Below are 384,098 nucleotides of genomic sequence, written 5' to 3' on the forward strand. Positions count from 1 at the left end.
TTGATAGAATGTCCTTCTTTTATATCGAGATCGTCATCGGACATATGCTCTAAATAAGACTTCCAAGAGGTCTTTGGTGAATCGAGCATATTTACAAGGCGATTTAATCTTTTTGTTTGATCTTGACCTTCCCAATCTCCACTGACTTGAAACGGATACCAATCGAGTTCATGGCGATGGAGCCACAAATGTGCACCGTTACTTAAAGCAATTCTCCTGAAATCATCGGGCAAAGCATTTTGAAAACCGTCAGGTCTTTTCCAGATTACATGCATGATTTGAAACCTCTCGAGCACAAAAAAATAATTCAACACACCACGCAGGCATGCCATAACGAGTGATAATACAAGGGCATATGAAATACTCAAGTCATAACTTAACTAAAAACACATGCACACTCAAAATAGAAATACGTGACAATTCTTAAGTGTTATGTATAAATATAACCATTATAGAGAGTCTTTTTACGACTCTCCTCGAACTACAAGAAATAAGGGGTCTTAATTTGCCTGTCGTTAAAATTTATACCACAACTGTTTGCCCATATTGCAATGCTGCTAAAAGTTTATTTAAAAGCTTAAGCGTAAATTACGAAGAAATCAATTTGGACAACGATCCCGATTTAAGAACAAAGCTCTCAAAAGAAAATAATGGCTGGCGTACAGTTCCTATGATCTTTATCGGTGATAAATTTATAGGCGGTTTCGACGATACCAATAAACTTTATAAAAGCGGCGAGCTTTCTAAATTATTAAGCTAAATTAGAATCATTTAGCAGAATGTGGCTGTAGAGTATCTCATGCACATAATCTTTATCCTATTTTTAGCTTTTGCATTAAATGGCTGTGTGGTTGGTTTTGCCAATATGCACAACCATGTTCCAGAAGAATATACGAAGGTTTATATTCCTGCCGCCAATGACTTTTCTATTTATGGCGGCAATTCCTCTCGTTTGTCATATGCCATTCGCAGCAAACTGTCTGAACGGACAGATTTCGTTTTTAGCAAACTCGAAGATGCCCGCTGGGCCCTACAAGTGAATATTCTCGATCGCAAACAGAGCATCACAGCTGTAGATTCCTGCAAAAACCCCTCTACGCCAAACGTGGCGAGCGGCGCCTATTCCTGCGCAAAAATTCACCCAGAAAGTCTCAATCCCACAACCAATACCCCCTATGACTTTAACAAGCCAACAGTTTCTCCCTCCTCAGAACAGCTCTCACTTGTGGTCGACGTCAAAGCCATCGATCTCAACACAGGCAATATAATGTGGGTAAAGCGTTATTCTGCCAGCAATATCTCACCAACAGTTTTCAACGAAATTGGTGACACTGATGGTAGAACTCTCAATTATATGCAGCAGACACCTGACTTGCATGCACTGCGCTATCAAGAGGCTGTCGACAATGCAGTGAAAGCCTTTTCCACCGCTATTGCCAATGATGTACAAGAAACTATCTTTAAATCTATGCAACAAAAAAACTCAATTTCAAATTAAATTTCCTACAGTTTATAAGCATTTTGTGAAAAAAATGCCGTGAAATGTTGAAAAATAAGCTTTCTAAATGTAGGTTTGGGGCGTTTTAAGAATCATCACCTCAAGCGGGAGACGGCGCCTATGTTTACTCAGTTTGTTTCAGAGCACAAAAATGACTTAGAAAATACTGCACTCGCAGTTAGACTTCTCGGCATGGATGCCGTTTTAAAAGCAAAATCCGGGCATGTTGGTTTGCCTTTAGGCGGAGCCGAATTAGGAACTTTTCTTTATTTTGCTGTGATGAATCACAGTGCTAAACAACCGCAATGGATTGATCGCGATCGTTTTGTCTTATCTGCTGGCCATGGCAGCATGCTTCAGTATGCGCTTTTGCATCTTGCGCAATACGATCTCAGCAGAGAAGACATTGCGAATTTTCGCCAATTAGGTAGCAAAACACCAGGCCATCCCGAGTTTGGCCACACTGCAGGCGTTGAGTGCACCACAGGCCCTTTGGGGCAAGGGATCTCGAACGCAGTGGGTATGGCTCTCGCAGAGAGGATGCTCGCAGCACGTTTTAATGATTCAAATCATTCGGTTATAGATCACAAAACATACGTAATCGCAGGCGATGGGTGTTTGATGGAAGGCGTGAGTGCTGAGGCTTGCAGCCTTGCGGGTCACTTAAAACTCAATCGCCTGATCGTCCTCTATGACGCAAATAATATTACAATTGATGGCACCATCGACATTGCCTTTAGCGAAAATGTCGGCAAACGTTACGAGGCTTATGGTTGGAATATTTTAGAAGCCGATGGCAACGATTTTATTTCGCTCGCAAAAGCTATGGACAAAGCTCAGAACTTTGCCTCCATGCCCAACGGCGAATCGGGACCAACCTTAATTATCTGCAAGGGAATCCCAGGTAAAGGTTCTCCTAAGTGGGAAGGCAAACCCAAAATTCACGGCAATCCTATGAGTGCGGAAGACGTGATCGATGCCAAAAAGCATTTGGGCGTAACAAATACCGAGCCATTTTATGTGCCCAATGCCTGTTTAGAATCCGCATATAAATTAGCTAATATCTGTGGGCAAAAAGCAAAAAAATGGTCTGAACTCTTCGACGGAGTTAAAATCCACTGGGAAAAAGCTCAACCCGAAAAAGCTAAACTTTGGCAGAATCTTTTTGAAAACGAGAGTTACAATGGTATGCACAACGAAAGTTTTGCACAAGCTAAAGGCAAAATGGCAACACGTACTGCGAGCGGAAAAGCTCTGATTGAACTTGCGCAGGAAAATCCCGGGTTGGTGGGTGGTTCTGCCGATCTCGCTGGCAGCAACTTAACCACACTCCCAAATACTTCTTTTATCAACGCCAAAGACTTTTCGGGTCGCAACATCCATTTTGGTGTGCGTGAACATGGCATGGCTGCCATTTGTAACGGAATCACTTTACATGGAGGTTTGCGAGCTTATTGTGCAACTTTTGCTGTCTTTTCTGACTATATGCGCCCCGCAATTCGCCTTGCAGCACTTATGAAAATTCCCACTTTATTTATTTTAACCCACGACAGTTATGCTGTTGGAGAAGATGGTCCTACCCATCAACCGATCGAACATGCTGCAGCGTTGCGCGCTATTCCTGATCTCAACGTGTACCGCCCAGCGGATACCCTTGAAACTTATACTGCTTGGGAAAGTGCAGTGCTCTGTGAAAACAAGCCCACGGTTTTGCTTCTGACACGCCAAGACCTCGAAGACCTCGACACACTTTTGCCTGCGCAAAGAAGTAAAGAAGAAGTAAAAGAAGGTTTGTGCAAAGGTGCTTACTTGCTAAAGGATTTTTCCGCAGAAGAAAATACACTTAAAATTGTTTTAATTGCTTCAGGTTCTGAGGTTTCTATTGCCTTAACTGCAAGTCTATTGTTAGAAAGTAAAACTGTAGAAAACATTGCGGGCGAGAAAGTAAAACTGTCAGCCCGAGTTGTCAGTTCTCAATGTCCACAAGTTTTGGTTGAAAATCCTCTGACTTTAAATAAACTTGTTCCTAAAGAAATTCCGATTTACGCAATTGAAGCAGGTTCTCCACAAAGTTGGGGAGAGATTGTTGGAAGAAATGGGGCTATTTTCAGTTTGAAAACTTTCGGTAATTCTGCACCTGCTTCTGTTTTGGCAAAGCATTTTGGCTTTACTCCGGAAGCGTTTTGCTCCTTTGTTCTCAATCAATTAAATTTAAGGTAAGCTATGTCTCCACTTGTTAAACGTTCGAAAAAGATCATTGAAAAGTCCACTCCACACAATACAAACTTGACATTTTTTGTGTGTCTTGGCCTTGTCATGCTTATAAATGTTTTTCTCAATTACAAAGAACCGTTTGATTCTTGGATTGAAATTGTCGGCACTGTTTTTCAAATTGCCATTCCCATGTACGCGATTGTCCCTGTCCTATGGAAAAAGGATAAGGAAGGAGCTGTGCAGATGATTAAAATTCTCTTTTTTGTAGTTGGAGTCACTTGGGCATTTAAGCTAGGCTTAAGCAATCTTGTCGGAATTGACGACGTACGTCCGCGCGGTGGACGCATGAGTTTTCCAAGTGGACACACAGCAGGTGCCTTTTCGGGTGCGGTGTTTTTAGCTATTCGCTACGGAATTAAGTATGCAGTGATTGCTGTGCCTCTAGCAGCTTTTGTGGGTTTTAGCAGAATATACTCATTTGCTCATTGGCCACACGATGTGTTTGCTGCGGTCATTCTTTGTTGTGTAGGGGGACTGCTTTTAGTAAGACCTTACAAAAAGAAATAATCTATTGTGGGTAAAATATTACAAAAAAGGATAAACTGCTCTGAGTGAGACAGGAATAAGGGATCAATAAATCCCTTTTTTAATATAATGTGATTAGAACTGTTAGGAAACAAGGATGTTACCTCAGACTCTTCAAAATATTTATCATGCACATCAAGTGTTGATTATAAAGTTTGCTTTCGGTTCTTTTTGCACATTTATTTTTTATGTTTTATTTTTCTTTAAAGGCTCGGGCAAAAGAATAAAGTTTCTGCTGTTAATTGCTAATTTCTATCTCATCTTTGTTTATTTAATCTATCAGAAAAATGAATTACATCTATTAAAATACTCTCTTTTTTTAATATATCTTTGGCTTTTCCAGTACATTCTCTCTTGGCTCAAGCTGAATTTAGAGATGTTTTTATTTAATATAAAATCTATTTTCACTTGGAAAAAAAACAAAGAAGAGCATGCACAAACCTCACCCGTTCCTGTGCCTCAAACAAAATTAAATTCCTCATTTGGTTCACCGCAGATATTGACCTCATTTGGATTGAAAGTCAGAAGTAAAAGTGAAGTGTTTATTGCAGAAAAACTTTTTGAACACAAAATTGATTTTAGGTATGAGATCCCCTTGTCCGCCGAAGGAAAAACTTATTTTCCCGATTTTACTATTTTCATTGGTAAGAAAGTTTTTTATTGGGAGCACTTTGGTATGTTAAGCAATGAGGATTATCTGCAGAAAACAAAAATTAAAATTGTTTGGTACGATAAAAATTTTCCAAAAAAATTAATTATGACTGAAGAGTGTAATGACCTGCTGCCCGTTATTTGCGCAGAGGTTGATAAACTCAAGCGCATTAAGCGGCGGTGGCAGCCACTTCATCTTCTTCAAACTCTGAAGTCGTCCCGTGAGTCAAAGGAATATGCATCTCGAACTCGCCCGATTTGACACAGAGTTTACCATCTATTGTTTCTATTATAAAATTCTCATCTTCTATTTCCATCTCGATTATCCGTCCCTCTTCAAAGGACTTAAAAGGTACCATAAAGTCCGAACCATCACCCAAAGTGATCGACAAATGCGCCCCGCGAATTTGAATGCGTGTCTTGCGGCTGTTGCGCAAGGTCGTCTCTGGCAATGGACCGCCATCTAAACCAGCTTCGCCCATGTCCTCACCACTAGCCGCTGCTGCTTCACTCCCAGCAGCACTTTCAGAATCTTCCATCCCATGGTCGATAGGTTCTGGAGCTGGAGCATCCACCGGACCAGGGGCTGCATCTCCACCACCTTCAGCTGTGTCATCCACGATTTCAAGCTCTTTCATTTCAGCAGGAGCGCTTGCTTCTTCAACAGGGGTTTCCACAGTTGCTTCCTCTGGGGGAGCTTCTCCTTCTGCTGACATTTCTACAGGTGCATCACCTTCTTTCATTTCCGCTTCTCCTTCTGCAGGAGCTTCCATAGGCGCTTCTGCTGGAGCTTCACCTGCCATTTCGGTAGGGGCTGCTGCATCTGCTATGGGAGCTTCTTCTCCTGGGGCTTCTGCTGGGGGAACTTCTGCTCCACCTTCTGGCATTTCAGCTACTGCAGCTTCACCTTCAGCAGGAGCTGCTTCGACGGGAGGAGTTTCTGCCCCTTCCGCAGGAATTTCTGTAGGAACTTCCGCTGCAGGAGCTTCGCCTTCAACTGGCGGCGCATCGGCGGGAGCTGCTTCGGCTTCGGTTGGGACTTCGCTTGCCATTTCGGCAGGAGCTTCACCATCTGTTATGGGAGCTTCTCCTCCTGGGGATTCCGCGAGAGGAACTTCTGCGCCTTCCGCTGGTGTATCGGCTACTGGTGAGACTTCACCTTCAGCAGGAACCGCTTCAATAGGAGGAGTTTCTCCTCCCTCCGCTGGCATTTCGCCCTCACCTGCAGACGCTTCAGCTTCTCCACCGACATGCTTCGTTAGGACACTGGCAAAAGCTTCCATACCTATTCTTGCAAGCACATCGACTATTTTTTCTTCATCTTGTTTGTTTTTTGAGTAGACATCTAAAATATCGGCAATGGCTAAACCAATTTTTTTGCGAGGGACTTTCTCAACGGCCAGTTGAGCAACTTGGGGTGGTTCGCAAGCTCTTCCTCCTATATATATTTTATACCCATCTTTATCACCCACGATATGAACCTCATCGGTTGCAGATGCCACACACGCTGTTGCACACCCATTCATGCCAATATTTAAAGTCGAAAAAGTGGATTTAAACTTTTCGTTCAAAAATGGAGAAATCTCAATAGCGTCGCCGAGAGCATCCTGTTCACATTTTGGACAAAGCTCACCGAGGCAAGCTTTAGGAGAGAGGGTAGAAAAACTTCTATAATGTTTAACTAAAATTCCAGATTTAGAAAGACGTGCTTGAATGTCTGCGACTTTTTCTTTTGGGACTGTAAAACCAATTCGTTGGTCTTCCGTGACCTTAAGAAAAGCCGATACATCTTCTGCAACTTCACAAATAAGGCGCAATTGCCCGCCGTTGTAGACCCCTCCAGCAGCTTCAGCAAGGACAAATAAATTTCCATTTTTAAGTTCAAATTGCTCAGAAGCCACTGTTTTCCCCCAAACTACGTCACTCTTGGGTATCGTAAAGCTTGCAGGAGAACTTGAGACGGCATAGATTGCTTGAAATATAATTTTTTTTTGGTTACTAAAGCATCGAACGCCAGAAACCGAGTCAATACTTTGTGGTATTTTTGCTCTTGTGGAACTTGTTAATACTGGGAAGGGAGTTGTCCATGTCCATTGCCGCAGCGGCCTCCATGCGTGAATTAATCGAATACGTTGCCAAATCACTTGTAGACAATGCAGAAAAAGTCGAAATAAACGAAATCAACGGCGCTCAGACAAATGTAATCGAACTCAAAGTAGCAAAAGAAGATGTAGGAAAAATAATTGGTAAAAGTGGGCGTACCGCTGACGCCATTCGCACGATCTTAAATTGCGGTGCAGCCAAAATGAACAAACGTTATATTCTACACATCATTGACGAATAGAATTTTAATTACCAGCCAACATTTTCTTGTCAGATAATTCTTTCCCATCTTAATATTTTAATTTAAAAATCGAAATTAAATTCAAATAAAGAATGGGAAACATATGTTTAGTTACTTTAAAATATTTATTGTTTTTGTCTGCACAGCATTTGTTGCAAGCTGTGGCAAATTAAAACAACAAAATTTAGGTTTCGAACTGCGCAGCCCCGCCTTGCCTAAATTTCAAAACAACGGTTTAACTTACACTTCATTTGCACCTATTCATATTCCCATTTCCATTACAAGCAGCACAGGTTTTTCTTACACAGGTGCATTACAAGCAGGAGCAAATACAATCTCTCTCCCTGTGGCGACTGCTCTCACAATTCAAATTGGTTATTTGGCATACGGTTTAACTGCTGGGCAAACTCTTGCGCAGCAGTGTTCACAAAGTAACAATAGCCCGAATGCGGTTTTATATACAGAATACACAACTTCTTTTTCCATCGATGAAACGTCAAGCTCGGTCAATATTAATTTTCCAAATCCTTTTACTGAAGTGAATTTCGATCACTTTGGTTTTAAAATCAAAACCTCGTCGGGAACGCCCGCTGCCAATGCCGTTGCCTACTTTGAAGATGTCATAAGCCAAAGCGCAATTGTCGACCCTTGTAAAAACGCACCACTCTATAACAATGTCGACTCGGGTGGCAGGTTGCCCATAAATATTCCGATTTACAGCAGCACGAGTCAGTTCCGCATTCGGATTGTCGCTGCCGATGGAACGACGCAAGTTTTTAGCCCCACGCTGCCGAGAGGTGCGTCCAACGCTCAGTTTTATTTTATGCAGTTTGGTTCGGGGGCAGTGACAGCAATGAATGAAAGCACTGATAGCTTTTTAGATGATGGTTATCCTATTGCTGTTCGGCGTGATTCAATGAATCGCAATCCACGCTATGCAGATATTAACACTTATACGTTTAACCCCCCTGATATTTCTACAGGACTCACAAACTTTCACCCAGCGAACCAGACATCGGGGAGCAATCGCTCGCTTGTGGTCAAATGCCAAATAACTATAGACTCATCAGGTAGTCATGGCGCTGTTATAGTCCCTTATCAAACCTGTCCATTAAATATTTCAAATATTTATACTTATTTTACGCAACTCTCGACAGGAACTTATTATTTTCTCGATGCATACTTGATGGATTCTGAAAACTTTTTGGCTTCGAATACTTCTGCTACAAATCCTTACACACCTATTCTCAATTCAAGCCCTTTTCCTCATAGTTTTCTTACCCCTGGTTCGCCGCCTTAGGAATTTTTTAAGTTGGGGATTTTTATTTTAAGTGAAAACTTAATATGTTTAAAATTTAAGGATATGAAGTGAGATTGAATTTATATTATTCAATTAATAATTGAATAAATTCTTTAAAGTTTATTAAAAAATTTTTTCTTTAAAAACAGCTCAGAAATTTTGGAATTATTTGAAAGCTTGCTTATTATGTTGAAGGTTAGTCTGAAAAAAACGTATTATTTTTCTATGTAATACTTTATATATCAAATGAAAATGTAGATAATTTTAAAAATATAATTAAAAATTTAAAAGGATAATTTTTTTAAATTTAAAAAACATTCATTCTGGAAAATATTGCCAAAATTTTGAAAAAAATTTTTTAATCGAATAAGATGAAAGCCCAACAAAAACCCCCTTCATTCGCAAGAAGAGGGTTCTGTCTTTATTTTCAGCTTCGAATGTTTAGGACTTTTTTTCGAAATAAAGATTATTAAAAACTTAGACACAAAATCCTAAGTTTTCAATTTCGTTGTTACTTAGTGTAAGTAACTTTTAATAGACTTTCATCAGCAAAACCATGCGTATTTGCCTTTCCACCCGCTGTATCTGGTTTAACAGTTACTGTTCCTGTAACATAATTTTCATGTTCTGTTAAAGCTGGTTTAGAAGAATCTAACTTAACAGTGATATAATCTACATTTGTAGTTTTATCTAATTTAAAATACTTCTTAAATGCATGAGATATAGCAAAAGTTAAATGTGATTTAATATCAGCTATATGTCCACCAGACTTAACACTGTTGTCAGATAATTTTTTAAACATATAGATTGGATCACTTTCAGTCTTCGCTACATTTAAATGAATGACATCAACTGGTTTAACAACTCCTCCGACATTCGTAGCTAAAAAACTTCCAGCATCAACAGGTGCAATTGCTTTAACAGTGAATTTAACATTTTGAGTTGGATCCTTTTTCAATGAAACAATTACATCTGTTGTAGAAGCATTTGTTCCATGAACAGCATTCGCTTTTGCGCAAACATATTTACTATCTACTATTGTAAATTTATCATTATTAGTTACGGTGACAATAAATTTATTTAAATTTGTAATACTTTTCTCAGCCGCATCTTGTTCATTATTGTATTTAACACCTGTAATTTCTGTACAGTGTAACTTTTCATTAACTGAACCACCCCCCACAGGAATTTCGCTTGCACTTTGAGTTTGATCGTTTTTAGTAAAAATTGCCTTAGTTAAAATAGGTTTTGGTCCAACATAATAAATTTTTTCAACTACGGTATCTTCTACCTTAAATTCTAAAGTAACTGGATTAAAATCTGTGTTTGCAATTGCTTTCAAAGAAATTCTATTATTTGTAGCTTTTTTAACCGCACTAAGTGTTTCAATAGTTATTTTATTTCGGTCTTTAGAGCTAACTTCAAAATTTCTCTCGGTAGGATCTTGAGTGATATTAATTGGAGACTCATTATTAGAATATATTACACTTAAATCTGCATCAAATTGTTGTCCGACTTGAAGAACATTTGGAACTGTTTTTAAACCACTTTGATCGTTCAGCAACTCAACTTTTTTTGGTATACCTTTTATTACTTCAAGATTTAAAGTAATGGCTTTTTGGCTGCCTTTAACTTGTAAAGATAATTTAATATCTTTCGAAACAGGATAATCCTTTGGCACTGCAATCTTAAAGTAAAGCTTATTGTCTTTAACTTCAGACTTTAAAGTGACTTTGTGATTGCTTGGAACAGAATTCAAAGTTACATTTTTTGCCTCTGAATAAATATAGAATTTTGCTGTTTCTTCATCAACATTCAATTCTTTTGCAAAAGGAGTATATTGAATCAAAAATTCTTCTGATTCATCGCCAGCAGCAATTGCGATTTCATAAGAATCTACTTTTCCTACTTTTACTGGATTTGAAAACTTTGAATTTGCATTTCTAATATAAGTCTTTTTAATTGAATCATATTTATTGACAATTTCAATGTCGGTTATTGCTCTTTCTTTTTTACTAACAACAACTTCTTTCGTTGCAAATGCATTTTCATAAGAAGCAACCAACGTGGCTTTAGTTTCCGCGCCTGGAATTAAAGAATGAATGTATGAACCATTTTCTCCTTTAATTTCTTCATTATCTCTACTATATGCACAAATTCTGCTTAATTTATCATCCAAATAAAAGGACTGTAAAGAATCTTTGGATAAACTTACTGAGATAGCATTGCTGGAAGCTTTGTTACCTTCTAAGTTTGAGAAAGATACTGAATAGTCAGCACATCCACCGAGGGGTATACTATTAGCAGAAATAACAATGCTATTTACTTTGTTTGCTTTTTGCTCTTTTTCAATAACTTTTGTTGGATCAGTCACACCACCAGTGCCAGAAGTATTTTTATCATTTTTCTTACAACCTGTGATTGCAATAGATGCAAGTCCAAGACTCACAGCTGTGAGTTTTAAAGATTTACTTATCGTCATATTTTTCTCCTAAACATTACAAAAACATTAGATAACCATCAAAAATTGCAGATACTAGAAACTTATTTCCGCAATTTGAGGAATATAATTTAATGTAACAATAATTGTCAATTTTTTTATAAATTAAAATATTAAAAAATTATACTAATAAAATAATTTAATATTAAAAATACATTAATAAATTAGCCTTAAAATAACTAAATAAATTATGGTAATAAAGATAATATAAAATATTTGTATATATTTTTAATATATTATTATTTTAAATATTTTGTTTTATTAAACAGATCTCATTTTTGTTAAAAAATAAATACGAATAATTTCATGTCAATTCAATAAGCAGACCATTTATGTATTCACTTTCTTAGAAAAAATATTTTTTTTCAGATGAAGTATTTTTTAAAATACCAAGATAGACAAGACTTATTTACATTTAAATATTTGCCATAAAGACATTTAAACACAAGAAGAAAGTGAGAACTAATTTTCTGTTAATCAACCTACAAAAATTAAGTTTAACCATAAAAAAAATTCAATTAAGTGACGAGCAAAAGTATAAAAATTAATTTTATATAAAAATTTTCAAGTCATTCATTCCTTTGTCAAATTTTATGACTTTATTACCAACGGCGCTGATTTCATCTTTACAAAAGATCAATTGTTATTTTTTTGCCAACTAAAATATTTTGATTGAAAGGACAAGGAAGAAACGAAAAAAATGTTGTTTTAAACTTAAAAATTTTGAGAATTTAAGGAGTGTGCACCGGATAGAGGGAAAAACAAAAAAATAGAAATGCAATTTTTTTTGCTCTCTTTATTTAAATAGAGAGCAAGTTTATTGTCAAAACATTAACTCTTGTAAAATAAATTGACACAATCAACTGCCTTCAACCATTTATACAAACTTGCATTTGCCAAAGCTTCGGGCATTTCGGGGCGAAACTCTCTCGCGATTTCTATTTTATTGAATGTTACATCTTCTTCGAGCACACCCACACACGCTGCCATCGCCGCCCCGAGGGAAGTCGTCTCAATATTTGCTGGGCGCGCGAGCAGTGTCTGTAAAATATTTGCTTGAAACTGCATTAAGAAATCGTTGCGCGAAGCACCACCGTCCACACCCACCCGCACGATCTTTTGTCCACTGACTTTTTCCATCAGGCGTAAAAGCTGAACATTTTGCAAGGCAATACTTTCTAAGACGGCACGGATAATCTGCGACTTTTGCGTTCCACGGGAGAGGCCAAAGAGCACGCCGCGCGCTTTTGGATTCCAATACGGCGCGCCCAGCCCCGCTAAGGATGGAACGAAGAGAACGTCCTCATCACGCGGATAACCCATTGCAAGTTCAGCACTTTCTGAAGAATTCTTCACCCAACCAAAATTGTCCCGCATGAACTGCACTGCAGCGCCTGCGATAAAAGCAGATCCTTCGAGAGCAAAGGTTCTTCGTTGCGCAGTACTATAAGCAACGGTGGTCAAGATCCCTTCATCCGAAGTCACCACATTTTCACCCGTATTCATAAGTAAGAACGCACCCGTACCAAAGGTGATTTTCGCTTCACCCTGCTGAACGCAGTTTTGCCCAAAAAGCGCTGCCTGTTGGTCACCCAAAATCCCAGTGATAGGTATACCGTCCGGTAGACCTGGTACTCCCTTGGTAAATCCAAAGCGACCAATACTTGGTTTGATCTCTGGCAGTGCACTTTCTGGAATTGAAAACAGTTTTAACAGCTCTGGGTCATAAGATCCCGTGTGTAAATTATAAAGCATAGTGCGGCTCGCATTGGTATGATCCGTCACAAAAGACTGTCCACCCGTGAGTCTCCAGATAATAAAAGAGTCGATGGTGCCAAGGGCGAGCTCACCTGTTAACGCCCATTGTTTGGCTTTCATATTCTGTTCTAAAATCCAGTGCATTTTTGAAGCACTAAAATAAGGATCACAGACCAATCCCGTTTTCTGCAAAATCATTTTGCGCACTGTTTCGTTACGTTTTAAATGATCGCAAAATTCTGCAGTGCGTCTGTCCTGCCAAACAATAGCATTGCCCGCAACTTCACCCGTTTTTTTATTCCAAGCGAGACATGTTTCCCGCTGATTGGTTATGCCTATTGCCGCAATTTTTTTCTGGTTGAAAGAGCTTTTTTCTCCTTCAGCAAATTTCAAACTGTTTTCGATTGCTTTTATTGTTGTATTCCAAATATCTTCAGGATTGTGTTCAACCAAACCTGGGCGCGGATAAATCTGAGGAAATTCAATTTTGTTGTTACCTAGCATAGAAAAATCATCCATGCTAAAAAAAGATGCTTGAATTCCTGTGGTACCTTCATCTATGGATAGAATAAAATCGGTCATAGGTTTACTCCTTTTATGCTTTCAATGTATCTTTTACAATTACGGAGGATAATGATGTGAGTTTAGTTGCGCAAGAAAAATTTCCAAATACTTTTAAAAAATATTTTAATTCCTTACCATTTCTAGAACAGGCTGGATTTTTTCTTTGGCCCTCCATAGGAAAAAGCGAACTCAATAAAAATGAAATTAAATTATTTAAAAAAATAAAACCTTCGGGGTGCATTCTTTTTAAAAGAAATTTTACTGATTTCGCACAAGGAAAAATATTAATTGCAAATGTAAAGAAAAATTGTGAAAGAGCAAATCAAAAATATAAAATGCCTTTTATTGTCTCAATCGATGAAGAAGGTGGCAGAGTTTCGCGTTTGCCACTTCCTTTTTTGCGCGGTAAACCAGCGCTCGAATTTTCTGACAATAACGATGAACTTGGCTTAGTCAATCAAGTACTTCATCAAACTTTTGTGGCAAAAGGATTAGGCATTAACTGTATACTGAGTCCAGTCGCCGATATTTTAACAGAACCGACAAATCCCGTCATGGGTGATCGCTGCTTTGGCCGAGATGCTCTCACTGTTTTAAAATATTCCTCTCTCGTAAATAAAACACTCTTGAGTGAACAAATATTTTCGTGTGCCAAGCACTTTCCAGGACATGGCAATACAAAAACAGATTCACACAAAGAATTCAGTACCAGCGATGTAAGTTTAACCACACTTAAAACCCGTGAGTGGATTCCTTTTAAAAATTTAATTGCAGAAAAAATACCATTTATCATGGCTGCACATGTGATCGTCCCTGAACTCGATCCTAAGTTCCCAGCAACGTTAAGTTATGAAATATTAACGAAACAATTAAAAAAGAATTTAAAATTTAAGGGACTCGTGCTTAGCGACGATCTGCGAATGAATGCAATCGCAAATTTTTACCAACAGTCACGTGCAATTGAATCATCCATTACAGAAACAAATCCTGTTTCGTTATCTGAGGAAGATTCTTATCTTGAGCAAGCAGCTATCGATGCCTTGCTTGCAGGTTGTGATATTTTATTAAGTTGCCAAAGCATAGAGAGAGAAGCAAGAATTGCATACTCGATTGCAAAAAAACTTAAAAATGATAAATTATTTCATAAACTGATGCTGGAGAAGGCTTGGAAAATATTCTCTACTTTAACAAAAACACAAAAGATCTAAACTTTTTTCTCGTTGTCGGGTACAGCCTCTTATTTCATATTCTTTTAGCTCTGAGTCTCAGTTTTCTTACACCCAATCCTGTTGATATGACTGATTTAAGAGTAACAACCAGCACCGTCCAGATTTCTTCCAAATCACCCAATTCGCAAAAGCCCACTCTGCAAAAACACCGTGAGAGGAACATACCCAAAAAAGAATTGATCCAATCGACTCAAAAATCGGCGGCTGCCCCCAGTGAAATTCCACCCGAAAAAGTCGCAACTCCACAAAAACATTTGGATGCTGTCACTCCAGCTGGACAGTCGACCAATGAAAGCAAAGAATTTTATTCTGCGGAATCCACCGTCGATAAAACGGCACAATGCACTTTACCTGAAATCAATATCACGGACGATGCCGCTAATGCTGGTGTCACAAGTGGATCCGTAGTAATTGAAGTGCAAATAAATAGCGAAGGTAAAGTAACAGAAGCAAAATTGATCAAAGGCACAGGATATAAAGTAGATCAAGTTGCTTTAGCAGCAGCAAAAGAATTGAATTGTAGCCCTGCGTGGCGAGAAAAACACAGCGTTGGTGTTATAAAACGAATTACTTGGATGATTGTACCTTGATTGTCTCATCTTGATAAAGACGAAAATTGTATATAATTAAATAGTATAACTTAATACTATAATATTTTTTAATAATTCATTCAAATTCATATTTTTATACCCGCTCAATTGAAACGCAAATTGCTAAATAAAAAGTAATTCATGACTTGCAAAGCTCTTAAAACTTCTTTATATTCAATGGTTGTACTTTTTAGTCGAAACTAAGGTTTCATACACTTAAAAAGAATCAATCTCATCTATACTCACTTTGAGAAGTACTTTTTATCATGCAAAATCGGACTCTTTTATTCCAAGCTTTTTAGCAATCGCTAAAATATTTTTATAGGATTGAGTATTCCCAAAAGCAAAATATCCCCTATGCTCAGAAAGAGGAGCTTTTAATTCTCTGAGTAAAGCAATTGAAACTTTTTTATCAAATTCATCAAATTTTTGTTGGAGTAATTGTCCTTTTTCTGAACCTTTTAGGCGATTTATTTCCATTTTTACATTTTGAACAAGTTCAAAATATGTTGTGGGATAGGATTGCTCTAATAGCAGTCTTTCTGCTGCAAGCTTTTTATTTTCTTCGACAATACGTTTTCTATCCTCGAGAATTTTTCTCTTTTCAGACAAAATAACTGGATCTTTTTTGGCCTCAAATTGGGCTTGTTCACTCTTTCTAAATATTTTATCTTCATTAAGATTTCTTATTAATTTTTGCGCACTTTCACGTGTTCCATAAAACATATAAGCTAAAAATAACCCATATAACCCCCAAACAGCATATAAAAATCGTTTTTTGTTTGGATTTGAATCTAAGTAATTTTTTTGCTCTGAATAATTTATAGGCTCCACATATGAAGCTAATATATTTTCAATATTTGCTTCATATATACTGCATGAGCAAATTAAAAAATATTCAAAAATTCCTTGATTGTTCGTTTCATCTGAAAAATCAAGATCAATTTTATTCAACCCACTTGTTTCAAGAAGATTTTCATTTTTAATACTTGAAAATTTCTGTTCATCTGAAAATAACTTAACTTTAGTAGCCTTATTAAATTTCGCAAAATAACTCATAAACAAAGCAGTTCTAACTTCTTTATCTTTTTCGATAAAAATATCATTCTTAAGAAGATTTAGAAAATTAGTTCTTTGAAAAAAATTAAATGAAATATTTTCAATGCTTTTATTTTCTTTTATCTTTACAATACAATCATTTAATATGCTATGAGATTCTGTACTTTTTAAGAAATTCTGAAGAACATGAGAAAGCTGAGTATAATCATTACTTTGCTTACTAATTTCATATACTTTCTTAGGTATTTTATAATTTACTTGATCAAAAAATTTCATTAAATAACTATTGATTGGATGTTCTGATGCTAAAGTATTCAGATTTTTAAACTGAGGAATATTTCCTTTCATTAAAGCTGCATCTGATATAAATAATAAATGTCTTTCACGTAAATCAAGAATGTGGCCATCTAATTTTACCGCATCATTTTCTTCTAAACCATTTGAATATTTTGACTGAATATTTTTTAAGTAATTTAAATATATATCAAGTGAAAAATTAAAATATCGATCTGTTTTTCTTGCGATTGATTCATTTATTGAGCGAGAATGCAAACTTTTATTTTGTATTTTTTGGTTTATATTTAATTTAGTTTGTTCTATATTCTTTTTAAAAATTTCTAATCTAGTTCTATATTCTTTATACCTATTAATAAAATTCTTATAAAAACCAGTTTCTTTCCCAAAGAAAAAATTATAAAGACCTATTGTATTAAACCAACTATTATTTTTCTCATTTTCATATTTAGATTGCAAATTAGTAATATGGGAACATAAATCATCCATAACCTTCATTAAGTTAGTAATAAGCCTAGAAATAACTTCTAATGGAGCAACACTGATTAAAGAAGACGCTTCTTCTTCTCCATACATTGCTATAATAAGTTTATTAAATTTTAAAGCTTCTGTATGATACTGTATCTTAGAAACAAGATTTATAATATTTGTCAAATAATAAATATACATTCTGAAAAAATCTTGTGAATTTTTATCTAGATATTCTTTATCAAATCCTGGGATGAGAAGCTTTGAAAAAGATTCATAAGGAATGATAAAGTACTTTTTTAAACTATCAGTTGAATTTATATTATTTACTAACTTTTTGTTTTGATATAATGAAAAAACTTCTTCTGGAATATTTGAAGAATATTTATCCAAAATTACATTATAAACACTCCATAAACCAAACAATGAGTAAATTGAAAATTTATCATTGTTTTTCTCATCAGATAAAAATTCTTCTATTTTGTCTGCTAATCTTAATAACTCACAAAAACTATCAATTTTATGAGCAAATTGTATGGCTGAATTTTTACTTGCATCACCATTTTCAAATTTAAAAGACAATTTATTATTATCGAATTCCTTTTTTATTTCAAACGCTAATAATACGACATTTTTGAATTCTTCTTTAGTTAAAACCTTTTGTACTGAATTTGTACTTTTAAAAATTCTTATATTAAAGCTCATATTAGATAATTTATTCTGAATTTCATTTTCAGAACTCCACCATTCATATATTTTATTCCACGTTTTTTGTGGAAACGTAGTGGAGCTATATTGAGGAGGCTCTAATTTTATAAGTTTATCTGATAATATTGCAATTTTTTTTAAATTTTTATCTTTAGTATTATAATTATACTTTAAAAATTCATTTGCATACTCAAAAAGCTTATTTAATTTCTTTTCGGTCTTAGATAATTCAAATTCACTTGGAATTTCTTGTATCCTTTTACTACTTAATCTTTCTTTATTAAGATCCTTAATTAATGCATTAATTCTACCTATTTTCTTTTCAGAAATCTCTTGTTGAAGAGCGTTATAGTTTTTTATTTCATTAACTTTAAAAAAACTTAAATCTGTCCAAAATTTATAAGATACAGAATTTAAAACATCTTCTTTAATCTTCTTATTAAAACTTTCAGGATCATAGAAACTAATTGACTGTTCATCTCTTAAAATACAGCAATATATCCATGGAATTATTGGTACTGTTGCTGAAGCTCCAGAGGCAATTACATTGCCTAAATTCTCAACAATTGTTTCATTGTTTACTCTATATGCTATGTGTTCTTTAATTTTTTCTTTAAATTTATTAAATATATCTATAAAATCATTCGGTATTTTATTTTCTTTAACTCCCATAGTTAATTCATTTTCGATGATATTAAAGAGAGTATAAATGAATGATGCTGGCATTCTATCAAAATTTTGCAACATCATTAAAAGAATTTTAACATATGAATTAATGAGATAAAAACCTGAATCTGCATCTTGCCAACTGATACGTAATATTTTTAAATTACTAAATCTTCCATTTAATTTATTTATTAAATAATTTGTTAAAATTTCTACGGCTGCTTGTATTTTTAAAGAATGTTTTCTGAAATATTCATTTTGCCAGGAAAAGAGGTCGCTATCCATAAATTTTTTAAATTTATCTATGTTTACCCATTTACTTCTTGTTACTTGAAGAAGGTACACAGATGAACCAATAAGGAAACCCGACATAGAACTCATTAAAGTATGTGCTGCAACTTGTACTCCAGGAATTCCTCCTACTGTGTGACCTATAGCACTTCCTACAACCCCACCGAGAGGACCTGCCACTACACCACCAATTCCCGAACCAATAGTAGATGACATTGCTTGGGGGTTGGTCACATTTGAAATAATAGCTCCTGATGCTCCTGAAGTAGTACTTGCTCCAACCATGGCTTTATAACTATTACTAGATTCCAATAGTTTTTTAAAATTTTCACCTTCCATTTTGCCTTTAGCAAAATAATTAGCAACTAGATCTCTTGCTATTGTAAGATCGGAGTTGGAAAAAGATGTATCTTTTTTGCTGAATAATAAAGACAATAAAGTATCATTCTTTTCTTCAATATTATTATTTGAATTTAAGTCTTGTTTCAACATATTAAACCTTCGTATAAGTATAAAAGTATAAAAAATACTGAACACACGATATTTGATCGTGCATTATACTTATACTTCTTTTAATTAAGAAAATCAAAGTAATTAACACAAACTCTTTCAAGAAAAGGAATATGAGTTATCTTTTTTTTAACTCATATATTTAGAGAAAAATTCAAATAAAAATGTAAGCTCCTGATATCATATATATAGCCTATTGATTACTTATTATTATTCTTACTTGAATTATGATCACCACAACATGCTTTTTTTATTTTTTATTCACTATAAAAGGCTTTCAAGAATATTTGTACATTGTCATTTTTTATAGGTTATGATCTACTCATGCCAAATTAACTCAAAAATTTAATCAAATGTTATTCATCTTATACGCAGCCCTTTAAGAATGTCCCACTCGAATCAGGACTAACACATTGATATTAAAAATATTTACTTATTAGGCGCTCGAGGAAATATTGTGGACTGCGTATTCGTTATTAAATAGAGAAAATAATTTTTAATAGCTCAAAAAATATTAACGAATCATTTTGGACGTTACCATTTTTTTTAATAATTGTTATTGGCTAGCCTATAAATGGCCTGAAAAAGCAAATTGAAAATCAAGCTAGAGTTGAGCATAAATACTGACAACACATAGCTTGAGAATTATAGATAAAGAAAGAAACAGTTTAAAGGAGGGCAAATAGAGTGCTATTTGAGATATCTTATTCTTTCAATATTGGATAGTTTTTTTATACAAAATGCATACTAAGCATCTAAAAATGAATTTATTATAATAGAAATATAAAAATTAATTTAGATTTTTAATGTGTGTTAATCTCTTCTGCCACCAAATATTCTGAGCAAACTAATAAAGAGGTTGATAAAGTTAAGATACATGGTCAAAGCGCCAAAGATCATGAATTTACCCAAAGCTTCACTATTGCCAGAGGTTTGTTCTGCCAATGCATAAGATCCTTCACGAATGCGTTGGGAATCATAGGCAGTTAAGCCAGAAAAGACGAGGATTCCCGCCCAACCTGCAAAGGAATTCAACATTTCGCTCTGAACAAAAATATTCACAACGCTTGCTCCCACGATCATTAAAACACCCATAAATAGAAAAGTGCTCATAAAGCCTAAATTCTTTTTCGTAACAGCCCCAAATAATGCTAGGCCAGCAAAACCAAGCGCGGCAACAAAAAACAGTGAAATAACATTGCCGATCGGGTAAACAACCATTATAATCGAAAATGTGATTCCTGTGAGCAAAGAATAAAGCAAAAACATTCCTTTTAAGGCTTGCGAACTCAATTTTTCAGCCGCAAAACTCATTCCCATGACAAGCGCCATTTGGACGAGGAACAAACCTAAAACAGCACCTCTGCCAAAACTTAAAATGGTTTGAATTGCGCCTGTTTGAATAAGTCCAACACCTGTCAAAGCACTTAAGAACACACCTAAAGTCATCCAACCATAAACCCCTGCTATCGTTTTGCTCGCAGAAGATTGAACAACTTCATTTTTTACCGCTGTATTCATCCAATTATCGTTACTCTTTTGAAATCGATTAAATCTCATGTGTAAATTCCTTTCTCATGATGATTCAAAAAGCAAATGGAAAACTCCAATCTCACATTAAAATTTAAACCGAAAAACGTAAATGGCAAGAGAGTGATAACAAGAGTCTCAAAAAGAAGCAAATTTAAGAATTCACTTGCTCTTCCATACCTTCATCTCCAACCCCGCGATCAAGTTTTCTGTCCATTTCGTATTTGGGATCGTAGTCGCTTGTTAATTCAGAAGCAGAGCCAGCAAAGCGGATGCAATCTTTTGCAATATTCGCAGCGTAATTTTTAAGATGTGCGCGTGCTTCATCGAGATCTTCAACTCTATTTAGCACATCGCGTAAGCTTTTGCTTGAAGGAAAACCCTTCGTATACCAAAGTAAATGCTTGCGGGCTAAAATAGCCGCTAGTTTTGTTTTACCAAAAAATTCTTCTTGATAAGCCAAATGCCGCAGAACGAGATCAAGCCATTCCGCAAATTCAGGCTGCACAGTTTCAGCTAGTAATATTTCTTTAAAAATCCAGGGATTACCCAGAGCACCTCGGCTCACCATTACGGCATCACAAGTCGTTTCTTCTTGCATTTTGCGGGCAGAGGCATAGTTAAATATATCACCATTGCCAACTTTTATAACTGACTTTTGCTTACTGAGTGCGGTATCTATTGCTAACTTTATACCCATTAAGTCGCAGGGAGTGGAATAACTTTCCGAGCGTGTGCGCCCATGAATTGTAAACATGTCGACGTTTTCTGCCAACACCCGTTCAACAGTGTTCACAACATTGACCTCTTCGCGCGTGTAACCTAAACGAAATTTTGCGGAAAGAGGACGAGCGGTTGCAGATCGTGCGAGTTCAACAGTTTTGCTGATTCTTTCAGGTTCTCTTAAAATCCCACTGCCACACCCTGCTGTCACCACTTTACGTACGGGGCAGCCCATATTTATATCAATAGTATCAAATCCTTGCTGATCAAGAACCGAAACCGCATGCGCCACCTGCTCCGCGCTTGGCCCCGTGACTTGCACACCTAAAATGCTTTCCGAGGCATGTCGCGCCATCATCTCGAAAGTTCTTTTATTCTTATATGCAATTGCAGTGGCAGAAAGCATTTCTACATATGTTAAACCTGCACCCAATTCCTGACAAATTCGGCGGAATGGCACATCTGAAACTCCCGCGAGTGGAGCTAAAAACACGCGATTTTTCAGAGTCAAATTGCCCAATTGAATAGGTTGATTAAAAAAACTCATGATTTTACCTTATTTTTTATTAATTGTCCGCATGCTGCTTGAATATCTCTGCCTTTAGATAGACGCACTGTCGCAACCATTCCAGAATTTTTAAGAATTTGTTGAAATTGGTAAACGCGGCCTAAGTCCGGTCTGCGAAACGCAGCTCCTTCATGTTCATTTAGAGGAATGAGGTTTATTTTTGCCCCAACACCTTGTAATAAAGAAACTAATGCTTGCGCATGCTGTTCGCTGTCGTTTATTCCTCGCAGGAGGGTGTATTGTATCATAAATGAAGACCGTGTTCCAGATAAAGCATGCTTTCTCAGGGTTTCAACCACATGAGTTAATGGATGGCGCAGGTTAACGGGCATGACCTTAGAACGCTCCTCTTCAAAGGGAGAATGAAGTGAGAGAGCAACTGCAACTTTTGTTTCATTTAAAATCCTATCGAGCGCAGGCATGAGTCCAACAGTGCTGACTGTCACTTTATTTGGTGAGAAATTAAGGCCTAAATTGTCGCAAAAGATCTGAGTGCTTTTAATCACATTATCTATATTATCAAGAGGTTCACCCATTCCCATATATACGATATTTGAGATCCTTTGATAGCTTGCCACATGATAATCGGGGTTTTCCCGCCGCCATTTTTCGGCAAGAATAACCTGTCCAACAATTTCCTCACTCGTAAGACTGCGCATGAGTCCCATGCGACCTGTCTGACAAAAACGGCAGGCTTGTGCACAGCCCACTTGAGTGGAAATACACTGAGTCAAACGCCCGCGTTCTGGAATAAGCACGCTTTCCACCCATTTGCCATCACTCTTTAAGCGTATTGCAAATTTTACAGATCCATCGTGGGTACTTGTTTGAATTTCTGAGATCTCCAAGGGAACAGAAAGTAAGTAATTGTTTTTAAACCATGCAGAAACATCCTGGCTCAGTTCTGAAAAATCGTAGTCTTCAAGTGGATTTTGTTTATAGACTTTTCGAAATAAGGTTTCAGCCCGTAATTTTGCTTTTGGAACGCCAAAAATTTCAGCTATTTTTCCCTCAAGTTCCTTACGTTCCGTCCCGAAAAATGAATTCATTGTTTTTTTTTCCTTAAATACCACCTAAAATAGGTGATCTTTTTTCAAACAAAGTATAATGGTGTGGTCAAGAAGTTTTTTGCTAATAATTGCATTCTATGCTATTTGGCTGCATCTAAAGATTTTCAAGGGGAAATGCAATGCAAGTTGAAAGTGATAAGACTTCAAAAAAGAAATCAAATCATAACTGCTCGCTGAATAAAGAAATGATTAATGAAAATAATCTCGATTTTCATAAAATAAATATTCATCATTCTAGAATAATTCAGGCACTAAAAAATGAAATAAATACAACCATTCCTATCATGGGTGCATGCACAACAAACAATGGTGGAATAATTTCTTGGAAACTTGTTACGCGAGTATTGTCTACTACGTTTCATTCCAGTTTGCGCAAATTTCAAAAAAATTCTATGCGCTATTGGCGAGAGAATTATTTATTGACTTGTATTCCAGCAGCAGGAGCTGCTTCCCGTTTCTTTAGTGAATTGCAAAAATTTACCCTTACTATAGAAACAAAAATCCCTGAGTTCAAAAATTCATTAGATCTATTTCTAAATCATAATTTTAAAGCAAAACTTTCTTTGGAAAATAGAAAACAAATACAAAGCATTCTTGCAAATGTAAAAATAACAACAGAAATGTCTTCCCTTTATGAAGGTATACACGAGCAAGAAAAAGATAATATAAAAGCTTGTATTGAGCAGTTTTATAATTTTTTAAGCCAATTTATCGTATTAGGAAAAACGGATGAAAAATTTATAAGCAAATACGAAAATTTAAAAAATTTATGTGATATGGAGAATATAAAAAAAGATTATATAAAATCTATTTCTCAATCGGAAAGCAATGTCCGCACACCTTGGGACTACAATAAAAATTTAACTAAAATAAAAAATCAGGATAACATTACAAATTTTAAAACAGCTTTTAGTAAAAATAAAAACTTTAGCAACTCACACTGGATGGAGCGAATTTCGGCGCAATCCTTATTTTTAAATAAAGAAACAGCTGCATCGAATGATCCATCTATTTATTTAGGCACACAAGAAAAAACAATTTTAAAAACATATGCTGCATGCTGCGTGTTGTTACAAAAATATGCACACCTACCGAAAGCACTTGTGCCAACAACTACGGAAGGTGATTCTTTTCTCATGCTCAAATTAGCAGAGCAGATTGGTCTATTACCTTCTCTTGGCAATATTCTCGTTGTTCCTGCATTTATGAAAAGTGAATTTGAAAATGAAATCGAAAGATTAAAACCAATTTTACAAGAAAATATCAGCGATATTTTTGCTCTGCGCAATTCACCATTTGCTCCAAAATGGTTAAAAGAAAATCGTAAAGTAAATGGGGAATGGGTTGTTTTTGAGCAAGGAAGAAATCTTTCCACCATTCGTTTTAATATGGATGGCACTCCTTATACAGATGACAATGGAAAATATGTACCAGTTTCTGCTGGTCACGGTGAACTCATTCATTTATTCGATGAATTTACCAAACAGTTTCCTGAAGCAGAGTGCTTACATATCCGTAATATTGACAACGTAATTGGTTCTTCCCTCGACAGAACAGCTGAGCTCAATATTCCTGCAGAGTTTTTTAAGATTATGCGCGACTGCATAGAGTATTTGCGTGCTCAAGTGGAAGACTATTTATTTAATGAACAAAAAAAGAAGTCAGACAGCAGATTGCATAACGAAACAGCGTTCCAAGTCCTCAGTTACCTTGCTCACTTTATCGATGAGAGTATAGCCAACGAAGCTCTTGAAGCTTGTTTCGATGCACAATCTACTTTTATAGGTTTAGCACACCAGTCACTCTATAAAGTGCTTGGCAATTTATTCCATTGGCAACCCTTAGAAAATCACAGCTCAGATCTTGAGGCTTGGGAACAAACAATGCAATGGCTCGACAATCCCATTTCTGTGTTTGGGGTTGTGCGCAAAGAAGTTGCCGATGTAGGTGGAGGTCCTGTTTTTGCTGCTCTTCCTGATGGAACAACAATAAAACTTTGTCTTGAAATGCCACACGCCAATGAAGAAGACGCCAGCGAATATTTTGGCCCACGCGGAAACGCAACCCATTTTAATCCTGTGCTCGCCTTTTTTGAACTCAAAACCCATACACGCGCATTTGAAAACACGCGTTCTGTGGGCAAAAAAGTTGAATTTTCCAAACTTTTTGACGAACGTTTTTGGCTCTTGAGCAAGCGTGAATACAAAGGCACCCCTGTGTGCTATCATGAAACAGTCTTGCATGAACTTATTGGCAATTCTGCAACGACTAACCTTGTATTTATTGAAGTTCCGCGCACATTATTTAGACCACATAAGTCTTTTTTTGACTCATTAGGGAATGACAGACGGACATATGGTTTTGACGAAACTTTGGCAACAACAGAAACCCGAAATTTCTAATCCTTCTCATTCGCAAGAAGAAATAGGATTACAATTTTTACACGCCCTGTATAAACAACTTGACAAAGATCTTATGTATTTAAGTGGACAAAAAGATCTCCCCAAAAAATATTTTTTTGGGAAAATTAAAGTCACATTCGGTTCTATGTCGCTCGATCAATTTAAAAATAAACCTTATATCCGTTATGAAAAAAAATATTTATTTCTTCACATTCCCAATCATGCTGGTTTTTTATTGGAGCCATCAAACAATATAGAAAAGATATTTCTTTATCGCGCTACAAAAGTCATGCAACAACTGAGCAATGAAATGGGTGAAAGCAGCAGACCTGAGTTATTTATTCTTAAAAGTGATATTATCGAAGAATTTAAGATAATTGATGATAATTATGTGCGCACCGGCAATGAAAAAACCCTCTCCGTTGCACAAATGAGTGAAATGCTGCTACTGCTGGCCGATTCTTTGTGAGCAACTATTTACATCTATCTTCCAGAACTGCTGAAATAACCTTTTGAATATAATTTGAATTTAAACTTTCAGTCTTTTCTTTGATATCAGCTATTGTTTTAGGAATCACGCAATCCACTTGTGTGCCTTTGCCTTCTATTTTCCGATGGGCTGTGCCGTTTTTAACTCTGCTGTGCATATCCCGCCAAGCAAAGCTCAAATCTGTGTTATCTGGTAATTTATCGACAAAATTTCTCTCAACCAAATCTTTCCAGCGAAGGACATTGGCACCGCCTCCGCCTGTCAGCTTTGTTTCCCCAACTATTTTCGTCGCCAGATTTTGATCCTTCATGATTGCGACAAAAAGATCGCAGGCGGAATAACATTTTGCATTTGTTAGCACGATTATATTTTTGCCATTTGCTTTGGTGAAGTTACTTGAGTATGTTTCGATTAATTCGAAATCTTGCGTAATAGCTCTTGGTTCGGTATATGTTTTTCCTTTTTGAGTCGCTTCCTCTAAATCTTTCTGCCAAAGTTTATATTCACTCTCGATATTCCTAAATTCATTCATGCCATAAGCTAAGAATTTATTGACCAGCTCTTTGTTACCTTTGGTATTTTTTAAACGAAACTCCATTGGATAAAAAGGATATTTTGATTTTTTATCATAAAATAACTTAGCCAGATTATCAGAATAACCAGCAAATCCTCCTCCGTTATTTCTCACATCGATCACAATCGTATCTATTTTTGGATTGCTTAATTTTGTATCTATATCAAACAGTATTGTGTCTACTTGTTTCTTATAATCTTTATTTGATTTTAATGAAAAAGTTGGAATTTTGAGATAAGTAAAATTTTCTTCTACCTTAAATTCATACTTTTTGTCCTCCTCATTTTCTATTTCTGCCATAGGATGGTAGGCATTTTTTAAAAAATCAAGCGAAGGTTTCTTGGGTCTTTCTTCTTCACTATTATCTGAAAATAATGAATTACCTTGTTTATCATTTTCACAGCCAACTTTTGAAAATACGATTGTTGGAATTGTTATTTTCTTTTGCTCTCTTTCAATAGTTAAGATATATTCAACTTCATTTGGAAATGAATGTATAGCACCATCTCTATATAATAAATAATTTACAGCACTTAATTGTTTTGCGTCTTTATTTGCGCCAAATGAAATGGGCTCAATATTTTTTAAGGCTTGCAGAACATTGACATCATTAATTTCTGTTATGACATCGCCAACTTGCAGTTGCGCTAAAGCATCATAATAGGCAGAAAAATTATTGCTATTGATTATATTATGTGAATCTTTTGAAGAATTGAGTGAAGAAACTACGATTTTCTTACGACCATTTTCGTCTGCAATATCAAATGATAAATTTTTTATGTGCACACCTACAGAGAAGCATTTAGTTGGCTTAATAAACTGGGTGTGAAAATCTTTTTGTCTAAAAAAAACTTCTTCAATTTTATTGTAAAACAATTCTTTTGCAAAAGTGTTATTTATCTTTCTAACTTCTGCAGAGCCATCGACCCCTTTGTCATGCACAAAATAATTATCAAACATATAAGCAACAGTATTTATAACTTTCGTATGCTCTTGATCTGGTATTACACCTTTAACATCTAACTCAATATTTCTTTTCCCACAGGCTGAAAGCAGAATAAGTGAGGAGCATAAAATTAACTTTTTCATGAATTTCTCCAACTGCAAATGAATAAAATATTATTGAAAGTATAAATAGCAAATTAAACACTCAGGGTTTGCAAAATTCAAACCCATTTCGTTCTATTTATTTTTTAAGATAAATAAATACCGTCTTTAAAAGATAAAATCAAGTTTTTATAAATAAAATACAATATTTTATATATTTTCCTAAATAATGCTAATTTTTTATATCATATTTACAAATTTTGTGACATTATATATCACTTCAACGATTGTCTTACTCGACGTGTAAGTATAACTTTCGAACTCTCACCAAACCGCACACCTATATAAATGGAAGTCAAAACACAGACAATTCCAATTACAGTATTAAAGTAAAAAGGCTCGCGTAAGAAAATAATTCCAAATAAAGCTGAACTGATAGGCACCATGCCAGTCATAATAGCTGCCGTTTGCGAATCAATTTTTGCAATTCCTCTATTATAAAATGTATAAAAAAGTGCGCCATTGAACAAACCAATAAAAAAACTGAAAATCCAAATAGACGCGTCGAGGGCAAAAAAAGTAATTTTTGCTTCCGTAAAAAACAAAAATGGAAGACAAACGAGCATATTGATAAAATTAATTATGAGACCAGAAACGACAGGACAGACTTTTACTTTAATTAACTTTGCTAAAATAGTGAACAGCGCTTCGGGAATCATAGCTAAAAACACGATACAGTTGCCAATAAATACGTCATAAGAACTTTTGTAATTATAACTGCTATTTAATTGATTAGCAGATAAATTTAGTACTATGACACCGATCACAACCAACAAAACACAGATAAAATGAATTTGCTTAAGGGACTGTCGCAAGATAAAAAAAGAAAAAATTGCAATGAGAGTAGGAATAGCGCTGCTAATAACCCCGACAGACGTCGCTGTTGTCCGATCGATCCCGGACATATAAATAAGATTAAAAAGAACTCCACCGCTCAAAGCCATAAGCAAATAAAGTAACCAGTTACGAGCGTCAAATCTCTCTTCAGTCAAATAAAAGGTAAATTTCTTTTTTAGAAAAAGAGAAAAAAATGCTAAGATAAGCGTTCCAAATAAATAGCGCAGTTCAAGCAATTGTAAAACTGAAGCCTTTTCCACTAAATATTTATTAATACCAATGTTCAAGCCCACGAATGAATTGGCTAAGGCAATTTCCACTGTGCCTATAAGATAATTTCTTTTATTCTCTCTTTCCATAAATTCCTTTATTGAGCAGACAAGAAATTATTTATTTTAAATGCTTGAGAAATTCTTCTGAAGGAAAAAGAGTGTTATTCTTTTTGACAAAATTAAGCGCATTCTCCGCCTGCCAATAATCATTTTTTTGTTCCACAAATTTTTTATAGGCCTTAAGAGACTGCACCCCTTCTTTTTCTTTAAGATCTTCAAGCACAGAACTTGCAAAATCGAGTAAAGGGAAATGAACTTTTGAATAATCTTCCTGCGAATGAAATAAATTTTTTAAATCTATATTTTCTGATTTAATTATTTCCCAAACTTGACTGCGAACTTTTCTGCTCTTCAGAACTGCTGAGAAAAACGCGATGGGGGCCAACGTATGCTCAAATGGCTGGGCATCGATATGTCTGATTTCCAAAAAATCTCTGAGGCGAAGATGTGGAAATAAAGTGCCTAAATGGGTTTCCCAACTTTCCACAGTTGGTTTTGTTCCTTTATAACCATTTTTTAACCAATGCTCGAAAGTTAATTCACCGTATAAAGGCTGTTCCTCTATAGGCAATCCATCAACAAAAAAGACGAAAGCTTTTTTGCCCCAAATGGCATATTCGCATTCAATATTTTCAGCAAACGGTAAATTGGCAGGAATACCAGAGCGACTTGGATCCATGTTCGCCCAAATTTCTTGGCGTTCAGAATAAAATTGGCTTTTTTTATTTTTAAAATATTTGGAATTTGCAAATAATTTTGATGTTAAAGGGATAAGAACTAAAGTTAAATTAACTGCATCTTCCCAATTTTCATCACCGAATATATCCACATTTGCTTGTACGGTTGCACTGTGCCGCATCATGTCAATGCCACGAAGATAGGGGGCGGAGTTAAAATAACGAGTCATAATCTTGTAACGTTCTTTAGGTAACAGAAGAGGTTGATCGTCTGCTGCTATGGGATTTGTTCCATGCGATAAGAAAAATAATTCACCTGCAGATGCTTTTTCAAGTAATTTTAAACTGTCTGCAACATTTTCACTCAGATCCGATAATTTTTCATAGGGGTCAGAGGAATATTCGACCTGTCCACCCGGCTCTGCACTAAAATTACCTCCTGATTTTAAAAATACAGTGGTGATAAGACCTGTGGCCTCATCATATTTTAACTTAGCATCGGGTGCAATTTCGCCAATTCTTTTTAAAAGAGTTTGAATATTTAATTTTGAATTTTCAGTGCCAATAGGAGCGAGAGTCTTAGAATCGAATGCGTGCATTTCCATTTCAAGACCCATTTTTTCGATTCCAGCTCGGTTGCCTTTGATTGGCTTAATCCAGACTCGAGAACACATATTTTCAATATCAGCTGAGTTTTGCAATGACATAGCAACTCCAAACAAAAGGACAAAGGATTTACACCTTATTTTTTTTGCGGAGCCGGATCAAGTTGTAGGGCAAAATCTGAAACGCCTTCTGAGCGGAGTGCATCCATTATGAGAACAACGGAATTATAAACCACATCTTTATCAGCGCTAATCATGGCCACAACTTTTAAGTTTGATGAGATTGCACTGCGAGCAGAACTTTTTAAAAAGTCGAGACTTGCAGACTTCCCATCGAGCATAAACTCCCCACTTTTATTGATCATAATATTAAAATTTTTTTGATTTTGCAGTTTCTCTGCGGTTGCTGCCTTCGGGAGCTGTAATTTCATACCTTTATTAACAATAAAATGAGCAGTAACCATAAAAATAATTAATAAAACTAACACCACATCTACGAAAGGTGTGATATTAATATCAACAATGGGTTCATCATCACCACCCAAATTGCTTCCACCTGCCATTTTAAACTCCACATTTCTAACGTTTAGTGCCAATATGAGTCAAAACAATTCGAGCTGTTGCATCGCTGTTTGCCATTTTCTTTTTGATTGCTCGGTTGAAGAAATTATAAGAAATAACCGCAGGAATAGCGACGAGAAGTCCAAGAGCCGTCGCAACTAAAGCTTCAGAAATAGAAGCCATAATAACTTCTGGTCCCGGATTGGCGGCAGTGGATAATGCATGAAATGCTTCAATAATTCCTATGATTGTACCAAATAAACCAATAAAAGGCGTGTTGCTGCCAAGTGTGCCAAGAACAACTGTACCTTTTTCAAGACGCATTTTAGCTGCTATCATAGTTGCATGCATAGACTCTTCAGCTGCTTTTATATTATCCATTCCACGTTCAAGTCCGACAGCCGCAACACTGGCTTCGAGCATTTTTTGTCCTGAGCACCAAGCGGAAGTTTTATCGAGTGGTTCAGAAGAATTGAGTCTATCCGATAAATTACGAATGAAATCGGAAAAATCACCCTTCATTTTTTGGAAAAATAAAATGCGATCAATAATAATTGCAACATTAACAATACTACAAAAAATTAAGAGATACATAACCCATTGTGGACCTGTAGCAAGCGCAAATTTTAAAAATTCCTGAGTGAGATTCATATGTCACACCTTAAACCATGGTTTAAAAAATAATATTAACTCTTAAATTCCAAATTTTCGTATATACCTCTTAAATGCTCCCGCGCCCTTGGCAAGGAAGGCCGTGCCAAAGCTTGCTCAACATCATCCACGTATTTCTCTTTTCTAATTCCACACAATACACTCGTTACACCAGGAACCCAAGCAAGAGTAGAAACGACAAATTGCGAAAGAGTGGCATCATCGTAGCCAGGAACATCGGCTAGTTGCTCTTTTGCAAGACGCTCAAGATCGGAAGAGAGCTGTGTCCAGTTTTCCAGACCTTTTTTCATGCCTTCATCAAGTTTTTCATAATCTTCTTGTGAAATTTGTGGTCGTGTTAAACGAATAAGTCCATCATTAAACATGGCATTAAATGGACGATTCAGCATAACACCAATATTGTTTTTCTGCGCGTAGGAAAGAGTTGACTCGCCAATTTCTTCGACATCATAAAATGCAGGGGAAACTTCGAGCCAATTCATTGGCATTTGTACAACTTTAAAATTATGATCTGGCGAAATAGAGAGAGCAATTTCATGCATTCTTTTGATTGAAACAGAAGCATATTCTTCTTCGGGAGCGCCTAAATTGTTGGAGCTGATCCCATAAGCACGAATTTTGCCTTCACTGACTAAGTTTTCGAGAGCAAGAAAACTTTCACGAATGCGCGCATAAAATAAAGCAAGCGCTTCTGAGTGCTCCATTTTATCCAGTTCAAATTTTTTCAACATATATTCGGGATTGTGCAATAAATAAACATCAATTGTTTCAAGACCCAAACGACTTCTTGAACGTTCCACTTGATCTAAAATAAACTCAGGATGTATGCAGTGCCAAGTTTCTTCCCCAAATTTACTCAATTCTTTAAAACCATTTCCTTGTAATTCTTTTGCTTTTGCGAGTTCAATATTGCTGCCTTGAATGTATCCAACTTTTGAAACCACAACAATATTTTCACGCAAAATTATATTTTGTGCGATCAATTTTTTTAAGGTTTTTCCAATGAGCATTTCGGATTGCCCACCACCGTAATTGGTGCTTGTATCGACCAAGTTCAAGCCTTTTTTTAAAGCTAATTCAAGTGCATTACCACACTCTGGAAAACCAAGGCCTTTCGACATACCAATGCGATACGAGCCAAAACCCACAGGAGTAACGCTTGGACCTCCCTTATACAATGTCCTTCTACGCGACTCAAAAAATCTTCCAAGTGAGTTTTTTGAAGGTTTTGTATTTATTGCAGTTGCATATCCCGGGAGTAAAGCCATTCCAAATTCCTTTCCACTAATTTCCTTGCTTTAAGCCATGCATGGGGGAAACTTTAGATGCTTTCCATGCAGGGTAAAGCGCACCAAAAAATGATAACAATATAGATGTAATAAATGCAAATACAATGAGCTGCGAGTCGATTTGCACAGGGATTTTTTCCAAATAGTAAAATTTTTGAAAATCTCCAAGAGATATTCCTGAAAATACTTTTAATAAGATCAGTCCAGAAACCACTCCTAAAGTTGATCCTAAAATTCCGAGAAAAAGCCCAGAATAAACGAAAGTACTTATTATTAAAGTTTTCTTAGCACCAAGAGCTCTTAATAAGGATATTTGTTTTGATCGATCGATTACGGTTAAACTCAATGCAACAATAATATTAAATCCCGCAACAAAAGAGATAATAAGCACGATTAATTTAATTGATGTGCCATCACGTTCAATCTGTTCAAAAAGTCCTGTATCTATTTCTTGCCATGCGACAACATTATAAGGAGTTTTGCCTTGTAAATCTTTTGATACCTGCAAAGCAAGTGCGGGATCTTTTAATTTGATTTCAACTCCACTGGCCCAGCCATCATTGCCAAATAAATTCACACCATCCTGAAAATTCATAAAAACATTTTTTCGGTCATATTCTGATAGACCCGTTGCAGCAATACCTGTAACATATAGTTTATTATAACGAACGCCCAATGCACTTTTTCCCGCACCAAAAGTCATCAAAGTAACAGTGCTACCGACTTTGGCATCGAGTTCTTCTGCCAGTTCTTTGCCTAAAATAACATGTGGCAATAAAGAGGGAGTGTTACCTGGATCAAGTGTATTACGGTAGTTATCAATCAATTTACTTGCTGTATTTAAAGAATCTAAAGCGTTTCTTGGATAAATAAATTGATTTAATTCTTTTATTGAAGCAGATTCTGTTCCTTTAATTGCTTTAATATATACCGAGGAGGTTTGTCGTCCCAAACCCATAACAGATTCTTGATAAATAAACGGACTCATACCTTCTATTGGAACTTTAATGAGTTTTTTTAATTCTTTTTCTGTCGTTTTTACGTCTTGAATACCGTATTGAGAAAATACAATAAGATTTGGATTGACCATAGAAATTATATTTTTAATTTCTGCTTGAAAGCTATTTAACACAGTAATAACTACCAAAAAAGCCGCTACCCCAAAAGTTATTCCTAAAATAGAGACTAGGGAAGTAAAACTCAACTTTTTTGAATTTTTTTTACAAATAAAATTAAAAGCTAATCTTGTAATTAAGTTCACTATTTTCGACCTCTTGCGACAATCAATTTTCATCCACTTTATTATTAGGACACTCATCATCCAGTTATGCTTACCATATTCTTCTCAAACAGGAAGCCACAGCTCAATAAAAAGATTTAGCTTAACGCGTGGCCTAGACCTTGACAAATCAGCACCGAGATAAATCTTTTATGTTGTGAGAAAACACGATAGTCAGCGCTTAGCTAATTAACTTATTGTGATTTTTACAAAATATAAGGAGATCTTGCTCATGGCTTACAATTTTACAACCCACGCTCAAAATGCAATCAATGAAGCCCATTCTCTTGCTCGCAAAAATGGAAATCCCGAACTCACCCCTTCACATATTCTCTACTCAATTTTTTTTAGTGATGAAGAAATCGTCAAAATGACCTTTCAACATCTTGGTCTTAAAACTCAACTTTTTGCCAATGAATTTAAAAAAATCATCGAAAGTTTACCTAAAGTTTCTGGTGGGGCAGAGCCACAAACAAGTTCTTTTTTATCTTCATATCTCGATGAAATTGAAAAAATTAAAAAAGAATTTCAAGATGAATTTATTTCAGTAGAACATTTTTTAATTGCAGCCCCAATTTGTAAACAGACTTCTGTATCAAACCTATTTAAAAAATATAATCTTGATTTAGACACGCTCAAAAAAGCAGTGCAAAGCATAAGAGGCAATAATAAAGTGACAGATCAAAATCCAGAAAATAAACTAGGTGTGCTTGATAAATACGCCCGGGATTTAACTAAACTTGCAGAAGAAAATAAACTCGATCCGGTTATTGGTCGTGACAGCGAAGTAAGACGGGTTATTCAAATATTATCACGTCGGACTAAGAATAATCCGATCTTAATTGGTGAACCTGGAGTCGGTAAAACCGCAATTGCCGAAGGACTTGCTCAACGCATTATTCGAGGCGACGTACCTGAAACCTTAAAAAATAGAAAACTTTTAGGCCTCGATATCTCAGCTTTGGTGGCAGGAGCCAAATTTCGTGGGGAATTCGAAGAAAGACTCAAAGCCGTTTTAAAAGCTGTCCAAGATGCCTCTGGCAAAATCATTTTGTTTATCGATGAAATCCATACCATGGTAAAAGCAGGAGGCGGTGATGGCGCCATGGATGCCGGCAATATGCTCAAACCTGCCCTTGCCCGCGGCGAGCTCCGTTGCATTGGTGCAACAACTCTTGATGAATATAGAATTATTGAAAAAGACCCTGCTTTAGAGCGACGTTTTCAGCCTGTCATGGTGAATCCCCCAAGTGTCGAAGACACGATCACAATATTGCGTGGGCTGAAAGAGCGTTATGAAATTCACCACGGAATTCGTATAAAAGACAATGCCTTAGTAGCTGCTGCGACCCTTTCCGATCGCTATATTCCGGATCGCTTTTTACCAGATAAAGCCATTGACTTAATTGACGAATCATCCAGTCGTCTCAAAATTCAACTCGATAGTGTACCCGAAAAGATTGACACTATTGAAAGACGCATTTCGCAATATAAAATTGAATTGGTTGCCCTTTCTAAAGAAACTGATTCTCAAGCTCTCGCACGCAAAACAGATATTGAAAATCAGCTAAAAGAGCTCGAAATTGAGGCGAAAAAACTGCATAAAAAATGGCAAACCGCCAAAGGCAGTGTGAATGAAATCAATCTGCTTAAAAAAGAAATCGAGCAGGCGCGCGTGAAAATGGAAGAATATGAACGCCACGCTGATTATGCTCATGCAAGCGAAATTAAGTTTGGTGAAATGCCTAAACTCCAACAGCGCCTGCGTGAACTCACTCAAAACTCCTTAGGTAACGAAGAAAACAAACAGGATGAGTTATCTGTCCAACTAAAAGAAGAAGTCGATGCCGAAGACATAGCAGCTGTTGTCTCGACATGGACAGGTATTCCTGTGAATAAATTATTTGCAGCAGAGCGCCAGCGCCTTCTAAAACTTGAAGATGAATTGCGTGAAAGTGTGGTTGGCCAAGATCATGCTTTGAAAGCTGTGGCTAATGCCATTCGCCTCAGTCGCAGTGGTTTAAAAGATCCAAATAAGCCTATGGGCTCCTTCCTCTTTTTAGGGCCAACGGGAGTAGGTAAAACTGAAACGGCAAAAGCTCTGGCAAAAAGCTTATTTGATTCCGAAAAAGCAATTATACGCATAGACATGTCAGAATATATGGAACAACATTCCGTTTCACGTTTAATCGGCGCGCCTCCTGGTTATGTCGGTTTTGAAGATGGTGGTCAGCTGACAGAAGCTATCCGCAGAAAACCTTATAGCGTTGTTTTATTTGATGAAATTGAAAAGGCACATCCCAAAGTCCTCAACGTCATGTTGCAAATGCTCGACGATGGACGCTTAACTGATGGACAAGGGCGTACGATCAGTTTTCAAAACTGCATTGTCATTATGACAAGCAATATTGGCGCACATCGGATACTTGAAGAACCTGCAAATGAGCGCAACGGTGAAAAATTAAAGCAAGCCGTTATGCAAGAGTTGCTCAATCATATGCGCCCAGAGTTGTTAAATCGTATCGATGAAACCGTTATATTCAACGCTCTCGGTGAAAATGTGATTGAGAAAATTGTCAGCATTCAAGTAGCACGTTTGAGTGCACGCTTAAATTCTCAACAAAATATGCAGCTGATTGTTTCAGAAAAATTAATCAAACGAGTTGCGCAAGAAGGCTGGGAAATTAACTTTGGTGCACGGCCTCTGAAAAGATCATTGCAAGAACTGGTGGAAGTTCCACTTTCCATTGAATTATTGGATGGAAAATTCAGCGAAGGCGACACGATTATGGCCGACGAAAGCAGTGATCAAAAAATTGTCTTTCACAAAAGATAATTTTTTGAATTTTAAGTGAAACAAAGAATAATTTCCTCTGGCTCAAATTCATACACATTCCGACTTTTTTTAGCAAAAATTCGGTATTTAAAAAGATGTCAAAGGTTTGCACAATGAAAACAATCGATAAGTAAAAAGTATCACGCTTTGCCAATAGCAAAACAAGAAAGAAAACTACATGTAAAAGTAGCCAATATCAGACAAGACTATTTGCATAAGGAGTCGACAAAACTTGCTAAAAAATGTTCCCTAATTGTTGTAGATGATATTCCTTGTAAATTCATGCATCGCAATAAAAAACTATCAGGAATATCATTAGACTTAGGGATTGGAATGTTTAAATCAATGTTGAAATACAAAGCCGTTAGAGCTGCTTCAACATGCATTCTAGCTCGTTTTTCTTTTAATTCTTTTAGGAATATCAGAAATTCTTGAACTGTTCATATAACATAATCCTCAATAAAAATTGCTAAAATAGAATTTTTAAATTTTTAGTTTTTTATAGATAATCATTGTGGATATTTCTTGCAAGTCAAAATAGAAAATTTTTATTTTAATGCTATACCCATTGGCCGATTATCTCTTGGACGTAAAGTGCAAGAGGTTAAATATCCATCTTCAGTTCTTATTTTACAAGCGCGGATCGTATTGTCATTATTTATTACATAGGCATTGTCTTTATAAAAGGCGATGCCAATTGGGCCTTGAAATCCACCAACAGATTCTTTTGATTTATGAGAAATATTATCTTTGCCAATTTCATAAATATCAATGGAATTTCCATAGTAATTCACTGTATATTTAAATCTATTATATTGTTCTTCATTGCGGAACCCATTCATGCTTTCACTTGTTTTGCAATCAATCAGTTCAGCATTATCGGCAATTTTACAGGTGCTCACCGTATTTTTATAAAAATTAGAGATAAAGGCAAGACCATCATGAATAGCAATGCCATTTGGGTGGAGAAAACCCTCACCCGTAGAAACACATTCACTGAGAGTGCCATTTATATTCACTTTACATTTACGCACTTCATTGATTAAAAAGTTTGTTACATAAGCATAGCCTTTAGAAAAGGCGATGCCATTTGGCAGGCGAAAACCAGAGCTCTTTTGGCAGTCTGTTAGATGCCCACTTGATCTGATTTTACATGAACTGACTGAGTTTTTTCCAAAGCCTTTTGGATAGTTATTTGGCATTGTATCACCGTAGTTCGGAACATAGGTGAATCCATTATTTATGGCGATAGCAAAAGGATGTTTAAAGCCTGTTCCTTCCGCCTGGCATTCTTTTAAACTGCCATCAGCATAAATTTTACAAGAACTCACGCGATTATGATAACTAGAAATATATGCATAATTATTATAAATAACAATTCCATAGGGGTTATGAATATCCAATCCTGTCGCTTGACATCGAACTAAACCGCCATTTTTCCCAACATTACAAACAGTTATGCTGTTATTTTCATTTGTAATATAGGCATTATTGTTATGAAAGACAATGGCAAATGGCAAATAAAATTCACTTCCCGTAGATTTACACTCAGTGAAAACACCATCCATTTTCACTTTACAATGTTCCACAGTATTTTTTAAATAATTTGTAATATAGGCTGAGTATTTTTTATATTCTTCTTTACCTTCTTGCTGAGCATGGACATTAAAAGACATTCCTAATAATATAAAAGACAGAGACATGGTAAATTTATTTTTTTGCATTTAAATATCCTTCTTTTAACATAATAAGATATTTTATTACTATTAATTTTAATAGTAATAAAATATCTTTAATTTTTTTTAAATCATAGAAAATATGTATTCAAATATTTGAACTTCTTGAAAGAAAAAAGGTGCATAGTTTAAAAAACTAAAGAACATGGAGTATTGATACTCCGCAAGAAATGTAAGCCAAGTTTCAATAAAAGTAAATAGACTTCAGAAATAATATTCAATATTATTTCTATCTTTAATCCTATAAAGTAGATTTAATTTCTCTACAAAAATTTGCCTACATTTAAATGTTAAGTTATATGTTTTTTCACTTTCGCTACATTCTTTATGAATAAACTGTAAAAGGTATAAAAAATGAATTATTATAAAAAGATAGGGACATACTTTATCCCTCTTATTTTTAATCTTCTCTGGGCTTTGAGCTTGTAAAATTAGATAAGTCTGCAAAAATATGCCAATTACTTCAAGGTAAACTTATATTTTTAGCATCTTCTTGTGATAAATATTTCAAAAATATTTTATACATTGTTTTATCCTGAACCATACTTTTAATAAGCCCTTGCCATTTTTCTGCTTCAGTTTGATTAAATGTTAATTTAGAGAGCATGAGCCCTCTTTGAAAAGGCTCATCCTTTGGAATCCAATCGACAATTTTTAAGCTCTCATAAAGCTTTTTATCTTCTTTAAAACGCTTTTTATAAATTACAATTGAAGAAAAGACTCCTTGAATTTTATTATTCTTTAAATATAAGAAAAGATTTTCTTGATCGACAAATTCATCGACTCTATTCTCTTTATAGAGCTTCTTAAGAAATTCATCGTCAAGTATTGCACTTCCATGTTTAAAACTGCGCACAATTCCAAAACGTAAATTTGTATTGGCCAAAAATTCTGCCATACTTGTTACTTTAGAATCTTTCCGGATTAATGCCATATTTTTTAATTTCACATATGGGAAAGTATAAACTACTTTTTCTCTTTCAGGTAATTTTATTCCCCCTAAGCTGACATCCAGTTCTCCATGTGAAAATGAAATCCACATGCGAGCTCGGGTCATTTTCACATTTTCAAACTGACATCGTGTGCGCTTTTTAATTTCATCCAGAACATCTTTTTCAATACCGATCCCTTTTTTCATATCATACATAAAACCGTAATCCAAATATGCAAAATTAAATTTTTTAAAACACTTTGGCAGTTCAGATGCCAATATTTGAGTTGGAAAAATTATAACAATAAAAAGCGCAAATAAAAACTTTATCATATTTAAATGCTCCCGCATTGAAGTCTGAATTCAGTATATAATAATTTTTTTGATATGCAAAGTTTAAGATTTTACTCAAAATGATTTTACTCTTTTAATATAAAGAAAATACTCTTTCCTTTTAAGACAAAACCTGTATAAAGAACAAAGTTTAGACATGTAGAAGCTGGGGATGTCATGTATTACAAACTTATATTTTTAGATTGTTATCTAACAATCTGCTCTTTTCTATATTATATTGCGATCATTGGTGGAGTTTATAATGCCAATGGCAGTGCTGGACAAATTGGTTTTATCGCAATGGCTATCACCTTGCCTTCAATCGTCATCAGCTTCTTCTCAGGTAAACTCTTTAAATCTGCAAACCTACTTAGAAATATATATATTTGCAGCGGAATAAAAATAATAGCACTCCTTTCTTTATACTTTTTATTTACCAATCCGTTTTTTTTAATAAGTTTAATCGTTTTAAATGGAGTTCTCAATCAACTGATTGCTGTGTCTAAACAATCTTTTGATGCGATACAAATCGAACCTGCTTTGCGGACAAAGTTTAACAGTAAAAAAGCATTTTTAAATGAAATAGCGCTTATCATCGGCCCTGCGTTAGGCGGCCTTACTGCTGCTTACTTTAGCTTAAGCAATATCTGTCTTATTTTAGCGATTCTCAGTGTAATTCCTATATTCTTCTTATTAAGCTTTAAGAATATTAAAAGAAATTATGAAGAAGCTGTTAAACAAAAAGGCGTTAGCTTTAAAGAGAACGTACAATACCTTTTCAGCAAAAAAGTCGTAATTTTTTTATTATTAAGTTATAGTTTAGTAGTCATTATTCTTGAAATGCAAACCCCGCTGACCTTTCCTTTTGTCAAAGAAAAATTTAATGGTGACAACAGTGTCACAGGAGTATTCTTTTCTGTCTGTGGCATTGGTGGCGTCATTGGGGCTCTCATTCCGATCTTTATAAAAATAAAAAACGAAGCTTTAGCCATTCTGTTACTTGTCATATTTGATGGTCTTTTTGTCTTTTTATTTACGATAAGCACAAATTTCTACTTGAGTTGTGCCATATTCACAATATTGGGGCTGATGGGTTCGATAGCCATCGTCCTCGTAGAAACTAAAGTGCAAAATGACCTTGAAGAAAAATACCGCCCATTTGCTTTTTCAATTATACAATTGGCAAAAAGCTCAATTGGCGCGCCCCTTGCTGCTGGAGCGGCCGCAGTAGCGGACCACATTGGGGCAGTGAAAGTTTTACGCGGGGCAGCTTATATTGAAATATTTTCTGGCTTTTTATTCTTAATTTTATTTATTTTCTTTTTAAGAAATACAAAAAATTGCCCTAAAGAAATTATTTAAACGTTTTTCTGAATATTGAAACTCAATTTTCTCTAATGCTTAAGAATTTAAAAAGCGCTTTTCTTTATTCTGTTGTGTGACGCCTTTATTTAAAATAATCTTTTCCCCTTCTTTTTTGCCTTTATCATAATGCTCTGTAAAGACTTGATTTGAACTTGATACTTTCTGCACAATACGTGGGAATAATTTTTTTGTAAAGACTTGCAATTTTTGATCTTCTAAAACCAATAAAGTATTAATACTTTCTGGACTGAAATTATTTTTAGATTGTTTTTGTTTCTTTAATTTGTCTTTTTGTAATTGATCTAATTTTTCTCTAAAGCCAACTAAAAGTCCTTTTTGATAAGACAATTTATAACGGGACGTAGCGCTTTTTTCTTTTTGATAATTTTTCCATAAAGCTTCCATCCGCTCGATCAGAAAATGAAAGACATATTCAGCCATAAGCACATTATGGCGTGTGCCTAAAATTTCAAGAGTTTGAAATGATTCATCTGCCAGAGGATCATAAAGTTGAGAAAAAATAACATTGACAAAATAATGAGCTTGCAAAAGAGAAGCGACATAAACATAAGTGCTCGGAGCTTTTTTCTTCTTAATATGCACAACGAGTGAATAATATTCTGAATCCAGACCTTCTTGAATTCTTTTGATATTATATTTTGCATAAAGCTCTTGGACTTTTTCCATGGCTAAAAGCGCTTCGTTTTCATTGGCAGATTGCGCAAGACTTAATAGTTTTTCTAGTTTCCTAAGAATATTTTCATCATCACTCCCATTTTTCCCATTACGAATATGCAAAATCTTGTGCTCAATCTCTAAAGTGCACTTGCAAAATTCTTTAGGAAGACCTATTAAATTACATGCTTTTTGAAAGTCTTTCCCATGTTTGTCATTTGAAAAAAACACATCTGTCACGATTTGATGAGCGATTTCGTGTTTCAAAACACCTATAACTACCTCCCATGGATACTCTTCAATAAGTAAAGTAGACAAAGTGATAATTTTTGCATGGGAATTCCAGTTCCCCCAAGTACTCTTTAAATCTTCAATCAATATAAGTGGTTTCTTAAGATAGAGACCATATTGATAACAAATATTTCCATATTCTTTGTAAAGTTGTAAAGTCCAACGGGTACGTAAATCATTTTTAATCTTTTGAAATTTCATAAAATCCTCACTCACCTCCAAATACAATTTTACACAACATTTGAACTTATTCCATTTGTGTATCAAAATATGGGCAAACTGAGAAATTTTTTTGCCTAAAAATGTGTTAAAAATTTTAAATTTTTCTGGATTAATTAAAATTCTTTAGTTCTTAATCGGAGATAGAGTTGTCTTTGAACTCAACGATGAATTTTCTTTATTTTTTTCTGCAGTTAAATTTTCTGAAGTTTTTTCCATATAAATAGGCACTGTAACTTCTTTTGTCATTCCGCCTCCAAGTGAAACATCGACTCGAGTTTTGGGTAAAATTAAATTCTGATCCCCTACAAAATAACTGAGCCAATAATCCCCTTCGGGCAAATAAATTTCATCGGGTTTAAAATACATAATATCGATTGACTTACCAAACATATTCATACTCTTAGACTCAAAACGGACAAAATCTGTTTTTGTATTTCCAGTAGTGTATCGTGTTTCCCATTTTATTTTTACACGTCCCAATTTATCCACACGGACAGAATCTTCTGAAGCATAAAGATTTTTAAATATTCCTTTAATCCCTTCTATTCCATACTCATATTTTTGATCAAAAACCAAAAATGGCATATCTGCTGGAACAGTCATCAAAACAAAAGGCATTCTATTCATATGAATTGTGACTCTTGAAGGAGGACGACATTTTTCATATTTTTCACTGCATGGAGGTGATGCTACCATTGCTCCTTGGGTTTTCACTGAGATCAATTCATCTTCATTCACTTGGATATTTTTCTCAATTTCAGTCCCTTCCAAAGTCACTCTGTACTTCCCTGGAAAAACAGGATAGTCCGTATTTAAGCGAAATAAAACTTTTTCATTTATATAAGCAAAAATAGGTTGACCACCCGCCTTTAAACGCACTTCAATTGGAAAATTACGTGGTAAACCTATCCGCAGAACACCGAGTTTTATATTTTGCGGATTTGAATTAATTTGAATGACCTCTTTACTGCCGTTAACTTCTACTTGATATCGCCCTGTTTGTAACCAAAGTGTTCCATTCACAGGTGCCGAAATAACGAATTTTTTATCTTTCGTGCCTAAATCAAGCGGCAATGAAAAAAACTTACTGGAATCCGTATTTATAGGAGAAGAAAGCTTTAAAGGCCAGAGATCTATTCTTTTATCTGAAAATAATCCTGCTTGAAAATTCAGATCAATATTTCTCCCTGATATTGTCAGCGAGTTTTTTCCAGGTAGAATGTCGAAATTCATTTTATTAATAAACCAATGTTCTTTTCCATCTAAAGGATCTATGCAAAAACTATTGTATATATTTTCTTTTTGATCGAGAGAATTTTTCTCAGAATTTTTACTACCTAAAATAATACTCACACGACTCAAGACAACTTTTTCTTCTTTTTCACTTTCATTATTGAACTCATAGGAGCTACATTCATTCGCTAAAAAATATTTTCCTTTTGGCAGTAATACTTTCGTATTAGTTGAAACTTTCATTATAGGATAATATACTTTATTTTTCTTATCATCTTTAGTTATTTTATATAAAATTACATCTTTATTTGCTAAGCCTTGAAAGACAAAATACTGCCGCTCATTGTCTGAAGATATTTTTCGACAGGAAGAGATAAATAAAATAAAAAAAATAAAAATACATAATTTATTTTTCAATGCGAACACCTCAACAAAGTATTCAATGAAAAATATTTATGATTTTCGTATTGTTCCAAATGACCACCTAACGAAACTTCATTGCCTTTTTTTATACATGTATTGTGATTCGGAATATTTTCAGTTGTAACTTGAATATATCCTGTTTTATCTTCTAAAATAAACCACAATCCACCAGGCCCAATGTCATTTACCTTGCCTGAAAGAACAATGGGTTGATTAAAATAACCATCAGGCGTCAACAAGAGTAATTTGATTTCAACCAAACGCGCTCGCCGTTCACAGCCCATTAAATTTATTATTAAAAGAAAACTAATGCTCAGGTGAAGAAGTCTCTTCATCCTCTTGTTCCTTCTGTAAATCTGCAGTCATTTCATCTACAACTTTATTTATATCGATGATACCACGGATACGATCGCCAACCCTAGATACACCTGCTAAAATTTTATATTCTGCTGGGAAAAAATTCTGAGGAATGGATTCAACTTCTGTTTGTTGCAGTCGGACAAATTCTGTGATGTCATCGACGATTACGCCAAAACCACCGTATTCACATTGCAAAATGATCACACGGGTGGTTGAAGCGGCCTTGCCACGTTCAAATTTTAAAAATCTTCTTAAATTGAGCACAGGCATGATTTCGCCACGCAGTGCAATTATGCCTTCCACTAAAAATGTAGCCTTTGGAACAAAAGTGATTGTTGTCAGCATTATAATTTCACGTACAAGGGACATGGGGAGCAGAAACTCTTCTGTGTGCAACTTAAAACCAATGTGTTGTACACCAGGGGTCTGTATAGCACCTTCGTCAGTAACGTCGTTGATATATTGACTGTTAGTGGTGTCATCTTGATAAGGTAACTGAACTTGTGATGCATCTCCTCCTGATGCATGCATATTTTTAATTCGATAATGCAGCACGGTTTGAGTACCCCATTTTTGTTTGTGAAAAATCGTCTATTATTTCGCCTACGTCAAGAACCAAAGCGACGCGGCCATTGCCTAACACACAGCCACCGGCAACACCTCTTCTTTTGCCCATCAATTGTCCTAAAGATTTGATAACGATTTCTTGTTGACCTTGCAGTTGGTCAACGATCACACCAACACGTTTTTCTCCTACTCCCACAACAACAAAAATAATACGTGGTTTTGTATGACGCGCGCGAAAAGAAGCAGTATTCATCATTGCAGGAGTTTTCGGTGGTGGAGCTTCTACTTTTTTTTCTTTATTTTCTATTGGATTGCCTAGACTATCTTTATCCGCTTTTACTTCTTCTTCATCGTGATGTTTTATTCTCTGAATATCGGAAACAGAATACCAAAGTAACTCAGACATCATTTGCAATTCAAACACATCAGTTAAACGTAACAAAGGTAGAACACGATCTCTTAATTTAACAAAATCTGCAGTTCCCATTTTCTGCACATCTTCTGGACGAATACGAATACTTTCAATCACATTTACCAGAGGAATTGCATAACTTTCTCCACGTGTTTCAACCATTAAGCTTGGTATAATAGCTAACGTGAGTGGAAGTTTAATCGTGGTTGTTGTGCCTTTTCCTATTTCACTGTCAAGTTCTATAATGCCTTTTAACTTAACAATACTTTTTTTGACAACATCCATCCCCACGCCACGCCCTGAAATATTAGTGATTTTTTCTGCAGTAGAAAATCCTGGCTCGAAGATCAAATTAAATGTTTCTTTATTTGTCAGATGATCGGATTCTTTTATGAGTCCTCTTTCAATTGCTTTACTTCTTAGTTTTTCGACCTGTAATCCCTTACCATCATCTTGAATTGTAATAACGATCATATTTCCATCTTGACTTGCTTTTAAATGTATATTCCCTTTTCTGGCCTTACCTAATTTTTCCCGATCGTCAGGAAGCTCAACCCCATGGTCAACACTGTTACGGATTAAGTGGACAAGAGGATCGCCAATTTCTTCAACCAAAGTTTTGTCGAGCTCTGTTTCTCCACCTATTATATGCAAATCTATTTCTTTACCGATTTGTCTACATAAATCGCGTACAACTCGAGTGAATTTGTAGAATGCATTCCCAACAGGAACCATGCGGATTTTCATAATGATGCTTTGCACTTCATTCATATGCCGCCCGAACAGCAATACGCTTTCACTCATAGAGTGACCAAGTTCACTGTTGCCGTTGCCTCGCAATTCTTCTTCAATACGGGCAAAACGCGTTCTATCAATAACAAGTTCGCCTACTAAATTCACTAGGCTGTCCAAACGTTTGAGGTCCACACGAATTGTTCCTCCGGCTTCTCCTCCTTCTGCTTTTTTCTCGTCCGGCTTTTTCTTATCCCCAGCAGCGGCAGGCTTCGCAGCAGCAGCGGCAGGTTTTGCGGCAGAGGCAGCTGGAGCGGCTGGAGCGGCAGCGGCGGCTGGGACAGGGGCAGCTGCTGGGGGGGCTGGGGCAGCTGCTGCGGGCGCTGATGCGGGGGCTGGGGCGGCGGCGGGAGCTCCTCCCCCCTTTGATACGGCGAGGCGGATTTTCTCCAGCGCATCGTTAATAGGTTGCTCTGATGACTTATTCGCCTTTACAGCTTCAAACATACTGCGAATGCGATCTAGTCCAAAGAAAAGTCCATCCATTAAAGCCGGAGTTACTTTAAGATTTCCTTTCCGGATGCGATCAAATAGATTTTCCATTTTATGGGTAACTTTTTCAATTGCCCGAAAACCAAACATTCCAGAAGTCCCTTTAATTGTATGGGCATTTCTGAAAATGTTTTCCACTGCTTCTTTACTTTCGGGGTTTCCTTCCAAATCAAGCATAGCCTGACTTAAATTTTCAAGCAGATCGTCTGCATTCGAAAGGAAATCTTGCAACATTTCAGGATCGAGATCGGGTACGTCGACTGCATTGGCACCTGAGAGATTTTTCGTATCAAAATCTTCCGGTTGCTCGTCTTCATCTCCACCTCCTCCATGACCAGCCGCTGCAGCGGGTGGAGCTGGGGCTGCTGCAGCTGCGGCTGCAGCAGGTGGAGCAACAGCTGGTGCAGCAGAACCTGAAAAGACCAAAGCATCCCATGGAGCACCTAAGGCTTTTAAACAATTAGGATCTTTTTCTAGTTTCTTAACTTCTGCTTCAGCCATTCCTGACAATGATTTTTCATCAAGTTCTGCTGCAAAGACAAGCAGTGAACCTTGCGGAGAGTGCTTCATCAAAATGAAATCACCGACCCGCGAAATATCATCTACGTGCTTACCTGCTTTTAATTCATCTAAACTTTTATATTTATCCGCAGGTAAAACCAATGAAAATAAAAATTCTGCGCGGGTTTTAAATTTGTCAAAAGCCGCATTATCCTCTGCTGTAAGAGCTAGAGAGTCACTTCCACCCGAGCCTGCAGGAGCTGCTACCGCAGAAGAAACCGCCGCTGCTGGATCAGCCGCGGGCGCACCGCCCCCTTTAACTACCTCAGTTCGTTGATGAAACTCGTGCGCAACTCTTTCTGCCTCCATCAACACATCAGGATCAATCGCTTTAGGGAAGGCTTTAAACACCTGTTCAAAAACATTCTGCGCATCAGAGACAAGTTCAATAATTTCTTTAACAAGCTTTACTTTTTCTGAACGAACAAGTTCGATATAATCTTCAACAGCATGAGCTGTGGCCACCATTTCATTGAGATTGGCCATTTGTGAAAGGCCCTTTAGAGTGTGTAAAGTCCTAAAAAGTTCTTGACTTTCTTCTAAAGGTACCTCTTCATTGGCAATAAGGTGCTCTTGAAAACCTTGGCATAGACCAGCTAAACGTTCCACGAGCTCAGTGGCTTCGTTTTTTAATTCTTCGGCAAGACTGTTGTCAGATGATGCATCATCAGGTGTTTGGATAAAAACTTTCTTGTTACCGTAGAACACATTGTCCCCCGTATGTATACCCGTTGAGGGCATAAGCGTTTTATGCCATATATTCGTATTTTAAACGCATTATATGTATATGCATTTTTTAGAGTTAGGGATTTGGCGGTAAATTATGACAAAGATTAAAAATGAACAATTAATTCTTGCAAGTGCGTCTCCACGCCGTAAGGAAATGCTCAGCTCAAGCGGTATCCCTTTTTATATTGTGATTGCAGATATAGAAGAAAAACCTTTAGAAAATGAAGGAGGACATGAATATGTCAAAAGAAATGCACGAGAAAAAGCCTTAGCTGTTTCTGAAAAAACATTAAGTGCAGAATTTATTTTAAGTGCGGATACAATTGTTGTCACCCATGAAGATAAAATTCTTGAAAAACCTCAAAATAAAGACCATGCAAAAAAAATGCTTGAAGCTCTTTCTGGCAGCACACATCTTGTCTTAAGTGGGTATTCTCTTTTTCAAAATAAAAAAGAAATCGTTTCTCGTGTGATCGAAACTTTAGTTACTTTTAGAATTTTAAGCGCTAGAGAAATTGATGCATATATTAAAACAGGAGAACCATTTGACAAAGCTGGATCTTATGGAATTCAAGGGCGAGCAATGGGATTTATTGAAAAAATTGAAGGTAGTTATACAAATGTCATGGGTCTCCCCCTGAGCCAAGTGCTACTTGATCTCAAAGATTTTGCTGGAATTGAAACCTATACTCAAATCGACGATTAAATATTTTAATAGAAAGATATTAAAATGGAAAATGATATCGAAAAAAATATTAAAGAAATTCAAGATAAAATTAAATATTTTGCGCAGAAGTATAAAAGAAATCCAAATGATATTCAACTGGTCGCAGTTAGTAAACATCATACCATAGAAAGTATAAAAGCAGCTTATAAATGTGGAATAGAAAATTTTGGCGAAAATTATATCCAAGAATGGCAAGAAAAAAGTCAAGCTCTAAGCAATTTACCCAATCTAAAGTGGCATTTAATTGGCCATATTCAATCGAATAAAGCAAAATCAATCAACTCCCAGATAAATTGCATACATTCTCTTGATAAATTAAATTTAGCTAAAGAAATTGAAAAAAAATCTCCTATTGATAAAAGAATTAAAGTTCTCATTCAGATGCAAATAGATAAAACCGATCAAAATAAATCTGGTATTCCATTTGAAAATGCAAAAGAACTTTGCGGCATGCTTGCACAGTCACAAAAAATGGATTTTTCGGGTTTTATGGGCATTGGACCAGAAGAAGATGACAAAAGCCGCCTTAGTGATTTATATGCTGAGTTTGCAAAGAATGCTGAATATCTTTGGAATTCTTTTTCAAATCGCCCAAAAGACAAATATATTTTATCACTTGGTATGAGTTCTGATTACGAGATTGCAATTGAGCATGGAAGCACTTTGTTGCGAATCGGTACAGCGATTTTTGGCAAAAGAAAATAAAATTTATTCTTAACTCTTAAAAAAAATTCATTTTATATTTTTTATTTTTAAAATTTCTGCTATTAAATATCAAAATAGTATAGTTCTAACGATTAAAAAATTAAAGGAGTTTATTTTGGAAAACTTATATAATAATTCAAATAACAATATAGCATTTAAAAATATTCAATGTGAAATAATCAATAACGTTAGAAGAAAACTTTTCTCAAATATTGAAAATCCTATGCTAGCACAACAGAATGCATTTGAAAGAATTAAGACACAAGTTGAAGGAACAGAAATTAATAAAGCTCTTAAAATTGATAAAATAAATAACGTTTCTGAATTTATCAAAAAAATTCCTGTACAAGAATTCGCATTTTTTGAACCTTATATAAAAAGAACAATAGATGGCCATTACGGGCAACTTTTTAGAGGACGTCCCGTATTCTATTTAACTTCATCAGCAACAACGGGTGTCAGTAAAATCATTCCATGCAGTAATGAAATGTTTGAAATTTTTAAAATTTTTCAGCGTGAATTGATTTCAATTATGTCTATATGCTCAACAAATATATCGATGAATTCAATTAATATATCTTTAGGAGCAAGACCCTTTCTAAAAAACATCAATTCCATCCCCCAAGGATATTTAAGCGGCATTCTTGGGGTTAATCCACCCGACGAATTAAAAAATGGGCGTTTTCCTTCTGAAGAAGCATTTATGATTGAAGATTATAGTGAACGTTCACTTAGAATTTATAACGAAACAAAAAATAAAGATGTTCAGATGATTTTCGGATTGCCATGTCACATTTTGAACTTAGCTCACGATATATTGAATATAAGTGGAAAACAAAGTTTAAATGAAATTTGGCCAAACTTAAATGTCCTTGGCTATTCGGGCACTCCAATAGAAAATTACGAGCAAGCTTTATATAATGCCATTGGACATAAAGTCAGTTGCGTGGGAGCTTACGCCGCAACAGAAGGGCCAATGGGTTATGAAATACCTGAGTTTTCTCATGGCAACCATACTTTCACTCCAACTCCAGAGCATGTTGTCTTCTCATTTACCGACGTCGATCATCCGAATTCTGCTCCTCTTGCTCTCGATGAATTGAAAGCAGGAGGAGAATACAATGTTAATATTTCAAATATGTGTGGCTTGTTACAATACTCAATGAAGGACAGTATAAAAGTTATAAGTGTAGAACCACGTATTTGTTACAAAGTCCTAGGCCGCAAAGATGCTGTTCTTAACATTGCTTCAGAAAAAGTATCACAAAATTCAATTTTACAAGTGATTGCGGGTTTACAACAAAAACTCAATAAAGTAATAGATCATTTCTTTGTTTATCCCAAAATATATGATCAAAAACCTCGTTATGAATGGATACTTTGCTCAGACAATCTAAAAAATATTTCTCATTATCAGTTGCAATGTTTACTTGATGAATTGATGATGGAAGCTTCACAAAACTATAAAAATAAAAGATTGGAAAGCGGGGCAATTCAATCTCCTTCTGTTCGAATAGTTCCTGCTTATTTAACAAAACAATATTTTCTACAAGGCAGTGGTCAAGGACAGTTTAAAATGAAAAATGCATTCGCAAATAAAAGTGATTTTGATTCCTTTTGGCGAGAAAAAATTCCAAATATTGAAAAATATTTATAATTATCATCATTATTATAAAAAAATTAATTTAACAAAATTATTTGACATAAATTAAATAATCCTTAATATATAAAATTGTCATTTTAACAATTTTATATATTTTAGGGGAGATTTATTATGTTTAAACTGTTCTTAGTTGCTGCTTATTTATTCCCTTTAAATGCTTTTGCGGGCGGATATTTAGCTTGCGTCAATCCAAATGATGAAGATGATTGGGGCTGGGCTCCACCTATCACCGCAATAGAACATGCACGCTGGGGCACAGGCAATTCATTTATTCCTATCAATGAAAAAGGTACGTGGATAAATGGAGATCATTATTTTAATAAAAGAGGGCACTCAGGATTAATTGCAAGTGTAAATATAAAAAATTTTGATTTAAATTTAGTTGAAAGTTTTTGCAATGCATTAAAGCTCCAATGCCAAAAACTAGGTGAGCAATATAGCAGTGTGTTTGTAAAAGAAAATGCAATTTTTGCTGTTAATTTTCCATTTAAGTTTGGTTATATAAGCTTTTCTTATTATTTAGGAGTTAGAAATTCTGACACATTTGATACTTCACGAAAGAATTTACGTTCAACAACATGTCCAAATATGAATTACCCAGATTTTCCAAATGATGGCGGAGTATTTTATATTTTTTAAGCCAAATTATTGAAATTTATGATGCTCAATTTCTTCATAGGAAATGGGTAAATGATAATTACCTTTCTCTGCATTCACTCTGTGCATTTCGCCATTTTCTATACAAATAACATCTGGACACAATTGTAATAATGGTGATTTTGCATCGGTGGATATCAGAATAGTTGTTTCTAAAAATTCATGTTCAATAAGATCGATAATCCGCATTTCAATTTCTTCTGGCACAGATACATTATCTAATAATAAAATTTTGTTACCATGTAACAATGCTTTCGCAAATGAAACTAGCACAAGTTCACCAGACCATAGCAATTGAGTAGGAAACTCATCCATTTTAGAATTCAGTCCGTTGCGCAATACTGCAACAGATTGAGACATACCAACACGGTTTAACACAGACCAAATTTCAGAGTCGTCAAAATATTCAAAGGGATCTAAGTTTTCCCTTAAACTTAAAAAAGGAAAAAAGGAATTCAACGAAATATAAGCAAAGCGATTGCGTAATTCAATCGGATTTATTTTTAAAATATCCTCATCATCTAAAAAAATTGTGCCTTCTTGAAAAGGAACAAACTGCAATAAAGTGGCAAAAAAAGGTGATATTTTTGTCTCTTCTACATATTCAAGTATCGCCAACCGCGAAGCATGAGTAACAAAAAGATCTAAGTTTTTAATCGGCTTTGGATAAGAGTCAGTGCCTTGAGAAGTCAATGACATAATACGTAAAGTGCCTTTTTGTGGCCAGTATTCAGAAGTAGAATAATGAATATCTTCATTTTCTTCATGTAAAATTGAAGTACGCATTAAGTTTTCAAAATGCGGTAAACAAGCAATGAATGTATAGATTTCATTTGTTATATTAAATATTGCTTGAAAAAACAATATTGTTGCTATAACAACCAATGTCACTGTGCCCGCAGAAATAACATCATAAAATGAGACAAAGTAAACTAACGAAACTGCTACTAAAAAGCAAAAGAAGGCAAGAAGAAAAAGTGAAAATTTGACAATGATTTTATCTTTATCACTCTCGCTTTCTTGTGCGGAATTAATATTCGCTTGGAATTTTTCTAGGAGAAAATTGCGCAGTGAATGAGAATGTGCCTGCGTATAAAGTGAGAAAAAATAATTTGAAAATCTCGAGAGTTTTTTCATATCTAATTTAATTTTTGTATGAGCATGATAAAATTTATTTTTGCTTATCATAATAAAAACAGAAACAAATGCGAGCATACCCAAAATAAGACAGAGAGCAGAAAGATTCGTTATTGCTAAAAGAAAGCAGCCTGCTAAAAAAAATACACTTCTTACTAGCAAAGATGTAAAAGTGGAAAAAAGTTTATCTTTTACCAGAGAAAATTCTTCGATATACTGAGCCGTATAAGCTATTTCATGTTTATGATCTTTAATTAAAATATCATAAACTTTTTTTTCTAAGGAAGAACCTAAGAAATTATTAATACCCGCATTTTTTAGGTGAAAATAAAAGAAATTAACTAAGGATAAAATTGCAAAAGTACAAAATAATGAAACCTGCCAAAAATGAGTCAGTCTTTCTTGAAAATATTCAGAAAACAAAATAAAGAATGCTGAACAGAGAAAAAATTGTGATAAAAGAGCTAAGCCAAAACTTGGCCAAGCCCTTCTGTCTTTAAAAAAATATTTTACAAAATATTTTAATGAATTAAAAAGTGATTTATAATAGACGTTTTCTACTTTTTTATTTTCTACGTTTTTATGCTCTTCTACCTCATCAATCTTTTGTGAAATATTTAATAAAGGAGATCTATAGTTTTGCGTTTTCTTAATTTGTTGATATTGTGAAAATTCAAATCGCCGAGAATCTGCACTTGCATAGTACAGACGCGCATACGCACCCGATTTTTCTACGAGAGAGCTGTGTGTTCCTTGCTCGACAATAATTCCATCTTTCATTACTACTATTTGATGGCAAAGAGAAGCAAATTCGAGTTTTTCGGTTACAAAAATCCGCACTGAATTAACAAGTTGTTTTTGCAAAGCTTCATTGAATATATGTGATGCATCTTCTTTAGAAAGATCGAGAAAAGGATCATTAAAGTAATAATAATCAGCTTTTCCATAAATAGTTCGTGCTATACATAGTTTTTTTATGAAACTTTTTGTAAAGATATTTTCAGAAGGTTCAACTAAAGTTTCATCACCATTTTCCAAAGCATTCATTTCATCTTCAAGAGCACAGGAGCGAATGGTTTCAATATATCGACGACCTTCGAATTCTCTTCCTAAAATAATATTTTCTCTCAATGTTCCTTCAAACAGAAGATTCATTTGTGATAAAATTTCAAAACTATTCGCAAACAAAGCTTCTCCGCTGACTAAATGCAATTCTCCTGCACAGGCATTGAGAAAAGCGGACTTTCCAGCTGACTTTTGCCCTACAACAGCAATGAGTTGTCCTGATTTTGTCTCAAAGGATAAATTATAAAGACTCAGACCTTCGGGAGAAAAAAAGGATGCGTTTTGTAAAAAAAGTTTAGAAGAATTTGTACTTTTAATTTTTGGACCGATGAGAATACGATCCCACTCTTCATCCCAATCATCTTGTATTTGTGAAAATTTTGAGCAGTTTTGCTTTAATAAAATTGGATATCGATATTTTTGGAAAAGAGTTTTCCATTCTTTACTTGTCGAAAAAAGATACAGAATATTTGCGTAAAAATGAGCAACTAAAATAAAAAGAATAACTAACTTAGTTAAATCAGAAGAAGACATATTTTTATTGATATAAGCAAAAATAGCTATACTTGGTATTGCAATGACAAATCCTGAAGCATAATAAATGACGCGAGAGAATGCAACGTTTTTAAGAATACCCTTGCTAATTTTTTGCGCATATTCTTGTGATAAATTTATTTTCCTTAAGAAAAATGATTCCATCGCTAAAAAGCGCACTCTATTTCCAAAAGAAAATATTTTCTTAAACAACTGACTTCTAAATAAAGAAAGCTGAGAAATTTTTTGAGAAATATGAGAAAGTTTTCGATTATTCTGAAACTGAAATGCAAATACGGCAAGAAGCAAAGCGAGTGAAACAAAGAAAATATTACCCATAATCTTATAAATTAAATAATATGCTACTAATAGAGCTGGAATAGAAAATAAACTTATTAAAAACTTTGGAAAAAAAACACATTTATCGATTATCTGCTGCTCATTTCCATTGACAAAATTTTTATATAAAAATTGATTGGAGTTTTTTTCTGAGCTCTCACAAATTCTTGCAATTAGCAATAAAGAATGATATTTAATCACTCGAGCCCATTGCATTAAAACCTTATTTTTTGCGTATAAGATAAAAGTAAAAAACACAACGAATAATAATAAATAAACAGAGGCAGTGAATAAACGCGCTTGTGCTGTGGGGGATGTAGAGCGCAAGAAGAATTGCAAATAAAAATCAATTGCATATGGAAAACATAATATAAGTGAAAGCAGAAGTGCCTGTAAGACTGAGACAAATAATATCTGCCTTCTGTATGTGTAAAAAAATAGCCACCAAAGAGTTTTTTTACTATTTTCCATCTTTCGAAAAATATCATCAGGAGAGTCTAGGTTTTTTGCAGAAATAAAATCTTTCACTAATACAAACCAAGAGTTTTTTTTATGAAATCCAAACATATTCGTATTTCAACCTTTTCGTTGTTAGCAAAAAAATAGTAATGAGAAAATACAATACAACAGCTATAACATTTGCAGGACCGGACATCCACCAATGACCAGATTCTATAACAAAACGTGAGGCAACGACATAATAGACTATATTTTGAATTGATGCTGCAAGCAATACAGGAACAAGATTTCTATTTGCATTATTTAATTGCAATCCATTTTTAAGCATAGCGTCACTTTTTCTGTCAGGCAGCGAAAGCCAAAAATTAAAAGCTGATAATGAAATAAGTAAAACAAGCCAGCAGAAAACATATCTTATATTTTGAAGACCTCCTCCTAAATAACCAAACCATAAAAAAGGTAACAAAATAATAAACTGAAGAAGCCCTGCAAGCAGCCATGGAAAAGGAAGAGATGCGCGCTTAGCGATTTCAATAAAAAAACCACGTAATGAGATCTCAAAACCAAATGAAACCACTATGCAATAAAAAACAGCAGGCATCCAAGCTGAAAAGAGCAAAAATAAAGCTGAAGCAATATGATCTCCTTCCATGTGCAAAGCAAGAGTCGGTTCATCAATATTGATGGTCAATAAATATTGGCTAATATATATAGCAATTGAAGCTACAATCGATGGGATAAGAAAAGCCCAAATGATTTTTTTTGAAAAATTTGGAATAAATAAATAATTTTTTATTGGAATTTTTAAAAACAAATAAATAAAAAAACCTAACAAAAAAGGAAACCAAGATATAAGTAAAAATATAGTTAAGATATAATTCTGCTTCATTAAGATATCGTTCAGATAAATTTGAACATACCAGCATACAAATACAGTCATAAACACATAAGTAAGTGTCACAATACGATATTTATTTTTGTTTTCTTGCCATTTTATCTTTGTAGTCTGCTGTAAATTTTTCAATGCCTTTTTCCTGAAATTCTTTTAAAATTTTCTTCTCTGCAAGCAGATCAAGCTCATCGGTTGCTAAAGCAGCCTGAAAACAGCTTAATGCACTTGCAATATTGCCGTCTCGATAGTACGCCATTCCAAGATTAAAATAAACGTGTCCTTTAAATTTATCGAAAAATTGCAAAGCATTTTCATAAAATAAAATAGCTTCTTTCACTTTTCCATTGCGCACCAAAGCAACTCCTTTGTTGTTGTAAAAACTTGCGAGTGTGCGGCTTTCAAAATTTCCTTCTATTTTTTCAAAAAAAGATTTGGCTTGATCAAAATTTCCGTTCACAGAATTAGCTTTCGTCATGCCAATCAGTGCATCTTTATGTGAAGAATCTGCTTCTAAAGCTTCATTATATTTTTCTTCAGCACCAGCGATATCATCTAAACCGAGCAAAGCATCGCCTACCATTACTTTATGACTTAAATTATTTGGACTTTTATTTTCTAATTTTTGATAAATCAACAGAGCTTCATCAAATCGACCTACCATGCAAAGAGCTTTTCCTAATGTATTTAAAGATTTTAAATTTTCTTCTGCTGGATTCTCTTGTTTATTTTTAAAAAAGTTTTTTAAAAATTCTACGGCTTCCCCATATTGTTTTTTTAAAATTCGTATTTCACCACCTAAATAAACAAAACGAGGATTTTTATTGATCTCATCTTCTATACCAGGGGTTTTTAAAAGTTCATCACATTCAAGAATTTTTTCTTCATTTAATAAATGATGCAATTCTTTTAATTTTAATGTAGTTGATTTCGACTGATTGTAATCTGCTCTGACAAGCTCCATCGCTTTTAAATAGTCATTGGCATTCACAGGTTTAATAATGCTGTGATACACATCAAGCTCAACCATTAAAAATGAATCTTCAGGACTGATCACCTGCGAACAGACAACAAATTCTATGCGGTCATAAAGTGGATCGCGCCTCAAGCGCTGAATAAACACATAGCCTGACATATCTGTCATCTGCCAATCGAAAGCAACAATTTGAATACTTGCAAACTCTTTTGCTAATATCTCAAGTGCTTCTTTAGCCGATGCAGAGTTCTTTACCTCGAAATTTCCGCTTTTAGTCAGAACACTCATAAAGAAAGTACGCAAATCCGATTTTTCTTCTACGATGAGCACGCAGACCTTATCTCCGCCAGTTGTATTTGCGTCCCCGTCAGCCATTACCCTCTCCAAGTCAGCAAAAAAGATCCCTTCTTAAGCGACTCTCAATTATCGGCTAAGAATATTAAATCTCTAGAGAAAAGAGTATGGATCGACATCTATCCGCAGGGTTTGTCGATTGATTTCCTTATCCAGAAAAAGTTCAGTTGGAAATAAATGTGCGGGATGTAATTTCTTTTGAGAGGAAATACATAGTTGAACACGGTATTCATTATTTATTTTTTCGAGTGCTGCAAAATAAGGACCAGCCAAGCGCACTTCCTGCTCACTGTATTTATTTTCAGCCCAAAACTTTATTAAATAATTTTTTAGTTTCGTTATCAAAGAAAAGGCTGTTTCTTTATTTTTATGACGAAACTCACACAGTATTTGTCGAGAAAAAGGGGGGTGAAAACCCAGCTGACGCATGTGCAGTTCCCTCTCCCAATAAACTTCAATTTCATTTTTCAGCGACATCTCAATAATGGGATGGCCAAGAATAAGCGATTGCAAGACGACTTTACCGGGTTTGACTCCACGTCCAGCTCTGCCCATGGCTTGGGTGAGAAGTTGAAAGGTTCTCTCTGCGGAACGGAAATCGGGGAGAAAAAGCGCATCTTCTACGTGTAAGATCACAACCAACGTGACTTTAGGAAAGTCATGCCCCTTCGCAAGCATTTGGGTTCCGACAAGACAATCAGTGTGACCAAGACGAAAATCATCTATTATTTCTGTCATTCTACTATTACTGGTCAGCACATCTCGATCCAAACGAGCTATGCGCATGGCTGGGATCAAAGCCAAAATACGCTCTTCAATGTTTTGTGTCCCTATCCCATGATCGAGAAACTCAGTTCCGTTGCAACTGAGACAAGTCTTTCTTCTTGTTACTTTAAAATTGCAATAATGACATATTTCGGTGCGACCACCATCATGTAACGTTGTGGTAACTGAACAGCGCGGACAACTGAGTGGAGTAGAGCATTGAGTGCACATTGCAAAATTAACGTAACCACGTCGATTGATTATGACGATACTCTGTTCACCCAATTCCTTATTTTCTTTGAGAAGTGTACAAACTTCCTGAGAAATCCCATTATTATTAAAAGATAATTGCGTTGACTTAGTTGCATAACTCAATCTTTTTTGTGAATAACTAACTAATAAATCTTTTTTGCTATCAACTATTAAGCTTTCCACTTGATTGCCAGAAAATTTATTTTTAATACTTAAGTACTTATATTTTCCATTTTTGACATTGTACATGCTCTCAATAGAAGGAGTAGCGGATCCTAGAATACACAATGCATTTTCCTTTTTCGCACGGACGACAGCAATATCTCTTGCATGATAAGTTGGAAATTCATGGGCTTTATAACTGCCATCATGCTCCTCATCCACAATAATAACACCAATATTTTCCAGTGAACAAAACACAGCCGTGCGCACCCCTAACACAACTTTTGCTTGGCCATAATGCACACGAAACCAATCTCTTTCATACTCAACTTTTGTAAGTCCAGAGTGAAGAATTGCCAAATCATTTTTAAATACCGAACGAAACCGTGCGCTCATTTGCGGAGTCAAAACAATTTCAGGAACAAGAATAAGCACATTCTTGTTTTGCTGAATTAAATATTGTGCAATTTTTAAATAAATTTCAGTTTTTCCAGATCCTGTTACACCGTGTAAAACATATGTGGCAGTTAAATCCGATAAAATTTCTTGATAAACTTTAGCTTGCTCTTCATTTAAAAGAATTTCACTTCGCTCAGTTAAGACGATTTCACCTTTAATCTTATGAATATTTTTTTTATGATTTAATTGGCTGTCATTTAATTTAAATTTCTCCAATCTTTTTTCTAGCATTTGATGCTTAGCTACGTCCCAAATAAAACTGGGAGCAACAATCGAAATAATTTTTTCAAGAGAAGATAAATAATAATCAGCTGTCCACTGTAATACAGAAAAAAGATTTTCCGGCAATACTTTCATAAAAGGCAAAATACCTAAAATGGGAATACAGTTAAATTCAGGTTTTACACAAAATTCTAGAAAAACTCCAACATATTTCTTAACCACTCCCCCTTTTCGCACCGTCAGAAGACAAAATGTTCCTTTAGTTAAAGAATTAAACTCTAGTGGAAGGGAATAAGTTAACAACAATCCCGTTTGCGCAACGACTAAAAATTTTCCATATTTAATTTCATTTTCTGCATTCAACATCTTTTAATCTCAATTTTGACAGAAGAGACAAAACAAGGATAACTATTCCTAGCAACACTTTGGGAAATCTCTGCGAACTCCCATTTACCCGGAGACTGTATGAACATACCACGCTACGCTTTTTTCGATTTCGACGGCACGCTCATTTGCCAAGACTCTTTCCTGACACTTTTACGCAAAGGTCTCAAGTATGAGCCCTGGAGAATTTTGCTCCTGAGTGCACTCTCTCCCATTCTTATCTTTACCTTCATATTTAAACTCAATAAAACCGCTGCAAAATCGGCCCTGCTCTGGAGTCTCACAGCAGGAAAAAGCAAACGGAATGCCGTGCGCTTTTTACGTGCAGCTGTTGTGGAAGAAAATAAAAATATTTGGTTTAAAGAGGTCAATCCCACATTTGAAAAATTACGTGCTGAAGGGGTAGAAATCGTTGTTGTCACAGCCTCAGGCCAAACTTGGGTGCGCGCCATGCTCAACGCAAACAAGCAAAAATGCAAGACTGTGATTGGTTCAAAACTCACCTTCTTTGCGGGGGGCGTCGTGCTGAAATCAAGAAATTGTTACGAAGAAGAAAAAATCAATCGTATTCACCAAGCACTTGGTCAGCAATTCGTGTGGCACAGCGCTTGGAGCGATCATATAGCTGATCTCCCTATGCTTATTCGTTCAAACGAACGCTATATCGTGTGTCCTAAAGACAAGCATATCCCTATTTTCACCAAGGAATTAGACAAAAAATTCAAACTCCTCGCGTGGAATTGCTAAAAGAATTAAAAAGACATATTTGTAATAAGAGCTTATTAACTTAATTAATTAATAATTCTATTTTTTCTTTTGTTCGCTCAGCAAGCTGGCGAGAAAGATCCACTGATGCTGATTTGCATAAGACATATCCAAGATAGTCATAATTGGTCTCAAGTTTTCTAATGCTCTCACCTTTTCCTTTTGAAAAGGCTATATCAATGACTCCTGCCGATCCTCTTAAATCTGTCGGAATGTGGATGGTTTCGATGACACCGTCATAATTGGAATAAATCTAAGAATAAGTGAAAAACTCATTGCTCACTGCAGATAGCGTTGTGGGTGAGGGGTCATCACCCACACTGAGTTTTATCAACTCTTTAATGGGATAAAAGAGTCGAGCAGCTCTCGCATTCACTTTATGTGAAAGCACTTCTTGGATTGCTTCTTTCAGCTCACCGTACGAACTTACTTTTCGAATCGAAACCGCCTCTAAGTGATAGTCACTGAATGTTATCAATCCATCGATTTTTTTGCTGGCAAGGCAACTTATAATTTTAATCCATTCATACGTGTTTGTAGTGTGAATTTAGAAGATATTGGTTAAAATACAATGAGTTCTGAAAACACACACGCAAAAATCACTTATGAAGGAAGTTCTATGCTTATCCGAAAAGCAAAACCTGAAGATATTCCTCGCATTGCACAAATTCACTTAAAGAGCTGGCAAACAACTTACAAAGGCATTCTTCCTAAAAATTATCTCGACAGTCTGACTGAAAAAAACAAAGAACAAGAGTGGCATAAATTGGGTTTAGATTACCCAAATGGCCAAGGCATAACTTGGGTGCTCGAAAATGAAGGGGAAGTCTTTGGCTTTGCCAATGCGGGGCCGCAACGGGAACCACCGATTGCAGGCCATGGTGAGGTTTATTGTATATATATTTTAAAAGAGTTCCGGAGAATGGGAGGCGGTCAGCTGCTCATAAAAGAAATCGTAAAATATTTTAAATCCAGGGGCTATCATTCTGCATCAGCTCTTATTTTAAAAGGCAATCCTTTTACTGATTTTTATAAATTAATCGGCGCTGAGCCAACCGAAGAACGTCCTTTTAAACTGGATGGAATGGATCTCATCCAAATTCTTTATTTATGGAAAAATATTAAGTGATAAAATTTATTTAAAATAAAAACAGTCTGCTGGATTCTCACTGTCAATTGGACATAATGTTAAAGTGTCACTCGATTTTGAATATTTATAATTACTTTTTATGAAGACCAGACGACATATTGCAATAGCTTTAGTTGAGTTTAATAAATTGGTTGCAGCAACTGGGTCCTCAAAATAAAAAGCTCTAAACGCGTTAATAAAATCTTTTACTCCGAGATTACTTTTACGAATATTTGTAATGGTTCCAGAGTCTTGACTACCAATGATATCAGCAGAAATTGCGCAAATTGTTTTATCATAGCTCGTCGCTGAAGCAACAATTGCAAATGTTTCATTGTTATTAAACTTACTTTGAGAAAGATTCAATTCAACTAAACCAGTGTTTATTTTTTTTCCAGTATCTTTGCTAACAGAGTTAGTCCAGTTACTAAAAAGACTTCTTCCTTGCTTATCACCACAAGATGCTGTAATTAAAGCAAAAAAAATTAAAATAATATAGTTAATAAGATTTCTTTTCATATAAGTCCTCAATTTGACAAAATAAATAGACACATTGTAAAAAACTTATAAATCTCTTTTTAAAATATCATAAATAAACATTTTTTACTATATATTAATTTTTTATATTTTTATTATTAGTTTTAGCATCTTATAAGAAAGAGACTCAAGATGTCTACTTAAATGGAATAACTATAATCTGTGTCATTAAGTAGGTAGAAGCACAGCTTTGCCATTGTGCTTCTACCTACTTAATGGGAAATTTGAGGACGCACCCTAGTTAAATTAATTTTTTAATTGCGCTAATATTTCTGGACTGATAGGACCCATATCTCTGAATGATTCATAGTGATTATTTGTGTACCACCGATTTCCATTTAATTTATTTACGACCACACGTTTTGCATCTCGAGGTTGATCTCTATCTCTCGGATCGAGAGGTATGTCGATTTCATAAAACTCTCCAACCTCTTTAATTCTTCTTTCATAATTCATAAATCTTTTTGCAGTTCTAAAGTTAATTTTTTCTGATATGTTATATGCGCGAGCTGGTATACCCATCTTCCTAATTGTACTGACTCTTAAGCTTCCTGTACGATGAAATTCACCAACTTCTTTATTTAATTCATTCATTGAAGTTGCTTTAGCCATGCTCGCATAGGAAGGCTTTTGCACTCCTTCTGCAGTATTTTGAGCAGCAGGTGTTAGTCCTTCAGCCACTGAAGTTTGCTCTACTGAATGAATTCCACCCATAGCCATTTCGCCTACGCCCGCAGAACTTTCTCCTACAAGAACACCCGGTTTTTCAATTGGTCCTGAAGTCAATGTGTCTATTGCTATCTGACCTATGAGATTCCCTACTGTCATTGAGTCTGTGACCAATCCCGAAGGGTAATGCCAGTTAGGACAAATTACATTATCGGCTATAACATATCCCCAATCAGAGCTTGCAAGAGAATATCCTGCTGCACCAACAAAATGAAAAGATGGTCCAAAAGTCTGTGTACAGTGATTTACTAAATCATTGCAGGTTGAAATTCCCCTTTGTGAAGCTACATCTGAAGGAAAAAATTCATAATTATTATTTTGATGGTTAAAGCTGGCACGTTTTTTTCGACTTAAAAATGTATTTTTTAATTCATCAAAAAAGCTTTCATTCTTTTGCTTGATATTATCTTCATCAAACTCTAATTTTAATGCACTGTGCAACATGACAGGAGCATTTACAATATTTAAAGAACCATGTAACCAATAATATTCTTTTTCTTGGGATTTTTTTTCTTTATTTGGCTTATATGCCCAGTGCCATTCAGATTTAACATTTGAACAAAATAAGTATGATCCAGCAAAAGCTAATGAGTGAGAAGAAAGAAGTGATATAACTAAAGCAATTTTTTTAATATGAACTCTCATTTTTTATCCAATCAAAAAGTATAAGCAAATTGAATTGATTTTTCACAAATTCAATTTGCTAAATATAAAAATAAAAAAAATTTTGCAATTGTTTTTTTAAATTATAAAAATTTAAAATATTAAATATCATTCTTAAAAAAATTTTTATATTTGATTAAATAATTAATAAAATTATTTATTTTTATATTATTATATAAAATATGACTTATTGCTCAAAAAATATATAACTAAAAACATTTTGAAAAATATGGTAAAATAATATTAATATATTAAAAAATAGACGTTTTACAAATAAATTGTAGAAAACTAAATATTATATTCAGACTATAACATTATAAACGGATCATTCATGTAATTCCATTTTATTTCTAAACTTGTTATCATGCTAAAGCTTTGCACAACCGCCAAATCTATATTGACTTATTTTTCAGCATTTCTCTGATAATATTTGAGACCAATGTAAAATAATAAATTTTTTCTACAATCTTAAAACTCAATTTAGCTTAGAAGAAAATCTTGTTGTCTATTCTCATAATATATATATATTTTTATATGCTGTGCAAAAATTCAGCTTTTTTATTTTCTTTAATGATAACAATTGAGAAATTTAATTGATTTATATATTTAAAATATTGTACTTGCAAAATAAAGTTTACCCCCCAAGGAGTTCAATTTGAATAATAAATCTTTTTTTACAAAAATATTCGCCCTTGTTTTTCCAATATCTTATGCAGAAGAAAGCTACACTTATACTAAATGCCCAGAGAATACAGATGCACTCGACTGCTCTGTTTTTATTCAAAAACAATTTCCTTTAGATTACAAAAAAATATCTGAAGAATATCTCTCTCCTATAAAATTACTAAAGCTTCAATTGAATTCGCAACGCTTCCCACTGCATATTGAAACGAGCCAAAATAAATGGAGTCATACAGTTTCAGTTTATATACCAAATAATTATGATAATAAAACGAATCCATTTATTTATATCGATGGTGGAAGTTCAACGAAACCAGATAGCTCTAAAATTAATTTCAGCCAAGTTGCAATAAAAACCAAATCAATCATTATTTCTATTAATCTTGTGCCGAATCAACCCGTTTCTTACCCCAATAAGCCAAACCTCGTTGAAGATTTTTTGGTCGCACATACTTGGAAACTTTATTTAGAAAATCCTGAAGAAAATAAAATTCTTCCACTGCAATTGCCGATGGCAATGTCCATTATAAAAACAATGGATATGCTGCAAAAAGAACCTGCTTTATCAAGATATAAAATGGATTCTTTTATATTAGGGGGAGCCTCAAAAAGAGGTTGGGCAGCATGGCTTACAGCAATCGCTGATACGAGAATAATTGCAATTGTCCCTATTGTTATTGATATTTTTAATACTGAAAATCTTATTAATAAATTCAAAACAGTATACGCAAATAATTGGCCTATTGCTTTGTTACCATATTATAATGAAAAATTATTCCAAAATATTGATAAAGAAAGTTATAAAAAACTCATGAATATCTTAGATCCATTAGCATATAAAGAAACTTCTAAGAAAAATCGCTTAGATATTCCTAAACTCATAATAAGCGCCAGTGGTGATGATTTTTTTCCACCCGATAATATTTTTGAAAATTATAAAGAACTGTCTGGAAAATCTTATTTTCGCTACATTCCAAACTCGAGTCATTTTGTGTCTTATAAAGTATTAGAGTATTCTATTATCTCTTTTTTAAATCGATTAAATTCCCAAAAAAGTTCTAAAATATTTTCTTTTGAATTTCAGGAAAATAGAACAAATAAAAACCAAGAAATAATTCTTAAACTCAATTCAAGTATTAAAACTATCTCACTCTGGCAAGCATATAATAAATATGAAAGAGACTTTCGATATGCATGTGGCATAAAATACAATAAAATAACATATAAAATTCCAAAAAATCGTAAATTAAAAATAACACTTGAAGAACCTAAAATAGGCTGGAGAGCATCCTTTCTTGAAGTAACAGATAGTGACGGATTTATACAAACCACCCCCAATATTGTCTTACCAAGAAATAAATTTCCTGAATCAATAGATACAAATAAGATAGAAAACTGCAGGGTATTACCACTGCCATAAGCGTCTTCATTTATCTGAAACGAGCGTAAAACCCCAACTTCTAAAGTTGGGGATAAAAGCAAGCTGAAAAGACCGCAACAGCAAACGGTGCATGGTTGAATTAAAAGCCTGACAAGGCATGCAAACAAACAATTGGAATTTTTACATGTACGTGCTCAGTTTTCTTTTCAAAGTAATATTATCCATTACAACCACCTCTTATTTTCAAATCGACTCTGTTACTATATTAAATTTATTTGTTTTTTAAATACGTGCTTCTTCGAAGTATTACAACAGAACCCTTAGAAATCAATTTGAAGTTTCTGTGTTTCGCAAACCTTAAAACCCATAAATTCTAGTTTTGAGGCTTCGGAAATTTCTGCGGTTTGCGCTTAGCCCCCCATAGACTCTTTGTTACTTTAATATCATTGCAACAGAACCTTTTAAATAACTTTATTTTAAAATATATAATATATTAAATTTTTCTTTTTTATTGACAAGCATGCCCTCTCATATTAGTTATAAATGCAAACTCCTTATTTAAAGAGTTTAATTAAATCACAAGAGGGTTGAAAAAATGTTTATAAAGAAAATTGTATTATTTTCTGCACTTGCTGTTTCCGTAAATAGTTATGCTCAATCACAAGGGACTGATGAACAATATGAAATTTTATTTTATTCAATGGGTGTTAACTTTACTATTGATTTTAAGAATCGTATTTATACAAGGAAATTAGGGAACATTACCTGTCAACGTCAAATTCATGAAAATATTTCATATAGATGTTATCAAAATGAAAATATTTCATATAGATGTTATCAAAATGATAATCCTTCAGATATGTTGTTAACTAATCATGACTATTATTTAGAAAGTGATGATTTTAATAAATTAATTAATGTACAAAATCATTTAAATTCTAATGAAATTTTATCTATAGGTGACTTTAAATTTCATAATCTTGGTCTAAAGTGAATCCTTTGAGTGGACTATATGCTATGAACTTAGGCTCTCATACCGAGGGGGTGTCTAAGGAACCAGAACCATCCACTGATTTTAAGATTAAAGGAAATCCATGTATTTCTGCAAAAGCAATGGCATCTTCTAATGCCTTCGGTTCGCAATAATGCGCAAAAGGAATATTCTGACTGTGCAAAATATTTTTCATAACAACTCCTTTAACGCCCTTTGTGTTTCCTGACCCAAAGAATGAGCTGCTCAAGGGCTTCGGTGGCTGCTTTTTTATTATAACTTTCCCGATAGTCTGCAAAAAAGCCATGATCCGCTTCGGGATAAACAATTATTTTTGATCCACTTTTGCCTTTATCTAATTCTTTTTGCATCTGGGCAACATGATCCCAAGTGATATATTTATCTTTTCCACCATAAAGACCAAGCACAGGGACTTTTAATTCAGGTGCTATATCGATGGCAGATTGCGGTTGTACAGCCGATTTGCTTGATAGTGGACCGTAAAAAGCTATACCAGTTTTAATTTCCGGATTGTGCCTTGCATATAACCAAACAGTTTTTCCACCCCAGCAAAAACCAACAATATTTTTCTGAGTTAAATTTGCTTTTTTAGACGCTGTTATAAAATTTAAAGTGGCATCTAGATCAGCATTGACTTGAGCTGTTGTTACTTTGGATACGACCTTAGCCATAATTTCTTGTATATCATTTAACTTCGTAACATCGCCTTGTCTGTAATAGAGATTTGGGGCAATGACAAAAAAGCCTTCTTTTGCAAATCTGCGACACACATCGCGGATATGTTCATGTAAACCAAAGATCTCATGGCAGACAACAAGAACTGGAAATGGACCATTGCCAGTGGGTATCACTTGATAAGCTGGTATTTTATCTTTTCCAACGGGCACAAGCACATCACTTGCCTCAATCCCACTTAAATTTGTAGAAATTGCGGAATGAGCAATAGGCATAACGGCTAAGGCAAAACCAGTTGTCAAAGCAGTTTTAACAACGAACTCACGTCTATCAATTTGCCCATCTTTACCGATTTCATTTTGATCTGTCATAATGACTCCTTAAAAATTAAAGGAACAATATCTGAATCAGTTCGGGTTTACATAAGAAAATGCATTTTTGATATTCGATAAAAGTGCCGGCATGGATTTAATTCCTTCATCTTGCGCAAGTAAACGACACGTTATTCTGGAACTCAATAGTACGCCTGGAAGGCCGGCCCCTGGTTGAGTATTTGCTCCCACAAAATAAAGACCTTCAACTTCTTTTGACTTATTTGATGGTCTGAAGCCTGCACTTTGCAAAATCCACGGTTCAAGACCAAAAGCATTGCCTAAATGACTTTGTAATGTCTGATTGAAATCGTCTGGTGTAAAAATACTTTTGACAACAATTGAAGATTTTAATCCAGGTAAAAACTTATCTTCAAGCATATTTGTTACTTTATCTGCAAAAGATGTTTTATAACTTTCCCAGTCCGTGCCACTTGCTAAATTTGCTACAGGAACGAGTGCATAAATAACCTCACCACCTTCTGGGGCTAATGAAGAGTCTGTACGCGTTGGAATATGCAAATATAAACTAAAATCATCGAAGACTATTTTTTTAGTGAAAATATCTTCAAGCAATTCCTTATAACGTGGCCCCAAAGCAATGGTATGCTGAGGTAAGTGCGTCCATTGTTTATTCGTACCAAAATACATTAGAAATGCGGACATGCTATAATCTGCTTTTGTTAATTTACGCGCCAACCTTTTCGGTTGAACATTTCCTTTTAAAATTGTTTGGACAAAACGATTCATATCTGCATTCACTACAATTTTATTTGCTTGAATTTTTTGAAAAGGCATCTGAATTTCAAATTGATTGTTAAAATTTTTATGAATTGCTTCTACGGGAGAGGATAAAAAAACCTCTCCACCGAGTTCCATAAAGCGTGTCTGAAATGCTTTTGCTAGCGCATGCATTCCCCCCATAGGATGAAACACTCCATAGGCTCTTTCTAAACGATTTATCAAGGAATAAACTCCTGCTGCACGAAAGGGATTTCCACCAATTAAAAGAGGATGAAAACTTAAAAACTGTCTGACTTTTTCACTTTTAACGTAACGAGAGACCAACGAATAAACAGGACGAATGGCATCCAGGCGCAATAAATGTGGGGCAACACCAAGCATACTCATAGGATTTGAAAAATCTTTATCTCCGAGTTCAATAAATCCCTTTTGAAAAACTTTTTCTGCATGGGCAAAAAAAGCAATCACACCTTCGACATCGTTTGGACTGACTCGGACAATTTCTTCTAATAATTTTTGTTTTGAATTAAAATGGGCAATATTGGAACCATCATTAAAAACAACATTGTAATAGGGATCGACGGAAACAAATTGACAATAATCTTCTCTCTTTGCTCCTGACATTTGAAAAATATCGTCGATTAAAAAAGGAGCCGTGATAATAGAGGGTCCTCGATCGAAGCGATAGCCTTGTTGCACATCAACATACGCTCGCCCACCCACTTTGTCTAGCGCTTCAATTAAAACAACAGACATCCCCATGCTTTGTAAAGTTAATGCAGCAGATAATCCGCCAAAACCTGCACCAACAACTGCTATGTCAAATGTTCTCATAAAATACCTTTTCTCTACAAAATAAGATTTTCATCTATGGTAAAATTTCTATTTAATTTTGCAACCTTTAAAGGAGAAAATCCCAGAAAGACTTTGAAAAAAATTAAAATTCTTTCAAACTTTGAGACAATTGCCCTTTGCTTGAAAACAATCGATTTATTTAATAGTATTTTTCCTAAAATTGACCCATAAATTGCTAACATAAGTCTAACACAAAATCGCGCGCGCAAAGATGGTATAGTTTTTATTCCTTGATTGGCGTTTTGATAATATTGAATTGCTCTTCTTGCAAGATCGTCGATAAATTCAATATTTCTATCTTGAATATCACTCGAAAAGATCTTTTCATCGAAATTTAAATTATAATATTGACAGAAAGATTTGGGAATATAAATCCGACCATTCTCAAAATCTTCTTTAATATCTCTTAAAATATTAGTTATTTGCATAGCAATACCTAAATGTTCAGCTGCTTTTTCTGCTTCTTCACTCTGCTGTGTTTTGAACATTTTTGCCATGAGCAAACCGACAACACCTGCCACTCGATAGCAATACAAATAGAATTCACTGAAATTTTTTGGCTGACAAAACATTTCATCCATTTTTTGTCCGTAAATCAATTCTTCAAAATGTCGCTTTTCTAAATAGAACTCATTGACTTTCCGCCGAGCATCGAAAATAAAGTTTTCGGTTGATTTTAAATCTATATTTTTAAATAAACAAAAAGAAATGCGCTCTCTGATTTGCATTAAAAAATAAGCATCGACTAAAAAATCTTTTCCCCATAAAATATTTAAAAATTTATTGGAAAAACTTGTTCCCTGCAAGGCACCATCGAGAGTTGGAATTTTAACCAGTTCATCGGTTGCATCATCAATAAGTCTGCATAGTGTATAAACAAAATAAGAAGCTTCTCTCTGTTCACTCGAAAGCACATGCGATGCTAAATAAAATGATTTGCCATTATTTTTTGTGATATTCTTACAGATATCAAAAAAGTCAAGATAGGATTCAAAATCATTTAAATCCGCCTCAAAATATTTTGCATTTATTTTGCGCGAGCCAATTAAAATTTGTGTAAGTTTTCTGCAAATATTTTTTGGTTTCAATAACTCGAGGGTAAGTTTTATATTTCCTAGACTTCTCGCTCGCAAATAAAATGGGGCTGACTCGATTTTAAAATCGACAGTAATGGAACCAAACATTCTGGAAAACATCTTTGCTGGATATTGCAAAAAGAAATTGGAGTATTTATAGCATTTTACTATTTCAGATGGTTCGACTGATAGTATATCTGCCGCTTGTTCACCGGCACTGCTCTGACAATAAAACATTTGCTTTGCTTTTGGAAAGAAGTAGCAGACTTCCCAAAAACCATTCTGCTCTGAGTGCCACCAATACCATTGATTTTTAATTTCAGATAGCTTTTCAACACCTGCATTGTGATCCAAATAAAATGCAGCATCTTTAAATTGCAGACGACGTGGTGATTCATGTTTAAGCTTAAAATCCAAATATTTGTCATAAAATAATGCGTGGCGTGAAAAAAACTCTGTAAATTTTTCCTTAGGCACTTCGATAGTTTCTATGACTCCTTGAACCTTTAAAGATTTTGATAATAGTTGCCAATAATGTTTTTTAGAGCATTTTTTAATTCCATCGCTTGAAAAATTTCCAATATTTACCTTTGGAAATGGATTTTTAAGAGTTAAATGAATTACTTTCTGGGTTGAATGGCAAGGAAGAATAATTTCAAGATTGGAAGTTATACCACAGAACCAATTTTCAATTTTATTTTCTAAATTTATGCGATCTTTGCATGAAAAAACAGTATAAGAATAAGCAATGAGCTTCTTGTTATCGTACCAAGTCAGATAAATCGTAGGAGAATTTTTTTGTGTATTTTTTTCGATAGAAAAGGGATCCAATAATGAAAGAATACACAATATATGTTGGTTTTCATATGTTATTTCAAAGTACAGCCACTCATAATGAATATTATTCATTTCCTTCAAAAGCAAAATTGGCTTAGGATATTCTATTTTTGCAATTTCAGAACTTTCAATTTCTAATATTTTCATAAAATAGAACTCTGCAATTCATTAAAATTCAATTGTGGTTCGGACAATAAATTGGCAATACTACGTCTGATATTTTCAATAGGATTCTCTAAAATAAAATGAATATATTCTCGTGAATCAGCATTACAAGAAATTTCGTCAAGTAGGAGGGAAGACTGATCCAAATAATTCTGCGCACTATTATAACACTCTCTAAGACAATATTTATATAAATTATGTGATAGGATAAATTCAGAATATTTTGAATTTAAAAATTCATTATACGCTTCTCGCTTTTCTTGTTGTGATAATAAATCAAGAAATGTTAACGAAATTGAGCTACGCAGACCAGAATTTAAATCTTCATAAGATTTGTGCCCACTGATGTCTGGTAAAATATTTTTTATATCATCAAACATTTGAAATGATAGGCCATAAAACATAAATAATTTTTTAAGTGCAATAGTCGTTTTCTTATCAATTTTTAGCATTTGTTCTAAACAGTCTATGGAAAATTGGAGAAGTCTAGCCGTTTTTAATTCAGCACATTTTTTATAATATTCCCATCTGTGTTCTGAACTCCCAAAGAAAAGAGATTCTATAAATTTAGGGTTATTATTGCTTAAATCAAGCGCTTGGCCAATATGACAGTCATAGAGTGTATTGACAGCGATGGTATGGAGAGATTTTGGCAAGGTTTTGATTGCTAAAAAATACATCCAAGTACCTGTATTCAGAGTATTTGGTATGCCATATTGCAAGTAAAGTGTTTGTTGCCCTCTCCTTTCAAGACTTCCATCTTCAATATCATCTATAATTAAGCTCGCACAATGGAGAATTTCGATACAGAACAAAACGTTTAAACATTTATTTAAAGATAATTTTTCTTTCTTTTCTAATTCAGCGTATTCCAATGAAAAATCATGCACCAAAATATGATTTCTAAAAATCCATGAACACAATAAAGGGCGAATTCTTTTTGCTTTTGCATTGAGAGAATCTCTAGTAAGATCCAATAGACTTTCTTTTATGCAATCTTTAATATAAATATTATAAAAGAAATGATCTGACATTTTTTTCTCAAGATTATTTAAATATTCATTCAGTCTTATATTAAAATAATTAAAATCTTTTAAGACATTTTGCCTTTGATTTTTATTGTGCGACAATTGCTGACTCCAGAAATGACAAAACCCTATGAAGGTATAGAATTCAAAATGTTTCTCTTTGTCTTAAATATTAAGAAAAAATGCAATATAAAAATAGGAATTCCTACCAAAGTGATTGAATATCCTATATAGCGCGTATAATCTGCATAATTATAAAGCAATATTGGACCTGACAAAGACCATGCAAACCAAGGCTTATTTGCTAAAATTAGCGATGTGAAAACGGCTCGCATGCCCGCCATGGCAAAATGCATAGCATATTCCAAACTTGTTAAACCGCCCAACGAAGTTCTACTTTTTCTTTCTTCAAAAACATCCCAAAACTCAATAAACAGTGTGATTAATGTGAGAATAACTGCAAGCCAAAGCAAAATCCCAGAAAAATTTTCGGCAAAAAGCAAAAAAGTCGTAAAAGGAAAAAACAATGAATTGAAAGAATGCAATAAGTGCTCTTTCTGTGAATCTTTTCTTTCATAGAGGCGGTATTTAAAAATATGAAAATACAACCCATCTATCGATGCAATTAAAGTAAAAATAACTAGGAAAATACAGCTTGATATTTCGAGTGTCATATTGTTTTCCTAACTTAATCTGTATTTCTTTTTAATACTCTTTATAATTCTTTCTGCAGATTTCATGACCATTGTAACACCTGCGCCCGGATGAACGCCACCACCCACAAAAAAAATATTTTCAACTTTTGATTCTCCAGAAAAATGGAAAAAAAGCGGTTGAAAATTTTCATTGGTAGCGCTGTACAATCCACCCTTCAGACTCTGGGTGCGTTCGCTTAATTCCTGTGGTGTTACTATTTTAAAAATTTGTCCTTGGAAAGGTAAATTCAGTCTCTCTCGACAAATGTGCAAAACTTTCTCTGCGTAATTTTTTGCAAATGTATTGTCCCATAGATGGCCAGAATTTATATTTGGTGCCATTGCTGAAATAAATAACACTCTTTTTGAAATACTTTTATCAGTAGCATGTGGCCAAACTAAATAGACACAGGGATCGTTTGGAATTTTTAATTCAACACCCACTTTATAAAAACTTTCACTCCAGCTTTTAGGAAAAATTTTCAAGTGATGTGATATATTTGCATCATCTTGCCAATCATATAAAATGACAAATTGACTTTCAGAAGGTTTCAATGATTTATTTTTTAATTGGTTGAGAAAATGACTGCGTAGATAATCACTGTTTATCCATGTTTGACTTGCAACATAAGGATCTCCATTTGCTATTAAAAGATCATATACTTTTTTTTCTTTTTTTTCCTTATGCTCAAATTCAAGTTCCCAACCTTTATTTTTAAATTCACTGCCTATTGGAATAGCGCTTGTTACTTTAGATTGGAAATGAAATTTCACTTTATATTTTAAGCCAGCTTCATATAAAGACTGAGCGATATTATGAACTCCCCCACACGGAAAGACAATTTCAGAGCCGAGCTCAACATGCGCAATGCTTAATATAGCTCCTGCTGCTGCTGAGGGTTGCACTCCAATATAACTGGCAAAATGATAGAAAAACTCGCGCATATTTTGATTGCTAAAAAGCGCGTCAATAACCTTTGAGTAATTTTTTAACATTGTTTTAGGATGCTGAAAAACAACTCCAGAAGCCATTGACTTTAAACCAATAGTCAATGCTGAAGGTGGTTCGTCATTAAAAATAAATTTTTCCGCAAAATCAAAAATATCTTTGGCAATTTCTAAAGAAACTGATAATTCCTCAGATAGTTTATAATCTTTCTCTTTAAAATAAGAAATTAGTTTATCTTTTCCATGGGGCAGTTGCCAATCTGTGCCATCTGCAAATAAAAGTCTGCATCCTTCTGTCAAGGGTAAAAGTTCTGGAGCTTTAAAATCTAGATCTGTAAATGTTTTATGAATTTGATTTGGTAACGAAATAAGTGTCGGGCCAGTGTCCCAATTGAGTCCCTCTTCATTGGTGTATTTGTACATTTTACCACCCGCAAATTCACCAAGATCATAGACATCAACTGCTAAACCCATTTTTCCTAAATGAGCTGCAGTTGTCAGACCACCTACTCCAGCACCAATAATAGCTATCTTCATACGACTCCTTCTTAGAGGGGAGTTAAAAGATCTATTTTCTTTTTACTTGGAGTTTTAGGTAACATAATTGTAAAGACACTGCCAGAGCCCAATTCACTGCGGAGGGAAATACTTCCACCATGAGCTTGCACCACATGTTTGACAATTGCCAATCCCAGTCCAGAACCGCCGCCGAGACGATTGTGGGACTTATCAACGCGATAAAAACGTTCGAATGCGCGAATACGGGCATTATCAGGGATACCAATACCTGAATCTTCTACAAATATAATGTGGTGAGTTTCATTTTGCCGCAAACTGATTTTGACAATGCCACCTGGTCGATTGTACTTGACCGCATTGTCGACTAAATTCACCAAGACTGAATCAAACCGTTGGGCATCGACCAATATTTCTTGGATTTCTGGATCGACATCGGCAAGCAATTCAACTCCAGCTTGTTTTGCTTTTGGTAAAATATTTTCAATCACACGGTTAAATCCCGCATGCACATTGTAAGGTTTAATAACGAGCGTAAGTGCTCCCGATTCAAGCCCCGTTAATATCAACATTTCATCAATTAATTTTGTGAGATTTTCAGAATTGCGCACAATAACTGAGAGAAAGTTCTGTGCACGTTCATTCGCTTGGAGATCGGGCATGTCTTGAATGATTTCGGCATAACCTCGGATAGCTGCGATAGGAGTTTTCAATTCATGACTTACGTTGGCAAAAAATTCTCTACGGATCTCTTCACCTTTATGAATATCTGTTAAATCAAATAAAAATATCATAAAAACAGGATTTTGCTGTTCCGATTGAATGGCCACAATTTTTGCGCGCACCCGCCGGATTTCTGGTCCATCTAAGTGAATTGATTCGATGATTTGTGCAGGAATATGCGTCTTTTCTTTCATATCTCGGATCATATTTTGAATGATTTCAGAAATTTCAACATTTCTAAGAACTTCAAGAACATTTCGGTCAACGACTTCGCTGTACCAACCAATCCATCTTCTCACCGTGTTATTGATTTTTATGACTTTGCCTTCTGAATTGAGAATCACAACCCCTTCACCGATCGCACCAAAGATTTCATCCAAACGGGTATTTTGTTCGCGTGCCTCGAGAATACTAAAGCGCATGCGTTTTGCCATATCCTGCACTGCGCGGGCAATCCTTGAGAATTCATCATTACCAACAATGCGAAGCTTATCGATACCAGCATCGAATCCACCATGCCTTGTTAATTGCAATAATGAGTGGGTGGGTTTGTCGACCAAAATATACAAAATATAATAACAATAAATAAAAAACCCAGGTAAAATAAAAATAACTGGAAAGAATTGATCTAGAGAAATTGATACAAATGATCCTAAAATAATACCTAGAAAGATTCGTTGTTTTACAGTGCTTGGGTAAAACACTGATATAAGAGGGCGCAGATTTGCTTTTATTCTCGTGAATTTTAATTCTAAATTCACAAAAGCCCCTTCACACCTGCATCAATTATTAAAGTTACTGGTCCATCATTGCAAAATGAAACTTTCATATCAGCAGCAAATATACCACTTAAAACCTTAAGTTCTTCTGCTTTTTTCTTAAGTGTCTCTAAGAAAAGATCATAAATAGCTTTTGCTATATTTGACTTGGCTGAAAGAGTAAAACTCGGTCTATTCCCATTTCTACAATTTGCAAAAAGAGTGAATTGACTGATCACATACAAACCGCCATTTATATCTCGAACCGATAAATTCATTTTATCATTGGAGTCTTTAAAAATTCGCAGTGAAATAAGTTTTTCTGCCAGTTTTTCTAGATTGGGATAAAAACTTTTTAACAGAACAGGTAAGTCAGATTCTGGAATTTCAGGAAGAGATTGTTCCGCCCCCACTCCAAAGAGAACTACCAAACCATTGTCTAAGTGCCCTTGGGATTTTCCTTCAATGACAACTTCAGCATGAGTGGCTCTTTGCACAACACACCTAACAAGAAGCTCTTCATGCATTCTTTATTTTCCTTATTAAGGCAAGCTTTGAAACGCAGGGTAAGTGAAAAAGATAAAATGAATTAAATTAAAGCCAAAATGGGTAAGAATAGCAGCTTCAATCTTCCCTGACTTTTGATAGGCATAACCATATCCTAATCCTGCTATAAAAGCGAAAATAGCAAAGAGATATCCTGAATAAAGATGCGCATACCCAAATAATACAGCAACGAAAACATTGGCCAGAACAGGGGCAGAAACTTTTGCCTTAAAATATTTCGAAAGGAATTCAAAGATTTTTCGTTGTAAAAAACCTCTAAAAAAGACCTCTTCTGCAACACACACTAAAAATAAATTTATCGAAAGAAAATAAAACGAACCGCTTGGTAATTTAAAATCAAATTTAATATATCCAGTTATTAGTCCTGTAGGGATTATAATGGCTAAAATAACTGCTAAAGGTAAAAGTAAATCTTTAAATACCTTTTGCCAATCTGAAAGTTTATCTGATTTTTTAATTAATATAGCTGCAAAAATAATGGCACAAACTGATTTCTCGACATTGATATCTAGCCAAAATGGTTTCGAAATAGGACTAAATCTCACCCCTGTAAATATAGGAATTTCAGTTGAATAAGGAAAATCTTCTGCAACTAAAATATACATAAAACAAAGTAAAACTATAAAAGAAAAATTCCTTATAAACAAACTGGTTTTCTTTTCATATACCAAACAGAAAAATGTAAATAAAAAGACAAATATCAAGGATTGATAAGAAATATATCCTTCATAAAAAGAGGCAAAAAGAAATATATAAGAAATTGCGATTGGGATTATTGGCTTTACAAAAAACCAAAGAGAAATAGAAGATAAACAGACAAGAGCAAAAAGGAGATTGGTACTCAGCATAAGAATAGATCCTTTAAAAAAACCGAAGAGCTATTCTTCGGTTATTAAAACGTTCTTAACGACTTCCACCAGCTTTTTCAAATCAATTTCCTCAATGCATGTGCTTAAAAAGCCGACTTCATATCCACTGGGACCTAAATAAATCCCTTGTTCAATCCATGCGTGATAAACTTTATTAAAAAGTTTCATATCTGTGGAAGCCACTTCAGAAAAATGAGTCGGCAATTTATTCGTTCCAAAAAAGAAACAAAAAAATGAGCCTATTCGAACGTAACAAACTTTTGACTTTTCTATAAAGCTCTTTAATTCTGCATCAACTAAAGAATCTAATTTTTGCCCTAAATTTTCAAGCTTAATAAAAGCATTTTGTTGCTCTATTTCACAAAGTGTAGCATATCCAGCAACCATAGCAAGAGGATTGCCAGATAAGGTGCCAGCTTGATACGCTGCTCCTAATGGAGCGACTTGTTGCATTATTTGCTTTTTTCCACCATATGCTGCAGCAGGAACTCCGCCTCCAATTATTTTTCCAAAAGTCCACATATCGGGTTCTACTGAAAAAATTTCAGCACATCCGCCACGTGCTAAACGAAATCCTGTCATAACTTCATCGAAAATAAGAACCGCGCCAAATTTTTCTGTTACATTACGTAAAAATTGCAAAAATCCAGACTTAGGTAAAACCAGTCCCATATTTGCTGCAACTGGCTCAATTATAACAGCGGCAATGTCATCACCATATTTTTCAAATAATTCAAGCACACTTTCTTCGCTATTATAAATAGCAGTTAATGTGTCTGATGTTGTGCCCACAGGCACTCCTGCTGAACTTGGATTACCCAAGGTCGCCAATCCACTGCCTGCTTTCACAAGAAATTGATCGGCATGTCCATGGTAACAGCCTTCAAATTTAATAAATTTATTTTTTTTTGTAGCCGCACGCGCAGCTCTCACAGCACTCATAGTCGCTTCTGTACCGCTGCTAACAAAGCGCAACATTTCAAGCCCTGGCACCCAATCCATTATTTTTTCGGCTAATTTTACTTCGAGGTCGGAAGGAGCGCCAAAAGTGATTGCTTTATAAAGTTGTTCTTGCATGGCTCCAATAATTGCAGGATTGGAATAGCCAACAATGAGTGGCCCCCATGATGAACAAAAGTCGATAAATTCATTGCCATCGACATCATAAAGATATTTTCCTTTCCCAGAAGAAAAAACAATGGGCGTTCCCCCAACTGAGCGAAAGGATCGTACAGGAGAATTCACTCCACCTGGAAAGACGCGATAGCTTCTTTCCATGACAGAGATTGAGTGAGAGAAATTGTGTTCTTTATTTTTCAAAGCTTAATTCTCCTATTTATGGATAGATCTTTCTAAGGCTGCTGCTACAAAGTCTTTAAATAAAGGATGAGGAGCTATAGGACGGCTTTTGAGCTCAGGGTGTGCCTGACAACCTAAAAACCATGGATGATTATTTAATTCCATCATTTCGACTAAAGTACCATCGGGACTTTCACCGGAGACAAGGAACCCAGAGGTTTCAAAACGCGTACGGAATTCTGGGTTGAATTCATAGCGATGACGGTGACGCTCACTGATACGATCAGTGCCATAGGCTTGAAAGCCTTTGCTTCCTCTCCGCACGATACAGTCATAAGCGCCTAAACGCATACTCCCGCCTTTTTTATCAACACTTTGTTGGCTTTCCATCAAATGGATAATTTTATTGCGGGCGTTGGTGTCGAATTCCTCGGAAGTGGCATCGGCTATCCCTAAAACATTACGAGCATATTCAAGACAAGCGAGTTGCATACCTAAGCAAATACCAAAAAATGGAATATTATTTTCCCGCGCAAATTGGATTGCCGCCATTTTCCCAAGGACACCTCTATCGCCAAAACCTCCTGGAACCAAAATGGCATCGTATTCACTCAAAACTTCTTTTGTGTTTGCTATACTGAGCTGCTCTGAATCGATTCCGACAATTTCAACATGAGATTCATTGGCAATGCCAGCGTGAGTAAGAGCTTCATACACGGATTTATAGGAATCGCGCGTCCCCATATATTTACCAACCACCCCAATTTTTAGGGAATGCTTTGGTCTTTCAATACATTCAATGATTCTATTCCATTCACTTAGGTTGGGTTGGGCTGTCCAAATACCAAGGAGTTCGACGATCCGAGCGTCCATTCGTTGCTCATGGTAGATAATCGGCATTTTATATATGCTATCTGCATCGAGTGCTTCGAAGACACTTTCCTTAGGCAGATTACAGAATGTCGAAATTTTCATACGGACATCTTGTGACATAGGCTGATCGGCACGACAGATTAAAATATCAGGCTGAATACCGATTGAACGCAATTCTTTTACAGAATGTTGCGTAGGTTTTGTTTTCAACTCACCCGCGGCACGAATATATGGAATAAGAGTAACGTGAATAAAAATAGAATTTTCTTTACCCACATCATTGCGAAACTGGCGAATAGCTTCAAGGAATGGTAGACTTTCAATATCGCCAATGGTGCCGCCAATCTCAACGATCGAAACATCAGCGCCTTCAGATGCTGTCACGATGTTTGCTTTAATTTGATCTGTGATATGAGGAATAACTTGAACAGTTCCTCCAAGGTAATCTCCACGGCGTTCTTTATTGATGACGGTGTCGTAGACTTGGCCAGAGGTAAAGCTATTGCGTTTAGCTAAATTCGCTTTGGTAAAACGCTGATAATGCCCTAAATCAAGGTCCGTTTCTGCTCCGTCATCTGTAACAAAAACCTCTCCATGCTGAAAAGGAGACATTGTCCCTGGATCAACGTTTATGTAAGGATCCATTTTAGTCATCGAAACACGCAAACCGCGGGTTTCGAGCAGGGCGCCAATACTGGCCGCAGCGAGACCTTTTCCGATACTTGAGACCACGCCACCAGTAACAAATATATATTTTACAGGGTGTTGAGAGAAACGTTTGGGGGATTTACTATCATGATGTTGCATTATACTTACTCCGTTCGATAATCTTGTTTCGACACGGGAACACAGAGTAACACTAACTAATGGTCAGGAGTCAAGATAACAATGAAGAATCTACGCAGCCAATTTCAAATGACTGCAGAAAATCATTCCACAGATGGAATTGTTTCTCATATGTTAATGGGCTTTGTGGAAAGAAAAATTTCTCCGCAAACAATTGCTGATGTTTTACGTGCTCAAATTTTTGAGTCTCACGTTCCAGCACACCTCTTAAATATTGCTACTTGTAATGGCATCTTAGAGGCCGTTACCCAAGCAAATTCTACAGAAGATTGTAGCGATCTCGTCTTCTATCTTTCGTCCCATCCTCAATTTCCTGAGTTTTTGTCTTTTAAAGCGGCTTCTGGTTCTCTTCGTGCCTTATTGCGCTACCTTCAAAAAAATATGTCGCAAGAACTGTTAGGCAATATCAGAATAGATTCCATCATTGAATTACTTTCTGAAAGAATCCTCTCTTTTTTCCACGCACGCAAACCGGTTGACCTCGATGATAAGGCAAATTTAACAATTTTAATAAAAACAACAAACCCAACTCTTGCTAAATTAATGCGAAATTCTCCGCATTTTCAACATCTTCGTTTTATGCTTATGTCACCGAATGATTATATGAATGAGACAAGTGTTGCCTCCGTTCGCCCTCAACCACTAGAAATGTTAAATATCATTTTAAAAACTGCGGACGATCATCTTTTACGCAATGGCACCTCTTATTATAAAACGGAACCGACGAGCCAAGGCACTTCTGGCAGAATTAAGCATTTTAACACAGCAATGGATATTTTAAAATCAACTCAAGCATCTGATTTTAAAACAGGATTTATCGTTGAATGGCTCTTTGATAAAGCTCTAGTGGAAGCAATCTTGCATGAAGAAAATCATACTAGTTATATAAAATTAATCAAATTGATTAGTATAAATATGGGAAGTCAACTCCATATTCTTCGTGGTCTTATTAAAGCCATACAAAAAGATTTTTCTTTTTTAGCTTCTCATCCTATGCAAAAGATACAAGAATATAAGCCAAGTCTACTTGAAAGAGCATTGATTCTTGCGCAAAATATCTTTCCGTCTATTGTTACGTTAGCTGAGAAAGATAACAATTATACTTCAAAATATATTGCAAATTGGGCTATTGAAATTCCAATACAAAATGAAGAAAGCCGTTTTTTTAAAAGAATTCATTGGCGTTGGATCAGAACACTCGCAGCTCATATTTGGGATGCAAGCCTGCGTGAACCTCCAAATTGGGTTATTGAGGGCGGTAGCCAATACTGTGCAACTATATTTCAAACTGCACCTGCTCAGTGGTTGCAAGAACATTCCTTTCGTTTGCTTGAAAAAGTTTATCAAGAAACGCTCGTTGAAAACTTTGAGCCCGCTCAACAGCATTATGATTATGTCGAGTTTATTGCACGTTCAATGCGCAAAAAATCGCCCTTTTTTGCCAGCAGAACTGAATCTCTCTATGCTCTGCATCTGCTCTCACGATTGACACGTACGGAAGCAATGCAATATGCAAGTGCCGAAGCACGCTTTCAATCGCAGCTCGCAAACTCACACAATAATCTTGAGATTTCTGCTGAATTTGCTATGTGGAAAGAAATAATTCTCAACCCAAACATTGAAGAAAACTTAGGTAACAATCCTATAACGAGAGCACTTGCTGTGCTTGCAAGGCTCGCTAAGGAAACTTCAAAGAAATAAGAAAATAATATGTGTGGTTATTCTGGTCTTATTTTTTCTCCTAGCAGTATTTATGCAAAAGATTCACAAAATAAAGAAAAATTTTTTGCTGCAGCAGCACGCTTGCAGCACCGTGGCAATGAACCTATGCGAAAAGAAGCATTTAATAATCTTTTATTATCTCATTTTCGCTTGGCATTTCAAGGAATTTCAAGCAATATTCAACCTATGTTTAATCAAAATAAAAAATGGGTTATTACTTTTAATGGTGAAATCTATAACTTCCCAAAATTGAGAAAAAAAATTCAAACAGAATTTGAATATAATTTTCAATCAAAAGGTGATACCGAAGCAATTCTTGCTGGGTTTTTAAATTACGGTCAGCAAATAAAGGATCTCCTAGAAGGTGAATACAGTTTCGTTATCAGTCGAACGGATGGAACAGAGATTTTTGCTATGCGCGATCCTTATGGAGTGAAACCTCTTTTTTTAGCCCTTGAAGGGGTTGACAGCAAAATTTTTGCCAATGCACAGGAAGTTTATTTATTTGATACGAAATCCATACATTTTGCCAGTGAAATAAAAGGTCTGATGTGCGAGAAAAAATGGGATCGCAACGGATTTATCAAGCAATTTGTTGGATTATACGAACCAATAAGAACGCCTTTTCAAAATATTATACAAATGCCACCAAATTCTTTCTTATACGCAAAAAAAAGCGGAGATACATTCAATACAAAAATTCAAATTAATAATAAACCTATTCGAAATGCTTTTATTACTGAAAATAAAAATGATAATGAATTATATGGTGAATTCTCAAAAAGACTCAGTCGTTCAGTACACAATAGAATGTTATCCGAAACAGAACTCGGGGTTTATTTAAGTGGTGGAGTGGATTCCCGTGTCATCGCCTATGAAGCATCTCAATATTTTTTAAAAAATAAAATCAATAAAAAATTAAAATCATTTACTATCAGTTTTAAAAACGAAGTCTTTGATGAAGCAAACGAATCGCTTGCCTATGCCCATAAATTAAATTTCACTCCACATGTGCTGCAAATACTTGATCAAGATTTAGCATATTCTTATAAACATGCCGTTTATCATTCAGAAAATATTCAACCTTACACCAATGGAGCAGCAAAATGGTGGTTAAGCCGTTTTACTGCCAAACATGTAAAAGGAGTTTTAACAGGTGATGGAGCCGATGAATTACTCTGTGGGTATCCTAGTTTTCAATATGTGAATTGGTGGAAATTTGCCCTACACAATCGTGAAGAAAAAAATTTATTCGATAAAATTGCGAAAACTCCTATAGGCCAGAGTTGGCGCGATTCAGTTTATGCAAAGAAATTTTTAAATGAAAGCAAAGATCCTTGGGCTTCTGGTTCAAGTGCAGAAGGATCGGGAGAGGATTTTATTGAAAGTCTATCCATTTGGGGAGTTCCTCATCCACTCTTCACCCAGATAAAAACAATAGCAACATCCCTTTTAGGAGCAGATGAAGCAATCAAATTCTTAAAGGAGCAGAGGGAATCTGTCTCTTCTTGGTTTGCATTTGGTTTAAAAAATAATGATGAGTTTTTAACAGATCCTAATAATTCCTTGTTACTTTGGCAAAACTACTTTGTAAGAACCCATCTTCCTGTCCAAGTTTTAAATTGGGTTGGAGATAGAATGGAAATGGCCAATACGCTTGAAGGACGCACACCTTTTTTATCAATGGAAATGAAAAATTTTATTTATAATTTAAAAGACAATATGCTTATCAGAGGATTTGAAAACAAATCTATCTTACGCAGAAGTTATAAAAGTAAAATTGATTCACATTATGCTATGGCACCTAAAAAACAATTTGGTGCCCCTTTTCTTTTTGAAGAAAAGGAAATGAAAAAAAGTCAGCAAAATATATTATTAAAAGCTAAAGAAACAAATTTATTTGAAGAAAAAGCAATAAAAGATCTTATTTTAGTCCTTAATGATCCTTCATTTAAAAAGAAATCATCTCCTCACACATACACACACTTGCAAGCAGCTTTTCAAACATTTATGTGTTTTTCATTGATTGATGATAGTATTGTTAAGGAAATAACCCCAAAGAGAGACATTGATTATGAAGAAAAGGTTATTATTAATCAAAAAGTTTTTTAATTAATTCTTTGGCAATGTAATCGTCACTGTTGAATTAATTGAATTAAACTCACTCTCAATCGAAGCCTTATGCAAATCAAGAATGGGTTGAACTTTTTCTGCAATAAGTTGATCAATATAAAGTGAGGTTCCACTTGGTATACAAGTAAAAATGACTTGCACACTTTTTTCATCAAGGTTTTTTAATTCAACTGTGCATTTTGAATTTGGAATCTCACGCATAGGATAAATAAGTTCATACATAAGTTCAGTGAAAGCACTGTGTATTTGAGGCAATCGACACATAATTGTTACTTTTTCGGTAGGCGGAATATATTCTATTTCCGACAATTTTTTAGAAATTTTTTCTTTTGCTGCTTGAATTGACAAAGCTAACAGATCATTTAAATCTTCTATTTGAAAAGACGCTGTTTCGATTTGTCTTGTCCGTGCTTCATTGATAATCGGCACTAATACCTTCACATATTTTTCCCGACCCGCACTGAACTGTATACCACATCCCATTTGTGCCCCAACTTTTGGTGTTTTACGCACCCAAGCGACTCTGCCTTTTCCCTCAATCACGTCAGAATTTGTAAATTTTAATTTAAAATCAACTTTTTCATTTAACTCAGGAATATTTGAGGTGAGTGCAGCAAAAAAACCGCCAAAACTGATATTTGTTGAAAACGTTGAAATATATTCAGAAGCTGTCTCGAGTTTAATTTCTAAACGCGAAATCAGTTCAACTCGTTCATCCAACCTTTTGGTATATCCAGCTCTACGCGAGAAGACTGCATCTTCCACTGAATAGTAAAGAGATTTAATATTAAATGGTTTTGTGTATAAAGCCCAAGCCCCCATAGCAATGGCTACTTCGGGTGTGAGAGTGCTCTTGGGATCTACTAAAAGAATTGCCACAGGTGCGGCTTCAGCTTTTGCAGCCATTTTTAATGAATCATAAAAATCAAAGAAATTTCCATCGGATTGAATATGATCTGCGACGATAACTTCAGGTTTTTCTTTTTCGCAGACTTCCGCAGCATCTTTTAATGAACTTGCGCTAAAAACTGCGTATTTTTGGTGTTCAAACTCAGCGCACATCGATTTTAATAAAGACTTGTCTTGACTCACAGCAAGAAATTTCACTAGTATCCTCCTTTGCAAAGCATATTTCTCAGCTTTGCAAACTTGAAACAAAGACAGGAAAAGTTTATGAGCTTCATCACGGCACTGATGGAACAAAATTCTACTATTGGATCTTCCTTTACTTATCTTTTTAGCACATTTGTCTCCGTTTTTGTAATGGTGGATCCTTTTGCAGCAATACCAGTGTATCTTCTTCTGACAGAGCGTTTCACCCCTGCCGATGTCAAAAAAACACGACGCAAATCCATTCTTGTTGCCTCAACAATTTTGCTTACTTTTGCCATAACTGGTATGAGCGTCTTAAACTTTTTTGGCATCTCGATCTCAGCATTGCGCATTGCAGGAGGAATTTTACTCCTGAAATTTGCCCTCGATCATTTGAAGGGTGATTCAGAAAAAATCAAAAGCGATGAGGAAAATGAAAGTCTGACTAAAGATGACATTTCAATTGTTCCATTAGCTATGCCTCTTCTTGCAGGACCTGGAGCTATTTCAACAATCGTGACCCAAGCCACTCGCGGCAAAACTTGGCTTGACTATTTTCTGCTTTTAATTGCAATAATTTTGGTTATGTTGGTCACTTCTTTCTTTCTCAAATACAGTCAGTATCTATATCGTTTGTTAGGAAAAACAGGGCTCAATTTAATGGGCAAAATTATGGGTATTCTTATTGCGGCTATAGCTGTTGAATTTATAATCATAGGTATTAGTGAAGCGTATAGGAATCTCATAAAATAAATCAGATAATGAGAGCAATAAGCTTTCAAGCACAAATTAAAAGCTGAGCTAAATTATAACTACCAGCACAAAGGCCGATTTCGTCTAACTAGACCACCTTATTTGTAAATTAGATCTTTCAATTTGCGCTTAAGGGTGCCTCTTTTGTAATAGAAAAAAAAAATACTTAATAATACTATTCTCAATAATATTAAACTCATGTAAAAAAGAAAGTACAACTTCCTCAAATGAAAATAATTCTTAACTTCAATTTTTAAGTTTAAGTGGGAACTTTGGACTAATCACAATTAACAAAAAGTTTAAGCTAACTTATCAACTGAAAAGCAATCATTCGGAAGATATAACTCAAATCAAAGTTGCTTTTAAAAATGATAAATTCAAATTTAATCTTCCTTATCCTGGAATAACTTCAGCAAGTACAAAAGCTAATGTTTAGCCTCCATGTGACTCTTCTTTAAAAGCATATCAGGTCAGTTTAATTGCTATAACATTTCAACCAAACTCTGAAAATGAAGAATCGGGGGCCGTAAAAATTGATTACACAATAAAAGGTAATAACTATACATTTAAATACTTGCTAAAAGGACAGGGAAAAAATCTAACCTAATTCAAAATGCATTTGATAAACTTGGTAACAATTTTATTACTATAAAGTCTAATCCATGGCATAAAGGAAAGAAATATAGTGACTCAGCATTAATTAAAGGAAGATGTTATTGCTTATATGAGTACTGATGCTACTAAAAATGAAATTTATTTTAGAAACGGGTTTAAAGATATGGATCCTGCTGCTTATAATAAAATATATTATTTACTTTCATCGTATAAAAATTAAGTGAAAACGCAGGTAGATGCTAAGCATTGCTGTATTGTTCAAGAAGTGTATTATTTCATTATCAAAGAAAATTCATTTATAATTTGATCATAAGCTTTTTTATCTATCTCTTTTAAGCCATCTCTTACCATAAGAATATCTTTATTTTTTCCAGAAAAACTGAGATAGGCAACGATATCATCCCAATCGACAGCACCTGGAACAGCTATTTCATTTTCAGAAAATCCAGTCATATGTCCACCTGTAGATAAGTCATAATTATCATCTAACTTGTCAGGTAACAAATAACCCCCTTCTTGATACATAGCATAGACAGTTCCATTTCCACTAAATGACTTTGCAGTAAAAATATTAGTCGTTGTGGAAATGAATCCTTTAAATTGATAATACGAATGTGAATGTGCTGCTAGACTAAGTGGACTTTGCAGCCACCAATTTAGTATTTCAACATTTGAAAGAGTAAAAACTGGAGGTTTAGTTGGGCTTTTTTTCAAAACACTAAAGTCATCAATTGTTGGATCAAATTCTTTTCCATTATTTTTATTTTTGTAATCATTTAATAGAATATTAATTTTTTCAATATCACTTTTCCTTGTAAAGGTAGGAAAAAATCCGCCAACGTCTTTAATTCCACAACCAGTTCCTTTAGGATGAGCTGGGTAACTTATCACATTTCCTGTTTTTGGCTCTTTTAACTTAAATCCATATATCCAATCATTTCCACATTCATAATAATTTATTTCCGGAGCTCTATTATCGCCTCGAAACGTAAATCCGATTACTCTAATAATTGATAATTGTTTTTTCATTACCTCAACATTTTTAGAAGAAAAAGTAGTAAAATAGTCATCATAAGCAAATTTTTTAGAATGTCCAACTGCTAAAATAGTGTCTATTAATGTATTTTTATGTGGTTTAAGTGCTATTAATTTTTTAACAGGAGAAAATGTTTTTTTTAATTTCCCTAATAACTCTTGTGCATTTGTTTGCTTTACTCCTGTCCCACTTAAGGGGAATTTAAAAGCGTATTTTTTTGAATCTACTTCGTAGTAAATTATTAAGTTTCCATATTCAAAATTTTCATTAACTGGAACAAATGAAACAGAAATAGTACATTCTTTTTTACTATCTAACTCTTTAGTACAAGGTGGTTTAATTAAGTTCGCACTTGAATTTGTTATGACTGGGTTATCAATTAAAAATTTAAATTTGTTATTATCTATACTCGCTATAATATTTTTCGCTGTTCCAGAATACTTGTTTAATAAAATAAAATTTAAATTAAAGTTTTTGTGAATGATTACTCGCCCAAACTTTCCAGGGATATTATTGATTTCTAAATGTTCAAAACTAACTGGAATGTTGTTATCATTAGAATTGACTTGTTCGTCTTTTTTACAGCTTATAAAAATGATGAAGAGAAATAGAATAAATAATAATTTTTTTTTCACTTAATATTTCCCCTTGTTAATAAATATTTAATCATTATATTTTTATAATAATTCGACGAATATTTCATTTATTAATGTCAAGTAATTGACTTATATAAAAATTTCTATAAAAAAGAGATAATAAGTTAGGAAAAAAGATCTCAATTTAATGGGCAAAATTTTGGGTGTTCTTATTACGGCCATAGCTTTTAAATTTATAATCATATTTACCATATAATCGTATAGGAATCTCATAAAAAAAATCAGTGATTGAGAGCGAAAAGCATTCCAGAGCAAATAAAAAGTTGAGCAAGATAATAGGTCCCCCAAATTATATATGCACTCCCTTTAAATGATTTAACAAATTTTTGTATTGCTATAATTGAATCGGAAATTGCAAATAGCACTGCCCCTAATATCAAAGTATAATTAAAATTAATTACTAAAATAGCACTCATTACCATGCACATCAAAACACTCATATATATAAATACAGGAATTTTTAAATTTCCTAATTTTTTGTATAATACTTTTGTTAATAAAGAAAAATAAACAAAAATCACTGAAAATAATATTATTTTCTCCCAAATATGCTCTGAAATATTTCCTGTATATTTTATAAATATAAATGAATAAACGATATGTGATAACAAAAAAGAAATGAGTCCATGGATAAAATATTTTTCTTCTGAATAAGCTAAAAACATATCTCCTATAGAACATAAGACAAGGGCTAAAGTAAAAACAAGCGCAATCGAATTGGGAAAGCTACAAAAAGCAAAGGCTGCTAGAAAGATAATTGAGCATCCTTTTATTAACCAATGTAATTTATAAGGTTGCCATTTAAATGTAAAAAAATAAATAAGAGATAAAAACAGAGAAAGCGCAACAAAAATCTCAACCTTAAGCATTATCAACCCCTTATAAACAGAAAAGCCAATTTTTTAACACTCTTAAAAGATAAAAAAGAGATATAACATAATAAAGAGAGTTTAAAGTATAATCTCAAGTTAGAAGGAGTTCCATTGAAGATTAAAAATAATATTTTTCTTGTAATTTTTTTAATAAATTCACTTTTTATAAATAAAGTTTTTGCTGAAGAGAAAGCAATCTTAAATTTTGAAGGTGACAACTGGTGTCCTTATACCTGTGAAGAAAAATCAGAAGTTGGAAAAGGAATTTTCCTTGAAATAACTGAACTTATCTTTAAAAATCAAAATTACACAATCCACTTTGAAATGATGCCGTGGGCGCGTGTTTTAAAACGCGGAGAAAGAGGAGAAATAGATGGAATTATTGGAGCCTATAAAGAAGGGCGAAATAAATTTATTTTTCCTAATGAACCTATACTTCAAAGTACAAATTCTTTTTTAGTGAGAAATGATTCTTCTTGGAATTTTAAAGATTTTAATTCACTCAAAAGCATTCATCTCGGGCTCATTCTTGGTTATATTTACGGAGGAAATCTTGAAAATATTAGAAAAAATGCACAAAAAATTAGTGAATCCGGCGGTGAAAATGCCATCCAAAAGAATTTAGCACGTTTAAATGGCAAAGAAATCGATGCAACATTAGATGAGCACAATGTTTTAGTCTATTATATAAACAAAATGGAACTCAATAAATCTATGAAATTCGTAGGTGATTTAGGCAATAAATCAGGTCTCTACTTAGGCTTCCCCAAAGAGAAACCCAACTCCCAAAAGCTAGCAGATATATTTGACAAAGGTTTTATTAAATTAAAGAAATCAAGTGAGTATAAAAAAATATTAAATAAATACGGCATCACTGGCAAGAATTAATTCACGTTCAAATTTCAATCTGAAATATTCAATTACGATGATTTTTTCAATGCCCTTCCAAAAATATTTATAAAGTCTGACAACTCCATCTTAAAGTACCAAGAGTTATTGGCTATGTATTTAGAACAGATACAAGAGATCCAGAATTTTCGTTAAATGATTGTCACCCTGAGTGGAAAAAAGGGTAAAATCTAATAAAGAAATTTATTTTAGAAAAGGATATAAATAAAAGGATCTAAAATATACAATCTACATTCATCATATAAGAATTAAGCAAGAAATAGTTAGAAACTAGTAAAATCGTATAGATCAAAAAATAGCATTACATTATATGTGAAAATTCATTAATAATTTCATCATAGGCTTTTGAATCCATTTCTTTTAACCCATCTCTAACCATAAGAATCTTTTCTGATTTATTGTAGTAAGCGACGACATCATCCCAATCAACTGCACCTGGAACAGCGACTTCATTTTCATCAATAGACGCCAATGCTCCTCCTCCGCTCAATTGATTTTTAGGATCTGAAAACTCAGGTAATAAATAGCCTCCTTCTTGATACAATGCATATACAGTTCCATTTTTACTAAATTTATCTGCAATGAATATATTAGTTGTTGTAGATATAAATCCTTTATATTCATAAAAGCCAGCTGTATGTGCTGCTATATTTAGAGTACTTTGAAGCCACCAATTCAGTACATCAGTCTCAGAAATATTAGAGAAAAAGGTAAAAGGAGCAGTTGGGTATAAAGTCAATACTCTAAAATTATCAATTGTTGGATCAAAATCTTTTCCATAATTTTTTTTGTAATCTATTAGTAAATTATTAATCTTCTCAATATCTTTCTTTCTTGTAAAGGTAGGAAAAAATCCGCCAACATCTTTTATTCCACAACCTGCGCCAGGATGACCTGGGTAACTTATTTCATTTCCTGTTTTTGGATCAATTATATTAAATCCGTATTTCCAATCATCCTCACAATCTTTATAGTCAATTACTTGACTTCTTGTATCTCCTCGAAAAGTAAATCCAATTACTCTTTTTAATGATAATTGCTTATTTATAACCTCAATATTCTTACTTGGAAGAGAATTAAAATAATCATCGTACGCAAACTTTTGAGAATGTCCAACTGCTAAAATAGTCTCTATTAATGTAGTTTTATGTGGACTAGGTTCTGTAAGCTTATTAACAGGTGAAAAACTTTTTTTTAATTTCCCCAATAGCTCTTGAGCTTTGGTTTGCTTTACTCCCACTCCGATTAAGGGAAATTTAAAAACGTATTGCTTTGAATTGACTTCATAAGTAATAATTAAATTTCCATATACAAAATTTTCATTATCTGGATCAAATGACACAGCAAGAGTACATTCGCTTTTACTGTTTAAATTGAAAGTGCATGGAGGTTTAATTGATGTTGAACTTGTATAATTTATACCAGGATAGCCATTTAAAAATTTAAAATTGTTATTATCAAAAGTAGCATTAATATTTTCCGCTGTTCCAGAATGGTTGTTAATTAAAATAAAATTTAATTTCATATTTTTATTTATAATTGTTCGCCCAAATTTTCCATTGATATTATTGATTTCAAAACTTTCTGGATAAACTGAAATGTTGTCATGCAAATTAACTTGATCGTCTTTTTTACAACCTTTAAAAATTATGCAAAGTAAAAAAATAAATACTATTTTTTTTCTCATTCTATATTCCCTATATAATAATTAAAATATATAATAGCTTACAAAAGATTTCTTTTATTAATGTCATTTAGTTGAAATTAATAAAGAATCACTGCTAAGAATTAATACACTTTCAAGTGAACTTGCACCTTTAATTTTCTTTTGAGATGAAAAAAGATCCTTATATTTTTTCGGTTCACGTTCACGCATAATTTTATAACAAGCTTCAATCATATGCTCGCTCTGTGGCTTACAATAAAAATCACCATCCCGCCCAAATGCTCCGCGATTTTCTTTTGCTGTTAAAGTACGGGGCATACAATCTAAATAATGATACGCATTATTTTTTTCTACTGTCTGCTGCAACATATAGGCACTTGCTCCCCCCGGAACATCTTCATCAAAAAAGAGCACTGCATTGGTTTTTTTGATCGATTTTGTAATGACGCCTGTAGAGTCAAATGGCAATAGTGTCTGCACATCGATCACTTCAACTGAAATTCCAATTTTTTCTAATTCTTCGGCAGCCTCAAGCGCAATTTTACAACATGCACCATAAGTAACCACTGTTATATCTCGACCATCCCGAATAACTTCAGGAATTCCTAAAGGCACAGTGAATGAAGAAATATTATCAGGTACTTTTTCTTTCAAGCGATAAGCATTGAGCACTTCAATGACAATTGCAGGATTATCAGACTGAAGAAGTGTATTGTACATTCCAGCAGCTTGAGTCATATTTCGCGGAACACAAATATAAATACCACGTAAAGCATGGAGCAATACACCTAAAGGTGAACCTGTGTGCCAAACACCTTCTAAGCGATGTCCTTTCGTCCGAATGATAACGGGTGCTTTTTGTCCGCCTGCAGTACGGTAGTGCAATGTAGCAAGATCATCTGAAGCAGTTTGCAGCGCATAAAGAAAATAATCTAAGTATTGTATGTCAACAAGTGGGCGTAATCCGCGAATAGCTGAACCGATTCCTTGGCCTAAAATTGTCGATTCACGTATGCCAGTGTCAGTGACTCGTAAATCTCCATATTTAGCATTTAGCCCTTCGAAAACAAGATTGACGTCTCCAAGTTTTCCGACATCTTCCCCAATAGCAAAAAATAAATTATTCGTCGCAAATTGATGATCGAAACACCGCTGTAATATAACTCTCCCGTCAACAATTTCTGACTTCTCAGAATAAATGGGTTTTGTTTCTTTTACTTTAAGTGGAGATTCTTCTGATTCACTGTAAAGTTTATTTTCATAAACATTGCTGAATCTTGCAGAATATTCGTCATAGAATTTTACAAATTTTTCTTTTTCTTTGGAATCTTCATTCGCCAAGAGAAGAAGTGCCTTAAAAAGAATTGAGTGAATATATCTTCTATTTAAAGATATAGAGTTTTCCAAAGAGTGAATTAAAAGGCCGATATTCTCGGTTTTTTGTGTTGTTTTTTTAATTTCTGTTAACAGCTGAACAACAGTATTTCTTTCTTCTTTTATGGGATCTAAATATAAATTCCACGCTTTTTTTCTAGATTGTTCAACAAATATTTTTTCTTCTTCTTCTATATTGTCAAGCATTTCATTTTGAGCAATTTTATTTTGAATAATCCATTCGCGGAATTTTTTTAAACAACAATACTCTTTTTCCCAGTTAAGTCTTTCTTTCGATTTATATCTTTCATGACTTCCACTGCTTGAATGTCCTTGTGGCTGCGTTAATTCTGTAACATGGATAAGTGCCGGTTTATGTTCGTTACGTGTTTTTTCAGCTGCCTCTAAATAAGTTTCACATAAATTTAAATAATTCCAACCTTCCACTTGATAAATAGAAATTCCTTGATTGGCCTTTTCAGATGAAAACCCTGCCAGAGCTTTGGAAATAGAGTTATTCACTGTTTGCAACTCACGCGGAACAGAAATACCAAAACCGTTGTCCCAAACAGAAACAACCATTGGTACCTGCAACACTCCAGCAGCATTCATCGTTTCAAAAAAGACCCCTTCTGAGGTTGAGGCATCACCGATAGAACCAAAGACAACTTCATTGCCATTTTTTGAAAAGGATTTAGAATAATTATCAAGCTTTTTATTGTTTCTATATATTTTAGATGCATATGCAAGACCAAGCATTCGACTCATTTGGCCCGCTGTGGGAGAAATATCAGAAATTGAATTTTTAGATGTCAATTGATTTTTGTATTTTCCATTTTCGTCCAATAATCGGCTTGCAAAATGTGAATTCATTTGGCGGCCACCAGAGTTGGGCTCATTTTTTAAATTATGATCGGCATAAAGCTGGGAAAAAAACTGTGTTACGTTAACATTACCAATAGCCATTTCAAATGTTTGATCACGATAATAACCTGTTCTAAAATCTCCTTTTTGAAAAGACTTTGCGACCGCTATTTGGGGCAATTCGATTCCATCTCCAAATATACCAAAACTCGCTTTGCCAGTCAGGACCTCTTTCCTTCCCAAAAGACTGGTCAATCGGCTTCTCATAGCGAGGCGATAATCACTTAAAATTTCTTCGAATGAGAATGAATATTTTCCATTGGGAGTCTTAATGATGCGGTTGGTTTCCATAGAAACACACTCCTCTAGCCTTATACGTACAACAACTTTTAAGCCAATCTCCCAAAAATATGGGATTTGCTTTTACCTAGACATATATGAGACAATTTAAAAAATCTAGCCAGTAACTTATTTTTCTTCGTCGTCCTGTTGCTTTTATATATAATAAGGAAAATATATGAAAAATACAGTAATTTTAATATTATTTTTTTTATTTACACCTCTTTCGAATGCTCAAGTCATTACTCACTCGCATTTGTGTGATTATTTTGAGGTAGATGCAATTCTTTTTGACTACCAAACAATTTCTGCTGACAATAGCGACAAATCTGGAGAAAGCTACCAATTTTTCACTGGGCGACCAGCAATTAATTTTTGTTTTGCAAGTCAAAATTATATATTTCGCCCATCGATCTCAATTAATATCTATGAAAGTTCAACTAATGGCTCTATTTCTGTAGGTAAATTAATTAATAACAGCTATGAATTTGGTATATATCTTTCTCTTAATAGAAGAGAAGAAACATCGGGGAGTGGAACTTCTAATTATAAACTCATTTCTTCAAATTTACTTTTAGGACCATATCTTAAAATATTTCACTCACTATTAGAAGAAAATGATCTTGAATTTACAACAAGAATTTCTTATTTATACTACGATCAAAGAACAACCACCAATGGTGCTAAGACTCTTATAACAGAGCAAAAAGGAGTCAATCTTTATTTTGAAGAACTTTATGCAAAGAAAATAACTTCACATTTATTTTTTATTCCACATGCGTCAATTTATTATGCTTATACTTATGATACCGTTGGAGTTGAATCTGGTAGAAATACAGTTGATTTTAAATTTTTCCCATTCTCTCTTCGCTGGGTTTTTTAAAGTTTTAGCTTAATTTTATTTATATAATTTTGTTTTATTTTTTCTACACGTCCATTTTTCTTCATGTCTAAAATAATATTATTAAACTCTTTAATAAATTTACTTTTATAAGGGAATTTACTTTGACTTTTTTTTGAAAAACCAATAAATCCTGTCTCTTGACTCAAATCAAGTATTTTTATTATTTTTTCTTCTGGCATTTCAGGTTTATACTCACCTGCTTTTTTCATTTTTGCAAGTTCAATTTCAATAGCAATATCATCATTGACATAGCAGTCAGCATGATGGGCAATTAGTTTTCTTAAATTTTGCTGCGTGTTTTTTGTTTCGCTTAAAGTAATTATGCCTTTTTCAACAGGATCCATGATATTTTTTGGTAAAGCGAAGCCAGAGTTTTTTGTCACTGAAATTCCTTTATAATCTTCAGGCCAATTCTTTTTTGCAAATATACTCTTTGTTGCTCTGCAAAATAATGTATATTTTTCATCCAAAATTTTTTCAGAATATTCCATCCAAGCTCTCTCTTTTGGTCTATAATAAGGAGGATAAATGGCAAATATATTGCCGCTTTCTACTTCAGCCAGCCCTCTTTTCCAGGGTACAGCTTCTATTTTCACCTCAAAATCTTTTAGTTTGCTAAATGCTTCTTTTAAAATATTGTAATAAATTCCAGCTGGATTTCCATTATCTATATATGAATAAGGTTGATAACCGTCATCTGCATAGATCAAAATTTTTTCTTTTGCCGAAGCAACTTGATTTTTTGCTATTACAAATAAAACTAAAAAAATAGTATAAAAAAATTTTTTATACATTTATCAAATACCTCACAAAAGTTTACTCAGATAGCTTAATTAAAATTTTATATACAATATTTTCAATTTCAATATTTCCTCATGTTTTTATTGATTAATAATTTGACATTTAAATCATTGTATAAATCTATTAGAGTCAAAGTTAAGAGGAAATTCTTATGACAACAGAAATCGTTTTAGGCATTCTCACTGGCCATGGCCCCAGAACTACAGCTCCGTTTTTAGATAGAATAGTTACTTTTTGTCAAAATTTATATGGCGCAAAGCTTGATTCCGATCTCCCGCATATGTTGATCTATTCATTGCCAGTTCCATTTTTCCCAAATAAAGCTGGCGGGAACGAAATCATCAAAGAGCATTTATTTCGAGGAATTGATAGATTAAAAAATGCACAGATTCATATTCTTGCAGTACCAAGCAATTATATTCACCACTATTATGATTACATAAAAGAGATAATTAATATACCTATATTAAATATAGTCAATGTGACAGTTGAATCACTTCCTAAAAATAACCCTAAATTAGCTTTACTTGCAGCTAACTCAACAATCGATAACGGGTCTTATCAAAAGGAATTAGAAAATAATAATATTCATTTCTTTCATAATGATGAATTACAAGACAATGTTTCACAACTTATTATTTCATTAAAACAAACGGGTTTATCATCTCATTCTTTAAAGCTTTGGAAAAAAATTTGTAATTATTGCTTAGATAATAATTGCGATAGCATAATTAATACTAATAGTGAGATCTCTCATTGCTTAAAATATGAAGGAAGTGAGTACTTTACTCATATTACGGATTCCTATGATGCTCTCGCTTCTGCTTGCGTAAAAAAGTATCTATTATTAAGTCAACAAAACAATTTGAAATTTGGTTAAAATAATTAATTGCATTTTATACTTTTTAACTGTGGTAACAAATATTCTCTCCATTCTTTTAGATTTTTTTTCTAATGAAATAACTCTCTCTTTTTAATACCTTAAAATAACTCTCGCTTTTCCAAAAATTAATAGATAACTATATATTTTAATTAAAATTTTTCGAAATTATTGTTATTGCTCAGGCAACTAACATATAATAATAATTGATATAAAAAAATTGACGATTCTCGATCTATAGGATAAGGTACTTTTAATGTTTAAAAATAATTTTTTTTAAGGTATCAAAATGAAAAATTCTACAAGTGATTTATTACAAAATGAATTAATCAGTATTTTAAAAATGCTCAACCGTTCCGATTTAAGAATGGTTAACCTACCGCTCTATTATAAAATATTAGAGAAATTTGTAAACTTACTTGATGTTGCAACAACAGCTCAAGAGGCAGATGATTTAAGGAAAAGTAAACTTGAAAATATGTTTGAAAATCAAGTTGAGCAAGAGCAGAAAGATTCAAGTGAAGGCGAATTGCAGAATATAAAACCAACCGGTCTTTATCATTGAGAATATGTAATAGACTAGGGAGTCATCTCGCCAGAAAATGAGCGAGGTAACACTATTTTTGCTTTGAATCGAGATATTCCCGTCTTCGTGCGAGAGCTACGGTCCTTGGTGGTAAATCAAGTTCTTCTTTTCTCTTTGAAGCTAATTGTCCACATGCTGCACTGACATCCTGTCCACGACTGTAACGAACAGGAGCTGGAATGGATCGATCTGCTAAATACTTTTGAAAATCTCGCATTCGGTCAAAATCCGTTGCAACCATATTATCTGCACCAGGATGGGGATTCATTGGAATTAAATTTACTTTTGCTTTCATCCCATGCAAAAATTTAACCAATTTCTTTGCATGGGTCATTGAGTCATTGACTCCTTGAATCATCACATATTCAAAAGTAATTCCATGGCGTGTCTGCACAGGATATTCAAGCAAGACTTTCTTCATTTCAGCCAATGAATATTTTTTATTCACAGGCATCATGGAAGATCTCTGCTCTTCATCTGGTGAATGCAATGAAATAGCAAGGGCAACAGGCACGTCTTGTCCCAAACGGGTTATTTCAGGCAGAAGACCCGAAGTTGAAACTGTTACTTTGTGTTTTGAGAGACCAAATATTTTTGGATCAACCATCAATTTACAAGCAGCAACCACATTGTCGTAATTATCGAGCGGTTCTCCCATCCCCATAAAAACAATATTTGTTACCTTTCTCTCCAAAATATTACGCTCAACAAGTCTTTTATTAGCAATAACAATTTGGATTAAAATTTCGCCCATAGACAAATTTCGGCTTAAGCCCATTTTACCGGTTTGGCAAAAAGTACAAGCCATACGGCAGCCAACTTGACTGCTTATGCATAAAGTCACTCTATTGTCAGAGGGCATAAGTACACATTCAGAAAATCGGCCATCAAATAATTTAAGTAATATTTTTTCACTACCATCTTCTGATGATAATATTGTATCTATTTCAGGAATAGACCAATCAAATTCTTGAGCTAATAAATCACGTAATAATTTGGGAATATTTGAAAAGTCTTGGGGAGAAAAACAATGACGCAAGAACATCCAATCAATCAATTGACGAGCTCTAAAGCTTTTGTCACCTTTTGAAATAAACCATTCAGCCCAATCTTTTTCGCTCATTAATAGAGCTATTTTATTATTCATAATACCCTTAAACTAAAAACTCACTCACATCTTGGACAAATTTATCGGCTTCTTCTATGAGAATAAGATGCCCAACTCCCTCATAGATTGTCAAAACAGAATTCTCAATATTCCTATTTAAAAAATGTGAATTTTCTAATGGAATAATATGATCTTCGTCGCCAGAAATAATAAAGGTCTTTGCTTTTATTTTACCAAGAAATGCTATTCCATCAAAAATAGCAGAAGTATAAAATTGAATTTCTGCAGCTTTATCACTACTTGCTTCATTTTCTGCTCGCGCTTTTAAAATAGATTTGCACATCATATCAAATAGCAAAGGTGACCCTTGTAAAAATCTTTTGCCGAAGTACCGAGCCATCTGTGCTTTAGTCGACTCTAAAGAAATATAAGGATTCTTATATTTGAGTTCTTTAGGATCTTTTACTTGTACAGGCCAGGTTCGGCCACTCCCACCAGCCGTAGTGCTTACGAGAAAAAGTTTTTCTACTTTTCCATTGTGTGCTGCTAAGGTCTGGACAATCATTCCACCCATACTTATACCAAGAAGAGAAAAAGTGGAGAGATTGAGTTTTTTGCAAAAAACCGCAGCTAATGCACTGATATCCCGGGCCATTCTCTCTACTGTGAGGATATCAATTCCACTATCCTGTGTCTCACCCGAAAAGCGATTGTCTAAAGAAAGCGTGGCTGTGTTAGGAGATAACTTTTCAATTTTTTTACGAAAAGCTCGAAAATCCTGCCGTGTGCGCTGATATCCATTCACCAAAATAAGAAGTTTTTGGCAAGTATCTTTAGCTGGGAGGAAATCAAAGGCTATTCGCGCACCTTCAAATTCCAGAAATTGAGCACCTGCCTCGATTTCCAGACAAACATCGAATAAAGAAAGAGGCAAGGAAGAAAATTCAAGATAATCCAAATCCACGCTCTGTCCTCAAATAAAAAGATTGCTGATAGAATCCGAGTTATGTATACGACGAATCGCTTTGCCTAAGAGCTCAGATACACTTAATACTTCAATTTTAGAGCACTTTTTAGCTTCAGCACTTAAAGGAATCGTATCGGTTATATAAAGTTTCTCTATGCAACTGTCATTTAAACGTGATATCGCAGGTCCAGAAAGCACTCCATGAGTGATGGCTGCATAAATTTTAACCGCACCTCTATCTCTCAGAACTGCGGCTGCTGAAGTCAAAGAACCGGCTGTATCACAGATATCATCCACGAGGATAGCGGTTTTACCTTTAACATCTCCAATTAAATTCATAACTTGAGAGACACCTGGGCGATCGCGTCGCTTGTCTACTATGGCCAAACCGCAACCCAAAACTTTGGCTAGTGCTCTTGCCCTTTCAACACCACCAGCATCGGGTGAAACAGTGATGACATTTTCTAAATTCATTTTGGTGAAGTGTTCTACAAAGACAGGTTTGCTAAAGAGATGATCGACCGGAAGGTTAAAGAAACCTTGGATAGCTCCCGTATGGAGTTCGATGGTGAGAATGCGGTTTACACCCGCACTGACGAGAAGATCGGCTATCAATTTTGCCGTAATGGGTGTTCTCGGTGCGCTTTTGCGCTCTTGGCGACTGTACCCGTAATAAGGGATAACCGCTGTGATACGCTGGGCACTGGCTCGTCTCAGTGCGTCGATCATGATGAGAAGTTCCATGACATTTTCGTTTGTCGGAGCACAAGTAGGCTGAATAATAAAGACATCCCGCCCTCTCACATTGCTTTCAATTTCAATTCGAGTTTCCCCATCAGAAAATCGACCAATGAGAGCAGTTCCTAGGGGAACATCTAGATATTGACATATTTTATGTGCCAATTCATGATTTGCATTGCCTGAAAATATAAGGAGTTCACTTTCCATATGATTAACCCGCTAAAATAGAGTAAAATAATGACACATAGACCTTTACTCTGTAACGGCAAAATCATCTAAATGCAACCGAAGATAAAAAAAGCGGAGCACAGTTTTCTTGCAAACCGCAACCAAGATTCCATCTTGAGAATCTAAACCCATCCTTAGGCAAATCAACTGATTTCAAAGCTGATGTCCAAAGTGCCTTGCTAAACAATGGCACAAATTAGGTTTCCTTTTCACCTTCCTCCTGAAGGTCGTTTGCATGACGACTGTGAGCCGCTAAACATACTTTCGACGGCTTTGCAATTTTTTAAACAATTAAAACTTTCAGGATCGTCAATTATTTGATAGGAAATTTTCTCTTAAGGTAATTCATATAATTAGCGATATTTAAGTCTTTCTTTGTTGCCTTTTTTAAAACCTCAGGACCAGTGAATTTTTTTCCATGACAATAAATATTTTCGATAAGCCATTTTTGCAATTGGGTAAAATCTCCATTTTTAATGTCATTATTAAGATTTGGCAGATCCGCCGAGGCTGCATCAAAAAATTGTGCACTCATTAAGTTACCTAAAGTGTAGCCTTGAAAACTTCCACCAACCAATCCTGCATACCAATGCACATCTTGTAAACAACCATGAGAATCATCTGGAACTTTAACTCCCAAATCACTTAAGTAACAAGCATTCCATGCTTCCGGTAATTCTTTAACCTTTAATTTCCCCTCTAAAAGTTGTTTCTCAAGGTTAAAGCGAATCATTACATGTAAATTGTAAGTGACTTCATCCGACTCAGTGCGAATTAAGGATGGTGTTACATTATTAATGCCGGCATAAAAAGTTTTTAAAGAAACATTTTTTAATTGTTCTGGAAAAAGCATTTGAAAATCTTTATAAAAATATTGCCAAAAATCTATGCTTCTTCCAACCATATTTTCCCAAAGTCGCGATTGACTTTCGTGCACACCCGCAGATGTTCCGCCAAAAAGAATATTTCCATCCAATTCTTTTGCATTGCCCAATTCATAAAATGCATGTCCCAATTCATGAATAGCACCAAAAACACTATCGTTAAAATTATTTTCATCATAGCGATTGGTAATGCGAATATCTCCAAGTGCAAAAGAGATCATAAAAGGATGATGGGTAAGATCAAGGCGCCCACGCGAAAAATCATAACCAATTTCAGTTAAGATTTTCTCCACAAACAATTGCTGATTTTTTTTAGGATACTTTTTATTTAAAAATTCAAAATCTGTTTTTTTTGTAGAAATAATATCTTTTGCAAATGGCACAAGTTCAGATCTTAACTCAGAAAAAATATTTGTAATACTTTCTGCAGTAAAACCATAATCCTGCTCTGCAATCAAGGGGTCTAAAATGTGTTTATGCGGAAAAAACTCTGAGTATTGAAGAGAAAGATCAACTGATTTTTCTAAAAAAGGCTCTATTAATTTGAAATTACTTTCACCTTTAGCTCTTATCCAAGCTTCATAAGATACAGAAAAATGTTGAACCATTTTCGCAATAAAATCGGCGGGAACTTTTGTAGCTAACTCATATTCTCTACGTGCTAGTCGAAGAAAAGAAGCATCATGAGATTCATAGGGTAAATCTTTTTCATAACCTTCTAAATCAGAAAATAACTTCTCAATTTGCGCGTTTGTAACTTTTTCATGAGCAACTTTACTTAAAGTTGCCATTTGCCGCCCTCTGGCCTCGGCTCCCTGAGGAGGCATATAGGTATTTTGATCCCAGTATAAAACCGATGATGCCGCTCGTAAATCTGTTATTTCTGCGAATTTCTCACTTAATATTTTAAATTTTTCATGTTGAGTCATGTTAAATCTCCTTTAAAAATTCTAATGAAGATTATAACAAAAAAATAAATAACGAAAATTTTATTCTTAAATAAATCTCTCATTAATTTTTTTCAATATTTCATCTTTTTTTTCTTTTGGAATAAAAAGAAAATCATAATATTGAACTTTATGATTATTATTGTATTTAGGAAAAGAATTCTCAGAATATTCTAAAACATCTATAACTTTATTGTTTTTTGGCTCATAAATGCAATAATCATTTAACTCTCTTAAAGCTTTGTGCAAATAAGAATCGGCTACGTTTAAATCGTCTAAATAACATTCCATCAAAATAATAGGACGATTTTTTTTTAAAGTTTGTAAACCACCTTCTAAGACATTGGCTTCGTGCCGTTGTACATCCATTTTAATGAGGTCAATTTTGTTTATCATATTTTTGAGGACAAATTGATCTAATGTTTCCAATTCAACGTTGATTTCGTGAGAAATTAAATTGCCTTCACCTTCTATAGATTCAGCATTCAAAGAATGGCCACCGTGATTGGTTGCATCAAAATAAAAGCTAGATTGTCCATTCTTATTTGACAGAGCCACTTTATGCACAGCTATATTTTTAAAATCATTTTGCTTTACTGATTTCTCTAGACATTGATTGGTAATAGGCTCAGGTTCAAAGGCATGAATTTCCATTTCTTTATTTAGATGAGCTAACTTAATAGAAAATATACCAATATTCGCCCCAATATCTAAAAAAGTCGTATCTTGATTGCAGATCATTCTTAAAATTTCGAAATTATCTTTTTCATAACTTTCCATTCCCCACTTAAGTACATGAAAAGAAGGGCCATTCCAGTCTGATGTGTCGACATAAATCTTTTTGTCGTGCCATTCAACGTAGCTGAGAGCAGGTTGTTTAAAAATCTTTAATCTCCTAAGCCAACGTTTCTTAGCAATAAAGTTTACAATATTTCGATTATTTATTGTGATAAACATTAAATTTCTTCCCCAAACCAAGTAGACAAACACTTAGAATATAGCATTTATTCCATTTTATATATAAATGCAAGATTAAATTATGAAAGTAGAATATAGTATTATATAAAATAACTTTTTTACAAAATAAATCATATAAATATACATTATTTTTTGATTAATTTCTTAAATTATTAAATTCCGATATTTCTTTCAAAATATTTTGATCAAGAATATTAAAATCCGAAATACTTCCTTCAACTGCCCCCATACGTTTGAGTTCGGCAAACACACGACTCACTGTTTCAGGTGTCATGTCAGCCAGATCGGCAAAGTCACTGCGGCTCAGAAGTGCTTTTTTATAGAGAGACTTATTTTTCAAATACGGTGAGAAATCCAGAAAACAAGAAGCTAACCTTTGTTTTGCAGATTTGTAACGCACACCTTCAATCCTGTTGTACAAACGGGAGGACACATTGCTTAAGCGCTTTAAAAAATCGAAATATAAAGAGGGATTTTTTTCTGCAATGCCAAAAATGGCAACGTTTGGCACTGCAAAGTAATCACAATGAGTTATGGCTGTACATGTTCTTTCAAAATAAGGAGATTTTGAAAATATTTCAAGCACTCCAAAACTATCACCTTCTTTTGCAAGAGAACTGATAATTGTTTTATCTTTTTCAAATTCACGAGTAAATTTTACACAACCAGAAACAATCAAATATATTGAATATGATTTTTCTCCTGCAATAAAAATATTTTGCTCTTTCTTTACCGAGAGCTCAGAAGAACTTTGGTATAATAATTCAATTTCTTCTTCGTTGAGTGTTGGAAAAAAAGAGGCAAACTTTTTAAATGAATGTCCTTTTGGATTTTTTTTCACATGCAAATCCTTACTGCTAAAAAATTATTCTTTAAAAATCAAACCACTCTTCCCATGTTTTGCCACCATGCTTATCAGTCAATGTTGGTACAACTTTCTCACTAGCAAACTGAGGGAATATTGACTTCAGTGATTCATCTAATGCAAAAACGAATCCACATCCACCAAAAGAAAAATCAAGACGACTACGAAGAATCTCTTCCGCACTCAATTTCGTCAGATTGATGACTTGAGCTATTTTCCCTGAAAAAACTGCTTCATTAGGGTCGAGACCTAGGTTTTTTACGATCGACTCCGTATAAAGAAGATGTGTTGAATGAATAAAATCTTTAGATAAACCTTCCAGTTGAAAGCGTTCCGTAAAATTCTGTTCAAGCACTTGCTGAAATTCTTTAAGCCAATCATGAGTTTGCTCTTCCGATCGGCCACTCATAAAGAGACAGATGGGAGTTAAACACCCTCTTCCTAACCAAAGGCTACAAAGTTTTGCAACTTCTTCCGTAGAGTATTGCAGTCCAACTTTCAAACTGTTTTTTACATCGCCCTGAGGAATTAGATGAGTTTTAGAATTTTTTAATTTTTTTGTAAATGTTTCTATGGTAATATTTGTGCCGAAAACAATAGCAGCATCAAAGTAAGAGAGATCGTTTGAAAGATTTCTTGATTTTTCAACGATAATTTGTGTTGGATATAAATAAGCGGCCAATTTCTCGGCCAAATCTTCAATTTTTGCCCGCACACGATTTACAACGAGATCATCATTGCGCAATGAAGGCAACTTAATATGCACTGAATTTGCTCCTAACAGTTGAGCTATACGCGCAGGATAGACCCACGTGATCGGTATATTAGCTGATGATATGATTAATATATTTTTACCCTTCAATTTCTCGTTATTTTTAATTTCTGATTCATTCCAAGAAAAAAGAGTGGTGGATAAATCAGCCCAACAGAAAGAAGTCCAAACTTTTGAATCTAAAGTTTCGATAAAACTAAATACATCTGCTGGTGAATGAAAATTTTCTAAAGCCGTTATCTTTATAGGTTGTGACTGGGGTGTGTTTGTCTCAAAGTCAAATTCTGAAAAGAAAAAGGATTCTCTTACATTTAAACTACAGCCTTTTAATGTTGCTTCTGGAGATCTTCCATTTAATTTAAAAATCCCTTCTTCATGATCGATAACGGATCCAATATCTTCTGTTATTATTGAAGGCCATGACTCCATATTCAATGAATCAATAAACCCTAAAAAACCTACTTCATTTATTTTTAAAATTTTTCTTTCTTTTAAATTAATTGCTATTGGTACAAGGGTTTTATTGCATATAAATGTTCCATCATGTGGAGATTTACATGACCAAGCTTGTGAAGCTAATTCGCACATTCCATATTCGGATAAAAATAAAAAATCGTTTACTGCTCCATAAGTTTTTTTAAATATTACTTTAGTTTCTTCAAGAGAGAAATTTTGTGTTCTACCTTTTGTACCTCCTGTATCTATAATTACCAATTTATTTCCTTTAAATAATTTATCTATATTATTTTTCTGCACATATTCTGTTACAAGCAAATGATGAAATGTTGTACCAAAAATAACCACTTGATTATATAAAGAGCTATTCGCTAATAATTTATTTAGATTCGTGCAATCTTTTTCTACATCACAATAAATAATATTAATACCAAAACTTTTATACATAGATATCATTGCAGCTAATGAACTTTTATTCCAAATTTCTTTTGGAGGAATAAGACTGATTATTGGAATATTTTTGTCTAGATTTTGTTTTTTTAAAAAACGCTTAAATCCATCGAGTGAATGTTTAGCATATAAATCTAATCTCTGTGGTGTAAAAGTATGTTTAGCTTGAATCATATTTGTGCTGCCACTTGAGTAAAATATAGTATTTTCATCTAGCTCAGAGCCCACATGCAAATTAAAATCGCGAAAACAGCGAATAGGTAAAAAAGGTAAATTATTTTTAATATTTGGATTTGAAAAATAGATATCTATAAAAAAACTTTGCAGCTTTGGGTTGACCGTTATGAGTGCTTGTTTTTGTTTGACCATATGTTTCAAAATATCAGCATTTAGAAATTCATTCATTTTAGACCTACTCATTAAAGATTAATTATTAATATCTCATTCTGTTCAAGGAGGAAAGTGTAACCTTTCTCTATTTATTTGCCTCGAATACTTGCCAATATATGCAATTTGCATTAATTATATGCTTGTTTGATTTTTTTTTCAAAGGATTATAAATGCAAAAAGACTCCTTAGACATCCTCCCAGCTCCTGTTACGAAAAAGTCCTCTAAACGTTCTCTGCTCGGTTTTTTCTTTTTGTGTATTGGTTTTATTTTATTGGATCAATCTACCAAACTTTGGTCTGAAAAACATTTTTTGGTAAGTTCATCTACAACAGATATTCGCACTTATTACCCGAGCTCACAACATATTTTTACTCTAGGATCTCCTGTCAATTGGCTCGATTTTAACACAACGTATGTTAGAAATACAGGTGCAGCATGGGGTTTTCTAGGAAATTTACCTGAAAATATTCGTCCATACTTCTTTTATATTTTAACAATAGTTGCCATGATTGTTATCCTCATTTTCTTTTTTAAAACAAAAGCTGATCTGCTCAGCACTCGACTTGGTATTGCATTTATTTTTGCCGGGGCTGCAGGAAATTTCATAGACCGCCTTTGGTTACACTATGTAATAGACTGGATTCATGTAGAATGGAGTTTATTGAGTTGGCAATACGATTATCCTGTTTTTAATATTGCAGACTGCTGTGTAACGATTGGGGTGATTATTCTTCTCATCGATACTGTGCGTGAAGAATTACAAGCAAGAAAATTAAGAAAACTCAAAAAAGATTGACACCAAGCTCTTTCCGTAAATGTTAAAAGAATCAAACAATGCGGAGTGATATTATATGGCTCAACAATTTCTGAAAAACTCGACCCATCGCGTAAATGAAATATTTCAAGCAGGCATAACAGAAGCTCTCAATGCGCAAGTTAAAATGCTCATTCCAGAGTTTCTTTTATTCGCCTTAATGGAACAAAAAGATTCCATCGCTTTAAAAATAGCCGTTGAATGTAAACTCGACGAAGTTTTGGTAAAAACATCTATTATAAATGGAATATATGACAGCATCAATCAACTTCAGAAAAAACAAGAAACGCATTTTCCCCATATGCGCGACGCAACAGGCATGTATGGGTCACCTGAAGTCGCATATCTACTGGAAAAAGCGGATCTTGAGCGAAAAAATTTTGGGGATGCTTATATTAGCACAGGTACTTTATTTCTGGCATTTTTTGATACGCGCTTAAATTCTAGAGATATTTTATTAAAATCAGGCCTTATTTATGAAGATACGCGCAAAGCTCTGCTCGATGTGCGCGGCAATCATCGCGTCACGAATCGTGATGATGAAGCAAAGCAAAGTGCATTGAGTCAATATACCCGCGATATCACAGCAATGGCTCGGAGAGGTGAGCTTGATCCCGTGAGCTGTCGTGACAATGAAATAGAAAGAGTTGTCCAAGTGCTTTCCCGCCGGAAAAAAAACAACCCCGTACTTATTGGCGAACCAGGTGTTGGAAAAACTGTCATTATTGAAGGATTGGCGCAAAGAATTGTCGACCTCGAAGTTCCCGATCATCTTGTTGGCAAAAGAATTCTCAGCCTTGAAATGGCAGACCTCGTTGCAGGCAGCAAAATGCACGGAGAGTTTGAAGAAAGATTAAAAGCCATAAAAGAAGAAATCATTGCCCTCGAAGGACAAGTTATCTTATTTATCGATGAAATTCACACTGTGGTTGGTGCGGGACGCACTATGGGATCTCTCGATGCATCGAATATCTTAAAAGGCTCCTTGGCAACAGGCCAATTGCAATGCGTTGGCGCAACAACTTTTAAAGAATATAAACAATACATAGAAAGTGACAGGGCGCTTGAGCGACGATTTCAACCCATAAAAGTTGAAGAGCCTTCAATCGAAAATGCAAAAGACATATTAAAATCAATCGCAAAAAAATACGAAAAACATCATCAAATTCATTTTAGTCCAGAAGCTCTCGATGCCGCAGTTGAGTTAAGTAACAAATATATTTTCAGCCGAAGCTTACCGGATAAGGCGATCGATTTAATCGATGAAGCGGGTGCATTGAAAAGAATTAAAGTCGTAAGTATACCTGCTGACATTCAAAAACTTGAAAGAGAAAAAGCTAAAAAAGAATTGGAACGCAGCGATTATTTTAATCGTCAAGATTTTGCTATGGTTGCCAATGCACAAATGGAACTGCTCACCCTTGAAAATAAAGTTTCAGAACGCAGAAGGCAGTGGGGTCTCGAAATGAAGCACGAAGACCGCATGGTCACTGCTGAAGACATTGCTACTTTAGTTTCTAAAGTAACAGGCATACCCGTGCAAAGGTTACAGGCTGAAGATCTCGAAAAATTAGCACACATAGAAGATGAACTGGCAAAAAGACTTATCGGACAAAAACATGCCATCCACTCTGTCGCCAATGCTTTGCGCAGAAATAGAATTGGCCTGCGTGAGCGCAAAGCACCGATTGGCAGTTTCTTTTTTTTAGGACCAACGGGCGTGGGAAAAACAGAATTGGCAAAAGCCCTGGCAGAATATGTGTTAAATGATGAGCATCGTTTGTTACGTTTTGATATGACGGAATTTATGGAGAGACATGAAACTTCAAAACTAATAGGTTCACCTCCTGGTTATGTTGGCTATGGTGAAGGTGGACAATTAACTGAGAAAATAAAGCGTCAGCCTTACAGTGTCTTATTGTTTGATGAAGTGGAAAAAGCCCATCCAGATGTGTTCAATCTATTTTTACAAATTCTAGATGATGGACGTCTGACCGATGCAGAAGGTCAATATGTCAGTTTTGAAAATACACTTATTATTTTTACGAGTAATATTGGCAGCGAATATATCAGTGAAAATAAAAGAGGGGTGGGATTAGGTGATTTTAATAAAGACCTAAGCAATGCTGAAGTTCGCGATCTTGTCATGGCTGAACTGAAAAAATCTTTTAAACCCGAGTTTATAAACAGACTGGATGAAGTGATAGTCTTCGAAAAATTAAATAAAGAAGATATTCTAAAAATTCTTGAACTCAATCTTGAACAATTAGCCGAAAAAGTTAAACATCAAGGACTTGATTTAATCATAAACGATGAGGCAAAAGTATTCTTGGCAGAAAAAGGTTTTGATCCTATCTATGGAGCCCGACCATTGCGCAGGTTATTAGAAACAGAAATAGAAAATAAAATCGCCCAAGAAATAATTAACAAAGGTAAAGATAAAGATTCTGGACTCGTGAATGGAAAAGAATTGAAAATTGAATTGCAGAAAAAACCTCAACCTCAATTAAATGTCAGTATTAATTAAAAAATAGACCAATTAAAAATGACTCACCCTTTTATATCTAACTTTTACACGGCTAAAATTAAGCATGAATAATATAAAACCATTTTATTTATTCATCGGTACCGATTAAAAAAATACTGATATTTTTGATTTGGATTTTTGTTTGAAAAAATGTGATTTGATTCACCACTTTTTAAGTTATTATTTAATGTGAAAAAAAATAATTCTTATAATATCTTTAAAATTGTTAGGGATATTAGGAGCTAAGAAAGTATATCTTCCAAATATACCAGTAGATGCCAATGGAATTATAGTATTCTCAAATATTAATTCCGCTCTCTATATATTCGCAACAGTATTAATTTTGTAATTCAATTTGACAGTACTATTAAGAATAATTCTATAATTTAAATTACATTATTTATTAAATTCTACACAATTATAATCATCAATTGAACAAGCAGATCCATATTCATGAATTGCATATAAATTATCATAAGTTATAACTAAATTACCTTGAGTTTCATTTGAATAAACATAACCAATTATTGCCAAAGAAGAAACAGAATAAGCAAAAGTTCAGAATATCTCAAGTGGCATTTGTATTATAAATATTATCGAATTATATAAAATTTCTAAATATTATATTGCTTTTTCTTCTACAGTCGCATGTATAAATTCGCCCGAAGGAGACTGTGCATCAATATTAGATTGAACACCTTTGTCTGTAACAGGCAATGCTCTTGCAAGTTCTAATTTTGCAAAAGAAGAACCTAAAGAAGAATTGTTTAAGAGGTAATTAAACCCATTTGAATTATTTGGATCTAAAAAATGCTCAAGTAAAGGCGCTTGTGTATAAAAACCAAGCATTAAATTATAATAACCAACGACCTGATCATACTCTTTTGGCAAAAAGATCAAATTTGTTGAATAGGTTTTAATGTCTTGTACAGATGCTGAATGCTGCCATGACTGAGAAATAGTCGTAGATATATTAGCATTAAAAAAACCTTCATCTGTTCCCATTGACACTCCAAGTTGGTAGCCTAAACTTGCTGTGTCGGTGGTTGTCAGCCCGTGTGAAATTGAATAAGTATTGTCAATTTGTGTACCAGCGCCCATCAAGCTATCCCATTGTAGTTTCCAGAAAGTACCAGCACTTTGTGTTTCTGAACCATCAAAGATTTGATTCTTGTTACCGTTAACAGAAAGAATTTTTAGTTTCGGATCAATCATGAAATAAGCAATTGGATCCCCATATTTTACTTTGTAACTATAATGCGTCGACCAATCATTCTTAGGAATAATAGCTTTGAAATAGCTGCCTGGCTTTCTTGGATCTGCTAAATAAGCATCAGAAATGAATTTAAAATCTGAACCATCTGAGGTTTTAGCCACTAATGAAGCATAGAAAGATTGTTGAGTTTCATAATTGCTTAAAAAGAAACCACCAATCATTGAAAAGGAAATTTCGCCATTACATCCACTTACATTCGTGCAAAGAAGCTCAGTAGAAATATTTTTGCCTAATTCTGTTAATAATTTCGGCTGAGCCCAGGTTTTTTTGTTACCTTCTTCAGCGCCCCACGTGTCTGGTAACGCATTATTATGTTCAGTAACATATTCCTGAATATGATCTAAACTTGGTAGCTGGTAACCATTTAATAAGTTTTGTGAATAATAATCATACGATAAAGATCTTTTCAGTCTATTCTTATTGTTTGATTTTATTAAATTATTACCTACAAATATATTATAAACTCCATTTTGATTGTCTCGAGTGTTATGCTGTAATTGACTTGTATGAGCTAATTCCACTGAATATGCAAGATTTGAAGATGTAACAGAAAAAAAAGCAATACTTAGCAATGAAATAATTTTACTATATTTTTGCATTGTCATTTCTATATTCCTTATAAAAGTACTAATACACCTCTTAATAGAGATGATAAATTATTAAATCCTGAATATTGATTTAGGCACGATTTTATTTTATGTAAATTTATCTTACTCATTTTAAGTATATTATACATATATTTATCCATAAATATTAGCATATTATTAAAATAATAATCATTAAAAACCATGAATGTCAAAAAAAATTACAACTTTTGGTTAGCTAGATAACTATTTTCTTATCTTTTTTTCTTTCAAATAAAAACGATTTTGTAAAAAATAAGCTAACTATTCAAAGCTTAGATATGGGTTTTATTCTTCAGGCGATCATCTTCATTTCTTTATATGATTAGAATAGGTATTTCTATCATTATATAGATCCCTTTCTACGAGCTAATTTTCTTTGCTATTTTTTGAGTTTAATTTTACTTTTTAAATTATCTTAGAAAGCATAACTTAATTGATTGTTAGTTTGAAATGGAATTATGAATTGAAGCAAGAGTGGAAAGAGTTTTGGAATGAATGTTCAGGCATATATCTGATGTAAAATATATAATAAAAGCAAGATGTTACTGTTTTTAATTAAATGAATATTTCTTCAATAAACTGCGAAACACAGTTAAATGAGACCTAAGTCGACTGCGGTGGTAGTATTTTACCTGTCACTATTTTCGTAATAGCTGCAGCCATATCTTGTAAATCAAATTCAAAATTCGCTGTTTTCGCATCAATCACGGATTTAGGCATACCATAAACGACACAAGAGCTTTTACTCTCTGCTAAGACCATACCGCCGCGCAACCGCACTGTTTTTGAGCCATCAGCTCCATCACGACCCATACCGGTTAGAACAACAGCAAGGAGATCTTTGCCCATGACTTCAGCGGCTGTTTGAAACAGAACATCTGCAGAGGGCTTGTGGAGAATATTCTTGGGTTCTTCACTGAGGTCGCAGTAAACTCTATTTTGAATTTTCTTAAAAACAACGTGCTTATCGCCAGGAGCAAAGCAAACTTCGCCTGGAACAAAGGTGTGATCATCTTTTGCCACAGAAGTTTTGTGTTTGGACTGTTGCGCAATTCGCTCTGCTAAGGAAGCAACGAATGCAGCTGGCATATGCTGAACAACGACAATTGGCACTGGCATAACAGGCAGCATTGTAAAAAGCTTATGCAATGCTGCTGGTCCACCCGTTGAAACACCAATCACTATTGCCTTTGGAGCCATAAATGGCAATGAAGACACAGGCACAGTCGGCTTATATTGAGCAACTTCCCCTTTGCGTTTGCCAATAACGTAGACGTAAGCATTATTCACACGTTCTTTAAGCATATCTGGTGTAAATGATTTGCCAATTTCTGTTTTAGGAATGTAGTCAAATGCACCTTTTTCCAAGGACTGGAGAGTTGCAGAAGCCGCTTGATTGGTCAAAGTGGAACACATAATGACCGCAGCATCACAAACTTTTTGTAATTGTGGCAAGATTTGTATACCACTTTTTCCTGGCATTTCAATATCTAAAGTAATAACATCTGGCTTCAGTTTTCCTGCAAGTTGTAAGCCTTCATCTGCATTTTTGCCAACTCCCACAACAGTAAATCCAGCTGTTGTCAACATTTGAGTTAACATTGCGCACACTGTAGTTGAGTCATCAATGATGAGAACATTTACTGCCATGAGAAAAACTCCATTAGCTAAGATGCCATATCTTCATCGTCGTTTAATTCATCGGTTCTATTTGATTCTAATTTATCCATTAATTTTTTCCAAATACGGTTGACTGTCGCTATCAATGCTTCACCATTGAATTTGACCACATACTCATCCGCCAAACTCTTTCCTGTTTCTTGATTTGCTCTACCAGAAAGTGAAGTGTGCATGATAATCGGAAGAGAATTGAAACGAGGATCTTTCTTTAAAGTTTGAGTAAAGGCATGGCCATCCATACGTGGCATTTCAACGTCCGTTACTATAACTTGCACAAGATCAGTGAGCTCTCTGCCTTCTTTTTGCGCTTGTTCGTGCAACGCAGCCAGCGTAAAGAGGCCTTCTTCACCATCTGTTGCGGTGATCACACGATAACCATGTTGAGTTAAGAATAATTCCACTTGTGTACGCGCAGTCATACTGTCGTCGACGACAAGCACTGTCTTCGTTTCGTCGTTCGAGCCTTGAACACGGTTGTTCAATTTATCTTCTGTAAAGCGATTGAGAGCATCGGTTTCACCGTTGATCTCAGCCACAATTTTTTCAAAGTCGAGGATAAGAAGCATAAGATCCCGCTCATTATCCTGTCCTTTTGAAAGCTTATGCATACCAGTGACACACCCCCCTTCACGTCCAATTAGACGCGTTGGTGGCAGGATTGCTTCCCATGAAATACGACGGATACGCATAGCCTGATGGACGACAAAGCCAGTAACCAAGCCATTAAATTCACAAATAATAATATTATCAGTGGCTCTTAAAGCATGATTGGCATAGCCTAAATATTTTGCTAAATTTACGATTGGGATAGCTTCTTCACGCAGCTCAAGCAATCCTTCAATACACTCATGGCAGTTTGGCATTTTTGTAAATTGACTGATTTTATTAATTTCACGAACTTTTGCAATATTTATCCCGTAAATACCTTCATATTGAGCAGGTCCTGTGGTATCCGTTCCAATAGGATAATCTTTCAATCTGAAGTCAACAAGTTCGAACTTGTTACTCCCGATCTGCAGCATTCTTTCTTCTTTTTTGCTCTTGGCGATATAAATTGCCATTGCATTTCTCCTAAATGGGCCGGATCAATTCTCATGCTGCTTTAGCATCGACATGACAGGCCGCATAATAAAGCTCTTTTGGCTCGAGCACGAGCACAACCGAGCCATTCCCCATGATACAAGCCCCTGTAAATACGGGAATATTTGCCAAAAAACCACCCAGTGGTTTGATCATTATTTGTTCTTGCCAGTAGAGAACATCCACAAGAATTCCCACTTTTAAGCCATCAATTTGTACGATTACGACAGGGTTAGTTAAACCATCATCTTGATCAGAAGAGTTGTTGTCGGAATCATCAGCTTCTTCACCTGCTTGACTCATTCTCTTCTTCTCAGCATGAATAAAATCATCGAGAATAGAGGGTCTTAAGTTAACAACTTCATTTAAACGTAAAAGTGGAATCACTTCACCACGTAAGTTAATGCTGGGTTGATTATTTAAATTAACAACATCTTTTTTCTCTGCCCGCACAGTTTCAGTGATCACTTCTTGTGGTAGAGCATATGTTTCACCATCAACACCAATTAAAAGTGCTTCAATAACAGCTAAACTCAATGGTAAAATAATTTTAAATTCAGTGCCTTGGCCTGGATTGGTGTCGACAAAAATAGAACCGCTCGATTTACGGATATTATTGCGTACCACGTCCATTCCCACTCCGCGCCCACTCACATCAGTGATTTCGGCTGCAGTGGAAAATCCGCTATGGAAAATAAATTCAATAATATCTTTTTTAGCGAGCATATCTGCTTGCTCTTGCGTCACAATTCCTAAAGTAACAGCTTTATTTTTAACTCTATCTAAATCTATTCCATTTCCATCATCACGCACAACTAACTTTACATTGTTACCTTCATAACCCGCTTTAAGTAACAAAGTTCCTGTATCATTTTTCCCACGTTCTTTGCGCACTTCGGGTGTTTCAATTCCATGGTCAATTGAGTTACGAATGAGGTGCATAATCGGATCTGAAATTGCTTCACTTACAGTTTTATCGAGTTCTGTGTCTTCACCTTCAATAACGAAATTTATTTTCTTATTTAATTTCTTGGCAACATCACGCACAAGTCGAGTGTATTTTGTAAAAACACTTCCCACAGGAACCATGCGTGCATTCATTACACTTTCTTGTAAACGTGCAGATAGGCGCGTGACATGCCCCGTTCCCTCTTTAAATCCTTTGGTAATTTCATTTTCAGGAAGAACTTCTTCGAGTCTATTTGAAAGGTGAACGAAAAGGTTCTTAACCGTAATGAGCTCACCGACGAGATTCATCAATTGATCGAGTTTCTCTTTCTTAAGACGAACAAAGTCATTGGCATCGCTACCTCCGCCATGAGCTGGATCAGCTGGTTTAGCACCTGCTGCGGGAGCACCAGGTTTGGCAGCAGCTGGGGCACCGGGTTTAGCGGCAGTGGCTGCCGGAGTAGCTGCTGCCGCTGCAGGAGCTGCTTTTGCCCCAGGCGCAGAAGGAACAGGAGCTTGTACAACAGCTGCTTTCACATCTCCTGCTTTTGCATCTGCTTTTCCTGCGACTACCCCATCCATTTCAATTTTTACATTGCTTGAACCTATGGCAAATTCGAAAATATCTTGCACTGTTTTAAACTCTGCCATAGAAACAAAATTAAAAGTAAATTCAAAATAGCAGCGTTCTGGCTCGAGTTCTGTCAATGCAGGAACACGAGAGATATTCGTAAATAAAGAAAAAGTTCCTGTTGATATATCACGACAATTTAAAACTAAAGTAATAGGATCAATTCCTGTTAAAAAGAATTGATCGGCACCTGTTATGGAAATGTGGTAAGGACATTCCCCTGGTTTAATATTTTCAGCCGAAGGGGTAGGAGCAACTTCTCCTGCAGCCACTTTTTGTTGAAGTTGTTCTCCCGTTATTTCTTTAAAATCACATAATTGCCGAACTATATCGGCATTGTCAAAGCTTGCTAAGTTTTGCTTTTTCTGAGCTCCGCTCATCATTTCTTTTAAGCGGTCAAAACAACGTAACAAAGCGGAAAACACTTCTTCAGTTGGATCGAGCTTTCCTTCGCGCATTCTATCGAGAAGATCTTCTGCATGGTGAGTTAAGTCGGCAATTTCACGCAGACCAAATACACCGCTCGAACCTTTTAAAGTATGCACTTCTCTAAAAAGGTTTTTAATGATTTCTAAATCACCTGGAGTTTTTTCAAGCACAAGAATACAGCTGTCAATATGCTCGAAGACTTCTCGCATCTCTTGAAAGAATATTTCTTGCATCTGTTCTTCATTATAACTCACGACTTAGCACCTCTTCACTGAGATAATCTTAAAAATTCCATTTACTTTCCTTTCGGAAAGGTGTCTGCAGGCATTCCAAATAAATCAAGCAAAGAATCAAATGTTTGTGCACTTGCTTTTAATTTTAAATTCCCTTGTGCTTTTACCAGCATATTTTTAAAAGAAATTAATAATTGTAGAACAGCCGCATCAACAGTTTCAACCGCTGTTAAATCGAGAAAAAAATCCCCTGCTTTTGTTGCTTCTCCATTGTAACCTTCGAGTATTTTATTTTTCAATTCAGAGACTTTGTAAATAGTGAGTTTGCCTGTAAAGGTAAATGTTCTATTTGCATAAGTAACTAATGATGACATATAAACCTCTAAATTAAGCAGTTGATTTTTGATTCTGAGCACTAAATTCAGAATAAATAGCACCACAGTCAAGCCAAAGAATATTTCTGTGTTTGTGTGGCTTAATAATTCCTTTTAAAAATTTAGATCTTTCCCCTGCAACAATGTCTGGAGTCTGTTGAACAGCTTCTTTTTCAACTTCAATAACTTCACTAACTCCATCAACAATAATTGCTGCTAAAACATTTTTATCATCCAATACGATGATTCGACTTCTTTCAGATATAATTGGATTTTCAAGTCCCATTATTTTGTGAAAATTAACTATTTGTAAAATATCACCGCGAAGGTTTGCAACACCTTCCACAAAATGAGGAGCCTTTGAAACGCGCGTGACCAACGGTACACGGACGATTTCTTTGACTCTTTCAATTTCTATGACAAATTCTTCTTCGTTTAATTTAAAGCCAATTAATTTATAAGTTTCAATGGTAGGAGCAATTCTTTTTCTCACACCGGAGTTGTCATGCTTTAATTTATGAAGCGCGTCCAGCTTCGCTCCCTTACCCCCTTTTGCATCATTAGGATTGTTTGCCATGTATCTATCCTTTCATCAACGCGCTAATTTCTTAACAGCGCCGACAAGTTGCTCTGGATTAAAGGGTTTCACAAGCCAACCACTTGCTCCTGCTTTCTTAGCGCGTTCGACTTTGTCGCCGCTGCTTTCAGTCGTCAGCATAATGATTGGCAGGAATTTAAATTGCTCAATTTGGCGAATGGCTTCAACCATTTCGAGTCCACCCATATTCGGCATATTTACGTCGGAAATGATCATGCTGATTTCACCAGAACTTTGCAGTTTGTTGATTCCATCTTGACCATCTTCGGCTTCGACTACCTCAAAACCTTCCTTAGTCAAGGTGAAACCCACCTGCTGACGAATCGTACGAGAATCATCCACGATGAGTATTTTCTTGGCCATTGCCATCCTCCCTGTTGCAGAGTGTTTATCGTCAACTCAATTTAGAAATTAAGACAATTTGTTATAATTATGAGCATGCAAAAAGTATGGCATTTCAGAAAGTTTTGGGGCAAGCTACGTTTTTTACGTTCGAGAAGGGAGCGATTGAGCATGGCTAGAGATATTAAACAACATAAATTCAGTGAGATACTTTCAAGTGAGCAGAAAGCAAAACTAAAAGGAAAAGCCCACCATTTAAAGTCCACCGTACAAGTTGGTTCCCAAGGATTTTCCGAGACCGTAGTCAAGGAAATACTTTTGGCTCTTGAAAAACATGAGCTTATAAAAGTGCAATTGCCTGGAAACAGCGATGCTGAAGCTAAAAACTCTCAGAAAGATGAAATTGCTCAATTGTTGCCAAAGCATACACATGTGATAGGAAGGATTGGCAGAAGTCTTATTCTTTATTTTGAAAAAGAACCTAGTGAGGCAAAAATCACTTTAAAAAGTTTATGAGAGGGTCTAGCAATGAGTCCATTTTTTAAAAAGGCAGTTTCTTCAAATAATGTAACAGCACAGGAAGCAACGGAAGCAGTGCGTACTTTGTTACGTTATATTGGAGAAAATCCTAATAGGGAAGGATTAATTGAAACCCCAGACCGCTACTGCCGTGCACTTTTAGAACTCACAGAAGGATACAGTGCCAAACCCGAAGAAATTCTCTCAACGACCTTCGAATCCCAATCCGATGAAATGGTGCTCCTAAAAGACATTGAATTTAGCTCTACCTGTGAACATCATCTCTTAAGTTTTAGCGGCAAAGCTCATGTCGCTTATATTCCCTCTGAAGGACGTATTGTGGGATTGTCTAAACTTGCTCGCATAGTCGATACTTTTTCCCAACGGTTGCAAGTTCAAGAAAGACTGACTCAACAGGTTGCTGAAGCCATTCAAACACATTTAAAACCACAGGGTGTTGCGGTTGTGTTTGAAGGAATGCACAGTTGTATGTGCGTGCGCGGTGTGCGCAAACAATCTGCAAAAATGGTCACAAGCACTATGCTCGGTCTCTTTAGAGAATCACCTGCTTCACGCAATGAATTCATGTCCTTTATCACAAGGAATTAATTGACAATTATATCATTTTTGCTAGCCTCGAAAAGTCATTATTCAAAGTTTCTGTATTTAAAAACTCATTTTATGATTTTCCGAGGAGTATTTCATGCAAAAAAAGCACGTTAAATTATCGTTATGGACAGGTTTGTCCTTCCTCCTTTGCGCACAAAGCTTTGCGGCGGTTGTGCCCGCTGGTACAAAGTTAGCTAAGAACCAAGTTCTCAATATAGACAATCAGAGTGAAATTTCTTCACTCGACCCAAACAAAAGCTCTGACAATTTAGCTGCGAATATTATGTTCGATCTCTACGAACCTTTGATTGTGGGCAATTCCGAAGGGAAATATGCCCCAGGCGCTGCAACCCATTGGGATATAAGCAAAGATGGTCTCACTTACACTTTCCACCTTCGAAAAAATGCTCTTTGGTCGGATGGAAAACCGGTGGAAGCAGAGGATTTCGCGTATAGTTTTCGCCGCTTAGTCGATCCAAAGACGGCCGCAACTTTTGCTTTTATGCTCAACATGGTTAAAAATGCGAATAATATCCTAGAAGGGAAATTAAAACCCGAAAGCCTTGGGGTAAAAGCACTCGACAAACACACTTTCCAAGTGACACTCGAAAGTCGTACACCTTATTTTCTGGGCGTCGTAGCCATAAACCAACTCGTTCCGTTAAGAAAAGACTTGATAGAAAAGCACGGCGATAAATGGGTGCAAGCCCAAAACCTCGTCACCAATGGGGCTTATGTCTTAAAGGAATGGAAAGTTGGAGATAAAATAAGTATTGTCCGCAATAAAAAATATTGGGACGATAAAAACACCGTGATAGAAAATGTGAATTTTCTCGTCGTCACCGACAAAACAGCTGCGCTGCGCTTGTACCAAGCAGGGCAAATCGATTGGACTTATGGCTTGCCTCCGGGGCAATCGGCAAAACTTAAGAAAGAATATCCAAACGAAATTCGCGCGTCCCCATCACTTTCCACCCACTACTTTATGTTTAACACAAAGGTTCCAGGCTTGAGCGATGTGCGCGTGCGCAAAGCCCTTGCCATGGCAGTTGACCGCAATGCCCTAGCCAAACACATTTTGGACAAAGGGGAAAAGGCTCACTACGACCTTCCCCCTCTCGGCATAGCCAACTACAGTCCTTATGAGCCTGAGTGGGCCAAATGGAGCAACGAAAAGCGCGTCGCAGAAGCCAAAAAACTCTATGCAGAAGCAGGTTTTTCAGAGAAAAATCCTCTCAAAATCAAATACAGTCTCGATGTGAATGATACGAGTAAAAAATACGCTACAGCAATTGCGTCCATGTGGGAGAAAAACTTAGGCGCCAAGGTGGAATTGACCAGTTCCGAATGGAAAGTGTATTTAACAAACTTACATGAAAAAAAATACGAAGTGGCACTCACTTTGTGGGGTGCTGATTTTAACGACCCTTATAATTTCGCTGCCCTAATAGAAGGCTCAAATCCTCAAAACCAAACCAATTACGCAAACAAAAGCTTTGACGACCTGCTGGCGGCGACGAATTTGGAATTGAACCTCGAGAAACGGAAAATATTAATGAGAGATGCACTTAAAACAGCACTTGAAGACTATCCTGTATCGCCAATTGCCTCTGGAACAAGTATGCGGTTGATAAAACCGTATGTAAAAGGCGCCAGTTTTAAAAATCCAATGGATATTTATTTGCGAAAAGATCTTTATATAGTTTCCCACGACGGCAACAGTTGATTAAGTTTTTTCATATACGCTAAACATTTTGACTTTTTTTCCATTTAGCATGCGTGTTTGTTGGATTAAAAGTTTTTTTGATCTTTGCAAATATGAATACTGCCCCAAAAAATTTCCATCGCAAACATAAAACTGAGATTTCGCTTGTGGACTTGCAACACAGGTATTTTCAAAAATTCTCACTTGACTGGAAATTGCAGAAATTTCATTTTCTTGCGTATTTGCTATTTGTTTCGAATTTTTTGCTATGTTATTAAAAAAAATATGAGAATCTATAATCCCTTTTAAACAACCAAAATTAATATCTTTATCATCCATTTTTATTTTAGAATAGCCTTGAAAAACCAACCAATATTGACCATCAAGAATTTTTGTCAAAGATATTTTTGCTGTCCCGGACAAAGTCATATTTTCAAACTGACACCCTTTTTCGTGATTATGTTTTAAATTACAAATATTTATTTTTTTTAATACATAAACACCATTTGGTATGGATGTATTTTCATTCGATAAACCTTGAGCTTGCTCTTCTCCCCAAAAACTAGAATATTTGGCGCCCAAATTTAAAAGTATAAAGCAAAGAACAAGCACGATAAGTTTTTTGTACATAGGATTCATCTACTGTACTCTTACAAAGTTAATGTGTATGATTAATTTTATATTATCATATGCAATCTTATTTTCAATTTTTTATTACAAAAAAATTAAGGAAATTCATTGAAATGAGAAAAAGAGCCATAGCGATACTTTGCCTTTTTGTGTTCGCATGCACTTTATACTCGCTCGCCATGTTATATGTACAATATCAATTAACTGTCGGGCTTGATAAAAGTATCCAAGCTTTAAAACACAAACCTCCTTTTCCAGATCATATAGAATTTAGTCGAATTACTCTTTCCCCAATTTTCTTCTTAAATAAAAATTTTTATATAAAAGACCTTATATTTACTTCAAAAGATCGTGATTTAAATATATATATAAAAAACTTGCGTGTGAAACGATTTGTCAAAAATGGAACAGATTTTCTTCCCTTAAATTTTGAAGCAAATAAAATTCAGTTTTTTTATTTAGATAAATTGAAAGAATTCATAAAATCAATAGATAAATATAACAAAATACCAAAAGAGACTTTAGATTTCATACTCGACCAATCAACCCTTGATTTGAAAGGAGAATATACGAATAACAACTATGAATTTAAAATAAACTTAAAACAGAATGATAGGGATTTAATAGATTGTCAATGGGTATTGAACGATTCACCATTTGCTGGAAACTACTCAACGTTAAAATTCTTTATAAAAAAGTTAAATATAAATATTAAAAATATGCCAATTTCGTTTAAGGAAAATTTAAAAACCAATCACGCACTTAAAGATGTCTTAGGGCCAACTGTTGATACGGTGTATGCAAATATTAATCTCAGTTTCGATAAAATTAAAGACAATAATTATGAACTTAAACTAAACTTATACACCCATAAAATATTCAGTCTTTTTATGAATACTTCTTTTTATATAGATGATATTTTTGCATCAAATCATTTTAAATTAATTAAATCCAATATCCTTTTGGAAGATTTAAATTTTATAAATAATTATTTTTGGAGAAAATCCTTAGAAGACAATATTACTTTTGAAGAAGAAAAAAGAAGAGCTATCCAGCAAAATAATGTTATGCTCATTTTTGCCGATAAAACACCTATGGAAAAGGCTATATTTGAATTTAATAAATTTATAGAAAATCCAAAATATTTCTTTATCTCTATCAACCCTAAATTCCCAATTGAACTCATAGAAATACAAGAAAATTCCAAGAAAAATACTTTTAATTTATTGCAAGACATAAATATAAATTTCAAAGCTTATCGCGACAAAAATCATTTAGAAAAAGAAGTCAATTTAGCAAGGCCTTGAAAGACAAATTGCGCTTCCCCACTTAAAACTCTTTGCTCTTCGTTCTCAATGACTTCATTTTCGATACTGACAGTACCACCTGGCATTTTAAAATAAACATGTGAGAGAGCTTTTGGAATGCGTTCAGAAAACTCTAGCACAATGCGAGCAGCGGTCGCACCCGATCCACAGCATGCAGTCAGCCCAGCTCCTCGTTCATATACATGTAAATTCCAATTTTGCGCTGTTTGCTGATTCTTCTTTTCTGGATTTTTAGGAAATATATTTCTTTCAATATAATTATCTAAGTTATTCTTATCACTCAATGCTAACATGCCAATATTTGCTAAAGGAACAGATTCACCTAATACTTTTCTGCGCAATTCTGCTTGTGCCAATTGTCCGAATTCTTCAAATTGCTTAAGAGAAAAATGATTAAAACGAAGTGAGATAAAGACCCAATGTGGGTTCGATAACTGCACAAAGATGGGTGTGAGAAATTCTATGTCACTGCCAAAATGAATCAATGAATTTTCAACCAACGGAGTTAAAAATACTTTTTTTTCAACGCCCATAGCAACGCTGATTAAAGCAAGATCAGGCTTTTTTGTATATTTCCCAGAAATGAGGACAGCAAACGGAGATTTTTCAGACATAAATTCTTCGTCTTTATCTATTTCTTTTATTTTGAAGGCAAAAATATCGGGATGAATACGATCAATTTTTAATTTTTCAAGACCGTTCCACAATTTATCCCGCATAAGTTTAAGTCCCAAGCAACGCAAGGCGTTTCCACATGTGGCAGCAAAACTGCCATCGGAGTTCACTATTAAAATTTGAATTGCTGATTTATTATTATGCTTTTTCGCTAAACTTTTTGATTTTTGCTGATATTGAAAGAAAACCACCCCATCTGCACCAACGCCTTGGCTACGGTGACAGATATTTTTTACAAATTCTCTTAAAAATAATGTTTTATTAGTTACTTTAGCATTTGATTTAGCAAATGATATTTCTACGAATTTTAAATAGAGATTGACATCTAAAAAAATAAAATCGTTTGATGCACCATGCATTTTCTCAAAATACATTTCTTCTAAAACTTTTGCCATATTTCCTCTTAACAATGAGTGGAAATCTAACCAAAAATCACTCGGAAACTTCTACGGTCACATCGCCAAGAACTTTGCACTGGCAAGCAAGACGTTCATCTTCACGCGCAGCCATAGTTTCTAAGAAATCACGCTCATGTTCTTCCATGGGACTTAAGTTCTCTGGATTTTCAAGAACTCGAATCATACAAGCCCCACAAGCTCCGTCGCGGCAACCAAAAAGTATGCTTGTTTCTTCTGTTTCGCAAACATCTATAATAGCTGCACCTTGTTCAATATTAATATTTTTTTTATCTGTCTTAACCGTGAGTATGGGCATGAATCGATTCCTTATTTAACTCCCCAAAGGGTACCGCGTATTCCTAACCGAAATCATATCTTATCGCAATATTTACTTTTCATTCATTACACCGATAAATATACGACGTGCAAATGAGGGCGACTCTTTGGACGCAGATTGGAAGAGACAATGGTTGTTGATAATGTCCAATTATTACTGAAACCTAAGAAAAAAACCTCCTCGCCAACCATGCAACGGGTTTGCCGAGTTTTCAAAGGTCCTGCTTGTTATATCTGTGGGCTGTGTGGAAGAAGATACAAAAATCTAAAAGATGCATGGAAATGCGTCACAATCAACGGTCTCAAAATAAAATCGCATTTAATAGCTGACAGCAATTCCTTTGCTCACAATTATCAATGTTTATTGTGTGGAAAAATATATGCTAATCAACAAGATACTTCATTATGTGTCATCCGGGACGTGGAAGCAGGCTGGTTCCCAAGGGTTTTGGCAGAGCACCTCTTAAATATGGCTCACTCAATGCTCAATGCCGATCCAAAAACGCGAAGAAATCTCCTTATTACGCGTCAGCGTGGAGGTGGCGCTCCCATACCTGAAAGCGATGAGGAGAAACAAGCGCCTAAAAAACAAGCGCAATTAAACGACACGATGAATGATTCTATGGATGATGATGAAAATAATATGAGTTCTGCTGCTCCTGCGCAAAACGAAAGCAACGAATCTACAGAGGTGCAAGCACAAACTCCTAAACTCGAATCCGTAGCTGACTCTGCTGAAGGGGCTACAGGTGAACCTATGGATCATGAAGAAGTTGTATATTATGAAAAAGCACCTGAAAAAGACAAACCTGTTTTGTTTAGAACACCCGGTCAAAAACCATTTATTCGCAATGGTTCAAATTATGTTTGCTCAGTCTGCAATGAAAAATTCTTTACAAAAATGGAAGCAGAAACCCACTTTAATGAACATCCATTAGTTGAAACTGTATAGACTCTTTTCATATATATGTTTACAATCTATCATCTCTAATATAGTTATTGAGAGTGTTATTTTTTATGGATGAGGGCACTCATGTTAATGATATTTTTTTTAAATATGCTATCAAATTTTCTTGGATTTATTGGTTATAAAGGAATTTTAATAATTGCAAAAACCCTTGGATTTATTGTGTATGATGTTTTACGTATTCGTAGAAAAGTTATCTTAAAAAACTTAAATATAGCTTTTCAAAATGAAAAATCTCCCGAAGAACTCGTCAAAATCGGCAGAGCATCCACTGTGAATTTTATTCGCACAGTTCTAGAATTACTTGCAGCTGATAAACTTTTTAAAAAGACAAAAGTTATTTTCCAGAACAAAGAAATCGCTGAAAAATTATACAATCGCAATCAAGGTATTTATGCCATGTGTATTCATATAGGTAGCTGGGACTTTTTATGTCATATAAACTCACGCGATTTTGCCACAGTAAATGTGATTTCTAAACAATTAGCTAAAGGAACTATGGGTATTTGGATAGAAAAAATGCGTGCCTCTATTGGCTATAGAGTGATTGACAGAAAAGGTGATGTTGCATCCACTACCCAAATATTCAATGCTCTTGATAAAAAAGAAGTGATTGGTTTTATCGTCGATCAAAAACGATCCCGTGGAGAAATGCTTCCATTATTTGGCAAAGAAGCCTCAACAAATAATAGCTTAGCAAAGCTTTGGTTGAAAAAAAATGCACCTATTATTCCAGTCATTATAAAAAGAAAATCAATCGACACCCAAGAAATTATTTATTTTCCTGAATTTGAAATGATAGAAAATAAAGATTGGACAAGGAAACAAATTGTCACAGAAAATACAAAAAGAATGAATATAGTTGTCGAAGACATGATCCGGCAAAACCCAGAAGAATACTTCTGGATGCATAACCGTTGGGGATAAACTGAATGACTCATGAGAAAACAAACAAAACTCATTTTGAAATAGCAAAAAAAAGAGCACATGATATTCATGCAAGTCTTCGCTTTCTTGAACATCTTTATAACGAAATAAAAATTGCAGAAAGTATTGAAGATATAAACGATCCGTGCATTTTAAATAAATTTAAATCAACACTATCTTTTTTAAAAAAAGAACTTAAAAAAATTTAATTATTATTTATATAAATAAAAAAATATTATACAATATAAGCTTTAAAGGGATTAATCATGTTTACTGGAATTGTTCAAGCAGTGGCAATTATAAAAAATATCAAAGACCACAATGGAATCCGCACATTTCAAATAGAATTTCCCAACGGGTTTTGTAATGAATTATGCATAGGAGCAAGCGTAGCTGTTGATGGTGTCTGTCTCACTGTTACTAAACGCCTCAGTGAAAATTCAGCCGAGTTTGATGTGATCTTCAAATCCCTCGAAATAACAACCCTCAGTACACTCGCTGTCACAGCTCGTGTCAATGTGGAGCGTGCAGCAAAAGATGGGGCGGAAATCGGCGGACATCCCCTTTCTGGACATATAGATTTTCGCACACGATTGCTTGAATTTTATGAGGCTGATGGCAACTGCAGACTCCGGTTTGCATTGCCTGATATGTGGAAACGCTATATCTTTCCTAAAGGGTATATAGCAATCAACGGAGCTAGTTTAACTTTATCTGAAGTCGATAAAACAAAGGGTTTTTTTGATATCTGGCTCATCCCCGAAACCAGAAGAATGACAACCTTTGAAGAAAAAAAAGAGGGTGATTTCGTAAATATAGAAATTGAACGTGGAACACAAGTTGTCGTGGATACCATTCGTGACACTTTGGAAGAAAATATAGGGAAATTATATCAATTATTAGAGCAAATAATTGAGCAAAAAAATATTGATCTCAACACACTTCTTGGTGTTGAAAAAATTAATCTTACAAATAATTCTTCACTCAAATAAATTAACAAAAGTGTTCTGCGAAAATCAAAAGAATTCTTCACTTAAATAACCCAAATTTATATTCATTTTTTGCATTTAAATTAAAAGAAAAAGGTTTCACCATTTAAAAGTTTAGAGTCATTTTGTTTTATTGTACAATCAGGAAAGAAAAAAGCGAACGAAAATTTTTCTTGATCTGTCACCAATCGATCAACAATTTTAATTAAGACAAGTTCTTTTAATTTCTCCCAGTGCATTTCTTTAGACCGAACCGCTTCAAAATGATCACGGAGAATTTCTACTTCCCCTACTCTATGTTCTAGAACTTGTCGAACTAAGTCAAATCCTTGTAAGGCAACTATGCAACGACCCAATTCATTTTGAATAAGCTTAAATTCATTTTGTATTTCTTTTAATGTTTCTTCCCAAGTTAAATTTGTATATTGATCCATTTTTAACTTTCGCCGCAAAGTGGCTATATTTTTTTCACTCAAATCGCGCCCTGAAAATGTTTCAAATGCTTTGCGCAACGATGATATTTCACCGTATTTTAAAGTGTTGTCACCCAATTCAACTCCCACATCTTCAAGACTTCTCGCCATAGGTGTCAGTTGATCGGTGAATTTAATAAAATAATCCATTTGATCAAAAAGTTCTGGACCTACCATTCTTTCACTGAGAAAAATAGCTTCAAATGTTTCAGATACTGCTTCAAATGTTGTGCTGCTTAAATTCAGACCGATCACTACGGATTTCGAAACTTCATGAATATGTGGCATTAAGGACATGAGAGAACGTGATTTATATTCCGAAAAATTAGGGTCGATGGTTTTTACGCCGAATTCTAAATTAGAAATGCGCATACATATTTGTTGCAAAGATTCTTCTATCAATCGGGCAGTAGAATCTTGTGCTAGGGAACACATCTCTAAAGTAACGCGCATAAAACAAGAATATTCATAAAAGAAATTACAAATGCCTTCATTTTTTTTACACCAATTCGATGAAAAATTTTTCTTGGGCAAACTAAAGTCATTAAATAAGGGGCGACAGAGATGATGCAGTGATCCGCTTATCCGCGAACCATCTTCCAAATGGGCAAAACAACCTTGTTTTTTACCAATTTCAGCAAGTTTTTCTATTGTCATGGAAATCTTTTTTTTCTCTTGATTGGGCTTGCTGACTTCAATCATAAAACTTTTAACACCCACTTTTTTGCCAAAACTAGGTAACAGCAAAAGAATTCTATAAACATGAGGGGGAATATCTGACAATAAAGTTTTATTAGGAAACTTAAAAACCATTTCATAAAATCGTTGCAAACCAAGCCAACTCACAGAAAATAATTCCTTTAAGCTGATTTCTTTTGCTTTCGATAAAATTTGCACATGCGCTTCCAATTGTGTAGAGTCGACGAGATGTCCTTTTAATTTTGAAATCGATCCTTCTTGTATGACTTCAAAGTCGCTTTGATTCTCCATCAAAAAACTCCAAACCGTTGTGTGTCTGGAGTTTATCGGCCAAGCTGAATAAATATTAATTATATGTGCTAAATAGGCAAAGTTTTAGAGTCGAGCTGAGAGCATATTTTCAGGTTTAAGCGCATCTTCTAGCTGTTGGCGGGTTAAGAGCTTATGTTTTAAAACGAGATTAAACACACTGTCTCCTGTTGCCAATGCCTCCTTAGCAATCATAGTTGAGTTTTCATAACCAATGAGAGGATTGAGTGCAGTCACAAGACCTATGCTGTGTTCCACAGCCCGGCGGCATGCTTCTTTATTTGCAGTAATTCCCTCTACACAGAGACGACCCAGTGTGCGCATTCCGCGCGTGAGCATAGTGACACTTTGAAAAATATTAAAAACCATAACAGGTTCAAAAGCATTGAGCTGCAGCTGCCCTCCTTCCGAAGCCATTGTGACTGTTAGATCGTTGCCAATCACTTGAAAGGCAATTTGATTCACAACTTCTGGAATTACGGGATTGACTTTCCCGGGCATAATACTTGATCCCGGCTGCATCGGTGGAAGGTTGATATCACCAAATCCACAACGTGGACCACTCGATAATAATCTTAAATCATTGCATATCTTGCTCAATTTGATCGCTAAACGCTTCAAAATACCTGAGAATAAGACAAAAGCACCCGTATCAGGAGTTGCTTCGATCAAATTGGGAGATGCTACTAAATCTAATTCCGTTATTTCTCTTAGTTTCTCAATAGCTTTTGCCGCATATTTTGGATGAGAGTTGATCCCAGTTCCAATGGCAGTCCCACCAATGCTTAATTCTAAAAAGAGCTTTGCTCCATCCCGAATTCGGGCAATGTCCTCTCCTAAGGTCACAGAAAAGGCTTCGAATTCTTGTCCTAAAGTCATGGGCACAGCATCTTGTAATTGCGTGCGTCCCATTTTAATAACATCAGAAAATTCATTGCCTTTATTTGATAAAAGCCCACACAATTCGAGCAAAGCTTCAAGTAAACTGGGAATAGATTGTAACGTCGCTAAGCGGATAGCAGTAGGATAGGCATCGTTTGTCGATTGACCTAGATTAACATGGTTATTGGGATGAATACTGCTGTAATCCCCTTTTGCTTTGCCCCAAAGTTCAAGCGCTCGATTGGCTATGACTTCGTTTGCATTCATATTTGTCGATGTTCCGGCTCCACCTTGAATCATGTCGACTAAAAATTGATCGTGCCAATGGCCCGCTATTATTTCATCACAGGCCATAACTATATAATTCGAAATATCTTTATTGAGAACTCCCAGGTCTGCATTGGCCAAAGCGGCTGCTTTTTTAACTTGTGCAAGGCCTTTTATAAAAATTGGGAAGGATTTAAGTTTCACACCTGTGATATTAAAATTTTCGAGTGCGCGGAGTGTTTGCACTCCATAATAAGCATCATCGGGTAATTCTCGATCGCCAAGCAGGTCATGCTCTAAACGCTTTTTTCCTGAGCTGTAGCCCGCATAATGAACAGTGCTATGGGTTACAGCGCTCGATATACGATTAAAAACAAAAGAACCGATGCTCATTTGAATTTTACATGATATTTCTTGATGGTCTTTCATAAGTTTTAAAAAATTTTGTCGAGAAAGTGTGATGGCTTTTGTGCTAAGAAGTGCTACTGCTTTTGCTTTGTGCAGTGTTCCTTCTTGAAGTAGAGAGACTTCTCCGAGAAACTGATTGGGCCCATAAATGGTTGTTGGCTCTTCAAAATCTGAGGAGGGAGCAGAGACTTCTACTCGACCAGAAATGATGAGACGCAATTTATCGCGCACGAGTCCTGGGGAATATAGTAATTCATTTTTTTTATAATTTTCTTTTTCTAAGTAATTGTTTAGAATTTTGACTTCATTTTCTGAGAGGTTAGAAAAAAGGGGAAAATGAGAAACGTGGGAGAGATCCATTGTAAAAGCTCCTCGATTGATGGATAGATATTGTGTTACACCCATTTTTTAATGGTGACAATGGGAGTCATATAACCCAAATAAATATCTTTGGATTATAAAATCTTTGAGAAACCTTTTAGCCGAAAAAGGACTGTATTTGTTAGCAATTCGCGAAAGTAAAATTCAATTTGAAAAATGGCTACATAGATATAATAATAAAAAATTATTTTATGTTATCAGCCTTTCAATTGCTATACATATACTTCTTTTATATTTAATATCTCTCATAAAAGTTAATGAAAAAGATATCATTACGGAAGAAAATCCTCTCAGTCCACCACCTGTTCATATTCAATTAGACACTTTGCCCCCAAAAAAACCTGCCATTAAGAACGATCAAACGCAAAATAAAGATTTCAATATTCCTAAAAACAGATCGGGTGGGGTTTTAACCGATAAAAACACAATCCCAAACAAATCGTTCCAAGTTCCAAAAGAACTTGAATCAAACGATAAAAGAGTTGTGAATGATCCATTCAAAAACAATGCTCTCCCAAGAAAAAAAGATAAAATTGCGCTACCAAATAAATCGCAAAAAAAACCTTTTGGAGGGATAGAATCTCTGCTTCCTCAGTCAAGCCAAACTTATATCGATGAAATCAGAAGAGAAGCGCGACAAGGAAAATCTATCCAAGGAGACAGTGGAGATATTCCCATTATGGGCAAAGAATATGCACCAAGCAACGAACCGCAATACAAAGAGCGTTTCGCTGCAAAAGATATGAGTCTTTATCAATTTAGTCAGGAATTTAAGGAAAAATTTGGCGCCATCTGGAATTTAAAAGATCGAAACTTGCCGCCCGAGTCTCCCCTGAGACCTGGGGATGTGGTATATTATAAAATCTATATTAAAGGAGATGGTTTCCTTGAAAAGTTCGAAAATTTGACTCAGAAAAAAAACCCAAATAAAGATTTTTCGGGAGCAGATATTATCTTTAAAGAGGTTGTGTCTCAAGTGCTTCCAATGCCTGTACCGCCTCGTTTTACTCACAGCATTGTCACGGAAGTCATTGCTATACAAGTTGTGAGCACAAACGTTTTTGTGCAATATTCACCGCAATAGAGTAAAATTGGTTTTAGTTTTGATAGCTTCTCTATTATCAAAGTGATACCTTTTTTATAACCATTATGAAACTAATGAATGTTCTTTAATTGTTCATTCTCTCCAAATTTAGGGAGGATCCATGTTCGACTGGTTTTTTAGGCTACTTTCTCATGATTTAGCCATCGATTTAGGCACAGCAAACACCTTGGTCTACGTTAAAAACAAGGGAATTGTTGCCAACGAACCTTCTGTTGTTGCTGTCCAACGAGACTCGCGTGGTCTCCGCACAGTGAAAGCTGTGGGAAGAGCCGCAAAAGAAATGCTCGGGCGAACTCCTGGAACAATTGAAGCCGTTCGGCCTATGAAGGATGGTGTGATTGCTGATTTTGAGCTCACCGAAAAGATGTTAAGTTATTTTATTGGTGTGGCGCATAATCACCGTTCCCTTGTTAGGCCAAGAGCCGTGATTTGTATTCCTTATGGAATAACCGAAGTCGAAAAAAGAGCTGTGCGAGAATCGGCAGAATCCGCAGGCTGTGCGTCTGTTTACTTAATAGAGGAGCCCATGGCTGCTTCCATCGGAGCCGATCTCCCTATCCATGAAGCAAGCGGAAATATGATCGTAGATATCGGTGGGGGAACTACGGAAGTCGCGGTGATTTCTCTCTTAGGAATTGTATATTCTAAAAGTGTGCGTGTTGGGGGCGACAAAATGGATGAATCCATTGTCAACTACCTTAAGAGACGTTTTAACGTACTCATTGGGGAACGCACCGCAGAGCAGATAAAAATTGCGATTGGTTCTGCTTATCCTGAAGAAGAAATCCGCACCATGCAGGTTAAGGGGCGCGACCTTGTTGCAGGGATTCCAAAAACCATTGAAGTTACGAGCGAAGAAATTCGCGAAGCCATGCAAGAACCTGTCAATGCCATCGTTGAAGCCGTGCGTTTAGCTCTGGAAAAAACACCACCAGAATTGGCGGCCGATATCGTTGACAAAGGAATTGTGCTTGTCGGAGGCGGAGCACTTATTCGCAACCTCGATGTGTTGTTACGCGAAGAAACAGGCTTACCTATAGTTGTTGCTGAAAACCCACTCACAGCAGTGGTGCTTGGCTCAGGACGTGTTCTCGACAATCCAGAGCTGTTAAGAGAAGTTACTTTTTAATTTTATTTTAAAAAAATATAATTTAAATCATAAATCAAAATGATAAAGTAATTTTGAGTGTGATTTTATTTTCGTTTAATAATTTTTTGCAATAGATTTTTAGCCAGATAGAAAGTTTTCAATTATATTATTATGAGGACTTCGCATGATTTTACCAATGATATATAATAAAGGAAAAGATGTTTTATTTGTCATGAATCATGGGTTTAGCAATACTTACTTGGACAACTCCATTATTTCAAAATTTTCATCAAAAACTCCTTTTTGATCAATTAATGCTGCATTATTATTTATATATTTTGCAATATTTTCAGCATAAATACCTTTTGTAATTAATATAACAAATAAAATAAGAAAATTTTTGTATAATTTTTTGATTTTCAAAATATCCTCCTCAATTGCTCATAAACAAATTAGTTATATTTTAATTTAGAAGAATATTTTATTTCCGATATTTATGTCAAATTTTTAATATAATTATTATTATATATTTTCTTTTCTTTTTATAATATTATCACCAACATTATATTTACTAGCATAATTATACATATCATCGTTAAAGCGAGTAAATATTTCGTAAGAACGATCAATCAGTTTTAGCGCTTTTTCTCTTTGTTCATCACTTGGCTTATAATTATCCACTTCTTCTTTTAAACGCAGAAAAGTTTCACCAGTTGCGTGTCCTGTTTCCATTTTCAAATGATGCTGACCAAAATAGATATATTTTTCTCCCGTCAGAAGCGAAAGATCTTCGGCGGCCTTACATGTTGCCGTAAAAAATTCAAATCCATTGCCTTCAATCGCTTCAAGGACAATATAGCGTTCGAATGATGTCGCATACCGAATGCTCGCACAAAAATCGTAAGTCGTTCTTCTGATTCCAATCGTATCTTTTCCCCAAAGAAAAGCCATAGATTCTGCAAAAGACATGGGCTGATCAAATCCAAGTCGCTTGATATCATTTAGAAACCAAACTGAATGCTTAGAGTCTTCGATTGTATGTTCGTTAATAATTTCTTGAAAAATATCTATACTTTCAAAATCCCGATAAACATATCGATTTAAATCCGCAAAACTCATGGAAAAATGTGCAATACAGGGAGCAATTGCAAGTCGTTTTCGCGGATCTATCGACGAGTCTTTCAGAAAAATAAATAAAGGATGTGAATCATATTTCTTATTATACATTTCAATATATGCTTTAATTTCTTGCATAACTTCTCTCTCCTGATTATACAATTAAACTCTTAAAACATATGCAACGGTTTCATATAAAAATTCAACTTTGCCATCCTTTTCGTGCATCATAAAAAGCCGATTTGTTTCTGCCATAAAGCGATCATATTTGGGATGATCTTTCGGCGGAGCATAGGAGGTAGATAGCATACGTCCTAAAAGCTCTTCTCGATTTAAAATTTGCTTTGTCGGTATAGAAAATTTTTCAAATTTCTGGGGAAAAAGATCGGCGAGAATTTTTTCATCTTCTATATTTTCAATTTTAACAGAGAGAAAATCGATGGAGTCTTCGATAAAAACTTTATGAATCCCTGTCATAAAAGCCGATTTTTTATAATCTTTTTTATTCCAAACGATGACAACTTTTCCACGTGGCTTTAAAATTCTACGCATTTCTGCAGCAGTCTCTGCATTCGAGAACCAATGGAGAGATTGGGCACAAAAGACAAAATCAACCGATTTTTCTTTGAGAGTTGTGTTAACAGACGTTGCATCGACACTCGTATATGATTTTAATTTTTTGTAAGAATTTTCTGCAATGGCACGCATTTCTGCGTTTGGTTCTACGGCAAATACACGACACTTATTTTTTAATAAGAGCTTAGTAAATTTACCTGTTCCAGCTCCTATTTCTGCGCATATGCTTTTTGAGCTAAAGCCATAGCGATCTCGTAAAAATTTTATAATTTCGTCTGGGTAAGTAGGTCTGTATTTAGCAAAATCCTTTGCCTTGCCTGAAAATCGATCGGAGGTGTCGAGAAATGCCATAGTATTTTCCTTATTAAATAACAGAAAAACATAACACACTTTTTGCCTTAGAAATCATTTACCAATACAGAACGTAGAAAATATTTTATCAAGGACATTGTCTAAATGTATTTCACCCACAATTTCTTCTAATGAGTGTTTAGAATGATTGATCAGTGAAGCAATTTTTTCTGGATAATCCTTGATTGCAATTAACTTAGAACATTCGTTCAAAGAGTTTATTGCGTTTAATACTTTGTCTTTTTGTCGCACTGAAATCAAGGTTGGATTCTCTTTTTTGCTCACTTCACCTATTATTAAACTATGATGATTGACTAAATTTTTACATAACAATTCTGTATTTACTGATGAAATCAAAACCAAATTATTATTTAAACAATTCTTATATTCTAAATCTTTAGTTAATTTTAAAAAGTTTTGATTAAACTCATGCAGCATGCTTATTTGTTCATCCGTCAGCAAATCTTGTTTACTTACCACTGGAATAATTTTTTGTTCCTCCGCTAATTTCACGGAAGAAAAAAATTGGATTATTTCGGATAATATATGATCATGAATTTGAGAACAATCTAATTTGTGAATATCTATGACAAGACAAATGACGTCTGCAGACAGAGCGGATTGCAAACTGCGTTCAACCCCAATTCTTTCCACTTCATCTTCTGTAGCTCTTATTCCAGCAGTGTCTAATAATACAAAATCTTTATTTTGAATAACAAGTCTGTCTTCAAGCACATCACGGGTCGTGCCTGGAATATGAGTTACGATAGCCCGATCATAACGTAACAAAGCATTATACAAACTCGATTTGCCGGCATTGGGTTTGCCTAAAAGTACAACTTTTACTCCCTCACGCATTTTGAGTCCGCTTGAAAAAGTCGCATGTAACTTATTGAGACGTTCAATAACAGCGTGAATTTGTGGAAGCAAAGAAGCAGGTTCATAATCTCCCACTTCATCTGGGGCAAAATCGATATGAGCTTCTAAATACGCTAAAATCGAGATAATCTGCGCTCTTAAATCTCCTGTTTCGCGCGACAACACACCATCGACAGTGTGACGAGCAAGCTCAACTCCTCCTAATGTTTCTGCATGAATGAGCTGATTGATTCCCTCAGCTTGAGCCAGATCTATTTTTCCATTTAACACTGCTCTTTGGGTAAATTCACCGGGTTGCGCATCGCGCATCCCAATGGAACGCAATAAACTTTGCAGTTTTGCAGAAATCAATGGATTGCCATGCACAGAGATTTCAATAATATTTTCTCCACTGTAACTTTTTGGAGCAGGAAATATTGTTAACACAACATCATCTATTTCATTCTTTTCTTGATCAATAATATAAACATAACGGGTGCAGGCTCTGCCTTCCGATTTTTTTGCTAAAGAAACAAGATCGACAGATTTTTTATTATGGGGTGAAAGAATATAAGGAGAAAGAATTGCAAAAACATTTTCTCCAGATAAGCGATGCAAATGCAAAGCACTTCTCCCCATAGGGGTAGCGAGTGCAAAAATCGATTGAAAATGGGCGTTCAAAACTTTTTCCTTAGTTCAATTTTCTTAAGTTTACAAAAAATTAATCATCTTTGCTTGGGGAAGAATTAAACTTTTCCTTAGCTTCACTTGTATGATTTATTTCCTTAGCTTCACTTTTATGATTTATATCTTTGGCTTCATTTGAAGTAACAGCTCCGACGCGCTCTATATTACTTTGAAAAGGTCCAGAATGTTTTGGCTTTTTTGGATGAATTTTTCTTTTATGTTTTAAAGAAGATTTAGCAGATTTTTCTGTTGAACTATTTTTAAAAGTATTTGGATTGTTATTTTTATGCACTCTTTTTTCAGTAGAATAAATTACCAAGCGACGTTTATCACCAGTTCCCACACTACGGGTTGCCACACCGGGAACACCATCAAGTGCTAGGTGAATTACGCGCCTTTCTTGACTGCTCTTAGAAGAAAGTATAACACTTTTACCTGTTTTTCTTACTTTTTCTGCTAAAGAACGTGCCATACCCACAAGTCTTTCTTCACGCTTTTCCGATGATTCCCCTGCGTCTAAACTGATTCTTGAGGAAATATCGCCAAGTTTTTTTTGTGCCACGCGTTTAAAAACATGTTCAAAAGCAAGCGAAAGACGATCACTTTTACTTAAAAAGCGTTCAATAAATTCATCCGATACTTTTACAACAGCTTCATTTTCACCAATAACAGTTTCAGTCTTATTTAACGGGACATCAAACGCAGAAAAGAATAATTTTTTATAATTATCAAATAACTCTTCGACACCTTCGCTTTTCATATTTAATAAATTACGAGGCATATAATTTTCGGAATTATAAGATGCCTTTCCACTATCAACATTTTCTTGAGCAAATTTAGGTTGAGAGCTCTCTTTTTTACTGAACTCAAGATTGATTTTACGGGGCTGTTTTTGTGTCCCTGGAAAATTCTGTGCTTTTGCTATCGGTGTTTTACTCAGAGCCTGACGCACTGCTTCTCGAGCTGCCGCTTGCAGATCTTGTTTGGATGTCTCAACCCAAGCTTCTATCCGGACTGAGCGAGAAAAAAGTTTTGAAAAAAAATTGCCACTCGACTGCTGAATGACATTATAGCAAAGAAGAGTTTTATCTGTAGAAAATGTTTTTGCAGCCTCTGCAAGAGCCTCCTCAAGGTTTTTCCCAGAAAATTGCCGTTTATCCATGAATACTCCGTAATTCGGGATTTAATTAGTAACCCCTCAGCTGAAAGAGAGGGGATTATTTTTGAGCAAATGCACTCAAAAGCACTCTTTTTTAGATTACTTTATTTTGCTTGTGCTTTCTTAAAGTGACGTGTCAGGAACCCCTGCCTAATCATTGATATGATTGTATTCGTTATAACGTAGAGAGCCAAACCGGATGGATAGAAAATCATAAAGACAGAAAAGACGATTGGTAGAATTTTCATCATTTTTGCTTGAGTTGGATCCATAGAAGGCATTGGCATCATTTTTTGATAACCGATCATGAGAAAAGCCATCAGAACAGGTAACACGAAATAGGGATCTGCTTGAGTTAAGTCTTTAATCCAAAAGAAAAATGGTGATTGGCGAAGATCGAAAGTATTACGTAAACAAGTATCCAATCCAAAAAATACGGGGATCTGTGGAAGAAGCGGTAAACATCCACTTAAAGGATTTACTCCACTTTTCGACATAAGTGCCATAGTTTCACGTTGCAATGCCTGTTTGTCATCTTTATGTTTAGCTTGAATTTCTTTTATTTGTGGTTGAATAAGCTGCATTTTTTGTGCCGCACTGTATCCTTTAATCTGCAATGGCAAGAACAAAATATTGATACAAAAAGTCAAGATAATTATTGCTATGCCCCAGTTGCCTACAAGGTTGTGGAGAAAAAATAAAACATGATAAAGTGGTCGCGCAATGATTTTAAAGAAGCCATAATCGATAGTTTGGTATAAACTGTATTGGTCAAAATGACTTAAAATCGTTTCATTTTTAGGACCAAAATACACTTTATAATTAAAAGTTACTGATTGTCCTGGCATTAAGTTAACTGGTTGTTTTACCCATGCTTCATAAACAGTTTGATCCGCTGGAGACAATCCGTCTTTTCTTAAAAGATTTCCTGTGCGCACAACTTCAAAATTGAGTGGATTATGAGAAAGAGGAATAAGAGTGTTCATCCAATAATGGGAATCGACGGAAAGCCAAGTGGGAGCAACGCCACTTTCTGTATGCATGACTTTATAAGATGACTCTGCATCAAATGGAGTCATCACTCTATTTACATCGCCATTGGCAAGGCGCAGTGCGGCGCCATGAAATTCCGCAGGATGGGAAGAGAACAATCCACCTGAGTTTTGATTGTCAGAGGTTGCACCCATTTCGAAATCAACATTGGTATTTTGCTGATATTGCGAATTGTTTTTAACAGTGATATGAAACTCACCATTGTAATCTTTGTCATTAAACTTAAAAGTTCTTAGAATTTCGAGACCATTCGCTCTCTGAATGATTTGAGTAGAACCATCAGCTATTTTTTCTATCCGCGCAGGTTGAGCGCGAAGATCTGTCGTCCCAACGCGAAAACCATAGGCTTTACAAACATTATAATTTTGAATGACAGAAACGGGAGTAGAATCATTGTATGCGACTTTTTCTCCAACTAAACTATTTTTACCTAGACATCCTCCCTCAGGAGTGAATTCAAAGGTTGCGTAGGGAACTTTTAGAATTAAGTCCGAAGGATTTACGACAACTAAAGGCAATTGCTCCGTGGAAGCAGGAGATGATTTTGCTAATCCAGTCTGCTCTGCAGATGGAGTTTCTTGAGAAGCATTTGTTTTTACTTGTGAGTTTTCGGGTTGCACTTTGTGCAGTTGTGCCTGTTGTTTGTTTTGTAACTCGATCGTTGCTTGTTGCTGCTTTATATAATAGCTTTGCGCATAAAAATATCCGCCAAATAATAAAAACAAGCCTACCATTAAACCTATTGTTTCTTTTTTCACTTCAGAATCCCGTTCTTTACTGTGTTAAACAACTATGGGAGATCAACTCCACCTCTATGAAAAGGGTGACATTTACACACCCTAACAACCGTCTTTCCAAAACCCTTAACCGCCCCATGCTTTTGAAATGCTTCTAAGCTATACTGGGAGCAGCTCGGATAAAACCGACATCTTGGGCCAAGTGCAGGAGAAATACACTGCTTATAAACTCTAATCAAGAAAACAAAGAAAAGAACGACGAATTCATTCAACTTTTTAAAGATCATGCTTTTTCTTCCGGGGTAGTTAGACACTTTTTCAATGCTTTCTGCAGAGTTGAGTTTATAGCTTTTAACAAATCATCCCAAGGAACTTCGAGAACATTTCTATTCGCCATAAAAAGCAATTGGATTTCGTTGCCAGCTGGTATTTCAACGAATTTTAAACACTGATTGAGCGCATTTTTCAATCTTCTACGCACTCTATTTCTTTTTACCGCTCTTTTATGCACTCCTTTTTTAGAAGCAACAACTGCAAATTTTAATAATTTTTGATCAAGTGAACACTTGCTAAAAGTCATATATGTTAAAAAAAATTCTGACCTCGATTTTATGGCTTTGGCATAAAACTCTGAGAAATGAGTTATCTTTGCTATTGTTAAAATAGGTTCACTACACATTTTTAGGTGTTGTCCTTTTTGGCACTCTTTTCACAAATTAAGAATAATCCTCGCTATGCTGTCTTTATATAAATAACAAAGGAGTCACAGTCGAGGAACACATGACAGTGCTCAAATACAAACCCATTGGTCCGTATCGGGCAATCTTGCTCATTAGACTTATCTTAGAGTTGTTCCTCTTTGCAACAATTGCATACCAAATTCCAACTTTCCCCCAATCACTTGAATCTATTGGAAAATTAGCGAATATCATAGGAAAAGCGGATGTTTTACGCTCCGGAAAAAACATACCCGCTGAAAAAAACATGCAAATATTTGAAACCGATGTAGTGACGACTTTCGAAAAAACAGCAATAAAAATTGAATTCAATGATGGCAGCTATTTAATGGCATTTCAAGATTCAAAAATCAAACTTACAGAATATAACATTAAAGCTAAAGAAAATAGTGCAAATGATTTAAAGTCAGCTATTGAAGTTGCTAAAGGTAAAATCCGTTTTTTTGTGAAGCCTCAAGAAGACGGAAAAGTGGATGTAAAATTTAAAACCTCCAATTCCGTTATGGGAATAAGAGGAACAAGCGGATATATTGACACCTCGGCCATCGGAAATACGCAAATATTGGTCACTTCAGGAAGCGTTGAAGTCACTAGCCTCGCCGATCCGACTAAGTCGGTTGTGCTGTCTGAAAATAAATATTCAGAAATAATTGGCAACCGAGCTCCTACACCAGCAAAAACAGCACCACCAATGCTCATAAATCGTTTAAATGCAGAAGCAAGCTTGATTGATCCGAATTACAAGCAAAGTGAAAAACCTGCACCAAAACCAGAGGGGGCACCCAAAAAAGAGAAAAATCCTTCGAAAGGATCAAATGACAACAATCCTGTCCCTGCAGAAAAGAAACAGGTCTTTAACACCGATGGCACGAGCACTGTAGTTAGTACTAATAATGCTTTAAACGATGTACTTGTTACGCAAGGCAATACCCGTTTACGTCCGAGTAATATCACAGAGTTTGCTCCGATTGTGAATGCTCTAAAAGAAATAAATAATATAAATGATCAAATCAATCGACAAATAAATACAGTTATAGATACTTCTGGTAGCTATCAAAAAACAAAAAATGTAACTGTTAATGTGAATGATCCATCACTTTAAAATAGGAAATAATATGAATATCAAAAAAATATTTCCAGAGACCTACAGACACTTAAAACTTATTGAAAAAAACTTGAAAGTCGTTGAATTTCTAAAAACTTCGTTAGATATTGTGAGCACTAATGAAGCAATTTATCCATTACAAAGAGATTTTTTGATTATAGAAATTACGCATGCTTATCAGCATTTTGGCTTTAGTTTGTTTGCACAGACGAGTATAAATCTTATAGCTAATGAATTGAAAAATATAACAGGAATCGACAAAAATATAATCATAAACTGGCTAAATATAACGTCTGATTCTATACTTCAGGAAATAACTCTCCCTATTAAAGAAAATATAAGTGATAAAGAAAAACTTGAGCAGATCTTTTCAGTAGAGTTTATTAAAAGAATTTTTTGCTCAGAAAAAGAAGAAGATTATTTAACGGGTATGAGTGTTTTTTCCAGTGAAACAATCGAAAATATTAGAAAAATATCTCGCGAAAAAATTGCGCAGATAACGGCAAAAAAAGAATTTGAATGGAATGACACTGTTTTAGAAAATCACGAATTTTTCTTAGATAATTATCCAAATATTAAAAATACTCTATTTGATTTTCTTTATCAGCTGCACTCCGATCCTCTTTCGCTTTTATCTTGGCGTCTTGAATCCTTTATTTCGTTTATTGATAAAAGAGAAGGTTCTATTTTTATAATGCGTGAAAGTATACTCAATAAAAAAACAGATTCCAGAAAAATAATGGCTGTTGTTTCGTTACTTGTACCTCACAGCGATGAAACGGGCAACCTGTTACTGCCGCATTCTCCTATTTCCGTGAGCCAAATTGCTCGACTCTTTTCGCCAGATTTTAAGTCAGATAAATTTCAAATAGATATTCTAAAAAACTGGATAAATATCGATGACAATGATGGATTAAAAAAAGAAATTGAAAGTCTACTGGAAATCGGAGTTGAATTCGGATTGTTTTTTAAAGTTCCCAATGGTCAGAAAGGATATTCATACGGATTGAGTGACAATGGACTTAAAATTATAAAACCTTTTCATTCTGTATTAACGGATACGATCTTACGAAATTCATTTGACTCTCCCTAAAGAGTTTTTTATGGAGAGAGAGCAGAAATAAATTCTGCAGTTAAATTGAGGTCTTTTGCATGCCCCGCCCCGTTGTCGATATCGATGAAACAAATGAATTCTTCACGCTCAAAGTCACAAAACCAAGCTTACGTTATGTCGACTTCTTTTTAAAATTAAAATGCGCCGCAGAACTGATTGCCACAGGTTTTTATCCCAATGCAAAAGAAATTTCCGAAACACAGGGTGTCTTTGAGGGGGCTCGGCATAAATTAAAACTCGATTACAAAGATAGAAGCGTTGCTATCGTAGTCGTTGGCGATGGATACAACCCAAGAACGGGCTATTATATCGCTTGCATGACTCAATGGAGTGTTTTTTCGGTTGATCCCGCTATGCAACGTGATTACGAAAAAATAACCCACCTGATTGAAAAAAGAAAACACTTAACCATTTTTCCCGATCAAATTGAAAACTGCAAAATTGATCTGGAAAAATTTAAAACCATTGTTTTGCTCTTTGTCCATTCGCATGCCAGTTTAAAGGCGAGTGTAAATGCCTTGAAAACCAATGACTCTGCAGTTATTCATGCCGTTTCAATGCCATGCTGTTTTGACGACGACCTTGGAATTCCTTATGATATTAAATTCGATGATCCCTATGTAATATCTGTTCATCGTTCTATATTTATTTATAAAAACATAAAAATGCCTATCTCGTGATCACTTATCTTCAAAAGCTTTGGTGAGCGCGTCGATCACTTTTTCTCTATCGATTGCTTTTTTATTCCCCTGCGTATCAACCTCTTCAACTTTTGATTGCATGTTGAGTTCTCTTTGCAAAACAAAGAGTAAATTTGTTGTTTTATTCACTGGAATTGAGTAAATAAAAAACCAAATAAATCCAAAAAGTAAAAATAATCCTAGATATTTTAAAAAAGTGAGCATACGTAAATCTCCTTACCCAAATATCTTAACTAATGTAAGACAAGCTAAATATGTCAAATATTTGAAATAGGCTTTTATTATCGAGTTTTATTAATGAGTAAAAAGAACTCTGAAAAGTATTATAATTTGTTATTTATAAGATATCAGAGCTTTGACAAATATTAATTTTTTGTTTTTGCATTTCTAGGATTGAATTTTCTATATCATTTTCTTTGAGATTAATTCCACGACAACCATCTAAAATAAGATGGGTTGTAAAATTTAATTTTGCACAATCGAGTGCTGAAAATTTAACACAATAATCGGTGGCTAAACCTAAAATATAGATATCAGTTGCTGAGATTGATCTTAAATATTCGCCTAAGCCTGTTGATGTTTTGTGATCATTATCAAAAAAACCGCTGTAACTGTCCACCTCAGGATTTTGTCCTTTATGGAAAATTCGATTTATATTATGGGAATTTAAGGAAGAGACGAGTTGAGCACCCAGAGTGTTTTGCACACAATGAGTTGGCCAAAGAATTTGTTCGATACCGTTGAGCTGAATAAACTCACCCACGTCTTTACCCGTATGATTGACTGCAAAACTTTTGTGATTTTGCGGATGCCAGTCTTGTGTGGCAATAATTTCGGCAAAAAAACTTTTAGAGTTTTTCATTAAAGAGTTTGCGATTGTTATGACTTCATCACCCTGGGGCACAGCAAGCGCGCCGCCAGGGATAAAATCATTTTGTAGGTCGATCAAAAGAAGGATATTTTTTTTCATTTGTGTCTTAATTCTTTAATACCTTTGCTGGTTCAATCATATAGAGATCGAAAGTACTTACGTTATCAAGCGGATTCTTCCCTGTAAAGCCACCCACATTCTTTTTAACGAGGTGAACTGCGACAGCAGTGTATAACGGAAGAATAGGATAATCTTTCATCGCATAACTGATAGCCTCTTCAAAATATGTTTTTCTCTTGTCAGGATTGAGCTCTGCTTCTGCTTTCTTCAATAATTTATCAAAGTTTTCACTACGATATTTGGCATTATTTTGAATATTATCACTTCTCAATAGTTCTGCAAAGGTATTCACATCGTTATAATCCCCATTCCATCTGTCAAAAGCGACTTGGAAATCTCCTTTTTGTCTTGTTTTCAAAAACACTTTCCACTCTTGATTTTCGAGTTCGACTTTGACGCCTAGATGATCTTTCCACATAGAAGCAACTGCAAGCGCAAGCTTTTTAAAGTTCTCGTTTGTGCTGTATGTGATTTTAAGCTTTAATGGATTATTTTCAGAATAACCCGCTTCAGCATACAATTTTTTTGCTTCTTTTATTCTCTCCTGCATAGATTGTTTTGACCAATTGTATTCATGTAAACTATAATTTTTGACACCTTGTGCCGCAATGTCATTGGAAGGAATTTCTCCTCTTCTTGTTACCTTTTGTGTGATGACATTTCTATCTACAACTAAATTAAGAGCTTCTCTTAATTTTTTATTTTCTTTAAATGGAGCGACTTGATTGTTAAAACTAAAAAAGTAACTGCCTAAAAAGGCATGGCTACGCACTTCACTGCCGAGTTGTTTCTTTAGTTTTTCAAATTGATCCGTTGCAATATCGTTGGTCATATCGAGCTGACCAGAAAGAAACATCTGCTCTTCACTATTTACATTTTGTACTGGAAAATAATTCACTTCTTCAATGACTGTTTTGTTTGCATTCCAATAATGAGGATTTTTCACCAATGTTAATTTATCACCCACACGCCAATAGGTGAGTTTATATGGACCATTGCTCACGAGCGTTCCTGGTTGGAAATATTTATCCCCATATTTTTCCAATTCCTTTTTGTGCACAGGGGAGAAGTTTCTCATAACTAAAATATCTAAAATAGCAGGATTCTTCTTTGCGAGCTGCACTTGCAAAGTATGATCATCGAGGGCTTTCGCACCTAAAGAACTCACTGGAATTTTTCCTTCGTTGACTTCTGCACCATTTTTAATTGCGTGGATTAAAAAAGAATAAGTCGAAGCCACCTTTGGATCCGCTAAGCGTTGCATTCCGAAAACATAGTCATGGGCAGTGACGGGGTCACCATTTGACCATTTTGCATTTTTCCGCAGGTGAAAAGTATAGGTAAGACCATCAGCACTGATATCCCACTTTTCAGCGCCCGCAGGTACAACTGCGCCTTCATTGTTATCGCGGACAAGGCCTTCAAAAAGATCGATGGCTACGTTGTTACCTTGTTTATCTTCAGTTTTCTGTGTATCGAGAGTTGGAAGCTCAGCGCCGTTTCCTTTATTAAAGACTTGTTTTTTTGCTAAAGTGACATTTTTTGGAACCTCTGCCGCAAAAGAAACAGAAGAAAACAATAATGTTGCCAAAAGACTTGAGGATATAAGTTTATTTATTGAAACCGCCATAACTGAGATCTCCCATACTGTTGTACTTTTTTAAAATGCAACGCAAAAGTATCATCGATTTTTTTGGCCGTCTAGCCTATTTCTAATTATTATAAAAAAAACTCTCAAAAAAAATTTTTCGAGAGTTTTTTCTTGGAATTTATGACCTTTAATGAGTTTAATTTGCTCTGCGTCCACGTTCTAAATCTTCTTGATGACGCAAAGAATAGAGCGCCCATGGTTGTATTTGTAAACGTTTAAATCCGATCGGATCTCCCGTCCCTTCACACAGTCCATAAGTGCCATCGTTGGCATCAATTTTTCTGAGGGCTTTTTCAATAAGAGAAAGCTTGTTACGTTCCGCTTCAGCAAGTTTCATATTGACTTCTTGATCGGTTTCGACAGACGCAAGATCTGTCTCATCAGAGATATCATCACGGCTAATTTCATATGCGCCTTCAGTTTTGCGTGCATGTTCTTTAGCATAAAGATCATCACGCATCTTTGTAAGTACAGATTTGAGCTGAACAATCTCTTCACGAGTCAACTCTTGTGGTTGGGAAGGCATCTTAGGTGGCATCGTTTTTCGTACTCCTACACAACACTGATACCAAAAACAAACATTGGTATGACTTTATGAGATGCAAATATAAACATCAAATGTCTAAATTCGCCATTTAAAATTGATATGGTTTACCACATCGGAAAATTGACATACACTAAACCATTACCAATAGTCTAGGGATACTAAACATACTCTTTTTGTTTACCTAATCAAAGAGCATAAAGGAAATTCATCGTATGCTAAGTCGCTTTGTAAACCAAGAATTAGTTGAGTGCATTAATTTTATAGGAGGGAAATGGATAAAACCAGCAGAAGAGCTTTCTCACATTAAAAATCCTTCTACGGGATTGACTATCGCGCGCACATTTAGAAGCAATGCTTTGGACATCGCACAGGCAGTCAAATCTGCGCAAGCTGTGCAAAAGGTATGGGCTGAAACAAGTTTGCGGGAGAGAGCACAGATCTTAAATCAATTTAGAGGCTGGATTTTAGAAAATATGGAGCTTCTTTCGCAAACCATTAGCAATGAGTGCGGTAAACTGCCTCGAGAAGCTCAAGATGGTCTGCTGAAAGGTGTTGAAATTATTGAATTTTCCATGAGTCTACCTGCAAGTGAGCGTCTTTATAAAACACCTGTGTCTAGAGGGGTGACCTGTGAATACCGCAGAGAAGCACTAGGAATTGTTGCAGGAATCACGCCCAGTAATTTTCCCGCAATGGTGCCCATGTGGATGATCCCAAATGCATTGATCGTTGGAAATTGTTTTATTTGGAAGCCGTCGGAAAAAACAGCGATGACTTCATTATTAATTGCAGAGGGTTTGAAAAAAGCGGGTCTGCCGGATGGAGTGCTCAGTGTGGTTCAGGGTGATAAAGTAACAGTTGATGGCCTCTGTGATCATGAAGACATAAAAGCAATTGCTTTTGTGGGTTCAACTCCTGTGGCAAAAGAAGTATATAAAAGAGCAACATCACTTGGAAAAAGAGCATTGACCTTAGGCGGTGCAAAAAATCATATTATTTTAATGCCTGATGCGGATAAAGAAACAGCTGTTGAAGGTATTCTAGCTTCTTTTACGGGATGTGCAGGGCAGCGTTGCATGGCTGCCAGTGTCTTACTGGCAGTTGGAGAAGTCGATCATATAATCAAGACACTTTCCGACCGTGCAAAAGAGTTTCAGCCCAAAATAAATATGGGCGCAATTATTACAAATGAATCTTATATTCGTCTGTGCAATGCAATCGAAAAAGCACATAAAGAAGGTGCAAAGGTCTTAGTGGATGGACGTAAAGTAACAATTCCAAAAGAATATGAAAAAGGGAACTGGCTGAATCCCACAATTTTAGACAACGTAACAGCGCAAAGTTTTGCCGCAAAAGAAGAATTATTCGGCCCTATTCTTTCTATTATTCGTTGCAAAAATTTGGCCGAGGCTCTCGCAATTGAGAATGCAAACCCATTTGGCAATGCCGCATCAGTCTTTACTACGCGAGGTGATGTCGCTGAATATGTAGCTGAAAGGGCGCAATCTGGCATGATTGGCATCAATGTCGGCATCCCCGTTCCACGCGAACCTTTTTCCTTTGGCGGGATCAATCAATCCAAATTTGGGCATGGCGATATTACTGGCGAAAGCGGAATTGAATTTTGGAGCCAAAGAAAAAAAATTACGAGCAAGTGGATTCAACAAAAAAGTAACAATTGGATGTCATGAATCATCTTGAAAGTTCAATAAAGTAACTGTCGAATTTGAAAAACAAACAATAAAGTAACTATCGGATGATTTAAACCGCTTGGAGAATCAAAATGGCAAATAACGGTCATGTTCTTTTAACTTCTCACCCAGCAAGCATCTTTAAACAAGCAGCTCCTCTCAACTGGGGAGAAAGGACACCCATTTTACGTGGCCCTGTGGTCGCATCTTTGACAAAAAGAGAACACCGAAATGCAATCGGCACACACAGTGGTAGCTATACAGTCTACAGAGCATTAGCCAATGCTTCTGGCGCCTTAACTATGGATCACAAACCTGATCTCACGAACACGGCACCCATCACAAATATTGGTCCTTTTCCTTCCTGGGGCGACCCAGAAAAAATTGTCAGCCTTGACCCATGGGGAGCTCAAGTGGCAGAAGCATTTAAAAGTTTTTATGAAAAAGGATATGACATAAGACCAACAATAGCAATAACAACTGCACACATTAATATGCCAGAAATAAATCAAGCAATTGAGTCAGGAAGATTGCATATTGATAACAAAATCATAACAAAAAACAAAGATGTTCTTGTCACCAAAGCCGCCATCGATCCTGTTTGGTATCTCCCTGGAATTGCAAAAAGATTTAATGTTTCAGAAGGCGATCTCCGCCGAGTGCTCTTTGACCAAACGGGGGGTATGTTTCCTGAACTCATCACTCGAAAAGATTTAAAAATATTGCTTCCACCCATCGGCAGCACTTCCATTTATATGTTTGGCAACGTTGCCCATATCTCTGACTTATCAAAACAATTGACGGTGCGAATCCATGATGAATGCAATGGTTCCGATGTATTTGGCTCGGATATTTGCACATGCCGCCCTTATCTAACGCATGGCATTGAAGAATCCATCCGCACGGCTCAGGAAGGCGGTTCAGGCGTGATTGTCTATTTTCGCAAAGAGGGCCGTGCTTTAGGTGAAGTGACAAAATTTCTCGTATACAATGCACGCAAAAGACAAGAAGGCGGCGACAGCGCAGCTACTTATTTTCACCGTACAGAATGTGTCGCGGGCGTACAAGACATGCGTTTTCAACAACTTATGCCAGATGTTTTGCACTGGCTTGGCATTCAACGCATAGACAATCTCGTGTCGATGAGTGATATGAAATACAATGCGATTGTTGACAGTGGAATAGAGGTTATCCGGAGAGTTTCAATACCCGATGAACTGATACCACAGGATGCACAGGTTGAAATGGAAGCTAAAAAAGCAGCGGGATACTATACTGAAGGGAAAACTAAGGATGCGACTGAGCTCTTAAAAGTGAAAGGACGCAATCTGAATGAGTGAAAATATGACGGATTATAGCGGAGACATAAATGATATTGAATATATCTTTTCTCCAGCAACCATTCGAAAAAAATCTTTAGAAATATATAATTTAACAATTGCAGACAAAACGCAGTTTCAAATTCATCTAGATAAAGTAGATGAAGTTGCAAAATTTGTGATTGATGTTACTTTAAGCAATTATCCAAAATTAAATATTCCATTTCATTCTAGATGGAATCACTTTAATGTTGGCAATATTGATAGAGTTTCCGAACTTATCCTCCAACTCGAAAAGAAGACCCCCACACAACAAACTAAAGCAAAACTCGACCTTGTCGTCGTGAGCGTGCTGCTCGATGCCGGGGCAGGTATGCGCTGGCGTTACTTAGAACAAAAATCGGGGAAAGAGTATGCGCGCTCGGAAGGACTTGCGGTAGCAAGTTTTCGTCTTTTTTTAGCTGGATTCTTTTCTGCAGACAAAAAAAATCCTCTGCGCGTCGACGCCGAAAGACTTCTCAATATCAGTGAAAATGAACTGACTGAAGGGCTGCAAGTGTCTGAAAAAAATCCAATTATCGGTATTCAAGGGCGCTTAAAACTTCTGCACAACCTTGGTCATGCCTTACACAACGATGTGGATCTTTTTGGCACAGAAAGTCAGCGCATAGGAAATATGCTTGATTATTTCCAAGAAAAATCACCTTCTGGAAAAATATCTGCCACTTTTATTTTGCGCACACTGCAGCAGGGATTGGGTTCCATCTGGCCAGGACGCGCCACAATCAATCAAGTCAATATTGGCGATGTTTGGAACTACAGTCCTCTCGGAGAAGGGATTCAAGCCCTCGTTCCTTTTCATAAGTTATCCCAATGGCTGTCCTATTCTTTATTTGAACCGCTCACGGAAGCTGGCCTGAGTGTCACTCATATTGATTCCCTCACAGGCTTAGCCGAATATCGCAATGGCGGTCTTATCCTCGATTCAGGTTTAATCACTTTAAAAAACAAGGAAGAACATGACAAAGTGCATTTGCCAAGCTCAGATCTTATAATTGAATGGCGAGCTTTGACTATTACTTTCCTCGATGAAATCGGAAAAAAGGTAACAGAAATTTTAGGAAAAAAACCTTCTGAATTTCCTTTGGCGCGGGTTTTAGAAGGGGGTACGTGGTGGGCTGGAAGAAAAATGGCTGAGCAATTGCGCAAAGATAAAAGTCCTCCTCTTAAAATAAACAGTGACGGAACTGTCTTTTAGTTTTTTTCAAGATTTCTTTCGCGGATTTACTGAAATTAATTTTTTTTATAATAAAATAAAATCGACTTGATAAAATTATAAATATTATTACTCTGTTTTGATAACTAAAATGGAGGAACCATGCCTAAAATATTTAATTATATAAAAGCATCGGAATTAAAATTATACAATGATATACTTTTAAGCGAAAGTTCTTTGCAAAATATAGAAATGAGCAAATTTATATTGCAAAAATTTATTGCGGGTGAGGAACCGCAAGACATTCGTGATTTTATCAATCTATTTGCAAAAAATACCAATGCAAATAGGCTCTGTGAAATTATAATAGAAAATATAAATATTTTTGGCACACAAATTCGATTTTATTCGCATAAAGAAAACAGAAGTGAAAAAGTCATTCTTCATTTTCACAGCGGTGGTTTTGTCATAGGAAGTTCTCAATACTATGATAATTTATTCCAATATATAGCACGAAAAAGCGGAGCAGCTATTTTATCCATCGATTATAAACTCGCCCCAGAACATAAGTTTCCTTATGCTTTAAATCAATGTGTAGAACTTTGTAAAGAAATTTTAACAAATGGAATTCAAAATAAAATTTCTGCTCAAAGTGAATTTTATTTTTTAGGCGACAGTGCAGGCGGAAATTTAGCAGCAAATATGTCTCATCTTTTAGGAGATACTTATACAAATATAGCAGGCCAAATATTAATCTACCCCGTTCTTTGCCCAGTGGGGACAACTTTTTCTTACCATAAATTTTCTAATGGCTTTTCCTTAGAAACAGAGCATATGAATATTTTTATGTCCTATTATTTAAATAGCGCTGAAGAGAAAAACTCAAAAAATCCTAAAATATATCCTTATTACTTCGATCATTTTGCTTCTCTGCCCAAGACTATGATCATAGCTGGGGAATGCGATCCGTTGCGCGATGATGCCTATTTGTACGCTCAAAAGTGTTATGAAAATAATATTGAATTTAAATACTATGAATTTGCAGGAACGGTTCACGGTTTTTTCAGTGCACTCGACTCTTTTCCCGAAGCTAGGATATCTGCAGATTTAGTCTGTGATTTTATTTCTGAGATATCCGATATAGAAGAATGAACGAAAATTTTAGGAATTAAAAACATTCTATATTAAACATCAATATTTTGCTCGGAATTTATCTCATTAATATATGCCATACTATAATCTGAGTTGATCTTTTCTTGATATATTGCAGCTTTTTTATTCAAACTGTGAATTCCTTCACTTAAATTCTTATTCTTTTCATCCCAAGGCCATCCTTGTTTTGCGCAAGCCTCTTTATAAGCTTCAAAACCAATATCTTTTAATTGAGGCAATAGAGATGGGGGTATAGGTAAATTAGCATGTTCAGTTAAGATTAATAAAGAATCTTTACAAAAATCATTAAAACCTGACAATGCTACACCTGCTCCTGCTAAGGCTCCTTTTACATTAGATCTATATTGTTTTTCTTTAATTGAAATAAAATTAAATTGTTTAAGTTGAACTTCTGAAAGCATTTCATGTTTTCCTGTTTGTACATTCAACCAACTTGATTCAGATGTGGTATTTAAAGGAATATATCCACTTATTAACCAATCATACATACCTTCATAACTCATATTCATTTCATATGTTTCTGTGCTTTGATATTCTTGATCAATGAATTGACAATTTATTGAAACACTAAATGGTAATATAGAAGAACCTTTTGGATCTGTTGGATTTAATTTAGCAGGAAGTGGATCAAACTTCATTAAATCAGAATCAGGAGAATTTAAAGATTCAAATAACTTTTGTGCACTTGCGATTAAAGCAAGGCCAGTTGCATCTTGACCTGTTCCTGTTTTTACTTTAAATGTAAACTCCCTTTGTTTTGATAAATTTTCTGTAATTTTTTGCCAATCACTCGATATATCAAACCAACCTATAGTCGCATGGACATTCACATGACTACGCACGTAATCCCAAACTAATTTTTTTTTCGCTTTTATTTCTGCAGTATAGGGCTCTCCACGCACTTGCCAATTTGCAACTACATTTAAACCAATAGCTGTAGCATGAGGAAGACCTGTGGAATCTTTACCCACAGTTGCACTTATTGTTCCGATATCTTTGCTATTTAAAGTATATCCAAATGGAGAACCTATTGTAACAATATTTGGAGTTGTTTGAGTATTCACTGGCCCTAGCACAGGTTGTAAACCTGTATCCTTATATTGAGATCCCATACTAATTTGTGCTGGGCTCAATATAATTTTTTCTAAACTATATTTTTCTTTTAATTCTTTTATTATTCCGATACGCGCTTCTTCAGTAATATCAAAATAGGCTTTACCTCTAATATCACATCCAATAGTAGGCTCTGTTGCCATGACTCCAACAAAATAAGGCATATAACTTATACCCCAATAACTTCCAGTAAAATCTTTTCCAGAAACCACTCCTTTAGCTTCATATGGAAAATAATAAAATTTCGTTTTATCATATTCATCTTGTAAAACTAAATTTCCATAAATTAACTCAGCACTTGTATATAATGCGGCCATAATATTATCCTTTCTAGAGAATTATGGATTAATAAAACACAACATTGCACAAAGGGAAACAAATCAGATACAAAAATATAATCATTTAAAATTATTTTAATTAGCTATTTCCGCTTTTCCTAGATCATCTTTAGAAAAAGTTTCTAAAAGAATCTGAATATATAAGTGAGGATATTTTTCGCCAAAATAACAAGAAGTACTCTTTCCCGATATCCAAAAATTAGAAACTAAAAACTCTATAAATGATTTTCATATATCTTCTTTTATAATTGTATTTTTATCATTATAAAAATTTAAGTTGCTATAATTTGCATTATCGAGAAAAACTTTTTTTTCTTTCACTTATATTTTCTTTAGAGTCATATTTTTTAATGAGAAATATTTTTTAGCATATTTATAATTCTAACAATATGTCGAAAAAATGGTTTTTTAATATTTATTAATATTTTATATAAATTATTATTTTAAAAAAAATCGCATTTTATCAATCAATCGTAGAAGAATAATCGAGAATTTTAGGAACTTTGTCCACTGAGAACCGCTTTCTAATTTTATGAGAGCTGTCGATCACGCAGGTGAAATCGCTCAAGTCAAAAGCTTTTAACACATCGTCTGGATTGGATTTAGTCGTAAAAGTATTTATTAATATGACATTATCTTTATTACTTTTAAACTCTTTAATCTTTTCAAGTTTTTCCTTACAATCTAAGCACCAAGTGGAAAAAAATACAAGTTTAACTTTTTCCAATTTTTTTAATGATTTTTCAAAATCAGGCAGCTCCATTTCCTTACATTTTGCATAACAAAATAATGTATAATTCAGAAAAATAATAAAAAAAGCAATGCGCAAAAAATATTTAAACATAGGTCACATTTATAATTAGAAAAAAATTGTTCCCAAACAAAAGCATTTAAGAACAATTAATATTAATGTAAATATTATTTATTAGCAACTTTATTTTAATTTATAATTAGAAAAAAGTTCTTTCATACGACAGAGACAATGTATCAAAAGTTGTTTGATTTGCATTGGTAAAATAACCTAAATTATCGTTATATGCTCCACCAAGAGTGTACGACAATCTAAATGTATCTTCAAAAGTCGGTTTGTATTTTACGTTGGCAAATAATGAATTGGATTGTGCAGAATTTCTTGTCCAGGAAGTTTCAACGCCAGTGGTGTTGTTTTTATTTGTAACGACTTCTTTACCAATATAATCAAGAATAGCACCACCTTGCACAGATATATTGCTTTCTTTAAAGGCATGTCCCACGGTGAGCACAGTTGTGTATTGAAAATCACGGGTTCGTTTCATTTGTGTTGAAGTTGAACTCACCATCCCACAGCAGGTTCTTCCTGCATTATCTGGATGTCTATCGAATGAATAAGTGACAAATTGTGCAAATCCAAATTGCACAAATGGCATACCAAACCAAAAGTCAAGTCCTCCCGTCACTTGATGAAAGCCATTGCCAACTGTTCTAACTGCTACAGGGTCATCATCAACCATATTTTTTGCTAGGCTGGGTTTGTAGCTGAGTGCCAATTGAATTTGTGGACGATAGGTGCTCGCTATACTCATATCCATTAAATTGTAACGGCCTGCAAGAATAGGGTCTGCAACTAAATATTTATGCTCAAATCCTTCATTTACATTGGCTGGATTCGCAGCTCCTTGATTACGGACAAAAGAACCAGTTAAAGTAACAAAAGAATTTTCCGTAGTTCTATAGCCAATTCCTAATGTTAAAATACGCCGTGATGATATTTTATTATTTGGAACTTGTTTAGTATCTGAAACTTTTTTTACTCCATAATCCATATAATTAAAATTTTGCGCGATACCAAAATACATTTTTAAATTTTCATCGGGATTGAGCACCAATGGAGAGGTTGCACTGGAGCCACAGGACGAACATGCGAAAGCAGATTTCATAAACGCAAAGAAAACAACAGAAACAATTGTCGAATATAATTGACCAATCTTCATTTTTTACCCTTAAAACAACATAAAAAAATAAATCCGCAAAGAAAAGTTACGGATATTTTTGGATAGCACTAATTAGTAAATATTCAAGAAAAATGCGTGAAACAAAATGTTGCAGTGAATTGCAACAAAAATAATCTTTACTTTTTATAATAATAATATAAAATAAAAACTGCATTTTATATGAATATATCACGTAATAATGCTAAATATTTTGAAATTTCAAGGAGATAAATTTTGAAAAATCTTTTTAAAAAAACAGCTACCATACTGGCTATCTCTGCATTTTTAACTGGTTGCGCAAGTATGTACGGAGATAATACCCGTCTTGTTAAAGTTGATTCTCAGCCACAAGGCGCAGATATTTACATTGACGGTGCGCGTGTAGGCAAAACTCCTGCTGTTATTACGCTCTCTACTTATATTTATGGTGGAAAAACACTTGTCCTACGAAAAGAAAATTTTTCTGAAACTTCTGTCATGGTAAATTCTAAATTTCAACCTGTTACAATATGGAATATTTTGAATGGTTTCGGGTTTCTAATCGACGCTGCGACTGGAAATATTTTAAAAATTGATCCCGCAAATTTATCTGTGCAATCAGAACTCACTCCAATTATTCATTAAAAAATAAATTATCTAAATAATTAAGACATTTAAGTGCAAAGTTCAGAGAAAATGAATTCATTTTCTCTGATCGTTTTTAATTTGTATAATTAATTTGCTCTTCTTGCTTAGTCATAAGCTCATTCACACTTTGAAATACTTTTGAGACTTCGCGATCGATCGCATTACTTTCATTGATATCTTTTAAAAAAGTTGCCAATTTATCTTTATTTTTATTCTTCGAAAAAACCTTACTTTCATTTAATAATAAATTCTCTACATTGGCAATTCTCTCATGATTTTTTGCAATAAACTTTTGAAAAAGCGTAATTAACAAATCTTTTTCTCTGCGCAACTGTTCTGCTATCAAGGCATATTCTTCCATATTGAGTGCACGGGTGATCTCGTGAATAAGAAGTTCATGTGGAACGGGTTTATCGAGCAAACCATAGACCCCCAGGCGAAGAGACTGAATGGCCTCTTTTTTATTGGCAAACGCAGACTGAATAATAATGGGTTTGCGGATATTTAACTTCCTTATTTCAGAAACAAATTTGAGCCCATCAAGCATAGGCATTTTAATGTCAGAGATAATTAAATTGGGAACATCACCTGATTTTATTTTTTCTAAAGCTTCGACAGAAGAATTGAATAAAACGATATTGATCTTCAAATAGATTTGAATGACTGAAGCCAGAGCGTCCAATATATCCGGTTCATCGTCCACTATAAAAATTGTTTTATCCATAAAGTCTTTTTTCATAGCAGAGCTCCTTTTGCAAACAATCATAATTATAATTTCTTTATCTTCTCTATCACATTGATATCTTTATCTATTTTTTGTCCTATCAAGCTTTGAATCCTATTCTTTTTCCTTATCTTCTGGAAATGAGCTACTAAAAGTATAACTGCTTACAGTGCCATTCGCATTAAAACGAATGGTAAGATCTTTTGTTTGACTGTCAGCAAAAGCGGAGTATTTATAATACCCATAAGAATATGTTCTGTATCCAGAATCATAACCCATTCGAAACGGTGGGCCAAAAGCTTTTTCAATTTCAACTTTTGTTGTTTTATCCGATTTTATCCAAGCAACTTTGGCTGGAAACTGAGTGCCCACGGTAAGGCATGAAACGGAAAGGAGTGATGCTCCAAAGAGAGAAACGAGGCTCAAAGCAGTTTGGATTTTCATATCTATCCCTTTTTATTGAATAAAATATTTGAATAATAATTCGTTGCAGAAAGAAAAATTAAATTTGCTCTCATATCTTCATACATCATTCTGTTCATTGCTTCAAAGGGAGTTTAGAAAATGGGCAAAAATTACGATAAAGATAAAGGAGAGATGTTCAAAAAAGCATCACTCTGACCCTTTGGAGGATTTAGACTGATTCTAATAAATTATTAACATTTTGAAATTACAAAGATTTTTTCTTGACGTCATTTTTCTCTTGCAAATAGAGACGTTCCATGAAACACTGGGAACCGAGAATACTCCGTGAGTCATGAAAAGTTTTCAGAGCCACCGTTTATCTCAAAGTTTTTATTGTTCGATACAACGCGTGGCATGGGGCTTTTGTGTTAGATCGGCATTTGTTCAATTCAACTGGAGATCCTGTGGGTACCAAGTTATATGTAGGCAATTTGCCTTTTTCTGTTAGTGAGAATGATGTTGCTAGTCTTTTTGAAAAGGCTGGTAATGTGGCTTCTGTTCGTGCCGTTATGGATCGCGAAACAGGCCGTTTTAAAGGATTCTGTTTTGTTGAAATGGGAACAGAAGCTGAAGCACAACAAGCTATTTCTATGTTCAATGGTTCTGAGCTTAACGGCCGTCCAATGATCGTAAACGAAGCTCGTCCACCTGAACCACGCAATAACCGCGGTGGATTCGGCGGCGGTCATCGTGGTGGCGATCGTGGTGGAAACCGCACTCGCTACTAAGATCAAGCTCAATTGATCCTTTTGCTAACGCGAAATAGAAAAGCCCTCATACCTTTTAGGTTTGAGGGCTTTTTTAATGATTAATTGGCTCAGAGCTTTCACCTTTTGGTAATTTCTGCTGTCTATTTATCAACCAGCAATACTTTGCATTATATCTAGTACATTTTTTACTATCTTTTACTTTCTTTTTTAGCCAGATATTCTTTTATTCGTTTATTTTGTTCTATATTATTTTCCCATGGTTTATTCTGCTCCCATGGTTTATTCTGCTCCCATGGTTTATTCTGCTCCCATGGTTTATTCTGCTCCCATGGTTTATTCTGCTCCCATGGTTTATTCTGCTCCCATGGTTTATTCTGCTCCCATGGTTTATTCTGCTCCCATGGTTCATTATAATTTGTAAAGACATGACTAACTGGATTGTTCTGCCATGATCCATAATCCCAAAATGGTTTTACATTTTTCGTATTAACCTCTTCTTTTTTATCTTTAGATAAATTAGCTAAATTGCCTATATTAGAAGCCAAAATTTCATAATTAATAAATTCCCAAGGGTTTTTATCTGCCGGTTTAATCCCAGGCTCCCTCCTCGAATCATTATGTTTACCCACAAAATCAAACTTAAAGCGATAAAGCTTTTGATTGTGTTCAACAATTTGGCCAGGTTCATTGTAATTTTTTTGCGGATCCCATGTTGTAAATACAGGTTTATACACAGGTTCTTCTTGTGTTTTAAGCCCAGCATCACTTTCATTATGGGCACTCTCTTGGGCAATTGAAAATAAGGGTAAGACGAAAAATACGCAGAGTATTTTAGGTTTCAATTTAAATTTATACATAATATATTCTTTCAAAAAAAATAAAGACTTTCACAAAATAATTAATTATATTATTTATGTCTTATAAATAAGCAAAAGCTAAAAGGAGCTTATAAAGAACATCTTATTTAATAATTTAAACAAATTTAAATTTCTAGCAAAAATAAAATATTTTTTATTAAATTTACAATTGATTTATTTTCAATCAACTCAATTCTTTATAATTGTCATCACTTACTTTCTCTAAGCATTTTCGCTATAATAAAAATGTCTTGCTTCGTAAAATGTACTTAAATATACAATCAGAAAATCGTCCAAAAAAATGAGACATTAGTCCTCTAGTGGATGGAACTTTTGATGCAATTTGAATCCCACTTGATTCTATTAACTTGTTAAAAAAGAAATCAATTGACTGTCGAAAAGACTCATTTTTTGGAATCAACCTCTTCATTATAAGAAGTGACTTCTTTATCAGAAAATAAAAAGTAGTTTGAAATATTTTCCAGAAAGATGACTTCGAAAGGACAACTTTTTTTACACTGCATTGCTCCAATTATCTTTCAGTAGTCACCAAATTCGTGACACAATAAGGCCATGCGTTAATTCAAGGGTCGGGATTGCAATTAAAAACAAGTAGGGATCAAAAGCTTTACGAATATAAAATTCTTCAGGCTCACTTTAAATACGAATGAAAATGAATTTAAAATTGTTTTCATAAAAAGGTTTTTCGGACATAAAAAGTCTCGTAAATTTAATGCATTATTATAAGTACTTTTAAACTCAGTTAAAGATACTTCATTGATTGATTTAAATAATGAATATTATCCTCAAGAAAAGTATAACTGAGATTTAAAAGGTTGCATTTTTAGCTTAATCAATTTATTAGATTTAAAGTTATTGATTAATTAATAACTTTAAATCTTGCTTTAATTAATATTATTTAAAAAAAAGGGGTATTTTTATGATTTATAATTCAATTAAAAAAATTAAAAAATCAAATATTATAATTGTTACTTCAGCTATTATAGGAAGTTATTCTTGCTTTGCTCTTGTTAATAAAGAAAGTAAGCTCAAGAATTATCTTGAGCTTATTGAAAAGGATAAAAATATTCTTGGAAATAGTCAGAACGGTGAAATTCAAATTATTGATTCAGTTAATGAAATTTTAAAAATTCAAGAAAAAAGAAAACAAGATTTTATAAACAAAGGATTATCTTTAGATAAGGCAGAAGATTATAGTAAAGTTGGGATAGTGAGTGAAGATCCATACTGGTACTGGCTTAGAGATGCAATTAAAACAGACAGAGGCACTGGCACTTATAATCGCCTTTTATGGAAAAGCTCATTGAATGGCGCACCTGGAGTTGCTATGCTTCCTATTTTACCAAATGGTAAATTCCTATTTATATCAGCATATAGGCATGCTACCCGATCTTGGGAACTTGAGCTTTCTCGAGGAGGTCGAGAAAATAATGAAAATGAAATCGCAGCTGCACAAAGAGAACTTCTAGAAGAAACAGGTTACAAGGTGAAAGTAAATATGGAAAAAGAATCTATCCAATTATTGGGGAAAGTAGCTCCTGATGCTGGTACCATTGGATCTGTAATTCCAGTATATTTTATGAAAAATTTAGAACTAAAAGAGAAATCTATAGAAAATACCGAAACAATAAGTGGTAATATAGCTTTAAGCTGCAAAGAAACTCTCAGTGCAATTAAATCTGGATTTTATGAATATAAAGATGAAACAAACAAGAAAAAAAAGTTATTTGTAAGGGATGCATTTATAACTTATGCTATTTTGCAGTATATAAATAATAACCCTGAGAATAATTGTTTTTAATAATAATTATCGGAGTGTATTCTCAAATTCTTCTACAAATGATACTACACCCCCAAGTAATTTTCAATCAACTCAATTCTTTATAATTGTCATCACTTACTTTCTCTAAGCATTTTTACCATTTTGCTCCGAAAGATTCGGCTCGATTTTTACAAGAAAGCTTTTTAGAAAAAAGATCGAAGTAGACTATAATTATTAAAAAAATTTTCTCTTTATGTATTTTGTGAAGCATGAGCATAAAAAATACTTGTCATAAATAAAATTAGATATAAGTTAATGGAATACAATAACTTTTTAGACCTAAAAGTGTTCGATTTTTATTTAGTTGGGACTGAATCCTATGCAAATGATTTCCCAATCAGTTGGAAGACTGCAAGTAAAAACTTTATTAGATTAGAAGAAGTGAATATCGAACTTTTATAATTTGTCATTGAAACTATTAACGGTGTCGATCGCTTAATTTGTTATTCTGAAGAAGATATGTATCTTGCTGCAATACTTCGCTGGTTCTGTTGCAAAAAAATCTGCTTACGAAGTTCTCAAATAGATTCCTTTTAAGAATTTTTTAATAAATATCTTGCATTAATTAGGATACAATGTCAGATAATAATTTTATGTTAAGTTATTTAAAATTTCAAATAACATTTAACAAAAATTCTTTCAGAGGAAAATTTATGAAAAACAGGATAAATTATTTAATTATTTTTCTTACACTTTTTTCTTACAACAATATTTCAGCAAAGACAACAGTTGAAAAAATTAATGAAAATATAATTAATTCCGATCAAACAGTTTCAAAATCTGTTCAAAGGGTATTAAATTTATGTGGAATTTTCCCTAAAAATTATTCTCTAAATGAAGTTTTAATTTGGGTGAAAGGGGATAAAGATCCTAAATATTCATTAGTTAGACAACCTGGCGAGGAACGCTGGGAAAAGAAAGAAAATTTAATAATCAAAAATGAAGACTTAGATGAAATTATAGAGATAATTTTAAATGAAATTGGTTTAGGACAAAGAATAGAGCCAAGCCTAAGTAACTACAACGGAATATTATTTTTGGGAGCATCCTTACCTAGCGTAAGAGAAAGACTTAAATATTTAAATGCCAATATTGAAAATAAAAAGATATTACCAGTAACAACCTATTTAATTGGCGGCGAAAGAAAGCTTTCTGAAAAAATTGGTGAAGGAGAAGAGCAATTTTATAATAAAAACAACGGAATTATAGAATTCAGAAGTGATTATAAAGTACCAAAAACTCCTTTAAAAATAACAGATGAACGTGAAATGTTAAAACTTGTTTTTTCTCAGTCTCTGCATCCAAAATTACAAAACAAAATTGCACTTTCTTTAAGCGAGAAAGACCCGAATGAACACAGAGCAACAACGAAAAGCACTATTAAATATTTTTTTAATGACTATTTTTGGAATCTAAAAAATGGAAATTATATAGTAATATCTAATCAACCATTTGTTCTTTACCAAAAATTAGTTATGCAAAAAATATGTAAACTTTATATTGAAAATCAATGTAATGGAATTCATTTTGACTTTATCGGTTCTGAATTAACTCTAAATAAAAGCTATTCAGTAGATGAGAAAAGAAAATTTGCTACTAAATTATTAGAAAACTTAGCACAGAATTTAATTTTATTGAAAAATTAATTATAAAATATTATATATCAATATATTAGTACTAATTCGTTAATTAAAAATATGCTATATTTTAGTATTCATTTAATCTAAAAATAATTTCAAGGCTCATTTATTTTGATATATTTTTAATCAACTCGCTTCTTTATGTTCATCGTCATTCTCTGTTTCCATCCACTTGCGCCATTTTTCAACTGTTTTCAAAAATTTTTTATCGGATTGGACTTTGGCCAAATCCGCAAGCCACCCGCCGATCAAAGCATCTTCTTGATGGACTTTAGCTGACTTCTTCATGGGTCTGTAATTGATCTTATACAGTCTTGTGGCGGGCATTTCGCCTTCAAAAAAGGAGGCCAAGGCAAATTCTTGTGAGACGCCAATCTCTTTCGCAAGGAGAATCGAAATAGAGCGAAGCAGCTCGGCTTTAGAAGAAGATTTTCCTGTCTTTACAGTAAGTTCATGCAATGAGTAGACCACAGCTTCGGCCAAGTTTTTATCGATTTTAGAAGGGTCATAAGCCATCACAACAGGCAGAGCATAGCTTAAAAAACCGCGCCAGAGTTCACGATCACGGGCATGTGAGGAATCTGCATAGGCTGAGATGCTCAGCATATCAAGATCATTTTTATCCATCTGCCCCTCCTCATTTTCTGGATTTTTTCCTTCTTTCTATCGGAGTCCTGTTCTATGTTAATAGTCATGGGGAACGCCCCTACGGTAAAAACTGCATTTAACCAGGTAGAACAAATGGCATTTATAGTATTTGAAGGTGGCGAAGGTGTTGGCAAAAGCACTCAAATCGAACTTCTTTTCACATCTTTAAAACAGCAAGGCATAACCTGCACGCTCACGCGCGAACCCGGCGGCACTCCCTTTGCGGAGGACATCCGAGCGTTATTTAAACGGATCAATGCGCATGGCGACACCCCGCTTCCCTTAACAGAGCTCCTGCTCATCACGGCCGCTCGCGCTCAACACATTCAAAAGGTCATCGAACCCGAGCTGAAAAAAGGCAACCATATTATTTGTGATCGTTTTCTCGACAGCACGTATGTGTATCAAAGTATTGTTGGTCAGATTGAGAAAATGGTGGTCGATACCATTTCGCGATATGCCTTGCAAAATTTCATTCCCGATCTCACTTTGGTCTTAACCGCTGACCCGCAGAAAGCATTGTCACGGATAAAAAAAGAAAAAATGCGAGCAGAAGACAGACTCGATTCTTTTTCAAATGATATTCATGCACAAATAATGAATGGATATAAAGAAATATTAGCGAAGCAGTTTCCTTATCCAAGTGGTAAAGTACCGGTCAGAATTGCAATAGACGCCAATTCTTCTGTTGAAAATGTGTTTGCGCAAGTTAAACTCGCAGTTTTGAACACTCTTGGTTTCCAGTTATGAAAACATTTCATGATTTCATAACGAATTTAAAAAGCATTAAACACCACGCTCTCCTTCTTGTTTCAAGACAATTTGAAAACAATGATTTTTCGGATGAGCATTTTCGTTTACTTGTTAAAGCAAGCTGTCAGATTGATTTATTTAAAAGTGAAAATACCTCTATTTTTGAGATTGCTGCTCACCATTCCGATATATTCATTGCGGACAGGCAGCGTAAAATATTGCGGATTGAAGATCTAAAAGCAATTAAAGAACTTTCACTTTATCAACCCAATGAAGGTTCCCGACGTCTTTTTTTTATTGAAAACTGTGAAAGAATGAATGCAAATTCAGCCAATGCACTGTTAAAAGCCCTCGAAGAACCACAAGCTCATTCTATATTTGTACTCACAACAAAAGATTTAAGCCTTGTCTTACCAACTGTAACAAGCCGTTGTCTAAAAGTATTTCTCCATTTTACAGATATCGAAAAGAAAAATATTGTGAGTGAAATAGCGCAAGATGACTACAAAGCAATAAAGTTACAAGTAGAGGCATTTAAAAACTCAATTTCTTATCTGAATCAATCCCTTTCCGAACAGATTACAAGCTCAATAAATCCATTAAAATTAAAAAAAATTATTGAATTATCAGAAAAACTTGCAAAAGAATACAAAGCCCATTTATTGCAAGACACAATTGTTTTTATAACATGTGAACGCCTTAAAAAAGAGCCCGATTTTCTCTCAGTTTCGAAATTTATCCTTGCACAGATCTCGGAATGGAAAAACAATGAAAGCCTGAATCCTTCTACGCAATTGTGGCTCATTCGCATTTTCACCCATTTTCAAGTCGCATCATCAAGTTGATTTTCTCAAAAAATAAAGTGAAAATCCTCAGACAAAATTGGGGAGAACACACATGCGAACAATTCAACTTCACATCCGCTCATCCTTGCCAAGCAATTTACATCCGCTTTGGGAACTTGCGCGCAATGTTTGGTGGTCATGGAATAGCAACGCAATAAACTTATTTAGACGGATCAATCCCCAAGAATATGAAGCCAGCGGCCCTTGCCCACTCAAGCTTTTAAATACACTCCCCTCCTCCACATGGGACAGTCTCAAAGAAGATGATGGATTTTTAGAACACCTCAGTGAGGTGTATAAAGAGTTTTTAGATTATCTTGAAACAGGAACCAATAAAGTAACAGATTATAAAAATTCAAATACCATTGCTTATTTTTCAATGGAGTTTGGTTTACATGAAAGCATACCCCTTTATTCAGGAGGTCTCGGTGTTCTCTCTGGTGATCATTTAAAAACAGCAAGCGATTTATCTTTGCCTTTGGTCGGAGTTGGTTTATTTTATTCCGAAGGTTATTTTCGCCAGATATTAAATAAAGATGGATGGCAAATAGAAAATTATGATGTAAATGATCCATTTTATTTACCTATGCAACTTATGGTTGAATCTTCGAATAAGCCGATTTTAGTTGATGTAGAAATTGCTGGTACAAAAATATATTTTCAAATCTGGAAATTAAATGTCGGCAAAATTCCACTTTATTTAATGGATACAAATGTTCCAGAAAACTCTGGGGAAAATCGGCTTATAACTTCTCGCTTATATGCAGGTGGACAAGAGTTACGTATTCAACAAGAAATTATTTTAGGTGTCGGTGGAACGCGTGCATTGCAAAAAATTCAAATACAACCTTCGGTCTATCATTTAAATGAAGGTCACTCCGCTTTTTTAACATTGGAAAGAATATCTCAATTGATAAAAAAAGGTCTTGATTGGCAAGAAGCACTGATCGCTATTAAAGGAACACAAATCTTTACAGTGCACACGCCAGTACCAGCAGGAAACGATGTATTCCCTGCACAAATGCTCGCACATTATTTAGGAGATCTCTATAAAAATTATGGTATCCCAGACAATGAGTTTTTTAATTTAGGCCGCCCTCCCGACAATCATGCCGAATTTTCCATGCCCGTTTTCGCCTTGCGCACGAGTGGACATCGAAATGGAGTGAGTCAGCTGCATAAAAGAGTTTCCAAAAAAATATGGAAACCTCTTTGGCCCGATCTGCTCGACTCAGAAGTCCCGATCAATGGAATTACCAATGGAATTCACACACGCACATGGTTGTGCAATGAATTGGTCGAACTATTTGACTTTTATTTAGGCAAAGGCTGGGATGCGAAATTAAACGATCTTGCCATCTGGAAAAGGATTGAAAATATCCCAAATACTGAAATTTGGAATATTCATATGACTCGTAAAAGCCGATTATTGTCCTCCATACCAAAATCATATTTATCACCAGAATATTTAACAATTGGCTTTGCCCGTCGCTTTGCGAGTTATAAAAGAGGAAACCTTATTTTTCGTGACATAGAGCGCCTTAAAAAACTCATGCAAAATAAGGAACGCCCTATTCAACTGATTATTTCAGGTAAATCTCATCCTGCAGATCATTTAGGGAAAGAAATCATACAATCCGTGGTCAAATTTATCCAAAATGAAAACTTGAATTCGAATATCGTCTTTTTAGAAAATTATGATATGCAGATTGCGCATAAATTAGTGCGAGGAATAGATGTGTGGTTAAATACTCCCATTCGTCCCCTGGAGGCATCGGCAACCAGTGGGATGAAAGTTGCCATAAATGGAGGATTAAATTTTTCCATCCTCGATGGTTGGTGGGATGAAGCCTACCATGAAGATCTGGGCTGGTGCATTGGTACTAGAGAAATGCTTGCCAATGAAAGTTTAAGAGATGAACGGGATGCACAAAGTTTATATGATACCTTAGAGTTTGCGATTGTTCCTCTTTATTATAGTTCTAAAGTACCAAATGAGTGGATTGAGAAAATGAAAAAATCAATTGCAACACTCACACCACGTTTTAGCGCAAATAGAATGTTAATGGATTATACGAACCAGTCCTATTTACCAGCAGCAAAATTTTATGAAAAATGGTCTATGCACTCTACAGAGCAAATAGATGCATTAAAAAGACATATAAATAATGTAAAAGAATTAAAAGAACAATGGCTACAAGTTGAAGTAACACGCGTGGAGTTAAAACCTTCAGACACTGTAAATGTAGGCGAGACTGTTACGTTACAAGTAGAAATTTATTCACCCTTCCCCGAAAATTGGCTTGAAGTCAATCTTGTTTTTGCAAAATCAGACAATAATAAATCAGAAATTATCAATAAAGATATTGTTATTCCATGTGTAGAAAAAGATTCTGGTAAAAAATTTATTTACGTCACACTCCTCGAAACCACCAATCCAGAGATCCGTACATATAATATCCGAGTGTGTCCAAATCCAATTCTTTTTCCAGAACATCTTGATTTAAATTTAGTAGCACGCTAACAATATTTTGAATGCTTAATGATGAATTTTTTGAATTGAGAACGGTGGAATTATGAAGATACTAATGTTAGGATGGGAGTATCCTCCAATGATTTCTGGTGGCTTAGCAACAGCTACCGAAGGTCTGATAAATGGGCTTATTGCTTTGGGTCATAAAGTAACACTTGTTTTACCTTATTTTCCCCATACCGTAAAAATCAAAGGGCTCAAAATAGTTAGTCCAGAAAATCCATATATCCTTGACGAAGAAATTGATGATAATATTCATAATAAAAAAACTGTTTACAATCAAAAGCAGAGAAGTGTTTTCGATATAATTTCACAAACCTACCAAGATATTGAGCTTATAATTCAAAATATTTCAAACAAAAATAATAACTCTCACTATAACTATGCATTAAATGACTTTGATTTATCACAAAAAGATAAAGAAAATTTAGAAAAAGACTTAAAAAATTATCATCACTTACTAACTGAAAATTTAAAAAGCAACGAAATAAAACTAAAAATAAAACCTTTTACTTTTTCTATCAGCAATGAAATAAATGAAAAAATATATGCACTCGGTTTGCTTGCTTTAGATATTTTGGCAAAAGATCCTGATTATAATATTATTCATGCACATGATTGGATGAGTTTCACGGCTATCGAAATGCTCAATTCTAAATATGATATCCCTGTAGTCGCACATATTCATTCCACGGAAATCGATCGATCAGGAGATATTCACAATAACCGCCGAATACTTGCAATAGAAAAAAAAGGCCTAGAAAATGCTGATATGATTATTGCGGTTTCAAATTACACCAAGAATGTGATCATCGAAAAGTTTGGGATCGTGCACAAGAAAATAAAAGTTGTATACAATGCTAATAATGATCAGCATATAACTCTAATAAAAAAGACTGAAAAAAACCTAGAAAACAAAACAAGCAAACAGACAGTTACTTTTGTTGGTCGAATCACTTTTCAAAAAGGCCCTTCTTATTTTGTTTTTGCTGCACAAAAAGTTCTTAAGATAAATCCAAACGTCATATTTAAAGTCGTAGGTACGGGCGACCTACTCCCCTCAATGAAGCAACTGATTTGGGAGCTTGGCATAGATAAAAATTTTATCTTTGCGGGTTTTCTAAATGCAGAGGGTGTGCAAAATGTATTAAATGACTCAAGTTTATTTGTGATGCCAAGCGTTTCTGAACCTTTTGGCATTGTAGCACTCGAAGCTATTGCAAAAAATATACCTGTTATTATTTCTAAACAATCTGGTGTTTCTGAAGTGCTCAATCATGCCATGAAAGTTGACTTTTGGGACACAGATCTCATGGCTGATAGAATATTAAGTATTTTAAAGTATAAACCCATTCGCAATGAACTTGTTGAAAACTCATTAAAAGATCTATCACAAAGAACTTGGAAACACTCAGCTCAAACACTTATAAACGCATACAGTGATTTTCATTGAAAGGAAATAAAATGGTTGCTTTGTGTTTTTACTTCGAAGTGCATCAGCCTTTTCGTATTAATCATTATAGAATAAAAGATATTGGTGAGCATAAAAATTACTTTAATTCTGAATCCAATAAAGTCATCTTCGAAAAAGTCGCCAGAAAATGTTATTGGCCTGCAGGTTTATTAATTGCCTCACTGCTAAAGCGATATCCAACCAGTTTTAAAGTAACATTCTCATTGTCAGGAACTTTTTTAGCCCAGTGTGAAGAATATGATCCTAAATTACTTGAACTATATCAAGATATATTATCACTCAAAAATGCAGAAATTATTTGTGAAACCTCTCATCACAGTTTGTCTGCTTTGATCGATGAACAAGAATTTTTTGCCCAAATTGATCTACACAAAAAAAATATTAAAAAACTTTTTGGTCGAGAAGTTACGGCATTCCGCAACACAGAGCTTATATATTCGAACGAAATTGGCAAACTGATAGATAAGGCTGGATTTAACACCTGCCTGGTTGAAGGATGGGATCCCTTTATTCCACAGGGTTGGAATCCTCACCACGTCTTTCATCATCCAGAAAAACAAAATTTAAAACTACTTCCAAAAAGTTATAAGCTTTCTGATGATTTAGCCTTTCGCTTTTCGAACCAAGGCTGGGACTCATGGCCGCTGACACCTGAAAAATATCATGCTTGGTTTGAAAAACTTTTGGATGGCACCCATGAATTTGTTGGTTTATTTATGGATTACGAAACCTTTGGTGAGCATCAATGGGCTGACACGGGTATTTTTGAATTCATCGAAAACTTTATCAGCAATATGACACAAGACAAACGTTTTGAATTTTTAACTGTCTCTGAAGTTTCACAAAAATTTTCTGCCCAGACAGCCCTGAATATCGACAGACCTTTAAGCTGGGCAGACACAGAGCGTGATATATCCGCTTGGCTTGGGAATCGCATACAAGAAGATGCTTTCGCAAAAGTATACAACTTAAAGAAACAGATAAGTGATCTTAAAGACGATCTATTAACAGAAGAATGGAGAAGGCTTCTGACAAGTGACCACTTTTATTATATGTGTATAAAATGGTCGAATGATGGCGATGTTCATAAGTATTTTAGTCCATTTGAAAGTCCATACGAGGCTTATTTAGACTATGTCAATATTTTAGAAGATTTTGAATTAAAATGTGCCGAAAAAATAAAAGAGAAAGAACTAACAAAAAATGATGTGTTAATTCAAACACATGGACAAATCAGAGAGAATGCAGCATGTCTGAAAACTATTCAAGCATCGTCGCCTCAGACAATATCCTCGCCTGTCTTGGTGAAGATGGACAACTAAAAGGACTTTTTTGGCCCTTTAAAGATGCACACCATTCCCATCTCGATTTCTCAATTTGTGGATTAGCTATAGATGGCGAAAGCATTTGGTTGGATAAAATTCGTGATAAACTCAGAATATCTTTTTTTCCGAAAGAAAATGCCTTAGTTGTTCATTGGAATATCCAACATCCACGCTTCCAAAATATTGAAATTATAAAAAAAGTCATTCCAAATGGTTCTGCTTTAATAGAGCAGTGGTCTTTTGAAATTCCAATAGAATTTGCTGACAAAAAAATCCAACTTTGGCTTCTATCAAGTTGGAAAATGCATAACGAAAAAAGATTTCAAGCTGTATATTCAGAAACCGGTGAAGATCTTATTTTTGCTTACAATGGAAATTATTGGGTTGGAATTGCGGCTTGTAACGACTCACAGTTCTCACACTTCCAATATGTCCGAGCCATACAAGCACAAAATAACACAGCAATGGGAGAAATGATCGATCTTTTTTTGCGCGATCCCAATCACTTTCGTAGAATTGAAATGGGTCTTGCCTATGCGGCTGCATGCACTCAACCGCTCACTCTTACGCAGTCAATAGATAATAATAATATATTTACTGCAAAGATCTCAATTATCTATGAATTTGGATTTCAACAAGAAGAAGTAGAGCAAAAATTTGCTCTATATTTAGACAATGATCCATCTATAAATATTCCGAACGAAACAATAAATAAAAATAAAATCGATCATCAGCGCCGAAACATAATAAACAATTTAGAAATAAAGAAACAACATTTAAAAGAAGTTTCTCTTTCTGTGCTAAAATCATTAACGGATCAAAATGGTGGCATTCTTGCTGCGCCTGAATGTGATTCTGATTTTAAACACAGCGGTGGGTATGGGTTTATTTGGCCACGAGATGCAGCATTTTGTGCGCTGAGTCTCATAAAATGTGGATACAGAGACGCCGCGCGTCCTATACTGCAATTCTTATGCCAAATACAAAGTCAAAGTGGGGATTATTTTCAACGTTTTGATTCTCAAGGAAACAAAGCACCCAGTTGGTGCGAATTGCAAGCGGATCAAATAGGTCTTGTTATTGTTGCATTGCTTGAATTTATTCGCAATGAAAAAAATGACAAATTTTTACTTTGCATTAAAAAGGGTATCCAAAAATTAATTAATGACTTCAATGAAAAGGGTTCCCTACAAAATAGTTTTGACCTTTGGGAGGAATTTTATGGCTTACATTTTTATTCACATATTTGTGCACACTCTGCTTTAGTAAATGCATTACCTCATTTTCCTGATCTCAAAGAAGAAATTAAAAACTCAATTAAAAACTGCGAAAACTTCTGTTACAATCACTTATATGTAACGAAACAAAAGCGTTTTGCTCGCGGAGTTGATCCTCGTAATAATCGCGATCTCAGAGCAGATATCTCCCTTTTATCATGTATATTTCCTTTTAATGAATTTCCAATAGAAGACTCTCTCAAAATATCTATTTTCGAATTTTGTTATGATAAGCTTTCAACAAAAATGGGGGCTTTGCGCTATGAAAATGACCTTTATATGGGAGGAAATAGCTGGATTCTCTCTGGCTTTTGGCTAGCACAAGCCGCACTTTCGCTTGCCCATTTAAAGCCTGAATTTCAGAAAATAGCTCAGGATATCTTTGAAAAAACACTCAATCTAAGTAATGAAGCTGGTTATTTTCCAGAACAAATACATTCTGTAACTGGAAAACACCTCTGGGTTGTGCCTCTCGCTTGGAGTCATGCTTTTTATTTATGGACAAATGAAAATTTTAAAAAAAGCCAATAATATGTCAATTATTTGAAAAATAATTTCATTTTTTATTATATATTTAATTTAGACTAGTTCATATCGAGGAAATTAATATGGAAAATAATCCAACCGTGTCAAATGAAGAATTAAGGATGCAGGAACTAAATAATTATTATGTTTTAGACACCCCCCCTGATTTTAATCTTGATAGTTTGACAAAAATAGCCTCGCGCATTTGTCATACTCCAATCGCTCTCATTTCTTTAATTGATGAAAACAGACAATGGTTCAAATCAAAAGTTGGTCTTGCTGTTGACGAAACACCAAGGGAAATATCATTCTGCACCCACGCCATTCAACAAGACGATGTCTTTATCGTCTCAAATCCAACAGAAGATCCCCGTTTTAAAGACAACCCTTTAGTAACAGGGGAGCCTTATATCCGCTATTATGCGGGAATGCCGCTCAAGTCTCATAACGGTTACAATGTTGGAACTATTTGTGTAATCGATCAAAAACCTAATTATTTAGATGATGATAAGATTGAACTTCTTCGTACATTATCAAAACAAGTAGTAAACTATTTTGAAATTTATAAGAAAAATAGAGAGCTCATTCTTTTAAGAAAATCAATTATTCATGATGAAAAAATGAAATCTGTTATTAATATCAGCTCTGGCATTTCACAAGAAATAAATAACCCATTATCAATAATTTTAGGCCGAATTTATTTATTAGAAAGTAAACTTAAAAGCGATCATGCTTTTGAACAGCAAGATGCTTTAAAAGATTTAAATTCCATCCTGAATGCAAGCAAACGTATTTCATATATTATTAATTCACTATGTGATTTTTCAATGGTTTCTGATTTTGAAGAAATCAAAGTCCGAGAGTTTTCAGAAATTTTAAACCAAGTTCTCATTCTTTGCGAAACAAAAATAATAAACAGTGGAATTTATTTAGTAATCGATGAAATCCCAAGTGTTAAACTGAAATGCAGACCGATTAATTTAGCACACGCTTTTTATAATGTTATTATGAATGCTTATGAAACTGTCTTAGAGCAAGAGGAGAAATGGATCAATATTAAAATGTCTTGCTTAGAAACCGATAATAAAAACAATCTTATCGTTCGTATATTAAATAGTGGGACAGGCTTGCATCCAAATATCAAAAAGAATCTTATGAACCCTCTTTTTCCAACCCATTTATTGGAAGCCTCCATGGGAATTGACTTAAATTTAGCAAAGTGGATCATTTCGGATTGTAACGGTAACCTCATTCACGATGATCTCAACGAGAAGTCTACATTCATCATTCAGCTTCCAGTATACTTAGAAGAATAAACGAAAGTTTATTCACATTTTTTTCCACACTCTGCACAACAATAGCAACCAATGCGAAAAATCCTATCTCCTTTATACGAAAAATTAAAATAATGCTTTACTGTATAAAATGGATTTTCTCTTTGTTCCTCTAGATTCATTTCTGTTACTTTAAGTGTATCTTTCGTATAAGTCATAACAGCATCATCCAAATAGAGTTTCAGAATACTATCTCCGCTGCGCTCAAATACTAAATGCTTATTATTGTTCATTTCAAGACGAATTTCTGCTGGAGTCCATTTTTTTTTATAGTGAAAACTCTCTCCGCACTTTTTTTCACACACACTGCATGTATTGTTAATTTTTTTTGCTAATATAGGATTGTTAAATATAATTAACATAAATAAATATGAAAAAAATCTAGACATTTTTATATCCATGGATAAAGTTAAACGCAGTTAATACTCTTTTTTAAAAACATCAACAGATTCAATTCCTTTTATTTTATGCCATTCAATACTCGGTTTAAGATAATTTCTTTCAAAAATATTTACTATTTGTTGATCAAGTTCTTTTGGAAATGGATAAAAACCAGCAAATGGAAACATTTTATCAAGGAGTAGATATACAGATAAGTTCTGAGCATAAAATATAGGATCTATGTATTCCATGACAAAAGGATGCTCAAGAATGTAATTAATCGGTTTTTTATTTGCCAGAATTCTTTCTTCAGGAAAATAATCGCCAAATTCATCGGCACCGCCCATATCAACTAAATATGCATCAGAAAAATCACTGGGATTTAATTTATATTCTTTCGAAATTAAATTATTTATTCCTGTGGAACACACGACACAAAAAGCTTTTTTTAGAGTTAATTTTATTTTCTCTACTTCTTTGCTATCGATAAAAGCCGCAGAGTAATACCGAGCCATTTCAAAAGCCATAGCTTTATTGTCAATGATTGTTATTTTTGCCTTTTTCTTTGTTAGTACTTCCAATATTCCAGATCCTAACTTTCCACAGCCAATTAAAACAACATTTTTATTATTTAAATCTTCACCAGTGATAGATTTAAAAGCTTGGACAAATAATTCACTTGTACCGTATTTGCATTCTATAATTTTTGTCTGAGTGTCATCGAGTGAAATAACAGGATAATCTAAATGAATTTTTTTATAGATTTCACCGCCCAACTGAGAAAATTCAACTGTTCCAATTTTAGGTGTGCCTGCTTGCAAGAGACGCGCATTATAATCGAGAAAAATATCATAATCTTTATTTAAATAATTAAAATCGCGCACATATTTAATAGAACTTTTATTTATTAAATCTTCTACTTCTGGATGATCCGATAAACTGGGGTAACCAGTCATTGTCAGAGAAGCGCCAGCAAGGGCGAGAGGCTCAACTTTACATAAACTCTCATATGTTAAAGGAGCACAATGCAAGATACGAATGCCAGCTAGAGGCTTTTTTGCATAAACTTCTTCCGCATCTTTATATAAAAAATATGTTCTTTTTCTCAATTCATCTATTTTAATTGAGTTGAAAATGTATTCCATGCTGTATTGCCTCCAATCTTTCTTTCACTTTAACCGTTAAGTTAAAGTGAAAGACGGTCGAAGGCAATACAGTTTATTAGATATAAAGAATTGATCACTTTTGCCATTTAATAACCCAAAAACTTTTTTGCAAAATCAAATGGCTGTTGAGTTAGAATCCCACTGCAAACACCTGAAACAGTGCCACTCTCACATGCATGATCGCGATTTAAACTCCAGAACGAAAGTAAACCAATTCCTTTCGTTTGAGCATAAATATAAACTTGGGAAGCATCGTCGAGAGTAAAAACTTCAGGACGCACATCATTGTAACCAATCATAGGAGTGATTCCAATTTTATTATAAAGCACAGCTGAACTTGCATGCGGATAAATTGGAGTAATTTGTTTATGCAAGCTTTCTGCTGCAAGAATAGCATTGTCACCCATTCTATTTGGCGGAAAATTCGATCCATAATCCATTGTCATAATATTAATTCTATCGACAACGACTTTATTTGTATTTGCATTTTTTAATAAATGAATACTGTTATTGAGTATTCCTGTTGGCAAGACAGGCAGAGTATAAGAAATTTTTACATCAGCATATTTTGGATTACTTAACAATACTGCGATAGCTTTGTTTCTTAAATCCACTTGACTTATATTTGAAATTGCAGATCCTTCTATATCAAAATCCAAATAGCGAATATTATATTTATCAATGAATTTTTCATAAGCTTTAGCTAAAGTAACTTCTTTATTTTCTCCAGCCACATTACAATTGTTTCCCATAAATTGTTCTTCTATATAGGGACCATTTGCCCCTCCCAAAGAAGCTATCACACGCCCACCGATTGCTTGAAATGCACTTATCTGTCCATTTAAGTTGGCATTGTAATTTTGCGAATAAAAATCGCAACCACATTTTCCGTCACTTAAAACAAAAGCAAGTGTAACGTTATATATTCCAATTGGAATGAGATCGGATAATTTAGAAAAAGGATACAACCATCCACTTGGTTTTGGTTGCGTTGGATCGGTTAAAGCGCTGGTTTCAATATAGGGAAAGAATATTTTATTGGCTGCTAATTCTTTTGCAGAAAATGCCACATTTACAGTTTGGTTTTCTGCTAAGGTTACAGGATTTGGCTCTGCAGTGATCACAAATATTTTGCCATTACTGTTAACAGGTGGGATAGAAATAAAATACTTTCCGACTAAAGTTTTCGCGGTTAAATCTGTTTCGTTAATTACGATATCTTGTGAATTATCATCATTATTCAAATAAGCAGTAAAGATATATCCTGTTGGATTTGTAAACTTTAACACACCATAAGTCGGCACTGGGGGGGGAGGGGGATTTGCACCAGTATAAAGAGCAATGTGTGTTGCTGCTGTTTTACCAGAGTACTCGAGTATAAGTGTGTCACCCTTATTTAAAATATGACTGTCATTTGTAGTTGGTTTGTATATATATCCTTCCGGTATATTTATAAAATCCATCCAGCCACCAGGGAACGTTCCCCAAGGAGTACCCGTATGATCTCCTTTAAAAGCTATGCTCCCCCCCGCAGTGAAATCGATAGAACATTTTGCTAAAATACTTATTGTTGAATTTGCTTCCAATGCATTTCTTGATACAGCATTATAACATTCAGGAGGAACAAATTGTTGGGCAAATGATGAAGCTGATACAACAAAAGGAATAAATTGCAAAAAATTCATAATATTCTCCATGTATTTAAATTTTTTTTCTTTATTCAATATAGACATCAGAACATGAATAAAAAGCCTCTGGACTATCCGACCTTTGCCAAATATTATAAATGAGATATTTTCCTTTTTTATTCTGTGGTAAATCACAATTCATATAATATCTTTGATTTATTAAATTAATCTTACTTATTGTGCAAAAAGGTTCGTCTTCTAAGTCAGACCATTTCAAGGGCTGTGAATAATCGTATGAGTCCTTTGTAATATAAAATTTAAAATATTTTGTTGCATGTGGTGCTGCAGCTAAGTAAACAAAAGTGAATTTATCATTAATGGATTTTATGAGTGAAGTGTTCCAGTCAGACCGATTTAAATCGAGCCCTGTAAACATCGAATTGCCACCGCCACATAAATGTCCATCAGGAACAACTTGTTTATGCTTGCCATTAGCATTTGCCTGATTAATTCCATTCCAATTATAAAGTGGGCCTGTTCCACTTTCCTCAACTACGGCTTTACAAGCAGCAGATTTTAAATCTTCAGGATCTTCTTTATAACAGCTGTAGACTCGACTGATTGGATACTCTATTGTTCCATGGGCAACACAGTGCAGTGGAACTATAGAAAATGATAAGGCAACAAGCCTCAAGAACACAACTCTTTGCGTGAAGTGTTTCATCATCATTTACTCCCAAATTTATTCAGTTTTAGATAAACGGTTACTCAGATATGCTTAGAAACTTTTATCAATCCTCCATATTTAATTTTATTGTGAAATTTAGAAAACGAACAAAAGACAAGTATTTTTTATAATACAAACTTATTATTTTTTAACAAATAGACTGTGTCTGAATTTTGACGAAAAAATTTGATTTTGTTAGGAAAAATATTAAGAAAAACAACAAATACAATCGACTAAAAATTTCAAAATATTTTTTCATTGCCAATTCATTTATTTTTGCGAAAATTCCTGTTTTTTTAAGAATGCATTCTCTGCCATTTTTTTGTTAGAAAATAATTTCACAACTAACAATTTTTATTATAATTATGAATAATTCATAAGCTGTGAGGTAAAGCAGATGATGCTTCTAAAAATAAAAAGAATATTTAGATTTTTTATTCCTCTTTTATGTTTAATTTTTTTCAATTATCTTCAAGCAGCCACTAAAATAAGTTCTACTCTTAAAATAAATGCTGTTACCGAACATTATCCACCTTATAATATGATTGAAAATGAAAGTATAGTTGGTGTTTCAGCAGAAATCATGCAAGAGTTATTCAAACGAGCAAAAGTTAATTACACATTAAATATCTATCCTTGGGCGCATTCCTATAAATTGGCGCTAGAAGAACCCAATACTGTGGTTTTTGCCACATCACGCACACCTGAAAGAGAAAAACTGTTCAAATGGGTAGGCCCCATCGGTGAAAGCAATTGGGTTTTTTTTGCGAAAGAAGGCTCTACCATAAAAATAAATACACTTGATGAAGCAAAGAAACATCGGGTGGGCGGTTACAATGACGATGCCACCGCAGATTATCTTAAGAAAAATGGCTTTATCCCTGGTAAATCGCTCATTCTTGCCAATAACGAAGTGCAAAATGCTTTTAAACTGGAAGCAGGCAGGATCGATCTCTGGGCCACAGGCGCTTTGCTTGGCCCTTATATCAGCAAATCGGAAAAAACAGGAAAAATTGTTGAGGTTTTTACAATTAAAAAAAGTGAACTTTATGCCGCTTTCAATAAAAGAACGGATGACGCCCTTATTAAGAAACTCAATGACCTGCTCATTCAAATGAATAAAGACAAAACTATTGAAAAGATAAATAAAAAATACAAATAAGGATTCTCGCTGAAGCATCGCTCTTTGCCAATATCCCTTGAATCACAACACAAATACAGGTAAGTAACACAAGCTTGTCATGGACTATGACAAAAGGCTTTTTGTGTTTTTTGGGGGTTATTTATTATGCGTTCTTTAAATTATGATGTGGTGGTAGTTGGAGGAGGTCATGCTGGATGTGAAGCAGCTCTTGCTTCTGCACGTATGAAAAAGAAAACACTTCTTATTTCAATGAGCATCGATCGCATTGGACAGATGTCCTGTAACCCAGCTATTGGCGGCACCGCAAAAGGACATTTAGTAAAAGAAATCGACGCTTTAGGCGGTGAAATGGGTGCTGCAATTGACAAAACGGGGATCCAATACAGAATTTTAAATAAAAGCAAAGGCCCCGCTATTTGGTCAAGTCGCGCACAAGCAGATATGGATCTTTATCGCACATATATGCGGAAAACCCTTGAAGACACTCCTTACCTTGACCTTTTACAAGACACAGTTTCTTCGCTTATATTAGACGAAAATTGTGTATATGGGGTAAAGACATCTCTTGATCAAATCATTCACTCCTCCTGTGTTATTTTAACCACAGGTACGTTTTTAAATGGCTTAATCCATATTGGCGAAAGAAGAATCACCTCTGGACGAGCGGGTGAACCTGCAAGTGTAGAGCTCGCGCAAGCATTAAAAGATTATGGCTTCCAAGTGGGTCGGATGAAAACAGGCACAACGCCACGCCTTGATGCACGTTCTATAGACTTTTCCCGTCTAGAACAGCAGGACAGCGATCCTGATTTTGTCCCTTTTAGCAATCGCACAGACAAAATAACCCAACCATTGGTGCCTTGCTATATTACATATACCAATGAAAAGACTCATGAAGTTATTAAAAATCACATGCATCTTTCACCACTGTACAGTGGCATCATCACAGGAATTGGCCCACGCTATTGCCCGAGTATTGAAGACAAAGTCGTTAAATTTCCAGATCGTGTCAGCCATCAAATTTTTATTGAACCTGAAGGCTATCAGACCCACGAAATTTATCCAAACGGGATCAGCACAAGCTTACCCATACATGTTCAAGAAGAATTTTTAAGAACAATTGCTGGTTTTGAAAATGTCGTTCTTATGAAGCCTGGCTATGCAATTGAATATGATTTTGTTCAACCGACAGAATTGCACCCGACTTTGGAAACTAAGAAAATTAAAAATCTTTATTTTGCAGGCCAACTGAACGGAACAACAGGTTATGAAGAAGCTGCTGCTCAAGGGCTGATTGCTGGCATAAATGCAGCTCTCCGCGTCAGTGACAAAAAACCTTTTATCTTAAGTCGCTCAGAAAGCTATATTGGTGTTTTAATTGATGATTTAACTACATTAGGGACAAACGAACCCTACCGCATGTTCACAAGTCGAGCGGAAAATAGATTGAAATTGCGCGAAGACAATGCCGATGCTCGTCTCACTGAATATGGCTACCAGCTTGGTTTGGTGGAAGATGAGGTCTATACAAAATTTAAAGACCGCATACAAAAAATCTCTTCCGAACGTGCGCGTTTAAAAAGTATTTGGTTAAATCCAACTCCTGAGTTGAATAAAAAATTATTGGAAAATAGTTTACCCGAAATCTCAACGAACGTAACACTCGATGCATATTTAAAAAGACCCGAAGTGAATGTCCGTTTCCTTAAAGAAGCTGGCTTTGTTACAGATTATGATCTCCGCATATTACGTTGTGTAGAGATTGAAGTAAAATATGAAGGGTATATTAAAAGAGAAGAAACACAAAGTGACAAACTACGCACTTACGATCATGTGTGGATCCCACAAAATTTCAACTATGGTTTAGTCAGTGGTTTATCTAAAGAAGTTGTTGAAAAACTCAAAAAACACAATCCTAGCACATTGGGACAAGCTTCGCGTATCAGCGGGATCACTCCTGCAGCTGTTACTTTACTTCACACAATGATCGACAGAGAAAGAAACGCAATGCCCCTTCAGTAATGAAGAGACATTGGATTTATTTTAGATTATTAAAATTAAAGTAACAGTTAAATTTAATTTCTATTAACAGCCAAAGTACCATAAATATATTCTCCGGATGGTGCTTTCGCATCCAACGAGTTTTCCGCTCCTAACACTCCATATGGCAATGATTTAGCCATTTGCAATCGAACAAAGTGATTCTGGATTTGAGCATTAAACCCGTTCGGATTGACTGGGTCTAAAAACTGTTCAAGCTGGGGAGCATTGGTATGCACGCCAAGCATTAAGTTATAATAAGCAACACCCCTATCATGGTCATTGTCGACTGGAAATGATATTTGTGTAGAATATGTTTTTTGATCATCTACATTTGTAGACCAACCCCAGTTTTGTTGAAAACTCGTGCTGATTTCTGTTGAAAAAAGTCCATCAAAACCAGCACTTTCTTTAACGCCCAATTGATAACCTAAGCTTGAAGTTTCTGTCTTTGACAATCCATGTGTGACCGAAATGGTGTTGCTCAAAGCGGAGCCGCGTCCCACTTGACTTTCCCAAGCCAACTGCCAAAAAGTCCCCGAACTTAAAGACTCGGAACCATCGCCGCTCGTTATTTGTTGCAAAACCGCAGGAGAACCATCGTTTCCATTCCAAACTTTAAAAGATTCGTTGGGGTAAGATTTTAATAAAATATAACCAATTGGCTCACCATATTTTGCATTGAATTCAACTGCCAAATTGAATGAGTCCACAGAAGGTGTCACTTCTTTAAATTTTCCATCTCCTGCAACAACAAAGAATTTATCAAAGCTGTCATTGAAATCTTCAACATAAAACCAACTTACACTGTTTGTTTTAATATCTTTAAAAACAAAACCGACGCTTTTGTCGTTAGGACTATTGGGAGGAAGAAAGGGCACCGTAGTTATTTTATTTCGTTCTATTCCCAGTATTCCATGGCAACCAGTAGGATCGGTACAGACAAGTTCCGTACCGATATCTTTGTCACCTAAGCTAGCAAATGATCTTGCTGGAGACCAATTTTGCTGATTTTCAATGCCCCAAGTCATGGGAAAAGAACCACCATGGGAATTCACGTAATTATCTATGTTTGTAAAACTGGGCATGGGATAAGAAGGAATGGGGGCTGTTAATTGATTTCCCCCTATCGAGCGTTTTCTTCTTATATTATAATTACTTTTGAGCAATTGATTCCCTGCGTAAATATTATATTTTACAATCTCATTATTTGGCTGAGATTGATTTTGCCAATTTTCGCCGTTTGAAGTATTCGCGAAAGCCATTCCAGATAAAGAAATACTCATCAATAATGCAATTTTTTTTGTCTTAATATATAACATTTTTAATTTCCTCCTTAAATACCCCAAAATCAACCAAGCAAAACCACATATATTTCATACTCTTTGCATACATGAATGAATCAATTTATTTTATTGTAAATTTTTTTTACTTTTTTTTGGGAAGTTATTAATTATTTTTTATACATAAAATCAATATCTTAAATATTATTAAAGTTTTAGAATTGTCATATGTAAAAAAATAATTCACTTTTTGTTGAGATATTTTGTGCATTGTTTCTTTGTTAAGAAGCTTTATTTAAGACACTTTTGTTGAGATTTAACTTATCATTTACAACCTTAGCCACACATGAATCCGACCAAACATTTAAGGATGTCTCTACCATATCGATAATACTGTAAAAAGGCAGAATAACAGCTAAAAGAGTGATTGGCACATTCATGCTCGCAAGAAGACTGGCACTGAGAAAAAAGCAGCCCATGGGAACCCCTGCATTACCTACTGCAGCTATACTCGCAATACCAATCCAAAGCCCCATAGTGGCGAGAGTTATATCGGCTCCATTGTTTTGCATTAGATAGATAACAGTAGCAAAAATAAAAGCTGCGCAACCATTCATATTGATGCTAGTGCAAAGGGGTAAAACGAAACGAGTGACTGTAGGGTGCATTTTTAAATTACGCTCTGCACTTTCTATGGTTACGGGTAATGTTCCTGCAGAAGATTTTGAGAAAAAAGCTAAAGATAGTGCGGGCAACATTCCATGCATCATTTGGAAAGGCTTCGCTCCATTCCATTTTAACCACAGAGGCAATATGATAAAGCCCTGTACGATATTTGCTAAGACCACCACAGCTAAAAACTCCCCTACCCCCTTTAAATCCATGCCATCACGCAATTGAATCACTGTTGCAGTCACGAAACCAAACAGGCCAAGCGGTATGACAGCAACAATCCACTTTGTTAGGACAAGAAACAGGCCATGCGCACCTTTAAAGAAATTTGTTATTGTTTTCTTAGACTCTGCATCTGGAATAAAGCGAATGGCCACACCTGCTAAAATGCTGATCAACAAAACACCCATGACTTGATTTTCTAAAAATGGCGCAATGATATTTGCAGGAAAGATATTAGAAATATGTTGAAAATAGCTCAGATCGGTGTTCACTATGGGAGCAGCATTGGGCTGTGAGAAATTCACATTACTTGGTTGTATAAAATAATAGAGAACCGCACACACTGTTGCAGCTCCAAGTGTGGTGCTCAAGGTATAAAAAAGAGTGCGCTGCCAGATTGATTTCATCGATTTTTCAGAACTATAACCCGAGAGGGTCACTATCAGGGAAAGGGATATAATAGGCACACTGATGCATTTAAATATTTTAATAAATAAATCTGATATAAATAATCCCGTCGCATGTAATATCTCGATATTCGAAAGGCCACACAGGGCACCTAAGACAATCATCGATAAATAAATAAGGGGCATTTTATAGATACTTCTCTTTTTAGGTATTTGAACTGCAGTCATATATATACTCTCTTTGAAAATTTTAAATGAATAAAAGATATAAATACTAATCAATTTATTTTAAATATTTATATTTAATTTTAGCAAAAAAGATATTAAACGAATGATTTAACAACAACAGAAGGGAGAAAAAGCACATGCGTTGCACAACGCTGTGGATATGGTGAGCGGTTGGACTTTTACAGGTTTAACTATGGAGATTGTTACATTTTTCAAGTTTTGATCCCCTTACGAATTCTTGAATCTAATCATAACATCTGTCAATTATCATATTAGTATACATATTTCAAATAGATGAAGCATTTTTTTTTATTTTCTGAGAAAAGCTGGATTAACAATTCCGTTCGCAAAATCTATTCCGATCCACCATTCGAGAAATATCAGACTTAGACTTAAAAATGACTAGAAAATAAATGCAAAATGATTTATGAAACTGCATCATTCAATATTGGAATATTTCTCTTAAACTTAGCTATTCATAATAAAGGAGAAAATATGGGACTCATATTTAGACAATTGACGGATAAAGTCTCAAATACCTATACCTATATCATAGGCGATAGCAGGTCCAAAGATATAGCTATTGTTGATACTGTCCATGAAAATACTGCAGAGTATTTAATTCTTATAAAAGAAAATAATTGGAATCTTAAATATTTAATTGAAACTCATGTACATGCGGATCATATTACAGCTGTCAACCAATTAAAAAATCTTTTTGCTAATTGCATTGTTTTGCTCAGTTCAAAGAGTGAAGTTCAATATCAACACCAAAAAGTAACAGATGGTGAAACTATTTTTATTGGAAATATTTCACTGCAATTTTTTGACACCCCTGGCCACACTCCTGATTGCATTTCCATTTTAGTAGAAAATAATAGGCTTCTTACAGGTGATTGCATGTTTATCGGTGGATGCGGACGCACCGACTTTCAATCTGGAAATAATAAAGATATGTATGAATCTTTAATTAAAATAATCTCTCTCCCAGATGATGTCCTTATTTACCCATGTCACGACTATAAAAATCGCTTTGTTTCAACTGTCCAAGAAGAAAAAATAACAAATAAACAACTGCTCCATAAAAATTTAAGTGAATTTGAAAATGATCTTAATTCCTGGAATCTTCCACCACCCAAAAAAATAAAGGAATCGGTTCCTGCAAATTTATTGGGAGGCTTAAATCCTGTTTTTTAGATCATTTATTGGGAGACCTTATGACAATTTTTAAAAAAATTTAATGGGCAAACTTGAGTCCGCTTTTTTTAAACAATTTTTATAGAGGAATAAATAATGAGTATCAGTCGTCGTGATTTTTTAAATGGTATCTCAATTTCAATCGCAGCTGGCCTAACCCCACTCGATGTCCTAAATGCTGCACCCACTAAAAATATTTATTACCCACCAGAATTAACCGGCTTAAGAGGAAATCATCCGGGTTCATTTGAAAATGCGCATAAACTCGGACGAGAAAATATAAAATTTCCCCTTGATAGTTCTCCTATCGAAGAAAATTACGATGCGATTATAGTCGGAGGAGGAATAAGTGGTCTTTCTGCAGCATATTTTTACCAAAAGAAATTCGGAAAAAACGCCAAGATCCTTGTCATCGACAATCATGATGATTTCGGGGGGCATGCTAAAAGAAATGAATTTCATATCGACGGCAAAATGATCCTTGCCTATGGTGGCACGGAGTCCTTACAGTCACCAAAAACAAATTATAGTAAAATTGCGGTTGACCTCTTAAAAGAATTATCTGTGGATATTGATCATTTAGGCTCTAAATTTCGCCAAAATTTTTATCCCGACCTTGGCTTAAGCCGTGCCGTATTTTTTAACAAGGAAGATTTTGGTGTGGACAAAATGGTAACAGGTGATCCCAGTCGCGCTGTTGCCGATGACATCGACCACAAACGTCTGAATGGCAGACGTGTTCAAGACTTTATCAATGACTTTCCTTTTTCTAACAATGATAAAAAATCTTTGATAAATTTACATGAAAAAAAGATCGATTACCTTCCAGAAAAAACTGTGCAAGATAAAATAAAATATTTGGAAAAAATCAGTTACAAAGAATTCTTAATGAAACATGCAGGAATAAGTAAACAGGTGGCAAACTATTTTCAGTCGCGTAGCAATGATTTCTTCGCAATTGGTGTGGATAGCATTTCTGCTCTTGAAGCACGCTGCCTTGATCTTCCAGGGCTTGATGGGATGAATCTTCCTCCCCTTGATGCCGAGTCCAATAACAACTTGAATGATCCTTATATTTATCACTTTCCCGATGGCAATGCCTCGATTGCTCGCTTGCTTGTGCGTAAAATGATCCCACAGGTGGGTAAAGGTAACAATATGGATGATCTTATTTTAGCCAAATTCGATTATACAAAATTGGATTTAAAAAACTCTCCTGTGCGTATTCGCCTCAACAGCACGGTTGTAAATGTAAAGCAAAAGGCAAAGAATGTTGATCTTGGATATTTAGACAAAGAGGGAAAGTTACACCGCTTAGAGACAAAACACTGCGTCATGGCTTGTTACAATATGATGATCCCTTATATTATTCCCGATCTGCCGAGTGAACAAAAATTAGCTCTAAGCAAAAATGTCAAAGCAGCTCTCGTCTACTCAAAAGTTATTTTACGCAATTGGCAGGCATTTAAACAATTTGGCGTTCATGAAATATACGCACCCAAAATGAATTATTCTCGGATTAAAATTGATTATCCTGTTGAATTTAAAAACTACACACATTCAAAAAATCCAAGCGATCCCATTTGCCTGCACATGGTCTATGTGCCCACGATGCCTGACTCAGGCCTCGATGCACGCACCCAAGCTCGCCTCGGTCGGGCAAAATTACTCACCACTCCATTTGCAGAAATGGAAAATGATCTCCGCCAACAATTGCAACGGATGCTTGGCAGTCAAGGATTCAATCATAAAAAAGATATTCTTGCTCTCACAGTCAACCGTTGGTCGCACGGTTATTCATATAGCGCAAAAGATTTATTTGATGATAAAAATGAGAATGAAAAAATAATTCAATTGGCTGCAAAACCTTTTGGCAATATTACTATTGCCAATGCAGATTCAGCCTGGAATCCCTATACACATGTGGCAATAGACATGGCGCACAGAGCAGTGCAGGAATTTGCAACGCTCACTTGAATTTTCAATCCATGCAAAGACAAGTACTACATGACCGCCATGACAATAATTCGCCATTGACTTCAATAGTAGATGAAGTAAAATTGATATCAAAAATATCTTCATTGCTTTTTTCTTCATTTGAATACGACATAAGCACCTCAAAATTAATTGTTCGAACAAAATCACATAAATTGTACAGAGTCTCGATTCCATACTGGCCAGCAAGACCAATATAAACTTCAAAAAATATAATTATATAAAATTCTCGCGGTATTTACATTGACATGGGAGTCTAAGATTAAAAAAAAACTATGTCAATAGGGGACAAAAATATAGAATATCCAAGATGTATTTTAATTAATTTAAAAAAAATTTATAATTTAAAAATTATGTATCTTTATTTTTATAAATTAATTAAAAAAATTAATCAAATAAATAAGGTTGTTTATTTGATTATTTAATAATAACATAAATTATCTTGATGATAATACCATTAAATAGACTAGTACTACTTCGTTAATTAAAAATATGTTATATTTAAGTCCTCGAAATATTTTTTTGAGGTTGAATCATGAAAATAGCAAATATAAAAGATCTTTCATTAAAAGTTTCACAATTTATCGATGGTTTTAGATCGGTTTTTAAAAGAAATGATAGAGTACATTGGTGTAAAACTTACATATATGGATTGATATTAGATGGCGAGAGAAAATCTATAGGAGCAATGGCATCAAGAATTTCAAATGCAAATGAACAGTCTTTACAGCAATTTGTTAATCAAAGTCAATGGTCTTTTCATGAGCTTATTATAAGTTTAAATAAATATATGATTAATAGACTGAAAATGAATGAATTTATTTTTTCTCTCGATGATACAAGTCTTCCAAAAAAGGGGGATGAGAGTGTTGGTGTATCAAGACAATATTGTGGAGTTCAAGGTAAGATTTCTAACTGTCAAGTAATTGTTACCTTACATGCGATTTCTAATAAAATACATTTTCCAGTTACTGCAAGGCTATATTTGCCAGATGGATGGATTAAAAATTCAAAAAAATTAGATAAAGTAAAAGTACCTTTAGAGGAAAGAAACTTCAAAGAAAAGTGGAGAATAGCACTTGATTTGATTGATGAAAGCATCCAGTTATTCAAAATAAAATCATTAGTTTTTGACGCAGCTTATGGGTGTAATAGAAATTTTCTAAATGAACTTGATAAGAGAAAAATAAATTTTGTAGGACATATTAGAAATAACGAGAAATTTTGGTCAAAGAATATTCCAATAAAAAGTGTAGTTCCGAGAAAACGCAATTTACAAACAAAACTTAGAGATTATGACAATCCTGTAGATAATAGATATAAGCCCCGCTCTGCTTTAAGGATAGCAGAAGAGTTATTTTCAAAAGGAAGTAATATCAAAATAATTCAAATCCGACGGAAAAATGAAAATATAAAAGTAGAATATGTTGCTACAAGAGTTATGGAATGTATTTCAAGACCTTGGCAAAAAGTTGGAAAAGAAAGATGGCTTCTAGTTGAAAAAAGAAAAGATGGAGTTTTAAAATATTATATTTCAAATTATTCAAAAACTTATCCAAAAGATGAAATAATAGAACTCATGCATAAAAGATGGAAAATTGAACAGGGATACCAGATTTTAAAAGAAGAATTGGGTCTTGATCATTATGAAGGGCGTTCGTGGTTAGGATTGCATCACCATATAGCTTTATGCTTTTTAGCATATTATTTTATAAATGAATTCGATAAAAAAAAACTTGAGATCTCATTTTCTGCTGTAAGGCGATATATAAATCGTATTTTTCAAACTATTTTTTGTCCATTTTGTGATAATACTTTTCCTTGCTTTCCTAAGCTTATTTTAAATACTTCTTAGATTTAACGAAGTAGTACTAGAAGCTGTCCAACATGATTAAGCTACCTAGTAATCAATATGAATATTGAATTTTTTAATAAATATTAAGCAATGTGCCATCCATATAAAATTCTCAAATAGTTTAGGGTCTCGCTCATACCGAACATTAACCTTTCGATAATTTTTTAAATGTGCATTTGTTCTTTCAACAGTGTATCTCTTTTTAAGCCTTCGCGCCTCCCGTCCATCTTGGGTATGGTTTTTACGATTTAGTTTATGATATGCAACAAGACTTATTCCTAACTTCTTGCACTCAAGATCCAGTTTGTCAGAATCGTATGCTCTATCTCCAAGTATATATCTAGGTTTGGTTAGCGATATAGAATTTTTTATAGTTTTCATCAGTAGGCGTGACTCATGAGGATTAGCAGAATCAACATGCAGAGAAACTAAGAGCCCCTCCTTATCTACCATTTGCATGACTTTTGTTCCTTTTCCAATCTAAGTTTCCCGATCATTGCTCCACCCTTAACTGCTTTTACAAAAGTTCCATCTACTGAAACTGCGTTTAAATTTGCTCTAAAATATTTTTTATAGGTTGCAAAAAACTGCGTGTAAGTTTCTTTCCATGCATCCAACTTTGAGAGCTTTTTAAAGCAGAAGTAGCAAGTACTTTTCGGCGGATATTCCCTGCTTAAATTTCTCCTTTGAATGCCTGTAATGAATACATAAAATATTCCAGAAAGGATTTCTGCTGGATCATGCTTCCTTGATCTGATCACTGGTAAAAAATGAATCATAACTTGCGAAGCGCTTAAAATTTCTTTATATTCCGTGATGGTACCTTTTTTGTTTTTTTTGTCGAAAACTAAGGTACCATCCTCTTAATAATATTCAATCTCCTTTAAAAATCATGTTGGACAGTTTCTATATCTATATTCTATAAAATTATCTGAAAATTAATTATATATGCAAGGTTGAGTACGCCTTATAATTTCAACGCTTGCTCAAGAGGAATGGAATTCCGATATGTTTGCATCATTAAGGAAAGATCTCCAAAAAATTTGGATTTACATTGAATTGATCTTCAAATCAATAAACAAAATAAATACTTTTAAACTCATGATGACATCTATATTAGTAACATGTATCTTAACTTTTGCTTCTTTATTTATTTTGGATCTTGTTTTTTTCGCTTTTATTAGATTATTACAGAGCAGCGTTCTTGCCATTCTCAGACTATTAAGCAAGATTTGGCTATTAGAGTTTAATGCTGAAAATCTTACTGCAAAAGAAATCACCTTAAGATCTTCTTGGAGTGAAATAATAGTTTCAATCAGTATGGGTCTAGGTAGTTTTTTAGGGGAATTTAAGTTTAACGCTCTCTAACAATTTTTTATTTATTATTTTTTCCTTAGCGTTATCTTCAGCACCAACGATATTATTTATTTTAGTGTTTGGTCTAAGTAAATTCGGCTTTAATTTATCCATTTTTAATGTTGGTCATAGGAAATGAATTTCGGAGCAGTGATAACAATCAAAAGAAAATGGTTATGTTCCTTCTCTCCATTACAGTTGATTTTGCACAACCCAAAGGCGTTTCCATTATTTCATTGCCTTTCTTTAGGCAACATCCACTTACGAGTATACCGTTTGTCCTCTGTTTAGTTACTTTTACATCTATATTAATTTTAACGAAGCACCAGAAGAGAAGACTGCTTTCGGAATGACTAACGGTTGATTTGATTAATTTTCTTTTGATTATAAAATTAACTTTTTAAAGCAAAATGCAACTATTTCTTTAAGTGTTTAAAGACTCCCCCACAACCACCGTGATCACTGAAGAATTCTGCGACATCCTGAAAAAACATTTCTTTCTTTTTACTTCTCTGCAAAACATTTTCTAAATAATTATTTTTTCTTTGCAAAGTAAATTCTTGCCAATAATCCGTAAGACAAGAAAAACTAGAATTACTGAATCCAGAACTGTGAGCAAGTTGAATCATTTCTTCAATGGTCAATAAGTTTTGGCAGCCAATTTTCTCTTCGGCGAATTTAAGATTTGTCTTTTCTTGTCGTGTATAATCTTCGTTTCGATAAATAGCTCTGGCTTTTAAAAGATTAGAAATGGATTGATACAAAGAAGCTTTATTTTTAATGTGCAAAACAACTAGGTTCGAATATGCTCCATCAAAAAAACCTTCTTTAGCATGTATTTCTTTTATTTGATCGGGATCTGTCAAATTGGCATAATATATTTTAATTCGCTCTTCCATGCCAAGTGCTTGTATTATTTTTGCAGATAAATCTGCATAGCGTTTATTATACTCAATTCCACAAAACTTTGCTTTTGGGAGTAATTTTGCTTGCTCGATCATATCAGAACCAAATCCTGAGCCTGCATTGAGAATGCGATAGCTTTTATTTGGATCGAGTGTGTTTAGATCTTCCAAAGTTTTTCGGGCAAGCTCATCGCCACCGTAGCGCATGTAAATAAAGTGACTCAATGCAGGGTAATTTACAGAGTCACCTAGCAATATATTGCGAATACTCCAATAATTGCTATATTTATCGTCATTATAAAGAGACATTATCTCTTTTATTTCTCCGAATTCACATGCAATTGGTATTGCTTTCGCCGACCATTTCTTTTCTAAGGCAAAATCTAAATCTTTTTCAAGATTATTTTGATCTATTGCAAATTCCATATAATAAACCTTTATTCAATCATAAGTATATATTTTTTAACAGAAAATAAAAGTGAGAGCAAATAAACTTTTTGGTATTTTTAATATTTTACGGAATTTTTTGAGTTCATAAAACGAAATAAAAAAATTTTAACGAAACCTCTAATAGACATGAAGTGATTTAAAACCATTCGAACTGTTAGCCCAAAAAAGCAAAAAAATCACTTGTTTTTTTTAGTTACTGAAGAAAAGATAGAAACTTATCTAATATTTATTAAATTCGTAGAACTTTGTAAAATTTCTTTATGAGTGACAAGCTATATTGTTCCAGAACTGTATCTTCAGGCAATTTTAAATTCCAGATTATGGACAAATACATATTTGGGTTAAAAACATGTAAGTAAAAGGCTATGGAGCTGTCTTAACTTATTTATCAGCCATTCATCTTCAAAAAGGATATGGCATTCACAATCTCTATGGCTAACCTAAATGGGACAACCCTTTTACCATTCGTATTCTAGAAAAAATTTGCTCTCCAAGAACTGAGAGTAAAGAATGTATCGATGGGATACGTGCCGATGGCGTTGTAGTAAAGCAAAATAAATATCATCTGACATCAGAAGTGATTCATGAGTTTCTATAAAACTTCATGAATATAAATACAATTCTTTTGCTAATAAATCCTTTCATTAAAAAAAATCCACTGAATATTTAAATTCAGTGGATTTTAAAAATTTAACTTTCAAAGAGTATTTTTTAATTAATTTTTTTAAACTATAATGTTTAACTTAACATTATATAGCTCCTGCACCATCTTTGCCGTCAGTTCCTTTTGGACCTTGTGGACCTACATCACCTTGAAGTCCTTGTGGACCTTGTGGACCTACATCACCTTGAAGTCCTTGTGGACCTTGTGGACCTACATCACCTTGAAGTCCTTGTGGACCTTGTGGGCCTGCTTCACCTTGAAGTCCTTGTGGGCCTACTGCTCCATCTTTGCCGTCAGTTCCTTTTGGACCTTGTGGGCCTGCTTCACCTTGAAGTCCTTGTGGGCCTACTGCTCCATCTTTGCCGTCAGTTCCTTTTGGACCTTGTGGGCCTGCTTCACCTTGTGGACCTGCTTCACCTTGTGGACCTGCTTCACCTTGTGGGCCTGCTGCTCCATCTTTGCCGTCAGTTCCTTTTAGACCTTGAGGGCCTACTGCTCCATCTTTGCCGTCAGTTCCTTTTAGACCTTGTGGGCCTACTGCTCCATCTTTGCCGTCAGTTCCTTTTAGTCCTTGTGGGCCTACATCACCTTGAAGTCCTTGTGGACCTTGAGGACCTACATCACCTTGAAGTCCTTGTGGACCTTGTGGACCTACATCACCTTGAAGTCCTTGTGGACCTGCTGCACCTTGTGGGCCTGCTTCACCTTGAAGTCCTTGTGGGCCTACTGCTCCATCTTTGCCGTCAGTTCCTTTTAGTCCTTGTGGGCCTACATCACCTTGAAGTCCTTGTGGACCTTGTTGACCTTGTGGACCTTGTTGACCTTGTGGGCCTACATCACCTTGAAGTCCTTGTGGACCTTGTTGACCTTGTTGACCTACTGCACCATCTTTGCCGTCAGTTCCTTTTAGACCTTGTGGTCCTGTTTCACCTTGAAGTCCTTGTGGGCCTACTGCTCCATCTTTGCCGTCAGTTCCTTTTGGACCTTGTGGGCCTACTGCTCCATCTTTGCCGTCAGTTCCTTTAGGACCTACTTCACCTTGTGGACCTACAGCACCGTCTTCGCCGTCTATACCATTAAGTCCTGGAGCGCCATCTTCACCTTTTTCACCTTTTTCTCCCTGTGGTCCTCGAACTCCAACCCCAAGAATAAAGGCATCAGCATTGATGATAGTTCCATCAATTTTATTTTCTAGTTTATAATTTTTATTTAAATCACTTGATAGTTTATATTTTTTACCCTTTGAATCATTTTTATTTGCAAAAACAACAAATTTAATAGAATCAATTAATGATACATTATCGAAAATATATTCTATATTTTTTCCATTAATTAAAATTTCACCAATTTTTTTGAAATCTGTATCTAGAAGATCATTTCTGTTTTTCACAGTAGAAGCAACTAAGTTGTTAGATTCATCTAAAAATTGTATATTATAGATTTTATTAGAAACAATTGTATTTTCTTTTGTTTCTATCGTAAAACTTTTCTTAGAACCATCACTGTTTATATTTAGTTTAATATTAAATTCTGGAAGAGATTTACTTCCAATTTCTACTGTTTTACTTTCAGATAAGAGATTTCGACTTGTAGCTGTAATTGTCACAGAAGAATTTGAATCTTCAGGACTGTTTGAACATAGAGTTCGTTTATGTCTGTCATAGCTAACTTTATCCATATCAAGACCTTCAACATGAAGGTCACTCCCTACAGGGATAGTTCCTTTGTCTGTTTGACGAAAAGTATGAACAAAAAGACACCCCCCTGCTGGGAGTTTAACTGTCGCATTATTAGCTGCAGGGTTTGCTTTAAAAAATGGCGAGTTTGTGAGATATAAACTTAAATTACTACTTTGTGGACTTTCTTTTTTACCACAACTTACTGCTAAAAATAACAAAGGGAGAGTTGTTGAGATTTTTAATAATTTATTCATAAAATTATATTAATACCTCCCTTGGTTTTAAATAGAATGTAACACACTCTTTACTGAGTGTAAATTTTCCAAATTTTCTATTATAAAATTTTTTAACAAATGTAAATATAAATTTTGTATAATATCAAAAAAAATTTATTTAAATAATTTTTAAAATAATATTACCTATATTAATAAAGAACTACTATTATTAATAAATGAGAATATTATATCTTATAATTCAACATGCTCACATCATATAAATTTTTCAATTAAGCCCATAGCAAAAATAAAGCAAATGAAAAGCAGCTTATAAATTTCAATTCAAAAAAAACCTAAAATTATTCGCCTTAAAATTAAGCAACAATCCAAACATTAGTAATTAAAATTTTCACCTATAATAAATGAATTTCTTTGTAATTTTTTAGGACTCAGTAAAAGTTTATTTAGAGTTTTATTTCAGGAGAATTTATTAATATAAGTTTTGTGTTTTTATTCAAACTCTCGGTAAAATAAATTGCATCCTTTCAGAGCAGGATTGCTGGCCACAATTGCCTTTATAGAATGCAACATCATTTACCCAAATTTCTGCCTAATTTTGTTCACTTATATTTTTAAAATCGTTTTTTGGTAACTACGTGAGTTTTATCTATCGAATTGATTAATATTGAGGGGATAGGAAAGTCAGGCGATTTCGCATCCTCGTCGAAGTTAAAACAAAACAACTGATGATTTATGCATCACTACATAAGCCATGGAGGCTGATTGGACACAATTCCTTTAATCCAATTTGCGGCTGTATAATCTTTTGGGTTATGACCTGTGATAAGATATAAATGTTTAAATCCATACCTATAAATTTTTACGACCAATTTATTCTGATTTTTTTTATTAAGATAAGTCATATCGATATAAATTGGGGTATGGCAATCGAACATTTCAGAGTCTTGAATAAATTTATCTAGGTTTCTATATAAAACAATTTTTTTATTTTTACTTTGTGCAGACAGGTGCCAAACCATTTTTACCAAAGAATCTTCCTCAATAAGAACAGCGCAAGGTTTTTCTTTCGGTTTTAAAATATCGATTGGAATAAAAAACAAACTGTCTTTAGGAATAATTTTGAATTTTTTCTGTTCATAAAGTTTTGAAATTTTATTATCTGTGAACTTATTTGTTACGATATAGGAATTATTTTCAAATGGAATCATGGAAAAAAAATCACAACCGTTCAGTGAGTCATTGGTGAATTCCATCTCACACAAATAATATTTATTAAAGACAACTTTTGCATCTAGGCTTTCATTCCAAGAGATAGCATCTTTAGGTTGAGAAAAGTGAATGAGATGAATATCATATTCATGCAAAGATGAATTTTTAAATCTTTCTTGCCACAAGCTATGAATAGAAGGATCTTCATCAATTATGACAATATAAGAACATGGTTTAATTTGAATAGAAATGGCATACCAGTTTGGCACTTCTGCTTTTGGTAAAATAATCTTAACCGAAGCTTCTGCACCAAATTGCACACGGAATTCAAATTTACCACCAATAGACTCAACGACAGATTTTGCGTGACAGAGAGCAGAACCACGGGTTGAGATTTTTAATCGGCTTGAATCACTTAAAATCACTTTTGAGATTGTCTTCGTATTTTTATTAAAGCTGTTATTTGTAATAAACATAAAAATATTTTCAGAGTTTGCAGAAAGACGAATTTTAACTTTCCCATGATTCGCAATTGTTTCAACTGAGTTGTCGATCAATTGGGAAATGACCTTTTTAAATTCAACAAGTGGAATTTTTGCAAACAGGCCATAGGAAGACAAGCCAAACTCTCCATAGATTTCCACACCTAAAAATTCTTTGTAGACTAAGCGTTTTTTAGATATTATATCTTGGAGCAGTGTCGATAACAATTGTACAGTATGCTTTTCATTTGCATAGTGCATGACTTCAATCGTTTCTTCTTTTTTTTGCTTATTATTTAAAATAGAATAGGAAATATCTTGAATACGATGGACTGCTTGTCTTATTAACTTTCGACTTTCTTCTGGCAAACCCTCTACAGCAGCAATAAAAGATAGTAAAGGAACAGTTGGCGATCTCATTTCATGGGCAATTTGAAAATGAAATAAATTTCTTTCTTTTAAAAAGGCAATTTCTTTTAACTCCATCTCTCCTTTAATATCATGCAATTTTTTTACAAATCGATTTATACCATTTAAGAGTTTTTTATTTTTCTTATAATAAATTACCAAAAAAATGCATAGAGACAATATAATAGATAATTGCACCAGTGAGATAAGTAAACTCACATAAGCTCCCTTAATCTTATAATTCAAATCGAACTTATATATTGCGCTAAGTACACAAGCCAGATACAGAAAAAGGCTTGTAACTTCATACATATAAACTTAATCATTAAATCGATCTTAAAGAATTTGTCAAGTTAGAAGCTTCATATATATATATTTTTCGTAATATTATGTTAACTTATTCTATAAAACATATAAATTACGATTCATATATAATAAAATTATATAATTTTCAAAATCTTCTCACAGAAGACAGATTTGACATCTTGCAAAAGTATATGTATTATCATCAATTGATATGAGTCATACTATATTGATAATAATTAAGGTAAATTGTTTTAATTATTATCAACAAATAAATAAGAATATATTAGTATATATATTCTTAAATAATCTACACGAGAAGTACATATGCGCAAAATCTGTTTTCTTTTCACGGTTGCTCTCAGTTTATTAGTCCAAAAAACTTATGCTATGCAAAATTGCAAAGTGATTCGAGTATCCGACGTGGGCTGGACCGATATAACAGCTACGACATCTGTTGCTCATTTGCTTTTAAAAGCAATGGGATACGAGGTTAAAGAAAAAAATCTTTCACTGCAAATTACATTTAATAGCCTTAAAAACAACGATATTGATGTTTTTTTTGGTGCATGGCTTCCCTCAATGGCTTCAATCTTAGAACCATATGAAAAAAATAAACAGATAGAAAAGATAGGGACACTCTTGCAGAACGCAAAATACACTTTAGCAGTTCCAAGTTATGTCTATGACTCAGGTGTACAAAGTATGGCAGATCTGGCAAAATATAATGATAAATTTCAATCTAAAATCTTTGCGATAGAACCAGGAAATGATGGAAACAAAAATATACAAAAAATGATAGATGGCAATGCCTATGGTTTAAAAAATTGGAAAATGGTTGAATCAAGTGAACAAGCTATGCTTATGCAGGTTTATAGTGCATATAAAAACAAAAAGTGGATAGTTTTCTTAGGTTGGCAACCACATCCAATGAATACAAAAATCTATATGAAATATCTAAAAGGAGGAGAAAATTACTTTGGACCGGATCAAGGTAAATCCACTGTCCACACTACTACTCGCAAAAATTACGCTATAGACTGCCCAAATGTAGCAAACTTTTTAAAAAATATTCAGTTCTCTATTAATGACGAAAACGAATTAATGGATATGATTTTATATAAAAATATTGAACCGAAAGAAGCTGCTGAAATTTGGCTAAAAGTAAATTTACCCACAGTTGAAAAATGGATTGTAAATGTTAACAATTTCGATGGAACAAAGACAACTCTTCAAACCATTGAAAAAAATCTTTTTAATTCGAAAAAATAAAATCTAAAGGATGGCACATGCAAAAACTTCCCATTGGGCATTGGGCACAAGAGGGAGTGAATTTTCTGACAAAAATTTTTGAAAGTCAATTTCGCTTTTTCTCTGAATCCATTTCTGCAATTATTGAATATTTTATATCAATTTTAATATGGTTTCCTGCATGGTCATTTATTGTTATTAACTTGTTTATTATTTATATTTTCAATCGCAGTCTAAAAAATATTCTCCTCATCGGATTTTGTTTTTTTGCAATATTAAATTTAGGATATTGGGAAGAAACTTTAGAAACTTTGACACTTGTTCTTTTTGCCACTGTTACCTCAATATTAATTGGTGTTCCGTTAGGTATTCTCTGTGCACACCATCATTATATTTATTCTTTTATGCGACCTATTCTCGATCTTATGCAAACTATTCCTACATTTGTTTATTTAATCCCAACATTAATGCTCTTTGGTCTTGGCATGGCTCCAGGACTTATCTCTACAATTATATTTGCCATGCCTGCAGTTATTCGTTTGACTTATCTTGGAGTGCAAAGTGTTCCAACTTCATTACTCGAAGTTGCTGATTCTTTTGGAGCAAGCACACGAAAAAAACTTTTTTCTGTTGAAATTCCATATGCTTGGCAATCGATAAAAACAGGAGTGTCGCAATGCATGATGCTCTCACTTTCTATGGTTGTCGTGGCCGCCTTAGTAGGTGCAGATGGATTGGGCAAACCCGTAGTACAAGCTCTTAACACAGTCAATATTGCAAAAGGAATCGAAGCTGGAATGAGCATTGTCTTTCTTGCTATTTTACTCGATCGCATTTTTGCCCATACAAAGCAAAAATTGGGAGCTACAAAATGATTGAGCATTTTAATATTAAACAACTCGATCTTGTTTTTGGGAAGAAAATAAATAAAGCCTTTCAAGCTTTAGATGCAGGGAAATCTAGGGAAGAAATACAACAGGAATTGCAACAAACCGTTGCTGTTAGTAATGCAAATTTCTCCGTTTATAAAGGAGAGATTCTTGTCATAATGGGCTTATCTGGTTCAGGAAAATCCTCTTTGTTACGTTGTTTAAATGGCATGAACGGAAGAAATATCGGTAAAATTCGAGGCCAGATCCTCTTTTTTGATTCTAATAAAAATGCAAAGATTGATATAACCCAATGCCCAAAAAGTAGCCTTAGAGAAATTAGAAAACATCAAGTCTCAATGGTTTTTCAGCAATTTGGTTTAATGCCGTGGCGCACTGTAGGAGAGAATGTTGCGTTCCCTTTAGAAATACAAGGAATAAAACATCAAGAGCGCCTTAAACAAGTAGAAGAAAAATTAGCGATCGTTGGACTTGAAAAATGGATAGATCATTATCCTCATGAGCTTTCAGGTGGTATGCAACAAAGAGTTGGACTCGCTCGTGCATTTATCACCCAAGCCGACGTTTTATTAATGGATGAACCTTTTTCTGCACTCGATCCCCTTATTCGCAAACAACTGAAAGATGAAATTTTAGATTTGCAGCAAAAATTAAAAAAGACCATTGTCTTTGTTACCCATGATTTTTCTGAAGCAATAAAAATTGGTTCACGTATTGCAATCATGGATTCGGGAAAAATATTACAAATTGGTCAGCCCCAAGAAATAATTGAAAATCCAGCATGTGAAATTGTTAAAAAATTTACAGAAGATATTAAAGCAAGCCATGTATTTTTAAATTAATCAAGGAGAAAATATGAGCGTGAAGCATTATGATTTTATCATTATTGGTGGAGGATCTGCAGGCTGTGTGCTGGCAAATCGTTTGAGCACCAATCCATCGCACAGAGTCTGTGTACTTGAAGCAGGCCGCCCTGATTATATTTGGGATATTTTTATTCATATGCCTGCAGGGCTTATGTATCCTTTAGGTAACAAGCTATATGATTGGTGTTATTACACCGATCCTGAACCCTACATGAACAATCGAAGAGTTTTTCATGGACGCGGAAAAGTACTTGGCGGATCAAGCTCGATTAACGGTATGATTTATATCCGTGGCAACCCTATGGATTATGAAAAATGGGGCAAGGATCCAGGAATGGAATCATGGGATTATAAGCACTGTTTGCCTTATTTTAGCCGTGCAGAAACACGTATGATCGGTGCCGATGCCTATCACGGTTTTTCTGGTCCTTTGCTGCTTGAGACAGGCCCTTGCGAAAACCCATTGTTCAATGCATTTTTCGAGGCAGTACAAGAAGCTGGTTATCCTTTAACCGACGATGTCAACGGATTTCGCCAGGAAGGTTTTGGCCGTTTTGATCGCAACATCAATCGCGGCAGAAGGTTATCCGCAGCAAGAGCTTATGTGCATCCAGTACGTAGAAAACGTCCCAATTTAAGTATCAAATGCCGCGCTCTCACAACACGTATTCTTTTTGAAGGAGATCGAGCTGTGGGCGTTGAATATATGCGCTATGGAAAAATTCATAAAATATATGCAGGAGAAATTATTTGCTGCGGTGGCGCCATTAACTCCCCACAAGTTTTACAACTTTCTGGTATTGGCAATGCAGAAGAATTAAAATCCCTTGGAATTAACGTAGTACAAGATTTACCAGGTGTTGGACAAAATCTTCAAGATCACTTAGAGGTATATATACAACATGCGTGTAAATTGCCTGTGAGTATGTACCCAGCCCTTAAATGGTGGAACAAACCTAAAATAGGTTTTCAGTGGCTTTTTCAACGCAAAGGTCCTGCAGCAACCAATCATTTTGAAGCTGGTGGGTTTATCCGTAGCAACGAAGACGTTAACTACCCCAATTTACAATTCCACTTTCTCCCTCTGGCTGTCCGGTATGATGGCACCTCACCTTCAGGGGGGCACGGATACCAAGTGCATGTTGGCCCAATGAACTCCGATGCACGCGGCCATATCAAAATCCGTTCAACCGATCCGCGCGAACACCCGAGTATGCAATTTAATTATCTTTCCACAGAACAAGATCGCAGAGAGTGGGTCGAAGCTGTGCGCTGTGCCCGTAAAATTCTCAACCAATCCGCTCTCGATGAATTCAACGGTGGAGAAATCTCCCCAGGAAAACAATATGAAACAGATGATGAAATTTTAGACTGGGTTAAAAAAGATGCTGAAACCGCACTGCATCCGTCGTGCACGTGTAAAATGGGCACCGATTCAATGGCCGTGGTTGATCCCAAAACCCTTGGAGTGCACGGAGTTAAAAATTTACGAGTTGTTGATGCATCAGTTATGCCCTATGTCACAAATGGCAACATTTATGCACCAGTCATGATGATAGCTGAGAAGTCAGCGGATATTATTCTCGGAAATACGCCTCTCCCAGCATCATCTTCTCCTTTTTATCTAAAATAAAAAAAACTGAGTTTATTGGAAAGTTATTTAAAAATCCGCCGATAGCAGTTGCGAATAATGAAATTTTGGCATTTGATACTCTGGCTTCTTTGCTTCTGTCGAAGCATAGAAGATTTTGAAAAGAACAAATGCTAAAATATATAAATCATTTGTTTTCAAGTTTAGGGATTTTTTCATGAAAAATATTAATAAAATTATTATTATCTTAGCGACTTTTCTTTTTCTCCCATGTGCATCTTACTATGGTTTTCTTTTTGTAAATTACAATTATGACATTCACTTTTTACAGATCGATGCCTGTCAAAATGAAGGTGGTAAGTGGAATCAAAAAAGCCAGACCTGCGACTGGCCTTAAGCATTACTCAGTAATATCAATAACTTTATACTGCTTGACGGTTTTGATATCGTCAGAACCGCAGCTCGCTATGCTTGAAATGAGCTTGTCAAAACGAATGTCATACTTGCTTTTTTGCGGAGTAGGCTTTCCTTTTATTGTGAAGTAAAAACTCACTGTGGCTGACTGACAATCCTCGCTTAAAGCAACTTCATACTTTTTATTTTGTGCATCATCCCACTGCCATGCATATTTTTTAAATATTTCTTTTTCAGCAATTTGCGCAAATGAGTTATTAATACCACTTACACCTCTATAATTGTTATCTATAGTAAAATAATTTTCATCTCTCTGTAAAAAATGTGGGATACTTTCTAAATTGAATAAACCGTACCAACGCATACTGGGTGCTTCAAAAAAAGTAGGAGCAAAGCGATGTCCACCTATATGTGATGACTTCCATATGCGAAATAAAGGTTTCGCACTTTTTTTATTTTCATTCCTGAATTTTTCATAGACTTCTAATCCATATTTGCCACAACAGTGATCTCTTTCTCCATGCGTGCAAATAAATAACTCATGAAGATGTTCAGTTCCCTTAACTTCCCATTTTTTATAAAGCTCTTTTTTTTCCAATTGATATTCTTTCAGCGCAAGAATAGCTTCCCTGAATTCTGAGTTTGGTATGAGCATTTCTATTTTTTTAAATGACGATAATTCATCTTCTTTTCTTTGAAAATAAAAGATACGGGTATGATTTTCAACAGAAAATTCATTTTGGGCAAAATGATTGACAGCGCTTCTAATTTTTTCTTTAAAAAAAATTGGAAGAATTTCAAATAGGTGTTTGTGATGCAAAAATGATTCCGATTTACCTGGCACAGAAGCCCAAGGCTCTTGCAATTCAACTGAGATTTGAACGTCAACAGGTGAAACAGAGCCAACAATATCTTCTTGACTTTGCCGGGTTGCGAGCGAACATTCCATATTTTCTGTAAACATTTTTGCCTCTTAACCAAAAAGTCATTGCATATATTCCACAGATTCAATATCACTCTTAGGAACATTTGTAAAAATCAATTCTGGCGCATTTCCAGCAGTAAAACCACCGGATTTAAAAAAATCATTTTTCCCAATAGTGCTATTCTGAGGCAAGTCAGGAAGATAGTTAAAGGAAAAGGGCAATGAATATTTGACGATACCGCTATTGAGCGATCCTCTTTGCAAACCTAAAATCCGTTCTATTTTTACTGTATTATATAAATGCAGAATTTTATCTGCAGTGCTTTTTGCGGTAATAAAGATCACACCCTTACGTCCTAAGAATATATTATCATTCAATATAAATTGTTTATAGGCATTGCGACTTAAAAAAACACTGCCTCCATTTTGAAAGCGAGAGAGCGCAACGAGTGATGGATAGGATATTCGTTCTTTCTGAGCATAGGGCAACAAATTAAAAATAAAATCTGCGCGTGCTTTGCACAAGCGAAAACCTAATTCAAGCACGCTCCCTCTTCCTATTGTTATTTTTTGTTTCTTCAGAAAAGAAAAATAACCCTTAGATATATATTCTGCACGAAAAAGGCCTTCACAAGCTGTTTTTAAATAATCTAGAAAAACCTTTTCAGCTTGATTTAAATTATTATAAAACAATAAAAATTCTTTTGAATAAACTCGTTCTAACCGAGCAGTTACTTTATTTTCAGAATAAATTTCTATTAAGTTAAAATGGGTCTTTATTTTTTTTTGTTGCAACAGATATTTTTGAAGCTGCTTATAATTAAATAAATTATTAAAATAAATATTCTTTCTTTGCAAAACTTTAAGAATAGTATACTCATTAAATCTTAAGTTATTTTTGTTTAGATTTGCAATTTTTATTTTTTTCCGAATTTGTATTAAAATATTAGACTCATAATAAAGTAGATCGTCCCACATCTTTTCAATTTTTACTTCAAGATCCTCATACGAATCCCGTTGATGTGGACTGCGAAACACAAAATCTAAGAAGTTCACATCTTGAGTTTTTCTTATAACGAAATCATGCGCTCTGACAGGCTGTGTCCATAAACAAACAAACAGCAAAAAAAGATATTTTATTGTCAGAAATGTTCTAACCAAAATACTGCCTCTTCCAAATATTCAAAGCAATAATGTGCATGCTTCTTCAACCCCACAGGCAAATAGTTATTTAATTTTTATTTGTCAATAAATAAAAAACAGCTCTATATAGAGCTGTTTTTTAAGGAAAATTTAAGAGTGGAAAGGATTATTTCTGCACTGATAAGGTTGCTTTTGCTGAAGTCTTTAACCACATAGACATCACGTCCGTTGGTGTCATGCTGTCATGCTCTTCGGCATCTTTGTCCCAAACTCCTCCTTTGAGTGAACTCATTTTAAGAGCATCTTGATACAGTGTTCTAGTAAACAGCGGTGTGTTTTCGCTCACGACTTCCCGATCTGTCGAACTCGTTGGCACACTCGCTCCAAAAATAAAGCAATTTGCATCGCTCATCACACACTTTGTTAGTAATGGATAAGTGTTCTCTTTTGGTCGAACTTCCTTTGGAATATAATAATACGTATCATTCATTACTTTGATTTGTGTACTTATTGAAGTTGAAGGAATATTTAGATAAGCATCATAACCATATAAAAATGCCTTAGCCAAAGGTGAATTTTTTTCTGTTGTTCCCAGTACAAGATTTTGTAAATGGGAATTTATTATTTTGCCTGTTAAGAACGAAGGATCACCGTGTGCAATATTACTTTTTTTATCAAAGCATTTTTTCTCATTTACATTGTAATCCGCAGGAGTATTTCCTAAAGTATTTTTTTCAATACACAATTCTTCTCTTTTAGGATCATATTTTCCACCAACTGGAATGGAATAAAACCTTTTCTCAGGTTGGAATGCAATAAACTGTGTACCAATAGGTGGAATATTCATTTCATTTAATGGGAAAGAGTAAACCCCTGTGCCAAATGACATACTAAAGACAGTGTCAAATGCTGTTTTAGCAATTAGAGATTGCGTGTGATCGACAATTTGATCTTGTGTATTGTGCATAAGTAATAAAGATCCAGGGGATGCTTTTCTATGTTCCTTAATATACTTTTTAAGATCTTTTGTAATGCCATCAATAATTTCATTATAATTTATATTACTTAATAATGGAATTGATTTTTTTAAATCTGACAAATTAAAAAGAATATATAAAGCATTATTTGTTAATTTTTCTGTCATTATAATTGAAGGCTCAAGGCCAGTTTGAGCAGAAACAGTTGATACTGTTAAATAAGTTAACAGACTCTTTATAGTATTAGTAGAAATCTCAAGACCCGATTCTTTGATTAAATTTTTTAAAACTCCGATAGAATGAACAATAGACTCATCATTTTTCTTTTGAGTTAAAGCATCTGTAAAGTTTATTAATCCAACTTTATCATCAGCTAAATTTGAAAATAATTCTGATAATTTTTGCAACCGTACTTCATCATTTGGCTCAATTATACCTTTTATATTTAATTCACTTATTCCATCAGTTATTTTTAAAGTGCCGACTCCCTTTGTAAAAATCCCTCTTATTGAACAATCACCAGAATAATTTACAGGAGAATCTGATGCATCAATTGAGCAAGGATCTTTCGAGGCACTTTCATTTTTTATTTTTAGAGCTTCAGAAAAATGTTTTAATAATGATTTTTCTCCCTCTTTATGGTCAATAAATGCAGTTAAAAAATTTCCTAGAAAATCTTTTACAATGATTGGACTTTGTGCTGTGCTAATATTCTGCCCACCCAATATTCCTAAAACTTTTTTTATAATCCTGTCTGAATCCTTAGAATTTGCAGCAACTAATTTTTCTAAATCCAATATATTATCTAAATTATTAGTCCAGTTTTGTGTTGCTACAGAGATATATGGAGCCAAATAAGTCACATCTGATGCACCTAAAAAACCAATGAGCTCATTTAATTTTTTTTGATTATTTGCTAAATCGGAATTTCTGAAGTTTGCGAAATATTGATTATTCTGTAGATCTGGAATCATAGGTAAAGAATTCAAATGAGAAATATCAGAAACTTTTCCATTTAGCATATCTTTAAAAAGGATTCTAAATTTTCCCATTAATAATGTGGTTGGAGCATAATAAGTCGCAGCTGAACTAAATAGAGGAGGTATAATAATATTTTTTAGATCAAAATCTTTATTGTCTAACTGAGCCAAAGCTTGTTGCAGCATAATACCGGAACGCCCAATAGCGGCAAGTAAAGTTGCACCCCCACGGCTGCTTGCAGTGGCAACTGTTTTTGGTCCAGTAATTTTTTGGAGCAAAGGTTGATAGGAACTTAATAAAGAAGGCACTTTTTCAACATAAAACTCAAGTCTTGGTTGTCCTTTATTGCCATGTACAAAGAATTCTTTTATGATATCATTATTTAATTTTAATTCACCTAAAGAAATTCTTTTTAACGCACTGTGCAGACCTAAAGTTGCAACCACGTCATTATCAAGTGGTGATTTTTCACCAATAGCGTCCACTGCAGGATCAATTTCCTTACCTTCATTATCGACACAGTAACGTTTAAAACCAGTTTCAAGTTTGCCAGTAGTTTTATCTACAGAACATATGGGCTCTCCTGGAAAGGCAGGTGCAGCGACAATATAATTAATAAGATTGTCTTGTAAAAGAGTGGCCAATTCACGGAATGAAATTCCTGTATCCCCACCATGCGCATAGAGCATGAGTGGTACTTTAGCATTACCTTTGGGAATAGTTATGATTGCTGTATAAATATTATTATCCGCTAAACGATACTTGAGAACATAAGCTGTTCCTCTGGTATTTTTAGTATTGTCGAGCTTACCTTTTGTCGTTCGAAAAAAATTAAATTCAGAATTTTGATTTAAACCACTTGCGGTTTTTATTTGACTTAATTCTATAGGAATAAGGTTATCATCTTGATTATTAGTAGCATTCTCATCTTTACGTTCAACATAGGGAAGCGCATATTTTCTAGGATCATTCTCTGTAGCTAAGTCATAATCTTGATAATCAACTTTTCTATTTATAGCGGCATCTGAAAGTTTTTCAAAGCTGATAATTTCGGTTGCCGTAATTTTTTGAGCCATCTTTGCGACATATTCATTTACTGATTTTCTGTTCGCTAAGTATTTAGTTTGCTCAGCACTATTAGGGTCTGAATTAGGATTAAAACATTTTGGATTAGTAGATAATATCTTTTTAAATACTTCCATAAATTTTGGATCACTTGAATTTGGAATTTCTTCACTCAAAGGCAGACAGATTTGCTTGGCGAAAGTATCCCATCTATCATTTAATAGATTGCTGCTTGTCTGCATGTTGATATTTTTTTTGCCTCCACACCCCACGAGCGCAAGGGACGAAAAAAAACAGGAGGTCGTGACAAGAATCCGCTTCTTTATCATATATTATTCCTTTTTTATACATATATTAATCGATTAACTAATATATAAATATTACAAGTTCATATTAAATTTTAAATCGTGGAGCGCCTCTAAAAAACTCCGCGCCAAACCACTCACTCTCTCTCATCGTTTTGCAGCTGACTTAATATCGCTCTTACACCGTTCAACAAATAACAGCAAGTATAAAATATAATTTCTTATACTTGCAGTTTTTTTTTGAGAGTGGTAAGTGTCCTTGTATATTCTCCTCATCTCTCATCGTAATTATGGTTGGCTATTTTTAAGATCATTTTTTGTAATAGTTCGTATGTTTTTTTAGAGGAGATGACATGCATATTTATAAAGGAAAATTAAATTCTATTTTTATTGCGCAGAAAATAAAAAACACTCTTTCACTCATGAGTGTTTTTGCTTCTGCATTTTCATTGCATGCTCATGCACAAAATAGCACGCAACACAATAAACCCGATCCAACTGAAGATGTTGCTGGAGGCGTTGGAGAAGCTGGTTTTAATGCACCAAAATATGCTGTTCTGCCCACAGGCAAAACTTTGCCAAAAGGAATTTTTAAACTCGATCTGCCTTTCGCCTATACCTTTGGCAGCGATGGTTTCGACAGCACAGGAAATACCGTGCAAAATGGTTTGAGTATGGAGCGTTGGGTCAATGGAATTCAATTGCAATACGGTTTGACCAATTCTATATCTGTGGGCGTTGGCATTCCTATTGTTTTAGCCAACCATGTGCAAATGGATGGAAATAAAATAACGGCAAATTCAGAAATGTATGAGCGTTATTATAATAAATTCGTTAATGAGTTTGCTACACAGTTAAGCGCCCAAGGCAGATGTCCTTCAGTCCAAGCTTGTACAGATCAAATTAATAAAGGGAATTTAACTCTTCCCGCAGGCCCGACAGATATTATTCTCCCTACAGGTGAAGTAGTGACATTTACGGCTGGAGATGTCATTAAAGATCAAATCCGCAACACACTTTTAACGGCTTCACAACCTGAAAATGGAGCTACAGGTATAGGTGACTTGCAGTTTGGTATACTCTGGAGCGTTGTTTCGGAAGAGTCCCCTATTCGCCATGTGCCGCTGTATGTGTCCGTGGGTGGAGGCTTGCGCGTGCCAACCGGTAAGTTCAGTTTACCAAACGCGGTCAGAGGGACTGGTGGGGACAACACGCTTTTAACGGGTGGTGGAACATACGATGTCATTGCCCGCTTGAACGTAGACTATGTCGCAATCCCAGGGCTTATTTTTAGCTGGCAGCATATGTCTGAATACTCGTTAAATAAAGTTAACTTTAGCCGTTCCAGTATGCTTAATAGCAACGTATTTAACACTGAGGATCCGAATAAAAGCACTAATTATGGCCACGGAGACAAACAGGCAAATATCCTGACCTTCAAAAGAAAAGGTTTGCACAATATCGGTTTTGTGCAAGTGGCTTGGGGGGTGGGGAATACGACTGAAACCTTAAAATGGCTTGGCCTTTTCTCTCAATTCAAATATAATTTTGCTGCAAAAGCTTATTTAAATGACCAGCCCATCAATGTTATGGGCGACCAATTCTTTTTAGGTGACTCAAGCATGCACCCAGACCATGGGGCAGAGCAGTATTATTCCGTGTTGATTGGGTCAAAATTCAGCGGATTGCCTTATCGTATTCCGGTGGAATTTGCCGGTGAATTCGAATACCCAATTGCCGGAAAAAATCGCGCTGTATCTCCTATGAATCTTAAAGGAACATTGTCGCTTTATTTTTAAATATAAGAGAGTGCATTGGAAATTATGAACTGCCCAATATCTTAAGTTTCTTACTTTTTATTTAAAAATAAAACTTTCTCACAAAATATCATTAAGAAAATAAAATTTCTTTTCTTATTTATCGCAATCACAATAAATTCATATATTTAAGATCTGATAAGCAAAATAATTGCTTCCCATTAACAAATATAATAATTAGTATTGATGCTGTTTTTTTGACTCCCTCTTTTTGTAAGGAGCGCTTAAAATAACAAAAGACGAACTCAAATTAAAGAAATTAAAATGAAATTATTCTATATTTTACTCATTTCCTTTTTCTGCTACGCATCGACAAAAGTGCAGGCAGATTGGAATTTTCAAACATCTCTTTCGCAGTCGGTCAATCCACAAAATGGCGCACTTAAATTAACATATCCAATTGGTACAATGATCAAAAGAGGTGATATTGAATTTCAATTGATTGCTAATTACGATCAAGCATTAAAAGATAACTTATTTGGTTTAGGTAAAGGTTGGACATTTCCTTTTACTCGAATCATAAATGATAAAATATATTTAAAAGAAGGTGGGACTTATTCCCTTAAAAATAAAAAAATAGACGGTTTAAAAAGAGCCTATCCAAAGTTTATAGATTATGAAAATTTTTTACAAAAAACTCCAGACAACCGTGAGTTCCGCTACCTTTTAACTTATTTAAATGGCAATAAAATTTATTTAAATAGCAAAGGCAATGAAATTTACCGCGAAGATCGTTATGGTAATTCTATAAAAATATTTTATAATCCTGATAATTCTATTCAATCCATTCTCGACTTCTATGAAAACTATTATGCTCTCAAGGCCAATGACATAATCGATGACGAAACAGGAAAGACATCGGCAGGTTTTACAGTGACTTTGAGCACTGATGGAAAAGTTCAAGAAACCATTCTTAAATTTATATTAGATGATTATTCTCAATTGCATAAAATAATTCAATTCAAAGATAACACAACTTTTGTATCGAATAAGTTTTTATTTTCTAAACTTAATGATGGTGTCTATACTGAAATTATTTCAGCAACAGGCGTTGTTACGAGTATTGAATATCTAAAAGTTCCAAATAGCAAAAATATACCAATTTACAGCATTAGTAAAATTCAAGTTCTCGACAACAAAAAACTTGCACAGCCGAGCGAAAAATATGAGTATACTTTTTCCAACAAAAATTTTTCCGAATTTATTAATCCGCAAAACTATAATGATATCTCCATACAGAATCAAAAAGATTTACTTTATAAAACAAGATATATAAAAGGTCTTTTTGTCACAGAATATACTTATAATCACCTCAATCTATTAGTGGCTAAAGTCGTATATAAAAACACCGATCTTATTTCTAAAGTAAAATATAAATATCAAGGACAAAATGCAAATGAACAATTCCCTCCATATTCTAACCTTGAAAATAACTATAATTTATTAGCAGAATCCTCTTATACTCTTTGCAAAGGTGATAAGGAAACTTTTTCTAACTCTTTTGAAACAGCGATAGTTTCAGTTGAGAATTTCTTTAAAACAAAAGTTTTAGGAGACAATCTCTCCTCTCAACTTCCTGACTGTGTAGGAGTTAATTACAAAGAAGTTGCACAATACGACAATTTAGCGAGAATGACTTATCAGGAAGACAAATTTGGTTTTAAATATAATTATTCCTATTTTGATGAAAATAAATATGGTCTATTAAAAAGAAAAGAAGTGCAAAGTTTAAAAGACAATAAAATAGCTGAAAGCTACACTCTCACCGAAGATAATAAATCTATTTTTTCCAAAACCGATGATGTTTTAATATTAGGAAAGTGGCAGCAGCTCTATATTAATCAATATGCTTATTTCCCCGATGGAGAGAAAAAAAATTCTATATTTTCTTATTCATCTTTAACACCAAAATGGTTTAAAGGCGGAAATATTTTATCTATACAAAATATATATACGAATAATCTTCAAGATAAAAACATTATCAGTGATCTAAATGCTATAGTGAAAATGACCAGTTCAAAAGATTTTATAACCGGTGAATCACGAATAATAAGTGAAACTTTTGACAAAGCCACAGGGAAACTTCTTAAAAAAGAAGATAGTCTCAATCGCTCAACCCAGTATTTTTATGATTATCTTGGCAATCTTACGAAAACTATTTATCCCGATGGCAGTCATGTTGCTTATTATTATATGCTTGGAAAAAATGGGCAAAAGTCCGTTTCTATCGAAATGAATTCGTATGGAGAAACAAAAAAATATTATTACGATAGTCTTGGCAATCTTCTCTTAAAAGCGCGCGTACTTTTTAATGGAGATGAAAAGCCATATGAAAGCATCGCTAATCCATATGAAGCACAAAACTATAAAGTCATTAATGGATTAAAATATTATACTTTAAGCAACAATATCGGTTCATTTATTATAAACTTTTCCAAAGACATGAGTGGTAATATCAAAGTATTTCAAGTCACTCTTAAAAACCCAGTATCTGACAAAGTATTAGCTGTTTATACTATATCTGCAAATGATATTAATTATATAGGAGACAATGATAAACTCTTCAAAGTACTCAGTAAAATAATCGAAAAGAAATCGACAAATTTAGAAAAAGAAACAGGTATTTTAAAAAGCACTGTGTATGAATATGACGATTGGAATCAGTTGGTTAAAGAAACTAATCAAGCAGGTGATAGTATTAGCTATATTTATAATCCAGCAAGACAGTTGATTGCAAAAACTCTCCAAGATAACAAAACAAGTATTTATTATGAATACAATCTACTGGGTAAACTCAGATCCTCTTCTATTGCAAAATCATCTGAGTCATACCAATACCCAATTTATGATTATAATATTTACGGAGATCTCATAAGCAGTAATACAAAATTAAATATGATTAGTTATACTTATAACAAAGCATCTGAACTCATTAAAATGGATAAAGGTTCACATAGAATAATGGAATACGCTTATGATGCTCTCGGACGCAAGATCCAAGAAATCAATACTTTTGATAAAATAAATACAATCTATAGTTATGGGAAAAATGGAAAATTAGAAAGTATAACAGAAAACGGTTCTGAGATTTCTTATTCCTATTCGCAAGAAGGCTGGCTCTTAGAGAAAAAATTTCCAAATAAAAAATTTATCTCTTATACATATAATTCACTTGGCCAAAAAACAAGTATGAAAAATGTAATTGGCGACATCACACGCTACAGCTACGATCACCTCAATCGACTGACACAGGCTAACTCAAATAGTTTAGGGAATGTCGATATTATGTATGATAATTTTGGTAATATTATTAAAAAAACTTACCCACAAAAAAGTCAAAAAGAATTTAAATACGATTTGCTCAATCGTCTTATTGAAGTTATTTATTCCGATAAGAAAAATAATTTTATCACTAGACAAAATATTACGTATGATCTCAGAGGAAATATCTCTGCAAAATCTTTTTCGTCAACTCGTACAAATGATCTTGAGAGTAACAATACAACTTTATATGAATATGACAGACTCAATCGCCTTGTTAAAGAAACTGTTAAAAACACAGATAATAAAGTTAGTTATGAGAATGAATTTATTTATGATATCACAAATAATGTTACTACAAAAATACAAACAAAATTTGACGTAAGCGAGAAAAATAAAAAAGTTTTAACTAAAAATAATATTAAGTACACATACAATAATTTACTTAAACTCACAGCGATTCATAACAACGGGAAGGTAACAGAAATCAATTACGATCCTGCATGGAATCCAACCTCGGATGAGAATGGTAGGTCTTTAGCTTATAATAATAAAGATCAATTGTTAAGTCGTATATCACCAGGAAAACCCTTTACTGCTTACATGTATTTTCCTGACGGGTATCTAGGCGCTGTATATTACGGTAATAATATTAATTATTTTTATTACGATGAAAATGGCCAATTAGTAAATGAAATTGACGAAGATGGCAAAGCAACGAGTTATTTGATTGTTGAAGACGGCTTAAAAGAAAATTAAAATTTTAAGTACTCAACCCCAATTACGTCTTTTATCCCAAGACCCACATCGGTTTCACTGAGCGTAAGGGTATTGCCCTCAACCTGGACACCACCTACGACAGGATTTTCTGCCAGAAGCGCAGGGGAGTCTAAGTCACAACGCACAATTGATTTCTTTGCAGCGGCAAAATGCGCGGCTGCGGTGACTGAAATTTGGCTTTCGAGCATACAGCCCATCACACACTCTATACCAGCAGCTTCGGCAATATTTAAAATTTTTGTGGCGTTGTAAATACCGCCGGCCTTTGCAAGTTTGAGATTGATAAGGTCACAAGCTTTGTTATTTATTAATTGCAGGGCATCGAACGGAGAAAAAACGGATTCATCGGCAAGGATATCGGTTTCGACATGCTCAGAAACGTAACGGAGATCAGAAATTTTTTTTGCTTTTACGGGTTGCTCAACAAATTCTATATTTAAATTGAGTTTTTCAAATCTGCGTATAATACGCACAGCTTCTTTTGCTCCCCATGCCTGATTGGCATCGAGGCTGATTTTTACTTGATTGCCCACAGCTGTACGTACCGCTTGCACACGGATAAAATCCAGTGATGGGTTCACGCCCAATTTGAGTTTGAGATCTTGAAAACCTTCATCAAGTGCAACGAGAGCATCGGCAACCATCACTTCAGGTGAGTTTGCACTGATTGTTATGTCTGTAAAAACGAGATTGTGAAATCCACCTAAATATTTGAACAAAGGTAAATTAAGCGACTGGGCAAGCAGATCGTAATAAGCCATATCAATCGCAGCCAAGGCGGAGGTGTTATTCACAAAAGAAGAATGCAACTCACCCATGACTTTTTCAAGCTGGCTGAGATCCGCACCTATGATTTTAGGTTTTAAAATGTGATGCAAACAAGAAATAATGGAATCGGATGATTCGCCCGTAATAGCTAAAGTAGGGGCAGCGCTGCCAAATCCGACTAAACCTGATCGGGTTAAGAGTTTTACAATGATATCTTCAGCAAAATAAACAGTTCTTAAAGCCGTCTTAAATGGCTTTTTGAGAGGGATTTTTATTTTGCCGATATGGATATCAACAATTTTCAACCTAAGCCATCCACGCGTTGACGCAATTCTAAACCAGTTTTCCAGAATGGAAGTTTCTTTTCTGGGACACCAATTTTCTCACCTGTTTTAGGATTGCGACCATCATAAGATTTGTATTTACGAACAGTAAATGCTCCAAAACCACGAATTTCAACACGCCCGTCTTCAGTTAAAGCTTCAGAAACGGTATCAAAGAACATATTGATGAGTTCTTCTGCTTGGGGAGAAGTAACGTCTGCCTTAGATGCGAGGATTTCTATTAATTCACTTTTAACCATAAAAGAGGCTCCAATCAAAACGTACAAAAGGAAAGGGATCAGCGAAGATCCCGCTTACAGTATATGCAATTATCAATCTCATAGAAACAAAAATTTTTCAAAGTTTTGGCACCCAAAAATTTAAAAAAAATACCAATAAATGCCAGTTCCGACTCGCCAATCCTGATTTTCGAGATTAAAATCAGCAAATATTTTATTTTCTATACGTGAGAAATACTGATAAGACAAGGAGTTTTCTAAAAATAATCTTGTACGATCATTGTTGTATGTAAATGAATATCTTTTCATCCAATCCAATTGCGTAGAAAAGACTGAAAAGTGATTGGGGCGCAACGATATACCTGAGTAGACTCCAAGTGAACCTTCAAACCCATTTACTTCTTGGTAAGCAAGTTCTGCTTGGGCAAGTGTGTAAATTTGAAAAATTCCAGATAATACTGCAAAACCAGTTCCACCCTGTAAAAAAGAACGTTCACAACAAGAAAGATAACCGTATTTATTACAATCATTATCTTGTTCAATACCCGCTCTTAATTTCCAAGCAATTGGATATAATGGAGGATCAAGCGAAGGAAATGATTTAATATTTAGCAAATCTAAGTTTTGCACAAAAAGAGTTGATGACTTAAATTCATAACGTAAAAGTAACTTCATCAATTCTATCTGAGCATCCTTCGCATAACCAGCAGAAGGACTGTCAAGACTATGCAAAACAGGTTTTAATTCAAAATCAACTGCATTCCCTGCATAATAAGAATAAGAATATTGCGCTCCCAACCTTGCTCCAGGGACTCCATATTCTGGTCTTTCTTCAACCGGAGGATCAATTTTCAATGGTGCAGAAATAACCTCAAGTGATGCTCTTGCCTCCAATAAATTTTTTCGGAAGAGAGGATATTTAACAGACTCTTCTGTTCCTGCAAGCTTTTCTTTGAAATCTATATATTCAGAAACAGCATCGAAAACTCTTGCTAAACTTTCTTTTGGTAAATAATCTTTCAATTCGTAGAAATAATATTTCTCACTCAACACATCTGAAAAGAAATCTTTTTCCTCAGAATTTAAAAGCGCGTATCGAAATCGAAAACGCTTTTGTGACGAAGGACGATATCTAACCTTTTTTACCAGATTTGGAAATTGATTTATAACTCTTAATGTGTCTGCGGGATTCACCCAAAGCATAAATTCGTCCGCAAAGTTAAAATGATCGTTTGCTGTATCAAGGAGTGTTAATAAAACATATGAGCAATTTTCATCAAAATAATAATAATCAATACTATTATCACCAATTTCCCAAAGACTTTTGGCCATATTAACGGCTTCTTCTTGCGAAAGATTCAACTCATATTCCCATAGATCACGGCTTTCGGAATTATTATATTCTTGTACCTTTACAGAATAGGGCAACAAACTGTATTTGCCTTCAAAAAGCCCAGTCAACCCTTTATAAGTATAAATGAGCATATTATTTGTATCTGGATTTGCCGCAAAATTCACGCCGTAGTCTGTCAATGGATTATTTGAATGAATAAAACGCAAAAAACTATGACCAAACATACTCGATGGATTGTTTATATAAAACGAAGAAAAAACGAGCACTACCCCTTTGGGATCGACAACCTGAATCCACTTTTCAAAACTAGGACATTTTATTGTTGGTATTTGATAATTTTCATCATCGAGTTTTGCTTTTAACCATTTTAAGCGTCGGGGAAATTTACATCTTCCCGATAAATCACCCTCATTCCCTGAAAAAAAACTTTCAAGCGTAGCATTTAATTCTGCGTCAGGATTTTTCTTACCAATTTGGGATAAATAAAATTTTTCCCCATCAACAAGACCTTGCCTCATTCCAAAATATTTTCTCTGATAAAAAAGAATTTTTTGCCATTCAGGATTTTCAGCTAATTTTAAATTTTTTGCTTTTTCTAAAAAATATTTTTTATGAGAATCGTCTGAAGCAGAATCAATGGCATAAATAATATTCGGAATTAAAACAAAAAAAGTAGAAATTAATTTAATAACCCAAGTAAAAAAAAATAATTATATCTGCGCATATTCACACGATTGAGTAAGGTTTGAATTTTTATTTATTTCAATTTTAATATTTGAAATAATCGCAACGGGATCATTTGAATTGAAGATTGCTTTATAGTTTGTTTGAGAAAACTCTGCAAATTTACTGTAGTCATTCGCTTTGCATCCAAAAACATCTGCCAAACCAACCACAGCATCTCCGCTGCCCTGAGCCACTTCTCTTTGTAGAGAAACTAGATTCGCTGTGACATAATCTTGTTGCTTACGCGCCAACGCTGTTGCCCCACTGCCACAATTCGAGGTTCCGCTTGTGATACCAAAAGTTTGATTCCCAAAAGTACCATTTGTTGTTGCTGCTAATACTTGTTTCCACCAAGTGCCCGTGTTTTCAAATAGAATAGAACCAAGACCACAACCCGCCGTGCCATAAGAAGCTGCATACGCTTGGGAAGCACAAACACTCGAGAAAAGAATCGTTAAAAGAAGAATACTTCTTGCACCTATTTTATGCAATTTATACATAGCATTTTCTCCTTAATAATATTTAAACGGACTAACTCAAAAATATTATTAATACAATACTATATATTTATCAATGAGCAATTGCTTGAAAGAGTGTTTTCGTTTTTTATTTCTGCCCTAAAGTTAGACAATACAGTTTTTGGTTCTTGTGAATTAAAAATTGTTTTATAATGTGTCTGCGCATACGCAGCAAAATCAGAATATAGTTCTGGTTGACAACCAAATAAAGAAGCCAAACCATTTAAACTATCACCCGAACCTTGTGAAGTTTCTCTTTGCAGTGACGTAAAATTTGCGACCATATAATTTTCTTGTTTTTCAATTTCGCCAAATAATCCAGACGCACAGTTCGATGTCCCACTCGTAATCCCAAATGCCTGACTCAGAGTCATATGATTCGTAGTCATCGCAAGCAATTGCTTCCACCATTGATTTCCAGAAAATACCACAGAACCTAAACCACAACCTGCCGATCCAGCAGCAAAAGCATTTATTGAAAAATGCGATAACCCTAAAATAACTATTAAATTAAAATAATTTTTCACACTTAATTTCATAAATAGCCCCCATATTTTATTTGCAACTTTAACAAAAACCCCCTGTATTTTAACGCAAAACACGGGAGTATAAAAAATGGAACGTCAAAATTAATTCTATTTTTGAAAGATTATAAATCCCATTGCAAATGGGTTGCTATTTTTGCTTCTATTATTTTTTTATCCTCTTCGTTTTCCAAACTCGAAAATTGCGCTTGTGATCTCGCAAAACGATTTTTCCACTCGGGGGGAAGAAGTTCTTTTAATATATGCGCTGTAGGTGATGCTAAAGTAGAGCGTGCTTTTTTCCCACTTGCAATTCCCAGGCCAACAAAAAAACCTGTGGCAAGAAGAGCTGCTCTTATGCATGTAGCAGAAGAATACGTAATTAATAGAGAGTTTTCTTTTACTCTGTTTCTTAATTTTAAAAAAATATTATAAGTCCATAATTGAGGATGACTTGCTGGAGAAAAAAAATCATAACAAATAATATCTGCAAAAGGATAATTTGCTGCATTTTCTAAAGTCTTGACAAAATCCCCTTGAATAAATATCCATTCAAATGATCTGCCATCATCTAACTTAACAAGCAAACGATCTTTTTCTAAACACATTGGGAGAATTTGAGAAAATTGATTTATATAAGGAAACAAATCTTTATTCCGCCATAAAGAATCTAACCCGTCTTTTTCTAAATCAAAGCTCACGATCGTCAATAGCGAAAGACTTTTATTCTCTAAGAATGCATGAAACATTGCAATTAATTGTGCACCACAGCCCATACCCACATCGTAAACAACACATTCCCCACTTTTTGCATGAATTGCCGAACTGTCGACATAGAGTGTCTGTGCTTCCTCGTATGGACCAACTTGTCCATGCAGAGTTTCTTGTGTGGCCAAATGACGAAAGGTTGGGATTCCAGATTCTGTGTAGACTAGAGCGTATTTATTTCCAGCTTCATTTATTGACATTTTGCGCAAATTCCATCCAGTTGGAGCATATGTTTTTTTGCTTCAAACTGTGATGTTCTCCGCACACGTTCATATATTTTATAGATAAAACTCCAGTCCAGGTGAATTTCTTCGACCTTTCCGCATTGAATGCAATTGAGCATGACGTGATTTGGATTCACTTCACAACGAGTGTTGCAAGATAAATATTCTCCCGATGGAAAAACTTGATGGACAAGGCCAAGCTTCGTCAATGCCTCAAGAATGCGATAGACAGACACTTGATCAACGTTAAGGTCATTTTTTGTTTGAACTTTTTCGTATATACTTTTTGGCGAAAGTGGGACGGCTGAATCGGCAAGACATTCTATCACTGCGAGCCTGGGTTTGGTTATTCGGCATTTTGCCTCTTTCAACGAGCTCACAGCTATGTCATAAAAAGATTTTCCGCTACAACCTTCTGCATGATGCGCATGGCTGTAATTGTGATCGTGGTCATGGAAGTGAGTATTCATCATAAAATCTCCTTTAGAAAGTCTCTGAAACTCTATTGCAAAAAATTTGCAATTATGAAAGAGTGCTCGATGGTAAAACTCTGAGCTGTTTTTATCAATTTTTCTCCCGGAGGTCTCGTATGCTCTCGATAATGCATAAAGCAATATTTCCTACGCTCTTGAGTCTGATATCAGGACTGGCATATGCCCATGGTGCGCATGAGCATGGCACAGCAAAAATCGATATTGCACTGCAAGATACAGATGGATCCATCTTCATAAAAGTCCCAAGCGAAAGCATTTACGGTTTTGAGCACGAAGCAAAAAGTGAAGCAGAAAAAAAGAAAGTGAGCGAAGCAAATAATATATTGAAAAAAAATATTTTAGAAATTGTCCGCTTCGATCCTTCTCTCGGCTGCACCGCTACAGAAGATAAAATCACCCCTTTTATCGCCGACACAGAAGATGACGACGATAATGAGCATGAGAGCACTTCTGAAAAAAAACATGGGGAACACGGAGAAAAACATGGGGAACACAGAGATTTTCAAGCTGAATTTAAAATTAAATGCAAACAGACTGCTGTTGGTTCAAGAATTCAATTCGCTTTCACAACTTATTTTCCAAAAGTACAAAAAATAATCGTGCAGCTAAACAGCGATAAATTACAAACATCTGTTACTGTTTCTAAAAACAAAGGCTTTATCCAATTATGATTCCCATTATTGACGTTAAAAATCTAAAATACTCTTATAAAAATGGGAAAATTATTTTAGATATTAAGGAATTCATTGTAAATAAAGGTGAAAAAATATTTCTTTTCGGCCCCAGTGGCTGTGGGAAAACAACATTTCTCAGCACACTTGCAGGAATTATACCAGCACATGAAGGCTCACTGAAGGTTTTTGGCACTGAGTTTATCGGAGCAAAAACATCTGTCAAAGATCGTATACGCGGTTCGCAAATGGGTTATATCTTTCAGATGTTCAATTTAATCCCATATTTAAATGTGCTTGATAATATTTTGTTACCCACAAAACTCAACCCTAAAAAACGAGAAAAACTAGACAATCATGCTTTGTTAATTAAATGCAAAGAAATAGCAAAAGCATTAAATATTGAACATATATTTTTAAAAAAAGCCAATGAAATTTCAGTCGGACAACAACAACGTGTGGCGGCTGCACGAGCTTTGCTGGGCTCTCCTAAACTCATTATCGCCGATGAGCCCACGAGTTCCCTTGACGCAGAGGCTCGGGAAATGTTTTTAGAAAATTTATTTGCGCAATGTGATGCTCAAAAAACCACGCTTATTTTTGTTAGTCACGATAAAGGTCTTGCTAAATTCTTCCCACGGCAAATTGCACTGCCAGAAATAAATCGGGCTCAAATATGATTCATCTGTTAAAAATTGCGAGTCAGTCGCTGTGGAATCGAAAATTATCCACATTGCTAACTATTTTTTCTATTGCAATCAGTATCATGCTGTTCTTAGGAATAGAGCGCATACGCCTAGGTGCAAAAGAAAGTTTTTCAAATACCATCAGCAAAACCGATCTTGTTGTTGGAGCGCGTGGTAGCGAAATTCAACTGTTACTTTACACAGTCTTTCATATGGGTAATGCAACCAATAATATTTCTTGGAGCTCTTACAATAATTTTAAAAATCATCCCGATGTTGCTTGGACAATTCCTTTTTCTCTCGGTGACAGTTACAATGGTCACCGCGTTGTGGCGACAGACGAAAACTTTTATGAGCACTATCAATTTTTTTCCGATAAAAAAGTTGAATTTCTAGAAGGAAAAAGACCAGAAAATATTTTTGATGTTGCTTTAGGTTCTGAAATGGCAACAAAAGAAAATTTGAAGCTTGGTGATAATATAATATTAACTCACGGTATAAGCGATGGTCCTGGTATTTTATTACACAAGCATAACCCTTTTAAGGTAACAGCAATCTTAAACGAAACAGGTACGCCCATCGATAGATCCGCATTCATTACCCTTGAAGGAATGGAAGCAATCCATATCAATTGGCAAAATGGTACACCCACTATTGAAAATAATAAAACTAATTCCAATCTGATAACAAAAGATAATATTAAAATAGAGCAGATCACTTCATTTTTAATTGGAGCAAATTCACGTATTAGTTCTTTAAGTTTACAACGAGAAATCAATAATTATAAAAAAGAACCAATCATGGGTGTTATTCCTGGTGTTGCGTTGAGTCAGCTTTGGACCACTGTGAGCTATGCAGAAACTGCTTTACAAATCATTTCTCTCTGTGTGGTTATTGTTGGTCTGATTGGCATGATGGTTTCTCTCTATACATCTCTCGAAAGTAGAAGAAGAGAAATGGCAATTTTAAGAGCTGTTGGGGCAGGTAAAAGTACGATTCTCATACTTTTAGTGACAGAAGCAGCTTTTTTAAGTTTATTCGGTGTCATATTCGGAGTTTTCTTAAGTTATTTTTTAGTAGGTATCGCACAACCTATTATTTTATCCCATTTCGGTATTTTGATTTCTTTTACCTCAATAGAATTTTACGAATATGTTTATTTAATTTTAGTTATTATATTATCAGTTTTTATTGGTCTTATTCCGGCTGTAAAAGCTTACAAAAACTCTCTAATCGATGGACTTAGTATTAGAATATGAAAAATGTAGCACGAAAATTTATTTCATTGATCGCTTTATCATTAACGCCAGCTTGCTTTGCAAATACCACACAGCACACAATTAAAGTGCAAACTTCGTTACCTTATATAATGGAACTGGCAAAAGAAGTCAGTTGTGATTCAAAATCTTTTGATATCAGGACCATTATTGATTTAGGTGTAGATCCACATACGTTTCATATGACTCCCAAAAATCGCATTGATTTAGCAAAATCTGATGCTGTTATTTATATCGGTGCCGATCTTGAAACGTGGCTTTTAAAAATTCGTAAAAATAAAAATGATACCAAAAAGCAAGTTTGGCTTGAACTCAGCAATGGTATGAATCTTAAAAAACTAGATGATGATAAAGAAACAACTCATAGTCACACTCACAGCGACGGCGAAGAACATCATCATGAACACAATCACCTCGAATATGACCCCCATATTTGGCAATCACCTGAACTGACAAAGGTGGCTCTTAATAAGATTGCTGCAACATTTATTTCAATGAAACCCAATGAAAAAAGTGCTATTGAGAAATGCACGCAAAATTATATGCAAAAAATCGACCAAGCTGTTCTAACCCTTAAAAAAGATATCCAAAACCTACCGGAAGACAAGCGAGTTATTGCAACCAATCACGATGCTTTAGGATATTTCGCCGAAGCTTTTGGCTTTAAAATCCTCAGCATCACTGGACTTTCTGATGAAGCTGCGCCTACGCCTGAAGAATTGAAAAAAATAATTGTAAAGATCAAAAATCAAAATGTTAAAGCTATTTTTCTTGAATCCACCGGCAACATGCGCAATATAAAAACAGTTGCTCATGAAACCGGGGTTGAAATTGGGGGTGAGCTTTACACAGACTCTTTAGGTGCAAAAGGTTCACATGCCGACACAATAATCAGCATGTGGCAGACAAACGTCAAAACCATTCTTAATGCTTTAAAGAGTTAACCTGATTAATTATATGGAAACTATATGAGTTATTTGAGCTGGGAAAATTTGGCTGTAGGCTATCCGAATAAGCATCCACTTATTCACCCTTTTTCTGGAGAAGTGAATCAACCTGGCATTTATGCTGTGGTCGGACAAAATGGCTGTGGAAAATCTACTTTACTCAAAACTTGGCTCGGACTTATTAAACCCTTGCGAGGTAAAGTCTGCATTAATAACATGCCTATTCCAAATGCTCACGATATTTCTCAAGGCATTGCCTATGTTCCCCAATTCCATGCAGTCAATCGATATTTTCATTTGACCGTGCAAGATTTTGTGAAACAAGGTTTTGGCCCACATCACAATCTCATGGAATCCGATATTGAAAAAATTTTAAATACCCTAACGGAATGGCAACTCGCCGGTTACGAAAAAAGAAGTTTTCATGAACTGAGCGGTGGTCAAAAAACCCGTGCTATGATTGCCCGCGCGATTATTTCGAAACCTAAAATGCTTTTTTTGGATGAACCTCTTGCGAGTCTTGACAGCTGCTGTCAACTTCAACTGATGGATACACTGTTTGAATTGTCCAAGGAAAAAAAAGTTTGCATTTTCATGATTGATCATCATTTTGAAAACTTTGAATCCTATATTTCAGGAAAAATCACATTTACTCGCAGACATGATCAAGAAACATCTGTTGTTTTTATCTAAAAAAGGTTACAAAATTCATGCCTCCCACTCTTTTAAACTTCATTCAAACCTTTGAATTTGAATTTGCGCAAATTGCTTTGGCTGCGACTATGCTTATCACACTCATGTGTGGCTGCCTCAGTCCTGTTGTTGTTCTTAAGCAGAGAGCTTATTTAGGTGACACTCTTTCTCACCTTGTTTTCCCAGGAGTGATTGCTGGTATTGTTCTAGCAAAATTTTCTTGTATACCTTTTTGGGCATGTATACTACTTGGTGCATCGCTTACAGCTTTTATTGGAACTTTTATTTCAGAATGGATTTTAAAAACTCTAAAAATTCCACCTGATGCTTCTGCTATTATTTGCTTAACTTCTTTCTTTGCTATGGGGATTATAGCTATCTCTAGCAATAAAGGCACTCGAATTGATCCCGAAAGCATATTATTTGGTGATGTTTTAACCTTAACTATAAATGATTTGTACATTCTCACGCTGTCTTTAATTGTGGTATTTATATCTATTATAACACTTAGAAAGCATTGGGATGCATGGCTTACTGATCCAGAATTTGCAGAAATTGCCGGATTTAAAGTTAAGTTATTAGACAAACTCTTTCCATTTCTAATGACCTTTGCCATTCTTTCTGGAATATTTGCTGTTGGTGGACTTATGATTTCTGCACTCCTCACATTGCCGACGATTATTTTTCAACCAAAGAGTGTTTTTTCTCCAATTGTTGTTTTAATAAGTTTTATTGGAGGAATTCTTGGAATTCTTATTGCATTTAGTTTTAACTGGCCTGTAGGCCCAAGTATTGTCCTCGTTGGTTTTATCACTATACTTACGAAGACTTTCGTAGTTCACCTACAGACCAAAAAGAGGATTTGAAAATGTCAGACAATATTTTTGAGCTTAAAAAAACAAAATTTCTTGAACAACGAGAGAATAACAATCTTGCTGATTCTTACAACAAAACTCATACAATTGAACAAGTTGCAGCTCTTAAAGAAGGCTCAAAAAATGTGAGCACCGCAGGCCGTATCGTTGCTATGCGTACAATGGGAAAAATCCTCTTCGCCCATATCTACGACTTTTCTGGTAAAGTGCAAATATGTGTACGTAAAACCGAAGAGACTCCTGAGGTTTTCGAAAATTTTGTTGCTAATGTTTCTATCGGAGATTTCATTGGCGCAGAAGGAGAAATGTTTGTTACTAAAACAGGTGAGCTCACTTTACGCGTAGGTTCTTGGAAACTCCTGAACAAATGCTTACGTACATTACCCGAAAAATATCATGGAATTGAAGATATCGAAACCCGCTACCGCCAACGTTATCTTGATATAATAATGAATCAAGATTCACGTGATGTCTTCAAAAAGCGCTTTGAAATTGTGAAAACAATTCGCCGTTACCTGGAAGACAGCGGATATGTCGAAGTTGAAACGCCTATCTTGCAGACAACTCCATCGGGCGCTTTGGCGCGCCCCTTTTTCACACATCACAATGCACTCGACATCGAATGTGTCATGCGCATAGCGTGCGAAACCTATCTTAAGCGCTGTATTGGCGCAGGTATGGACAAAGTTTTTGAATTTGCGCGCAGTTTCCGCAATGAAGGGGTTTCTGCAACTCACTTACAAGATTTCACAATGCTTGAATTTTATGCATCATACTGGAATGCAGAAACAATGCGCACATTTGTTGAAGGTATGATGCGTAATTTAATCGAAAAAATATTCGGGAGCGTTAAAGTCACACTAAGCGGAAACGATATCGATTTTTCTGGTAAATGGCCTGTGATTGAATATTCTGATCTTGTGAAAAAAGACTCTGGAATTGACATCACAAAATACACAAGTCGAGAATCTTTAGCGGAACAAATTAAAGCAAAAAATATTCGTCTCGACGATGATATTGAAAGTTTAAGTTGGGCAAATATGGTTGACTCTCTTTATAAAAAAGTCAGTCGTCCTAAACTTATTCAACCTTGTTTCCTTATCAAGTATCCAGTTGAAATGGCTCCACTTGCACGCCGCAATAGCAAAGACTCCAATTACGTTGACTTCTTTCAATTCCTTGTAAACGGAGTCGAACTCGTCAAAGCCTATTCCGAGCTTGTTGACCCACTTGACCAACGCGAGCGTTTTGAAGAACAAATGCAAGCGCGAGAACATGGTGACGATGAAGCTATGCCAATTGACGAAGAGTATCTCACAGCAATGGAACACGGATTTCCTCCTATTGCGGGCGTAGGCATCGGCATTGATCGCTTGACCATGATCCTCTGTGGTTGCGAGAATATAAAAGACACCATTCTATTCCCTCTACTTCGCCCCCAAACTCAAGGCCAAGAAGAAAAAGCACAAGAAAAACCAGTTGATTAAATCACTGGTTTTCTTATTTCGTCTTTATATTTATTGCTTATTTTCTAGGAAAAAATCATGGAACAACAAACGCAACGCCTTTTTATTATCGATGGCATGTCACTCCTTTTCCGTTCTTTTTACGCAATGGGATCGCGCTTGACATCACCTGATGGCAAACCAATTGGCGCAGTCTACGGATTTTTAAAAGTCTTTATTAAAATTTTAAGGGAACAAAATCCGACACACTTTGCCGTTTGTTGGGATCTCAAAGAAAAAACTTTTCGCCATGAAGTTTTTCCTCAGTACAAAGCCAATCGAGGTGAAACTCCTCCAGATATCATTCCACAAATCATTCTTATTCAAAATCTTCTGAAAGAAATAGGCCTACCTAGTTTTGCCATTCCTGGCTTTGAAGCCGATGATGTTGCAGCAACACTCGCAAAATATTTTGAACATTATGGTGAAGTTTACCTTGTGACATCTGATAAAGATTATATGCAAATCATTAATGACAAAATTAAGCTTTTTTCCTTAAAAAAAGGCGATGAGTACGATATTGTCAACGTTGACAAAGTGATCGATTATTTTGGTGTGCCTCCTGAACAAGTGATAGAGGTCCTTGCTCTTACTGGCGATGCTGTCGATAATATCCCTGGAGTCAAAGGAATTGGTGACAAAACTGCAGCAAAACTTATTCAGGAATATAAATCTATAGAAAATGTCTACGACAACCTTGATAAAATAACAAACAAAAGAGCAAAAGTATCATTAGAAAACAGCAAAGAAGAGGCACTGCTCTCCCGCTACCTTGTCACAATCAATACAGAAGTTCCTATTAACGTAAGTGAGCTTTCGTTACGTTATACTTTCGACTCATTTAAATCGAATAAACTAGCAAAAGAAAAATTTGAAGCTCTGCGCATGCACAGTCTCGTTAAAAATCTTTTTTCAGAAAAGAAGCAAGAAACAATTCAAACAAATTTATTTCATGAAGAGACAAAAACAGAACTTAAAGAAAACTCTCTACAAAAGATAATAGAAAAAAGTACCAGCAATAAAGATCACAACAACTGGGAAACGCACAAATATCATCTTGTAAAAACGAAAAATGAATTAAACGGTCTGTTCCAAAAAATTACCAACCCGAATTGTGAGTTTTTTTCATTTGACACCGAAACCACAGGACTCGATATTCTCGAAGACACTCCCATAGGCATGTCGTTCTGCTTCGAAGCCGGAGCTGCTTATTATGTAGCAGCTCACAACACCCATTTACATGGGGGTACTCTGTTGGGCTCTGAAGTTGATCTCCCTGAATACACTGTAAAAGATGTGGTTGAAGGACTTAAAACAGCATTCTCTAAGCGCACAGCACTGCTCGTAGCCCACAATCTCAAATTCGATCTTCACCAACTTAAAAATATTGGTGTTGAAATTGGCCAAGCACCTGCTTGCTGCACCATGGTTTCCGCATGGCTATGCAACCCTGCTGAAGGTGGATTTAGTTTAGATTTTTTAACTTTAAAACACTTTGATTTTCAAAAAATCCCGACGAGTGCACTCATTGGTAAAGAAACCGGCCGAAGCTCTATGCTTGATGTTCCGTTAAATGACTTGTCACTTTATGCGTGTGAAGATGCAGATGCTACATACCGACTTTGGCATAAATACAAAGATAAACTAAAAGAAAATTCCGACTTACAAAAAATCTATTATGATATTGAAATGCCAATTTTGTTACTTTTAACTGAAATGGAACGAAATGGCGTGCATATTAATTCTGAATATTTAGGTGGTCTTGCTGCAGAAATCCAAACAACTATTATGGAAATTGAAAAAGAAATTTATGAAAAAGTAGGTTTCCCATTTAAATTAACCAGCCCCAAGCAATTGGGGGATATTTTATTTGATCATTTAAAAATTCATGAAAAAATTGGTTTCAAAGGAAAATTGGCACGCACGACCCAAGGGTACAAAACCGATGCCAAAGTCCTCGAACAATTTGAAGAAGATCCAGTAGTCGCACGCATTCAACAACATAGGGAGTTGTCAAAACTTTTAACGACCTATGTGCTTGTGCTGCCGAAACTTATTAAAAAATCGACGGGACGCGTGCACACGCACTTCAATCAAATTGGCACGGCAACAGGTCGCCTTTCCAGTTCCGATCCAAACATGCAGAACATTCCTGTGCGCAGCGATTGGGGTAAAAAAGTCAGAGCCGCTTTCAACTCTTCATCTACGAAAAAATTTAATATAATTTCTGCCGATTATTCTCAGATAGAGCTTAGAGTTCTTGCTCATCTATCTGAAGATAAAAATATGCTTGCAGCCTTCCAAGCAGGTGCAGATATTCATAGACAGACGGCAGCACAAATTCTTGGAAAAAATCCAGATCAAGTGAGCGCAGAAGAACGCAGCAAAGCGAAAGCCATTAACTTTGGAATTATATATGGTATGGGATCACAGCGATTAGCAAAAGAACAAAAGATATCCTTGGCAGATGCAAAAAAGTTTATTGAAAAATATTTTGAAAATTTTGCGGGCGTCAAAAAGTATTTAGACTCTCAACGAGTAAAAGCTCATTCCACAGGACAAGTGAGCACCTATTTTGGCCGTATTCGTCCTATACCAGCAATCCTTTCTAAAAATCCTTTAGAGGCAAAACTAGCTGAAAATATGGCGATCAATTCTCCTATACAAGGCACTGCTGCTGATATTATGAAATTAGGTATGCTAGCAGTACACAAAGAAATCACAAAGCGGCAATTGAAAACAAAAATCGTTTTGCAAGTACATGACGAACTTGTCCTAGATGGTCCTACCGAAGAGTATTCAGAAATTAAAAAAATTGTTAAAGATGCTATGGAAAATGCAGTACAATTTAAAGTCCCTATGCTTGTTGAGGTGGGACATGGTGACAATTGGCTGGAGGCAAAATAACAATGGCTGGCTCAGGCTTTAAACCCTTTCAATATATTTCAAGTGCATTCAATGCAGCCATGCAAAGAAAAGCAAAAAGGGAACAAGAAATTTCTGGAAATCAGAATGGACAAATGTCTCTTTTTGAACATATTCAGGACTTAAGAAAGCATGCTCTATATGGTACTTTATGGCTTCTTGCTTTTTCAGGACTTGCTTTTTTATTCATGGAGCGCGTCATCTTTTTTTTGAAACGCCCCTATACAGCCTTTCTTCAACACGCTGAAAGCATGGGCATAAAAGAAAACTTATCCTCGATTGGAATTTTTGAAGTTATGACCATGAATTTTAAAATTTGTTTTATGGTTGGATTTGTTTTGAGCCTGCCATTTCTAGTGAGAGAGTTATGGAGATTTGTATCGCCTGCTCTATACGCCAAAGAAAAAAGACTGGCTCGCTTAGCTTTAATATCAAGTATAATATTATTTTATGTGGGTATGTGCTTCGGTTTTTTTCTTATTATACCCTATTTTTTTCAGGAGGCCTTGAGTTGGAGCAGCAAATACGCCTCAATCATGATCACTTATGACAGTTACTTTAACTCACTTATCACCCTAATGCTTATTTTTGCAGCTGTTTTTGAAGTACCCGTTGTACTCTCGCTGCTTGGATTGGCTGGTATTGTCTCGTCAAAATCACTTATAAATAATAGAAAAATTGCATTTCTTGCATGTTTTATCTTAGGTGCTATATTGTCTCCTCCCGAAGTGATAAGTCAGTGTCTTGTCGCCTTACCTATGTATATTATGGTGGAAATCTCTATTTTTATTATTAAAAAAATAGAGAAGAATCGAAACCAAAATAGCATTACCCAAACTTCATAATATAATTACACTATCATATTTTTCTATGATTTTAAGGAAGAAGTTCAATAATATTGATATTAAATTAAAATAATTTAAAAAAATTGGCTAGAAAGTTGACAAGATTATTTCATTCACCTATCTTCCAGAAACTAAGTTATTTGTCCCTTTTATTTTTAGGTTTGTTCAAAGCCATAGATAGTATATTTTCTCTCAAAAGGAGTTTTTTGTGAAAAGAAAAGTATTACGCACTCTGACTGTATCCGCCCTTTCTCTTGTTGGCAGCACTGCATTTGCGCAAGAAGCTACCGCTGAAAATGAAGGCGAAAAAGTAGCAATGGACACTGGTGTTTCAACAGGCTCTTCTCTTATCTCTCAAGAGCAAATCGATGCCCTTAAAAAAGAAGTTCTTAAAAAAGATCCTACAGAAAACGCTGTTAAAGCCTATGGTCTCATTCAATTAAATGCAAACCTCGTAGACACTACCCGCAGTGGTACTGTTGACTTTTCAGCTGCAAAAGTACGTTTTGGTATTCTAGCCACTGGCGGAATTGCATCTGGTCAGTTCGAAGTTCAGTTTAACGGTAATCAACAAAGAGATTTAGCTGTTACTTCTGGTACTAATCAAACTGCAAAATCCCAAGGTGATGGCGCGGTCACTATCCGCCGCGCTCAGTTAAACCTCGACGTGCTTAACATTAAAAGTGGCGCAAACACATTTCTAACTACTCTTTCCCTTGGTGGTGTGCGAATTGGTGGAGCAGACAATTCTGCACCTGATGCAGCCATAACAACAAATGGCTACGCTCGCCAGGACGGTGCTTACTTAAAAGAAACGATTACTCTGGGTAAAGCATTTAGCTCTGAAATCGGCGTAGGTGCTTTTAATAACATCACAGCCTACACGCAAAGTCCAGGATCATACTCAGGTTACGGTTCAGTAAACAACTCACTTCAAGCAAACTGGATGAGTACTTCCTTTAATGGTTCTCTCGGTTATGCAGGGAATGTGAAACTCGCTTACAATTTCGACGACAACAAGAGCCTTACGGGACAGTTTTTCTATGGCGCTCAAAGCAACGCTCCTTCTGCCCAAGATACCGATGGAACTGTGACAAAAGTTAAAGACGTTTCACATACTGAAGCTTCTTTATTGTACAATGACAAAGCGATCTTCGGTAGCAATGCTGTCATTGCAGCTAATGGTATAGCTGTTTGGTATGAGAATGAATCTGCTGGCACAACCTACACTGCAAATAAAAACTCAGGTGGCTATAGCTATGCTCGCCAAGGGAATGCAACATCAGGCGTAGACGATTCAAACTATATGAATCTCATTGGCCTTGGAGTTTCAGGTGACACAGGAAACTTCTTTACAGGTTTGATGCAAAAAGGTGACAGACTTACCTATGGAATTGCATATTCTTTTCTTGAAAGCATTTATGCAAATCAATCCAACGATACAAATGATAAAAATAAAGCAAACTTTAGTTTAAACCAAGTGTCTGCCCAAATTGGATATGCTGTAAACACTTATGAAATTGCTCTTGTTGCTGACTACAAGATTTCTGAACAAGCTATTTTTTCAAATGCTAAGGGTGATAAGGTGCAAAACGCAACTACAACTTACATTACAGCTGCATACTCTTTCTAAGAGAAAACTGTTGGTCTCTCCTCCACCGTAAGTTTTAACGTACGGTGGCTTTTTATTTATTAGTAAAGAATCTTTATTTTTAAAATATAAATTATATAACTCTACACCTAATTATGAATTAAAATTTTTTAATTTCCTAAACAATATGTGAAGGCATCATGCAGGTGGGCATGAAGAAAAACATAGCCATTTTTCGTTGCTTTTAATGGCTTGGCATTTTGCCCAGATAGCAATAACTCGCGCCCCATTTCGCCAAATAAACTTTCAACAACAATTTCCGGTATACGCAATGAGCTTGGCCTGTCCAAGGTCTGAGCAAGCAATTCTGAAAATTGTTCATTGGTGACAGCATGGGGAGCAACAGCATTGACCGCTCCGACCAAGCTCGAATTTGTTAGAGAGAATAATATAAGACCCAGTACATCGGTGAGAGAAATCCACGACATCATTTGTCTTCCAGTGCCAAACGGACCTCCTAAGCAAAGCCGATAGGGGGTATACATTTTTTTAATCACCCCTCCTCCAAGGGATAGAATTGATCCAAAACGCAAATTCACGACACGCATTCCAGCTTCAGCTGCAACATGACAAGAAGCTTCCCAGTCTTTGGCAAGTTGTGCGAGAAAACCTTCTCCAAGTTTAGAATCTTCATGCAAAATATCATCATAATCACGGCTGCCGAATATCCCTATTCCAGATGCTGCAACAAATGTTTTGGGCGGGTTTTGCAGTGCTGAAAGTGCTTTACAAAAGTCTTTGGTAAAATCTACGCGACTTGATTTTAAAACTTGCTTTCTAGAATCGCTCCATTTGACAGCCGCAATATTCTCTCCCGCTAAATGCACAACTGCTTGCACACCATCTAAAAGTTCAGGATTGATAAATTTTTTTTCGATAGCATTCCAATAAACGCAATCATTTTCATTTGGAGAAACGGGAGTGCGAACTAGACGCAATACTGTATGCCCACCTGATTTTAAAAAGGGAACAAGGTTGCAACCAACCAACCCCGAAGAACCGGTAATAAGAATTTTTAATTTTTCATGGGAGTATTTTGCATGTAAAAAAAGATCATTTTTTAATGTTCGATGTCTATATGTAAATAATCGATTTAATTTATTATCAACAAAATGTTTACCAAACATATTTAAAATTGAACTCATTGGTAAAGAATATTCAATATGATCGACAATTTTTGATTTTTTATTATCGATCTTTTCAAATGAATGAGTGTGTTTCCACGATTTAAATGGACCTATTAATTGAATGTCCTCAAATTGTTTATTTGCAATAAAATTTTGATGTTTTGCTTTAAACTTTAAAGTAACACATGCAATTCTCATTTTGGCTGTAATAGTATCTCCATTGTAGATGCCGCCAGAACGTTCCTCAATTTCGAAAGGTATCCAAGGCGGAGTCATTCGTTCGAGAGCTCCCATCCGTTCATGCCAATGAAAAGCTTCTTCTACAGAGACTGGTAAATGGCATGTTCTGATAAATGTTTTTACTGACATAAATAAAAAACTCCTGATAAAACAACTTGAGCAAGTCTATCAGGAGTTTAATGTGTCGCCAAGAAAAATAAATTTCGTTATTTTTCTTTATTTTTGAATACCAAGCTTTTCGTGCAATTCACCCGATTTGAACATTTCAATAAAAATATCGCAACCACCGACAAATTCTCCTTTAACAAAGATCTGTGGTGAGGTTGGCCAATTGTTGATTTCTTTTAATGTTGACCAAAGTTCTGGATCACTGTCCATATCTTCAGAGCCAAAAGGACGACCAAGCTCATTTAAAGCACGCACAACGCGTGCAGAAAAACCGCAGCGAGGTGCTTCAGGGGTCCCGCGCATATAAACCATTATATCGTTATTTTTTACATCATTTTCAATTTTAGTTTTCCAAGTTGGATTCAAGTTAGAATCTCCTTTACTTAATATAAGATTTAGAGGGGTTGATGTTTTTGTTTTTCATCCGCCCATTGCTTCTGGGTATATGCTTTTATAGCGAGAGCATGCACTTCACCGGTATCAACCTCTTCTTTAAATAGTTCCATAATCATTCTATGGCGTTTTAAAGCAGGTTGGCCTTCAAAAGCATTTGAAATCACAATGACAGAATAGTGGTCTGTTCCGCCTGAAAATTCACTGACAAGGCACTCCGCTTCAGCAATCCCAGATTCAATACGCTTTTTCACTTCATGGCTCAACATTAAAAAAAACCTCTGCTTGAATAATTTTGACTTACGGATGTGAAGCGACAGCAACCAACCGTAATGTTTGAGATATAGCGCGACAGCCTGAGACCAAAAAAGAGGTCAAATAATGTTCCGCCACCAACTGTGGATTTACCGTCTGTCCGTCGTTTAAACAACTCCAAATAACAGCTCCCACTTCATTTTGTTTGGGTTCAAAATCGTAGCATTGAAAATTGCGTTCACTGTTAATATGCACTTGCACAGTGCGAACACGAATTGTTTTGCCTTCGAGAGAAATGATCATTTTATCGCCGCCTTTTAAAACTATAAGACCAGGGCGGGGTTGGCTTGTTTGAAAGATTCGGTTGCAATCTTGAGGCTTTGTCTCCGCTATCAGTTCATTAAAATAATGAGAGTAAGTGATCATGAGAGAGCAAAGTTCTTCAAAGAAAACACTCACAGATTGCTGAATCAATTGCGCAGCATGCGAGGCTTTCAAAGGTATTCCAAGACTGACTCTTGCGAGATTTTGGATCCAGAGTTTTTCTGACTGCTTCATTGTAATGACCTCAAATAAGCTTGGTTTTCAGCATGCACAATGCTATTTTTCCAAGTAAGTGACCTTTTGTTAAAAAAAGCACACAAGCTAAAACTGTCATTAAGAGAATTTTCTGTCAATCAGCTTCAGCTCTAAAAGAGCAGTGTTTGCAGACTGCTCCCACGTAGAAAAAAAGATATATTTAGGTAACTTATATGCAGCATCAACCTGAAAAAGTTGAATTAATAAATCAACAACTCTATTTAATATTTGTCCAGATCGACAATAAAAAACAACCTTCTGGTTTGAGTTCTGTTCTATTTTCAATATCGATTGTGCCATTGTTCCTTTAATATCACTATTCATTTCAATTAAAGTATAGAGAGGAACAACTACGCATTGAAAGTGACATTTATCTTTCATATCGTCAACTATTTGAAAAGACTTTCCAATCTGTGAGGTAAAAATATACACCAATGAACTGTTTGTAAAAATTTTCTCTTGCTTGATAAGAGGAAGCAGACCATTTTGTCCGTCAGGCGTAAAAATTTCTTTGTTTTGTTGAAAAAAAGCATCTGGCAAAGTTTTTTTTATAAAATGGGCCGTACTTTTACCAACTGCACAAATAGAGTCGAGATTGAGCCAATTATTTGCTTGAGTATATTTAGGAATAATTTGCGATTGAAAAGCAAGAACTGCGTTTTTACTCGTAAAAATAACAGAGTAAGGCGCTGACTGAAAAGGGCACCAATCTGTTTCTAAAAATTCTGTCTGGTAAACAGGCCAAAAGAAATGTGAGTTGTCATATGCTCTATCTCCGAGCACACCACATTCAATTTGAATATCTCGATTTTTGTTTGCCATTGTTAAAACCTTAAAATTTAATTAAATTCACATCGCTCACATCAGCAAAATTATTTTCAATTAAAAGATTATGAATTTTCTTTGCACTTTCAGAAAAACAAATATCCTTGAAAAAGTCCGAATAAAGGTAACTATTTTTTGCAAAGATATTTTGCATATTTTTGAGTTCTTGTTTATTTATAGAAAAATTAAGTTCTTTTGTTCTTCCATCGCGCCCACAGATCACAAATAAATTATCTCCATCAAAATGCACACCGATGGAAGAGTGACAATCTCCGCCTAATAAAAACAAGACCAATCTTTCGACTGCAGCATTTATTGCAGTTTTATGACAGCACATCTGAGCAATTTGCATTTTTAATTTTTGATTTGCTTCTGCAACTTCTACGGCTATCACACCTTGTGCAGTCGCAGGAATAAATAAGTTTAAAGGCAAAGCAAACATTTCTTTGTACGACATAAGCTTAAGCCGTTCAAGACCTGCCTCTGCTAAAATGATGGCTGCAAATTCATTATTGCGCAAACGCTTAAGGCGCGTATCAACATTGCCTCGTAAGATTTGCAAATTAAGATCAGGCTTTAAATGTTTTCTGAGTAAAAGTTGTCTACGTGTGCTTGTTGTGCCAATTATATTTTCACAAAACTTATCACAAGCCAGCAATGAGGCTTTCAGTTTTGTAAAAGTTAAATTTTTTAACTCACCTTCTGACTTATTATTTAAGCCCAATTGCTCTAAGACCATAGGAGAAAGAATAAGTACATCCCGTGCAGCCGCACGTGGCAAAACTGCAGCAACACTCAAACCCTCTGTTTGTGTCACAGGTAGATCTTTCATACTGTGCACGGCAACATGAGCCTGTTTTGCAAGTAAAGCCTCTTGAATCTCTTTTATAAATAAACCTTTACCTGTGCTCAGGTGGTTGGGCTCTGCAGAGTTTAAATGTACATCAGCAAGTTGAGATTTTTGCATTTTATCACCCGTTGTGACCACTGGAAATATTTCGACGCTCAATCCCATATCAATTAAAAGTTTTTGCGTTGTGTGTGCTTGCCATAAGGCTAATGGACTTTTGCGTGTCGCAATTTGAATAATTGAGTTCATAAAATAACAACTTTCTTTCTAAGCAAAATTATTTTTAAAATATTGCACTATTTAATTTTAAAAATAATTTATATCCCACCTAATTTTCCAGAGGGTTTGACAGGGAGTTTCAAAATATTATCATCTTTTTGCACGTTTTCAGGTAACAATGGTTGTTCAGATAGGCGAAATAAATATTCAAGAAGATCGCCAACAGTTGATTCTGTATCTTCTGGTTTCATATTATTTCGTGCGAGCAGAGCTGCATTTGATACAATTTTTTTTGCAATTGCGTCCGATACAACTGAAGGATTGACAGATTTCCCATTTTTAATATCTTTTACATAACGAGATATTTCATAATCTGTTACGTTTTTAATCCAACTGTGAAATCGCCCAACATTCGCAAGATTTTCTTTTTGTTTGCAAAATAATATATAATCGCGTACTTCATTCTCAATAATAAGTTCTGCCTGTTGAGCTGCCATCCGCCGATTCTGCCGATTTTTCTCCATCACAGAGTCAAGATCGTCAACATTAAATAGAAAAAGATTATCGTATTCTGAAACTTTAGGATCAATTTTCCTTGGCACACTGATATCAACCATGACAGAAAGTTTGCCATGTCGTTTTTTTGCATAATCTTTAAAATGATTAATTTCGATTATATAGTTGTTACCTGAAGCAGCTGCAATACAAATATCAAATTCTGCAATACGCTCCAAAGCATCATGCATTTCCAAGGGCCACGCATCACCCAATTCTAAAGCAAGTTTTTCAGCTTTTGCAAATGTTCGATTCGCTATATAAACACTTTTAGCGTTCGATACAATCAGATGTTGGGCTGTGATACGTGACATTTCTCCAGCACCGAAGATTACAATTTTTTTATCTTGCACACCTTCAAATACACGGGAAATAACATCAATAGCAGCATGCCCAATTGATATTCCGTTTCGCCCTATTTCGGTTTCTGTGCGTACTTTTTTAGCCACGCGAAAATTCCGACTAAAAATTGCGGCAGCTTGATTTTGTGCAGAGCCAAATTCACATGCTTTTATATAAGCATCTTTAACTTGACCTAGAATTTGCGATTCACCAAGCACCAGTGAATCTAAACTTGTTGTTACTTTATAGAGTGTTCTCAAAGCATCGGCATCGAAATCAATATGCAAAAATCGTTCAAAATAGTCTGAAGATAATAATTTGCAAGCTGAATTTAAATTTTTAAAATAAATATTATATAATTCTGAAAATATATTTAATATTTGTTGATGAGAAATCATGCCAAAAAAACAAATATCAAACCGATTACAGGTGCTAATAATAACGAACTCAATAGTTTGTAATGGAGTTATTTTTTGTAAAATATGTTTCACATTTAAATGTGAACCAATCGCAGCCCAAGCTTCGCGCATTTCAACAGGACAGGTTTTAAAATGTGCTCCAGTGTAAGCAAAAAATTGCGATTTTTTCATTTACTCGTTCCTATATTTTCTTTGTTTTTAAAAATAGGAGTGCATTCATAAGCTAAAGGTGTTGAAAAAAATTCATGTCTTTTATCGAAGGAAATATTTCTGCCAAGCATTATCATCAATTTTACACTGGCAGCTTCAAATGTCATATCGAGAGCAGATATAACCCCTAGATTTGCAAAAATTCTTCCATTTTCATATAAATCTAGCGAAACAGATCCCGATTCACATTGGGTTGACATAACAACAGGGATTTTTTTAAGAAATGCTTTTTTACAAAGTTCTAACCAGTTTTTATTCGCTGCTGGTAAATTACCAGCACCAAAACCTTGAATAATAAGACCTTCTATAGAATTTAACAGTGAATCAATAAAAGCTTCGGATGGCAATGCACCCGGCACACAACTTAAGGAAGCAATATTGCTATTAGTCTGTGTATTAATGATCGGCATATGTCTTTTCGCAGTTGGGATAATTGAATTCAAAATCTTATGTTTAATTTTAAAATTTACGCCCAGACTTCCAACTAAAGGAGCATTATAACTTTTAAAAGCATATAAATGTTCATTGCTGTATTTCGTAACACGCGCTGCTCTATGAATTTTACTGTCAAAGCAAACCATGACTTCGGGAATTCCACGTGTAGCCAATTCAACGGCATCGATAATATTCACCCGCGCGTCGGAACGCATTGCACTTAAAGGACGTTGTGAGCCTGTAAAAACAATTGGTTTTGTTAAACCTTGCAAAAAGAATGCAAGAGCTGTTGCCGTAAATGCCATGGTATCGGTGCCATGAATAATCACACATCCATCGAACTCATCCCAGTTTTCTTGAATAGCATTGGCAATTAAGGACCAAAGTTTTTGATTTGCATCGGAGGAATCGATATTACAAAGTATTCTTAAATCAATTTGCGCGAGTGAAGGCAGTTCTGGCACACGCTCTAAGAGATCTTTTAAAAAGTCTGGAGATTGAGTTTGGACTGTTTGTGCATTGCCCAATGCCATCCCAAAAGTACCGCCGGTATGATAAATAAGAACTCTTTTCTTCATAAATCACTCATTTCATTCTGCCTTTAAAAACACAGCTTATCGATTTAATAACGAACTTAATATTAAACGTACTGCCAAATAGTCCCAAAAAAACCTAAGATCAACAAAAGCATACCAAAAACAGTCAAGCGAGCCCCTTTTCTTCCTCGCCATCCCCAAAGACTGCGTCCAAATATGGTCATCACATACCATCCCCAAACTAAAAATGCCCAGAGAATTTTAACAATTCCAACTTGCACAGTCACTTTGCCGATAAAAATCAAGGCCAAGCCTGATAACAAACTGATTGTAATAAAAGTTAAGCCAATTAATGACGACCGTTCAACGAGCTTTTCAAGTGCGGCCAGACTGATTGGTGAGTGTACTTTTTCCAATTTCTTTTGTTTTAATTTTGTATATTCTCTTAAATAAAGCAGAGATGCGCAAAATGAAGCTACAAAAATGGCTTCGCCCAACGCGGCTGTGCCAATATGTAAAAAGACCAACCAATCTCCAGAGGCTGCATTATAAAGAGGAGTTGGGTCGAGAAATGGTGAGATCGTTGCTAATAAAAAAGTAAGAGCACCCACTAAAAAAGAAAAAGCTGGAAGACCTTCTTTTCCGCGATCAACGGCAATAACTGCGACAGAAAGAACAAAACAAATGACGGTATAAACTTGAGTTGTCAATGAATTCACTGGAAAAATAAACTCAAGAGTTCCATATACGATAGTAAAAGAAGTTGCTAATAAAAAAAGAGCTCTTGCACCTATATGAAATTTTTCTGAATGTGGAGCATTCTTTGATTTTAGCATCAATGTGTATCCAAAAATCAATACAGCAAAACCATATAAAGTGCTCATACCAATCCGTGCAATGGTCTCAAGCATAAATATATTACGGAAAATGTTTTCTTGAATTGTCAGATTCTGCATGTCATTATCCAAACTCTGTGCATTGAGGGTAAATGGTCGGCCCCATCCTTCCATTTAACCAGCGTCATATCACGAAAGTCAATTTGATCTATAACAGCAGGTGAATGTTTCCAACATGTGCAGCCATTTTAGCGATGATGATTCTTTTGATGAGAGAAGAATCGAACTAGAGAAAAAAAAGCAAAAAAAACTCGAAAAACAACTTCGCTTGAAGCAAAAAGCGGAATTAATCCAAGAATTACAAAAAATTCGCGAACATAATACAAATTGTCATCATAATTTTAACCTATGTTTAGAAAACTCGAATAAATATCCACGAGGAACTTTAAAATGGGCTCTCGAGTTCTTAAGTGCACAAGCTGATACAGATCAAGAATTCTTAAGAAAAATATATTTAGAACGAGCTCAGCTTTGGCATCCAGATAAAAATAATGATAAGAATCATTTGGCAATGCAATACTTAAACGAAGCTTGGCAAATTGTAAAAAAAAATAGATAAGGAAATTTGAATGAAAAATACTAAACATCTTCATTCTCCTACGTGTGGTTGTAAAAATGAAAAAGGAGAACCTTTATTTATTACAGCTCCATCAAAAGAAACACAAAATGCTCTCGATTATTGTGAAAAACATCTAGAAAAAGAACTTAAAAACTTAATCAAACTTGTAAAAATTCCGAGTGTAAGCCTTGCTGGTTTTGATGAAAATGATGTCAAACTCAGCGCTGAAGCCACTGCAGAACTCTTGCGTGGTGCAGGTCTTGAAAATGTTGAATTGCTGGAACTTGGAAAAGGCATACATCCCTATGTCTATGGTGAGTGGCTGCATAAACCAGGTGCGCCCACCTTGTTACTTTATGCTCACCACGATGTTCAACCGCCGGGACGGGAAGAAAAATGGAAATCCAATCCTTTTATCCCAGTAGAAAAAAATGGGCGCCTGTATGGCCGTGGTACAGCAGATGACAAAGCTGGGATTATTGCACACACAGCTGCTATTTCATCGTATTTAAAAACTGCGGGGGAATTACCGGTAAATGTAAAAGTTCTGATTGAGGGCGAAGAAGAAATTGGCAGCAATAATCTTGCAGTTTTTGTCCGCAAGCACAAAGAAAAGCTGAAGGCAGATGGTATTATTGTAACTGACTGCGCCAATGTCGATTCAGGAATTCCAAGCATTACAACTGCCCTTCGCGGTCTTGTCGCAGTGGATATAGAAGTCGAAGCCTTGGATCACCCAGTGCACTCTGGACTTTGGGGCGGTATTCTGCCCGATCCTGTTTTAGCCCTTACGAAAATTTTAGCCACGTTGTGCGATGAACAAGGTAACATTGCCATCAAAGGTATTCACGATAAAGTTAAAGCACTCACAGCAGCTGAAAGCGAAAACTTTTCTCAATTAAAAATGGAAAATATCGCGCGCGGAGCAACGGGGCTTTTAAATGGTTTGCCATTTACGGCGCAAGAAAAAGATTTTGCCGAAAAATTATGGCGCCAACCCTCATTGAGTATTAATGCCATTCAAAGTGGATCACGCAAACTTGTAAGTAATATTATTCAAGATGCAGCTTGGGCGCGTGTTTCTATTCGCATTGTTCCCAATATGAAACCACAAGAAATTTTAGAAATTTTAACGAAACACATTCAAGCGGTTTGCCCACAAGGATTTCGCCTCAAAATCAAGCCAGAGTCGTCGAGCAATTGGTGGGCAATTGCAGATCCCAAAGCAGATGTTTACCAAATAGCGGCTCGCTCTTTGGAAAAAGGCTATGGACACACAGCACAATTTATCGGTTGTGGCGCAAGTATACCATTTGTGCAACCTTTATCCGATGAATTTGGCTCAATTCCTGCAATCCTTGTGGGCGTTGAAGATCCCTACACAAATGCCCATTCTGAAAATGAAAGTTTATTGCTTACGGACTTTAAAAAATCACTTTTTGGGCAAATTCATATGTTACAAGATTTAGCTAAATTCAAAAAGGCATAAGTTAATAACGTTAAATATAAGAGACATATTCCTTGAAAATGAGCCGAGTATCTCTCTTAATTTATAATTTAAAGAGTAAAGGTAAAAACTTTAATTTCTTAATTCAAAGGGCGAAGGCATCAATTGTATATCTTCAAAAATTGCATATAATTTTTTATCAAATGAACTGACGATAACAGAATTTCGCTTGCCGAATACAGGATTTGAATAAATAAATCCATCTAATTTATAAGACCATATTTTATACCCTTCTTTTGAGATTAAATATAATTTTTTATCAAATGATCCAAAATATATTTCACCTGCTTTATTTATAAGTGGCTTAGAATAAATAGATCCATCGGCTGCAAACTCCCACAATTTATTTCCTTCAGGTGTCAATGCATAAAGTTTGCCATCCATGGATGTAAAATAAACAGTCCCATCCTTTCCAACAGTTGGGCTTGCATGCACACTGCGTCCTGCAGTAAATTCCCATTTTTTTGTTCCGTCTGGATTGATGGCATAAAGTTTACTATCATATGAGCCAAAATAAATTGTTCCATCCTCTGCAAATGCGGGTGAGGAATAAATATATCCTCCTGTCGTGTATTCCCATTTTTTTGTACCGTCCGGATTGATGGCATAAAGTTTATTATCATTTGAACCAATGAAAATTGTTCCGTTGTTATCAATAGAAGGAGAAGCGGAAAAAATAGCATCGCCAGTTGTAAAATCCCATTTTTTTGTTCCGTCGGAATTGAGAGCATAAAGTTTATTATCATTAGAACCAACATAAATAGTTCCATCTTTGCCAATGATGGGACTTGAATACACTTCATCGCCAGTTGTGAATTTCCATTTAAGTTTTCCATTGGGTGTTAAAGCATAAATATTTTTATCTAGGGAAGAAATATAAATACTTCCATCTTCCGACACAGCAGGAGTTGAAAAAATTTCTCCTTCCGTTTTAAATTTCCAATTGTGAAATTTATCTTCGGGATAGTAAGCATGTAAATAACCATCTTTTGAGCCAATATAAACCGCACCATTCTCTGCGACTTTAGGACTGCCGAATATACTTCCTTGCGTGGAATACCTCCATAATTTTTTGGGCTCAAAATTATATAATCGTTGATAATTTTCTTCTAAATATCTTGAATAATCATAATTGTTAATACTTTCTAGATCATTGTTTGCAAATGCTGCAGCAGAAAAAGAAAGTGATAATATCAAAAAACGTAACGGATTATTGAAATACATTTTAAATTTCCTTGCATAATAATTCTAAATAAAAATTCTCCAGAAAAATTTATTAGCAAAAAAAACGGAAAGATACAAACCTTTGTATTTAATATAAAAATATTTTATACGCATTATTTTTAAGCGATAATATTAAAAATCAAACAAATGGTGTGCTTTACATTAATTAATGGATAGCTTATAAATTAAGGGAACAAAAATGAAAGGAAATAAAATGTTCAAAAAAAAATTAATACAAATTATAACGTATTCTTCTCTATTTTTTTATATAAACCCAATTTATGCAAGTACATTTAAAGACTCTGCCTATAAAGTTTGTTTTACTCCTGGCTCAAATTGTGCGCAAGAAATAATAAACGAAATTGATGCAGCAAAGAAAAGTGTCTTTGTGCAAGCCTATTCTTTTACAAGTGCTCCCATCGCCAAAGCGATTGTGGACGCAAAAAAAAGGGGAGTGGATATTAATGTAATATTAGATAAGGGGCAATTTTCACAAAAATACTCATCCGCAAAATTCTTACAAAATCAGGGAATTCCTTTATGGAAAGATTATAAGCCTGCTATCGCTCACAATAAAATAATGATCATTGATGCGAAAACTGTTATAACCGGAAGTTTTAATTTCACCAAGGCAGCACAAGAGCGGAATGCGGAGAATATATTAATCATCACCGACACAGATTTGGCGGCAGAATACAAAGTTAATTGGGACAAACGCAAAGCAGCATCTATCCGCGAAGACGGTAAAAACGAAAAGATCAATTAAAATTAATTTTAATTGATCTTTTTTTGCGATAAAAAATTGCACACTTTTCCATTACAGAAAAGCACACAAAGTCAGTAGATTTTATTTAAATGTACAAACAGCACCATCAGCAGTTTTAAACTCAACAGTCTTAATTGTATACACGTATTTAGTAGGTTTTTGATCAGCATTATTTTCAAATACCAATTGGCAATCTTTATTTAATGTCGAATCTTTATAAGATAATACGATATTTTTGTCCGCATTGAACTTAAAGTTGAAACCGAGAGTTTTATAGTTATCAGTCAAGCTCTTTGGCAGCAGACTGTTGATGCTAATGTCACTTAAAGACTTCAATACATCTTCAAATGTAATTTGTTTTTTAAGATCTTTATGTGATTCTATATTTGCAGTATTCTTATCCGCTCTCTCTTTGCTTAAAATTGGTTTAGCTGCTTCTAAAAGTTTGTTCAGAGTTGCTTGTGGAGTTTTTTTAGTATCATCTGTTTTGCCTGCATCATCTGTTTTGACATCAGCAATGCTATATTCTAAACTTGCTACTTTAGCTACAGTCTTATCCGATGCTTTATCCGCAGAACTATATTGATATGTTAAATTAGCAATTAAACTTTTATAAAACTCTTTGTTTAGATCTTCAGAAAGATTTAAAATCAAAGCTTTTTGATAATTTTTATGTAATTCAAGTTGAGAAACAGTATTATTTTCATTCAGGTCAACACTTAACTTTGCTGATACAATACTTTCACCTTTGTCAGAGGTTTTAAGTTCAATTTTACAGTCCTTCAATGTTTCATCGTTACAAGTGATTTGAGTATTTTTTATATTTGAAGCAATATGATGTGACTGATTAAAATCAAGCCCACCTTTTTCTTTGTTATCATTCTTATTTCCACAACCAATAATAACAAATACAGAAGTGCATACAGCGAGAGCAGATCCTAAAATTAACTTCATACAGTAGACCTCGATCGGGTTTGGGTTAACAAAAATTCAATTGCTAGTTAATACTCTATTTAAAATTTAATTTCAAGCATTCGTGAAATTTTTTATAAGACAATATATATTGTTTTTTATTTTGCTTAATTTTTATTATAAATCTTCTTTTTTTATTTTTTTATCAATAAATATGTTGAAAATCATTTTATGTAATTTTTATATTCAAAAATTTATAATCTTAAGAATATAAATTAGGAAAAACTTCAAATGACCTTTTTTGCACGTAATCTAAGATAAATTTTTCATACTCCTCCTCGACTAGAATCTGTGTCTCTTCCTGCTCAGGAAGTTTTTCAAAGAAAACATCTATTGCACTGAAAGGAACAGGTATGAGCATTTTATCCCAAGAGTTCACGCGTATCGCTCTTGGATAACCAAACAAACAGCCGTTCTTAGGGTGGGCATGGATCAAAAAAAGTGGCCCATTTACCACACGCGCACAACCAACGATGCCACGTTTCGGAATAAGTGGTGGGCCCTTTGGACCATCAAAAGCAATGCCGAGACTGACACCACTCTCTCCAGCCCGCTGCATTTCAAGTAATGCCTTACGCCCTCCACGGCTTGAGGATCCACGGATCATTTCATACCTTCTTTTTAACAACAATTTTGCAACTAGCTCTCCATCCTTACTTAAGCTTGCAACTAAAGAGACTTTTGGCCTATCTTGTTGATCCACGCCGATAAAGCAAGCTAAAATTGAATTGTGTGGGCAGCAAAAAACTGCATTTTTGCCTTCACCCCAAACAGCTTGGATGCTCTCAAATCCGACAAGGCGAATGCGTACGGTTTTTAACAGTACAAGATAGTACAAATAGCCTATATAAAATAAAAAAGTCCGCATGAAAATACCTAATTATTTGAAATTACAATACTAAAAATTCAACCCACTCTTAAACATCTGCTTTCGTCTATCTCAATTATTAAGAAATAACGTCGATACGCCAGTCTAGGTACAACAACTTCACAACACAAGGTTGAGGAAGGACACTCTTTGAAAAATAGAGTTCTTACCATAACACTTTATGGCACTATGTTTTGCAAGAGCTTCATTGTCTATGGAGATCAAGGATCGTCCACAGCGACCAAGGATATACTTGTAAAAGATATGGAATTGATTTCCAAAGCCGATAAAGATTATAATTCCGAATCTTCAACTCAGCTTTATTTAACTGCAAAAAGAATTATTGTCGACTCATTACCTGGAGAACAGGTTAAAGCTGAAAAACTTTTAATTGAAAGCATTCGGCAAAATCCAAAAAATATCAATGCCTATGTGGCTCTTGCTAAACTCATACAAGTTCAGGTCGCTCAAGGTAACAAATATCCACAAGAACTGCACAAAAGTATCACACTCATAAACCAAGCCTACGAAATTGACCCTGAGAGACCTAAAACACGTTTTGCCAGTGCAGATATCTTATTTTATACAGGTCAGGTGAAAAACGCTGAAGATCTTTACCTTGATACGATGAATCGATTCCCAAACCATAAAGACACTTATATAGAAAAAACAAGAATATTTGCAGAAAAAAATCCTCAAGAATCCATTCGCAATGCAGAAACCGCTCTCAAATTGGGGGCTTCTACCGATGATATTTCACAATATTTAAGCTCAGCGCTTATTCGCAGCACAAAAAAAGAAATTCTACCAAATAAACTGAAATCCTATGCACAAAAATATCCCGATAGGTGGTTATGGCATAAAACAGCATTAGCTTATGCAAATAATCGGAATTATAAAGAAGCAACATATGCTTTTGAAAGAGCAATTACACTTGGGAATGATGTCGAATCACGTTTGCAGTTGGCTGTAATGCAATATTCGATTGAGAGTAAAAATAAAAAAGCGATTGAAAATTTAAATAAATTAATCACAATACTCGGAGAAAAAGAATATATCTCCACTTCGGCGTATTCCTTAGTTTATGCACACCTATCTTTAGCTTATTTTAAAGACAAAAAAAATGATGAAGCTGCATTATCAGCAACCTATGCAGCAAAATCAAGTGGCGAGAGCAAACAATTCTTTACATCACTTGTTGCAGAATATAAAAAAATAAATGCTTTGTACATTTTAGATAATTCGTTGAATTATTTAATCAGAGAAGAGCCCTCTTTTGAACTTCCTTATACGATTTTTGCAGAAATTAATAGAAACAACAAAAAATACGGTACTGCTATAGAAATGTACGACAAAGCTATTTCGTTAGAACCAAAAAGAGATGACCTCTTTGCAGAAAGAGCAATTACATATTATAAAAGCTCGAGTTATGAAAATGCACTAGAAGATTTCGAAGCTGCTTTAAAGCTGCGTCCACATACAGCGATTTATCTTTATAATAAAGCCTGTATGCTTGCACTACTAGGAAAAAAAGCGGAAGCGCTTAAGACTTTAAAGCACGCTTTTATTGAAGATAAAAAATTAATCGAGTTAGCACGAGTTGATTCTGATTTTGCCTCAATAAAATCGGACAATGTGTATTCCTCTCAGTTTGCTTCACTCATTTTAGAGGATTTTGATGAAAAATGGAGCGTAACAGAGTCGGAACCACAATAATGTTTAGTTATTCATTTTAGTAAAATGAAAGTTTAATTTTCTAGGAGATTGTATTATGGCTGCAAATAGTTCTTTTATGGTTGACAGAAGAGAAATAGAATTTGTCCTATTTGAATATTTAAATATTCAAAAACTTTTTGCTTATTCTTATTTTTCTGATCATTCTACGGATTCTGTGGGAGAGATGCTAACATCTGCAATTTCATTATGTAATCAATATTTAGGACCACTGAATAAAATCGGTGATCGCACAGGTTGTGTGCACAATAAAGATACAAAAGAAGTCACAACACCTAAAGGAACAAAAGAGGCTTACAAACAATTTGTTGATAATGGTTTTTTAACACTTTCCGATCCTGAAGAAGCAGGAGGAATCCAAGCTCCAAGCGTCATTGCCGCTGTTTTTATGGAGTTATTTTCCAGTGCCAATCAAGCCTTTACAATGTATCCAGGTTTAACGAAATCTGCTTCCCATGTACTTTATCACTTTGGTGAAGAGTGGATGAAAAAAACGTGTGTGCCAAAAATTGCTGCTGGCACATGGACAGGCACCATGTGCCTCACAGAGCCTTCTGCGGGCAGTGCAGTGGGAGATTTAAAATCGACAGCAAAACGCGACAAAGATGGAAGCTTTCGTATTAAAGGTGTCAAACAATGGATTTCAGGTGGTGAAAATGACTTTGCCGAAAATATTTTACACCTTGTTTTAGCTCGTATTGAAGGTGCACCTCAAGGAATTGAAGGAGTAAGCCTATTTTTAGTGCCTAAAAAACGCTTTGATAAAAACTCTGGAAAAATCACTGGCAAAAATGATCTTTATTGTATTTCACTTGAAGAGAAAATGGGAATTCATGGCAACTCAACTTGCCTCATGAGCTTTGGTGATAAAGATGATTGTGAAGGATTTTTGATTGGTAAAGAAAATCAAGGAATCAATTACATGTTCCTTATGATGAACGAAGCGCGTATTGGTGTGGGACTCCAAGGGCTTGCACAGGCATCCGTTGCTTTTCTGAACGCAGAAGCTTATGCGAAAGAACGGATACAAGGCGTTGATATAACAGTTAAAAGAGATGCTACAAACCCACCTCGCATTGCTATTGTCAATCACCCAGATGTGAAAAGAATGCTTTTGCGTCAACGTAGTATTGTCGAAGGGATCCGAGCGCTTAGCTACACTGCTGCACTTATGCATGATGAATCTAAACATTCTCCTGACAAAGAACATAAGAAGAAATGTCAAGGATTTCTTGAGCTTTTAACGCCTATAATGAAAGCTTGGGCAACCGACATGGGTTTTTATTCTATTGTGCAATCGATACAAACATATGGAGGGTATGGTTTTACAAAGGATTATCCTGTCGAACAACTCCTACGTGATTCAAAAATAGCTTCTATTTATGAAGGAACAAATGGCATTCAAGCTTTAGATCTCGTCGGCCGTAAAATGCGTATGGAAGAAGGTGCAATTTTTATGGGTTGGCTCGAAAGACACACAGATTTTATTGAAAAGAACAAGGACCACAAGGCTATAGGCGCGGAAGCAGCTCTTCTTGAAGAGTATATTGCTGGGCTCGCAGAAGCAGCTATGCATATGGGAGAAGTTGCAAAGAAAGGAGATCGTAAAGCTGCAATAGTGAACGCATATCCTTTTTTAATGGCGCTTGGCCATACTATTATTGCAGGCTTATTATTAGAACAAGCAGTTGTAGCAGATGAAAAACTTTCAGGAAATGTTTCAGCTGCAGATAAACGCTTTTATGCAAATAAAGTCAAGACAGCAAAATTCTTTACTCATCATGTGCTCCCAGAAGCAAAATCTTATTTAGCAAATGTAATATCAAATGACACTTCCTGCCTAGAATTTGAGTTTTAATTTTTATGATCTCGTTTCCTTATGCATCTAATTTTTATTTTTAATTAGATGCATTTTTTATTTTTATAAAATCTACAAAGAGTGATTTTAAATAGCAGCAAAATTGTCTATACAATAACTCATATCTCAAATTGACCTCGCATAAAAATACTTCTATAAGGTCATGGAGGAAGAAGATTAAATTCTTGTTTAAGAATAATTTTTTTCTTGTAAATATTTCTGAGCACTGTATTCCTTAAAAAAGGGTACCAAAAAGTAAAAGAAAAAATTCACGTTATTGACTTTCTTAAAATTATCGCTTAAATATCATTATGTTAAAAATCGGTCATCTATATTATAAGAAAAGGAAAAAGAGCATAATGTTAAAAAAATATGGTTTAATTCATAATGAAATTTATTATAATACCCCCATTCCGATAATTTATGAACATTCAATCCGTGTAGAAAAAGATTCTTTTCTCACTGATACAGGTGCATTGGTGGCTTTTTCCGGTGAAAAGACAGGAAGAAGTCCCAAAGATAAAAGAATAGTAAAGCATCCCGAAAGCGAATTAAATATTGATTGGGGTGATGTTAACATAGCTCAATCACAAGAATCATTTACTGCATGCAAACTAAGAGCTATTGACTATTTATCGGCAAAAGAAAAACTCTACGTCATCGATGGGTTTGCAGGTTGGGAAAAGTCCTATCAAATAAAAGTAAGAGTCATTTGTTCCCGCCCATATCATGCATTATTTATGCACAATATGCTTATCCGACCGAGTCAAGAAGAACTCAAAAATTTTGGTGAACCTGACTGCGTTATTTTCAATGCGGGCAGCCAACCTGCTGATGAAAAAGCTGAAGGAATGTCTTCCAAAACAAGTATTTCATTTCATTTTGAACAAAAAGAAATAATAATATTAGGCACAGATTATGCAGGCGAAATGAAAAAAGGTGTTTTCACTGTTATGAATTATCTGATGCCCAAAAAAGATGTTCTTTCACTTCACTGCTCAGTAAACGAAGGCACACAAGGAGATGTCTCTGTTTTTCTTGGTTTATCAGGTACTGGTAAAACCACTCTCTCAGCTGATCCCAATCGAAAATTAATTGGCGATGATGAACATTGCTGGGCAGATAAAGGCTTATTTAATATCGAAGGGGGTTGTTACGCAAAGTGCGACAATCTCTCACAAGAAAAAGAACCCGAAATATTTGCTGCTATAAAGTTTGGTACCTTATTAGAGAATACAGTTGCCGATCCCATCAGTCGTAAAATAGATTATACCAATTTATCCATAACAGAAAACACAAGAGCATCTTATAAAATTGAATATATTGAAAATGCAAAAATCCCATGTATCACAAAACATGCAAATAATATTATTTTTCTCACCTGTGATGCCTTTGGCGTGTTACCTCCAATCAGTTTATTAACACCTGAGCAGGCGATGTATCATTTTATGAGCGGTTACACTGCTAAAATTGCTGGCACAGAGGTTGGAATTAAAGAGCCAAAAGCAACATTTTCTGCATGTTTTGGTGCTCCTTTTATGGTGTGGCATCCAGCGAAATATGCCGAATTATTAGCACAAAAAATACGTGAACACTCTGCCCAAGCTTGGCTTGTCAATACCGGCTGGACAGCGGGAGCATTTGGCGAAGGAGAAAGAATCTCTTTAAAGCACACACGTAGTATCTTGAACGCTATTCACTCGGGTGCACTCATAAATGAAGATTTTGAAAGTTTTGATGTCTTTAATTTCAAAATTCCACGCCAAATTAAAAATATTCCGACACAAATTTTAAATCCTCGTAACACATGGAAAGATAAAATTCATTATGACACTCAAAGAATAAAAATTGCCCAAATGTTTATAGATAACTTTAAAAAATTTGTTCATAAGACAAGTCAAGATGTTTTGAAAGCAGGACCAGACATTGAATTTACTCATTCCCATTAAAAAAAAGTTTCTGCAGAATTGGAAAGAAAGTGAATGTTATTGTTTTTAGCTCACACAGCTATGAAAAAAGTTACTTTGAAGAGATCAACAAGTCTTTTCGTCACAATATCAAATATCTAGATCTTCAATTAAATGCAGAAACAGCAGCTCTCGCAAAAGGATTTTCTTGTGTTTGCGCATTTGTAAATGACAATCTAAATAAACAAACGATCCAAGAATTATCTGCTCAGGGTGTTGAACTTATCTCTTTACGCAGTGTTGGTTTTAATCATGTCGATTTGAAAGAAGCAAAAAAACAAAAAATAACCGTGTTGCATGTGCCTGAATATTCTCCCCATGCCGTTGCTGAGCACACAATTGCTCTTTTACTCACTCTCAATCGCAAAATCCACAAAGCATATAATCGTGTGCACGAATTTAACTTTAGTTTGGATGGCTTAACAGGCTTTGACCTCTATAAAAAAACTGTGGGAATTATTGGAACTGGAAAAATAGGAATGGCCATGGCGGAAATTATGATTGGCTTTGGTTGTCAAGTGCTTGCATTCGATAAGTTTCCTGACAATACCAATAAAAATATTACTTATGTTTCTTTAAATGATCTCTACCAATATTCTGATATAATTTCTTTGCATATCCCACTGAATAAAGATTCTTACCATCTATTAAACAATGAAGCATTTGCTAAGATGAAAAAAAATGTCATCATTTTAAATACGAGCCGTGGCGGTTTAATTGATAGCAGCGCACTTATAAATGCTCTTAAAAAAGGAATTATAAAGGGAGCAGCTCTTGATGTTTATGAAGAAGAAGAAGGATACTTTTTCTCTGATTTTTCAGAAAAAGGAATTGATGATGATAATCTCGCTCGTTTGATTTCTTTTCCAAACGTTCTTGTCACTGCACATCAAGCATTTTTAACCCATGAAGCCCTAACAGGTATCGTAACAACAACGTTACAAAATATATATGATTTTGAAAAGGGCGCAAAACTCATCAATGAAGTGCACTGCAAAGAAAATTAATTGCCAATGCAAAGCTATTCACTTTTTTCAATTAAAATGAGTGCCGTTTGGAAGACCTTTTCTACACTGAGGTCTTCTAAACACTCACGTCTGCTCAATCGACAGATGTTTGACTCACATTGTATACAACCTGTCTCACGCTGTAAGGCCAAATGTTTTGCTTTATCTGGATGACACCAACTCACTGGCGATGTAGGACCATGCAATTCAAGAGTTTTTGCTCCAGCCGCAACTGCAATATGACTCAGGCCATTGGAATTCCCAATCCAAATAAGTGCTTGCTCAGAAAGAAAACCCGCTTCACGCAAACTGAATAAAGGAGGAAATAAACTGAACTCTTCTGCTAAATTGTTTTCCTTTAACTTAAGCTGCAATGCTTTATGCATGTCATGGACATAAACATCTTCTGTTGGCCCCCATAGCCAGACAATGGGGCTTTGATATTTTTGAATCATACGCCAAGCCAATTCCACATAACTCGCTGCAGGCCAACGCCGGACCGAGCGTCTGTGCGTTGGACTTAAAAGAATATAATCGAAAATTTGTGATTTCGTCTGTTTGATACGTATTTTTGTATGGCTGAGCTTCTCTTTTTCTTGCATCAACCAATCCTGTACTTTTTCTTTATCCTCCAAAGAAATTGGTATAATTGGGTGCAATTTTAGGCATTGTTCTGCTTGTAAGTTAATATTTAAGGGCTGTAAAAGCTTTAAGCGAGCGTGGCCTAAATAGATTCCATTTAGATCTTCGCGCGGAATCAATTTGTTGAAAACTAAATTCCGAATTGGACTTGTCGAAAAGCTGATTCTGACGGGCGCTCCCGTTACCAAAGACAGCACAGCCGTTCTAGGATTGTTCATTGCATCGATCACAATATCGTATTTTTGCTTTCTAATTTTAATTAAATGCTGTATATTTTCATATAAAAATAAAATATTTTTTATCAGAACTTTAAATACAGAGTTCTTATTTGTTTTACTTTTTTTTAAAACAGGGTAAAAGAAAAGACGATTTAAAAAAGGATTTTGCTCAAGAATTTGTTTTGCCATAGGATGACTCCACCAATCTATTTGCGCATTTGGGTATTTATCCCGCAATACTTGAGCGATTGGTGTGCCTAAGAGAACATCACCCAATTGTCTCGGCAGTACTATTAAAATTCTTTTCTTATCATCGTGCATGTGATTTTAAATCCCCCTAAGCATAGCATTAAAATCAAAAATGGCTTAACATACAATAATAAAAACTCAAAACCTGTTTTTGCGATCTTGATGTATGTAAGGAGTTTAATACATGTTCTTAAGATCTCTGTTCTTTTTGTTACCATTTTTCTTATATCTTGGGATTGCTGTTCAAGCTGCAGGCTTTTATCTCTGTTGTATATTTGCTCCTTTTGGCTATTACTTAGTTAAAAATAAAAAGATTCCTTTCTTTATGCTAAAACTTGGTATATATTTACTCATATTATATAGTGTTTTTCCCGTTTTTAATTTTTTAACTTATTATTTTCAAAACAAAACAATACCATCTTCCATATACAATTTAAAAGAAAACTTTCCACTTTTATTAAATAGCAGTTTCTCTTCCTCTCTTTTCTTTACGGGCTCCATTTCTAGCTTTTTTATTTGGATGTCACGCTATGAAATCTTTAGATTTTTTACTAAAGGAAAAAATCTAAATCAAACACTCCCTGATATTAATCCTCTCAAATGCTTTTTAGCGGGACTTTTACCCGCTTCCATTTTATTTTGTGGCGCACTTATTTATCAACATTTTACAGGTTTTGAACTCCGTTCACATACGAAATATGGTCCCATTTTAACAAATGATAACTTATTACAAAATGGCACTTTTCGAGTTTATGGTTTCTATGGCCATCCTCTAACTGTTGCGGCAGTGGGTTTAACTTATGCCACATTTAATTGGACACTTTTATGGCTCATAATTGCTAAGAAAAATCTAAAAAGTATGTATTTTATGCCATTTAAAGATCATAAATTCTTGCCATATATGTATTTATTTTTAATTACAATTGCCAATACCACCTGTGTGTTTCTCAGTTCAGGCAGAACAGCTACTCTCGTAAATATTGCTATTTTATTGGGAGTCCCATCTCTTATTTATTTAAAGCGAAAGCCTATTTTTACAATTATTGCCATAACATCGATCGGTATTGCAAGTTTCTTTATAGGAAAAAAACTTGGAGTGATTGAACGAATCGAATCAACTGCTCAGTCTTTATTAAACTCACATGCATTTGAAGAAGGAAATAATCGTCAATATTTTTGGAAAGTTTATACAAAAATGTTTTTGGATAGTCCCGCTGTTGGACAAGGAAATTTTTGGATTAATCACGGAATCCGCAACGAATATTATAATAAACTTGGTTTCTCTCATATTGAACAGAAGTACAACGCTCACAATAATTACCTCGAAATTTTGGCCTCAGTGGGTATTATTGGCCTGAGCATTATTTTGTTTGCAATATATAAAATATTTCGCTTATTAAAAATTGAAATCAAAGCACAAAAAAATTCTTTAATACTATTGCTCATTCCTCTTCTTGTTACTTTATTAGCAAACTTATTTCACGCAACCACACAAAATGTCTTTTTTGACTCTTCTTTTATATATATAAATATAGCAATTATTTATGTCATTATATGGCAGATTATAGATAATAAAAGAAATGCTCTGAATTGACATCACTTAAAATTCACTTTTTAACTGCGACCATCATACCCTCACCGGTTGGCATGAAAGTTGTCACCAATCTCGCATCTTCAGCACATTTTTGATTGAACGTACGCATAGCCAAAACTAAGTTTGCCAGATCTCCGCTGGGCAACTCTTCTTCGCCAATATAACCAAAAACGAAGACATTATCTGCAATCAATAATCCACCTGAGCGCAAGTTTTCTATCGCCCAATCAAAATAATGTGGATAACTGACTTTATCAGCATCGATAAAGATAAGATCGAAAGGCCCTTTATGATTTATTTCTGGAAGCTTTTCAGCGGCCTTACCAAAGACGATCTCAATTTTCGTCAACAGATTGAGTTCAGTAAAAACTTCACTGGCAACCCGCACATGATGCTCACTCTGCTCAAAAGTATAAAGTTTGCCTTCCGGTGGAAGTGCTTTTGCTAGAAATATGGCAGAGTATCCACAAAGTGTACCAATTTCGACGATTTTTTTTGCTTGAACCGAACGCGCTAAGATCTCGAGACAGCGCCCATCTGTAGGAATCACCTGTAAGGGTGGAGTTCCACGCCTTTTAGCAATTTGTAATGCGAGTTTAAGGTCCGCACATTCATTGATATTAAGAAGACCTTCAACATAGTTTGCCACAGATTGTGATAAATTTGAGTATGATTTTAAGCGCATTTCATTTCCTATTGAAAACTCAACCTTGTATTTAAAATAACAAAAACAAATGATTTTTATCAAAAAAATCTTCAGTTGTCTTATTAAAATTTAGCTCTTTTGATTTATAAAGATTAAGAAAATTAAAAAGAAGGAAAAGAATAAAGAAGAGAAGGAGAAAGAGATGGTGGCACCTCCCGGAATCGAACCGGGGACACGTGGATTTTCAATCCACTGCTCTACCGACTGAGCTAAAGTGCCAACCCTTGGTAGGACAGTGACTAATACACGAATGCGATTTGAGTCAAGCATTCCAAGCAAGTTTTTTTATATTTTTTTTAATGCTCAATTAATACTCAAAAAACTACTGCTAAAACCTATTTCTTGCGCTTTTATGATCGAAGAATATGCAGAAACTGTTTTCTGCACTGTCCACTGTCCGGTGCTCACAGCATTATTAAGCACGGGGCAAAGCGGAGATGCCTGCCCCGCCGCAACCGAGGCAACAATAGAAATAGCTTTGGCTACTAAACAGGCTGGCGCAGCCACAGATGCGCCAGCACATTTGATGGCACTTTCAAGGAAACAGGCATTTATCTGAAGATTTGCAGAATCTTTGGCTGTGCGAGAGAACTTACTGCGAAGAGTTTGGACTTGGCAGGTAGGAGAAAAAGGTTCAAGAAAACAGTGAACATTAAAAACCCCTTTTGTTGGACTTAGTAAGGACGCAATATCTCTGCTAAAGTGACTTCCCATAGGACTTAAAAAAAAGGCGCGCACACTTTTTACCACAACACGCTCTCTTTGCCCCCAACTCAATTCAAGGTAAGGATAAAAAAGAGCCGAACCCGTCATAATTTGTTCAATAGGTTCAGATACTTCTTTATCAAGTCGAACAGGAATTCGTATAGAACCTTTTTCATCGCCTGCAAAAGCCTCTAGCTGGGTTTCATACTCTTTATTCAACTGTACTTCATAACCATTTCCCTGAGCGCAGGTCGTTAAAGCAAAAACCCCATTTCCCTTGGATATAAGGTTGTAAACAGCAGAAAAGGAACAGTTTTTTTGCAGAGCGGATGAGCGCGCCGCTGTAACAAGCTGGTTCTCAAAAAAGACTCCATTGTGCTGATCAACACTTGTAGAAAAAAAGCGGTCTGGGTTGAGAGCGATCTTAGCCATACGTTCTAAGGCAATTTGGCTTTCGTCCGTTGAGTTTCGCCATAGAGCCTGCTTTCGCTCCTCACGGACGAAATGTGCGTCGGAGAGAGCAAGCACAGAGAGAGTCTTCTCATCTTGATAAACACGGTTTTGCTGCCTAAAAAGCAAAATAAGGCCAGCGAGGGTGAGAAAAAAAAGAGGGAGGACAATTACACATTCAACTAAGGATTGTCCTTTTGCATTAAAAATATTCATTTTTGCCTTTCTCTTGTGTCACGAGAGCTATCCAGTTGGGAGTAAAAAAAGACTTATAAAAATTTCCTTCTGACAGAGGACAAGCTGCTCTATTTTGCCAATCCTCTTCCTCTAAGAAATCACCTTGCCAATGTGATTTCGCGGAACAAATAAAAAACGGATGGGTGATTCGCACTGAAATATTTTTAGGAGAGCTGTTAAAAAAATCTTCGCTATCTAAATTCAAGGATTTAAAAAATTTTATTTTCGCAAGATACTTTGTTACTTTTGTAAATTTTGTATTTGCTTCTAATGCCTGACTATCTTGTAAATAAAGATCATGTAAAAAGAACTGTGCCTGCGCAAAAGAAACAAGCGAAAGACCAAAACTGACAGATTGATTTAAGTGCTCGGCTAATTTTTCATAATCGAGCACTAAGTTTGATTCAGTACCGGATAAAAAAGGCAGTATTTTATTGACCACTGCATAGGCTCCATTCTTATGGGATAGCTGACAATCTTCACGCAATAAATAAAAATTATATAGATTTTCGATTAAAGGAAGATTGATAAAACCAGGAGATATATATTTTTTTCCTTGGCTTGCAAGGGAAAGACAAAAAACATCTCGATTGGAGCTTTGCACAAAGTACTTTTTAATATTTTTTGGCAATGAATTTATAATAATTTTATTTTTCTCAACTAAAGATTTTGCAATAAAAAGTCCTCTGCCTGATTTTAAGCGAAAAGATTTATAAAGATTATTAATATAATCTTTGTTTTTTTGTGTCAGAGCACTATTTTTAAAATCTCCGTTAGAATGTGCACTTATTTTTTGCAGTGATTGATATGTTTGCCAATACGGTTGAGAAAAAGAGATGTATAAACCGGTTTCAGCAGACTCGGCAAAGGCATTTTGCGCAAGGCTGAGAGCACTTATGATATGTTGATTATTAAGTGAAATATAATTTAATTTATGAGATATCAAGGAAAGATCTCGCAGTTTATTTTCTCTCTCTTTATTGATATTTGAAAATGCACGATAAAAAGATTCAGATATAAAAAGAAAAAAAAGAGCACAGAGCATAGCTAAAATAAGAAAAATCAGTCCACTGACTAAAGCCTGACCTGACTCGCACGAAGCTTTAAGATTATTCATCAATTTTCCTTTTTTTCTTTAAATATATATTGAGAAAGATCAACTTCTCGAATAAATTCCATTGTTTCTTGTGTGATATTCTCTTCTAGACCATAAATACTCACTGGCATAGCCAGACCCTTTTCAAAGATTTGTGTGGATGCAGGCCACGGAACATATGTGGAAACGCGCACACGATACCAGTAAATTGGATTGTACGTTTTTGCTCCGGCAAAATGGCCAAGACAATTTCTCTTTGCTTGAGATCTTCGCCCAACTTGCATAGAAGGATTAAAAAAACTTGAAAATAAAACAGGCAAGCAGGTCGTAACCTTTAAATAAACACCTTCGGGATGGCTTAAATTACTAAAAACAAATTGGAGAGAAATAGTATAATTATGGTGTGGAATAGAATAAATCCATTTATTTTCAGCATTCAATTCTTTCTCAAATGAAATAAAAGAAGTAGGAAAAAGCTTAAGGGTATGCTGCAGTTGTTTTTTAATTTTATCATCATAAACTATACTCTTAAAAGAAGAAAGAGAATGCTTTTGCGGGATAGACCCATTGCGCTTAAGTGCAAGTTCACTGTGCGAAATTTGTAAAGCAATGTCAGACACTGCAGCTTTAAACACCGCTTTAAATGCGAGTAGACGCACGATTTCAATCAGAGCAAATGCACTTATAGCTAAAATAACTTGCGTGATGAGAGATTCGACTAAAACCTGCCCCGCTGAAGAGGTCCAATCTATTTTTTTGCTCACTTTATCCATCACTCTCTCTTTGCTTTTTTTAATTTTAAAAAAAAGTTAATGTCTGGCTCAGGCTCTATTTTTTTCACTTTTATAACTTGTTCTTTAATTTTCTTTAACTTATTATTCTCTGTAATCTCGTTGCTTAGAGCAATACCCATTTTTTGTCTGGAGAGCAGATTAGGTTCAGTTCTAATTTCATGTTGAGCTTTGCGCAGAATATCTTTATAGACTGCATAAATATTCTTTTTTAACTGATATTTATAAGTATATGATTCATTCTCAAGAGAAAGAAATTGCTTTTGCTGGAGCGCAATAATAAAAAACAAAAACAGCAATAAAAACCTCCAATTTTTAAATATTTTTTTAACAATAATTTGAATAATACAAAATAAAACCCCATTATTTATTTGGTTTTCAAGAAATTGAAATAAACTATCCGTTAGCATTAAAAATAATTTTTCACCCTTAACATTTGTCGATAAAAGAGATATTTTCTCTTCTAAATCAATAAATACGTAAAAGTCTTTTTGAAACAAAAAAACTTCATTTGTCTCTACCAAAACCTTTTTCTCACTTTCGATCACAAGAAATGTCCCAGCAGAAGCTTTGTTAAACGTAAGAATGTCCTGAGCTTCATCCAGAGAAAAATATTGATTATTTTTAACATCGAAAAGAATTTTTTTATCGCTCAAAAATTTTCTCCTGAATTTTCCATGATATATTCACAATAATTTGGAAAATATTGCGCATATTTTTTTAACTCGAGAATAGAAAAAAGAAAAAAATGATCTTTCCTTTTCTGAGATATTAACTTATTCGATTCTAACAACAACAATTCATCTCGTTCACTTATTGCAAAAACGCGCAATCCCATATCTTGACAATTTTCAATTGGCTTTTTAATTGAGCTAACATTTCCTTGGATAGAAATAACTGAAGAATAAGGAAGAGCAATAAAACCGCTATAACTATCATCAGTATGGGCTTGTGTTGTTAAAGGAATCACTTTGAAGTCCCAAATCCCGCGGATTTGGGGGATTTTATCGTTTAAAAAAGAGTGTTTTTTGAGCGATATTTTTTGTGACGTTTTATTTTTTATAAAATGATTTTTCCATGTTAAAAAATCATGTTGGTTCTGATTATAATTAACGACTGAAGTTTCTTTTTGGTTACTAACATCGAAAAGAATAATAAATACGATCATCCAAGTAAAAATTTTAATAAAATAATTGCTATCTAAAAACTTCCGAACACTCTTATAAATCAAAAATATAATATAGAAAAAGAAATAAATAATTTCTTTAAAAATGTTATTTTTAAAGACAAATCTATAATCTAGAACCTGAGTTGACTTTAATGGCAGTTCATTTAAAAAAATAAAATATCTTTTATTACAGGTAAATATTTTATCTTCTATTTGATAAATAATAAAACCTCTTATAAAAATTATTTCTTTATAATTACAAAAACTAAATTGAAAAATTCCACTTTCTCTTTCAAAGATTAAATACATTGCAACCTCAATCTAATAAACTTCCACTTAGATTTTTCCCAAAATCTTTCGCTTTCATATTCATAAAATTTTTAATTTCATTGTTTTCAGCTTGTAAATCGCTACGAATAGCTGAGACTGCTATCCACAGTTCAGATTCCTCATCGTGAAATTTTCTACTTTTGAAAAGCTCACCTAAAATAGGAATACTGCCCAAAAATGGATATTTTTCTATATTTTTTGAGTTTTTTGCTTGTACTAATCCGCTTAAAAGGGCTAGATTGTTGTCTTTCAAAATAATATTGGTATTTAATTTTCGCTTGATAAAACCAGGGATGTTTTGACTGGCATAGAGTTGAGAAACATCGCTCACTTCTAAATCGAGTTTTAACCAAATACTTCCATCCGATTGCACACGCGGAAGTACATTAAATATAATTCCAAAAGGTTTAAAACTCACCGACGAGTTGTAACTGTTCCCAGAGTTTTGAGCGGTTACAATAGGAACTTCACCCCCTGCTAGGAATGAAGCTTTTTCACCTGAGCGTGAAAGCACAACAGGTTGGGCGAGATTGCGCACAAATGATCTCTCTTCCAAAGCTTTTACTAAGAAATTCAACGGTGCAATTTGCAGAATAGGTTCACGGATAGGAGCACTTATAAGTGAAGAAGCAAAGTTTAATGAAGTTGATATAGGTGCTTGCATACCAGGAGACTGAATACCGCCCCCAATTCCTTCTTTTTTTCCAACTTCTAAAAATTCGAAATTGATTTGAACGACACTGCTTTCTCCTGAAAAGTGACTGGTGGCATCGATTAAATTGGGCAAGAGTGCATTTAAATAATCCCATGCTCTATGTTTACCAATTGGAGATGAAGGCACACCTGTGAGAGTAAATACTCCTCCTTTATTTATAATATATAAACTTTTTTCTCCTAACATCTTTAAATCTGATTGGAGGGAATGCAGAACTCCTAATTCAATCTGAGTTGATATTTGATACGTTGGAAAAAATAATTTGCCATGCATGCCAACTGCTTTTGCAACCGAACGAAAATCTTCAAACTTTTTGATCTTCCCTAGCAAAATAATACGTCCATTTTTAATGAATACTTTAAGTCCAGCTATTTTTTTTAAATGAGTCGTCAAATAACTCAAAGGCAGTGAGTGCTCTTGATTCTGATTCTCAGTTGTTTCAGAATATCTTCCTTCTACAATATTCTTGCCAACTTGTACCTGCCAAAGCTTTTCATTTCCACCTTCATATTGAATAGAAAGAGTCGCTTGCCCATTTTGCTTGGGTATAATTTTAATTGAATTTGTTAGACCTATTCTTTGAATGTCAAAAACATCCGGATCCGAAATTTGAATACTTTGTGGAGCAGAAAAGAGCTGTATAACTTTTGTTTTTCCCAATTTTATGTTTAAATTTTCTGCAGAATAAGCAGATAAAGATATTATTAATATAATAAAAGTTAAAATAGAAATAACCATTTTGCTCAAATAATAAATTATTTTTGCTTTGTTATTTTTAATAATTTTAATTCCATTTGGAATATTCTCTATAGAAACTTTTGTGATGAGATCAGGATGAACTTCCAATGTATAAAAACTTTTTCTTGGCACAATAAATATAAAATTTTTTTCGATAATTATTGGTTTGCACAGTAATTTTCTGTGCCTGTCTAAACAGAAAATAGCAATAGAGAAAGACATTCCAAAAGTATGAAAAATTCGTTTTTTCCTATAAAGCAAACCTTCATCGAGAGGCAGTGTGAGGTGATTTAATAATCCAGTCATCGCTGCTTGCAGTCCACACGGAGATTTCAGTTTTACTGGAAATCCATCGAGATTAAGTTCAAATGTATTAAATTTATCATGAAGTTTTATCACACTGGCCCCTCTCATCTCTGTTCCATCTGATCGTGTTTATGCTCAGAAATTTTTCATTTGCCAAATGACACTCTGCTGATTTTTTATTCGATGAATAAGTTCAATTTATTAGATAAATTAAAAACAAATCTTACATTACAAATATTCAATTATTGATTTCAAAGATTTAGATAAGTTACAAAATCTGTATTCTGTTCGCAAAAGAATCACTAAATGAAATTGTGATTAAAATTTTTATCAAGAAAGGATTAATCCTCATGTCACACATATTTTTTAAAGAGGAAAAGGGCCAAGGCCTAACAGAATATGCCATCATTTTGAGTCTGATCGCAGTCGCTTCAATCGCTGCAACTGCATTTTTTGGTGGCGCTATAAAAGCAAAAATTGCCGCACTTGCAGGTGCTATCTCCGGACAAGATAGCAAAATAGTCAACGAAGCTGAAAAAAAAGCAAATTCTGCTGCTGAAAAAGCACAAAAAAATGCTTCCACAGTGACAGGCAACACATCCATAAAAAAAGATGAAGATATTTTTGACAAAGAAGCTTTATAGTTTGTAAATATATATATTATTAGAAAATTTTTATGAAAACTACAAATTTAAATTGGAATACGCACAAAGAAAATGAAAAAACAGAAAATAAAAAATCACCGCAAAAAAATTGTTTTTATTTAACTCTTTTTTTATCAATATTAGTTACATTTATTCAATATATACTCTTTGCAAACCTTTTTCAAAGAGATGAAGACATACCAAAGCGGAATCGCTATGCCGTTGCGGTTGCTCAGAAAAATATTTACAAAAATCAAAAAGCAAATGAAAAAGATATAAAATTTATTTATTTGGATATAGGAGAAACAAAAGAGCAATATATTTTAAATTCTGAATTTGATCAATTCCGTGAAAAGAAACTATTAATTGATATTAACGAAAATATCCCTCTATTTAAGAATAATTTTTCTTCCACGCTCATTGAGAATCATTTGCCAGAAAAAATTCCATTTGGCAAAAGATTTTTTGTTCTAGATGTAGAAATTAGCCCTATATTATCCCACATTCAAATTGGTGATCGCATTGACATCATTGCCCATTTACAAATTCCTCAAATTGGCCGCGCAACAGAAACAATCTTAGATGGAATCGAAATTATCGGAATAGGCGACCGATTAAATAAATCCAACAACCAAATCCCAAGTCATTCCCTTAGCTTTTATCTCTCTCCAGATGAAGTGAAAATTCTTAGTTTTATGAAACAGTATTCACAATTTTCAATCTCATTGCGGAATCCAAATGATTTTAAGAATAAAAAAAGCTCCGCGGTAACATTTAATAAATTTCTCGAAGATCCAAGAATCAAAAAGATTATTAAAGAGGATACTTTTCAAATAATACATGGAGAACAAGTTCGATGAACTGGAAAATAATAAATCATTTTGAAAATAAAATTGCTCAAATTGAGGATAAAACGATTCTAACCATTGGCAATAATGAAAATTGCGATATTATCATTCCAAATTCCGCAAAAATTAAAATCTACTGCCAAGTATTGCTCCACGATGGTTTCATTTTCGAAATCAGGGAAGAAAAAGTAAATACATTCTTTTTAAAGAAAAATTTAACTTTTTTCTCACAGAAAATTGATTTTTTCTATGAAAAAAATGACAATTTTTTCCTCCAAAGCCTACTTGATAAAGATTTAAATAAATCATGTTTCAATCTCTTTTTATTTTCAGCAAATAAAAATGCAAGTATTGATATCTTATTTCCAACTAATGAAAATAAGATATCAATCACTGCAGAAGAAATGAAACAATTTATTAAAAATCCTTATCTAATAGACCTTATTTATCAACAAATAACTCATATATTTTCGCTTGAACTCTTTAAAAATACTTTAGCAGAAGTACAAAACCAACTTTCACAAATTTCAATTATACAATTAGAAACAAAAACTTATCATTACTTTGATATCGTAGAAACTGCGTGTTCCTATTTAGATACAATCTTTTGGGAAAATCATAGTGTTTTTTCTGAAGAAAATATTTATTTATTTAAAAAAATAATATGGTGTGTTTGTGCGCAAATTGTCGACTATGGAATTATAACCCTTCCCCTCTATGATGAAGGAATTTCTGAAATCTTAATCAACAATGCAAAAAAAGTGTATTTTGAAAGTAAAGGTCAACTAAAAATATCACCTCTCATATTCAGCTCTAACAACTCTCTCATGACGCTCATTGAAAGAATATGCACTTCAGTAGGGCGAAAAATCGACGAAAGCACCCCTTATTGCGATGCACGCTTACCAAATGGCGCACGGGTGCATGCCATCATACCTCCATTATCTTTAAACGGTCCCTGTCTCACAATTCGAAAATTTCCAAGATATTCTATTGATATGGATTATCTAGTTAAAAATTCATCTTTGACAAAGCAAATGGCTGATCTTTTAAAAGAGATTGTGCAGAATAAGAAAAATATTTTGATCTCTGGGGGAACCGGGACGGGCAAAACAACTTTTTTAAACTGTTTAAGCTCTTTTATTGGAAAGGATGAACGCGTCATTACAATCGAAGATTCTGCAGAACTACAATTGCAGCAACCTCATGTCATCCGCCTCGAAACACGCAGCGCAAACAGTGAAAAAATGGGGAAAGTGACAATGAGGGAACTGCTAAAAAATGCTTTGCGCATGCGCCCGGATCGTATTGTTATCGGTGAATGCCGCGGCGAAGAAGCATTAGATATGCTGCAGGCAATGAATACTGGTCATGATGGGAGTATGACGACGATTCACTCGAACTCTGCAAAAGATGCTTTGAGCCGGCTCGAAACACTCGTCATGTATGCTTCGCAAAACCTCCCCTCTGCCGCCATTCGCGAACAGATGAGCACAGCTATTCATTTTATCATTCAATTGACTCGGTGTGCGAATGGTTTGCGCTGTGTAGAATCTATTCATTCTATTATTACTCTTTGCGAACTAACAAAATCTATTAAAACCCAGTGTATATATGAACTCGATTGAGATAAGAATATTATTTGCTGTTGTACTCCTTATCATAAATTATCTAATAATAGTTTATAATCAATTACGGTTTAAAAAATTATATTTATGTATATTTCCTATTGCACTTATTATTATTCCTTGCGCACTGAGCATTTTCAAATTTATCCATTTAAAAATTAAACTCAAGCAGGAAGAGAAGCACTTGCTTTCAGAAATCCCAGCTCTCATTGACTCGCTTCACTCCTATTTAAAAGCAGGAATTCATATTTCGGAAGCAATTTTATTCGTTGCAAAAAAACCCTATTGGAGCCCGACAATTAAGAGAAATTTATTTGTTATATGCAGCTCTTACCAGCAAGGTCTTTCTTTTCAAGAGTCTATTAAGAAAGCAATGGATTTGAAAAGCACAGTGCGTCACAATAAACATATTCAATATATCTTAGCGGCCATTCAAATAGGCCACCAAAGCGGTACAAAAATATGCTCTATTTTAGAAAATGCCAAAGCTAAAACCATGACTAGTATTAAAATTGAAGAAAAAATAAAAGTATTAACTGCTCAAATGAAATTTCAAGCGATCATCATATCATCTATCCCATCAATATTATTTATTGTAATTTACTTTATTTCTCCAGAACATATTCTTTTCTTTTTTTACAACATAATTGGCAATGTCCTATTATTTATTTGCATTATTTTTAATTTATTAGGCATCATTATTCTAAAAAGGATCACTAAAATTGTTTGAGAGTATTTTTATCATTACTTCTATACTTATAAATTTAATTTTATTTTATTTAATTATAAAATATAAAAAATTATTAAATCGTTTGAATAAACAAAATTTTAATAGATTTTTAACAGAAAAAAGCAAATTAAAAATTCTAAATTTTTTCAAATGTATTTACCAAAATAAGAGTACTTTTTCTAATTATGCTCTTACAGATTTTTTGGATACCTTTGTATTAAACTTACACGCGGGATTAAACACATTTAAAGCTTTCGAGCGCGCAAGTTTTTCAATCACAGATCAAAATTTACAGATATATTGCAAAAATATTTTAAAAAAATATTATTTAGGCTCTTCATTTCTCGAAGCTTTGCAAACTGTTCGGAAAGCAGAAAGCAACTGCGATTTACAAGAAGCTATTGAAAGCATTACTCTTTCACTCTTACTTGGAACCTCACTCGCAGAAAATTTAGCTCAACTCAGCAATCAGCTCAAAGCAAAAGCAAACACAGAGCTCGAAAAGTTAGCAAGTGAAGCATCTGTAAAAATGATCTTTCCACTGGTTTTCTTTATTTTTCCAGTTATATTTATTTTATTAGGAAGTGCATCAATTGAAGATTTTATAATATCATTTAACAACTGACTCTTGTTTATAAAGGAAGGTTATGGAAAATATAGAAAACACGACTCATGATAAACTGAAAGCACTCCAGAAAATCAGTTCTGAGAATATATCGACCGAGGCATTTCTTGAATTTTATTTTATCGACACTATCAATTTATGGCGTAATAAGCTGGGAGAAATCGCTAAAGATTATGAATTGAGTCGTCTTGAACGGAGAATCCTCGTTTATATTGGACGATACCCAGGTATTCGCCAAGCGGATCTTGCATTTGTAATGGACGTTGAACCACAAAGTCTCACACGCTCACTTGAAAACATGGAGAATAAAAAATGGCTCGATAAGCACGACGATAATCATGACAAGCGAGCAAAGAGCTTAAAGCTTACTTATTTGGGCGAGAAAAAACTAAATGATGCTCTACAAGTAAGTGAAATGATTAGACCTAAAGTCCTAAAAGATATTACGGAACAAGAGAAAGCCTTATTAGCAAATGTTCTTAAAACTATAAGAAAAAATCTTGAAGGGATTCTTTAAGAGCAAATAAAAAAGCTAATTAATTTAAATATTAAAAGTGCAATCTATTTTGCTCCAAAACAACCAATGCCGCACCTATTGCTCCCGAAGAATCTCCCATCCGATGCTTGTACACTGTGACAGGATTATCAGGTAAATAAGTATTTTCACCTATCTTAGCTTCAATACCTTCATAAATAATATCCTGCAGACTCAATCCACCACCAAAAACAAAATAATGCGGATCTAGCATACAGGTGAGAGTTCCTAAAAAGCTTGCCAAATCTTTTTTATATTGCTTGACCACGGCTAAAGCAATTGGATCTTGTGTTTTATAGAGCTCAAAAATTTCTTGAGCAGAAGGACGCTTTTCAATTTGTGAGTAAATACGTGAATTTAATGAAGCCTCGAGCGCTGGTCCACACAGATATTGCTCAGCACATCCTCTACGACCGCAATAACATGGATAGCCTTCTGAGTAGAGGGTCATGTGACCAATCTCGCCAGCGCCTCCACGTTTTCCAGTGACAGCACGCCCATTTACAATTAATCCACCACCAAAACCAGAACCTAAAATAAGTCCCATAGAAACTTGTTTGCTCACAGGTATTTTAGTCTTTTTAAAGTGTTCAATTCCTGCTCCACAGAGTGTTTCTGCTAAAGCAAAACAATTGGCATCGTTTTCAGATAGTATAGGAAAAGAGACATTGAGTTTAATGCGTAGATCTTTTTGTAGATTGTGACCAACTAAAATCATTGTATTACTAGAAGTAACGAGTTCTGAAATGGGATCCACAGGGCCAGGTACGCTCAAACCGATTCCTGCTAAAGAATGAAGATCTAAATTTCTTTCAGCGCAGACTTCGTTGGCAAGTTGAGACATTTTATCAATGACTTGTTCATATCCATTGTGCCTTTCTGTTAGCACTCTTTTTTTATAAAGCACAAAACCAGGAACAATTTCACCCGTTGATTTTTGAAACTCAAAAGAAGAGAGATAGCTTTCTTCTTTTTTCATTATACCAAAATGTAGAAGCATTGCTTCAATTTTTGTACCACCTATATCGAATCCAATAAGATACATAATATGCTCTCCAACAGAACCAACAAAAATCTGTGTTCCTACCTTGCCATATTTATAACCGTCATATCAACATTCATTTAACATTTATTGATTTTTAGCTAACACATTGATTTGTATATATGACATTTATTTGTTATTTTGAGTAATATTCATGCAAATTATCAATTTCGATATTCATAAGTTTAATTTCTTGAAATAACCTTTCCAAAAGAGATCGTAATTTAATTTCTTCAAATGAGATTTTACGACCTTTGCTGTTATAAAGATCCTTAGTGATTTTCACTTCAACGCTTTGAAAGTCCCATTGGGCTAAGGAATTTAATCTTAATTCTAATGCATTTTCTTTCGACATTGGAACGCGTAATACGGATTCATTGAAATAATTTTGGATAGCTTGCAATTGTTCTTTTACATAACGAAATGAATCCATTCTTTTTTCTAACGATCCAACTCTAAGAGCATTTAAAACCGTTAATAATGAATAATGAATTCTTTCTTGACTCAAAATAAATGCTTCGTATTCCTTTGAAGGGAAATTTCTTTTACCTATTTCATAATATATTTCAAGTATCCGATTGCGCGCCATTTGATTTTGTGTTGCAGACAATACTTTTTGTGCATAAATATCTTCGTATGTTTTTTTCCCATCAATCCATTCAATAATATATTGAAACAATATATCTTTATCTCTAACAATATTTTTAAGGTCAGTATGAAAACTTTTCTTCGCAAAATTTGGCCAGAGAAAAAAAGAACCTAAAGTACCTAGCAATGCACCAACTGCGACATCCTCAATTCGTAAAATAGCAAATGATATTCCGTTGGGATGGGCTGTTACGTAAAGCATCATAAGGGCAAAAGTAAAGAAAAAAATTGAATATGTATAGGATTGAACAGTATTTACAGTATTATAAATTGCAAATACAACAGAAAGTAGAATTAATAATATATAAATATTCATATCATTTGGAAATAGAAGTACAATAAAATAAGCCAAAATACAACCAAGTATTGTTCCAATAAGTCTTTGTTTTGCCTTAATTACTGTTGCGCCAAAATTGGCTTGTAAACAAACGAGAGATGTGATAAGAATCCAACCTGGAAACTCGGTTTTCAAGAAAAACTCATCAAGAATAACTGCTATGACACAGATCACTCCCGCTCTCCAAGCTTGTCGCACTTCCATAATTTCAAAATCGATCATCGTTTTGAAAAAAGTTTTCAAATTTTTAAAATATAAATCTCGAAGCATCTCTTCACTCATTTCGACATAGAAATTTGAGTTCAGCATTTAGCAAACTAATATTATCTTTTAATTGCAAACCTACAGCCAAGATATCTGTAAAAAATTCGTCATTGACAAATTCTTCGTGACTTGCTTCAATTTTACTAAATTCATTCTTAGCATCGTTAAATAAATTTTCATATATTTCCTTTATATCATCAATACCAATATCCTTATTGTAAACTAAAAAGTTTAATAGTGATTTATTGATCCTTTTAATTGAATAAAAAATGTTTCGCACCTGACTTTCATATTTTAAAGGAACATTTAAAGCTCTCAGTTTAATACTAATACCAATTGTTGTTTCTATAAATCGTTCTTCTAATGTCGCTAAAGCATAAAATATAAAAATTTTTTCATTTAATTGAGCACTTTTTTTTCTTTGTATATCAATCTCTTTTAGCATTATTCTTAAACTTTGAATTCGTAAAAATATTTTTTGTCGCCTCATAGTCAAATAATTTGCAGATTCGTCTGACTTATTAAACGTATAGTTCTCAACAGACTCAATATAAAAAGACATTTCTCTTAAAATTGATCGCATTTCAAATAAACATTCTTTTTTAAGCCGAGGTCTAAATAAAATCGCACTGATAAAAAATGATATTATGAATGCTATCGTATTCATAATGGCATGTTCTTTTGTGACTTTAAAATTGTACTGAGAAAATAGGGAATATTGAGGAATAACAAAGATCCATATCGAATAAACGGAAGGGATCTTATAATAAGAAAAAACATGAATAAAAAAAGCTAAAAAAAACGAGAAAAAAGCTATAGATAAATAAGTCATTGAATAAGGGAAAGCGATAAAAATAAGAGCAGTTGAAAATAAATACGCTAACAACATATTAAATTCTATGCGCCAATAAGGACAGCGAGTACATGCTTGGGTTAAACCCAATGCGCATAATCCCATAAAAATGAGTTCTTGATTCCGCGTAAAATAATAAATAGCGAAAACACTCAAGATTGCTAAAGAACTTCTTACACCTTGAATAAAAGATCGATAATCTCTTTCCCAAGCAAGTAAGAATTGTTGATAAATTGCTTTTTTATTCATCCAATTGAGTTAACCACTCCATTATCAGTTTCATTTCACGCCCAGTAATCAAATTTTTACCATACGCAATATCAAAAATATCTGTCGTCTTAAACAAACTGTGTAACGAAACATTTGCTAAAGTGAATTTCTCTATCATTTTTTTCAAACTGTGCTGCGATAAGCTGACCGCTGTTAAAATTTGAAAACCATCATTACGCACATGCTCACAGGCTTGCAAGATACTTCCCCCTGTCGTTACCATGTCATCTACTACAATGACATGCGCCTCACTTGGAATGAAGCCCTCAATGACAGAATTCAGACCATATGCTTTGGCTTTGCTTCGGACATAAACAAAACCGCTATTAAAATAGTCTGCCAATGCATATGCGGGTGCAATTCCTGCAGTTGCTGTGCCAGCAAAAACTACATTATCTTGTGAAAATTGTTTTGCATACTGAGCAAGTAAAGATTCAGCTAAAGCTTTAATAACTTTACGGCGCAACTGGGGATGACTGAATATTTTCCGATGATCGATATAAACAGGTGATTCTTTCCCACTTGTTAATTTAAACATGGGATTGGTTTTTATTTGTATGACTTTAGCTTCAAAAAAACCTTGAATAATTTCTTGTATATCTGAGTTTAAAATCACTCTTCAAACTCCTCTTTTTATGATAACTGATAGTTACTTTTATTTTATGATAATTGAAAAGGTACTTTTAAATGAGTTGCAATTTCGGAAGCCAATTCAAGATTCCACATCATTCCTGTCGCTGCATGCACGATATCGGCGCCTGCAGATAAGTAAGACGCAAATTCTTTAGCACTGACAACACCACCCACTCCTATAATTCCAAGTTCGCTCTTCTGAATACCCAATTTTTCTCGTGTCTCACTCAATAATCCGACCATTGATAACCCTTGGTTAAAAATATAGGAACCGCAGACTCCACCATATAGCGCTCCATTTCCTAAAGCTGGAGAGCCATTTTTTCGTGTTATTTTTGCAGATACGGTATTAATAGCACTTATGGCATCGATTTTTCCGGCTGTTTCTGCAATAAAAATACTTGTTTCTTCAGCATTTAATACACCTAATTTCACTACAAGTTTAACTTTAGATTTCTGCTCTGAGATTATTTTATGAGCGCAATTAATCGTTTCAATAGCGCTTTTCAAATCTTTATATAGAGGTGCCTGCACTTCGTTTGGACAACTTAAATTCATTTCTATTATTGAAAATCCACTTGCTAAAATACCTGCACAAGCGAGCTCAGTAATTTTGAGGACATCTTTGTAGAAATTTTCAGTTATTTCTTTAGAGTTTGCTCCTAAAAAACGTGAGCCCTGAAAACTTAACGAAACATGATAACCTTTTTTTGTTGAATAATCGTTTAAGGTCGCCAAATCACTTTGCCATTTATCTACACTTTGACTTGGTACACCAAAGGAATTGGAAATCGATATTCTTTTATTTATATAATCACTTTCTGAAAATAACTCACCAATGACATGATTATTCTCATCTGCATAGAGTGATTTATTTTCAGATTTTAACGATAATATATTGGGCCATTTATTACAATCCCATGCAACAGAACGCACTGTTTTATACACAGGTAGACAAAAACCAGCATTTAAAACAGCTCTCACATAGAGCGCATTTAAAAGAGGCCCTGCAGCAACCCCAAAAGGTATATGCAAAGGGGCTCCTAAAAATTCGTACTGAGGCGATTTTAAATATTCGAGTTTTGGAAAATGTCTGTTGCGTAAAAAATTTTGATCTGGCCCTCGGGCATAATTTTCTTCGTAACTGGCATTTGCATTGTACATTTCAATCCAATCCTAAAACTTTTAGTCCATTGACTGTCGCAATACGTATCAATTCATCCATATCATAATAATGATTTGCTTCTAATAATATTTTTAATTCTGTTAGCATATTTCCTTCAGCAAAAGGCTTATATATATCACAAATATTATCAGAACCAAGTGCTACGGTGAGTCCTGCTGGAATCATTTCATCAATAGGAGTGACAGAATTGTGGGACGGTGCAAGAACTTCTGTTCTGCGACTGTCAATCCAAGCCGTAGGACAAGCAACAAAGCTGAGTCCAGCATCTCGGCAGAGTTTATAAAGCTCTGACCGGTACTCTTTGTTGTGAGCAGCAATGGAAATCCCATGCACTGCTGTTACTTTACCTTCCAATCCCCATTCTATAACTTTATTTGCCAACAGTTCTGTTTCTTTTTCTTCTGCACAGTTCAATTGATCAACGTGCACATGCACTCTTTTTCCTGTTTCTTTAGCAGCTTTCAATAAAACATCGAGATGCTCTTTCTCTTGACCGGCATCGACACCCGGCAAACCCCCAATAATATCAACGTGCTCCAAAGATTTTTCAAACCATTGGCGAGCATCTTTTTGCAAAACTCCTTTTAACGTTTGACATGCAATTAAAAAATTCATTTTATAATTACGTGCAACAAAGTTTTTTGCTTTTAAAGCAGCCCTTAAAGCTCTTTCTTCCGCAATAGGATCACAGTCAATAAAAGACAGACAGTGGCGCACGCCTTGTTCATGTTGGTTATTGAGAGCTGCTAAAATATGATGGTAATAAATTTCTTCTGATGCATTTTTCTTAAATTTATCAACCAACTTCCATTTATCAAACAAATGACTGTTCACACTTCCATGAGCATCATTAAAGTCTGATAAAGAAACAGAATAAGCACGGTCAAAATGAGCATGGGCATTTACAAATCCCCCATGTCCTGCAATGGTTTCAGATAATTTTGCAAAAGGATTCCACATACTCAATTTCTCCTCGTATTAAAGTAATGCTGGTTTTTTAGAAGATTCAATATTTTTTGAAACACCTGTCTTAACAGATTTATTCATTTTCTCCACTGTTACTTTAAGTACGTCATAGTCAGTGATGAGTTGCACTCCATTTTTTACGCTCCAACTGCGAATAGATTTCCCATCAATTTCTTCACTCAATGAATTGGTTGGAGAAGCTACATTCACAACTAAATCAAAGCGATTTTGTTTTAATAAATCAATTAAGTTTGGCTTGTGGTTTTCTTGATTTGCTTTATGGACAAGAACGCTTTTCACGCCCAATTTATTTAAGTAATTATGCGTACCCTGTGTTGCAAACAAAACAAATCCAAGCGAATAAAGTTCAGAAATTGCTGGGGCAAATTTTTCTTTATTTTGATCTCCTCCCACAGAAACAAGTGCATAACGCTCTTTTTCTTGGGAAAGACGCATTTGCATTGTATAAATTTCAGTAAAGCCAGCCGATGCATTTTGATTGAAAGCATTGCTTTTCATAAACGTTGCTAATTTTTCATCGAAAATACTATTCGGAGTTTCTACCGCAACAACATCAGCGCGACCTTTAAATAATTTTACAGTTACAACACCTGTTACTTTTTCATTGATTCTTTCAATAAAGGCATTGAGGTCATCCATCAAAGGTTCATGCCAAAGTGCACCGTAGCAGAGATATCCCCATTTTTGATCGACGATCATTTTAAATTCATTCTCATGTCTTGTGCAGACAAATTTTTCGAGGGTTTCATGCGCACGAATGATGGTATGCGCTGCGGGGGATTCATACACTCCACGCACTTTAAGACCGACAACTCTATCTTCTAAGTGATGCGTAACACCAACCCCATGGCATGCGCCTATTTTGTTGAGCTGAAGAATAATGGAAGGAAGATCCATATCTTGGCCATTTAATTGCACAGGAATTCCTCTTAAAAAACCAATTTTTAAGAGCTCAGGCTCATGTGGTGTGTTCTCAACAATTTTACATACTTGTAAAATAGCAGGTAGGTTTGGAATCAGAGCTGGGTTTTCGATCTCTCCCCCTTCAGCAGACACTCCCCACATATTGTCGTCATAGCTATAAGGAGAGTCTTTTGTTTGCTTTACAGGGATATTGTGGATACGTGCATATTCGAGCTCTTCGTCACGCCCCATGCCCCATTCTCTTACAGGCGCAATGATTTTCATTTCGGGAGCCAAGGTTAATACCGTACCCTCAATCCGAACCTGATCATTGCCTTTGCCTGTGCACCCGTGAGCTATGCAGTCGCAGTTTTCTTCGCGAGCAATATCTACAGCAATTTTTGCCAAGAGAGGTCTGCCGAGTGGTGTGGCAAGATGATAGTCCCCTTGGTAACGGGCATTGGCTTTAATTCCCTTTGCCAAATAGTGATAAGCAAATTCTTTTTTTGCGTCGATCACATAAGCTTTTTTTGCTCCGAGGCGAAGAGCTTTTTCTTTTATTTCCTCAAGATTATCTGCCTGCTGACCAATATCAATGGTCAATGCAATCACCTCAGCATTGTACTGTTCTTGAATCCATTTCAACATGACTGAAGTATCCAGTCCGCCAGAATACAAAAGAACAACTTTACGAATTTCACCTTTGCGGCCTTCATATGATGCAACTTTAACGTAATCTGTCATTGTGAGATCCCTTCTTAAATAGCCCCAAAACATTTTGCACTGGGTGTAAAATACACAAAAAAAAAGCCCCGCAAATGCGGAGCAAAAAACTAAAATATCTCAATTTCTAAAACGAGTGACCTTATTTCTATTGAAAGAGAATAAGCCTTGTGTTTATGCACAAATAACATGATAAAGTCCTAAACAAAAGAGACTCGAAAAAAATTCATCCGAAGATACTTATATGAGAATAATTTCTGAGTCAAGTTAAAACTTCATTTTTAATCTATGCCAAAAAGCAGTTCCGAATATTTTGGATAAGGCCATAAATTGTGCGGAACAATTCCTTCTAATAGGTCCACTGTGTTCCGTAATTCAACTAATTTTGGTAAAATATGTTGGCCAATAAAAACAGCAGTGGAATTTAATTTGGAATGTTCATAACATTCTTCATTAGAAATTTTATCGTATTGTAACTTGAGTGAATTGAGCGCTGAAAAGAAATGATTAAATTCTTTTCCAAATTCTTCAGCAAATTTAATTGCAGGCGATGGAATGCTTAATTCTTTCGCAAGTTTCACATTATCCATAAGCTTTTCTAAATAATTTAAACACACAGGCATAACTTGAGTTTGTGCCATTTCTAAAGCACAATTGATTTCAATAAGACTCTGTTTAATGTAACGCTCTTGTTGAATGGCTAAGCGACTTGCAATGTCTTCAGATGTAAATATGTTTGCTTGTATTAAAAATTGAATTTTCTTTTCGTCTGCAAGAACAGCAAGTGAGTCTGGAGTCATTGGAAAATTCGACAGACCTCTTTGTTTTGCTTCATCAAGCCATTCCTGTGAATATCCATTTCCTTCAAAGCGAATTTTTTTTGTTTCTTTAATAACATCTTTTAAAACTCTAAGAATAATATTATCGGAAACCCTGCCATTTTGCGCACGCGCTTCAAGTCGTTTATTGATTTTACTCAGTCCATCACAAACGGCAGCATTTAGAATTGCTGTTGGATAACTAATCGACGCACTAGAACCAACGGCTCTAAACTCGAATTTATTGCCAGTAAAAGCAAAAGGCGAAGTTCGATTGCGGTCGGTATTGTCTTTCGCAACACCTTGTAAATGAGAAATACCAAGATCGATCATGATTTTTTCAGCATTGATAATATCACCCGAACCCGATTCCAGAGAATTGAGAATTTTATCGAGGGTGTTGCCTAAAAATGCTGAGATAATTGCAGGAGGTGCTTCGTTTGCTCCAAGTCTGTGATCATTGCCAGCAGTCGCTATGGATGCTCTTAAAACGTCGGCATTGTCATGAATGCCAAGCAAAACGGAACAAAGAAAGGTTAAGAAGACAAGGTTTTCATGTGGAGTTGCCCCTGGATCCAAAAGATTGCGCCCTGTTGAGTCTTGCATGGACCAGTTGACATGCTTGCCACTTCCATTCACACCTGCAAAAGGTTTTTCGTGCATAAGAGCAATAAATCCATGTTTTATAGCAATACTCTTAATATATTTCATAGCTAATTGATTGTGGTCCGCAGAGATATTGGAAGATTCAAAAATGGGAGCAATTTCGAATTGACCTGGAGCCACTTCGTTGTGACGCGTTTTGATCGGCACACCGAGTTTATATAGTTCTACCTCAAGTTCATTAAAAAATGCCTGCACACGACTTGGTATTTGGCCAAAATAATGATCTTCAAGTTCTTGACCTTTAGGAGGTCTACGACCAAAAACAGTTCGACCAGAAAATTTTAAATCGATTCTTTTTCTTGCTAACTCTTTGTCAACAATAAAAAATTCTTGCTCTGGTCCTACAGAAGTCGAGACATAATGAACTTTTTTCTCTCCCAAGAAATGCAAGGTTTTCACAGCTTCTTCCGAGAGAGCTTTGTTCGAACGTAACAACGGCGTTTTAAAATCCAGTGCATCACCATGATAACTGATAAAAACTGATGGGATGTATAACGTTTTCCCATTTTCAGTTTCCATTATAAACATTGGACTTGAAGGATCCCATCCCGTATAGCCACGTGCTTCGAAAGTCGAGCGAATACCACCAGAAGGGAAACTGGAGGCATCTGGTTCACTTTGCAAAAGCTCAGGACCAGTAAATCTTTCGATTGGGTTGCCCTGCTTGTCAAACCAAAGAAAGGCATCGTGTTTTTCGGCTGTTGCCCCTGTTTGTGGCTGGAACCAATGGCAATAATGAGTTGCACCCATTTCCATTGCCCACTCACGCGCAGCAGCAGCTATCCGTTCCGCTAAATGAGCATCGATCTTACCGCCAAGTTTCATAACTTTTGCCATAACATCAAGATCTTGTGATGATAAGCGTTTAACCATAGCTCTCAAATCAAAAACATTTGAGGCAAAATAATCTGCAATGCGAGATTGTTTTCCATCCGCATTCTGTGGTCTTTGTATTTTACGAATGTTAACAGCAGAATTAGAAAATGAATCTTTCATGGTTAAACTCCATTTTGCTTAAAAATCACGAGCTAAAAAATACAATATTTATATATTATATTTATTATTATCCTCTATATATGTAGACTCTGCATTTATTTAAACGCAAAAAACATGTTCTCAAAAGTCGTCACATGCTCGTAGCATAAAATATGAAAAGTCAAAAGAGATTTAAAGATTTTTTGATGAATAACGCATCCAAAAGAAGATGGGAACACGGGATGGAAGAAGAATTATGAAAAGAAATGAAAGGATACTCCCTAGCAGCATAGATTCGGAAAGTGCGGCACAAAACTTAGTTCTTTCAGAGACTTTTGCATTCTTGTCTTTGCTATTTTGAATCGAAATCCCAAAGAGCCACCTTCCCAATGTTGCGCCTTCAAAACCTAAAATTGAATATTGAAAGAGAAAAACAAGAATTGCCATAAAAAACCAAACCTGCAGTGAAAACAAGAATGTATAAAGAACACCTAAGTCTACAGTGACCACCGAAAGATATTTTACCAATGAAGAAGTCACATCGAAAAAGCCTTTTGGAATAAAAACAGTATTGATGCACAAAGATATAATAAGGAAGCAAAAACCAACCAGCGCATCGACTGTCCAAGCAAGAAAAGCAAAAAAGGGATGCACAAAATAATTGGTATCATTTTCACCTTCTTTTTGATCATTATAAAATGCATTTATTTGTTTTTCTTTATAAACGCTTTCATCTTTTACAAAGTTTGTCGGCGAATTATTTATATTTTCCATATAGTAATTTTCATTTAATATTATAGGACTTTTTTCTATATCACTGTTTAAATAAATATCATTCTGCGAAGTGAGTTCTATTTCTTTTAAAGGAAGATTCTGTGACTTATCATTTATTGACTCAGCAAAAAAACCAAAACCTGTGTGTAACGGTTGTATCGATCTTTTTTGTGACTCCTCTGAAAAACTCATAAAGCTTCCTTAATAAATAAATTCAACACCGTTGCTTTTATATTTTCTGGATTTAAATTGCCATAGCGTTCTTTCCAACCTTCAACAGGAAAAATAGCTTTTGCCATTGTTCTGTGTCCTCCGCCACTGGCCCAACCGTTGATAATTCTTTTTACAACATCACCAGCATTTTTCACATATCCCACATTGCGCACACTCATAACAAGGTTATTTTCATAGATTCCTGCACATACGGCCCATTCAGATCCTTCAAATTGAAGCATAAAGTCAGCTACTTGCGGAATAAGATCCTCTCTCTCCACTTCACCTATATAACTCACTAATATAGATTCTTTCACAGCCATACTCGTCAAGGCGTGCGCGAGTACAGGCGCAAAGCGCATAGGGAGCTCTGGTTTTTCCATTCTACGTAACAAGTTATAATTAATATCCGGATAGAGCGAAATAAATGCATAAAGGTCCGCATCAATAACTTCTCTATTTAAATGAAGAGTATCTGCTTTTATTCCATAAAGTAACGCAGTGGCTAATCTTTGCCCAATATTTACTGCAGCTGCTCGCAGATATTCTGTCAATATTGTTGAAGTCGCCCCATATTTCGAACGAATATCACAATAAGGAATATCACTGTAATTTCCTGTCATGGGATGATGATCAATAATGGCATCAACCTTTGGTAAAGTAACTGTAAAATGCGTTGGCTGCGTATCGAGCAAAGCCACTTTATCAAAATTACTTAAATCGTCTGGCTTAATAGTAATAACTTCTAAATCGAGCAATCGTAGCATAGCTAAATTTTCGGGGCGAGTGACTTTGCCAAACGTCACTATGGGAGTGGAAACTTTGTTTCTCCCTAACAAAGCTCTTAACGCAAGAGCTGACGCTAATCCATCGGGATCAGGATCGGGTTGCAATAAAAGCGCTATTTTATCTCCACCATCAAGAATATCACGCACCTCTTTTACGCGGTGACTGCTTTCTATGTGTCTTAATTCCGCACTAATAGGCCTGCTTAACAATTCAGTCCACGACAAAACGAGCTCGCGATCGTTGTCAATGAGTTTGCGTGGCACTTCCTCTGGACGCCCAATTTGCAAAGATAAGATACGCGCATCGGGCAATTCAGTCAGTATGAGCTCGCGAATATTTGAATACTTTTCTATGTCTTTCAATGAAAGTACGACACAAATGGGCTTATACTCTTTCCATTGAGAAAAGAATGAAGCTTTGGTCACATCCCCTTTGACAAGAGCTTCCTTATGAATAGAATCTTCACAAGCATCAATTAAAGAAGTTTGTAATTGCCCACACTTACTTGGAACCCAAACTTTAATATCCATATTTTTTTGAATGTGCACTAATGTTGATGCAAGTTCAGGATCATCACATATCACTAGGAAAAGACCGCGTTTGGAATCCATCTAATACACCTTACTATTTGAAATTAATCAGATAAATACTTCCTGATAATTGTTCTTGCAAGTTGGAGTATGCTACAATATTTTACCACCCTGTTTGGGATGGCAATTCTGCCTCGCAATTTTCATAATATACTACATTGCGTAACCTGTTGAATAAGATAACCTAGTTAGGTTAGAATCACTCAGGGCTCTATGAGGACATAAGATGACAGAAATACTTGGTTTTAACAACCTAACGAAAGCTTTAAGCTTCAATCTATATGACTTTGCCGTTGCATTGAATGATGAAGAAAGAGCTTCGTATATCAGGTATATTGATGAACGGTACTCCGCCCGTCAAATTGAATCTCAACTCATACGAATTGCAGAAATAATTGATGCTGAAGTCTTAAACGTCAGCTCAAAAGATTTCGATCCATATGGTGCTAGCGTTATTTTGCTCATGAGCGACTTAAAAGGCGATCAAGCAACTCAACAGGCAAATATGATTTCTCAATCAACTTATAACATCGTTGACAAACAAGCCAATCTTATGGCGCAGTCCACTGTGTCTATCCATTTAGACAAAAGTCATATCTGTGCGCACACCTATCCCGACAGTCTCGATCCCTCTGGAATCTGTAGTTTTCGCGTCGACATTGACATAGCAACCTGTGGCAGCATTTCACCCCTCTATGCGCTGGATTTTATGTTTAAAGCATTTGAAACAGACGTCGTTTGCGTAGATTATGTGGTCAGAGGTTTTGCCCGAAATAAAAATAATGAAAAAATATACATGGATCACGAAATTGAGAGCATCACTCAATTCGTCTCTCCATTTATTTTAAGAGAATATGACACCATAGACAAAAACTCCCCTGAACATCACACCTATCAGACTATGTTCTGCAGAAAAGAATTGGATGAAAGTTGTTACTTTAGAAATCCAAGAACAGTTCCACCCCACATAGCCTCAGAAAAAATGGCGCTTATTCGCAAAGAAATTGACTCAATTGCACTTTTAAAATAATCATTTCATTTTAAATAAAGATTTTTAATCCCGTTATGAAATAATGTTTCATAATGGGATTTTTTAATATTCAACATATCAGAAAGTATCAGTTACGAAAAAATATTTTTATGCTATATATTATTCTTAACGAAGGCAAAGGAGAGTTGCTTTGAGAGAAAAAAACAGTTCAAAATCGAGAGCATTATCTCTTATTCGAACCATTGGCAGCACTGCCCTCAAAGCAGGCAATGAAGCCATTCAAAAAAAACTGAGTAAGTTGAGCGAAGGGGATTCCCCAATCAGTGAGGCTGCATTGAGACTTGTCAAAGGGCTTGATGATCTTAAAGGCGCAGCTATGAAAGTTGGGCAAATTTTAAGCATGGTGGATGAAAAAATGCTTCCCCCCGGCTGGAAAGAGGCCTTGAGCAAACTGCAAGCAAACGCAACAGCCAAAGATTGGAGTTTTATAAAGCCCATTCTATTGCATGCATTTAGCAATCTAGATGACTTTGAATACATCGAAGAACAAGCCATGCATGCCGCAAGTATTGGACAAGTCCACAAAGCACGTTTAAAGGATGGGACCTTTATAGCACTTAAAGTGCAGTATCCAAATCTAGAAAAAAGCGTAAAATCCGATCTACAAAACATGAAAAGACTTATCAGTTTAGCGAATATTATGCCAAATATGGCCAATTATGATCACACCTTTGAAGCCGTCGAAAAACTTTTTCTTGAAGAACTTGACTTTCTCCGCGAAAAAAACTTTTACGAACTATACAAAGAAAACTTTAATAACAATTCCAATATTATTGTACCAAAAACAATCTCACATCTTTGCCGTAAAAATATTTTAGCCACGGAATGGATCCAAGGTGAAAATCTCCAGCAATGGATGACGCGAAACCAAAGTGAAATGCACACTGATCCCGAACTTATTAAAAAACGCGATAAAATAGGTTTTCTTTTATTGGATCTCGTTTTCAAAGAAATTATAAATTTTAAGCATATTCAATCCGATCCCAATCCCGGAAATTTTCTCATCACCGAGGATTGCAAACTCGTGTTGCTTGACTTTGGTGCTACGCAAAAATTAAGTTCCGATCTTATTCAAAATTATACTAACCTTTGTCGAGCAAGTCTTGCTGATGAAAAAGAGAATATCATAAATATCGCTGTAAAAATGGGTTTTTTATATACAGATGACAGCATTGACATAAAAGAGAGTTTTATAAGAATCATGCAGCTCGCTATGGAACCCTTTATTCATGAAAGTTATTCTTGGAAAAACTGTGATATGTTAAAAAGAATAAATTCTGAGTCTTTTCATTTGATGAGATTGACTAAATTTAGAGCCCCAGCTTCTGAAATCATATTTATGAATAGAAGACTTGGCGGAAATTTAATCATGATGGAAAAATTGGGGGCAACGGTTTTTGCCAGAGAACTTTTTGTAAAAATTTTACAATAAAAAAGGATTGAAAATGCTTATTTTAAAACATAATTTTTCTTTTTGCGCCAGCCATAGGCTTTTTAATCCAACTTTCAGTGACGATAAAAATAAAGAAATATATGGCAAATGCGCGGGTAAAAATGGGCATGGGCATAACTATAAACTTGAAGTTGCAATAACAGGACAAGTAGATCCTGAAACTAGCATGCTCTTTAATTTACAAGATCTATCCGATATTGTGTACGAGAATATTATAAATGATGTCGATCACAAACATTTAAATTTTGATGTCCTTTGGCTTGAAGGGAAAATTCCGACGATCGAAATCTTTATAGAAGAAATATGGAAAAGGCTCGATAAATCTATTGTGAGTAAACAGAAAAACAAACTTGAGCTCTATTCTGTTACCTTATGGGAGACCGAAACCAACTTTGCGACACGCCTGAGAAATTAGGTTGTATTTTAAGCATGATTATTTTGTTCTTTTCTAGATTTTACCCACTTTACAAAAAGTGGGATAAACGAAATCAAGATAATTCCAACTATTAAAAAATGAATATAGTTATTTATTTTATCACCAAATAATTTACCTAAATAATATCCTCCTAAAACCATACTCCAAACCCATAAAAAACCGCCAAAAATATTAAAAGCAACAAACCTAGAAAAGTTCATTCCAGCGGCTCCAGCAACCGTAGGAGCAAAAGTTCTTATAATTGGAATAAACCTTGCAATAATTATGGTTTTTCCACCATGTTTTTCATAAAATTCGTGAGCATATAGAATATGTTTTTTACGAAAGAAAAAAGAATCTTCTTTTCTATAAAGCAACGAGCCAAGTCTCTTGCCAATATAAAATCCAACAGCATCACCGACTATTGCAGACACAGTGAGAGTTGATAAAAGAATTGAAACCTGCATATCGCCTTTGGCTGCAAATAAACCTGCGGCAATTAACAATGAATCCCCTGGTAAAAAAAAGCCTACCAATAAACCTGTTTCGGCAAAAACTATTAAAATAAGACCAATATATCCAACCGTTTGTATAAGAAATATGGGATTATTTAAAACTGATAATATAAATTGATACAGCGAATGAAAAAAATCCATAAAGTAACAATCCTCCAGGGTTTATCCCGTTTTCATATTTCTTATACTGGAAAAAAAATGAAGTACAAACTTAAAAGTACTCTCTTTTAGAATTATTACCTTTAATCAAATTATAAGAATCTGAAGGAAGAAAATCCCAGGACACTCCAATAGATACTTCAAACCAACCATCTTGAAATCTTTTTGCAAGAACGCGAAATAGTAATTCTTTTGTCATCAAGCGAAAAGGCCTGAGATCGGCTTCGAGTGCCCAAACCGATTTGCCTTGGATAAAATCAAAGAAAGAAAATCCACCGAGAAATTCATATTCACCTATATTATCTAAATTATCCGACCATCGACCATTGGCAAAAACAGAAATTTTAGAAATATTAAAGGCCGCATCGGATTGTAAAACACTTCCTCCCATATATTCGAGAGCTCCACCTATACGAAAAACTCCCGAGGGAACTGGGTTACGCCAAAGAACTTTATAAGCACCTAGGCCAACAAAATAGCTAGAGCCCTGAATTGTTGAACCGTTAAAAAATGAAAATTGTGCGTATGGATTTATATAAAGATCAAAAGTCGAATCGATATCTATTTTTCCTGATGCATTGAAAGTATTTATTAAAGTTGTTGGTATCCCTGCAGAATTGCCAAAATATGAGCCCGATGTGAGAGCGACTCCAATTCTTAGACTTGTGGGATCCCAAGAATTGGGTTCATCGATGGAAATTTTTTTCTTCGGCTTACTGACCTCAACCTCTTCGCCTTCATTTGGAGGAAGCTGGGGAGAAATAAGTCCTTGCTGCTCAGCTTGCGGTTTGGAGTTCTCCTCTTGCGCTAAAGCAATTTCACTTTTCTTATCAAGTCTTGCCGTCTTATCTTTTTCTAAATTATTTATATCTTGCTTGTCATTCTCCATCGGAACAGGCGCATTTTTTTCTTGCTTATCTTTTCCAAAAATTACGGGAGGTAACATCGAGCGCATTTTCTCTCTTTTTGTCTGAGATTCAAAACCTTCCTCAGCCGCGCCTAGCATGGGAGCGGTGTCTGGATTATAAGGATCACGCCAACCTGTGTTATTTAATTTTTGTTCTTTTTTCCAAACAAGCAGTTGAACATCTTGCTTATCAAGTATTTTTAATGCCTGTTCATACGAAACACGATCGGACGAAACAATTTGGCACAAAGAACTGCCTTGCCGTGCCTCCAATACTTTAAGAGAATGAATTGGTATCCGATTAGCTCGTAAGAATTCGCCCGTTTGTGGATGAAAACTCGATAATATAACATAACCTGCATAAAGAGTTTCACCACGAACAATTCCACGTTCTTTACCAAAATCAACAGTTAATAGATTCTCGCGCATATATGTTACTTTACCGTCGTGACCTAATGTAGCGATTAAACGCGCTACGGCTTGGGCAAATGCTTCTTTAATTTTTGTCCGACTGGCTTGCGGTTCAATCATGACATCTTCCCGTGCCCAGATAGAACCCATAATTCCAGCGCCTCTTACCGACACACGCACAAGTGTTTGATCGGGTGCAAAATAAATGGATGGCCTTATCCAAGCGTCCAGATTGTAATCCGATTCTAGGTTCACTCTTAAATTTTCTGCATTAACATTTTCTGGTGATTTTTTTGCTGATCCGCTCAAAGGGATCAACTTCATAAAATCAGATAAAGATAGGCTCCAAAAACGCCCTGTATTTTGAATTTCTTCATCTACATCCGCAACGAGATCTTTGCGCAATTCTGTTTCGCTAAATGGTAAGGCTGGCGTACCATATAATACACGATCTTGTTTGCGCATGAAAATTCTAAATTTATCCACATTACTTTCTAAAATATCAATTCCAACCCGCCGCACAGGGGGCAATAAAAATGAGTCTCCCTGTGTACTTGGAGGACGAGCTGTGGGATTTTCTAACGAAAATAAACTCTCAATATAAAACAGAAGCAAAAATGCTAAAATTAAATATTTGACAATTTTTGACTTTTCCACTCAGTGGCTCCCTTGTTCCTTAAATTGTATGTTAATTTCGTATTCATTTAGAAGCTTCAGCAATTTGACACTAGGCTGCAAATTTTAGACAAACTTGGGTGAGGTGATTAGCTGCACACTTGATTAACTGATTGGAGAAAATTTGATTATTAAAATATTACAAATTGCTTTAAAAATTTTCAGCATTATATTAACTCTTCTTTCTGCAATTATTTTCTTAATTCTTGCGGTTTTCGCAATTACAAATTTCATTGTGTACCTCAATTCTAGAAATGCTCCCCCCCCTTTAACTACAAAAGAATATGCAATTGTCTTGGGTGCAAGTGTGCATGGTGACTTGCTATCAGGAGTATTAAAAGCTCGGATGGAAACAGCTATCGATCTTTATCATAAAAAATTAGTGAAAAATATTCTTATGAGTGGCGATGGCACCGATACAAATTACAGTGAAACAGCAGCAATGAGAAAGTTTGCTCTCAAAAATAAAATACCTGCAGAAAGTTTAATTACCGATGAAAAAGGTTACAGTACATATGCAACTATGTTACGTGCAAAAGAAATATATAATATAAACAGTGCATATATTATTTCACAAAATTTTCATTTGCCCAGAGCGGTGTGGATTGCTCGCGAAGTTGGGATTGAAGCCGATGGCGTAGGAGCAGGCGAAGTCAAAGAAAAATGGTATTATTCGTCAAGAGAATTTTTCGCTCGAACAAAAGACTTTTTTCAAATTATTTTCAAAGCACCCCCGATTGATGAAAGAAACTTTATTTTTTAATTTATCTTTTCCAAACCTCATTTATTATTGAAATTAATATAAAAATTTGTTATTTTTTATCTTGAAGATATAAAAAAGATTATTAAAAATCAATAATAATTAAATTGAATTATCTTATTTTTCTATCAATTGAAATGATCACAAATATTATAGAAATCCCATTTATTTAGAAGAGAAGTTTTAAAGAAATTTAATTGTTTTTTAATTTTAAGCGCCTTTGTAACATATAAAGCTGAAACCTATGTCTTTTTAAATCATTTTTATGCTTTCATAATTTTGAAATTCAAATTAAAAGCAAATAATAATTATTATAATTTAGATGAAGCAAAGATTTATAATTCTGACCAAAAAAAGTTTCAATAATAGCTGCTATCGATGACTCTTACATTGTTAATGCAAAAACAATGATTTTATTACTTCTCCATTGAATTTAAATATAAAGACAGAACATTCGGCAGGTGTAGTGTCAATTTGTATCAGATATGCTCTCATATATACCTAAATACAATTAAGTAAAATTATTTTGGATATAGTTCAATAGAATACATTATATAAATTTATACCGACAAATAAATTTAACATTTATCCAAATTACTTATATCAATTCATTTTTAATCCTATAAGCAAAAATACATTCTCTTTTCCCAGCAAAACCTTTTTTCTTTAAAAGATTAAAATTGTTCTCTTTAAGTTTTCGTTTGAGCATATTTTTAGAAGCATAAGTTGCGAAGGATGAAGAGGAAGAACAGTTTTTGGGTGAAAGAATATTATCTATATAAAGCTCATTCCAAAGATCGGGAGAGGAATTTGCACTAAAGGCATCAAAAAAAATACCGTTGGCTGGTTTTGTTAATTGCGTTTCGTTTGTAAACTTATTATATATGACAAATTTATTTTTAAGTATAAAATCTTTGATAAATAATTTTAATTCCATCTTATCTACAGAGAAATATTCACTGTTTAGCTGAAGTATAGAGGAATAGCATGCTTGAAAAGAAACCGGTAACGGTTGATCCAATAAAAATGCTGTAAAGAACTGAATTAATTTTTCTTCTTTTTCAAATGAAAAAATAAATAATTGCGATAGGTAATCATCCGAAATATTTTTATTTAGAAGATAAGCAAAAAGCATGATTTCAATATAGCCCACTCCAAGACCAATGGATAAAAATACGGGTTCTATTCTATTTTTAATGACAAAATCCACAACGGGTAGATAGACATAATTAGTTTCTGAAAACGAGCCACTTTGACTGTGCATCATCTCGGTCTGCATTTTTTCCGAGACGATTGACACAGTCATAGAATTGTCCTGTGTTTTATAAAAAAGTGCAGAAAAACCATCCTCATCACGATAATCTGCTACTTGCTCTATTTTATTCACTCAATTATCCTTATCCATTTCAAAAGCAAAATATCTTTAATAACACACCCAATTTTAACTGTAAATATTCTTTACATTTCTCCAATAATAGAAACCACAAAAAATACAAATAATCAAATATATTGATTTATTTATTAAATTAAACTTACCATTTCCTGTATTATCTTCTGACAAATGAGTCCGCAATAGATATCCATAACTTTATTTTTTAGCTTAAAGCTTCTCTTAGGATGAGTGATTAATTGGATAACTTTTGAAAAAAGGAAAGCATAAATGACTCTATTTTCCAAAAAATTTATAAACTTAGGGATATACCTTACCGGCATTTTGCTTGCTAATAATGCTTTAGCAGCACAGACTTTAAATTCTCCTCAACAGCAATTGCCGCATTCCGCAAAAAAACGTGTAATTTATAGCATTTATAACGGAGATCAGATTGTTAAATCCAATGATCCTGCCCAGAAAGTGCATCCAATTCTAAAATCGACTCAAGGTTATAAAGAGCCGCCCAGCTATCCCGCACCAGCGTTGGATTCCGATAAACTTACTGAATTTGTCTCTACTCATAACAATTCATTGCCATTAACTTGGGGTATAGACACCGAAAGAACAACTTGGAAAGGGGAACAGAGCTATTCTAGTTTGGGTAATAAAGATTTTGGTACCGAGCTTTATTGCACAAGCACAGATGGCTGCCATGGAGAAATATCAGCAGCAATAATTTCTCAACCATCGGTTTGGACATCTAGTTATTCAACTCTTTCTTGGGATCATCCGACTTTAGCAGTGCGTTTTTTAAATAAAGATAACAATATAAGCAGTGGATTTTATCTTGATTCGACAAGTAATGCGCAGTCACAAATAGATAATATAATAGACAAGATCTATATCGCAGATGGTCAAGGGCATTTGAATGAATTAAAACCTGGAAATAATAGCTATTCCAAAATAAGCTATAATGTAAAATATAATGAACCTATAGGCTATTTTTTAATTAAATCAATTCCAAATGAAAAGACAACTCTCTGGGATATTGACTATATAAATACTTATGACACTACAAACGGAAAGCAAGAGATAACAAGTGCAAATGGATCTGATGAAACTTTAAGTGCAGGGACTTTTTGGCAATTGGGTTGGACGCAATATGCTGGTGAAAACACAGGCTACAATCAAACAGAAACAATCACTCATGGAATTACAAAAACAAACTCAACCAACCTAGGCTTTCAAGTGGGAGAGAAGATCAGTGCAAATGGAGTCATAGTCAATGAAGAGACCTCATTTACTTTCCAAGCAAATTGGGGTTGGTCAACGGAAATACAAGATCAAACAAGCTCTTCGTTACAAATTGAATTTCCAGCAAGACCGGAGCGCAGAGTTTTAGGTATTTATAAATTGATGATTGGTGTGCATTCCAAAGCACCATTTTTAGAAAACTTCTTAGCGAACAATAATCGTAAGGGTTTTAATGCTCATATTTATGCAAACCCAATTCAATTGCGGTTAGCAAGATCTTTACCTAATTCTGTGCTTAATGCAGAAAACTCAACAGATGCAATTTCTCAAGGAGGTTCCAATATTCATGCCTCTGTAGCTGTGGACTATTAATATTAAAAATATTTTTAAATGTAATTATTTAAAAATATTTTAAAAAAAGATAACTATTAAAATGGAGGTGTATTTAATTCACCTGAAGTTTTATCAGAAGAAAGAAAATTATCTTTTGCTTGTAGACATTGTGAACGTAAGTTTTCCGCAATAGGGTTGTTTAAGTTGAGAGAAATTGCAGTTTCGATCTCAACAAGAGCTTCATCGAATTTCTTTTGTTCAATATAAATTCTTGTCAACTCAACATAGAAATCGCTGCAGTTGTGTAAGGCAATCGCCTTGCGCAATTCCTCTTCTGCGGATTCTAACTTCCGCATGGATAAATAAAACTGCGCCATATCATAATGTTTTTGTGCAAGTAAAACACCTTCATGCCGGCAGGCATCGGCAAACCTTTGCGAAGCTTCTTCATAAAAACCCAAGTCGCTTAAAATAATAGCTGCGTTGAACTGCGCTTCAATATAAAAATGATCTGCCACAATAGCTCTGTCAAAATGCCTAAGAGCTTCAGGGAGATCTCCTTTCATCAAATAAAGTAACCCCATTTCATTTAACCAATCTGCCTTTTCACCATTTTGCTGAATTTGAACAAGTCCAATATTTTCAGCAAGATTAAAATCACCTGCAAACAAAGCTGATTTAAAATCATTCAAAGAGTTTTGCACGAAAAGCTCTCCTTTCAAAATATACGCAAATCATACCAAGAAATGTTGAAGAATGAAAATGAATGTGTGAGAGTGTCGCGAACAGAAGACTGTTCCAATTTCATCAATTGTAAAACCTGCATAAGTATGTAGGAGTTAAATATTCACTCGGGAGTAGAAATGAAACTGCAACATGGAGCAGCGACACTGGTTCTTGGCGTTCAATATGGTGATGAAGGTAAAGGTAAGCTTGTAGACGTATTGGCCGAACAAGCCGATTTGGTTTGCCGCGTTCAAGGAGGCAATAACGCAGGCCATACTATTTGGGTGAACGGAGAAAAAATCGTCACTCAGCTTCTACCCTCAGGAATACTCAGGGAGAATTGCGAAATAGGGATCGGAGCAGGTGTTGTTGTCGATCCCTTTGTTTTGCGTGATGAACTGAAAAAAGTAAAATCCCAAGGTTACGACATCACTCCCGAGCGTTTGCACGTTGATTACCGTGCAAGTGTTATTTTGCCTTACCATAAAAATCTTGATCTCAAACGTGAACTTGAACGCTCTAAAAATACTGCAAAAATTGGTACAACGGGTCGAGGAATTGGCCCAACTTATGCCAGTCGTGCCTACCGAGAAGGGCCGCGCATAGCTGAAATATCAAGTCCAGAAAATTTTCATGCTTGGTTAAATGCCAATCCGCATCTAAAAGAAGGGCTAGAAACTAAAGTTCTTGATGAATTTCTTGAAACTGCAGAAGCATTGCGCCCCTATATGAAAGATTTAGCCATGATTGCCAACAACCGCTTGGCACAAGGGGCACGCGTACTCCTCGAAGGCGCACAGGGAGCTATGCTCGATGTGAGTTTCGGTACCTATCCATTTGTGACTTCTAGTAACTTGGTTGCGGGTTCCTGTGCAGGCGGACTTGGCATTCCTCCATGGAAAATAAGCAATATTTTGGGTGTGATAAAAGCCTATTCAACGCGGGTGGGCAATGGTCCTTATCCTGCTGAACTTTTTGGGGATTTTGCCGATGAGCTGCGCAAACGCGGCAATGAGTTTGGCACAAATACGGGTCGTCCACGTTCCGTTGGCTGGCTCGATCTCGTAGCTCTCCGTTACCTTTCCAGAATAAATGGCCTCACAGGCCTCGCAATTATGAAAGCAGATGTTCTTTCTGGTATTGAACATATTGGCATTATTACGGCTTACCGCGACAAGCGCACTCAAAAAGAAATGGTGGGCTACCCAATGACACAATCTGCCTGGGAAAATGTCGAACCTGTGGTAGAATACGTTGATGGTTGGGAATGTGTTGCAAATGGTCTCTTGCTCAATAAACAGTATCAAGCATTTATTAAAAAGATTGAAAAATATGTAGATGTTCCAAGCGTTTATATATCTACTGGCGCTGAGCGCAGTGAAGGCCTTTGGGTGTGAAAAAAACACCTAAAAAGTGGTATTGCTTTTTCAAAACGATCAAGTACATTATAAATGTATAAACAACAATTATAGCGGATTTTTTAAATGCTATAATTTTTTTTCATTTTGCGGAGAATGGAACCCATGACGCTCAAAGGTAATGCACTCATTATTCAATCTGGCGGTCCAACAGCTGTAATAAATCAATCGCTCACTGGAATTATGACTGCAAGTCGCGATTATCCTGAAGAAATTCATAGAGTCTATGGTGCCTACCATGGTTTACATGGTGTATTATACGAAAATTTTCTCGATTTATCCGCAGAAGAAAATCGTATTTGGCAAAATATATCTGTATCACCCGGAGCGGCTCTTGGTTCTGCTCGGATAAAACCAAGACATAGTGATTTAGATAGAATATTTGAAGTGTTCTCAGCGCATGATATTAAATTTGTCTTTTACAATGGTGGAAATGACTCTGCCGAAGCTGCGCAACTTATTCGTGAAGAAGCCAACAAAAGAAATTATCAAGTCCGTATTCTTCATATTCCGAAAACCATCGACAACGATCTTATGGTCACCGACCACTGTCCTGGGTATGGAAGTGTTGCTAAAGTTGTTTCGCACATTATTGCAGGCGATGACCTTGACAATCGTAGCTTTTTTAACAGTGTTAAAATAAATGTTGTGATGGGTCGGCATGCAGGATGGATCGCTGCAGCCACCGCAATTGCAAAAAAAGGTCACATTGATATTGAGGACGACGATGAAGTCGGCCCTCATCTTATTTATCTCCCAGAAGTAGAATTTAACGAGAAAAAGTTTTTATCCGACGTACAAAAAACCTACAATCGTATAGGACGCGCCACAATTGTAGTCGCAGAAGGTATTGCCGATCAACTTGGAGAAGAGCGATTTGCGGGCGAAGTTGATGAATTTGGCAATGCATTGCTCTCGAGCTCTGGTAAACTTGGAGATTATTTAAGCAATCTGATAAAAAAGAATTTATTATACAACACTTCGTTTGGCAAATTACGCTGCCGTGCAGATACCTTAGGTTATTTACAACGATCCTTAGCTGGTATGGCTTCGCACACGGATCAAGCTGATGCTTTTTTAGTGGGATCAATGGCTGTGCATTATATCATGAAAGGGGAATCAGATAAAATGGTGACCCTTGTGCGTGCTCATGGCGAAAATTACAAATGCGAAACATCATTGTGCGACCTTAAATTGGTTGCACAAAAAACAAAGCTTATGCCTAAAAGCATGATCAACAGTGAAGAAAATGGTGTCACAGAAGATTTTTATCAATATGTTCTCCCCCTTGCAGGATGTGTTCCTGAATTAAGAGCTCTAAAAGCAACGCATGTAAAGAAAAAATTATTTGATTATGTTCGCCCAGATAAATAAAAAGTCGATTATTTTCTCGGCTTTTTATTTGTTTATTTTTATAATTTTGCTTTAAATGCTTCGAATTTTATTTTTTCAGAAGATTCTGGACTGACAATTTTTAATTTTCCAGTAGAATCCTTACCCAATACTTTTTTATAATCTACATATAATTGAATATTCCCATTTGAATTTAAAATCCATTTTTGTGAATTTTCAAATGCACAGGGACGGGCAACAAAATATTTATCATCTTGAATTGTGAGACAAGAATTTTTATCTGCACGTGACTTAAACACTTTCTCTTCGTTGTCGTATCCCCAGATTTGTCCCCGCACATCTTGGCAAGATTCTAATGTAACAATAGCATTTTCACTATTTACGTCCGCATTCTTCTTAACGACACTTAAACATTTTGTCGAACCGAGATCATTCATATTTTGTAAACGAACGTTTTGTTCGGGCTCAAAAAAAGGAGAACTCCAATCCACTGTAAAACTTTCTGTTACTTCTGTAATTGTGTCCGAAGTATAAGTAGGCCAGTACCAATAGTGTCCTGATGGCGTTGGTAGCACTAATGAAACGTTTCCTAAAATAACACCAATTTCTGCACTTGTGCCTAAGCTAAATGTCGATTTACCCACTTCATTCTTATCGGCTTTGTAAATTGCCTGAAAAGATGGAGTGAAAGATTTATAGCTAATTGCAGTGAGATTTAGTTTTTCCTTAGCTATAACATTATCGTCATTCAAAACAAAACGCGTAAAGTAACAATCTCCGAAAAGTCCTCCATGATCTTTTCCTGTCAAAGCATCACACATTTTAGTCTCATTCATTTTGCTATTCCAAGACCAACTTGCATTTCCATTATAACTATTATTTTCAACATAAAACTCATTGGTTTTATAAGAAACATTCCGAGTTTCTGAAACTTGCCTTGATATATCTAAATTGATAGATGCGTTAGGTTGAGCATCTTTGTCGATCCCCAGAACGAGCCAACCTTTCATTCCGACTGTAATGCCACGCGATTCTGTGACACTCGTTTCTGGATTGGTATTTTGGGGAAAAGTAGAAACAAGTTTAACATTTGGGTTTTGATCATCAGACTGTACCCAAAAATTATATTTACTTGCAAAAGGCCCGACAAATTCATTTCGATAACCTAAAAAATTTCTCCACAACACATCTTGTCTAATTTCATCTGTGATATGCCAGCCGGTTCCACCTTCTTCGAAAGGTGAGACAGTCACAACCAAGTATTTTCCATCTTCAGTGCGGGTCACAGCACCTGTTTTTTCATCGATTTTTTGCATGGCAACTGAACCATACATATCAATTTTATAATTCAGTTCAACAAAAGTTTTTCCATCACAATAATCTTTTTTATATTCAGGATATTCTTCATATCCTTTATACATAGTCATTGGACAGGAGAGTTTTCTTTTCAAGACTGTGATGGTGACAGAAGATTTATTTAATAGATTTTTTTTTGGGTCCGAACTTTTTGCTCTTTTCTTTTTCTGCTCAAACTTTTTAATTAGGCTATTTTTTTCAGATTCTGAAATATCCTTTGGCATCACGATGTACTCTGGGCCAGTTTCCCCTCTTTTCAGAAGAACGGGTGCATTATCAATACTTATCCCACTCGATTTTTTCATAATTTCTATGTTTGAATCTGTAATCTTTCTGTTATCAGTGTCAAATATGATAACTTTTCCATCCTCATAGCCTTTTTCAAAATTTTGAAAATTTTGGGAAGTAGAAAAAGCCTCAGCTTTTGCCTTTGAAAAATCAAGACAACCACCTATAATAATACTACCTAAACCAAAACATAGGATTTTATTTTGAAATAACATAAGACTCTCTTTTTCCTCCAGATTTTACAAATAATTTCATCTCGATTTATTAACTTTCTCTAAAATCATAAAAAATCTGAATGAAAAATTATAACTATTTAATTTTAGTGATATTTCTCACAAACGATATTGTCGATATAGTTTGTGAGAAATATTTTACCATTAAAGATGCGTTTGTAAAGAAACATTTAGATACATAAAAACTTATTATAAATACCATAAATAATATTTCAATTTATATTTTATAAATACATGTATTTACTAATATTTATTTAAATTCTTACTCAAAAAAAAGAATTAATTAGAACTGAAAATTTTTTATATAAGAAGATTAAATTCCATTTTTAAATAACATTCATTTAAAATCAGAATTTAAATACAAAAAAACTCAATAAAATTTTTAATTTTTATGATGCCCTCAAGAACTGAACATGAAGACATTCGCTCATAATTGCGATAAGTATAAGCAAATCGCTAAATTTTCTGAGTCCGATGCAGCGCAAAAGTATTAGAGCAGAGTTAAAAGTAAGGTTGCCTTAGAAGCAATAAAGGAACAAACGACAATCAATGAAATAGCCACAAAATACCAAGTACATCCTAATCATGTTTGCACTTGGAAAAAAGAACTGCTTGATGAAAGTGAGAAATTAATTACAGACAAAATAAAGAAGGATGCAAAGCCTAATGAGGTTTTATTTCCTCAGCGCTATCAGTAAATAGTTCAGTGAAAAAAAATACAACACCTAGAGATTTGCATAAAGATTATTGCAGCATAAATAGGCTAAAAAGCTTAGAGAAGTAAAATCATATCATACATTAATAAATTTTATATCTTTTTTTTTGAGGATTGTTTACGCTTTATTTATTAAGTGTTAAAGAAAAAAATATTTATATTCATATAAAATTTATCTCAATATTTTTAAATTCTTATCATTTTCTTCACACTGTATTTCTCCATACTTATACTGGCATTTTATACCACAGTTCGCTTTATTGAACTTAATTTTACATTTGTATTGAGGTTTAGAAGCACAAACAGCAATACCAAAATGTTCTTTACAATCAAATCCACAAATAACACCATTAAAATTACTAATGCATGTTTCATATTTACTTTGTTTACAATCCGCCCCCCAAAGACTTTTCATACAGCTTTTTCCGCAGATTTTCTTATTTTTAAATTCAACACACTCATTAAATATATTTGTTTTATTGCTGTTAACTTGGATTTTTTCGCCACAAAAAATTCCTTCATTATTTTTAATACATATATCTCCTGCAAATGATGAAAAATGAAATAAAATAAAAGAAAAAATAAAGAGAAAAAAAAACTGCATGCAAAAACTCCCTACATAAAAAAAAATCATATACCACTCAATTTAACAAAAGAAAATATAATATTTTGATTGTCTTCTAAAAATTCTCTATAATGAAGAATAAATACTCATATAATTCAAAAAATATATTATTAAAAAAAAATAGTTCATATGGTATTACAGATTTATAAAAAATGGTTTATTATATAACGTCGATGATGTTTTACGTTTTTACTTAAGGAGTTCATATGAAAATCAATATTGGCTTAACTAAGGCAAGCACAGAGAAAGTTGTTGAAATTCTTTCACATTATCTTGCAGATTCCTATTATCTCTATCTAAAGACACACAATTTCCATTGGAATGTGACGGGGATGCATTTTCAAAACCTCCACAAACTTTTTGATGAACAATACAATGCTCTTTTTGCTAGCCTAGATGAAATTGCTGAACGTATTCGCTCCTTAGGAGAATTTGTCCCTGGCACCTATATCCAGATGAAAGATTTAACCTGTATCAAAGAGACCAAGGAAATCCAAAAAGATAAAGAAATGATTAAGATTTTATTGGATGATCACGAGAGTGTGGTGCGGAATTTACGCAATTGGATCGAGGAAGCCAACGGAGCTGGTGATGTAGGAACTGGCGATTTTCTCACTGCAAGAATTGAAGAACATGAAAAGATTGCTTGGATGCTGAGAAGTCACTTAGAAGATTAAATTATATGAGGTTGACTCTTTTTCAATGTCTACATTTTTAAGAGGACGACTCTTTTTCTTCATATTCTTTTAAATGATTTAGATTTGTACAGGCCTGTGAATAACCCGTTTGACAGGCTTTGTCGAAAATATCGCGCGCCAGCGCCTGTTTGCCTTCACGACTGTGCATCACACCTAAATTGGTACAGCCCAACATATTTCCTTTGTCACAGGCTTTCTTATAGGCAGACATAGCTCCCAGGCTGTCGCCATTGGTCAATTCTAATTTTGCTAAATACAAACAACCTATAGGATCCCCTTTCAGACATCCTTTTGAATAAAATTGATAAGCCTCTTTTAATTTGCCATTGCGTTCTTTTATGGAGGCATAGTTTGTACAAGCGAGGGGATTGCTATTTAAACATGCGAATTTAAAATAATACTCAGCTTGGGCTGTGTTTTTTTCATTAAAAAAGACATTACCCAAATACAAACAGCCTTGACTGTCTCCGACTTTACAGCCTTTTAAATAAAAATCTTTTGCTTTCACAATATTTGTAGTTTTTTCGTGCAATACGCCTAGATTTGTACAGCCCACTGGATCTAAATATTTACAGCTTTCACTAAAAAGTTCGAACGCTTTTTTATAATCGCCTCTGTCAAAAAATGATATTCCTGATTTTGTACAAGTATTTGCATTCACTTTACAGTTTAGCCCATTTTCTTGCATAACTTTATCTTGAGCTTTGACTATAATGGGAAAAAATAAAATAATATAAAAAAGCAGTAAATATCTTTTCATATTCCCTTTACCAATGCTTTATGTTGAGTTAACAAAGCAATCCACGAAGAAAATTTTTCTGAATCAAAGTTATCATCAACCTGCATATTTTCAATAGAAAGCTCTAAACTTTTTCCTTCACTCATATTTTCAACAAATGAAATATACTCTTCTGGAATATGTAACACTTCTAAAGTACAAGCCGAGCTTTTATACAGCAATAAACTTTCAGCAACATTTTGGATAGCGGAAAATTTCTGAACACGTAATTCTTCAATCTCCTGCGATATTTCTTCACTTAAAGAGTTGCCTGCCGCATCAAAACGGTCTTCTATCTCACGCGCAACATTATACATTTGATACAGTGGCCAATGTGATTTAATTACACTATGATTGCGTTGTAAAAATATTTCTGAAGGCTTTGGAATAAAAGATGAGTTAAAAATAAAGTTCTCTGTCAAAGGATTTTCTGAAGCTAAAACTTGATCTCGAATAAGGCATAAGCGCATAAAATCAGGAACAAAAGGACATTCTTCAATATTTTCGTTTTGTTCTAAATACTTTGGGATATCCAATAAAGAGTCATTCATATTTAATGAAGTTGGATTATCTAAAAAATACTCAACAATAAGTCCAGCAACAAATTTTTTTTCAAATAAGCAACTTGCCAAATTAAAAACGGTTTCAGGAAAAACGGAAGAGATCCTAGCAAAGTAACTTGTTCGATAAGCTTCAATTCGATGCAACGTATTTCTCACGAAAATATCGCCCATTTTATCAGCAAAAGAATCTATAATATCATCTGCTGGATTTTTCTGAGTTGTTCTCAAAAAAAAATCCTGTATTTCTTTTAATTCTTCAAATTGCATAATAAATTATTTCCAAAATTGATTTCGTAAATAAGCTCATCAAATGGAGCTGCATCATCGTCTCTTTCAATAATTGCAGTTCTAAAACCAATGTTCTTTAAAGCCCAAAGCATAAGTTTCCAGACATTTTCACAGGCAAGTTTATCATGTGTATCAAATAAAAAATCATCTAAAACCGAATGTCCTGCAATGTGATATTGATTCACATATTCAGGATTAACTTTAGCCAATTCTACGTTTGCTTCATAGCCATGATTGAAAGCTGATACATATATATTATTTACATCTAACAAGATACCAGCTCCTGTCCTTTTACAAATTTCATCTAGAAATTCGATTTCTGTATACTCATTGTCTTGATAAGAAACATATGAAGATATATTTTCAAGAGAATATTGTCGTCCAAGTATATCTTGAATTTGATTAACTTTATCACATATTAAATTTAAAGTTACAGAATTAAAGGGAATTGGTAAAAGATCAAAACTGTTATGAGTTTTTGAAGCAGAAAAACATAAATGATCAGAAACCACTTCTGGATTAAGATTTTTTAAAAAATCTCTTAATTGATAACAATACTCTTTATCTAATTGTTCTGTTGAGGCTATATTCATGCCGACACCATGAACAACGACTTTTGTTCTTTCAGCTATTTTAAAAAGATGCAATAAACCTGCTCCACCTTTTAAATACATATAATTATCCGCCATGATTTCTAGCGGAGGCAATTGAGAAATTTCATGCCAAAAAGAATAATGAGCAGTTCGTAAGCCTGCTCCAAATATTCCTGCCGGATAAGTTAAAATTCTTTTTTCAATCTCTTGAGATGAAATCACATCTTTAACCTTTATCTACAGTTTTTTTCCCAGTTTGGTCTTTAACAATTAAAAATCCGCCTTCAATTTTATGACAAGATCCTCGCGCAACATAAAGCCAACCTAGAAAACCTTTTTTGCCAGCTCCCCCAATATTACCAGCACATTCATAAGGTTGAGTCTTTGCATACTTTTTAGCAAATGCTTTTTTTGCAGCATCGATATCATCTTGTTCAACTGAACAGGATGTAAGACCTTTGCATTTATTTATGCCAAAGCACTTCTCAACTTCTTGAGTAACATGTGCAGGACTGCTATTCGAACCTTCTGCAAAACATGCTAAAGTTATACCGTTCAAAGCTGCAATTAAAATAATTTCATTCTTCTTCATTATGTCACCTTATAAAATGACTTGAAAATTATTTTTAGAGTTTTTTAACCGCACCCTTATCAATCAAAAAACCACCCAGCTCTTTGCATTTCTTTGCTGAGGTATAAAACCAATTTACATTTCCTTTTGCTCCAGCGCATTTTGCATGCGTACCGCAATCATGCACATCTACTTTGGCATATTTTTTTTCTAATTTTCCATTGTGCACTGCTTCCTCAATGATTTTTTTATCACTTTCTGTTACTGAACATTTCGCTCTCTCTTTACTAGATGAGTCTTTCTCTTTAATAGGTGAGTCTGCTCCACATTTATTTGCTCCCCAACATTTAACTTCATCAGCGTTCGCAGAAGCAGAAACACTGAGAGCACCCACCGCCAAACCAGCTAAAGCAGCACTGACAATTACTTTTTTATTCTTCATAAAACTCTCCTTTAAATAGATGAAAAGTTAAGATTCCAAACAACAGTAACTAAATTTTCCTGACTCCTTCACAGATAATATTTATTGTTACGACATCTCCAACCACTGGACCTGCCTCAACTATATTTTGAAAACTCACCCCAAAATCTTTTCTGACAAGTTCAGCTGTAGCTTTAAAAGCTTGAGTTATTTTTCCACTTGATTTTACTTGGCCTTTATATGTTACTTTAAATGTAATAGGCTTCGTAACACCCCGTATAGTAATATTTCCAATTAAATCAAATTTATTATCATCTGTTTTCTTTGCAGACGTTGATTTAAAAATCATATTTGGGAATTTTTTTGCATCGAAAAAATCTGCACTTTTTAAATGATCATCTCTCTTTTTCACCCCAGTATCGACAGATGTACTTATAGCGCTTGCTTCAAGCTGAGTTTGTGAAAAATCTTCTGGATTGAATTTAAAATTTCCACTGAACTTTTTAAATTCCCCTGTCACTGTGCTTACCACTAAGTGAGCTACTTCAAATGTTACTTTAGAGTGATCTGTATCAACAACATACTTAGGAGCATCTGCCTTTGTTGCGGCTTCTGCAACAATTATGCTTTCAGGATGCTTAGGTATTATTTCATTTGAAAAAGCTTGTAACGTAACAGAAATTGAAGCTAAATACAATGCAGCTATTTTCTTTGAAAGCATCAAAAGCTCCTATAAATAAAAAGTAATATTCATTTGATAGAGATAATAATAGTAGGAAGGATTTAAAAGGAAAGTCAAACGTCAAAAACTCAACTCTTTTAAAGAGCGCTCACGTCAATTCAACAGAAGCTTTTGCTTGTTCTAAAAACACATTGAGTCCTGGATATTTATCCCGAGCTTTTAATGCCCAATAGAGTTGTTTTCTTGGCTGTTCATGCCTCATAAGAATAAGTAGTAAAAGTTCTTCATCAGCAGTGATAGCTTTTCGTTCTTTTTGAATTCTTTTCAATTCGTATGAAGCCATAGCACGAATTTTTTCGTCAAATCCTTCATGTTTTTTTCTAAATGCATTGAGATCATCAACATCCGCCATTTCTTCTCTATATTTGTTCATATAATGAAACCACGCTCCAGCAAGCATTGAGAGAGATGGTATTTCTTTTGAGAAAAAATTAATCAGCGATATTATCTGCTCAAGTGAATGATCTTCTAAAAGCAACGCAGCAAATTTTTCTTCTTTATTCACATCAATTTCATTTTTATGATAATTCACAAAAGCAGAGATAATTTTATCAATTGCTTCTGTATTTTTTAAAATTTCTTTATTATTTTTATCACTTTTATTAACATTCTTTTTAGGAAAAAGAAGAGCTTCTTGACTTGACATAGAGACCTTACGTGGTTTGCTCTTTTTCTTAATTTCTTTTTGAGGAATCAATGAATGTAAATTTTTAGCATCTCCGAGCATTCTCTTATTTCTTTCAGGTGTGCTGCGCAAATTTGTCCATTTTTCAGGATCGAGAACCATACGAATCACTAAAGTTTTTTCATGTTTCTTTGTTATGCTCAAGATATTACTGACAGAAAGCTCTTCAATTGCTGATTTTACAAGACGCTCAGGAACTCCTAATAAAATTGACAATTCACCCGTGCTAGATACGATTTCTTCAATTCCTGCAACTAAGCAATTCAGTACATAAAGGACCATAGAATAGCTACATGAACTCAAGCGCGCAACTGCTAAAACTTTAAATCCACCCCGCTCCCAAAAACTACGTAAATTCACATTTGTCCCCCAAAGCTGTTGATTCAATTTAAATCTTTAAATTCCGAAAAGTCATATGAAACTCAGGAAAAAAGGAAAATAACATGATACAAAGATTTTTAACAATTGCTGAACTCCCTGAACTCCGTCCTGATCCTATCCAAACTGATAAAAGTATACCAGAGCTAGAGGTCATTATACCCGTAGACATATATTGGCAGATTCAAGATATTATTAAAAATATGCGTTATGCACGTGTTTCTGATTTTTCAATCGATAGACACTGGCGAGATTTTATAAGGCTTATTTATCCATGTATTTTATTAGAAAAAGATCGCTTATGGTTTAGACGAAATGTTGGATAATATTTAAATTATTATTTATTTTAATAAAAAAACAAATCCTGCTTGAATAAAAATTCCTGATGAAGAAATAGCTGGAGATGGGTTTAAATTATATGAGACAGATGACCTTAACAACACATCATTTAAAAATAATCCCAGATCCCCAGGATTAACCGCAAAAATGCTGATTAAGCTGATGTCTAAGTTAGCGCCTACTTCATAGATAGGACTCCAAACAGTAATTCCAGAACTAAGGTTAGAACCATCACTGGATTGTGGAGTGGTTCCCGTTTTAGCCTCTTCACGCAAACGCATATAGCCAATTCCACCAAAAACTCCGGGTTGGATAAATAAAAAGGAAGGATGACGATAACGGAGACCTACAATAATTTCTCCAGTTAAGGAATAAATACTGCGCGTATAATCCTGAGAAACCCCTGTATTTGTTGTAACATTACCTGTGCTAGAATTTGTAAGGTATCGACCAAGGGCACCAACTGATATACCAACATTGTCTAACCAAAAAATCTGCTCACCTCCCAACTCAAAAAGCATTGTTGATTGAGAGGAATAATATTTATCATATAATTCTTTATCAGCTGAAGGTAATAAAACTCCCCCAGTAATAAAAATATCATAATTAGGATGTTTAAATGTTTCTATTGTATTTTTTTTTTCGTCTGTTAATTCCTGCGCACTCGCTTCTGGAAAAATCAGGTTCATCAGTTTATGATATGCACTTTTCACTTGTTCTGCTGACTTCTTAAAAAATCCACTTGTATAATAAATAGATTTACCAGTATATTCTAAGATAAAATTTGTTGCGGGTTTTAATTTTGGATGATCATTTAACCAAGCTGCCCACGTGTGAGCTTGGGAATAATAAAAAGGAGTTATCCCCAGGGGAGTTAAATATTCATCACGAATAATGCGCCAATAAAAAACCGATTTACTGTTCACATCACCCGAAGCCGCAGTTACCACAAAACAATCCGTCTCTGTTTTAGGTAAATTTGGTGTTTTGTCTGTGCTTGCCAATGGAATTTCCACTGGTGCAACATAGTAAATGGGCGAATGCGCTAAGCTGTATTTAGGTGAACTTGCATTTATCGATGTATCATAGCCATTGTTGAGTGCCCAAGCCATCACTCCATATATTTCACCATTTTTTAAATTACCTTTGCTCCAAGAGGATTGGGTCGAAGGGATATACACTGCATAATAACAACCAACGGGAGTTCCCGTGCTATCACTGGCAAATAAAGTGGGATTAGATGTTAAAGGCACAGCTGCTGTATCTGCCGTTAAATTCGTAAATGAAGAGGAAAGAGTTGAATCAAACGTAAGTGGAGCCGTTGCATTCGTACAACCGAGGGCTGAGGACGTTCCACCCCATGACATTGAACTATTATATGGTGTGTATGTACAAATGCTTGTCGTGTTTTGCGCTGCATTATTAATAGAAACGGGATTGAGATAAAAAGCCCACCCACCGGGGTTTGCTTTGCATCCTGTGGCATCTTCATTGGCATCGCGGTCAAGCCAATACAGCAGAACGTAGCCAGAAAATGTGTTGGCCGTAGTCTTTATAAGATTCGTGCTTGTTGCATCTGCAGCCGCTAGATTTGTTGGAGCCGCTAAATTCACTACTATAGCGCTGTCAGCAGAACTAACAGAAATTGTTGGAGGATAGAGCATAGCACCATTATCTGCTTGCCACGAAAATTTTAAAGAATTATTCACAGTGGAGCTATAAATTGGGATAATTCCTAAAGCATTATTTGTTGAATCAATTAGATTTTGAACTTTAGCTGGCAGTTTATTATTTATACTTGAATCCGTAAAATATAAAGTAACAATTATTGTTCCTACATAAACATTATTGACAGTCCGCATGCCCTTATCATTGACTTCAATTGTCACACCTTCATTTCCAGCACTCGACAAATAATAATCTTGTGGACTGCCATTATTTGAGTCAACAAAGCGCACTCCCCAGTTTTGATTAGAATAATTAATAGGAATTGTTGCATCTGCAGGATTATAAAGTTTTAAACTGTAGGTTAAAACCAATTTAGAAATATTGTCTTTTGCCTGTCTTGGTGGCACAAAGGAAGCTGTGAAGCTATTTGCTGCATAAACAGCTACAGAACTTGCAGAACATGTAACGTTCGTTGTTAAGGTTGAATCACAAACATCGAGAGCTAAATTTTGATTTTGAGCATAACTCAGTTGGGCAATAAAAGTTAAATATAAATAAAAAAAAACAAAAAATACATTTTTCACAGTTCAGACTCTTTCAGTGAATTATTTTCTTTTTAAGGAAATAATTGTTCCATTCAGTGCACAATGATTTATAACTTGTATAGCATTCAAAGCGGCACCCTTTCTTAAATTATCGCTCACAATCCACAAAGAAATGCCATTCTCAAAAACATCCGTCGTACGAATGCGACTGACATAAACTTCGTCTTTGCCATGCGCTTCACGTGGTGTTACAAAAAGTTCAAAATCATCTTCCTCAAGTTTAGAACTTTCATCTATTACTCGTAAACCGGCAAATTTTGCCAGTATTTCTTTAACGTGTTTAGCTGTTACTTTATTTTTAAATTCTAACGTAACAGATTCACCATGTCCCACAAATGTTGGAACTCTCACACTTGTTGCTGCTAAAGGAAGATTAACTTTTTCTAATATTTTACGTGTTTCCGCAATAATTTTTGCTTCTTCATCGGTGTCACCATTTTCTAAAATCCCAGCCACATATGGCATAACGTTAAAGGCTATTGATTTGGGGAATACATCTGATTTCCCACAAGTAAGATCTTGGTTGACAAAAAAGTTTTGGGTTTCTTCTGTTAAAGTTTCGACACCTGGTTTGCCTGCACCAGAAACACTTTGATAGGTAGAAACAATTGCTCGCTTAAGAGAAAACTCATTATCTAAAGCTTTTAGAACCATTACGAGAGGAATTGTACAGCAATTAGGACTTGCAATCACAGGAAATTTTGCAATTTTTTCGTAAGAAAGTGTATGCCCATTCACTTCTGGCACAACAAGCGGAACGTCTGGATGAACGCGAAATGCAGATGATTTATCTATGCAAAGAATGCCTTTCTCAGCAAGTTTTGGAATATATTCTTGTGATATAGCGGCATCGGTAGCGAATAATAATGCATCACATTCGAGCATAGAATCTAATTGAATTTCTTCAATTGTAACCTTAGTATTTCTAAAATTGAAAACTTTTCCAGCAGAACTCCGAGAAGCATACATTTTTAATTTTTTAACTTTGAATCCTGAAAAATCATCTGCAAGAATATCAAATGCAGTTTGCCCAACAACCCCGGTGGCACCTACAATTCCTATGGTCAATTCTAACATGTACAAATGCTCCAAAAAATTATTTAAGATTCCTCTGAATTATTTCCAGCTTCAAAAAGTTCATCTTCTTCCTCTGCTCTATCTTTGCGAGTGAATAACCATAAAATGGGTCCATGTGAACAATAGATAATTAAAAGCAATGCTAAAGAAACAACAAATTGAATATTTAAAAATAATGCAAAAATAATTAAGACCGCTGCGAAAACACGGAAAGGTCTTTTTCTCGGCAAACGAATTGCCTTGTGACTTATATATTCAAATGTTGAGATCATGCCAAGGGCTAGTAAAAAAGTAATTACGAGGAGAGTTGTATTTCTTACATCTGCACTCGTCAATGCCTGCGCAAGAGTCACTTCCCATTGCGAATGATCGACAATTGTCCAGCTTGCAAGTTCTTGTTGAGCCATAATAAAAACGGCTAATGGGGCTGCAGCCATTGGAATCGGAATACCTGTGAAATTACCGTTCGCTCTGCCCATTGAACTTTGCACATTAAAACGTGCTAAACGCAATGCTCCACAAGCTGCAAAAATAAAAGCGACACAAAACCCAAGTCTAAAAAATTCATTTAACCCATAATTATATATAACAACTGCAGGAGCAACCCCAAAAGAAACAAGATCGCACAATGAATCAAGCTGAACACCAAATGAACTTTGAGTATGGGTTAAACGCGCAACACTACCATCCAGACCATCACATATTCCTGCTGCCAGAATTGCATATGCAGCAAAGACAAAGTTCTGCATTTCGCCACTCATCCTACCATCAATGGAATACTTTATTGCAAGCAAACCAAAAAAAAGTGAGGTGGCCGTAATGAGATTTGGCAATAAATAAATACTTGATTTTACGCGCCTTCTTTTTTCGATAAAAGACGTGACATTATGCTGTCCTTTGTCATTTAAATTTTCATCTCGCAGATCGCTATTCATTTATTTAATCCTTCATTTAATTTTATGACTGGGCCAGGTTCTCGTCCATATTCAGGAATTAGAGAGTCAACAAATATTCTATCTTCAATCCGTGCATGTAAAAGACTTGCCAAAAGATCAAAAAAAGTTACAAAACCAGTGGATTCATCTTCTTCATGATAATCACCCAACTGTTCAATAAACTCTTCTTCTACAGACATATTACGACATTTTGCTAAGAGTTCTGGGGTTAAAAATGTTTTCACTGGTAAAAGATTGATTGGCAATCCCATTTTTAATCCATTGGCAAAAGCGCATCCGAGACGCAAACCTGTAAAAGACCCAGGGCCTGTGCCAACTAGTAATGTTTTAATTTCGTGCGATTTTATTAAAAATCTATCCAATGTTTTTGTATATAAATGAAAAAGATTTTCTGCAGTTTTTCCTTTCACCCGAGAGAATATCAAATCTTCAAACTCAAGTAATTCGATATTATCATCGCGAATTTGAGTCATCTTTGAATTCTTTATGAGAGTATAATAATCAAGCTCATTGAATGATGATGAAAAAATAAGATCACTTTTAAAGAGAGCGATCCCCACTCCTCTTCTATGAGTTAGAATAAGGGCAAAGGGGAATTCAAGTTGAGAAAACACAAAATATCCTTTAGATTAAAAGCGTATCAAGCGCAAAATATCATTATAAAATACCACAACAAAAAGTCCTAAAAGAATAAGTATTCCTGCTCGCTGAACGCCTAATTGAATTGATTTTGGCAGTGGCTTTCCATATGCCGATTCAACAGCATGTAAAAGCAATGCACCACCATCGAGGGCAGGTAAAGGCAAGAGATTCATCATTCCGACATTTATACTGATGAATGCCATGGTAAAGACAAAAGTCATCAACCCACCTTTTGCAGCTTCGCCAGCAACACCAGCAATAGCAATTGGGCCGCCGAGATTAGACAAAGGGATAGAACCTGTCACCAGCATTTTAATACTCGTTAAAGTTAAGCTCATTTGACTGAGCATAGAATGAAAGCCTTTTTCAAAAGCATCTAAAATTGAGTTTGCTTTAAATAAAACAGGCTTTAGAGCAACATTTTGAGTCATATACTGCACAGGAAAGTCTAAAAATAAATGTTCACGATTGAGGTGATCAACCCCTTGACGCAAAGGAATACTACAATTTAATGTTGTCTGCGCGCCATTTGCTCGGATCACATCCATTTTAATATTAGCTTTTGTTAACTTATCGCTTTTTTGTATAGCACTTTTTGTTAATTTATCGAGCCAAATATAAAATTGAGATAAAGAAAGAATCCTGCCATAACCATCAACAGAATAAAGTGTGTCCCCGGGAGCTAATCCACAGCTTTTCCAGCCATCTTGCGCTGATAACATTTTGTTACCATTAGGTAAATCTGAGAATAAGGCAACGGTTTGATCCGTCGAAAGGAGAGCTTTATTCCAAGGAATATCCCGCATTTTTTTATGACTTAAATAACTTTCTGCCCAGTTTTTTAATTTATTATCTAATAACTCAAAATTAATTGCTAATTTCTCTGCTTTTTTATGTTCGCCATTTCGTTCAATCTCAAATTTTATTGGAGAATGAGTTGTGTATTTATTATTTTTAATATTTAGGGCTAAATTATATTCTGACTGAGTATTCGTAACCCGTCTCAAAGCATAAATTACTTCAAAGAGATAATTTGTTTCTTTACCATTAATTTTAAGAATTTTATCTCCACTTTTTAGACCCAAACTTGCAAAAAATGAATCCTTAGATACGACAATATTTGGTGAATTAAATGAATTCACTATGCCAATTCTGCCCACAAATTGAGTATTGCCAAAGATTGTTTCAACTTCTTCTTTTTTTGGGATAAGCTCAAGCTGTACTTCTTTGCCGTCTCTTTCAATAACGACAGATAATTTATTTTCTGCATTTTTTGAAATAGCTGATGATAATTGCGACCAATTTGCAACTTCTTTTTCATTGATTTTTAGAAATTTATCCCCTGTTTCTAAACCAAAACCTTCTGCTACAGAGTCTGGCAAAACAGAAATAACAGGAAGTTCCTGAGGAATACCAAAGATACTTATTCCTGTTAAAACTAAAAAACTCAAAACAAAATTTGCAAAAGGGCCCGCGAAAGAAACGATTGCTCTTTTATAAACTTTTGCATGTAAGATAGATTTTTCTCTATTTTCCATTGGAATATTTTCTTCAATATCAGCACCATAAAATCGGACATATCCTCCAAGAGGAAACCAATTGATTCTGTAATCTGTGGTGCCTTTTTTTATTGAAAAAGCTTTTGGTCCAAAACCAATACTAAATTCTTCGACTTGAATTCCAAAAATTTTACCTGCGACAAAATGTCCAAGTTCATGAACAAATACAACAACTCCTATCAGTATAATAAAGGCTATAATCGTATTTGAAAATATTGTCTGTAGAATTTCCATCTACACGATCCTTTCTCTTCTCAGCCAAGAGTCATGTTGAATGATTTTTCTGCTAATTGCTCAGACGTTTTGCCAAAACGCCTTTCTCTTAATGAATACATTTGTAACAGCTCTACCATTTTTTTTGAATCAAAATCTGGCCACAATATATTGTCAAAAAAGAGCTCAGCATAAGCGAGTTGCCACAATAAAAAATTGCTGACACGATACTCACCACTTGTTCTGATAAACATATCTAATGGGGGAAGGCCTTTTGTATCGAGTGATTGTTCGAATATCTTTTCATTTATTTCATTTGCATTGAGTTCTTCCTGCTGAACATTCTTGACAATTTTTTGCACTGCACGAAGAATTTCCCCTTGCGCACTATAACTTAATGCAATGCTTAAATGCATGCCGGTATTATTTTTTGTGTCTTTTTCCAAATTCTCAATTAACTCTATTATGTCTTTAGATAATTTAATGCGATTTCCAATGACTCTAAATTGTACATTTTTCTCTACAATCCGTTTGTGCTCTTTCCGAATATACCACCGGAGAAGTCCCATAATTCCATAAACTTCTTCTTCTGGCCTGCACCAATTTTCTTCTGAAAAAGCAAACAGAGTTAATGCTTCTATTCCTAAATTACCGCAAAGTTCTGTGATTTCTTGAACTCTTTCAACCCCTTTATGATGTCCCGAAATACGGGGTAAGACCCGCTTTGTAGCCCAACGCCCATTTCCATCCATCACAATTCCAATGTGCTGAGGAAGTTTAAGAGGATTTAAGTTCCATTTATCACAATAACTATTCATGATTTATGCCTGTGAAAAACTGCAATGTTAGACAAATAAACACATCAATGTTAAGTAAATCTCAGTGTTTGACAATTCTCAAGATTACGAATCTGCAATCTGACACATATAAATACTCGAGATCAAGCTTCTGGTGAAGTCAATTTTAAAAATTGACAGCCAGAATCTATGCCATTAGCTTAGCAAAAGCTCATAAGAGCCTAACCCAGTCTGACATGTGTAGGAATGATAAAAATATGGCAAATGATATCCAAAAGACTAAAAAAGCAAGCCTGAGCACTCAAGGTTACAGAGGAACTCGAGATTTTTTTCCCGAAGATCAACGCTTAAAAAAATATGTTTACGCAAAAATTCACACTGTCATGCATTCTTTTGGATATGAAGAATATAACGGCCCTATTGTTGAGCATCTCGAACTCTATGCAGCAAAATCAAGTGAAGAAATTGTCCGCGAACAACTTTATTCTTTTAAAGATAAAGGAGAAAGAACTCTTGCCATTCGTCCTGAAATGACACCGACCCTCGCAAGAATGATCGCCTCTAAACAGAGAGAACTGACCCGCCCTATCCGCTGGTACAGTATCCCGACCTGCATGCGTTTTGAGCGCCCTCAACGTGGAAGATTGCGTGAGTTTGATCAACTCAATGTCGATTTATTCGGTGGCATTCCACTTGATGAAGATGTTGAAATTATCCTGACCGCAATTGAGGTTCTCAAAAGTGTTGGTGCGACAGATGAACAATTTACAGTAAAAGTAAATCACCGAGGGATCATAAACGCATTTCTTGACCACAATTTAAGCATCTCGAAAGATATTATTCCGCAATTATTACGCCTGCTCGACAAAAGAGATAAAATTTCATCAGAAGTTTTTCATACAGAATGTAAAAAACTTGAATTAGACGATAAGAAAATTGAGAGCCTCGAAGTATTTCTCAATTCTTCGATTGAAGAAATTATTCAAATTCTAAAAGAAAATTCTCTAGATGCAATTGAGCTTAAAAAAAGAATTGATATTTTAAAAGAATTAACCAACTCTCAGTGTGTAAAATTCTCTCCCGATATTATGCGAGGATTTGATTATTATACAGGCATGGTTTTCGAAGTTTTTGACAATCATCCTGATAATAACCGTGCACTTTTTGGTGGTGGCCGTTATGACAATCTCGTAGGAGCTTTTGGCGGGGATGAGTTGCCAGGCATAGGCTATGGAATGGGAGATGTGGCCATTTTAAACTTTATGGAATCTCACAATCTCACTCCGAAATTAAAAAAAGAAACAGATGTTTGTGTTTTGCGTTTTTCAGAAAACGACAGACTGGATTCACTTAAGATTTCAACAATTTTAAGAAATTATCAGATTAAAGTCGAAGCACCTATTGTGCAAAGCAAATTTGGGAAGCAAATTCAAAATGCAGAAAAATCGGGGGCAAAAGCTGTTGTATTTCGTGGAAATGACGAACTGCAAAATAATTTATTTGCGGTCAAATGGCTTCACTCTGGTGAACAAGAGACTTTTGCCATTGAAAAAAGTGGTTATGAACAATTTATTAAAAAATTAAAAAATATTTAATAGTTACGCAAGAACCATTGAATAATTTGAAAAAAATCTGAGTAAAAACAATGCTCATTTGTATAAATATCATCATACAAAACCCATTCTACTTGAGATATATTTTTTCCTGCCGTTACCTTAGGGTACGGCACATCATTTAATTCGAAAAGAAACGTATGAGAAATTGTTTTTTCTAAAGGATTTCTTCCGGCATAATCAAAAGTTCCTTCTTTTTTATAATATTGCCTTAATTTTTCTGGAGAAATATGAAGTCCTGTTTCTTCTATTAAAGCTCTTGCAACACACTCAAAATAAGATTCATTTTCTTTTGGAGTAGCCTCCGGCAGCGAGTATAAATTTTGTGAAAATATTTCTTTTCTTTTAACAAATAAAAAATAACCACCACATGCTATAATTGCATTACAAACCGTTTTTTCTGGGTCTCTTTTCAAATGTAACTTTAATGACTCAAATGCATTAAATTTGGCTTTTAATATTTTATAGTCCTCAGTCCTTTTATATTTTTTTAAATGAGGAATAACTCCTTCCGGGATATGCTCATATAATGTCTTTATCTTGTCTCTTAAAAAATAACTCATGCGAAAATCAGTGGCATTAATTCCTTTGTAATTACCTGTCTCCATAAATTTCCAATTTGGAAAAAGTCGTAAATAATACGAAGAAGAATCTTTTTCATGCCCTATTATTGCGATTGATTTGCCAGATCCAACCTTCTTTTCTACTTCATTTATAATATTACTTTTCCAAATATCTTCATTATAAAGTCTATCCCGAATACAGATAAATTGAATTTTCTTTAATTGTGCTTGCGAAAGAGCAGATTGAATCATTGCAATTCTCTCTTCAGCAAGCCATGGGCCTCGGATCGAAGCTGACATTCGATAACTGCCTAAAATTATAATAAGTTGATGGGCGTTCTGCAAAGCAATCCGTACACTATTTACATGTCCCTTATGAAAAGGCTGAAAACGACCAATAAACACTGCAGCATCAAATTTAAATGATTTTTGCTTTACCATGAAAACTCCTCTCTCAGTCCAATATATTAACACTTAGCGTATTAAATTTAGGAGTGCTAGTGCTTGACACTTATATACAACAGTAATACAGTCCTGCCATCATTCGTTTGTCTACGAATGCCGTATTTCTAATCATAAGAAGGAATTCTGTCATGAAGATTGCTTCAACAAAAAAATGGGCACTTGTTGCAGCCCTCGCATGTTCCCCTGTGATCTCGCTTGCAGCAAATGCAACGACACCCATCCCTCAAACTGCAAAGAAAAGTACAGTGACCTTCAAAAACGACGAAGAAAAAGCAGGATATATTATTGGCCATCAGTTTTCATCCAGTATCAATGGATCGGATTTCAAAATTGACAAAAAGGCTTTGCTCAAAGCTTTTGAAGAAGGCCTAAATGGCAAAAAGTCTGAATTGAGTGAAAAAGAATCCCAAGAATTCATGCAAAAATATTTAACTGAACAACAAAAACTGATTGGTGATAAAAACCAAAAAGCAGGCGAAGATTTCTTAAATAAGAATAAGAAAGAAAAAGGTATTGTCACACTCCCAAGCGGTCTACAATACAAGATTGTTTCCGAAGGAAAAGGTGGAAAGCCAAAATTAACAGACACTGTGACTGTTAATTACGAAGGAACCTTAATCAATGGTAAGGTTTTTGATAGCTCCTATGAACGTGGTCAGCCTGCAACATTCCCAGTCAACGGCGTTATAAAAGGCTGGACAGAAGCTCTCCAACTTATGCCAGAAGGCTCCACTTGGATGCTCTATATTCCAGCTTCTCTTGCATATGGCGCACAATCTCCATCTCCAAATATTGGGCCAAACTCTACACTTGTTTTCAAAGTGAATCTCGTTTCTATAGCTAAACCTGCAGCACAGGCGCCAGCAAAAGAAAATGAAAATGTAAAAAAATAAATTAATATTTAATTATTTTAAAAGGCATCCTGTTTAGGATGCCTTTTTTTATAAACATAGATAAAATGAAACTTATTTTATAAATATAAATTGTTTTGCCGTGAATCTGAAATGAATTTAAAATCATTTCCGTAAGTATCATGTCCATCCAATGTTAACTTAAAGTAGACATCTGCGGAAACATGTGTGCAGCCATTACAATAACTTTGCGTAACCAATGCCAGGTCATTTTTCTGGAAAGAAGCTAAGCTAAAGTATGAACCATCTAAATTAATGCTATCTATAAGATTTGGTTTGTGTTTTAAGGAAATAAGATCGAGAACTTGAAATTTTCTACCGTATTTAAAGTTATAATTAATTCCTACATCATAGTTTTGGTTAGAGTTGTATTTCATACTTGGAGAATTATCATAAAACCCACGCACTAGATTAAAACTCTCACGATTGAACTTAAGTGGTTTTAGCCCTGTTGTATAATGCTCTCCAAATGTTGTATCTGTCATGGAAAAGCTGCTCAAACGATAGTGATAAAGATTTGGATAAACTTCAACTTTTGGAGAAACACGAACTACAGAGCGAGTCGATGCTGTGAATCCAAAACCAGTACTTTTTTCTTGCACGAGATGAAATAGATTTTCAGTTGGATAAATTATTTTATCTAAACTTTGGATTGTTAAATATCCATTGTCACTTGTCTGTATCGTTTTTATTTCACCCAATTTATTAATGTATTCAATTTTCCCACCTATGATAATGTTTTCACCTCCATTACTCGAAGTAAAAAACAATTTGTGATAATTATAGGAATCATTTGTAGGAGAATTCATACAACGGGAAAATTTATTTTTCATTTGGGAGACACTATATGTACTGCTATTATTTTCTTGCTCAATAAATAGATTTGTATTTCCTCTTCGAACAAAAACTTGTATGGCATCATAGACTTCCTTTTCATCTACTGTGATTTTTTTGTAGTTTTTGTCCGTGATGGAAAGGCTTGGAAAAAGAGGTATATTATGTTTACCATTTGCATACATTCTTTTTTCAGAACAAATAGTTCCCATATTTAGAGATGCATAAACTTCATCATACATGGATAAATCGAGCACATTTTTTGGAATGGTTTGGAATTTTATTTGATCTAATTTTATCAATTTTGAATCATTTCCATTATAATACGCTATTTTTATTTCATCTGACCCTTTTTGGTCATGACGTTGTGGGGAAAAAATAATTTTATACACGCAACTCTGGGAAGGAGAGAGCTCTTTATCACAAGAATTATTTAATATTTGTAAAGGATAAGTCAATGGCAGAGGTTCCACCCGAATATAATCGGAGGGACTTGTGTTGGTAATTGTTACTATCGCTTCACTTTTATCTCCTAAATGAGCATTTAGCTTCTGCGTAGAAATTAGATATGCTAAATTTGAAAGTCTGAGTAATTTATTTCTATTTTCTTTTTTTTCAGATTTTAAATCACTCGTTGTTTGAAAATTTTTTCTTGCATTTGCTAGTTTAGGTGCAAGGCTTTCAATCGGTGAAATGACATCCGCAGAGATTTGTACAGAATAAAAAATAGAAGAGATGATCATTAACTTTGGAAACAATTTTTGTCTAATGCTTACCATATATATATCCTTATTATATAATTGAACGACTTATATAAAATTTCAAAATTATTTCTATTTTTAAAAAGTTAACAGTTTTCCATATCCATCTCTCCTTTTTTACAAATTAAACTCATCTTATTAATTTCTTAATATGCACATCCTTTTCTAAGAATAAATATTCTAAATATTAATTTGGTTTCAATTGTTTACATATACTAACTCTTACATTACCATTTATATATTATAAAATAATTTTTCAAAATACAATTATAAATTTCAATAATTTTTAAAAATTTAATAATTATTTTTCAAAATAATCTCATACCCAATAAATACATTATCTTATAATAGAATTTACTCACCAATTACCCCAGACAAAACGAATTGCAAAATTTCTTTGAAAATCATATAGTCTGACGAAGATTTTAAATTGTTAACCAAACAGGAGCTAGTTTATATCTTTCGACAAGATTGTCAAAATAATATCAAAGAAAAGAGCTTAAAAATGTTTCATAAAACTTCTATAAGAATTATTTAAATTTTATTACAAGAAAGGAGAGATTTATGATAAAGATATTTAATAATTTCATATCTATAATTTGTGCAGCTATGACATCTCTAAGTGCTTCGGCCGAGTTGAGCACATTGCAAACGATCAAGATTTCAGCTCTGCATCCACAAAATTGGGGCTATATCTCTTCGAGTATTAAAATCAATGACAAAAATTGGATTCCATTTAATGAAGAGATCACGCTCCCTATTTCTATTGGCAATAAAATTGATCTGAATGTTTATGCTATGAATTCGAAATCAGATTTGGACTCGAGCTGTTTAAAAATAGAGATTAAGGAACAAAAAAAAATTCATTTGTTTTTTGAATTAAAACAGGATTGGAAAATTCATTGTTTCTTTGGTTACATAAAATAGAGAATTTGTTGAGTCATTTGCTCTGTTGTCACTGCTTTTTCTTTGTCAATGCATATATCCGATGTGCGATAACCAGCTTGCAGAGTTTTTTGTATTGCATTTTCTATACACTGAGCTTCCTCGACCAATTCAAAAGAATGCCTTAAGAGCATAGCGAGCGACATGATCTGCGCAATTGGATTTGCAATATTTTTGCTTGCAATGTCGGGAGCCGAACCACCCGAAGGTTCGTACAGAGCAAATCCATTTTCATTAAAACTTGCTGATGGCATAAGCCCTAAACTTCCAGGAAAGGCTGCTGCAGCATCGGAGAGAATATCACCGAATAAATTAGTTGTTACAATAACATCAAACTGCGATGGATTGATAAAAAATTGCATCGCACAATTGTCAACCAACATATGTTCTAAAGTAACAGTTGGATATTGTTTACCGACTTCAGCTACGACCTCTCGCCACAATTTTGAAGTATCCAAAACATTTGCCTTATCAACCGATGTCACTTTACGGTTGCGCCCAAGCGCAATTTTAAAACTCTGATGAGCAACCGTTTCTATTTGCTTTTCATTGTATTCGCAGAGGTCCGACGCTTTTCTCAATTGATTTTCAATAAAAGTTCTATGCTCACCAAAATAAACATCTCCTAAAAGCTCTCGTACAATAACGATATCAATTCCATTTTTTATAATACTATCTTTCAATGGGCAGATATCTTTTAATTCAGGGTAAACTTTTGCTGGGCGAATGTTAGAACTAAACTGAAATTCCTTTCGTAAAGAAAGAATAGAATTTTTTTCACAATCTTTCCATTTAGCAAGATGAGATTCACTAATAGGACCACCGACTGATCCAAACAAAATTGCATCTGCCTTTTGGCAGACGAACTTTGTTGACTCAGGGAAATGACTGCCAAATTTTTCATAAGCAGCACCCCCAACGTGAGCAAAATTAATTTCAAACTGGTGGTTAAATTTTTTTTCAATACAACGCAACACTTGAATTGCTTGTTCCATTACTTCTGGTCCAATCCCGTCACCGGGTAATACTGCGATTTTTTTATTCATCATATTGTCCTGTTTAATTTTGGAATAATATTATTTTGCATTTGTTCATGCTTAAATTTTATAATTTTTTCTTTAAAAGAAAGAAGATAATCAATTTCATCAAATCCATTAATGAAACAAGATTTTTGGAAATCATCCATTTTAAAATTATAAATATCACCGCACTTCGATTCAATTTTTGTGCTATGTAAATCAATTTTTAATATATATTCACTTTGCTTCGATTTTTCTATAATTTTATATATTTCACTTTCCGGAAGCTGGATAAGAATAAGACGGTTTTTTAAACTATTTCCCGCAAAAATATCGGCAAAAGAATGCGCAATTATAACCTGAATGCCATATTCTTTTAAAGCCCAAACTGCATGTTCTCTTGAAGAGCCACAGCCGAAGTTATTTTTCGTCACTAAAATCTTTGCATCTTTGTATTTTGCATTATTAAAGATAAAATCTGGAGAATTCTCACGCAACCTTTTAAAAAGATTTTCGCCGTAGCCTTTGCGAGTCACTGAAGTTAAATATTGTGCAGGAATGATAAGATCGGTATCTACATCACTCATCTCAAGTGGAATGCATTTTCCTGTTATTGATGCTTTACTTTCCATATTTAAAACCTTTTACTTAAAAATATTTTTTTGGTGAACTGATTTTTCCTTCAATCGCACTTGCTATAACAGTTGCTGGAGAGGCTAAATGTGTAAAACTTCCAGTTCCCTGTCGTCCCACAAAATTTCTATTTGTAGAACTTATACATCTTTTCCCTGCTGGTACTTTATCATCGTTCATTCCTAAACATAATGAACATCCAGGCATACGAAAATCAGCACCCGCATCTATGAATATTTTATCAAGACCCTCTTTTTTTGCCTGTTGCATCACACCTTCAGAGCCAGGTACGATAAACAACGTAACTGATGGATGAACTTTTTTATTTTGAATTATTTTCGCACATATTCTTAGATCTTCTATTCGACCATTTGTACATGATCCTATAAATGCCCAATCAATTGGAATATCTCCCATTTTCATACCACCTTTAAGATTCATATAATCTAAGGCTTTTTCATACATTATTTTTTCATTTTGCGATATTTCAGTTTGTTCAGGTATTTCTTTGGAAATTTCTATAGCCTGGGCAGGATTTGTGCCCCATGTTACCATAGGTTCCATTTCTTGAATATTAACAATAACTTCTGTATCGTATTCGCAGTTTTCATCACTCTTAAATGAATTCCAATAATTTACTAAATTCTCCCAATGGTCTTCAGATGGAGCGAATGGTCTTTGTAATAAATACTGATACGTGGTAGTATCTGGTGATATAAGACCTGCTTTTGCTCCACATTCAATACTCATGTTGCAAATAGTCATACGCTCTTCCATGCTCATTTCTTGTATAACTTTACCTGTATATTCAATAATAAAACCAGTTCCGCCACCGATACCAATTTGAGCGATCAGCTTCATAATAAGATCTTTTGCAAAAACGCCTTTTTGCATTTTCCCACAGAATTCTACCTTCATAACTTTTGGTTTATTTAATAATAAGCAGCCAGAAGCTAAAACATGCGATAATTCTGAGGTACCTACTCCAAATGCTAAAGTACCAAAAGCACCATGTGTTGCTGTGTGAGAGTCACCACAAATAAGAGTCATTCCAGGCTGAGTGATTCCAAGCTCTGGTCCAATGACATGAACAATTCCTTGATATCCACTCTCAAAATCATAAAATGGAATTGCATTGTTTTTGGCATTTTGTCTTAATAACTCAACCTGATTTTTTGCCGCAGAATCATAGATTTCTGTTCTATTTTTTCGGGTCGGAATACTATGATCAATTGTGGCTATGCATTGATGCGGAAACATGATTTCAATATTACGTTCTTTGAGGGTCTGGAACGCCTGTGCAGATGTAACTTCATGTAAAAAAGCAAAATCAATTGCACAAACTGAAGATTGCCCAGGAGTTTCATTGATCAAATGCGCATCCCAAATTTTTTCAACTATATTTTTATTCATCAGACGTTCCTCAATTTATTTTGACATAGGTTCTTTGAATATACATATGATTTGCTGCATCAATCAATGATTTTAAAGCAGATATTTCGATATCAAAGTCTTCTCCGATTCCAGTGTAAGTTTTATTATCTTGATCTTCAATCATAGTTTTAGAGCGATTTATTGAATTCACACCTTTTTCAATTGACTGACTAAAGTATCTTCCAATTTTCATATCTGGAATAAACTTCACTATAGCATTGTAAAGAGCTGTGTATACAGAACCATCTTTCGAGTTTGTGAATTGAAATTTTTTATTTTCGCCAAAAAAATCACCTTCAACTTCAATTGAATTATTATTTTCATATTTTGCATAATTAAAATTATTAATCTTTATTGGTTTTCTATATTCAATATAGGTGCTTATTAACTCAGAATCGGTAATTCCTTTTCTTCTTTCTGAATGAAAATCTTTTATAAATTGTGCTATGCATGCCTTTTCCTCTTCTAGACAAATATATCCAAACTCTTCAATTATATCTTTGGCATGATTTCCACCACTAAATGGGCCAAACAAAAATGAGATTTTCTTACCAATTTCGTTTGGGTCAAATGGCTGATATGATAAAGGATTTTTTATAATAGCGTTTGTATGTCCACCGGAAGAGTGCTTTGCCGCATTTTCTCCAGTGATCGGCCAATGCGGTTGACGTTGTAGCATATTTATGCTGACAAAATCCGAAATAGCCTGCAAATGTTCAATCTTAACATTTGTATAATAACGCATTTTATTATTTTCGCATGCTCCGAATTTTTTAAGAAACATAATCGATTGCTCTAAAGAAACATTACCAGCTCTTTCGCCAATGCCGTTAAAACATCCCTCTATTTGTGTGGCAGGACCATAGATAACTGCGTTGATTGAGTTTTCGAGCGCTAACCCAAAATCATTGTGACAGTGAGCAGACCACGTTATTTTTTTATTTGGAAATTCTTTTTCAATAATTTTTGCATGATCATTCATTTTTTCTACAAAATATTCACGGCCCTGTAATTTACATGCTCCCCCAATTGTATCTGGACAGTTTATTATTGTAGCACCCGCTTCAATAGCAGCTCTGATTAAATCAGTTACAAAATTAAATTGTTCACCCATCCTAGAATAACCTTCTGGACTAAACTCGACTTCAACATCAGCTTGCGTGGCAATCTTAATATAATTATATACATCTTTTATTATTTGTGAAAAGTTTTTTCCATAATCGCCCAAGGCAGACATCAATTGTGAATCGACTGGCACATATGTGTGTAGACGGGCTCTGCCATATTTAATTGCTGGTTCAAGTGAACGGACAGTAGTCACAATTTGATTTTCTCTCAGTTGACAAAGAGCAGCAATAATAGGACTCGATTTATTTTCTACAATTTCTTTTGCAACAGAATGTACGATCATATAATCTAATTTACTTGCGCTTGGAAAACCAACTTCAATAATATCAATATTTGCTTTAGCAGCCAATTTTGCATATTCAATATTATTTTCAAATGACATTCCTGCACCTGGGCACTGTTGTCCATCTCTTAAGGTTGTATCAAATATTTTTATCTGACGTGCTTGCATAACAAACTCCATTCTGAATTTCATGTTAATTAATGCATTTCTGTTAATTCATTCGAAAAATTCTTAAGTAAGAATATATTTTATTTCATAACAAATATTATAATATTAAATTTTAAAAAAAGATTGTTTTAATTTAGTAGAGATAGATCTAGATAAGATAGAAGGAGCGTTGAGGATTTGTAATTTGGTTTGATTATAGCGAAACTATTATTTTTCTGTATGCCCTTCATTTTACATCCCTCATTATAATACACGAGATATTACTATCCGGTCAGTCATATGCATGTATCTATCATAAGTTTTTTTTTATGTAAAGATTTTCATTAAAAATTTATTTTTAATAAATATTGACGATAAAAATTTTTTATATCGTCAATAAAATATCACCTCTTTCTAATTTATGCCAATCAAGTTATAACGTGAAAATAAAGAATTTTAGAGGAATAAATTTTTTAGTCATTTAACTTAATATGAATGCTTTGGAGTTACAATGAAGAAATTAATTGGCTCTTCTAGTTCTTATAATTTTCTCATTAAAAACTCCAATTCACTTGATAAAAAATCACTCAATAAAAATATATTTAATTTAAAAAGTATTTTGAGCATAAATGAACTCGCAAAAGATCTTGCGTATAATTGGCTTGAAGTGCTCCGCAGCAAAAGTCTATTGCAAGATGTCATTGCTGCAATCACTGTCGCTTCTGTTGCACTTCCGCTCAATATTGCCCTCGCAGTCGCCTGTGGTCTACCTGCAAGCACAGGAATCATTGCGGGCGCAATTGGCGGTGGGATGGCAGCCATATTTGGTGGGTCTGCACTTCAAGTAACAGGACCAGCCGCTGCTCTTAGTTTTATGATTTTAACCATAACAAAAGAATTTGGAGCAATGGGAGTTGCTGGAACTTGTATTATTATTGCATTTGTTCAACTCCTACTTTGTTTATTAAAAGCAGGAAGGTTTATTAAATATATGCCAGAAGCCGTTTTGGTCGGCTTTACCACGGGTGTTGGCCTAAAGTTGCTTGACAATCAATTCCCAGAATTACTTGGATTTAATAACAGTATTTTTGCAATTTCAAAAATTTTGGATAAAAGCGATTGGCTGCATGAGGTCTCCTGGCATGCCGTGGTCTGTGGGCTTGTTGTCGCACTGCTCGTCACTTCTTGTAAACAGTTTAAGCGTTTTCCTGCTGCCTTTGTTGGTATTGTTATTGTGACAGAAGTGTCCACCCGATTGGACTGGGGCATTCAAAGGGTGGGTTCTATTCCTTCGTTTTTACCTTTACCAAGCATGCCCATACTTGGTTTTGACAAATGGATTCATCTTCTTGCCCTTGCAATCCCCTTAGCTTTCCTTGCTTCAATAGAATCCTTACTCTCTGCTCAAGCCATTGACCGAATTGCCCAAAATAAAAAAAGTCACAATTCAAACCTTGAATTGTTTGGCCAAAGCTTTGCCAACTTAAGCTCAGGATTATTTGGTGGAATGCCCGTTTCGGGTGTCATCGTTCGCTCAAGCGTCAATGTCCAATGCGGAGCAAAGACGAGACTTTCTTCCCTTCTACATGCTGTTCTCTTGCTCGTTTGTATTTTTTATTTTGCTGAAACGATGTCATCTATCCCTTTGGCAGCACTAGCAGGATTGCTCTGTGTTATTGGCCTCAGACTTGTTGAATATAAAACATTTTTTCATTTACTCAGCACACAAAAATTTGCCGCCCTCGCATTTACCTTAACCATGCTGGGAACGGTTTCAGGGCATCTTTTATGGGGACTTTTAAGTGGTATACTTGTTTGTTCACTTGGAAATTGGCTCAAAAAGCCCGAGAAAAACACTGAAAATCCTCCGTTAAAGTCAAAACATATTCGTGGCCATTTACCGAGTCGATTAAAAGTTGCTTATAAAAAACCGACACATTACTCTCTGCCAACAGAAAATCAAAATTGGCTTACACAAATTCGAGAAAAAGCATATATAACGGCCTCCGCCTTCGTACATCAAAAAGCATCCTTGATCGGCCGTATTGTTTTAGGAGATCATGTTCATATAGCAGCAGAATCTTCCATTCGAGCCGACGAAGGAACTCCGTTTTATATTGGCTCAAATTCAAATATTCAAGATGGAGTTGTTATCCATGCTCTAAAAGAAAAATGGGTGAGCGTTGGCGGAGAAGACTGGGCAGTGTATATTGGAGAAAATGTTTCAGTCGCTCACCAAGCTCTTGTCCATGGACCATGCTTTATAGGGGACAATTCCTTTATTGGTTTTCAAGCAATCGTTCACGATTCTATCATTGGTTCGCATTGCTATATTGGGATTGGAGCTATTGTTGTCGGAGTCGAAATTCCAACGGGACGCTATGTCCCACATGGCATGGTAGTCGATTCACTTGATAAAGTTGATTTACTCCCTCAAGTGACAGATGCACATATGAATTTCAATGAAGATGTCGTCGATGTGAATAAAGGGCTTGTCGCAGCATATAAAAAACACAGTGGTCATTTTGATAGCAAGAAAAAGATTTTAGAAAATACAAGTGTGAAATGGAAAAATGCACTCTATAAATTTTAAAAAAATAGGAGACACATAATGACTGAGCATATGCTCATTGGTTTTTTAACTGGCTTAGCTCTTTATCTTTTATATATTTCCAATAAATGCAGATTTCAAGTCAATGAAGGCTCAGTCGCAATTCTCACAAGTTTTGGCAGAGCCATATTGATCAATAAAGAAACAAATCATTTAAAAACTTTTTTACCAGGATTGCATTTCAAATGGCCTTGGCAAAAAGTTTATAAAATATCAATTATGGAACAGATGATAGATCTTTCAGATAATGAAAGTGCTTCTATGGCCATGGTCGCAGATGGAACACTGCTACGTCTCGATGCAAAATTAAGATACAGCCCGCTTAAAACAAATCTCTATGAATATTTATTTAGCATGGGAAAAGCGAATGAGCATATCAAAAGTTTATTTACATGTTTGCTCCATAATGAAATTGCAAGTTTTGAAAATAAAAATAGCGGTATTATAAAGTCTCAAGAGGGTTCCTATGCAGCTCTCAGAAAAGATCGTCAGCAAATGAATCAACATATTCAAGAATTTTTTACTCTCAAAATGGGTGAAAATTATGGTATACATTTTGATGGTGTTGATTTAACAGACATTCTTCCGCCAGATGAACTTGCCCATGCACTCAATGGCGTTATCAATGCACAAAGCGAAGCACAGCGTTCTTATGCGCAGACTGAAGGAGAATGTGAGCAACGCTTGATTGCTGCAAAAAAAGGGATTGCTATTGCTCAGGCAAAAGCAAAAGCAGTTGAAGAAGAAATCATGACACTTGTTCACATTTTAGAAAAATTACAAAAAAATGGTACGTTACAACAGTATATTGAGCGGAGAAAAGTAGAAGTTTTTTCCGAATCTAAGCTCTCTTATATTAAGAGGTAATTATGAAACATGAAGTTTTACAACTTATTCTTGGAATCGTTTTCGGCACATTCACGATACCCCTCATTTTTTTAATTTGCAAAGCATTTATCATTCAAGTAGATAACGAAACAAATATATTAATGTGTCGTTTCGGTAAGCTTGTAAAGATTTTTAAAAAACCCGGTTTACATTTTTGTTTCGAAAAAATACTGCCAACCTGTCAAACTATTTCTGTTTCTTTAAAAAAAGATTTTCGAACATTTGAAGAAATTCATATCAATGATCTTTCTGGCACAACAATTATTATCGATCTCTGGGTCGAATTTAATATCACTTGTCCTGTTAAAGCCGCATTTCAAGTAGAAAATTTAGAAAAATCGTTACAAAGCACTTTAACCAGTGCAGCAACATCTATTTTAGGAACTCTTGAATTCAAACAGATATTAAGCAACAGAAATGCATTGAATCAGAAAATAAAAGATGAGATCAAAAACGAAACTTTGCGCTGGGGGATCACTGTTGATAAGATTTTTATTAGCAAACTTAGCCTTTTACCAGAAGTTTCACAGCAACTATTTGATACGGTTGCTGCTCGATTAGAAAAAGCAAAAGCCGATATCGAAGAAGTGGGACGTCTTGATGCACAGCTCCTTGAAGCGGAAACATCGTCGAAAGTGGCTGCATTGGTTGCAGAAGCAAAAGGACAATACAGTTTGTGCATTGGCAATGCTTATCAAAAACTTGCACAAAACCCTGAGCTTTTTGATGCCTATACAAAACTTTACGAATATTCTCTCATAAAGCCGCACAGGACAATTGCATTTCAAGGTTTTTCTGATGAAGAAATGTTTGCTATGCAAGGATCATTACCACAAATATTGTCCTATGATGAAACAAGCACATTCAATCCTCATACGCAAAATCATTTCATGCAGAATATTTCGCAAAAAAGCACATCTTCACATAAAAAAAATGAAATTTCCCCATAATGTTCATTGATAATCTTAATTTTTTAAATACCAAGACCTTGGTTATTTCCACCATCTGTATTTTTTTAGCGTCGAATAAAATTGGAATAAATTATGGAAAAATCGTTAGTTTCTTCTCTATTATTCTGCTCTGTTTCGTTATTTCAATTTTCTACCCACATAAGCAACATTGGATTTTATTTTTTCTGTGTGAATAATGAAAATTCAAGCGTATGGAAAAGGGCACCCATCACAGCAGAAGGTGTGCATGAGTTCGAAAAACGGGTAGCATCGGGAAGTAAAATATTATTTAGAAAATAAAGAAAAATCAAAAGCTCAGCTTGCGAAAATTGGACGTATACTGAATTTCCTAACAATGGCGGAGTTGATGCTCAATTGATAAAAGCGATTAAAGAAGGAGATATTAGCCCAATTAAAGACCTAGTTTTGGATAAATAAATTCTAATTTTTTAAATTTGCAACAATTCAAACTGATTTTAAATTGTTGCAAAATAAAATCCCCTTATCGTTAACATTTAGCAGGTTTTCACCAATTAAAAGCTTTTTTGAAGAACTTTTTTACTTCTTTAACAACTGGCTGAGTGACTTCTTCATCGAATTTCACTAACGCTTGATCTACTTCTTTTACAAATGGCTGAGTAGCTGTCTTATCTAAACTCACTAATTCTTTGTCTGCTTTTGCAATACTTGGCTGAATAACTGTCTTATCAAAATTCACTAATTCTTTGTCTGCTTTTGCAATACTTGGTTGAATAACTGTCTTATCAAAATTCACTAATTCTTTGTCTGCTTTTGCAATACTTGGTTGAATAACTGTCTTATCAAAATTCACTAATTCTTTATCTGCTTTTGCAATACTTGGTTGAATAACTGTCTTATCAAAATTCACTAATTCTTTGTCTGCTTTTTGAATAACTCTGCGAAAACCAGTATTTTGCTCACAATCATCTTCTTTTTTAATCGCTATAAATTCAAAACTTGTATACTGTGCATTAAGATCGCCAACGGAAGTACAAGATCCATGAAAACAAAATAAAATTGAATCATCTATTACATTTACAAGATTATAACCGTTTTTTTCCTTATTCAAAGGCTCTTGTAAATAAAAATTAGAAATATTACTACCTACATAATAATAGGATTGCGAAAAGATATCCACAGCTGTTTGAAAAGATAAATACTTATCATTATCTTTCATACCAACAACTTCTATTGCAAATGAGTCTTTTACTTTCACAGGTAAGGTACATTCTTTCATATTCCCATCTTTAGGAATAATTCTAAATTTATTCTTAGATTTTTTCTTAATTTGTGAATTGCTATTTTTAAATAAATAATAAGCTTTCTCAGAATCATTATAAAGAACTTGAACATTTCCATTATCATGCGTAGCCTTTATCATATAATCTTTACAATATAACAATGGGCGACCTAAATTATCTTTAGCTTCTTCATTTTGTGAGAATGCATTATTAATAAAAATTAAAGGAATAAGAGACGCAAGAAGAGTTATTTTATTTTTCATTTCGAACCTTTTAAATCATTTGATATATTTACAATATTTAAATAATAATGGAGTGAATTTTTATACGCACTTTTCGCAGAGTTCAGCAAAATCCTTTGCCACTAAACTCGCACCACCAACCAACGCTCCATCAACATCAGGGCATGCCATATAATCGCTGACATTGTTCAGTTTGACACTTCCACCATAAAGAATTTGCAAACGTGAGCTGGTTTCGGGATTAAAGTAGGAAGCAAGAACTTCACGAATAAATGCATGCGCTTCTTGAGCTTCTACAGGCGAAGCCGCTTTGCCCGTGCCAATTGCCCAAACAGGTTCATAAGCAATGGAAAGAAGTGGCGAGGAAGGATCTGAGCCTATAAATTCATTCGCACTGCTTATACCTGATGCATTGAGCGCAACTTCAAGTTGTGTTTTTAAAACTTTTTTCAGATCACCATTTTCACGTTCTGTAAGGGTTTCGCCAATACACAAAACAGCTTTCATGCCTGCACGAATAAGAGCACCCACACGTTTTCCAGCGGTTTCATTGCTCTCAGCAAACATCTGTCTGCGTTCACTGTGTGCAACCAAACTTCCATTGACACGAATGCTTTTGAGCATAGCTGGAGATACTTCGCCTGTAAAAGCGCCTTCATTTGCCCAATGAGCATTTTGTGCAAATAAAGTAACAGAGTTTTGCGTTTTACGTGCAAGCTCGGCAAGAAAAACACTGGGTGCAGCAATTCCCACTTCTAAATTCAGATTTTTAGCGACAATTAAATCTGCTAATTCAGAAAAATCAGCACTTGCCTGTGCCGAATTTTTAAACATTTTCCAATTGCCAATAATCATTTTTTTTCGTTCTGAAACCATAATTTACTCCAATAAAATATAATAAAAAACACTCTTTAATATTAAAAGAGTGTAGAATTATTTTGTTCTTAATACACGAATTCCAGGGAGTTCTTTGCCTTCAAGAAGTTCCATGCTCGCTCCACCACCGGTAGAAACATGTGTTACTTTATCTTGCATTTTGAATTTGACAATTGCAGCAGCGGAATCGCCTCCACCCACAATTGTTGTTCCTTCACATTCTGCCATTGCTTCGGCCACTGCTTTTGTTCCCTTTGCAAAGGAATCAAATTCGAAAACACCCATAGGGCCATTCCACACAACGACATTGCTTTTTTCAATTACACTTGCAAATAGTTCGGAAGTACTTGGACCAATATCGAGCCCCATTAATCCATCTGGAATATCAGCAGCACCAACAGAAACAGGTGTCACATTTTCAGAAAATTCTGCACCACAAAGATGGTCTTCTGGCAAATAAATTTTAACGTTACGCTTTTCTGCTGCCTTAAATATTTCTTCGATAAGGGCGAATTTATCGGACTCCACTCTTGAATTACCAACATTTTTGCCTTTGCATTTCAGAAATGTATAAGCCATAGCTCCACCGATGATCATATTATTTGCAATTGTTGTGAATTTACGCAAGATATCAATTTTGTCGGAGACTTTTGAACCACCAAACACAGCTGTAACCGGAGCTTTTGGCGCACGGAAAGCATCTTCAAGAAATTTCATTTCTTTTTCAATGAGAAAACCTGCTGCTCTTTTTTCCAATGGAAAGCATTCAGGCACGGCAACCATGGATGCATCGGCTCTGTGGCAAGTGCCAAATGCATCGTTAACATAATAATCTGCGCTGCGCGCTAACTTATTGGCAAAACTTTCATTGCCTGCTTGTTCTTCTTTATGAAAACGTAAATTTTCTAGCAGAATAATTTGTTTTGGTTTTAAATCATAGACAATTTTTGAAAAGCCATCTTCGGTATAATCATGTGCAAGAACAACATCTATATTAAGAAGTTCTGCTAAACGTGAACCAACTGGTGAAAGAGAAAATTCTTCCTCAAAACCATTTCCCTTTGGCCGTCCCAAATGGGAACAGGCAATTATCTTCGCATTTTTTTCTAGCAACCACTTAATTGTAGGCAATGCAGCTTGTATACGTGTGTCATCGCTTATTTTTCCGTTTTTAATTGGAACATTTAAATCGAGACGTAAAAAAACAACAGGGTTAGAATTTTCTTCAAATTTAAGATCTTCGAGAGTGCGAATACGATTTGCCATTGGCGAGCCCCTTTCCGTGAGTCGATGTAGCCCAATTCAATGGAAAGTAAAGATCTCTTGAAGGGCTTTGTCAAACAGTTGAGAAAATGCTTTGCTTATGCGACAACACGACTTCAAGAGGAGCCCGAAATGATGGGGAAACCTTTGCTAAAAACAGAACATGATGGGAGAGTGATATGGCTCAACACGATGTATTTGAAAAAGATCAAAACATTTATTCAATTATCTTGTGTGGTGGCTCGGGCACGCGCCTCTGGCCTCTCTCACGCAAATCGTTTCCAAAACAGTTTTTAACCCTCGGTGGCGCTAAAAAGTCACTGCTCGAACTCTCCATCGAGCGCATAAAAAATATTTCTCCTATCAGCAGACGCTGGCTTGTCACAGCAAAAGGACAAGAAAATCTGTGCACAAATCAAGTTTCAAACCAAATTGCCAAAATGATCATAGAACCCGAAGCGCGCAACACGGCTCCCGCAATTGCTTTGAGTGCTTGGCGACTTATGCAAGAAGATCCTGAAGCGATCATGGTCATCTTATCATCAGACCATGCCATTCAAAATATCCGCTCCTTCGAGCAAACAATTTCCGATGCAATTCAGCTCGCTAAAAATAATTTTTTTGTAACCGTAGGTATTCAGCCCACCTATCCTGCAACTGGATTTGGTTATATAGAGCAAGGTCTTCCTTTAGACAAAGATGGAAATATTCTATCTCCACAAAAATTAACTGAAGTCACTGCTACGGGTTATAGCGTGCGCAGCTTTCGTGAGAAACCCAATCAAGCTGCTGCGGAACAATTTTTACGCACAAAAAAATATCTTTGGAATGCAGGAATATTTGTTTGGAAGACAAAAACATTTTGGAACGCATTTTCCCATATTCAACCAGAAACAGCTGCATTAATAGAAGCTATTAATAATGATAATCTTAATGAAATATATGCGAAAATAGAAAACTCTCCAATCGATATTGCATTCATCGAACAAACGAGTCACGTCGCATGCATCCCTGCAAATTTTGATTGGAATGATGTAGGTTCTTGGTCAGCTGTGCGTGAATGTTTTGAACAAGACAGTCAAGGTAACACACTCTCTGGAGAAATATTTACTCACGAAACAAGAAACAGCGTGATCCATACAACTGGGCCCTTCGTTTCTGTTGTTGGTATGGAAAATGTTGCCGTTATCGCAACAAACGATGCCGTTTTAGTCATGCCACTTGCCCGCAGTCAAGATGTTAAAAAAGTCGTTCAACACCTCGAACAAAAAAACACTAAGTTACTTTAATTAATTTTCTGGAGATAATATGAGCAAACTTCTACTTGAAGCAGCTAAAGGAATCAAAACTAAAAAAACACCACTTTGGCTTATGCGACAAGCGGGTCGTTACCTACCAGAATACCGTGAAATTAGAAAAAAACATAACACGTTAAATATGTTTAAGACTCCTACAATTGCAGCAGAAATAACTTTACAACCCTTAAAAAGATTTAACCTTCACGGTGCAATTTTATACGCAGATATATTACTTATACCCGATGCTATGGGTTTAGAATTGTCATTCGTAGAAAAAGAAGGACCGCGCTATGCAAAAACAATTCGCAGCAGCTATGATCTTAAAAGTATTCTACCCGCTGCTGAAAATATTGAAGAACTCATTGAAAAATTAAGTTACGTTGGTGAAACTGTTGAACGAGTGAAGCCCCAACTTTCTAAAGAAACCACCATGCTGGGTTTTGCCGGTGCACCATTTACGGTTGCGAGTTATATGATAGAAGGAGGCAGTGCCAAAGGTGAATTTTTTGAGACAAAAAAACTCATGTTCAACGAACCCGAGACATTTCATCGCCTCATGCAATTGCTAACAAATGCAACCATTGCTTATTTGAAAATGCAAATTCATGCTGGGGTAGAAGCAATTCAGTTGTTTGAAAGTTGGTCCGGCGCACTTGCTCCCGACCAGTACAGAGAATTTTGTCTTCCCTACACGAAACGAATCGTAGATGAGATTAAACCACTCGTTCCTGTGATCAATTTCTTCGGACAAGGGGCAGGACTTACCGAAGAAGCTCTCTCCATCCAGTCCAACGTTTACAGTGTAGATTGGCGACAAGATTTATACAAAGTCTCAAAGCAATTTACCGGCAGTGGAATTGCTTTACAGGGAAACCTCGATCCTTTACTTTTATATGGGCCGCAAAAACTGCTAAAAGAAAAATTAATTCATTGCTTAGAAATTGGCTCACGCCACCCACATGGTTATATATTTAATCTAGGTCATGGCTGTACTCAACATACCCCAGTTGAAAATATAGAATATCTCGTACAACTCGTAAATGAGTTTAAAAAATAAATTTATAAAAACCAAAAATACCCTAGAAAAAAATAATATTTCCCATAAGATATTTTAATATTTTTAGATATAAAAAAAATTGTAATGACAGAAGTGGATTTTTAATTTGCCAAGGGTTAAAAGCGATATGATAATGATTATCATTTTCATGCTAAAAAACATTTGTAGGTATAACAAATGGAAAATGCTCTGCGATTTAAAAACTATCAGTATTTTATTGGAGGAAGTTTTTTCACGCTTTTGGGGGACTACATTGGTTTTGCCGCTCTCAATTGGGTGATATGGACACACACATCCTCGGAATTAAATCTTGGCATTATAAATTTCATAAGATTATTACCTGCACTGTTTATCGGTTTTTTAGGCGGTGCTCTTGCAGATAGATACAATCAAAAGAAATTATTAATACTTGTTTACTTGCTAATTGCAGTTTTTAATTTTGCTCTTTTTTACATCGTGCTCAATAAAAATATAAATATTTTCTTAATTGGCTTGATTATTGGTTTGAGAGGACTTTTTGTCGAAATGGAACCCTCCGTGCGAAACAGTCTCCTCCCTCGCTTGATAGAAAAAGAAGCTATTTGCAGCGCAGTATCTATTTACACATCTGTCCTCAATATAACGGCTATATTAGGACCAGCTCTTGCTGGTTTAGCCTTAGCCAAAATGGATTCCGGGTTCTTATTTCTTTTTCAATTTTTAGGGCAAATACTTGTGATTATTTCCTTATTTTTTATCACCGGTATTCAAGAAAAGAATCAATTTCTAAGTAACGATAAAAATGTAAATAATTTAAATTATAAAAGCGTTGTTTTGTATATTAAAGAAAATCCAGATTTACTCTGCACCTTCATTGCAGGCTGTGTCCTTATGCTCTTTTTATTCCCATATATTAGTCTTATGCCTGCATTTGTAAAAGCCTCCGCAAATATGGGGCCTGAGACCTACGGACGCTTTCTCGTGATTGCAGCACTGGGAACAATTCTAGGCTCCAGTTTAATCAGTTTTTTACGAAAAAAAATCCATGCTCTGTTTATTCTCTCAACCGCAGTTTTTGCCTCAATTTCATTTATTATATTAGGTGCAGTAAATCACATTTTACTGACTTATATATTTTTATTTTTAATCGGTTTCTTTAGTCAAATTTCGCGTACAGCCAATCGCGTTTATTTTCAAATAAAATCCCCCAATGAAATACGTGGTAAATTAATGAGCCTTGCACTCAGCGACAGAGGATTCTTACCGTTTGGAGCTCTTTTAGCAGGCTTTATTGCACACAAGTTGGGAATGCCTAAAACATTTATGATTTTCGGAATATGTTCATTATCATTGCTCATTATATTATTAATTACTTATCAAGTTAAAGAAAGGAAAGTATCTAATGAAGTCCGTTAATATAAGCATAAAATTTTTTTTATTCATAGAATCATTTCTCTTAAGTTTTAAATCATTTGCAAAACCCGAAGAAATAAAAAGAATTAAAGCAGAAATTTCAGCACTCAATTTCAAAACTCCTCCAAAAAGAATTGTTACTTTAAGTGTGACAGGAATGGAGATTTTAGATGTGCTCGACGTCAAACCTGTTGGTATTATTATCACTGCAGCAGGAAATATTCCTGATTATTTAAGTCCTGAATTTCAAAAAATAACCGTTGTCGGAAAAATTTCTCATCCGAGTCTCGAACGAATTAAAGAGTTGAAACCCGAGCTTATATTAATAGATAGAGTGTATGAAGAACAAAGAGATGTCATTGCAAAGCTTACTAAAATTGCACCTGTGCTTAATTTTAGACCAGATACCTACTCAGAAACTTTAAGTTACTTAAATATATTTGCTGAACTCCTGCAAAAACAAAATGAAGCTAAAAAATATCAAGATAAATTTGAAAGTAAATTAAAAGAAGTAAAACTTGAGAATCAAAAAAAATTCAAATCAGTTTTAGCACTATATGTTCCTAATAACAAAATCTGGGCTTGGACAGGAAAATCATTTATTGCGAATTTGATTGCCGAAATTGGGGTTGATTATGCTTATAAAGGTGAAGGCAATAAAGACTATCCCGATCTTATTGAACTCAGTGCAGAGAATATTCTTAAAATAAATCCAGAAAATATAATTGTTTTTGATGATCCAGGAAAAAATATTCTCAATTTCCTAGAAAAAAATCCTATTTGGAAAAATCTAAGTGCCGTTAAAAATAAAAATGTTGTTGTTGTGGAACGAGAAAGAGGTTCGCGCAGCAAAGGTCCTTTGGCAACGTTATATATCACAGAAAATATGGCTGACTTTATCAAATGAACTCTTATTCAATTAAAAACATCATTTCATTTTTTCTTCTATTGCTTTTGCTGTTCATTGCAATGCTATTGAGCTTAACTTTTGGCAGTGTGCAAATTGAAATAGCGCATGTTTGGAAACATTTATTGCACAGCAATGACGACATGGATTCCATCATTATCAACACACTGCGTTTACCGCGCACGGCACTTGCAGCTCTGATCGGGTCAAATTTAGCTGTCGCAGGTGCGCTCATGCAATGCCTTACCCGCAATCCTTTAGCAGAAGCAAAAATTATGGGTGTGTCTGCAGGTGCATCACTTGTTTTTGTATTAATATCCTTTTTTCAATTGTCCATTTCCCCAAATTTAATGACTGTATTTATTTTTATGGGTGCTGCAATTGGCGGGGGATTTGTTTATATCATTTCTTTAACAAATCGCCCCTCCGTTGGAAAGTTAGTGCTTGCAGGCGTGTCTATCAGCAGTTTTCTTTATGCACTCAGCACAGGAATGTTGATATCCTTAGGTGAAAACGCCGGCATGATCTACGCATGGCTTGCTGGAGGATTAGCAGGGGTGACTTGGGAGAATTTCTCCCAAATATTACCTTGGTCTCTCGGCGCGTTATTGAGTGCATTTATTTTTTCACATTTTATGAATGCCTATTCCTTAGGAGACGACCTTGCAAAATCCTTGGGACTAAATTTATGGAAAATACGCATTATTCTTTGTGTGCTTGTCGTCATTTTAGCAGGAGCATCTGTAAGCGTTTCTGGCGCAATTGGCTTTATCGGTTTGATTGTTCCACATATAGTCAGAAAACTCATATCCGATGATTATAAAATTCTGCTCCCTTTTTGCGCACTTTTTGGTGCCCTATTACTTGTATTTTCTGACCTTATAGCACGTGTAATATTAATTCCCATTGAAATACCAGTTGGTGTCATAACAGCATTTTTAGGCTGCCCCTTCTTTTTATATCTGATTCGAAAACATGGGGATAAGGCGGCATAAAATATGATGACAGTATTTACAAAAAATATTCTTTCACAAACGAAACAAATCTCTCTTTTTTTTATTCTATTTATAGCTTTAGCAATTTTTATTCTCTTCAGCAGTTTCGTAGGAGATGTTAAAATAAATATTGATCAGTTATTGCCAAACATTGTCCACAATTATTTGGAAAATACAATTTTATTCGAATACCGTCTTCCAAGACTCTTAATTGGTGCCTGCACGGGTGCTCAGTTCGCTATCGCTGGAGCAATTTTACAAGCTGTCACTAAAAATCAACTTGCTGCACCAAATATCATTGGTATTAATTCTGGGGCAAGTTTTTTTTCTGTATTATCTCTACTCGTTTTTAGCAATTCCAGTTTTTTTCTGTTACCTGTAGCTGCATTTTTAGGTGCTTTATTCGCCAGTATCTTAGTTTATCTTTTCGCATTTAAAAATGGCATAACACCATTGCGCCTTATTTTATCGGGTATCGCTATCGATGCATTCTTCCAAGCAGGAACTACATTTATCTTAGTAAACAATACCAATGAAGTGGGTTCAATTTATATGTGGCTCTCGGGCAGCTTGTGGGGAAAAGAATGGCATGAATTCTATTATATACTTCCATGCACTCTTATCGGAACTTTTCTTGCATTAATTTTATCACAGAGAATAAATATTTTAACTTTAAGTGATGAAATCATTATTGGTCTTGGAGTGAATATTAATTTATCGCGCATTATTTTATTAGTTCTTGCCATTTTTCTTTCTTCAAGTGCCGTTTGCCTCGTGGGTCCAATAGGTTTTGTCGGTTTAATTGTACCCCATATAATGCGTGCTCTATTTGATTATGATTATAAAATAATAATCCCATTTTCTGCCTTAGGAGGTGCCTTTCTCGTTATTTTATCTGACACAATCGGCAGGACTATTTTTGCGCCACACGAAGTTCCAGCTGGGCTCATAGCGACTTTAATTGGTTCTCCCTATTTTATATATTTGCTTCTTAAAGAAAGGTACTAAAAGAATTATGTCTGAAATATATTGCGAAAATTTATGTATTACCTATTCTCAAAAAGAAATATTACATAATTTAAATATCAAAATAAGAAAAAACAAAATAACCGCACTCGTTGGCAGCAATGGCTCTGGAAAGTCAACTTTATTAAAAACCATTGCGCGCATTGTTATGCCCTCAAGTGGGTCTGTTTACTTAGATGGCAAATCCATTCACAGATATTCGAGTCAAGAAGTTGCAAAGATCTTGGCTATTTTGCCACAATCACCCGAAGCACCCCAGGAATTTACAGTTGAGCGACTTGTGCAATATGGTAGATTTCCGCGTCAATCTTTTTTTGGATCTTTAAGTCCAAAAGATTATAAAGCCATTGATTGGGCTCTCGAAGTAACAGATATGCAAGATCTTAGAAAAAAACGTTTGAGCGATTTATCGGGAGGACAAAAGCAGCGCGCTTGGATAGCTATGGCTCTCGCACAGGAAGGAGAATACTTATTTTTAGATGAGCCTACGACTTATTTAGATATGCGGCATCAAATTGAAGTGTTAAATATTCTTGAAAATCTGAACCGAACTCAGAAAAAAACCATAGTAATGGTTGTGCATGACATTAATCATGCTGCTAAAATCGCAGATCATATTATTGCAATAAAAAATGGACGCATACTTACAGAAGGAAACACTAAACAAATACTTGATGAAAAAATAATTGAAGATATATTTGGTGTTAAAGGACTTATAATAAGCAATAGAATCGATAATACCCCTCTCTTTTTTCCACTTGAGGTGTCATATGTTTGAAGAAATTGCCAAACAAGCCATTTTAAATAGATTATTTCAAGCTATTATTCGCGAAAAAATAATTCAAAATGAAAAAATATTTTACCCAAATAAAAACTGCATTGCAATTAAGCTTTCACAAAATAAAGAATTGTTTGCTGAAATAAATCCTTATGCCTCATTTGAAAGATTCGATCTGACAAGCACGATCACGCTGATAGACAAAAATGAAACCAAAGAAATCTCTCATCCTTGCGATCTCCTTCAACTCTTTCAAGAGGAATGGATCGCAGAAAATAATGAATCTGAAGATATATTCATTCGCTTTAAAAATGAAATAGAGAACAGCGTTTCAAATATGATTTTGGCACAGATGTCATTTGAAATGAATAAAAATAAATTTTCGCATAAAAACTGGAAACGAATCACCTCATCGCTGGATTGGGTCTTAATTGAACGCGAAAAAGATCCCAATTTTAGTCCTATGGCATTTTACGAACAATGTGTCATAAAAGGCCATCCACTTCATCCAGGTGCAAAAACCCGAATGGGTTTAAACTTAGAAGAACTTATCGCGTACTCACCAGAATGGCGTAAAATTGTGCCGTTAAAACTGCTTGCTGTTCATAAAGATTATTGTAAAGTTACGTTGCAAGAATTCACTCATTTTAGAGATTTAATCCTAGCAGACTATCCTAATTTTTCCAACAAAATATTATTAGAAGCAGAAAAAAATAAAATAGATTTTCAAAATTACGAGCTCATACCAGTTCACCCATGGCAATTTAAACACACGATAAAAGTTTTATATCAGAAATATCTTAACGAAAAAATAATTGTTCCGTTAAACTCTATTGAAATTCCTGCGCGCTCATTGGTGTCGTTTCGCTCATTTGCTCCTGAAAATACAGGGAAGATAAAACGCCACCATATAAAAACTGCAATCAATATTTTAACCACAAGCGACGTGCGCACCATCTCTCCCCGTTCTACCCAAAGTGGCCCACTTATTTCACAAATACTAAAAACAATTCAATTGAGTCTCCCCGATTACTTATGTGGAAAATTTAAAATTCAAGGAGAGGTATCAGGAATTTATTTCGAAGAAAGTTCTGAATTAGTCGATTCGATCGTTAGAGACTCACTCGGACGAAATTTAAGTTGCCTCATGCGCGAAAATCCAGAAAAATTCTTATCTGGCAATGAAATCTGTATGCCAGCTGCTGCACTGCTTGAAATTTCTCCTATCAGTGAAAAATCAATCTTAACAGAGCTCATTGAACAATTTGCAAAAACCGAAAATCATTCATCATTTTATATTGCAGCCCTTGAATTCTTTAAAAAATATATTTCAATTTCTATTCCATCGCTCTTAACCCTCATGAGCAAATATGGCATTAGCCTCGAAGCCCATTTACAAAATAGCACTCCCGTTTTTAAAAAAGGAGTTCCACATTGTCTATTAGTCAGAGATTTTGCCGATATTCGAATTTCACAAGAGCGTCTTGAAAAGCAAAATTATTTTCTTAATCTCACCATAAAAAACTCCCTCATATTTTGCAAAAATGATTCATATTTACATAAGAATATATTTTACTCCTTTTTTCAAAGTCATATTGGAGAAATTATTATTGCTCTACGCAAGGAGTTTAATATTGATGAAAAAATATTATGGAATTATGTGAAAGAACTTTGTCAAAACACGTTTGCTGAATTAAAAAAAGATCCTATTATAGCAGAGCAAGTTGGGAAAGATGAAAAATTTCTTTTCCAAGAAAATATTCAATTAAAAGCTTTAACCCGTATGCGCTTAAAGGGGGAATTAACTGAATACTATTTTGTTAATATAGCCAATCCTATCCCTTAACAAAATCCCTCTGCTTAAAAAACACTCGGAGGTGATTTTTTTAAAACTATTTATCAGATATTGTTTTAGATATATTGCTTTTATTTTGCAAAAGTTGCTTTTCTCTCCGATGAACAAGTTCATTGACAACTGAAGCACAACAAATATTACCCCAAGTGTTCACCATCGTACGAAACCGATCTAAAATTCGATCGAGAGGTAACAAAAGTGTGATTGATGATACTGGGATATTGACGGCTCGTAATACTGTTACCATAGTGATTAAACCACTTTCTGGCACGCCTGCAGCACCCATCCCTGCAACAATAGAAGTCACAAAAATAATAATCTGATGACTTAACGAGAGATCTAACCCTAAAATTTGTGCAAAGAAAATAGCTGCCGATGCTTCATACATCACTGTGCTACCCAAATTGATTGTCGCGGTAAATGGCATCACAAAGCGATTAACATCATCACGAACTTTTTCTTTTTCAGCAGCATCCATTGCTAAAGGTAAGGTCGCAAGCGAACTGGATGTCCCAAATGCGGTCACGAGAGCTGCAGAAGAGTTTTTCGTAAATTGTTTTAATGCCCTCCTCGCTACAAACTTAACGGCTAACAATTGCCAACCTATCTGCAAGCAAAGACCAGCGCCAAAGACCAAGACAAACATAGCGAGGCCTTTAAGATCTTGCATGAGGTGACCTTCTTGGACAGATTGTGCAACTCCTGTTCCCAGCAAAGAAAAGATCCCGAGCGGACTCAATAAGATAACCCAAGTGATCATTTTTATAAAAACATTTCTTATCCCAGTAAAGAATACAGATACGGATTTTGCTGACTCTCCACAGGATGCACAGGCCACTGCAAAAGCTAAACCAAATAAAACCACAGGCATAATTTCAAACTTTACTGCTGCCTCTAAAATATTTTGTGGAAAAAGACTTGTGATAAAAATTTCAAAAGTCATTGGGGCATTTTGCTGTAAAGTAGAATCTTTCCCGAGAATTAAAATTGGATCAATGCCCACCCCAGGTTTAAATGTATTAAATAAGAAAAGCCCAATAAGCACTGCGGTACACACGCTTGTAAGTATGTATAAAAACGTATACATCCCAATAGAGCCAAGCTTTTTTAAACTTCCCATGGAAGTCACTGCGCTGACCAAAGCTGAAAAAATAAGAGGAAGAACGAGCATTTTGAGCATATTAAAAAAGACTTCACCAATCCAACGTATGGATATCATGAACTCTGGAAACAGAGTTCCCATAAAAAAACCTAAAATCACTGACAAAAATATAAGTATTGTGTTGATATTTTTAAAATTCAAAAACTTTTTTTTGTCCTGTATGACCATAAATCTAATCCTCTTCAAAAAATCAAAAATGGGAGCAGACAATATGATTATTTTTGCAAAAATACAGTTCTATAAACCTAATTTAAACTTTTTTTATTTCAATAATTAAAAAATAAATCAAATATACTTACATAATATCAATTAGATATTGTAGAGTGAAAAAGTTCGAAGAGGTTTTTATCCAAAACAATTATTTGACACACATCAAATGCGAGGACGATTCATGAAAGAAATACTGAAAATTCAAAAACGAAGTGAAGTAAAAACAGAAGAGACTTGGAATTTAAGTGATCTTTTTCAAGATTTCAGCCATTGGTCCAATGAATTTAATAAATTACCTAGTGAAGATAATTTAGAAAAGCTTATAGAAAGTACATATAAAAACAAACTTTCTCAATCTCCTGAACTAATTTATGAATGCCTTAAATGTAGAGATGAGTTAGGCCTTCGACTCGAAAATTTATTTGTCTATGCTTCTCTCCGTAACACTGAAGATGTAAAAAATACCGAGTCGAGTGAAGCCGTTGGTAAAATTGAGATAAAGCATTCCGGATTGATGTCTAAATTTGCTTTTTTAGAACCAGAGTTGTTAAATATATCTCAGATCAACGAATGGATAAAAACCGAGCCTTTAAAAACTTATCATTTTAAAATAACAGAGCTAATTAGAAAAAAACCACATATATTAACAGAACAAGAAGAAAGTCTCTTAGCAAAGTTATCTGTTTCTTTAAATATTTTCGATGAAATTCATAGTAAATGGAACAATGCTGATCTTAAATTTTCAAACGCTTTAGATAGCAATGGCAAAGAGCATATTGTTTCAAACTCACGTTATTCTCTCAATTTGCAAGCAAAAGATCGGGAATTAAGAAAAAATACTTATAATTCATATAACAGTGAAATCTGTAAGTGGCGCAATACAATAACATCAAATTACTACGGAAATATGTTATCAGGTTCAACTGTGGCTAAAGTAAGAAAATTTACAGGATATTTAGAAGCAGAACTTTTTGATGATGCTATTCCTGTGAGCTTATATGATGGTTTGATTGAATCTATTAAAAAAAATATTTCTTTGTTACACCGTAGCATGAAGTTACGTAAGAATTTATTAAAAGTTGATGCTGTTCAACCCTATGATAGGGCTGTTTCTTTATATGAGAGCAAAGAAGAAGTCTCTTTTTCTTGGGAAGAGGGCAGAGATCTTGTGCTCAAAGCGATTGCGCCACTTGGGGAAGAATATGTTGCCATAGCTACTCAAGGTCTAACAAAGGATAGATGGGTCGATAGAGCAGAAAATGAAGGAAAAAGATCGGGAGCTTTTTCTTGGGGGACATATAGTTCTCGTCCTTATATGCTGCAAACTTGGACTGGTACTTTAGGCGATGTCTATACCCTTGCGCATGAATTAGGTCACTCCATGCATTCTTATTACAGTCACAAACATCAGCCCTATCACAATGCAAACTATACAATCTTCGTTGCAGAAGTCGCAAGCACTTTGAATGAAGCGCTATTAAGTGATTATATTTTAACACATATGAAAGATTCGGACCTAGCGAAATCTGTTCTCTCTGAAAACATAGAAAACTTTGAGGGAACCGTTTTACGTCAAGTTTTATTTGCTGCATTTGAAAGAGAAGCTTCTTTAATTGCTGATAAAGAAGAATCGTTTACTCCAGATACACTTGAAGATATTTATTTAAATTTAAATAAATATTGGTATGGAAAAGAATGTGAATATCCTGAATACGTTAAAAATGAATGGATGCGTATCCCACATTTTTATTCAGCTTTTTATGTTTATAAATATGCAACAAGCTACTGTGCATCACTTGCTCTTTCTGAAAGTCTTCGCATTGATAAAGAAAAAACCAGAGAGAAAATCTTTCGCTTTTTAAAGGCTGGTGGATCGAAACCTCCACTTGAAATTTTAAAAGATGCAGGAATAGACTTCTTAAATTCTGATCCAGTAGCAAATGCATTTGAGAATTATAAACGTAACATTGAATTAGCTGAAAAAACTTTTGGATGATTTTTTGTTTATTTAAAAAAAATATCACTATATCTTAAGATCCTTGTGCATTCTGTTTAGTTGTTCTATATAGTCCCCCGAGTGGAGAGTCGCACTACTCGGAATTATTGCAGTTTTTGAATTCAATTTACAAAATTAAAACGAAAGCAGAAAGACTATGATGGAACAAAGTAAATACTTAAAAAATGTTTCGGCAAGCAGTGATTTTCTTAAAAAATGGCATCCAAATGCTCCTGACATTTGTATTGTTTTAGGATCAGGTCTTTCAAATGCAATTCCCAATATTTCAGAAATGAAATCGATCCATTTCAGCGATATCCCTGGCTTTAAAGCGGCAAATGTTGCTGGCCATGCAGGAGATCTCCGCGTCGACGATATCGAAGTTCAATTGCCTAATGGGACTCATAAAAAACGGCAAATTGCGTTTTTAAGAGGTCGCAACCACGGTTATGAAGGCAATAATGCTGGAGAAGTCGTTCATAATGTCAGAAGCATGATATCTTGGGGGGTTAAAGGAATTATATTGACAAACGCAGCTGGCTGTTTGAATACCAACTGGGAATTGGGAAGGATGATGATTATTTCGGATCACATCAACTCAACTGGAATGAGCCCACTCAATGGCGAATTTGGCGAAGGTTTTGGTGCTCGTTTTGTTGATATGACCTCTTGTTACACTCAGTCTTGGCAAAAGCAATTTGCAGACACAGCAAATGCTTTAGGTCATAAAATATATGACGGAGTTTATTTTGGAGTTATGGGATCTCAATACGAAACACCAGCAGAAATTCGTATGATGCAAACGATGGGGGCACACTCTGTTGGTATGAGCACTGTGCTTGAAGCCATAGCGGCTCGTCAACTCGGCGCAAAAATTGCCGGTATCAGTTGTCTCACAAACTACGGAGCTGGCCTGAAGCACCAAACTCTCGATCACTCCGATGTCATGGATATGGGCTCGCTATTTTCCCAAGATATGGCCAATATCGTCCTCAAAACCGCGGTTGCGCTTGAGGTTTAGTCTAATCATAGCGAGGCTTTGTAAATGCAAATTCAAGTAAACAACACTCTTATGAATGTTAAAGTCTTATTTAGCGAGTCTGATATACGTGAGAGAATTAAACAACTGTCAGAACAAATCAACCTAGACTATGGTACAGAAAATACTTTAGTTATTTTGATTGTCCTGCATGGAGCACTTATTTTTGCTTCCGATCTTGTTAGAAATTTAGCTATGCCAACAGAAATAGAAACTGTACGTATAAAGAGCTATGAAGGCACAACAAGTTCTGGAAATATTAATCTCGTTACCCCGCTTCCTAAGGATCTCGTAGGCAAACATGTACTTGTGATTGAAGATATAGTTGACACCGGTAGGTCAATAAACTTTTTATTGAATGAACTCAAAAAGAGCAATACAAAATCTATCAAAGTCTGTTCATTATTAGACAAGCCAGAAGCACATGAATATCCTTTAAAAGCAGATTATATTGGGTTTCAAATCGCAAAAAACTTTGTCATTGGCTATGGCCTCGACCTTGATGGCAAATACAGAAATCTTCCTTATGTTGCCGACTTAATAAAAGCCTAATTTTTAAAAGAAGTATCTTAAATTATAAAATCAAGCTTAGCTTATCATTTAATTCGAGAGTCATATTTTTGACGTTTCGAGATCAACTCTTTTTTCTACTTTGGAATAAAAAGGACACTTTTATAGTTTATTATAATTGAGAATCCAATGCAGAGTTCATATTATTTTTGTGATGGTAACGGACTCTCAATTTTTAATGAATATCATCCGTTGAGCGAAAAGCCCGGATTATGGAGGTTTCCTATGAAACTAATTCCGATGATCGTTTCATCAGCTTTGATTTTGTCAATCTCAGGTCCATCTTTTGCTCAAAATACACAGTCTGCAGCAGCTGAACCAGCAGCAGCAGCAGCACCTGCAACAAGCACAGCTTCTGCAGCACAACCAACGGAAGCGCCAAAGAAAGAAAAGAAAAAGAAAGCAAAGAAGAATAAAAAGAAAACTGAAGAAGGTGCTTCACACCAATAATTTGATTATAGCCCTACATAGTTCCCACTGTTTCTTTGAGCTAAAAGAAACAGTGGTTTTTTAATGACAATTTTTTGCCATCCTTTTTCAAATTCTTTTCTATATTCTTATGATATAAATATTGCTTTCCTTCTCTTAAATTTAAAAAGGATACGCTCTATGAATTGTGCTTTGATTTTAAAAGTTGGCGCAAATTTAAAAGACAATCAAGGATTGTCTCCCATTTTTAACGACGGCACTTATGAATATATCCCATCTCCACTTGAAAAAGAATTTAATAAAAATATAAAACACAATCACAAACATTATTCTAAATTAAATTGTCAAAATTCACTGCTGCATGGCATGCATTTAAGTTCCTTTGTTGACGAAGGAACCGCGCATTTTGATCCCGAATTTTATTCATTTACTTATGGTGAAACAAGAAAAACTCACATCCCACGCTTAAAAGAATTAAATGATGACGATCTCTTACTATTTTGCGCATCACTTCAGCTGTATGAAACAACTGAACAGAATTTTCTATTGAATGGCTCTCCCCATTTATATGTTATCGGTTACTTTATAATTGAAAATGCAATGCAAGATATTTTAGAATTAAAAGGACCTATCATTGAAGAAAAACTGGGCAATTTTAAAACTTCTTGCAATGAACATATTATTTATAAAGATCAGCACATCGTCACCCCGGAAAAAAAATCTCTGCTCCTAATTCAAGGGGACAGCCACCGCTCAGTCTTTTTTAAAAAGCCACTCCGCATAGCAGAGGAGTGCACCCCACTACCCAAATACGTAAAAGACTGGAAAATGCAAAAATCTAAAATAAATGATTCCATCCGTGTTTGTCTTAATTACAGCCAAATATTAAATGATTTGGAAAAACACGGAAAAAATAATCACTGGACGGAATGGAGTATTCCTTGATTGGGAAGATCAGGTAAAAAAGCGAGAGTATGATTTTAGAACTTGCAAAAAACTAAGTGCCATTTAAATATTTTATTACGAGAGCTATTCATTATTTTAACGGTAACCACAAATAAGTCGCGCACCATTTAATGCAGTATCATCACCACCCACTTGGTCGGACTCAACCCGAGTCTGAATACCTACAACAACTTGTCCAGCTGGACAAACAAGATCTTGACTCCAATTTCCAAAATTTGTTTGAACGCTAGCATATGCACTATTTCCATTACTGCAAATAAGTTTAAAATTATTAGCAGCCGTGTCATCGCCATTACCGCCTTGAGGAGTTTCGATCTGAATTGCAAATCCGATGGCTGGGTTATAACAATATGAATCATTGCTCCAAGATCCCCATTGCGCAACAGAACTGCTTACATTGGCACCGCCATTACAATGCAATGAAATACCGTTTAATCCAGTATCATCGCCTTCTCCTTGATATGATTCCGATTTGAGTTTAAAGCCATCCACATATTGCCCTTGAGGACACCTATCCCAAGCTCCCCAACCTCCCCAATAACCGTCTGTTGGTCCGTACCAGTCAGAATAATTCGGAAGTAAACTATCAGCAAATGCAATGCAAGAAAAAGAAGTCATGCAAAATATAGATAATATTTTGGTATTCATAATTGTTTCCTTAAAATCGATTGTGGATTGAAAACTTGAACTAATTAAATCAATAATATTTTCTTATAAAGCAGAACTGTCAAAATATTGACGAGATATCATTGTTTAAATATTTTCATAATCTTAAAAGTGAATTTTAAATTAAATATTTTTCTATCCAATTTAGTAAAAAGCCAAAAAATGCTCACAAAAGAAAATGTAGTGTTAAAACTTGCAATATAATTTCAGTCATTTAAATATAAGATTTAAATTTCAAGGAGATTTTGATGGATGATCTTTTTCAAAAAAGAATTAAACTCATTTTTTATATGTTTATCTTATTTTTCTCAATCAAAGCGATTCTAGTGCCATGGTCATTTTTCAGAGCAAGTTACTTTGGTTTCCATGATTTTGGACTTATTAGTAATTTTTTAGCCAATACGGCCTATGGGAAATTATTTTTTGTCGATGACAATAGCTTAAATCATTTATCAGTCCATTGGACACCAACATTGATATTGATTACCCCTTTTTTCAGAATTTTCGAGTCACAGTATGTAATGATTTTTTTCGGCAATTTATTTTGCTGTGCTGGAGTGATTTACTTTATTTCTTATACTCTAAAAGTTATTATTAAATCCTTAAACTCAAAATTATTAATTTCATTATTATCTTTATTTTTAATTTTTCAATTTTTTGCAAATAAATATTTAAATAAAAATTTTATTTCAGGACATTTTGAAATATTTTTCATAGCATTTTCAATAATAACATTAATAATGATACTTGAAAATAGAAAGTTTTATTATATATTAATCCCTCTTTTTCTGGCTCTTGGTGTCCGACAAGATATGGGGTTATTTCTATTTTTTCAAATATTATCTCTCTATTTTATCCCTAAAAAATTAAACACAATAAATGACAATTCTAAAAAATTAATACCATTATATTTATTAATCTGCGTTATTTATGTCTTCTTATCTTTAAAAATATTTATGCCTCTCATGGGCGCAGCAAAAGATCTCAGAGCGACAGATTTCTGGTCACAATGGGGAAACACCTGGGGAGAAATTATTGTATCGGTCTTAAGTCAGCCTGTGCTTGTATTAGAAACCGTGGCAAAAAGCGGCGCTCCCGCCTTCAACGAAAATTTTCTGTATTTAGGAATTTTTAATCCTATTCAATGGGTCTGTGTTCAAATCCCTGGTCTTCTCCTCTTTTTAGCAAATGATACTGATAAAAATCATTTGTTTTGGTATAACTCAAGTATGCTGCTTCCAGGGATTTATCTTGCTACATTTTTCGGTTTACTCAATTTATTAAATTTTATTATTAAAAAACAGCCAAATTCTATTAATATTATTTCTGGCGTTATTGCAATCATCCTTTTCATCTTCGTGATAAGGATGGATCGCGCAACCAACTCACCAAATTATTCATATAAAACATTTGAAAATGAAAATAATTTAGAAAACTTTAATTCCGTTAAAAAAGCAATCGCTCAAAGCTGTCCATATAAAACTCTTATTACCTCAGCAGACCATCAAAGCATTGTTTTTCTCCCGAACTCTGCTAAAAGATACTTATTAAAAAATTATTCTAAATCTGAAATTGTTATTGTCTCACATTTAAACCCATCTGACTTTGGCAGTGAAGCGGGGTACCAAACTTTTCAAAAAGAACTCAAAAACATTCAAGAGGATAAAAAATTTAATCTCTTATATAAAGATATGCATTACTCTGTATTTTATAATAAAGAAAGAAAAGTTTGTCGGAGTTGAACGTAACTCCCATTCGAAAGTAACCAAGAAAGGTCGCATGCAAATATTGGCTACTCGAGTCCAATTGACTTAGAGTCTATTCTTGTTGTTGCTTACTACCATCATACCAAAATAATGCGGAATCCATTAAAACTTCATTCTCGCCATTTATGGAGTCTATGCTACTTATTTCTTGGCAATCATAAATAGCAAATTCCTTTGGATTTTTTGGAAAAAATAAAGTGCATCCTTTTGGAATAGAACAAGCTTCAGGATCATTTAGTAAAAATATTCTAAATTGGTGATTTGGATTTAGTGATAACGATATTTTATAATCTCTAGCCAAATTTGATGCCATCATTTTTGTTGCACCTTTGCCTCTCATCCACTTTGGACAAAAACTTATTAATTTATTTTCCAAAGGCATTTTTCCTTGCATGGTAAAATCATTGTGGTACTCAGCATTTTTAAGAACCCGATTATAATTTCTTGTGCTTAATATAATGATTACAAAAGACATTGAAATTACTAAACTATATAATAAAAATGCGCCATATTTTGTTTGAACACACCAATCATGAAATCTAGATAAATAATTTAAAAACAACGAGGCAATCAACAAAGCATAAAATGGTAATGAAATCATGAGATACGCCGCATGATTTTTGGAACTGATAACCAATGGCAATGAACTAGAAAGAGCCATTAATAAATAAAGAATTGTAGTTCGATTAAAATTAAATAATTTCAAGTTTCTAATAAACAAAACTATAATAAGACACAAAGATACAGGCAACACAATTTGTTCTAAAAGAGCACGTAGTATTTCAAAATGAGGATCTGAAATTTCTCTATCCCCAACGAGACCTTTATAAACTTGATTTTCAAAATATAATTTGAAGAAAGCAAATGATTTTGTATAAAAAATAAAAGGTAGGGATAATATTATTGTTGAAAATAAGAGTGATATTTGGCAAATAATGGCTTTTGATTTATTTGCTTTATCTAGAAAATAAAAACAAAAAAATGGAAAAACAAGAAGATATAGTGCAAAAACACCTTTTGATAAAAAACCAAGCAATAGAAAAATTGCTGATATAAATCCATAAAATATAGCTTCGTAATTCTTTTGTGCTCTACACCCACGTATAATAAATAGGGTGCCTATCATTAAAAAAACAATTAAAATATTTTCAAGTATATTATTCGCCATGGCCCAAAAAACGATAGGAGTAATGACAAAGATAAAAGCGGGTGCCCAAGAGAGATCTTTTTTGTTTGAAATATTTTTCCAAATTCTTGATATGAGCAGCAATTGAAGGATAGCCAAGGCTAAAGTGTAGCCTTTTTCTACCCAGCGGGAATCTCCAAATATACTAAATAAAATGGATTGAATGTACAAACCCAAAGGTGGATGCTCAGAAAAAGAAGGAAAAATTGTTTTGGTGAAATAAGGCTCCCAAAAAGTCCCTATATTTTGCGACAAATTACGAGCAATTGTCGCGTAAAGCACTCCATCTATGAACATTCCATGCCCAAGTAATTTTGGGAAAACCACTGCAAATAAAAACAAAAAAGGCAAACTATATAATAAGTATTTCTTCTTTAAAACTTTCTTCATTTTTGAGAAACTTCCCTATAAACAACTTAATAAAGATATAACTTTGTAAGTAAAAACTATGAACGAAAGGATAATTCTCTAAACATAAATTATATATAAAAAAATATTCACATTCATTTATTAACCCCAATATTCAAGAAGCTATCGCTAATTTGTGTAATTAATAAAATAATACAAAAATACCAATTCATATCTCTTTCTATACTTGAAGAAATGGCCCGCCCATAGGATCTACGATCCACAAAAAATCTATTAACTCATATACTTTTCTATTGCAAAATTATCTTTTAAATTTTTCATCCGAAAAATCTTTTAATATCAATATAATGACTGAACTTTTTGCCTAAAAGAGAGCAATTTCCAAATAACTATCAAAAAATATAGATATATTCATATTCAGAAAAAAAAACTTTTAGCCACACATCGTGCATATTACTATATTTTTTTTTCTAGCCGAATTCTATGTACAGTTATCCATATTATTGCCCTTAATTAGAGCGGCACCAAATTTTATGCAGAATGCTTGACATACAAAGCATTCTGCACATCTTACACTTTTGCTCTTTAATAGCCACAAAAGCTATATTTCACCTACCTGACACAAAAACAAAGTTTATAATGTTCCAACTTTGAATTATTGCTCAATTTTAATCAAGGCCCGAATTCATAAAATCACTGAGAAAGAAAATATTAAAGCTCTTTTAGAAGAGCAAGTTGCCTATTTTGAAAAAAAGAACTGGTCGATAGATAGTCTTTCAGACGCCTTAATGGGATAAATATTATTGGAAATAATAGGATTTGTGTTCGAAATTATTTCCCTAAAATCCAAATTCAAAATAAGCCAAAACAGAACAAATGAATATAGTATCTCAATCATGCAAAAACTATTTGATAAAAAGAATAAAAAATTGCTTAATACATAATATTATGCAAGATTTTATGACTTGGGGTGAGGTTTTAAGCTATTTCAAATACCAAAGACAATAATTTAAAAAACTTTAATACCTTTAAAAAATAATTTCCCAAAGGGACCCAGACAATAAACTCATACTGCTATCTTTATTACATTAATATCTTTGCAATAGAACCCTCCAGAGGATTGAAATGCTTTTTGGAAAAAGAGATTAGCTTATGCTACTTATCAATATCTAAAAGAGTAGGCTAGATATTAACGAACTACAATTATGAAAATCGTTCGCTCTGTATGTTTCCAATTAAAAACCTTATCTACTTCTCAAAATAACTATCCAAGGAAAATATCCGACTCTCAATAGAACTTTTTTATTGCAAAAGAACCTTTTTTATATTGACTTATAATGCTAAATATGTGATCAATTTATTTTATTTATTTGTTAACAGAGGGGATCAAATGAAACTAAATGTTATTAAATATGTTATCATATCTTTACTTTTATTTATAAATAAAAGTGTTTTTGCTGAGATAGCAGATAATTTCAATGGTTGGATGAAAATCACAACAACTTCAGTATTTTGTGCTAATAAATATCGTACTAATCATTGGCTAGACAATGAAACAGTTTCTGGATATTGGAAAGAGTATACAGACTTTGACAGTGGTTATGAATTTTATTATTTTTATCTTACTGAAGGAGTCGGTAAATATAACGAATTAAAGAACAAATGTATTGAAAAATTTGGTAATGATTTTATTTATCCTCAACCTGCGGATCATAGATTTTCAAGTTGGTATCCATTTGCAAAAAATCAAACTGAAATGTTTCCAAGTGCCCGTATAGATAAAAGTTATGTTAACTATAAAACGCCTTATAATCCAAAATAGTATAATTTTTTAATTATTTAGATTATTAGAGAAAGCCAAGAATAAATTTAAATTCTGAATATCAATTTATTCTTGGCTTTCTCTATTCCTTTTTTTGGAAACTAGAACAAACTAAAAGCTTTGAATCCTCTTTGAGTTGACGTATGATTAATATGAATTTTGATTTTGTATTGGGCCTACAAATGCTTCAGCCATTCCACTGCTAGAAGGGCTGTATGGAGCGGTATAGCAAGGCTTTAAACCAAGATTTCTCGCAATATTTTGAACTGATTTATCTCTATAAATCGAGCCTCGATCACTGAGCCATTCTATTTGCCGCTGAGTCTTGTAACTTTTAAATCTTTTTTCCACCGAGCGAATCATTAATTCTTGAATAGATTTTCCTAATAATGGTTCCTTAAATGCAGCATGACTTGTTCTATTTTGTTAAATATAAAAAGTATTTAAAATAAGTTTAGAAAAGTATTCTCACGAAATGGACAGAAAAAAGTTTGAAAAATTTGATTGATATATCGCATTACAACAGAAAATGAGAACTCAATTTTTTTTTATCGAATTCCTTTATAAAATAATGTGCTAAAAAGCACAAAGCTATAAGGTGATGCAATCACAACTACGAGCGCCCTTCTTAATGATCAAGACCCTATTCTTCTTTTAAAATTTGGTATCCCTGTTAAATTTTCCATCTTTTATGCATAAGTTCTATTATCACTTCTTTTAGATATGTTTTTGAATAATTTGAAATATAATATTTTAAAACTCCATCTTTTCTTATTTAAACTAAAAGCCAATTTTTTTTGCCTAGGTCTTGAAATACATTCAATAACTTTTGTAGCAATATATTCAACTCTTAAATTTTCATTTTTTCGTCGGATTTGAATTGTTTTGATATTACTACCTTTTGTAAATAACTTTTCCGCTATCCTTAAAAAAGAGCAGGGCATATCTATAATCTACTGGATTGTCATAGTCTCTAAGTTATGTTTGTAAATTACGTTTTCTTGGAACAACATTTAAAATTGGAATATTCTTTGACCAATATTTCCCATTATTTTTTGTATGTCCTCCAAAATTTATTTTTCTCTTATTAAGTTCATTTTTTCCTACAATTTTCTACATGTCTACTTAAGTACATGTTTAAATTTAAACATGTACTTAAGTAATAACTGGCAAAATGAATAGAGCAAACATCTTAACTAACTATTCAAATGTCAAAGAAAATAATCACCCAAAATTGCCCAGATTAAAATCTCATTTATAGAATAAATTTTCGGAGTATATAATTAAAATTTACTAACAATTTTAGTTGATATTTATTAATTGATATTTTAAAAAAATCTAAATGCTCTAGAAATTTACATTTACGATATTTTAAGTTTGAGCTTCTGAGTTCAACAATATCTCATTATTTTCAGATAATAAACTCATACTACTATCTTCAATACAATCATATACAGCAAATTCTTTCGGATTTTTTGGAAAAAATAATCTACACCCCTTTGGAACTTCAATGGCTTCAGGATCATTTACTAAAAAAAGTCTAAACCGAAGGTTTGGATTTAATGACAAAGATATCTTATAATCTCTAGCAAAATTTCCAAGCATCATCCAAGTTTCTCCTTTGCCTCTCAACCATTGAGGAAAAAAACTTATGACTGTATTTTCCAATAGCATTTTTCCTTGCATGGTAAAATCATTGTGATACTGAGCATTTTTAAGCACTCGATTATAATTTCGAATACTCAAAATGATAGCGACACAAGACAATGAAATAACTAAACTATATAGAAATAAAGATCCACCTCTGGTACGAATGCACCAATCTTTAAACTCTATTAAGTAATTTATAAACAAAGATGCAATTGCTAAAGCATAAAATGGCATCGAAATCATAAGATACCAACCATGATTTTTTGAACTAATAACCAAAGGCAATGAGGCTGCAAGTGCCATAAAAAAATATAGAACTGTAGTTCGATTGAAATTGAACAGTTTCATGCTTTTACTAAATGCAACTATAACAAAGCACAAAGATATGGGAACAATAATTTCTTTTAAAAGAACTATAAATATTTCAAAATGAGGATTATCTACTTCTCTATGCCCAGATAGACTTCTATAAACCTGTTGTTCAAAATATATTTTAAAGAAATTATAAGAACTTTCATTTAATATAAATGGTATAAATAGAATTAAAGTTGAGAATAAAAGAGAGATTTGACAGGCTATTGCTTTTTTCTTATTCGCATTTTCTAAGAAAAAATAACAGAAAAATGGAAAAACTAATGGATAAAGAGCGAACACACCTTTTGATAAAAAAGCAAGTATAATAAAAACTGCTGAAATTAAGCCACAAAATATTGCTTCTATATTATGCTTGGCTCGACAACCACGGATGATAAAGAGTGTACTCGAAAGAGTAAAAACCAGTAATGTATTTTCAAGCTCATTATTCGCCATAGTCCAAAAGACAACAGGCGTAATTATAAAGATTAAAGCTGGAGCCCAAAATAGTTCCTTTTCCTTTGAAATATTTTTCCAAATTTTAATGACGAGAAATAATTGAAGTAAAGATAATACAAAAGTATATCCTTTTTCAACCCACCGCGTATCTCCAAATATATCGAATAAAATAGATTGAATATAAATACTTAAAGCGGGGTGCTCAAAAAAAGATGGATACAATGTTTGGGCATAATGAGGCTCCCAAAAAGTTCCAATATTTTGGGATAGATTGCGCGCAATTGCAGCATAAAGCACTCCATCTAAGAACATTCCATGCCCAAGTAATTTTGGGAAAATCACTGCAAAAAGAAAGAGAAATGGCAGGCTAAATAATAAGTATTTCTTATCTAAAAATTTCTTCATTCTTGACATACTTCCTTATAAAACTTAATAATAACGATGCATTCTTCATCCATAGGAAAGCTTTCCCAAATTATTGAAAATTCATCTGCAAAAAATTTAATATCTTATTTCCCTTTCCATTGCAAAATGTATTATAAGATCTACTTTAATAAAGGTTATTAAGTTTCATCATTATATATGATCCTTAGAGACTCCAAACTAATGCTATTCTCTTAACTATATAAAATTAATAGGTATATTTTCATATTCTGGCAACATATAGATCGCTACTTCCTCTCTTTTTTATTGGGCTAATCAAAACTCTATATATTTTTACTTTAATAATTTTAGCAATTTAAGAAAGGATTTCTATGTTTATCAACAAAGAACTTGAACACAATAAAGATTGGCTTGAAAAAAAATAATACAGCACAACCCGTTAGCAACACTTATTCTGTACAATGAGCAACTTGAAGTCACATCACTTCCTGTTCCTTTTTTGACAATAAACTCTTAGGGCACCTCGCCAGAAGGAATAGCATAACCAACATCCTTGCAACTGGAACACGAGCGCATTTGGTCTTTAATAGCCACAATAGCTATATTTCACCTAGTTGGTACAAAAACAAAGATTATAATGTCCCAACCTGGAATTATTGTACAATTTTAGCTAAGGTGCGAATTCACAAAATCACTGAGAAAGAAAATATTAAAGCACTTTTAGAAGAACAAGTTGTCTATTTTGAAAAAAAGAACTGGTCAATGGATAGTCTTTTAGACGCCTTAATGTGAGAAATATTATCGGGAATAATAGGATTTGTGTTCGAAATTATTTCCCTAAAATACAAATTTAAAATAAGCCAAAACAGAACGGATGAAGATAGAATCTCTATCCTGCAAAACCTAAATGAGAAAAAAAATGAAAATTATTTAATTCATAATATTATGCAAGATTTTTATGAGTTGGGGTGAGGGGTATTATTTTTTAAAATACAATTAGATATTATCAATAATTTTTAGATTAAATCCAATTAATTTCATCTTTCTTATATTTTTTGCTATTTCTTCACTTACAATTACAATACTATCGCAACCCATTAAGCGAAATAGATGGCTACCCTCAGGTATTTTTTTGGGATCAATAACTAGTTTTGAAAGTTCATATTTATTGCCATAAAAAGCTGGGAGCTTTCTTTTATCTTCGGGAGTAGGGGTAAAAACTGAAAGTTCTTCATTGAGACAATCGATGCATTTGAGAATGTTCAAAATTTGATATTTTTGTGGACAATCTGAAATTCCTTTTTTAATAGGAATTAATTGAAAATGACTCTGATCTACTTTATTAAAAACTTGTTCAAACTTTTCGTAAACAAAAACTGATCCTTCTCTCCCAAACATAATATCACCAAATTTAGGTCCTAAATCAGGATTTGTAATACAATAAAGATTATAATTATCTTGTCGATAAACTCATTTTGTAAACGCCCAATGCGCATATGAAGCTAAAATATCTCCACTTTGAATTATATTGACCACTTCTTTTACGAAATATGATCCAATCTTTATTTCAATTCCATTCTCTGTTTCTGTTTTTGCTGAAAATATCTCCTATTCAAAAAACAGAATTCAACTTCACCAATAAGACCTCCTGAACCATCTGCATCAAGTTCATAAAAAACAGAATCCACTTTAAATTTTAAAATTTTCTTAGATAAATTAATACTGTATTCCAATACTGTTGAATCTGCAAAACTAATTTTATCTAAATCTAAAGATAAATAACTTTTATCTTTCATGTCTTATTCTACACTCTCAAATTATTATCAAAATATTATATTCACAAATGAAAAAATATCGAATTTTAATGACATTAATTTTGATTATAAATGCAAATTAATATTTCTATTTAAAATACAAATTTGCATATTATACGTCAATCAAATTCATGTAATAAAATTGGTTATAAAAACTTAATAAATCATATTTCATAGAATTTTATTGAATTAATATTATTAATTTTAATTTCACTCCAAAAACTATATTTATCTGAAAATCCATTTATTTGTATGTTATTTTTAATATTAGAAAATTCCAATACAAAATCAACAAAAGAATCATCAATTAAAGACCAGGTTTTACTATCTGAATTATAAATATCATTTTTAAACTCTGACCAACCAGAAATAATTGTTTTCACGTTGTTAATTTTAACAATTTCATTGCCTTTCTCATAGAAAGCATGACTAACAACAAATTCAAATATTTTATTTTCAATATTCTTCATATAACTCATTACTCTTGAGTCCGCAAAGAAAATTTCTTTATCAATTAGATGCATAAACAATTACCTTATTATTTTAATATGTGCTTCTACAGAAGCCTCATCAACAATTTTCAAATTTTTATTTAAAGAATTCCCTTTTGAATCGTATATATGCATATGATCATATTTTGACGTTTTATCAGGGGGATCAATCCTTACTCGCATTTTGTTATCTTTTCCTTTAAAATGCATAAATTGGCCTCCCCTACCTTCAAAGTATTTTAATCCCAATGATTTAAGATCACTAACTATATTTTCTATTTTTTTATTTTCTATTTTATTTAAATACTCAACTATTTTTCCTTTCGTTAACTTATTTCCAGATAATGATTGGCCAATTTTAGCAATACCTGATATTCCATTTATTGCTAAACTAGACCCCCTAGCTGCTATACCATAAACAGGTACAACCGATATCACACCCAGCCCTACCTCTACTGGATTATTTTTGATGTAATTTACTGGACCATAAACATTGGGAGAATTATCATACCAATTCGATGGTGAGTTATAAAACGCGATTGCTTCGGATTTTACAAAATGTGAGGCACCTGAAAAATAATTACTAACGCCTGACGACATACTTCTACTACTATGACTAGCCCTTCCATCATTACCGGATTTAACGCCATTATCTCTACCTCCATTATATCCGTTTTGACGTGCGTGCTCGGGCATATTGAATCTGTCAGGTCTTCTGCCACTCATGATATCTTTTGCTATATCTTTAAAATGATCTCCAGTAGCCATTCCTGTGGGATCATTATTTGAAATTGGATTATTGCAAGCGTATTGAAATAAATTCCCTTCCATCGGACTTTCAACAATTTGTTCTAAGCTACGACCCATAAATAAGTCTGGAGAAAGCCACAATCCTCTCGCACTGTCTAAGGTTCTCACTCCCATGCTGCTTAAGCCTGTACTTGCCGAAAACTTTCCTGTGGCAAAAACCGTTGAGCCACGCATTCCTTGAGCTGCATTAATGTTTGTGGAACCGAGAATTTCAAAGGATTTAAGTTCCCAATTGTCACGCATGTTACTTTGTGCATTTTGATAGAGGGCAATATCTGCGCGCTTATTATTGGTTTTAAATTCACTTAAAACTGAGTTGGATAATAAGGGTATTCCACGCGCAAGTCCAAACGGTTCACTGGCATTGCGTTCCACTATTTTTTGAGTGGATATATCGATGACTTGTGAAACTGAGCCAACATGATCTTTAACTACAAGTTCTTTCCGGGTCTGCATTTCTGCTGACTTTAAAGTTTCAGGACTTGTTGCGTTTAAAGTTGGATAACGGGTTATCAATCTTAAAGTTGCAAAGGAGCCTAAGTCTATACTCAGGTGAATTTCGTCTCGTTCAAATGAAATACCATCGGTTATATTCACATTGCGTGGAAGTTTAGTTAAAGTAACTTCTGTGGTTTTATCCTTTTTGTTTTCAAGGAAATCCACTCCATCAAATTCTGCAAGCTGCCCACCCCCTGCATCACTCATGCGGTAATTGAGCAATTCATTGGTTTCGAGATTATCTGCGTCTTTTTTCAGGGCCGCGCCAAAAACTCCCGCAAGCTGTCCACGTCCATTCCAAATGTATTTGTGCATTGGAATTTCTTCTTGATTTTTCCAAGAAGACACAGTTCCATTTAAAGAATCACTGTTTAAAACTGCAAGGGTTGGTGCAACTCCATATTTTCTAAATCCAATGCTGTCGCTTGCAAACTTTTGTAGGGCTGTTTCTTTATTGTCTGAAGAAAGCACTGCCTGTAATAGACCAATTTGTCCTGTTGTGCTATATGAATAAGTGTCTATTAAAGAATTTGCATCTTTACCTATGCGGTCTTTTATAAATTGACCAGAACGGGTAACTTTATTTATTTTTCCGCCAACGGAATATTCATAAGTTATTTTGCCCCAAGAATGACTTTCGTCACCAATTCCTTGTGTACTTGCAAGGCGTCCTTGGGCATCGTAACTAAATAAAGAATTCCCAGATAATGCTGCGTTTGAAATTATGTTTCTGCTCAGATCCGTAGAAGAAATAGGAAATAAGTCTTTGTCATAATCCCAGCGACTGTGAAACAAAGCATTGCTTATTTCTGGTGAAACATCACAAAGTTCATTGGGTGCATTGTCTTTTTTTCCAACCCAATAAGCTAAGGGAACTTCTTTGCGTTTATGCCAACAAGCTTGTAATTCTAAATTATTTTCTAAATTAATTTTCTTAGCATAACCTTCACCATCTAAGTAAACAGATTGCAAAGGTACAGATTGCTCTTTGCCATTTTGGAGGAAACTGAGTTTTGTCAGTTGTGATGTTCCTGCTTCGTATTTTGCTGCATAACCCGTAAAATAATTATCCTTCAGTTCTGTTAATTTATCGCGGGAAAAGCCTCCACGCGAACGCAATTGGACTAAATTACCTGAGAGATCTCTTATTCTCTCGACTTGATAAACACCCACACTTTTTTTATTTTCTAAATCCGAAGAATTATTTTTTTGCAATCCTAAGAACAATTCTAAGTCTTCAGAAACAACCCCGCCTTCTTGATCATAAGACAAAAGTCTCTTGCTTAAACTTCCACCCAATTCACTGAGTGACTGAATAGAAATAGATATTGGCATGCCAATATCTTGCGCACGACTATTTGCTTCAAGTGTTCCGAATTCATATTGAATTGTTTCTTTAGCATGCGTACCGTTTTCTCGATTAAAACGAGTGTGCTCTTCTTTTTCTAATTTTCCTTTTGCATTATATACATAAGATTTATATAAAACGGAAGAGTTTAAGAGATTACAACTTTCAGAATCTGTTCCAACTGGACAAAGCGCAGATTGAACAAGACGACCATAATTATCGTAAAAGTAACGCGATATACCTAAAGCATTGTTTGTCTGTGCTTCGACTTGACCACTTGCAGAAAAGGTTTGCATAGCAAACAAGCCATCATTATTGGATATCTGCGAGAGCCTCCCCAAAGCATCGTAATTGATATTTGTAACCAATGTGTCTTGCGTGATATTTCCATTGTTATCAAGGCCAATGTGCTTTGCCGCAACTTGTCCCAGTTGATTGTAAATTTTTCGTGACCTTCTACCTTCAGGTGAAATTGCTTCTTCAAAATCTACGCCTTGAAAATATTTTTGAACCGATCCTGCGGCAAACTCTTCACTTGCAATATTGCCATCGGAATAAAATTTAAAAATACTTTTTACTTGAAATGAATTCGCATCAGGTAATTTATTATTTAGAATATTCTCAAGCGAAGTTTCACTGTTTAAATACTCTGTGTGAATTTTTCCACGGGAATTTATTTTTGCTTTATTTGTTATTGAAAATCTATTTTCACCTATTTTTGCCGCTAAAAATAATGCTTCATCTCCACCGGATAACCATATTTTGGAAGATAAAGAAAGTTCTTCATCTGCTTGATTGCGCCTATATATGCTCACATACCCAGGAATAATCTCAACGCCTGTAAATTTCCCTAAAACATTTTCATTATAAGAATCTGCAGTTGGAATTATTGGTAATTGTGTGTCAAAATTATTCAAAATTTTAAAAGTTTCTTCAAGACTTAAACCAGAAGCAATTTTTATAGATGGAAAAGAATATTCATATCTCTCTATTTCAACGAGAGTATTACTCAAATTTAAAAAACCAAATGCAGTATTAAACCAATTTAAAAATGGATCCCATAACTTTTGCTCAGTGTGATTTATTTTTAAAGGAGTGTTTCCAGCTCTATTTTTACTTGTGCTTAATAATCTACTAAAAGAATCATAATTAAACTGAGAAATATTGCCTTTATTGCTATATATTTTAAGAATGCGCCCTAAGTCGTCGTATTCAGCATTAATTTTAATTTTATCGTGATCTAGAATGGATTTTAGATTTGAATTTTCTGTATCCCATTCAAAAAATGAATTTTCACCTGTGGCTTTTACGAGCGAAATAAATCGACCGAAAGAATCATATTTTACAGAAGATTGTATTACCAATTCATTGTTTTGGTTCGAAGACCATTCTTCAAGTGGCAAGCCTGTGAAATTATCATAGACAACTTTTTGCGTTAATTGTTTAACACTCCCTAGTGAAGAAGAAGATTGCATCAGTTCAATATTATCACAGAATATTTTTGGGTTTTCTAAATGACTCGAAGGACAAAAATAATTATAAGTTGTGACCTGATCATCGCCAGATAATATAGGAGAATTGCTTTTTACGCTAGTGACAACACGACCCTGTTCGTCATATATATTTGTTACTTTTCCATATAGGTTTTGGTAATTTATATATTTATCACCATTGACAAATGATTCCGTGACCTCTCGATAAACCTGCGCTGGTTCATTCGCTCCATTTACAAGTTCACCCAAACCTGAAAAATCATTTATATTTAATGCACGTAAGGAAATCTGGCTGCGTTCAGTTTTGTAATTTTCTTGGGTATTTATTCTACCCGTAGCAAAAGATTGATCGTTATAAGCTGCTCCAGTTCGTTTATAATAATTCAACCCACTGAGATCGGCACACCACTGCGTTTTTTCTTGTGCAATATTTTTATCAAAACACTCTGCTGGTGCACCTTTAAAAAAGGCTGTTTTTTCTGAACTCAATCGGTTATCTTCAATAGAAGTATAAATTTCTGATTCAGAAATTCGATAACCCGATAACAAGCGCTGCTCCGATAAAGTACCAGCTTGAGTAGCATCACCCACTTCTTGCTTGCGCACGAGGGAAAAGCCGAGGAATTTATTTAGACCACGATCGTATTGAGGAATACGATTTGCATAGCGCGAGATCCGCATAGGGTTAAAGTGATCGGAAATTCCTACTTGTTTTAAGACAGGTAAAATGACGGGCATAAATGGATATTTATTTTCGATTTCTCGAACTTCCGTATCTCCTTCCGCTTCCCTTGCCTCTCTATTTTCTAAAACGGATGAAGAATAATTGAAACTTAAAAAACGTCCATCTGAAGTCACAACTGAGTGCAATAAATTTGGAAAAGATCGGTTCGCGAGTTCTATAATATTATTTCCATAGCCTGCCGATGCGATAATCTGTTGTTTGCCTGTGCCCGTTAAATTCGCCACCGCCATTTGCTGCGTATTCATTTTGGGGGCATTTTCAATATAAGACTCCGTTAAAGGCTGACCAAGTCCATTATTGATTAAAAAATGATTTCTATTGAAATAAAGGCTAGGCAAGCCAGTCCCTGTGAAATCACCAAAAACAATTTCACTCAGCTTTGTTCTTGCGAGAGAAGGAATAACTCCAAGATCAATTTTTTCAAAAAATTTACCTTTTCTTTCACCTTTAGCAAGCCTGCCATTGTTTAAATAGAGTGTTACTTTTGCACCATAGAACTCTAAAAAATCGGGCAGTCCATCTGCATTCCAGTCCACAACAGCGATATTTGAAATGTCAGCATTTCTTAAATCTAAATCGGTTGGTATTGTGACTTTTTCACCTTCAATAAAATAAACGTCTAAACTTTTTTTATATTCTCCAAGTCCTTTATTTAAAAAAATGTGAATTCCAGTTCGTCCACTGCAGAAAAAATCTCCTTTGCCATTCCCTGAAAAATCCGCAAGTTTCCATTTTCTGGCGTCTGGATTACAGCGAGACATAAAACTGAAATCATATTTATCAAATCGAGCGGCACGCTCAAAACTTATGTTTCCATCTGCATCTATTTTTCGATCATTAATCATAATATAAGGTGTGATTTCACCTTGGCCTGAAGAGATTAAAATATCAGTCAGACCATTGCCTGTGTAATCAAAAAAACTCATATTTGCTAGTTTTTTATAATTAGGATCACGAATATGTTTATTAAAGTTAATAAATTGTCTTTTTGTTTGGGCAAAGTTTGTTTCTTTGTCTGGCAAAAAAACCTGGGAAGGATCGTGAGAATAAAGCCAGACACCAGCAGTCCCTGCAGGAATAAGTGATTGCGAAGTTCCAACACCAAGTATATCTGCAAATTTTGTATATTCAGAAATAGGTGTTTTTAAATAAGAATCTTTAGCATGATTTATGGACTTAAATGAGTCCGCAAGTGAGGAGTTCACACCACGATAACTAAACAGAGTTTTTGGTAAGAGATCACTTTCACTCTCTCCAGTTTCTTGCACAGACAGCAGTCTTGGAAATGAGTTAAATTCGTTGTCTTCATAACGAAACAAATAACTTCTAAGCTGTTTATTTTTCTTCAGAACTCGGATTTTTTGTACCCGTCCTGCAATCAATTGTGCAAGTCCACGCACAAAATGTGGATTTTTAAATCGATTCTCTTCGTAATCGACTTGCACTTGCAGATCGTCTGCGACAATTGTACTTAGAAGTGGTTTTGAGACAAAAAGAAAATCTTCTTTAAATTTAAAAGTTTTTGAAGATGCTGTTGGCTTTGTATAAGTATAATATATTTTTTGCTGACCTTGAAAGGTTGATTTGGCACTTAAATACCATTCCATTGCCTGCCCATCTGCATCCACAACTTGCGCATCTACAGTGGATCCAAACGAATAGACCTCACCATTTGCTTTATAATAAACAAAACCACTTTCTCCGCAGCGAAGAATATCTCTGGCAGAATTCAAATGACTTGCCCAAGTGCCATTCCCAAGGGCAATCATTCTTGAACCATTTAAATAAAGATTGTCTGCATTCGAAGTAGCACAAGTGCTGCTTGTGATAAATTGTGTGTTTCCTTTTTTTAAATCTAGAGCTAATTTTGGCAGATTGAATTTCCAAAAAGAACCTGCTTCACCTAAAGCATCCTTAGAAGAATAGAATACACTTAAATCAATACTCAATTGACGCAATGCAGGGGTCTGAATGGGAATTGTGTATGAGACATCACCATTTTCATTTGCCGTCCAATCTAAACTACGTGCTCCAAATTTTCCGGGTGCTTCAGGTCTTGAGAGAGTGGGTGCAGAGAGTGATGCGGCATACAATTCGTTTGTTGTTAACAAAAGACTCGATAAGGCAAACAAATACTTTAAATTATTTCTTTTCACTTTATTCTCTTTTTATAAATGAATCTAAAATAAACTCCGTTTTTAAACGGAGTTTTCTTCAATCAGTTTGAAATAATAAAATTAAATTCAACACCAACTGTCTTGATTTTCTGATCGCTTTTCCTTTTCTGATTCACTTTTTTATCTAAATGAAATGGTGCATAGACAAATGTGTAATTGCCTAAAAGAGGCAATCCAGCAAATGAATGCTCAACAGAGGCCTTTGCACTCGCACAAGAAGAGGAATTGAGATCATCTGAGTTGAGACAGCCTGATAATTGATTGGTGTGTTGTTCGAGATTCGACAGTATATTTTTAGTGTTTGATAAATACCCTGTTAGCGGTTTCCAATAAGCATCATTTACCAAGGGAGAACTGTTGGGATCCTTTGACAATAATTGAACCCATTTAAGAGATGAAAATCTATTATCTAAATAATTTATTTCGTCAGGTAATTCCGAATAAGTGGTTTTGACCTTTGTACACATTGAGTTCTGTGCATGTAAAGGATCAAATAAATATGGGAAGCTCTTGCCATAGAGAGCATATTGATCTTTTTCGTAGTCTATTTTTGTCATAAACTCATTATATTGATTATTGCTATAATTGCTAAAGTTTTCCCCACATTGATCTGAATTAAGAGAATTTTTATCAAGTCCATCATGCATTAAATATGCTAAATTAGCTTGAACTGAAAATGGATACGAATTATATTGATTAATTCTTGGATTATCTTGAATTATATTAACAGTTACATCAATAAGACGTGAGTTATAATGTTCATTATTAAACTCATCCAGAATAAGGTTTTTAATTGAGAGAAACTTTTCATCAAAATTTAAACTAGAAAGACCTTTTGCGTTAAGATTATCCAAAAACTGATTGTCGAAGATCTGTTCCGAATCATCTGCAATAAATTGCATGCTATCCCTATAATCACTTGAATAGATTTGTAAACTTAAAATTTTCTGCTGACTATATAAACTATTATTTTTGAATAAAAGTTTTTCCTGCAATGTACTTAAGTCAACTAAACAATTTTGCGCATCATAGAAAGAAGCCAAATAGGAACAGTTTACTTTGGTCCTAGAAACTAAATCTAAAATATTTGTATAATGATCATGCGCAAGAATTCTTGAACCTGATGGCATATTTAAAATTTTATTTGTTGCTAGATTTAAATAATCTTTTGCCAGAGCACTTACTTTATAAATATCTGGAATATAATTTAAAAAACTCTGTAAATTTGGACTGAGTGAGGTAATTAGTACCGAACTATTTTCATGACTCTGGTATTTAGCTTTTGCACGCGCTATCGAAAACTGTAAATTTTCTGTTTGCAATTGGGCAATAGAAAGACTTTCTTGTGCTACTTTTTCCGATGCTTTTGTTGCCTGCAATTGAGCTTTATAAATTTTCTGCTTATCTATGGCAGTTTCAAGTTCTGTAAATCTAATGTTTTCGATACTTCCTATATAAAAAGAATCAAAGTAATTGCTGTCAGCAAAGTTTTCCAAAGAATTTAAAACTTTGCTTGTCAACTCTTCATCAATTCTAAGAATGTTTTCTAGATTTTTAAATTGTGCTTGAATATTATCTATTTCAATCTGTAACTGAGTCATTGATTGATTAATTTGTAGCGATTGTAACTCTGCTTGTTCTATTTCAATTCGAGCATCTAAAATTGATGCAAACTTTGGCCTGTGACCATTCTCGGAATATTCTAAAATTGCTGAACAGAATTTTTGTGGTTCTGTTAATAAATGTCTATTTTCAGCATTCACGCCTAAGTAGTTTTCAATATATATTTTTTCAGCATTTGACATTGCCACAGTATTTGCATAATTTATGTTATTCTGCAACCCTGAAAAATAACCTGGTTCGCTTTTAGATGAATATGAAAAATCTTTATATAGATAGTTGATTATTCCTTTAAATGAATCTAAATTCTTAATAATTTCATCACATTTGACAATTAAATTATTTTCTTGTTTTGATTTTTCTGTAGATCGACAATAATTAATAGTTTTTTCATCATAACTAAGGGATTTTTCAAAATCTGAATCTTTTAAACGAGTTCTTGCTTCAGATATCACTGCCATTTTGCATGCAGGAAGAATAGTCTTTGGCAATTTCCTAAAAATATTTAAAAAATTATTAGCATCATATTCAGGAGTATTTAATTCATTCATAACTGCCGATAAATCACAACCCGTATTACCTATAATAGCTGTGACAGAGTTTAAACGATTGACAAGTTTTCCACAATTATTTTTCCAATCGTTTGTTGCTATTTCATACTTTTCCTTGGTTAAGTTCGAAATTATTCCTCGAATGTCAAAAGAACATGTTTCTGAATTTCCATTACTACATAAATCTTTCGCATTATTTTGCTTTTCTGCCAGTTTTTGTGAGCTATAATTATCAAAGCTTTTCTTTACACTTTTTAGTTTTTGCAATGCACTGAGATTTAAAACATAATTTCTAAATTGATTCTTCTGTTGAATTTTTGCTTGCTCAATTTCATTTTGCGAACCATCGAACAAAATTTGTGTAGCGTCGAGTTGATTTCTATTGAACTCTAACTCAGAACTTGCCTTTGTAACAAGCTTTTTACTCACCTCAAATTCATTTTTTAAGAATTCAATATTATCAAATATTTCTTGTTTTTTATTTTCAAAATCGTGAGTCTGCAAAAGATTTATTTGCGATGTTTTACCTTTCAAGCCTTCAAATTTACTTTGTAAAAACTTTAACCGTTCTTGCAAGCGCAATGGATTGAGCGATGCTGGATTGACAAAGTTATAAGAAAGTCCTTTTAAGTTTAGATAACTATTGGCAAGCTCTGGTTCTGATTTTATGTATTTATCACACTCCGCCTCTTCCCAAAACATATTGGCTAAATTATCTGCAGGTGATTTTTCAATTTCAACTTTACTGGCACTGGAACAGACCAAACGTTTTAAATCAATTTTAATTGCTTTTTCTTTTATGGTTGCAAGTTCTGAGCACATAGAATTAAAATGAGTTGGAACATCGTTGCTTGTATTATTTTTGTTGCAATTATTTCCACTCAGAGCAGCTGTTGCAAATTGCCCTGCATTGAGAAGGTCGGCTGCAATAACCAGTTTTAAGGGAAGCTTCTTATTGTTGTGTTCTTCTGGGTTTGAATCAGGATATTGAGTATTTAATTCTTCGAGATCATCCTGTAAACTTTCATTAGGTAAAGTAACAGGCATATTTAATTCTTTTGCAGAAGTCACTCCATTCCAACGATATATTGCGCGCTCATAAAAGCCAATAGCTGACAGAGCTTCCGCAAAAGCTCGAAGCTGATAATCTAGACTTTCTTCGCTGATATTTTCTTTAAAACCAAATAAATATTGTTTGTTCCCTTTTTTATCGAAGGAATAAATACGTGGAATTTTATCAGAAAAACGACGCTCTTTTTCAGCCAACTGAAGAGCAATCGTAGCAGAACGAATAAGACCATTTAATTTTGCAAAACGACTTTTATTAAAATTGTCTTGTTCATTCCAATTTTCACTTTCAGCGGGGTCATCTGTACTGTGTGAAGTTAATAAAGATTCTTGATTGAATGGAGCCAAGGGAACTCTTTGCAAAGTGTTCATAAGCAGAGCATTGGCCAAATACAACTCAGGATAATAGCATGCATAGATATTAGCATTTGCTGGTTTCTCAGAATGAGTGAGTTTAGTTATTTTATCGAGTATACTCACTAATGGAATTGCAGTATTTCCAACATGGCTGAGAAGATCTTTATTATTATATTCTTTGAATATTTCTTTGATTTCATTTTTAAATTCTAAGTTATCAATTGAACAATTTTTTACTCTTTGCGCCATATCTGCATAGGAAACATGCGAGCTGGTTCCATCATGAAAGGTAGAATTAGCCGCGCTTAAACTGATTGCATTGATACGTTTTTCGTTTGCACTATCCATATTTGAATATTCAACGCTATTTTTATTGCAAGAGTAAAATAAACAGGTGGAAAATGACAATGCTATGATTCTTTTAAACTTCTTGTTTTCAAACATATTTTTAAGTCCTATAAAAATAATTTATCTTTAATTTTAAAACTTCAGTGAGATTTTCCCCAACAAGCAAGTGTGTTGTCTAAAGTTAAAATTCCACATGCTTGATTTTCACCTAAACTCAATGACTTAAATTTTTTATGCGCCTGAACACGTTTGATTCTCGAGAAATTCTCTCTTAATTTTATAGGATCAATGATTCCATTTTGATTTTTGCCCAAACAATAAGCTTCCTGCTTGTCACTTAACATGCAAGTTGTACTTCCCTGCGCTGTGATTTGCGTCATATTTTTTGTATTTGCTAAATCGACCGGTTTATTTATTTTATCGCCGCTGTAGGCAATTTGCTCTTCGCTATTATCGCCCCAACATACGACTTTATTTTCTTTTGCCTTTTTTGTTTTTTTGATTCCACAGAAATGTTTTTCTCCACCGACAATGCTGAGCAGTTTAAGATTCTCAATTTTTTCCGGAGTCTTTTTTTTATTTCGATAAGATATTCCAAGGCCCAATTCACCTTTCGCATTGCTGCCAAAACAATAGACTTCGTGTTTTGCAGATAGAGCGCAAGTTGCATTCCCACTCAAAGCAAGGTCGATAAACTGGACGTTATTAATACTGACTTGAGTGAACTCTGTTGCATTTAAAGAATTTGTAAATGTTCCATTGCCCAATTGCCCATAATTATTTTCACCAGCACAAAAAAGAGCCCCATCTTCTTTACGTATGGCGCAGGAATGACTATTGCCAACAACTATTTTTTTCATGGGTGAAGTTAACGAAGTGATGACCTGTGGATATGTACGTTGAGTTGCAGAGGAACTCTCTGGATTGGACCAGCAATAACTGTTCAAAGGGCTTTCATTGCTCACTGCACAAGTGTGATCAAATCCCACGCTCACTTGCGTAAATGCCTGTGGACTGGCCCACGGAGTTACGAGAGGTGCACTCCAAGGATTTGCTAATATATCCGATATACTACCGTTAAAACTTGAGCAAAATGCGCGGGTTTTAAATGAGCTGATTCCACAAATATAATTGCTACCAACACTGACACTTGAATAAGTATTTTTTTGAATAAAACCAAAACATTGGATGTCTTTATTCTGAGTCACAACACAAGTTGATCTTGAGTTTCCAGCTATTGAAATAATTGGTGAAGGCATGAGTTTTTTGGGCTTAAAATGAGCATAATTGCTAAATCCATTCCTGTTCTTTATTTCTAAAGAACCCTCTTTGGGATCTCCTCCTATTTGGCCAAATGTGTTGTCACCAAAACAATAAGAAATATCTTCAGTTGTAATGGCACAGGAGGAGTAATTGCTTAAACTGAGCGATTTGAAGTTTAATTTTGCAAAATCTGGGTTCTCGAAATGCACAACTGGGGAAGGATTCGATAGATAAGAATTTAATATGGGATTGTATGAAAGTTGCCCAAAGCTATTGTTTCCCCAACACTCTACTTTTCTGTCCAAGTTAATAGCACAAACATGCGAGTCTCCAGCAGCAATCTCTAAATATTTATTATTGTTAACTTGAACAAGTTCAGTCGAGTTCCCAGCAAAATTTCTTTGTCCCGTTTGACCAAAGGAATTATTGCCTGCGCAATAAATATGTCCACTTTTTTCTACATTGTTATTTGTTGAAACTTCATTTGTAAGAGCACAAAAAAATCCGTCACCAGAGGCAACGGATAAAAAAGTCTTCCCCGCTAAATCTATTTGCTGAGCTTCAAATATTTCTCCAATATTATTATTTATATTGGTAGAATGAAAAACAGGCAACTGCCCTTGCGATGTATCGCCCCAGCCCCAAAGGTAACCATCACTGTCAATGGCATAAGAGTTTTTTCTTGAGACATTGATCGTTTTAAAAGTTTTTTCTAATAGTATTTTTTTAGGAATATTCTCATCACCGGGATTTCCGTTACTTAATGAGCTGTACTTTTTTTGTCCCCAGCAATAAATAGAAGAATCTTCAGAATTAATTCCACAGCTGTGATTGTCTCCCAAGCTCACACTTGAAAAATTTCCTAATATTTCTGATTGATTTGGGGGAAGGCGAGTAAAATCAGAATAAAGATTAAAACAAGTCAAATTTGCTGAATTTTCTGATAAAGAACAGTATGAATTGTTGTTACTATAAATACTTGAAAACAATCCTGTTCGATTCCATATCACACTCCTTTTTTTTCGCGAATTATTAGCAGCATCTGCAAGTGTTGCCCCATGCGCTAATAATAAGCAGGAATATGAAAGATAAACTAACTTTTTTTTCAAAACATCCTCCTTTTGCAAAAATAAGTAGCACAAATTATATGCTAATATTGAATAAAACAGAATAAACATATTTAAATTAACATTATTGTCAATATTTAAAATATAAAATAATTATTTGACATTTTTTTTAATATATTTATAAATATTAAATTAATTTGTGGATAAATTTTTCCTCAAAAAGTAACAAGGAGATATGATATGAGATTAAAAAATATGTTATTTATTTCTGCTTTTTCTTTATCATCAACAGCATTTGCTCAGAATGACGATGCTTCGGTTGCATATATTTTAAGCTTAGAAGATAGGATTCAAAAACTAGAACAAGACAGTATCAGTCACAATCAACCACGAATTCCTGTAGGTACAGTGCTTGCCTTTGCTGGGGAAAATATCCCAGATGGCTATTTTCTGTGCGATGGGAGAGAGCTTACAAGAGCACAATACCAACATCTTTACCAAGTTATTGGTGACAATCATGGCAACGGCAATGGTTCGACTACCTTTCATATACCTGACTACCGTGGTTTATTCTTAAGAGGTGTTGGTGTTGATGAAAATATTGCTCCCGAATCTGCTCTTCGCCTTGCAATGAAACCCGGCGGAAGCACAGGTGCAAAAGTAGGTTCCATTCAAAATGATTCCGATCGCTTGCACTCGCACTCTGCTGGAAAGCTAAAAAATTCCGCGAGTAATTTGTTAATTTCGGGAAATGCAAGTCCTAATAATAGTAGTATTAGCGGATACACAAGTGATAGCGGAGCACATTCCCACGAATTTGATGATGCTTATTTTTCATCACGAAATGGAAATGGAACAAATCCAAAGGGCGCCTCAAAAAGTGGCGAAGATGGAGTGCCTGCCCATGGCTATTATGAAAGACGTGAAAACACAGATGCAGGTGGATCTCACGTGCACTCATTCTCATTTAATCTCCCAAACTACAACCTAAACTTCACGCAAAAAACAGCCCTACCCCAAATCATTTCGGGTCGCACAGGTGTAACAGGTGGCAAAGAATCACGTCCGAAAAATGCGAATGTGAATTATATTATTAAATATCGTTAGGTTTATTAAAATTGATTTCATAATTATATCTAAATTTTAAGTTGTTCTCATAGTTAAATCCAAATAAAATATTTTAATTCACGTTCACTTAATACTTCATTTGCTCACATCACATTCCGCTCTACTTTCCGAGAAAATAAAATGCTCTCTTGAACTTTTAGCCCTTTTTGGATAAATAACAAGCAGACAAAAAGGGGGACCCGCATGATAATCGGCTCACATTTAGAAAAAATATTTAGCAGCAATGAAGAGAAATCTGAAAATTCTTACGGCTTAAAGCATTTTCCCGCAAATAAAGTGACAAAGCTAAATTATGACAGCAACAGACCCCTCGAACAGCGGCATATTTATTTAAATCTCGATATCGATTTTAAAAACAATACGCTGCATGGTGTGGCACATATTATATTTCAAACAAAGCTAGAGCAGATTGAAACGTTTTTTTTGGATGCAAACGAGCTGAATATTTTTAATGTTGCATATGCTCCCTTTAACTTTGAAGATTACTTTTCAGGTAAAAAGAATTCTGAACTTTCTTTAAAAAAATTAGAAAAAATTCAATACAAAGAATGTGCTTATGAAAGCACGAGTGATAAGTTAAATATAACCTTGCCTGTAAAGTTAAAAAGCAATCAATATTTTATCTTAAAAGTAAAATACAACACCATTGAACCCAATGCAGGCATGTATTTTATTCATAAACTGACGAAAAGTCATGCCAAATACAATTGCATTTGGACACAAGGGCAAGACACAGACGCTTCATATTGGTTTCCATGTCAAAACGATCCTCGATTGAAAATAACGACAGACATTGAAGTGACTTTTCCTAAAGATTGGAATGCCCTTTCAAATGGTATAAAAGTCTCGGAAAAAATAGAAGGCAATAAAAAATATCAACACTGGAAAATGAATAAAGCAAACTCACCTTATTTAGTAGCACTTGTTGCAGGTGAACTCGAACTTTATTCAGACACGTGGCGAAAAAAAGAAGTCGCAATTTTAATCCCCCAAGAACACAAAAAACAAAAAGAAGTGATCTTAAACGAAACAAAAGAAATGCTCGAATTCTATTCCAACTATTGGGACTATGAATTCCCATGGGAAAAATATGGCCAGGCATTTATCGCAGACTTTATTTACGGCGGCATGGAAAACACTTCCATTACAATTAATACCGACGAAGTCTTAGGTCCCGTCCACTTTAGTTTGGGCTCTGATTTCCGCTCTATTTTAATTATGCATGAAATGGCTCACCAGTGGTTTGGCGATTTACTCACTTGTAAAACATGGGCTCAAGGTTGGCTCAATGAAGGCTTCGCCACCCAAAGTGAAATGCTTTGGGATGAATATAAAAATGGCAAAGTCAGTGGAATTTTTTATGCTCGGGATCATTTTCTTTCTGGCTACTTAAGTGAAGCAAAGTCATACTTACGTCCTATCGTTTGCTCACAGTATGAATATCCGGCAGAAATATTTGATGCCCATCTCTATCAAAAAGCAGCGCTCTTTTTAAATTATTTAAGAGATATTATGGGCGAAATAATATTTAAAAAATCTATAAATCATTACTTAAATAAAAATGCTTATAAAGCTGTTGAAACCGCCGACTTAATGAACGCCATGCAAGAGTGCAGCGGTATCAATCCTGCTCCCTATTTCGATAATTTTATATTCCGCGGTGGCCACCTTGTTCTTGACGTACAAGTTGCAATGTCCGAGTTAAATCCCAATTTTGTTGAAATAAAAGTCGAACAGAAACAAGAAATATCAAAAGAATTCCCACTCTTTTCATTTGAAACATATATTGCTCTTTATTATGCAGATGGCAGCAACGAAGAAATTAAAGTTTTTGTTGACGAGAAAATTAAGAAAATTATTCTCCCGCTCAAACAAAAAATTTCTTTCTGTATTTTTGATCCTCGCTCCACCCTTATATCTGAAACTGAGCAGAAAATACCAGAAATACATTGCAGAAATATCCTAAAAAATAACGACTCGAGCTTAGCTTACCTAAAATACATTGCCACAAAATGTATTTTAGCTCATTTTCCGAGCCAAGAAAATTTAAAGTATATTTTAGCTTGGTTGAAAATAGAACCCAGTTTTCGCGCCCGTGAATCCACTTATAGTTTATTAGCTGAAAAAGGTTCACAATATTCTTATGATCTCCTAGTACAAATAGAAGAAAGACACTCCCTGTGTCGCACACCTTATCTCACAGCTCTAGCAAAATGTTATCATGAACAGCCTAGTAAAATATTTGAGCAACTTGTTAAGTTAAGCCAAAATGAAAAGGAAAACTTACATGCACAGAGAGCAGCACTACTTGGGATCAACCAACTTTCTAAGAATTATTCCTTACTGAGAAAAGAAGAATATAGAAAAAAAATACTGAAACTCGCCGATGAAATAATAGAAGATGGATCTTCCCATGGTCTCCTTGAAAATGCAGCTTTTAGTTTAATTGCGGAATTAGGTAACAGCAAATATATAGCAAAGCTTATTCCAATTACGGAAGAGTTTATCCAGCATTGGCGAATTAACACAGGTGCCTTGATGGCTTTGGCACAAATCGTCTCACGCTATCCAGAATTGCGCTCTGAGGTTCGCCCAGCCTTAAATCGCTTTGCCAAAATATATTTTCCAACACGCGTCGTCATGTGCATGCCACAGGTGTGGATTGCAAGCCAAGATCCCTGGTATGAAAATGCTTTTTATCAATATGTTAATCGGAAAAATTATGGTTTATTTTCAATCCTTATTCCTCTTGCAAGAAGAACTCTCGCCCAATTTGCCAAAAATATAGAAAAAGAAGCTATAGGTGAAAAATTGGTAGAAATTGTTGAGCTGAAAGAAAAACTCGCGCATTTAGAAAAAGAAATAAAGGAATTAAAACTTATTTTGCCTTTAAAAGAGAAGCAAAGTTCGTAATCCGCGTGTTACTTTTCTTTTTTCTTTTTTGCCATTCATTTAGAATGTTCACTTTTGCTTGCGATTTTTCACTTAACGGAACAACAGAATCGGCAAAGACTTGATCGCGGTTGCGCATAGCATCGGCACAGGCAATAGCAAGGGCATCGGTGGCATCGAAGGGAAGTTTGTCGAAATTAAAGCCCAGCATGGAGGACATGATTTTTGCAATGGCTGCTTTTTCTGCGCGGCCATTGCCAGAAATGATTTTCTTAGCCGAAGTGGCACTGATTTCTGAAATGACTAAACCAAGCTGATGCGCTTCAGATAAAATCACCCCTCGCGCATGCCCTAAAAACAAAGCCGTGCGTGGATTGTCCGCTAAAAATGACAGCTCAAGACACATATGACTCGGTTTGTAAGTTTCAACGACACGTCTAAATTCAATGGCTAAAGTTGCTAAGCGTGGCGGAAGTTCTTTTTGCACATCCAATTTCCATGCGCCTGCAGCGATGGCTTTTAAACTCTTTTGTTCTGAGAGATCGATAACTCCATAACCCGCTATGCGTGTGCCGGGATCGATACCAATTATGCGCATAAAAATTTTTTACCTATATGATTTTTATTGAGCATTATTATCGTTAACTTGCTTGTTACTTTGCTTACTTTCTAACGAGGACTTGAGTTCAACTTGTTTGTTACTTTGTGTACTTTCTAACGAGGACTTAAGTTCTGCTGTGGGTAAATCGCCTTGTAGGGGTGCAGTGATAATATTTCCTTTATTCTCATATGATTCAGCGAAAAATAAAATGCTTGCACACACGCCCGCAACAATAAGACTCCCTATGACGAACACATTTTTTCTAAATTTTGCTTTTTCCGAATTTCTAGACAACAGGTGACTCCTAGAATGAAGTTGTCGATAAATGCCTCTTTCTTTCTACGGCAACCACAAGACCAATGCAACTCAATGCTGTGATCATATGTGTCCCTCCATAACTAAAAAAGGAAAGAGGCACACCCACAACTGGAAAAACTCCTAAAACCATACTGATATTTATGATAAAATGAAAAAGGAAAAAACCACCAACACCAACAGAAACAAGCGCAGAAAAAGAATCGCGAGCGCGATCTGCTGTCTGAAAGATTTGAATAATGAGTGCGGAAAATAAAAATATCAGTAGGATACAACCAACAAAACCGTGCTCTTCTGCCCACACAGAAAAAGCAAAGTCCGTATGTCGCTCCGGCAAAAAATTAAGGCGCGCTTGTGTCCCTTGCCCAAATCCCTGCCCCCAAAGTCCTCCACTTCCCACTGCAATCATACTTTGAATTGAGTGATATCCCGAACCCCGCGGATCGAGCATGGGATTAATAAAAGTTAACACTCTTTGTTTTTGATAATCATACAGAACAAAATTCCATGCTAATATAATGCAAGAAATTGTTATAATTAATAGCGTTAAAATACTTTTTCCTCGTACTTTAACGGTTGCTATTTGTAACCCAGAAATTAATAATACTAAGCTTGCTGTACCAAGATCAGGTTGCGCTAAAATTAATAAAAAAGGCAAAGCTACTAATAAAATCTGTCGCCATAAACTTAACAAAGAAAATTCAGCAAACCCTTTCATCATATTAAAACTTTGAGCAACCATTATAATTATAATAAATTTTGCGAATTCACTCGGCTGTAAACGAATAGGACCAATGACAAGCCAACGCTCAGCTCCTTTTGCACTTCGACCAAAAATATCTACAGATAGCAGCATTATACATACAAGAATATAACCTAAAAGACTGAGCCGCTCTATGCTTTTTAATTCTAAAAAGACACCCCAAAATAAAGCCGCAAGAGTCCCCAGTAAAATAAAAGTGATTTGATCGTAAAAGCGCATAGAATTTACGGTTGCATTGGTTGCACTGTATAAATTATACAAACCAATTAAAATTATTGCATATGATGTTGTTATGATTCCCCATGGCATTCCTTTGAATTTATCACGCAAAAGAGAAAGCAAAATCATACAACAATTACCTCAATTCGTCAGGAAGATTTACAGGTTCTGCTTCGTTACCTTCTTCATGCACATCAATGTCTTGTTCTGGTGGAGCATCTTCACCTACACCGTGTGTCATCGGTGATGACATTGCTGCTTTACTTGTGCCTGCAAATTTTTCAGGAAATTTTTTCCGCCAAAAAGCTTCGATGATTTGTTGAGCGATAGGTGCAGCATTGGCACCGCCTCCTCCCCCATCATATTCGCTAAAAACAACCACAGCAATTTCGGGAATATCACTGGGGCTATAAGAAGCAAACCACGCGTGGTCAAGCGCACGGAAGGCCACATCATCTTGATTCACTCCCTTAGTGAATTTTAATGCCGATGTCTGAGCTGTACCTGTCTTTCCAGATACAGTAAAACCAGGAACTCTTGCTTTTTTTGCGGTGCCTTCGGGTGATTGCACAACATCAAAAAGTCCTTTTTTAATCAGTGCGATATTTGCAGGATTTAGCTTAATTTCTCGGATTAGAGTTTGGCGTTCTTCAAAAATAATTTTCCCTTGATTGTCGACAATCTTTTTTAAAAAATGCGGTTTAAATAATTTCCCACCATTGCCCATAGCAGCAAAGGCATTCAATATTTGAATGGGTGTACAAAGGTTAAATCCTTGGCCAATCGAAGCATTGATGGTATCCCCACTCAACCATGGCAAACCTTTTGTGCGCAATTTCCATTCTGTTGACGGCGAAATTCCAGGTAATTCCATATTTAAATCAAGCCCAGTTCTCTCGCCCAAGCCAAATAATCTTCCCCATTTTGAAATACGATCAATCCCTAAAAGATTGCCAATATTGTAAAAAAATACGTCACAACTTAATTTTAATGCATTTTCTAAGTTAACAGCTCCATGACCCGTATGCTTCCAGCACTTCCATCTGCCATTGCCTAAAACAAAATATCCGGGGCAATTGAATTTCCGCTCACCAGTGATAATGCCTTCTTCAAGTGCTGCAATGGCAACTATGATTTTAAATGTCGATCCAGGAGGGTAAGCGCCTCCTGTTACTTTATCGAGGAGAGGTTTAAATGGATTGGCGCGCAGGGTTTGCCAATCTTCAATCGTCAAACCATCTTGATACATAGAAAGTTTATAATTAGGATTTGATAAATAAACAAGAATCTCACCATTTCTAGGATCGATTGCACAAACAGAACCATTTTTATTTCTAAAAGCATCACTCGCCACTGCTTGTAATTCTGAATCAATCGTTAAATAAACATCATTTCCTCTTTGCGCAGCTCGACTTAAATTTAATGCAATATCCATAGAGGAGTCTGCTTGTAAACGCCCAAGCGCATCGACGAGCAAAGCTTCACGTCCCTCTCCTCCTCGCAGATATCTTTCATATTTGCGTTCAATCCCTGCTTTGCCAATAATCGAACCCACGCGGTATTGATAATTTGAAATCTGTGAATTTAAAATATCCAATTCTTTTGAGGTTACTTCGCCTAAGTATCCAAATAAATGGGCAGATTCGTTGCCCAAATAATCTCTCCGAGGTGCAGAATCTACATCCACACCAGGTAAAAAGAATTTATTGGATTCAAGAGTAGCTACTTCATGCAAAGACAAATTGCGTTTTATTCGCACGGGAACGAATCTTGGGTTTGCCTGCGACTCCACGAGTTTGCGTTCAATTTGACTGACTGGAATATGAAAAAGATCCGCAACAATAGATAAAGTTTTTGTTTTATTCTGCAAATATTGTGGAATAATAATAAGATCAAAAAATAAACGATTAGATAATAAAATACGACTTTGTCGATCATAAACAAGTCCACGTGGAGCAGGTCGCGTGATTTCACGCACGCGATTTCTTTCGGACGCTATGGAAAAATCGGATCCTTTGATAATCTGTAAATACCAAAGACGAGCACTGATCGCTGCAGTGATTCCTAAAAAACAAGTGACAATGATATTCCTTCTCTTTGGATCCGAAACCGACTCTTGTTTTGATCGATTCTCACTCATTACAAAATCTCCAGCCTTTCAATACCGATTAAATCTCATTTAATTTCTTTTTTTCATAAGAAGGAAGATATTCAAAAAAAGAATCAATATAAATTAATAATCTAAACACAGGTAATGCAATTAATATCGTTACAAAAAATCCCTGCCAAGAACTTGCAATTAAATATAATGCCGTTGTGAATCCTCTTGGCACAATTGTAAAATAAAACAATAAATATTTTAGAAAAAATAAAGACATAAATATAAAAGTTTGTCCTAAAAAACTGCTGATGACAAATATTCGCGATAAAAGATTTGAAAAAACTAAGACAAGTAAAAAATACATAATATAAAATCCATTAGGAGCAGCAGAGGAAATTTGCATAAGCAAGGCTGCAAACAGGATTTTAATAATCGATAAAAAAAGAAAATGTTCAATGCACATGTAAATAACAACAATACTGACAATATCAATATAAAACCAAGATGATGACATTTTAGCTAATAAACACGATTGAAAATAAATACAAAAAATGAGGATTAAGAGTGAAAAAGCAAAATGCGATGTTTTACTTCTTAAAATATTAATTTTAGCCACCGGATTTCTCCGCGTTCGATTCTAATAGTTTCTTCATCCATTCCACTCCGCCCACTTTCCGAATGACATCGACTTCTCGGTTAGGATTCAATAGTACCAAAGCTTCGGACAGGTCGGAAAAAGCTACTTCAGGACGAACTTCCACAATTTGTGTCACACCATCAGAAGCAATTTTAATATTTGAAACTCTTCCCACGAGAATTCCACTCGGAAATGAGCCTGTGAGACCACTTGTTACGATTTCATCACCCACTAAAATACTGCTTCCTCGCTCCAGATATTTGAATTGTAAAAGATTTGCTAGACCTCCTTGGAGCACACCGCGCCTTCTGTTGCGTGAGACTATGACGTCTAAGTTGCTATTTGGGTCGATGATCAACAAAACATCTGCATAACTCATGCCCACACGCATGACGACTCCCACAACCCCCTCTTCGCCGACAACTCCCATCCCGTGCTGGATGCCTGCTTTAGTTCCTTGATTGATTCTGACATTTTTATAAACAAACGATGGATCTGAGCCCGTAACTTCGCAGGTGACAAATTTGACTGAGGTGCGCTCTGTTAAATTCAGTAGTTTCCTTAAACGATTGTTTTCTAAAACGATATCATCAAGAGTTTTAATTTTTACTTTTAATTCAACATTTTCTCTTTGCAAGTCATCCACTTCTTTTCGCGCATTTTTTAAATCAATATAAGAATGATATGAGGAATATATAAAATGACTGGTAGAAAGAAAAATTACTTCAATAGGTTTGCTTATTGTATAGACAAATTTCTCCAAGATACTCAATTCTTTTTTTGAAGTGTGAGCAGTTGAAAAAAAGAACATAGTAAAAATTAATGTGATGACAGCAACCAGCCAAAATCCATAACGGCGAAATTGTAGCATTTTCTACCCATAATTATTATGTCTAATTTAAAAGCAAATATAGCAATTTTATAAATCTTGTAAAATTCTAAGGCTTATTCTTTGGAAAATAAAGTTCATATCGAGTAATGTTTGAAATTATCCGCAAAAAATGCGAGATAATGTTGACGGTTTTTTGTAGAGGAGTTCACAGTGCGTCTGAATACTAAAATTTTTTCATCGGTAAGCACCAAGTCACTCATGTTAGGCATTGTTATTGTATCTGCTTGTGCTGCCTTCGTTTTCACAGGTTTTGGCAGTTTAAACCCTGGCAATTTATCAGGCCTCGATCCAAATACAGTTGCCCAAATTGGATCCGAAAAAATTGACGTGCAAAGATTTTCAGCGGCTATGCGGTCACAGAATATATCGAGCACAACTCCGCCTGAGCAGCGCAAAGCCATTGCACAACAAATACTCAATCAAATGATTCAAGAAAAAATTCTGATTGAGCAGGCAAAAAGAATTGGATGGTCCGTAGATCAATCTGAAATCGCCTCTATTCTCAAAAGTTCTCCATATTTTCAAGATCCACAAACACAACAATTTGATATAAAATTGTTAAAAGGTTATATTAACCAAAATGGTATGAGCGAAAATGAATTTTATGCCTATTTGCAACAGCAAATTGCAATGCAAAAAATGCAAAATCTTTTATTTATGCCGATTGTTCTACCTGAGAAAATCTTAGAAGTAGAAAATCAAATAAAAAATGAAGAATTCAAAATTCAATATGCAATCATTAAACCTTCAGATGCATTTTTAAAGAATAAAATTTCTGCACAAGCGCACAAATATATTGAAGACAAAGAACATTTGCAAAATATAATGACACTTTTTGAAAACTCAAAAAATCAGTACCAACAAAAAGCACAAGTTAAATCTTTGTCTATTTTAGTTTCCTATAAAACAGCGCAACGCGCACAAGGAGAAGCTCTCAATCGAAGCAAAGAAGAAGCTTTAGCTCTTGCAAAACAAATAGAAAATAAATTAAATTCAGGAGCAGATTTTACTAAACTTGCACTTGAAAAAAATGACGATCTCACTGCAAAAAGTAACAACGGTGATATCGGATTTGTTGATGACACGCGCATAGATGATCTTTCTATGAAAGCATTATTAACTTTAACTTCTGCAAAACCACTTTCACAAGTTATTGATACCCCATTTGGCTATCGTATCTTTAAATATATTGACTCTAAACCAGCTGTTGTTAAAAAATTTGATGATGTCAAATATCAACTTGCTGAACAATTCGTAAGTCAACAAGTACAAAGTAGCATTGATGACGAAATGCAAAAAAATATCAGTGAAATTATCGCTGCTAAAAATATTTCGAATTTGAATAAAGTCTTAGCCGAGAATAATATTTCATGGCAATATTTAAATAAGCCATTTAAAATTTCAGAATCCTATATTCCTGAACTTGGAATGACGGATGAACTTGCTGCAAATATATTTACTTTAAAAAATCCAGGTGACACTCTCCCCAAAATTATCAATTTTGGCTCTAAAAAAGCAATTATCAAACTGGTGTCAAAAACATCTGCACCCTCTCTGACTCCAGAGCTTGCACAAACATTAAAAAATCAAATACTTTCAACAACGACACAAGAATTTTTAAAGAGCGTCCAACAGTCACTTAATAAAAAATATGAAAAAGATGGTAGCATCAAAATAAACACTGCTTTAATAAATTGAAATTGGGTTTGAGTTTTTCCATGATTATAAAAAAAGCAGTTTTCGCCACTTTAAGAGGTGATCATTTTGCATAATGAAGTTGATGTCTATATTGTTCAAAAGCAGACGACATGGGAACGATACACTCAACGCCCTTTAAATGTTGATTTTTTTGATTATCTTGAACGTGACGGCCAAACCCATCAACCTCTGCGCTTTGCGCATGAAGAGCATATAAAAAGCAGAAAGCTCTTAATTGACAGTCTTGAGAAATACCAATTATCTTATAAAATATATAATTTAGATGAAGTTGCGCAAAATAATATCTGTTTCTTTAATGAAAAATGTGATCAGTCTGGTCTCCGCCCTCAGAAAAAACTTGTGATTTCCCTCGGTGGGGACGGAACACTTTTGCACGCAAGTCACCACGTTGGAGCAGATATTAAGTTGCTTGGAATCAACTCTTGTCCAGAACATTCTGTAGGGCATTTATGCCCTATTATTCCTAAATATATAGAAAAAGCAATCGAATGCTTTGTTAAAAATGATTATAAAACAAAAGCAATTCGCAGATTAAAATTAGAAACTTCTCACCGGCAAAATCTTCCTTTAGCCTTAAATGATATTCTACTTTGTAATAGACATCCTGCGGCAACGAGCCGGTACCAAGTTTCAGTCTGTTCTGAAAATGGCTTAAAGGAAATTGAGTCTGAAAAGCAACTTTCAAGCGGTTTGTGGGTCGCTTCAGCGGCTGGCAGCACGGCAGCGATTTCGGCATATGGATTCAAAAAATCTGAAATAACTGCAAAAGATATTCATGTCGCAGTAAGAGAGCCTTACAATCCAAGGCATGAAGTTTTAAAAATGAAAAAATTTTCGTTAAATGGAGATAAAAATTCTCTCTCATTTTTTTCGAGAATGCGACAAGGCTTGGTCTGCGTCGATGGTCCGGATTTTTGCACTCATCTTGGCTTTGGTGATTCCGTGCACATCAGTTTACCTGAAGAGTGCGAATTACAGCTTATCCTTGATTTTTTAGGCAAAGTTCCGACCTTTTCATTTGATAAGTAAGAATGAAATGATTAATGTTAAAATGTTTAAAGGAGGGGTTTTCAACAAATGAAACACCACAATTATGGAAATGAATTTTACATCACAACAAAACAACAAGAATTAGTTGCATGGGCACGCAGTAATTCTATGTGGCCATACCCATTTGGCACGGCTTGCTGTGGAATTGAACTTATGTCCGTTATGGGACCAAAGTATGATTTAGCACGATTTGGTGCTGAAGTTGTTCGCTTTTCTCCTAAGCAAGCTGATCTCTTAATCGTTGCAGGAACGATCACAGAAAAAATGGCGCCAGTGATCAAACGCATTTATGATCAAATGCCTGAACCAAAATGGGTTATCTCCATGGGCGCCTGTGCTTCTTCAGGTGGATTCTACCGCGCATACCACGTTGTTCAGGGTGTCGATAAATTAATTCCCGTAGATGTTTATGTTCCAGGCTGTCCTCCAACACCTGAAGCAGTTATTGATGGAGTGATGCAACTTCAAAGCAAAATTAAAGAAACTGCTAAACAAAAAGCAACGAAGGAAAAAGACTAAGCATGAAGGATGAAAAGTTGCGCATCCTTATTATTGAGGATGACAAAGACCTCAATAATCTTCTTAGATATACTTTAGAAGCATCGAATGATTTTGAAGTTAAATCGTATTTTGATGGGGATGGAGCATTTGAACTCATCCAAGAATTTTTGCCCGATCTTGTTTTGCTTGATGTTATGTTACCTAACAAATACGGAACTGAAATTTTAAAATCCGTTCGAGATAATAACGTAACAGCAGGAACTTTAGTTATTTTACTCACGGCACGCTCTCAAGAGAAAGATAAAGTTGAAGGCTTTGAGTCAGGCGCTGATGATTATATTACTAAACCATTTTCGCCACGAGAATTATTATTAAGAGTTAATGCATTATTAAGACGCTCACATACCTTAAAATCAAATCCTCTCAACCTTGTTAATTCTTCTCAAAATAACTCTAAAGATGAAGATAAGACTTCCAGTCAAATAACAGAAAATAATCATAAAATTATTGTTGCTGGCCCAATTAAAATATACCCCGAGGAATTCAAAGTAACAGTTGGAAATGAGTCAGTTTCTTTAACTGCGACAGAATATCAGCTACTCATATTTCTTGCAGAAAGAGTTGGTAAATTGCAAAGTCGAGAGGCTTTACTTCAGAAAGTTTGGGGTTATGAAGGGCATGTGAATACAAGAACAGTTGACACTCATATCAAACGCTTAAGACAAAAACTAGGTTCTGCAGGCTCATTGATTGAAACTATTCATGGTTTTGGTTACCAATTAATCGATTCTTAATCTTCATTTAATAATTTCAAAATTTTTATTTCTTTTAACTCTTTAATCTTATTCTGCGCAGCGAAAATCTGCGCTTTATGACAATTTTCAGTCCCCTGATTTACACCATTTAGCATATGACAGAATACTTTTTTTGAATTGAGACGTTGAATATCTAAATTATTATTTGCTAGATTTCTAATATAAGCTAATACAAATTGTTCTGATGTACTTAATATATATATATTATCACCTTTCATATAATAATGAATATCATCAGTACGTAAATAATTACTCAATCCTCTAAATTCTGTAATTAACAAAACTTGTCCTTTTGTGTCAGGGAAAAATCCATTCTCAATTTTATGCGCATACATTGAGTTATATATTTTCATGAGTTGTATTCGAGCTTCAGACTGTTGCCCTTTTGCCTTCAAAGTAGAAACTCTCGGCACAACCATTGCCCCTAAAATTCCGATTATCGACAGCACTAAAATGAGACTGACGACTGTATATCCACGTGTTATTTTAAAATTATAAAAATATTTATAAAAAGCCAATAATATCATATTTAATAAAATCCTCTATAAGCTTAAATTGCTTATCGATTCCTTTCGCTCAAATTTAAATCTTTTTTCTGAGTATACGAGATATTTCTTTTTATATATTGATATTTCTTAACTCTTCTCATATCTTAGAAAGAGTTCATGAAAAGGACGAATCTGTATGTATATAAGTACAAATTTTCGCTTAAGCGGTTGGCTATTTCCTGATGGAAAGTGGATGGATTGCAATCCATGGGAGCATTTAAAAGCTGCCAAAGAGCTGCCTTTTTTGATTGAAAAATCTAAAACATGCAATAAGTTACAAGCGCTTTGGCAGCATGAAGATGAAGAATTACTGCGCTCTGAGCTAGCTAAAATTGGAATGATTAAGGTATGTTACTACTTAATCGATGCGGATTTTTTAAATACAAATCAACTTTATAAGCTCCAAGAATTATTTGCCCTTTCTCCTTTAGATGAAGAAATTGAGTTTATAGGTAGAATTAAGCTTAAAATTCAGGTACGGATTTTCCTTAAAATCAAAGATCCTGAGAGGTTAAATAACCTTTTTTCTTAAATCTAAAAATATCTTTTAAATTTCCTTATATAGTGGACGAGAAAATCCGAAAAATGCTAAAGAGGATGTGTTCTATTTGCTTTTTAAATAAATAGTTCAATAAGAGCTTGGCAGAAAACGGATAAAATTATGGCAAATTTTAGTGTCACAGGCAATGAATTTAAAAAAATAAAAGAATCATACTTCAGTTATCTAAAGGCTTATATGAAATTAAATAATGGTTCACCAGAAGGTGCAACTTCATTTTCTGATTTTTATATTTACAAAACTTTCACGAGTAAATATTCAGATCCTAGAAAATTCTTGGCGCATGGGATAAGATAAATAAAAGGAATTAATGTGACAGAAATTAATTTATTTCTAAAAGAAAAAGAATTAGAAAATGCTCCTGAAAATATTGAAAGTAATATTTTACGGTACAAAGAAAAAATTTTACCTTTTTATAAATCTACAGGATCTACGAATCAGTTTTTAGGCATGAATGATGTTCCTATTTCTTGTCGAATATTTACGAATCCAAATGCAACAGCTAAAATTCTGCTTTGCACAGGTTATAACGAATCTTATCTTAAATACGCAGAACTCATTATGAATTTATTCGAACTGGGTTACTCGATTTTTTGTTTCGATCACCGGGGACAAGGATTTTCTGGTAGATTTATAGGTCAAGATAAAAGAGGATATGTAGATAAATTTACAAATTATGTAGATGATTTATCCTTTTATTTTGAAAATATTGTCAATAGCCAGCAAGTGCAATTACCCACTTTTATTCTTGCCCATTCCATGGGAGGAGCGATTGCTACTTTAGCTGTCTGCGGGAAAAAAATTAATCCCTTTGGCGTTATTCTTTCTTCACCTATGCATGGTATTGCTCTTTCACCTTATCCCTTTTTAGAATACCCGATCTATCTAATTGCAAAAATGTTTTGCAATTTTGGTAAAGAAAAAGAATATGTTTTTGGCCAAACAGATTGTATCCCTTTCAGACCATTTGAAGGAAATGATGTCACAAATTCAAAATTTAGATATCAAGTTTGGCGTAATCATATTGCAGAAATCGAAGATATGCAGCTGGGTGGACCTACATTTGGATGGATGCGTGAAGCCATTAAAGCTTCTCGCCAAGCACGATTTATGGGCTATGATAACAATATTCCATTTTTACTTTTGCAAGCAGAAAATGATTCGGTTGTAGTAAATGCGGCCCATGATATTTTTATCCATAACTGTGCGAACAGTGAAAAGTATATACTTGAAAATGCACAACACGAGATTTTGATGGAAGTCAATTTTATTCGCGAAAAAGCCATAGAACAGATCCGTAAATTTATTTATAAAAAAATTGAAAGTCGAAAAACTTAGACACATTATACGATTATTTTTTATCTTTCATTGCTGCAAACAATCTCTTTTAAAATATTTCTTGAGCTGCTCTTGAGATTTTTTTCTAATTTCTATAAAATTATCATCAGATATTTTTCTAAAAAACCCATCATAATATGCTCCAAATTTTGATCTATTCGATTTCAGTAAATCATAATTATTAAAATAGTATTCAAGATCAGAACGGTCCTTCATTTCTTTTTTATCTTTTTCATAGTCAGGGTTTTCATTAAAAATTTCTGTATACATTCGAGAATTTGAACTATTATAAGCATAAATTTTATTTCTGATTTTCATCATACGATTTCTATCAACTGTTTCATCACTATTTCCTAAAGGACGGATATTTTGAACAACCTTTACCATATTTCTTAATGTATTTTTTGGCATAGAGTTTTTAATATTTATATAATTTTTATCATTATATTTTATAAGTTCTTTTAAATAAATTGCAGAGATTTTTACACTGCTTAAAACTTCTTGTAATGTATGACCTGTATCTAGAGAAAGAGTCGCCCACACTGCTAAAATAAAATATTTCAAATCATCTTCATTCAATTTTAGTCCATATGTATAAATAGGCCATAAAGCTAAATTTGTTGTGCCAGAAACACTACAACGCAATGGAATACTTAATTGGTAAACTGATTTTCCATAAAAATTTTTATTTTGTTCGACTATACATGAATCTCTTCCCCAGTTTCTCCATGGTACACTTTTCTTGGGAGCTTTCAATTCAGGAATATCATAGATTGAAATTCCATAATATAAAGTACGCTTTTTAGGATTTCTATTTTTTCTATAGCCTCTCATTCTTTTTCCAATTGAATTAAAGTAATAGTCTCTCTCAGTAAAGTATTCATGAGTTAATTGTGTTTGCTCAATTTTATCTATTCCTTTAGAATGAAATAAAAGATAATCCACTTGCAATGAGGTTATTGGCGTTGGTGTACTTTCAGTAGCATTAGAATCAATTCCTAGAGCATATTTAAGAGCTTGTACTTTAGAAAAATTACTATAACCTGGATATTTAGTTATGTTCTGTCTTTGTAAAGATGGAAATACTATATTTGAATCTTCTGTATTTATCCATTTCATAATTGAGTCATTAAAATTGACTTCTCCATTAACTTTTCTTATTTTTTTAAATATTTTCTGAAAAACGAGAGACATTTTTTTATTAAGCTCAATATTTTCTATAATATTTTTTGCAATCAGAGATTCATAAATCGCATTTAAATTAACATCATAGCATACATTTTTTTATTAAGCTCAATATTTTCTATAATATTTTTTGCAATCAGAGATTCATAAATCGCATTTAAATTAACATCATAGCATACTTCTGAACAAGCATCTGAATTCTGATTATTAATAATTGCCTCAATAGGAGCATGATTTTCCATATTAATAAAAAATATTTCTTCTGAAATTGGTAGATTATTTACGCTTGTTTTATTTGTAGAAAAATTTTTTAGATAAGAAAAATAGTTGCAACTATTTTTTTCATAAATGATATAGTTATCTTCTGATTCTTTGCAGGATGTAAATAAAACTATAATAATAAATTGCAAAAATAAAATTTTTTTATTTTTCATAAATATAAAATCCTTTCGCAATTTTCATAAATATAAAATTCTTTATCAATTTAATTATACTTTTAAAAAATTTTCTGAAAAAATCTGTATGTCAATTTCTGATGGGCACTTTGGTATTATAATAATCTCTAAATTCAAACAAAAAAAAGCCCCTCGGTAAAAACCGAGGGGCTTTAGAATTAAAAGGCTGCACAGAGCTACTCTCCCACACTTAAGAGTGCAGTACCATTGCCGCAGACGGGCTTGACTTCGGAGTTCGGAATGGGATCCGGTATTTCCCCGTCGCAATCAGCACAGCCAAAGCGAAAAACTAAGATAGAGAAGAGAGATAATAAGAAGAAGAAAGAAAGTAAAGGAGAAAAGCGTATAAGTTAAGTGATATTTTTCTCAAGCCGTCAGGGCGATTAGTAATGGTTAGCTGAACGCCTCGCAGCGCTTACACATCCATCCTATCGAACTTGTCGTCTTCAAGTGCCCTGTGAGATTTCTCTCGGGGAAGTTCATCTTGGGATCAGTTTCCC

General features: G+C 34.6%; 323 protein-coding genes, 1 tRNA gene, 2 rRNA genes and 1 pseudogene (2 of these 327 cut by a window edge). 138 read left to right on the forward strand and 189 right to left on the reverse strand.

All coding sequences use genetic code 11. The features are described 5' to 3' along the window. Positions 1 to 275, reverse strand: the 5' portion of a protein-coding gene (locus EZS29_RS08355; RefSeq protein ID WP_130608779.1) for a hypothetical protein. It extends 130 nt beyond the left edge of the window; only the first 275 of its 405 coding nucleotides appear in the window; it begins with the start codon at positions 273 to 275; its stop codon lies off the left edge, out of view. A 230-nt stretch (positions 276 to 505) separates the two neighbouring features. On the opposite strand from EZS29_RS08355, the gene grxC reads away from it, so the two are divergent. The 5 genes from grxC to EZS29_RS08380 all read left to right on the forward strand — a co-directional run bounded on the left by grxC (position 506) and on the right by EZS29_RS08380 (position 5,210). Then, positions 506 to 760 (forward strand): glutaredoxin 3, encoded by a 255-nt coding sequence (grxC, locus tag EZS29_RS08360; RefSeq protein WP_130608782.1) that lies wholly within the window; start codon positions 506 to 508, stop codon positions 758 to 760. A 39-nt stretch (positions 761 to 799) separates the two neighbouring features. Further along, positions 800 to 1,498, forward strand: a complete 699-nt coding sequence (locus tag EZS29_RS08365; RefSeq protein WP_130608785.1) for a hypothetical protein — start codon at positions 800 to 802, stop codon at positions 1,496 to 1,498. A 120-nt stretch (positions 1,499 to 1,618) separates the two neighbouring features. After that, entirely contained in the window at positions 1,619 to 3,718 is a 2,100-nt protein-coding gene (tkt, locus tag EZS29_RS08370) for a transketolase (protein ID WP_130608788.1), read from the forward strand. Positions 3,719 to 3,721: 3 nt separating this feature from the next. Next, entirely contained in the window at positions 3,722 to 4,279 is a 558-nt protein-coding gene (locus EZS29_RS08375) for a phosphatase PAP2 family protein (RefSeq protein WP_130608791.1), read from the forward strand. Between the two features lie 394 nt (positions 4,280 to 4,673). After that, positions 4,674 to 5,210, forward strand: coding sequence for a hypothetical protein (locus EZS29_RS08380; RefSeq protein WP_130608794.1), 537 nt, complete (start codon positions 4,674 to 4,676; stop codon positions 5,208 to 5,210). Here EZS29_RS08380 and EZS29_RS08385 read toward each other — a convergent pair. Continuing rightward, on the reverse strand, positions 5,119 to 6,849 hold the full coding sequence (locus EZS29_RS08385) for a hypothetical protein (protein WP_130608797.1): 1,731 nt from the start codon (positions 6,847 to 6,849) through the stop codon (positions 5,119 to 5,121). The two genes, EZS29_RS08380 and EZS29_RS08385, sit on opposite strands and share 92 nt — an antisense overlap. Positions 6,850 to 7,058: 209 nt before the next feature. Between EZS29_RS08385 and EZS29_RS08390 the strand changes: the two genes are divergently transcribed. Then, positions 7,059 to 7,292 (forward strand): KH domain-containing protein, encoded by a 234-nt coding sequence (locus EZS29_RS08390; RefSeq protein WP_130612833.1) that lies wholly within the window; start codon positions 7,059 to 7,061, stop codon positions 7,290 to 7,292. Between the two features lie 103 nt (positions 7,293 to 7,395). Next, the gene (locus tag EZS29_RS08395) at positions 7,396 to 8,592 is read left to right on the forward strand and encodes a hypothetical protein (RefSeq protein WP_130608800.1); all 1,197 of its coding nucleotides are present in this window, start codon (positions 7,396 to 7,398) and stop codon (positions 8,590 to 8,592) included. Between the two features lie 511 nt (positions 8,593 to 9,103). Here the strand turns inward: EZS29_RS08395 and EZS29_RS08400 are convergent. Next, entirely contained in the window at positions 9,104 to 11,074 is a 1,971-nt protein-coding gene (locus tag EZS29_RS08400) for a hypothetical protein (protein ID WP_130608803.1), read from the reverse strand. 849 nt (positions 11,075 to 11,923) lie between these two features. Further along, positions 11,924 to 13,432, reverse strand: coding sequence for an FGGY family carbohydrate kinase (locus tag EZS29_RS08405; protein ID WP_130608806.1), 1,509 nt, complete (start codon positions 13,430 to 13,432; stop codon positions 11,924 to 11,926). A gap of 56 nt (positions 13,433 to 13,488) precedes the next feature. Here EZS29_RS08405 and EZS29_RS08410 point away from each other — a divergent pair, with 56 nt between their 5' ends. Then, entirely contained in the window at positions 13,489 to 14,622 is a 1,134-nt protein-coding gene (locus tag EZS29_RS08410) for a glycoside hydrolase family 3 N-terminal domain-containing protein (RefSeq protein ID WP_172603855.1), read from the forward strand. After that, a complete protein-coding gene (locus EZS29_RS08415) occupies positions 14,580 to 15,233 on the forward strand; it encodes an energy transducer TonB (RefSeq protein WP_130608812.1) in 654 nt (217 codons plus the stop codon). Before EZS29_RS08410 ends, EZS29_RS08415 begins: the two co-directional genes overlap by 43 nt. Before the next feature lie 264 nt (positions 15,234 to 15,497). On the opposite strand, the gene EZS29_RS08420 is transcribed toward EZS29_RS08415, so the two are convergent. The 4 genes from EZS29_RS08420 to rlmN (EZS29_RS08435) form a co-directional block, all read right to left on the reverse strand. Beyond that, entirely contained in the window at positions 15,498 to 19,211 is a 3,714-nt protein-coding gene (locus tag EZS29_RS08420) for a hypothetical protein (RefSeq protein WP_130608815.1), read from the reverse strand. Positions 19,212 to 20,042: 831 nt separating this feature from the next. Then, entirely contained in the window at positions 20,043 to 20,789 is a 747-nt protein-coding gene (locus EZS29_RS08425; protein WP_130608819.1) for a Bax inhibitor-1/YccA family protein, read from the reverse strand. A 124-nt stretch (positions 20,790 to 20,913) separates the two neighbouring features. Beyond that, positions 20,914 to 22,029 carry a tRNA dihydrouridine synthase gene (locus EZS29_RS08430; RefSeq protein ID WP_130608822.1) on the reverse strand — a complete coding sequence of 372 codons (1,116 nt, stop codon included), beginning with the start codon at positions 22,027 to 22,029 and terminating at the stop codon, positions 20,914 to 20,916. Continuing rightward, on the reverse strand, positions 22,026 to 23,099 hold the full coding sequence (rlmN, locus tag EZS29_RS08435) for a dual-specificity RNA methyltransferase RlmN (RefSeq protein WP_130608825.1): 1,074 nt from the start codon (positions 23,097 to 23,099) through the stop codon (positions 22,026 to 22,028). Before rlmN (EZS29_RS08435) ends, EZS29_RS08430 begins: the two co-directional genes overlap by 4 nt. A 140-nt stretch (positions 23,100 to 23,239) precedes the next feature. Here rlmN (EZS29_RS08435) and EZS29_RS08440 point away from each other — a divergent pair, with 140 nt between their 5' ends. After that, complete coding sequence (locus EZS29_RS08440) at positions 23,240 to 25,522, forward strand: DUF4301 family protein (protein WP_130608828.1); 2,283 nt, start codon at positions 23,240 to 23,242, stop codon at positions 25,520 to 25,522. Then, the gene (locus EZS29_RS08445; RefSeq protein ID WP_130608831.1) at positions 25,476 to 25,991 is read left to right on the forward strand and encodes a hypothetical protein; all 516 of its coding nucleotides are present in this window, start codon (positions 25,476 to 25,478) and stop codon (positions 25,989 to 25,991) included. The genes EZS29_RS08440 and EZS29_RS08445 overlap by 47 nt, the downstream gene beginning before the upstream one ends. Positions 25,992 to 25,995: 4 nt before the next feature. Here the strand turns inward: EZS29_RS08445 and EZS29_RS08450 are convergent, their stop codons facing one another. The 7 genes from EZS29_RS08450 to EZS29_RS08480 form a co-directional block, all read right to left on the reverse strand. Further along, a complete protein-coding gene (locus EZS29_RS08450) occupies positions 25,996 to 27,675 on the reverse strand; it encodes a S41 family peptidase (protein WP_130608834.1) in 1,680 nt (559 codons plus the stop codon). Between the two features lie 233 nt (positions 27,676 to 27,908). Further along, the gene (locus EZS29_RS08455) at positions 27,909 to 28,889 is read right to left on the reverse strand and encodes a DMT family transporter (protein ID WP_130608837.1); all 981 of its coding nucleotides are present in this window, start codon (positions 28,887 to 28,889) and stop codon (positions 27,909 to 27,911) included. Positions 28,890 to 28,920: 31 nt separating this feature from the next. Further along, positions 28,921 to 30,246, reverse strand: a complete 1,326-nt coding sequence (locus tag EZS29_RS08460) for a glutamate-cysteine ligase family protein (RefSeq protein WP_130608840.1) — start codon at positions 30,244 to 30,246, stop codon at positions 28,921 to 28,923. A 35-nt stretch (positions 30,247 to 30,281) separates the two neighbouring features. Further along, positions 30,282 to 30,707 carry an ExbD/TolR family protein gene (locus tag EZS29_RS08465; RefSeq protein ID WP_130608843.1) on the reverse strand — a complete coding sequence of 142 codons (426 nt, stop codon included), beginning with the start codon at positions 30,705 to 30,707 and terminating at the stop codon, positions 30,282 to 30,284. Positions 30,708 to 30,723: 16 nt separating this feature from the next. Continuing rightward, on the reverse strand, positions 30,724 to 31,356 hold the full coding sequence (locus EZS29_RS08470; RefSeq protein WP_130608846.1) for a MotA/TolQ/ExbB proton channel family protein: 633 nt from the start codon (positions 31,354 to 31,356) through the stop codon (positions 30,724 to 30,726). Positions 31,357 to 31,391: 35 nt separating this feature from the next. Beyond that, positions 31,392 to 32,645 (reverse strand): aldo/keto reductase, encoded by a 1,254-nt coding sequence (locus tag EZS29_RS08475; protein WP_130608849.1) that lies wholly within the window; start codon positions 32,643 to 32,645, stop codon positions 31,392 to 31,394. A gap of 16 nt (positions 32,646 to 32,661) precedes the next feature. Beyond that, positions 32,662 to 33,927 (reverse strand): ABC transporter permease, encoded by a 1,266-nt coding sequence (locus tag EZS29_RS08480; protein ID WP_172603856.1) that lies wholly within the window; start codon positions 33,925 to 33,927, stop codon positions 32,662 to 32,664. A 250-nt stretch (positions 33,928 to 34,177) separates the two neighbouring features. Between EZS29_RS08480 and EZS29_RS08485 the strand changes: the two genes are divergently transcribed. After that, the gene (locus EZS29_RS08485; RefSeq protein WP_130608856.1) at positions 34,178 to 36,781 is read left to right on the forward strand and encodes an ATP-dependent Clp protease ATP-binding subunit; all 2,604 of its coding nucleotides are present in this window, start codon (positions 34,178 to 34,180) and stop codon (positions 36,779 to 36,781) included. 147 nt (positions 36,782 to 36,928) lie between these two features. Beyond that, on the forward strand, positions 36,929 to 37,216 hold the full coding sequence (locus EZS29_RS08490) for a hypothetical protein (RefSeq protein WP_172603857.1): 288 nt from the start codon (positions 36,929 to 36,931) through the stop codon (positions 37,214 to 37,216). 113 nt (positions 37,217 to 37,329) lie between these two features. Here the strand turns inward: EZS29_RS08490 and EZS29_RS08495 are convergent, their stop codons facing one another. Together EZS29_RS08495 and EZS29_RS08500 are read right to left on the reverse strand one after the other, a co-directional pair. After that, the gene (locus EZS29_RS08495; RefSeq protein WP_130608862.1) at positions 37,330 to 38,505 is read right to left on the reverse strand and encodes a lactonase family protein; all 1,176 of its coding nucleotides are present in this window, start codon (positions 38,503 to 38,505) and stop codon (positions 37,330 to 37,332) included. 475 nt (positions 38,506 to 38,980) lie between these two features. Then, positions 38,981 to 39,781, reverse strand: coding sequence for a substrate-binding periplasmic protein (locus tag EZS29_RS08500; protein ID WP_172603858.1), 801 nt, complete (start codon positions 39,779 to 39,781; stop codon positions 38,981 to 38,983). Positions 39,782 to 39,958: 177 nt separating this feature from the next. Here EZS29_RS08500 and EZS29_RS08505 point away from each other — a divergent pair, with 177 nt between their 5' ends. Then, positions 39,959 to 41,143, forward strand: coding sequence for an MFS transporter (locus tag EZS29_RS08505; RefSeq protein WP_130608868.1), 1,185 nt, complete (start codon positions 39,959 to 39,961; stop codon positions 41,141 to 41,143). A 39-nt stretch (positions 41,144 to 41,182) separates the two neighbouring features. Here the strand turns inward: EZS29_RS08505 and EZS29_RS08510 are convergent, their stop codons facing one another. The 5 genes from EZS29_RS08510 to EZS29_RS08530 all read right to left on the reverse strand — a co-directional run bounded on the left by EZS29_RS08510 (position 41,183) and on the right by EZS29_RS08530 (position 47,882). Continuing rightward, positions 41,183 to 42,313 carry a DUF2786 domain-containing protein gene (locus tag EZS29_RS08510; RefSeq protein WP_130608871.1) on the reverse strand — a complete coding sequence of 377 codons (1,131 nt, stop codon included), beginning with the start codon at positions 42,311 to 42,313 and terminating at the stop codon, positions 41,183 to 41,185. A 144-nt stretch (positions 42,314 to 42,457) separates the two neighbouring features. Then, a complete protein-coding gene (locus EZS29_RS08515; protein WP_130608874.1) occupies positions 42,458 to 43,984 on the reverse strand; it encodes a hypothetical protein in 1,527 nt (508 codons plus the stop codon). Beyond that, the gene (locus EZS29_RS08520) at positions 43,981 to 44,325 is read right to left on the reverse strand and encodes an OB-fold nucleic acid binding domain-containing protein (RefSeq protein ID WP_130608877.1); all 345 of its coding nucleotides are present in this window, start codon (positions 44,323 to 44,325) and stop codon (positions 43,981 to 43,983) included. Before EZS29_RS08520 ends, EZS29_RS08515 begins: the two co-directional genes overlap by 4 nt. Beyond that, the gene (locus EZS29_RS08525) at positions 44,297 to 44,905 is read right to left on the reverse strand and encodes a chemotaxis protein CheW (RefSeq protein WP_130608880.1); all 609 of its coding nucleotides are present in this window, start codon (positions 44,903 to 44,905) and stop codon (positions 44,297 to 44,299) included. Before EZS29_RS08525 ends, EZS29_RS08520 begins: the two co-directional genes overlap by 29 nt. Then, complete coding sequence (locus EZS29_RS08530) at positions 44,886 to 47,882, reverse strand: chemotaxis protein CheA (protein WP_172603859.1); 2,997 nt, start codon at positions 47,880 to 47,882, stop codon at positions 44,886 to 44,888. The genes EZS29_RS08525 and EZS29_RS08530 overlap by 20 nt, the downstream gene beginning before the upstream one ends. Before the next feature lie 115 nt (positions 47,883 to 47,997). Here EZS29_RS08530 and EZS29_RS08535 point away from each other — a divergent pair, with 115 nt between their 5' ends. From EZS29_RS08535 to EZS29_RS08550, 4 genes are all read left to right on the forward strand, one after another. Next, a complete protein-coding gene (locus EZS29_RS08535; protein ID WP_130608886.1) occupies positions 47,998 to 48,609 on the forward strand; it encodes a Maf family protein in 612 nt (203 codons plus the stop codon). 24 nt (positions 48,610 to 48,633) lie between these two features. Then, complete coding sequence (locus tag EZS29_RS08540; RefSeq protein ID WP_130608889.1) at positions 48,634 to 49,335, forward strand: YggS family pyridoxal phosphate-dependent enzyme; 702 nt, start codon at positions 48,634 to 48,636, stop codon at positions 49,333 to 49,335. 115 nt (positions 49,336 to 49,450) lie between these two features. Continuing rightward, entirely contained in the window at positions 49,451 to 50,992 is a 1,542-nt protein-coding gene (locus EZS29_RS08545; RefSeq protein WP_130608892.1) for a GH3 family acyl-acid amido synthetase, read from the forward strand. Between the two features lie 117 nt (positions 50,993 to 51,109). Next, positions 51,110 to 51,637 carry a hypothetical protein gene (locus EZS29_RS08550; protein ID WP_130608895.1) on the forward strand — a complete coding sequence of 176 codons (528 nt, stop codon included), beginning with the start codon at positions 51,110 to 51,112 and terminating at the stop codon, positions 51,635 to 51,637. A gap of 6 nt (positions 51,638 to 51,643) precedes the next feature. Here EZS29_RS08550 and EZS29_RS08555 read toward each other — a convergent pair whose 3' ends face one another. From EZS29_RS08555 to priA, 4 genes are all read right to left on the reverse strand, one after another. After that, entirely contained in the window at positions 51,644 to 55,297 is a 3,654-nt protein-coding gene (locus tag EZS29_RS08555) for an ATP-binding cassette domain-containing protein (protein ID WP_130608898.1), read from the reverse strand. Continuing rightward, positions 55,281 to 56,213: a hypothetical protein gene (locus tag EZS29_RS08560; RefSeq protein ID WP_130608901.1), complete on the reverse strand. Its 933-nt coding sequence runs from the start codon at positions 56,211 to 56,213 to the stop codon at positions 55,281 to 55,283. The genes EZS29_RS08555 and EZS29_RS08560 overlap by 17 nt, the downstream gene beginning before the upstream one ends. Next, positions 56,161 to 57,429: a tetratricopeptide repeat protein gene (locus tag EZS29_RS08565; RefSeq protein WP_130608904.1), complete on the reverse strand. Its 1,269-nt coding sequence runs from the start codon at positions 57,427 to 57,429 to the stop codon at positions 56,161 to 56,163. The genes EZS29_RS08560 and EZS29_RS08565 overlap by 53 nt, the downstream gene beginning before the upstream one ends. Positions 57,430 to 57,501: 72 nt before the next feature. Then, entirely contained in the window at positions 57,502 to 59,634 is a 2,133-nt protein-coding gene (priA, locus tag EZS29_RS08570; protein ID WP_130608909.1) for a replication restart helicase PriA, read from the reverse strand. 99 nt (positions 59,635 to 59,733) lie between these two features. On the opposite strand from priA, the gene EZS29_RS08575 reads away from it, so the two are divergent. After that, complete coding sequence (locus EZS29_RS08575) at positions 59,734 to 60,399, forward strand: HAD-IB family phosphatase (RefSeq protein WP_130608912.1); 666 nt, start codon at positions 59,734 to 59,736, stop codon at positions 60,397 to 60,399. Between the two features lie 40 nt (positions 60,400 to 60,439). Here the strand turns inward: EZS29_RS08575 and EZS29_RS16345 are convergent, their stop codons facing one another. Further along, positions 60,440 to 60,670 (reverse strand): hypothetical protein, encoded by a 231-nt coding sequence (locus EZS29_RS16345; protein WP_172603994.1) that lies wholly within the window; start codon positions 60,668 to 60,670, stop codon positions 60,440 to 60,442. Beyond that, positions 60,671 to 60,895: a hypothetical protein gene (locus tag EZS29_RS08580; protein WP_130608915.1), complete on the reverse strand. Its 225-nt coding sequence runs from the start codon at positions 60,893 to 60,895 to the stop codon at positions 60,671 to 60,673. A 93-nt stretch (positions 60,896 to 60,988) separates the two neighbouring features. Between EZS29_RS08580 and EZS29_RS08585 the strand changes: the two genes are divergently transcribed. Continuing rightward, positions 60,989 to 61,546, forward strand: coding sequence for a GNAT family N-acetyltransferase (locus EZS29_RS08585; RefSeq protein ID WP_130608918.1), 558 nt, complete (start codon positions 60,989 to 60,991; stop codon positions 61,544 to 61,546). A 6-nt stretch (positions 61,547 to 61,552) separates the two neighbouring features. Here EZS29_RS08585 and EZS29_RS08590 read toward each other — a convergent pair whose 3' ends face one another. Together EZS29_RS08590 and EZS29_RS08595 are read right to left on the reverse strand one after the other, a co-directional pair. Beyond that, complete coding sequence (locus tag EZS29_RS08590; RefSeq protein WP_130608921.1) at positions 61,553 to 62,065, reverse strand: hypothetical protein; 513 nt, start codon at positions 62,063 to 62,065, stop codon at positions 61,553 to 61,555. Between the two features lie 264 nt (positions 62,066 to 62,329). Further along, positions 62,330 to 63,457 carry a ribonuclease domain-containing protein gene (locus EZS29_RS08595; protein ID WP_130608924.1) on the reverse strand — a complete coding sequence of 376 codons (1,128 nt, stop codon included), beginning with the start codon at positions 63,455 to 63,457 and terminating at the stop codon, positions 62,330 to 62,332. A 673-nt stretch (positions 63,458 to 64,130) separates the two neighbouring features. On the opposite strand from EZS29_RS08595, the gene EZS29_RS08600 reads away from it, so the two are divergent. Together EZS29_RS08600 and EZS29_RS08605 are read left to right on the forward strand one after the other, a co-directional pair. Further along, positions 64,131 to 65,576, forward strand: coding sequence for a PhoPQ-activated protein PqaA family protein (locus EZS29_RS08600; RefSeq protein WP_130608927.1), 1,446 nt, complete (start codon positions 64,131 to 64,133; stop codon positions 65,574 to 65,576). A gap of 556 nt (positions 65,577 to 66,132) precedes the next feature. Further along, on the forward strand, positions 66,133 to 66,531 hold the full coding sequence (locus EZS29_RS08605) for a hypothetical protein (RefSeq protein WP_130608931.1): 399 nt from the start codon (positions 66,133 to 66,135) through the stop codon (positions 66,529 to 66,531). 37 nt (positions 66,532 to 66,568) lie between these two features. On the opposite strand, the gene EZS29_RS15925 is transcribed toward EZS29_RS08605, so the two are convergent. The 12 genes from EZS29_RS15925 to EZS29_RS08660 are packed head-to-tail and all read right to left on the reverse strand — an operon-like array spanning position 66,569 to position 80,355. Next, entirely contained in the window at positions 66,569 to 66,724 is a 156-nt protein-coding gene (locus EZS29_RS15925) for a hypothetical protein (protein WP_172603860.1), read from the reverse strand. Positions 66,725 to 66,734: 10 nt separating this feature from the next. Continuing rightward, entirely contained in the window at positions 66,735 to 67,595 is an 861-nt protein-coding gene (locus EZS29_RS08610) for a dienelactone hydrolase family protein (protein ID WP_130608934.1), read from the reverse strand. 36 nt (positions 67,596 to 67,631) lie between these two features. Further along, on the reverse strand, positions 67,632 to 69,173 hold the full coding sequence (gene crtI, locus EZS29_RS08615; protein WP_130608937.1) for a phytoene desaturase family protein: 1,542 nt from the start codon (positions 69,171 to 69,173) through the stop codon (positions 67,632 to 67,634). 14 nt (positions 69,174 to 69,187) lie between these two features. Then, complete coding sequence (locus EZS29_RS08620; RefSeq protein WP_130608940.1) at positions 69,188 to 71,254, reverse strand: phytoene/squalene synthase family protein; 2,067 nt, start codon at positions 71,252 to 71,254, stop codon at positions 69,188 to 69,190. Continuing rightward, complete coding sequence (locus tag EZS29_RS08625) at positions 71,251 to 72,402, reverse strand: polyprenyl synthetase family protein (RefSeq protein WP_130608943.1); 1,152 nt, start codon at positions 72,400 to 72,402, stop codon at positions 71,251 to 71,253. The genes EZS29_RS08620 and EZS29_RS08625 overlap by 4 nt, the downstream gene beginning before the upstream one ends. Before the next feature lie 26 nt (positions 72,403 to 72,428). Further along, complete coding sequence (locus tag EZS29_RS08630; protein ID WP_130608946.1) at positions 72,429 to 72,974, reverse strand: hypothetical protein; 546 nt, start codon at positions 72,972 to 72,974, stop codon at positions 72,429 to 72,431. A 9-nt stretch (positions 72,975 to 72,983) separates the two neighbouring features. Next, positions 72,984 to 74,480, reverse strand: coding sequence for a phytoene desaturase family protein (locus EZS29_RS08635; RefSeq protein ID WP_130608949.1), 1,497 nt, complete (start codon positions 74,478 to 74,480; stop codon positions 72,984 to 72,986). Positions 74,481 to 74,491: 11 nt separating this feature from the next. Then, positions 74,492 to 75,943: a sensor histidine kinase gene (locus EZS29_RS08640; RefSeq protein ID WP_130608952.1), complete on the reverse strand. Its 1,452-nt coding sequence runs from the start codon at positions 75,941 to 75,943 to the stop codon at positions 74,492 to 74,494. Beyond that, entirely contained in the window at positions 75,940 to 76,467 is a 528-nt protein-coding gene (dtd, locus tag EZS29_RS08645) for a D-aminoacyl-tRNA deacylase (protein ID WP_130608955.1), read from the reverse strand. Before dtd ends, EZS29_RS08640 begins: the two co-directional genes overlap by 4 nt. A gap of 15 nt (positions 76,468 to 76,482) precedes the next feature. Further along, entirely contained in the window at positions 76,483 to 77,355 is an 873-nt protein-coding gene (locus tag EZS29_RS08650) for a CPBP family intramembrane glutamic endopeptidase (protein ID WP_130608958.1), read from the reverse strand. A gap of 30 nt (positions 77,356 to 77,385) precedes the next feature. After that, on the reverse strand, positions 77,386 to 78,696 hold the full coding sequence (hemL, locus tag EZS29_RS08655; protein ID WP_216678658.1) for a glutamate-1-semialdehyde 2,1-aminomutase: 1,311 nt from the start codon (positions 78,694 to 78,696) through the stop codon (positions 77,386 to 77,388). Positions 78,697 to 78,708: 12 nt separating this feature from the next. After that, a complete protein-coding gene (locus tag EZS29_RS08660; protein WP_130608961.1) occupies positions 78,709 to 80,355 on the reverse strand; it encodes a CTP synthase in 1,647 nt (548 codons plus the stop codon). 81 nt (positions 80,356 to 80,436) lie between these two features. On the opposite strand from EZS29_RS08660, the gene EZS29_RS08665 reads away from it, so the two are divergent. Next, positions 80,437 to 82,095: a hypothetical protein gene (locus EZS29_RS08665; RefSeq protein ID WP_130608964.1), complete on the forward strand. Its 1,659-nt coding sequence runs from the start codon at positions 80,437 to 80,439 to the stop codon at positions 82,093 to 82,095. A 9-nt stretch (positions 82,096 to 82,104) separates the two neighbouring features. Continuing rightward, the gene (locus EZS29_RS08670; protein WP_130608967.1) at positions 82,105 to 84,228 is read left to right on the forward strand and encodes an asparagine synthetase B family protein; all 2,124 of its coding nucleotides are present in this window, start codon (positions 82,105 to 82,107) and stop codon (positions 84,226 to 84,228) included. On the opposite strand, the gene EZS29_RS08675 is transcribed toward EZS29_RS08670, so the two are convergent. Further along, the gene (locus EZS29_RS08675) at positions 84,229 to 85,356 is read right to left on the reverse strand and encodes a PilZ domain-containing protein (RefSeq protein WP_130608971.1); all 1,128 of its coding nucleotides are present in this window, start codon (positions 85,354 to 85,356) and stop codon (positions 84,229 to 84,231) included. It abuts the gene before it with no gap. A gap of 66 nt (positions 85,357 to 85,422) precedes the next feature. Here EZS29_RS08675 and EZS29_RS08680 point away from each other — a divergent pair, with 66 nt between their 5' ends. Next, positions 85,423 to 86,094, forward strand: a complete 672-nt coding sequence (locus tag EZS29_RS08680; protein ID WP_130608974.1) for a MarC family protein — start codon at positions 85,423 to 85,425, stop codon at positions 86,092 to 86,094. 885 nt (positions 86,095 to 86,979) lie between these two features. On the opposite strand, the gene EZS29_RS08685 is transcribed toward EZS29_RS08680, so the two are convergent. Continuing rightward, the gene (locus tag EZS29_RS08685; protein ID WP_130608977.1) at positions 86,980 to 88,380 is read right to left on the reverse strand and encodes a hypothetical protein; all 1,401 of its coding nucleotides are present in this window, start codon (positions 88,378 to 88,380) and stop codon (positions 86,980 to 86,982) included. A gap of 242 nt (positions 88,381 to 88,622) precedes the next feature. Beyond that, positions 88,623 to 89,270: a lysoplasmalogenase gene (locus tag EZS29_RS08690; RefSeq protein WP_130608981.1), complete on the reverse strand. Its 648-nt coding sequence runs from the start codon at positions 89,268 to 89,270 to the stop codon at positions 88,623 to 88,625. 114 nt (positions 89,271 to 89,384) lie between these two features. Between EZS29_RS08690 and EZS29_RS08695 the strand changes: the two genes are divergently transcribed. Continuing rightward, positions 89,385 to 90,161 (forward strand): substrate-binding periplasmic protein, encoded by a 777-nt coding sequence (locus EZS29_RS08695; RefSeq protein WP_130608984.1) that lies wholly within the window; start codon positions 89,385 to 89,387, stop codon positions 90,159 to 90,161. A gap of 322 nt (positions 90,162 to 90,483) precedes the next feature. Here EZS29_RS08695 and EZS29_RS08700 read toward each other — a convergent pair whose 3' ends face one another. Both EZS29_RS08700 and EZS29_RS08705 read right to left on the reverse strand, forming a co-directional pair. Next, positions 90,484 to 91,869, reverse strand: a complete 1,386-nt coding sequence (locus EZS29_RS08700) for a hypothetical protein (protein WP_130608987.1) — start codon at positions 91,867 to 91,869, stop codon at positions 90,484 to 90,486. Between the two features lie 63 nt (positions 91,870 to 91,932). Next, positions 91,933 to 94,437, reverse strand: coding sequence for an alpha-ketoacid dehydrogenase subunit alpha/beta (locus EZS29_RS08705; RefSeq protein ID WP_130608990.1), 2,505 nt, complete (start codon positions 94,435 to 94,437; stop codon positions 91,933 to 91,935). Positions 94,438 to 94,603: 166 nt separating this feature from the next. On the opposite strand from EZS29_RS08705, the gene EZS29_RS08710 reads away from it, so the two are divergent. After that, entirely contained in the window at positions 94,604 to 95,308 is a 705-nt protein-coding gene (locus tag EZS29_RS08710; RefSeq protein ID WP_130608993.1) for a hypothetical protein, read from the forward strand. Here the strand turns inward: EZS29_RS08710 and EZS29_RS08715 are convergent. Next, positions 95,305 to 96,123, reverse strand: coding sequence for a substrate-binding periplasmic protein (locus EZS29_RS08715; protein ID WP_130608996.1), 819 nt, complete (start codon positions 96,121 to 96,123; stop codon positions 95,305 to 95,307). The genes EZS29_RS08710 and EZS29_RS08715 overlap by 4 nt on opposite strands. Positions 96,124 to 96,281: 158 nt before the next feature. On the opposite strand from EZS29_RS08715, the gene EZS29_RS08720 reads away from it, so the two are divergent. Next, complete coding sequence (locus EZS29_RS08720; protein WP_130608999.1) at positions 96,282 to 97,010, forward strand: aspartate/glutamate racemase family protein; 729 nt, start codon at positions 96,282 to 96,284, stop codon at positions 97,008 to 97,010. A gap of 289 nt (positions 97,011 to 97,299) precedes the next feature. After that, positions 97,300 to 97,575, forward strand: coding sequence for a hypothetical protein (locus EZS29_RS08725; RefSeq protein WP_130609002.1), 276 nt, complete (start codon positions 97,300 to 97,302; stop codon positions 97,573 to 97,575). A gap of 52 nt (positions 97,576 to 97,627) precedes the next feature. Here EZS29_RS08725 and rlmN (EZS29_RS08730) read toward each other — a convergent pair whose 3' ends face one another. From rlmN (EZS29_RS08730) to EZS29_RS08760, 7 genes are all read right to left on the reverse strand, one after another. Further along, positions 97,628 to 98,743 carry a dual-specificity RNA methyltransferase RlmN gene (gene rlmN / locus EZS29_RS08730; protein WP_130609005.1) on the reverse strand — a complete coding sequence of 372 codons (1,116 nt, stop codon included), beginning with the start codon at positions 98,741 to 98,743 and terminating at the stop codon, positions 97,628 to 97,630. Positions 98,744 to 98,750: 7 nt separating this feature from the next. After that, positions 98,751 to 99,668 (reverse strand): alpha/beta fold hydrolase, encoded by a 918-nt coding sequence (locus EZS29_RS08735; protein WP_130609008.1) that lies wholly within the window; start codon positions 99,666 to 99,668, stop codon positions 98,751 to 98,753. 9 nt (positions 99,669 to 99,677) lie between these two features. After that, positions 99,678 to 100,619, reverse strand: coding sequence for a ribose-phosphate pyrophosphokinase (locus tag EZS29_RS08740; RefSeq protein WP_130609011.1), 942 nt, complete (start codon positions 100,617 to 100,619; stop codon positions 99,678 to 99,680). A 334-nt stretch (positions 100,620 to 100,953) separates the two neighbouring features. Next, on the reverse strand, positions 100,954 to 102,453 hold the full coding sequence (locus EZS29_RS08745) for a carboxypeptidase M32 (protein ID WP_130609014.1): 1,500 nt from the start codon (positions 102,451 to 102,453) through the stop codon (positions 100,954 to 100,956). A gap of 66 nt (positions 102,454 to 102,519) precedes the next feature. Then, a complete protein-coding gene (locus EZS29_RS08750) occupies positions 102,520 to 103,428 on the reverse strand; it encodes an FkbM family methyltransferase (protein ID WP_130609017.1) in 909 nt (302 codons plus the stop codon). Positions 103,429 to 103,585: 157 nt separating this feature from the next. Further along, complete coding sequence (locus EZS29_RS08755; RefSeq protein WP_172603861.1) at positions 103,586 to 104,290, reverse strand: Crp/Fnr family transcriptional regulator; 705 nt, start codon at positions 104,288 to 104,290, stop codon at positions 103,586 to 103,588. A gap of 31 nt (positions 104,291 to 104,321) precedes the next feature. Next, positions 104,322 to 106,397, reverse strand: coding sequence for a hypothetical protein (locus EZS29_RS08760; protein WP_130609023.1), 2,076 nt, complete (start codon positions 106,395 to 106,397; stop codon positions 104,322 to 104,324). Between the two features lie 155 nt (positions 106,398 to 106,552). On the opposite strand from EZS29_RS08760, the gene lspA reads away from it, so the two are divergent. Further along, positions 106,553 to 107,179: a signal peptidase II gene (gene lspA / locus EZS29_RS08765; protein WP_130609026.1), complete on the forward strand. Its 627-nt coding sequence runs from the start codon at positions 106,553 to 106,555 to the stop codon at positions 107,177 to 107,179. A gap of 55 nt (positions 107,180 to 107,234) precedes the next feature. After that, entirely contained in the window at positions 107,235 to 109,724 is a 2,490-nt protein-coding gene (locus EZS29_RS08770) for an ATP-dependent Clp protease ATP-binding subunit (RefSeq protein WP_130609029.1), read from the forward strand. 621 nt (positions 109,725 to 110,345) lie between these two features. On the opposite strand, the gene EZS29_RS08775 is transcribed toward EZS29_RS08770, so the two are convergent. The 7 genes from EZS29_RS08775 to EZS29_RS08805 form a co-directional block, all read right to left on the reverse strand. Further along, entirely contained in the window at positions 110,346 to 111,605 is a 1,260-nt protein-coding gene (locus EZS29_RS08775; RefSeq protein WP_130609032.1) for a hypothetical protein, read from the reverse strand. A gap of 624 nt (positions 111,606 to 112,229) precedes the next feature. Continuing rightward, complete coding sequence (gene cheB, locus EZS29_RS08780; RefSeq protein WP_130609035.1) at positions 112,230 to 113,276, reverse strand: chemotaxis-specific protein-glutamate methyltransferase CheB; 1,047 nt, start codon at positions 113,274 to 113,276, stop codon at positions 112,230 to 112,232. 17 nt (positions 113,277 to 113,293) lie between these two features. Then, the gene (locus EZS29_RS08785) at positions 113,294 to 114,367 is read right to left on the reverse strand and encodes a chemotaxis protein (protein WP_130609037.1); all 1,074 of its coding nucleotides are present in this window, start codon (positions 114,365 to 114,367) and stop codon (positions 113,294 to 113,296) included. A gap of 31 nt (positions 114,368 to 114,398) precedes the next feature. Continuing rightward, the gene (locus EZS29_RS08790) at positions 114,399 to 116,648 is read right to left on the reverse strand and encodes a chemotaxis protein CheA (protein ID WP_130609040.1); all 2,250 of its coding nucleotides are present in this window, start codon (positions 116,646 to 116,648) and stop codon (positions 114,399 to 114,401) included. A 41-nt stretch (positions 116,649 to 116,689) separates the two neighbouring features. Continuing rightward, positions 116,690 to 117,001 (reverse strand): STAS domain-containing protein, encoded by a 312-nt coding sequence (locus EZS29_RS08795; RefSeq protein ID WP_130609043.1) that lies wholly within the window; start codon positions 116,999 to 117,001, stop codon positions 116,690 to 116,692. A 13-nt stretch (positions 117,002 to 117,014) separates the two neighbouring features. Further along, positions 117,015 to 117,578: a chemotaxis protein CheW gene (locus EZS29_RS08800; protein WP_130609046.1), complete on the reverse strand. Its 564-nt coding sequence runs from the start codon at positions 117,576 to 117,578 to the stop codon at positions 117,015 to 117,017. A 15-nt stretch (positions 117,579 to 117,593) separates the two neighbouring features. Further along, positions 117,594 to 117,962, reverse strand: coding sequence for a response regulator (locus EZS29_RS08805; RefSeq protein ID WP_130609049.1), 369 nt, complete (start codon positions 117,960 to 117,962; stop codon positions 117,594 to 117,596). A gap of 150 nt (positions 117,963 to 118,112) precedes the next feature. Between EZS29_RS08805 and EZS29_RS08810 the strand changes: the two genes are divergently transcribed. The 3 genes from EZS29_RS08810 (at position 118,113) to EZS29_RS08820 (ending at position 120,795) form a co-directional block, all read left to right on the forward strand. Next, on the forward strand, positions 118,113 to 118,457 hold the full coding sequence (locus tag EZS29_RS08810) for a YhbY family RNA-binding protein (protein ID WP_172603862.1): 345 nt from the start codon (positions 118,113 to 118,115) through the stop codon (positions 118,455 to 118,457). A 12-nt stretch (positions 118,458 to 118,469) separates the two neighbouring features. Next, complete coding sequence (folE, locus tag EZS29_RS08815) at positions 118,470 to 119,069, forward strand: GTP cyclohydrolase I FolE (protein WP_130609054.1); 600 nt, start codon at positions 118,470 to 118,472, stop codon at positions 119,067 to 119,069. Positions 119,070 to 119,163: 94 nt separating this feature from the next. After that, positions 119,164 to 120,795 (forward strand): peptide ABC transporter substrate-binding protein, encoded by a 1,632-nt coding sequence (locus EZS29_RS08820; RefSeq protein ID WP_130609057.1) that lies wholly within the window; start codon positions 119,164 to 119,166, stop codon positions 120,793 to 120,795. Here the strand turns inward: EZS29_RS08820 and EZS29_RS08825 are convergent, their stop codons facing one another. Then, entirely contained in the window at positions 120,796 to 121,404 is a 609-nt protein-coding gene (locus EZS29_RS08825; protein WP_130609060.1) for a hypothetical protein, read from the reverse strand. It abuts the gene before it with no gap. Between the two features lie 113 nt (positions 121,405 to 121,517). Here EZS29_RS08825 and EZS29_RS08830 point away from each other — a divergent pair, with 113 nt between their 5' ends. After that, positions 121,518 to 122,711, forward strand: a complete 1,194-nt coding sequence (locus tag EZS29_RS08830; RefSeq protein WP_130609063.1) for a hypothetical protein — start codon at positions 121,518 to 121,520, stop codon at positions 122,709 to 122,711. Here EZS29_RS08830 and EZS29_RS08835 read toward each other — a convergent pair. Together EZS29_RS08835 and EZS29_RS08840 are read right to left on the reverse strand one after the other, a co-directional pair. Further along, entirely contained in the window at positions 122,675 to 123,802 is a 1,128-nt protein-coding gene (locus tag EZS29_RS08835; protein WP_130609066.1) for a diaminopimelate epimerase, read from the reverse strand. The genes EZS29_RS08830 and EZS29_RS08835 overlap by 37 nt on opposite strands. 37 nt (positions 123,803 to 123,839) lie before the next feature. Next, a complete protein-coding gene (locus tag EZS29_RS08840) occupies positions 123,840 to 124,121 on the reverse strand; it encodes a 2Fe-2S iron-sulfur cluster-binding protein (protein ID WP_130609069.1) in 282 nt (93 codons plus the stop codon). Between the two features lie 150 nt (positions 124,122 to 124,271). On the opposite strand from EZS29_RS08840, the gene EZS29_RS08845 reads away from it, so the two are divergent. From EZS29_RS08845 to EZS29_RS08860, 4 genes are all read left to right on the forward strand, one after another. Further along, entirely contained in the window at positions 124,272 to 125,093 is an 822-nt protein-coding gene (locus EZS29_RS08845) for a hypothetical protein (RefSeq protein WP_130609072.1), read from the forward strand. 81 nt (positions 125,094 to 125,174) lie between these two features. Beyond that, complete coding sequence (locus tag EZS29_RS08850; protein ID WP_172603863.1) at positions 125,175 to 126,035, forward strand: lysophospholipid acyltransferase family protein; 861 nt, start codon at positions 125,175 to 125,177, stop codon at positions 126,033 to 126,035. Between the two features lie 5 nt (positions 126,036 to 126,040). After that, on the forward strand, positions 126,041 to 126,244 hold the full coding sequence (locus tag EZS29_RS08855) for a hypothetical protein (protein ID WP_130609078.1): 204 nt from the start codon (positions 126,041 to 126,043) through the stop codon (positions 126,242 to 126,244). 57 nt (positions 126,245 to 126,301) lie between these two features. Continuing rightward, positions 126,302 to 127,027, forward strand: coding sequence for a riboflavin synthase subunit alpha (locus EZS29_RS08860; protein ID WP_130609082.1), 726 nt, complete (start codon positions 126,302 to 126,304; stop codon positions 127,025 to 127,027). An 80-nt stretch (positions 127,028 to 127,107) separates the two neighbouring features. On the opposite strand, the gene EZS29_RS08865 is transcribed toward EZS29_RS08860, so the two are convergent. Both EZS29_RS08865 and aspA read right to left on the reverse strand, forming a co-directional pair. Beyond that, entirely contained in the window at positions 127,108 to 128,487 is a 1,380-nt protein-coding gene (locus EZS29_RS08865) for a hypothetical protein (RefSeq protein WP_130609085.1), read from the reverse strand. Between the two features lie 84 nt (positions 128,488 to 128,571). Next, the gene (aspA, locus tag EZS29_RS08870) at positions 128,572 to 130,422 is read right to left on the reverse strand and encodes an aspartate ammonia-lyase (protein WP_130609088.1); all 1,851 of its coding nucleotides are present in this window, start codon (positions 130,420 to 130,422) and stop codon (positions 128,572 to 128,574) included. Between the two features lie 139 nt (positions 130,423 to 130,561). On the opposite strand from aspA, the gene EZS29_RS08875 reads away from it, so the two are divergent. Together EZS29_RS08875 and EZS29_RS08880 are read left to right on the forward strand one after the other, a co-directional pair. After that, positions 130,562 to 131,527, forward strand: coding sequence for a hypothetical protein (locus EZS29_RS08875; RefSeq protein ID WP_145987939.1), 966 nt, complete (start codon positions 130,562 to 130,564; stop codon positions 131,525 to 131,527). Between the two features lie 121 nt (positions 131,528 to 131,648). Further along, entirely contained in the window at positions 131,649 to 132,677 is a 1,029-nt protein-coding gene (locus EZS29_RS08880) for a rod shape-determining protein (protein ID WP_130609093.1), read from the forward strand. 216 nt (positions 132,678 to 132,893) lie between these two features. On the opposite strand, the gene EZS29_RS15930 is transcribed toward EZS29_RS08880, so the two are convergent. From EZS29_RS15930 to EZS29_RS08915, 8 genes are all read right to left on the reverse strand, one after another. Next, the gene (locus tag EZS29_RS15930) at positions 132,894 to 133,061 is read right to left on the reverse strand and encodes a hypothetical protein (RefSeq protein ID WP_172603864.1); all 168 of its coding nucleotides are present in this window, start codon (positions 133,059 to 133,061) and stop codon (positions 132,894 to 132,896) included. A gap of 99 nt (positions 133,062 to 133,160) precedes the next feature. Next, positions 133,161 to 133,892: a hypothetical protein gene (locus tag EZS29_RS08885; RefSeq protein ID WP_130609096.1), complete on the reverse strand. Its 732-nt coding sequence runs from the start codon at positions 133,890 to 133,892 to the stop codon at positions 133,161 to 133,163. A 24-nt stretch (positions 133,893 to 133,916) separates the two neighbouring features. Then, entirely contained in the window at positions 133,917 to 134,681 is a 765-nt protein-coding gene (locus EZS29_RS08890; RefSeq protein WP_130609099.1) for a class I SAM-dependent methyltransferase, read from the reverse strand. 54 nt (positions 134,682 to 134,735) lie between these two features. After that, positions 134,736 to 136,220: a tRNA uridine-5-carboxymethylaminomethyl(34) synthesis GTPase MnmE gene (gene mnmE / locus EZS29_RS08895; RefSeq protein ID WP_130609102.1), complete on the reverse strand. Its 1,485-nt coding sequence runs from the start codon at positions 136,218 to 136,220 to the stop codon at positions 134,736 to 134,738. A 40-nt stretch (positions 136,221 to 136,260) separates the two neighbouring features. Beyond that, positions 136,261 to 137,388 (reverse strand): Jag family protein, encoded by a 1,128-nt coding sequence (locus tag EZS29_RS08900; protein ID WP_130609106.1) that lies wholly within the window; start codon positions 137,386 to 137,388, stop codon positions 136,261 to 136,263. 101 nt (positions 137,389 to 137,489) lie between these two features. Continuing rightward, entirely contained in the window at positions 137,490 to 139,196 is a 1,707-nt protein-coding gene (gene yidC / locus EZS29_RS08905) for a membrane protein insertase YidC (protein ID WP_130609109.1), read from the reverse strand. A gap of 32 nt (positions 139,197 to 139,228) precedes the next feature. After that, the gene (yidD, locus tag EZS29_RS08910) at positions 139,229 to 139,462 is read right to left on the reverse strand and encodes a membrane protein insertion efficiency factor YidD (RefSeq protein ID WP_130609112.1); all 234 of its coding nucleotides are present in this window, start codon (positions 139,460 to 139,462) and stop codon (positions 139,229 to 139,231) included. After that, a complete protein-coding gene (locus tag EZS29_RS08915) occupies positions 139,459 to 139,854 on the reverse strand; it encodes a ribonuclease P protein component (protein WP_130609115.1) in 396 nt (131 codons plus the stop codon). Before EZS29_RS08915 ends, yidD begins: the two co-directional genes overlap by 4 nt. Before the next feature lie 101 nt (positions 139,855 to 139,955). Between EZS29_RS08915 and EZS29_RS08920 the strand changes: the two genes are divergently transcribed. From EZS29_RS08920 to EZS29_RS08930, 3 genes are read left to right on the forward strand one after another with little or no spacing between them, the layout of a single operon-like run. Further along, positions 139,956 to 141,014 carry a FecR family protein gene (locus EZS29_RS08920; protein ID WP_130609118.1) on the forward strand — a complete coding sequence of 353 codons (1,059 nt, stop codon included), beginning with the start codon at positions 139,956 to 139,958 and terminating at the stop codon, positions 141,012 to 141,014. Between the two features lie 13 nt (positions 141,015 to 141,027). Next, on the forward strand, positions 141,028 to 142,110 hold the full coding sequence (locus EZS29_RS08925) for a hypothetical protein (RefSeq protein WP_130609121.1): 1,083 nt from the start codon (positions 141,028 to 141,030) through the stop codon (positions 142,108 to 142,110). A 59-nt stretch (positions 142,111 to 142,169) separates the two neighbouring features. Further along, complete coding sequence (locus EZS29_RS08930) at positions 142,170 to 142,811, forward strand: hypothetical protein (protein WP_130609124.1); 642 nt, start codon at positions 142,170 to 142,172, stop codon at positions 142,809 to 142,811. On the opposite strand, the gene EZS29_RS08935 is transcribed toward EZS29_RS08930, so the two are convergent. The 4 genes from EZS29_RS08935 to EZS29_RS08950 form a co-directional block, all read right to left on the reverse strand. Continuing rightward, on the reverse strand, positions 142,812 to 143,036 hold the full coding sequence (locus EZS29_RS08935) for a hypothetical protein (protein ID WP_130609127.1): 225 nt from the start codon (positions 143,034 to 143,036) through the stop codon (positions 142,812 to 142,814). 133 nt (positions 143,037 to 143,169) lie between these two features. Then, positions 143,170 to 143,802 carry a bifunctional nicotinamidase/pyrazinamidase gene (gene pncA / locus EZS29_RS08940; RefSeq protein WP_130609130.1) on the reverse strand — a complete coding sequence of 211 codons (633 nt, stop codon included), beginning with the start codon at positions 143,800 to 143,802 and terminating at the stop codon, positions 143,170 to 143,172. A gap of 7 nt (positions 143,803 to 143,809) precedes the next feature. After that, entirely contained in the window at positions 143,810 to 145,453 is a 1,644-nt protein-coding gene (locus EZS29_RS08945) for a peptide ABC transporter substrate-binding protein (RefSeq protein ID WP_130609133.1), read from the reverse strand. Positions 145,454 to 145,610: 157 nt separating this feature from the next. Then, positions 145,611 to 146,012: a TraR/DksA family transcriptional regulator gene (locus EZS29_RS08950; protein ID WP_130609135.1), complete on the reverse strand. Its 402-nt coding sequence runs from the start codon at positions 146,010 to 146,012 to the stop codon at positions 145,611 to 145,613. A 221-nt stretch (positions 146,013 to 146,233) separates the two neighbouring features. On the opposite strand from EZS29_RS08950, the gene EZS29_RS08955 reads away from it, so the two are divergent. The 4 genes from EZS29_RS08955 (at position 146,234) to EZS29_RS08970 (ending at position 151,399) form a co-directional block, all read left to right on the forward strand. Further along, positions 146,234 to 147,712: an aldehyde dehydrogenase family protein gene (locus tag EZS29_RS08955; protein ID WP_130609138.1), complete on the forward strand. Its 1,479-nt coding sequence runs from the start codon at positions 146,234 to 146,236 to the stop codon at positions 147,710 to 147,712. A 92-nt stretch (positions 147,713 to 147,804) separates the two neighbouring features. Beyond that, positions 147,805 to 149,052 carry a GTP cyclohydrolase II gene (locus tag EZS29_RS08960; RefSeq protein ID WP_130609141.1) on the forward strand — a complete coding sequence of 416 codons (1,248 nt, stop codon included), beginning with the start codon at positions 147,805 to 147,807 and terminating at the stop codon, positions 149,050 to 149,052. After that, a complete protein-coding gene (locus EZS29_RS08965; RefSeq protein ID WP_130609144.1) occupies positions 149,045 to 150,289 on the forward strand; it encodes a DUF1688 family protein in 1,245 nt (414 codons plus the stop codon). Before EZS29_RS08960 ends, EZS29_RS08965 begins: the two co-directional genes overlap by 8 nt. A gap of 120 nt (positions 150,290 to 150,409) precedes the next feature. Then, the gene (locus EZS29_RS08970) at positions 150,410 to 151,399 is read left to right on the forward strand and encodes an alpha/beta hydrolase (RefSeq protein ID WP_130609147.1); all 990 of its coding nucleotides are present in this window, start codon (positions 150,410 to 150,412) and stop codon (positions 151,397 to 151,399) included. Positions 151,400 to 151,431: 32 nt separating this feature from the next. Here the strand turns inward: EZS29_RS08970 and EZS29_RS08975 are convergent, their stop codons facing one another. The 3 genes from EZS29_RS08975 to EZS29_RS08985 all read right to left on the reverse strand — a co-directional run bounded on the left by EZS29_RS08975 (position 151,432) and on the right by EZS29_RS08985 (position 154,841). Beyond that, positions 151,432 to 152,850, reverse strand: coding sequence for a hypothetical protein (locus EZS29_RS08975; protein WP_130609149.1), 1,419 nt, complete (start codon positions 152,848 to 152,850; stop codon positions 151,432 to 151,434). Positions 152,851 to 153,334: 484 nt separating this feature from the next. After that, a complete protein-coding gene (locus tag EZS29_RS08980) occupies positions 153,335 to 153,715 on the reverse strand; it encodes a TlpA family protein disulfide reductase (protein ID WP_130609152.1) in 381 nt (126 codons plus the stop codon). Positions 153,716 to 153,821: 106 nt separating this feature from the next. Continuing rightward, complete coding sequence (locus EZS29_RS08985; RefSeq protein ID WP_130609157.1) at positions 153,822 to 154,841, reverse strand: hypothetical protein; 1,020 nt, start codon at positions 154,839 to 154,841, stop codon at positions 153,822 to 153,824. Between the two features lie 234 nt (positions 154,842 to 155,075). On the opposite strand from EZS29_RS08985, the gene EZS29_RS08990 reads away from it, so the two are divergent. Beyond that, on the forward strand, positions 155,076 to 155,465 hold the full coding sequence (locus tag EZS29_RS08990; RefSeq protein WP_130609160.1) for a PEGA domain-containing protein: 390 nt from the start codon (positions 155,076 to 155,078) through the stop codon (positions 155,463 to 155,465). Between the two features lie 76 nt (positions 155,466 to 155,541). Here the strand turns inward: EZS29_RS08990 and EZS29_RS08995 are convergent, their stop codons facing one another. Together EZS29_RS08995 and EZS29_RS09000 are read right to left on the reverse strand one after the other, a co-directional pair. Continuing rightward, complete coding sequence (locus EZS29_RS08995) at positions 155,542 to 156,207, reverse strand: response regulator (RefSeq protein ID WP_172603865.1); 666 nt, start codon at positions 156,205 to 156,207, stop codon at positions 155,542 to 155,544. Between the two features lie 99 nt (positions 156,208 to 156,306). Then, positions 156,307 to 156,636, reverse strand: coding sequence for a hypothetical protein (locus EZS29_RS09000; RefSeq protein ID WP_130609166.1), 330 nt, complete (start codon positions 156,634 to 156,636; stop codon positions 156,307 to 156,309). A 386-nt stretch (positions 156,637 to 157,022) separates the two neighbouring features. On the opposite strand from EZS29_RS09000, the gene EZS29_RS09005 reads away from it, so the two are divergent. Further along, positions 157,023 to 157,385: an RNA recognition motif domain-containing protein gene (locus tag EZS29_RS09005; protein ID WP_216678659.1), complete on the forward strand. Its 363-nt coding sequence runs from the start codon at positions 157,023 to 157,025 to the stop codon at positions 157,383 to 157,385. Positions 157,386 to 157,555: 170 nt separating this feature from the next. Here EZS29_RS09005 and EZS29_RS09010 read toward each other — a convergent pair whose 3' ends face one another. Further along, entirely contained in the window at positions 157,556 to 158,224 is a 669-nt protein-coding gene (locus tag EZS29_RS09010; RefSeq protein ID WP_130609169.1) for a hypothetical protein, read from the reverse strand. Between the two features lie 940 nt (positions 158,225 to 159,164). Between EZS29_RS09010 and EZS29_RS09015 the strand changes: the two genes are divergently transcribed. Together EZS29_RS09015 and EZS29_RS09020 are read left to right on the forward strand one after the other, a co-directional pair. Next, positions 159,165 to 160,046 carry an NUDIX hydrolase gene (locus EZS29_RS09015; protein ID WP_130609172.1) on the forward strand — a complete coding sequence of 294 codons (882 nt, stop codon included), beginning with the start codon at positions 159,165 to 159,167 and terminating at the stop codon, positions 160,044 to 160,046. Positions 160,047 to 160,720: 674 nt separating this feature from the next. Then, on the forward strand, positions 160,721 to 161,713 hold the full coding sequence (locus EZS29_RS09020; protein WP_130609176.1) for a hypothetical protein: 993 nt from the start codon (positions 160,721 to 160,723) through the stop codon (positions 161,711 to 161,713). Between the two features lie 120 nt (positions 161,714 to 161,833). Here the strand turns inward: EZS29_RS09020 and EZS29_RS09025 are convergent, their stop codons facing one another. Beyond that, entirely contained in the window at positions 161,834 to 162,334 is a 501-nt protein-coding gene (locus EZS29_RS09025; protein ID WP_130609179.1) for a hypothetical protein, read from the reverse strand. 66 nt (positions 162,335 to 162,400) lie between these two features. On the opposite strand from EZS29_RS09025, the gene tmk reads away from it, so the two are divergent. From tmk to EZS29_RS09060, 7 genes are all read left to right on the forward strand, one after another. After that, a complete protein-coding gene (gene tmk / locus EZS29_RS09030) occupies positions 162,401 to 163,105 on the forward strand; it encodes a dTMP kinase (RefSeq protein ID WP_172603867.1) in 705 nt (234 codons plus the stop codon). After that, on the forward strand, positions 163,102 to 163,953 hold the full coding sequence (locus EZS29_RS09035) for a hypothetical protein (RefSeq protein WP_130609185.1): 852 nt from the start codon (positions 163,102 to 163,104) through the stop codon (positions 163,951 to 163,953). Before tmk ends, EZS29_RS09035 begins: the two co-directional genes overlap by 4 nt. Before the next feature lie 52 nt (positions 163,954 to 164,005). Further along, positions 164,006 to 166,477, forward strand: a complete 2,472-nt coding sequence (gene glgP, locus EZS29_RS09040) for an alpha-glucan family phosphorylase (RefSeq protein WP_130609188.1) — start codon at positions 164,006 to 164,008, stop codon at positions 166,475 to 166,477. Positions 166,478 to 166,529: 52 nt separating this feature from the next. Then, positions 166,530 to 167,939 carry a glycosyltransferase family 4 protein gene (locus tag EZS29_RS09045; RefSeq protein ID WP_130609191.1) on the forward strand — a complete coding sequence of 470 codons (1,410 nt, stop codon included), beginning with the start codon at positions 166,530 to 166,532 and terminating at the stop codon, positions 167,937 to 167,939. Positions 167,940 to 167,950: 11 nt separating this feature from the next. Next, positions 167,951 to 169,282 (forward strand): glycoside hydrolase family 57 protein, encoded by a 1,332-nt coding sequence (locus tag EZS29_RS09050; RefSeq protein WP_130609194.1) that lies wholly within the window; start codon positions 167,951 to 167,953, stop codon positions 169,280 to 169,282. After that, positions 169,210 to 171,093 carry a glycoside hydrolase family 15 protein gene (locus tag EZS29_RS09055; protein WP_130609197.1) on the forward strand — a complete coding sequence of 628 codons (1,884 nt, stop codon included), beginning with the start codon at positions 169,210 to 169,212 and terminating at the stop codon, positions 171,091 to 171,093. The genes EZS29_RS09050 and EZS29_RS09055 overlap by 73 nt, the downstream gene beginning before the upstream one ends. Positions 171,094 to 171,170: 77 nt before the next feature. Then, positions 171,171 to 172,403, forward strand: a complete 1,233-nt coding sequence (locus tag EZS29_RS09060; protein WP_130609201.1) for a GAF domain-containing sensor histidine kinase — start codon at positions 171,171 to 171,173, stop codon at positions 172,401 to 172,403. An 8-nt stretch (positions 172,404 to 172,411) separates the two neighbouring features. Here the strand turns inward: EZS29_RS09060 and EZS29_RS09065 are convergent, their stop codons facing one another. The 4 genes from EZS29_RS09065 to EZS29_RS09080 all read right to left on the reverse strand — a co-directional run bounded on the left by EZS29_RS09065 (position 172,412) and on the right by EZS29_RS09080 (position 176,323). Then, the gene (locus EZS29_RS09065) at positions 172,412 to 172,810 is read right to left on the reverse strand and encodes a hypothetical protein (RefSeq protein WP_130609203.1); all 399 of its coding nucleotides are present in this window, start codon (positions 172,808 to 172,810) and stop codon (positions 172,412 to 172,414) included. 30 nt (positions 172,811 to 172,840) lie between these two features. After that, the gene (locus EZS29_RS09070) at positions 172,841 to 173,947 is read right to left on the reverse strand and encodes an NAD(P)-dependent oxidoreductase (protein ID WP_130609206.1); all 1,107 of its coding nucleotides are present in this window, start codon (positions 173,945 to 173,947) and stop codon (positions 172,841 to 172,843) included. A gap of 107 nt (positions 173,948 to 174,054) precedes the next feature. Continuing rightward, positions 174,055 to 175,653 carry a chitinase gene (locus tag EZS29_RS09075; protein WP_172603868.1) on the reverse strand — a complete coding sequence of 533 codons (1,599 nt, stop codon included), beginning with the start codon at positions 175,651 to 175,653 and terminating at the stop codon, positions 174,055 to 174,057. 31 nt (positions 175,654 to 175,684) lie between these two features. After that, positions 175,685 to 176,323, reverse strand: a complete 639-nt coding sequence (locus EZS29_RS09080; protein ID WP_281276253.1) for a lytic polysaccharide monooxygenase auxiliary activity family 9 protein — start codon at positions 176,321 to 176,323, stop codon at positions 175,685 to 175,687. Positions 176,324 to 176,720: 397 nt separating this feature from the next. Between EZS29_RS09080 and EZS29_RS09085 the strand changes: the two genes are divergently transcribed. Then, a complete protein-coding gene (locus EZS29_RS09085; RefSeq protein ID WP_130609212.1) occupies positions 176,721 to 177,485 on the forward strand; it encodes a substrate-binding periplasmic protein in 765 nt (254 codons plus the stop codon). Between the two features lie 126 nt (positions 177,486 to 177,611). Continuing rightward, complete coding sequence (gene mnmG / locus EZS29_RS09090; RefSeq protein ID WP_130609215.1) at positions 177,612 to 179,489, forward strand: tRNA uridine-5-carboxymethylaminomethyl(34) synthesis enzyme MnmG; 1,878 nt, start codon at positions 177,612 to 177,614, stop codon at positions 179,487 to 179,489. Between the two features lie 53 nt (positions 179,490 to 179,542). On the opposite strand, the gene EZS29_RS09095 is transcribed toward mnmG, so the two are convergent. Together EZS29_RS09095 and EZS29_RS09100 are read right to left on the reverse strand one after the other, a co-directional pair. Continuing rightward, entirely contained in the window at positions 179,543 to 180,829 is a 1,287-nt protein-coding gene (locus tag EZS29_RS09095; protein ID WP_130609218.1) for a hypothetical protein, read from the reverse strand. A 242-nt stretch (positions 180,830 to 181,071) separates the two neighbouring features. After that, a complete protein-coding gene (locus tag EZS29_RS09100) occupies positions 181,072 to 182,319 on the reverse strand; it encodes a dicarboxylate/amino acid:cation symporter (RefSeq protein ID WP_130609221.1) in 1,248 nt (415 codons plus the stop codon). Positions 182,320 to 182,814: 495 nt separating this feature from the next. Here EZS29_RS09100 and EZS29_RS09105 point away from each other — a divergent pair, with 495 nt between their 5' ends. After that, positions 182,815 to 183,516: an MBL fold metallo-hydrolase gene (locus EZS29_RS09105; RefSeq protein WP_172603869.1), complete on the forward strand. Its 702-nt coding sequence runs from the start codon at positions 182,815 to 182,817 to the stop codon at positions 183,514 to 183,516. Positions 183,517 to 183,612: 96 nt separating this feature from the next. Next, positions 183,613 to 185,493, forward strand: a complete 1,881-nt coding sequence (locus EZS29_RS09110) for an NAD(P)-binding protein (RefSeq protein ID WP_130609229.1) — start codon at positions 183,613 to 183,615, stop codon at positions 185,491 to 185,493. Positions 185,494 to 185,497: 4 nt separating this feature from the next. Here EZS29_RS09110 and EZS29_RS16220 read toward each other — a convergent pair whose 3' ends face one another. Then, positions 185,498 to 185,626, reverse strand: a complete 129-nt coding sequence (locus EZS29_RS16220; RefSeq protein ID WP_281276254.1) for a hypothetical protein — start codon at positions 185,624 to 185,626, stop codon at positions 185,498 to 185,500. A gap of 420 nt (positions 185,627 to 186,046) precedes the next feature. Here EZS29_RS16220 and EZS29_RS09115 point away from each other — a divergent pair, with 420 nt between their 5' ends. After that, positions 186,047 to 187,366, forward strand: a complete 1,320-nt coding sequence (locus tag EZS29_RS09115; RefSeq protein ID WP_130606299.1) for an IS701 family transposase — start codon at positions 186,047 to 186,049, stop codon at positions 187,364 to 187,366. A gap of 45 nt (positions 187,367 to 187,411) precedes the next feature. Here EZS29_RS09115 and EZS29_RS09120 read toward each other — a convergent pair whose 3' ends face one another. Together EZS29_RS09120 and EZS29_RS09125 are read right to left on the reverse strand one after the other, a co-directional pair. Continuing rightward, the gene (locus EZS29_RS09120) at positions 187,412 to 187,819 is read right to left on the reverse strand and encodes a transposase (RefSeq protein ID WP_172603870.1); all 408 of its coding nucleotides are present in this window, start codon (positions 187,817 to 187,819) and stop codon (positions 187,412 to 187,414) included. Next, positions 187,813 to 188,145, reverse strand: coding sequence for a transposase (locus tag EZS29_RS09125; RefSeq protein ID WP_130609235.1), 333 nt, complete (start codon positions 188,143 to 188,145; stop codon positions 187,813 to 187,815). The genes EZS29_RS09120 and EZS29_RS09125 overlap by 7 nt, the downstream gene beginning before the upstream one ends. A gap of 229 nt (positions 188,146 to 188,374) precedes the next feature. Between EZS29_RS09125 and EZS29_RS09130 the strand changes: the two genes are divergently transcribed. Then, positions 188,375 to 188,734: a hypothetical protein gene (locus EZS29_RS09130; RefSeq protein ID WP_130609238.1), complete on the forward strand. Its 360-nt coding sequence runs from the start codon at positions 188,375 to 188,377 to the stop codon at positions 188,732 to 188,734. Between the two features lie 404 nt (positions 188,735 to 189,138). Here the strand turns inward: EZS29_RS09130 and EZS29_RS09135 are convergent, their stop codons facing one another. The 3 genes from EZS29_RS09135 to EZS29_RS09145 all read right to left on the reverse strand — a co-directional run bounded on the left by EZS29_RS09135 (position 189,139) and on the right by EZS29_RS09145 (position 194,974). Beyond that, positions 189,139 to 190,053 carry a methyltransferase domain-containing protein gene (locus tag EZS29_RS09135; RefSeq protein ID WP_130609242.1) on the reverse strand — a complete coding sequence of 305 codons (915 nt, stop codon included), beginning with the start codon at positions 190,051 to 190,053 and terminating at the stop codon, positions 189,139 to 189,141. Positions 190,054 to 190,826: 773 nt separating this feature from the next. Then, the gene (locus EZS29_RS09140; protein WP_130609245.1) at positions 190,827 to 192,674 is read right to left on the reverse strand and encodes a collagen-like domain-containing protein; all 1,848 of its coding nucleotides are present in this window, start codon (positions 192,672 to 192,674) and stop codon (positions 190,827 to 190,829) included. A gap of 722 nt (positions 192,675 to 193,396) precedes the next feature. Then, a complete protein-coding gene (locus EZS29_RS09145) occupies positions 193,397 to 194,974 on the reverse strand; it encodes a histidine kinase (protein ID WP_130609248.1) in 1,578 nt (525 codons plus the stop codon). A gap of 411 nt (positions 194,975 to 195,385) precedes the next feature. Here EZS29_RS09145 and choX point away from each other — a divergent pair, with 411 nt between their 5' ends. The 5 genes from choX to EZS29_RS09170 all read left to right on the forward strand — a co-directional run bounded on the left by choX (position 195,386) and on the right by EZS29_RS09170 (position 200,053). Next, on the forward strand, positions 195,386 to 196,330 hold the full coding sequence (gene choX, locus EZS29_RS09150; protein WP_130609251.1) for a choline ABC transporter substrate-binding protein: 945 nt from the start codon (positions 195,386 to 195,388) through the stop codon (positions 196,328 to 196,330). Positions 196,331 to 196,347: 17 nt separating this feature from the next. Beyond that, entirely contained in the window at positions 196,348 to 197,184 is an 837-nt protein-coding gene (locus EZS29_RS09155) for an ABC transporter permease (protein ID WP_130609254.1), read from the forward strand. Then, on the forward strand, positions 197,181 to 198,041 hold the full coding sequence (locus EZS29_RS09160; RefSeq protein WP_130609257.1) for an ATP-binding cassette domain-containing protein: 861 nt from the start codon (positions 197,181 to 197,183) through the stop codon (positions 198,039 to 198,041). Before EZS29_RS09155 ends, EZS29_RS09160 begins: the two co-directional genes overlap by 4 nt. A gap of 13 nt (positions 198,042 to 198,054) precedes the next feature. Continuing rightward, positions 198,055 to 199,698 carry a choline dehydrogenase gene (betA, locus tag EZS29_RS09165; RefSeq protein WP_130609260.1) on the forward strand — a complete coding sequence of 548 codons (1,644 nt, stop codon included), beginning with the start codon at positions 198,055 to 198,057 and terminating at the stop codon, positions 199,696 to 199,698. A gap of 175 nt (positions 199,699 to 199,873) precedes the next feature. Continuing rightward, positions 199,874 to 200,053, forward strand: a complete 180-nt coding sequence (locus tag EZS29_RS09170; RefSeq protein ID WP_130609263.1) for a hypothetical protein — start codon at positions 199,874 to 199,876, stop codon at positions 200,051 to 200,053. A 3-nt stretch (positions 200,054 to 200,056) separates the two neighbouring features. Here EZS29_RS09170 and EZS29_RS09175 read toward each other — a convergent pair whose 3' ends face one another. The 3 genes from EZS29_RS09175 to EZS29_RS09185 all read right to left on the reverse strand — a co-directional run bounded on the left by EZS29_RS09175 (position 200,057) and on the right by EZS29_RS09185 (position 205,490). Beyond that, entirely contained in the window at positions 200,057 to 201,034 is a 978-nt protein-coding gene (locus tag EZS29_RS09175; protein WP_130609266.1) for a sucrase ferredoxin, read from the reverse strand. Positions 201,035 to 201,055: 21 nt separating this feature from the next. After that, positions 201,056 to 202,156 (reverse strand): hypothetical protein, encoded by a 1,101-nt coding sequence (locus EZS29_RS09180; protein ID WP_130609269.1) that lies wholly within the window; start codon positions 202,154 to 202,156, stop codon positions 201,056 to 201,058. Between the two features lie 148 nt (positions 202,157 to 202,304). Beyond that, positions 202,305 to 205,490: an alpha/beta hydrolase gene (locus tag EZS29_RS09185; protein WP_130609272.1), complete on the reverse strand. Its 3,186-nt coding sequence runs from the start codon at positions 205,488 to 205,490 to the stop codon at positions 202,305 to 202,307. 329 nt (positions 205,491 to 205,819) lie between these two features. Here EZS29_RS09185 and EZS29_RS09190 point away from each other — a divergent pair, with 329 nt between their 5' ends. Together EZS29_RS09190 and EZS29_RS09195 are read left to right on the forward strand one after the other, a co-directional pair. After that, on the forward strand, positions 205,820 to 207,265 hold the full coding sequence (locus tag EZS29_RS09190; protein ID WP_130609275.1) for a hypothetical protein: 1,446 nt from the start codon (positions 205,820 to 205,822) through the stop codon (positions 207,263 to 207,265). A 282-nt stretch (positions 207,266 to 207,547) separates the two neighbouring features. After that, positions 207,548 to 211,303 carry an RHS repeat domain-containing protein gene (locus tag EZS29_RS09195; protein WP_130609278.1) on the forward strand — a complete coding sequence of 1,252 codons (3,756 nt, stop codon included), beginning with the start codon at positions 207,548 to 207,550 and terminating at the stop codon, positions 211,301 to 211,303. Here EZS29_RS09195 and EZS29_RS09200 read toward each other — a convergent pair. From EZS29_RS09200 to EZS29_RS09230, 7 genes are all read right to left on the reverse strand, one after another. After that, positions 211,300 to 212,397 (reverse strand): dipeptide epimerase, encoded by a 1,098-nt coding sequence (locus tag EZS29_RS09200; protein WP_130609281.1) that lies wholly within the window; start codon positions 212,395 to 212,397, stop codon positions 211,300 to 211,302. The two genes, EZS29_RS09195 and EZS29_RS09200, sit on opposite strands and share 4 nt — an antisense overlap. Further along, the gene (locus tag EZS29_RS09205) at positions 212,394 to 212,675 is read right to left on the reverse strand and encodes an HU family DNA-binding protein (protein ID WP_130609284.1); all 282 of its coding nucleotides are present in this window, start codon (positions 212,673 to 212,675) and stop codon (positions 212,394 to 212,396) included. Before EZS29_RS09205 ends, EZS29_RS09200 begins: the two co-directional genes overlap by 4 nt. A 120-nt stretch (positions 212,676 to 212,795) precedes the next feature. Next, complete coding sequence (locus EZS29_RS09210; RefSeq protein WP_484103588.1) at positions 212,796 to 214,697, reverse strand: Lnb N-terminal periplasmic domain-containing protein; 1,902 nt, start codon at positions 214,695 to 214,697, stop codon at positions 212,796 to 212,798. A 21-nt stretch (positions 214,698 to 214,718) separates the two neighbouring features. Next, a complete protein-coding gene (locus EZS29_RS09215) occupies positions 214,719 to 215,234 on the reverse strand; it encodes a DUF3015 family protein (RefSeq protein WP_130609290.1) in 516 nt (171 codons plus the stop codon). Between the two features lie 59 nt (positions 215,235 to 215,293). Next, on the reverse strand, positions 215,294 to 215,791 hold the full coding sequence (locus EZS29_RS09220) for a DUF3015 family protein (protein WP_130609293.1): 498 nt from the start codon (positions 215,789 to 215,791) through the stop codon (positions 215,294 to 215,296). A gap of 110 nt (positions 215,792 to 215,901) precedes the next feature. Next, the gene (locus EZS29_RS09225; RefSeq protein WP_130609296.1) at positions 215,902 to 216,744 is read right to left on the reverse strand and encodes an MnmC family methyltransferase; all 843 of its coding nucleotides are present in this window, start codon (positions 216,742 to 216,744) and stop codon (positions 215,902 to 215,904) included. Continuing rightward, on the reverse strand, positions 216,735 to 217,241 hold the full coding sequence (locus EZS29_RS09230) for a Fur family transcriptional regulator (RefSeq protein WP_130609299.1): 507 nt from the start codon (positions 217,239 to 217,241) through the stop codon (positions 216,735 to 216,737). The genes EZS29_RS09225 and EZS29_RS09230 overlap by 10 nt, the downstream gene beginning before the upstream one ends. A gap of 116 nt (positions 217,242 to 217,357) precedes the next feature. Here EZS29_RS09230 and EZS29_RS09235 point away from each other — a divergent pair, with 116 nt between their 5' ends. The 10 genes from EZS29_RS09235 to EZS29_RS09280 all read left to right on the forward strand — a co-directional run bounded on the left by EZS29_RS09235 (position 217,358) and on the right by EZS29_RS09280 (position 229,319). Further along, positions 217,358 to 217,933 carry a ZrgA family zinc uptake protein gene (locus EZS29_RS09235; RefSeq protein WP_130609302.1) on the forward strand — a complete coding sequence of 192 codons (576 nt, stop codon included), beginning with the start codon at positions 217,358 to 217,360 and terminating at the stop codon, positions 217,931 to 217,933. Continuing rightward, positions 217,930 to 218,613 carry an ABC transporter ATP-binding protein gene (locus tag EZS29_RS09240; RefSeq protein WP_130609304.1) on the forward strand — a complete coding sequence of 228 codons (684 nt, stop codon included), beginning with the start codon at positions 217,930 to 217,932 and terminating at the stop codon, positions 218,611 to 218,613. Before EZS29_RS09235 ends, EZS29_RS09240 begins: the two co-directional genes overlap by 4 nt. Next, positions 218,610 to 219,878, forward strand: coding sequence for an ABC transporter permease (locus EZS29_RS09245; RefSeq protein ID WP_130609306.1), 1,269 nt, complete (start codon positions 218,610 to 218,612; stop codon positions 219,876 to 219,878). The genes EZS29_RS09240 and EZS29_RS09245 overlap by 4 nt, the downstream gene beginning before the upstream one ends. Next, positions 219,875 to 220,840, forward strand: coding sequence for a metal ABC transporter substrate-binding protein (locus tag EZS29_RS09250; RefSeq protein ID WP_130609309.1), 966 nt, complete (start codon positions 219,875 to 219,877; stop codon positions 220,838 to 220,840). The genes EZS29_RS09245 and EZS29_RS09250 overlap by 4 nt, the downstream gene beginning before the upstream one ends. Before the next feature lie 24 nt (positions 220,841 to 220,864). Then, the gene (locus tag EZS29_RS09255; RefSeq protein WP_130609312.1) at positions 220,865 to 221,536 is read left to right on the forward strand and encodes a metal ABC transporter ATP-binding protein; all 672 of its coding nucleotides are present in this window, start codon (positions 220,865 to 220,867) and stop codon (positions 221,534 to 221,536) included. Positions 221,537 to 221,553: 17 nt separating this feature from the next. Further along, entirely contained in the window at positions 221,554 to 222,402 is an 849-nt protein-coding gene (locus EZS29_RS09260; RefSeq protein ID WP_130609315.1) for a metal ABC transporter permease, read from the forward strand. Between the two features lie 2 nt (positions 222,403 to 222,404). Continuing rightward, positions 222,405 to 223,898, forward strand: a complete 1,494-nt coding sequence (lysS, locus tag EZS29_RS09265) for a lysine--tRNA ligase (protein ID WP_130609319.1) — start codon at positions 222,405 to 222,407, stop codon at positions 223,896 to 223,898. A gap of 57 nt (positions 223,899 to 223,955) precedes the next feature. Continuing rightward, a complete protein-coding gene (polA, locus tag EZS29_RS09270) occupies positions 223,956 to 226,823 on the forward strand; it encodes a DNA polymerase I (protein WP_130609322.1) in 2,868 nt (955 codons plus the stop codon). 2 nt (positions 226,824 to 226,825) lie between these two features. Continuing rightward, positions 226,826 to 227,686 carry a twin-arginine translocase subunit TatC gene (tatC, locus tag EZS29_RS09275; RefSeq protein WP_130609325.1) on the forward strand — a complete coding sequence of 287 codons (861 nt, stop codon included), beginning with the start codon at positions 226,826 to 226,828 and terminating at the stop codon, positions 227,684 to 227,686. A gap of 208 nt (positions 227,687 to 227,894) precedes the next feature. Continuing rightward, a complete protein-coding gene (locus EZS29_RS09280; protein ID WP_130609328.1) occupies positions 227,895 to 229,319 on the forward strand; it encodes a hypothetical protein in 1,425 nt (474 codons plus the stop codon). A 128-nt stretch (positions 229,320 to 229,447) separates the two neighbouring features. Here EZS29_RS09280 and EZS29_RS09285 read toward each other — a convergent pair whose 3' ends face one another. The 9 genes from EZS29_RS09285 to ccsA form a co-directional block, all read right to left on the reverse strand. Then, on the reverse strand, positions 229,448 to 230,833 hold the full coding sequence (locus EZS29_RS09285) for a TIGR01777 family oxidoreductase (protein WP_130609331.1): 1,386 nt from the start codon (positions 230,831 to 230,833) through the stop codon (positions 229,448 to 229,450). Positions 230,834 to 230,920: 87 nt separating this feature from the next. Further along, positions 230,921 to 231,238, reverse strand: coding sequence for a Grx4 family monothiol glutaredoxin (gene grxD, locus EZS29_RS09290; protein WP_130609334.1), 318 nt, complete (start codon positions 231,236 to 231,238; stop codon positions 230,921 to 230,923). A 29-nt stretch (positions 231,239 to 231,267) separates the two neighbouring features. Then, positions 231,268 to 231,534, reverse strand: a complete 267-nt coding sequence (locus EZS29_RS09295) for a BolA/IbaG family iron-sulfur metabolism protein (protein ID WP_130609337.1) — start codon at positions 231,532 to 231,534, stop codon at positions 231,268 to 231,270. A gap of 31 nt (positions 231,535 to 231,565) precedes the next feature. Next, positions 231,566 to 232,078: a hypothetical protein gene (locus EZS29_RS09300; RefSeq protein WP_130609340.1), complete on the reverse strand. Its 513-nt coding sequence runs from the start codon at positions 232,076 to 232,078 to the stop codon at positions 231,566 to 231,568. A gap of 99 nt (positions 232,079 to 232,177) precedes the next feature. Next, positions 232,178 to 232,921, reverse strand: a complete 744-nt coding sequence (locus tag EZS29_RS09305; protein WP_130609343.1) for a uroporphyrinogen-III synthase — start codon at positions 232,919 to 232,921, stop codon at positions 232,178 to 232,180. A gap of 10 nt (positions 232,922 to 232,931) precedes the next feature. Next, the gene (locus EZS29_RS09310) at positions 232,932 to 234,023 is read right to left on the reverse strand and encodes a hydroxymethylbilane synthase (RefSeq protein WP_130609346.1); all 1,092 of its coding nucleotides are present in this window, start codon (positions 234,021 to 234,023) and stop codon (positions 232,932 to 232,934) included. Positions 234,024 to 234,091: 68 nt separating this feature from the next. Then, positions 234,092 to 235,480, reverse strand: a complete 1,389-nt coding sequence (hemA, locus tag EZS29_RS09315; protein ID WP_130609350.1) for a glutamyl-tRNA reductase — start codon at positions 235,478 to 235,480, stop codon at positions 234,092 to 234,094. After that, complete coding sequence (locus EZS29_RS09320) at positions 235,477 to 236,532, reverse strand: asparaginase (RefSeq protein ID WP_130609353.1); 1,056 nt, start codon at positions 236,530 to 236,532, stop codon at positions 235,477 to 235,479. Before EZS29_RS09320 ends, hemA begins: the two co-directional genes overlap by 4 nt. A gap of 62 nt (positions 236,533 to 236,594) precedes the next feature. After that, a complete protein-coding gene (ccsA, locus tag EZS29_RS09325; RefSeq protein WP_172603871.1) occupies positions 236,595 to 237,446 on the reverse strand; it encodes a cytochrome c biogenesis protein CcsA in 852 nt (283 codons plus the stop codon). A gap of 115 nt (positions 237,447 to 237,561) precedes the next feature. Between ccsA and EZS29_RS09330 the strand changes: the two genes are divergently transcribed. Further along, the gene (locus EZS29_RS09330) at positions 237,562 to 237,945 is read left to right on the forward strand and encodes a J domain-containing protein (RefSeq protein ID WP_130609359.1); all 384 of its coding nucleotides are present in this window, start codon (positions 237,562 to 237,564) and stop codon (positions 237,943 to 237,945) included. A gap of 10 nt (positions 237,946 to 237,955) precedes the next feature. Next, a complete protein-coding gene (locus EZS29_RS09335) occupies positions 237,956 to 239,434 on the forward strand; it encodes a M20/M25/M40 family metallo-hydrolase (protein WP_130609362.1) in 1,479 nt (492 codons plus the stop codon). A 90-nt stretch (positions 239,435 to 239,524) separates the two neighbouring features. On the opposite strand, the gene EZS29_RS09340 is transcribed toward EZS29_RS09335, so the two are convergent. Then, on the reverse strand, positions 239,525 to 240,676 hold the full coding sequence (locus tag EZS29_RS09340; protein WP_130609365.1) for an outer membrane protein assembly factor BamB family protein: 1,152 nt from the start codon (positions 240,674 to 240,676) through the stop codon (positions 239,525 to 239,527). 214 nt (positions 240,677 to 240,890) lie between these two features. On the opposite strand from EZS29_RS09340, the gene EZS29_RS09345 reads away from it, so the two are divergent. After that, the gene (locus EZS29_RS09345) at positions 240,891 to 241,442 is read left to right on the forward strand and encodes a phospholipase D family nuclease (RefSeq protein WP_130609368.1); all 552 of its coding nucleotides are present in this window, start codon (positions 240,891 to 240,893) and stop codon (positions 241,440 to 241,442) included. Positions 241,443 to 241,523: 81 nt separating this feature from the next. Here EZS29_RS09345 and EZS29_RS09350 read toward each other — a convergent pair whose 3' ends face one another. After that, positions 241,524 to 242,396, reverse strand: a complete 873-nt coding sequence (locus EZS29_RS09350; RefSeq protein ID WP_130609371.1) for a hypothetical protein — start codon at positions 242,394 to 242,396, stop codon at positions 241,524 to 241,526. 220 nt (positions 242,397 to 242,616) lie between these two features. Continuing rightward, positions 242,617 to 243,282 (reverse strand): lysophospholipid acyltransferase family protein, encoded by a 666-nt coding sequence (locus EZS29_RS09355; protein WP_130609374.1) that lies wholly within the window; start codon positions 243,280 to 243,282, stop codon positions 242,617 to 242,619. Positions 243,283 to 243,432: 150 nt separating this feature from the next. Between EZS29_RS09355 and EZS29_RS09360 the strand changes: the two genes are divergently transcribed. The 4 genes from EZS29_RS09360 (at position 243,433) to EZS29_RS09375 (ending at position 249,848) form a co-directional block, all read left to right on the forward strand. Next, on the forward strand, positions 243,433 to 244,998 hold the full coding sequence (locus EZS29_RS09360; RefSeq protein WP_130609377.1) for a TPR end-of-group domain-containing protein: 1,566 nt from the start codon (positions 243,433 to 243,435) through the stop codon (positions 244,996 to 244,998). A gap of 55 nt (positions 244,999 to 245,053) precedes the next feature. Next, on the forward strand, positions 245,054 to 246,874 hold the full coding sequence (locus EZS29_RS09365) for an acyl-CoA dehydrogenase (protein WP_130609382.1): 1,821 nt from the start codon (positions 245,054 to 245,056) through the stop codon (positions 246,872 to 246,874). Between the two features lie 359 nt (positions 246,875 to 247,233). After that, complete coding sequence (gene pckA / locus EZS29_RS09370; protein ID WP_130609385.1) at positions 247,234 to 248,823, forward strand: phosphoenolpyruvate carboxykinase (ATP); 1,590 nt, start codon at positions 247,234 to 247,236, stop codon at positions 248,821 to 248,823. A gap of 29 nt (positions 248,824 to 248,852) precedes the next feature. Further along, complete coding sequence (locus tag EZS29_RS09375) at positions 248,853 to 249,848, forward strand: 2-hydroxyacid dehydrogenase (protein WP_130609388.1); 996 nt, start codon at positions 248,853 to 248,855, stop codon at positions 249,846 to 249,848. Positions 249,849 to 249,862: 14 nt separating this feature from the next. On the opposite strand, the gene EZS29_RS09380 is transcribed toward EZS29_RS09375, so the two are convergent. Continuing rightward, on the reverse strand, positions 249,863 to 251,029 hold the full coding sequence (locus EZS29_RS09380) for a glycosyltransferase family 9 protein (RefSeq protein WP_130609391.1): 1,167 nt from the start codon (positions 251,027 to 251,029) through the stop codon (positions 249,863 to 249,865). A gap of 112 nt (positions 251,030 to 251,141) precedes the next feature. On the opposite strand from EZS29_RS09380, the gene EZS29_RS09385 reads away from it, so the two are divergent. Beyond that, the gene (locus EZS29_RS09385; RefSeq protein WP_130609395.1) at positions 251,142 to 252,551 is read left to right on the forward strand and encodes an O-antigen ligase family protein; all 1,410 of its coding nucleotides are present in this window, start codon (positions 251,142 to 251,144) and stop codon (positions 252,549 to 252,551) included. Between the two features lie 13 nt (positions 252,552 to 252,564). On the opposite strand, the gene EZS29_RS09390 is transcribed toward EZS29_RS09385, so the two are convergent. From EZS29_RS09390 to EZS29_RS09425, 8 genes are all read right to left on the reverse strand, one after another. Continuing rightward, positions 252,565 to 253,236 carry an O-methyltransferase gene (locus EZS29_RS09390; RefSeq protein ID WP_130609398.1) on the reverse strand — a complete coding sequence of 224 codons (672 nt, stop codon included), beginning with the start codon at positions 253,234 to 253,236 and terminating at the stop codon, positions 252,565 to 252,567. 164 nt (positions 253,237 to 253,400) lie between these two features. Further along, positions 253,401 to 253,476, reverse strand: a tRNA-Phe gene (locus EZS29_RS09395). Between the two features lie 84 nt (positions 253,477 to 253,560). Next, complete coding sequence (locus EZS29_RS09400) at positions 253,561 to 254,628, reverse strand: hypothetical protein (protein ID WP_130609401.1); 1,068 nt, start codon at positions 254,626 to 254,628, stop codon at positions 253,561 to 253,563. Beyond that, positions 254,615 to 255,766: a hypothetical protein gene (locus EZS29_RS09405; RefSeq protein WP_130609404.1), complete on the reverse strand. Its 1,152-nt coding sequence runs from the start codon at positions 255,764 to 255,766 to the stop codon at positions 254,615 to 254,617. Before EZS29_RS09405 ends, EZS29_RS09400 begins: the two co-directional genes overlap by 14 nt. Further along, the gene (locus EZS29_RS09410; protein ID WP_130609407.1) at positions 255,766 to 256,518 is read right to left on the reverse strand and encodes a hypothetical protein; all 753 of its coding nucleotides are present in this window, start codon (positions 256,516 to 256,518) and stop codon (positions 255,766 to 255,768) included. Before EZS29_RS09410 ends, EZS29_RS09405 begins: the two co-directional genes overlap by 1 nt. Continuing rightward, positions 256,518 to 257,192: a hypothetical protein gene (locus EZS29_RS09415; RefSeq protein ID WP_130609410.1), complete on the reverse strand. Its 675-nt coding sequence runs from the start codon at positions 257,190 to 257,192 to the stop codon at positions 256,518 to 256,520. The genes EZS29_RS09410 and EZS29_RS09415 overlap by 1 nt, the downstream gene beginning before the upstream one ends. After that, a complete protein-coding gene (locus EZS29_RS09420; RefSeq protein ID WP_130609413.1) occupies positions 257,189 to 258,013 on the reverse strand; it encodes a hypothetical protein in 825 nt (274 codons plus the stop codon). The genes EZS29_RS09415 and EZS29_RS09420 overlap by 4 nt, the downstream gene beginning before the upstream one ends. A 7-nt stretch (positions 258,014 to 258,020) precedes the next feature. Continuing rightward, entirely contained in the window at positions 258,021 to 259,886 is a 1,866-nt protein-coding gene (locus EZS29_RS09425; protein ID WP_172603872.1) for a type II and III secretion system protein family protein, read from the reverse strand. Positions 259,887 to 260,143: 257 nt separating this feature from the next. Here EZS29_RS09425 and EZS29_RS09430 point away from each other — a divergent pair, with 257 nt between their 5' ends. The 6 genes from EZS29_RS09430 (at position 260,144) to EZS29_RS09455 (ending at position 264,785) form a co-directional block, all read left to right on the forward strand. Then, complete coding sequence (locus tag EZS29_RS09430; RefSeq protein WP_130609419.1) at positions 260,144 to 260,437, forward strand: Flp family type IVb pilin; 294 nt, start codon at positions 260,144 to 260,146, stop codon at positions 260,435 to 260,437. A 32-nt stretch (positions 260,438 to 260,469) separates the two neighbouring features. Next, positions 260,470 to 261,297: a CpaB family protein gene (locus EZS29_RS09435; protein ID WP_130609422.1), complete on the forward strand. Its 828-nt coding sequence runs from the start codon at positions 260,470 to 260,472 to the stop codon at positions 261,295 to 261,297. Then, positions 261,294 to 262,913 (forward strand): TadA family conjugal transfer-associated ATPase, encoded by a 1,620-nt coding sequence (locus EZS29_RS09440; protein ID WP_130609425.1) that lies wholly within the window; start codon positions 261,294 to 261,296, stop codon positions 262,911 to 262,913. Before EZS29_RS09435 ends, EZS29_RS09440 begins: the two co-directional genes overlap by 4 nt. 184 nt (positions 262,914 to 263,097) lie before the next feature. Continuing rightward, the gene (locus EZS29_RS09445) at positions 263,098 to 263,643 is read left to right on the forward strand and encodes a type II secretion system F family protein (protein ID WP_172603873.1); all 546 of its coding nucleotides are present in this window, start codon (positions 263,098 to 263,100) and stop codon (positions 263,641 to 263,643) included. Further along, complete coding sequence (locus EZS29_RS09450) at positions 263,636 to 264,268, forward strand: type II secretion system F family protein (protein WP_130609431.1); 633 nt, start codon at positions 263,636 to 263,638, stop codon at positions 264,266 to 264,268. The genes EZS29_RS09445 and EZS29_RS09450 overlap by 8 nt, the downstream gene beginning before the upstream one ends. 22 nt (positions 264,269 to 264,290) lie before the next feature. Beyond that, positions 264,291 to 264,785: a MarR family winged helix-turn-helix transcriptional regulator gene (locus tag EZS29_RS09455; protein WP_130609434.1), complete on the forward strand. Its 495-nt coding sequence runs from the start codon at positions 264,291 to 264,293 to the stop codon at positions 264,783 to 264,785. A gap of 31 nt (positions 264,786 to 264,816) precedes the next feature. Here the strand turns inward: EZS29_RS09455 and EZS29_RS09460 are convergent, their stop codons facing one another. From EZS29_RS09460 to EZS29_RS09505, 10 genes are all read right to left on the reverse strand, one after another. After that, a complete protein-coding gene (locus EZS29_RS09460) occupies positions 264,817 to 265,848 on the reverse strand; it encodes an ROK family protein (protein ID WP_130609437.1) in 1,032 nt (343 codons plus the stop codon). 133 nt (positions 265,849 to 265,981) lie between these two features. Beyond that, complete coding sequence (locus EZS29_RS09465) at positions 265,982 to 267,100, reverse strand: FUSC family protein (protein ID WP_172603874.1); 1,119 nt, start codon at positions 267,098 to 267,100, stop codon at positions 265,982 to 265,984. Positions 267,101 to 267,104: 4 nt separating this feature from the next. Continuing rightward, positions 267,105 to 268,196, reverse strand: a complete 1,092-nt coding sequence (locus EZS29_RS09470) for a hypothetical protein (RefSeq protein ID WP_130609444.1) — start codon at positions 268,194 to 268,196, stop codon at positions 267,105 to 267,107. Further along, positions 268,189 to 268,833 (reverse strand): orotate phosphoribosyltransferase, encoded by a 645-nt coding sequence (locus tag EZS29_RS09475; RefSeq protein ID WP_130609447.1) that lies wholly within the window; start codon positions 268,831 to 268,833, stop codon positions 268,189 to 268,191. The genes EZS29_RS09470 and EZS29_RS09475 overlap by 8 nt, the downstream gene beginning before the upstream one ends. A gap of 44 nt (positions 268,834 to 268,877) precedes the next feature. Beyond that, complete coding sequence (locus EZS29_RS09480; RefSeq protein ID WP_130609450.1) at positions 268,878 to 270,014, reverse strand: beta/alpha barrel domain-containing protein; 1,137 nt, start codon at positions 270,012 to 270,014, stop codon at positions 268,878 to 268,880. Position 270,015: 1 nt separating this feature from the next. Continuing rightward, complete coding sequence (locus tag EZS29_RS09485; protein WP_130609453.1) at positions 270,016 to 270,996, reverse strand: amidohydrolase family protein; 981 nt, start codon at positions 270,994 to 270,996, stop codon at positions 270,016 to 270,018. A gap of 18 nt (positions 270,997 to 271,014) precedes the next feature. Further along, positions 271,015 to 272,670, reverse strand: a complete 1,656-nt coding sequence (locus tag EZS29_RS09490; protein WP_216678660.1) for an argininosuccinate synthase — start codon at positions 272,668 to 272,670, stop codon at positions 271,015 to 271,017. 260 nt (positions 272,671 to 272,930) lie between these two features. Next, positions 272,931 to 275,129, reverse strand: coding sequence for a glutamine synthetase III family protein (locus EZS29_RS09495; RefSeq protein ID WP_130609459.1), 2,199 nt, complete (start codon positions 275,127 to 275,129; stop codon positions 272,931 to 272,933). Between the two features lie 171 nt (positions 275,130 to 275,300). Next, positions 275,301 to 276,074, reverse strand: a complete 774-nt coding sequence (locus EZS29_RS09500; RefSeq protein WP_130609462.1) for an RDD family protein — start codon at positions 276,072 to 276,074, stop codon at positions 275,301 to 275,303. Next, the gene (locus EZS29_RS09505) at positions 276,071 to 277,495 is read right to left on the reverse strand and encodes a DHH family phosphoesterase (RefSeq protein ID WP_130609465.1); all 1,425 of its coding nucleotides are present in this window, start codon (positions 277,493 to 277,495) and stop codon (positions 276,071 to 276,073) included. Before EZS29_RS09505 ends, EZS29_RS09500 begins: the two co-directional genes overlap by 4 nt. 205 nt (positions 277,496 to 277,700) lie before the next feature. On the opposite strand from EZS29_RS09505, the gene EZS29_RS09510 reads away from it, so the two are divergent. From EZS29_RS09510 to EZS29_RS09520, 3 genes are all read left to right on the forward strand, one after another. Continuing rightward, on the forward strand, positions 277,701 to 278,504 hold the full coding sequence (locus tag EZS29_RS09510; protein ID WP_130609468.1) for an S-adenosylmethionine decarboxylase: 804 nt from the start codon (positions 277,701 to 277,703) through the stop codon (positions 278,502 to 278,504). Between the two features lie 151 nt (positions 278,505 to 278,655). Continuing rightward, the gene (locus tag EZS29_RS09515) at positions 278,656 to 279,957 is read left to right on the forward strand and encodes an ABC1 kinase family protein (RefSeq protein ID WP_130609471.1); all 1,302 of its coding nucleotides are present in this window, start codon (positions 278,656 to 278,658) and stop codon (positions 279,955 to 279,957) included. Positions 279,958 to 279,970: 13 nt separating this feature from the next. Continuing rightward, positions 279,971 to 280,393, forward strand: coding sequence for a 6-pyruvoyl trahydropterin synthase family protein (locus EZS29_RS09520; protein WP_130609474.1), 423 nt, complete (start codon positions 279,971 to 279,973; stop codon positions 280,391 to 280,393). 8 nt (positions 280,394 to 280,401) lie between these two features. Here the strand turns inward: EZS29_RS09520 and EZS29_RS09525 are convergent, their stop codons facing one another. After that, on the reverse strand, positions 280,402 to 281,049 hold the full coding sequence (locus EZS29_RS09525; RefSeq protein WP_130609478.1) for a DedA family protein: 648 nt from the start codon (positions 281,047 to 281,049) through the stop codon (positions 280,402 to 280,404). Positions 281,050 to 281,119: 70 nt separating this feature from the next. Then, positions 281,120 to 283,042, reverse strand: coding sequence for a hypothetical protein (locus EZS29_RS09530; protein ID WP_130609481.1), 1,923 nt, complete (start codon positions 283,040 to 283,042; stop codon positions 281,120 to 281,122). A gap of 142 nt (positions 283,043 to 283,184) precedes the next feature. Here EZS29_RS09530 and EZS29_RS09535 point away from each other — a divergent pair, with 142 nt between their 5' ends. Next, on the forward strand, positions 283,185 to 283,823 hold the full coding sequence (locus tag EZS29_RS09535) for a SanA/YdcF family protein (RefSeq protein ID WP_172603875.1): 639 nt from the start codon (positions 283,185 to 283,187) through the stop codon (positions 283,821 to 283,823). 595 nt (positions 283,824 to 284,418) lie between these two features. Here EZS29_RS09535 and EZS29_RS09540 read toward each other — a convergent pair. Then, positions 284,419 to 285,207: an MnmC family methyltransferase gene (locus tag EZS29_RS09540; RefSeq protein ID WP_130609487.1), complete on the reverse strand. Its 789-nt coding sequence runs from the start codon at positions 285,205 to 285,207 to the stop codon at positions 284,419 to 284,421. Between the two features lie 273 nt (positions 285,208 to 285,480). On the opposite strand from EZS29_RS09540, the gene EZS29_RS09545 reads away from it, so the two are divergent. Continuing rightward, positions 285,481 to 286,818 carry a hypothetical protein gene (locus EZS29_RS09545; RefSeq protein WP_130609492.1) on the forward strand — a complete coding sequence of 446 codons (1,338 nt, stop codon included), beginning with the start codon at positions 285,481 to 285,483 and terminating at the stop codon, positions 286,816 to 286,818. A 56-nt stretch (positions 286,819 to 286,874) separates the two neighbouring features. On the opposite strand, the gene EZS29_RS09550 is transcribed toward EZS29_RS09545, so the two are convergent. Continuing rightward, entirely contained in the window at positions 286,875 to 287,483 is a 609-nt protein-coding gene (locus tag EZS29_RS09550; RefSeq protein ID WP_130609495.1) for a tetratricopeptide repeat protein, read from the reverse strand. Between the two features lie 159 nt (positions 287,484 to 287,642). Between EZS29_RS09550 and EZS29_RS09555 the strand changes: the two genes are divergently transcribed. Together EZS29_RS09555 and EZS29_RS09560 are read left to right on the forward strand one after the other, a co-directional pair. Continuing rightward, positions 287,643 to 288,902 carry an adenylosuccinate synthase gene (locus EZS29_RS09555; RefSeq protein ID WP_130609498.1) on the forward strand — a complete coding sequence of 420 codons (1,260 nt, stop codon included), beginning with the start codon at positions 287,643 to 287,645 and terminating at the stop codon, positions 288,900 to 288,902. Between the two features lie 126 nt (positions 288,903 to 289,028). Beyond that, positions 289,029 to 290,297, forward strand: a complete 1,269-nt coding sequence (locus EZS29_RS09560; RefSeq protein WP_172603876.1) for a diphosphate--fructose-6-phosphate 1-phosphotransferase — start codon at positions 289,029 to 289,031, stop codon at positions 290,295 to 290,297. A gap of 38 nt (positions 290,298 to 290,335) precedes the next feature. Here EZS29_RS09560 and EZS29_RS09565 read toward each other — a convergent pair whose 3' ends face one another. Beyond that, entirely contained in the window at positions 290,336 to 292,135 is a 1,800-nt protein-coding gene (locus tag EZS29_RS09565; protein ID WP_130609504.1) for a leukocidin family pore-forming toxin, read from the reverse strand. A 905-nt stretch (positions 292,136 to 293,040) separates the two neighbouring features. Beyond that, positions 293,041 to 293,472, reverse strand: coding sequence for a hypothetical protein (locus EZS29_RS09570; protein ID WP_130609507.1), 432 nt, complete (start codon positions 293,470 to 293,472; stop codon positions 293,041 to 293,043). A 227-nt stretch (positions 293,473 to 293,699) separates the two neighbouring features. On the opposite strand from EZS29_RS09570, the gene EZS29_RS09575 reads away from it, so the two are divergent. Continuing rightward, positions 293,700 to 294,170, forward strand: coding sequence for a Dps family protein (locus EZS29_RS09575; protein ID WP_130609510.1), 471 nt, complete (start codon positions 293,700 to 293,702; stop codon positions 294,168 to 294,170). A 37-nt stretch (positions 294,171 to 294,207) separates the two neighbouring features. Here EZS29_RS09575 and EZS29_RS09580 read toward each other — a convergent pair whose 3' ends face one another. The 7 genes from EZS29_RS09580 to EZS29_RS09610 form a co-directional block, all read right to left on the reverse strand. Then, positions 294,208 to 294,951, reverse strand: coding sequence for a tetratricopeptide repeat protein (locus EZS29_RS09580; RefSeq protein WP_130609513.1), 744 nt, complete (start codon positions 294,949 to 294,951; stop codon positions 294,208 to 294,210). Further along, the gene (locus EZS29_RS09585) at positions 294,948 to 295,799 is read right to left on the reverse strand and encodes a hypothetical protein (protein ID WP_130609516.1); all 852 of its coding nucleotides are present in this window, start codon (positions 295,797 to 295,799) and stop codon (positions 294,948 to 294,950) included. Before EZS29_RS09585 ends, EZS29_RS09580 begins: the two co-directional genes overlap by 4 nt. Next, positions 295,781 to 296,635, reverse strand: a complete 855-nt coding sequence (locus tag EZS29_RS09590) for an MbnB/TglH/ChrH family RiPP precursor modification enzyme (RefSeq protein WP_172603877.1) — start codon at positions 296,633 to 296,635, stop codon at positions 295,781 to 295,783. Before EZS29_RS09590 ends, EZS29_RS09585 begins: the two co-directional genes overlap by 19 nt. Before the next feature lie 4 nt (positions 296,636 to 296,639). Continuing rightward, positions 296,640 to 297,005: a hypothetical protein gene (locus EZS29_RS09595; protein ID WP_130609524.1), complete on the reverse strand. Its 366-nt coding sequence runs from the start codon at positions 297,003 to 297,005 to the stop codon at positions 296,640 to 296,642. 34 nt (positions 297,006 to 297,039) lie between these two features. Then, complete coding sequence (locus EZS29_RS09600; protein WP_130609527.1) at positions 297,040 to 297,426, reverse strand: hypothetical protein; 387 nt, start codon at positions 297,424 to 297,426, stop codon at positions 297,040 to 297,042. A gap of 49 nt (positions 297,427 to 297,475) precedes the next feature. Then, on the reverse strand, positions 297,476 to 298,126 hold the full coding sequence (locus tag EZS29_RS09605) for a YceI family protein (protein WP_130609530.1): 651 nt from the start codon (positions 298,124 to 298,126) through the stop codon (positions 297,476 to 297,478). A 109-nt stretch (positions 298,127 to 298,235) separates the two neighbouring features. Next, entirely contained in the window at positions 298,236 to 299,192 is a 957-nt protein-coding gene (locus EZS29_RS09610) for a hypothetical protein (protein WP_130609534.1), read from the reverse strand. 83 nt (positions 299,193 to 299,275) lie between these two features. Between EZS29_RS09610 and EZS29_RS09615 the strand changes: the two genes are divergently transcribed. Next, positions 299,276 to 299,536 (forward strand): hypothetical protein, encoded by a 261-nt coding sequence (locus tag EZS29_RS09615; protein ID WP_130609536.1) that lies wholly within the window; start codon positions 299,276 to 299,278, stop codon positions 299,534 to 299,536. Positions 299,537 to 299,551: 15 nt separating this feature from the next. On the opposite strand, the gene EZS29_RS09620 is transcribed toward EZS29_RS09615, so the two are convergent. The 6 genes from EZS29_RS09620 to EZS29_RS09645 are packed head-to-tail and all read right to left on the reverse strand — an operon-like array spanning position 299,552 to position 307,087. Then, positions 299,552 to 301,801, reverse strand: coding sequence for a hypothetical protein (locus tag EZS29_RS09620; protein ID WP_130609539.1), 2,250 nt, complete (start codon positions 301,799 to 301,801; stop codon positions 299,552 to 299,554). A gap of 21 nt (positions 301,802 to 301,822) precedes the next feature. Further along, positions 301,823 to 302,899 carry an aspartate-semialdehyde dehydrogenase gene (locus EZS29_RS09625; RefSeq protein ID WP_130609542.1) on the reverse strand — a complete coding sequence of 359 codons (1,077 nt, stop codon included), beginning with the start codon at positions 302,897 to 302,899 and terminating at the stop codon, positions 301,823 to 301,825. Positions 302,900 to 302,922: 23 nt separating this feature from the next. Further along, positions 302,923 to 303,834, reverse strand: a complete 912-nt coding sequence (gene pssA / locus EZS29_RS09630; RefSeq protein ID WP_130609546.1) for a CDP-diacylglycerol--serine O-phosphatidyltransferase — start codon at positions 303,832 to 303,834, stop codon at positions 302,923 to 302,925. Continuing rightward, a complete protein-coding gene (locus EZS29_RS09635) occupies positions 303,831 to 304,469 on the reverse strand; it encodes a hypothetical protein (protein ID WP_130609549.1) in 639 nt (212 codons plus the stop codon). The genes pssA and EZS29_RS09635 overlap by 4 nt, the downstream gene beginning before the upstream one ends. A 15-nt stretch (positions 304,470 to 304,484) precedes the next feature. Beyond that, positions 304,485 to 306,290: an RIP metalloprotease RseP gene (gene rseP, locus EZS29_RS09640; RefSeq protein ID WP_130609552.1), complete on the reverse strand. Its 1,806-nt coding sequence runs from the start codon at positions 306,288 to 306,290 to the stop codon at positions 304,485 to 304,487. A 20-nt stretch (positions 306,291 to 306,310) separates the two neighbouring features. After that, complete coding sequence (locus EZS29_RS09645; protein ID WP_130609555.1) at positions 306,311 to 307,087, reverse strand: undecaprenyl pyrophosphate synthase; 777 nt, start codon at positions 307,085 to 307,087, stop codon at positions 306,311 to 306,313. 236 nt (positions 307,088 to 307,323) lie between these two features. Here EZS29_RS09645 and hisS point away from each other — a divergent pair, with 236 nt between their 5' ends. Next, the gene (gene hisS / locus EZS29_RS09650; protein WP_172603878.1) at positions 307,324 to 308,661 is read left to right on the forward strand and encodes a histidine--tRNA ligase; all 1,338 of its coding nucleotides are present in this window, start codon (positions 307,324 to 307,326) and stop codon (positions 308,659 to 308,661) included. Here hisS and EZS29_RS09655 read toward each other — a convergent pair. After that, on the reverse strand, positions 308,658 to 309,683 hold the full coding sequence (locus EZS29_RS09655) for an NUDIX domain-containing protein (protein WP_130609560.1): 1,026 nt from the start codon (positions 309,681 to 309,683) through the stop codon (positions 308,658 to 308,660). The genes hisS and EZS29_RS09655 overlap by 4 nt on opposite strands. A gap of 152 nt (positions 309,684 to 309,835) precedes the next feature. Between EZS29_RS09655 and bamJ the strand changes: the two genes are divergently transcribed. Next, on the forward strand, positions 309,836 to 310,600 hold the full coding sequence (bamJ, locus tag EZS29_RS09660) for a BamJ family beta-barrel-assembly machinery protein (protein ID WP_130609563.1): 765 nt from the start codon (positions 309,836 to 309,838) through the stop codon (positions 310,598 to 310,600). Positions 310,601 to 310,677: 77 nt separating this feature from the next. On the opposite strand, the gene EZS29_RS09665 is transcribed toward bamJ, so the two are convergent. Then, on the reverse strand, positions 310,678 to 312,231 hold the full coding sequence (locus EZS29_RS09665; protein WP_130609566.1) for a hypothetical protein: 1,554 nt from the start codon (positions 312,229 to 312,231) through the stop codon (positions 310,678 to 310,680). Positions 312,232 to 312,777: 546 nt separating this feature from the next. Between EZS29_RS09665 and EZS29_RS09670 the strand changes: the two genes are divergently transcribed. Then, positions 312,778 to 313,140, forward strand: coding sequence for a hypothetical protein (locus EZS29_RS09670; protein WP_130609569.1), 363 nt, complete (start codon positions 312,778 to 312,780; stop codon positions 313,138 to 313,140). On the opposite strand, the gene leuB is transcribed toward EZS29_RS09670, so the two are convergent. From leuB to EZS29_RS09690, 4 genes are read right to left on the reverse strand one after another with little or no spacing between them, the layout of a single operon-like run. Continuing rightward, a complete protein-coding gene (gene leuB / locus EZS29_RS09675) occupies positions 313,128 to 314,204 on the reverse strand; it encodes a 3-isopropylmalate dehydrogenase (RefSeq protein ID WP_130609572.1) in 1,077 nt (358 codons plus the stop codon). The genes EZS29_RS09670 and leuB overlap by 13 nt on opposite strands. Continuing rightward, the gene (gene leuD, locus EZS29_RS09680) at positions 314,204 to 314,809 is read right to left on the reverse strand and encodes a 3-isopropylmalate dehydratase small subunit (protein ID WP_130609575.1); all 606 of its coding nucleotides are present in this window, start codon (positions 314,807 to 314,809) and stop codon (positions 314,204 to 314,206) included. The genes leuB and leuD overlap by 1 nt, the downstream gene beginning before the upstream one ends. Before the next feature lie 16 nt (positions 314,810 to 314,825). Then, positions 314,826 to 316,223, reverse strand: a complete 1,398-nt coding sequence (leuC, locus tag EZS29_RS09685) for a 3-isopropylmalate dehydratase large subunit (RefSeq protein WP_130609579.1) — start codon at positions 316,221 to 316,223, stop codon at positions 314,826 to 314,828. Between the two features lie 10 nt (positions 316,224 to 316,233). Beyond that, a complete protein-coding gene (locus tag EZS29_RS09690; RefSeq protein ID WP_130609582.1) occupies positions 316,234 to 317,823 on the reverse strand; it encodes a homocitrate synthase/isopropylmalate synthase family protein in 1,590 nt (529 codons plus the stop codon). Positions 317,824 to 318,313: 490 nt separating this feature from the next. Here EZS29_RS09690 and EZS29_RS09695 point away from each other — a divergent pair, with 490 nt between their 5' ends. The 4 genes from EZS29_RS09695 (at position 318,314) to EZS29_RS09710 (ending at position 322,551) form a co-directional block, all read left to right on the forward strand. Continuing rightward, positions 318,314 to 320,395 carry a SulP family inorganic anion transporter gene (locus EZS29_RS09695; protein ID WP_130609585.1) on the forward strand — a complete coding sequence of 694 codons (2,082 nt, stop codon included), beginning with the start codon at positions 318,314 to 318,316 and terminating at the stop codon, positions 320,393 to 320,395. Between the two features lie 18 nt (positions 320,396 to 320,413). After that, positions 320,414 to 321,280, forward strand: a complete 867-nt coding sequence (locus EZS29_RS09700) for an SPFH domain-containing protein (protein ID WP_130609588.1) — start codon at positions 320,414 to 320,416, stop codon at positions 321,278 to 321,280. Between the two features lie 2 nt (positions 321,281 to 321,282). Continuing rightward, positions 321,283 to 322,251, forward strand: coding sequence for an SPFH domain-containing protein (locus EZS29_RS09705; protein ID WP_130609592.1), 969 nt, complete (start codon positions 321,283 to 321,285; stop codon positions 322,249 to 322,251). 93 nt (positions 322,252 to 322,344) lie between these two features. Beyond that, on the forward strand, positions 322,345 to 322,551 hold the full coding sequence (locus EZS29_RS09710; protein ID WP_130609595.1) for a hypothetical protein: 207 nt from the start codon (positions 322,345 to 322,347) through the stop codon (positions 322,549 to 322,551). Positions 322,552 to 322,777: 226 nt separating this feature from the next. Here EZS29_RS09710 and EZS29_RS09715 read toward each other — a convergent pair whose 3' ends face one another. Genes EZS29_RS09715 through EZS29_RS09725 form a run of 3 tightly spaced genes read right to left on the reverse strand, consistent with a single transcriptional unit; the run spans position 322,778 to position 325,897 of the window. Then, positions 322,778 to 323,776 (reverse strand): hypothetical protein, encoded by a 999-nt coding sequence (locus EZS29_RS09715; protein WP_130609598.1) that lies wholly within the window; start codon positions 323,774 to 323,776, stop codon positions 322,778 to 322,780. A 60-nt stretch (positions 323,777 to 323,836) separates the two neighbouring features. Then, a complete protein-coding gene (gene tpiA / locus EZS29_RS09720) occupies positions 323,837 to 324,631 on the reverse strand; it encodes a triose-phosphate isomerase (protein ID WP_130609602.1) in 795 nt (264 codons plus the stop codon). Between the two features lie 57 nt (positions 324,632 to 324,688). Further along, positions 324,689 to 325,897 (reverse strand): phosphoglycerate kinase, encoded by a 1,209-nt coding sequence (locus EZS29_RS09725; RefSeq protein ID WP_130609605.1) that lies wholly within the window; start codon positions 325,895 to 325,897, stop codon positions 324,689 to 324,691. Between the two features lie 176 nt (positions 325,898 to 326,073). On the opposite strand from EZS29_RS09725, the gene EZS29_RS09730 reads away from it, so the two are divergent. From EZS29_RS09730 to EZS29_RS09765, 8 genes are all read left to right on the forward strand, one after another. After that, entirely contained in the window at positions 326,074 to 327,183 is a 1,110-nt protein-coding gene (locus EZS29_RS09730) for a mannose-1-phosphate guanylyltransferase (protein ID WP_130609608.1), read from the forward strand. Positions 327,184 to 327,202: 19 nt separating this feature from the next. Then, the gene (hemE, locus tag EZS29_RS09735; protein WP_130609611.1) at positions 327,203 to 328,249 is read left to right on the forward strand and encodes a uroporphyrinogen decarboxylase; all 1,047 of its coding nucleotides are present in this window, start codon (positions 327,203 to 327,205) and stop codon (positions 328,247 to 328,249) included. A gap of 177 nt (positions 328,250 to 328,426) precedes the next feature. Then, a complete protein-coding gene (locus EZS29_RS09740; protein ID WP_130609614.1) occupies positions 328,427 to 329,644 on the forward strand; it encodes an MFS transporter in 1,218 nt (405 codons plus the stop codon). Continuing rightward, complete coding sequence (locus tag EZS29_RS09745) at positions 329,631 to 330,548, forward strand: ABC transporter substrate-binding protein (RefSeq protein ID WP_130609618.1); 918 nt, start codon at positions 329,631 to 329,633, stop codon at positions 330,546 to 330,548. The genes EZS29_RS09740 and EZS29_RS09745 overlap by 14 nt, the downstream gene beginning before the upstream one ends. Continuing rightward, positions 330,545 to 331,543, forward strand: coding sequence for a FecCD family ABC transporter permease (locus EZS29_RS09750; RefSeq protein WP_130609621.1), 999 nt, complete (start codon positions 330,545 to 330,547; stop codon positions 331,541 to 331,543). Before EZS29_RS09745 ends, EZS29_RS09750 begins: the two co-directional genes overlap by 4 nt. 3 nt (positions 331,544 to 331,546) lie before the next feature. Further along, entirely contained in the window at positions 331,547 to 332,551 is a 1,005-nt protein-coding gene (locus EZS29_RS09755; protein ID WP_130609624.1) for a FecCD family ABC transporter permease, read from the forward strand. Positions 332,552 to 332,558: 7 nt separating this feature from the next. Further along, positions 332,559 to 333,347 (forward strand): ABC transporter ATP-binding protein, encoded by a 789-nt coding sequence (locus tag EZS29_RS09760; protein WP_130609627.1) that lies wholly within the window; start codon positions 332,559 to 332,561, stop codon positions 333,345 to 333,347. After that, positions 333,340 to 335,193, forward strand: coding sequence for an IucA/IucC family protein (locus tag EZS29_RS09765; RefSeq protein ID WP_130609630.1), 1,854 nt, complete (start codon positions 333,340 to 333,342; stop codon positions 335,191 to 335,193). The genes EZS29_RS09760 and EZS29_RS09765 overlap by 8 nt, the downstream gene beginning before the upstream one ends. Before the next feature lie 46 nt (positions 335,194 to 335,239). Here EZS29_RS09765 and EZS29_RS09770 read toward each other — a convergent pair whose 3' ends face one another. Next, the gene (locus tag EZS29_RS09770) at positions 335,240 to 336,532 is read right to left on the reverse strand and encodes a dicarboxylate/amino acid:cation symporter (RefSeq protein ID WP_130609633.1); all 1,293 of its coding nucleotides are present in this window, start codon (positions 336,530 to 336,532) and stop codon (positions 335,240 to 335,242) included. 223 nt (positions 336,533 to 336,755) lie between these two features. On the opposite strand from EZS29_RS09770, the gene pepF reads away from it, so the two are divergent. The 5 genes from pepF to EZS29_RS09795 all read left to right on the forward strand — a co-directional run bounded on the left by pepF (position 336,756) and on the right by EZS29_RS09795 (position 341,553). Beyond that, positions 336,756 to 338,570: an oligoendopeptidase F gene (gene pepF, locus EZS29_RS09775; protein WP_172603880.1), complete on the forward strand. Its 1,815-nt coding sequence runs from the start codon at positions 336,756 to 336,758 to the stop codon at positions 338,568 to 338,570. Positions 338,571 to 338,727: 157 nt separating this feature from the next. Then, positions 338,728 to 339,591, forward strand: a complete 864-nt coding sequence (locus EZS29_RS09780; RefSeq protein WP_130609639.1) for a purine-nucleoside phosphorylase — start codon at positions 338,728 to 338,730, stop codon at positions 339,589 to 339,591. A 24-nt stretch (positions 339,592 to 339,615) separates the two neighbouring features. After that, positions 339,616 to 340,161 carry a hypoxanthine phosphoribosyltransferase gene (hpt, locus tag EZS29_RS09785; RefSeq protein WP_130609642.1) on the forward strand — a complete coding sequence of 182 codons (546 nt, stop codon included), beginning with the start codon at positions 339,616 to 339,618 and terminating at the stop codon, positions 340,159 to 340,161. Positions 340,162 to 340,404: 243 nt separating this feature from the next. Then, positions 340,405 to 340,629: a hypothetical protein gene (locus tag EZS29_RS09790; protein ID WP_216678661.1), complete on the forward strand. Its 225-nt coding sequence runs from the start codon at positions 340,405 to 340,407 to the stop codon at positions 340,627 to 340,629. Between the two features lie 159 nt (positions 340,630 to 340,788). After that, positions 340,789 to 341,553 (forward strand): Nmad3 family putative nucleotide modification protein, encoded by a 765-nt coding sequence (locus EZS29_RS09795; protein WP_130609645.1) that lies wholly within the window; start codon positions 340,789 to 340,791, stop codon positions 341,551 to 341,553. A 96-nt stretch (positions 341,554 to 341,649) separates the two neighbouring features. Here EZS29_RS09795 and EZS29_RS09800 read toward each other — a convergent pair whose 3' ends face one another. Then, the gene (locus EZS29_RS09800; RefSeq protein ID WP_130609648.1) at positions 341,650 to 342,222 is read right to left on the reverse strand and encodes a hypothetical protein; all 573 of its coding nucleotides are present in this window, start codon (positions 342,220 to 342,222) and stop codon (positions 341,650 to 341,652) included. 266 nt (positions 342,223 to 342,488) lie between these two features. Here EZS29_RS09800 and EZS29_RS09805 point away from each other — a divergent pair, with 266 nt between their 5' ends. After that, positions 342,489 to 343,982 (forward strand): glycosyltransferase family protein, encoded by a 1,494-nt coding sequence (locus EZS29_RS09805; RefSeq protein WP_130609651.1) that lies wholly within the window; start codon positions 342,489 to 342,491, stop codon positions 343,980 to 343,982. Positions 343,983 to 344,058: 76 nt separating this feature from the next. Here EZS29_RS09805 and EZS29_RS09810 read toward each other — a convergent pair whose 3' ends face one another. Then, complete coding sequence (locus tag EZS29_RS09810; RefSeq protein WP_130609654.1) at positions 344,059 to 345,582, reverse strand: ArnT family glycosyltransferase; 1,524 nt, start codon at positions 345,580 to 345,582, stop codon at positions 344,059 to 344,061. Between the two features lie 623 nt (positions 345,583 to 346,205). Here EZS29_RS09810 and EZS29_RS16350 point away from each other — a divergent pair. Both EZS29_RS16350 and EZS29_RS09820 read left to right on the forward strand, forming a co-directional pair. Continuing rightward, a pseudogene (locus EZS29_RS16350) lies at positions 346,206 to 346,358 on the forward strand (hypothetical protein); the annotation flags it as partial. A gap of 593 nt (positions 346,359 to 346,951) precedes the next feature. Further along, positions 346,952 to 347,383, forward strand: a complete 432-nt coding sequence (locus EZS29_RS09820; RefSeq protein ID WP_130609660.1) for a hypothetical protein — start codon at positions 346,952 to 346,954, stop codon at positions 347,381 to 347,383. Between the two features lie 147 nt (positions 347,384 to 347,530). Here EZS29_RS09820 and EZS29_RS09825 read toward each other — a convergent pair whose 3' ends face one another. Both EZS29_RS09825 and EZS29_RS09830 read right to left on the reverse strand, forming a co-directional pair. Continuing rightward, a complete protein-coding gene (locus tag EZS29_RS09825; RefSeq protein ID WP_246035198.1) occupies positions 347,531 to 347,734 on the reverse strand; it encodes a hypothetical protein in 204 nt (67 codons plus the stop codon). A gap of 1,020 nt (positions 347,735 to 348,754) precedes the next feature. Then, a complete protein-coding gene (locus EZS29_RS09830) occupies positions 348,755 to 350,251 on the reverse strand; it encodes an ArnT family glycosyltransferase (RefSeq protein WP_172603881.1) in 1,497 nt (498 codons plus the stop codon). Between the two features lie 459 nt (positions 350,252 to 350,710). Between EZS29_RS09830 and EZS29_RS09835 the strand changes: the two genes are divergently transcribed. Further along, the gene (locus EZS29_RS09835; protein WP_130609669.1) at positions 350,711 to 351,022 is read left to right on the forward strand and encodes an FMN-binding negative transcriptional regulator; all 312 of its coding nucleotides are present in this window, start codon (positions 350,711 to 350,713) and stop codon (positions 351,020 to 351,022) included. Between the two features lie 204 nt (positions 351,023 to 351,226). Here the strand turns inward: EZS29_RS09835 and EZS29_RS09840 are convergent, their stop codons facing one another. From EZS29_RS09840 to EZS29_RS09865, 6 genes are all read right to left on the reverse strand, one after another. Beyond that, entirely contained in the window at positions 351,227 to 351,628 is a 402-nt protein-coding gene (locus tag EZS29_RS09840) for an imm11 family protein (RefSeq protein WP_130609690.1), read from the reverse strand. A gap of 164 nt (positions 351,629 to 351,792) precedes the next feature. Beyond that, on the reverse strand, positions 351,793 to 352,026 hold the full coding sequence (locus EZS29_RS09845) for a hypothetical protein (protein ID WP_130609695.1): 234 nt from the start codon (positions 352,024 to 352,026) through the stop codon (positions 351,793 to 351,795). A gap of 182 nt (positions 352,027 to 352,208) precedes the next feature. Further along, the gene (locus EZS29_RS09850) at positions 352,209 to 352,514 is read right to left on the reverse strand and encodes a hypothetical protein (protein ID WP_130609698.1); all 306 of its coding nucleotides are present in this window, start codon (positions 352,512 to 352,514) and stop codon (positions 352,209 to 352,211) included. Positions 352,515 to 352,574: 60 nt separating this feature from the next. Then, a complete protein-coding gene (locus EZS29_RS09855; RefSeq protein ID WP_130609701.1) occupies positions 352,575 to 359,585 on the reverse strand; it encodes an FG-GAP repeat domain-containing protein in 7,011 nt (2,336 codons plus the stop codon). Between the two features lie 62 nt (positions 359,586 to 359,647). Continuing rightward, on the reverse strand, positions 359,648 to 363,646 hold the full coding sequence (locus EZS29_RS09860; RefSeq protein WP_130609704.1) for a coiled-coil domain-containing protein: 3,999 nt from the start codon (positions 363,644 to 363,646) through the stop codon (positions 359,648 to 359,650). A 44-nt stretch (positions 363,647 to 363,690) separates the two neighbouring features. Further along, positions 363,691 to 365,922, reverse strand: a complete 2,232-nt coding sequence (locus EZS29_RS09865; protein ID WP_172603882.1) for an RCC1 domain-containing protein — start codon at positions 365,920 to 365,922, stop codon at positions 363,691 to 363,693. Between the two features lie 198 nt (positions 365,923 to 366,120). Here EZS29_RS09865 and EZS29_RS09870 point away from each other — a divergent pair, with 198 nt between their 5' ends. Both EZS29_RS09870 and EZS29_RS09875 read left to right on the forward strand, forming a co-directional pair. Then, positions 366,121 to 366,987 (forward strand): tail fiber protein, encoded by an 867-nt coding sequence (locus EZS29_RS09870; RefSeq protein WP_130609710.1) that lies wholly within the window; start codon positions 366,121 to 366,123, stop codon positions 366,985 to 366,987. Between the two features lie 204 nt (positions 366,988 to 367,191). Continuing rightward, positions 367,192 to 369,921, forward strand: coding sequence for a M1 family metallopeptidase (locus EZS29_RS09875; protein WP_130609713.1), 2,730 nt, complete (start codon positions 367,192 to 367,194; stop codon positions 369,919 to 369,921). On the opposite strand, the gene EZS29_RS09880 is transcribed toward EZS29_RS09875, so the two are convergent. Genes EZS29_RS09880 through mreC form a run of 6 tightly spaced genes read right to left on the reverse strand, consistent with a single transcriptional unit; the run spans position 369,887 to position 375,407 of the window. Then, complete coding sequence (locus EZS29_RS09880) at positions 369,887 to 370,498, reverse strand: crossover junction endodeoxyribonuclease RuvC (RefSeq protein WP_130609717.1); 612 nt, start codon at positions 370,496 to 370,498, stop codon at positions 369,887 to 369,889. The genes EZS29_RS09875 and EZS29_RS09880 overlap by 35 nt on opposite strands. A 24-nt stretch (positions 370,499 to 370,522) precedes the next feature. Then, positions 370,523 to 370,795, reverse strand: a complete 273-nt coding sequence (locus tag EZS29_RS09885) for a hypothetical protein (RefSeq protein ID WP_130609720.1) — start codon at positions 370,793 to 370,795, stop codon at positions 370,523 to 370,525. 10 nt (positions 370,796 to 370,805) lie between these two features. Continuing rightward, a complete protein-coding gene (gene rodA / locus EZS29_RS09890) occupies positions 370,806 to 371,927 on the reverse strand; it encodes a rod shape-determining protein RodA (RefSeq protein ID WP_130609723.1) in 1,122 nt (373 codons plus the stop codon). A 7-nt stretch (positions 371,928 to 371,934) separates the two neighbouring features. Further along, a complete protein-coding gene (gene mrdA / locus EZS29_RS09895; RefSeq protein ID WP_130609727.1) occupies positions 371,935 to 373,938 on the reverse strand; it encodes a penicillin-binding protein 2 in 2,004 nt (667 codons plus the stop codon). Between the two features lie 28 nt (positions 373,939 to 373,966). Next, the gene (locus EZS29_RS09900; RefSeq protein WP_130609730.1) at positions 373,967 to 374,515 is read right to left on the reverse strand and encodes a hypothetical protein; all 549 of its coding nucleotides are present in this window, start codon (positions 374,513 to 374,515) and stop codon (positions 373,967 to 373,969) included. Further along, positions 374,508 to 375,407 carry a rod shape-determining protein MreC gene (gene mreC / locus EZS29_RS09905; protein ID WP_130609732.1) on the reverse strand — a complete coding sequence of 300 codons (900 nt, stop codon included), beginning with the start codon at positions 375,405 to 375,407 and terminating at the stop codon, positions 374,508 to 374,510. Before mreC ends, EZS29_RS09900 begins: the two co-directional genes overlap by 8 nt. 171 nt (positions 375,408 to 375,578) lie before the next feature. On the opposite strand from mreC, the gene EZS29_RS09910 reads away from it, so the two are divergent. The 4 genes from EZS29_RS09910 (at position 375,579) to EZS29_RS09925 (ending at position 379,492) form a co-directional block, all read left to right on the forward strand. Next, on the forward strand, positions 375,579 to 377,126 hold the full coding sequence (locus tag EZS29_RS09910; RefSeq protein WP_130609735.1) for a peptidylprolyl isomerase: 1,548 nt from the start codon (positions 375,579 to 375,581) through the stop codon (positions 377,124 to 377,126). A 66-nt stretch (positions 377,127 to 377,192) separates the two neighbouring features. Beyond that, the gene (locus EZS29_RS09915) at positions 377,193 to 378,176 is read left to right on the forward strand and encodes an NAD(+)/NADH kinase (RefSeq protein WP_172603883.1); all 984 of its coding nucleotides are present in this window, start codon (positions 377,193 to 377,195) and stop codon (positions 378,174 to 378,176) included. A gap of 48 nt (positions 378,177 to 378,224) precedes the next feature. Next, positions 378,225 to 378,716, forward strand: coding sequence for an NADH-quinone oxidoreductase subunit B (locus tag EZS29_RS09920; RefSeq protein WP_130609741.1), 492 nt, complete (start codon positions 378,225 to 378,227; stop codon positions 378,714 to 378,716). Between the two features lie 2 nt (positions 378,717 to 378,718). After that, positions 378,719 to 379,492, forward strand: a complete 774-nt coding sequence (locus EZS29_RS09925; protein WP_130609744.1) for a response regulator transcription factor — start codon at positions 378,719 to 378,721, stop codon at positions 379,490 to 379,492. On the opposite strand, the gene EZS29_RS09930 is transcribed toward EZS29_RS09925, so the two are convergent. Beyond that, a complete protein-coding gene (locus EZS29_RS09930) occupies positions 379,489 to 380,040 on the reverse strand; it encodes a type II secretion system protein (protein WP_130609747.1) in 552 nt (183 codons plus the stop codon). The genes EZS29_RS09925 and EZS29_RS09930 overlap by 4 nt on opposite strands. A gap of 157 nt (positions 380,041 to 380,197) precedes the next feature. On the opposite strand from EZS29_RS09930, the gene EZS29_RS09935 reads away from it, so the two are divergent. The 3 genes from EZS29_RS09935 to EZS29_RS09945 all read left to right on the forward strand — a co-directional run bounded on the left by EZS29_RS09935 (position 380,198) and on the right by EZS29_RS09945 (position 381,958). Continuing rightward, positions 380,198 to 380,593, forward strand: a complete 396-nt coding sequence (locus tag EZS29_RS09935) for a hypothetical protein (RefSeq protein ID WP_130609751.1) — start codon at positions 380,198 to 380,200, stop codon at positions 380,591 to 380,593. A 129-nt stretch (positions 380,594 to 380,722) separates the two neighbouring features. Further along, entirely contained in the window at positions 380,723 to 380,917 is a 195-nt protein-coding gene (locus tag EZS29_RS09940; RefSeq protein WP_130609754.1) for a hypothetical protein, read from the forward strand. Positions 380,918 to 380,932: 15 nt separating this feature from the next. Then, positions 380,933 to 381,958 (forward strand): alpha/beta fold hydrolase, encoded by a 1,026-nt coding sequence (locus EZS29_RS09945; RefSeq protein ID WP_130609756.1) that lies wholly within the window; start codon positions 380,933 to 380,935, stop codon positions 381,956 to 381,958. Positions 381,959 to 381,985: 27 nt separating this feature from the next. On the opposite strand, the gene EZS29_RS09950 is transcribed toward EZS29_RS09945, so the two are convergent. The 4 genes from EZS29_RS09950 to EZS29_RS09965 all read right to left on the reverse strand — a co-directional run. Beyond that, positions 381,986 to 383,152 carry a hypothetical protein gene (locus tag EZS29_RS09950; protein WP_145987941.1) on the reverse strand — a complete coding sequence of 389 codons (1,167 nt, stop codon included), beginning with the start codon at positions 383,150 to 383,152 and terminating at the stop codon, positions 381,986 to 381,988. A gap of 62 nt (positions 383,153 to 383,214) precedes the next feature. Then, entirely contained in the window at positions 383,215 to 383,577 is a 363-nt protein-coding gene (locus EZS29_RS09955) for a hypothetical protein (RefSeq protein WP_130609762.1), read from the reverse strand. A gap of 184 nt (positions 383,578 to 383,761) precedes the next feature. Further along, positions 383,762 to 383,876 (reverse strand): 5S ribosomal RNA (rrf, locus tag EZS29_RS09960). Between the two features lie 84 nt (positions 383,877 to 383,960). Next, a 23S ribosomal RNA gene (locus EZS29_RS09965) occupies positions 383,961 to 384,098 on the reverse strand (it continues 2,757 nt past the right edge of the window).

The organism is Fluviispira sanaruensis (assembly GCF_004295685.1).
GTDB classification, from domain to species: Bacteria; Bdellovibrionota_B; Oligoflexia; order Silvanigrellales; family Silvanigrellaceae; genus Silvanigrella; species Silvanigrella sanaruensis.

Excerpts from the sequence above, each read along its gene's own strand:
- EZS29_RS09665 (WP_130609566.1), bottom strand. The coding sequence starts at position 312,231 with ATGGTAAGCATTAGACAAAAATTGTTTCCAAAGTTAATGATCATCTCT.
- EZS29_RS09405 (WP_130609404.1), bottom strand. The coding sequence starts at position 255,766 with ATGAATAATCTTAAAGCTTCGTGCGAGTCAGGTCAGGCTTTAGTCAGT.
- EZS29_RS08390 (WP_130612833.1), top strand. The coding sequence starts at position 7,059 with ATGCGTGAATTAATCGAATACGTTGCCAAATCACTTGTAGACAATGCA.
- EZS29_RS09020 (WP_130609176.1), top strand. The coding sequence starts at position 160,721 with ATGAAAAACAGGATAAATTATTTAATTATTTTTCTTACACTTTTTTCT.
- EZS29_RS08930 (WP_130609124.1), top strand. The coding sequence starts at position 142,170 with ATGCCCCGCCCCGTTGTCGATATCGATGAAACAAATGAATTCTTCACG.
- EZS29_RS09760 (WP_130609627.1), top strand. The coding sequence starts at position 332,559 with ATGTCTGAAATATATTGCGAAAATTTATGTATTACCTATTCTCAAAAA.
- EZS29_RS09510 (WP_130609468.1), top strand. The coding sequence starts at position 277,701 with ATGACAGAAATACTTGGTTTTAACAACCTAACGAAAGCTTTAAGCTTC.
- EZS29_RS08920 (WP_130609118.1), top strand. The coding sequence starts at position 139,956 with ATGACAGTGCTCAAATACAAACCCATTGGTCCGTATCGGGCAATCTTG.
- EZS29_RS08840 (WP_130609069.1), bottom strand. The coding sequence starts at position 124,121 with ATGCCCATACTCACGGTTAAGACAGATAAAAAAAATATTAATATTGAA.
- pssA (WP_130609546.1), bottom strand. The coding sequence starts at position 303,834 with ATGAATAGCGATCTGCGAGATGAAAATTTAAATGACAAAGGACAGCAT.
- EZS29_RS09845 (WP_130609695.1), bottom strand. The coding sequence starts at position 352,026 with ATGAAAGATAAAAGTTATTTATCTTTAGATTTAGATAAAATTAGTTTT.
- EZS29_RS08395 (WP_130608800.1), top strand. The coding sequence starts at position 7,396 with ATGTTTAGTTACTTTAAAATATTTATTGTTTTTGTCTGCACAGCATTT.
- EZS29_RS09335 (WP_130609362.1), top strand. The coding sequence starts at position 237,956 with ATGAAAAATACTAAACATCTTCATTCTCCTACGTGTGGTTGTAAAAAT.
- EZS29_RS08690 (WP_130608981.1), bottom strand. The coding sequence starts at position 89,270 with ATGCTTAAGGTTGAGATTTTTGTTGCGCTTTCTCTGTTTTTATCTCTT.
- EZS29_RS09385 (WP_130609395.1), top strand. The coding sequence starts at position 251,142 with ATGTTCTTAAGATCTCTGTTCTTTTTGTTACCATTTTTCTTATATCTT.
- EZS29_RS09805 (WP_130609651.1), top strand. The coding sequence starts at position 342,489 with ATGGATGATCTTTTTCAAAAAAGAATTAAACTCATTTTTTATATGTTT.
- EZS29_RS08860 (WP_130609082.1), top strand. The coding sequence starts at position 126,302 with ATGTTTACTGGAATTGTTCAAGCAGTGGCAATTATAAAAAATATCAAA.
- EZS29_RS08445 (WP_130608831.1), top strand. The coding sequence starts at position 25,476 with ATGGTTTTGACGAAACTTTGGCAACAACAGAAACCCGAAATTTCTAAT.
- EZS29_RS09430 (WP_130609419.1), top strand. The coding sequence starts at position 260,144 with ATGTCACACATATTTTTTAAAGAGGAAAAGGGCCAAGGCCTAACAGAA.
- EZS29_RS08865 (WP_130609085.1), bottom strand. The coding sequence starts at position 128,487 with ATGGAGAATCAAAGCGACTTTGAAGTCATACAAGAAGGATCGATTTCA.
- EZS29_RS09810 (WP_130609654.1), bottom strand. The coding sequence starts at position 345,582 with ATGAAGAAAGTTTTAAAGAAGAAATACTTATTATATAGTTTGCCTTTT.
- EZS29_RS09570 (WP_130609507.1), bottom strand. The coding sequence starts at position 293,472 with ATGCAGTTTTTTTTTCTCTTTATTTTTTCTTTTATTTTATTTCATTTT.
- EZS29_RS09645 (WP_130609555.1), bottom strand. The coding sequence starts at position 307,087 with ATGAATAGTTATTGTGATAAATGGAACTTAAATCCTCTTAAACTTCCT.
- EZS29_RS08785 (WP_130609037.1), bottom strand. The coding sequence starts at position 114,367 with ATGGCAATTTATATCGCCAAGAGCAAAAAAGAAGAAAGAATGCTGCAG.
- EZS29_RS09615 (WP_130609536.1), top strand. The coding sequence starts at position 299,276 with ATGATACAAAGATTTTTAACAATTGCTGAACTCCCTGAACTCCGTCCT.
- EZS29_RS08975 (WP_130609149.1), bottom strand. The coding sequence starts at position 152,850 with ATGGCCGCATTATATACAAGTGCTGAGTTAATTTATGGAAATTTAGTT.
- lspA (WP_130609026.1), top strand. The coding sequence starts at position 106,553 with ATGCAAAAAGACTCCTTAGACATCCTCCCAGCTCCTGTTACGAAAAAG.
- EZS29_RS08590 (WP_130608921.1), bottom strand. The coding sequence starts at position 62,065 with ATGAAAAGAAATCTTATTAACTATATTATTTTAATTTTTTTTGCTTTA.
- EZS29_RS08575 (WP_130608912.1), top strand. The coding sequence starts at position 59,734 with ATGAACATACCACGCTACGCTTTTTTCGATTTCGACGGCACGCTCATT.
- EZS29_RS09440 (WP_130609425.1), top strand. The coding sequence starts at position 261,294 with ATGAACTGGAAAATAATAAATCATTTTGAAAATAAAATTGCTCAAATT.
- EZS29_RS09585 (WP_130609516.1), bottom strand. The coding sequence starts at position 295,799 with ATGCAATTTGAAGAATTAAAAGAAATACAGGATTTTTTTTTGAGAACA.
- EZS29_RS09490 (WP_216678660.1), bottom strand. The coding sequence starts at position 272,670 with ATGACAGATTACGTTAAAGTTGCATCATATGAAGGCCGCAAAGGTGAA.
- EZS29_RS08555 (WP_130608898.1), bottom strand. The coding sequence starts at position 55,297 with ATGTTTGGATTTCATAAAAAAAACTCTTGGTTTGTATTAGTGAAAGAT.
- EZS29_RS09690 (WP_130609582.1), bottom strand. The coding sequence starts at position 317,823 with ATGCAAGCACGTCAGATAAAAATATTTGATACAACCTTAAGAGATGGA.
- EZS29_RS08475 (WP_130608849.1), bottom strand. The coding sequence starts at position 32,645 with ATGGCTTTACTCCCGGGATATGCAACTGCAATAAATACAAAACCTTCA.
- EZS29_RS09545 (WP_130609492.1), top strand. The coding sequence starts at position 285,481 with ATGACTCTATTTTCCAAAAAATTTATAAACTTAGGGATATACCTTACC.
- EZS29_RS08900 (WP_130609106.1), bottom strand. The coding sequence starts at position 137,388 with ATGGATAAACGGCAATTTTCTGGGAAAAACCTTGAGGAGGCTCTTGCA.
- EZS29_RS08805 (WP_130609049.1), bottom strand. The coding sequence starts at position 117,962 with ATGGCCAAGAAAATACTCATCGTGGATGATTCTCGTACGATTCGTCAG.
- EZS29_RS08825 (WP_130609060.1), bottom strand. The coding sequence starts at position 121,404 with ATGTACAAAAAACTTATCGTGCTTGTTCTTTGCTTTATACTTTTAAAT.
- EZS29_RS09085 (WP_130609212.1), top strand. The coding sequence starts at position 176,721 with ATGATGCTTCTAAAAATAAAAAGAATATTTAGATTTTTTATTCCTCTT.
- rlmN (WP_130609005.1), bottom strand. The coding sequence starts at position 98,743 with ATGAATAATAAAATAGCTCTATTAATGAGCGAAAAAGATTGGGCTGAA.
- EZS29_RS08465 (WP_130608843.1), bottom strand. The coding sequence starts at position 30,707 with ATGGCAGGTGGAAGCAATTTGGGTGGTGATGATGAACCCATTGTTGAT.
- EZS29_RS09390 (WP_130609398.1), bottom strand. The coding sequence starts at position 253,236 with ATGCGCTTAAAATCATACTCAAATTTATCACAATCTGTGGCAAACTAT.
- EZS29_RS09260 (WP_130609315.1), top strand. The coding sequence starts at position 221,554 with ATGCCTCCCACTCTTTTAAACTTCATTCAAACCTTTGAATTTGAATTT.
- rlmN (WP_130608825.1), bottom strand. The coding sequence starts at position 23,099 with ATGAATTCATTTTTCGGGACGGAACGTAAGGAACTTGAGGGAAAAATA.
- EZS29_RS09320 (WP_130609353.1), bottom strand. The coding sequence starts at position 236,532 with ATGAAGAAAAGAGTTCTTATTTATCATACCGGCGGTACTTTTGGGATG.
- EZS29_RS08630 (WP_130608946.1), bottom strand. The coding sequence starts at position 72,974 with ATGACACTCGAAATATCAAGCTGTATTTTCCTAGTTATTTTTACTTTA.
- EZS29_RS08470 (WP_130608846.1), bottom strand. The coding sequence starts at position 31,356 with ATGAATCTCACTCAGGAATTTTTAAAATTTGCGCTTGCTACAGGTCCA.
- EZS29_RS09100 (WP_130609221.1), bottom strand. The coding sequence starts at position 182,319 with ATGACTGCAGTTCAAATACCTAAAAAGAGAAGTATCTATAAAATGCCC.
- bamJ (WP_130609563.1), top strand. The coding sequence starts at position 309,836 with ATGAAGATTGCTTCAACAAAAAAATGGGCACTTGTTGCAGCCCTCGCA.
- EZS29_RS09060 (WP_130609201.1), top strand. The coding sequence starts at position 171,171 with ATGGAAAATAATCCAACCGTGTCAAATGAAGAATTAAGGATGCAGGAA.
- EZS29_RS09820 (WP_130609660.1), top strand. The coding sequence starts at position 346,952 with ATGAAACTAAATGTTATTAAATATGTTATCATATCTTTACTTTTATTT.
- EZS29_RS09215 (WP_130609290.1), bottom strand. The coding sequence starts at position 215,234 with ATGTATAAATTGCATAAAATAGGTGCAAGAAGTATTCTTCTTTTAACG.
- EZS29_RS09780 (WP_130609639.1), top strand. The coding sequence starts at position 338,728 with ATGATGGAACAAAGTAAATACTTAAAAAATGTTTCGGCAAGCAGTGAT.
- EZS29_RS08890 (WP_130609099.1), bottom strand. The coding sequence starts at position 134,681 with ATGGCATTTCTCGACACCTCCGATCGATTTTCAGGCAAGGCAAAGGAT.
- EZS29_RS08810 (WP_172603862.1), top strand. The coding sequence starts at position 118,113 with ATGGCTAGAGATATTAAACAACATAAATTCAGTGAGATACTTTCAAGT.
- EZS29_RS08540 (WP_130608889.1), top strand. The coding sequence starts at position 48,634 with ATGGAAAATGATATCGAAAAAAATATTAAAGAAATTCAAGATAAAATT.
- EZS29_RS08720 (WP_130608999.1), top strand. The coding sequence starts at position 96,282 with ATGACAACAGAAATCGTTTTAGGCATTCTCACTGGCCATGGCCCCAGA.
- EZS29_RS09075 (WP_172603868.1), bottom strand. The coding sequence starts at position 175,653 with ATGAATTTTTTGCAATTTATTCCTTTTGTTGTATCAGCTTCATCATTT.
- EZS29_RS08425 (WP_130608819.1), bottom strand. The coding sequence starts at position 20,789 with ATGAGATTTAATCGATTTCAAAAGAGTAACGATAATTGGATGAATACA.
- EZS29_RS08520 (WP_130608877.1), bottom strand. The coding sequence starts at position 44,325 with ATGAAGAGACTTCTTCACCTGAGCATTAGTTTTCTTTTAATAATAAAT.
- EZS29_RS09310 (WP_130609346.1), bottom strand. The coding sequence starts at position 234,023 with ATGAACTCAATTATTCAAATTGCGACACGCAAAAGTCCATTAGCCTTA.
- EZS29_RS09160 (WP_130609257.1), top strand. The coding sequence starts at position 197,181 with ATGATTGAGCATTTTAATATTAAACAACTCGATCTTGTTTTTGGGAAG.
- EZS29_RS08800 (WP_130609046.1), bottom strand. The coding sequence starts at position 117,578 with ATGGCAAACAATCCTAATGATGCAAAAGGGGGTAAGGGAGCGAAGCTG.
- EZS29_RS09065 (WP_130609203.1), bottom strand. The coding sequence starts at position 172,810 with ATGTCTAGATTTTTTTCATATTTATTTATGTTAATTATATTTAACAAT.
- EZS29_RS08450 (WP_130608834.1), bottom strand. The coding sequence starts at position 27,675 with ATGAAAAAGTTAATTTTATGCTCCTCACTTATTCTGCTTTCAGCCTGT.
- EZS29_RS09035 (WP_130609185.1), top strand. The coding sequence starts at position 163,102 with ATGAAAACATTTCATGATTTCATAACGAATTTAAAAAGCATTAAACAC.
- EZS29_RS08455 (WP_130608837.1), bottom strand. The coding sequence starts at position 28,889 with ATGGAAAGAGAGAATAAAAGAAATTATCTTATAGGCACAGTGGAAATT.
- priA (WP_130608909.1), bottom strand. The coding sequence starts at position 59,634 with ATGTTGAATGCAGAAAATGAAATTAAATATGGAAAATTTTTAGTCGTT.
- EZS29_RS09155 (WP_130609254.1), top strand. The coding sequence starts at position 196,348 with ATGCAAAAACTTCCCATTGGGCATTGGGCACAAGAGGGAGTGAATTTT.
- EZS29_RS09050 (WP_130609194.1), top strand. The coding sequence starts at position 167,951 with ATGGTTGCTTTGTGTTTTTACTTCGAAGTGCATCAGCCTTTTCGTATT.
- EZS29_RS08970 (WP_130609147.1), top strand. The coding sequence starts at position 150,410 with ATGCCTAAAATATTTAATTATATAAAAGCATCGGAATTAAAATTATAC.
- EZS29_RS09410 (WP_130609407.1), bottom strand. The coding sequence starts at position 256,518 with ATGGATAAAGTGAGCAAAAAAATAGATTGGACCTCTTCAGCGGGGCAG.
- EZS29_RS09340 (WP_130609365.1), bottom strand. The coding sequence starts at position 240,676 with ATGTATTTCAATAATCCGTTACGTTTTTTGATATTATCACTTTCTTTT.
- EZS29_RS15925 (WP_172603860.1), bottom strand. The coding sequence starts at position 66,724 with ATGAAAAATATTTTGCACAGTCAGAATATTCCTTTTGCGCATTATTGC.
- EZS29_RS08820 (WP_130609057.1), top strand. The coding sequence starts at position 119,164 with ATGCAAAAAAAGCACGTTAAATTATCGTTATGGACAGGTTTGTCCTTC.
- EZS29_RS08565 (WP_130608904.1), bottom strand. The coding sequence starts at position 57,429 with ATGGCTGACGGGGACGCAAATACAACTGGCGGAGATAAGGTCTGCGTG.
- EZS29_RS09745 (WP_130609618.1), top strand. The coding sequence starts at position 329,631 with ATGAAGTCCGTTAATATAAGCATAAAATTTTTTTTATTCATAGAATCA.
- rseP (WP_130609552.1), bottom strand. The coding sequence starts at position 306,290 with ATGGAAATTCTACAGACAATATTTTCAAATACGATTATAGCCTTTATT.
- EZS29_RS09000 (WP_130609166.1), bottom strand. The coding sequence starts at position 156,636 with ATGAAAATCCAAACTGCTTTGAGCCTCGTTTCTCTCTTTGGAGCATCA.
- EZS29_RS09350 (WP_130609371.1), bottom strand. The coding sequence starts at position 242,396 with ATGAAGTTAATTTTAGGATCTGCTCTCGCTGTATGCACTTCTGTATTT.
- EZS29_RS08750 (WP_130609017.1), bottom strand. The coding sequence starts at position 103,428 with ATGTTTATCACAATAAATAATCGAAATATTGTAAACTTTATTGCTAAG.
- EZS29_RS09725 (WP_130609605.1), bottom strand. The coding sequence starts at position 325,897 with ATGGCAAATCGTATTCGCACTCTCGAAGATCTTAAATTTGAAGAAAAT.
- EZS29_RS09330 (WP_130609359.1), top strand. The coding sequence starts at position 237,562 with ATGTGCAGCCATTTTAGCGATGATGATTCTTTTGATGAGAGAAGAATC.
- tpiA (WP_130609602.1), bottom strand. The coding sequence starts at position 324,631 with ATGGTTTCAGAACGAAAAAAAATGATTATTGGCAATTGGAAAATGTTT.
- glgP (WP_130609188.1), top strand. The coding sequence starts at position 164,006 with ATGCGAACAATTCAACTTCACATCCGCTCATCCTTGCCAAGCAATTTA.
- hemE (WP_130609611.1), top strand. The coding sequence starts at position 327,203 with ATGAGCAAACTTCTACTTGAAGCAGCTAAAGGAATCAAAACTAAAAAA.
- EZS29_RS09710 (WP_130609595.1), top strand. The coding sequence starts at position 322,345 with ATGGAAAAATCGTTAGTTTCTTCTCTATTATTCTGCTCTGTTTCGTTA.
- EZS29_RS09485 (WP_130609453.1), bottom strand. The coding sequence starts at position 270,996 with ATGTGGAATCCTTTTGCAAAATTATCTGAAACCATTGCAGGACATGGG.
- aspA (WP_130609088.1), bottom strand. The coding sequence starts at position 130,422 with ATGGATCTCTCCCACGTTTCTCATTTTCCCCTTTTTTCTAACCTCTCA.
- EZS29_RS08950 (WP_130609135.1), bottom strand. The coding sequence starts at position 146,012 with ATGCCACCTAAGATGCCTTCCCAACCACAAGAGTTGACTCGTGAAGAG.
- EZS29_RS16220 (WP_281276254.1), bottom strand. The coding sequence starts at position 185,626 with ATGTCGTATTCAAATGAAGAAAAAAGCAATGAAGATATTTTTGATATC.
- EZS29_RS09045 (WP_130609191.1), top strand. The coding sequence starts at position 166,530 with ATGAAGATACTAATGTTAGGATGGGAGTATCCTCCAATGATTTCTGGT.
- EZS29_RS09305 (WP_130609343.1), bottom strand. The coding sequence starts at position 232,921 with ATGGCAAACAAAAATCGAGATATTCAAATTGAATGTGGTGTGCTCGGA.
- EZS29_RS08405 (WP_130608806.1), bottom strand. The coding sequence starts at position 13,432 with ATGACCGATTTTATTCTATCCATAGATGAAGGTACCACAGGAATTCAA.
- EZS29_RS08995 (WP_172603865.1), bottom strand. The coding sequence starts at position 156,207 with ATGAAAAAAGACTTTATGGATAAAACAATTTTTATAGTGGACGATGAA.
- EZS29_RS09600 (WP_130609527.1), bottom strand. The coding sequence starts at position 297,426 with ATGAAGAATAAAAAAGTAATTGTCAGTGCTGCTTTAGCTGGTTTGGCG.
- EZS29_RS08550 (WP_130608895.1), top strand. The coding sequence starts at position 51,110 with ATGTTTAAACTGTTCTTAGTTGCTGCTTATTTATTCCCTTTAAATGCT.
- tmk (WP_172603867.1), top strand. The coding sequence starts at position 162,401 with ATGGGGAACGCCCCTACGGTAAAAACTGCATTTAACCAGGTAGAACAA.
- EZS29_RS09110 (WP_130609229.1), top strand. The coding sequence starts at position 183,613 with ATGAGTATCAGTCGTCGTGATTTTTTAAATGGTATCTCAATTTCAATC.
- EZS29_RS09575 (WP_130609510.1), top strand. The coding sequence starts at position 293,700 with ATGAAAATCAATATTGGCTTAACTAAGGCAAGCACAGAGAAAGTTGTT.
- cheB (WP_130609035.1), bottom strand. The coding sequence starts at position 113,276 with ATGGCAGTAAATGTTCTCATCATTGATGACTCAACTACAGTGTGCGCA.
- EZS29_RS08610 (WP_130608934.1), bottom strand. The coding sequence starts at position 67,595 with ATGACAGATCAAAATGAAATCGGTAAAGATGGGCAAATTGATAGACGT.
- EZS29_RS09175 (WP_130609266.1), bottom strand. The coding sequence starts at position 201,034 with ATGTTTACAGAAAATATGGAATGTTCGCTCGCAACCCGGCAAAGTCAA.
- EZS29_RS08760 (WP_130609023.1), bottom strand. The coding sequence starts at position 106,397 with ATGAATGAATTTCTAAATGCTGATATTTTGAAACATATGGTCAAACAA.
- EZS29_RS09190 (WP_130609275.1), top strand. The coding sequence starts at position 205,820 with ATGCATATTTATAAAGGAAAATTAAATTCTATTTTTATTGCGCAGAAA.
- EZS29_RS08980 (WP_130609152.1), bottom strand. The coding sequence starts at position 153,715 with ATGTTTAAATATTTTTTGCGCATTGCTTTTTTTATTATTTTTCTGAAT.
- EZS29_RS08365 (WP_130608785.1), top strand. The coding sequence starts at position 800 with ATGCACATAATCTTTATCCTATTTTTAGCTTTTGCATTAAATGGCTGT.
- choX (WP_130609251.1), top strand. The coding sequence starts at position 195,386 with ATGCGCAAAATCTGTTTTCTTTTCACGGTTGCTCTCAGTTTATTAGTC.
- EZS29_RS09095 (WP_130609218.1), bottom strand. The coding sequence starts at position 180,829 with ATGTTATATATTAAGACAAAAAAAATTGCATTATTGATGAGTATTTCT.
- EZS29_RS08650 (WP_130608958.1), bottom strand. The coding sequence starts at position 77,355 with ATGCTGAGTACCAATCTCCTTTTTGCTCTTGTCTGTTTATCTTCTATT.
- EZS29_RS09010 (WP_130609169.1), bottom strand. The coding sequence starts at position 158,224 with ATGTATAAATTTAAATTGAAACCTAAAATACTCTGCGTATTTTTCGTC.
- EZS29_RS08700 (WP_130608987.1), bottom strand. The coding sequence starts at position 91,869 with ATGAGAAAAAAAATAGTATTTATTTTTTTACTTTGCATAATTTTTAAA.
- EZS29_RS09755 (WP_130609624.1), top strand. The coding sequence starts at position 331,547 with ATGATGACAGTATTTACAAAAAATATTCTTTCACAAACGAAACAAATC.
- EZS29_RS09365 (WP_130609382.1), top strand. The coding sequence starts at position 245,054 with ATGGCTGCAAATAGTTCTTTTATGGTTGACAGAAGAGAAATAGAATTT.
- EZS29_RS09790 (WP_216678661.1), top strand. The coding sequence starts at position 340,405 with ATGAAACTAATTCCGATGATCGTTTCATCAGCTTTGATTTTGTCAATC.
- EZS29_RS09460 (WP_130609437.1), bottom strand. The coding sequence starts at position 265,848 with ATGTATCTTATTGGATTCGATATAGGTGGTACAAAAATTGAAGCAATG.
- EZS29_RS09505 (WP_130609465.1), bottom strand. The coding sequence starts at position 277,495 with ATGGATTCCAAACGCGGTCTTTTCCTAGTGATATGTGATGATCCTGAA.
- mreC (WP_130609732.1), bottom strand. The coding sequence starts at position 375,407 with ATGCTACAATTTCGCCGTTATGGATTTTGGCTGGTTGCTGTCATCACA.
- EZS29_RS09220 (WP_130609293.1), bottom strand. The coding sequence starts at position 215,791 with ATGAAATTAAGTGTGAAAAATTATTTTAATTTAATAGTTATTTTAGGG.
- leuD (WP_130609575.1), bottom strand. The coding sequence starts at position 314,809 with ATGGAAAGTAAAGCATCAATAACAGGAAAATGCATTCCACTTGAGATG.
- EZS29_RS09025 (WP_130609179.1), bottom strand. The coding sequence starts at position 162,334 with ATGGATAAAAATGATCTTGATATGCTGAGCATCTCAGCCTATGCAGAT.
- EZS29_RS08965 (WP_130609144.1), top strand. The coding sequence starts at position 149,045 with ATGAGTGAAAATATGACGGATTATAGCGGAGACATAAATGATATTGAA.
- EZS29_RS09240 (WP_130609304.1), top strand. The coding sequence starts at position 217,930 with ATGATTCCCATTATTGACGTTAAAAATCTAAAATACTCTTATAAAAAT.
- EZS29_RS08635 (WP_130608949.1), bottom strand. The coding sequence starts at position 74,480 with ATGAAGATAGCTATTATTGGTGCTGGAGTAGGTGGTCTGACAACTGCA.
- EZS29_RS09495 (WP_130609459.1), bottom strand. The coding sequence starts at position 275,129 with ATGAAAGATTCATTTTCTAATTCTGCTGTTAACATTCGTAAAATACAA.
- EZS29_RS09055 (WP_130609197.1), top strand. The coding sequence starts at position 169,210 with ATGTCTGAAAACTATTCAAGCATCGTCGCCTCAGACAATATCCTCGCC.
- EZS29_RS09655 (WP_130609560.1), bottom strand. The coding sequence starts at position 309,683 with ATGGTAAAGCAAAAATCATTTAAATTTGATGCTGCAGTGTTTATTGGT.
- EZS29_RS08710 (WP_130608993.1), top strand. The coding sequence starts at position 94,604 with ATGAAAAATACAGTAATTTTAATATTATTTTTTTTATTTACACCTCTT.
- crtI (WP_130608937.1), bottom strand. The coding sequence starts at position 69,173 with ATGAGAACATTTGACATAGCAGTTGTTGGTGCAGGTTTTGGCGGATTA.
- EZS29_RS09875 (WP_130609713.1), top strand. The coding sequence starts at position 367,192 with ATGATAATCGGCTCACATTTAGAAAAAATATTTAGCAGCAATGAAGAG.
- EZS29_RS09870 (WP_130609710.1), top strand. The coding sequence starts at position 366,121 with ATGAGATTAAAAAATATGTTATTTATTTCTGCTTTTTCTTTATCATCA.
- EZS29_RS08430 (WP_130608822.1), bottom strand. The coding sequence starts at position 22,029 with ATGAGTTTTTTTAATCAACCTATTCAATTGGGCAATTTGACTCTGAAA.
- EZS29_RS08620 (WP_130608940.1), bottom strand. The coding sequence starts at position 71,254 with ATGAAAATATTAGAAATTGAAAGTTCTGAAATTGCAAAAATAGAATAT.
- EZS29_RS09345 (WP_130609368.1), top strand. The coding sequence starts at position 240,891 with ATGTTCAAAAAAAAATTAATACAAATTATAACGTATTCTTCTCTATTT.
- EZS29_RS09465 (WP_172603874.1), bottom strand. The coding sequence starts at position 267,100 with ATGCTTCGAGATTTATATTTTAAAAATTTGAAAACTTTTTTCAAAACG.
- EZS29_RS08440 (WP_130608828.1), top strand. The coding sequence starts at position 23,240 with ATGCAAGTTGAAAGTGATAAGACTTCAAAAAAGAAATCAAATCATAAC.
- EZS29_RS09130 (WP_130609238.1), top strand. The coding sequence starts at position 188,375 with ATGTTTGCATCATTAAGGAAAGATCTCCAAAAAATTTGGATTTACATT.
- EZS29_RS09740 (WP_130609614.1), top strand. The coding sequence starts at position 328,427 with ATGGAAAATGCTCTGCGATTTAAAAACTATCAGTATTTTATTGGAGGA.
- EZS29_RS09860 (WP_130609704.1), bottom strand. The coding sequence starts at position 363,646 with ATGTTTGAAAACAAGAAGTTTAAAAGAATCATAGCATTGTCATTTTCC.
- EZS29_RS09300 (WP_130609340.1), bottom strand. The coding sequence starts at position 232,078 with ATGAAGCAGTCAGAAAAACTCTGGATCCAAAATCTCGCAAGAGTCAGT.
- EZS29_RS08885 (WP_130609096.1), bottom strand. The coding sequence starts at position 133,892 with ATGCAAGAAATTAAAGCATATATTGAAATGTATAATAAGAAATATGAT.
- EZS29_RS08935 (WP_130609127.1), bottom strand. The coding sequence starts at position 143,036 with ATGCTCACTTTTTTAAAATATCTAGGATTATTTTTACTTTTTGGATTT.
- EZS29_RS08830 (WP_130609063.1), top strand. The coding sequence starts at position 121,518 with ATGAGAAAAAGAGCCATAGCGATACTTTGCCTTTTTGTGTTCGCATGC.
- EZS29_RS09525 (WP_130609478.1), bottom strand. The coding sequence starts at position 281,049 with ATGGATTTTTTTCATTCGCTGTATCAATTTATATTATCAGTTTTAAAT.
- pepF (WP_172603880.1), top strand. The coding sequence starts at position 336,756 with ATGAAAGAAATACTGAAAATTCAAAAACGAAGTGAAGTAAAAACAGAA.
- EZS29_RS08665 (WP_130608964.1), top strand. The coding sequence starts at position 80,437 with ATGAAGAATCTACGCAGCCAATTTCAAATGACTGCAGAAAATCATTCC.
- EZS29_RS08925 (WP_130609121.1), top strand. The coding sequence starts at position 141,028 with ATGAATATCAAAAAAATATTTCCAGAGACCTACAGACACTTAAAACTT.
- EZS29_RS08845 (WP_130609072.1), top strand. The coding sequence starts at position 124,272 with ATGGTTGTTGATAATGTCCAATTATTACTGAAACCTAAGAAAAAAACC.
- EZS29_RS08960 (WP_130609141.1), top strand. The coding sequence starts at position 147,805 with ATGGCAAATAACGGTCATGTTCTTTTAACTTCTCACCCAGCAAGCATC.
- EZS29_RS09500 (WP_130609462.1), bottom strand. The coding sequence starts at position 276,074 with ATGAGTTTTTCAGAGGAGTCACAAAAAAGATCGATACAACCGTTACAC.
- rodA (WP_130609723.1), bottom strand. The coding sequence starts at position 371,927 with ATGATTTTGCTTTCTCTTTTGCGTGATAAATTCAAAGGAATGCCATGG.
- EZS29_RS08880 (WP_130609093.1), top strand. The coding sequence starts at position 131,649 with ATGTTCGACTGGTTTTTTAGGCTACTTTCTCATGATTTAGCCATCGAT.
- EZS29_RS08460 (WP_130608840.1), bottom strand. The coding sequence starts at position 30,246 with ATGTCATTGCAAAACTCAGCTGATATTGAAAATATGTGTTCTCGAGTC.
- EZS29_RS08745 (WP_130609014.1), bottom strand. The coding sequence starts at position 102,453 with ATGACTCAACATGAAAAATTTAAAATATTAAGTGAGAAATTCGCAGAA.
- EZS29_RS09195 (WP_130609278.1), top strand. The coding sequence starts at position 207,548 with ATGAAATTATTCTATATTTTACTCATTTCCTTTTTCTGCTACGCATCG.
- EZS29_RS09120 (WP_172603870.1), bottom strand. The coding sequence starts at position 187,819 with ATGGTAGATAAGGAGGGGCTCTTAGTTTCTCTGCATGTTGATTCTGCT.
- EZS29_RS08795 (WP_130609043.1), bottom strand. The coding sequence starts at position 117,001 with ATGTCATCATTAGTTACTTATGCAAATAGAACATTTACCTTTACAGGC.
- EZS29_RS08775 (WP_130609032.1), bottom strand. The coding sequence starts at position 111,605 with ATGACAATGCAAAAATATAGTAAAATTATTTCATTGCTAAGTATTGCT.
- EZS29_RS08585 (WP_130608918.1), top strand. The coding sequence starts at position 60,989 with ATGAGTTCTGAAAACACACACGCAAAAATCACTTATGAAGGAAGTTCT.
- leuB (WP_130609572.1), bottom strand. The coding sequence starts at position 314,204 with ATGAATAAAAAAATCGCAGTATTACCCGGTGACGGGATTGGACCAGAA.
- EZS29_RS09605 (WP_130609530.1), bottom strand. The coding sequence starts at position 298,126 with ATGCTTTCAAAGAAAATAGCTGCATTGTATTTAGCTTCAATTTCTGTT.
- EZS29_RS08495 (WP_130608862.1), bottom strand. The coding sequence starts at position 38,505 with ATGCAAAAAAATAAATTTACCATGTCTCTGTCTTTTATATTATTAGGA.
- EZS29_RS09420 (WP_130609413.1), bottom strand. The coding sequence starts at position 258,013 with ATGTATTTAATCTTTGAAAGAGAAAGTGGAATTTTTCAATTTAGTTTT.
- EZS29_RS09255 (WP_130609312.1), top strand. The coding sequence starts at position 220,865 with ATGAGTTATTTGAGCTGGGAAAATTTGGCTGTAGGCTATCCGAATAAG.
- EZS29_RS09400 (WP_130609401.1), bottom strand. The coding sequence starts at position 254,628 with ATGAATATTTTTAATGCAAAAGGACAATCCTTAGTTGAATGTGTAATT.
- EZS29_RS09380 (WP_130609391.1), bottom strand. The coding sequence starts at position 251,029 with ATGCACGATGATAAGAAAAGAATTTTAATAGTACTGCCGAGACAATTG.
- EZS29_RS08485 (WP_130608856.1), top strand. The coding sequence starts at position 34,178 with ATGGCTTACAATTTTACAACCCACGCTCAAAATGCAATCAATGAAGCC.
- hisS (WP_172603878.1), top strand. The coding sequence starts at position 307,324 with ATGGCAAATGATATCCAAAAGACTAAAAAAGCAAGCCTGAGCACTCAA.
- EZS29_RS08375 (WP_130608791.1), top strand. The coding sequence starts at position 3,722 with ATGTCTCCACTTGTTAAACGTTCGAAAAAGATCATTGAAAAGTCCACT.
- EZS29_RS09135 (WP_130609242.1), bottom strand. The coding sequence starts at position 190,053 with ATGGAATTTGCAATAGATCAAAATAATCTTGAAAAAGATTTAGATTTT.
- EZS29_RS09695 (WP_130609585.1), top strand. The coding sequence starts at position 318,314 with ATGAAGAAATTAATTGGCTCTTCTAGTTCTTATAATTTTCTCATTAAA.
- EZS29_RS09245 (WP_130609306.1), top strand. The coding sequence starts at position 218,610 with ATGATTCATCTGTTAAAAATTGCGAGTCAGTCGCTGTGGAATCGAAAA.
- EZS29_RS08595 (WP_130608924.1), bottom strand. The coding sequence starts at position 63,457 with ATGAGAGTTCATATTAAAAAAATTGCTTTAGTTATATCACTTCTTTCT.
- EZS29_RS08715 (WP_130608996.1), bottom strand. The coding sequence starts at position 96,123 with ATGTATAAAAAATTTTTTTATACTATTTTTTTAGTTTTATTTGTAATA.
- EZS29_RS09205 (WP_130609284.1), bottom strand. The coding sequence starts at position 212,675 with ATGGTTAAAAGTGAATTAATAGAAATCCTCGCATCTAAGGCAGACGTT.
- EZS29_RS09520 (WP_130609474.1), top strand. The coding sequence starts at position 279,971 with ATGCTTATTTTAAAACATAATTTTTCTTTTTGCGCCAGCCATAGGCTT.
- EZS29_RS09455 (WP_130609434.1), top strand. The coding sequence starts at position 264,291 with ATGGAAAATATAGAAAACACGACTCATGATAAACTGAAAGCACTCCAG.
- EZS29_RS09770 (WP_130609633.1), bottom strand. The coding sequence starts at position 336,532 with ATGGTCATACAGGACAAAAAAAAGTTTTTGAATTTTAAAAATATCAAC.
- EZS29_RS09705 (WP_130609592.1), top strand. The coding sequence starts at position 321,283 with ATGAAACATGAAGTTTTACAACTTATTCTTGGAATCGTTTTCGGCACA.
- EZS29_RS08500 (WP_172603858.1), bottom strand. The coding sequence starts at position 39,781 with ATGATAAAGTTTTTATTTGCGCTTTTTATTGTTATAATTTTTCCAACT.
- EZS29_RS08850 (WP_172603863.1), top strand. The coding sequence starts at position 125,175 with ATGTTAATGATATTTTTTTTAAATATGCTATCAAATTTTCTTGGATTT.
- EZS29_RS09930 (WP_130609747.1), bottom strand. The coding sequence starts at position 380,040 with ATGATATTATTGGCTTTTTATAAATATTTTTATAATTTTAAAATAACA.
- EZS29_RS08985 (WP_130609157.1), bottom strand. The coding sequence starts at position 154,841 with ATGAAGATTGGTCAATTATATTCGACAATTGTTTCTGTTGTTTTCTTT.
- EZS29_RS09115 (WP_130606299.1), top strand. The coding sequence starts at position 186,047 with ATGAAAATAGCAAATATAAAAGATCTTTCATTAAAAGTTTCACAATTT.
- EZS29_RS09105 (WP_172603869.1), top strand. The coding sequence starts at position 182,815 with ATGGGACTCATATTTAGACAATTGACGGATAAAGTCTCAAATACCTAT.
- EZS29_RS09565 (WP_130609504.1), bottom strand. The coding sequence starts at position 292,135 with ATGTTATTTCAAAATAAAATCCTATGTTTTGGTTTAGGTAGTATTATT.
- leuC (WP_130609579.1), bottom strand. The coding sequence starts at position 316,223 with ATGAATAAAAATATAGTTGAAAAAATTTGGGATGCGCATTTGATCAAT.
- EZS29_RS08855 (WP_130609078.1), top strand. The coding sequence starts at position 126,041 with ATGACTCATGAGAAAACAAACAAAACTCATTTTGAAATAGCAAAAAAA.
- EZS29_RS09070 (WP_130609206.1), bottom strand. The coding sequence starts at position 173,947 with ATGGAATACATTTTCAACTCAATTAAAATAGATGAATTGAGAAAAAGA.
- EZS29_RS09140 (WP_130609245.1), bottom strand. The coding sequence starts at position 192,674 with ATGAATAAATTATTAAAAATCTCAACAACTCTCCCTTTGTTATTTTTA.
- EZS29_RS08945 (WP_130609133.1), bottom strand. The coding sequence starts at position 145,453 with ATGGCGGTTTCAATAAATAAACTTATATCCTCAAGTCTTTTGGCAACA.
- EZS29_RS09235 (WP_130609302.1), top strand. The coding sequence starts at position 217,358 with ATGCTCTCGATAATGCATAAAGCAATATTTCCTACGCTCTTGAGTCTG.
- EZS29_RS09840 (WP_130609690.1), bottom strand. The coding sequence starts at position 351,628 with ATGTTTGGGAGAGAAGGATCAGTTTTTGTTTACGAAAAGTTTGAACAA.
- EZS29_RS09730 (WP_130609608.1), top strand. The coding sequence starts at position 326,074 with ATGGCTCAACACGATGTATTTGAAAAAGATCAAAACATTTATTCAATT.
- EZS29_RS09185 (WP_130609272.1), bottom strand. The coding sequence starts at position 205,490 with ATGATAAAGAAGCGGATTCTTGTCACGACCTCCTGTTTTTTTTCGTCC.
- EZS29_RS09560 (WP_172603876.1), top strand. The coding sequence starts at position 289,029 with ATGACGCTCAAAGGTAATGCACTCATTATTCAATCTGGCGGTCCAACA.
- EZS29_RS09925 (WP_130609744.1), top strand. The coding sequence starts at position 378,719 with ATGAAGGATGAAAAGTTGCGCATCCTTATTATTGAGGATGACAAAGAC.
- EZS29_RS09750 (WP_130609621.1), top strand. The coding sequence starts at position 330,545 with ATGAACTCTTATTCAATTAAAAACATCATTTCATTTTTTCTTCTATTG.
- EZS29_RS08380 (WP_130608794.1), top strand. The coding sequence starts at position 4,674 with ATGTTTTTATTTAATATAAAATCTATTTTCACTTGGAAAAAAAACAAA.
- pncA (WP_130609130.1), bottom strand. The coding sequence starts at position 143,802 with ATGAAAAAAAATATCCTTCTTTTGATCGACCTACAAAATGATTTTATC.
- EZS29_RS09765 (WP_130609630.1), top strand. The coding sequence starts at position 333,340 with ATGTTTGAAGAAATTGCCAAACAAGCCATTTTAAATAGATTATTTCAA.
- EZS29_RS08535 (WP_130608886.1), top strand. The coding sequence starts at position 47,998 with ATGACAAAGATTAAAAATGAACAATTAATTCTTGCAAGTGCGTCTCCA.
- EZS29_RS08505 (WP_130608868.1), top strand. The coding sequence starts at position 39,959 with ATGTATTACAAACTTATATTTTTAGATTGTTATCTAACAATCTGCTCT.
- EZS29_RS09625 (WP_130609542.1), bottom strand. The coding sequence starts at position 302,899 with ATGTTAGAATTGACCATAGGAATTGTAGGTGCCACCGGGGTTGTTGGG.
- EZS29_RS09480 (WP_130609450.1), bottom strand. The coding sequence starts at position 270,014 with ATGTACAATGCAAATGCCAGTTACGAAGAAAATTATGCCCGAGGGCCA.
- EZS29_RS09700 (WP_130609588.1), top strand. The coding sequence starts at position 320,414 with ATGACTGAGCATATGCTCATTGGTTTTTTAACTGGCTTAGCTCTTTAT.
- EZS29_RS09830 (WP_172603881.1), bottom strand. The coding sequence starts at position 350,251 with ATGAAGAAATTTTTAGATAAGAAATACTTATTATTTAGCCTGCCATTT.
- EZS29_RS09800 (WP_130609648.1), bottom strand. The coding sequence starts at position 342,222 with ATGAATACCAAAATATTATCTATATTTTGCATGACTTCTTTTTCTTGC.
- EZS29_RS09015 (WP_130609172.1), top strand. The coding sequence starts at position 159,165 with ATGATTTATAATTCAATTAAAAAAATTAAAAAATCAAATATTATAATT.
- EZS29_RS08955 (WP_130609138.1), top strand. The coding sequence starts at position 146,234 with ATGCTAAGTCGCTTTGTAAACCAAGAATTAGTTGAGTGCATTAATTTT.
- ccsA (WP_172603871.1), bottom strand. The coding sequence starts at position 237,446 with ATGCAGAATCTGACAATTCAAGAAAACATTTTCCGTAATATATTTATG.
- EZS29_RS08670 (WP_130608967.1), top strand. The coding sequence starts at position 82,105 with ATGTGTGGTTATTCTGGTCTTATTTTTTCTCCTAGCAGTATTTATGCA.
- EZS29_RS09295 (WP_130609337.1), bottom strand. The coding sequence starts at position 231,534 with ATGTTGAGCCATGAAGTGAAAAAGCGTATTGAATCTGGGATTGCTGAA.
- EZS29_RS08740 (WP_130609011.1), bottom strand. The coding sequence starts at position 100,619 with ATGGAAAGTGAACTCCTTATATTTTCAGGCAATGCAAATCATGAATTG.
- mnmG (WP_130609215.1), top strand. The coding sequence starts at position 177,612 with ATGCGTTCTTTAAATTATGATGTGGTGGTAGTTGGAGGAGGTCATGCT.
- tkt (WP_130608788.1), top strand. The coding sequence starts at position 1,619 with ATGTTTACTCAGTTTGTTTCAGAGCACAAAAATGACTTAGAAAATACT.
- lysS (WP_130609319.1), top strand. The coding sequence starts at position 222,405 with ATGTCAGACAATATTTTTGAGCTTAAAAAAACAAAATTTCTTGAACAA.
- pckA (WP_130609385.1), top strand. The coding sequence starts at position 247,234 with ATGTTAAAAAAATATGGTTTAATTCATAATGAAATTTATTATAATACC.
- EZS29_RS08915 (WP_130609115.1), bottom strand. The coding sequence starts at position 139,854 with ATGTGTAGTGAACCTATTTTAACAATAGCAAAGATAACTCATTTCTCA.
- hemA (WP_130609350.1), bottom strand. The coding sequence starts at position 235,480 with ATGAAAAAATCGCAATTTTTTGCTTACACTGGAGCACATTTTAAAACC.
- EZS29_RS09715 (WP_130609598.1), bottom strand. The coding sequence starts at position 323,776 with ATGAAAAATAAAATAACTCTTCTTGCGTCTCTTATTCCTTTAATTTTT.
- EZS29_RS09935 (WP_130609751.1), top strand. The coding sequence starts at position 380,198 with ATGTATATAAGTACAAATTTTCGCTTAAGCGGTTGGCTATTTCCTGAT.
- tatC (WP_130609325.1), top strand. The coding sequence starts at position 226,826 with ATGGCTGGCTCAGGCTTTAAACCCTTTCAATATATTTCAAGTGCATTC.
- EZS29_RS08605 (WP_130608931.1), top strand. The coding sequence starts at position 66,133 with ATGTTTATAAAGAAAATTGTATTATTTTCTGCACTTGCTGTTTCCGTA.
- EZS29_RS09435 (WP_130609422.1), top strand. The coding sequence starts at position 260,470 with ATGAAAACTACAAATTTAAATTGGAATACGCACAAAGAAAATGAAAAA.
- EZS29_RS09880 (WP_130609717.1), bottom strand. The coding sequence starts at position 370,498 with ATGCGCATAATTGGTATCGATCCCGGCACACGCATAGCGGGTTATGGA.
- EZS29_RS09850 (WP_130609698.1), bottom strand. The coding sequence starts at position 352,514 with ATGAAGAATATTGAAAATAAAATATTTGAATTTGTTGTTAGTCATGCT.
- EZS29_RS09170 (WP_130609263.1), top strand. The coding sequence starts at position 199,874 with ATGAAAAATATTAATAAAATTATTATTATCTTAGCGACTTTTCTTTTT.
- EZS29_RS08770 (WP_130609029.1), top strand. The coding sequence starts at position 107,235 with ATGGCTCAACAATTTCTGAAAAACTCGACCCATCGCGTAAATGAAATA.
- EZS29_RS09920 (WP_130609741.1), top strand. The coding sequence starts at position 378,225 with ATGAAACACCACAATTATGGAAATGAATTTTACATCACAACAAAACAA.
- EZS29_RS09230 (WP_130609299.1), bottom strand. The coding sequence starts at position 217,241 with ATGATGAATACTCACTTCCATGACCACGATCACAATTACAGCCATGCG.
- EZS29_RS09595 (WP_130609524.1), bottom strand. The coding sequence starts at position 297,005 with ATGAAGAAGAATGAAATTATTTTAATTGCAGCTTTGAACGGTATAACT.
- betA (WP_130609260.1), top strand. The coding sequence starts at position 198,055 with ATGAGCGTGAAGCATTATGATTTTATCATTATTGGTGGAGGATCTGCA.
- EZS29_RS09250 (WP_130609309.1), top strand. The coding sequence starts at position 219,875 with ATGAAAAATGTAGCACGAAAATTTATTTCATTGATCGCTTTATCATTA.
- EZS29_RS08420 (WP_130608815.1), bottom strand. The coding sequence starts at position 19,211 with ATGTTGAAACAAGACTTAAATTCAAATAATAATATTGAAGAAAAGAAT.
- EZS29_RS09940 (WP_130609754.1), top strand. The coding sequence starts at position 380,723 with ATGGCAAATTTTAGTGTCACAGGCAATGAATTTAAAAAAATAAAAGAA.
- dtd (WP_130608955.1), bottom strand. The coding sequence starts at position 76,467 with ATGCATGAAGAGCTTCTTGTTAGGTGTGTTGTGCAAAGAGCCACTCAT.
- EZS29_RS08835 (WP_130609066.1), bottom strand. The coding sequence starts at position 123,802 with ATGGCAAAAGTTTTAGAAGAAATGTATTTTGAGAAAATGCATGGTGCA.
- EZS29_RS08705 (WP_130608990.1), bottom strand. The coding sequence starts at position 94,437 with ATGGAAACCAACCGCATCATTAAGACTCCCAATGGAAAATATTCATTC.
- mrdA (WP_130609727.1), bottom strand. The coding sequence starts at position 373,938 with ATGAGTGAGAATCGATCAAAACAAGAGTCGGTTTCGGATCCAAAGAGA.
- EZS29_RS08660 (WP_130608961.1), bottom strand. The coding sequence starts at position 80,355 with ATGCAACATCATGATAGTAAATCCCCCAAACGTTTCTCTCAACACCCT.
- EZS29_RS09285 (WP_130609331.1), bottom strand. The coding sequence starts at position 230,833 with ATGTCAGTAAAAACATTTATCAGAACATGCCATTTACCAGTCTCTGTA.
- EZS29_RS09225 (WP_130609296.1), bottom strand. The coding sequence starts at position 216,744 with ATGTCAATAAATGAAGCTGGAAATAAATACGCTCTAGTCTACACAGAA.
- EZS29_RS09580 (WP_130609513.1), bottom strand. The coding sequence starts at position 294,951 with ATGAAAAGATATTTACTGCTTTTTTATATTATTTTATTTTTTCCCATT.
- yidD (WP_130609112.1), bottom strand. The coding sequence starts at position 139,462 with ATGATCTTTAAAAAGTTGAATGAATTCGTCGTTCTTTTCTTTGTTTTC.
- EZS29_RS09555 (WP_130609498.1), top strand. The coding sequence starts at position 287,643 with ATGAAACTGCAACATGGAGCAGCGACACTGGTTCTTGGCGTTCAATAT.
- EZS29_RS09950 (WP_145987941.1), bottom strand. The coding sequence starts at position 383,152 with ATGTCTCTCGTTTTTCAGAAAATATTTAAAAAAATAAGAAAAGTTAAT.
- EZS29_RS08680 (WP_130608974.1), top strand. The coding sequence starts at position 85,423 with ATGAGCTTCATCACGGCACTGATGGAACAAAATTCTACTATTGGATCT.
- EZS29_RS09670 (WP_130609569.1), top strand. The coding sequence starts at position 312,778 with ATGATAAAGATATTTAATAATTTCATATCTATAATTTGTGCAGCTATG.
- hpt (WP_130609642.1), top strand. The coding sequence starts at position 339,616 with ATGCAAATTCAAGTAAACAACACTCTTATGAATGTTAAAGTCTTATTT.
- EZS29_RS08510 (WP_130608871.1), bottom strand. The coding sequence starts at position 42,313 with ATGAAATTTCAAAAGATTAAAAATGATTTACGTACCCGTTGGACTTTA.
- EZS29_RS09470 (WP_130609444.1), bottom strand. The coding sequence starts at position 268,196 with ATGAATAAAAAAGCAATTTATCAACAATTCTTACTTGCTTGGGAAAGA.
- EZS29_RS08725 (WP_130609002.1), top strand. The coding sequence starts at position 97,300 with ATGAAAAATTCTACAAGTGATTTATTACAAAATGAATTAATCAGTATT.
- EZS29_RS09125 (WP_130609235.1), bottom strand. The coding sequence starts at position 188,145 with ATGATTCATTTTTTACCAGTGATCAGATCAAGGAAGCATGATCCAGCA.
- polA (WP_130609322.1), top strand. The coding sequence starts at position 223,956 with ATGGAACAACAAACGCAACGCCTTTTTATTATCGATGGCATGTCACTC.
- EZS29_RS09795 (WP_130609645.1), top strand. The coding sequence starts at position 340,789 with ATGAATTGTGCTTTGATTTTAAAAGTTGGCGCAAATTTAAAAGACAAT.
- EZS29_RS09355 (WP_130609374.1), bottom strand. The coding sequence starts at position 243,282 with ATGCGGACTTTTTTATTTTATATAGGCTATTTGTACTATCTTGTACTG.
- EZS29_RS09955 (WP_130609762.1), bottom strand. The coding sequence starts at position 383,577 with ATGAAAAATAAAAAAATTTTATTTTTGCAATTTATTATTATAGTTTTA.
- folE (WP_130609054.1), top strand. The coding sequence starts at position 118,470 with ATGAGTCCATTTTTTAAAAAGGCAGTTTCTTCAAATAATGTAACAGCA.
- EZS29_RS09080 (WP_281276253.1), bottom strand. The coding sequence starts at position 176,323 with ATGATGAAACACTTCACGCAAAGAGTTGTGTTCTTGAGGCTTGTTGCC.
- EZS29_RS08400 (WP_130608803.1), bottom strand. The coding sequence starts at position 11,074 with ATGACGATAAGTAAATCTTTAAAACTCACAGCTGTGAGTCTTGGACTT.